The sequence below is a fragment of the Streptomyces sp. P9-2B-2 genome (assembly GCF_030406865.1).
Taxonomy (GTDB): Bacteria; Actinomycetota; Actinomycetes; order Streptomycetales; family Streptomycetaceae; genus Streptomyces; species Streptomyces platensis.
This window is the reverse complement of record NZ_CP129126.1, coordinates 342299-803671: the sequence shown is the minus strand read 5'-3', so window position 1 is coordinate 803671 and position 461373 is coordinate 342299. Positions and strand designations below refer to the sequence as shown.

381 protein-coding genes, 24 pseudogenes and 1 riboswitch (2 of these 406 only partly in view) are annotated in these 461373 nt (G+C 69.8%); of the genes and pseudogenes, 187 read left to right on the top strand and 218 right to left on the bottom strand.

What is annotated here, in order from left to right:
* The 16 genes from QT196_RS03645 to QT196_RS03570 all read right to left on the bottom strand — a co-directional run.
* On the bottom strand, nt 1-21 hold the start of the coding sequence (locus QT196_RS03645; RefSeq protein WP_168477486.1) for a response regulator transcription factor. It extends 567 nt beyond the left edge of the window; the window shows 21 of its 588 coding nt (coding positions 1-21); the start codon lies at nt 19-21; the stop codon falls past the left edge of the window.
* 545 nt (nt 22-566) lie between these two features.
* Nucleotides 567-2270, bottom strand: a complete 1704-nt coding sequence (locus QT196_RS03640) for a cholesterol oxidase substrate-binding domain-containing protein (RefSeq protein ID WP_168477485.1) — start codon at nt 2268-2270, stop codon at nt 567-569.
* A gap of 174 nt (nt 2271-2444) precedes the next feature.
* Nucleotides 2445-2852 (bottom strand): gas vesicle protein K, encoded by a 408-nt coding sequence (locus QT196_RS03635; RefSeq protein WP_266734988.1) that lies wholly within the window; start codon nt 2850-2852, stop codon nt 2445-2447.
* Between the two features lie 81 nt (nt 2853-2933).
* The gene (locus tag QT196_RS03630; protein ID WP_042153760.1) at nt 2934-3086 is read right to left on the bottom strand and encodes a gas vesicle protein; all 153 of its coding nucleotides are present in this window, start codon (nt 3084-3086) and stop codon (nt 2934-2936) included.
* Nucleotides 3087-3202: 116 nt separating this feature from the next.
* Nucleotides 3203-4138 (bottom strand): GvpL/GvpF family gas vesicle protein, encoded by a 936-nt coding sequence (locus QT196_RS03625; protein ID WP_290354320.1) that lies wholly within the window; start codon nt 4136-4138, stop codon nt 3203-3205.
* Nucleotides 4135-4560, bottom strand: coding sequence for a gas vesicle protein (locus QT196_RS03620; protein ID WP_168477482.1), 426 nt, complete (start codon nt 4558-4560; stop codon nt 4135-4137). The genes QT196_RS03625 and QT196_RS03620 overlap by 4 nt, the downstream gene beginning before the upstream one ends.
* 29 nt (nt 4561-4589) lie before the next feature.
* Nucleotides 4590-5831: an SRPBCC family protein gene (locus tag QT196_RS03615; RefSeq protein ID WP_290354319.1), complete on the bottom strand. Its 1242-nt coding sequence runs from the start codon at nt 5829-5831 to the stop codon at nt 4590-4592.
* Entirely contained in the window at nt 5824-6555 is a 732-nt protein-coding gene (locus tag QT196_RS03610; RefSeq protein WP_290354318.1) for a hypothetical protein, read from the bottom strand. The genes QT196_RS03615 and QT196_RS03610 overlap by 8 nt, the downstream gene beginning before the upstream one ends.
* A 29-nt stretch (nt 6556-6584) precedes the next feature.
* On the bottom strand, nt 6585-6842 hold the full coding sequence (locus QT196_RS03605) for a gas vesicle protein GvpG (protein ID WP_168477476.1): 258 nt from the start codon (nt 6840-6842) through the stop codon (nt 6585-6587).
* Between the two features lie 20 nt (nt 6843-6862).
* Nucleotides 6863-7576: a GvpL/GvpF family gas vesicle protein gene (locus QT196_RS03600; protein ID WP_168477474.1), complete on the bottom strand. Its 714-nt coding sequence runs from the start codon at nt 7574-7576 to the stop codon at nt 6863-6865.
* Nucleotides 7577-7579: 3 nt separating this feature from the next.
* Nucleotides 7580-8023, bottom strand: coding sequence for a gas vesicle structural protein GvpA (locus QT196_RS03595; protein WP_168477472.1), 444 nt, complete (start codon nt 8021-8023; stop codon nt 7580-7582).
* A gap of 79 nt (nt 8024-8102) precedes the next feature.
* On the bottom strand, nt 8103-8411 hold the full coding sequence (locus QT196_RS03590) for a gas vesicle protein (protein ID WP_085925889.1): 309 nt from the start codon (nt 8409-8411) through the stop codon (nt 8103-8105).
* A gap of 308 nt (nt 8412-8719) precedes the next feature.
* The gene (gene grpE, locus QT196_RS03585) at nt 8720-9340 is read right to left on the bottom strand and encodes a nucleotide exchange factor GrpE (protein ID WP_266734999.1); all 621 of its coding nucleotides are present in this window, start codon (nt 9338-9340) and stop codon (nt 8720-8722) included.
* Nucleotides 9337-11232 (bottom strand): molecular chaperone DnaK, encoded by a 1896-nt coding sequence (dnaK, locus tag QT196_RS03580; RefSeq protein ID WP_266735001.1) that lies wholly within the window; start codon nt 11230-11232, stop codon nt 9337-9339. The genes grpE and dnaK overlap by 4 nt, the downstream gene beginning before the upstream one ends.
* 383 nt (nt 11233-11615) lie before the next feature.
* Complete coding sequence (locus QT196_RS03575; protein WP_168477466.1) at nt 11616-12677, bottom strand: type III polyketide synthase; 1062 nt, start codon at nt 12675-12677, stop codon at nt 11616-11618.
* A 272-nt stretch (nt 12678-12949) separates the two neighbouring features.
* Nucleotides 12950-14158, bottom strand: a complete 1209-nt coding sequence (locus QT196_RS03570) for a cytochrome P450 (protein WP_168477464.1) — start codon at nt 14156-14158, stop codon at nt 12950-12952.
* Nucleotides 14159-14596: 438 nt separating this feature from the next.
* On the opposite strand from QT196_RS03570, the gene QT196_RS03565 reads away from it, so the two are divergent.
* Nucleotides 14597-15328: an SDR family oxidoreductase gene (locus QT196_RS03565; protein ID WP_266735009.1), complete on the top strand. Its 732-nt coding sequence runs from the start codon at nt 14597-14599 to the stop codon at nt 15326-15328.
* A gap of 80 nt (nt 15329-15408) precedes the next feature.
* Here the strand turns inward: QT196_RS03565 and QT196_RS03560 are convergent, their stop codons facing one another.
* Complete coding sequence (locus tag QT196_RS03560) at nt 15409-15813, bottom strand: VOC family protein (protein ID WP_085925884.1); 405 nt, start codon at nt 15811-15813, stop codon at nt 15409-15411.
* Between the two features lie 179 nt (nt 15814-15992).
* Between QT196_RS03560 and QT196_RS03555 the strand changes: the two genes are divergently transcribed.
* Nucleotides 15993-16370: a hypothetical protein gene (locus tag QT196_RS03555; protein ID WP_168477460.1), complete on the top strand. Its 378-nt coding sequence runs from the start codon at nt 15993-15995 to the stop codon at nt 16368-16370.
* A gap of 92 nt (nt 16371-16462) precedes the next feature.
* Here QT196_RS03555 and QT196_RS03550 read toward each other — a convergent pair whose 3' ends face one another.
* The 3 genes from QT196_RS03550 to QT196_RS03540 form a co-directional block, all read right to left on the bottom strand.
* Nucleotides 16463-16777, bottom strand: a complete 315-nt coding sequence (locus QT196_RS03550; RefSeq protein ID WP_168477459.1) for an SCO5918 family protein — start codon at nt 16775-16777, stop codon at nt 16463-16465.
* 86 nt (nt 16778-16863) lie between these two features.
* Nucleotides 16864-18372 carry a DEAD/DEAH box helicase gene (locus QT196_RS03545; protein ID WP_168477457.1) on the bottom strand — a complete coding sequence of 503 codons (1509 nt, stop codon included), beginning with the start codon at nt 18370-18372 and terminating at the stop codon, nt 16864-16866.
* Nucleotides 18373-18708: 336 nt separating this feature from the next.
* A complete protein-coding gene (locus tag QT196_RS03540; RefSeq protein ID WP_042152846.1) occupies nt 18709-18912 on the bottom strand; it encodes a cold-shock protein in 204 nt (67 codons plus the stop codon).
* Between the two features lie 427 nt (nt 18913-19339).
* Here QT196_RS03540 and QT196_RS03535 point away from each other — a divergent pair, with 427 nt between their 5' ends.
* The 5 genes from QT196_RS03535 (at nt 19340) to QT196_RS03515 (ending at nt 23296) form a co-directional block, all read left to right on the top strand.
* The gene (locus tag QT196_RS03535) at nt 19340-20023 is read left to right on the top strand and encodes a CBS domain-containing protein (protein ID WP_168477455.1); all 684 of its coding nucleotides are present in this window, start codon (nt 19340-19342) and stop codon (nt 20021-20023) included.
* Nucleotides 20024-20113: 90 nt separating this feature from the next.
* A complete protein-coding gene (locus QT196_RS03530; protein WP_290354316.1) occupies nt 20114-20794 on the top strand; it encodes a CBS domain-containing protein in 681 nt (226 codons plus the stop codon).
* Nucleotides 20795-20903: 109 nt separating this feature from the next.
* Nucleotides 20904-21611, top strand: coding sequence for a response regulator transcription factor (locus QT196_RS03525; RefSeq protein ID WP_168477451.1), 708 nt, complete (start codon nt 20904-20906; stop codon nt 21609-21611).
* A gap of 89 nt (nt 21612-21700) precedes the next feature.
* Nucleotides 21701-22597: a universal stress protein gene (locus tag QT196_RS03520; RefSeq protein WP_168477449.1), complete on the top strand. Its 897-nt coding sequence runs from the start codon at nt 21701-21703 to the stop codon at nt 22595-22597.
* 75 nt (nt 22598-22672) lie between these two features.
* Nucleotides 22673-23296: a CBS domain-containing protein gene (locus QT196_RS03515; RefSeq protein ID WP_168477447.1), complete on the top strand. Its 624-nt coding sequence runs from the start codon at nt 22673-22675 to the stop codon at nt 23294-23296.
* Nucleotides 23297-23346: 50 nt separating this feature from the next.
* Here QT196_RS03515 and QT196_RS03510 read toward each other — a convergent pair whose 3' ends face one another.
* Nucleotides 23347-24204: a universal stress protein gene (locus tag QT196_RS03510; RefSeq protein WP_290354315.1), complete on the bottom strand. Its 858-nt coding sequence runs from the start codon at nt 24202-24204 to the stop codon at nt 23347-23349.
* Nucleotides 24205-24409: 205 nt separating this feature from the next.
* Here QT196_RS03510 and QT196_RS03505 point away from each other — a divergent pair, with 205 nt between their 5' ends.
* A complete protein-coding gene (locus QT196_RS03505; RefSeq protein ID WP_168477436.1) occupies nt 24410-24841 on the top strand; it encodes an SRPBCC family protein in 432 nt (143 codons plus the stop codon).
* 116 nt (nt 24842-24957) lie between these two features.
* Here QT196_RS03505 and QT196_RS03500 read toward each other — a convergent pair whose 3' ends face one another.
* Entirely contained in the window at nt 24958-25473 is a 516-nt protein-coding gene (locus QT196_RS03500) for a hypothetical protein (RefSeq protein WP_168477434.1), read from the bottom strand.
* Between the two features lie 349 nt (nt 25474-25822).
* Here QT196_RS03500 and QT196_RS03495 point away from each other — a divergent pair, with 349 nt between their 5' ends.
* On the top strand, nt 25823-26578 hold the full coding sequence (locus QT196_RS03495; protein WP_168477433.1) for a hypothetical protein: 756 nt from the start codon (nt 25823-25825) through the stop codon (nt 26576-26578).
* A 27-nt stretch (nt 26579-26605) separates the two neighbouring features.
* Here QT196_RS03495 and QT196_RS03490 read toward each other — a convergent pair whose 3' ends face one another.
* On the bottom strand, nt 26606-27850 hold the full coding sequence (locus QT196_RS03490) for a SpoIIE family protein phosphatase (RefSeq protein ID WP_168477431.1): 1245 nt from the start codon (nt 27848-27850) through the stop codon (nt 26606-26608).
* A 27-nt stretch (nt 27851-27877) separates the two neighbouring features.
* Entirely contained in the window at nt 27878-28198 is a 321-nt protein-coding gene (locus QT196_RS03485) for a GYD domain-containing protein (RefSeq protein WP_168477429.1), read from the bottom strand.
* Nucleotides 28199-28512: 314 nt separating this feature from the next.
* Here QT196_RS03485 and QT196_RS03480 point away from each other — a divergent pair, with 314 nt between their 5' ends.
* The gene (locus tag QT196_RS03480) at nt 28513-29736 is read left to right on the top strand and encodes an MFS transporter (protein ID WP_323139163.1); all 1224 of its coding nucleotides are present in this window, start codon (nt 28513-28515) and stop codon (nt 29734-29736) included.
* Nucleotides 29729-31024, top strand: a complete 1296-nt coding sequence (locus QT196_RS03475; protein ID WP_290354313.1) for a sugar ABC transporter permease — start codon at nt 29729-29731, stop codon at nt 31022-31024. The genes QT196_RS03480 and QT196_RS03475 overlap by 8 nt, the downstream gene beginning before the upstream one ends.
* On the opposite strand, the gene QT196_RS03470 is transcribed toward QT196_RS03475, so the two are convergent.
* Nucleotides 30993-32240, bottom strand: a complete 1248-nt coding sequence (locus tag QT196_RS03470; protein ID WP_168477427.1) for an acyl-CoA dehydrogenase family protein — start codon at nt 32238-32240, stop codon at nt 30993-30995. The two genes, QT196_RS03475 and QT196_RS03470, sit on opposite strands and share 32 nt — an antisense overlap.
* Before the next feature lie 148 nt (nt 32241-32388).
* Here QT196_RS03470 and QT196_RS03465 point away from each other — a divergent pair, with 148 nt between their 5' ends.
* Nucleotides 32389-34185, top strand: a complete 1797-nt coding sequence (locus QT196_RS03465; RefSeq protein ID WP_290354312.1) for a CoA transferase — start codon at nt 32389-32391, stop codon at nt 34183-34185.
* On the top strand, nt 34182-35837 hold the full coding sequence (locus QT196_RS03460; protein WP_266735036.1) for a class I adenylate-forming enzyme family protein: 1656 nt from the start codon (nt 34182-34184) through the stop codon (nt 35835-35837). Before QT196_RS03465 ends, QT196_RS03460 begins: the two co-directional genes overlap by 4 nt.
* Before the next feature lie 63 nt (nt 35838-35900).
* Here QT196_RS03460 and QT196_RS03455 read toward each other — a convergent pair whose 3' ends face one another.
* The 5 genes from QT196_RS03455 to QT196_RS03435 form a co-directional block, all read right to left on the bottom strand.
* Nucleotides 35901-36707 (bottom strand): zinc ABC transporter substrate-binding protein, encoded by an 807-nt coding sequence (locus QT196_RS03455; protein WP_168477421.1) that lies wholly within the window; start codon nt 36705-36707, stop codon nt 35901-35903.
* On the bottom strand, nt 36665-37528 hold the full coding sequence (locus QT196_RS03450) for a metal ABC transporter permease (protein WP_168477419.1): 864 nt from the start codon (nt 37526-37528) through the stop codon (nt 36665-36667). The genes QT196_RS03455 and QT196_RS03450 overlap by 43 nt, the downstream gene beginning before the upstream one ends.
* Nucleotides 37525-38139, bottom strand: a complete 615-nt coding sequence (locus tag QT196_RS03445; RefSeq protein ID WP_168483536.1) for an ATP-binding cassette domain-containing protein — start codon at nt 38137-38139, stop codon at nt 37525-37527. The genes QT196_RS03450 and QT196_RS03445 overlap by 4 nt, the downstream gene beginning before the upstream one ends.
* Nucleotides 38140-38403: 264 nt before the next feature.
* Nucleotides 38404-39051: a sigma-70 family RNA polymerase sigma factor gene (locus QT196_RS03440; protein ID WP_290354311.1), complete on the bottom strand. Its 648-nt coding sequence runs from the start codon at nt 39049-39051 to the stop codon at nt 38404-38406.
* A 194-nt stretch (nt 39052-39245) separates the two neighbouring features.
* On the bottom strand, nt 39246-39998 hold the full coding sequence (locus QT196_RS03435; RefSeq protein WP_290354310.1) for a PE-PGRS family protein: 753 nt from the start codon (nt 39996-39998) through the stop codon (nt 39246-39248).
* Between the two features lie 309 nt (nt 39999-40307).
* Here QT196_RS03435 and QT196_RS03430 point away from each other — a divergent pair, with 309 nt between their 5' ends.
* The 5 genes from QT196_RS03430 (at nt 40308) to QT196_RS03410 (ending at nt 46205) form a co-directional block, all read left to right on the top strand.
* A complete protein-coding gene (locus QT196_RS03430; RefSeq protein WP_290354309.1) occupies nt 40308-41102 on the top strand; it encodes a PhzF family phenazine biosynthesis protein in 795 nt (264 codons plus the stop codon).
* A 177-nt stretch (nt 41103-41279) separates the two neighbouring features.
* Complete coding sequence (locus QT196_RS03425) at nt 41280-42377, top strand: hypothetical protein (protein WP_168477411.1); 1098 nt, start codon at nt 41280-41282, stop codon at nt 42375-42377.
* A gap of 78 nt (nt 42378-42455) precedes the next feature.
* Nucleotides 42456-42950 (top strand): hypothetical protein, encoded by a 495-nt coding sequence (locus QT196_RS03420; RefSeq protein ID WP_168477409.1) that lies wholly within the window; start codon nt 42456-42458, stop codon nt 42948-42950.
* Between the two features lie 4 nt (nt 42951-42954).
* Nucleotides 42955-43728: a class I SAM-dependent methyltransferase gene (locus QT196_RS03415; protein WP_290354308.1), complete on the top strand. Its 774-nt coding sequence runs from the start codon at nt 42955-42957 to the stop codon at nt 43726-43728.
* A gap of 536 nt (nt 43729-44264) precedes the next feature.
* Nucleotides 44265-46205, top strand: a complete 1941-nt coding sequence (locus tag QT196_RS03410; RefSeq protein WP_290354307.1) for a hypothetical protein — start codon at nt 44265-44267, stop codon at nt 46203-46205.
* Between the two features lie 102 nt (nt 46206-46307).
* On the opposite strand, the gene QT196_RS03405 is transcribed toward QT196_RS03410, so the two are convergent.
* Complete coding sequence (locus QT196_RS03405) at nt 46308-47864, bottom strand: GMC family oxidoreductase N-terminal domain-containing protein (protein WP_290354306.1); 1557 nt, start codon at nt 47862-47864, stop codon at nt 46308-46310.
* Between the two features lie 332 nt (nt 47865-48196).
* On the opposite strand from QT196_RS03405, the gene QT196_RS03400 reads away from it, so the two are divergent.
* On the top strand, nt 48197-50263 hold the full coding sequence (locus tag QT196_RS03400) for a SpoIIE family protein phosphatase (RefSeq protein ID WP_290354305.1): 2067 nt from the start codon (nt 48197-48199) through the stop codon (nt 50261-50263).
* Nucleotides 50264-50297: 34 nt separating this feature from the next.
* Here the strand turns inward: QT196_RS03400 and QT196_RS03395 are convergent, their stop codons facing one another.
* The gene (locus QT196_RS03395; protein WP_168477399.1) at nt 50298-51068 is read right to left on the bottom strand and encodes a GNAT family N-acetyltransferase; all 771 of its coding nucleotides are present in this window, start codon (nt 51066-51068) and stop codon (nt 50298-50300) included.
* A 554-nt stretch (nt 51069-51622) separates the two neighbouring features.
* Here QT196_RS03395 and QT196_RS03390 point away from each other — a divergent pair.
* Nucleotides 51623-53707 (top strand): SpoIIE family protein phosphatase, encoded by a 2085-nt coding sequence (locus QT196_RS03390; RefSeq protein ID WP_290354304.1) that lies wholly within the window; start codon nt 51623-51625, stop codon nt 53705-53707.
* Nucleotides 53708-53998: 291 nt separating this feature from the next.
* Here the strand turns inward: QT196_RS03390 and QT196_RS03385 are convergent, their stop codons facing one another.
* The gene (locus QT196_RS03385; RefSeq protein ID WP_168477395.1) at nt 53999-54283 is read right to left on the bottom strand and encodes a hypothetical protein; all 285 of its coding nucleotides are present in this window, start codon (nt 54281-54283) and stop codon (nt 53999-54001) included.
* Between the two features lie 132 nt (nt 54284-54415).
* Nucleotides 54416-54703: a hypothetical protein gene (locus QT196_RS03380; protein WP_168477393.1), complete on the bottom strand. Its 288-nt coding sequence runs from the start codon at nt 54701-54703 to the stop codon at nt 54416-54418.
* 450 nt (nt 54704-55153) lie between these two features.
* On the opposite strand from QT196_RS03380, the gene QT196_RS03375 reads away from it, so the two are divergent.
* The gene (locus QT196_RS03375) at nt 55154-55603 is read left to right on the top strand and encodes a DUF5946 family protein (protein ID WP_168477391.1); all 450 of its coding nucleotides are present in this window, start codon (nt 55154-55156) and stop codon (nt 55601-55603) included.
* 108 nt (nt 55604-55711) lie between these two features.
* Here the strand turns inward: QT196_RS03375 and QT196_RS03370 are convergent, their stop codons facing one another.
* Nucleotides 55712-57235: an FAD-dependent monooxygenase gene (locus QT196_RS03370; RefSeq protein ID WP_290354303.1), complete on the bottom strand. Its 1524-nt coding sequence runs from the start codon at nt 57233-57235 to the stop codon at nt 55712-55714.
* Nucleotides 57236-57290: 55 nt separating this feature from the next.
* A complete protein-coding gene (locus QT196_RS03365; RefSeq protein WP_168477387.1) occupies nt 57291-57989 on the bottom strand; it encodes a TetR/AcrR family transcriptional regulator in 699 nt (232 codons plus the stop codon).
* 226 nt (nt 57990-58215) lie between these two features.
* On the opposite strand from QT196_RS03365, the pseudogene QT196_RS03360 reads away from it, so the two are divergent.
* Nucleotides 58216-59045 (top strand): annotated as a pseudogene (locus QT196_RS03360) (IS5 family transposase).
* Between the two features lie 114 nt (nt 59046-59159).
* On the opposite strand, the pseudogene QT196_RS03355 reads toward QT196_RS03360, so the two are convergent.
* Nucleotides 59160-60403, bottom strand: a pseudogene (locus QT196_RS03355) (IS701 family transposase).
* A gap of 51 nt (nt 60404-60454) precedes the next feature.
* A complete protein-coding gene (locus tag QT196_RS03350) occupies nt 60455-62545 on the bottom strand; it encodes a SpoIIE family protein phosphatase (protein WP_266735061.1) in 2091 nt (696 codons plus the stop codon).
* A 223-nt stretch (nt 62546-62768) separates the two neighbouring features.
* Here QT196_RS03350 and QT196_RS03345 point away from each other — a divergent pair, with 223 nt between their 5' ends.
* The 11 genes from QT196_RS03345 to QT196_RS03295 all read left to right on the top strand — a co-directional run bounded on the left by QT196_RS03345 (nt 62769) and on the right by QT196_RS03295 (nt 69449).
* On the top strand, nt 62769-63269 hold the full coding sequence (locus tag QT196_RS03345; RefSeq protein ID WP_290354302.1) for a MarR family transcriptional regulator: 501 nt from the start codon (nt 62769-62771) through the stop codon (nt 63267-63269).
* A complete protein-coding gene (locus QT196_RS03340; RefSeq protein WP_290354301.1) occupies nt 63260-64510 on the top strand; it encodes an MFS transporter in 1251 nt (416 codons plus the stop codon). The genes QT196_RS03345 and QT196_RS03340 overlap by 10 nt, the downstream gene beginning before the upstream one ends.
* Before the next feature lie 178 nt (nt 64511-64688).
* Complete coding sequence (locus tag QT196_RS03335; protein ID WP_168483534.1) at nt 64689-65768, top strand: PP2C family protein-serine/threonine phosphatase; 1080 nt, start codon at nt 64689-64691, stop codon at nt 65766-65768.
* A 54-nt stretch (nt 65769-65822) separates the two neighbouring features.
* Nucleotides 65823-66143: a gas vesicle protein gene (locus tag QT196_RS03330; RefSeq protein WP_168477381.1), complete on the top strand. Its 321-nt coding sequence runs from the start codon at nt 65823-65825 to the stop codon at nt 66141-66143.
* 39 nt (nt 66144-66182) lie between these two features.
* Nucleotides 66183-66647: a gas vesicle protein GvpJ gene (gvpJ, locus tag QT196_RS03325; RefSeq protein WP_290356601.1), complete on the top strand. Its 465-nt coding sequence runs from the start codon at nt 66183-66185 to the stop codon at nt 66645-66647.
* A gap of 3 nt (nt 66648-66650) precedes the next feature.
* Nucleotides 66651-67397 carry a GvpL/GvpF family gas vesicle protein gene (locus tag QT196_RS03320; protein ID WP_168477377.1) on the top strand — a complete coding sequence of 249 codons (747 nt, stop codon included), beginning with the start codon at nt 66651-66653 and terminating at the stop codon, nt 67395-67397.
* A 1-nt stretch (nt 67398) separates the two neighbouring features.
* Entirely contained in the window at nt 67399-67623 is a 225-nt protein-coding gene (locus tag QT196_RS03315) for a gas vesicle protein GvpG (RefSeq protein ID WP_168477376.1), read from the top strand.
* 57 nt (nt 67624-67680) lie between these two features.
* Nucleotides 67681-68049, top strand: a complete 369-nt coding sequence (locus QT196_RS03310; protein WP_168477374.1) for a gas vesicle protein — start codon at nt 67681-67683, stop codon at nt 68047-68049.
* On the top strand, nt 68046-68885 hold the full coding sequence (locus QT196_RS03305; RefSeq protein ID WP_290354300.1) for a GvpL/GvpF family gas vesicle protein: 840 nt from the start codon (nt 68046-68048) through the stop codon (nt 68883-68885). The genes QT196_RS03310 and QT196_RS03305 overlap by 4 nt, the downstream gene beginning before the upstream one ends.
* A gap of 3 nt (nt 68886-68888) precedes the next feature.
* Nucleotides 68889-69119 carry a gas vesicle protein gene (locus QT196_RS03300; RefSeq protein ID WP_168477370.1) on the top strand — a complete coding sequence of 77 codons (231 nt, stop codon included), beginning with the start codon at nt 68889-68891 and terminating at the stop codon, nt 69117-69119.
* Nucleotides 69120-69149: 30 nt separating this feature from the next.
* On the top strand, nt 69150-69449 hold the full coding sequence (locus tag QT196_RS03295) for a gas vesicle protein K (protein WP_266735075.1): 300 nt from the start codon (nt 69150-69152) through the stop codon (nt 69447-69449).
* A 33-nt stretch (nt 69450-69482) separates the two neighbouring features.
* Here the strand turns inward: QT196_RS03295 and QT196_RS03290 are convergent, their stop codons facing one another.
* The gene (locus QT196_RS03290) at nt 69483-70805 is read right to left on the bottom strand and encodes a DUF1254 domain-containing protein (protein ID WP_290354299.1); all 1323 of its coding nucleotides are present in this window, start codon (nt 70803-70805) and stop codon (nt 69483-69485) included.
* Between the two features lie 194 nt (nt 70806-70999).
* Between QT196_RS03290 and QT196_RS03285 the strand changes: the two genes are divergently transcribed.
* Nucleotides 71000-72031 carry an AraC family transcriptional regulator gene (locus QT196_RS03285; protein WP_266735079.1) on the top strand — a complete coding sequence of 344 codons (1032 nt, stop codon included), beginning with the start codon at nt 71000-71002 and terminating at the stop codon, nt 72029-72031.
* Nucleotides 72032-72083: 52 nt separating this feature from the next.
* Here the strand turns inward: QT196_RS03285 and QT196_RS03280 are convergent, their stop codons facing one another.
* Nucleotides 72084-72629 carry a DUF4232 domain-containing protein gene (locus QT196_RS03280; RefSeq protein ID WP_266735081.1) on the bottom strand — a complete coding sequence of 182 codons (546 nt, stop codon included), beginning with the start codon at nt 72627-72629 and terminating at the stop codon, nt 72084-72086.
* 195 nt (nt 72630-72824) lie between these two features.
* Here QT196_RS03280 and QT196_RS03275 point away from each other — a divergent pair, with 195 nt between their 5' ends.
* Nucleotides 72825-74273: a transcriptional regulator gene (locus QT196_RS03275; protein WP_290354298.1), complete on the top strand. Its 1449-nt coding sequence runs from the start codon at nt 72825-72827 to the stop codon at nt 74271-74273.
* A gap of 151 nt (nt 74274-74424) precedes the next feature.
* Here QT196_RS03275 and QT196_RS03270 read toward each other — a convergent pair whose 3' ends face one another.
* Nucleotides 74425-74778 carry a beta/gamma crystallin domain-containing protein gene (locus QT196_RS03270; protein ID WP_168477362.1) on the bottom strand — a complete coding sequence of 118 codons (354 nt, stop codon included), beginning with the start codon at nt 74776-74778 and terminating at the stop codon, nt 74425-74427.
* Between the two features lie 393 nt (nt 74779-75171).
* Between QT196_RS03270 and QT196_RS03265 the strand changes: the two genes are divergently transcribed.
* Nucleotides 75172-75906 carry a trypsin-like serine protease gene (locus tag QT196_RS03265; RefSeq protein ID WP_168477360.1) on the top strand — a complete coding sequence of 245 codons (735 nt, stop codon included), beginning with the start codon at nt 75172-75174 and terminating at the stop codon, nt 75904-75906.
* 18 nt (nt 75907-75924) lie between these two features.
* Here QT196_RS03265 and QT196_RS03260 read toward each other — a convergent pair whose 3' ends face one another.
* The 7 genes from QT196_RS03260 to QT196_RS03230 all read right to left on the bottom strand — a co-directional run bounded on the left by QT196_RS03260 (nt 75925) and on the right by QT196_RS03230 (nt 86225).
* Nucleotides 75925-77067 carry a substrate-binding domain-containing protein gene (locus tag QT196_RS03260; protein ID WP_266735650.1) on the bottom strand — a complete coding sequence of 381 codons (1143 nt, stop codon included), beginning with the start codon at nt 77065-77067 and terminating at the stop codon, nt 75925-75927.
* A 47-nt stretch (nt 77068-77114) separates the two neighbouring features.
* Nucleotides 77115-78155, bottom strand: a complete 1041-nt coding sequence (locus tag QT196_RS03255; protein WP_168477356.1) for an ABC transporter permease — start codon at nt 78153-78155, stop codon at nt 77115-77117.
* 4 nt (nt 78156-78159) lie between these two features.
* Entirely contained in the window at nt 78160-79692 is a 1533-nt protein-coding gene (locus QT196_RS03250; RefSeq protein WP_290354297.1) for a sugar ABC transporter ATP-binding protein, read from the bottom strand.
* 172 nt (nt 79693-79864) lie between these two features.
* Nucleotides 79865-82744, bottom strand: a complete 2880-nt coding sequence (locus tag QT196_RS03245) for a SpoIIE family protein phosphatase (RefSeq protein WP_290354296.1) — start codon at nt 82742-82744, stop codon at nt 79865-79867.
* Nucleotides 82745-82910: 166 nt separating this feature from the next.
* Nucleotides 82911-83867 (bottom strand): cyclase family protein, encoded by a 957-nt coding sequence (locus tag QT196_RS03240; protein WP_290354295.1) that lies wholly within the window; start codon nt 83865-83867, stop codon nt 82911-82913.
* Entirely contained in the window at nt 83864-85294 is a 1431-nt protein-coding gene (locus tag QT196_RS03235; protein ID WP_248001003.1) for an FAD-dependent oxidoreductase, read from the bottom strand. The genes QT196_RS03240 and QT196_RS03235 overlap by 4 nt, the downstream gene beginning before the upstream one ends.
* A gap of 175 nt (nt 85295-85469) precedes the next feature.
* Nucleotides 85470-86225 carry a dienelactone hydrolase family protein gene (locus QT196_RS03230; RefSeq protein WP_168477348.1) on the bottom strand — a complete coding sequence of 252 codons (756 nt, stop codon included), beginning with the start codon at nt 86223-86225 and terminating at the stop codon, nt 85470-85472.
* 250 nt (nt 86226-86475) lie between these two features.
* Between QT196_RS03230 and QT196_RS03225 the strand changes: the two genes are divergently transcribed.
* A complete protein-coding gene (locus QT196_RS03225; protein ID WP_168477346.1) occupies nt 86476-86967 on the top strand; it encodes a hypothetical protein in 492 nt (163 codons plus the stop codon).
* Between the two features lie 21 nt (nt 86968-86988).
* On the opposite strand, the gene QT196_RS03220 is transcribed toward QT196_RS03225, so the two are convergent.
* Nucleotides 86989-87522: a hypothetical protein gene (locus tag QT196_RS03220; RefSeq protein ID WP_168477345.1), complete on the bottom strand. Its 534-nt coding sequence runs from the start codon at nt 87520-87522 to the stop codon at nt 86989-86991.
* Between the two features lie 52 nt (nt 87523-87574).
* Complete coding sequence (locus QT196_RS03215) at nt 87575-87745, bottom strand: hypothetical protein (RefSeq protein WP_168477343.1); 171 nt, start codon at nt 87743-87745, stop codon at nt 87575-87577.
* 362 nt (nt 87746-88107) lie between these two features.
* Between QT196_RS03215 and QT196_RS03210 the strand changes: the two genes are divergently transcribed.
* From QT196_RS03210 to QT196_RS03190, 5 genes and pseudogenes are all read left to right on the top strand, one after another.
* On the top strand, nt 88108-90033 hold the full coding sequence (locus tag QT196_RS03210; RefSeq protein ID WP_290354294.1) for a M20/M25/M40 family metallo-hydrolase: 1926 nt from the start codon (nt 88108-88110) through the stop codon (nt 90031-90033).
* Nucleotides 90034-90053: 20 nt separating this feature from the next.
* Nucleotides 90054-92093 carry a M36 family metallopeptidase gene (locus tag QT196_RS03205; RefSeq protein WP_290354293.1) on the top strand — a complete coding sequence of 680 codons (2040 nt, stop codon included), beginning with the start codon at nt 90054-90056 and terminating at the stop codon, nt 92091-92093.
* A gap of 213 nt (nt 92094-92306) precedes the next feature.
* Nucleotides 92307-92909 carry a calcium-binding protein gene (locus tag QT196_RS03200; protein ID WP_290354292.1) on the top strand — a complete coding sequence of 201 codons (603 nt, stop codon included), beginning with the start codon at nt 92307-92309 and terminating at the stop codon, nt 92907-92909.
* 242 nt (nt 92910-93151) lie between these two features.
* Nucleotides 93152-94282: an NAD(P)/FAD-dependent oxidoreductase gene (locus QT196_RS03195; protein ID WP_168477337.1), complete on the top strand. Its 1131-nt coding sequence runs from the start codon at nt 93152-93154 to the stop codon at nt 94280-94282.
* 103 nt (nt 94283-94385) lie between these two features.
* Nucleotides 94386-94508: pseudogene (locus tag QT196_RS03190) on the top strand (uracil-DNA glycosylase); the annotation flags it as partial.
* 1 nt (nt 94509) lies between these two features.
* Here QT196_RS03190 and QT196_RS03185 read toward each other — a convergent pair.
* Nucleotides 94510-95643, bottom strand: a complete 1134-nt coding sequence (locus QT196_RS03185; protein ID WP_266735105.1) for a glutathione-independent formaldehyde dehydrogenase — start codon at nt 95641-95643, stop codon at nt 94510-94512.
* A 173-nt stretch (nt 95644-95816) separates the two neighbouring features.
* On the opposite strand from QT196_RS03185, the gene QT196_RS03180 reads away from it, so the two are divergent.
* Nucleotides 95817-96008 carry a hypothetical protein gene (locus QT196_RS03180; protein ID WP_030931808.1) on the top strand — a complete coding sequence of 64 codons (192 nt, stop codon included), beginning with the start codon at nt 95817-95819 and terminating at the stop codon, nt 96006-96008.
* A 59-nt stretch (nt 96009-96067) separates the two neighbouring features.
* On the opposite strand, the gene QT196_RS03175 is transcribed toward QT196_RS03180, so the two are convergent.
* Complete coding sequence (locus QT196_RS03175; protein WP_266735107.1) at nt 96068-97306, bottom strand: SpoIIE family protein phosphatase; 1239 nt, start codon at nt 97304-97306, stop codon at nt 96068-96070.
* Between the two features lie 342 nt (nt 97307-97648).
* Between QT196_RS03175 and QT196_RS03170 the strand changes: the two genes are divergently transcribed.
* Both QT196_RS03170 and QT196_RS03165 read left to right on the top strand, forming a co-directional pair.
* Nucleotides 97649-97975, top strand: coding sequence for a plasmid stabilization protein (locus QT196_RS03170; protein WP_168477333.1), 327 nt, complete (start codon nt 97649-97651; stop codon nt 97973-97975).
* Between the two features lie 284 nt (nt 97976-98259).
* Nucleotides 98260-98565, top strand: a complete 306-nt coding sequence (locus QT196_RS03165) for a hypothetical protein (RefSeq protein WP_168477331.1) — start codon at nt 98260-98262, stop codon at nt 98563-98565.
* A gap of 30 nt (nt 98566-98595) precedes the next feature.
* Here the strand turns inward: QT196_RS03165 and QT196_RS03160 are convergent, their stop codons facing one another.
* Nucleotides 98596-100188 carry a hypothetical protein gene (locus QT196_RS03160; RefSeq protein WP_290354291.1) on the bottom strand — a complete coding sequence of 531 codons (1593 nt, stop codon included), beginning with the start codon at nt 100186-100188 and terminating at the stop codon, nt 98596-98598.
* Nucleotides 100189-100413: 225 nt separating this feature from the next.
* Here QT196_RS03160 and QT196_RS03155 point away from each other — a divergent pair, with 225 nt between their 5' ends.
* Nucleotides 100414-100866: a MarR family transcriptional regulator gene (locus QT196_RS03155; RefSeq protein WP_168477329.1), complete on the top strand. Its 453-nt coding sequence runs from the start codon at nt 100414-100416 to the stop codon at nt 100864-100866.
* A complete protein-coding gene (locus QT196_RS03150) occupies nt 100863-102266 on the top strand; it encodes an MFS transporter (protein ID WP_211117282.1) in 1404 nt (467 codons plus the stop codon). Before QT196_RS03155 ends, QT196_RS03150 begins: the two co-directional genes overlap by 4 nt.
* A gap of 110 nt (nt 102267-102376) precedes the next feature.
* Here the strand turns inward: QT196_RS03150 and QT196_RS03145 are convergent, their stop codons facing one another.
* Complete coding sequence (locus QT196_RS03145; protein WP_168477327.1) at nt 102377-103420, bottom strand: NUDIX domain-containing protein; 1044 nt, start codon at nt 103418-103420, stop codon at nt 102377-102379.
* 165 nt (nt 103421-103585) lie between these two features.
* Here QT196_RS03145 and QT196_RS03140 point away from each other — a divergent pair, with 165 nt between their 5' ends.
* From QT196_RS03140 to QT196_RS03115, 6 genes are all read left to right on the top strand, one after another.
* Nucleotides 103586-105106: a hypothetical protein gene (locus tag QT196_RS03140; protein ID WP_290354290.1), complete on the top strand. Its 1521-nt coding sequence runs from the start codon at nt 103586-103588 to the stop codon at nt 105104-105106.
* 52 nt (nt 105107-105158) lie between these two features.
* Nucleotides 105159-105884 carry a nucleotidyltransferase domain-containing protein gene (locus tag QT196_RS03135; RefSeq protein WP_290354289.1) on the top strand — a complete coding sequence of 242 codons (726 nt, stop codon included), beginning with the start codon at nt 105159-105161 and terminating at the stop codon, nt 105882-105884.
* A 319-nt stretch (nt 105885-106203) separates the two neighbouring features.
* Nucleotides 106204-106653: a hypothetical protein gene (locus QT196_RS03130; protein ID WP_290354288.1), complete on the top strand. Its 450-nt coding sequence runs from the start codon at nt 106204-106206 to the stop codon at nt 106651-106653.
* A 72-nt stretch (nt 106654-106725) separates the two neighbouring features.
* Complete coding sequence (locus QT196_RS03125; protein ID WP_290354287.1) at nt 106726-107604, top strand: hypothetical protein; 879 nt, start codon at nt 106726-106728, stop codon at nt 107602-107604.
* 138 nt (nt 107605-107742) lie between these two features.
* Nucleotides 107743-108129 (top strand): hypothetical protein, encoded by a 387-nt coding sequence (locus QT196_RS03120; RefSeq protein ID WP_168477320.1) that lies wholly within the window; start codon nt 107743-107745, stop codon nt 108127-108129.
* A 284-nt stretch (nt 108130-108413) separates the two neighbouring features.
* Nucleotides 108414-108650, top strand: a complete 237-nt coding sequence (locus tag QT196_RS03115) for a hypothetical protein (RefSeq protein WP_168477319.1) — start codon at nt 108414-108416, stop codon at nt 108648-108650.
* A 26-nt stretch (nt 108651-108676) separates the two neighbouring features.
* Here the strand turns inward: QT196_RS03115 and QT196_RS03110 are convergent, their stop codons facing one another.
* The 3 genes from QT196_RS03110 to QT196_RS03100 all read right to left on the bottom strand — a co-directional run bounded on the left by QT196_RS03110 (nt 108677) and on the right by QT196_RS03100 (nt 112715).
* Entirely contained in the window at nt 108677-109684 is a 1008-nt protein-coding gene (locus tag QT196_RS03110) for a serine hydrolase (RefSeq protein ID WP_248001001.1), read from the bottom strand.
* Nucleotides 109685-109828: 144 nt separating this feature from the next.
* Entirely contained in the window at nt 109829-111034 is a 1206-nt protein-coding gene (locus QT196_RS03105) for a hypothetical protein (RefSeq protein WP_266735123.1), read from the bottom strand.
* 334 nt (nt 111035-111368) lie between these two features.
* Complete coding sequence (locus QT196_RS03100; RefSeq protein ID WP_266735125.1) at nt 111369-112715, bottom strand: diacylglycerol kinase family protein; 1347 nt, start codon at nt 112713-112715, stop codon at nt 111369-111371.
* Nucleotides 112716-113139: 424 nt separating this feature from the next.
* Between QT196_RS03100 and QT196_RS03095 the strand changes: the two genes are divergently transcribed.
* Nucleotides 113140-113607, top strand: a complete 468-nt coding sequence (locus QT196_RS03095; RefSeq protein ID WP_248001000.1) for a hypothetical protein — start codon at nt 113140-113142, stop codon at nt 113605-113607.
* A 145-nt stretch (nt 113608-113752) separates the two neighbouring features.
* On the opposite strand, the gene QT196_RS03090 is transcribed toward QT196_RS03095, so the two are convergent.
* From QT196_RS03090 to QT196_RS03060, 7 genes are all read right to left on the bottom strand, one after another.
* Nucleotides 113753-115117, bottom strand: a complete 1365-nt coding sequence (locus tag QT196_RS03090) for an erythromycin esterase family protein (protein ID WP_168477316.1) — start codon at nt 115115-115117, stop codon at nt 113753-113755.
* A 239-nt stretch (nt 115118-115356) separates the two neighbouring features.
* Nucleotides 115357-116205, bottom strand: a complete 849-nt coding sequence (locus QT196_RS03085) for a YwqG family protein (RefSeq protein ID WP_168477315.1) — start codon at nt 116203-116205, stop codon at nt 115357-115359.
* A gap of 177 nt (nt 116206-116382) precedes the next feature.
* Nucleotides 116383-116607: a helix-turn-helix transcriptional regulator gene (locus QT196_RS03080; RefSeq protein WP_168477313.1), complete on the bottom strand. Its 225-nt coding sequence runs from the start codon at nt 116605-116607 to the stop codon at nt 116383-116385.
* The gene (locus tag QT196_RS03075) at nt 116607-117104 is read right to left on the bottom strand and encodes a DUF2975 domain-containing protein (protein WP_168477312.1); all 498 of its coding nucleotides are present in this window, start codon (nt 117102-117104) and stop codon (nt 116607-116609) included. Before QT196_RS03075 ends, QT196_RS03080 begins: the two co-directional genes overlap by 1 nt.
* A gap of 187 nt (nt 117105-117291) precedes the next feature.
* Nucleotides 117292-117651: a MazG-like family protein gene (locus QT196_RS03070; protein WP_290354285.1), complete on the bottom strand. Its 360-nt coding sequence runs from the start codon at nt 117649-117651 to the stop codon at nt 117292-117294.
* Between the two features lie 118 nt (nt 117652-117769).
* Entirely contained in the window at nt 117770-118267 is a 498-nt protein-coding gene (locus tag QT196_RS03065; RefSeq protein WP_168477310.1) for an NUDIX domain-containing protein, read from the bottom strand.
* Nucleotides 118264-120294 carry an ABC transporter ATP-binding protein gene (locus QT196_RS03060; RefSeq protein ID WP_266735135.1) on the bottom strand — a complete coding sequence of 677 codons (2031 nt, stop codon included), beginning with the start codon at nt 120292-120294 and terminating at the stop codon, nt 118264-118266. The genes QT196_RS03065 and QT196_RS03060 overlap by 4 nt, the downstream gene beginning before the upstream one ends.
* A 1001-nt stretch (nt 120295-121295) precedes the next feature.
* Between QT196_RS03060 and QT196_RS03055 the strand changes: the two genes are divergently transcribed.
* From QT196_RS03055 to QT196_RS03015, 9 genes are all read left to right on the top strand, one after another.
* Nucleotides 121296-122186 carry a LysR family transcriptional regulator gene (locus QT196_RS03055; protein WP_168477308.1) on the top strand — a complete coding sequence of 297 codons (891 nt, stop codon included), beginning with the start codon at nt 121296-121298 and terminating at the stop codon, nt 122184-122186.
* Nucleotides 122187-122449: 263 nt separating this feature from the next.
* Nucleotides 122450-122824: a hypothetical protein gene (locus QT196_RS03050; RefSeq protein WP_168477307.1), complete on the top strand. Its 375-nt coding sequence runs from the start codon at nt 122450-122452 to the stop codon at nt 122822-122824.
* Between the two features lie 73 nt (nt 122825-122897).
* Entirely contained in the window at nt 122898-123587 is a 690-nt protein-coding gene (locus QT196_RS03045) for a hypothetical protein (RefSeq protein WP_168477305.1), read from the top strand.
* A 49-nt stretch (nt 123588-123636) separates the two neighbouring features.
* Nucleotides 123637-123999: a hypothetical protein gene (locus tag QT196_RS03040; RefSeq protein WP_168477303.1), complete on the top strand. Its 363-nt coding sequence runs from the start codon at nt 123637-123639 to the stop codon at nt 123997-123999.
* A 43-nt stretch (nt 124000-124042) separates the two neighbouring features.
* On the top strand, nt 124043-124435 hold the full coding sequence (locus tag QT196_RS03035; protein ID WP_168477301.1) for a hypothetical protein: 393 nt from the start codon (nt 124043-124045) through the stop codon (nt 124433-124435).
* 98 nt (nt 124436-124533) lie between these two features.
* Entirely contained in the window at nt 124534-124953 is a 420-nt protein-coding gene (locus QT196_RS03030) for an ABC transporter permease (RefSeq protein ID WP_266735143.1), read from the top strand.
* A 217-nt stretch (nt 124954-125170) separates the two neighbouring features.
* Nucleotides 125171-125998 (top strand): serine/threonine protein kinase, encoded by an 828-nt coding sequence (locus QT196_RS03025; protein ID WP_248001563.1) that lies wholly within the window; start codon nt 125171-125173, stop codon nt 125996-125998.
* 4 nt (nt 125999-126002) lie between these two features.
* Complete coding sequence (locus QT196_RS03020) at nt 126003-128183, top strand: protein kinase (RefSeq protein WP_266735145.1); 2181 nt, start codon at nt 126003-126005, stop codon at nt 128181-128183.
* Between the two features lie 61 nt (nt 128184-128244).
* Nucleotides 128245-130335, top strand: a complete 2091-nt coding sequence (locus QT196_RS03015; protein ID WP_266735147.1) for a serine/threonine-protein kinase — start codon at nt 128245-128247, stop codon at nt 130333-130335.
* A gap of 93 nt (nt 130336-130428) precedes the next feature.
* Here the strand turns inward: QT196_RS03015 and QT196_RS03010 are convergent, their stop codons facing one another.
* A complete protein-coding gene (locus QT196_RS03010) occupies nt 130429-131853 on the bottom strand; it encodes a hypothetical protein (protein ID WP_168477295.1) in 1425 nt (474 codons plus the stop codon).
* A gap of 357 nt (nt 131854-132210) precedes the next feature.
* Between QT196_RS03010 and QT196_RS03005 the strand changes: the two genes are divergently transcribed.
* Nucleotides 132211-132510: a DUF6342 family protein gene (locus QT196_RS03005; protein ID WP_085923051.1), complete on the top strand. Its 300-nt coding sequence runs from the start codon at nt 132211-132213 to the stop codon at nt 132508-132510.
* Nucleotides 132511-132870: 360 nt separating this feature from the next.
* On the opposite strand, the gene QT196_RS03000 is transcribed toward QT196_RS03005, so the two are convergent.
* The gene (locus tag QT196_RS03000) at nt 132871-133701 is read right to left on the bottom strand and encodes an inositol polyphosphate kinase family protein (RefSeq protein ID WP_290354284.1); all 831 of its coding nucleotides are present in this window, start codon (nt 133699-133701) and stop codon (nt 132871-132873) included.
* A 562-nt stretch (nt 133702-134263) separates the two neighbouring features.
* On the opposite strand from QT196_RS03000, the gene QT196_RS02995 reads away from it, so the two are divergent.
* Nucleotides 134264-136114, top strand: a complete 1851-nt coding sequence (locus QT196_RS02995; RefSeq protein ID WP_290354283.1) for a beta-galactosidase family protein — start codon at nt 134264-134266, stop codon at nt 136112-136114.
* 54 nt (nt 136115-136168) lie between these two features.
* On the opposite strand, the gene QT196_RS02990 is transcribed toward QT196_RS02995, so the two are convergent.
* The 8 genes from QT196_RS02990 to QT196_RS02955 all read right to left on the bottom strand — a co-directional run bounded on the left by QT196_RS02990 (nt 136169) and on the right by QT196_RS02955 (nt 155245).
* On the bottom strand, nt 136169-137497 hold the full coding sequence (locus QT196_RS02990) for an MFS transporter (protein ID WP_168477290.1): 1329 nt from the start codon (nt 137495-137497) through the stop codon (nt 136169-136171).
* A 137-nt stretch (nt 137498-137634) separates the two neighbouring features.
* Entirely contained in the window at nt 137635-138765 is a 1131-nt protein-coding gene (locus QT196_RS02985; RefSeq protein WP_168477288.1) for a pyridoxal phosphate-dependent aminotransferase, read from the bottom strand.
* 175 nt (nt 138766-138940) lie between these two features.
* Nucleotides 138941-140719 carry an FAD-dependent monooxygenase gene (locus QT196_RS02980; protein WP_266735156.1) on the bottom strand — a complete coding sequence of 593 codons (1779 nt, stop codon included), beginning with the start codon at nt 140717-140719 and terminating at the stop codon, nt 138941-138943.
* Complete coding sequence (locus tag QT196_RS02975; RefSeq protein WP_290354282.1) at nt 140700-144638, bottom strand: non-ribosomal peptide synthetase; 3939 nt, start codon at nt 144636-144638, stop codon at nt 140700-140702. The genes QT196_RS02980 and QT196_RS02975 overlap by 20 nt, the downstream gene beginning before the upstream one ends.
* Entirely contained in the window at nt 144635-146290 is a 1656-nt protein-coding gene (locus QT196_RS02970; RefSeq protein ID WP_290354281.1) for an MBL fold metallo-hydrolase, read from the bottom strand. Before QT196_RS02970 ends, QT196_RS02975 begins: the two co-directional genes overlap by 4 nt.
* The gene (locus QT196_RS02965) at nt 146290-147021 is read right to left on the bottom strand and encodes a hypothetical protein (RefSeq protein WP_290354280.1); all 732 of its coding nucleotides are present in this window, start codon (nt 147019-147021) and stop codon (nt 146290-146292) included. Before QT196_RS02965 ends, QT196_RS02970 begins: the two co-directional genes overlap by 1 nt.
* A 50-nt stretch (nt 147022-147071) precedes the next feature.
* Complete coding sequence (locus QT196_RS02960) at nt 147072-154043, bottom strand: non-ribosomal peptide synthetase (protein ID WP_290354279.1); 6972 nt, start codon at nt 154041-154043, stop codon at nt 147072-147074.
* Entirely contained in the window at nt 154040-155245 is a 1206-nt protein-coding gene (locus QT196_RS02955) for a KamA family radical SAM protein (protein WP_168477277.1), read from the bottom strand. Before QT196_RS02955 ends, QT196_RS02960 begins: the two co-directional genes overlap by 4 nt.
* A 378-nt stretch (nt 155246-155623) precedes the next feature.
* On the opposite strand from QT196_RS02955, the gene QT196_RS02950 reads away from it, so the two are divergent.
* The 7 genes from QT196_RS02950 (at nt 155624) to QT196_RS02920 (ending at nt 163232) form a co-directional block, all read left to right on the top strand.
* On the top strand, nt 155624-156874 hold the full coding sequence (locus tag QT196_RS02950; protein ID WP_290354278.1) for a hypothetical protein: 1251 nt from the start codon (nt 155624-155626) through the stop codon (nt 156872-156874).
* Nucleotides 156871-158139 carry an aconitase/3-isopropylmalate dehydratase large subunit family protein gene (locus tag QT196_RS02945; protein WP_168477273.1) on the top strand — a complete coding sequence of 423 codons (1269 nt, stop codon included), beginning with the start codon at nt 156871-156873 and terminating at the stop codon, nt 158137-158139. The genes QT196_RS02950 and QT196_RS02945 overlap by 4 nt, the downstream gene beginning before the upstream one ends.
* A gap of 3 nt (nt 158140-158142) precedes the next feature.
* The gene (locus QT196_RS02940; protein WP_168477271.1) at nt 158143-159231 is read left to right on the top strand and encodes an isocitrate/isopropylmalate family dehydrogenase; all 1089 of its coding nucleotides are present in this window, start codon (nt 158143-158145) and stop codon (nt 159229-159231) included.
* The gene (gene speB / locus QT196_RS02935; RefSeq protein WP_168477270.1) at nt 159228-160292 is read left to right on the top strand and encodes an agmatinase; all 1065 of its coding nucleotides are present in this window, start codon (nt 159228-159230) and stop codon (nt 160290-160292) included. Before QT196_RS02940 ends, speB begins: the two co-directional genes overlap by 4 nt.
* On the top strand, nt 160289-160813 hold the full coding sequence (locus tag QT196_RS02930; protein ID WP_168477268.1) for a 3-isopropylmalate dehydratase: 525 nt from the start codon (nt 160289-160291) through the stop codon (nt 160811-160813). The genes speB and QT196_RS02930 overlap by 4 nt, the downstream gene beginning before the upstream one ends.
* Entirely contained in the window at nt 160810-162417 is a 1608-nt protein-coding gene (locus tag QT196_RS02925; RefSeq protein WP_168477266.1) for an MBL fold metallo-hydrolase, read from the top strand. Before QT196_RS02930 ends, QT196_RS02925 begins: the two co-directional genes overlap by 4 nt.
* 131 nt (nt 162418-162548) lie before the next feature.
* Nucleotides 162549-163232, top strand: coding sequence for a nitroreductase (locus tag QT196_RS02920; protein ID WP_290354277.1), 684 nt, complete (start codon nt 162549-162551; stop codon nt 163230-163232).
* Between the two features lie 243 nt (nt 163233-163475).
* On the opposite strand, the gene QT196_RS02915 is transcribed toward QT196_RS02920, so the two are convergent.
* From QT196_RS02915 to QT196_RS02905, 3 genes are all read right to left on the bottom strand, one after another.
* Nucleotides 163476-164180: a Clp protease N-terminal domain-containing protein gene (locus tag QT196_RS02915; RefSeq protein ID WP_168477264.1), complete on the bottom strand. Its 705-nt coding sequence runs from the start codon at nt 164178-164180 to the stop codon at nt 163476-163478.
* 77 nt (nt 164181-164257) lie between these two features.
* Nucleotides 164258-165535: a cation:proton antiporter gene (locus QT196_RS02910; protein ID WP_168477262.1), complete on the bottom strand. Its 1278-nt coding sequence runs from the start codon at nt 165533-165535 to the stop codon at nt 164258-164260.
* 142 nt (nt 165536-165677) lie between these two features.
* Nucleotides 165678-166508 (bottom strand): AfsR/SARP family transcriptional regulator, encoded by an 831-nt coding sequence (locus QT196_RS02905; RefSeq protein ID WP_266735175.1) that lies wholly within the window; start codon nt 166506-166508, stop codon nt 165678-165680.
* Nucleotides 166509-167424: 916 nt separating this feature from the next.
* Here QT196_RS02905 and QT196_RS02900 point away from each other — a divergent pair.
* Nucleotides 167425-171228 (top strand): BTAD domain-containing putative transcriptional regulator, encoded by a 3804-nt coding sequence (locus tag QT196_RS02900; protein ID WP_168477258.1) that lies wholly within the window; start codon nt 167425-167427, stop codon nt 171226-171228.
* Nucleotides 171229-171315: 87 nt separating this feature from the next.
* Here the strand turns inward: QT196_RS02900 and QT196_RS02895 are convergent, their stop codons facing one another.
* Entirely contained in the window at nt 171316-172065 is a 750-nt protein-coding gene (locus QT196_RS02895; RefSeq protein WP_168477257.1) for a DUF2071 domain-containing protein, read from the bottom strand.
* 227 nt (nt 172066-172292) lie between these two features.
* On the opposite strand from QT196_RS02895, the gene QT196_RS02890 reads away from it, so the two are divergent.
* Nucleotides 172293-173051 carry a PIG-L family deacetylase gene (locus QT196_RS02890; RefSeq protein ID WP_290354276.1) on the top strand — a complete coding sequence of 253 codons (759 nt, stop codon included), beginning with the start codon at nt 172293-172295 and terminating at the stop codon, nt 173049-173051.
* Between the two features lie 189 nt (nt 173052-173240).
* Here the strand turns inward: QT196_RS02890 and QT196_RS02885 are convergent, their stop codons facing one another.
* A complete protein-coding gene (locus QT196_RS02885; protein WP_168477253.1) occupies nt 173241-173750 on the bottom strand; it encodes a MarR family transcriptional regulator in 510 nt (169 codons plus the stop codon).
* Nucleotides 173751-173830: 80 nt separating this feature from the next.
* On the opposite strand from QT196_RS02885, the gene QT196_RS02880 reads away from it, so the two are divergent.
* The 7 genes from QT196_RS02880 to QT196_RS02850 all read left to right on the top strand — a co-directional run bounded on the left by QT196_RS02880 (nt 173831) and on the right by QT196_RS02850 (nt 180048).
* A complete protein-coding gene (locus QT196_RS02880; RefSeq protein WP_266735182.1) occupies nt 173831-175000 on the top strand; it encodes a GAF domain-containing SpoIIE family protein phosphatase in 1170 nt (389 codons plus the stop codon).
* A 451-nt stretch (nt 175001-175451) separates the two neighbouring features.
* The gene (locus tag QT196_RS02875) at nt 175452-176330 is read left to right on the top strand and encodes an STAS domain-containing protein (RefSeq protein WP_290354275.1); all 879 of its coding nucleotides are present in this window, start codon (nt 175452-175454) and stop codon (nt 176328-176330) included.
* Entirely contained in the window at nt 176327-176743 is a 417-nt protein-coding gene (locus QT196_RS02870) for an STAS domain-containing protein (protein WP_168477248.1), read from the top strand. Before QT196_RS02875 ends, QT196_RS02870 begins: the two co-directional genes overlap by 4 nt.
* Nucleotides 176744-176819: 76 nt before the next feature.
* The gene (locus tag QT196_RS02865; RefSeq protein WP_248000995.1) at nt 176820-177200 is read left to right on the top strand and encodes an anti-sigma regulatory factor; all 381 of its coding nucleotides are present in this window, start codon (nt 176820-176822) and stop codon (nt 177198-177200) included.
* Entirely contained in the window at nt 177197-178210 is a 1014-nt protein-coding gene (locus tag QT196_RS02860) for a SpoIIE family protein phosphatase (RefSeq protein WP_356948456.1), read from the top strand. Before QT196_RS02865 ends, QT196_RS02860 begins: the two co-directional genes overlap by 4 nt.
* Nucleotides 178207-179526, top strand: a complete 1320-nt coding sequence (locus tag QT196_RS02855; RefSeq protein WP_290354273.1) for a SpoIIE family protein phosphatase — start codon at nt 178207-178209, stop codon at nt 179524-179526. Before QT196_RS02860 ends, QT196_RS02855 begins: the two co-directional genes overlap by 4 nt.
* Nucleotides 179527-179637: 111 nt before the next feature.
* Nucleotides 179638-180048 carry an ATP-binding protein gene (locus QT196_RS02850; protein ID WP_168477243.1) on the top strand — a complete coding sequence of 137 codons (411 nt, stop codon included), beginning with the start codon at nt 179638-179640 and terminating at the stop codon, nt 180046-180048.
* A 16-nt stretch (nt 180049-180064) separates the two neighbouring features.
* Here QT196_RS02850 and QT196_RS02845 read toward each other — a convergent pair whose 3' ends face one another.
* On the bottom strand, nt 180065-180418 hold the full coding sequence (locus QT196_RS02845; protein ID WP_248000994.1) for an STAS domain-containing protein: 354 nt from the start codon (nt 180416-180418) through the stop codon (nt 180065-180067).
* A gap of 627 nt (nt 180419-181045) precedes the next feature.
* Between QT196_RS02845 and QT196_RS02840 the strand changes: the two genes are divergently transcribed.
* From QT196_RS02840 to QT196_RS02830, 3 genes are all read left to right on the top strand, one after another.
* Entirely contained in the window at nt 181046-182251 is a 1206-nt protein-coding gene (locus QT196_RS02840; RefSeq protein ID WP_168477241.1) for a PP2C family protein-serine/threonine phosphatase, read from the top strand.
* 131 nt (nt 182252-182382) lie between these two features.
* A complete protein-coding gene (locus tag QT196_RS02835) occupies nt 182383-182556 on the top strand; it encodes a hypothetical protein (RefSeq protein ID WP_085923081.1) in 174 nt (57 codons plus the stop codon).
* On the top strand, nt 182553-182819 hold the full coding sequence (locus QT196_RS02830) for a DUF4190 domain-containing protein (protein ID WP_168477240.1): 267 nt from the start codon (nt 182553-182555) through the stop codon (nt 182817-182819). The genes QT196_RS02835 and QT196_RS02830 overlap by 4 nt, the downstream gene beginning before the upstream one ends.
* A 42-nt stretch (nt 182820-182861) precedes the next feature.
* Here the strand turns inward: QT196_RS02830 and QT196_RS02825 are convergent, their stop codons facing one another.
* The 7 genes and pseudogenes from QT196_RS02825 to QT196_RS02795 all read right to left on the bottom strand — a co-directional run bounded on the left by QT196_RS02825 (nt 182862) and on the right by QT196_RS02795 (nt 193536).
* Nucleotides 182862-185513 (bottom strand): hypothetical protein, encoded by a 2652-nt coding sequence (locus tag QT196_RS02825; protein ID WP_290354272.1) that lies wholly within the window; start codon nt 185511-185513, stop codon nt 182862-182864.
* A 265-nt stretch (nt 185514-185778) separates the two neighbouring features.
* Complete coding sequence (locus tag QT196_RS02820; RefSeq protein ID WP_168477237.1) at nt 185779-186525, bottom strand: SOS response-associated peptidase; 747 nt, start codon at nt 186523-186525, stop codon at nt 185779-185781.
* A 29-nt stretch (nt 186526-186554) separates the two neighbouring features.
* Nucleotides 186555-186647: pseudogene (locus QT196_RS02815) on the bottom strand (transcriptional regulator); the annotation flags it as partial.
* Between the two features lie 83 nt (nt 186648-186730).
* Nucleotides 186731-187909: a macrolide family glycosyltransferase gene (locus QT196_RS02810; protein WP_266735198.1), complete on the bottom strand. Its 1179-nt coding sequence runs from the start codon at nt 187907-187909 to the stop codon at nt 186731-186733.
* 160 nt (nt 187910-188069) lie between these two features.
* Nucleotides 188070-189155, bottom strand: coding sequence for an extracellular solute-binding protein (locus QT196_RS02805; RefSeq protein WP_290356600.1), 1086 nt, complete (start codon nt 189153-189155; stop codon nt 188070-188072).
* 506 nt (nt 189156-189661) lie between these two features.
* Nucleotides 189662-192502, bottom strand: a complete 2841-nt coding sequence (locus QT196_RS02800) for a SpoIIE family protein phosphatase/ATP-binding protein (RefSeq protein ID WP_290354271.1) — start codon at nt 192500-192502, stop codon at nt 189662-189664.
* 347 nt (nt 192503-192849) lie between these two features.
* Nucleotides 192850-193536 (bottom strand): hypothetical protein, encoded by a 687-nt coding sequence (locus QT196_RS02795; protein ID WP_290354270.1) that lies wholly within the window; start codon nt 193534-193536, stop codon nt 192850-192852.
* A 164-nt stretch (nt 193537-193700) separates the two neighbouring features.
* On the opposite strand from QT196_RS02795, the gene QT196_RS02790 reads away from it, so the two are divergent.
* The gene (locus QT196_RS02790) at nt 193701-193931 is read left to right on the top strand and encodes an e9imm peptide (protein ID WP_290354269.1); all 231 of its coding nucleotides are present in this window, start codon (nt 193701-193703) and stop codon (nt 193929-193931) included.
* 107 nt (nt 193932-194038) lie between these two features.
* Here the strand turns inward: QT196_RS02790 and QT196_RS02785 are convergent, their stop codons facing one another.
* The 4 genes from QT196_RS02785 to QT196_RS02770 form a co-directional block, all read right to left on the bottom strand.
* The gene (locus QT196_RS02785; protein ID WP_168483522.1) at nt 194039-194410 is read right to left on the bottom strand and encodes a hypothetical protein; all 372 of its coding nucleotides are present in this window, start codon (nt 194408-194410) and stop codon (nt 194039-194041) included.
* Nucleotides 194411-194686: 276 nt separating this feature from the next.
* Nucleotides 194687-195442 carry a class I SAM-dependent methyltransferase gene (locus QT196_RS02780; protein ID WP_168477230.1) on the bottom strand — a complete coding sequence of 252 codons (756 nt, stop codon included), beginning with the start codon at nt 195440-195442 and terminating at the stop codon, nt 194687-194689.
* Nucleotides 195443-195672: 230 nt separating this feature from the next.
* Nucleotides 195673-196221, bottom strand: coding sequence for a hypothetical protein (locus QT196_RS02775; RefSeq protein WP_290354268.1), 549 nt, complete (start codon nt 196219-196221; stop codon nt 195673-195675).
* A 77-nt stretch (nt 196222-196298) separates the two neighbouring features.
* Entirely contained in the window at nt 196299-197723 is a 1425-nt protein-coding gene (locus QT196_RS02770; RefSeq protein WP_168477226.1) for a serine/threonine-protein kinase, read from the bottom strand.
* 382 nt (nt 197724-198105) lie between these two features.
* On the opposite strand from QT196_RS02770, the gene QT196_RS02765 reads away from it, so the two are divergent.
* From QT196_RS02765 to QT196_RS02725, 9 genes are all read left to right on the top strand, one after another.
* Complete coding sequence (locus QT196_RS02765; protein ID WP_266735209.1) at nt 198106-198711, top strand: pyridoxamine 5'-phosphate oxidase family protein; 606 nt, start codon at nt 198106-198108, stop codon at nt 198709-198711.
* Between the two features lie 618 nt (nt 198712-199329).
* Nucleotides 199330-199494 carry a thiomuracin/GE37468 family thiazolyl RiPP peptide gene (locus QT196_RS02760; protein WP_168477222.1) on the top strand — a complete coding sequence of 55 codons (165 nt, stop codon included), beginning with the start codon at nt 199330-199332 and terminating at the stop codon, nt 199492-199494.
* A gap of 129 nt (nt 199495-199623) precedes the next feature.
* Nucleotides 199624-202254 (top strand): lantibiotic dehydratase, encoded by a 2631-nt coding sequence (locus QT196_RS02755; protein ID WP_290354267.1) that lies wholly within the window; start codon nt 199624-199626, stop codon nt 202252-202254.
* A 38-nt stretch (nt 202255-202292) separates the two neighbouring features.
* Nucleotides 202293-203201 carry a thiopeptide-type bacteriocin biosynthesis protein gene (locus QT196_RS02750; RefSeq protein ID WP_168477218.1) on the top strand — a complete coding sequence of 303 codons (909 nt, stop codon included), beginning with the start codon at nt 202293-202295 and terminating at the stop codon, nt 203199-203201.
* On the top strand, nt 203198-204316 hold the full coding sequence (locus QT196_RS02745) for a thiopeptide maturation pyridine synthase (RefSeq protein WP_266735216.1): 1119 nt from the start codon (nt 203198-203200) through the stop codon (nt 204314-204316). Before QT196_RS02750 ends, QT196_RS02745 begins: the two co-directional genes overlap by 4 nt.
* A gap of 104 nt (nt 204317-204420) precedes the next feature.
* Nucleotides 204421-205698: a SagB family peptide dehydrogenase gene (locus tag QT196_RS02740; RefSeq protein WP_266735218.1), complete on the top strand. Its 1278-nt coding sequence runs from the start codon at nt 204421-204423 to the stop codon at nt 205696-205698.
* Complete coding sequence (locus tag QT196_RS02735) at nt 205695-207590, top strand: hypothetical protein (protein ID WP_290354266.1); 1896 nt, start codon at nt 205695-205697, stop codon at nt 207588-207590. The genes QT196_RS02740 and QT196_RS02735 overlap by 4 nt, the downstream gene beginning before the upstream one ends.
* Nucleotides 207583-209535, top strand: coding sequence for a TOMM precursor leader peptide-binding protein (locus QT196_RS02730; RefSeq protein ID WP_290354265.1), 1953 nt, complete (start codon nt 207583-207585; stop codon nt 209533-209535). The genes QT196_RS02735 and QT196_RS02730 overlap by 8 nt, the downstream gene beginning before the upstream one ends.
* Before the next feature lie 81 nt (nt 209536-209616).
* Complete coding sequence (locus QT196_RS02725) at nt 209617-210765, top strand: cytochrome P450 (RefSeq protein WP_248000992.1); 1149 nt, start codon at nt 209617-209619, stop codon at nt 210763-210765.
* Between the two features lie 26 nt (nt 210766-210791).
* Here the strand turns inward: QT196_RS02725 and QT196_RS02720 are convergent, their stop codons facing one another.
* The 3 genes from QT196_RS02720 to QT196_RS02710 form a co-directional block, all read right to left on the bottom strand.
* Nucleotides 210792-213872 (bottom strand): AMP-binding protein, encoded by a 3081-nt coding sequence (locus QT196_RS02720; RefSeq protein ID WP_168483521.1) that lies wholly within the window; start codon nt 213870-213872, stop codon nt 210792-210794.
* A 145-nt stretch (nt 213873-214017) separates the two neighbouring features.
* Complete coding sequence (locus QT196_RS02715; protein ID WP_290354263.1) at nt 214018-215673, bottom strand: DUF6297 family protein; 1656 nt, start codon at nt 215671-215673, stop codon at nt 214018-214020.
* Nucleotides 215670-216392 carry an ABC transporter ATP-binding protein gene (locus QT196_RS02710; protein WP_168477205.1) on the bottom strand — a complete coding sequence of 241 codons (723 nt, stop codon included), beginning with the start codon at nt 216390-216392 and terminating at the stop codon, nt 215670-215672. The genes QT196_RS02715 and QT196_RS02710 overlap by 4 nt, the downstream gene beginning before the upstream one ends.
* 91 nt (nt 216393-216483) lie before the next feature.
* Here QT196_RS02710 and QT196_RS02705 point away from each other — a divergent pair.
* From QT196_RS02705 to QT196_RS02695, 3 genes and pseudogenes are all read left to right on the top strand, one after another.
* Nucleotides 216484-216985, top strand: a pseudogene (locus QT196_RS02705) (serine hydrolase domain-containing protein); the annotation flags it as partial.
* Nucleotides 216986-217166: 181 nt separating this feature from the next.
* Nucleotides 217167-217904: a hypothetical protein gene (locus QT196_RS02700; protein ID WP_290354262.1), complete on the top strand. Its 738-nt coding sequence runs from the start codon at nt 217167-217169 to the stop codon at nt 217902-217904.
* Nucleotides 217905-218096: 192 nt separating this feature from the next.
* Nucleotides 218097-218354: a hypothetical protein gene (locus QT196_RS02695; protein ID WP_168477201.1), complete on the top strand. Its 258-nt coding sequence runs from the start codon at nt 218097-218099 to the stop codon at nt 218352-218354.
* A gap of 99 nt (nt 218355-218453) precedes the next feature.
* On the opposite strand, the gene QT196_RS02690 is transcribed toward QT196_RS02695, so the two are convergent.
* Together QT196_RS02690 and QT196_RS02685 are read right to left on the bottom strand one after the other, a co-directional pair.
* Nucleotides 218454-219860 carry a M1 family metallopeptidase gene (locus QT196_RS02690; protein WP_266735230.1) on the bottom strand — a complete coding sequence of 469 codons (1407 nt, stop codon included), beginning with the start codon at nt 219858-219860 and terminating at the stop codon, nt 218454-218456.
* Between the two features lie 52 nt (nt 219861-219912).
* Complete coding sequence (locus tag QT196_RS02685; protein WP_290354260.1) at nt 219913-223821, bottom strand: Pls/PosA family non-ribosomal peptide synthetase; 3909 nt, start codon at nt 223819-223821, stop codon at nt 219913-219915.
* Between the two features lie 304 nt (nt 223822-224125).
* Here QT196_RS02685 and QT196_RS02680 point away from each other — a divergent pair, with 304 nt between their 5' ends.
* On the top strand, nt 224126-224461 hold the full coding sequence (locus tag QT196_RS02680; RefSeq protein ID WP_168477195.1) for a helix-turn-helix domain-containing protein: 336 nt from the start codon (nt 224126-224128) through the stop codon (nt 224459-224461).
* A gap of 53 nt (nt 224462-224514) precedes the next feature.
* Here the strand turns inward: QT196_RS02680 and QT196_RS02675 are convergent, their stop codons facing one another.
* On the bottom strand, nt 224515-225609 hold the full coding sequence (locus QT196_RS02675; RefSeq protein WP_290354259.1) for a PP2C family protein-serine/threonine phosphatase: 1095 nt from the start codon (nt 225607-225609) through the stop codon (nt 224515-224517).
* Nucleotides 225610-226206: 597 nt separating this feature from the next.
* Here QT196_RS02675 and QT196_RS02670 point away from each other — a divergent pair.
* Entirely contained in the window at nt 226207-226911 is a 705-nt protein-coding gene (locus tag QT196_RS02670; RefSeq protein ID WP_290354258.1) for a hypothetical protein, read from the top strand.
* Nucleotides 226912-227056: 145 nt separating this feature from the next.
* Here QT196_RS02670 and QT196_RS02665 read toward each other — a convergent pair.
* A pseudogene (locus QT196_RS02665) lies at nt 227057-227182 on the bottom strand (restriction endonuclease); the annotation flags it as partial.
* Between the two features lie 1228 nt (nt 227183-228410).
* On the opposite strand from QT196_RS02665, the gene QT196_RS02660 reads away from it, so the two are divergent.
* Entirely contained in the window at nt 228411-229169 is a 759-nt protein-coding gene (locus QT196_RS02660; protein WP_290354257.1) for a helix-turn-helix domain-containing protein, read from the top strand.
* A gap of 11 nt (nt 229170-229180) precedes the next feature.
* Nucleotides 229181-229639 carry a nucleoside-diphosphate kinase gene (locus QT196_RS02655; protein WP_290354256.1) on the top strand — a complete coding sequence of 153 codons (459 nt, stop codon included), beginning with the start codon at nt 229181-229183 and terminating at the stop codon, nt 229637-229639.
* 127 nt (nt 229640-229766) lie between these two features.
* Here QT196_RS02655 and QT196_RS02650 read toward each other — a convergent pair whose 3' ends face one another.
* Genes QT196_RS02650 through QT196_RS02630 form a run of 5 tightly spaced genes read right to left on the bottom strand, consistent with a single transcriptional unit; the run spans nt 229767 to nt 233911 of the window.
* Entirely contained in the window at nt 229767-230393 is a 627-nt protein-coding gene (locus tag QT196_RS02650) for a 2OG-Fe(II) oxygenase (RefSeq protein ID WP_168477185.1), read from the bottom strand.
* The gene (locus QT196_RS02645; protein ID WP_290354255.1) at nt 230390-230881 is read right to left on the bottom strand and encodes a protein-tyrosine phosphatase family protein; all 492 of its coding nucleotides are present in this window, start codon (nt 230879-230881) and stop codon (nt 230390-230392) included. Before QT196_RS02645 ends, QT196_RS02650 begins: the two co-directional genes overlap by 4 nt.
* Nucleotides 230878-231930: a GNAT family N-acetyltransferase gene (locus QT196_RS02640; protein WP_290354254.1), complete on the bottom strand. Its 1053-nt coding sequence runs from the start codon at nt 231928-231930 to the stop codon at nt 230878-230880. Before QT196_RS02640 ends, QT196_RS02645 begins: the two co-directional genes overlap by 4 nt.
* On the bottom strand, nt 231927-232715 hold the full coding sequence (locus QT196_RS02635; protein ID WP_290354253.1) for a tyrosine-protein phosphatase: 789 nt from the start codon (nt 232713-232715) through the stop codon (nt 231927-231929). The genes QT196_RS02640 and QT196_RS02635 overlap by 4 nt, the downstream gene beginning before the upstream one ends.
* 5 nt (nt 232716-232720) lie before the next feature.
* On the bottom strand, nt 232721-233911 hold the full coding sequence (locus QT196_RS02630) for a hypothetical protein (protein WP_290354252.1): 1191 nt from the start codon (nt 233909-233911) through the stop codon (nt 232721-232723).
* 196 nt (nt 233912-234107) lie between these two features.
* Between QT196_RS02630 and QT196_RS02625 the strand changes: the two genes are divergently transcribed.
* The gene (locus QT196_RS02625) at nt 234108-234638 is read left to right on the top strand and encodes a GrpB family protein (RefSeq protein ID WP_211117279.1); all 531 of its coding nucleotides are present in this window, start codon (nt 234108-234110) and stop codon (nt 234636-234638) included.
* A gap of 33 nt (nt 234639-234671) precedes the next feature.
* Here QT196_RS02625 and QT196_RS02620 read toward each other — a convergent pair whose 3' ends face one another.
* Genes QT196_RS02620 through truD form a run of 9 tightly spaced genes read right to left on the bottom strand, consistent with a single transcriptional unit; the run spans nt 234672 to nt 244143 of the window.
* Nucleotides 234672-235436: a hypothetical protein gene (locus tag QT196_RS02620; protein ID WP_290354251.1), complete on the bottom strand. Its 765-nt coding sequence runs from the start codon at nt 235434-235436 to the stop codon at nt 234672-234674.
* Nucleotides 235430-236701: a hypothetical protein gene (locus QT196_RS02615; protein WP_290354250.1), complete on the bottom strand. Its 1272-nt coding sequence runs from the start codon at nt 236699-236701 to the stop codon at nt 235430-235432. Before QT196_RS02615 ends, QT196_RS02620 begins: the two co-directional genes overlap by 7 nt.
* The gene (locus tag QT196_RS02610) at nt 236698-237831 is read right to left on the bottom strand and encodes a hypothetical protein (protein ID WP_290354249.1); all 1134 of its coding nucleotides are present in this window, start codon (nt 237829-237831) and stop codon (nt 236698-236700) included. The genes QT196_RS02615 and QT196_RS02610 overlap by 4 nt, the downstream gene beginning before the upstream one ends.
* Before the next feature lies 1 nt (nt 237832).
* On the bottom strand, nt 237833-238738 hold the full coding sequence (locus tag QT196_RS02605) for a class I SAM-dependent methyltransferase (protein WP_168477177.1): 906 nt from the start codon (nt 238736-238738) through the stop codon (nt 237833-237835).
* Nucleotides 238732-239397, bottom strand: coding sequence for a 2OG-Fe(II) oxygenase (locus tag QT196_RS02600; protein ID WP_290354248.1), 666 nt, complete (start codon nt 239395-239397; stop codon nt 238732-238734). The genes QT196_RS02605 and QT196_RS02600 overlap by 7 nt, the downstream gene beginning before the upstream one ends.
* Nucleotides 239394-240815, bottom strand: a complete 1422-nt coding sequence (locus tag QT196_RS02595) for a hypothetical protein (protein WP_290354247.1) — start codon at nt 240813-240815, stop codon at nt 239394-239396. The genes QT196_RS02600 and QT196_RS02595 overlap by 4 nt, the downstream gene beginning before the upstream one ends.
* A gap of 36 nt (nt 240816-240851) precedes the next feature.
* The gene (locus QT196_RS02590; protein ID WP_290354246.1) at nt 240852-241598 is read right to left on the bottom strand and encodes a class I SAM-dependent methyltransferase; all 747 of its coding nucleotides are present in this window, start codon (nt 241596-241598) and stop codon (nt 240852-240854) included.
* Between the two features lie 14 nt (nt 241599-241612).
* Nucleotides 241613-243043: an aminotransferase class III-fold pyridoxal phosphate-dependent enzyme gene (locus tag QT196_RS02585; RefSeq protein WP_290354245.1), complete on the bottom strand. Its 1431-nt coding sequence runs from the start codon at nt 243041-243043 to the stop codon at nt 241613-241615.
* Nucleotides 243040-244143 (bottom strand): tRNA pseudouridine(13) synthase TruD, encoded by a 1104-nt coding sequence (truD, locus tag QT196_RS02580; RefSeq protein ID WP_290354244.1) that lies wholly within the window; start codon nt 244141-244143, stop codon nt 243040-243042. The genes QT196_RS02585 and truD overlap by 4 nt, the downstream gene beginning before the upstream one ends.
* 580 nt (nt 244144-244723) lie before the next feature.
* Between truD and QT196_RS02575 the strand changes: the two genes are divergently transcribed.
* From QT196_RS02575 to QT196_RS02525, 11 genes are all read left to right on the top strand, one after another.
* Nucleotides 244724-245767, top strand: coding sequence for a hypothetical protein (locus tag QT196_RS02575; protein WP_290354243.1), 1044 nt, complete (start codon nt 244724-244726; stop codon nt 245765-245767).
* Complete coding sequence (locus QT196_RS02570) at nt 245764-246303, top strand: hypothetical protein (protein WP_266735257.1); 540 nt, start codon at nt 245764-245766, stop codon at nt 246301-246303. The genes QT196_RS02575 and QT196_RS02570 overlap by 4 nt, the downstream gene beginning before the upstream one ends.
* The gene (locus QT196_RS02565; RefSeq protein ID WP_266735259.1) at nt 246293-247261 is read left to right on the top strand and encodes an ABC transporter ATP-binding protein; all 969 of its coding nucleotides are present in this window, start codon (nt 246293-246295) and stop codon (nt 247259-247261) included. The genes QT196_RS02570 and QT196_RS02565 overlap by 11 nt, the downstream gene beginning before the upstream one ends.
* Nucleotides 247258-248040, top strand: a complete 783-nt coding sequence (locus QT196_RS02560) for an ABC transporter permease (protein WP_266735261.1) — start codon at nt 247258-247260, stop codon at nt 248038-248040. The genes QT196_RS02565 and QT196_RS02560 overlap by 4 nt, the downstream gene beginning before the upstream one ends.
* The gene (locus QT196_RS02555) at nt 248037-248774 is read left to right on the top strand and encodes an HAD family hydrolase (RefSeq protein ID WP_290354242.1); all 738 of its coding nucleotides are present in this window, start codon (nt 248037-248039) and stop codon (nt 248772-248774) included. Before QT196_RS02560 ends, QT196_RS02555 begins: the two co-directional genes overlap by 4 nt.
* Nucleotides 248775-248874: 100 nt before the next feature.
* Entirely contained in the window at nt 248875-250200 is a 1326-nt protein-coding gene (locus QT196_RS02550) for a radical SAM protein (RefSeq protein WP_266735264.1), read from the top strand.
* A complete protein-coding gene (locus tag QT196_RS02545; RefSeq protein WP_290354240.1) occupies nt 250197-251315 on the top strand; it encodes an aminotransferase class I/II-fold pyridoxal phosphate-dependent enzyme in 1119 nt (372 codons plus the stop codon). The genes QT196_RS02550 and QT196_RS02545 overlap by 4 nt, the downstream gene beginning before the upstream one ends.
* Nucleotides 251312-252049, top strand: a complete 738-nt coding sequence (locus QT196_RS02540; protein ID WP_168477158.1) for a hypothetical protein — start codon at nt 251312-251314, stop codon at nt 252047-252049. The genes QT196_RS02545 and QT196_RS02540 overlap by 4 nt, the downstream gene beginning before the upstream one ends.
* Nucleotides 252042-253199: an acyl-CoA dehydrogenase family protein gene (locus tag QT196_RS02535; RefSeq protein WP_290354238.1), complete on the top strand. Its 1158-nt coding sequence runs from the start codon at nt 252042-252044 to the stop codon at nt 253197-253199. Before QT196_RS02540 ends, QT196_RS02535 begins: the two co-directional genes overlap by 8 nt.
* Nucleotides 253200-253248: 49 nt before the next feature.
* A complete protein-coding gene (locus QT196_RS02530; RefSeq protein ID WP_168477154.1) occupies nt 253249-253689 on the top strand; it encodes an SRPBCC family protein in 441 nt (146 codons plus the stop codon).
* On the top strand, nt 253686-254702 hold the full coding sequence (locus tag QT196_RS02525) for an SDR family oxidoreductase (RefSeq protein WP_266735272.1): 1017 nt from the start codon (nt 253686-253688) through the stop codon (nt 254700-254702). The genes QT196_RS02530 and QT196_RS02525 overlap by 4 nt, the downstream gene beginning before the upstream one ends.
* Before the next feature lie 153 nt (nt 254703-254855).
* On the opposite strand, the gene QT196_RS02520 is transcribed toward QT196_RS02525, so the two are convergent.
* The 6 genes from QT196_RS02520 to QT196_RS02495 all read right to left on the bottom strand — a co-directional run bounded on the left by QT196_RS02520 (nt 254856) and on the right by QT196_RS02495 (nt 261209).
* Entirely contained in the window at nt 254856-255425 is a 570-nt protein-coding gene (locus QT196_RS02520; RefSeq protein WP_290354234.1) for a YbaK/EbsC family protein, read from the bottom strand.
* Nucleotides 255422-256231 carry a hypothetical protein gene (locus tag QT196_RS02515; RefSeq protein WP_168477148.1) on the bottom strand — a complete coding sequence of 270 codons (810 nt, stop codon included), beginning with the start codon at nt 256229-256231 and terminating at the stop codon, nt 255422-255424. Before QT196_RS02515 ends, QT196_RS02520 begins: the two co-directional genes overlap by 4 nt.
* Nucleotides 256218-256988: a hypothetical protein gene (locus QT196_RS02510; protein WP_168477146.1), complete on the bottom strand. Its 771-nt coding sequence runs from the start codon at nt 256986-256988 to the stop codon at nt 256218-256220. Before QT196_RS02510 ends, QT196_RS02515 begins: the two co-directional genes overlap by 14 nt.
* A gap of 6 nt (nt 256989-256994) precedes the next feature.
* Nucleotides 256995-258305: an ATP-grasp domain-containing protein gene (locus QT196_RS02505; protein ID WP_290354233.1), complete on the bottom strand. Its 1311-nt coding sequence runs from the start codon at nt 258303-258305 to the stop codon at nt 256995-256997.
* Nucleotides 258302-259828 carry a PqqD family protein gene (locus tag QT196_RS02500; RefSeq protein WP_248000989.1) on the bottom strand — a complete coding sequence of 509 codons (1527 nt, stop codon included), beginning with the start codon at nt 259826-259828 and terminating at the stop codon, nt 258302-258304. Before QT196_RS02500 ends, QT196_RS02505 begins: the two co-directional genes overlap by 4 nt.
* Before the next feature lie 451 nt (nt 259829-260279).
* A complete protein-coding gene (locus QT196_RS02495; RefSeq protein WP_168477142.1) occupies nt 260280-261209 on the bottom strand; it encodes a LysR family transcriptional regulator in 930 nt (309 codons plus the stop codon).
* Between the two features lie 105 nt (nt 261210-261314).
* Here QT196_RS02495 and QT196_RS02490 point away from each other — a divergent pair, with 105 nt between their 5' ends.
* Nucleotides 261315-262220 (top strand): EamA family transporter, encoded by a 906-nt coding sequence (locus tag QT196_RS02490; protein WP_168477140.1) that lies wholly within the window; start codon nt 261315-261317, stop codon nt 262218-262220.
* A gap of 84 nt (nt 262221-262304) precedes the next feature.
* On the opposite strand, the gene QT196_RS02485 is transcribed toward QT196_RS02490, so the two are convergent.
* From QT196_RS02485 to QT196_RS02440, 10 genes are all read right to left on the bottom strand, one after another.
* Nucleotides 262305-263276: a substrate-binding domain-containing protein gene (locus tag QT196_RS02485; protein WP_290354232.1), complete on the bottom strand. Its 972-nt coding sequence runs from the start codon at nt 263274-263276 to the stop codon at nt 262305-262307.
* Nucleotides 263273-265741, bottom strand: coding sequence for a SpoIIE family protein phosphatase (locus QT196_RS02480; RefSeq protein ID WP_290354231.1), 2469 nt, complete (start codon nt 265739-265741; stop codon nt 263273-263275). Before QT196_RS02480 ends, QT196_RS02485 begins: the two co-directional genes overlap by 4 nt.
* A 164-nt stretch (nt 265742-265905) precedes the next feature.
* On the bottom strand, nt 265906-267972 hold the full coding sequence (locus QT196_RS02475; protein ID WP_290354230.1) for a TIM-barrel domain-containing protein: 2067 nt from the start codon (nt 267970-267972) through the stop codon (nt 265906-265908).
* Between the two features lie 73 nt (nt 267973-268045).
* The gene (locus tag QT196_RS02470) at nt 268046-268816 is read right to left on the bottom strand and encodes a carbohydrate ABC transporter permease (RefSeq protein WP_323139170.1); all 771 of its coding nucleotides are present in this window, start codon (nt 268814-268816) and stop codon (nt 268046-268048) included.
* Nucleotides 268817-268926: 110 nt separating this feature from the next.
* A complete protein-coding gene (locus tag QT196_RS02465) occupies nt 268927-269895 on the bottom strand; it encodes a sugar ABC transporter permease (protein WP_248000988.1) in 969 nt (322 codons plus the stop codon).
* 61 nt (nt 269896-269956) lie between these two features.
* Nucleotides 269957-271204, bottom strand: coding sequence for an extracellular solute-binding protein (locus QT196_RS02460; protein WP_290354229.1), 1248 nt, complete (start codon nt 271202-271204; stop codon nt 269957-269959).
* Between the two features lie 209 nt (nt 271205-271413).
* The gene (locus QT196_RS02455; RefSeq protein ID WP_168477129.1) at nt 271414-271797 is read right to left on the bottom strand and encodes a VOC family protein; all 384 of its coding nucleotides are present in this window, start codon (nt 271795-271797) and stop codon (nt 271414-271416) included.
* 281 nt (nt 271798-272078) lie between these two features.
* Nucleotides 272079-272846: an SDR family NAD(P)-dependent oxidoreductase gene (locus QT196_RS02450; RefSeq protein WP_168483516.1), complete on the bottom strand. Its 768-nt coding sequence runs from the start codon at nt 272844-272846 to the stop codon at nt 272079-272081.
* A gap of 70 nt (nt 272847-272916) precedes the next feature.
* Nucleotides 272917-274335: a cytochrome P450 gene (locus QT196_RS02445; RefSeq protein WP_290354228.1), complete on the bottom strand. Its 1419-nt coding sequence runs from the start codon at nt 274333-274335 to the stop codon at nt 272917-272919.
* A 1-nt stretch (nt 274336) separates the two neighbouring features.
* Nucleotides 274337-275869: a prenyltransferase/squalene oxidase repeat-containing protein gene (locus QT196_RS02440; RefSeq protein ID WP_290354227.1), complete on the bottom strand. Its 1533-nt coding sequence runs from the start codon at nt 275867-275869 to the stop codon at nt 274337-274339.
* A gap of 360 nt (nt 275870-276229) precedes the next feature.
* On the opposite strand from QT196_RS02440, the gene QT196_RS02435 reads away from it, so the two are divergent.
* Complete coding sequence (locus QT196_RS02435) at nt 276230-277759, top strand: DUF4334 domain-containing protein (protein WP_290354226.1); 1530 nt, start codon at nt 276230-276232, stop codon at nt 277757-277759.
* Between the two features lie 86 nt (nt 277760-277845).
* Here the strand turns inward: QT196_RS02435 and QT196_RS02430 are convergent, their stop codons facing one another.
* The gene (locus QT196_RS02430; RefSeq protein WP_168477123.1) at nt 277846-278493 is read right to left on the bottom strand and encodes a hypothetical protein; all 648 of its coding nucleotides are present in this window, start codon (nt 278491-278493) and stop codon (nt 277846-277848) included.
* 303 nt (nt 278494-278796) lie between these two features.
* Here QT196_RS02430 and QT196_RS02425 point away from each other — a divergent pair, with 303 nt between their 5' ends.
* Nucleotides 278797-279105 (top strand): hypothetical protein, encoded by a 309-nt coding sequence (locus QT196_RS02425; protein WP_168477121.1) that lies wholly within the window; start codon nt 278797-278799, stop codon nt 279103-279105.
* A 79-nt stretch (nt 279106-279184) separates the two neighbouring features.
* On the opposite strand, the gene QT196_RS02420 is transcribed toward QT196_RS02425, so the two are convergent.
* Nucleotides 279185-279781, bottom strand: coding sequence for an XRE family transcriptional regulator (locus QT196_RS02420; RefSeq protein WP_290354225.1), 597 nt, complete (start codon nt 279779-279781; stop codon nt 279185-279187).
* A gap of 87 nt (nt 279782-279868) precedes the next feature.
* Here QT196_RS02420 and QT196_RS02415 point away from each other — a divergent pair, with 87 nt between their 5' ends.
* From QT196_RS02415 to QT196_RS02405, 3 genes are all read left to right on the top strand, one after another.
* Nucleotides 279869-280495, top strand: coding sequence for a class I SAM-dependent methyltransferase (locus QT196_RS02415; protein ID WP_290354224.1), 627 nt, complete (start codon nt 279869-279871; stop codon nt 280493-280495).
* Nucleotides 280496-280538: 43 nt separating this feature from the next.
* On the top strand, nt 280539-281039 hold the full coding sequence (locus QT196_RS02410; protein ID WP_290354223.1) for a DinB family protein: 501 nt from the start codon (nt 280539-280541) through the stop codon (nt 281037-281039).
* A gap of 66 nt (nt 281040-281105) precedes the next feature.
* The gene (locus QT196_RS02405) at nt 281106-281555 is read left to right on the top strand and encodes an SRPBCC family protein (RefSeq protein ID WP_168477117.1); all 450 of its coding nucleotides are present in this window, start codon (nt 281106-281108) and stop codon (nt 281553-281555) included.
* Between the two features lie 21 nt (nt 281556-281576).
* Here the strand turns inward: QT196_RS02405 and QT196_RS02400 are convergent, their stop codons facing one another.
* The gene (locus QT196_RS02400; RefSeq protein ID WP_266735300.1) at nt 281577-282485 is read right to left on the bottom strand and encodes an aminoglycoside phosphotransferase family protein; all 909 of its coding nucleotides are present in this window, start codon (nt 282483-282485) and stop codon (nt 281577-281579) included.
* A 147-nt stretch (nt 282486-282632) separates the two neighbouring features.
* Between QT196_RS02400 and QT196_RS02395 the strand changes: the two are divergent.
* From QT196_RS02395 to QT196_RS02380, 4 genes and pseudogenes are all read left to right on the top strand, one after another.
* A pseudogene (locus tag QT196_RS02395) lies at nt 282633-283351 on the top strand (hypothetical protein).
* Between the two features lie 273 nt (nt 283352-283624).
* Nucleotides 283625-283966, top strand: a complete 342-nt coding sequence (locus QT196_RS02390; protein WP_211117276.1) for a helix-turn-helix transcriptional regulator — start codon at nt 283625-283627, stop codon at nt 283964-283966.
* Nucleotides 283963-284964 (top strand): hypothetical protein, encoded by a 1002-nt coding sequence (locus QT196_RS02385; protein ID WP_266735305.1) that lies wholly within the window; start codon nt 283963-283965, stop codon nt 284962-284964. The genes QT196_RS02390 and QT196_RS02385 overlap by 4 nt, the downstream gene beginning before the upstream one ends.
* An 18-nt stretch (nt 284965-284982) precedes the next feature.
* Nucleotides 284983-285132, top strand: coding sequence for a hypothetical protein (locus QT196_RS02380; protein WP_168477100.1), 150 nt, complete (start codon nt 284983-284985; stop codon nt 285130-285132).
* Nucleotides 285133-285404: 272 nt separating this feature from the next.
* On the opposite strand, the gene QT196_RS02375 is transcribed toward QT196_RS02380, so the two are convergent.
* Entirely contained in the window at nt 285405-285611 is a 207-nt protein-coding gene (locus tag QT196_RS02375) for a hypothetical protein (protein WP_168477098.1), read from the bottom strand.
* 164 nt (nt 285612-285775) lie between these two features.
* Between QT196_RS02375 and QT196_RS02370 the strand changes: the two genes are divergently transcribed.
* The 11 genes from QT196_RS02370 to QT196_RS02320 all read left to right on the top strand — a co-directional run bounded on the left by QT196_RS02370 (nt 285776) and on the right by QT196_RS02320 (nt 298097).
* Nucleotides 285776-286450 carry a response regulator transcription factor gene (locus tag QT196_RS02370; RefSeq protein WP_266735308.1) on the top strand — a complete coding sequence of 225 codons (675 nt, stop codon included), beginning with the start codon at nt 285776-285778 and terminating at the stop codon, nt 286448-286450.
* Between the two features lie 159 nt (nt 286451-286609).
* Nucleotides 286610-287869, top strand: a complete 1260-nt coding sequence (locus QT196_RS02365; protein ID WP_266735310.1) for a hydroxymethylcytosylglucuronate/cytosylglucuronate synthase — start codon at nt 286610-286612, stop codon at nt 287867-287869.
* 45 nt (nt 287870-287914) lie between these two features.
* Nucleotides 287915-288931: a cytosylglucuronate decarboxylase gene (blsE, locus tag QT196_RS02360; protein WP_266735312.1), complete on the top strand. Its 1017-nt coding sequence runs from the start codon at nt 287915-287917 to the stop codon at nt 288929-288931.
* On the top strand, nt 288919-289833 hold the full coding sequence (gene blsF, locus QT196_RS02355) for a CGA synthase-related protein (RefSeq protein WP_266735314.1): 915 nt from the start codon (nt 288919-288921) through the stop codon (nt 289831-289833). The genes blsE and blsF overlap by 13 nt, the downstream gene beginning before the upstream one ends.
* 61 nt (nt 289834-289894) lie before the next feature.
* Nucleotides 289895-291079 (top strand): arginine 2,3-aminomutase, encoded by a 1185-nt coding sequence (gene blsG / locus QT196_RS02350; protein ID WP_168477090.1) that lies wholly within the window; start codon nt 289895-289897, stop codon nt 291077-291079.
* A complete protein-coding gene (locus tag QT196_RS02345) occupies nt 291076-292254 on the top strand; it encodes a DegT/DnrJ/EryC1/StrS family aminotransferase (protein WP_266735317.1) in 1179 nt (392 codons plus the stop codon). The genes blsG and QT196_RS02345 overlap by 4 nt, the downstream gene beginning before the upstream one ends.
* Nucleotides 292251-293483: an ATP-dependent carboxylate-amine ligase gene (locus QT196_RS02340; protein ID WP_266735319.1), complete on the top strand. Its 1233-nt coding sequence runs from the start codon at nt 292251-292253 to the stop codon at nt 293481-293483. The genes QT196_RS02345 and QT196_RS02340 overlap by 4 nt, the downstream gene beginning before the upstream one ends.
* A gap of 144 nt (nt 293484-293627) precedes the next feature.
* Nucleotides 293628-294818 carry an MFS transporter gene (locus QT196_RS02335; protein WP_290354216.1) on the top strand — a complete coding sequence of 397 codons (1191 nt, stop codon included), beginning with the start codon at nt 293628-293630 and terminating at the stop codon, nt 294816-294818.
* A 180-nt stretch (nt 294819-294998) separates the two neighbouring features.
* The gene (locus QT196_RS02330; RefSeq protein ID WP_290354215.1) at nt 294999-296777 is read left to right on the top strand and encodes a hypothetical protein; all 1779 of its coding nucleotides are present in this window, start codon (nt 294999-295001) and stop codon (nt 296775-296777) included.
* 35 nt (nt 296778-296812) lie between these two features.
* Nucleotides 296813-297484 (top strand): class I SAM-dependent methyltransferase, encoded by a 672-nt coding sequence (locus QT196_RS02325; protein WP_168477080.1) that lies wholly within the window; start codon nt 296813-296815, stop codon nt 297482-297484.
* Nucleotides 297485-297572: 88 nt separating this feature from the next.
* Nucleotides 297573-298097 carry a nucleoside 2-deoxyribosyltransferase gene (locus QT196_RS02320; protein WP_290354213.1) on the top strand — a complete coding sequence of 175 codons (525 nt, stop codon included), beginning with the start codon at nt 297573-297575 and terminating at the stop codon, nt 298095-298097.
* A gap of 140 nt (nt 298098-298237) precedes the next feature.
* On the opposite strand, the gene QT196_RS02315 is transcribed toward QT196_RS02320, so the two are convergent.
* The 6 genes from QT196_RS02315 to aceA form a co-directional block, all read right to left on the bottom strand.
* On the bottom strand, nt 298238-299200 hold the full coding sequence (locus QT196_RS02315) for an alpha/beta hydrolase (protein ID WP_266735326.1): 963 nt from the start codon (nt 299198-299200) through the stop codon (nt 298238-298240).
* A 315-nt stretch (nt 299201-299515) separates the two neighbouring features.
* The gene (locus QT196_RS02310) at nt 299516-300580 is read right to left on the bottom strand and encodes an NAD(+)/NADH kinase (RefSeq protein ID WP_266735328.1); all 1065 of its coding nucleotides are present in this window, start codon (nt 300578-300580) and stop codon (nt 299516-299518) included.
* A gap of 219 nt (nt 300581-300799) precedes the next feature.
* The gene (gene metE / locus QT196_RS02305) at nt 300800-303118 is read right to left on the bottom strand and encodes a 5-methyltetrahydropteroyltriglutamate--homocysteine S-methyltransferase (protein WP_290354212.1); all 2319 of its coding nucleotides are present in this window, start codon (nt 303116-303118) and stop codon (nt 300800-300802) included.
* Between the two features lie 162 nt (nt 303119-303280).
* Nucleotides 303281-303509: riboswitch (cobalamin riboswitch) on the bottom strand.
* 170 nt (nt 303510-303679) lie between these two features.
* Nucleotides 303680-304561: a 3-hydroxybutyryl-CoA dehydrogenase gene (locus tag QT196_RS02300; protein ID WP_168477068.1), complete on the bottom strand. Its 882-nt coding sequence runs from the start codon at nt 304559-304561 to the stop codon at nt 303680-303682.
* A complete protein-coding gene (gene aceB / locus QT196_RS02295) occupies nt 304558-306150 on the bottom strand; it encodes a malate synthase A (protein WP_290354211.1) in 1593 nt (530 codons plus the stop codon). Before aceB ends, QT196_RS02300 begins: the two co-directional genes overlap by 4 nt.
* 177 nt (nt 306151-306327) lie before the next feature.
* Nucleotides 306328-307611, bottom strand: a complete 1284-nt coding sequence (gene aceA / locus QT196_RS02290) for an isocitrate lyase (RefSeq protein WP_168477064.1) — start codon at nt 307609-307611, stop codon at nt 306328-306330.
* Between the two features lie 365 nt (nt 307612-307976).
* Here aceA and QT196_RS02285 point away from each other — a divergent pair, with 365 nt between their 5' ends.
* The gene (locus QT196_RS02285) at nt 307977-309383 is read left to right on the top strand and encodes a short-chain fatty acyl-CoA regulator family protein (protein WP_290354207.1); all 1407 of its coding nucleotides are present in this window, start codon (nt 307977-307979) and stop codon (nt 309381-309383) included.
* A 71-nt stretch (nt 309384-309454) separates the two neighbouring features.
* Here the strand turns inward: QT196_RS02285 and QT196_RS02280 are convergent, their stop codons facing one another.
* Both QT196_RS02280 and QT196_RS02275 read right to left on the bottom strand, forming a co-directional pair.
* Nucleotides 309455-309991 carry a hypothetical protein gene (locus QT196_RS02280; protein WP_168477060.1) on the bottom strand — a complete coding sequence of 179 codons (537 nt, stop codon included), beginning with the start codon at nt 309989-309991 and terminating at the stop codon, nt 309455-309457.
* 169 nt (nt 309992-310160) lie between these two features.
* On the bottom strand, nt 310161-311315 hold the full coding sequence (locus QT196_RS02275; protein WP_290354204.1) for a Dyp-type peroxidase: 1155 nt from the start codon (nt 311313-311315) through the stop codon (nt 310161-310163).
* Nucleotides 311316-311567: 252 nt separating this feature from the next.
* Between QT196_RS02275 and QT196_RS02270 the strand changes: the two genes are divergently transcribed.
* Nucleotides 311568-312779, top strand: coding sequence for a right-handed parallel beta-helix repeat-containing protein (locus tag QT196_RS02270; RefSeq protein WP_168483512.1), 1212 nt, complete (start codon nt 311568-311570; stop codon nt 312777-312779).
* A gap of 7 nt (nt 312780-312786) precedes the next feature.
* On the opposite strand, the gene QT196_RS02265 is transcribed toward QT196_RS02270, so the two are convergent.
* From QT196_RS02265 to QT196_RS02220, 10 genes and pseudogenes are all read right to left on the bottom strand, one after another.
* A complete protein-coding gene (locus tag QT196_RS02265) occupies nt 312787-313467 on the bottom strand; it encodes a hypothetical protein (RefSeq protein WP_168483511.1) in 681 nt (226 codons plus the stop codon).
* Between the two features lie 302 nt (nt 313468-313769).
* Nucleotides 313770-316250: an SdrD B-like domain-containing protein gene (locus tag QT196_RS02260; protein WP_290354203.1), complete on the bottom strand. Its 2481-nt coding sequence runs from the start codon at nt 316248-316250 to the stop codon at nt 313770-313772.
* 592 nt (nt 316251-316842) lie between these two features.
* Nucleotides 316843-318033 carry a cystathionine beta-lyase gene (gene metC / locus QT196_RS02255; protein WP_168477054.1) on the bottom strand — a complete coding sequence of 397 codons (1191 nt, stop codon included), beginning with the start codon at nt 318031-318033 and terminating at the stop codon, nt 316843-316845.
* Nucleotides 318030-319283, bottom strand: coding sequence for an MFS transporter (locus tag QT196_RS02250; protein ID WP_266735343.1), 1254 nt, complete (start codon nt 319281-319283; stop codon nt 318030-318032). Before QT196_RS02250 ends, metC begins: the two co-directional genes overlap by 4 nt.
* Nucleotides 319283-319429, bottom strand: a pseudogene (locus tag QT196_RS02245) (sulfurtransferase); the annotation flags it as partial. The pseudogene QT196_RS02245 and the gene QT196_RS02250, both read right to left, overlap by 1 nt.
* An 89-nt stretch (nt 319430-319518) precedes the next feature.
* Nucleotides 319519-320730, bottom strand: coding sequence for an ATP-dependent carboxylate-amine ligase (locus tag QT196_RS02240; RefSeq protein ID WP_290354201.1), 1212 nt, complete (start codon nt 320728-320730; stop codon nt 319519-319521).
* 14 nt (nt 320731-320744) lie between these two features.
* A complete protein-coding gene (locus QT196_RS02235) occupies nt 320745-322013 on the bottom strand; it encodes a radical SAM protein (protein ID WP_168477048.1) in 1269 nt (422 codons plus the stop codon).
* A gap of 128 nt (nt 322014-322141) precedes the next feature.
* Entirely contained in the window at nt 322142-323419 is a 1278-nt protein-coding gene (locus QT196_RS02230; RefSeq protein ID WP_266735346.1) for an ATP-grasp domain-containing protein, read from the bottom strand.
* A 716-nt stretch (nt 323420-324135) separates the two neighbouring features.
* Nucleotides 324136-324915, bottom strand: a complete 780-nt coding sequence (locus QT196_RS02225; RefSeq protein ID WP_168477044.1) for an SDR family oxidoreductase — start codon at nt 324913-324915, stop codon at nt 324136-324138.
* A gap of 122 nt (nt 324916-325037) precedes the next feature.
* Entirely contained in the window at nt 325038-326456 is a 1419-nt protein-coding gene (locus QT196_RS02220) for a DEAD/DEAH box helicase (protein WP_290354200.1), read from the bottom strand.
* Nucleotides 326457-326837: 381 nt separating this feature from the next.
* On the opposite strand from QT196_RS02220, the gene QT196_RS02215 reads away from it, so the two are divergent.
* From QT196_RS02215 to QT196_RS02205, 3 genes are all read left to right on the top strand, one after another.
* Nucleotides 326838-329237, top strand: a complete 2400-nt coding sequence (locus QT196_RS02215; RefSeq protein ID WP_290354199.1) for an Orn/Lys/Arg decarboxylase N-terminal domain-containing protein — start codon at nt 326838-326840, stop codon at nt 329235-329237.
* Between the two features lie 331 nt (nt 329238-329568).
* A complete protein-coding gene (locus tag QT196_RS02210; RefSeq protein ID WP_211117274.1) occupies nt 329569-330726 on the top strand; it encodes an extracellular solute-binding protein in 1158 nt (385 codons plus the stop codon).
* A gap of 356 nt (nt 330727-331082) precedes the next feature.
* The gene (locus QT196_RS02205) at nt 331083-332555 is read left to right on the top strand and encodes an IPT/TIG domain-containing protein (RefSeq protein ID WP_248001558.1); all 1473 of its coding nucleotides are present in this window, start codon (nt 331083-331085) and stop codon (nt 332553-332555) included.
* Nucleotides 332556-332574: 19 nt separating this feature from the next.
* Here QT196_RS02205 and QT196_RS02200 read toward each other — a convergent pair whose 3' ends face one another.
* From QT196_RS02200 to QT196_RS02185, 4 genes are all read right to left on the bottom strand, one after another.
* On the bottom strand, nt 332575-333441 hold the full coding sequence (locus QT196_RS02200; protein WP_168477034.1) for a hypothetical protein: 867 nt from the start codon (nt 333439-333441) through the stop codon (nt 332575-332577).
* Nucleotides 333438-335270, bottom strand: a complete 1833-nt coding sequence (locus QT196_RS02195; protein WP_168477033.1) for a GMC family oxidoreductase — start codon at nt 335268-335270, stop codon at nt 333438-333440. The genes QT196_RS02200 and QT196_RS02195 overlap by 4 nt, the downstream gene beginning before the upstream one ends.
* A 543-nt stretch (nt 335271-335813) precedes the next feature.
* Entirely contained in the window at nt 335814-337538 is a 1725-nt protein-coding gene (locus QT196_RS02190; protein WP_290354198.1) for a styrene monooxygenase/indole monooxygenase family protein, read from the bottom strand.
* Nucleotides 337539-337615: 77 nt separating this feature from the next.
* Entirely contained in the window at nt 337616-338836 is a 1221-nt protein-coding gene (locus QT196_RS02185) for a styrene monooxygenase/indole monooxygenase family protein (RefSeq protein ID WP_290354197.1), read from the bottom strand.
* Between the two features lie 540 nt (nt 338837-339376).
* On the opposite strand from QT196_RS02185, the gene QT196_RS02180 reads away from it, so the two are divergent.
* The gene (locus QT196_RS02180; RefSeq protein ID WP_168477027.1) at nt 339377-340357 is read left to right on the top strand and encodes an AraC family transcriptional regulator; all 981 of its coding nucleotides are present in this window, start codon (nt 339377-339379) and stop codon (nt 340355-340357) included.
* A 41-nt stretch (nt 340358-340398) separates the two neighbouring features.
* Here QT196_RS02180 and QT196_RS02175 read toward each other — a convergent pair whose 3' ends face one another.
* A complete protein-coding gene (locus QT196_RS02175) occupies nt 340399-341580 on the bottom strand; it encodes an acyl-CoA dehydrogenase (protein ID WP_290354196.1) in 1182 nt (393 codons plus the stop codon).
* Nucleotides 341581-341655: 75 nt separating this feature from the next.
* On the bottom strand, nt 341656-342612 hold the full coding sequence (locus QT196_RS02170; protein ID WP_168477025.1) for a helix-turn-helix domain-containing protein: 957 nt from the start codon (nt 342610-342612) through the stop codon (nt 341656-341658).
* Between the two features lie 421 nt (nt 342613-343033).
* Here QT196_RS02170 and QT196_RS02165 point away from each other — a divergent pair, with 421 nt between their 5' ends.
* Together QT196_RS02165 and QT196_RS02160 are read left to right on the top strand one after the other, a co-directional pair.
* Entirely contained in the window at nt 343034-344302 is a 1269-nt protein-coding gene (locus tag QT196_RS02165; protein ID WP_266735365.1) for an MFS transporter, read from the top strand.
* 227 nt (nt 344303-344529) lie between these two features.
* Complete coding sequence (locus QT196_RS02160; RefSeq protein ID WP_290354195.1) at nt 344530-345843, top strand: cytochrome P450; 1314 nt, start codon at nt 344530-344532, stop codon at nt 345841-345843.
* Between the two features lie 46 nt (nt 345844-345889).
* Here QT196_RS02160 and QT196_RS02155 read toward each other — a convergent pair whose 3' ends face one another.
* The 3 genes from QT196_RS02155 to QT196_RS02145 all read right to left on the bottom strand — a co-directional run bounded on the left by QT196_RS02155 (nt 345890) and on the right by QT196_RS02145 (nt 349337).
* A complete protein-coding gene (locus QT196_RS02155) occupies nt 345890-346660 on the bottom strand; it encodes an alpha/beta fold hydrolase (RefSeq protein WP_168477021.1) in 771 nt (256 codons plus the stop codon).
* A gap of 122 nt (nt 346661-346782) precedes the next feature.
* Nucleotides 346783-348363 (bottom strand): FMN-binding glutamate synthase family protein, encoded by a 1581-nt coding sequence (locus QT196_RS02150; RefSeq protein ID WP_266735372.1) that lies wholly within the window; start codon nt 348361-348363, stop codon nt 346783-346785.
* Between the two features lie 647 nt (nt 348364-349010).
* Nucleotides 349011-349337 (bottom strand): hypothetical protein, encoded by a 327-nt coding sequence (locus QT196_RS02145; protein WP_248000978.1) that lies wholly within the window; start codon nt 349335-349337, stop codon nt 349011-349013.
* 468 nt (nt 349338-349805) lie between these two features.
* Between QT196_RS02145 and QT196_RS02140 the strand changes: the two genes are divergently transcribed.
* Nucleotides 349806-350060: a hypothetical protein gene (locus tag QT196_RS02140; RefSeq protein WP_168477019.1), complete on the top strand. Its 255-nt coding sequence runs from the start codon at nt 349806-349808 to the stop codon at nt 350058-350060.
* Between the two features lie 532 nt (nt 350061-350592).
* Nucleotides 350593-351018: a hypothetical protein gene (locus QT196_RS02135; RefSeq protein ID WP_168477017.1), complete on the top strand. Its 426-nt coding sequence runs from the start codon at nt 350593-350595 to the stop codon at nt 351016-351018.
* A 165-nt stretch (nt 351019-351183) separates the two neighbouring features.
* On the opposite strand, the pseudogene QT196_RS02130 reads toward QT196_RS02135, so the two are convergent.
* From QT196_RS02130 to QT196_RS02115, 4 genes and pseudogenes are all read right to left on the bottom strand, one after another.
* Nucleotides 351184-351651, bottom strand: a pseudogene (locus QT196_RS02130) (IS5 family transposase); the annotation flags it as partial.
* A gap of 487 nt (nt 351652-352138) precedes the next feature.
* Nucleotides 352139-352782 (bottom strand): annotated as a pseudogene (locus QT196_RS39330) (transposase family protein); the annotation flags it as partial.
* Nucleotides 352783-353024: 242 nt separating this feature from the next.
* Nucleotides 353025-354974, bottom strand: coding sequence for a 1-deoxy-D-xylulose-5-phosphate synthase (dxs, locus tag QT196_RS02120; protein WP_168477015.1), 1950 nt, complete (start codon nt 354972-354974; stop codon nt 353025-353027).
* Between the two features lie 32 nt (nt 354975-355006).
* Nucleotides 355007-355816 (bottom strand): inositol monophosphatase family protein, encoded by an 810-nt coding sequence (locus tag QT196_RS02115; protein ID WP_290354194.1) that lies wholly within the window; start codon nt 355814-355816, stop codon nt 355007-355009.
* A gap of 591 nt (nt 355817-356407) precedes the next feature.
* Here QT196_RS02115 and QT196_RS02110 point away from each other — a divergent pair.
* Nucleotides 356408-356581, top strand: a complete 174-nt coding sequence (locus QT196_RS02110) for a hypothetical protein (RefSeq protein ID WP_168477011.1) — start codon at nt 356408-356410, stop codon at nt 356579-356581.
* Between the two features lie 39 nt (nt 356582-356620).
* Here QT196_RS02110 and QT196_RS02105 read toward each other — a convergent pair whose 3' ends face one another.
* The 3 genes and pseudogenes from QT196_RS02105 to QT196_RS02095 all read right to left on the bottom strand — a co-directional run bounded on the left by QT196_RS02105 (nt 356621) and on the right by QT196_RS02095 (nt 360049).
* Nucleotides 356621-357610 carry an IS481 family transposase gene (locus QT196_RS02105; protein WP_266731907.1) on the bottom strand — a complete coding sequence of 330 codons (990 nt, stop codon included), beginning with the start codon at nt 357608-357610 and terminating at the stop codon, nt 356621-356623.
* A 220-nt stretch (nt 357611-357830) separates the two neighbouring features.
* A pseudogene (locus tag QT196_RS02100) lies at nt 357831-358375 on the bottom strand (transposase); the annotation flags it as partial.
* An 834-nt stretch (nt 358376-359209) separates the two neighbouring features.
* Entirely contained in the window at nt 359210-360049 is an 840-nt protein-coding gene (locus tag QT196_RS02095) for an NAD(P)H-binding protein (RefSeq protein ID WP_266735381.1), read from the bottom strand.
* A 94-nt stretch (nt 360050-360143) separates the two neighbouring features.
* Between QT196_RS02095 and QT196_RS02090 the strand changes: the two genes are divergently transcribed.
* The 3 genes from QT196_RS02090 (at nt 360144) to QT196_RS02080 (ending at nt 362806) form a co-directional block, all read left to right on the top strand.
* Complete coding sequence (locus tag QT196_RS02090) at nt 360144-360512, top strand: helix-turn-helix domain-containing protein (RefSeq protein WP_290356599.1); 369 nt, start codon at nt 360144-360146, stop codon at nt 360510-360512.
* A gap of 312 nt (nt 360513-360824) precedes the next feature.
* The gene (locus tag QT196_RS02085; RefSeq protein ID WP_290354192.1) at nt 360825-361667 is read left to right on the top strand and encodes a hypothetical protein; all 843 of its coding nucleotides are present in this window, start codon (nt 360825-360827) and stop codon (nt 361665-361667) included.
* A 260-nt stretch (nt 361668-361927) separates the two neighbouring features.
* Entirely contained in the window at nt 361928-362806 is an 879-nt protein-coding gene (locus QT196_RS02080; RefSeq protein WP_290354191.1) for a hypothetical protein, read from the top strand.
* A 73-nt stretch (nt 362807-362879) separates the two neighbouring features.
* Here QT196_RS02080 and QT196_RS02075 read toward each other — a convergent pair whose 3' ends face one another.
* A complete protein-coding gene (locus QT196_RS02075; protein ID WP_290354190.1) occupies nt 362880-364268 on the bottom strand; it encodes a HAMP domain-containing sensor histidine kinase in 1389 nt (462 codons plus the stop codon).
* A complete protein-coding gene (locus QT196_RS02070; RefSeq protein WP_168476997.1) occupies nt 364265-364927 on the bottom strand; it encodes a response regulator transcription factor in 663 nt (220 codons plus the stop codon). Before QT196_RS02070 ends, QT196_RS02075 begins: the two co-directional genes overlap by 4 nt.
* A gap of 475 nt (nt 364928-365402) precedes the next feature.
* Here QT196_RS02070 and QT196_RS02065 point away from each other — a divergent pair.
* The 3 genes and pseudogenes from QT196_RS02065 to QT196_RS02055 form a co-directional block, all read left to right on the top strand.
* Nucleotides 365403-365534, top strand: a pseudogene (locus QT196_RS02065) (flavin reductase family protein); the annotation flags it as partial.
* A gap of 207 nt (nt 365535-365741) precedes the next feature.
* Nucleotides 365742-366015: pseudogene (locus tag QT196_RS02060) on the top strand (NAD(P)-dependent oxidoreductase); the annotation flags it as partial.
* 698 nt (nt 366016-366713) lie between these two features.
* Nucleotides 366714-367529 (top strand): SDR family oxidoreductase, encoded by an 816-nt coding sequence (locus tag QT196_RS02055; protein WP_290354189.1) that lies wholly within the window; start codon nt 366714-366716, stop codon nt 367527-367529.
* A gap of 387 nt (nt 367530-367916) precedes the next feature.
* On the opposite strand, the gene QT196_RS02050 is transcribed toward QT196_RS02055, so the two are convergent.
* The gene (locus QT196_RS02050) at nt 367917-368636 is read right to left on the bottom strand and encodes an HAD family phosphatase (protein ID WP_290354188.1); all 720 of its coding nucleotides are present in this window, start codon (nt 368634-368636) and stop codon (nt 367917-367919) included.
* A 222-nt stretch (nt 368637-368858) separates the two neighbouring features.
* Entirely contained in the window at nt 368859-369779 is a 921-nt protein-coding gene (locus QT196_RS02045; protein ID WP_168476991.1) for a ScbA/BarX family gamma-butyrolactone biosynthesis protein, read from the bottom strand.
* Between the two features lie 86 nt (nt 369780-369865).
* Here QT196_RS02045 and QT196_RS02040 point away from each other — a divergent pair, with 86 nt between their 5' ends.
* The gene (locus QT196_RS02040; RefSeq protein WP_168476989.1) at nt 369866-370498 is read left to right on the top strand and encodes a ScbR family autoregulator-binding transcription factor; all 633 of its coding nucleotides are present in this window, start codon (nt 369866-369868) and stop codon (nt 370496-370498) included.
* Nucleotides 370499-370712: 214 nt separating this feature from the next.
* Here QT196_RS02040 and QT196_RS02035 read toward each other — a convergent pair whose 3' ends face one another.
* The gene (locus tag QT196_RS02035; protein ID WP_290354187.1) at nt 370713-371012 is read right to left on the bottom strand and encodes a hypothetical protein; all 300 of its coding nucleotides are present in this window, start codon (nt 371010-371012) and stop codon (nt 370713-370715) included.
* 374 nt (nt 371013-371386) lie between these two features.
* On the opposite strand from QT196_RS02035, the gene QT196_RS02030 reads away from it, so the two are divergent.
* Nucleotides 371387-371854 (top strand): transposase, encoded by a 468-nt coding sequence (locus QT196_RS02030; protein WP_290354186.1) that lies wholly within the window; start codon nt 371387-371389, stop codon nt 371852-371854.
* Nucleotides 371746-372186: a transposase gene (locus QT196_RS02025; protein WP_290354185.1), complete on the top strand. Its 441-nt coding sequence runs from the start codon at nt 371746-371748 to the stop codon at nt 372184-372186. The genes QT196_RS02030 and QT196_RS02025 overlap by 109 nt, the downstream gene beginning before the upstream one ends.
* Before the next feature lie 354 nt (nt 372187-372540).
* On the opposite strand, the pseudogene QT196_RS02020 reads toward QT196_RS02025, so the two are convergent.
* Both QT196_RS02020 and QT196_RS02015 read right to left on the bottom strand, forming a co-directional pair.
* Nucleotides 372541-372858: pseudogene (locus QT196_RS02020) on the bottom strand (Ku protein); the annotation flags it as partial.
* 196 nt (nt 372859-373054) lie between these two features.
* Complete coding sequence (locus QT196_RS02015; RefSeq protein ID WP_290354184.1) at nt 373055-374923, bottom strand: Ig-like domain repeat protein; 1869 nt, start codon at nt 374921-374923, stop codon at nt 373055-373057.
* A gap of 875 nt (nt 374924-375798) precedes the next feature.
* Here QT196_RS02015 and QT196_RS02010 point away from each other — a divergent pair.
* Nucleotides 375799-375930, top strand: a pseudogene (locus QT196_RS02010) (flavin reductase family protein); the annotation flags it as partial.
* Nucleotides 375931-376336: 406 nt separating this feature from the next.
* Here QT196_RS02010 and QT196_RS02005 read toward each other — a convergent pair.
* On the bottom strand, nt 376337-376555 hold the full coding sequence (locus QT196_RS02005; RefSeq protein ID WP_266735393.1) for a hypothetical protein: 219 nt from the start codon (nt 376553-376555) through the stop codon (nt 376337-376339).
* Between QT196_RS02005 and QT196_RS02000 the strand changes: the two are divergent.
* From QT196_RS02000 to QT196_RS01970, 7 genes and pseudogenes are all read left to right on the top strand, one after another.
* A pseudogene (locus QT196_RS02000) lies at nt 376539-376962 on the top strand (transposase family protein); the annotation flags it as partial. The gene QT196_RS02005 and the pseudogene QT196_RS02000 overlap by 17 nt on opposite strands.
* 192 nt (nt 376963-377154) lie before the next feature.
* On the top strand, nt 377155-378783 hold the full coding sequence (locus QT196_RS01995) for an ISAzo13 family transposase (protein WP_290354142.1): 1629 nt from the start codon (nt 377155-377157) through the stop codon (nt 378781-378783).
* Nucleotides 378784-378854: 71 nt separating this feature from the next.
* Entirely contained in the window at nt 378855-380483 is a 1629-nt protein-coding gene (locus QT196_RS01990; RefSeq protein WP_168476530.1) for an ISAzo13 family transposase, read from the top strand.
* Nucleotides 380484-380808: 325 nt separating this feature from the next.
* The gene (locus QT196_RS01985; protein WP_290354183.1) at nt 380809-382416 is read left to right on the top strand and encodes an IPT/TIG domain-containing protein; all 1608 of its coding nucleotides are present in this window, start codon (nt 380809-380811) and stop codon (nt 382414-382416) included.
* A gap of 732 nt (nt 382417-383148) precedes the next feature.
* Nucleotides 383149-383841 (top strand): hypothetical protein, encoded by a 693-nt coding sequence (locus QT196_RS01980; protein ID WP_290354182.1) that lies wholly within the window; start codon nt 383149-383151, stop codon nt 383839-383841.
* A 135-nt stretch (nt 383842-383976) separates the two neighbouring features.
* Nucleotides 383977-384717 (top strand): annotated as a pseudogene (locus tag QT196_RS01975) (IPT/TIG domain-containing protein); the annotation flags it as partial.
* A gap of 669 nt (nt 384718-385386) precedes the next feature.
* Nucleotides 385387-386625, top strand: coding sequence for an IPT/TIG domain-containing protein (locus QT196_RS01970; RefSeq protein ID WP_168476979.1), 1239 nt, complete (start codon nt 385387-385389; stop codon nt 386623-386625).
* A 476-nt stretch (nt 386626-387101) separates the two neighbouring features.
* Here the strand turns inward: QT196_RS01970 and QT196_RS01965 are convergent.
* A pseudogene (locus tag QT196_RS01965) lies at nt 387102-387286 on the bottom strand (IS5/IS1182 family transposase); the annotation flags it as partial.
* Nucleotides 387287-387579: 293 nt separating this feature from the next.
* On the opposite strand from QT196_RS01965, the pseudogene QT196_RS01960 reads away from it, so the two are divergent.
* Nucleotides 387580-387711, top strand: a pseudogene (locus QT196_RS01960) (flavin reductase family protein); the annotation flags it as partial.
* Between the two features lie 809 nt (nt 387712-388520).
* Here the strand turns inward: QT196_RS01960 and QT196_RS01955 are convergent.
* From QT196_RS01955 to QT196_RS01915, 9 genes and pseudogenes are all read right to left on the bottom strand, one after another.
* Nucleotides 388521-389210: a hypothetical protein gene (locus QT196_RS01955; protein WP_168476977.1), complete on the bottom strand. Its 690-nt coding sequence runs from the start codon at nt 389208-389210 to the stop codon at nt 388521-388523.
* Nucleotides 389210-390517 carry a putative T7SS-secreted protein gene (locus QT196_RS01950; RefSeq protein ID WP_290354181.1) on the bottom strand — a complete coding sequence of 436 codons (1308 nt, stop codon included), beginning with the start codon at nt 390515-390517 and terminating at the stop codon, nt 389210-389212. The genes QT196_RS01955 and QT196_RS01950 overlap by 1 nt, the downstream gene beginning before the upstream one ends.
* Nucleotides 390514-390816, bottom strand: coding sequence for a hypothetical protein (locus QT196_RS01945; protein WP_168476973.1), 303 nt, complete (start codon nt 390814-390816; stop codon nt 390514-390516). The genes QT196_RS01950 and QT196_RS01945 overlap by 4 nt, the downstream gene beginning before the upstream one ends.
* A gap of 44 nt (nt 390817-390860) precedes the next feature.
* Nucleotides 390861-391655, bottom strand: coding sequence for a hypothetical protein (locus tag QT196_RS01940; RefSeq protein WP_266735405.1), 795 nt, complete (start codon nt 391653-391655; stop codon nt 390861-390863).
* Between the two features lie 133 nt (nt 391656-391788).
* A complete protein-coding gene (locus QT196_RS01935) occupies nt 391789-392067 on the bottom strand; it encodes a hypothetical protein (protein WP_168476969.1) in 279 nt (92 codons plus the stop codon).
* Nucleotides 392068-392281: 214 nt separating this feature from the next.
* Nucleotides 392282-392716, bottom strand: a complete 435-nt coding sequence (locus tag QT196_RS01930) for a hypothetical protein (RefSeq protein WP_168476967.1) — start codon at nt 392714-392716, stop codon at nt 392282-392284.
* A 350-nt stretch (nt 392717-393066) separates the two neighbouring features.
* Nucleotides 393067-395247, bottom strand: coding sequence for a potassium-transporting ATPase subunit KdpB (gene kdpB, locus QT196_RS01925; protein ID WP_290354180.1), 2181 nt, complete (start codon nt 395245-395247; stop codon nt 393067-393069).
* Nucleotides 395248-395713: 466 nt separating this feature from the next.
* Nucleotides 395714-396255 (bottom strand): annotated as a pseudogene (locus QT196_RS01920) (DUF1707 domain-containing protein).
* Nucleotides 396256-396351: 96 nt separating this feature from the next.
* Nucleotides 396352-396546 carry a hypothetical protein gene (locus QT196_RS01915; RefSeq protein ID WP_168476963.1) on the bottom strand — a complete coding sequence of 65 codons (195 nt, stop codon included), beginning with the start codon at nt 396544-396546 and terminating at the stop codon, nt 396352-396354.
* A gap of 548 nt (nt 396547-397094) precedes the next feature.
* On the opposite strand from QT196_RS01915, the gene QT196_RS01910 reads away from it, so the two are divergent.
* A complete protein-coding gene (locus tag QT196_RS01910; RefSeq protein WP_290356598.1) occupies nt 397095-399008 on the top strand; it encodes an NAD(P)-binding protein in 1914 nt (637 codons plus the stop codon).
* A gap of 55 nt (nt 399009-399063) precedes the next feature.
* On the opposite strand, the gene QT196_RS01905 is transcribed toward QT196_RS01910, so the two are convergent.
* The 6 genes from QT196_RS01905 to kdpF all read right to left on the bottom strand — a co-directional run bounded on the left by QT196_RS01905 (nt 399064) and on the right by kdpF (nt 406930).
* Nucleotides 399064-401610: a sensor histidine kinase KdpD gene (locus QT196_RS01905; RefSeq protein WP_168476956.1), complete on the bottom strand. Its 2547-nt coding sequence runs from the start codon at nt 401608-401610 to the stop codon at nt 399064-399066.
* Nucleotides 401611-401659: 49 nt separating this feature from the next.
* Nucleotides 401660-402343 carry a response regulator gene (locus QT196_RS01900; RefSeq protein WP_168483504.1) on the bottom strand — a complete coding sequence of 228 codons (684 nt, stop codon included), beginning with the start codon at nt 402341-402343 and terminating at the stop codon, nt 401660-401662.
* A 74-nt stretch (nt 402344-402417) separates the two neighbouring features.
* Nucleotides 402418-403029, bottom strand: coding sequence for a potassium-transporting ATPase subunit KdpC (gene kdpC / locus QT196_RS01895; RefSeq protein ID WP_290354179.1), 612 nt, complete (start codon nt 403027-403029; stop codon nt 402418-402420).
* Between the two features lie 5 nt (nt 403030-403034).
* Nucleotides 403035-405170: a potassium-transporting ATPase subunit KdpB gene (kdpB, locus tag QT196_RS01890; protein ID WP_290354178.1), complete on the bottom strand. Its 2136-nt coding sequence runs from the start codon at nt 405168-405170 to the stop codon at nt 403035-403037.
* Nucleotides 405167-406831 carry a potassium-transporting ATPase subunit KdpA gene (gene kdpA / locus QT196_RS01885; protein WP_168476950.1) on the bottom strand — a complete coding sequence of 555 codons (1665 nt, stop codon included), beginning with the start codon at nt 406829-406831 and terminating at the stop codon, nt 405167-405169. The genes kdpB (QT196_RS01890) and kdpA overlap by 4 nt, the downstream gene beginning before the upstream one ends.
* A 9-nt stretch (nt 406832-406840) precedes the next feature.
* The gene (gene kdpF / locus QT196_RS01880) at nt 406841-406930 is read right to left on the bottom strand and encodes a K(+)-transporting ATPase subunit F (protein WP_073447570.1); all 90 of its coding nucleotides are present in this window, start codon (nt 406928-406930) and stop codon (nt 406841-406843) included.
* A gap of 254 nt (nt 406931-407184) precedes the next feature.
* Between kdpF and QT196_RS01875 the strand changes: the two genes are divergently transcribed.
* On the top strand, nt 407185-407445 hold the full coding sequence (locus QT196_RS01875) for a hypothetical protein (protein WP_168476948.1): 261 nt from the start codon (nt 407185-407187) through the stop codon (nt 407443-407445).
* 150 nt (nt 407446-407595) lie between these two features.
* Here QT196_RS01875 and QT196_RS01870 read toward each other — a convergent pair whose 3' ends face one another.
* Nucleotides 407596-408156 (bottom strand): universal stress protein, encoded by a 561-nt coding sequence (locus tag QT196_RS01870; protein WP_266735419.1) that lies wholly within the window; start codon nt 408154-408156, stop codon nt 407596-407598.
* A gap of 365 nt (nt 408157-408521) precedes the next feature.
* On the opposite strand from QT196_RS01870, the gene QT196_RS01865 reads away from it, so the two are divergent.
* Complete coding sequence (locus QT196_RS01865; protein WP_290354177.1) at nt 408522-411104, top strand: ATP-binding protein; 2583 nt, start codon at nt 408522-408524, stop codon at nt 411102-411104.
* Between the two features lie 159 nt (nt 411105-411263).
* On the opposite strand, the gene QT196_RS01860 is transcribed toward QT196_RS01865, so the two are convergent.
* Nucleotides 411264-413165 (bottom strand): APC family permease, encoded by a 1902-nt coding sequence (locus tag QT196_RS01860; protein ID WP_290354176.1) that lies wholly within the window; start codon nt 413163-413165, stop codon nt 411264-411266.
* A 306-nt stretch (nt 413166-413471) separates the two neighbouring features.
* Between QT196_RS01860 and QT196_RS01855 the strand changes: the two genes are divergently transcribed.
* Nucleotides 413472-413591, top strand: coding sequence for a K(+)-transporting ATPase subunit F (locus QT196_RS01855; protein ID WP_211117270.1), 120 nt, complete (start codon nt 413472-413474; stop codon nt 413589-413591).
* Nucleotides 413592-413628: 37 nt separating this feature from the next.
* Here QT196_RS01855 and QT196_RS01850 read toward each other — a convergent pair whose 3' ends face one another.
* From QT196_RS01850 to QT196_RS01795, 11 genes and pseudogenes are all read right to left on the bottom strand, one after another.
* Entirely contained in the window at nt 413629-415197 is a 1569-nt protein-coding gene (locus tag QT196_RS01850) for a Na+/H+ antiporter (RefSeq protein ID WP_290354175.1), read from the bottom strand.
* A 310-nt stretch (nt 415198-415507) separates the two neighbouring features.
* The gene (locus tag QT196_RS01845) at nt 415508-416053 is read right to left on the bottom strand and encodes a hypothetical protein (protein WP_168476941.1); all 546 of its coding nucleotides are present in this window, start codon (nt 416051-416053) and stop codon (nt 415508-415510) included.
* Between the two features lie 113 nt (nt 416054-416166).
* Nucleotides 416167-418137, bottom strand: coding sequence for an APC family permease (locus QT196_RS01840; protein WP_168476939.1), 1971 nt, complete (start codon nt 418135-418137; stop codon nt 416167-416169).
* A gap of 199 nt (nt 418138-418336) precedes the next feature.
* On the bottom strand, nt 418337-418711 hold the full coding sequence (locus QT196_RS01835; RefSeq protein ID WP_290354174.1) for a hypothetical protein: 375 nt from the start codon (nt 418709-418711) through the stop codon (nt 418337-418339).
* Nucleotides 418712-418736: 25 nt separating this feature from the next.
* Nucleotides 418737-419513, bottom strand: a complete 777-nt coding sequence (locus tag QT196_RS01830) for a GNAT family N-acetyltransferase (protein WP_168476935.1) — start codon at nt 419511-419513, stop codon at nt 418737-418739.
* Between the two features lie 207 nt (nt 419514-419720).
* Nucleotides 419721-420530: an SDR family NAD(P)-dependent oxidoreductase gene (locus QT196_RS01825; protein ID WP_168476933.1), complete on the bottom strand. Its 810-nt coding sequence runs from the start codon at nt 420528-420530 to the stop codon at nt 419721-419723.
* A gap of 389 nt (nt 420531-420919) precedes the next feature.
* Nucleotides 420920-421345, bottom strand: coding sequence for a DUF3592 domain-containing protein (locus QT196_RS01820; protein ID WP_211117269.1), 426 nt, complete (start codon nt 421343-421345; stop codon nt 420920-420922).
* A 22-nt stretch (nt 421346-421367) separates the two neighbouring features.
* Nucleotides 421368-423905 carry an ATP-binding protein gene (locus QT196_RS01815; protein WP_290354173.1) on the bottom strand — a complete coding sequence of 846 codons (2538 nt, stop codon included), beginning with the start codon at nt 423903-423905 and terminating at the stop codon, nt 421368-421370.
* A gap of 97 nt (nt 423906-424002) precedes the next feature.
* On the bottom strand, nt 424003-424470 hold the full coding sequence (locus QT196_RS01810) for a potassium-transporting ATPase subunit C (RefSeq protein ID WP_266735664.1): 468 nt from the start codon (nt 424468-424470) through the stop codon (nt 424003-424005).
* 10 nt (nt 424471-424480) lie between these two features.
* Nucleotides 424481-425902, bottom strand: a complete 1422-nt coding sequence (locus QT196_RS39325; protein WP_323139165.1) for a helix-turn-helix domain-containing protein — start codon at nt 425900-425902, stop codon at nt 424481-424483.
* Nucleotides 425899-426604, bottom strand: a pseudogene (locus tag QT196_RS01795) (response regulator transcription factor). The gene QT196_RS39325 and the pseudogene QT196_RS01795 overlap by 4 nt, the downstream one beginning before the upstream one ends.
* Nucleotides 426605-426911: 307 nt before the next feature.
* Between QT196_RS01795 and QT196_RS01790 the strand changes: the two are divergent.
* The 3 genes from QT196_RS01790 to QT196_RS01780 all read left to right on the top strand — a co-directional run bounded on the left by QT196_RS01790 (nt 426912) and on the right by QT196_RS01780 (nt 428294).
* Nucleotides 426912-427190, top strand: coding sequence for a hypothetical protein (locus QT196_RS01790; protein WP_290354172.1), 279 nt, complete (start codon nt 426912-426914; stop codon nt 427188-427190).
* A 149-nt stretch (nt 427191-427339) separates the two neighbouring features.
* Complete coding sequence (locus tag QT196_RS01785; RefSeq protein WP_290354171.1) at nt 427340-427795, top strand: sulfocyanin-like copper-binding protein; 456 nt, start codon at nt 427340-427342, stop codon at nt 427793-427795.
* Nucleotides 427796-427907: 112 nt separating this feature from the next.
* Nucleotides 427908-428294 (top strand): DUF302 domain-containing protein, encoded by a 387-nt coding sequence (locus QT196_RS01780; RefSeq protein ID WP_168476926.1) that lies wholly within the window; start codon nt 427908-427910, stop codon nt 428292-428294.
* A 27-nt stretch (nt 428295-428321) separates the two neighbouring features.
* On the opposite strand, the gene QT196_RS01775 is transcribed toward QT196_RS01780, so the two are convergent.
* Together QT196_RS01775 and QT196_RS01770 are read right to left on the bottom strand one after the other, a co-directional pair.
* Complete coding sequence (locus QT196_RS01775) at nt 428322-428600, bottom strand: hypothetical protein (protein WP_168476924.1); 279 nt, start codon at nt 428598-428600, stop codon at nt 428322-428324.
* A pseudogene (locus QT196_RS01770) lies at nt 428597-428928 on the bottom strand (PspA/IM30 family protein); the annotation flags it as partial. The gene QT196_RS01775 and the pseudogene QT196_RS01770, both read right to left, overlap by 4 nt.
* Nucleotides 428929-429022: 94 nt before the next feature.
* On the opposite strand from QT196_RS01770, the gene QT196_RS01765 reads away from it, so the two are divergent.
* A complete protein-coding gene (locus QT196_RS01765) occupies nt 429023-430225 on the top strand; it encodes an HAD-IC family P-type ATPase (RefSeq protein ID WP_290354170.1) in 1203 nt (400 codons plus the stop codon).
* Nucleotides 430226-430587: 362 nt separating this feature from the next.
* Here QT196_RS01765 and QT196_RS01760 read toward each other — a convergent pair whose 3' ends face one another.
* The 3 genes from QT196_RS01760 to QT196_RS01750 are packed head-to-tail and all read right to left on the bottom strand — an operon-like array spanning nt 430588 to nt 433188.
* Nucleotides 430588-431394: an FAD:protein FMN transferase gene (locus tag QT196_RS01760; protein ID WP_290354169.1), complete on the bottom strand. Its 807-nt coding sequence runs from the start codon at nt 431392-431394 to the stop codon at nt 430588-430590.
* Nucleotides 431387-431827 carry an FMN-binding protein gene (locus QT196_RS01755; protein ID WP_266735446.1) on the bottom strand — a complete coding sequence of 147 codons (441 nt, stop codon included), beginning with the start codon at nt 431825-431827 and terminating at the stop codon, nt 431387-431389. Before QT196_RS01755 ends, QT196_RS01760 begins: the two co-directional genes overlap by 8 nt.
* Before the next feature lie 11 nt (nt 431828-431838).
* Nucleotides 431839-433188, bottom strand: coding sequence for a ferric reductase-like transmembrane domain-containing protein (locus QT196_RS01750; protein WP_168476916.1), 1350 nt, complete (start codon nt 433186-433188; stop codon nt 431839-431841).
* A 169-nt stretch (nt 433189-433357) separates the two neighbouring features.
* Here QT196_RS01750 and QT196_RS01745 point away from each other — a divergent pair, with 169 nt between their 5' ends.
* The 4 genes and pseudogenes from QT196_RS01745 to QT196_RS01730 all read left to right on the top strand — a co-directional run.
* Nucleotides 433358-434092 carry a response regulator transcription factor gene (locus QT196_RS01745; protein WP_290354168.1) on the top strand — a complete coding sequence of 245 codons (735 nt, stop codon included), beginning with the start codon at nt 433358-433360 and terminating at the stop codon, nt 434090-434092.
* A 26-nt stretch (nt 434093-434118) separates the two neighbouring features.
* Complete coding sequence (locus QT196_RS01740) at nt 434119-435561, top strand: HAMP domain-containing sensor histidine kinase (protein WP_290356597.1); 1443 nt, start codon at nt 434119-434121, stop codon at nt 435559-435561.
* A 205-nt stretch (nt 435562-435766) separates the two neighbouring features.
* Entirely contained in the window at nt 435767-436453 is a 687-nt protein-coding gene (locus QT196_RS01735) for a CBS domain-containing protein (RefSeq protein WP_168476912.1), read from the top strand.
* 74 nt (nt 436454-436527) lie between these two features.
* Nucleotides 436528-436644 (top strand): annotated as a pseudogene (locus tag QT196_RS01730) (universal stress protein); the annotation flags it as partial.
* 16 nt (nt 436645-436660) lie between these two features.
* On the opposite strand, the gene ppdK reads toward QT196_RS01730, so the two are convergent.
* Nucleotides 436661-439294, bottom strand: coding sequence for a pyruvate, phosphate dikinase (ppdK, locus tag QT196_RS01725; protein WP_290354167.1), 2634 nt, complete (start codon nt 439292-439294; stop codon nt 436661-436663).
* A gap of 46 nt (nt 439295-439340) precedes the next feature.
* Nucleotides 439341-440234 (bottom strand): universal stress protein, encoded by an 894-nt coding sequence (locus QT196_RS01720; protein WP_211117266.1) that lies wholly within the window; start codon nt 440232-440234, stop codon nt 439341-439343.
* A 282-nt stretch (nt 440235-440516) separates the two neighbouring features.
* Between QT196_RS01720 and QT196_RS01715 the strand changes: the two genes are divergently transcribed.
* From QT196_RS01715 to QT196_RS01705, 3 genes are all read left to right on the top strand, one after another.
* Nucleotides 440517-441203 (top strand): CBS domain-containing protein, encoded by a 687-nt coding sequence (locus tag QT196_RS01715; protein ID WP_168476906.1) that lies wholly within the window; start codon nt 440517-440519, stop codon nt 441201-441203.
* 132 nt (nt 441204-441335) lie between these two features.
* Nucleotides 441336-444035, top strand: coding sequence for a bifunctional GNAT family N-acetyltransferase/acetate--CoA ligase family protein (locus QT196_RS01710; RefSeq protein WP_290354166.1), 2700 nt, complete (start codon nt 441336-441338; stop codon nt 444033-444035).
* A gap of 58 nt (nt 444036-444093) precedes the next feature.
* Nucleotides 444094-444684 (top strand): CBS domain-containing protein, encoded by a 591-nt coding sequence (locus tag QT196_RS01705; RefSeq protein WP_266735456.1) that lies wholly within the window; start codon nt 444094-444096, stop codon nt 444682-444684.
* Nucleotides 444685-444793: 109 nt separating this feature from the next.
* Here the strand turns inward: QT196_RS01705 and QT196_RS01700 are convergent, their stop codons facing one another.
* Complete coding sequence (locus QT196_RS01700) at nt 444794-445369, bottom strand: hypothetical protein (protein WP_290354165.1); 576 nt, start codon at nt 445367-445369, stop codon at nt 444794-444796.
* A 198-nt stretch (nt 445370-445567) separates the two neighbouring features.
* Here QT196_RS01700 and QT196_RS01695 point away from each other — a divergent pair, with 198 nt between their 5' ends.
* Nucleotides 445568-446269, top strand: a complete 702-nt coding sequence (locus QT196_RS01695; RefSeq protein WP_168476900.1) for a response regulator transcription factor — start codon at nt 445568-445570, stop codon at nt 446267-446269.
* A 21-nt stretch (nt 446270-446290) separates the two neighbouring features.
* Here the strand turns inward: QT196_RS01695 and QT196_RS01690 are convergent, their stop codons facing one another.
* On the bottom strand, nt 446291-447940 hold the full coding sequence (locus tag QT196_RS01690; protein WP_282189792.1) for a GAF domain-containing protein: 1650 nt from the start codon (nt 447938-447940) through the stop codon (nt 446291-446293).
* Between the two features lie 444 nt (nt 447941-448384).
* Between QT196_RS01690 and QT196_RS01685 the strand changes: the two genes are divergently transcribed.
* A complete protein-coding gene (locus QT196_RS01685; protein ID WP_168476896.1) occupies nt 448385-449281 on the top strand; it encodes a universal stress protein in 897 nt (298 codons plus the stop codon).
* 225 nt (nt 449282-449506) lie between these two features.
* On the opposite strand, the gene QT196_RS01680 is transcribed toward QT196_RS01685, so the two are convergent.
* Nucleotides 449507-450013, bottom strand: a complete 507-nt coding sequence (locus QT196_RS01680; RefSeq protein WP_290354164.1) for a hydrogenase maturation protease — start codon at nt 450011-450013, stop codon at nt 449507-449509.
* A gap of 180 nt (nt 450014-450193) precedes the next feature.
* Here QT196_RS01680 and QT196_RS01675 point away from each other — a divergent pair, with 180 nt between their 5' ends.
* The 7 genes and pseudogenes from QT196_RS01675 to QT196_RS01650 all read left to right on the top strand — a co-directional run bounded on the left by QT196_RS01675 (nt 450194) and on the right by QT196_RS01650 (nt 456015).
* Complete coding sequence (locus QT196_RS01675; protein ID WP_290354163.1) at nt 450194-451348, top strand: 4Fe-4S dicluster domain-containing protein; 1155 nt, start codon at nt 450194-450196, stop codon at nt 451346-451348.
* Nucleotides 451345-451827 (top strand): cyclic nucleotide-binding domain-containing protein, encoded by a 483-nt coding sequence (locus tag QT196_RS01670; RefSeq protein WP_168476890.1) that lies wholly within the window; start codon nt 451345-451347, stop codon nt 451825-451827. Before QT196_RS01675 ends, QT196_RS01670 begins: the two co-directional genes overlap by 4 nt.
* Nucleotides 451824-452648, top strand: coding sequence for an FAD/NAD(P)-binding protein (locus tag QT196_RS01665; RefSeq protein WP_290354162.1), 825 nt, complete (start codon nt 451824-451826; stop codon nt 452646-452648). Before QT196_RS01670 ends, QT196_RS01665 begins: the two co-directional genes overlap by 4 nt.
* A gap of 10 nt (nt 452649-452658) precedes the next feature.
* The gene (locus QT196_RS01660) at nt 452659-453438 is read left to right on the top strand and encodes an oxidoreductase (RefSeq protein WP_290356596.1); all 780 of its coding nucleotides are present in this window, start codon (nt 452659-452661) and stop codon (nt 453436-453438) included.
* Nucleotides 453435-454805, top strand: coding sequence for a nickel-dependent hydrogenase large subunit (locus tag QT196_RS01655; RefSeq protein WP_290354161.1), 1371 nt, complete (start codon nt 453435-453437; stop codon nt 454803-454805). The genes QT196_RS01660 and QT196_RS01655 overlap by 4 nt, the downstream gene beginning before the upstream one ends.
* Before the next feature lie 144 nt (nt 454806-454949).
* Nucleotides 454950-455066 (top strand): annotated as a pseudogene (locus QT196_RS39320) (CBS domain-containing protein); the annotation flags it as partial.
* A gap of 73 nt (nt 455067-455139) precedes the next feature.
* On the top strand, nt 455140-456015 hold the full coding sequence (locus tag QT196_RS01650) for a universal stress protein (RefSeq protein ID WP_266735468.1): 876 nt from the start codon (nt 455140-455142) through the stop codon (nt 456013-456015).
* A gap of 7 nt (nt 456016-456022) precedes the next feature.
* Here QT196_RS01650 and QT196_RS01645 read toward each other — a convergent pair whose 3' ends face one another.
* From QT196_RS01645 to acsA, 5 genes are all read right to left on the bottom strand, one after another.
* Entirely contained in the window at nt 456023-456280 is a 258-nt protein-coding gene (locus QT196_RS01645) for an acyl carrier protein (RefSeq protein WP_168476882.1), read from the bottom strand.
* On the bottom strand, nt 456277-457659 hold the full coding sequence (locus QT196_RS01640; protein ID WP_290354160.1) for a dihydrolipoamide acetyltransferase family protein: 1383 nt from the start codon (nt 457657-457659) through the stop codon (nt 456277-456279). Before QT196_RS01640 ends, QT196_RS01645 begins: the two co-directional genes overlap by 4 nt.
* A 1-nt stretch (nt 457660) precedes the next feature.
* Nucleotides 457661-458671 carry an alpha-ketoacid dehydrogenase subunit beta gene (locus QT196_RS01635; protein WP_168476878.1) on the bottom strand — a complete coding sequence of 337 codons (1011 nt, stop codon included), beginning with the start codon at nt 458669-458671 and terminating at the stop codon, nt 457661-457663.
* On the bottom strand, nt 458668-459603 hold the full coding sequence (gene pdhA, locus QT196_RS01630) for a pyruvate dehydrogenase (acetyl-transferring) E1 component subunit alpha (RefSeq protein WP_248000968.1): 936 nt from the start codon (nt 459601-459603) through the stop codon (nt 458668-458670). Before pdhA ends, QT196_RS01635 begins: the two co-directional genes overlap by 4 nt.
* 158 nt (nt 459604-459761) lie before the next feature.
* A protein-coding gene (gene acsA, locus QT196_RS01625; protein ID WP_266735476.1) for an acetate--CoA ligase crosses the window boundary here: on the bottom strand, nt 459762-461373 show its 3' portion. The gene runs 179 nt beyond the window's last position; the window shows 1612 of its 1791 coding nt (coding positions 180-1791); its start codon lies off the right edge, out of view; it ends in the stop codon at nt 459762-459764.

Below are 461373 nucleotides of genomic sequence, written 5' to 3'. Positions count from 1 at the left end.
CACCACCAAGACCCGGATCACGTTCGTCCCTTCGTTTCCGCTTCTGCGGTCTGCCCCCGTCGTCGGACAGCCGCCCGGGGAACAACCGGCGATGTGGCGACAGTTACCCGACGAGCCTCTGCCGCAGCACACACTTTCGGCCCCGAACGTTGCCTTGCAGAATTGTTACGGCTGTCATTCCCGCCAGATGCATTTTCGCGGGAGATGACTGGAAACCGCATCATCGGGCCCGGGTGCGGCCTCGTTCATTACCGCTCAGGATGGCAGGACTCCACAATGCGCGGGTCGGCCGGTGGGCGCCGCAGTACCCGCAGGCCGGTGTGTGGGGTGAGCTGCGGCGGGGGAGCGGCCGGCGTCCGGAGGCCGGCGGTGTTCGTAGGAACTTCACACATCTAGGGGGCGGATTCCGGAAAGCGTCCAGCGCGTCCGGCGCAGAATTCCCGCCAACCTCGCGATGACCGCTTAGCGGGTTGTTTCCTGCACTTGTTACGGGTGTGACGGACGTGCCGGGTGATTTCGGTAGGGGGGCGCGCGGAAATTCCGCGCGCCCCCCTGAGGGAGGTGACTCAGGGCAGCAGAGCGTCGAGGAACGTATTGGAGAACACCCTTGCCGGGTCATAGGAGTTGAGGATGTCGCGGGCGGTGCGCCACTCGTCGAAGGCGGCCGGCACGCTGCCGTCCAGCGTGGCGGGGTCCCGCCACGCCCCGCTGTCCGTATAGGCCCAGCCCTTGGACCACTCGGGACGCACGGTCGCATACGACCCGGTGTAGGTCTGCCAGATCCACTGCTCCAGCTCACGGAAGAAGGGGGCGGCGCCCGGCGTACCGGGATAGGTGGCGAAGTCGAGCCACACCACCGTGTCCCACTCGGGATGGTCCCGACGGGCCCGGGCCGGGGAGAGCAGGGGGCCGTCGAGCGGGTCCGTACCGGTGATGCGCAGCTCGATCGGGCCGTTGACGGGAAAGGAGCCGCGGGCCTGGTGAGCCGTGAGCACCTGCTGATAGCGGGAGTAGAAGTCATTCACCACCCGCTGCACATTCGCCCGGGAGGTCAGTACCGCCCACCCCGCCTCGACGATCCGCAGCGTGGTGGGTTCGACGTACAGCAGAGTGTTCTTCGACCAGCCCCAGACATCCCAGGTGCCGGTGACGATCAGCCCGGAGCCGACGATGGACATCGCCAGCTTGGTGAAGACGGGCGTCTTGTCGCCCCCGCCCGAGGCGATCTCCCCGAGCAGCCGCGACATCTCCTCGGTGACCCGGTTGGCGAAGGTGTAGGCGTACGGGGTGTCGATCTGCCGGGAGAGCACCGGCTTGCTGGGCGCCAGGCTCCACACCTTCAGCCACGGCACATCGGTGAACGGGAACCAGATCGCCTCGATGCGCCCGGTGCGGTCCAGGTAGGAGCCGATCGTGCGGCCGCCCGTACCGGGGGGACCGAAGACGGTCCCCACGTTCACGTCGTACCAATTCTGGCAGCGCAGCCGGGTGTTGGCCGCGGCCGTCAGCGTCACCTCGGTGACGAAGGCACGGCCCAGGTGGACGAGGAAGGCCCGGATGTCCGGGTCGGAGCGGGAGAACGTCTTGAGCACGTAACGCGCCTCCGCCGCGCTCCAGACCACGGCGGTGAGCGAGGTGACCAGCGAGCTCAGGGTGCCGAAGCCGGAGCCCGTGGGCGGGTTCTCGGTGGCGGTGGGCACCCCGGTGCCGTGGCCGCCGATGGCCAGCACCCCGCCGATGGTGAGGTCCCCGGGCGCTGTAGTGGTGGCGAGACCGAGTCCCGACTCCTCCAGGAGGGCGAGGATCCGGTCCAGGGTCGCCCCCGCCTGCGCGGTGACGCTCCCCGGATTGCCGCCCCGCACACTGACCGCGGTGAGATGGGACGTGGTGTCGACGATGACCGTCCGGTTGGTGTCGGCCCCGGCGGGTACCACCAGCGGCGACCAGGTGTGGCCCTTGCCCCGCGCCCGGAGCCGGTAGCCGTGCTGATGCGCCCAGTTGGCGAGGGTGACCACATCGTCGGGTGTACGGGCCGAAGCCGTCCAGACGCCCTCGACGACGATCTCCAGCGACCAGTTCCGGAAGGCCTGTTGGGAGAGGGGAATGCCCGCGGGAAAGTCGGGCGGAGGGGTGAGAGTGGCCGCGGCACTGCCCGCGGGGATGCGATGCGCGGGCTGTAGCCCGGCCGCCGCCGCAAGCCCCGCGGCGGCGGCCCCGGTCAGTAACGTACGGCGGGTGAGGGAGGTTCTGCGAGCGCTGTCGTCGGACATGGCTGTCCTTCCGGCACGCGGCGCGCCGCCCCGTTGCACCGCGCACGGATCGTAGGGGTGAGACCGTACGAGCGCCCCGGTGCGGTGGGGGTGTGCCGGAAGGGTAGGGTGACGGCCCGTCAGTTGCAATGCCCGTGCGACGGACGGCGGAAGCGGCCCGCCGGGGACCGCGGATCAGGCGGCGTCGTCACGGGGCAGCAGCGATCCCAGGGGGCCGAGATCGAGATTGAGGTCCCGCATCGTGAGGCCGTAACGCTCACAGAGTTCCGCCATCCGGTCCTGGAGAATCATCAGCGTCAGCCCAACCCGCTCCTCCTGGTCCTCGCTCAGGTCTCCCTGGTCGACGCGGTGCAGCGCGGTCCGCTCCATCAGCTGCCGCAAGAGCTCCACGATCGTCAGCACCAGTTTGATGAGATCGCGCTCCACCGTCTCCGGATCGGTCCGCAGCCGCTGGGCGAGAGCGCTGTCCCGCCCCTGCGGCGGCTCGTCGGACGGGGCCGGCACCAGGTCGAAGGCCCGGGCCGCGGCCTGCGCCACCTCCGCGAAGGCGGGCTCCACGGGTGCGGCCGGTTCATTCGTCATGGGTATCCCTCGTCTTGGGCGCTGCTCGTCGTGGACGTTGCTCGTCATGGGCGCTGCTCGTCGGAAAGGGGAGGGGGTGTCTCACCACGGCGCCGGACCGTCGGGTGTGATCGAGCGGATGACGGCCCGCAGATTGATGTGCACCAGGTCCACATCGGCGATCGACAGCACCACATCTCCGGTGAGCACCGCGCCCCCGTTCAGCAGACGGTCCAGGAGATCGATGAGCGCGATCTGCCGACCAGCGAGAGACTCTTCCGGGGTGAGGGGCGCCGGGGCCGGGACCTCGGCAGACGAGACCTCGGCGTACGGAACCTCGGCGTACGCGGTCTCGGGAGCGTCAGCCGCCATCACGCACTCCGCTCTTCGGCGGGCGGGGTCGCGGTCGCCGTCGCCGTCGCCGTCGCCGTCGCCGTCGCCGTCGCGAAGGAGTATGGCGCCCATGGCCCGGTGACCTCGATACGTACGCCGGGGACACCGTCGGCCAGACCTGTCAGCGCCCGGTGGAATTCCCGGAGCCGGTCCGTGGGCACCAGATAGGCCTCATTGGCGATGTTCTCCCCCGCGCCGGCGGCCAGTTCGCCCTGCTGGGGGCGGTGTGCGACCCGGTCCCGGGCCAGGGCGGCCGCCCGGTCCCGCACCTCGTCGGCGACGGCGCCCGCCGCGCGGTAGGCATCCCGCTGCGTCTGACGCCGAGCCTGGCGCTGTCGCAAGTAGGCCCGGCCGGGGCTGACCGGGGGAGCGGCGGGTTCCGGGCCGTCGGAGGCGGCGGGAGCCGGGTCGGCGGCCGCGGCGCGCGGGTCCGCGTACACCTTCACCCCCAGCTCGGCATGGCCTTCGAGCCGAGCGAGCAGCGCGTCGAACTCCGCGGCGCGCTCCCGCAGCATCGACCGCACCTGGGCGTCGTCCAGATACACGGTGGCCAGCCGCATGGGGAGCACCGTCGTCCCGGTGTGGGCGGACTCGACGACCGTGTGGTGGGTACGGGCGATTTCCTCCAGCTCCGTCAGGTTCTCCAACTGCGCCTTCATGCCCTCCTCGCTGAAGGTGTCGGCCGGGACGGACGAGACGAGCGCGGTGAGGCCGTCGGCGGACGCCGTCCGCACCCGCCCGTCCCGCAGCCCGGTGAGCCGGGGAGCCGCCGTGTCGAGACCGGCGCCCGCCCGGCCGATGGCGTAGACGTACGAGCTGGACGGGGGAGCGGACTCCCGCTGCTCGGTGGGACGGCCGAGCGGCTGCGGCAGTGATGGGGCAGCCGCGTCGTCTCCGTGCAGGTGGCTGGTCACTGCTCCTCCTCGTGGTGCGTCCGGTGCCCGTCGGAGCCCTGGGGCGAGCCGATGGCCGCCCGCAGCTCGGCGAGCTCCGCGCGCAGTTGCCGGTTCTCGTCGGCCAGCGGATCGCGGCCGGTCTCCGGCGGCTGCCCGGCGGGCACCTGCTGCGGTGGGCGGGCACGGGACGAGAGCGAGGGATCGTGCTCCCACCAGTCGATACCCATCTCCTTGGCCTTGTCGACGGAGGCGACGAGCAGCCGGAGCTTGATGGTCAGCAGCTCGATGTCGAGCAGATTGATCTGGATGTCGCCCGCGATCACGACGCCCTTGTCGAGGACGCGTTCCAGGATGTCGGCCAGGTTGGCGGAGGAGCCCTGCCCGCCGTACGGGGACGGACCGGAGGACGGCCCCATACGGCCGGCCAGTGAATCGGACATGATCAGCCTCGTCTGTGCGGTCGGGACGGTCAGCGGGCGGCGGCGGTACGGCGGCCCCGGGAGGGAGGCGCCGGCTCGTCCTCGTGCGCGTCCCGCCAGTCCTCGTACGCGTCCGGCTCGTCGTCGTCAGCGTCCGGCTCGTCCGGAGAGACGTCGTCCTCGTCGAGAGGTTCGTCCAGGTCGTCGTCCTCATCACGCGGCTCGTCGAGATCCTCGTCCTCGTCGACCGGCTCATCGAGGTCGTCGCCCTCCGCCGCGGTCCCGTCCTCGTCGGCCAGGTCCTCGTCCGTCTCGTCCTCGGGCCCGATGTCCGGGGCGTCGGCGTCCTCGGCTTCCTCGTCCTCTCCGGCCTCGTCGGGCGCCTCCGCATCGGGGCGTTCCTCGCCGTCGGACTCGGGCTCGGCGTTCTCCTCGTCCTGCTCCGCCTCGACGGCGTCGGCGTGCTCGACCACGACCTCGCCGTCCTGGATCTCGCCCCGCCAGCCGTCGGTGGCCTCGCCGCGCAGCATGATGAATTTGCGGTAGAGCTTGAGGTCCAGCCGGGCCCGGCGGCCCTGGGCGCGCCAGATATTGCCGGTCTTCTCGAACAGCCCCTTGGGGAAGTACTCCAGAACCAGCAGCACCCGCGTCAGGTTGTCGGTGAGGCGATGAAAGGTCACCACGCCCTTGACCGTGCCCTTCGCACCCTCGGTGGTCCAAGTGATGCGCTCGTCGGGGACCTGTTCGGTGACATTCGCCCGCCAACTACGCGTGGACTTGGCGACCTTCACCTTCCAGTTGCTGGTGGTGTCGTCGGACTTCTCGACACTGACCACCCCCTTGGCGAAGGTGCTGAACTCCTGGAACTGCGTCCACTGGTCGTATGCCTCGCGGACGGGCACGCCCACATCGATGTCCTCGACGATGGTCACGCTCTTGGACTTGCCGCCGCCGCCCTTGCGGCCCTTGCCGAACAGCCCCTTGACCTTGTCCTTGAGCTTGTCCTTGACGGTGTCCTTGAGGTGGGAGGCACCGGCGGTCAGCGCCGCCTGCTGCGGCGACTTGCCCTCGCCGAGCGCCGCACCGCCCTTCGTCAGGCTGTTCACCAGGCCCCCGGCGCCCCGGCCGGGTTCGGCGAGCTTGCCGACGCTCTCGCCCAGCTTGTGGCCGAGGCTGGTGACGGCGTGCTCTGCCCGTGCCTGGAGGTAGTGCTGCAACTCCTCCTTGAGCCGGCCGGCCGCCGGGCTCTTGGTCACCTCGTCCTTCACCTTGCCGAAAGTGGACTCAGCCATTGCGACCTCCCCGGTCGGCGGCCGTGCGGGCCGTACCGGACGCCTTCTTACGGGCCCCCGAGGCGGTCTTCCGCGCCGGGGAGGCGGCGGGACGTCCACGGGACGCACCACCGGCGTTCTTGCCCGATGACTTCGCGGTCCCCGAGGCGCTGGACGACGGGCGGCGCGCGGTGGACCGGGCGGGGCTGCCCGACTTCTTCGCCGATGCGGCGGACGACTTCGTGGCCGATTTCGTGGCCGTCTTCGTGGCCGTCTTGGCGGACGCGGCGGCAGGTGCCTTGCGGCGCGGCGCACGCTTCTCCTCGGCGTCCGCCGTGCCCTCGACATCCTCGGCGTTGCCCCGTGCGTCGTCCGCGGGCGCCTGCTCCTCGTCGTCCGCCGTGGAACGGTCGTCGTCCGTGGTCCGCTCGATCTCGCCGCTCACGTCCCGGCCCTCGTTGAGGGCCACGGTCCGCTCGTGCAGGGAGTCGGCGAGGCCGGACATCCGCTGGGTGAGCGCGGTGCCGGCCGCCGCCTTCGTGGCGTCCACCAGTTCCTTGCGCACCTGGTCGTTGAGGGGGCCCAGCACCGGCGAGTTGGCGACCAGCGTGCCCAGCTGCTTCGGATCCAGATTCAGCTTCTTGCCGGCCAGGAACAGGCCCAGGCCGAGGGCCATCTTGGCTTTCTTCGTGCGCCCCAGGAAGTAGCCCCCGACGAGGGCCACCCCTATCTTGGCGTTCGTCATCATCTGTCGTACACCTCAATCTCCCCTGATCAGGAGTCGGTACGGAGTCGTTGTCGGTGGGCCTCCAGCCACTCCAGCCGGTCCAGAAGCTCGTCCTCGCGGGAGTCGAACTCCTCGGGCCCGATGCTGCCGTCCAGCAACTGCTGTTCCAGCGCGGCCAGTTCCTCACGGACCGGCGCCGGGTCGTAGTACTCGCGCTCGGCGGTGACCAGCACCTGATCCAGGACCCAGACCGTGCCCCGCACCGGGGCCAGCGGCAGGGTCAGAAGCTGTGTGAGCAGGCCCATGGCCGATCTCCTCTCGGAGGTCAGACGAAGCTGTACGGCGGCAGCGGGCCGTGCAGGCTGAAGGTGTAGGTGTCACCGCGCTGCCCGGCCTCCTCGTGGACCGCCTCCGAGAAGGCCGCGGCCTTCTCCCGCTCCACGAGGAAGGACACATTGAGGAAGTGCCGCTTGGTCGGTTCGACGTCCGCGGTGCATACGGCGGCCGGAGCAAGCCGGGCCACGATGTCCGCACGGGCCCGCTCCTGACGGGCCTGCACCTCCTGCGAGATCAGCTCACCGAGCGCCACCTTGTCGTCGTACGCGCCGGGGTTCTGCCGGGTACGGTCGTTGAGCTGCCGCACCTCGGCGGACTCCCGCATGATCTCCCGCAGCAGGTCGTCCTCGTCGCGCTCCACCTTCAGGTGGTACTCACGGCAGCCGTCGACCTCCGAGAGCCGCTGGAGGTAGCTGTCGCGATCCTGCTCCAGGACGGCGGCCACTTGGGCGTCGTCGGTGCCGACCAGCCCGAAGCGCATCGGCAGGGCGGCGCCGTCGGCCAGCAGCCGTTCCTGAACTCCCTGGTGGGCCGCCACATCGCGGCGCTTGGCCCGGAGCTCCGGCGGTGCGTCGCTGACCACCGCGCACAGATCCTTCGTGGTGACGGTACGCAGCTCGGCCGCGGGGTCACCGACCCCGTTGAGGCCCGTCAGCCGCAAGGGGTGGCCGGCCGCGGTGATGGCGTAGAGGTACGTTCCCATGGCTCAGTCCTCCCGGCGGCGTGCGGTGCGACGGTTGCTCGCCGCGGAAGACTTGCGGGCCGGGCGCTCTTCCTCTTCCGCGGAGTCCTCCTGGCCGCCCTTCTGAAGGGATTCGCTGAAGGCCTCGACGGCACCGGTCAGCGCGCCTTTCGACTTTCCTTTGGCGCCGCTCTCGGTCGCCTCACCGACCAGATCGGTGAGCTGGCTCGGCGCCTTGCGACCGGATTCCAGATCGAGCCGGTTGCATGCCTCGGCGAAGCGCAGATAGGTGTCCACGCTCGCGACGACGACGCGCACATCAATCTTGAGGATTTCGATGCCGACGAGGGAGACGCGCACAAAGGCGTCGATTACCAGCCCGCGGTCGAGGATCAGCTCAAGAACATCGTAGAGATTTCCCGAACCGCTGCCGCTGGTGGGCGCGTTGGATTGCTGAATGGCAGTCATGATGGATCGTCCCTTCCAGTTGACTGGAGCGGGTCATGCGGCCGTGAGAGGTCGTGGTGTGTGCCGGGCGAGGGCCGATCTACCTGTCGATCTGGCCCCGCCCGTAGCGGCGGGTCCGCTCATATCCCACGAGTTGGCCCTGTTCATCGAGGTGGACGCGGTAGGAAGCCATCACACTCGCGGTGTCCGGCACCCTTTCGATCTCCACCACTTCCACGTTCGCCAGCCAACCGTCATCGGTGGGCTTGAGCGCCGACACCGAAGCGGGCTCGCATTGCAGCATTTGGGCAAGTTGCCCGGTGGCGTGGCGCATTGCCGTGGGGGCCGAGATCCGCTCCGGTCGCTCGTCGTGTGCCTTTTCGCGTTCCGTGTTTTCCTCGGTTGCCATGATCCCGCCCGTCGCGCGTCGTAGGGCTTTCTGTCGAAGTACGGAGGCCGTTGCTGGCGGTAGTGGATCGGGTGCCCCTGGGACTCGAACATATGCGTAGTCGCACACAGGGGGCGGCAATTCCTTTACGCCGAAGACCGCCGTTGCCCGGCAGCGCAGGAGAGAACGCACAGGTGCCCGCGCAGGTCCACGCGCAGGTCACCGTACGAAGCGGAAGGCGGTCACCGGCCCGACGGGCGGATCAACGGCCGGACCGACGCATGCAGCACCAACTCCGCGCCACAAAAGGGTAGTTCAGCGGTCAGTCGTCACGCGCCGGCCGGCGGTTCCCCCGCGACAGCCACCTGGGCGGGGCGCAGCAGCCGGTCGCCGACGCGGTAGCCCAGGCGGAGCACCTCGGTGCAGGTGGCCTGTTCCAGCCGGTCGGTGGGGGTGTAGGTGATGGCCTCATGGATCAGCGGGTCGAACGGGTCACCCACCGCGCCGATGGCCTGGAGGCCCAGCGTCCCGAGCTCGGTGCGCAGTTCCTCGGCGATGCGCGCGAAACCGCCGGTCACCTCGCCCCGTGCGGTGGCCTCGGCGAGCGAGTCGAGTACGGGCAGCAGCCGGCTCAGCACATTGGCCACCGCGATCTCGCCGACCGCCAGCCGGTCGCGGTGCACCCGCTTCCGGTAGTTGTCGTACTCGGCCTTCAGCCGCTGGAGATCGGCCGTCCGCTCCCGGAGTTCGGCGTGCAGCACCGCCTCCGGGGGCGCCGGCCGCCCGGCCGACTCGTCCTGGCCGGCCGGCCTGCCGGGGCCCTGCTCGGTCCGGTCCTCCGGGGGGTCGGTGGCGTCGGGCGGGCCCGGTTCGGGGTGCTTCGCCGTCCCGTGTCCCACGAGGGCCAGCGGCGGGTGGGGCAGGCCGTGGACATTGGTCGGGCGGTTCATCGTCCGCTGCCCTCCTGCTTGTCGTCGTCGACGATCTCCGCGTCGACGACATCGTCCTGCTCGCCGGCGGCATCCGCCCCGCCCTCACCGGCAGCCGCGTCCTGGCCTCCCGGGGTGGCCTGCGCGCCCTGGGTGTCGGCGTACATGGCCTGACCCATCTTCTGGGAGACGGCCGCGAGCTTCTCGGAAGCGGTGCGGATCTCGGCTGTGTTGTCGCCCTCGGCGGACTCGCCCTTGAGCTTTTCCTTCAGCTCGGTGACGGCTTCCTGGACCTCGGTCCGGACCTCGCCGGGGACCTTGTCCTCGTTGTCCTTGAGGAACTTCTCGGTCTGGTAGACGAGTTGCTCGGCCTGGTTACGGGTCTCCGCGGTCTCCCGCTTGCGGCGGTCCTCCTCGGCGTGGTGCTCGGCGTCACGGACCATCCGGTCGATGTCGTCCTTCGGCAGCGAGGAGCCGCCGGTGACGGTCATCTTCTGCTCCTTGCCGGTACCCAGGTCCTTGGCTGTGACGTGCATGATGCCGTTGGCGTCGATGTCGAAGGACACCTCGATCTGCGGGACCCCGCGGGGAGCGGGCGGCAGACCGGTCAGCTGGAACATCCCGAGCTTCTTGTTGTACGCCGCGATCTCGCGTTCGCCCTGGTAGACCTGGATCTGCACGGACGGCTGGTTGTCCTCGGCCGTCGTGAAGATCTCGGAGCGCTTGGTCGGGATCGTGGTGTTGCGTTCCAGGAGCTTGGTCATGATGCCGCCCTTGGTCTCGATACCGAGAGACAGCGGGGTGACGTCCAGCAGGAGGACGTCCTTGACCTCACCCTTGAGCACACCGGCCTGGAGCGCGGCACCGACGGCGACGACCTCGTCCGGGTTGACGCCCTTGTGCGGGTCCTTGCCGGTCAGCTCCTTGACCAGCTCGGTCACCGCGGGCATCCGGGTCGAGCCGCCGACCATGATCACATGGTTGATGTCGGCGACCTTGATCCCGGCGTCGTCCACCGCGTTGTGGAACGGGGTCTTGCAGCGCTCCAGCAGGTCGGCGGTCAGCTGCTCGAACTGGGAGCGGGTGAGCTTCTCGTCCATGTGCAGCGGCCCGTCGGCCGAGGCGCTCAGATACGGCAGATTGATCGTGGTCTCGGTCGCCGCGGACAGTTCGATCTTGGCCTTCTCGGCGGCCTCCCGCAGCCGCTGGGTGGCCATCTTGTCCTGCGACAGATCGATGCCGTACCCGTTCTTGAACTGCTTGGTCAGGTAATCGACGATCCGCTGGTCCCAGTCGTCGCCGCCCAGGTGGGTGTCGCCGTTGGTGGCCTTCACCTCGACGACGCCGTCACCGATCTCCAGCAGCGAGACATCGAAGGTGCCGCCGCCGAGGTCGAAGACCAGGATGGTCTGGTCGTTCTCCTTGTCGAGGCCGTAGGCCAGCGCGGCCGCGGTCGGCTCATTGACGATCCGCAGCACCTTCAGGCCCGCGATCTCGCCGGCTTCCTTGGTCGCGGTGCGCTGGGAGTCATTGAAGTACGCCGGAACGGTGACCACGGCGTCCGTGACGTCCTCGCCCAGGTACTCCTCGGCGTCGCGCTTGAGCTTCTGGAGCACCCGCGCGGAGATCTCCTGAGCGGTGTACTGCTTCCCGTCGATGTCGCCGCTGTCCGGGAAGCGCCACTGCGCCTCGCCCATGTGGCGCTTGACCGACCGCGCGGTGCGGTCGACGTTGGTCACGGCCTGCCGCTTGGCGACCTCGCCCACCAGCACATCTCCGCCCTTGGCGAAGCCGACCACCGACGGGGTGGTCCGGGCGCCCTCGGCATTGGTGATCACCGTGGGCTCGCCGCCCTCCAGCACACTGACCACCGAGTTCGTCGTACCAAGGTCAATACCCACTGCACGCGCCATGGTCTTCTCCTCACCTTGCGGCCCGCCCGTGGAACGGCCCGCGGGGCCTCCTCACCTGCCGATACGGGGAGCAAGCCGCCTACTCATCTGCATAAAACGCACTGACCCACATGTCAAGATATTCCTATTCAAGGCAAAAGGCCGGTATGTGCCAACCGCTGCCCGGCGCCTCACGGCGGTCGCTCCCGGGTGATCCTCCTCCCGGCATCCGGCCGCACCGCGGAACTCCCCGGGGCGCCACGGTCCCGGCGCCTCCCGCGCGGCCGCGCCGACGCGGGCCTGATCACTACCCCAGGGGAGTGAGGCGTCGCGGCAGCCCGCCGCACGGGCACATGCGCGGTGCGCCCGGCGGATCTCCGTCCGGGCGCACCGCGCGGGCGCGCTCACGTCGCGACAGGGGTCGAGGTCCAGGTGCCGAGGGCCATCTCGGCGGTGATGCCGGGACCGAATCCCGCCAGCAGACCGCGCTGGCCGTCGACGGCCGACGCCTCGTCGAACATCCTCGCCAGGGCGTCGAGCACCACACCGCTGGCGATATTGCCGTACTCGGTCAGCGTCGCCCGGCTGAAGCGGAATGCCTCGGGCGGCACCTCGAGGAAGTGGCACAGGTCGTCCAGAATGCGCGGACCGCCCGCGTGGACGATGTAGAAGTCCAGCTCACCCGCGTCCCATTGGTGCTCCTGCGCGATGGCGCGCAAGGCGGGGGCGAGCGGCTCCATGGTGCCGGGCACGCGCTTGTCCAACTGGAAGTGGAATCCGGTGGAGCGCACCGCGTAGGAGATCCAGTCCTCGGTGTGCGGGATCAGATATGAGCTGTTGCGCTCCAGCCGGACGCCGGTGCCGCCCGTCCCGCGGACCACCGCCGCGGCGACCGCGTCGCCGAACAGGCCGTTCGACAGCAGCGATCCCACGCCCAGATCGGTGGGCTGGTAGCACAGCGAGCAGAACTCACACGCCACGATGAGCACATTGGAGTCGGGGTACGCCCTGCAGAAGTCATGCGCCCGGTTGATCGCGGCGCCTCCCGCGGCACAGCCGAGTTGCGCTATCGGCATCTGCCGGGTGTCCGAGCGGAAGCCCAGGGTGTTGATGAGCCATGCCGTCAGGGACGGCATCATGAAGCCGGTACAGGAGACGTAGACGATCAAGTCGATCTGCGTCGGCTCCAGTTCGGCCCGGTCGAGTGCCTCGCGCACCACGGCGGGGACCCGGGCCTTGGACTCCGCCTCGTACACCGCGCTGCGGGCGTCGAGCCCGGGATGCTTGAGCACCTTGTCGATCGGCTGGATCAAATGCCGTTTGCGTACGCCGGTGTGCTCGATCAGGCGGAGCACCAGCCGCAGCTGCGAATGATCCTTGTGCATTCGTCGCGCGAGTTCGAGGGTGTCTTCTTGGGTGAGGATGTATTCAGGGACCGCGATTGCAGGTTTGCACAGAACCGCCATGGGATGGGCTCCTTGCAGACTTGTGGGCCGCTCAGGGAATTCCCGGTTTCCATTTCGGTCGGTGTCGGCCGGTGGGCCCGCCACGGCAACCTGCCCGAAGAACGGGCAAGTTGGCATGGGCGGAATCGGCCGACTGAAGGGGCACGACCTGGAGAGAACTATGGGCGGACCATCCGTCGAAGAACGAACTCTCCCCGTGCTGGTGGATCTTCTTTCCGACTAGTAACCGTACGCCAGAGCGGTGAGTTCTGCATGCGCGGCACCGGGCCCCCTTACCAGGCGACCGGCAGCTCCAGCGGATAGCGCCAGATCGAGTTCGTGTTCCAGCGCACGTCCTCGGCCGGCTGGGCCAGCCTGAGCTCGGGGAAGCGCTCCAGAAGGGCGCCGAGGGCCACTTCCAGCTCCGTGAAGGCGAGCGGGGCACCCAGGCAGTGGTGGCCGCCCCAGCCGAAGGTCATGTGGGACGGCCGGTCCTCGCGCTCCAGGTCCAGCTCGTCGGGCCGGTCGAACTTGCGGCCGTCCCGGTTTGCCGTCAGGTAGGAGACGTGCACGATGTCGCCGGCCCGGATCATCACCCCGCTCAGCTCCACGTCCTCGGTGGCGACCCGGGGAATGCCGACGCCCTTACGGAAGGGGATGAACCGCAGCAGTTCCTCCATCGCCTGCGGGAGCATCTCGGGGCGGGCCCGCACCATGGCGAGTTCCCTGGGCCGGGTGAGCAGGGTGTAGGCGAGGTTGCCGATCTCGTAGGTGGTGGTGTCCTGGCCGGTGATGAGCAGCACCATGGCCAGCACCGTGAGTTCCTGGTCGTTGAGGAGCTCATCGCCGTCACGGGCCGTCGCCAGCGCGCTGATCAGGTCGTCTCCCGGGTGCTGGCGCCGCTTCGCGGTGAGCGTCTTGAAGTACGCCCGCATATCGGCCTTGGCGCGGACGGCGCGGTCCCGGTTCTCGACGGTGACGTTCATCATCGTCCGTGCGTGCCCGCGCAGTTGGGCGCGGTCGGCCTCGGGGATGTCGAGGACCTCACAGATCGTCGTCAGCGGCAGCGGGGACGCCAGGCTCTCCATCAGGTCGGCGGGCGAGCCCTGCGCGGTCATCCGGTCCAGCAGGTCGTCCACGACGCGCTGGGTACGGGTCCGCATGCGTTCCACTTGACGCGGGGCGAACGCCTTGGAGACCAGGCTCCGCAGCCGGCTGCTGGCGGGCGGGTCCATCACGTTGATCGCCTCGTCCTGCACGATCGGCTCAGGAGTCATCCGCGGGAAGTCCCGGCCGATGATGGCACTGCGGCTGAAGCGCCGGTCGGTCGTCACCGTGCGCACATCCTCGTACCGGGTCACCAGCCAGGCTTCGCCCTCCCCGTAGGGCAGCTTGATGCGGGCGACCGGTTCCTCGGTCAGCAGACGCTTGAGCGTCGGATCGAATTCCAGTGCCTCGGCATAGTCGAACGGGCAGTTCCACACGGTAGCGCCGGATTCCATCATGAGCTCCCGGAGTCGGAGGTGACGAGCGGATTCACCGCCTGTGCAGGCAGGAAAGAAGGCGCATGTACGCGTACGTACCAGGCCACCGGCCAGAAACGCGCCAATTCATCCCGGATATCGTAAACACCGGGCTGCGGGAACGGCTCTACCATCCGATCACCCTGCGGAATGACGGATGCCGTGGTCCGCCATTCCCCGGTGAATTACGCCGGAGGGCAGGCGGCCGGGGCATTGCGCCATAAGGGTGATGCTCCCGGAATGTGGTACCCGGGCGCGCCGAATTCACAAACATGCTTGCCGATACGGCAAAGGGGAGAGGCTCGCCGGCCTTCGCGTGGTGCGTGGGTGTGCGGCACCCAGGCACCAGCCGTCCTGGTCGCGCTGCGCTCCGCCGTGGAGGCTCACCGGTGAAACAACTGGCAAAAGGAGCAGCCCATGACGGAGCACGAGAAGGTCGTCCTGATCACCGGAGCGAGCAGCGGCATCGGCGAGGCGACCGCCCGCCGCCTGGCCGCCGACGGGCACCGCGTCTTCCTCGGTGCCCGCCGCACCGAACGACTGGAAACGCTGTGCCACGACATCAACGGCGCCGGCGGCACCGCGGCCTTCCGGAGGCTGGACGTCACCTCCGCCTACGACCTGCGGTCCTTCGTCACGGCCGCGCACGAGGAATACGGCCGGGTCGACGTCCTGGTCAACAACGCGGGGGTGATGCCGCTGTCGCCACTGGAGGCGCTGCGGGTGGACGAATGGGACCGGATGCTCGACGTGAATGTGCGCGGCGTCCTCTACGGGATCGCCGCCGCGCTGCCCGTGATGCGGGCCCAGGGCGCCGGCCACGTCATCAATATCGCGTCGGTCGGGGCGTATGAGGTGGTGCCCACCGCCGCGGTCTACTGCGCCACCAAATTCGCCGTACGCGCCATCTCCGAGGGACTGCGCCAGGAGGCCGCCGCCGGTATCCGGGTCACCCTGGTCTCGCCGGGCGTCACGGAATCCGAACTCCCGGACAGCATCACCGATCCGGCGGCCCGGGAGGCCATGGCGTCCTACCGCGCGGTGGCCCTGCCGGCCGCCGCGGTCGCGGACACCATCGCCTTCGCCGTCAGCCGGCCACCGGAGGTCGATGTGAACGAACTGGTCGTACGCCCGGCGGCCCGTACCTGACAGCAGGACGCTCCTCGCAGTACCGGGGGCGGCCACCGAGCCCGGTGGCGCCCCCGGCCCCTCCACCCGCCGGGCACGGCTCAGTTGGCCTGTCCCAGGGCGTGGCCCTCGCTCGCGGCGAGTACGAAGGGGTGGCCCGCGGGATCCGAATAGCGGCGGGCATCATATGGCCCGCGGTTCTCCCGGGTCTGCAACGGCCGCGCTCCCAGGCTGACCGCCTCGCGCTCCGCCTCGTCCATGTTGTCCTGCGGGACGAGGAAGTGCAGATGTGCCTGTTGTGAGTCGTCCGGGCGGGGCCAACTGGGCGGCGCCGCGCCCCGGTCCCGTCGTATCGCGAGGTGCACCTTGTCGCTCTCGACGACCTCGATGTAGTCCGGGCTGGACCCGATCCGCACTTCTCCGCCCAGGAATTGTGCGTAGAAGTCCGCCAGTGCCGCGGGCTCCGCGCAATCCAGTACCAGGACGCTGGTCTTGGCGATGGCCATCCCGCCCCCTTCCTGTCGACGGGCCCCCGCCCGCCTCTTCCGACCGCTACCCCGAGACGGCCCCGGCACTCCGCGGACCGGGAAAGCCGCACCGGGCGCGGCGGACCGGGCCTTGGTTCGCGGGGCGCGTGCTACGGGTGTGGTGCCGACGGCCGGTCGCGGCAGTAGAGTCTGCTCCCATGTCGAAGCCCGACGAGCTGCTTGTCGACATCGCCGCCATGGTGGAGTCGGAGCAGAGCAATCAGATGTCTCTCACAGTGGTTGTCCAGGGCGCTGTGATCACCGGACGGCTGGCGCCCGAGAGCGTGTGGCGGCAGCGGGTGGCCGAGGTCCTGGAGCAGTCGCAGCGGCTGGGACCGTTCTCCGCCCTCTTCTCCTCAGCCGGCCCGGACACCCGCCCGCCGCGACGGAAAGAGCCGCCCACCCACCTGCATTTCCATGTGGCGAGGATTCTCCAGGGCAGCATCGGCCTGCCCGAGACCGGCGGCATGTACCGGGTCGAGATCAAGGACGTAGGAGCCTGGACGCTGGGCGACTTCCGCTACTCCGACCGCTGAGACCGTCCTGAGCCCGGAGCACTGAGCCCGTACAAAGCTGGGCTCCGACCGGTGCGGTCGGAGCCCACTTCGTTGTCCTGCGGTGTCCGGCTTCAGCTCGCCGGGTCAGCGTCAGGCGACGACGGAGCCTGGAGCAGCGCCGACGCCTCCTCGAGAGGGGTGCGGACGGCGGGGGTCGAGGAGCTACAGGTGAAGCCGAGGCGGGTCAGCGCCCGGGTCACCTCGCCGGCGGTGAAGTCGCGGCGGTCCTGTCGGGTGATGACCTCGCCGACCTGCTTGACGGGGTAGTTGCGGCCACCGATGAGTACCGAGTCACCCGTGATGGGTTCGGGCTCGACATCCTTCATCGAGTCCTCTACCTCGGTCTTGATCAGGTCGAAGGGGAAGCGGGCGATGACGCAGCGCATAGTGCCTCTACAGGGTCGAAGCGAACCGGAATCGGACTGGCGGCGGAACGGGAAAAGCGCGGTGTACGAACCGTACGGCTTCCGGGTTACGAGGTCGTGCCGGCCGAGCGCCGACGCTGCGGCGTCCCGGACGTGGTCCGGGGCGTTCCCGTACCGGAGGACCGACGGGCCTGGGCGGAGCGGCTGCGCCGGCCGCGGGTCGAGGACCCGCTGCGCTTCGGACGTTCGACGACCGGCGCGGCGATGGTGACGGGAACACCGGAGGGAGCCTGGGCACCGGTGATACGGGTCAGCTCGGCCTCGCCGGAGCGCACCTGGGTGGACTGCGGCGTGATCCCCGCGTCCACCATCAGCCGGTCCATCTCGCGGCGCTGGTTGGGCAGGACGAGGGTGACCACGCTGCCGGACTCCCCGGCGCGGGCGGTGCGACCGCCGCGGTGCAGGTAGTCCTTGTGGTCGGTGGGCGGGTCGACATTGACGACGAGGTCGAGATTGTCGACGTGGATGCCACGGGCCGCGACGTTGGTGGCCACCAGCACGGTGACCTGGCCGTCCTTGAACTGGGCCAGGGTCCGGGTCCGCTGGGGCTGGGACTTGCCGCCGTGCAGGGCCGCGGCCCGCACCCCGCTGTTCAGCAGGTGCTTGGTGAGCTTGTCCACCGCGCGCTTGGTGTCCAGGAACATGATCGACCGGCCTTCGCGGGCGGCGATCTCGGTCGTGGTGGCGTGCTTGTCGGTGTCGCGGACGTGCAGCAGGTGGTGTTCCATCGTGGTGACGGCGCCCGCCGACGGGTCGACGGAGTGCACCACCGGGTCCGTCAGATAGCGCCGGACCAGCAGGTCGACGTTACGGTCCAGGGTGGCCGAGAAGAGCATCCGCTGCCCCTCGGGGCGCACCTGGTCGAGCAGCGCGGTCACCTGCGGCATGAACCCCATGTCGGCCATCTGGTCGGCCTCGTCCAGCACCGTGATGCCGACCTGGTTCAGACGGCAGTCACCGCGGCCGATGAGGTCCTTGAGCCGTCCGGGAGTCGCGACGACGACCTCGGCGCCACCGCGGAGCGCGCTCGCCTGGCGGCCGATCGACATTCCGCCGACGACGGTGGCCAGCCGCAGCGACAGCGCCTTGGCGTAGGGGGTGAGTGCGTCGGTGACCTGCTGTGCCAGCTCCCGGGTGGGGACCAGGACCAGTGCCAGCGGCTGGCGGGGCTCGGCGCGCTGCCCGGCGGTACGGGCCAGCAGGGCCAGACCGAAGGCGAGCGTCTTGCCCGATCCCGTGCGGCCACGGCCCAGTACGTCCCGCCCGGCCAGCGAATTCGGCAGCGTGGCGGCCTGGATCGGGAACGGGGCCGTCACCCCTTCCGCGGTCAGCGACGTCAACATGGCGGCCGGCATGTCGAGTTCGGCGAACGACTCGGCCGGCGGCAGCGCGGGGGTGTGCGTGACGGGCAGGGCGAACTCCCCCTGCGGCGCGGGCCGGCGCCGCTTGCCACCGCCACCGGAGCGGTTGGCGGCCTGCGAGCGGTAGCCGCCACGGCCGGAACCGGCGGAGCGGGTACGGGAGGAACGGTCGTTCGGGCGAGATGCGCGGTTCATGGAGAACCTTCCTCGATGCGGTACGTCGAGGAATTCCCGGCAGCTGTCAGCCGCACACAGGAGAATCGCAAAACGGACCGGAGAAAACAGATGGAACGCGGTGGGGCGGAATCGACCGCCGGCGCGAGAGAAGAGTTCGCCGAAGAGCGGCGAAGGTGTTGCCGGATCGGGAAGCCGGGCGGGGCGGCGTGCTGGCGCAGCGGGCCGCGTGGTCCGGTACCGGGCGGGTTGCTCCGTGTCGCCGGCGCGGCCGTGACGGCACCCGCGGCGTATTCCGGGCAACGAGCTGGGGCCCGCACCCAAGGTGCGGGCCCCAGCTGCGATGATGCGTCGGCGTCAGGCAGGGAGAATGTTCTCGGCCTGCGGGCCCTTCTGGCCCTGGGTGACGTCGAAGGTGACCTTCTGGCCTTCCTGGAGCTCACGGAAGCCCTGGGTGGCGATGTTCGAGTAGTGGGCGAAGACGTCAGCGCCGCCGCCGTCCTGCTCGATGAAGCCGAAACCCTTTTCCGAGTTGAACCACTTCACGGTACCGGTAGCCATGTTTATCTCCTTCGGGGGCAGTGCCGGGGCCGCACTGTGCGGACCCCGCGTCGCCGCGATGATTGCCCCGTCCGGAAAAACCGGAAATACAAAAACGCTCCCGCCGACCTGAGATGGCGGCGGGGGTGCGAGAAGTCTTTGGGAACCACAACCACAACTGCAACTGAGATCGACAGTAGCACGGCACGAGCGGCCGTGCGCAGCTGTTGCCCCGCCATTTCCGGGCCCGGAAACCTTGCTGACCTGCCGAGTTCTCCGGCGGTTCGGCAAGTCCGAGCCGTGGGACGGCACCGTGGGGAGGGGCCGGGGCCCGGTGGCCGTCCGGCGTGGACAGGGACCGTACGGCCCCTGTCCTGCGCGCCCGGCGCATTCCAGGCTGGAGGTGTCACGGGCCGGGTGACGTCGGTCCGGGTACCGAGGAGGCATCATGCAGAACACTCCGCACCTCGTCAGCGATGTGATGACAGGCACCGTGGCCGCGGTCGACCGGGAGGCGCGGTTCAAGGAGATCGTCGAGACCATGGAGCGGTGGCAGGTCAGTGCGCTGCCGGTGCTGGCGGGGGAGGGCCGGGTGGTCGGGGTGGTCTCGGAGGCCGATCTGCTGCCCAAGGAGGAGTTCCGGGAGTCGGACCCCGACCGCCTGGAGCAGCTGCGGCGGCTCGACGATGTGCGCCGGGCGGGCGCGCTGACCGCGGGGGAGCTGATGACCGCTCCCGCGCTCACCGTGCGGGCCAATGCCACGCTGTCCCAGGCGGCCCGGACCATGGCGCGCGGCCCGGTCAAGCGGCTGCCGGTGGTGGACGGACACGGGGTGCTTCAGGGCATCGTCAGCCGCGCCGACCTGCTGAAGGTCTTCCTGCGCTCGGACGACGACCTCGCGGAGGAGGTCCGCTACGTCGTGGGGGAGCTGTTCACGGCGCCCGTGAAGGATCTGCGGGTCACGGTCGTCGACGGGGTGGTCACGCTCAGCGGCCGGGTCCGGGACACCTCGCTCATCCCGGTGGCCGCACGCCTGGTGCGCGCGGTGGAGGGGGTCGTGGACGTGGAATTCGATGTCACCGCTCCGGCTGCCGCCCGCAATCGGACGCCGATGGCGGGCCCGCAGCGCTGACGGGACCGTTCGCCGGCTCTCGTGGGCGGGCGCCACAAGCACCGGACGGCCGGTAACGGGCGCGGCAGCGGGCCCTACCGAGGAGGTGTCATGGCGCACAGCCCGTACACCGTCGGTGACGTGATGACCCGGGCCGTGGTCGCGATCGGCCAGGAGGCGCGGTTCAAGGAGATCGTCGAGGTCATGGAGCGGTGGCAGGTCAGTGCGCTGCCGGTGCTGGCGGGGGAGGGGCGGGTGGTCGGGGTGGTCTCCGAGGCGGATCTGCTGCCCAAGGAAGAGTTCCGGGCGGCGCAACCGAGTCGGCTGGAGCAGGTGCGGCGGCTGGACGACGTACGCAAGGCCGGCGGGCTGACGGCGGGGGATCTGATGAGCGCGCCCGCGCTGACCGTGCACGCCGGGGACACCCTGGCTCAGGCGGCGCGGACGATGGCGTTCAAGTCGGTGAAGCGGCTGCCGGTGGTCGACGGTCAGGGGCTGCTCCAGGGCATCGTCAGCCGGGCCGACCTGCTGAAGGTCTTCCTGCGCCCGGACGAGGACCTGGCGGCGGAGATACGTACGGAGATCATCGGCCGGCTGTGCCCCGTGGTCCCCGACCAGCTGGCGGTCAGCGTCACCGACGGGGTGGTCACCCTCAGCGGCACGCTCCGCGACCCGTCGCTGCTGCCCGTCACCGCCCGTCTGGTGCAGGCGGTCGAGGGCGTCGTGGACGTGCGGTTCGACGTCACGGGACCGGCGCCCGCCGGGCCGGAGCGCCGGGTGGGCCACGGCTGACGCCTGCTTCCGGCCACAGCCGCCGCGGGACCGTTCGGCCTGGCAGGCCCCTGCGAGAGGGGTCAGGATGGGGACAGGAGACGGACGTCTTGGCAGCCGGAGGGGCGTCATGAGCGACGCGGAGGCATGCTCACCGCACCGGCCGATCCGGGTGTTCCTGCTCGACGACCACGAGGTCGTCCGGCGCGGGGTGGCGGATCTGCTCGATGCCGAGCCCGATATCGAGGTGGTCGGCGACGCCGGCACGGCCGCCCATGCGCTCGCGCGCGGACCGGCGCTCCGGCCGGATGTCGCGGTGCTGGATGTGCGGCTGCCGGACGGCGACGGGGTCTCCGTGTGCCGGGAGCTGCGCTCGCGGATGCCGGGGCTGGCCTGTCTGATGCTCACCTCGTTCGACGATGACGAGGCGCTGCTCGACGCGATCATGGCCGGCGCGGCCGGATATGTGCTCAAGGAGATCAGGGGGGCGGATCTCGTCGCCGCGGTGCGCACGGTCGCCTCCGGCAGCTCGATGCTCGATCCCGCGACGACGGCACGGCTGATGAGCAGTCTGCGCGGCGGCGACTCCGAAGCGCCGCCCGAGGAAGCGGCGCTCTCCGGTCTGTCCCCGCGGGAGCGGGAGATTCTCGGTCTGATCGGTGCAGGGCTGACGAACCGTCAGATAGGTAAGCGGCTCTACCTCTCCGAGAAGACCATCAAGAACCACATCTCCCGCCTGCTGGCCAAACTCGGTGTGGAGCGGCGCATCCAGGCCGCCGTCCTCGCCACCCAGGCCGCCGCGGCCTCCGGCGCGGGACCGGGCCCGCACGGGACCTGAAGCGGGAGCAGCGGTGCTTCCCCCCTCGTACGGCCCCGGAGCCCAGGGCCCCTCCGGCCCGTTTCTCCGACCCCGAAAGGAGCACCGTCATGGAGCCGGACATCATCACCGTGGGGCTCGACGGTTCGCCGGAGAGCCTGGCCGCCGCGCAGTGGGCCGCTGACGAGGCGGACCGGCGCCAGGCGGTGCTGCGGCTGCTCCATGCGTGGATACTGCTGGCCGCCGAGGCGGCGGACACGCCCCCCCAACGTGACGAGAACGCCGCCGCCCGGCAGATCGTGCGCCAGGCCGTGGACGAGGTCCGGGAACGCCGCCCGCATCTCCAGATCATCGAGGACCTGGTGGGGTCGGAGGCGGAACCGGCACTGGTGCGCGCGGCCGGGGAGTCGCTGATGGTCGTGCTCGGGTCGCGGGCTCTGGGGACCTGGGAGAGCTATGTGCTCGGCGATGTGAGCCTGAACGTCGTGGGCGGGGCCAAGGGGCCGGTCGTCCTGGTCCGGGCGCCCGGACGGGCGAAGACACCGCGCCATCCCTCTGGGCACGACACGCCACCGGCTCCCCAGCCCCGGGTCGTCGTCGGCGTCAGCCTCAACGGCCCCAGCGACCGGATGCTGACGTTCGCCTTCGACGCCGCGGCGAGCCGTGGCCTGCCGCTCCAGGCCGTCCACGGGCGCCCGCTGCCCGTGCAGGCGTACACCCCGTGGGGCATCGACCCCGATGCCGCGAAGGAGCTCACCAAAGAGGCGGACATCGAGCTGCGGGACGCCCTGCGCCCCTGGTGCGAGCGGTTCCCCGGTGTGCTGGTGCAGGAGACCGTGCTGCCGGAGAGCCCGACCCGGGCCCTGGTACAGACGGTCTTCGGGGCCGAACTCCTGGTGGTCGGCCGCCGGCTGCACCGCCCGCTGCTCGCGCCCCGTGTCGGCCCGGTCGCCCACGCCGCCATCCACCACGTGACCTGCCCGGTCGCCGTGATCCCGCACGACTGAGCACATGCAGAGCGCACTCCCCGCCCATGGGGCCGACGAGATCCGGCCCGGCACACCCGGAGGGACTGGCCAGAGATGAGGCACCGCACCGTGGCAGACCTGATGACGCCCGAGGCCGTTGTCGTCCAACGGGGCACCCCGTTCAAGGAGATCGCGCGGCTGCTCGACGAGTACGACATCACCGCCGTGCCCGTGCTCGACGAGAACGACCAGCCGGTGGGGGTGGTGTCGGAGGCCGATCTGCTGCGCCGGCAGATCGCGAAGCTCGGGGCGACCACCGCCGAGGCGATCATGACCAGCCCCGCCGTGGTGGCACGCCCCGGGTGGAGCGTCGTCGAAGCGGCCAAGACGATGGAGAGGAAGAGGGTCAAGCGGCTGCCCGTGGTCGACGACTCCGGACGGCTCATCGGGGTGATCAGCCGCAGTGACCTCGTGCAGCTGTTCCTGCGCCGGGACCGGGCCATTCAGGAGGAGGTGCTGGAGGAGGTACTGACCCGCACGCTCGGGGTGGCACCGTCCGCGGTCACGGTCCAGGTCTCCGACGGCCATGTGACCCTCACCGGCTCCCTGGAGCGCAAAAGCCTGGTCCCCATCGCCGTGCGGCTGTGTGAAAGCGTCGACGGGGTGGTCGAGGTCGTCGACCGGCTCAGCTATCTGCGGGACGACACCGCCGCGCACGGGCCGGCCGCGCCCGAGTAGCACGAACGGGCCGTCGCACGGCCTCCAGGAGGCGGCCGCGGCCCTGGAACTCACCCCTGCGGCACGACCGAGACGGGACAGTTGGCATGGTGCAGGGCCGCATGAACGACGGGCCCGAGCAGCATCGGTGACCGCCGGCTGCGGCGCCCGACGACCAGCAGGCCCGCATCGCAGCAGGCCGCCAGCAGCACGGGGGCGGCCCGGCCGCTCGCCACGTGCGGGACCACCTCGACGGCGGGGAACTTCGCCCGCCAGGGCCGCAACGCCTCGGCGAATGTCTCCTGCTCCGCGATGTCGGCCGCCGTCCCGTCCGGCGAGCGGCCCGGCACGGCGCCCACCGGGCCCGCGGGCGCCGCCGGGCCCCACGCCCGTACGGCGCGCACCCGCGTGTGATGGGCGTCGGCGGCCGTGAAGGCGAACTCCAGCACGGCCTCGTCCTCCGGCCCCGCATGCCGCACGCCCACCACGATCTCCCGCTGCGGAAACGCCGCGTCCTCGCGCACCGTCACGACCGGACACACCGCCTGGCCCAGCACCTGGAGACTGCCCGAGCCGAGCAGGAAACCGGCGATCGCACCGTGCCCGCGCGACCCCAGAATCAGCATCGTGGCCTCGGCGCTCCGCTCCAGCAAGGCATCCGCGGGCCGCTCCGCTACCTGCTCGGTGGTCACCGGAATCCCCGGGTGCCCGGTGTACGCCAGGTCCACGGCGCCACGGAGCAGCTCGGCCCCACGGCTCTCCCGGCCGGCCGCCTCCGGATCAGTCGGCTGGGCGTGCGCCGACGGGGAGCCCCAGGAATGCAGCAGATGCAGCGCGAGGCCCCGGGCCGCGGCCTCCTCGGCGCCCCAGAGCACGGCCGGCACGCTGTTCCCCGTGCCGTCCAGTCCTACGACCACCGGGCCGGCCATGACGCACCTCCGCGCACTCCGGGCCTGCACGGGCGCGGCGCCTCGCCCCTGCCTCTCCAGCGTGGCCGCAGCGGCACCGCCCCCGGCATGAGCCACTCGGCCCCATCGGCCGGCCGGCAGGCCCGGAGGGGCTCGCTTCCGGTCCCCGGCCGGAGCACCCTGGAAACAAGACCGTGAAGCCGTGAAACAAGCTGTGAGGTGCCTGATGAGCACTCTCGAAGAACATATTGACGTGAGCGTCCCCCTCGATACCGCGTGGGACTGCCTGCACCGGTCGGAGGCCTATCCGCGATTCCTGAACGGGGTACGCGAGGCCCGGCAGGAGGGCGAACACCGCACGCGTCTGGACATCGACGCGGGCGGCCGGCCACAGGAGTGCGTCGTGGAGATCACCGACCGCACCCCGGAAAACGTCATGAGCTGGCAGACCACCAGCGGCCCCGACCTGGCGGGCACCTTCTCACTGCTGCCCCTCGACGAGCAGCACACCAGGGTCCAGGCCCGGTTCGAGTACGACCCGGGCACCATCAAGGAGACGTTCGGCGGACCCCAGGGCTTCGCCCAGGCCTCCGCGATCGAACGCGGCCTCCGCAGTGACCTGGAGCAACTGAAGCAATGGGTGGAAGGGGAGATTTGAGCCACGCTGTCGCGCCCGACCCTATGGCCCGCCCTGGCGATTGTTCCGCCGCACTGGTGCGGGCCATGGGTGGCTCGGTCGGTGTCCACGAGCCTTGGTGATCATTCGCGCTGTAATCATTCACGGTGAATGCGTGCGGCAACTATCTCTCCGTCCCGAACGGTGTAGGTTCCGGCGAAGAAGCGATGAGTGCCATCGGTCTGTGTGGCGTCCAGTTCCACCTCGACGGTGTTGCCGACCACGGAGCGCACCGTGACGTCATCCCTGGTCGTGTCGCTGAAAGTTCGCACGAAGTAGTCGTACGGCCGCCCCGTGATGTTCTTCCCACCGAGCGCCCAAGCGGCCACGTATTCACCGTTGTTGATGGCCCGGAAATACGCTTCGACCACCTCGGTGGGGTCCGGCGAGGGCTGGTTCGGCGCGACCGGACGGTGGCCGGCTGCGTCGGGTGTCCATGCCAGGCCCGAGGGCTGAGCGACCGCTGCTACACGGGTCTGGGCCGGGGCCGCTGCGGCTTCGGTGGCCACTGTCGTGGGCGCCTGGGAACCGCTCCCGGCCGACGGGGCAACGCCCAGAATCGCGCCGCCACCTATGAGGATCGCGGCCATCGCCACACTGAAGCTCTGCGTCACGCGGCCGATGACTCCTGGTCGAGCGCCGCAACGGGTGTCGTGCCCGAAGCCCCTCCGCTGTGCGGAACGGCCCGTTGTGCAGTGAAGTCCTGGATGCTCCATCATCGGAAATCCCGAGCAATACGAGGATCTGGATCTTCCTCTTCCATCGTGCGCTCCATGTCTGCCGGATGCACCTGCAAGGGCGAGACCGTGGAAGGGCGCAGTGCTCCATTGCGGCGGCGCGCCTCAACTGGGCATCTGCCCTGCCCTGTTCTGCGGGCGGCGCGCCGTTCGGGGAGCGGCACGAAATGCGAGCCTCTGGGAGCTGTGATGTGCTGAGAGCACTCAAGTGCCGACGCCTGTACGCATGGAGCCACTGACCATGACGCGGAGTGCACGTCGAAAATTCATGACGCTTACCTGCGCGCCCATGCTCGCCGTGGGGCTCGCGGTGGGCGTGTCCCCTACCGCCGCCGCAGCTTCCGCCGACACCTGTTCCCCGCGCACGGTTGACGGCCCGGAGATCGGCCGCATTGTGGTGGCCCCTGCCTCAGGTGCTGACGCAAGCTCATCTCCAGTTCGGCGCACATTGGTTGGGGATGCATGCCGGGTCACGGCGCGAAACCGTGCCGAGGCCGCCAAGCGCGACCCCGTCGATCTGAGCGCCCAGCCCATCACGGTCAACGGTATGGGCCCGCTGCGCATAGGCATGAGCCGTCAAGCGGCCGAGCGTGCGATCGGGGCCCGGATTCCCGACGGGCCGGGCGGGCCGGAGTGCCGTGACCTCGCCGTCGAGGGAGGGCCGCAGAACCTCTCGCTACGCTTCTCCAACGACGACGACCGGCTCGTGGCGATCTCCGTCCTGTCGTCGACGCCGGCATCCCTCGCCACTGCTTCCGGAGTTCATGTAGGGAGCACGAGGGAAGACGTGCTGGATACGTACGACAGTGAGGTGACGTCGCGTCAAGACGAGGGGGCATCCGAGGAGCTCGTGTTTGCTCCCAGGCTGGCGAAGTTCCACGGGAGGATCATCAGCTTCCTCATGAACGACGATGGTACGGTCGCGTCCTTCATCGCCGGGGAGCGCTATTTCGCCGACCCGCTGCCCTGCGGCAACGACTGACGGCTCCTCATCGGGCACCTGCCGGAATTACAGCCGGACGACGACGAGGGCGATGTCGTCGCGGGCGCCGGCGCTGACGCCGAGGCGGGTGAGCAGGGCGTCGGCGAGGCGTTCGGGGCTGAATGTGCTGTAGCGGGCGAGGGCGTCGGTGAGGCGGGTGAGGCCGGTGTCGATGTCCTCGTCGCGGCGTTCGATGAGTCCGTCGGTGTAGAGGACGAGGGTGTCGCCCGGCACGTACGGCAGGTGGGCCTGGGGGCGCGGCACCTGTTCGGGGTGGGCGCCCAGGGGCGGGTCGGTGGCGCGGTCCAGGAGTTCGTGGGTGCCGTCGGCGTGCAGCAGGACGGGCGGGGGGTGGCCGGCGCTGCTGTAGGTGACCTGGCGGCCGGCGGTGTCGATCAGTGCCTGGACGGCGGTGGTGGCCAGCGCCTTGTCGACGGAGCGGGCGTACAGGCCGAGCACTTTCAGTGCCTGGGCGGGACCTTCGACGGAGCGGGCGGCGGCGCTGAGGGCGCTGCGGAGCATGCCCATGACGGCGGCGGCGTCCAGCCCGTGGCCGACGACATCGCCGACCGCGACGGCGAAACCGTCCCCGGGGAGGTCGACGATGTCGTACCAGTCGCCGCAGACGTTCAAGGAGCCGATGGCGGGCAGGTAGCGCACCGCGATGTCACGGTGCCCGGCGAGGTCGGGGGAGTGGAGCATGGCCTCCTGGAGGGTGAGGGCGACCTGGCGTTCGCGGGCGTGGGCGCGGCGCAGTTCCTCGTTGAGGTGCTGGAGCGCGCGGGCCCGGACGTACAGCTCGGCCTCCATCGCCTCCTCGCGTTCGCTCAGCCGCCCGCCGGGCACCGGACGCGACCGGCGGGAGTGGACGAAGGCCGTCACGTCCTCGACCCGGTGGATGATCCACGCCACCCTGCCGTCCGGCCCGGGAACCGGGGTGTTGATCGTGGACCACCAGCGCTCCTCGAACTCCCCCGGCCGCTCCGGCACGGCGATGTCGTACCTCTGCACCGCCATCGTGTCCGGCTCCCCGGTGGACAGCACGCGGCGCAGTGAGGGGTGCAGGTTCTGCACCCCTTCGGCGTCGGGGTCATCGGGGTTGTCGGGGAAGGCGTCGAAGACGTACTGCCCGAGCAGATCGTCGCGAGTACGCGCGGTCGCCTGGAGATACGCCTGATTGACGTCCACGATGACCAGCTCGGGATCGAGGACCAGGCATGCGCTCGGGGTCGCGGCGAACAGCGCCGCATGATCGAGCTCCGGTCTCCTCACGCTCCCTGCCCATCCTCCCGCGGCCGGTTACGCCCCCGGCGGGCGGAAGCTGACCGACTTCCTGGCGGCCTCGTCGATCTCCTCGACGGTCAGCAGCGGAATCGTCTTGGAGTGCAGGGCCCCGCTGGCGCGGACGGTCATGGCGATGGCAGCCATCGACACATGGTCGGGGAAGTCGAGGACGCAGTAGAAGTCGTCGTCCCCGTACGCGAAGTAGAGCGTCTCCAGCGTGCCGCCGCACGAGCTGACCACCTGCTCGACGGCCGCCTTGCGTCCGGTGCCGCCCTCGGCGAGCAGGCCCTTCATGCCCTCGGCGGTATAGCTGGCCTGCACCAGGTACTTCGGCATCCGGTTCTCCCATGCTTCAGCCCATGCGACAGCGGACCGCGGTAGGCGGTCACACGGCCACCCTCGCCCGCAGGCTGCGGACCGGCCAGCGGGCGGCCGCCGGACGGGTGAGTTGGTGGAGGGGTGAGCTGGCGGGCGCGGTGGGACCCGGGTGGCGGGCCGCCGGGACCCGGAGCCCCGGTGAAGTCCGCACGCGTCACCGCACGGCGCGGCGAGTTCTCTCCCCCCGGCAGGGCTGCCGGGAACCAGGCGCCGGGACCGTACGACTGACTGGACCGGGGCCCGACGAGGGCCGGAGCTGTCGGGAGGGGCGCGTGCTGGTGAAACGTGGCAAGGAACCGGAGGCCACCGGGCCGGACGGGGGCACCGCACGGGCGCCGGGCGGCCGGTCGCTGACCGTGCTGCTCACGACGGCGATGGCGTTCTCCATGCTCCAGCTGTTCGTGATCGGGGCGCTCGGGCCGCGGCTGGTCGGGGAGTTGGGGATCTCGCGCACGGTGCTGGGCCTGACCACCACGGCGGGCTTCGGGGCGGCGGCCGTGCTGTCGCCGATGGCGGGCCGGCTGGTGGACCGGGTGGGGCCCCGGCGCTGTCTGATCGCGCTGCTGCTGCTCACCGCCGCCTCGCTGGCGCTCATCGGCGCTGTGCCGGGGGCGAGCGTGCTGCTGCTGGCCGTCGCACTCGGCGGCGTACCGCAGGCGCTGGCCAACCCCGCCACCAACAAGGTGATTCTCGCCGCCGTTCCGGCCGAGCGCCGGGCCGCCGTCACCGGCTGGAAGCAGTCGGGGGTGCAGTGCGGGGCGTTCGTGGCGGGGCTGCCGCTGTCGCTGCTGGCGGCGGGGGTGGGCTGGCGCGGTGCGGTCTGGTCGGCGGCCGCCGCGGCGGCGGTGGCCGCGCTCTGGGCGGCCCGGGCCCTGCCGGCCGACCGGCCGCCGGCCGCCACGGGCCCGTCGGCCGCGGCCTCGTCACCCCGCGACACCCGGCGGCTGGCCGCCTTCTCCCTGCTGCTCGGCAGTGGCATCGCCTCGGTCAACACCTACCTGGCGCTGTTCGGTTCACAACGCCTCGGGTTGACACCGACCACGGCGGCGGCACTGGTGGCCGTCCTGGGCGTGGCCGGTATCGGGGGACGGGTCGGCTGGGCGCGGGCGGCGGGGCGGCCGGGCTGGGCCGAGGCGCTGCCGGCGCTGCTGGCGGCCGGTGCGGTGGGCGCCGCACTGCTGCTCGCCGCCGCGCTCCGGGCGCATCCGCTGGTGTGGCCGGCCGCCGTCGCGGTCGGCTCGTTCGCGGTGTCGGCCAATGCCGTCTCCATGGTGCTGGTGCTGCGGAACGCGGCGCCCGGCCGGGCCGGGAAGGACTCCGCCCTGGTGTCGGCGGGGTTCTTCGCGGGGTTCGCGGTGGGACCGCCGCTGTTCGGCGCGCTGGTCTCCGCGACCGGATACGGGCCGGGCTGGCTCCTGGTGGCGGCCGAGTTCGCGACGGCGTCGGCGATCGCCGTTCCCCTGATGCTGCGTCGTACCGGAGGACCCGATGCATGAGCCCACCTATGGGGCGGCCCATGAGACCGCCGATGGGAACGCCCATGAGCCCGCCCGTGAGAAGAGCCGTGAGCAGAGCCATCGGCAGAGCCGTGCGGTGACCGGCCACGTGCCATGGGCCGACCGTGCCTGGGCGGCGGTGCTGGAGCGGACCGGGGAGACCGCGGCCGAAGTGGGGCCGCGCTTCCCGCTGTACGCCGACCCGGAGACCGGCAGCTGGAAGACCACCTCCCGGGGGTCCTGGACGGGTGGCTTCTGGGCCGGACTGCTCTGGCTGCGCGCCCTCGCGTCCGGCGCTCCTCAGGACCGGTCGGCCGCGGCCGCCTGCACCCGGAGACTGGCCCACTGGATCGACCAGGACACCGCCACCCGCGGGCTGATCTTCTGGTACGGCACCGGGCTCGCCGCGGGGCCCGGGGGCGACGGCCTGGCGGCCGGGCTGCGGGAGAGAGCGGCCCGGTCCTGTCTGGCGGCGTACGACCCGGAGCGACAACTGGTGCCGTGGGGTGAGGCGTTCGGCGGTCCCAGGATGCTGGCACGGGTGGACGCGGTGCCGGGGCTGGTGCCGCTGCTGGCGGGTCTGGGCACGGCGGGAGCGCGCGCGGCGTACGGCCATCTGACCCGGCATCTGACGCTGAGTCGCAGCGAGAACCCACCGCGCCCGGCATGGCAGGCCGGGCCCGATGACGGCTGGACGCCCTGCGCCGAACCCGCGCCGGGATGGAGCCGCACCGCGCCCTGGCTGCTGCTCGGCCTCGCGGACGGGCTCCACGGCCTCGCCGACGGTCTCAACTCCCGTGCGGCCGGGGCGCTTTGGGAGGCGGCGGACCGGATCACGGCACCGCGGCTCGCCCCGGCGGACCGGATCACCGCACCGCTGCTCGCCCCGGCCGCCCCGCTCATCGCACCGACCCTCACCCCGGCCGCCCGGTTCACCGTGTTGCCGCCCTCCCCGGCCGCCCCGCTCGTCCCGTCGGCACAGGAGGACCAACCGTCCGGCCCGCTCGACACCTCCGCGGCCGCCATCGAGTCGGTGGCCCTGCTGAAGCTGGCCGCCCTGGCGCGGGCGAGGGGCCGCGGGAGCGAAGCCGACCGGCTGACCGCGCGGGCCCGGCAGATCCTGCACCGCCTGTGCACCGGCCATCTCTCGGCCCGTGGGGCGCTGACGGACGGGTGCTACGACGCCGCCCGCGCCCTCGCCCCGCGCCATGAGCTGATCTGGGGCGACTTCTTCCTGGCGGTGGGACTGGCGCTGCTCACCGGCCGGATGGCTCCGTTCGCGACGTGACGGGGTAACCGCGCAGCACCCGGCGGGCCACGGCCGTGATGTGCAGCTCGTCGGGACCGTCCAGCAGCCTGGCCGTGCGGCCGGTGCGGAACAGTCCCGGCAGCGCGGTGTCCGGACCGAGCCCGGCCGCGCCGTGCACCTGGATCGCGGCGTCGGCCACCTGCTGAAGCATGCGGGCCGCCGCCACCTTGGCCAGACCGGTCTCCAGCCGGGCGTCGCCGCCCGCGGCCAGCCGGGCCGCCGCCTCATGGACCAGCGGCCGGGTGGAACGAATCGCCAGCAGCGAGTCGAAGACCATCTGCTGGACGAGCTGACGGTCCGCCAGCGGTCCGGCCGACTGGCTCCGTGACCGGGCCCGCAGACACATCAGGTCGAAGGCCCGCTCGGCCTGTCCCAGCCAGCGCAGACACCGCAGCACCCGGCCGAGCACCAGCCGCTCCCCGGCGATCCGCAGCGCCTGGCCGGGGGCGCCCACCACCTGCTCGGGCGGTACGGCGACCCCGTCGAGCTCGATCTCCCACTGGCCGCCGGCGCCCAGGACCGGCAGCTCCCGCACCACCGTGAACCCCGCGGCCGACGCGGGCACCAGAAACAGCGACAGGCTGTCCGTTCCGGGCCCTTCGTCATCCACCCGCGCCAGCACGGTGACCAGATCGGCGTCGCCCGCGCCCGAGGTGAACCACTTGCGGCCGTGCAGCACCCATCCGCCCGCGGCATCCGAGACGGCCCGGGTCGCGGTCAATCCCGGGTCGGTACCGGGGGTTTCGGGCTCGGTCATCGCATAACAGGTCCGCACCTCGCCGTCGGCGATGCGCCGCAGAAACCGGTCCCGCACGGTGCCGTCGGCGTGCCGGGCGAGCATCAGCACATCGAGGAGGGGCGCCGAACCGAGTGCGGCGGGCCCGTGGTCGCTGGCGCCCTCGGCCTCCGCGACATGGAAGTAGAGCGGCAGGCCGAGCCCCTGGCCGCCGTACTCCTCCGGCAGCGGCAGGGCCCACAGCCCCGCCCGCTTCGCCTCGGCCTGGAGTCCGCGCAGCGTGCTGCGCGCCGCGTCGCCGCCCGCGTCCAGCACCGGCTCGCACGGCATCACCCGCTCCCGTACGAACGCCCTGACCCGCTCGCGCAGGTCCGCGGCCTCCGGCGGGCAGCCGGGCTGCCCGAGTCCGGCGGCCCCGAGGGGCGGGTCCGTCGCCGACAGGTGCTGCTCAGGGTTCATGGCGTGCACGGCCTCCTCCACATTCACCGGGAACTCGGTGAACCGACAGTCCGACTTACTGGCCGTGGAGTTGGTCGGCGCGGGACGCCGTCCGGTTCCCGTGTCTGTGTGTGAACCAGGCGGCGGTCCGCCGCCGGAGAGGAGTGCCGTGGGACACCCTGCCGTCATCCGCGCGTCCCGACCGTTGGAAGAGGTGACCGTCCGGGTCGCGGGCCCGTCGGCGCTCACCGCGCCGGCGGCCGGCCATCTGCGGGCGCTCGGCGCGACCCTGACACCGCAGACGCCCGGAACGCACACCGGGCCCGCGACCTTCGAGGCCACGGGGGCGCCGGGCACGGCCACCGCGTACACCGCCTGGGCCGATGTCCTGCCGGACGCGGACGCCGTCGACGAGCCCACCGTCCAGGCGGCCACCGGCATGATGCAGGTGCACGGCAGACGCGACGGCCGGCCGCATGGTCTCGCCGTCGACTACGCCGCCACCTGCGCCTCCGTGCTCACCGTGCAGGGCCTGCTGGCCGCCCTGCTCGGCCAGGCGCGCGGCGGCGCGCACCCCGCGCAGGTCACCACCGGCGCCGACCGGGCCGCGCTGCTCACCCTCGGCCAGTACCTCGCGGCGGCGAACGCCCCGGAGACCGAGGCCGTACCGCTGGCGCCGGGAGGGCCGCCGTTCACCGCCCAATGCGGCACCCGCTTCGAACTGGAGGCGCTGGACCCCGCCCCCTGGGCCCGGTTCTGGCGGAAACTCGGCGCACCCGAGGAGGCGATCCGCACCGGCTGGCAGCCCTTCCAGTTCCGCTACGCCACCGCCTGCGCCCCGATACCCGAGGAACTGCACCGGGCGGCCCGTGCCGTGCCCTGGGCGTGGGTGCAACAGGCCGCCGCGACCTCGGGAGCAGAGGTGTGCCCCCTGCACGCCCCGGCCGCCCTGCCCGGAACGACGGCCGGCACGGCGCCCTGGAGCCTGACTCCCCGGACCGCCGACCAACCCCGGCCGGCCACCGGACCCGCGGCCCACGCCGCTCTTCCCCTCTCCGGTCTGACGGTCCTCGAAGCGGGGCGCCGCATCCAGGCCCCGCTCGCCGCCCATCTGCTCCGTCAGCTCGGCGCGGAGGTCCTGCGGATCGAACCCCCCGGCGGTGACCCGCTGCGCGGTATGCCGCCCTGCTGCGAGGACGTCTCCGCCCGGTGGCTCGCGCTCAACCGGGGCAAGAACGCCGTACAGATCGACATCAAGTCCCCGGTCGGGCAAGCCGAGTTGCGGGAGCTGGCGTCCGGCGCCGATGTCTTCCTGCACAACTGGGCGCCGGGCAAGGCCGAACAGCTCGGCCTGGACGCCGACCGGCTGGCGGCCGTCAACCCGGGGCTGGTGTACGCCTACACCAGCGGCTGGGCCGGGCGGCTGCCCGGGGCCCCGATGGGCACCGACTTCATGGTCCAGGCCCGGATGGGCATCGGAGCGCTGGCCCGCCCCGCCGACGAACCGCCCGCGCCGTCCCTGATGACCCTCATCGACGTCCTCGGCGGACTGCTCGGTGCGGAAGCCGTGGTCGCCGGGCTGCTGCTGCGCGAACGCAGCGGCAGCGGCGTACGGGTGGAGTCCTCGCTGCTGGGCGCCGCGGAAGCGCTCACCGCACCGGCGCTGCACCGGGCGGCGGCCGGCGGGCGGCTCCGCCGTCCCGCGGGCTTCCGCCGTCCGCTGCCGACCGCCGACGGCTGGATCGCCCCCGCCGACGACTCCGCTCCCGCCGCCGCAGCCCGCGCGGCCCGGTGGACGGAGCTGACCTCCGAGCAGGCGCTCGCCGCGCTGCGGGCCGACGGGCTGGCCGCGACCGCCGTCACCACCGACCTCGGTGCGCTCCCGCAGGACCGGCGCCTCAGCGGTGCCCTCACCCGTGACCCGCACGGCTCCCTCGTCGTCCCCACGCCCTGGAGATTCGTATGACCCCGCGGATACCCGACCTGGTCCCCGGCCCGCTCCGCCGCGCCTGGGCGGCGGAGGGCCACTGCCCCGATCTCGACCTGTACGCGTTGTTCCGTGCGCACCGGATGCGTCACCCGCTGCGGACCGCCGTGATCGACGCAGCGGGCGCGACCACCTATGCCGAGCTGGACACCGAAGCGCGATGTCTGGCCGCCGGCCTCGCCGAGGCCGGTATCCGTCCGGGCGATGTGGTGGGCGTCCAACTGCCCAACAGCAGAGCGGCGGTGGCCGCCGATCTGGCGCTGGCCGCCCTGGGCGCGATAGCCCTGCCCTTCCCCGTCGGGCGCGGCGGCCGGGAAGCCGTGTCGCTGCTCGCCCGTTCCGGGGCGCGCGCGGTGATCGCGGCCACCACCTACCGGGGGAGCGAGCACGCCAGGGAACTGGCGGAACGGGCCGACGCCCTGCCCGCCCTGCACACCGTGATCGCCGCCGGTCCGGGCCAGGCCCCCGCCGGCTGCCGGTCGCTGGCCGAACTGACCGGCGACGAGCGGGACTTCACCCCCGTACGGCCCGATCCGGACACCGCGGCCCGCCTCCTGGTCTCCTCCGGCTCCGAGGCGGAGCCGAAGATGGTGGCCTATTCGCACAATGCGCTCGCCGGCGGCCGGGGCAATTTCCTCGCCGCCCTGCTGACGGACGGCACCCCGCCGCGCTGTCTCTTCCTCGTCCCGCTGGCCTCGGCGTTCGGCAGCAGCGGGACCGCGGTGACCCTCGCCCGGCACGGTGGCACCCTGGTGCTGCTCGACCGTTTCACGCCCGAGGCGGCGCTGGCGGCCGTGCGCGCCCATCGGCCCACGCATGTGCTGGGCGTGCCCACGATGGTGCGCATGATGGTGGAACGCTGCGTCACGGAAGGCCGTACGGCGGACGGGCCGACGGCGCTGGTCCTGGGCGGCTCCGCGCTCGACGCGGCCACCCACGACGAGGCGGCCAGGGTCTTCGGCTGCCCGGTGGTCAACCTCTATGGATCGGCCGACGGCGTCAACTGCCATACCGGCCTGGCGCAGCGGCCCCCGCTCCCGGACGACGGCCCGGGGATCGTGGTGGGCCGCCCCGACCCCGCGGTCTGCGAGATCCGGATCACGCCGCCGCCCGGTGCGGCCGCGGACGGGACCGGAGAGATCCTCGCGCGCGGCCCGATGACACCCCTCTGCTACGTCGGCGCGCCCGAGCTGAACATGCGCTACCGCACCGCGGACGGCTGGGTACGCACCGGTGACCTGGGGACGCTCGCCGCCGACGGCACCCTGCGGGTCGTCGGCCGCCTCAAGGACATCGTGATCCGCGGCGGCGCGAACATCAGCCCCGCGGAGGTCGAGGGCGAACTCTCCTCCCACCCGGACGTACGGGACGTGATCTGTGTGGGCGTGCCCGACCCGCTGATGGGGGAGCGGCTCGCGGCCTGCGTGGTGCCGAGGGCCGGCCGGGAGATCACCCTCCAGAGCCTCTGCGCCCACCTCGATAGGCGAGGCGTGGAGCGCCGCAAACACCCCGAGCATCTGCTGCCGGTGACCGGAGCGCTGCCGCTCACCCCCGCGGGCAAACCCGACCGTACCGCCCTGCGGAACCGGATCGCCGACGGGCTCCCGGCCGAGCCCGCACGGACGGGGTGACCGGCCGGCGGTGGTGGGCCTGCGCGCCAACGGCCCACCACCGCCCGGTGATTCACCGACTGATCAGGACGCCGTGAACGCCTTCTCCATCTGCTGCGCGGCCTTGCGGTACACCGCCAGCAGATCGAGGTCCTGCCCCGGGTAGTTGGCGATGTCCAGCTGCTTGGCGCCCGAGCCGGGCAGCACCGTCCCGGTCGACATGTTCTCGTTGTCGAGCACGAACTTCGGCTTCTTCGCGGACAGTTCGGACAGCTGCGCCGGCGTCACCGCCTCCGGCCCGTAGGTGCCCACCAGCCGCGCCCCGGCCAGCTTGGCCGCCCAGCTGGTGAACATCTGCGCCGTCACCGCCGGGGCCTTGCCGCCGGGCCAGGCGGCCCGCACCTTCTTGTTCAGCGACTCCCACTCCGTGCCGAACGTGGTGTTCCAGCGCGCGGCCTCCTGCTGCGTACCGAACGCCTTGCCCAGCCGCGTCACATTCGCCGTCGTCTTCGACGGGGTGTTGTCCAGGTTCAGCTCGATCATCTTGGCCTTCGAGCCCGCCGCCTCCTTGATCCGGCCGGCGAACGGCTCGAACGAGGAGTAGAGGACGTAGTCGGCCTGCGCCACCTTGGCCAGATCGGACGGCTTGACGTCGTAATCGGGTGCGTGCCGGATCGAGGCGGGGACGATGGAGGTCACCTGCTTCGCCCCGGCGGCCTTCGCCAGCGCCGCCTCCCAGACCGTGGTGGCGACCACCACGGGTCCGGAGGAGGCCTTGTCCGACGTGGCCGCGGTCTTCTCCGAGCTTGCGCCGGAGCCGCAGCCGGAGATCAGCAGCAGGCCCGCGCTCAGTGCGATGAGGGGACGGACGAGGCCGCGGGTTCGCGCCATGAGGGAGTTCTCCGTTCAGGGATGAGATGAGCTGCGAGGGCGACCGCACCCGCAGCGAGGACGAGGACCGGCCCGGGCGGCAGGTCCCAGGCCAGCGAGACAAGAAAGCCGACGACGTTCACGACCAGCCCGATGCCGATCGCCCAGAGCGTGATCGAGACCAGCGAGCGGCCGAGCCGGCGGGCGGCGAGCGCGGGCAGCAGGGTGAGCGCGTCCACCAGCAGCGCCCCGGTCAGCCGGATGGCACCGGCCACCGCGACCGCCACCAGGACCAGGAGCAGCACGGTCAGCCGCTGCACCGCCACCCCGGAACACAGCGCCAGCTCCCGGTCGTGCAGCAGCAGCGACAGCTCCCGCCGCCGCCAGACGAACAGCGCGGGAAGGGCCACCGCCAGTGCGCCCAGCACCGCGAGATCGGCGGGGCGCACCGCCAGGATCGACCCCCACAGCAGCGCGAAGGCCCCGTTCGCGTTCACCCCGGACAGAGCCAGCATCAGCAGCGCGGCGGCGATGGCCAGGCTCATCAGCAACCCCATCGCCCCCGACAGACCGTCCGCCGTACGCGCCAGCGGCGCCACCCCGGCACCGGCCAGCGCACACGCGACCAGCGCGCACAACACCGGGTCCAGGCCCAGCAGTTGCCCCACCGCGATGCCCAGCAGCGCCACATGCATCATCGCGAAGCGCACCGGCATGATGTCCAGCCCGACGATCACCACGCCTACTATCGGCAGCCCCAGAGCGGACAGCAGCAGACCGGCCCCGGCACGCTGTACCGGAACGAGCTGGAGCAGGTCACCGACCTGTCCGAGCGCACTCACCGGACCTCCCGCAGACGTCCGGCGGCCATCTCCAGCGTCCGGTCGCAGCGCGCGGCCATCGCCCGGTCATGGGTGACCACGAGCACCGTCACCGGCAGCGTGGTGAGCACCTCGGCGGCCTCCTCCTGTCCGGCGAAGTCCAGTGCCGCCGTCGGCTCGTCGGCGAGCAAGACGCCCGCCCCCGCGGCCACACAGCCCACCGCCCGCGCCAGATGCATCCGCTGCAACTGCCCACCGGACAGACTGCTCAGCGGACGGTCCCCGAGCGCACCCACCCCGAGGCGCACGGCGGCGCTCGCCGCCTCGGCCGGGGCGCCGCTGCTCGCCAGCAACTCCCTTGCCAGCAGCGGGAAGCGCCCGGCCGCCGGGCGCTGCGGAATCCAGGCGCAGGCCCGTCTGCGCCAGGCCCACTCCGCCGCGCTGCGAGCGCCCCGCCGCCCGACGAGGATCTCGCCGTCGACCTGCCGGTGCAGCCCCAGCACCGCCCGCAGCAGTGTGGTCTTGCCCGAACCGTTCGTACCGGTCAGCGCGATCCGTTCACCGGCGGCCACGTCCAGATCGACGCCGCTCACGGCCTCCAGGCGACCGTGCCGGCACACCACGCCGTGCATCCGTACGCCGAGACCGGACGCCCTGCTCTCCTGCCGTGCCGCTGGGGGCTCCGGCTGCTCATTGCTGCGCTCCACAGCCCACTAGTCGGCCCGGCCGGGCGTCGAGTTCCCGGCCGGGCGGGATTCTCTGCGGGTGGGGCGTGGGGGCCGTAGGACGCGGCCGGGGCGCGGGACCGCTGCTCCAAGCGTCCCCGCGTCCCGCCCTTTCCCCTCAGCCTCCGCATCCGGCCGTCGCTCCCGGACCCGGCCGCCGCGGCTACCGCATCACGCCGAGGCCGTCGAAGCGGACACCCGCCATGTCGCGCCGAAGCCGGCCGGCGCCGCCTCCCGCTCCGCGCCGTCCGGCCGCCGCGCGGTGCCGCCCTCCGCCGAGTTCACCAGCGCGATCAGCGTCTCCCGGGCCCGTGCCACCCGCGACCGGACGGTTCCGACCGGACACCTCGCCACCGAGGCGGCCTGCGCATACGGCATCCCGAGCAGTTGGGTGAGCACAAACGCCTCCCGCCGCGCGGGCGCGAGTGCGCCGAGCAGATCGGCCAGCACGACGCCCTCGTCGAACCCCGGCAGGATTTCCGGCTGCGCCTGTTCGGCCATGGTCTGCCAGTCGTCGAGCGCGGCGATACGGGGCCTGGCCCGGTTGGCGCGGATCCGGTCGGCGACCGTGCGCCGGGCGATCGTCAGCAGCCAGGTTCGGGCCGAGGACCGGCCCTCGAACGAGGGGAGGCCCCGGAGGGCCCGCAGATAGGTGTCCTGCACCAAGTCGTCCGCCGCCTGGAAGTCACCGCTCAAATGCGTGACATAGCGCAGCACATCGCGCCGGGTGGCCCGTACGAACCGCTCGACGGCGGCCTCGTCACCGCTGCGGCCCTCCAGCGCCCACTGGGTCACCTGGGCATCCTCAGGCGCACGCATGCGATGCCTCCTCTCCCTTACGCAGTTCCATGGGCACGGGTATCCGCGATACCGGAATCCGGGCAGGCGTCATCGTCAGAAGTCCTTCGCTGGATCCGGTCCGGCGAACGGCGCGCGGACCGGAGAGGTCGGGGCGGGCGCGGCGGCGCGGCATCCGCGCGCTGTCCGTCCGCTGCCCGCAGGGCGCTCCGCTGTCAGTGGACAGCCGGCGCCGGCGGTGGGCCCCGACGTGAGACGACATGGACCAGCAGCCGGCCCCGCAAGGCGCGATGGGGTGTCCGCTCCGGTTCCCGGGGCTCCGGAGGGAGGGTCGGCAGCACGGTGTGCCGTACGAGGCGGAGACGCGGCACGAGGGCGAGCGACACCGCCCGTACCAGCCGGAAGACCGCGCGCTCGCCGCCGCACATCCACCACACGCTCAGCGTCGCGATCAGCAGATGCGCCGCGAGCATCACACCGGCGCCACCCGGCGCCCCGGGATGCGGGGTGTGCCCCATGACGGCCATCTGGCCGGACACCGACAGACCGCCGAAGTGCCCGCCGTGTGCCATCTCCTGCACCGGAGAACCGTCAACCAGGGCTGCACGCAAACCACTTGACACCCGCAGCGGATGAAACGGCACCCCGCCACCACACCGCAGCGATTCCCACCACAGCCTGGCCCAGGACAGTTTGCTGTGCCCGGCGTGGTCCAGCGCCTGCCCGAGGGCGAAGGCGGAGTGCAGCGTCGCCTGGGTGCCCACCGTCAGGGCCGCCACCGTCAACGGACCGCGTTCCCGGCCGGCGAAGCACCACGCGCCTCCCGCGGCCCCCACCGCGGCCGTGAGCAGCACCCGCCACGGCAGCACCGCCCCGGAGGTCAGCACATGCCCGACAGCCGTGAGCAGCACGCAGACCACCGCGAACGCGATGGCCCGCAATCCCCTGAGTACGTATCCGGCTTCCATGGCGAGAACAGCTTGCCCCTCCCGTGCTCCGTCAGACAGAAGAGGCCCAAAAGATGCTCACTTCCGGAGCGAAAATGACTGCCGGAACGGATGGCGGACTACGGCACACAAAGGGCCCGACGAGCCGCCCAAAGACGTACGGGACACCCCCCACCGGCCAAGAACCGAATCCGGTGGCACATCAGGCGGTACGGCGATATCCGTCCCGATCACGCCCCCTTTCCGGCCCTTCGGCGCCACCCCTCAGGTGACCGGTGCCTCCCGGACTCGCCTGGGGCGGCCCCCGCCACAACCGGTAGCGTCAGGCGCATGCGTGCCTTCATCGTCGATGCGTTCACCGACCGGCCCTTCGCCGGGAATCCCGCCGGGGTGTGTCTGCTGGACAGGCCGGCCGACGCCGCCTGGATGCAGCGGGTGGCCGCCGAATTCAACCTCTCCGAAACCGCTTTCGTGCACCGAACCGCGGAAAACACCTACGGACTGCGGTGGTTCACGCCGACGGTGGAGGTCGATCTGTGCGGCCACGCCACGCTGGCCACCGCCCACGTGCTCCACACGACCCGCTCCGCCACTCCCGAGGCCCCGCTGCGCTTCACCACCCTCAGCGGCGAACTGATCGCCCGTCAGCACGAGCAGGGCGCGATATCCCTGGACTTCCCCACGGATGTGCCGACCGCAATCCCCGTACCGCCGCTCCTCGCCAAGGCTCTCGGAGCCGAGCCGCGGTGGACCGGCCGGGCCAGGCACGATCTGCTCGTGGAACTGCCGGATGCGGCAACGGTACGTGACCTCACCCCGGACATCGCCGCCCTCGCCGGCTTCAGCGGCCGCGCCGTCATCGTGACCGCGAGCGCCCCGAACGGCGCCGACCACGACTTCGTCTCCCGCGTCTTCGCCCCCGCCGCCGGTATCCCCGAGGACCCCGTCACCGGCGCCGCCCACTGCGTTCTCGCACCCCACTGGGCCGAACGCCTCGGCCGCAGCGCACTGAACGGGGTGCAACTCTCCCCACGCGGCGGCCGGGTGGGCGTAGAACTACGCGACGACCGGGTCACCCTGCTCGGCCACGCGGTAACCGTCTTCACCGGCGAACTGACTCCTTGAAGCAGACGCAGCGGCGTGCGCGGCACCCGCCGGGCCCCCACCCTGTACTTCGTCGCACTTCGCCCGCTCGACATGACCGGAAAGCGCCCGTGGCCTGAAATGCGCACTTTCGGCACCGGGCATTCCCCTTCACCCTTCGGCCAAGGGCATGACCGCGGGAGCAATGGGGGAGCCGCGATGGTCGAACCGAGCTATGTACCGGTGCTGCCGACAACACGGGCCGCCCAGGCCGCCTTTCGTCACCTGGACGTGCGTGCCCGACGACGGATCGCACCCTTGTGGACGGTGATTCCGCGCATCGGCCCGGAACGCGTCCGGGGCACCCGCCCGGCACCCGATCCGGACACCGACCCGGCAGAACTCCGCCGCTGGCTCGTGCCACGGATGAACTCCCTGACCGAGGTGATGGCGGACGCCGCGGGCTGGATCGATGCCGCCCATGTCGAAGCCCTGCTGGAAGGTTCGGCCACCGCTCTGTGGCACCTGGCCACCAAGAGCAGGCTGCGGCTGGTCACCGGACCGGAACGGGACCCGCAACAGCAGCGCTATATCGCGGACCTCGCCTTCCTCAGCGGCCGTGGCCTCGGCATTCGTGTCCTGCTCGACGGCCCGCCGGACGAGGCCGAGGCGACGGAGCTGCGGAGCCTGGTCGAGCGGCTCGGCCAGCCCCCCGACCAACTCGACCTCATCCTGGACGTCGGCCTGGTCGTGGACCCGCTCGCATCCGGCGAGACGGCGCTCATCGCCCTGGACCTGCTCGCCCCGCTCATCCCCTGGCGCACCGTCGTCCTTGCCGCGGGCGCCTTCCCCCGCACCTTCGAGGACCACCACACCCAGCCCTTCCGGGTCCTGGCACGCCATGACTGGCAGCTCTACCGATCGGTCTGTGCCGCCCGCCCCGGCCTCCCCCGCAGAGTGACCTACGGCGACTACTCCGTCGAGCACGCGAGCAGCGCCAACATCGCTCCCGCCCAGCACCGGGGCCCGGGCTGGGGATTGCTGCGCTACACCACGCCGGAGAGCTTCCTCCTCGCACGAGCACCCACCCGAGGCCGCGATCACGTCGTCCGGGCCCGCGCCACGGCCCGCCGGATCGTGGAGGGCGGCGCCTTCCGAGGTGACGGCGGTACCGGGCCCAGCGCCGGTGAACGGTGGCTGCACTCCTGCGCGTACGGCGACGGTCCGCGCGGCTCCGGAAACGCCGAGACGTGGATCCAGGCCGGGCACAACCAGCACATGCACTTCGCCATGAGCCAGTTGGGCGCGACCGGCTGAGAAGCTCGCGTCCGCCGACAGAGACGCGCAGCCGCTCACCAGTTGTGACTGGCCCACCCGATGACGATGATCGACCCCATGACCGCACCGCAGCACGGGCCGCTGGCCGACGCCCCGCTTGAGCAGCTCTTTCCCGAGGCCGGGGAGGGAGACCTGAAGCTCATACGGCTTGAAGGCGCACGGATGGATGAGGCGCTCGGCCCGAAGGGGCCGGTGCGGTGGGAATGGGAGCCCGGGGCGCTGTACACGGACATCACGGTGTGCGACGCGACCGGCGACCGGGTCGAGTACGCGCTACAGGTGGACTGTTCGGAGGGCACCAGTGCCTCGGTCTTCGCGGGCGTGTCGGTGGCGTGCGGGTGCGAGGAGAACCATGAGACGCACCTCGTCCACGCGGAACCCGTATACCTCACGGAACTGACCTCCCTCTACGAAGGAACGGAGCTGGGAATGGCGTTCACCTTCTTGGCGTGGGAGCTGGTCGGCTGGATCAAGAACCCCACGGAACCGGCGGCCTGGCGGTCACGGAAGGGCCTGCCGGCACCCCGAGCAACCGCCGTACCGGGGCACTGAATCGATGGACCGGGTAGAGGAGTCAAGTGAGGGGGACGCCGCCGTGGTGTTCACGGACGCTGACGCTGCCGCGCTGTACGACCTGGTGAATCCCTGGGACCCCCAACAGTGGCCCGGTGACGGTTTCTATGACGAGCTGGTGAGGGCCGCGAGCTCGGTCCTGGACGTCGGTTGTGGCACCGGCGCCATGCTGCGCCTCGCTCGTGAACACGGCCACCGGGGTCGGCTCGTCGGTCTCGATCCGGACCCTGCCGCACTTGCCCGCGCCCGGCGGCGCGTCGATGTCGAGTGGGTTGAGGGCACCGCGGCGTCCGCGCGATGGGACGCCGCATTCGACCTCGCGACCATGACCGGCCATGCGTTCCAGTACCTGGTCACCGACGCGGAGTTGGGTGCCTCGCTTGCGGCCGTCCACAGGGCGCTGCGCAGTGGCGGCCGCTTCGCGTTCGAGACGCGGCATCCGCAGGCGCGTGCCTGGGAGGGCTGGAATCCGTCGGGGGCGTCCGATGTCGTCGACACGGCCGGGCGGGCCCTGCGCCTGTGGCACGAGACCGAGTCCGTCGTCGGTGAGGTGGTCACCTTCACCGGGACGACGGCCGCGGCCGACGGCACCGTGCTCCGCGTCGACCGGACGCGGCTGCGCTTTCCTGTCGAGGCGGTGCTGGACGCGTTCCTCGTCGACGCGGGCTTCGTTATCGAGGCCCGGTACGGGGACTGGGGCGGCGGGCCCGTCACCGGTACGAGCCGGGAGATCGTCACGATCGCCCGCCGCCGATAGGCGGCCTGGCGGGCCCCCGCAGAGACACTTGATGAAGCGTCAGGTGATCGACGTCACAAGGCTCCGATATTCGGTAAAGCGCCAACTGTCCAATTTTGACCGATGGTTTCGTGATACCTTCCTCCAGCTTCTTATTCCGTCATTACATCCATGGGGGGCCGCGGATGTGTTGTCGCTCATCCCGGAAGGATCACCGGTCGACGTCTGACCGACCCTCCTCGTCGCGAGGTTCCTCGGGCTCCTGAGGTCTCGCCGAGGAGCGGGGCATTATCGATGTGGACGGGGAATACGCCGAAAGGCGACTCGTCGCAGGCCGAAAAGCGCCCGCGAAAGTATGGCGATCCGGCCATTTCTTCAGGACAGCGCAGCTGGTGAATTGGGCGCCGTGAGTGGCGCACAGGAATCGCCCCGCTGATCCGGAGGAGATCCGCCGGATATCGCGCAAGAACCAATGAATTCCCGGGCCGGGAACGCGCCTTCGCGCCCGGCTCCCTCAGCTGAACCCGGTCGTTTTCGACCCTTCAACGGACAGGCTCATGAATCGAATACCTTGGGTGCGCGCCGCTGCCGTCGGCGTCTGCGCCTCGATCGCGCTCGCCGTACCGGCCGTTGCCGCGCACCAGACGCCGCCGGACGCCCCGGACGTCCCCGCCGCCATGACGACTCCGGCGACGGCCGACCCGGCGACGCCCTCCCACGGCCCGGCGACGCCGTCCTCCGGCCCGGTGAAGCCTTCCCCCGGCCCGGTGAAGCGTTCGCAGGGCGTGACGCAGGAAGACATCCGCAAGGCACAGGAGCTGGAGCGTTACTGGACGCCGGAGCGCATCCGGAGCGCCGTCCCCGTGGACGCGGTGCGGGCCGGGGAGACGGCGCAGGCCCCGCTGCGTGCTCCCCACGCGGCGGGCCGGAGTGCGCTGTTCGCGCCGAGTCATCAAGTCGCCTCGGGGGTCCCCACGGTCGGTGTGTTCCTGATCCGCAGTGATGACGGCTCGGCGACGCCCAACCAGTTCTGTAGCGCCGGCGCCGTCACCTCGCCGACCAAGAGTCTGGTGCTCACCGCGGCCCACTGCCTGAGGGGCGGCAAGCCGTACCGCAACGTCGCCTTCGTGCCCGGCTACCGCGGCGGGGCCTCGCAGGCCGGCGAGCCCGGGGAGCGGCCGTACGGCCTCTTCCCGATGGAGCTGGGCAAGGTGTGGATCGACGAGCGGTATCTGTCCGCGTCACCCAGCGACGATGTGGACTTCGCCGTCCTGCGTGTCGGACCGAACTCCCAGGGGCAGCTCCTGGAAGACGCCATCGGCCGTGGCAACACCCTCACCACGGTCCCTGCCGCCGGTCTGGCCCGCCGTGAGGTGACGCTCACCGGCTACCCCGGCGGCCAGAAGACCCCGCTCCAGTGCACCAACGCGACCCGGGCCTTCCAGGGCCGGTTCATGGAGATCGCCTGCGACGGCTTCCGTACGGGGGTCAGCGGTGGTCCGTTCCTGGAAGGCTTCGACGGCAGCCGCGGCAACCTCGTCGGTGCCATCGGCGGCTACAAGACCGGCGGCCTCCAGGAAAACATCTCCTACAGCGCGCAGTTCGACAACGACGTGCTCCGGCTGTACAACCAGGCGGTCGCGGACGCGGCACCGGACACCGTCAACCCCCTCGGTAACGGCGGTACGTGGCAGCACGCCACCACCTTCCTCACCGGCCGCTTCCACTCCGACTCGGTCCGCAACAGCACCAGCGACCTGATCGTGCGCTGGTCCGACGGGGAAGTCTCGCTCCACCCCGGCAATCGCGCCTACGGCCTGGGCAAGGACATCCGGCTCGTCAAGGACAAGGCCTGGAAGCAGGCGAAGGCCCTCACCGTGGGCGAATTCACCGGCAACAGCACCGACGACCTCCTCGTCAGCTGGGCCGACGGCAAACTGACCCTCTACAAGGACGTCAACGAGACCAACAAGCTGAACAACCGGATCCAGCTCAAGGGCCCCAACGGCACCTGGTCGCATGCCGTGGGCCTCACCGCCGGCCGGTTCGGCGGCGGCAACGCGCGCCGCGACGACCTCGTGGTGCGCTGGTCCGACGCCGAGGTGACCCTCTACACCAATGTGGACGGCCGGGGTCTGCACGCCGAGAAGCAGCTCGCCAAACGGAAGAACACGACCTGGTCACACGCCCGCGACACCGTCGCCGGGAACTTCGCGGCGGCCGCCGGGGACCAGGATCTGTTCGTCCGCTGGTCCGACGGTGAAGTGACGGTGTACGAGAACCTCGGCGCCAAGGGCTTCAAGGGCGAACACCGGCTCCGCCCCCGGAAGTCGGCATGGCAGTACAGCACTCTGGTCACGGCCGGTGCCTTCGGCGGCGGTACCCGCAAGGACGACCTCGTCGCGCTCTGGCCCGGCGGCAAGCTCGTCATGTACGACGACACCACGGCCAAGGCCCTGGGCCGCGAACGCCTGCTCGTTCCCGCCCGGATCAGCTGAACCCGTACGTAAACGCCACAGGAATGCCGTCCGGTCCCGCCATGGAACCGGACGGCATTGCGTGTCGTTGACGCCCCGTGGCGGTGGTGCGCCGCCCGCAGGTCAGGCCGGTGCCGGAAGGCCGCGGATCAGGTCCGCCGCCTTCTCCGCGATCATGATGGTCGGGGCGTTGGTGTTGCCCCGCACCACCGTCGGCATCACCGACGCGTCCACCACCCGCAGGCCACTGACACCATGCACCTGGAGCCGGGAGTCCACCACGGGGCCGATCGCGCAGGTGCTCGCGGGGTGGTAGAGGGTGTGCAGCTCGCGGCGGGCGAACTCCAGCAGTCCGGCGTCGTCCGTGGAGCGGGGGACGCGGAAGTCGGCGCGCCGGTGCTTGCGCAGGCTGGGCTGATCGGCGATGTCCAGCAGCAGTCGCAGTGCCCGTACCGCCGTGACGCGATCCTCCTCCGTGGCCAGGTAGTTGTGCAGGATGTGCGGTTTGGCGCTGGGAATCGCCGACCGCAGCGAGACCTTGCCCCGGCTGGTGGGGGTGAGCAGGGCCGCGCCGAACATGAAGGCATGGTCGGTGACCGGGCTGATGCCCTCCTCGTGGAACATCACCGGAGTGGCGTGTACCTGGACATCGGGCGCGTCCAGGCCCGCCCGCGTCCGGTGGAACCCTCCGACCTCACCGACGTTGGAACTCAGCGGGCCCCGGCCCTCGGTCTCCAGCAAGCGCACATTGTCCGGCGTCTGCGCGGTCAGCAGGGATTCGGTGTCGGTCAGGTACAAGAGGCCGATGTGCGCGTGGTCCTGAAGGTTTTCCCCCACCGGGAGCTCCACCCGGGGCGTGATGCCGTGCGCCGTCAGCTCATCGGCCATACCGATCCCCGACAGCATGAGCAGCTGCGGGGAGTTGTACGCCCCGGCCGCCAGCACCACCTCCCGCTCGGCGTGCCGCTGGAGCAGTTCACCGCCGCGTTCCAGCTCGACCCCGGTCGCGCGGTCTCCGTCGAACAGCACCCGGGTGCACTGGGCGCCGGTGAGCACGTCGAGATTCGGCCGGTCCAGGGCCGGCCGCAGATAGGCGACGGCCGTGCTGCACCGCATCCCGTCGCGCTGCGTCAGGTGGTAGTGGCCGACGCCGTCCTGCTCCGGACCGTTGAAATCCGCGGTGTACGGATGGCCGGCCTCCTGGGCGGCCGCCACATAGGCCGTCATCAGCGGATGCCGCGAGCGGCCTTCGCTGACGGTCAGCGGCCCGCCGGTGCCGTGCCACGGCGAGGTCTCCCCGCGGAAGTCCTCGGCGCGCAGGAAGTAGGGGAGGACGTCGTCCCAGCCCCACCGCTCCGCGTCGGCGGCGGCCCAGGCGTCGTAGTCCCGGCGGTTGCCCCGGATGTAGATCATCGCGTTCATCGACGAGGACCCACCGAGCATCCGGCCGCGGGGCAGGAACCGGCGCCGGCCGTCCAGGCCCGGTTCGCAGTCGCTGAGGTAGCTCCAGTCGTACTTCGTCTGGAACAGCTTGCTGAAGGCGGCCGGCACATGGATTTCCTGCGCATCATCCGCCGGTCCGGCCTCGACGAGGAGCACACGGGTGTGCTCGTCCTCGGTGAGCCGGGCCGCCAGCACACATCCGGCCGATCCGGCTCCCACGATGATGTAGTCGTACACCCGTACCCCTCACGCAGCGCTCTTGCGGACCCCACCAGCCAAGCCGCACCGGCAGGTCCGCTCACACCGGGAAACCAGCCAATGTGTGCGGTCGGCGGGCGGGCCGCCGCGCTCCCGGGCGGCGCGCTCACCGCCGGAACCGCGGCGGCACGGAGGGGCGTGAGCACAGCGGCGGAGACATCCACCGGCACGGCGGCCACGGGGCCGCTCACCCCGGACCCGGCGCCACGCCGAGTGTCCGCACCCGAGGGACGGGCGCAGAATGAAGAGAGCCGCTCCGGTGCCCGGACGGCGGACGGGCCACCGCGCGCGGCGGGTGGAAGGACAAGCCGGTGCCATCAGATCGGCCGAGCGAGCAGCAGGCTCGCGGACCACTCTGGTCCGAGCCCGGGTCGCTGCTGGAACATGTCGCCGTCGCCGTGTTCGGCATCGATGACGCCAACCGCATCTGCTACTGGGGCCCCGGCGCCGAGCAGCTCTTCGGCTACCGGGCCGCGGAGGCGCTGGCGAAGCCCGGCGCCCTTCTCTTCCCCGCCGCGCCCGACGAGGGCCCCGACGCCTGCGCCCGCCTGGCCGAGCGCGGCCGGACCGACGGCTACTGGCGTGGGCGGCTGCTCGCCGCGCATCCGGACGGTCCGGACTTCGACTGCGGCTTCCGGGTCTTCCCGGTGGCCGGGGAGGCGGGGAGTTCGGTGGTCATGGCCCTGGCGAGCCGCGGCGACGAACTGGACCGGGTGAAGACCAATCTCGCTTTCCTCGACGCGCTCTTCGAGACTTGCCCCATCGGCCTGGTCATGCTCGACGAGGAACTGCGCTACGCCCACCTCAACCAGGGCCTGGCCGACATCAACGGGCTGCCCATCGAGGACCACCTGGGACGGCACCTCACCGACATCATGATCACCGCGGACGGCGGCGAGTACGAGCGGATGCTGCGCGGCGTCGCCCAGGACGGCAAGCCGATCGCGGGCGTGCGGGTCGGCATGCGCACCCGGGGCCACCCGGACCGGGACAAGGTCCTGTCGGTGAGCTTCTTCCCGCTCTCCCGGGCCGGGGGCACCCGTGCGGGAGTGGGCGGTCTGCTGGTGGATGTGACCGACCGGGAGCAGGCCATCGTGGAGGCGACCGCCACCCGTCAGCGGCTGGCGCTGCTGGACCAGGCGTCCACCCGGATCGGCACCACCCTGGACGTGAAGGTCACCGCCCAGGAGCTGGTCGACGCCGTGGTGCCGGTCTTCGCCGACGCGGCCGTCGTGGAGCTGGTGGAAGGGCTGGACGAGCGGCAGTCGTTCGACCCGGCGCAGCCGGTGCTCACCCGCCGTCTCGCACACGGCACCGTGCTGCCCCCTCCCGCGACCGAACTCGTCAGCGGGGTGGCCGGAGTGCACTACCCGCCGGGCTCCGCCATCCACCGGATGCTGCGCACCGGCCGTCCGATCGCGGTGCCGGTGAACGAGGAGTTCATGCTGCGGACCATGCTCGACGAGGCGCGCGCCCGGTTGCTGGCCGACAGCGGTCTGACCTGTCTCCTCCTCGCCCCGCTCATCGCCCGGGGCACGGTGCAGGGCATCGCCGTCCTCGGCCGGTCAGCGGCCCGCGCGACCTTCACCGAACAGGACCTCAGCCTGGCCGCGGAACTCGCCTCCCGGGCCGCGCTCTGCCTGGACAACGCCCGTCTCTACAGCCGCGAGCGGAACATCGCGCTCACCTTCCAGCGCGCACTGCTGCCCAGCTCCCTGGGGTCCTTCCCCTCCCTGCACCTCGCCCACCGCTATCTGCCCGGCAGCCACGTCACGGAGGTCGGCGGCGACTGGTACGACGTGATCGACCTGCCCGACCAGCGCGTCGCCCTGGTCGTCGGCGATGTCATGGGACACGGCGTCTCGGCCGCCGCGGCGATGGGCAGGCTGCGCATCACCGCCAAGGCCCTGGCCCGCCACGACCAGGAACCGGAAGAGCTGCTCACCGAACTCGACCACTGCGCCCAGGAGGCGGGCATCGAACTCGCCACCTGCCTCTACATCCGCTACGACCCCGTCACCGGAGGCACCCGGATCGCCAGCGCCGGCCACCCCCCGCCGCTCCTCCGCTATCCCGACGGCCGGACCGAACTCATCGACGAGGTGCTGGGGGTACCCCTCGGCGTCGGCGGCTGTCCCTTCCGCTCGACGGAGTTCGACCTGCCCGACGACACCACCCTCGTCCTCTACACCGACGGTCTCATCGAGGCCCGGGACCACGACATCGACGAGGGGCTGACGGCGCTGCGCAGCGAACTGCACCGGCTCCCCGACTCCTTGGAAGCCGCCGCGGACCACATCCTCGCCCGCCTCGTACCGAGCTCCCCGGCCGATGACACGGTGCTGCTGCTCGCCCGGGTCCACCGCGTACGGCCGTGAGGACCTGGCCCCGGCACCGACGGGCCGGCGTCCCTCAAGCGCGGCCCGGCGCGGCCATCCGCGCGGAGACGCACGGGTCCTCGTTGCGGTACCCGAGGCGGGTGTAGAGCCGTTCGGCGGGGGTGTTGTCGGCGAGCTGCCACAGCGTGCAGTACCCGTACCGGCGTACGGCGTACCGGGTCAGCCATGAGGTCAGCGCCGCGCCGAGACCCTGACCGCGCAGCCGCGCGTCCGTCGCGACCGACGCCATCAGCGGCGCCCCGCTGTCCCGCAGGCTGCTCAGGGCGCCGCAGGCCACCAGCCGTCCGTCGGGGTCGCGGATGCCGGTCCACAGGCTGACGCCGGCGGAGCCGGGGCCGGTCGAATGGGCGGGGCTGTGCTCGTTGAGGAAGGCGAGCAACTCCTCGTGGTGCGACTCGTCCAGCTCGATCACCCGCTCCTCGGCCCGTTGGAGGGGCGGTTCCTCCAGCGTCCACCGGAAGACCCACTCGACGACATCGGACACCGCCAGGTGGCGGCCGACCAGGGCATCGGTGCCCCGGGGGCCGGTGAACTCCCTTATGTCGTCGGAGAGTTCATGCGCGGCACGGAGCACGAGCCCGGCAGCGGGAACCGCTTCGCCGACGCTCCACAGATGCCCGCGGGCGTCGTCGAGCCAGGCGGCGGCACCGTTGCCGGACCAGCTGATCCGGTCGGACGGGCGTCGTCGGGCAGCGCCGAAACGCAGCAGGGCTGCGCCGGCCTGCTGCTCCAGACCCTGCTGGAACAGGTCTGCGGTCCGGGGAGGAAGAGTCGTTGCCTGCATCGCTCTCTCGGGAAGGACGTAACGGGAGGGCGACGGCCCGGACACGCACAGGGCGCAGCCGGAACCGACCGTCTGGGGGTGTGGGGGAGTCCCGGCAGGGGCTGCGCAGGCGGCGCGCCCGGCTGACCGGGAGGCCCACTGTTGCACACCGCCCCTGGCCCGAGGCAAATCCGGGGACCGGGCGGCGAATGCGTTCCGGAAATTGCGGCGGCGGACACCGCGGACTGGCCCCGCCGACCGGCCCCGTTCACTCAGGGACCGGGCCCGAGATTTCCTGCTCTACCGGGCGCGACCAGCGCGGATAGCGTCTGCCCGGCGTACGCAGTCGACCCACCCGGACGCCGCCGCAGGGGTGGTGTTGATCACGCTGCGGGCCGGTGCGCTCCCCGCCCGCGGCATCGGCGGCCCGTGGCGCCGCGGGCCCGGCCCGGCGCGACTGCGCGGCCTCCCCGATCCGGGGAACATGGAAGCACTGCGAGGTGCAGCGGCTCCGGGCCGCAGCCCGGAGCCGGCGGGGCCGCATGCCGCGCGCACAGGCGGAGGAGGTGCCTGGGATGGGTACAGCAGGCCCCTTCGGCCCGGCGGGCGGCCGGCCGCCTCCCGGGGAGCCGCAGCGGAGCGGGCTGCTGGATCTGCTCAGCGTCGCGGCGGTGCTGCTCGACGGCGAGGGCCGGATCGTGCTGTGGAGCCCGCAGGCCGAGAAGCTGTTCGGCTACACCGCGCAGGAGGCGCTGGGCCGGTTCGCGGGGCGGCTGCTGGTCCACGAGCGGGACCTGGACCTGGTGATCAGCCTGTTCGCCGAGGTGATGGCGACGGGCGAGAGCTGGGCCGGCGCCTTCCCCGTCCGCCACAAGGACGGCAGCTCCCGGCTCGTCGAGTTCCGCAATATGCGGCTGCTGGACGACCGCGGTGACTTCTACGCCCTGGGCATCGCCACGGACGAGGAGATCCTGCGCCAGGTGGAACGCGATGTGGCGCTCTCCACGCGACTGGTCTCGCAGTCCCCGATCGGCCTGGCCGTCCTGGACACCGAGCTGCGCTATCTGGCCGTGAACCCGGCGCTGGCGCGGATGAACGGGGTGCCCGCCGCGGAGCACCTCGGCCGGTCGGTACCGGAGGTGCTGCCGTTCCTGGACACCGACGCCATCGAAGCCGCCTTGCGGCAGGTCCTGGCGTCCGGCACGCCCCTGATCGACGAGTACACCGTGGGCCGCACCCCCGCCGACCCCGACAACGAGCACGCCTGGTCGGTCTCCTACTACCGGCTGGAGGACCCGGGCGGGCGGGTGCTCGGGGTGGCCGGCCTCTCGGTGGACGTCACCGACCGGCACCGTGCGGCCACCGAGGCGGCCCGCGCCCGCCGCCGCCTGGCCATGATCGCTGACGGCACCGCCCGGATCGGCACCACTCTGGAGGTGGAGCAGACCGCCCGCGAGCTGGCCGAGGTCGCCGTGCCCGAGCTCGCCGACGTGGCGGCGGTGGACATCCTGGATTCCGTCCTGGAAGGCCGCCCGCCCCAGGCATCCGGCGCCCACCCTGCTCTCTTCCGGGCCCTCGCCGTCAAGGCCGCCTACCCCACGGAGGCGGTCCGCGCCGCCGACCCGCCCGGCCACCTCGCCAGTTACGGAGCCGACCGACTGGCCACCCGGTGTGTACGCACCGGTCAGCCCATACTGATAGCGCACGTCCAGGAGCGGGACCTGGCCCGTATCGCCCGCGACCCCGAGGCCGCCGCCCTGCTGGCCAGGGCCGGTATCCACACGTACCTCACGATGCCGCTGATCTCCCGCGGTGAGGTACTCGGCGCCCTGGGCCTCACCCGCGCCCGCAACCCGCTGCCGTTCGACGAGGACGACCTCGCACTGGCCGCCGAACTGGCCGAGCGCGCCGCGGTGTGCATCGACAACGCCCGCCTCTACCAGGGCCAGCGCAACGCCGCCATCACCCTCCAGCGGAGCCTGCTCCCCGACCGGCCGCCGCACCGGAAGGGCCTGGAGATCGCCACCCGCTACCAGCCCGCCGGCACGACCAGCGAAGTCGGCGGCGACTGGTTCGACGTGGTCCCCCTCGGGGCGGACAAGACCGCGCTCGTCGTGGGCGATGTGATGGGCAGCGGTATCGACGCCGCCACCACCATGGGACGCCTGCGCACCGCCACCTCCACCCTGGCCGACCTCGACATCCCGCCCACCGAGGTGCTGCGGCACATCGACAAGATCACCGCGGATCTGGACCAGTACGCCACCTGCGCCTACGCCGTCTACGACCCGCACCACGCGGTCTGCCACATCGCCGTCGCCGGACATCTGCCACCGGTACTGATGCCCACGGGCCGGTCGCCGGAGCTGCTCGACCTGCCCATCGGCGTCCCCCTAGGGGTCGGCGGGGTGCCCTTCGAGGAGGCCACCTTCCGTCTGCGCCCCGGCGACCAGCTGGTCCTCTACACCGACGGTCTGGTCGAGACCCGCCACGACCCCATCGACGAGCGCCTGGCGCTCCTGGTAGACCTTCTCGCCCACCCGGACCGCACGCTGGAGGACACCTGCGACCGCCTTCTTGACGCCCTGCGCGACCCCGACGACCCGGACGACGTCGCCCTCCTCATCGCGCGGGCCGGGGGTCGCGGGCGGGGCACCTAGGGGTCGGCCGCGCGCGGCTCAGGAAGGGCTACCCGGGGCCGGTCGCTCGCCACAGCGCGGAACGGGCTCCATCGGGATCCACAGACCGAGGACCAACGCCGTCAGATCCGCGAGGACGGCGACGACCTTCGCTGCTTCGTTGTTGCGGTAACGAGCGCGTGCGGACATGCACAACGCGTTGCCGCATTCGGCCGCTTGAAACGCGGCCGTGAGACGTCCGCCGCAAGCTCCACTGCGGGAGCAAGCCGGCGGCACCCGCGAGGCCGGTGACCGGTCCGGCCGATCACCGAGTCACTCGGACGGCTCCTGGCCGGTGCGCGTCAGGCTCGCGATATGGGCGCGGTAGGCGGTGACTTCAGCCTCGGTGAGGGCCAGGCGGCCGGGGCCGGGCTGGTCGGCCGGGAGTTCGGTCGACTGGACCGCGGCCCGGTACATGGGGCCGGGCAGGTTCAGCAACAGCTGGCCCTGTTCGGCGGTTTCGATCACCAGCCAGGAGTCGGCGTTGTCGTCGTGGACATCGGTGACTCCGATGGTGCTGATGGCGGTCACGGTCAGAACCGGTGGGATTTCGCTCATGTCACCTCCCTATCAGCCGTCGCCGGACACGGCGAATCGCCACGGGGGCGGGCTCCCCACCAGGAGAGTCCGCCCCCACAGCACAAGGGAGCCGGCCGACACCCGGTCTCCGACCGTCGTGCCCGGCCCGTCCTAGCGCAGGAGGTCGGCCAGGGCCCCGCCGCCGGTGTGCACACCGCCGGACGGCCGGTGGTGGTCCCGCCTGTGGTGATCGCGGTTGTGGTGATCGCGCCGGTGGTGGTTCATCCGGTGATGGTCGCGCCTGTGGTGTCCGTGCCCGCACCGGTCGTGGTCGTGGCGGGAGCTGCTCGACGCGACATGGTCCGTCGTGTGGCCCTCGGCCGCGGTCGCGGCGGGAGCGGTGACCGCGAACATCGCGGTGATCACGGCTGAGGCGAACAGAGTGCGGGCAGTGCGCATGGACATGTTCCTTTCGGCCTGCAGCGAAGGGCGACACCCTGTCGGCCTTCTGCGGCGCAGTAGTGATATGACACACAGCCAGTTGCATTGTCACGGCGCACCACTTGAGAGCCCCGAAACTGGGCGAATAATTGAGCCTCCCGGGTGGTCTGAGCGCGCCGCTGTTGCCGGCGACCTGGGCAGGAAGGGCATGAGCATGACCTCCGCGCCCCCGGGGCTTCCCCTTGGCCGATCGCCGGCGGATTCGTCACCGCATCAATCCACATCGAAATTCGCCTGCGCAATGAATCCGGCGACGCCTAAGAATTCGCCCAATAAATACGCGCATTCAGTCAACGGAGGCTTGCAGAGGCGTAAACGCTCCACGCCGCGCTCTGAGAAAAACCACATGCGCGGCAACGCGAACCCGGAGAGGCTAGTACGCCGTACTCCGAGGACCAAGGAGAAGGCATGGAACCCTGCGCAGAGTGCGGTGCGCCGATGGACCCGCGATCCTGTGACGAGCTGTTCCAGACACTGCTCGCGCTGGACCACGCCCGGCAGGCACCGTGGGGACCGCTGCACGGCGTCTCCGTCGCTTGCTTCCTGCTCCAACACCCCAGCCGGCTCCCCGCCGACGACGGCGCGAGGGCCTGGGCGCTCCTGCACGCCTACCTCGCCGGCGGCCTGGACGAAGTGAACCAGCTCGTCGGCCGGGCCCGTCGCGGCAACTCCCATCGCATGAAAGGCAGGCCCGCACCAGCCGTCGCCCAGGACACGCCCCTGCCGCACCGGGACGCGCCGCCCTCCCGATTCTCCGTCACCATCCATGACGTCGCCGTCGACGGGTCGTTCCCCTCAGCGGAGTTCACGGCACGGGTGAGGGCCTGGGCCGCCGCGACGGTCGACGCGTGGAGCTAGGGGGTGCCCGCCCTAGGCTCCGTCGTCACATGTCACGCCCACATCAGCAGAACTGCGAGGGTGATGGCTGCACCGCGTCTGGACCGGGCCGGGTAACAGCCGTTCGTTCTAGTTCTGCGGAGCGCCGAACCACTGGGCGGCCGCCTGCTCGAACGCATCGCGATCCGGGGCGGGCTCGCTCGTCCAGGCAACGACGCCGTCGGGCCGAATCAGCGCGGCGCCCAGCCCGAGGTCGTTGCGTGCCGGGCCGGCCGCGTAGTGGATCCGGCTTTCCCACCCCTTGGCCGCGACCTGCAGCGCACGGTCGGTACTGAAGTCGAGCACAACTCCCCGCCCATGGCGCAGCAGCTCGCCGAGGCGGGTCCCGTCCTCGAAGCGGAAGTCCGGGGCGCTGCAGCCGATGAAGGGTTTTTCGCTGCCCAGGTCGTAGCGGTTGAACAGGCCCGACGTCTGCCGGTACACGTGCGTTGATCCGTCGGGGGTGCGCATCAGGTCGTGGACGAGTTGACGCAGCGCGGGGGTGTTGGGGCCCGGCTTCATGGTCGCGACCTGGGCGCGGGACCAGTCGAGCACGGCGGCGCCGACGGGGTGCCGCTCGGTGGTGTAGGTGTCGAGCAGGCCCTCGGATGCCCAGCCACGCACAGTGGCGGCGAGCTTCCAGCCGAGGTTGACGGCGTCACCGATGCCGAGGTTGAGGCCCTGCCCGCCCAGGGGCGAGTGAATGTGTGCTGCGTCGCCGGCGAGCAGCACCCTGCCCTCGCGATACGTCGTCGTCTGCATCGCGCGGTCGGTGAAGCTGGAGGCGAGATGGACCTCGCTCAGCGTCACGTCGGTGCCGGTGATGCGGCGCAGGACCGTCTGGAGGTGTTCGCGGGTCAGCGGCTGGGAGCGGTCGAAGGTGGCGCCGTCGAAGTCCATCATGCCCAGGTGCCCTTCGAGGGGCGTACGCAGATACATGCCGTTCGGCGTCTGGTTGAACCCGAGCGGCAGCTGCTCGGGGTCGGCGAAGGTGACCTTCGCGAGGTAGCCGGTGAACAGCGGCTCGGTGCCTACGAATTCGAAGCCGGCGAGCTGACGTACGGCGCTGCGCCCGCCGTCGCAGCCCACCAGCCAGCGCCCCTGGTACTCCTGGCCGCCTGCCGTGACCAGGACGGATTCGGTGTCCTGTGCCACGGCCGTGACGAGCGCATTCCGGATGATCTCGACTCCGAGCGCGGTGGCCCGCTCGCACAGTACCGATTCGGCCCCTTCCAGGTTCGTCAGGAACCCCTCCATCGCCGGGCTGGGCAGCCGGGGCGGGAGGGCGGTGGTGTCGATGCCGACCGCGGCGAGCATCATGCCCGCGAAATGGCTCAGCCCACGAGGGGCGGGCGCCACGACCGCTTCCGGATCCGCGCCCACCTCCTGCGGGTTGATTCCCGAAGCCTGCGCTATCGCTTCCAGGAGGCCGCGCCGGTAGAACGTCTCGGCCGACCCGGCGTTCAGACCCCGCATCCCGAGCGGTAACGCCTTCATGGGCGAGGTGAGTTCCGGGTCCCGTTCAAGGACCAGAACCGAGCAGCCGGACAGGGCCAGCTCGCCGGCCAGGAACAGACCGACCGGGCCACTGCCCGCGATCACGACGTCATGCATGAGAGGTGTCCTTTCGAGAAACGAACGAGGGGGCCACCCGGCCGGATCGGCCGGGTCAGTGCAGATGGGTGAGGCCGTCGAGGATGACGGCGATGCCGGTGAGGAACTGTTCGCGGTCGTCGTGCTCTCTCAACTGGCTGACAACGGCGTGCATGAACGGGTAAGCCTCCGGGTCGAGCCCCTGCCATGCCGTCGACGCCGCCTCAAGGAACTCGTCGCGATCCCCGCCGGGGTCGATCCCTGAGGTATCCCCGTCAATGCGGACGCTCTGGCTGGCGGCGCCAAGGATGTAGTGCACGAGCGTCGAGGCCGCGTCGAACCAGGAGACTCGCGGCACACCCAGGGCGCTCATCTGCCCGCCGATCCGCTCGAAGATGCCCACCGTCACCGAGCCGACCGGATTCCGGATGATCTGGAGGGTCAGCCGCGTGGCGAGCCACTGGTGTGCGGCAATCGCGTCGAACAGCGCCAGCGCGACGACACGGATCTCATCCCCGGGCGTGGCCGCGGCCCCGGCGGGCCGGGTCGCCAGCGCCGCGCCGATCACGGTTTCCGTCGCCGTGTCGAGCAGGTCGTCACGCGTGCCCACGTGGTAATAGATCGCCCCGGAACCGGTGGAGAGCCGTTCGGTCAGCGCCCGGATGGTCAGCGCGCTCTCGCCGCCCGCATCGAGCATCGCGACCGCGGTGTCGATGATCTGCTCCCGGGAGAGCACCTGGTTGCGCCGCTGTGGTCGGCGTGCTCGCGTCGTCATGCCTCGATGGTGGCACATTTGGTACGGCGATCCAAAGTGGTGCGCTGTACCAAATTGGCGGGTTACGGCTCCAGGGCGATCCGTAATTGGCTGCGGCGGCGCGGTATCAGCCACACCATTCCCGAGCGAACCGATCAGGTCCGCAACCGGCTGTGGGCGTGACATGTGACGACAGACCCTAGGCGGTGTCTTCAAATGATCTTGAGTGATGGATCATGGGCGGGTGATACGTCGCCATGAACTGTCGGATGCGGAGTGGGAGTTCGTCCGGCCGCTGCTGCCCGAGTCGTTGCGTGGCAGGAAGCGGTTGGACGACCGCACGGTGCTCAACGGGATCGTGTGGAAGTTTCGCACCGGGGTGGCCTGGCGGGATGTGCCCGAGCGGTACGGCCCGTGGGCCACGCTCCACACCCGCTTCCGCCGGTGGGCTCTGGACGGCACGTTCGAGCGGATGCTCCAGGCCGCGCAGGCGAGAGCGGATGCGGCGGGGGACATCGACTGGCTCGTGTCGGTCGACTCCACCGTCGTCCGCGCCCACCAGCACGCCGCCGGGGCCCGAAAAGGGGGCTCCGCAGTCCGGCACTCGGACGCTCCCGAGGTGGCCTGACCAGCAAGATTCACCTGGCCTGCGACGCCGTCGGCCGGCCGCTCGCCTTCACCGTCACCAGCGGGAACACCAACGACTGCACCCAGTTCACGGCCGTGATGGAGGCGATTCGGGTGCCCCGGCTCGGTCCGGGACGGCCACGGGTCCGGCCCGCCCACGTGTTGGGCGACAAGGGCTACAGCTCCCGGGCCATCCGGACCTGGCTCAGGCGGCGGGGCATCGGCCACACCATTCCCGAACGGGCCGACCAGATCCGTAACCGGCTCCGGCGCGGCAGCCGTGGCGGGCGCCCGCCGGCCTTCGACAAACAGTTCTACAAGCGGCGCAACGTGGTCGAACGCTGCTTCAACCGCTTGAAGCAATGGCGCGGCATCGCCACTCGTTACGACAAGACCACCGAGTCCTACCAGGCAGCCGTCACCCTCGCATCGCTCCTGATGTGGGCGTGACATTTGAAGACAACTCCTAGTACTCCAGTCAGAAATCGTTGCCTGAGCTGGTTCTTCTTCGGTAGTGACAGTGGCGGGCGACGGCTTGGTGCCGTCTGCGCCAGAGGGACCAGTTCAGGGCATGGACGACTGGTCCGTGGCGGGGTATGGGTCGGGGCAGCAGAGCGTCCAGGAGTCTGCGGACTTCTGCCACGGTGAAGCGGATGGTGCTGGTGGGGTCGTTTCTGCGGCCCCCCTTTCGGTGGTCTGGGCTGCGACGGCGGCCAGGAATGCGTGGGCGAGCATGGCCAGGGTGATGTGCCGGTACCAGCCCGGATAGCGGCGGACCTCGTACTGGTCGAGGCCGCATTCGTTCTTCGCGGCCTGGAATGCTTCCTCGATCGCCCAGCGCGATCCGGCGACCCGGACCAGGTCGGCGACACTGGTGCCGTTGGGCGCGTAGGCAAGGTAGTAGGCGATCTCGTCCGGTCGGCCCAGGCTGCGGCGGGCCAGCACCCACCGCTGATGGGTGGGCCGGTCGCCATCGAAGACATCGATCACCGGCAGGCGGTCGGCTGCCCAGTCGTAAAGGCGCGGGCCTTTGGCGCCGTCTCCGCAGGAACGTCGTTCCCATGCCTGGTCGGGGGCATCGGCGATGGCCTGGTCGATCCGTCCGAAGGGAGCATGCAGCTGCTGGGACTTCGGCACCGCCAGGACGTAGCCGACGCCGGCCTCTTCCAGGGTGCGGCGCATGCGCCATTCCTGTCCGTAGGCGCAGTCGCCCGTCACCCAGGCGATCGGGAGAGGTGAAGCAAGAGCCCGCAGGATCATCGCGCGGGCCAATTCCCCTTGGTCGCAAACCCACGGCTGTCAGGAATTTTGGCCGCCCGGCAGCGGTCCGCGTCCGCGGTCCAGGACTTGGGCAGATACAGCTCCCGGTCCACCAGCGCCCTGCCTTTGGGCGAGGCGTAGGCGGCGAAGACTCCGATCTGGCAGTTCTCGGTGCGGCCGGCCGTGCCCGAGTACTGCCGCTGCACGCCGGCAGAGACGGTGCCCTTCTTCAGGAAACCGGTGTCGTCCACGATCAGCACCCCATCCGGGGTGCCGAGCCGCTCGGCCACGTACTGGCTGAGGTCGTCGCGGACTGCGTCAGCGTCCCAGGACGCACCGTTCAACAGATGCTGGAAGCCGGCCGGTCCGCGGTGACCTGCATACTCGGCGAGCTGCCAGCCGTTCTTCCGCTCCACCGCAGCCAGCAGACCGCGCACGTAGTCCCGCATCCGCCACCGCAGATCCACCCGAGAGAATCGGCCTGCCACACGGGCGAGCACCGACTCCAACTCCCCAGCCCACAAGTCAACTTCGTCCAACCCCACCATGCCCGGAACAACGAAACCGACCAGCTCAGGCAACGATTTCTGACTGGAGTACTAGGGCGGTTCCGGGAAGAACCGCTCGGTTCCCGCGATCAGCAGGGCGACATCGTCCGGGTCGTCGGGGCGCCGTAGTTCGCGGAGGAGGCGGTCGCAGGTTTCTTCCAGGGAGCGGTCGGGGGCGTCCAGCAGGTGGAGCAGGGTGTCGAGGCGTTCGTCGATGGAGTGGTGGCGGGTTTCCACCAAGCCGTCGGTGTAGAGGACCAGTTGGTCGCCGGGGTCGAGGGCGAAGGTGATGGTCTCGAAGGGCACACCGCCGACCCCTAGGGGTACGCCGATGGGCAGGTCGAGGAGCTCGGGGTGCTGGCCGCGGCGTACGAGGGCGGGCGGCAGATGGCCGGCGGTGGCGATATGGAACACCGAGCGGTGGGGGTCGTAAGTGGCGTAGACGCAGGTGGCGATGTAGTGCTCCAGCCCCGAGGTGATCTTGTCGAGGTGCTGGAGGACCTGGGCGGGGTCGAGGTCGAGGTCGGCGAACGCGCAGGTCGCGGTGCGCAGACGGCCCATGGTGGCGGCGGCGTCGATGCCGCTGCCCATGACGTCGCCCACGACGAGGCCGGTCTTGTCGCCGTCGAGTGGGAGGACGTCGTACCAGTCGCCGCCGATCTCGTAGGTGGCCTGCGCGGGGCGGTAGCGGGAGGCGAGCTGTAGACCGGGACGGTGCGGCGGGTGGTCGGGGAGCAGACTGCGCTGAAGGGTCTCCGCGGCGTTGCGCACGCTCTGGTGCGAGCGGGCGTTGTCGATGCATACGGCGGCACGGGAGGCCAGTTCGGAGGCGAGGGCGAGGTCGTCCTCGTCGAAGGGGGGCGAGTTGCGTGCGCGGATGAGGCCCAGGACGCCGAGGATCTGACCGCGGGCGGTGAGCGGGGCCAGCAGGTAGGAGTGCACCCCGGCGCGGGCCAGCAAGGTGGCGGCGTGGTCGTCGCGGGCGATACGCGCCAGGTCGTCGGCATCGGCGTGCGATACGAGGATCGGGCGGCCGGTGCGCACGCACTGGGTGGCCAGGCGGTCGGTGTCGTACGCGGCGATATGGCCGGGCGGATCGGCGGCCTGGACGGCCTCGGTGGGGTAGGCGGCCTTCACCGCGAGGGCGCGGAAGAGCGCCGTGCCGTCGTCGGGGGTGGGGCGGTGCTCGTCGAGGACGGAGTCGAGGACATCGACCGTCACCACGTCGGCGAGTTCGGGCACGGTGACCTCGGCCAGTTCCCGGGCGGTCTGGCCCACCTCCAGCGTGGTGCCGATCCGGGCGGTGCCGTCGGCGATCAGGGCCAGCCGCCGCCGGGTCTCGGCGGCCTCCCTGGCCGCCTGATGCCGGTCGGTGACATCCACGACCAGGTCGGCCACCCCCAGTATCCGGCCGTGCGGGTCCTCCAGCCGGTACAGCGAGATCGACCAGGCGTGCTCGTGGCCCGGGTCGGAGGGGGTACGGCCGACGACCGTGGTCTGGTCGACCATGGGCGTCCCGGTCTTGAGGACCTGCCGCATCGCGGCCTCGGGCACCTCGAACTTCGTGGCGGTCATGATCTCGCGGTAGTGCCGCCCGAGGTGATCTTTCGCGGGTATGCCGTGCATCCGCTCCAGGGCGGGGTTGACGGCCACATACCGCAGTTCGGTGTCGAGCATCGCCAGCCCGATGGGGGACTGGGAGATCAGCCGGGTGGACAGGGCGACATCCCGCTCCACCTCGCGGAGCGTCGAGGAGTCGGTGGCCAGCCCGAGGGCGTAGAAATCGCCGTGGTCGTCCGTCAGCCGCATATTGCGCAGCTCCACCAGCCGTACGGTGCCGTCCTTGTGCCGGACGGGGAACGTGCCGCTCCAGCTGTGGCCGGTCTCCATGACCCCGGTGAACCTGCCGATCACCAGGTCCCAGTGCTCCTGGTGGATGAGCAGGGGCGCCGCGTACCGCCCGAGCGCCTCCTCGGCGGTGTAGCCGTACAGGTCCTCGGCCTGCGGGCTCCACAGGACGATCCGCCCATCGGCGTCCAGCAGGACCGCGGCCACGCCGAGGAGGTCCATCAGCCCGCTGGGCTGTGGCGGTACTCCCTGCGGCTGCCCGGCCTCGGCCGGACGCCCGTCGGCTGCGCTCACCCGGGCACTCCTTCCACCCGACGGACCGCGTGGCCGGCCCCTCGCTCCGGTCCGTGGCCTGTTCACCTCGCTGGTTGTGGGCCCTCCCCTTCGCTGGTGAGTGCTGTGGCTTCCATGGTCCACCAGGACCGGCCGCCCGCACACTCCGTCCCGCAGGGGCCCCGGCGCCACTTGGCCAAAAGCAATCTGACAGCACTTACATAAGCACTGTTACGGTCGCCTGATGACCGAGGACCCCACCTTCGATCCCACCGAGCAGACCCTGTGGCAGCCGCTGCGACTGCTCCAGGCAGCGATGGACGCGGACATCGCCCGGCTTTACACCGAGGAACGGATCACCGGGCTCAAACCGAGCTTCGTCCTGGAGCTGCTCCGGCTCCACGCCCGCGGGCCGATGACCATCACCGCACTGGCCGAGTCGGTCGGCCGGACACACTCCGCACTCAGCCAGAAGGTGGCCGCGATGCGCGCGGCCGGCTGGGTGGAGACCGTGACGGGGGACGATGCGCGCAGCAAGAAGGTGGCGCTCACGGACCGGGCCCGCGGCATCGTCGGACGGCTGGCCGCGGAGTGGCGCGCCACCGAGGCGGCCGTCGCCGAGATCGAGGCCGAACTTCCCTATCCGCTGACCCGGGTCGTCGCCGACATCGAGCAGCTGCTCGCGCACAAGAGCTTCCACGACCGGATCGCCGAGAAGCTGGCCGCGGACCCCGCATGGGAGTGAAGCGCGCGCTGCTCGATGTGACTCCGCTGCGGCGGTCGGCACCGTTCCGGCGGCTGTGGCTCGGCCAGGCGCTCTCCCGGCTCGGCGGGCAGATGACTCTCGTCACCGTGATGTACCAGGTCTGGCAGACGACCCACAGCACCGTCTGGACCGGGGCCGTCGGCCTGGCCCAGGCCGTCCCCCTCATCGCGCTCGGCCTCTTCATCGGGTCGCTCGTCGACCGCGTGGACCGGCGGAAGTTCTACCTGATCATGACCGCCGGCCAGGCCGGGTGTGTGCTCCTGCTCGCCCTGCAAGGGCTCGTCGGGCAGTTCCCGACCGCGGCGGTGCTGTTACTGGTCGCGGTGGAGTCCTGCTTCACGGCCGGCAGCGCTCCGGCTTCCCGCACCTTCATTCCGCGTCTGCTGCCGGAGGAACAGCGCGCGGCCGGGGTGGCGTTGAACCGGATCTCCTTCCAGGGCGCCATGCTGGCGGGCCCGGCACTGGGCGGGCTGATCCTGGGCCGGCTGGGTGTCGGCGGCTGCTATCTGATCGACGCCCTCACCTTCGCCGCCGCGTTCTATGGGGCGTTCGGCCTGCCCCGGATGAGCCCCGGCGACGAGCCCGCCCGGCCCGGTCTGCGCGGCGTGGCCGACGGCCTGGCCTTCCTGGTCCGTACGCCCGTCATCCGCGGCGCGCTCCTCACGGACCTGGCCACCACCGTGCTGTCGATGCCGATCAGCCTGTTCCCCCAGATCAACGCGGAACGCTTCGGCGACAACCCCCGCACCCTCGGACTCTTCCTGACCGCCGTGGCCGTCGGCGGGGTCGCCGCATCCCTCTTCGCCGGAAGCTTCACCCGCCTCTCCCGCCCCGGCCTCGTCATGCTCGCCGGCTCGGCCACCTGGGGCGCGGCCCTCGCCCTGTTCGGCCTGTCGGCCGACCCCTGGGCCGGCTTCGCCTTCCTGGCCCTGGCAGGTGCCGCCGACACCGTTTCCGTCGTCTCCCGCAGCGCCCTCGTGCAACTGCACACCCCCGACGAACTGCTCGGCCGGGTCAGCGCCGCAGAACAGATCGTCGGGCAGGCCGGCCCGGACCTCGGCAACCTGCGCGGCGGCCTCGTCGCGGACGCCACGTCAGGCACGACGGCCCTGGTCAGCGGCGGTCTGCTGTGCATCGGCGCGGTGGCCCTGGTCGGTACGACCACACCGGGCCTGCGCTGGTTCTCCGCACCGTCCCCGCGCGGGGCGGCGGCCGGTTAGGAGGGGCCGGGCGCCGCGAGCCGGCCCCCGGCCGCAACGAGCACATCCGGCTCACAAGGCGTATATGTGAAGCCATCGGAATGACTCACCTGGCGGTGCGGCACACCGTCCGCCGGTCGCCGCGTCGCGGGCGCGGTCCGGCAGCAGGAGATGCGCTGTGAATGGCCTGCAACCCACGCTGGCGAAGGTGCCCTGGATACTCGCGGCGCTGGCCCTCCTGGCCGGCGTTCTGCTGAACCTTTTCGCGCCCGAGCCGTATATGGGGCTCCCGCTGCTGGCCGCGGCACCGCTTGTCGCCGGGGCCACGCTCACCTTCCGTTCCGCGCTCGCCGTCGTGTGTGTCACCTGTGTGGTCTCGGTGGCTCTGGACATCGAGCGGGGGCGTCCGGCGACGCCGCTGCTGGTCGATCTGGCGGTGGTCGGCCTGATCGGGGTGCTGGCGCTCGGGGTGAACCGGCTCATTGTGCGGCAGGGCCGCGATCTGGCGCTGGCCAGGGATGTCGCGGAGGCGGTCCAGCGGGCGGTGCTTCCGGACCCGCCGAAGGAGGCCGGGCCGCTGGCCGTGGCTGCCGGGTACACCGCGGCGCAGGCCGAGGCGCGGATCGGCGGTGATTTCTACGCGGTGCAGGAGACGCCGTTCGGGGTACGGATGATCATCGGCGATGTGCGGGGCAAGGGCATCAAGGCCGTGGCCGCGGTGTCGGTGGCGCTCGGTGCGTTCCGTCAGGAGGCCCAATACGCTTCCACCCTGAACTCGCTGGGGCAGCGGTTGGACGAGGCGCTGGCCAGGTCGGCGGCCTGTAGCGGTCCGGTGATCTCCAGTGAGGGCTTCACCACCGCCGTGCTGGCCGAGGTCTCCGCCGACGGCGAGATGCTGAGCCTGGTGAACCGCGGGCATCCGCCCCCGTATCTGGTGCACGGCGGGCAGCTCGTACGGCTCGACCCGACCATCCCTCAGCTGCCCCTCGGGGTGGGGCTGGGCGACCTCGCACCGGCGGCCTCCGTACCGGTCGACGGGGTGCGACTGCCCCCGGGAGCCTCGCTGCTGCTGATCACGGACGGGGTCACCGAGGCGCGGGACAGGCGGGGCACCTTCTACGACCCGGTGTGCTCGGGGCGCCTGGGCCGGCGGTTCACGGACCCCGAGGCGCTGGTGGAGGCCGTGACCAAGGATGTCGGCCGCTGGACCGAGGGCGACCACGAGGACGACATGGCCATCCTGGCCGTCACCCGGCGCCCCCCTCACCACGGCGCTTGATCAGATTGGACCCGCTCGGGATGCGCGGGGCAGGCAGACGATGAGACTTGGGGTATGGCAGAGCAATCCCGCACGCGGGTGCAGTCGTCCACGGCTGCCCGTAAACGGAAAACACCGCCGGAGAACACTCCGGCGGAGGTGGCGCAGCGCGCCGCCGAATTGCTGCAGAGCGTGATCAGCCACCGGACCGAAGGGGTTTCGGCGGTCCGGCGGACCGACGACGGCTGGTGTGTCGTGGTGGATGTGCTGGAGCTGGCGCGGATCCCGGACACCACGAGCCTTCTCGCGACGTACGAGGTACGGCTCGACAACGAGGGCGAACTGCGCGAGTACTACCGGACCCACCGCTATCGACGAGGTGCGGCCGATCAGTGAGCGCCGCCCCGACCAGCTGAAAGGGCACCCCAGATGAGCATGACGACCTATACCGGCCTGTCCGGAGAGGTAATTCCCTGCCCGCCCAGGGCCGGCACGTTGTACGACGTGATGGAGCTCATCCTGGACCGCGGGATGGTCATCGATGTGTTCATACGGGTGTCCCTGGTCGGGATCGAGATTCTGAAGATTGATGCCCGCATCGTGGTCGCCAGCGTGGATACCTACCTGCGTTTCGCGGAGGCGTGCAATCGGCTGGATCTGGAGCGGGATTCGGGAAGCGTCACCGTTCCTGAACTCTTCAGCGGCCAGGCCGCCAAAGGCATCGGAAAGCGCAAGGCGAAAGACGCCGCCAAATCCGTGGGCGAAACCGTCCGTTCGGCGGTGGGCAAGGGCGATGACGGGGATGACGATGCGGACGAGGAAGCGCAGCCGCAGCGGCGGCGGCGCAGTTCCGCCCGGTCCGGAGCCGCTTCCCGGCGGCGGCGCGCAGAGGAGGAATGACCCGTGACGGACGACGGTATCTACGTTTACGGCATCATCCGGACCGATCGCCCGCTGCCCTCGCATGTGGGCGGTGTCGGGGATCCCCCCGGTGTCGTGGAGAAGATCGAGGAGGGGCGGGTCGCCGCGGTCGTGAGCCAGGCGCCGCCGAAGCTACGGGCCCGCCGTCGCGACCTGCTGGCGCATCAGGAACTGCTGCTGGCCCTGTCCGAACGCGGGCCCGTCCTGCCCATGCGGTTCGGCACGGTGGCGCCGGACGAGACGGTGATCCGCCGTCAGCTGGCCGACGACGAGGAACGCCATCTGGCGGCGCTGGAGAGCCTCGCGGGCCGGGTCGAGATCAACGTCAAGGCGATGCCGGCCGACGACTCGCTCGCCGCGCTCGTCAAAGGCGACGCCACCATCCGCGGGCTGCGCGAAGAGGTGCACCGGCGGCCGAGCTACGAGGCCAATATGCGGCTGGGTGAAGCGGTGGCGGCCGCGCTGTCCCGCCGGGCCGCCGAAGCGGGCCAGGAGATCGTGCGCGAGCTGAAGCCCTGGGCCCATGCGGTCCGCCCCGGGCCGGAGGTGTCCGGGTGCCAGCTCAATATGTCGTTCCTGGTGGACCGGACTGACAGTGCCGAATTCGCCGCGGAGGCGGAGCGGCTCGCCGAGGACCGGCGCGAGCGCGTCGCCCTGCGGGTGGCGGGACCGCTGCCCTGCTACAGCTTCCTGGAGCCGCAGGTGCTCGCGGGAAGGGCGGGCGGCTGACATGGGGCTGATCAGCGGAGTGCTCACCCTGCCGCTCGCCCCGGTGCGGGGAGTGGTCTGGGTGGCCGACCAACTCGCCCAGGCGGCCGACCGCGAGCTGCACGACCCGGCCGTCGTCCGCGCCCGGCTCGCCGCGCTGAACCAGGAGTACGAAGCCGGGCACCTCAGCAAAGCGGCGTTCGAGCGGGAAGAGGACCAGCTGCTCGACCTGCTGTACGAGAGCTGACCGGCGCTCCGGAGCCACCGCCCGCCCGGTACGCGACGAAGAGGAAGGAGTGCCCACGTGACCGAGGTCGACTACCGGCAGGCCGCTCCTCCTGCCAACGGTCCCAGCACCGCGAACCTCGCCGACATCCTTGAACGCGTCCTCGACAAGGGCATCGTCATCGCCGGGGACATCAAAATCGATCTGCTGGACATCGAGCTGCTCACCATCAGACTGCGGCTGTTCGTCGCCTCGGTGGACACGGCCAGAAAAGCCGGGATCGACTGGTGGGAGACCGACCCCGCGCTCAGCTCCAAGGCGGCGCGGAGTGAACTGCGCGAGGAGAACGACCGGTTGCGTGAGCGGCTGGAAGCGCTGGAGTCGGCCGACGACGGTGACGCGTCGTCGTCCTCCTCCTCCCGGACGAAGGGCGAGGCGGGGTCATGACGAGGGAGCAGCCCGGCGCCCGGGAGAGCGCGACCGCGACCGAGACGGCGACCGAGACCGCGACGTATGTCTATGCGGTGTGCCGCCTGCTGGACCCGGCCGCCCTCAGCGGACTCGCGGGACTCGCCGCCGACTTCCCCGTACGTACGCTGCCGGTCGGCCCCCTCACCGCGGTCGTCCAGCACGTACCGGCCGCCGGGTTCACCGAGGACGCCTGGCAGCAGCGGTTGTCGGACCGTGCGGAACTGGAACGCTGCGCCCGTGCGCACCACGAGGTGGTGACCGCGGCCGCCGCCTGCGGGCCGACGGTGCCGCTGGCGCTCGCCACCCTCTACCGCGGGGACGAGCGGGCCCAACAGGCACTCGGCGCGGACCGGGACCGCTTCGCCGCGGCGCTGGCCCGTATCGAAGGGCACGCCGAATGGGGAGTGAAGGTCAGTCTCCCGGCGACCGTGTCCGAGGCTCCGCGTAGCGCGCCACCCGCGCCTCCCCGGAGCGGTGGCAGGCCGTCCGGCGGGGCGGGCCGGGCCTACCTGGAACGGAAACGCGGGTTGCACCAGGCACGCGAGCAGCACCACGACCGGGCGCTGCGGGCCGCCGAAGACATCGATGCCGCGCTGAGCCGCCTGGCCACCGCCACCCGCCGACTCCGCCCGCACAGCCCGGAGATGACGGGGGAGCGGCACCGGCTGCAAGTGCTGAACGCCGCCTACCTGGTGCGGACCGTACGCGAGAAGGAACTGCTCGACGCGGTGCAGCTCTTGCGGCGCCGTACCGGTGCGGAGGTCGAGGTCTCCGGCCCCTGGGTGCCGTACTCCTTCGCCGGGGAGGTGTGAGGGGTGTCCGCTCATGAGCCCGTCCCCTGGGACACCCCGGGCCCGCTCACCGGGCCCATCGGGGTGCCGCTGGTCGACCTCCTGGACCGGGTCCTGTCCACCGGGGTCGTGGTCAGCGGCGACCTGGTCATCGCCATCGCCGATGTGCCGCTGGTCCGGCTCTCCCTGCACGCACTGCTGTCCTCGGTCAACGAACGCGTCCCCGCGCCGTGGTCGGACGGCGGCCCGCTGTGACCGGAGGCCCGTTGTGACCGGAGGCCCGTTGTGACCGGAGAAGGGCCGGGTACGCCCGAGAGCAGAGTCGACCTCGACCGTGAGCAGATGGGCCGCGATCTGGTCTCCCTGGTGCTCACCGTGGTGGAGCTGCTCCGGCAGTTGATGGAGCGTCAGGCCATCCGTCGCGTGGAACAGGGCGATCTGAGCGACGAGCAGGTGGAACACATCGGGGAGACCCTGATGCATCTCGAAGCACGGATGACCGAACTGTGCGAGCAGCACGACCTGCGCCTCGCGGACCTCAACCTGGATCTGGGACCGCTGGGATCCCTCCTGCCGCGCGACTGAGGACGCCGGCCGTCTTCGTCAACTCCCGCCTGGTCAGCCGATGCGGCGGAGGGCCGGCGTGTGCCAGGTGCGCTCCAGGACTTCGGGCCGGGGCCAGAACATGCGCAGCATGACGTTGAACGAGCCCTCCGGTGCCGGAAGCCAGTTGGACTCCAGGTGCGCGCCCGGCGAGGCATGCTGGATCAGCAGCGTCAGTGACCCGTCGGAGTGGAACTCCAGCGCGTCACGGTCGCCGATGGCGTAGCGGTTGATCGCGTTGTCGACGAAGAACTGCCGGTCGTTGTACATGGTCAGCGACCAGAAGGCGTTCACCGGCGGCAGGTTGTCGGCCTCGAAACGCAGCTGGTAGCGGTTGCTGCCGTGCAGGGTCTGGTGGTCGGCGTCGGCCCGGCACAGTGAATAGAGGGCGTCCTGCGGGAGGTTCGCGCCCAGACCCACCGCGGTGATCGCGGCCCGCTGGAGGTAGTCCGTGCCATAGCTGCCGAGGTCGTACGGGGTCATCCAGCCGTCATGCACCTCGGCAAGCGGTGTGCGGCCCGCGGACCGCACCCGGGCCAGGCCCTCGGCGGCGCCTTCGGCGATGGCCCGCTGCGCCTCGGGGCTCAGTGCGTCCCAGTCGTACGGCCGACCACGGGCAACGCCGAGCAGCACCATCCGCTCGACGACCGGGGCGTCCTCCGGCTTGGCGGGGTTGTCCGCCATGAGGTGGGCGGTCATGGTGAAGAATGTGGCGGCATCGAGTGCGGCGGCCTGGTCGACCGGAGCGGTCACCAGATCCACCGGGCCGGGGCCTGCGGCCGTGGAGGCGGGGGCATCGGTCAGGGGCGTCAGCCGGTAACCGGCTTGGACGGCGTGCACGGCAGGATAGTCCCGCTCACCGTTGACCTGGGTGCGGCCGACGATCGCCGTCAGGGAGGTCGGGGCGTCGATCCGCTCCACCCCCTCGGGCAGTTCGCCCTGCCAGCCGGGGCCGACCAGCGCGAACTCGCGGGCGCCGCTGCCCGTGGTCCGGGTGCCCGGGCAGGCGAAGACGTTGGTCCAGGCGTCGTAGAGCGGCAGCAGGAAGTACCGCCCGGGCGTCGCGGCCACGGACAGCCGCACCGGCCCGGCCGAGAGATCCAGCCAGGCCATCGAGTACAGGGTGTCCGCGTTCGGGCTGACCACACCCTCGAACGAGGCGTCCGGGGTGAACGGCAGGTGCGCGAAGCTGTTCAGCGGTGCGCTGCCGAGAGCGGACGAGCCCGGAGTGGTCATCTGACGCCTGGTCAGCTCCATGGTGACCAGAGGGTAGGCGAAGACGTACGCCTCGGCGGCCAGTGCGGTCAACTCGGTGGCCTGGGCCTCGGTCGTGGTCACGCGATGCCTCCTCGATGCGCGGATGCGGAACCCCCCGGTCGCGCCACCCAGGAACGAGAAGAGGCTTCTGCCCCGGCGGGCACGGACGCTCGGACGAGGACGCTATCTCCCTGCCGGGGAACGCGCTTTTCGGATCACGACAGCTGGCTTAGCCTTTGACGACAATCCGGCCGGCGCTCGGGAGGTCGCTTGCTGTGCACCCGCTCGCCCGCACCACGGTTCTGGCCAACTACCCCGACCTGGTGCGCTCCTTGGGAGGGGATCCGCCGGCCCTGATGCGAGCTGTCGGGCTCGACCCGGCCGCGGTGGCGGACCCTGACCAGTGGCTCCCGGTGGCCGCGGGCATCGAGCTTCTGGAACACACCGCTGCCGCCACCGGCTGCCCCGACCTCGGCCTCCGGCTCGCGGAGCTCAGCCGGTTCTCCAACCTCGGCCCGATCGGCCTCGTCGCCCGCGAGGAACTGACCGTACGGAGCGTCCTCGACCTGCTGATTCAACAGGTCCGCCGCTACAACGAGGCGCTTCGGGCACAGATCGTCGTCAGCGACGGGCCGGCCGCCCTCTGGGTGGACCTGGCGCTGGACGCGCCGGCCGACCGTCGCCGCCAGGGAACGGACATGCTGGTGGGTGTCTGCCACCGACTCGTCGGCCGACTCCTCGGGCCCGGCCGGCAGCCGGTCGGGGTCACCCTCACCCGGGCCGCCCCGGACGATCCCGCTCCCTACCACCGCGTGCTGGGCCCCGCTGTCACCTTCCGTCAGCCGCGTTCCGGTGTGCTCCTCCACGACACGGACCTCGCGGCGCCCAACACCCTCGCCGACCCGAGACTGCGGCCCTATACCCGGCAGTTCCTCAAGAACATCGACGCGGCGCCCGGTGGCGTCCTCATCGACCGCGCACGCCGGCTCGTCGAGGAGCTGCTGCCCACCGGGCGCTGCTCACTCGAACGACTGGCACGCGCCGTCGACCTCGATGCCAGGACCCTCCAACGTCGCCTCGCCGAACGCGGGGAGGGCTACTCCTCGCTGCTCGACTCGGTCCGTACCCGTCTGGCGCGCCGGTACGTCGCGGACTCCGAGCGCCGGCTCACGGAGATCGCCGGTCTGCTCGGATTCTCCTGCCCGGGAACCTTCTCGCGCTGGTTCCGCGACCACTTCGGCACCAGCCCGAGCGCCTGGCGCACCCAGCATGCGCAGCCCGGGTCCGGTGCCCGGTCAGGGCACTGACAGCCGCCTTTTGAGAAGGAGCGGGCAGGAGAACGCCGTAGCGGCGGAGGTGTCACCACTGGATGGCGTCGTCCAGCGACTGCTGCCAGTACGTGACCTTGAGGGAGTCGTCGATGTACACGCCCTTGGCGGGCAGTGCGGGGTGGGCGGCCGTGCCGACGCTCTCGTTGCCGGAGGGGCCGTGGAAGTAGACGGCCAGGGACTTCTCCGTGCGGCCGTGGGAGCCGCTGCCGTCGGTCGCGGACAGATTCACCGAGGCGTAGCCGGACTCGCCCGGCTTGAGGGTGACGACGGCCTGCGGGCGGGACTCCTCGATGGCCGGCGGCACCGACTGGGCCTCACCGAAGCGGACGGCCGGGTAGGTGTAGAGGTAGCAGGTGCGGCTGCCGGTGTTGGTGACCGTGAGCAGCATGTGGTTCACGGGGCGGTTCAGGGGGGCCGCGACCGTCTTGGTGTTGGAGCCCTGGCAGGTGACGGCCTTGCTGCCCTCGCTGCGGGCGTCCGGGGCGTTGGTGAACGCCGTCAGTGACAGGACGGCGAGTGCGCCGGTCGCGGTGGCGGTCAGCAGGCGGGTGCGGGATTTCCGGGCGGTGGACATCGGGTGAGCCCCTTCGGTGCTGCGGTGGGTGTGGTGCTTGGATGAAAGGAGATTGCGGGGTGATTCGTCCCAGCCGCCACGAATATTGGGCAGTTGGGGATGCCGGAACACAGAACGGACTTCGACCGGGGGACATCTAAGGGCCTGGAACGCGGGAATGGGACGCGCCGGGTCAGGCGGGGAAGGGGAACAACGATGTCTGGGGCGATGGGGGATGCCGGGGACGCGGATGCGTTCGCGGAGCTGTTACGCGGGCTGAAGGAACGCTCGGGGCTGAGCTACGGAACGCTCGCCAAGCGGCTGCACATGAGCACCTCGACGCTGCACCGCTACTGCCGCGGCAGCGCCGTGCCGACCGAATACGCGCCGGCCGAGCGGCTCGCGCGGGTGTGCCGGGCAACCCCCGAGGAACTGATCGAGCTGCACCGGCGGTGGATTCTGGCCGATGCGGCACGGGGGCGTAAGCGGCCGGGGCCGGGTGGGGCGATGGTGCGCGGTGCCGGGGCCGACGAGCCCGAGGGGGCACCGAAGCCGGATGCGTCGGCGCCCGCCGACGCGAACCGCCTTCGAGATGTGGCCGGTTCGGGTGGCGGACTGCCGGAGGTGGGGGTGGGGCCGGAGCCGGTGTCCCTGAGCCTGGAACGCAGCGAGGCGGGCGAGGCCCGCCCTTCCGGTGAGACCGGCGATCCCGGTGAGTCCGACGGAAGCGATGAACCGGCTGTCGGCGGCCCCGTCCGGTGCGATCCCGTGCGGCCCCATCGGCGCCGCTTCACCCTCATCGCCTCCGCCGCCGCGGCGGCCGCGTTGGGTGCAGTCGTGCTGGCCGTGAATCTGCCGCCCTCCGGAGGCGACGGCAGCGGGCGGAAGTCCGCCGAATCCGTCAGAACCGGTACCGGCACTCCCAGCAGCACCGGTACCGCCCGTGCACCCGACAAGGGGCGGTCCCCGTCGGCCACTCCCTCTCCGTCTCGGAGCGCGAAGACCGGCAGACCCTCCGCCTCGTCGTCAGAGTCCGCCGCCCGTAACGGCGGGGACGACGGCGAGCACCCCGACGACGTACGGGTCAACGTCGCCACCCGCCCGTTCGTCTACTACAGCCCGTGCAGTCAGCACTTCCTGGTCGACAGGGAGCCCGAACGGGTCGGCCCGCCCGCTTCCGAGCGGGACGCGCCCCGCTGGGCCGCCGCGTACGGAGCGGCCTCCTCGGGGGAGCAGTGGGTCGCGCTCACCGTGCAGGGCACCGGAAAGGAGACCGTCGTCCTGGAAGCCCTGCACGTCCGCGTCGTCGCGAAGGAGGCCCCGCTCGCCTGGAACGACTACTCGATGGGTGTCGGCTGCGGCGGCAGCGTCGAGACCAAGTCCTTCGACATCGACCTCGACAACGGCAGCCCCACCGTCACCACCAAGAACGGCCAGCGCGACTTCCCGTACAAGATCAGCGAGTCCGACCCGGAGGTCTTCTACGTCACCGCCCACACCAAGGCGCACGACGTCCGCTGGGACCTCGCCCTGGAGTGGTCCAGCGGGAACCGCCACGGCACCGTGCACATCGACAACCGCGGCACCCCGTTCCGTACGAGTGCTGACACCGGCCGCCCCGGCTACGACTATCCGTTGGGCGGCAGCGAGTGGGTCGAGCGGTAGGTGTAGTCGGCCGGCCACGGGCCGCCGCTGCGGAGCCGCCGCTCATGCCGATGCCGGCCACGCCCTGAAGGACGTGGCCGGCATCAGTGAGCATCAGTGAGCCGGGTGCGGGCAGATTCACGCTGCACCGCGTTGACTCATCGTCAACTCGTCACAGGATTTCGATGTCGTTGACCTTCGGCGGGCGGTTCGGGAAGGTGATCTCGTGCCACCGCTCGATCTTCACCGAGTCGCCGTTGGCGTCGTAATAGATTAAGTCGTTGTTTCCGGTGGAGATCTTGTCGACCCACCACCCGCCGAAGGACATCTTCCCCGCGTTCGCGTAGCAGTCCACGCTCTGCTGCCCGCCGCTGTGCGACCAGATCTTCAGGAAGTTCTCCCCGCCGCGGCAGGGGACCTTGTCCATGGCGAAAGCGTTGCCGGTCGGGACGGTCACGGTGAACGCGGCGGCTGCGGCGAAGGCCACGGCCGCGGACCGCACTACCTTCTTCGTTCTTGACATCACAATTTCTCCTTGCTTCGGATGCGGAACCGGGAGCGCAATTCGCACCATCGGGGCGGTGTCGAAGTGGCGCTCCGGTGATCCGAGCATGTGGGGTGATCCGTCCCAGCGGCAACGAAAGCCGGGCAGTTCGGGACAGTCGAACGCAAAAGTGGGCCCCGACCAGGGGATACGCGAGCCGCCTGGGACACGGGAACGGGACGCACCAGGCCACGGGGGAGAGGGCGGCAGGGGGCCGGCGGTGAGGGAGGCCGGCGCGGACGCGGGGCCGGTGGTGCGTTGCTGGAAAAGGGAACAACCGGGCCGATTTAGTTCAGATCATTCGGAACCTTCTGGCGCGGTGGGGTGTCTCACCAGGTGGTACGGCCCCTGCCCCAAGGAGAGGAACTGGTCCGGATGTTGCATCGAGTTCGTGTGTTGCTGCTGACCGTCTTACTGCTGGTGACGGGCTCGGTGATGTCGTCCGCGCCGGCCTCCGCCGTCATTGGCGGGTCGAAGAGCACCTATGGCCCGTGGGCGGTGCGCATGCTCATCGACGGTGAACCGGTGTGCACCGGGACGGCGGTGACGCAGCAGTGGATCATCAGCGCCTCGCACTGTTTCTACGAGCAGGCGCAGCCGGTCGCCGACAAGCGGATATCGTTCCGGGTCGGCAACCTCGACATGCGGAAGGGCACCACGGTCCACCCGCTCCCCGGCAAGCGCGTGGGAAGCGCGCACGCCGACATGATGCTCATCAAGGTCGCGCCGATGAAGATCCGCACGGCGCCGTTGGCCACGGCCGGAGTCCACCCCGGCCAGGTCGTACGGCAGTACGGGTGGGGCGCCACCTGCACCGACGACGAAAATGCCTGCCAGTCTCCCGTGCTCAAGCAGTCGGACCTGCGGGTCGTACGGCCGGACGACCCCCGTTGCAAGGGCTACACCGCCCCGGGCGGCCCGGACTTCTGTATGGAAAAGGTGTCCGGGATTCCCGCCGGTGGCGACTCCGGAGGCCCGGTGATGAGCATCGCCCCACAGGGCACCGAAACCCTTCTCGGTGTCTTCAACGGCTCTGACCGGGAGACGGTCGCCCAGGCCGGGGAGATCTCCCAGCAACTCGCCTGGATCCGCTCGGTCACCCGGAAATAAAGGCAGACCGCGCCGGGCTTACTTGCCCCAGATACTCAGGTACGCCGCACGGTAGCCGGGCGGGTCCCAGGTCGTGGCCCCGCCGCTATTGGCGGCCGTGGAGATATGGACCGGGGCGACATATCCACTGGGGGGCTCGCCCGAGAAAGCGCGGTTGAATTCATCGAGGATCTGCCAGCCCTGCTGGGAGAGCGGTTCGGGAACGGTGGCTGCCTGGAATTCCCGGCTGTTGATGCGCTGGAAGGCGGAGGGATCGCCGTCGCCCGCGCCGATATTGAAAGGGGCACCGGCGCCCTTCTTACCCGCTGCCCGCAGAGCCGGTGCGGCGTCGGCGAAGTAGACATCGTTGATGGCGACGGAGTACGTCCACCGGTCCCGGAAGCGGGAGAGCAGCGAGGAGACCTGCTGGGGAGTCCGGCTGCTGGTGTCCGGGATCGGGATGTTCTCCTCCGCCAGCAGCCGCACACCGTCGCAGGTGGCCAGCCCCTTCTTGATCAGCTCGGATTTGTTTCTGGCGAACGGGATCGAGGCGTCCGTGAACACGACGACTCCGGCGTGCCCGTGGGAGTGCGCGATGACCCAGTCCGCGCTGATCTTCGCCACGTCCCGGACCCGGGTGGTGATGTTGCTGAACAGCTCGGGGTCCTTGCTCGGGCCGGGGGAGTCGACCGCATGCCAGCCGATGAGCGGAATGCGCCGGGCGTTGGCCTTGGCGACCTGCTGCGAGGTCAGCTTGGGGTCGAAGCCGCCGATCACGATGCCGGAGGGCCGCAGGGCGAGGGCCTGGCTGAAGGCCGCCTGGATCCCGGCGGGGGTGCCCTGACCATCGATCACCCGGACGTTCCAGCCGAGGGCCTTCGCCGCCTCCCGCACCCCGTTGGCGGCACCGGCGACACCGGGGTTGGTCATGGTCTGGGCGACATAGACGACGCTTTTGCCGGGCACCCCTCGGGGGCCACGGGTGGGGCCGTGCCATGCCGGGTTGGTCTTCATGGCCCGTTGCACAGCCGCCTGGGCACTGGCCAGTACGGCGGGGCAGCCGGGCGTCGTCGGACCTGGCGTGGCGGGCCCGCCACCGGTCGAGGTGCCGCGTTCACAGCCGGCGAGGGCGGCGGCCACCACCGCCACGGCGGCGGTGATGCCCAGGGCGGTCCGGCGGATCGGGTGCACGGGCGCTCCTCGCGGAGGGACGACACGGTGATGACCTGTCACGAGGTGACTTCGCGCAGGTCCTTGTGGGCTTGTGGCGGCTCCGCCCGCCGGTGGCGCAGCTGTCGGCGCGCGGCGTAGCCGGCCATGCCGACGGCGAGGAGCAGGGTGGCGCCGTTGAACAGCGGGGTGACCCAGAACTGGGCGCCGAACTGGCCGATGCCGGCCAGGCCGATGGCGAGGATGACCACCGCGACCAGCGTGCCCAGAGCGTTCGGGCGGCCGGGTTTGATCGCGGTGGAGCCGAGCAGCGCACCGACGAACGCGGGCAGCAGATAGTCCAGGCCGACACTGGGATTGCCGATGCGCTGCTGCGCGGCGAGCAGGACCCCGGCGATACCGACGACCAGGCCCGATCCGGCGAACGCGTAGACGACGTAGCGCCGGGAGGGGATGCCCAGCAGCTCGGCGGCGCGGGGGTTGGAGCCGATGACGTACAGATACCGGCCGAGGGGCAGGCGTTCCAGGAGCAGCCACAGCACGGCGGTGAGGGCGAGGACGTAGAAGGCGGAGACCGGCAGGCCGAGGAACCGGGAGTCGTAGAGGTCGGTGAAGGCGGCCGGCAGTCCTTGCGGGCCGGGGATGATGCGGGCCCCGTTGGTGATCCAGCCGGTGAGGGCGTACAGGATGCTGCCGGTGCCGAGGGTGGCGATAAAGGAGTTGATCTTCGCGAATTCGACCACGATGCCGTTGAAGGTGCCGACGACCGCCCCGCCCGCCACCACCACGAGACAGACGAGCGGCCAGGGCCACGCCGCCTGCGCGAGGAGCTGCATCGTCATCACATGCGCGAGGCCGAGGCCGTAGCCGATGGACAGGTCGAAATTGCCGGTGACGATGGGGATCATCGCGCCGAGCGCGAGGAGTGCGGGGATCGACTGGTTGGACAGGATCTCGGAGATGTTGTCGAGGGTGGGGAAGGTGTCCGGCAGGGCGAGGGAGAAGGCCAGGAACAGCAGGGCGGTGAGGGCCAGGAGGCCGTAGGCGCCGACGAGGTGCCCCAGGCGGCGGCCCAGCGGGGAGTGCGCGGAGGGCGTCATGGCGTCACCTCGTTTCCCCGGTGAGCGCGGACATGGCCGACGAGGCGCGGGCGAGTTCGGCCACGGTGAGGGCCGTGCCGCTCAGTTCCTCCGTCACCGTCCCGCGGACGAAGACCAGGGCGCGATGGCACACGTCGGCGACCTCCTCGAAGTCGGTGGACAGGAGCAGCACGGCGAGCCCGTCGGCCAGCGCCTCCTGGAGCAGCCGGTAGACCGCCGTTTTGGCGCCGACGTCCACCCCGGCGGTCGGCTCTTCCAGGATCAGCAGACTGCGCGGCGTCCGGAGCCACCGTCCGACCATGACCTTCTGCTGGTTGCCCCCGGACAGGGTGGCGATCGGCACCTCGCTGTCCCGGGGATACACCGAGAAGCGCTCGGCCAGCGCGGTGGCCTCGGCCCGCTCGCGCCGGGGGCTGATCCAGTGCCGGGCCGTCAGCCCGCCGGCCCGCGGGTTGGCCAGGAAGTTCTCCCGTACGGTCAGTTCCGCGGCACAGCCCTCCTCCTGACGGTTGCTGGTCACCAAGCCGACTCCGGCGGCGACGGCGTCGGTGACCGAGCCCGGCGCGTACGGCCGGCCGTTGAGCCGGGCCCGTCCGCCGATGACCGGCCGGGCGCCGGCCAGGGCGCGGCCCAGTTCCATGTGGCCGGCGCCGGTGAGGCCCACCATGCCGAGGATCTCCCCGCCGCGCAGATCCAGGCTGACCGGTGCGGTGTTCTCGGTCCGTACGCCGTCGAGGCTCAGGACGGCCGGACCCGCGGCGGGGGCGAAGTCGTAGCCGACCGGTTCCTCACCCACGATGTCGTGCACCAGCCGGGCGGGGCTGTGGCCGGCGAGCGGGCCCTGGCTGATGAGGCGGCCGTCGCGGAGGACGGCGAACACATCGGCCACTTTGTACACCTCGTCCAGCCGGTGGGTGACGAAGACGAGGGCGCGGCCCTGGTCGCGCAGGGCGTGCAGCACCTCGAAGAGCCGGGCGCAGTCCGCTGCCGGGAGGCTGGCGGTCGGCTCGTCGAGGACGATCAGCTCGGCCCGGGTGGCCAGTGCGCGGGCGATGGACACCAAGGAGCGTTCGGCGCGCGGGAGGTCGGCGAGGACGGTGCCGGGGTCGAGGTGCGCGGCGACGATGTTCAGGGCCTCGGCGCACCGTGCGCGGGTCTGCCGCCAGGACAGCAGCCCGGCGCGGCGTGGGTAGCCGGTGCCCAGGGCGATGTTCTCGGCGACCGTCATCCACTCGACCAGCCCCAGGTCCTGGTGGATGAAGGACATGGTGCGGGTGGCGGCTTCGGTGCCGAGCGGGTGCCCGGCCACGGTCACCTCGCCCTCGTCCGCGTGGTGGACGCCCGCGAGCACCTTGATGAGGGTGGACTTCCCGGCGCCGTTGGGGCCGAGCAGGGCGAGGATGCTGCCGGAACGGATGTCGAGGTCGACCGCGTCCAGCGCGAGGGTGCCGCCGAACCGCTTGCACAGGCCGCGTATGCGGACGAGGGGCTCCGGGGCGTGGCGCGGGGGCGGGGTGCGGTCAGGAGCGTCGTGCACGGACTTCTCCGGGGTCGGCCTCGTGGTTCTTCCCGACGGGAAGGGCACTGCTGCGGGGCGCTTCGCGGTGGTGCGGGCGCCGGGGCGTCAGGTCCTGACGGTGCATTACCGGCCCGGTCACCACATTTCCGTCATGCTACGGCGCGCTTCGGCCCCGATGCCGGATGGGCCGTCAGATGGCGGGAATGTCGTCGAAGTACGCCTCGACGGTGCCGGCCTTTCCGCCGGGAGTCTCCAGTGCGCACTCGGCCCAGATGATTTTGCCGTCGGCCGTGTAGCGGGTGCCCCAGGCCTGGGTGAGCTGCGCGACGAGGAACAGACCGCGGCCGCCCTCGTCGGTGGTGGCCGCCCGGCGCAGATGCGGGGCGGTGCTGCTGGCGTCGGAGACCTCGCAGATCAGCGTGCGGTCGTGGATCAGCCGCACCTGGATGGGCTCGGTGCCGTACCGGATGGCGTTGGTGACCAGCTCGCTGAGCAGGAGTTCGGTGGCGAAGACGACCTCGTCCAGTCCCCATTCGGCCAGCCGGCGGGTCACGGCCGTGCGGATGCCGGAGACGCGCGCGGGGTCGGCGGGCACGTCCCAGGTGGCGATCCGCCGCGGGTCCAGGGCGTGGGTGCGGGCGACGAGCAGGGCGATGTCGTCGGTGGGGCGCGGGGGCACCACGGTCCGGAGTACGGCCTCGCAGGTGTCCTCGGGCGAGCGGTCCGGGTGCGCCACGGCTTGGCGCAGCCGGTCGAGCGCCGCGTCGAAGTCACGGTGGCGGTCCTGGAGGAGCCCGTCGGTGTAGAGGACGAGCTGACTGCCCTCGGGGAGGTGGAAGGTGGCGGTCTCGAACGGGAGTCCGCCCAGGCCCAGCGGCGGGCCCGCGGGGAGATCGGGGAACGTCACCGTGCCGTCGGGGTGGACGATCGCGGGCGGGGGATGGCCGGACCGGGCCATCACACACTGCTGGGAGGTGGGGTCGTAGATGGCGTACAGGCAGGTGGCGCCGATGATGCCGGGGCCGGCGGCGGCCTCCGCGGTGTCCTCGTCCCGGTCGAGGCGGCCCACGAGGTTGTCGAGGTGGGTGAGGACGTCGTCCGGGCCCAGGTCCAGTTCGGCGAAGTTGCGCGCGGCGATCCGCAGCCGGCCCATGGTGGCGGCGGCATGCATCCCATGACCGACGACATCCCCGACGATCAGGGCGATACGGGTGCCGGAGAGCGGAATGACATCGAACCAGTCGCCGCCGACCCCGGATGCGGCAGGCAGGTAGCGGTGGGCGACCTCGGCGGCGTTCTGCTCGGGGAAGCTGTGCGGCAGCAGGCTGCGCTGCAACGCCAGGACCATGGTGTGTTCGCGGGTGTAACGGCGGGCGTTGTCAATGCAGATGGCCGCGCGCGTGGCCAGCTCCTGGGCCAGCGAACGGTCGTCGTCGCCGAACGGGGCCGGATCGGTCGAACGGTAGAAGCTCGCCACGCCCAGGGCGATGCCACGGGCGAGGAGGGGGACGGCGATGAGCGAGTGGACATGGTGGTCCAGGAGCCGCTGGGCGTGCCCGGGATCCTGCCCGATCCACCCCGTGGCGGCCCGCAGATCGGGCTCCAGGACCGGCTCCCCGGCGGCCAGACAGCGGAGCTGGGGCGTGGTCGGGCGCAGCGCGACCGGCTCGCCGGCGGGGTAGAAGGGGCAGTCGTCGCGGATGCCGTGGACGACCGTGCGGTGGAGGCCGGAGCGCGGGTCGGTCGGTTCCTCGCCGCGCAGCACCGCCTCGGGCAGGTCGATGGTGACGAAGTCGGCCAGCCGCGGTACGGCCATCTCGGCGAGTTCCCGGGCGGTCCGGCTCACGTCCAGGGTGGTGCCGATGCGGGTACTGGCCTCCGACAGCAGCTCCAGCCGGCGCCGGGCCGCCACGGCGTACTTCCCCACCTCCGGCTCACCCAGCAGCACCAGCCCACTGGCCGCGGTGTCGGACGCGGGGTGACCGGCGGCCTCGGGGGCGTGGTGCGTGCCGGGCTTACGAGAGGTCGCCACCGCCGGGCCGGATCCGACGTCGGGCAGCTGCTCGGGATGCGGGGTGGCGGGTGGGAGGATCTGCTCCTCCGGGGTGGCGGGGGGTGTGCCGGCGTCGGCGGGTACGGCGAGGCGCTGGTGGGTCGAGGGGAGGACCGCTTCGATGGCGATCCCCTCCACTCCGGACGCGCTCGTCACGGGGCGGCTCAGCAAGGTGACGCGCCGGCCGCCGGGCAGCGATACCTCGACGGCGGCCCGCTGGGCCGAGGTGATCAGTTCGGTGGCCTTCTCCTTCAGGATCATCTGGTCCCGCCAGTCCAGACCGCTCTCGGCGAGTTCGCCCAGCTGCCCGTTGCCGCTCGTATCGCCGCTCGGCGCACGGCGCCTGGCTTCGAGGTACGCCTCCAGCAGATCCCGCTCCCGCGTCGAACTCTGCTCCAGCAGCCGCCGTTCGATGGCGCCGGCGGCCTTGCGGATCACGGTGTTCAGCGTGGCGTCCGCGTCGGTGAGCGGATAGCCGAGGCAGAGCACGCCTTCAATACGCCCACTGAGCAGGTCCCGTACGGGAATTGCCGCGCAGGCGTTGGACTGGGAGCGTTCGGCGAAGTGCTCGGCCCCGTAGACATTGATCAGCTGCCGTTCCGCGAGCGCCAGCCCGATCCCGTTCGTCCCGCCGAACCGCTCGGCGAACACGAAGCCCGGGACGCTCTGGATCGCGGCCAGGTGCCGCACCAGGGACGGTTCGCCGAACCGGCGTTGCAGCACCGCGCCGCGCCCGTCGGCGAGTGACACATTCATGTTGCGGCCCGCGAACCGATTCTCCAGCCGGTCCAGTACGGGCACCGCGGCGCGGATGAGCCGGCCGTCCAGATCGAGATCCTGGCTGAAGGGAAGTTCGCAGCCGTCCGGGGTGAGCCCCAGCGACCGGGAGCGCTGCCACGAATCCAGGATCGGACTCCGGACCGCTCCCTCGACCGACCCACCCCGGAGGAACTGCTCACGGGCGCGTGCGGGACCGTGGTCCTCTCCCGCCAGCCCCATCCCAATCACTTCCCACATGGGTGCATGCCACGATGGCCACCCGTACGTCGGAGCAGCTGTCCCATTTGACCTCATTGTAGGTCTTTGTGTATCTGGCGGTACTGATCCGGGGCAGCGCGGTGATCATGGCCGTGACCTGCACTCCAGCCGGTCGCCCGGGACGCCGCCCGGCACCCGCCGGTCGTCACAGGACCGCGACCGGGCTGACCGGCGAGCCGGTGCCGCCGGGGATGTTCAGGGGAGCTACCAGGAGTAGGAACTCGTAACGGCCCGTCTCGGCGCACACGGCGGAGAGCACCTCCAGGTCGAGGTTGTCCAGAAGCGGCACCCCCATCGCGGCGACCGCGAGGGCGTGCACCGGGGAATGCAGACCGTCGACGGGCGACGGCCGTACGTCACTGTCGCCGTCCCCGCCGAGCAGCGCGATGCCGCGCTCGGCCAGCAGGGGCATCGCGTCCACATGCAGGCCCGCGCTCGCCGCGCCGGTGTTCCAGGCGCCCCGTTCCTGACGGCGGCGGAGAGCGCCGGACCGGAGCAGTACCGCGTCGCCCTCGCTGATCGTCACCTCCAGGGCCTGCTCCGCGGCGACGAGGTCCGCCGCGTGCACCGCCCGTCCGGGCTCCAGCCAGGAGACCCCGAGCACGGTGGGCAGATCGAGGAGCACACCCCTGGTCACCAGCGGCCCCAGCGCCGACACAGCACCGAACCGCGCCCCTCCGGCGTCGATGCACTCCTGCGCCGCGCGGCCCTCGTAGAGCTGCCCGCGATAGGCGACATGGGACAGCGCGTCCAGATGACTGACGGCCTTGCCGTGGTAGTCGACGGCGATGAAGTCCTTGTGTGTGGCGGGTTCGGGAGGCTCGACGTCACCGAGGTCGGACATGAAGTGCAGGGCGGGCTTGCTGTTGTCGGGGCCGGGTGCCGTGTCCCAGGGGCGCGCCATCGGGACGAGCGTGCCGGACCGGACCAGCGCGGCGGCCCGCCGTACATGCTCCGGCGTCACCCGGTTCCAGGCCCCGCGGTCGGCGGCGGCCCAGCGGCCCCACGTACGGACCGCCGCGAACAGCGCGTCGAACTCCTGGCGGGACACGGCGCCCTCGCCGGCGGTGGCCGGCGGGGGAGTGGGGGCATCGCTGCTCACGCCCGGGTGACCGCTTGCGGGAAGTCGAAGACCTTGTCCGGGTCGTAGTCGTACGCGACCGAGCGCAGCCGGGCCAGGTTCGGGCCGTAGTAGGCCGTGCCCCAGTCGGGGAGGGCCGGGTCGATGTAGTTCACGTAACCGTCCTTGATGCCCAGGTCCGCGAGACCCGCCACGACCTGGCCGACGCTGTGCGTCACCGCGGCTTCGGACGCCGCCGTCGCGTTCGCATAGATCTGCGCGGTGGCGAAGGCCTTGCGATGCGGGAAGGCGGTCTCCTGGACGCCGACATCGGCCACCGCGCCACCGAGTGCGTCGAGGATCAGTGCCATCCCCGGGCGGTTCTTGAGCAGGGCGGCGACACCGCCCGGGTTGGCGGTGCGGGTGGCGAGGATCCGCGACGAGGCGACGAACGACTGCCGGTCGGGACTGCCGGAGAAGAAGCGCATGGCCTTGAAGTAGTCGCGGTCCTCGACCCTTCGCTGGGTGGGCCGCACGGCGGCGCGCGCGACCAGGTCGTTCAGCAGCGGATCGCAGGCGCTGCTGGGCCCGACGAAGCAGCCGGCCACCTTGCAGCCCGGGTTGGCCCCGCCCGACACATTGAGGTTGGCCCACATCGCGCGCGGCGCGGCCGTGATCCACGGCTGCCATCCGGCCAGCACCTTCTCCGCTTTCCCCGCCCCGAAGTCCAGCACGAACACCGTCAGCGCCGGAGCCGGGTCGGTCGCGAAGGTGAACTGCGTGACGACCCCGAAGTTGCCTCCGCCGCCCCCGCGCAGGGCCCAGAACAGATTCGGCTCCTGGGTGGCCGAGGCGGTCAGCGTCCTGCCGTCCGCGGTGACGACCTCGGCGGACACCAGATGGTCACAGGTGAGCCCGAACTTCCGTTGCAGCACACCGATTCCGCCACCCAGAGCCACCCCGGCGATGCCGACGGTGAAACAGGAGCCGCCGGGCATACAGCGGTTGGCCTGTCCGAGTGTGGTGTAAATGTCCCCCAGGGTGGCCCCGGCGCCGATGGTGGCGGTGCCGTCCGGCCTGACCTGTATGGTCGACAGACGCCGGAGGTCAAGAGTGAGACCGCCGGGCGGCGCCGAGTAGCCGACGTACGAATGGCCCCCGCTGCGGGCCGCCAGTGGCACCCGGTGCGCGGCCGCCAGCACCCCCTCGCGGACATCGGCCACCGACGCGCACTGCGCCACCGCCGCGGGCACCCGGTCGTCATTGAGCGGGTTGAAAAGCTTCCTGGCGTTCTCGAACCCGGCATCGCCCGGCCGCAGCAGCGCTCCCTCCATCCGTCGGCGAAGGCCGTCCCAGTCCACGTTGTTGCTGACGGTGGCCGTCCGTCCACCGGCCCGTGGGGAACTCCCCGCGCCTCCACGGGCGCCGGTACCGGTCCCGGATGCGGGGAACAGAGGATCCCGCGCCATGGTCACCATCTCCCTCTGGAGAGGCCAGGAAAGCGGGCAAGTGTCCGTTTGGTACGGATACCTTCACGCTAACACGGGGTAACAGCCCCCTCCAGTTGGCGGCCGGACGCCTCGGAGGGGCTGTCGGCCAGGGCCGGTTGAAGCGTTGACCATCTCGACGCACGGGAGGATCGCGTCAGAGACGGCGGCCGAAGAGCTCCAGCAGATTGCGCCAATGGCGCTGATCCGCCTCGGAGTTGTACGCGGCGGTGTCGGTCTGGGTGTAGCCGTGGCGGGCGCCCTCGTACAGCTCGCTGCGGTAGGTCACGCCGTCGGCGTCCAGAGTCTGCTCCAGGCGTGCGATCTGGTCGGCCGGCATCGAGTGATCGTGGTCGGCGTGGCCGAAGTACAGCTCCGCCGTGCTGCGGCCGACGAGCCGGTGCGGGCTGTCCTCGGCATCGGTGACCAGGCGGCCGGCATGGAACGAGGCCGCGGCGCCGATGCGGTCGGGGTAGGCCGCGGCGGTGCGGATCCCGAGCACACCGCCCATGCAGTAGCCGGTGGTGCCCACCGGGCCGTCGGTGACCAGGGGCGAGGCGGCCAGCCAGTCGAGATAGGCCCCGGCGTCCCGCATCGCCCGGTCGGGGGTGAGCGCCCGCATGATCGGGGAGAGCCGTTCGAAGATTTCCGACCGCTCCGCGGGGCCGATGAAGTCCGGCAGGTCGACCACGGGCGCCCGCCCGGCGCGGTACATGACGTTGGGCACCAGCACCGTGTAGCCGTGCCCGGCCAGCCGCCTGGCCATTGTTTTCAGCGCGGGACGCAGTCCGTACGCGTCCATGTACAGCAGCACGCCGGGGTGTGGTGTGCCGTCGTCGGGGTGAGCGAGACAGGCGTCGGCGACGCCGTCCGGGGTGGTGATGTCCAGCAGGGCATCGTGCACGCTCGTCATGTCCGAACCTTTCCTCGGGCTCCGGGCGGCGGCGAAGCGCCAGGGCGGCCACCCGTCCGCCGGTGGCACCTCGGCGGATTCCCCACCGTAGTCACACGGGGCCCGGTCGCACGGGAACCCCGGGGCATCGGTCAGGGAGGCGGCCCCGCCCCCGTCCCGGCCGATCTGTCGAGACCCCACCACGGACGCCCCGCAAGACTGTGCATGCTCGCTCAAGTCCCTTGTGTTTCCCCTGTGTTGGAATCCAGATATGGCCACTCCCGCTGCCGGACCACCCGTGTCACCCTCCTGGAACGAGCCCTCCGGTCGGCTGCGCGCCGAGGTGGAGCGGTTATGTGACGAAGCGCTGCGACAGAAGGACCTCGCGCACCGCAGAGCCGACTTCTGGACCAAGGTCGATATCGCGCTGGGGTTCCCGGCGGCGCTCCTCGCCGGCGTATCCGGAGCGGCGGGTCTGGCCTCGGCGGACGCCCGCATTCCCGCGGCGTTGGTGGCGCTGACGGCCGCGGGGTGTGCGGCGGGGGCCGGCTTCCTCCGGGGTGACAACCGGCGGGTGGCCAACAAACGCGCCCGGCAGGCATGGGCCTCCGTCGAGGCCAAGGCCCGGATGAAGCTGGCGAAGGAACAGCTGGACCCCGAGGACCTGGGCGAGGTGCTGGAGCGGCGCCAGATCGCGCTGGCGGCGTACGAAGGGGACGATTTCCCGCCCGATGCACCACCACCGGCGGTGTCGGGCCGATAGCCGCACGCGGACAACGGGGTCCTACGCGATGCCACCCTGTTCGGCCAGCTTCTTGAAGGTCAGCAGCTGCTTGCGCATCATGACGAGATCACCCCAGGCGAGCAGCCTGCGGCGGATTCTCTGGGCGAGTGCCCCCTTGGCCTCCGCGACGACCTTCACCACCAGACGGCAGCCACCGCCCTCCAGCGGGCGCACGGTGTAGCTCACCGCCATTTGCCCATGCCGTGCGGCGCGCTGCGCCGGGAGCACCCCGGTGAGGTGGCTGCCGGTCTCGAAGCCCGCGATCTCGAAGACGAGGAGCGGCTGTCCCACGGCGAGCTCCGGCAGTCCCTCGACCAGGGTGTGCGGGCTCTTCTGTCCGCGGAAATCGATCCAGTCATAGCTGTACGGCGCGATGGTCAACTGCCGTAGCCAGCGGAAGACATGGTCGGCCGGCGCCGCTACCTCCACGGCGCGGGTCCACCCCTCGGCAGGGGCCGCCACAAGGCGGTCGCAGGGATAGGACGCCTCCTGCTCGGGACCGGTGGCGCCCCAGACTCTCCCGGACAGGTTCATACCGCGATCCTATGGGACCGCTCGTTCCTCGGCCGCGGCCGGTCGCCGAACGTCAGTTGTGGCCGAACTTCCGCTGCGCCTTATGGGCCACATGCTTCGTCATCGACTGCTCCGGCTCCTGCGGGGCCGTTGACTTCGTCTTGTCCTTCGCCTCGGCGACGGTGCTGCGTTCATGGCCGCCGGTGCGGGCACCGCGATTTTGCCGGCTCTGTTTCTTGCCCACGATCGTGCCTCCTGGCGGATCTCGAACGATGAGCCGGTACCAGACTTGCATGCGGGCACGGGGAGTGCATTTCGGCAGATCGTGAAGGTCAGCCCGGTCGTCGCGAGGGCTCCGGGAGCTGCGTCTGACCAGGTGTCAGGGGGCAGGCGGGATCGCCGTCATGGACGCCGGGGCCGCCGACGTCCCGCTCGGGATGCGCGGCGGCAGCACCCCGCCGACAATGGAAGAGGCGGGGATTTCGTAGCGGCGCGCACGCAGCCGCGGCCGCCACCCGCCTTGCACGCCCCAACGCATACGGGGCCTTGCTTCGGGGCACCGCGGAGCCCCGTTACGGGGGCGCGCTCTCTTCCGGAGGCGCCCAGATGCCCGTGCTGTTCTTCGATATCGGTGAAACGCTCGCGGATGCGAGCATCGGAGCCGACGGCTCCCTGACTCTCCACCCGAGGCCCCGCGTTTTCGAAGTCCTCGATGCCGTGGCCGGCCTCCGCAAAGGCATTATTTCGAACCCGGGCCCCGGGGAGGCCGCACGCGCCCGCGCGGCAGCGGCCTTGCAGGCCGCCTTCGCGGGCCGCTTCACGGACGAGAGTCTGCTGCACTGGGGCGCGAAGACCGCTCGCGGGATCTTCGACGACGCGGTGGCGAGCGCGGGCGTCCCGGCCGATGACTGCGTCTTCGTGGGCGAGGCCCCCGAGGAGCGCGCAGTCGCCCGCGAAGCCGGGATGCGGGCCGCCGCCCACCCGGTCTTCGCACTCGCCGCCGTCGAGGGCCGCCCGGTGTTCTGGGCGCGAATCGAGGTACCGGCCGACCGGAGTCTGGCCGACCTGGAGGCGATCGCGAACTCCGCCGAAGTCGTGCCGGTCCATGTGGCGTCACCCCACCTCGTCCTCGTCATGGCGAGCGCACGCGGCGTGCACGCGCTGGAGCAGGGCGGTTTCCCGGCCGACCTCCGGGGACAGGTGGCGGAGACCACGGCCTTTCTGATGCGCGACGACCGCCCGGTTTCCCTCCCGGAGGCGTTCACGGACGTCTCGTCGACCGCCAAGGCCACGGCGGAAGCCACCCTGCGCGCCGCTGCGGCGTTCGGCTTCCTCGCAAGCGCCCTCGACGAGCCGGAACCGTCCATCGTCCCGCTCGGCCCCGCCCCGGGCGGCGTCTATATCGCCGCTGCGGCCGGCACCCCTGTCGAGGACCTGCACCCCGCGGAGGCGAAACCCGGCCACACCGAGCGGCTGCTTCCCGACCCGGCCCTGCTCTCCCGGCCGGGCGAAGCCCAAGTCCGGGGATTCGCCGATGAGTTCGCGAACGGGGTGCCCTCTGCGGAGACCGTTGCCGCGGTCCGCGCGGCCGTCACCCCCGCGGCCCTGCGCGGCCACGTCGCCCGTATCTCCGGTGCCGACCCGCTCGTCGAGGGCGAACCGCTGACGGTACGCAGCCGCGACGCGTCGAGTCCGGACAACCCCCGCGTCGTCAGCGCACTCGCCCGCCGGCTCCACGAGCTCGGCCTCACGGTCCGACGGCAGGAGTTCTCGTGGCACGGGCGCCGGCTCTCCAACGTCGAGGCGGAGTTCCCCGTCGCGGGAGCGGACTCCGCCGTACTCGTCACCGCACATCTCGATTCGACCGCGTCCAGGGGCGAGTTCTTCGACAGCAGCGGCCGGCCGCGGCCCTACGACCCCGCCCATGACCCGGCGCCCGGCGCCGACGACGACGGGAGCGGTACGGCGGCGGTGCTGGCCGCGGCCGAGTGCCTGAGCACGATGATCGCCGACGGCAGGGCCCCGGCCCGGACGCTGCGCTTCGTCCTCTTCAACGCCGAGGAGCAGGGCATGGTCGGCAGCAAGGCCTATGCGCGCGCGGCGGCCGCGGCCGGGGACCGGATCGTCGGCGTGTTCCAGATGGACATGATCGCGGGCTTCCGGGGCGGTACCCGCACGATGGAAATCCACACCGGCTCGTCGGTCCCCGGCCCGGTCGTCGGCGCCTCCGACGCGCTCGGCGGACTCGTCGCCCAGGCCGCCCCGGCGCTCGCAGCCGACTTCTCGCTCCAGTCCCTCGCGGGCGCGAGCGACCCGGCCGCCGGACGGAGCGATCACGCGAGCTTCCATGAACGCGGTTGGGCAGCCGCCGCCGTCTGCGAGAACTTCTTCGACGACACGGCGCCCGCGACCGGCACCCGGCAGTACCACCTGCCGGGCGACACCCTCCTCGACGAGGACCACGACACGGACTACGCCGCCGGGATCGCCCGCACGGTCGCGGCGGCGGCACTCACGCTCGCGGGCCTCTGAACCCGCACAAGGAGCACGCCATGAGCGTAATGATCGACAAGCGGAACAAGAACTACGACCGCTTGGCCAGTGTCGCCGAAGCCGATGCCTTCCTCGACCACACCGAACGTGTGGCGGCAGCGGTCGATCACACCCTCGTGGCGGACCGCAGCAAGGTGAACCGCTTCACGGGCCATCTGACGGAGCTACGGGTGGCCGGCGCTCCCGCAGTCACCGGCCTGGACGAGTCGGTGCCGATACCCGACACCGGCTATATCGCCCAGGCCAAGCGGTACGTCACCTCGGTCGCCGAGGCGATCGGCTTCGCGGCCGGTGAGCCGGCGGAGTTCGAGGCCGATCCGAATGTGATGACGACGAGCGAGGGCCTGCGCGTCGTGAGCCTCCAGCAGGTGCTCAACGGCATCGAGGTATGGGCCATGGCGCCGAAGGTGTGGCTGTACGAGGACGGCACGGTCGACCGGGTCATCGGCGACACGGTGAGCGCACCGGCGAACCTGCCGTCCAGGCCGACCGTCCCGGCCGAGGTGGCGCTGCGGGTGTCGGCCGCGAAGGCCGCCGAGCCGACCACGCTCCGCGGAGTCTTCGGCGACGACGAACTCCCGCGGCTCGACATATCGGCCGGCTTCGAGCGGCTGTCGCACCAGGCGCGGAACGACCAGCCGATGACGTTCGGCAAGGGACCGTTCGAGGAAGCCATCCCGGCCCGGCTCGTCTACCTGTACATGGGCGACGATGCCCGCCTCACCTGGATGTTCACCTTCTCCCGGGAGAAACTGGCCGCTCAGTACCACGCCTTCGTCGAGGCCGACGACCGGACGCAGAACCCGGACGAGCCCGAGATCCTCTACTTCTACGACACGGTCCGGCACGCGGTCGCCGGACGGGTCTTCCAGCGCAACCCGGCCGAAAGCACCTTTGACACCGTCCCGTTCCCGCTCCCCACGGACGGCTATCCGACCGCGGTCCCCAGCGGACTGCCCGCCGGTTTCCCGTTGCCCTGGGCGGAGACGCACCACGGGAAGGTGTCGACCGAGGGCAACAACGTCCGCGCGCTCAACGGGACGACCCGCCGCCCCGTCGAGGTCATCGTCGATGACGCGGGCAACAGCCTCTTCGACCCCGCGGAGGACAGTCCCGAGCAGTTCGTCACCAACATCTTCTACTTCTGCAATTTCGCCCACGACCTCTTCATGATGCTCGGCTTCACGGAGGACCAGGGCAACTTCCAGACCACCAACATCACGGGCCTGGGCCAGGGGGCGGACCCGGTCCGGGCCCTCGCGCACCCGGGAGCGGTGTTCGGGACGGCCAACATGGCCACCCGCGCCGACGGCCTGGAAGCCGTGATGAACATGGGCCTGGTCACCGGCACCGGCCGCCACACGGCCGACGACTTCGATGTCGTTCTCCACGAGTTCTGCCACGGGGTGTCGAACCGTCTCGTCGGGGGTCTGTTCGACGCGAACGGACTGGAGGAGGACCAGTCGGTCGCGATGGGCGAGGGCTGGGGCGACTACTTCGCCCTCACCACCAGGAACTTCTCGAACACCCAAGAGCGCGCCGTAGTCGGCAACTGGGTCGTCAACCAGCCGGAGGGCATCCGGCAGCGGCCCTACGACTCGGACTACCCCGGCGCCTTCGGAGACATCGGCAAGGGGCCGGGAGAAGTCGCGGGCGCCGGCAACAGCGATCTGACCTACCAGGAGGTCCACGACGTCGGTGAGATCTGGTGCGCGGCCCTCATGGAACTGACCCGCAAGGTCACCACCGCGCTCCACAACAAGGAACGGGGCTACCAGGTGACATGGCAGGCCGTCGTCGACGGTCTGAAGCTCACACCGAAGAACCCCTCCTTCCTCGTCGCACGGGACGCCATCCTGCGCGCCTTCAAGGCAATGAAGGGCGGCCTGCTGACCAGCGCCGAATACACCGTGGTCCGGAAGGCCGCCTGGCAAGCCTTCGCCCGATTCGAAATGGGCTTCGACGCCTTCTGCCCGAACGCCACCTTCACCGGCTGCCGGGGCGGCACGGCGATGCCGCCTGCGGGGCATGAGGACTAGGACGAGGCGCGGTTAATCGCCCTCAGGGGAGGCGCGGGCCGGGGAAGGGCGCTGTCGCCCGCCCTTCCCCCTCCCGAGAGGTGTTCACGGAAACTCCACCCAGATGTACAACCATTCACATCTCTCCCGGGTCTGGTCTGCGGAAACGTCACCGTCAACGGCGGCAAGGACATCGTCGTCGGCACCAGCCTGAAGAAGACGTACACCGTCTCGGTGACCGCCACCGACCCGGCCGGCATCTACGACGGCTACGCGTTCCTGTGGCACGGCACCGACCTGAAGGACGGTGTCGACGGCGCCATGACCCCGGCCGTCGACCACGGCACCTGCAAGACGGTCAACGCCACGACCGCCACCTGCTCGGTCACTCTCGTCGCCGACCCGGAGTCCACCGTCTACGGCAACATACTCGCCGGCCGGTGGCATGTGTTCGCCTCCGCGGTGGGCAAGGACGGCGACTACGTCACCAAGGACACCTACAAGTCCTCCTGGGTCAAGCGTGCCTCCCGGCTGACCACCAACGCCTCGCCCGAGCCGGTGGCAAAGGGCAAGACCGTCACGGTCACCGGCGCCCTGACCCGCGCCAACTGGGACACCGACACCTACGCGGGCTACACCCAGCAGCCCGTACAGCTCCAGTTCCGCAAGACGGGCGCCAGCAGCTACAGCACGGTCAAGACCGTCACGTCGGACAGCCGCGGCAACCTGAAGACCACCGTCAAGGCGTCCGCCGACGGCACCTGGCGCTACACCTTCGCCGGTACCTCGACGACCCCGTCGGTGACCTCCACGGGTGACTTCCTCGACGTGAAGTAAGGCGCGCGAGGGGGGAGTTACGCCCTCGACGCGGCATGTACCGACCGCCCGGAACGGATGAGCAAACGGTCCGTTCCGGGCGGTGATCCATCCGGACGCCGGGCTGAACGCCCTTCCGGGTGGGCGTCGGTCATCTATCGGGGCCTGTCGGACCGCTGTCGACGGCATGTCGGCGGGGCCTGACACCTTCCCGGTATCGGCCGCCGGAGATCACTGGGCGGCCCCGACCCCGAGGAGCCACCATGCACACTCCTGTCACGGTCATCGGCGCCGGACTCGGCGGGCTCACACTGGCCCGTGTCCTGCACGTCCACGGAATCCCGGTCACGGTCTACGAAGCCGAGTCCTCTCCGGCAGCACGTACGCAGGGCGGGATGCTCGACATCCATGACTACAACGGGCAGCTCGCCCTCAACGCGGCAGGTCTGATGGACGCGTTCCACGCCATCGTCATCGAGGGCCGTCAGGCGATGCGGCTCGTCGAGTCGGACGGGACCGTCCTGCACGAGATGGCCGACGACGGCACGGGCGGCCGCCCCGAGGTGCAGCGCGGAGAGCTGCGGCGGATCCTGCTCGACTCGCTCCCGGCCGACACCGTTCGGTGGGGGTGCAAGGTCAGCGGCACCCGTGTCCTCGGCGAGGGCCGCCATGAGGTGACGTTCGCCGAGGGCAGCACCGTCGTCACGAACCTGCTGGTCGGCGCGGACGGCGCGTGGTCGCGCGTCCGGCCGCTGCTCTCTGATGCCACACCTGAGTACGTCGGCACGTCGTTCGTCGAGACCTATCTGTTCGACGCCGACACCCGGCACCCGGCCGCCGCGAAAGCGGTTGGCGGCGGGTCGATGATCGCGCCCGCACCGGGCAAGGAGATCTTCGCCCACCGGGAAAGCGGCGACACCCTGCACGCCTACGTGGCGCTGTCCAAGCCGCAGGACTGGTTCGCCGCCATCGATTTCACCGATGCCGCCGCGGCGACCGCACGGATCGCGGCAGAGTTCGACGGCTGGGCACCGGAACTCACCGCCCTGATCACCGACGGCGACATCGCGCCGGTCCTGCGCCCCCACTACGCTCTGCCGACCGAACACCGGTGGGTCCGGGTACCGGGGGTGACCCTGCTCGGCGACGCCGCCCACCTCGCGGCCCCGAACGGCGAAGGCGCCAACCTGGCCATGCTCGACGGCTCCGAACTCGGCAAGGCCCTCGCCGCGCACCCCGACGACATCGAGGCCGCGCTCACCGAGTACGAGCGGGCCATGTTCGCCCGCAGCGCCGAGCCCGCCGCTTTTGAAGGTGCCGAGGTCCACGGCATCGACTCCGAAAACAACACAGCCCAGGCCATGCTCAAGATGATTACCGAGCAGGGCCAGTAGGCGACTTACGCCTCAACCGGCGGACAGCTGCTCGGACGATGGCTCGACGCCGCACCGCGTGGCGGGACCCGTCGCTGTTCCCGTGGAAAGTCGCTGTTCAAGGCTGACCGCCGAACTGCACCTCGTCGACCCCGATGTCGTGGTCGCGCTCGGGGCGACGGCGGGCAACGCGCTGCTCGGGCGGTCGTTCCGGGTGACGAAGGACCGCGGCACCCTCATCCCGCTGTCTATGGATGCAGGACGACCTTGGTGTACCCCTCGATGCGCTTGTCGAACTTGTCGTACGCCGAGGGGGCCTGGTCCAGGGGCAGGTCATGCGAGACCACGAAGCTCGGCTTCGCCCGGCCCTCGATGATCATGTCGCGCAGGAACCGGTTGTAGCGCTTCACGTTGCACTGCCCCGTACCCATCCGCAGGCCCTTCTCGAAGAGCTTGCCGATCGACACCAGCAGCATGCCCCGCTTCGCCTGCTCGTCCGGGCCGCCCGGGTCCGCCGGGACGTACAGGCCGGGTACGCCGAGGGCACCGGTGGCGCGGACCGTGTCGACGAGCGAGTTCAGTACGGTCGCCGGCTCCTCGCGTGCCGCGCCGTGTGCCATCGCCTGGTAGCCGACGGCGTCCACGCCCTTGTCCGTGCCGACGCCCTCGGTCTGGTCCTTGATCTGCTGCACCGGGTCGCCCTCGGCGAAGTTGATGGGCACCGCGCCGATCTCCTCGGCCTTTGCCAGCCGCTCGGGTACCCGGTCCACGACGAAGACCTTGCTCGCGCCGCGCAGCAGTGCCGAGTAGGCGGCCATCAGCCCGACCGGTCCGCCGCCGTACACCGCGACCTTCTCCCCGGGGCGTACCTGGGCGAGTTCACAGCCGTGGTAGCCGGTGGGGAAGATGTCGGCGAGCAGGATGAAATCGCTCTCGTGCTCGTTTCCCGGTGGCAGCTTCAGGCAGTTGAAGTCGGCGTAGGGCACCCGCAGATATTCGGCCTGGCCGCCCGACCAGGGGCCCATGGCGACATAGCCGTAAGCGCCGCCCGCAAATCCGGGATTGACGGTCTGGCAGAATCCGGTGAATCCCTCGACGCAATTGTCGCAGAATCCGCAGGCGACATTGAAGGGCATGACCACCCGGTCGCCCTCCTTGAGGGAGGTGACGCCCTGGCCGAGTTCCTCGATGATTCCCATGTTCTCGTGCCCGAAGACGATGCCGGGCTCGGCTGCCGTACGCCCCTCGTACATATGCAGGTCCGAGCCGCAGATCGCGGTGGAGGTGACCCGTATGATCGCCTCGTTGGGATGCTGGATGCCGGGCTTGTCGACAGTCTCGACCGCTACTGAGAACGGTCCTTTGTAGACGACGGCTTTCATTGCTGCCACCTCCCGCTCAGCGAAGAGTGCGCATGGATTTCCCACCCCTTTGACGTGAGCTATCAGTCATGATTCTCCGGTCTGCTGGGCGGGGCAAGCCGCTAATGTGAAGGGGAATATCCACTTTCTGGTATCGCAATGTCGCACCGAGCAGCGAATGAGGAGGGCGACACGTGGCAGCGCAGCGACTCGGGACCTTGCTCGTCCCGGTGCCCGGACTGTCCGGCACCACCTATCCGCCCGGTACCACGGTTACGGTCCGTGGTCGTGGTGCGACTGTCGATGCCTTTGTGAACGGCGACTGGCTCCCCCTGTCGTGGTGGGAGTTCTCCGACGGCCTCCGTGAGGACATCGCCGACCGCTGACCCGCCTCACCTGCGACGTCGCCGTGCGCCGCGGCCGTGCCGCCCGCGGCGGGGGGCCGTCACAACCGGGTGATGATCAAGGCGATGTCGTCGCGGGCGCCACCGGTGAGACCGAGGTGGGCGAGCAGCGCGTCGGCCAGCCGTTCCGGGCTCAGGGCCCGGAAGCTGCTGAGGGCCTCGGCCAGCCGGGAGAGACCGGCGTCGATGTCCTCATCACGGCGTTCGATCAGCCCATCGGTGTACAGCACGAGGGTGTCCCCGGGGTAATAGGCCAGACCGGCCTGGGGGCGGGGGACGTGCTGCGGCCGGGCGCCCAAGGGCGGGTCGGTGGCCTGGTCCAGCAGGTCATAGCTGCCGTCCGCGTGGACCAGCACCGGGGGCGGATGCCCCGCGTTGCTGTAGATGATCAGGCGGCTGCGGGGATCCACCAGCGCTTTGACGGCGGTGGTGTTCAGCGCCCCCTCGACCGACCGGGCGTACAGCCCCAGCACCTCCAGCGCCTGCGCGGGCCGCTCCAGGGCGCGGATCGCGGCGCTCAGGGCGCTGCGCAGCATGCCCATCGCCGCGGCGGCCTCCAGACCGTGCCCGACGACATCGCCGACGGCCACCGCGAAGCGACCGTCGGGCAGGTCGACCATGTCGTACCAGTCGCCGCACACATTCAGCGATCCGGCGGCGGGCAGATAGCGCACCGCGACTTCCCGGTGCCGGGCCAGATCCGGTGACTGGAGCATGGCCTCCTGGAGGGTGACGGCCACCTGGCGCTCACGGGTGTGGGCCTGGCGCAGCTCCTCGTTCAGCCGCTGGAGCTCGCGCGCCCTGGCGTACAGCTCGGCCTCCAGAGCCTCACGCTCGGTGAGCTGCCCGGTCGCCGGCCGGTCGCCACCGGCCCGGGCCTGGACGAACGCGGTCACATCCTCGACCCGGTGAATGACCCACGCCACCGACCCGTCCGGCCCCGGGATGGGCGTATTCACCGGCGACCACCAGCGCTCTTCGAACACCCCGGGCCGGCCCATGAGCGGGATGTCGTACTTCTGGAGGGCCATCGTGTCGGGCTCACGCGAGGTCAGGACCCGGTGCAGCGAGGCGTTCAGGTTCCGTACGCCGTCGGCCTCGGGATCGGCGGGGTTGTCCGGGAAGGCGTCGAAGATATGCCGCCCGATCAGGTCGTCCCTGGTGCGCCGGGTCGCGTCCAGGTAGGCCTGGTTGACTTCCACGATCACCAGGTCCGGCCCCAGTACCAGGTAGGGGCTCGGCGTGGCGGCGAACAGCGCCGCGTAATTGATCCCGGCCATCGCCGCCGTCTCCCTGCCCTTCTCCGCGCCGCCGGCTCCGCCCCTTCACGCTACGGTCCGACCGCCTCCCCCGCCCGCCCAGCGGCCGCCGGCGCCCCGCGACCGCTCGGGCAAAGCTCGCTGGTGGCGCCGCCGGAGCCTGTCCAGCACATGAGCGCTCCCTGCCGCCCCGCCTCCACCATCTGGCTGCGCGGACGCTGCCTGGTCGGCTCTCCCGTGTCGCGCACCGCGCCCGTTGGCAGTGGAGTGGGAGATGCACGGCCACTGCCGGTGGACGCGCCCGGCTGTGGGTAGGCGGCCTTCGGCACAGGCAAGACGCCCCATTCGACAAGGAGCGGCATCATGCCGGCAGGTTCGGACAAAAAGCGAGAGCGGCAGTACGAGCACATCAAGGCGAACGCGCTGGAGCACGGGGTCTCGGAAAGGCGCGCCAAGGAGATCGCGGCACGCACCGTGAACAAGGAACGCGCCCGCTCCGGTGAGGCGCAGTCCGCCGGAAAGGTCTCCACCCGCGACCCCAAATCCGCCTCCCAGCGCGGCGGCGAACGCTCCCGCAGCGGGCCGCAGGGCCCGACGAAGGACCAGCTGTACGAGGAGGCCAAGAAGAAGCACATCGACGGCCGCTCCCACATGAACAAGGAAGAGTTGCGCAAGGCGCTCGGCCGCTAGAGCCGGTAGCTCGCCTACGCTGACGCCCGCGCTGACGCCCGCGTCGAAGCCCGAAAAAGAGATGTCGTTCCCGCGGATCGTGCCCTAAAGTGCCGTCCGCACCGAACCCTTGAAAGCGTGGTGGCTCCGGATGCATTCAGCGGGACATCACCACCAGATGGGGCGCCGGATTCCGCCCGGCAGGTGCTGTGGACAAAGGAAGGAGGGGGTCGCCGTGACATTCCGAACCCAGCCGCCCGCCCGGAAAGTCCGGGAGCACGGGCGGCGGTTCCGGAAGGAACGAGATGTCCCGTACGGACAAGACGAAGCCGCTGTGGGTGCGCCACGGGGAACACCGCCCCCGGCCGGTCCACGACCACCGCTACGGTGCCTGTGACCTGCCGCCGCACCCGACGCAGGAGGACCCCGACACCCGCTGCCGGTGGGAACACCCCGGCGTGCTGCTGTTCGGCCACACCTGCTGTGCGGGGTGCAATGTCCGCGCCTGCATCAAGGAGCGGCAGCAGATGGTGAAGGCCGACAACCGCAAGGAGCGCTATGCGGGCCGGCGTACGGCACGCCGTTTCGCTGCCGGAGTGGACCGCGACTGACCCGGCTCCGGCCGGCAGGCCAAGAACAAATCAGGACCCCAGGAGCGGCAGGATTCTGCTGATGATGTCCAAGGCGGGCTGGGCGATTCCGGCCGCTCCGGTGAGGGCGGTGCGGAGCGTCGTGAGCCGGTTCCTCGCGGCGTCGGGGTCGGGGACGGCGAGGTCGTCGGCCACCTGAACGACGGTGTGTGCCGCCTGTTCCCGGTCCGCCTCGTTCAGTGGGGCGGCAAGCACCGCACGCAGGAGGGCGGCGAGGTCCTCCTCGTGCGGGACGCTTGCATGGGTGTTCTGGAAGTCGCGGATGACCGTGTCGACCGGACGGTTGATGAAGGTGGTCTGCCCGTGGAAGGTGAAGTTCTCGGTCATGGAGCCTCCTGAGTGAGAGATGAGCACGACGTTGTGCCCGCGCAGCTCGTACTGCCCGGCGTCGTCGCCTCCGGTCCGTAAGGCGGCGAGGATGCGCTGCTCGGCTGCGCGGGCCTTCTCGAACGCTGCTTGATCGTGGGGTGGTGGCCCCTTGTTCAGGGCGTGCAGCGTTGCGACGGCCTCTCGGGCGGCCGCGTCCGGGTCGGCGGTGTGCTGTGGCCGGTACCGGGGGCGCGTACCGGAAACGCTCGGCTCCTGGTGGGGCCACCAAGACGCCGCCGGGGCTTCGTTGGGCTCGGTGGTGCCGATGACCTCCGTGATCGCCCCGAAGAGGCGGCGGAAGGCGGCCGGTGACGTGTCCTGAATGGGGAAGACCAGCCGCTGGGTGGTGTCGGCGCCGCGGAACAACGCCAGGCACGGCAGCTGGGAGGGCGGGATGTGCAACGCGCGGGCGATGTCGTGACAGCGATGCTTGTCGTAGGGCTGCCAGGCCAGCCAGCGCAGTGCGGAGAAGGCCCGGAACAGCGGCGGTTCCAGGGTCTGCCGCCAGTAACGACGGGCGCTGGACCAACTGGTGGGGCGCTCCAGCACCAGGATGCCCAACTGCGGCCCGGTCAGGCCGTTGAGCTCATCGAAGTGGGTGCGCACATACGTGGCGATCTCGGTGTCGGCCTCGGTGTAGAGCAGCACACCCCACAACCGCGCGGACGCGGTGACGCGCTCCGTGGTGGCCGCGACCTGTAGCAGCGAGAACATCTTCTCGGGGTCCGGGACGCCCATCATGAGGGCGTCCCGGAAGGTCTCCCGCACGACGTCCAGCAGCACCGCGTCGCCGTCGACGAGACCTGTCTGTGCCACCGTCTCCGCGCCCAGCAGATGCTCGCCCGCCATATCCGTCAACCGGAGGGTACGCAGCGTGCCGTGGTCTCCCGGCAGCGTGTAGGGGCCTCCCCGATACGCACAGAGCTGTGCCAACAACTCGGCCCGATCCGGGGGCATTTCAGCCCGCCATTCCTCAAGTTGCCGCTGTGCATCGGCCTGCATCCTTTCGCGTACCTGCCGGCCCACCGCCGGCGGGAGCCAGGACCGGCCGGCCGCGTAGGTGGCCCGCAACACCTCATCGAAGAACTCCCCGGTGGGGGTGCCGGGTTCGGTACGGACCTCCACCAGGCGGCCGAACACCTGGTCGTCCGCCTGAAACCAGCGCCGGACACGGTCGACCGGTTCCCCGGGCGCCCCGAACAGGTGCGGCTTCAAGGCTTGGTGAACGTAATGACGTTCGGAATAGCGTGAGTTGGTTTCGTCGAACACCATGACGCGCAGTCGCATAGAGTCCCCCGTTCGGCGCGGCAGTCCCCTTCATATCGGCTGAGGCGCGGGCACGGCTACTGCTCGTCCGGCGAGCCCCCGGACGACCGGCGCGCGGACGGCTGAGCCCGTTCGTCGGCCCGTCCGGGACCGTCAAGCAGTAGGGTCTCAACTATGAAAGCTAGCTTTCCTATCAGCAATCCCGATGTGAGCGCGGTGAGTTCGGCGCTCCAGGCGAGCCTGGGGCTGCTCGTTCGGCGGCTTCGCCAACCCGTCGAGGGCGAACTCACCTTGCCCGAGGTATCGGTCCTGTCGCGCCTGGAACGGGCCGAGTCGGCCACGACGAGCGAGCTGGCCAGGGCCGAGCAGATCACCCCGCAGGCGATGGGGATGACGCTCGCCGGGCTCGGGCAGCGCGGGTTGGTGGAGCGCCGCCCCGATCCCGCTGACCGCCGGCGGGTGGTCATATCGGTGACCGAGGCCGGGCAGCGGGCGCTGCGGGAGCGGCGCGGCGTCCGGGCCGAGCAGCTGGCGGAGGCACTGGCCACCGGCGGGTTCACCCGTGCCGAGCTGGAGACCCTGCGGGCGGCGGCGCCGCTGATCGAGCGGCTGGGCGAGCACCTGTGACGGCGGCGCCGGTGCCGCCCGCCACCTCCCACACCGCGCCCGCGTTCTCGTGGCGGTTCGTGACGCCGCTGTTCACGGGATCGGCGATCAACGCGATCAATACCTCGCTCATCGCGACCGCGCTGCTGCCGATCGCGGCTGCCGTCCATGTCCCGGTGGGGCGGACCGCGGTGCTGGTGTCGGCGCTCTACCTGGCCTGCGCGATCGCCCAGCCGGTGGGCGGAAAACTGGCGGAGGAGTTCGGGCCGCGCCGGGTGTTCCTGACCGGCGTCCTGATCGTGCTGGCGGGCGGGGTCGTGGGCGGACTGGGGGAGGACCTGACCGCCTTGATCGTGGCCCGGGTGCTCATCGGGGTGGGCAGCTCCGCCGTCTATCCCTCCGCGATGCTGCTCATCCGCCGCCGGGCGGAGGCGGCCGGGCTGGGCGCACCGCCCGGCGGCGTCCTCGGCGGCCTGATGATCGCCGGTGCGGCCACCTCCGCCCTCGGCCTCCCGATCGGCGGTGTGCTGGTCGACGCCTGGGGGTGGCGGACCACATTCCTCATCAACCTCCCCTTCGCCCTCCTGACCCTTGCCATGGCCGCCTGCTGGATTCCCGCGGACCCGCCGGTCGCGGGGCCGAGCACACTTCGGCAGCTCGCCGCACGCCTCGACGTGGTGGGCATCATCGGCTTCGGCGGGGCCATCGCAGCACTACTGGTGTTCTTGACGGGACTCCCGCAGACCGACTGGTCCGTTCTCGGCCTGGCCGTCGTCATCGGCGCGGGGCTCGTGTGGTGGGAACTACGGGCGCGCCGGCCGTTCTTCGATGTGCGCCTGCTGGCCAGGAATCCGGCGCTCACCCGCACCTACCTGCGCTTCGCGTTGGCGGGGCTGTGCGTCTACACCGTCCTCTACGGCCTCACCCAGTGGCTCCAGGCCGGCCGGAGCATGTCCTCCGAGGAGGCCGGACTGCTCCTGCTGCCCATGAGTGCGCTCTCCGCCCTGATCGCCCGGCCGATCTCGCAACGGAACCTGGTCCGTATGCCGCTGATCCTCGCGGCGGTGTCCTGTCTGGCCGCCTCGGCCGGGGTGCTCGCGCTCACGGCGAGCACCCCGACCGTCTGGATCGTGGCCATCACCCTGGTCTTCGGGATCACTCTGGGCACCACCATCAGCGCCAACCAGACCACCCTGTACACCCAGGTCGGAGCCGGTGAGATCGGTACCGCCGCGGGGCTGTTCCGGACGTTCGGCTTCCTCGGCTCGATCGCCTCGTCCGCGCTGATCTCCGTCGTGTTCCACAGTGAGGTCAACGACCACCGTCTGCACCTGATCGCCCTGGCCATGGTCGCGGTCAGCGTCCTGGGACTGCTCGTCGTGGTCACCGATCGTACGGTCATGGCACGCGCCCGGGTGTGACGTATCGCCCGCGATCCATCGACCCGCATCGAGCCGTCGGCCGGGGCAGTTGCAGGGCTGCCCTGCCGGGACTCGGGTTTCGCGGGCCCCGGCCTCCACCCGCGTGCACGCTATGCCAGGGGGTACCGGTGGACGGGCGGCAGGTCGGGCAGGAGTCCGGGCCAGACGACATTCAGGACATGGGCGCTGGGCGTGAACAGGTCGGCGGCAAGAGTGGGGAGATCGGCGGTGTCGTGCCACTCCCAGCGGTGGATGAGATCCGGCTCCCGCACGGCCGGTTCGCCGCGGAAGTCGACGACGCGCACCGCGGCGGTCACCCGCGGCATACCGTCCACGGCGTCCATCAGGATCGCCAACACCCGCGCATCGGCTGCCCTCGCCGTCAGCCCGGTCTCCTCTTCCAGCTCCCGCACGGCGGCCTCCGCGAACGATTCGCCGGCGTCGTTCTTGCCGCCGGGCAGCTCCCATGTCCCCTTCCGGGACCTGCCCAGCAGCACATGACCCGCTGCATCGGTCACCACGACGCCCGCACCGGTCAACGCGTGCGGTGACGGCCGCCCCTTGCCCCGATAGGTCACCGGGCCCGCGACGGGGTCACGCAGTACGAGGAACGCCAGCCCTGCGGCGTCATGCCGTTCGGCCGTGTGCCATCCGGCGGACAGCAGGGCGATCTCCTCCTCGTCGAGCGCGATGCCGCGGCGGTCGGCAGGCACCTCTGCAGCGACCGGGGTGATGACCACGACCGCGCCGCCGGGGCTCAGCCGTTCGCCCAGCCGGCGCAGGACGCGGGTGCGGTCGCCGATGAAGGCGTAGCTCAGCCGGAAGGCGATCAGGTCGTACGAGGAGTGCAGTGCGTCGAGGGAGTCCCGCTCGATGTCGCACCGTACGAAGCGCACCGTGCCGGATGCCGGTGGCGTCTGTTCGGCGATGGTGAGGGCGGCGGAGGCGTGGTCGAGGGCATCGACGGTGTAGCCGGCGGTCGCGAGGTGCCGGGCGAGTTCGCCCAGGCCACAGCCCACGTCCAGGGCATGGCCGCCGTCTGGCGGGGCGGGGACCAGTGCACGGAGCAGGGTGACTTCGGCGTCGTCGAGCGGCCGGAAGGAACGCCCTTCTCCGTAATGGGCGTCCCAAGAGTCCTGCGTGACGTGTCCCATCGCGCAACTGCCTTTCAGCGGATTGGTGGAGCCGGACATGCGGCCGGTGCAGCGGATGCTCCCACCTCACACCTTGGACCACCGCCGGACCCCGGACCCCGGACCTTCAGCCGGTCCGATGTCTCAGCCGGTCCGATGTCAGTGCGCGCCCCTACAGTGTTTTGCATGACCGCTGAGACACAGCCGGAGAACTCCCCGCCACATCTCCTCCAGAAGTGGTCCGACGAACTGCCGTATCAGATACTGCTTTTGGAGCGACTGCTCCTGCCCGAGGACTTCCCCTTCGACTACGGCCCACTGTCGCTGGACGCGCTGGAGGCCCACCTGCTGGAGCAGGACAACTCCGGCCAGGAGAACGCGAAGTGGGCCGAGCTCGTGGAGAGTGCGACGGCCTACCTCGGTGAAGTCCTGCTCGGCGTCGCCGGCGGCGCGTGGGGCTGGAACACCCGGCCGGTCGACGGTCGCCCCGGGCAGCCGGTCATCTGCCCGGACCCGGAACTGGAACTCTCGCCCGTCGCCCCGATGTTGCTGATCTCGTACGCCCTCCGCGTCCGTACGGGGACCGCCTTCGCCGAGGAGAGGGCGCGGCTGCGGCAGGCCGTGACGGCGCGGCAGCAGGCGATACCGGGCTGGCAGCCGGTCAAGGAGCACACTCCGCTGGTGGACCCCAGGGTGGCGCGCCCGGAGGACCCGGTGCTGTCGGCGTGGCTGGCCGAGCGGAGTGCAGGGCTCTCGGCCTGGGGCAAGGACGCCTTCGACGGGACGTGGCGGCGGAATTATCACCCCGACACCCTGGACTGGCTGGAAGCGCTCGTGAAGCAGCGGTTCGCCACGGTGGCGGAGTTCGACGCGGCGCGGGACGAGCCGTTCGTGCAGGGCGCCTGCTGGTATCTGGGCGAGGTGATCCGGCGTAACAAGGGGGCGGTGTGGCAGTACATACCCTTCGATCCTGGCGCCGAGCCCGGGGCCTCCGGCTCGCGGGAGAACGTCTGGACGGAGGTGCCGTTCGTGGACCAGCCGGACAAGCGGATCGGGGGCGCGGCGATTCCGCTGGAGTGTCTGCGTGAGCTGCTCCCCGAGGAGGACGGGGACGGGGAGCCGAACGAGCGGCGGCGCGGGCTGAAGGGCGAGCTGTTCTGGTTCAGGGCGTCGTCGTACGCACACGTGGGGGCGCTCCTGACGCGGCTGGGCATGGTGTCCCGGGAGAAGGCCGACAGCGTGCTCACGGAGTACGCCCGCTTCGCCCACCACGAGCTGCCACCCCACGAAGTGCCCGATGCGCTCGAAGCGTTCGGTGTGGCGATCTCGGCGCACGCGGACGATGTCGACGACCTGGAGGAGAGCTATACGAGCCTGCTGATGGAGGCCGCAGCACTCACCGACGGCGCGGTCACCATCACCGACGTCAGGCTGCACGGCGGCGAGTACGGCGAAATCCTGGAGTTCACCCGCAACGGAGTCCGGATGACCCAGGACACCGAGCACCAATCGTTCGACTACCTCGACCATCTGGCGATCTCCGAGTTCATCGGCCATGTCGATCCCGACCCCGGTGATGACACCCGCCGGTTCTACCTGGCCGACTTCGTGCACCTCAGGAACGCCCCATACGAGAGCTACTACGTCTTCGCCACACCGGAACAGGCCACCGTGCTGGAGAAGGAACTCGGCCTGGATCTGCGCTGAGCGATCCGAGTGGACGGAGCGACGGCCTCCCGGGCTGGCACCATGAACGCCCATGGATGATCAAGCAGCCCCGATGGCCCAAGCTCTTCGTCTGATCGCGAGCCGTTACCCGCAGGCCCTGGGCGCCATACTCGGCGGCTCAGCCGCACAAGGCCGCGCCACTCCGACCGGCGACCTGGACGTGGCGATCCTGCTTCCGGACTCGGACACCGGCCGCCGCGAAGTGATCCGCCACGACGGCCGCCTGGCCGAACTGTTCTTACACACCGTTGCGGAGCTTCCCGGATTCTTCGAGTGGGACAGAGCGCGCCGCCGGGGCACCGTCCTCTTCATCTATGACCAGGGACTGCCGTTGCTGGACCCGCACGGCCATGTGGCCCGTGCCCGCGCCCAGGCCCGCGCGGTTCTCGCGTCCGGCCCTCCGCCCCTCACCCCCGCCGAATGGGAACGAGGCCGTTACGTCCTCACCTGCTTCATGGACGACCTGAGCGACACTCCACCGTCCGACCGGTACGAACAGCTCTCCCTCGCCGACTTCACCCTGCGCGAGGCCGCACACCTGCTCACCGCCCACCACCGAGCCTGGACAGGCATCGGCAAATGGCTGCCCCGAAGGCTCCTCGGCGCCGACCCGGTACGAGGCAGAGCCCTGCTGGACGCCCATAAAGCAGTGGCCGAACACGGCGACCCCGCCCCCTTGGCAGCCGCGGCCGAGGAGCTGCTCCACCTGCTCGGCGGCCCGCTGCGCGAGGGGTACACCCAACGCTGGGGTGAATGACGCGCGGCGACGTCTTCCAGGAGTCCAACTCGACCACGAACCCACCGTGTTCCGTCGAGTCTGCATATGGCTCGTAACCGCCCTCCGCGCCGATAGGAGTACAGATCCGCAGGCCCAGGGCATCCACCTATCCGCCGCCCGCACGCGCCCCCCTCCCTGCGCTTTCGAATCTGATCGAATCCGGTGTACCTGCTGTGCGACAAGTGCTTGAATCGATCCGGCTCCGACACCGGGCAGCGCCCGGGGGAGGGGGCGTTCCATGACCGGGAAGGCCCCACCCACGTCGGTAACACCGTTGATTCAAGGGGGAAAAGAGCACATGAAGCGCAACATGATGCGGACGGTGGGCGCGGCGGCGCTGAGCACGGTGGGACTGATCGGGATCGGCGCGGCCACCGCGGACGCCACCACCGCCACTCCGGCCGCGCCGCACACAGCGGCAGGTGACTCCGCGGCCCCGGCCAAGGTGGGCATCGCTGCCGCCAAGTTCTATTTCTTCAAGGACGACGACCGGCACGGCGGCTACGCCTATGTCACGGGTTCCGACCGCGACCTGCGGAACAACCGCTGGCTGAGCGGACCGCACAAGGGCCGCACGATCGACAACGGCACCAGCTCCGTCAACAACACCACATCCCACTTCGTGGTACTGAGTGACCACCCCGGCAACTGCGTCGGGCCGCACTACTACTCCAACGCACACAGCTCCGACAACGACCTGTCCAACAACGGGTTCGACAACAAGGCCAGCTGCGTGACGTTCCGGTAGGACAGCAGAGCAGTGCGGTGGGGCGTCCGGCAGCGGCCGTCCCACTGCGCCGCAGTGCGTAGTGAGGCCACCATGCAATTCCGTCATACCGCCGCCGTTCTGGCCCTGTTGGCGCTGGTCACCGGGTGTTCTTCCGGGGTAGTGCCCTCCCCGCCGCGCCACAGCGCGCCGCCCCCGGCCGTGCCGCCCGCTTCGAAGGAAGTACGCCGCCTGGTCCTGCCGTTCGACGCCTACGCGCTCTCCGGCCCCGATGTCCACACCATCGAATCGGCCGAAGACGTGCTGATCCGCGGCTGCATGCGCGCCAGGGGGAAGGGCTGGACCGCGCTACCCCGACCGAGCGCCGTCGACCCGGACCCGCCGCAACGACGCCGTTACGGGGTCATCGAGCCGGATGTCGCCCTCCGGTTCGGCTACCACCAGCCGCCGGCCCCGCCCGAAACCGCGCGACGGGACGAGATCTGGCGCGCCCGGGAGAAAATGCCACGCGCTACGCAGCTCGCCGCGTACGGAACGGACGGCGTCAGCGGCTGCTGGAAGAAGGCCCACGTCCGCCTGCTCCGCGACGTCCCGAAGAGCAGCACGGCGCTGTTCAACCGCAGGATCCGTGAGGAGTTCACCGCCTCGCAAAGGGATCACGCGGTGAGATCCGTCGTCCGCTCCTGGAGCGCTTGCATGAAGCGGGACGGATATCGTTATCCGGATCCGCTCGCCGCCGCCGGCGACGACCGTTGGGCGAAAACGCCCCGGCCTACCCGGCACGAGATCGCGGTGGCACAGACGGATGTGCGGTGCAAACGAGAGACCCGTCTCGTGTCGGTCTGGAGCAAGGCGGAAACCCGGTTGCAGCACGATGCGGTGCGCAGCCACACCACGGAATTCGAGAAGCTCGCCGCCCAGAAGGCCGGCTGGCTCAACGCCGCCCGCAAGGTCATCCACAGTGGCGCCTGAAATGCGCCGCAGCGGGACGGCTGCCGTCACCCGACTGCCGGACTGTGCGGTAGCCGATTTCCGAGAGCGGGCAGAGGTCAGTCCCAGGACAGAGCTGATCTGACAGAGCTGACCAGCGACCCGAGCAGGAGTGTGGCCGTGGCACGGCTGACGGTGGACGGCGACGAGCTGGTGATGGGGCTCGCGTGGTGGGAGAAGCTCATCGTCAGGCACGGAGACGTACGGGTGCCGCTGGCCGCCGTGGAGCGGGCGAGCGTCCAGCCGGACTGGTGGCGAGCGCTGCGGGGCATTCACGTCCGCACCCGTGCACTGGCGGTTCCGGGCGCCCTGTGCCTCGGAGTGTGGCGGCACGGTGCGGGCCAGGACTTCCTCGCCTTGCGCCGCCCACGCCGGTCGCCCACGGTCGTGGTGGACCTCCGTCCCGCGGCCCCGTACGCGCGGGTCGCGGTGTCCTGCCCACCGGGGTCACAGACGGTGTCCGCCATCACCGCAGCCCTGCACCGTCAGCGACGTGGAAACCGCTGAGGAAGTCTGAGCAGAGGCCGGTGAGGATGCCTGAGGGGATTCCGATGGCCCCTCGGCCCTCGGACCTCTCGGTCCGTGGCGGCCCGCTTGCGCGGCGGGCATCCTTTCCCCCGGTCGTCGGCAGTCGAACTCGGCGCGATGCCGGTTCACCCGACCAGCCCTCCCGCGATGGCCCAGGCGGGTGCCCTCGTGTTCCATGAGCAACGGATGGAACCGGACCCACGGCACTGGCGGCGGCTAGTTCCCTGCCGTCCAGTCCCCCCACCAGAACCAGGGAGAGGCCCATGTACGAGATGCGCGCCGGCCCCTCGACGACCGGCAGCTCAGGACAGGAGTGGCACGTCATGGCCAAGCACGACGCCCGTGCCACCTTGTGCGGTCGCAAGCTGGCTTCCCATGGCCCCGGGCCATCGGAGCAGGAAGACGACCCCACCGCACGCTATTGCTCGCCGTGCATGACCGCTTTCCGCGAGATTCTGGACATCAATTCCGCCCCGGCGCCCGAACACCGGCCGGCCTGATCGTCCTGACCGAGCCCGGGGAGTGCTCAGCGAGCCACCCCGGGCTCGGCTGCGGACGGCTTGGCCGGAGAAGTCGGCCTGCTCGGGTGGTAGCCCTCAGCGTCCGGATAAACGTCCCGGTATATGGCACGGGAGACGGTCTCTATCGTTTCGATCCCGTAGTCCCACCCTTCGTTTGCGGGGTGCCCTTCGGGGACTCTGTTGTTCTCGGTGAGGACGACCAGCCCGGAGCCGTACCCGTTCTCCGTGAGGGCCGCCATGCTGTTCACCTTCCAGTCACCCCGGTCGAAAGAATCGACGTCAGGGTTCTGGCTGCGCTGTAGCCAGCCGTTCTTCACATGGACGACGGAGTCGAGCGGAGCGCCGGCGGTGGCACCCCAGCGCTGGATGCTCTGCACCTGTTTCATCAGCTCAAGTGCGTAAGAGCGGCTCTTGCTCCCGAGGACCGAGTCGTCGGTACCAGTGAAGAGGCGCAGTAGCTTGGCCTGGTCGTCCGCGGTGACCTGGGTGAGGCCCCAGGAACCTTCCTTGTCGAGGACGGTGCTGCCCATCCCGGCCGTGTCGAGGAATTCCTGAATCTTGACAGGGTCCGGCTTCTTGGGATCCTTCAGATCGGACAGTTGCTTCCACAGCGTGGTCGCGGCGGCGTTGTCCGAATCAATGATCATCTTGCGTGCGAGAGCGTCTTCCGCCTCGGTGAGGGTGCCGCCCTTCTGGTACAGCAAGGCCCCGAGAATGACCGTCTTCGTCACGCTGGCCCCGTCGTACTTCTTGGCAGTGCCGGAGGTGCAACTGGTCCCGGTGGGCCGGTCGAAGAAGGACAGCGACGCCATGCTCTCCCGGCTCGCCAGCGCCTCGGTTATATCCGCCGCCAGCTTCTTGGCCAGCTTGTGATTGCTGGACGTGCATTCCACCGTCGAGGTAACTGCCTTGGCCTGCTGGGGTGCTGCGACGGAGGGCGTAGCCGCGAGGACGGGCCCGGCGACCGCACCGGTTCCGATAGCGGCCGCGGTGAGGGCGGAAGCCCACCTCATATCTGCTCACTGTCCAATCTGGGAAAAAGCGTGAACCATCGGTTGGTGAAGTACGGGAATTGCCGCTGCTCCGGCTCGGGGGAGAGAGCCGGGGGCAGAACAGGGGCGGGGCGCAGTGGGGATCCGCACCCCCACCGGCATTCGTCAGCCGCGCGTGGCGAACTTCTGTCCCACGCCGAGTTGGCGTAGGTCGGTGAGGACCTTGGGGTCCTGGGCGTCGAGCCAGTCGCACAGTTGGCGGAAGGAGACGAGTCGGACGTCCTGGTGCTTCTCGTCGGTGATGTGCTTGATGGCTTCCTCGACGGCGTCCATGTAGATGCCGCCGTTCCACTGTTCGAAGTGGTTGCCGACGAAGAAGGGGGCGCGGTTGGTCTCATAGGCGCGCTGGAAGCCGGCTATGTAGGCGTCGGCGGCCTGCTTGCGCCAGCGGGGGTAGTTGGCCGGGGGGCCCTTGGTGGAGTTCTGGGACTGGTTGTAGAGCATGTTGTAGTCCATGGAGAGGACTCCGGCGGGGAGGTTGCCGAAGGGTATGGACTGGAGGGGGAAGTCCCAGATGCCCTGCTTCTTGGTGGGCCAGATCTGGAGGCCGCCGGGCGAGCTGGCGTCGTAGCGCCAGCCGCGCTTTTTCGCTGTCGGCAGCAGGTTCTCCTGGCCGAGCAGGCAGGGGGTGCGGGCGCCGACGAGTTCCTTGCTGTAGTCGAAGGGCAGCGGGTCGAGGTCGGTGAAGCCGGTGTTCGTGCGCCACTTGGTGACGAAGTCCATGGCCTGCTGTATTTCGGAGTCCCACTGGGTGGGGGTCCAGTGGGCGACCGAACCGCTGCCGGTGCCGCAGAAGTGCCCGTTGAAGTGCGTGCCTATCTCGTGGCCCTCCAGCCAGGCCGCGCGCACGTTCTTCAGCGTCAACTTGATGTGGTCATCGGTGAGGTAGGGGATGTCGGAGGCGCCGACGGGGTTGTTCGGCGGGCGGTACAGGCGCTTCTTCGATTCGGGCAGCAGGTACAGCCCCGAGAGGAAGAAAGTCATGGAGGCATTGTGGTCGCGGGCGAGCTTGCGGAATCGGGGGAAGAGGCCGTTGCCGACCTCGCCCGCCCCGTCCCAGGAGAAGACCACGAACTGGGGCGGCTTCTGGCCGGGCTTCAACCGCTCCGGCTGGGGCGGCTGGTGGGGCTGCTTGCCGGTGTGCGCGGTTGAGCCGTCGCCGATCGGCTTCGACCTGGGCTTCTGCTGCCCGGGCTTGGCCGACACCTTCCCGGATTCCGACGAACCGGAGGGGGAACAGCCCGCTACGGACAGAGCCGCTGCCGCTCCCACCCCGAGTCCGAGCATTCCTCGCCGACTGTAATCACGCATAACGGTCCTCATCGCATTTATTCGCCCTGAAGTGCCCCAGTGGACGCCCAGAGAGAGGGGCTGGTGGATGCCGGGGTTCCGTTACGGCGGCGAAACTCAAAAAGTGGACCAAGATGCCACGGAGGGTTGTTATCCGGTCACCGATGGGCGAGATCCGGCACGATGTCGCGCCTCCGCTGAGCTGCGGAAAGGCCGGCGCCGATGAGCCGGATTCCCGTGCTGAGCTGCGGAGCGGCCGGCGCCGATCGGTCGGATTCCCGTGCCGGGTTGCGAAGTGGCCGGTGCTGATCGGTCGGATTCCCGTGCCGGGCTACGGCTGACAGGCCGGTGCTGATCAGTCGGTGTCCCGCCCCGCCGCGGTCCGTCCCACCGTCAGGGCCAGCCGGCGCACCCGGCGCCAATCCATCGGCGGCTTGCCACGCGGCGTGCCGGGGCGGTGGCGGGGCAGCCGTACGCGCAGAGCGCCGGGTTCGAGCCAGCAGCGTACGGGGGTGGGCACGGTGAGGGCCTCGCCGTCGACACCGGCCGGGACGGCGGGTGCGTCGGCCTCGATGACCACCTCAGGGACGGCGATCGAGGTCAGACCGGGCCCACGTCGGCCGCGCAGCATCGCGGCCGCCTGCACCGCGTTGTCGACCGTGACACCGAGCACCCCGAGGACGCCGGAGTCCAGCCGATCCCGCCGCCCCAGCCCCGCGGGATCGCCCATCCGGTAGGGGTTGTTGCTCACCAGAACGGCTTGCGGCCCGTCGATGGACACGGCGTCCGTACGCACCTTCAGGCCCGGGCCGCTGTGGTGGGTCAGCAGGTCCGGCAGCATCTGGAGGATGGTCAGGGCCTTGTCGTCGCGATAAGCCGGGCTCTGCACCACGCTCGCGTACGCGCCGAAGGAGGCGTTGTTGACGAAGACGCGCCCCTGGCCCTCCGCCGTGGGCTGCCCGACATCGATGAAGCCCAGATCGATGCGCAGCTCGACACCATCGGTGAGCGCCTGAAGGCAGGCCGAGGGATCCTCCCGGTCGAGACCGAGGTCCATGGCGAAGTGATTGCGGGTCCCGGCGCAGATGACGACGAACGGCACATCGCGTGCCGCCGCCACACCCGCGACCAGCGCCTGCGTCCCGTCGCCGCCCGCGACCCCGAGCAGATCGGCGCCCTCGTCGACGGCCCGCCTCGCCAGCTCGGCGACATCCTGCGGCTGCGCGGGGTCCAGCTCGACGACCTCGGCGCCGAGCGCCCTGGCCTGCTCCGCCAGGTGAAATCTGCCGACCTTACCGCCGCCCGAGCGCGGATTCATGATGAGGAACGGGCGTCTCGGCGGGGCGACCGGGCGTTCCGGTGCGCGGGCCGGCTCGGTGTGCGGTGCCAGTGCTGATCTGCCCGTGAAGACGGCGAGCGTCCACAAGGCGAGCGAGACCAGCACCACCCACAGCAGCCCGGCGATCGCGTAGAGCACCAGGACGACGACCGGTGTGGCGGTCGCCAGCATCAGGGCGAGCACCCTGAGCACCCCGGTGTGCGCGAGCACCCACCACAACCCGGCCGCCGTGGCAGCCAGCCCGGCCACTCCCACGCCCACCAGCGCGAAGCTCCGAATCCCGGCAAACACCAGCAGCACCAGCAGCGCCGCCGTCCCCGCCACCAGTGCCAGACGTGCGGCCCAACGCCTGTCCACCCGCATACGCCTCCCGCCGACTCCGCAGCCTTCCCCCTCTCCATTGCACGGTCGCAGGCGGCGAAGCGCATCATCTGGGGCGGGCGGTCGCTGGGCGGGTGTCGCGGCACCGTCGAGTCCCGTGGCCGTCGCGGGCTGCCGCAGGGCCACGGCTCGGCGCCCCTCCCCGGACGTGCGTGGCACTCAACGGGCCGGGCGTGCGGGGTGCGACTGCTCATGGACGCAGGATGGGGAGAAGGTCTTCACCATGGCGACGAAAGGATGTGTGGCGCGGATGCGGCAGATACGGCAGGTGCGGTGGCGGCGAACGAACGGTAGGGGCGCGGCAGGGTTACCCGTCACCGCACTGTTGGCGCTTTCCCTGGGTGCCGGCGGCGTGGCCGTGGCCCAGGCTCAGCCCGCGGTCGCAAGCGAGGTTCACCTGGGGCCAGTGGCGCCTCCGGCCCGTGCGACGGAGCCCGTCACCCCCGCGACCGCGCACCTCACCATCACCGAGGGCCAGGTCGGCGAGGTCGGGCCGGGCGGGACGATCCTCTACCCGAGCGTGACCAGTTGTCTGACGGTGACCGTCCGCCTCCAGGACGGTGGAAAACTCGGCGCGCACGCCAGCCTGTTTCAGGTGCCGGGGGAGTACCGGTCGGATCGGATCCTCGCCGCCGTCAAACAGCGCATCGGGACGCGGGGAGTACGCGCGGTGGAGGTCAGGGGCGCCGTCGGTGCCTGGGTTCCGAGCTACTTCACCAGGGCGATCGAGAGTTACGAAGAGGGCGAGCAGGTACCCGTCCCCACCGGGCCCGACCCGAAGGGCCTGGCCAGGGCGGTGGCGGACGGGCTCGGGGAGCCGCGGGGCAAGGTGACGGTCGTGGATCTGCCCGACGGCGACCAAACGGTGGACTGAGCCGGGCCGGCCGTCGTGGGCGGACACGGCCGGACGCGGGGGGTGACCCGGTCACCACCCGACACCTGCCTGGCCCGCCCTGGTCACCGGCCCGGTGACCAGGGCGACGGGCCCGCCGCGGAGGACGCCGACAGCTCCCTTCAGCTCACTTCGCGGCGGGCGCCGGGGCAGCCAGCAGCCGGGCCGCCCGGACGCGGTGCAGATGGACGACGATGTCGTGCGACCGCGCGAGCGCGATCCGGTACTCCGTCCCGGGCCCGGGATATTCCGTGCCGATGGTCTTGGTCATACGGGCCGTGGACAGCCAGGTGCGCGCCGCGGGCGGGGCGGTGCGCAGGTCCAGGACGTAGTCGCGGTGGCGCACCTGGTCCAGGGTGTACTCATTGGTGCCCGGTTTCGCGGGACCCACTGTGAAGGCCCGGACCTGCCCATCGGCTCCGGTGGCGTTGAACGAACCCCGGTCGAAGGTCATGCCGATGCTCACATAGCGGGAGCCCAACCTGTCGCGCAGAAAGCTCCCTTGCACCTTCGGGTAGTTCTTCGGATCGTGGGTCCGCAGGGCGACATGCCCATCATGAGCTGACAGCAATGTCTTGTCCCCGGTGTGCTTCTGCCACCAGGCCACGTTGTCCGCCATGACCGCGTCGCGGTAGCGCATGGCCGCCGCTACCTGCCGCGGATCGTCGAGGTCGAAGGCGTAGCCCCGGGCCGTCTGATCGATGGCGGTGGCGTGCTGTACGGCCCAGGCGTGCGCCTCCCCACCGCCGGAACCCGCGCCGGGTTGCTGCCGTTTGAGCAGACTCAGCGCGCGCCCGGTCCGGTCTGCTATCGCCTTCCGTTCGGCCAGCGGCTGTTTCAGATACCTGTTGATATGGGCGTCGACGGTGGTCGTCGGCCGCAGACCGCGGTAGAGCTCGGCGAAGCGCGGCAGCAGCGCCGGGTGGGTCTTGGCCACATAGCCGGTCACCTGGTCATAGAGTCCCGGCCCGGCGTACCCGAAGTCATCGCCCATGAACTGCACCGGATCGTGCGGATGCCGGGTGTTGTAACTGCGCATCCATGTCAGCAAGTTCAGGTAGTCGGCGTTGTTCCACCAGGAGTAGTTGCTCTGGAACTCCTCGCGCATGATCTGCCGTGGATCGCCCTTGCCGTGCAGCACATAGTCATTGAGCCGTAGCCCGGTGCTCCAGCTCCCCTCCAGGGCGAAGCTGCGAAACCCCTTTTCCTCGACGAGGTAGCGGAAGACCCGGTGCTTCATGGCGAAGAATTCATGCGAACTGTGGGTTGCCTCGCCCAGACCCACCACCCGCGCGTCCTTCACCATCCGGCCGACCGGGCGCAGATCGTCCAGGCTCCTATGGGGCTCGGTGGTGCGCAGCGCGTGCGCGTTCCGTTCCAGGGCGGGTACCGGCGACTGTCCCGGCGTCTGCGCCGAGCACGGAGCCGCGGCGGCGGCCACCGCACCGAGCGAAAGGAGCAATGCGAGGAAAGCGGACCTGTGTTGTCTCATCCCCTAAGACTTGCGGCCGGCCGCGACGGCGACCATGCACCCCACCCCCCAATCACGGGTGGGGCTGTCCCCACCGACCAGGCATGCAGGGCAGGGCGGCTGTGGCTGCGGATGGGTCGGCTGGACCGGCTGGGCCGGTGGCCCCGGTGGCTGGCCCACCCGCCACGACGGGCAACTCCATCACTGGGCCCTCGCCTGACAGGGGTATGGGTGGGTGGCGGAAACGTGAGGGGGTCTCCTCAGCAGCACTGCCAGGTGAACATGGCGCGGTCGAAGCGGCCTTTGGCCAGGTCTTCGGGACGTATGAGCCAGTAGAGCGCACCGCAGTCGCCCCACATCATGTCCGCGTCGTTATCCGAGTCGAACTGCGCCAGCAGCACCCACCGGAGGGCCTCCTCCTTGATACGGGGGTCATTCCACGGCGGGTTCCCCAGCGCGCCGTGGGCGACCTCGGTCTCCACCTCGCCCTGCACCGGGTGCGCATGGCCACCGATGCGGTGCTCCGTGCCCTCGAAGTGATCCCCCAGGGCCTCCTGGAAGTCCTCGCCCCACACCGGATGGTCATCGGGCATCGGCGCGAACTCCCGGTAGACCACCGGGTGCCAGAGGTGCGGTGCCGTCGTCTCCACACGTGCCGTCAGCGGAACCACGGGGTACGGCTGAATGTCTTCCGGCGCCATCCGCTCGGCAACGGGAACGCCCGCAGGTATGTACAGGACGCGCGCTCCCGCCCAACTGTCGGGCTCACCGGGATCGACCACCGCAGAGCCGTCGTCCAACTGCCCGTCAAAGTAGAAGAAGGCCAGGGTGCCGTCCGTCGGCATGGCGATATCGAGGGCGCCCGAGGGGAGCGCGGCACAGTCGAGCGAAGCAACAAAGGCCAGCGGCCCATGCCCCTCCCATACGGGCCACTCCTCACCCTCCGGCAGCCCCGGCACCCCACCGAGCCGACCGACAACCGAGCCCGCCCCCTCAGCCTTCTCCAGTCGCAGCCCGGGCCGCAGCAGCCCGATCCACCGCTCGGCGATCTCCTGAGGCAAGTACTCGCGCGCGAGTGTGTGCAGTGCATCGACAGCGCTCTGTGTCATGCAAACCATGATGCCGGGGACCACTGACAACGGGCTGTCCTGCTCCTGCCCAGCGGCGCTTGGAGGCACGGTCATCGTTGTTAGTCCCGCTACCGGGGTCCTCTGCGGCGCCTTTCGGCAAACGGCGCTGGTCACAGTCCACAGCGAGTGGCTGTGACCAGCCGTTCCCGACAGACGCTAGGCGTCATCCACCCCCTCGTCAGGCACCCAGCGCAGTACGTCGCCGGGCTGGCAGTCGAGTGTGCGGCAGATCGCGTCGAGTGTCGTGAAGCGCACAGCCTTCGCGCGGCCGTTCTTCAGTACGGCGATGTTGGCGGGGGTGATGCCGACGGCATCGGCGAACTCGCCCACCGACAGGCCGCGTTTGGCGAGCTGGAGGTCGAGATCGACGATGATCGCCATCAGACCACCTCGGCGATCTCGGTCTGTAGCTCCGTCGCCTTGTGCAAGAGGCTGCGCATGATGACGATGAGCATCGCGAACGCTGCCCCCACGCCCACGCTCGCGATCGCTGCGGCCAGTGCGCCGATAACCTCCATGCCGTCACTGGGCGAAGGGATGTCGGTGACGGCCAGATGTCCGGTGACGCCGATCGCCAGCAGCGTGGCCACGAGGGAGCACCCGATGATGGTGTCGACCCATCGGAACGCCCGCGGAGTGAAGATCGCGTCGCGTTGGACCATGGTGAGCAGCATCCACACGGCGGCGAGCGCAACTTGGACGCAGGCGATACCGACGATCGCCACTGTCACATAAGGCGTGGCGAAGGGGGCGTAGGGAGGGAAGCGGTCGACCTCATCGGCTGCCGTGGTCGGGATGACCACGATCTGGCCGAAGAGTCCGAACAAGATCACTGCGGCGATGCCGACCCGGAGCGCGGCGATGTAGAAACGATGCATGTATCGATTATCGATTGGTTTCGATCGAAAATCAATCGATGGTGTTTCCGGGCGTGTGCGCGTTGCGTCCCGCCCGCGCCGCCGCCCCGCCCCTGCTCCCCGTCGGATGCGCGACGCTTGGTGCGTTCCGGGGAGCGAGGGCGGGCACCCGAGTCCTGGCGGCAGTCAGATGCCGCTCACTGCGCCGTCACGCAAGGGGTGACACCTGCGCCGGGCTCGGAGGAAGGAGGAACTTGGCTGCTTTGGCGGCGAGTTGCTGGCGGAGGTAGGGCGCGGCGTCGTCGGGGCGCATGCGGGCGAGAGCGACCAGGCCGGTGATGATGACGTCGGCGACCTCGGCGTGCACGTCCTGCCAGGTGTGACTGTCGCCCTTGCGGGGGTTGGTGCCGCGGACACCGATGACGGCTTGGGAGGCTTCGCCGGTCTCCTCGGCGATTTTCAGCACCTGGAGGGTCCACTGCTGGGCGGCGTCCAGACCGCGTTCGTCGTCATGGGTGTTGAAGCGTCGGGCCAGGCGGGCGACGGTGTCCCAGGTGTCGCTGTGCACGGTGGTGTCTCCTTTGGTGGTGGGGGGCAGCGGGAGGGCGTCGAAAGCGCGAGCTGCGGTGGGGAGCGTCGACAGGGGTGGGCGGGGCTCCGGACGCGGCCGCCTGCCCTGGCGTCGGTTACGTCCAGCCGTACTCGGTGTAGAGGCGTCCCGCCTGGATGCCGTCGATGGCGGCGCGGGCGTATGGGACGAGTGGCTCGGGGAGTGCCTCCGGGGGCCACCAGTTCCAGCTGACGCACCTGTCGGGTTCGAGGGTTTCCGGTGTGCCTGTCCAGTGGCGGGCGCGGAAGACCAGTTGCAAGCGGGGCGGTGTGCCGGGCGTATCGACGAGGTGGACGGCGTGCGCGTACTCGACGTCGGCGGGGTCGATGAGCAGGCCGGCTTCCTCGTGGGCTTCTCGGACGAGGCAGGTGACGGCGGATTCCTGTTCGCAGTGGCCGGCCAGGAAGTGCCAGGTCCTCGCTGCGTAGGCGGAGTCGGGGTGGCGCAGGCCGAGCAGGATTTCGCCGTGGGCGTTCTCCAGGTAGAGATGGACGCCGATGATGTGGGGGACGCCTCGTTCGCTGGTGGCTGGTGCCGACGGGGTCGAGTCGGTCGGTGAAGTCTGGTCGTTCATGGGTGTGCTGTCCTTGTGTCGGGGTCGGAGGGCGCGGACGCGGCCTGGTAGCCGGCTGCCTGGAGGGTGAACATCTGGGCGTAGTCGCCGCCGAGAGACATGAGCTGCTGGTGCGAACCGGCTTCGGTGATCCGGCCCCCGTCGAAGACGAAGATCCGGTCGCACTCCACGACGCTCGCCAGCCGGTGCGAGATCAGCACGGTGATCTGATCCGCCCGGTTCTTGTTCCGCAACACCGCCTGATACACCGCGTGTTCGGCCTTGGGGTCCATGCTCGCCGTCGGTTCGTCGAGCAGCAGCACGGGAGCGTTCTTGTACAGCCCCCGCGCGACGGCGATTTTGGCCCACTGGCCGGCCGACAGCTCCTGGCCGCCCCGGAACCGTTTGGACAGCACCGCCTGCCAGGTCCCCGGCAGACCGGCGATGACCTGCTCGGCACCGGAGGCCCGTGCGGCGTCCCACGCCCGTTGAGGATCGGCCTCCGTGAGCGTGCCGCGCGAGACCGTGAGGTTCGCCAGCGCGCTGAAGGGAAAGTGCACCGGGTCCTGCAACACGGTGGCGACGCGTGCCTGTAGCGACTCGGCGTCCATGTCCCGCACGTCCACCCCGTCCCAGCGCACCGCACCTTCATCCGCCTCGTACAGCCCGGCGATCAACCGTGAACAGGTGCTCTTGCCCGAGCCGTTGACGCCCACGAAGGCGACGGTCTCCCCGGCGCGCAGCGTCATCGAGATGCCGCTCAGCGCGGGGGCCTCCTTGCCGGGGTAGGTGAAGCTGACGTCGTCGAGCGTGAGGGTGGCGACGGTGGCGGGCGCGGTCACCGTACGCCGACGGGGCTGTAGCCCACGGCAGCGTTCCTGGAACGCCAGGAGGTCATCGACCCACATGGCGTGCTCATAGACCAGATGCGCCACATCCACGAAACGCGTCAGCGCGGTCTGTCCGGTCTGGATCGCCAGCACCGCGCCGGCGCCGGCCGCCAGGGGAAGCCACCCGGCGATCAGCATGGCCCCCAGCGCGACGTAGGTGACGCCGGTCCCGACGCCTCCCACGGCCCGGCCGGCCAGCGTCAGCAGCGCGGAACTCACCCCGAGGTGGGTGTCCTCCTCGGCGATCCGGGCGGTCAGCCGGCGGTGCTCGTCCAGGATGGCGTTCTGGGCGGTGTCGGAGCGCAGTTCGGCGGCGGCGTCCCGCTCCAGCAGCAGCCAGGAGAAGACCCGCACCCGGCGCTGGAGCGCGTTCCACCGCTTGAAGCTGTGGAACCGGGCCCGTGCCGTGCGTACGGCCGCGGCGCCCACGGGCAGGACGGACAGCAGGAGCAGCGGGAGGAGAGCGGGGTGCAGGGAGGTGAGGACGCCGGCCGTCCCGATGAGCCCGAGGAGTGTGGAGGCCAGCGAGACGACCTGGCCGACGATCTGCCGGGCGTAGAACAGGCCGCGGTCGGAAGCGCGGTAGGCGTCGTCGTGCCAGTCGGCGTCATCGACGACCTCCAGCCGGACGTGCGCGGTCAGCCGTAGGAAGTCACATTCCAGCGCGGTACGGATCTTCGGTGTCACCCGCGCCTGCGCGACGGCGACCCCGGCCTCAAGGAGTGCCCGTGCGGACAGGAAGCCCACGACGAGCAGGATCTGCGGCACCGCGTTGCGGACCTTGTCGGGTGTCGGCCCGTGGCCGAACAGCTCACGCAGCACGGCGACCGAGGCCACCAGCCCGAAGGCCGACATGGCTGCGGAGACCAGTTGCAGCACCACGACGGCCAGCGTGGCCGAGCGGTCGGCCTGCCATGCCAGCCGGCCGATCTGCCGGACGATGCGCGGCAGCCGCACCAGGACTTCGCGGACCGTCGACTTGGCCGCGGCGCCGTCGTAGACCGACCAGTACGCCTCTTCCAACTCATCGGCCAGATCGCCGTCCCCCGGCCCCGTGGGCGCAGCCGTCGGTGGCAGTCCCAATGGTTCACGGCGGGGGCCCGGCACGCCGGCTCGCTCATCCGGTGACGGGGACGCGGCCCCTTGCGCCGTACTCATGCCCACCACCTCGTGGCCATACGGGACGAGCGGTCAACGGGCCATGCGGAAGCGTCAAGCACGCGCCCGGGGCGGACAGTGGGTAAGAGCCCAGGCTGCCGCCGTTCGAACCCGGCGGGGCCATGCACGAGGACGGGCACAGGATCCATGACTTCTCCAGGAAGGTGAGTCGTGGGCACAGGTGCTCTAAAGAACGGTCGGTTTGGCTCCCCGTAACGGGTGACGAGGGGGCAGATTGTGGATGCATGTTCTATTGGGTGGCGGAGGCCGGGGGCGGCCTTGATGGCGGGGTGGTGGGGCGGCTCGAACGGTGGTTGTCACCCGTTCGTGGGATTGCGTGGGTCTGGTAGCCGGTCGGCCCGGGTGGGTTGCGGCATGGGTGGGGTTCGGGTGCGGTTGCGGCGCGGGGTGAAGGGCCGGTGGCGCCGGCGTGCTCCGCTGAGCTGACGGGCGGGGTATCGGGAGGCGGCGGGGCCGTCGGGTGCCCCGCGACAATCCTCAGCTGGCGCGGCGTCAACTACGAAGCGCTCGTTCGGAATTCAACTGCACCAGGTGGAGTTGATGGCGCCGACGCCGTCGCCGCCATCTCCCGCCACCACGTCGCGCTTTTTCGAAGCATTGTTACGTTCTCATCATCTAGCGACAGAAAAACCGTTACATGCGGTTCCAAGCATGGACCTCATGACCACGCAAACCCCCCTCCGTGGCCCATATCCCCGCACCTCTGCGCTCCGCGTTCCCCTTGCGTCGTTAACCGACGTCCGCGTGCTGGTGCCTATCTCTCTGTGCGGCGGCGGCAATGACGGCGTGAGGGGCACGAGCTCCGTCTTCATTTCCCACGCTCCGCGCTCCGGCCGGTCCAAGGATCACCTGGCCCTGAACGAGGGCGACTTGGACGCAATGCTCGATGAACTCCACCGCAAGCGCCGGTTAACAGAGACAGACGAACGACGGACCAGCTGCATACCCATGGTGAACAAGGGCCGACGAAAGGCCGATACGTGAACACACTGTGCCTACGTCGTCTACAGATCTTCGTCGCCGTGGTGGAGTGCGGGGGATTTTCCGCTGCCGCACGGAAGTTGTATATGAGTCAGCCGTCGGTCTCCAACCAGGTGCGGCGCTTGGAAGCCTCTCTTCAAGCCACCCTCATCGACCGGTCGGGGGCGCGTATCCGGCTGACCGCCAAGGGCGAGACCTTCCTGTCGTATGCCCAACGCCTCATGCCCCTCGTCGAAGAAGCGCTGATCGCCGTACAACTGACGGTGTCTTCCTCCGAGCCCCGTCTGCGGGTGGCCACCACCAACGACGCGGCCGCCATTCTGGTTCCGTCCGTACTCGCCCGTCTCACCGCCCGGATTCCCGGACTGCGATGGGACATCCACACGGGTGGAATGGAGCAGGTGACGCAGCAGCTTATCGACGGGGTGGTCGGTATGGCGCTGCTCGATGGCGAGCCGACTGCGCCGGGACTTGTCATCGAGCCCATTCTGTCCGAACGGCTCGTCCTCGTTGTGGGCGGCGAACATCCGCTGGCCGGCCGTCAGGTCACGGCGGAGGACGTGGCAACGAAGCGGTTGCTGCTGCGGGAAAGCGGTTCGGCAACCCGCGACCTACAGAACACCGCCCTGCGGCGCTGGAACATTCAGCCCGTCGACAAGGGAGAGGTGTGGGGGAACGAAGCACTCAAGCTCGCGGTGTCCGCAGGGCTGGGAGCGAGTCTCATGTCCTGGCACTGTGTGGCGCAAGAAGTGCGGGATGGACGACTGGCGTTGGTCGACCTGGTCCCCGCGCTGCCGAGCCACCCCATCGTGATGGCGCACCTCCTCGGCCGGAAATTCTCCTGTGTGGAAGAGGCTTTCGCGCAGCTTCTCTTCGATCTCAAGGAATAGCTGACTCTCCATCCCGGCAAGGGGCTTGATGCGGAAGGGCATTGCCCACCACATGGCGAGAGGGGCAGGCGAACGCCGCCCGATGTCTCATGGCTTTGGCTATGGGGCCATAGCCAAAACAGGGGTTCTCGGCCAGGGATTGGCTGCCAACAATGGGAACTGTCACACCATCACTGATGACGCGAACACGAGGGGCGTCCCGGAAACGGGTTGTGCGGCGGACGGTGTCGCCTTCGTGAATTTTCGAGAAAGGATCGAGTCACATGAAGAGGCGTAGCAAGGTTCTGTTCGGCCTGGCCACCGTAGCCGGCGCCTGCCTGCCGCTGGGGGCATTCGCCACCACTGCGTCCGCGGCGGAGGGCACTCACATCCAGATCAAGCAGAACGCCGCGATAGCCGCCACCACCTGCTACACGTTCGTGGGCGCGGAGGACAAGAACTACTGCAACATCTCCCGCCCGATGGGCGATTCGCTCTCGGTGGGGGTTCCGGCGAACACCACCCAAGTGGTGATCGACCTCAAGAACTTCCCCTGGGAATCCCCCTCGGACAGCATCGCCGTGACCCCCGACAAGAACCGCTGCGTCGAGGTGAGCGGGACCGCCTTCAACTCGAAGCTCCTGGAAGTCGGTTGCTGAAACCGGCACGTGCCGGCACCTCACACAACCCTTGAGCCCTAAGGCTCCCGTTGCCAGAGAAAGCGAAAGTCTCATGACCTTCCGTTACCGGGCAGGAATCGCCGCGGCCGCGTCCGCGATGGCGCTTGCCGTGGCTGTGCCGACGGCATCCGCGGCGTCCCCGCAAGAGATCAACGGCCACACCGACAACTGGCTGAACGAGGGAAGCGCGACCGTCAAGTACGACAACGGCACCACGCTGACCCGACAGGCCGATGTTCTGGAAGCACTCCAGCAGTGCGGCAACCTCTCCGTTTCGTGTGCCTCCACGACGACTCAGGACGCCGGCCAGGTCACCAAATGGTATGACGCCGAGAACCAGGACCTGGGTACCGGGCCGATCGACAACTGTGCTCCGAACGGTAATGACATTACCCAGACGATCACGGCACTCCACACCTTCTCCTGGGGGTGGAACATCGGCGCCAGTGTCGACGTCACCCTGGTCAAGGACCGACTGGGCATTGGTGCCAGTGCGGGATTCACCCAGTCCCACACCGAAACCAGCTCCGGTGCTGTGGGCATCACTGTGAAGCCCGGCCAAAAGGGAATGCTCAAGATGGGTTACGACATGGACCGCAAGGTCACCGACGTGTCGATCCAGGGCGGAAAGTTTGGCGGCGCAAAGATCACCGGACTCCGTACCGAGACTCCCGGCCAAGGCGGGAAGCGGGTAGGCCAGGACATTGTCACGTGCGACCAGAAGCTGTTGAACGGTCGCTGAGTTTTCTCCCTCTCAGAAAGGTACTCCCGTGCAAAAGACAAAGCGATCCATGGCCTACGGTGTCGCCACGCTGCTGCTCGCCCTCGGTGGCACGGCCGTAACGGCGTCGCCTGCCGCTGCCCAGGACTCGGGTCACATCGGGTTCTCCAACAAGGGCTGGTTCCTCGCCAAGACCTGTTACAAGTGGCAGGGTTCGGCGACTCCGGACAGCTGCGACGACAACAAGGCCATCGGCCAGGACTGGGGCGTGGACATTCCCGCCGATGCCACCGGCGTCGAGGTCACGGTGCTTGTCCACGGTCAGCAGATCGGCGATCTCGAAGCACCGCAGATCACCGACTTGAAGAGTAACCACTGCTACGAGCTGAGCGGTTACACGTGGGGCCCGTCCATCAACGAGAAGAGCTGCTGACCCTTCTCGGAGACGAGTAAGGGACAAGGAAAGGAATTCCAGCGTGCGCGCTGTCAAGAAGTCGATGACGATTGCTGCCATGGCCTGCCTGACCCTCATGGGTACGGTCGCCGCGGCACCCACCGCCTCCGCCAGCTCCGGCAACTACATTCAGTTCTCGAACAATTCGGGCTTCCTGGTCGACACCTGCTACCAGTGGAAGGGCCCGGACGGCATCGAGAGCAAGAACTACTGCCACACGTCCAAGCCGGTCGGACAGACGTGGAAGGCGTACTTCCCCGAAGAGGCAACGGGTGCCACGGCGACCGTGACCTTCGCCATGGGCAACGGTGGCGCCAAGGAGTACCTGTACGACCTCAGCGCCGACAAGAACCACTGCTACCAGACCACCGGCCTCTGGCCGAACGGCGGTGAGGTCCTCGGCACCAACTGCTGAGCACCGAGCCCGGGGCCTGCCGAAACCCTGTCGGCAGGCCCCATTTGGCACGCCCGGACCGCAGGACAACCTCTTGTCTGCTGCGGACGCTGCGGCGGATGCCCACCTTCCTGGTCATCGCGCTGATCGCCGGCGCCCGCTTCCCGGGTGGCGTCGTCGGGATCGGTGTCACGGTCCTGGCAGCGGTGCTGCCGGCGCTGATCTTTTCGGCGCTGTCCAATGCCGTCGCGCTGCTGACCCGCCAGCAGGCCACGCTGATCGCGATCTCCCAGTTCACCACGCTGCCGCTGATGTTCCTGAGCTCTGCCGTGATGGACCTGCACCTGGCTCCGAGCTGGGTGGGGCGGGTCGCCGCGTGCAACCCCGTGGAATGGGCGGTCGCGGCGGCGCGGCAGGCGATGCTCGTACACGCCGACTGGAGCATGGTCTGGGCGCGACTGGGGCTGCTCGCGGCGGCGGTCCTTGTCATGGGCTTCCTTGCCACCCGGGCGTTCCGGGCCTATCGGAAGTCGACGTAGGAGACGCAGGAGAGGTAGGAGTGGCGGGCCGGTCCCACCACACGGGGCCGGACTCCCGACCCCGGTGCCCCCTCCACGGCACCCGGCGTCCCGCACGCCGCCCCCCTGCCGACCCGCCTCCCCGCCGTATATAGGCTCACGTCCCTAACGAGCCTGACGGGGGAGAAGCCGAGTGGAGAGGCTGCGGCAGGACGATCCTGCGCGGATCGGGGATTTTGTGGCGTTGGCGCGTCTTGACGCCGAGGGGAGTCGGGGCGTTCCCGAGCGTCGATATCTGGCCCGCAGCGTCGACGGCGGGCACACCGTCCTGGTGTGCCTGCCGCCGGCCGGCGGTGACCCGGCGCGGTGGGCGGATGAGATGCAGCAGGCGGCCCGGCTGACCCAGCCGGGGTTCTGGCCGGTGACGCAGCTCGGGGGGACGCCGGCCTTCCCCTGGTACGCCTCGCCCTACCGGCCTGTGCTGCCGCTGCCCGCCGCCCTGGCCGCGTACGGCGGACCGCTGCCCGAACCGCTGGTCCGTATGCTCGGCGGCACGCTCGCCGAAGCTCTGGCCTCGGCCCACGTCCTGGGCCTCGTGCACGGCGGTATCTGCCCGGCGGGCGTGCTGCTGACCGCCTGCGGGCCGCTGCTGGGCTGCTTCGGGGCGACCCGTGCGCATCCGGTGGCAGTGGCTTCCCCCGCGCAGGCGACCGGGCTGGAGACCGGCTGCCTCGCTCCCGAACTCGCGGCGGGTGGCGCGGCGGACCGGGCCGCGGACATCTACGCCCTCGGTGCCGTACTGGCCTACGCGGCGACCGGGCACACCGTGCCCGAGCGGCAGGAGATCCCGGCCGGGCTGCGGGACATCGTCACGGCGTGCCGCTCGCGCGCCCCGGAGGACCGGCCCGAACCGGCGAGAGTATTGGCGGAGTTGCTGCCGGGCGCGGCGTACGGCGCGCTGGCCGGTGCCACGGAGCCGGTGTCGCTGCCCGGCCGGATCGTCGAGGCGTTGTCCCGTCAGTCGGCGGAGGTCCTGGCCACCGCACTCCCCACCCAAGAGCGCTGAGGCCATGATCTCCCCACTTCTGCACGACGACCCGCACGCCGTCGGGCCGTTCCGGATCCTCGCCCGCCTCGGCGGCGGCGGTATGGGCACCGTCTACCTGGCCCGTTCGGCGGGCGGCCGCACGGTCGCGGTGAAGACGCTGCACACCCGTCTCGCCGCGGACACCACCCTGCGGACCCGCTTCCGGCTGGAGGCGGACGCGGCACGCGTCATCGGCTCCGCGCACGGGGCGGTGGTCGTCGACGCCGATCCGCAGGCACCGACCCCGTGGCTGGCGACGGAGTACGTCCTCGGCCCGCCGCTGGACACGGCCGTCGAAGCGGGCGGGCCGCTGCCGGAGGCGGCCGTGCGTGCCCTCGGCGCGGCACTCGCCGCCGGGCTGGAGCAGCTGCACCGGTCGGAGGTGGTCCACCGCGACCTGAAACCGTCCAACGTCCTGGTGACCGCGCAAGGCCCGCGGATCATCGACTTCGGTATCGCCCGGGCCTTCGGCGACGAGCATCTGACGAGCGTGGGCGGTGCCGTGGGAACACCGGCGTTCATGTCGCCCGAGCAGGCGGGGGGCCAGGAACACGCGGTGGCGGGCGATGTGTTCGCGCTGGCCGGGGTGCTGGTCTTCGCCGCCACCGGTCGCGGTCCGTTCGGCGGCGGGGCGCCCACCGACCTGCTGTACCGCGTCCGGTTCGGCGAGCCGGACCTGGGCGGGGTGCCCGAGACGCTGCGCCCCCTGCTCGTCCGCTGCCTGGCCAAGGACCCCGCGCACCGGCCGTCCACCACTGAGCTGCGTACCGCGCTGGGCTCCAACGGGCTCGCCCCGGCCGACCGCGGCGGCTTCGCGGAGCTGCTGCCCGACGCGGTGCTGCGGGAGATCTCCCGGCGCAGCGACGAGGTGTGGCGCGAGCCACCGCACCGCTTGCCGCCGCCGGCGCCCGCCGAGGTGCCGCCGGCCGGGGCCGCCCCCGCGCCGGGCCTCTCGCGGCGGCGGCTGCTGTCCGTGGCCGGGGGCGCCCTCCTGGGCGGCGGGCTCCTCGGCGGCGGGGGCTGGGCCCTGCTCGCGGGCTCCGGCGAAGGTGGCGGCGCCACGAAGAAGGACGCCGTCGACCGGCCGAAGCCGCCGACACCGCTGTGGAGCGCCGGTCTGCGCTGCCCCGACTCCGGGGGCGAGGTGATGCGGGTGGGCCGCAACCTGGCCATGCGCGCGGGGATCGTGCTGTGCGGCATCAACGCCGAATCGGGCGAGTCGACCTGGCAGGCGAACGTCTCCGACCCCTGGCGCTCGGTCACCGAAGGCAGCCGTATCTACGCCCTGCGGGGGTACAAGGAGGCGGGCGCGGCCCTGGCGGTGTGCGAGGTCTCGCAGAGCAACGGCGAACTGGGCAAACCCCTGGTGGAACTCTCCGCGTTCACCGGCAAGGAGCAGTACAACCAGCTGCTGTGTGTGGCCGACGGAACCGCCTACCTGGTGGCCCGGGCTGCCTCCGGCAGACGCTGGTACCTGGTCGCGGCCGACCTGGACTCGGGCAAGGAGCGCTGGCGCAGCCCGGTGGAAGGCCCACAGACCGTGGGCACTCCGCCCGCGCTGGGCGGCGCCGTGGTGGGCTCCCGGGTGGTGCTGTGCGGGAGCCCGGGGTTCGGCTCGAAGTTCATCCGCCTCTCCGTGCACGACACGCGGCACGGCCGCGAACTGTGGAGGCTCTCCGAGACGTTCGCGGGCACCGTGCCGCCCCAGTTGGTCCTCGACGACCGGAACCTCTACATAGGCGCCGAGCACCTCACCGCCCGCCGGCTGTCCGACGGCGAGCTGGCGTGGCTCTTCGGGACCGGCCGCGACGTCGGTGACAGCGCGGGCGAGGAACGGCGCTACGGCGCGCCCACCGTCCACGACGGCGTCGTCTACTGCACCGAGGCGGATCGCGGACTGATCGCCGTCGACGCCGCCTCCGGCACGCTGAACTGGCAGGAGAAGGGGCTGTCCGGAAGGAAGAACAAGCGGGACGTGGCCCCGGCGGTCGGCAAGCGGTATGCCTACTGCGCCGATGACAAGGGCCTGCGCGCCATCGACCTGCGCACCCATCAAGCCGTCTGGACGTACGAGACCAACCCGATGGTCCTGACCGCCGACCCCAAGGGCGGCCGGCTGTACGTCCGCCAGGAACAGCGGACCATCGCCCTCCCGCTCGCCTGACGGCCGGCCCGGCCCAGAACCGACCCGCCCTTCCACTCCACGATCCAGGAGACGACCGACTGTGAAACCCCTCGGCCAGGGAGATCCGCTGCGCCTGGGCCCCTACCGCCTGCACGGCGTCCTCGGAGAGGGCGGCATGGGCAAGGTCTACTTCGGAGCGGACGCCACCGGAAGCCCCGCCGCCGTGAAGGTCCTGCTGCCGGAACTCGCCCATGACGGGCACCTGGCCGAGCGCTTCCTCCGGGAGGCGCGGACCGCGCAGGCGGTGACCAGTGAGGGCGTGGCGCGCGTCCTGGCCGCCGAACTGGAGAGCGGCAGGCCGTGGATCGCCACGGAGTTCCTGGCCGGCCCGACGCTGGACGACGCCGTCGCGCGCTTCGGGCCGCTCGACGACGCCGCCGTACGGGAGCTGGCGCGGTCCCTGGCCCGTACGCTCCAGGATGTGCACGCCACGGGGCTCGTCCACCGGGACGTGAAGCCGCCCAACGTCGTCCTCACCTCGCGCGGCCCCCGACTCATCGACTTCGGCATCGCCCGCCCCGAGCACGGCCTGACCCTCACCCGTACGGGACAGATCCCGGTCACACCGGGCTACGGCGCACCGGAACAGGTCCTCGGGCAGCGCGTCGGACCGGCGGCCGACGTCTTCTCCCTCGGCGCGGTCCTCGCCTACGCCGCGAGCGGCCGTCCGCCGTACACCGGCGCCGAGGTCACCGCCGTCCTGTACGAGGTCGTACACGGCAGCCCCGACCTCTCCGCCGTTCCGGAGGCCTTGCGCTACCTCATCACGCCCTGCTTCGCCAAGGACCCGAAGGCCCGCCCGCAGCCCACCCAGGTCGCCGACGCCGCGGCGGCCCCGCGGCAGCCCGAACGGCTATGGAAATCCGGCCCGTTGGGGCAGGAGATCCGGCAACGGGAAGCGACCGCCCGCCGTCTGACAGCCCGTCCGCCCGGCCCCTCGGCCGCCCCCGACGGCGGCGCGGTGGGCGGGGCACCCCGCCTCACCCGGCGGCGGCTGCTGGTCGCGGCCGCCGGCGGTGGAGCGCTCCTGGCCGCGGCGGGCGGCGGCACCGCCTGGTGGCTCACCCCTGCTGACGCCCCGTCCGACCCCTTCGACATCCCCCCGGCCGCAAAGGTGCGGGCCGCACCGCTCGGCTCCGCCGAAGGCTCCCCGGAACCGCTGTGGAGCCCCATCCAGGACGTCGCCGACGCCGCGTCACCGGCCCCGCTGCCGGTGCGCGACGTGGTGGTGTACGCGGCCTCCGGCGGCGGCATTGCGGCCCGCCGGGTCACCGACGGCCGGGAGCGGTGGCGGGCCGACGAGGCGAAAGCGGAGGCCGGATACCTGTCGATCGGCGACCGGCTGGTGGCCGCCGCCGACGCCGAGGGGACCCTGCGCACCTGGGTGGCCGCCACCGGCTCCCCCCGCTGGACGGTGGACGCGGAGGTCGGCGCCTTGCTGGCCGCCGACGCGCACGCCGTCTACCTGCTGACCTCCGACGGCCGCCTGCGCTGCGTGGGGACGGACGGCAAGGTGCGCTGGACCCGGCGGCCACCGCTGACGCTGTCGGGCGGCCACCCCGCCGCGGCCCTCGGCGCAGGCCACCTGGTGCTCTGCACGGAGACGGGGGACGTGGCCGCGGTCCGTGCCGACGACGGCTCCCGCGCATGGATCCGCAAGGGGCAGGCCGCGGGACCACTACGGCCCGCCATCGACGGCGGAACCGTCTACCTCGGCGGCAACAGCCTGGCGGCGGTGAAGGCCACCGACGGCCACGAACTATGGGCCCAGAACCCGTTGCGACCGCCCACACGGGGCACCGGCGGGTGGGGCCCGCCCACCGTGGCCGGCGGAGTGATCCACGCGCTGGACTGCGACGCACTGCATTCCCTGCACGCCAACGGCAGCCAGGCCGCCGACCCGATGATGGTCGCCGGCGTCGTCCCGCCCTGGCAGCCACCGGTCGTCCAGGGAAACAGCGTCTGGATAGTGGAGAGCGGTGACACCGGCGTGAGCGGCCTCCCGCGTGGCGGAGAGGGCCGCCCCCAGACCTACGCCCTCACCGGCGGCCAGTCCCGCTCCCTCGCCGCGGCCGCCAACCGTCTGTTCGTCCTCAACCGGTCGACACTGCTGGCGCTGCCGGTTTATTAGGGGGGCGCGGAGTCTGTTCGTCCGCCCGCGGACGGGACAAAGCTTCCCACCGGCCTGACCCGCCCCCCCCCGGCCCGTAGCCCGACCTCCCGCTTACTTACGGCTCTGCCCACGGACCACGTCGAGGAGGTCGGTGGGCGTGAGCCGGGACCCGTACAGCAGACCGACCATGATGAGGCTGACGATGCCGACGACCTGGGCGAGCGCGGCATCCGATACGCCAAGTGCGGAGGCTCCGACTGCCGACCCGATGACGGCGACGCCGAGGATGACCATGCGTATCCACTCGCGATTGACCGCCCGGGAGGCGCCGGTGAGGTCTTCGGGGTCCAACAGCGCAAGGGTGCGGCCCTGCGCGTATCGCTCGGCGATCTTCGCCAGCATCCGCGCCATGTCCTCGAATGCCTGCCCTCGGTCGGCGTCTGTGTCCTGCCGGGTCTCCATCATGCGCAACGCCCCCACCACCTCTGCCGCGTGCTCTTTGTGCTGGGCGCGCAGCACACCGCGGATCGCCGTGTGCCGGGTCCGCCACGCCGACCACACCACCCGTTCCGCGTCCGCCAGTTGTACCCGCGGCGCCGTCAGCGGACTACGGATGCGGAGTGACCAGCGGTGATACGACTGGGCGGCCCCCACCCTGGCCAGACAGTTCACCAACACCACTACCGGCCGGTTCTCCCGGTTCGTCCCCACCCGCAGACTCAGCAGCCTCCGGGCCCATGTGAAGCGGGTGCGGGGCTCGGCGTAATGCGGACCGTGATCCTGGTAGGAAGGTCTCGCTATCTGCCGGAGCGCGAGCCAGGCGACGCGCGACGCCAACAGCATCATCGCGAGCAGAACGAGGGCGGCGGCCGCAATGATCGCCTCCATGGGCCTGCCCAAGGGGTCGGTGAGCGCCGACAGATGGTGACCCACCTTGTCCGCGATCGCCGCGCCCACCCTGCGCAGCGCCGCCATCAGCGCGAGAAGCGGGTCCGACCGCTCGCTCCCACCGCCTTCGACGACAGGGTTCGCGGCTGAGCCTCCGGGGGCCCGCTTGCTCTTCTCCCACAGGTGCGTCACGCCGGTCACCAGCTTGGTCACGATGGCACCGATGTTGACCGTGACCAGGAGAAGTACGCATGCCTTGATGACGTACGCGATGCCCGCCAGCGGCATGGTGCAGTACCAGTCCCACACCGCGGTCCGTACCGCGTGGGAACGAGGAAACAGCCGCTCCGCGTCCTGACCGAACCCGCGCCGGGCCCAGCGCAGATGACGCGTCGTCCCACGGGCACCCCACCGCACATACCGGCGCACCGCCGGGCCGACGGTGTGGGCATGCACCCACAACACCAAGTGGAACGTCCGCTCCGCGAGGACGCGTACCCGGGACCGCCCGGCGACTCGGTCCAGCCATCGGTCCTCGGGATCCACCCTCCGCAAAGTGACGAGCACCCAGACGAGTTCCGTCAGCACCAAGGTGCATCCCATCAGCACCAACGCGGGCACGATGACGGTCCACAACGTTTCGAGCATTCAGGAAGTCTCCTCGAACTGTCCGTGGCCGATGGACCGTTGCCCTGTGATGCTCCTCTCAGCCGGTGATCTTCAGGAAGCGTGCCGCCGGTCCCACCTCTGATCCGACGGACGCCCGATGGGCCAGATGGGGACTATCGCGCCAACTTCGTAGAAATCAGTCATATTTACGGAGTTCGGTGCCGTCGGATGCCCGAGTTATATAGGTTCTGGATCGGCTCAGGTGACGCAGGTCACCCGACCCACGTGGTTCTTTCACTGGCGAGCGGGCACGTCCTGTCGGGCTTCACTCAGGGAACGACGCGGCTGAAGCGCGGCAGGAAGGGGACGGCCCGCCGGAACTGGAGAGGAAGCCTCATGGCGGACATCGACCTCGGACTGGCGACGGACTGGACTGAGGGTGACACCCACGGCCGTATCAAGCTGCGGCAGAACCAGGTCTATCCCACCTCGCCCAAAAAGGACGTCCTGATCAGCTCACCGGTGAGCATCGAACTGTCGGTGAACACGAACTGCTCCACCTCCCAGGAGGCGGACAAGATCTACTTCACGACCCACCACGGCTCCACGAAGAAGATCATCGCGGTGCTCGACTCCGACGGCAACCTGCACATCGCCGGTCGCCTGATCACGGACCAGAAGGACCTGTCGTACTAGAAGCGAGTGCCTTCAGGGCTTGCTGTGAAAGTGCTGGTCGCAGCCGTTCGTTGAGGGCTGCGACCAGCACGGTCGCTGCGAAGCGGGCGGCGAGCTTGTCGTAAGGGGTGGCGCGATGGCGCGGTGGTCAGAGGGGAGGGGGTTGGTGCGCCCAGTGCTGTTGGTGGATGTGGATGGACCGCTGCATCACGAGGGTCCCGCATTGCTTCATCGGGTCGATCCCCGATGCGGCCTTACGGGCGACGACTTCGCGGCCCTCATGGCATGGGCGGCGACCGGCCTGCGCTGACCCAGGGTCAGTCGACGTTCCGGCTGAATGGCCTTCCTGCCGTGCGGCGTCCGGGCGTTGGCCTTGGCCCACTACGCGTCGGCCTCCTCCCCAGCCTCCTTCTTGGCCGCGCCGGCCGCCTTTACGTCCGCGATCAGCCTCGCCATTCCCTTGTCGAAACGGGTGCGGTACTTCTTCACCTGCTCCTCGCTCAGCTGCTCCGGGCCGAAGGTGTGCGCGAAGTCGATGAGGTTGAGTTTCGCCGTGGCCGCCGGGCTCTCCGTCGCCGGCTGCTCGTCCACCGCGATGAGTACGCTCGCCGCGATGAAGGCGAGGCCGGAGTTCTCGGCGGCCGTCCTGACCTGGGTCAACTGCTCCACCAGCAGGTCGTAGACGCTGGGATCCGCGGAAATGCCCTGCACAATCTGCTCGGACTCGCGGCCGATGGCGCGTCGGCTCTTTCCTTTGAGGCCGGTGCCGCCGACCGCTCGATAGCCGCGGTCCGCGGAGCCGGTCACCTTGTCGGCGACCTTCAGTTTCATCTTCTTCTTCCAGGCGTCGGCCTTCGACATCGACGTGAGCAACTCCTGTTTGCTCGCGGTGCTTTCCCCCACCTTGATGTCGAGGACCTTCGGCATCTTCATGTCGTGCGTCAGATTGTCGATGTAGATGTGGGTCGAGTCGTCGCCCTTCCCCTTTTCACCGTCCATCGTCTGCACCTGCTCGGCGCTGTAGGAATCCGGGACCACCCCCTCCAGGGCGGGGTGCTTGCCCGCGCGCATATCGGCGTAGAAACCCCGTTCCACGTCGTTCGTGGGCTTCTCCTTGATTTTCCCGCCGACCCGGTCCTTGATCCCGCCGTGTCCTCCGGTCGCCTCCTCTTCCGCATGCTGGACGACCTCGCCGGGGGTGCCTCCGTGCACGGCGCGCTGGACGGTTTCCTGGCCCGTGGCTCCGTCCCGAGGTCGCCCGTCTTCCAACAGCCGCGTAACGGCGGCATTCCCGGCGGTGCGTTGCAGCGCCAGCACCGTTGCCGGGTCGGCACCGGCACCGGCGTCGGTCGTCGGGCGTGCCTTCTTGGTGGTCGGGCGGGCTGTGGCTTGTCGTCTACGACTGTCGTCTGCGATCGCGCGACGATCTCCGTGCGAGTGCAACGGTGCCCCCTCCTGCGGGCCTCGCCGGGCGCGCATCCAGTCGATGGGTGATGTCGTACCAGCAAACCCAGGCGAGGGCCGGATGGTGAAGGTACGAGGGGGCATGGTTGCGGGCACCTTTGTCGGCCCGCCGTGCCATGGCGGAGCGCTTCCCTGGGGGCCCAGGAAGGCTACGGAGCGAACGTCAGCGCCCGCTCCTGGCTGAACTGTGTTCAGTCACGAACCCTTGTGCTCGTTTCTGTTCTACATGACACTCTCAAGGCACAGAACCGCGCACCACTGAACATGTTCGAACCTTGCGTGACGGTCGGTCGAGTCGAGGAGAGCAGAGATGACGCAGTTCAGCCGGCGGAGATTTGTGAGTGCGGCCGTGGTGGGGGCCGCGTCCGTGGGTGTCGCCCTGGGCGGTGGCCGTACGACCTTGGCGCAGGCCGACAGTCCGCGGGGGCTGACCGTGCGCGGGAGCGAATTCCTGCTGGACGGTGAGCCGTTCCGGATCCTCTCGGGGGCCTTTCACTACTTCCGGACGCATCCCAAGGACTGGCGCGACCGGCTGCTGCGGATGCGGGCCATGGGGCTCAACACGGTGGAGACCTATGTGGCCTGGAACTTCCACCAACCGCACGAGGGGAAGGCCGACTTCACCGGATGGCGCGATGTCGTGTCCTTCGTACGGATCGCGGACGAAGTCGGGCTCAAGGTGATCGTGCGACCGGGACCGTATATCTGCGCGGAATGGGACTTCGGCGGTCTGCCGGCCTGGCTCCTCAAGGACAAGGACGCGCCGCTGCGCCGCTCCGACCCCGCCTACGAGCGGGCGGTGGACGCCTGGTTCGCGGAACTGCTGCCCCGGTTCGTCGATCTGCAGGCCACACGTGGCGGGCCCATCATCGCCATGCAGGTCGAGAACGAGTACGGCAGCTATGGCGACGACCATGCGCACCTGGAACATCTGCGGGACACCATGCGGGCGCAGGGCGTGGACAGCCTGCTGTTCTGCTCCAACGGGGCCAGCCAGGAAATGCTCAGGAACGGCAGCCTCCCCGACCTCCTCTCCACCGTCAACTTCGCCGGGGATCCGGCCGGGCCCTTTGCCGAGCTGCGTAAATTCCAGCCGGACAAGCCGCTGTTCTGCACCGAGTTCTGGGATGGCTGGTTCGACCACTGGGGAGAGCCGCACCACACCACGGATCCAGCGCAGACCGCTGCCGACGTGCAGAAGCTCCTTGAGTCCGGAGCGTCGATCAACTTCTATATGGCGGTGGGCGGATCGAACTTCGGCTGGTACGCGGGTGCCAACCTGACCGGCAGCCACTACCAGCCCACCGTCACCAGCTACGACTACGACTCCCCGATCAGCGAATCGGGCGAACTCACCGAGAAATTCCATCAGGTGCGTGACGTGCTGGCCAAGTACAGCACTTTGCCGAGCACGCCCCTGCCGGCCACGCCGCGCCGTATGCCGGCCCAGCGGGTCGCCGTCCGCGAGTCGGTGCCGCTGATGGACGCCCTCGACGCGCTGAGCACTCCGATCCGGCGTACCGCTCCCGCTCATATGGAGGCGGTCGGGCAGTCCTACGGGCTGATCCACTACCGCACCCGGGTGCGGGGGCCGCAGGGGACCAAGAGTCTGCGGCTCACGGGCCTGGGCGACCGTGCGCTGGTGTTCGGCGACGGCAAGCGGATCGGCACCTTTGACCGTAACCAGCCGGACCACACCGTCGACTTCACCGTGGCCGGTGCGTCCGGCACTCTCGACCTCCTGGTCGATCCCACCGGGCGGATCAACTTCGGGGAGGGACTGAATGACCCCAAGGGCCTCAGCGGCAAGGTGCTCCTTGGTGAGGACGAACTGAGCGACTGGGAGATCCGCCGGTTGCCTCTCGACGACCTCTCGGCTGTGAAGTTCGGCCGCGGAGACGTGCCGACCGGCCCCGCGTTCCATCGGGCCCGGGTCCATGTCGACACCCCCGCGGACGGCTTCCTCGCCTTTCCGGGCTGGGACAAGGGCATGGTGTGGCTCAACGGGTTCGCGCTCGGCCGGTACTGGTCCCTCGGGGCGCAGGTCACCCTTTACGCCCCGAGCCATCTGTGGCGGCGGGGCCGGAACGAGCTCGTCGTGCTGGAGATGGAGCGGACGGGGGACCGGATCGAGGTGCGGTCCGAGCCCGACATCGGTTAGGTGCCGGCTCGTTGGCCGGTCGGCCGCGGCGAGCGCCTCCTTGGGGCAGATGCGTCAACTACCTGCTTCTGTGTGGTCCGACGAAGCCTCTGCCCGCTCTCCTGCAGCGGATTCGGTGCCGCTCAGGGGGCTGTCCGCCGTGCCGAAACCCCGTAGGCGGGGGACCGGGGAGAGCAGGACCGGTGCCAGGGCGGAGAGGAAGAACACGCCGGCCACCCAGAGGATGGCGCGTGGGCCGGCCAGGTTGCCGAGCCAGGCGGTGATCAGGCCGCCGAGGGAGATGCCGCCGAAGACCAGGGCCCGGTAGCCGGCCACGACGCGGCCCATGAGGCCGTCGGGAGTGACGCTCTGCCGCAGGGTCGCGGTGAGGACGCTGAAGACCGCGAGACCGCCGTTCATGAGGACCAGAAGGGCGGTATCGACGAGAGCGAGGGTGGTGCGCTGCCCCGTGACGGCGGGGATGAGCAGGGCGGGGACGGCGATGGCGGCGGCGGCCGCGAGGTAGGTGACGCCGACGGGGAGGCGCCGGGAGAGCCAGGGGGCGCAGGCGGCTCCGGCCAGGCCGCCGGCCGCTCCCACCGCGAGGACGATGCCGACGTTGAACCCGAGAATTTTGTTCATGTAGACGAGGAACGCGGTCTGGAAGATGGCCCACGCCAGGTTGTAGAGGCTCCCGGCCAGGGTCACCGCCCGCATCAAGCGTGAACGTACGAGGAAGCGCAGCCCGTCGTAGAGGTCCTGCCAGGGGGTGCCGACCACGCGGGTGGGGGCGGGCTCCGGCCGCTTGATGAGCAGCAGCGAAAGGACTGACACGAGGTAGGAACCGGCGTTGAGTGCCAGGCAGAGGGGCGCGGTGAGCCACTGGACGAGCAAGCCGAACAGGCCCGGCCCCGCGACCTCCGCCGCAGCCTGGCTCATGGACACCCGACCGTTGGCCGACAGCAGGTCCTCCGAGGCCACGAACTTCGGGAGGTAGGCCGGAAGACACAGGTCGAACAGCACGGTGAACGTCCCGATGCCCAGGGCGAGGATCACCAGCCAGGACATGGACAGCCACCCGAGTGCCGCGAGCACCGGGATGATCCCGACGAGCACGGCACGGGCGCTGTTGGCGATCACCAGCAGCGGGTGACGCCTGCTCCGGTCGACGAGCACTCCCAAGGGCAGCGCCAGGGCGAGGAACGGGAGGTACTCGACGAAGCGCAGCAGGCCCAGGTCGGCGGCGTCGGCGCCGAGCACGACGAGGGCGGTGAGCGGCAGAGCGAGGAGACTGACCTCGGCGCCGAAGAGCGAGATCGTCTCGCCGATCCAGAAGATGTGGAAGTCACGGTTGCGGCGCAGCCCTTCCCGGGGCGGGGACTGCGTCGCCGACGGCATCGTCATGTCATTACCCATCAGTGAGACGTCCGGCTCCAGGTGATTTCGGATCTTGGTGGGTATCGTGACGGCCCGCCGGCCGTCGGCGATCGATATCGGTCATGGTGCGGCGCGCTCGAAAGCCTCTGGCGGGAACGGAGAACTCACCTGATTCCATGGGCTGTGGTGAGACCGGCTGCGGACCGTCGTGAGGGGACCGTCAGTTGACGGAGGCGGTCGAATGCCGCGTCAAGGTAGTCCGGAACCGCGCCGAACGAGAGACGTACCCGGTCGTCCGTTCCCTGCCAGAATCCGAGGCCGGGCATCAGCCGTACGCCCACCTCGGCCAGTGCCCGGTCGCAGAACTGCTGGGCGCTCGCGTTCGGGTCGGCCAGCTTCAGCCAGAGGAACAGGCCGCCCGGTGGAGGTGCCGCCTCCTCGAAGAGGTCGAGTGTGGAGAGCGCGTCGAGGGCGATGGCGCGGCGTTCGGCCAGCAGCTCGAGGTTTCCGTCCACCGGCCGGACCAGCAGAGCCGTCGCTGCTTGTTGAGCCACCAGCGACGGGCCCATGCGCAGGCGCTCGGCCACACCGGTGAGTACTTCGGCGACCGCCGGTGCCGTGGTGATCCAGCCGATGCGGACTCCGGGGCAACCGAACGCCTTCGACACGGAGTTCACCTTCACCACATGGCCGCTGTCGAGCACGGCCTGGTCCTCACGGGGACGCGTACCGCTGACGATCAGCTCGTCGTAGACCTGGTCCAGGACGAGCAGCGAGCCATCGGCGCGCGCCGCCTCGGCGTGCAGGGACAGGGTGCCCTCGGCGAGCACGCGGCCATCGGGGTTCGACGGGCTGTGCAGTAACCGCATCCGTGCCGGACGGGCGCTGTCGGGCTCCGCGTTGAGGGGGACGACCGTGGCGCCGAGGTTTTCGAGGATTTCCCGGTAGAAGAGGAAGCTGGGGGCCTGTACGGCGACCCGGTCACCGGGGTTCAAGAAGGTGTGCGCGAGGAGGAACAGGGCCTCGGTCGCACCGTGCGTCACCACGATGTGGTCCTCGGTCAGCGACAGGCCGTATTTCGCGTTCTCCCGGGCCGCGATGCGGCGCCGGAGTTCCCGTTCCCCTTGTGGATCGGGATAGGTCTCGGCGCGGAAATCGACGCGGCCCGCCGACGCCGGGAGACCGCGCAACAGGGCCTCTGAGAGATCCCATGTGGGCTGTCCGTCGTGCCGTGCGGCACGTGCCTGACGCTCGATCAAGGACAGCTCGTGCCACTGACGACACGTCGAAATCATGGGCACTCCTCGGGTAGCTGATCTGCGGCGGCTCGTGTGGGAGCCGGCTGGGGTCCGCGCCGATGCCCGCGGCGACGACGGCCGCGGGCATCGGCGGTCTTTCAGGTCATGACTGGGTCGGGTACGGGGAGGCTGTGCAAGAGCCGGTCCGGCTGTCGGAAGTGGGCTGTCAGCCCTACAGCCGCAGTTCGATCGGCAGCGCGGCCGGTGTCGTGTCGGGCTCGGGTGACGGGGCGTCGAAGAGTGCCGTCAGGGTCGCGTACGTCTCGTCGAGGGAGCGAGGTGGCGTCGTGGGCTGGAACAGTCCGGCGGACCGCCAGTGCTCGGGGTCCAGGCCGATCGCCCAGGCGTTGAGCCAGGGGTGCTCGCCGAACTGCGCCCGCCGCTCGGGCATGGTGTCCTCCACGGCGATGAGGAAGATGGCCTGGGCCACCTCTTCGAGCACGGCCATGCTGTGGCGGTGGTCCGCCACGAGGTCGGCCACCGACTTGCCCTCCACGAGGTTGCGTTCGTACGCCTCGTGCAGGAACGGGATCTTGTCGTAGTCGATGAAGCGGAAGTCCCGGCCCCGCCCCGCCTTCTGTTCCCACTGCTTGAACAGGCGCTTGACCTGCACGGTCAGGGCGTAGAGGCCCGGGGTCGCGGTGCGGACCGCGGCGGCCTTCTCCTCGTCGAGGAAGATGCCGTTGTAGATCTGCGGGGTCGCCGTGGTCCAGGAGAGCAGGGTGTCCCAGATGAACGACAGCGCCATGATGAGGGGCTCGCCGAAGTACGAGTACGAGCTGTGGATGTTGTACGCGAGCCAGTCGTTCTGACTGAGCATGAAACGGCTCAGCTCATCGACCCGCTCCGGACGCAGCGCGCCCCGGGCGTCCTCGCCGATCAGCCCGATCAGCCCCGAGTTCTCGAAGGCGATCATGTTGGAGCCGGGGGAGTAGAACGGGTCGGCGAAGGCCGCGGCCTCGCCCAGGCAGCCCCAGCGGTCAGCGGAGAAGACCTGGGAGGAGGTGTAGCTGTAGTCGCGGACGGCGAGGAAGTCGAGAACCTCGTGGTGGGGCAGCGCGGACGCCACCGCCGGCTCGTTCTTCTCCAGCCACTCGACGGCCGTGGGGAGGGTGCTCATACCGTCGATGTCATGGATCTCGCCGGAGGTCACGATGCCGACGCTGGTGTTGCCGGAACCGAGCGGGATCAGCCAGACCCAGTAGCCGGGGCCCATCAGATGGACCGTGGAGAGCCGGCGGTTGCGGCCCGGCACCCGCTCGTGCCAGTCGGTGTTGTCGTCGGAGACGAAGTCCTCGACATCGAGCCGGCCCGCGACGCGGAACCACACGGCGTTGAACTGGCCCTCGGTGGGGCGCTGAAGCCCGAGCTTGCGCTGGATGTACCGGGCGCGTCCCATGGCGTCGACCACCCACCGGCAGCGCGCGCTCCGGGGCACCCCCTCCCCGTCGACGTACTGCACCAGATGTGAGTCCTCACCGGGGCCCAGGTCGACCTCGCGGACCATACTGCCGGTGGCGATCTCGACACCGGCCTCGCAGTTCATCTCGTACAGGTCGTTTTCGAGGACACCGCGGTCGATCTGGTAGGTGCTCCGCCCGGGGAAGCCCGACAGCCCGATTTCCGGGGCCTCCGCGAACGGCCGGCCCGCCTGGCCGAAGAAGTAGCGCAGGCCCAGCTTGGGGAGGTGCTTGTCGGCCATGTACTCGGCGAGTCCGAGGACGGAGGAGAAGTAGAACCCCGCGATGTCCACCGTCGACTCGCCGACTTTGTGGGCGGCCAGTGGCACCGGGTAGGTCTGCCCGTCGATCACCAGGACCGAGGCATCGGGCTGTTCACGGCGCAGCTGGCGGGCGAAGGTGGCGCCCGCGAGTCCGCCGCCGCAGACCACGACGTCGTACCAGGGGGTCTCGTCGGGGGTCGCGGAGTGCTCAGGACTGAACAGTGTCACGGGATTCCTCCGGTATGCCGGGTACGGCGTCGTAGCCCGGGGTGTCGGTGGCCGGCGAGGACAGTGCCTCGGACCAGAGGGCCATCAGCCGTTCGGCGGAGGCCTCGTCGAGCCGGTCGAGGTCGTGCTCAAGGGTGGCGACGAGCTGGGGGGCGCCGCCGGGAGTCGCCGGTTCCAGCGACACCGCGAGCACCACCGGATGGTGCAGCTGGCCGAGGGCGATGCACTCCTCGACCAGGGTCAGCCGGTCGACGGCCTGGCGGGCGTGATGGAAGTGCACGAAGTTGAACCACCCCGCGATGGCCTCGTCGTCCGCGACATGACCGGCCAGCGGGTAGCCCGCGTAGGGTTCCAGAGCTTCGAGCCGGGCTTGGACCGCCGTTGCCGAAGGGGGTTGCGTATCGGCGTCCCAGCGGGAGTTGACCGGCAGGATGTTCCAGAACAGGCCCGTGGTGCCGAGCGGGTCGGTGAGCCGCTCCGACCGGCCGTTGGCGACGATGCCGACCGTCAGCTCCGGAGCGCCGCCATGACGGTGGAGCGCGGCGAGGAAGGCGGAGAGACAGCGGGCTTTGGGGGAGAGGCCCTTGTTCCGGGTGCCGGCGAGGAGCGCCTCGACCCGCTCCGGGGGCACGACGACCTCGGTGTAGCCCACCCGCCGGAACTCCCGGCGGCGCGGGGTGGTCAGACCGTCCGGGAGCGTGGCCAGGGCGTCCGCCCAGAAGCCTTGTGCCTGCGGGTCGTCGGCGAGTGTCCGCTCCAGCGCGACGAACTCCCGGTAGGAGTCCACCGTGGGCGCCGCGGTGTCGGGGCGGCCGCCGGCACGGAGGGTTCCGTAGTCGTCGAGCAGTTCGTTGCGCAGCTGGACGCCGCTCCATCCGTCCGTCAGCGCGTGGTGCGCGGACATGACGACATCGACTTCGGTCGCGGAGCGTACGACGAGGTGGAAGCGGGTCCACGGCGCGGCGCCGTCGGTGTCGAAGGCCTCGGCGAGATCGGCCTCGACGACGGCGTTCAGCACCGTGTCGGCCGTGTCCTCCGGGTGGGCTTCGACGGTGTCGACGAGGGTGGCGTCCGGCGGCAGCACGCACTGGAGCAGCCGTCCCGAGCCGGCCGCGCGGACGATGGCGGTGCGCAGCGACCGGTGCCGTTCGACCAGGCCGCGCAGGGCCTGCCGCAGCACATCGAGGTCCAGCTCGCCGTCGCGCAGCCGCCATCCCGCGACGCAGTGGTAGGCGTGCAGCGCCCGCAGGTCCGGTTCGGCGGACCACTCGACCATGCGTTCCTGGAGGTGCGTCAGCGGGTAGGCGTCCTCGCACCGCGCCGGAAGCTGCCGCGTTTCGTCGTCGGTGAGGCTCACGGACGCGCTCACGGCCGGTGTCACGGACTCGGTGGCATCGCCGCGTTCGGCCACCATCCCCGCGAGCGCGCGAACCGTCCGCTGCTCGATGATGTCGCTGGTGCGCAGCGTGATGCCCACCTGCTCCGCGGCCTGTACGGCCTGGATCAGCCGGATGGAGTCGCCGCCGAGCTGGAAGAAGTCGTCCTCGGCGTCGATCGCGGGCAGGCCGAGGACTTTCGCCCACCCCTCCAGCAGGCGCGTTTCGAGCGGGTTCGCCGGTGTGCTGACCGGGCGCTCGGCCAGCCGCCGCTCGTGCAGGTCCAGGAGGGCGCGACGGTCCACCTTGCCGTGTTCGGTGGTGGGGAAGTTGTCGACGAGGTGCACGGCGCTCGGGACCATGTAGGCGGGGAGCGTCCGGGCGAGGTGGTCGGAGAGCGCGTCGACCGGTACTGCGCCGTGCTCGGGGCCGTGGCCGCCCGGCTCGCGGACGAAGGCGACGAGCACCCCGCGGTCGGTATCCGCGGCGACCACGGCATCCTCCACGCGGTCGTGCGTGCGCAGCGCGTTCTCGATCTCGGTGGGTTCGACCCGGAAGCCACGGATCTTCACCTGCTGGTCCCGGCGGCCGGCGAAGACCAACTCCCCGTTCTCGTCCCAGCCGCCGAGGTCGCCGGACAGGTGCAACACACCGCCGTCCGGGCGGAACGGGTGCGGGACGAACCGGCGGGCGCTCTGCTCGGGGTCCCCGATGTACCCGGACGCCACACCGCGCCCGGAGATCGCGATCTCGCCGATGACATGTCGGGGGAGCAGATTCCGGTCCTGGTCCAGGATGTAGACCTGCATGTTCGCGCGCGGCCGGCCGAGCGGTACACCGTGGTAGTCGCGCTGCGGATCCACCTGGTGCAGCGTCGTGTTCACACATGCCTCGGTCGGGCCGTAGCCGTTGTAGACCGAGACGCCGCGGGCCGCGTACGCCAGCAGATCCGCCGTATTGGCCGGCTCCGCCGCCGAGATGAGCACCCGGAGGTCCGTCAGCCGCAGCGGATCGAGCGCACTCAGATAGGAGGGCGTCATGGTGGTCGCCGTGACGGCGTGCCCGGCCATCAGGTCTTCCAGACGGCGCGGATCGGCGAGCTCCTGCTCGTCCGGGAGGACCAGCGCCGCACCGGCGAGATGGGTCATCACGATGTCGAGCAGCGCGCCGTCGAACGAGAGCGCCATGAACGCGAGGTAGCGGTCGCTCGGGCCGAGACCGAGCTCGGTGACGTGGTCGAGCGCGACGTTCACCACGCCGGCGTGGTCGAGGACGATCGTGCGCGGGGTCCCGCCCGAGCCGGAGGTCGTGATGACCGCGGCGGCGTCGCCACCCCGCGGGGCCGGCCAGGTCGGCTCGGCCGGTGACACCGCCGCCGTGCCCGCGGGGAACTGGAGGTCCAGACCGCACACGGTGAGCGTGGGCAGGTCCGTGAGGCGGTGCAGCAGACTGGAGTGCAGCGCCAGGACCTTGGCCTTCGCGGCGTCGGCGATCTGCGCGATGCGGTCGGTCGGGGCGTGCGGGTCGATCGGGACATACGCGGTCCCGGCGAGCATGCAGCCCCACAGCGCCACGAGGGTGTCCTCGGCGCGCGAGACCAGGACGGCGACCGCTTCCCCTTCGGCCAGGCTCAGATCGTCGCGGAGGTGATGGGCGAACTGCGCGGCGCGGGAGTGCAGTTCGCCGTAGCTCACCGCCCGGCCGCCCGTGAGGAGGGCGGTCGCGTCCGGATCGGCGGCGGCCACCGCGCGGAACCGGGTCGCCAGCGAGTCGTCCGGCGTGTGGGCGGGCACGCCGGTGGCGGTGAGCGTGTCGAGTTGGTGGAGGATCTCGTCGTCGTCGAGCAGGTCCAGGTCGGCCACCGCGACACCGGTGTCGTCGAGATACTCCAGCACCTTTTCGACCAGCCCGACGACATGGTCGGCGAACCACTCCGGGAACCGGCCGTGCCGGTCCTCGACGTCGAAACTGCCCTCCGCCGTATTGATCCTGATGACCAGTTCGGTGCTGTCGTCGACCGCCACATCCTCGTGCAGAGAGGTCTCGGCGACCACCACACCGGTGTCCGTCGGTCCGTCCGCCTGCGCCCACAGGTCGCGGACCGGAAAGCCCTGGACCGCGTACGAGGTGGCGACCTGGTGGCGCACATGCTCCAGCAGCGACTTGAAGCTGCCCCGCCGCTCCGGGCGGAAGACCAGCGGCACCCGGTCGTCGTACCCGTAGGGGCTGTCGACGCCGTGGAGCAGGGGAGTGGACAGCCAGACCACGTCGTGTGCCGAGGTGCGCTGCACGACGGCCACGAGGGCGGACAGCAGGACGACGAAATCGCCCAGCGTCTGACCACCGCTCACCGCGGTGACCCGGCGACGGCTCTCCGGCCCGAGAGTGACACGGTGTCGCGTCCCCGGGGCGGCCGTATTTGCGGTGACGACGGAGTCGGCCCAGTGCAAGGCGTCCTCGGGGGACGGCATGGCCGTCAGCCAGGCGGCGCGCTGCTGCTGGTGGGCCGGGCCCTGAAGGGCCTCGATTCGGGAGATGCTCACGACACGCTCCAACGCTTCGCACCGTAGAGCCGCTCGGAGTGGCGGCCCTGCTCATGGCAGGTCTCGACCAGCCGCTTGGCCTCCCGGATCGCGAGGGACTCATCGGTGTACGGGATGCCCAGTAGGGGGTAGAGCCAGGGCTCCTCGCCCATCGCGTACACATAGACCGCCGAGCTGCGGAAGCGCTCGACGACATCGAGGGCCTCGTCGCACGTGGACGCGCGCCCCCGCCGGCTCTGGTCGTGGTCCCGGTCGAGCGGATGGGCGAAGTACGGGGCATAGACCCAGCTCGCCGGCGCGCCCTCGCACTCCATGCCCAGGAACATCAGGTCGACGTCGCCGACCAGGTCGTGCACGCGGTCGTAGAGCGCCGGGTTGACGTTGGCGGTGTCGGCCCCGAACAGCGCGGTCAGGCCGCCGAGGCGGACGTGGTAGGTGGACTTCGACCGGATCGCCAGGTCGTGGTGCTCGCCGACGAACGGGATGGCGGTGATCGCCCCGTTGGGGAGGTGGGTGACGTCGAGCTCCCGCACCTCACGGACATCGGGGAAGCCCAGGTGCTCGACGACGAGGCGCAGCGAGGGGTCCATCAGCCCGCCGCCGTCGTTGCCGGGCACGATGACCGTGCCCACCTTGTGCCGGATCTGAAGCAGTGTCTCGGGCAGCACATGGTCGTGGTGGGCGTGGGTGATCAGTACGTAGTCGATCCGGTCGGGCAGATCCGCGAAGGAGCGGCGCGGCACGTCGGATTCGTGGTCGTAGGGGAGCACGGGGTCGACGAGGATGCTGACCTCGTCGTCCTCCACCAGCACACAGGCATGCCCGAAGTAGGTCACCCGGACCCGGCCCGGCCCGGGCCGCGAGTCCGCGCGCTCGTCCGGCGTCCGCGGGGGAGTGGTGGTGAACAGCTCGCGGAAGCGCGCACGGGCACCGGCGTCCAGGCCCAGCTCGTCGGCGAGCTCGTCCGGATCGACGGGTTCGGTGCGGGCGCGGAACAGGGTGTCCAGCGCCGGGGTGGCGAAGGGCAGGTCGAGTTCCACGGCGCCCTCCCAGGCCGCGCCGTCGGTGTCGTCCGGGTCCTCCACCACGGGCAGGCGGGGCGTGGAGAAGGCGAAGGGGCGGTCGCCGTCGCGGTCCGTGCGCACCAGGCGCAGACACTGCCCCGACGGGTCGGCCAGCGCATCGGCGTAGAGCAGTCGTTCGTAGAGCCGGCACCGGGCCCGGTTGTGGCGGTCGTACTCCAGCTCCACCAGGCCCTGGAGCGCGGCCGGGACGGAGGGGTACAGCGGTTCCAGCGCGCCACCGGTCATGCTCTCCAGGAGCGTGTCCAGCTCGCCGAACGCCGCCACGAAGTCCTGCTGGCGCTTCGCCTTGGTACGGGTCGCGTCCAGCAGCGCCTGGACCTCGGCGACCTTGGCACCGCCGAGGTCGAGGAACGGGCCGCTGCGGGTCGCCGGGTTCGCCGCCGCGGCAGCGTGCATCGCGGGGGAGCGGACGTAGGACTCCATCATCCGCAGATGACGCTCCATGGTGACGAACGCGGCCGTCGCCGGGGAGACCAGGTGCACCCACGCATACCAGCGGTCGACCAGCGGCTCGACCTCGACATCCCCGCGGAGGAAGTACCCCGTAGTGGTCTGCGGCTTCGTCATCAGCGGTCTCCCTCGTCGACCCGGGCGTCCAGGTCGGCCAGCGCCGACTCGATCTCCGCGAGGTCCTCGATGACGAAGTAGCGGTTCTGGAGCTGGAGGATGTCGAACGTCGCGCGCCGCACCACCTCCGGGTCGAAGGTCTCGGTCGCGGCGTCCGGGTCGAGGCACTGCTGGATCTCGTCGGCCGAGGACAGGATGGCGCCGCCCAGCGCCCGGAGCCCGTCGGGTGTCCGTATCAGACCGGCCTCCAGAGTGGTCCACATGATGCTCTGGAGCAGCGCGAGTTCATCGGGGCGCTCCGCACAGCGGACCCCGATACGGCCGAACTCCTGGTACAGATCCGCCGTGCGCGAGTGGGCCAGGAAGGGGCCGTGGCCGAACAAGTCGTGGAACAGGTCGGGCAGTTCGGCGAAGCGGATCTCCTCCGGCTTGCGCATCTGGTTGGTGACGGGGAATCGCCGGTTCAAGAGCATGGTGAAGAAGTCGGCCCCCTTCACCAGGCCGTCCACCGCGACGAACGTCCAGCCGGTGATCGCGCGGGAGCGCTCGTTCACCCGGTCGAGATCGGGCACATGATCGGCGGGCAGGCCGAGCAGGTCGAGCCCCTCCAGGTAGATGGCCGGCGCGGCCAGTGGCACGAGATCCAACTGCTGGCGGTAGAGGTGCCGCCAGACCTCATGGTCGGCCGGCTCATGGTGGTGCTGGACCGACAGTATTTCCTGAGTGTCCACCTCTGCTCCTTTCAGCGGGGACCGCTTCGCACCGGTCCCGGAATCAGCGCTCAGTAGCGCAGCTCGATGGTCAGGGGGGCCGGGGACTCCGCCGGCCGGGCATCCACGGCCTGGTCCAGCGGGGCATCGGGGTGATCGAGGAGCAGCCCCACGATCCGGAGGAAGGCCCGCCCGAGTTCGGCGAGGGTGTCGTCGTCGATACGGGCACGTGGCGCCACGATCTCGACGTGCAGGGTGTCCGCCTGCTCGGTGATGTCGAACCACAGCGGGGTGTGCGCGCCGAAGACCTCTTCCGTCCAGGCGGCCTCGGTGGTCCCCGTCCGGGGCTGGAGTGTCAGACCGATGTCGGCCAGCGGCGCGTCGGCGTCCAGCCCCAGCGCCCGGCCGATGTCTCCCGGCGGGATCCGCCGGTGGGCCAGCGCGTCGACAACCGAGTGGCGTACGGAGTCCAGCAGGGCGCGGAACGGCTCGCGGGGCTCGACATGGTCGCGGAGGGCGACCGTATTGATCAGCGGGCCGAGCTGCTCCTCCAGGACCCGCCCGTCCCGCAGTGACACCGGTGACATCACCACGAGGTCGGTCTGCCGGGTCAGGGCGAACAGAAACGCCTTGACGACGGCGTGCAGCCCCGCGAACAGCGTGGTCCGCGCGTCGGAGCAGAGCGCCTGGAGGGCGTGAGTGCGTCCGGCGTCCACCGTCACCCGGTGGCGACACCCGAGGAAGTCCCGGGGCCCGGACGGGTGTCCGATGCCCAGTGGTGTGAGATCGGGGCGGGTGCGGTGGGCTCCGGTCAACCGCCCGGTCCACCACGCGAGTTCCGCGCGCCCCTCCGGGCTCCGGAGGTAGTCGAGTTGCTGGGCGGCGATATCGCGGAACTGACGTGCCGGACGCCGGGGGGTGACGTCGCCCGCCCGCTGCGCCTGCCGGTCCTGCTGCCACCACCGGGTGAGCACGTCGCAGGACATGCCGTCCCACACGATGTGATGGGCGGTGACGACGGCGAGCGTCGACGCGTCCGGGCGCCGGACCAGATGGAGCCGGAACAGCGGGCCCTCGGTGAGGTCCAGCGGCCGGGCCGCCTCCTCGTCGAGGAGATTCCGCAGGTCCTCGGCCGTGGGCGAGCGGGACAGGTCGGTCAGCCGGAGCGCGTCCTCATGGCCGTGCGGACGGATCCGCTGCCGGGGGTGTGTGTCCGCCAGGGGGAAATCGGTGCGCAGGATCTCGAAGGACTCGACGAGCCGGGCGAACGCCGCCCGGTCGGCCGCGGGGTCCCACGGGGTGCCCAGGTCCAGGATCTCGGGTGTCGCCGCCGGTGTCCCCGGGGCCCGGAACTGGTCGAGCAGCCAGAACTCCGACTGCGCGGGCGACAACGGGTGGTCGCCGGAGACCGGGGCCGCGGGGAGCGGGTCCGGTCCGGTGGCGGGCTGCTCCTCCGCCGGGGTGCGGCGGGCGTCGATCAGCTCCGCCTGGCCCGCGAGCGTGGCATGCGTCAGCACGTCCTCCAGGCCGAGGACGACGCCCAGGTTCTCCTCCACCCTGGTCACCAGCGCCACGGCCAGCAGGGAATGGCCCCCGACGGTGAAGAAGTTGTCGTCGGGACCGAGGTCGCAGTGGCCGAGCAGCTCGCCCCACAGCTCCCCCAGCGAGGCCAGTGTGTCGGGCGCGCCGCCCGTGGCACCCTGGTCCGTCGTCGCCTCCGATTCGTCCTCGGCAGGGGACTGCCGGTCGCCGGAGTACCGGGCACGGAGCGCGTCCAGGTCCGCCTTCCCGTTGGCCGTGGTCGGCCAGTCGTCAACGGTGACGAAGGACGCGGGGATCATGGGCGCGGGCAGCAGCTCCTGGAGCCGTTGGCGCAGGGCGGGGATCCGCTCCCGGTCGCGGTCGTCCAGGTAGGCCACCATCGTCGGGGTGTCGTGGGGGCCGGTCCGGACGTCGGTCACGGCGTCGCCGGCCAGCAGCCCCGTGCTCAGGATCGCGGAGCGGACCTCTTCGAGTTCCACCCGATAGCCGCGGATCTTGACCTGGCGGTCCCGCCGTCCGACGAACACCAGGTCACCGGAGGGGAGGCGGCGGGCGAGGTCTCCGGAGCGGTACCACCTCCGGGAGGGGCGGCCGTCGTGGCCCCCGGCCCCGGGGTCGTCCGCGTGCACCCCGAAGACCCGGGCGGTCTCCTCTGGCCGGCCGAGGTAGCCACGGGCCACCGCGGGCCCGCTGATGACGATCTCCCCGACGCTGCCCTCGGGCACCAACTGCCCGTCCGTGTCCCGCAGTTCCACACTCATCGTGCCGATCGGACGGCCGATGTTCTGCATGTCGGACGGCGGCGCATCGGCCGCTTCGGGCGCCTCGGAGAGGTCGAGTCGTTTGAAGGTCGTGAAGACGGTGGTCTCGGTGATGCCGTAACCGTTGACCAGGTCCACCCCGGGCAGGTGTCCCGCGAAGCGCCGGACGGCCCCGGGATTGATGGGCTCGCCGCCGAATATCACGTAGCGCAGGGAGGTCGGCGCCAGTTCCGGGCGGCGGTCGAGTGCGTCCACCGCGCGCTCGAAGGTGCTGGGGACCTGGGACAGCACGGTCACCCGCTCCCGTACGAGGACCGGGAGCAGCTTGCGCGGGTCCCGGCGCGTCGCCTCGGGAATGATCACGACCCGGGCGCCGCGGGAGAGCGGCAGATGGAGTTCCCAGACGGAGAAGTCGAAGGCGAACGAGTGCGTCGACGTCCAGACGTCGTCGTCCCGGAAGTCGAACGGCCAGCCGCCGGCCCACAGCAGCGCGAGGGCGTTCCGGTGCTCCACCATGACACCCTTGGGCGTGCCGGTGCTGCCGGAGGTGTAGATGACGTACGCGGGGTCGTCCGGGCCGGCGGCCGGGGTGAGATCGGCCGCCCCCTCACCGTCGTCGGACAGCTCGGGTGCGTCATCGAGGGCGAGCACGGGGAGCCACTCCACGCCCTCCGGACGGCAGCCCTGCTCGTGACCGTCGACGACCAGCAGGACCGGCCGGGCGTCTTCTAGTACGGCGCGGCTGCGTGCCTCGGGGTGGGCCGGATCGATCCCGAGGAAGGCGCCGCCCGCCTTGAGGACCGCGAGCTGGATGACCGGCACCCGCTCGGAGCGCTCGACCGCGTAGCCGACCATCTTCCCAGGGGTCACGCCGAATTCGTCGCGAAGCCGGCGGGCGAGCCGGTTCGCCCGGCTGTTGAGTTCCCCGTAGGTGAGGACCCGGTCCTCGCACACCACCGCGGTCCGCTCGGGAGTGAGCCGGGCACGGCGCTCCACCGCCGTGTGGAGCAGAACCGGCTCCGCCGGGGCGTCAAGTGCCGAGCGGGCCACGGCGGCCGCGGTCGCGCCGCCGGAGTGCGGAAGCGCCGCGATCGTGCGCGACAGCCCGGCGAGCCAGCGCTCGATCGTCGTGCTCGTGAAGAGGTGGGAGTCGTACTCGATCTCGCCGCGCAGCCCGTCCTCGTCCTCGACAAAGGTGACGATCATGTCGAGCTTGCCGACGCCGCGGTCGACATCGACCCGGCGGGCGCTGGGCTCCCCCCAGACGGACTCCGTCCGGGCCCCGGGCGCGTTCTGGAGGACCAGCATCACGTCGAACAGGGCCGAGCGTTCGGGGTCGCGCACCAGGCCGAGGTCCCGTACGAGGAGGTCGAGAGGGTATTCCTCGTGGGCGAACGCCTCCAGGGCGGTCGACCGGACCTGGGCGAGCAGCTCCTCGGGCGATGCCTCCGGGTCCACGGCGACCCGTAGGGCCACGCTGTTGACGAAGGAGCCGAGGACGTCTTCGAGGTCGAGGTGCGGGCGCCCGGCCACCGGGGTACCGACCACCAGATCGCGCTGGCCGGTGAGCCGGTGCAGCCATGCGGAAGTGGCGGTGAGCAGCGCCATGAACATGGTGGCCCGGTTGCCCCCGGCCCACGACCGCAGGGCGTCGGTGACCTCGGGATCGAGCGCGAAGCGCTGCACGTCGGCGCCGGGGACCTTCGCGGAGCCGCGCGGGGCGTCCAGCGGGAGGCCGAGGGCCGGCAGCGGTCCGGCCAGCCGGTCGGTCCAGAAGCCGCGCATCCGCTGCCCCGCCGGACCGGCCAGCCGCGCCTGTTCCCAGGCGGCGTAGTCGCGGTACTGGAGGCGGGCGGGCGGCAGTTCGGCCGGGCCGTCCCCGGTGGCGAGGGCCCGGCACCGGGCCGCCAGCTCGGTGAGCAGCAGCGTCAACGACCAGGTGTCGCTGATCAGATGGTGGATCACCAGGTACAGCACGGTGCCCCGGTCGGGTGTCCGCTCCGTATCGGCCGGGGTGATCAGGCCGAGCCGCAGCAGGGGCCCGGCCTCGGTGTCGAACGGCCGCTCGCTCACCGCCCGCAGATGGCGCGACGGGTCGGCCGCCGCACCGACCTCCACGGGCACCCAGCCGGGTTGCGGGGGCCGGATGCGCTGGAGGAGTTCGCCGTCCTCCAGCGCGAACGTGGTGCGGAGAATCTCGTGACGCACGGTCAGTTCGTCCAGCGCCGTGCGCAGGACGGCGGGGTCGGGGACCTCGGCCAGCTCGATGCCGACCGCGATGTTGTACGCCGAGGACGTGGCGTCGAAGCGGCTCGTGATCCAGTGGCGGAGCTGGCTGTGGGAGGCCGGGGCCGTCTCGGCCGGAGGCGTGGGCGCGAGGCGGGCGACCCGGCACGAGGCGTGGTCGCAGTCCCGGATCACCGCTGCCTGGGCGCGGATCGTGGGGTGCGCGAAGATGGTGATCACGTCCAGGCGCCCGCACAGGCTCGCTGCCGCGCGCGTTGCCACCCGAGCGGCGTCCAGCGAGGTGGCACCCCGGGCGATCAGATCGTCGTCCGGGCCGCTCGCCGCACCGTTCAGGACCTCCCGCCACAGGGCGGCGAGGGTGTCCTCGACCGACGCGGACGGGGAGGGGAGCGGGCCCGTCGCCGAGTCGTCCGCACGCGCCGGGGAGGTGGTCGGGAGGGCCTTGACGTCGACCTTGTCGTGCACGGTCCGCGGGAAGGCGTCCAGCACGTGGACGGCCTCGGGGACCATGGTGGACGGCAGGAACTCGGCCAGGTGGGTGCGGAGTTCGCCCGGATCGGGCGGAGCCGATGACGCGTCGTGCGTCACCCAGGCGATCAGCCGCTCGCTGCCCGCCTCCGACGCGCCCTCGCCCACGGTGCGGACGAGGGCGTCGTCCACGGCGGGGTGGCGGCGCAGCACGGCCTCGATCTCGGCGGGCGCGATCCGCTGCCCGCGGACCGACAGTTCGTCGTCGAGCCGCCCCAGGAACTCCAGATTCCCATCGGCGCGCCACCGGACCCGGTCGCCACTGCGGTAGAGCAACTCCGGCCCCGCGACCGGACGTTGCACAAAGCGCTCGTCGGTCAGCTCGGTGTCGTTGAGGTAGCCCGCGGCGAGACAGCGGCCGCGGACGAAGAGTTCACCCGGCACCCCGAGCGGCGTGAACCGTCCGTGACGGTCGAGCACGGCGACCCCGGTCCCCGGGATCGGACGGCCGACGGGCACCGGCTCGCGGACCGGTCCGACCGAGCAGTCGAACGAGGTGACATCGACACAGACCTCGGTCGCTCCCCAGCCGTTGAGCAGATGAGCACCGCCGCGGCGGCCGGCGACCTCCTCGAACAGCTCGACCAGCCAGGGGTGCAGGGTCTCGGCACCGGCCAGCACCCACCGCAGCGACGAGACCGCGGAGAAGAGGCCGAGCGTGGAGACGTGTTCCAGCAGGCTGCGCAGGGGAGAGGGCACCAGGTCGACGACGGTGACGCGCCGGCGCTCGATGGCGTCGAGCACCCGGGCCGGGTCGCGCTCGTGGCCGGTGGGCAGGAACCAGACCCGCCCTCCGACCGGCAGCAGACGGAACATCTCGCAGACGGCGGGGTCGAACGACAGCGCCGTCCGCCCGAGCGACACATCCTCCGGGCCGAGGCCGAGGCGGTCGATGAGCCACCGCTGACGGTTGACGAACGACCGGTGGCGGACCAGGACACCCTTCGGCTTGCCCCGGGAGCCGGAGGTGAACATGAGGTACGCGAGATCGTCACCGTGCAGCTTCGGGCGGTCCCCGACGGCGTCGGCCGATCCGAGGTCTTCGAGGACCAGGGCGGGGCGGTCCGCCGTGAGCGCGGCACGCCCGGCCCGGGTGGTGACGACCAGCCGCACCCCGGCGGCCGCCAGGAGTTGTTCCCGGCGGGCCGCCGGCAGTGTGGGGTCGAGCAGGAAGAATGCGCCGCCCGCGGTGAGCACGCCGAGGGCCGCGGTGAGCACCGCGCACGACCGCTCGGCGACGACGGCCACGACCTCACCCCGCGCGATCCCGTGGGCCAGCACGGCCCCGGCCACCCGATCGGAGCGCTCCACGAGTTCCTCGTACGTGAGGCTCTCCGCGTCGCAGGCCGCCGCGACCCGCTCGGGGTGCCGACCGGCCGCGTCCCGGATGAGCTCATGGATCGTGGTCTCCGCCGGTACCGGGGACGGTTCGCCCGTGAGCCGCTGCCGCTGGATATCGGTCTCGCCCGGGGAGAGCACGGGGAGTTCGGCCAGCTCCTGTCCGGGGTGGGCGGTGCCGGCGGCGAGCACGCGGGTGACCGCCTCGTGGAGACCGCGACCGGACGCGTGCGGGTGGTCGAGGACGAGCGTGGGATCGGCGCCCTGCCGCACGGTGAGTTCGCCCCGCCCCGCGGGCCGGGCACCGGCGTCCGGGCCGAGGTCATCGGGGTCGGCGACCTGGACGGTCCAGCGCCCCGCGGGCCGTGGGGCCGGGAGTTGGCCGGCGAGCCCGGTGCGCACCTGCGCGAAGGTGGCCGAGGGGGCACAGTCCACGACGACCCGGTGCACCGCGGCGGTCCCGGGTGCCGCGTCCGCGGGGGCGGCCGTGATGTCCAGGGCGAGTTGATCCCGGTCCTCGTACCGCCCGAGCACGACCACGGCGGCCGCGAGCACCTCGTCGACGGAGTGCCGGACACCGTCACTTTCTGGGGCCTGGACGGCGGGCCCGGAGTGCACCGAGCTCATACCTCGAAGCCCTCCGCGTCTTCGGCCGGCGTCTGCGGGGCGGACAGCCGGTCGGACACCGTGGGCACCTCGGTGGGCGCACGGTGCGATTTCGGCCCCCGCAGCGGCGGAGTCGTCCCCGACCGGTACCCCGACGGGCCGTGGTACTCGGAGACCTCGCCCGCCCAGTTGCGCAGGACCGCCCGCTCCGGCGACAGGCTGAGCAGGTAGTTGGGACCGACCGGGATCTTCCCGCCGCCACCGGGGCTGTCGACCACGTAGGTCGGGACCGCGAAGCCGCTGATGTGTCCGCGCAGCCCTTCGATGATCTCGATGCCCTTGGTGACGCTGGTCCGGAAGTGGCCCGCGCCCCGCACCGAGTCACATTGGTACAGGTAGTAGGGACGCACCCGCATACGGACGAGCTCGGTGCACAGCCGGCGCTGGACCTCGACGCTGTCGTTGATCCCCGCGAGCAGGACCGTCTGCGCGCCGAGGGGGACACCGGCGCTGGAGAGACGGGAGCAGGCCTGGGCGAGTTCCGGGGTGAGTTCGTAGGGGTGGTTGACGTGGATGTTCAGCCAGATCGGGTGATTGTCCGCGAGCAACTTACAGAGGTCGTCGTCGACGACGAACGGGTTGAAGACCGGGGCCCGGGTGCCGATGCGTATGATCTCGACATGCGGAATCGCCCGGAGTTCGGTGATGATTTCGGCCAGCCGGTTGCGTGCCATTGACAGCGGGTCGCCGCCGGTGATCAGAACATCGCGTACCTGTGGCGAATCCCGGATATACCGGAGTTGCTCCGCCCAGTCCGAGTGGCTGTAGTTCTGCTTTCCGTCGCCGACGAACCGGCTGCGGGTGCAGTAACGGCAGTAGGACGTGCAGGAACTCGTAACGAGCATCACCAGCCGGTCGGGATATTTATGAATGATCCCGCGCACCGGCTCGTGCTCGATCTCCGAGTTGGCATCGGGAAGCCTTCCGTCGAAGGCCTCCATTTCCCGTGAGCTGGGGATGACCTGGAGACGCAGCGGGCAGTGCGGGTCGTCCCCGTCGATCAGGCTGAGGAAGTACGGGGTGATGTCCACCCGGAACAGGTCGTCCCCGCCGAGTGCCGCCTCCTCGTCCTCGGTGAGCTTGATGACGTCGCGCAGCTGCGAAGGGCGCCGCAGCCGGTGGGTCATCTGCCATCGCGGATCACTCCACTCGGCCTGGGGCACGTCCTCCCAACGCGGGTGACGAGCGCTCGTTCCGTTTTCTATGCCGATTGACACCTGAAACCTCCGGCCGCATCCGGACGAGATTGCCGGCAAGGGGAATTTGCCGGGCAATGGGACTGACGATGACCGTTGCTGTCCCGAGCTCCACCAGAACACAGTCCTGACGGCTGTTCAAGAGCATCCGAATTATCCTTCAGGCGGTCCGTCAGCTGCCTTTCAGGCATCGTTTAGGTCCCGTTTAGGGTGGGCTTTAGATTCCCCTCGGAACACTGGTGCACCGGTGATCCGATCTGTTACACCAGCACTGCACGTTGCTTTTCTTTTCGGTCGGCGGACCGATGTCAGGCTGTCTGGCCGGTCTCGATTAGAGGTGGAGTGATGTCTGGGAGCGTCGAGGAATTGTTCACCTGGAATCCGCGATCACGCGGAATTACACACGTCGGGATCGAGGACGACAGTCTGCGGGACGGTTTGCAGGGTGCTTTTGTGCACCATCCCTCCGTCGAAGTGAAGAAAACGCTGGTCGAGTCCGCCGCGGCGATCGGGGTCGAGGCGGCCATGCTCGGCTTTCCGTCGAGCTCAGCGGGCGCCCTCGCGGAGGCCGCCGAACTCGTCGAACACCTCGACCGCCGCGGTCTCCCGATGGTGCCGCGCTTTCTGGCGCTGGCCGACCCGGCGAGCATCGCCCCGATCAGCCGGCTCAACCGGGGCACCGACCGCGATGTGTGGGCCGACTTCTTCGTCGGATGCAGCCCGCTGCGGCGGCGGGTCGAGGGCTGGACCCTCGACAGCGTTCTGGAGCGCATCACGGCCGCGGGATCGGCGGCCCGGGACGACGGCACGAGGTTCGGCGTCAGCCTGGAGGACGCCACACGTACGCCGCCCGAGGAACTTGAACAGCTGGTCCATGTGGCGGTCGGTGCGGGCGCGGAGGTGCTCACCGTCTGCGACACGGTCGGGGAGTCGACCCCCGAGGGCGCCGCGCAGATCGTGCGGGCGGTGCGGGCGGCCGTACAGCGCGCGCTGGCCGGCCTGCCGTCCGGCAACCACGGCGCGGCGGTGAAGATCTGGTGGCACGGCCACGACGATCGCGGGCTCGCGGTGGCGAACGCCATCGCCGCCGCCGAGGCCGGGGCCGACACCATCAGCGGCGCCTTCCTCGGCCTGGGGGAGCGAGCGGGGAACACCGCGCTCGAATCGGTGCTGATGTACCTCTACCAGGCCGGACACCAGGGTTACCGGATGGACCGGGTGGTCGAGCACTGCCGCCGCCTCGCCGAGGCGACGGGCTCCCCGGTGCGGCGCAATGCGCCCCTGATTGGTGATCAGGCCTTCGCCACGTGCACGGGGACCCATGTCGCGGCCCTGGTGAAGGCCCGGCGCTGGGGGCGGGAGGCGGAGGACCTGGTGTTCTCCAGTGTGCCCGCCGCCGTGCTCGGACGCACCCAGTCGATCATGGTCGGGCCGACGAGCGGGCGGGCCGCCGCCCGTGAGGCGCTCGCCTCGGTCGGGGCCCCGGTCGATGACGTCAACGTCGACGCGGTGCTGGCACGGGCGCACGCGCACGACCGCTGGCTCGAACCGTCGGAGATCCGTGAGCTGCTCGAAGTGAGGGGAGTCTCCGCATGATTCCGCAGACCATGACCCACAAGATCCTCGCCCGGGCCGCGGGCCGGGACCATGTCGTCGCCGGGGAGATCGTCGAGGTCGGCATCGACATGGCGTTCACCCACGACCCGGTGTGCGAGGGTCTCCGCCGCGAGTTCCGCGACGCGTTCGGCCCGGACGCGACCGTGTGGGACCCCGAGCGGATCGCCCTCTTCGAGGACCATCTCGTACCCGCCAAGGACGCCGAATCGCGCCGACTCGCCGCCGGCATGACCCAGTTCGCCACCGAGCAGGGCATCACACACCACTACCCGTACGGCGAGAACTACGGCATCTGCCACGTGATGATGTGCGACGAGGGACTCGTCCAGCCCGGGACCGTGGTGCTCGGCACGGACTCGCACTCGGTGACCTATGGGGCGTTCAACGCCTTCGGCTCCGGCGTCGGCATGATCGACATGGTCAACGCCTTCTACACCGGCGATCTGTGGTTCCGGGTCCCGGAGAGCATCGAGGTCCGGATCGAGGGCGAACTCCCGCCGGGCGTCCTGGCCAAGGACGTGATCCTGACCCTGATCGGCGACCTCGGCATGGGCGGCGCCTCGGGCCGGTCGATCGAGTTCACCGGCTCCACCATCGACACGATGTCGGTCGAGGAGCGGATGACGCTGTGCAACATGGTCGTGGAGGCCGGCGCGGTCAACGGCATCATGGCCCTGTCGCCCGCCGCCGCGGAGTATCTGGCCGCACGGCCGCGGACCGTCCCGTACGAGCCGGTGACCAGCGACCCCGGTGCCCCGTTCGCGCGCCGCCTGGAATACAGCGCCGAGAAACTGCGCCCCGCCGTCGCCTATCCGCACCGGCCGGACAATGTGCACTCGATCGACGAGGCGATGGCCGACCACATCCGGGTGGACCAGGTCTACATCGGGTCCTGCACCGGAGCGAAGTACGACGACATCGAGGTGGCCGCCGCCGAGCTGGCCGGGAAGCGGGTGGCGCCCGGAGTACGGCTCATGATCGTGCCGGCCACCATGGGGATCTACCGCCGGCTGGCCCTGTCCGGCACGATGTCGACGCTTCTCGCCGCCGGGGCGGTCGTCGAGTCGCCCGGCTGCAAGGCGTGTTACGGCGCGCACGGCGGGGTCGTCGGCGACGGTGAGGTCTGCCTGTCCACGACCAACCGCAACTTCCGGGGGCGGATGGGCAATCCCAAGTCGTCCGTCTACCTGGCATCGCCGATCGTGGCCGCACGCAGTGCGCTCGCCGGCCGGATCACGGAGTAGCCGATGACGCCGACAACGAAACCGACGGTGCTCGTCCTTCCCGGTGAAGGGATCGGGCCGGAGGTCGTGGGCGCCGCGCGCCACGTCCTGGAACACGTCCTCGACCGCGCCGGACTGGACGCCACGATCCGCGAACACGCGGTGGGGCTCCCGGCGTACGAGCGCACCGGACAGTGGCTGCCCGACGCGGTGCGCGACGAAATCGACCAGGTCGCGGCGACACCGCACGGCGCGGTCCTGTTCGGCGCGACGGCCGACGAACCGATCGGCGAACTGCGCAGCCGCTACGACCTGTTCGCCAACCTCCGCCCGGCCCGCCCGCTGCGCGCGCTGCGCGATGTCTCGCCCCTCCGGCCGGAACGTCTCGACGGTGTCGACCTGCTGCTCGTGCGCGAACTCGTGTCGGGCGTCTACTACGGGCGACGCCGGACGGGGGTCGACGCGGGCCAACGGTGGGCCGGGCAGGAGATGTACTACCGCGAGGACGAGATCCGCCGCATCGTGCGCTGCGCCCTGGAGCACGCCGAGGCCCGGCGCCGCCGCCTCACCCTGGTGCACAAGGCGAACGCCATCCCCGACGTCTTCGGACTGTGGCTGGAGGTCCTCGCCGAGGAGGCACCGGCCTTCCCGGACGTCGAGGTCCGGGACATGTACGCCGACACGATGGCGATGCAGATGGTCCTGCGCCCGGCCGACTTCGACGTCATCGTCACCAGCAACCTGCTCGGCGACGTGCTCTCCGAGATCACCGGTGCGGTGTGCGGCTCGCTGGGGCTGCTCCCCTCGGCCACCCTGAGCCCCACCGGGTTCGCGCTGTACGAGCCGGTCGGCGGCACGGCCCCCGACCTCGCCGGCACCGGACACGCCAACCCGCTCGGCACGATCGCTTCCGTAGAGCTGATGCTGCGTCACACCTTCGGCGCCCCCCGATGGGCGGACCACCTGGCCGACGGCGTCGAGCGGGCGGTCGAGTCGTGCCGCACCCCCGACATCGCCGGACCGGGCAGCGCGCCCTGCACCACCAAAGAGATGGCCGCCGCGGTCTGCGACGCGTTCGACGCCGTGGTGGCGGAGGAGGAAACCCAGCGATGACCCCATCCACGCCAGGCGGGCCGGGCGGACCCGCCGCCGACGCACCACAGGACTACGACGACGCGGTGCGCCGGGCCGACTACCGCGGGGTGTTCGGCCCGGAGACCTCGTTCCTCGGGCTGCCACGGTGCGAACAGAGCCCCGCCGGGTACGCGGGCGCCGACGTGGTGATCCTCGGAGCGCCCTTCGACGGCACCACGTCCCACCGGCCGGGCACACGGTTCGGCCCGCAGGCCATCCGCCGGACCGACTACCTGCCGCACGTCCCCTACCGGCCCCATCTCGGCCTCGGGGTCGACCCGTTCACCGAACTCAAGATCGTGGACGCCGGGGACGTGCCCACCCCTCCGGGAGAGACCGAGCGGGCCCACCAGCTCCTTGAGCGCACGGTGAGCGAGGTCGTGGCCGCGGGAGCGATCCCCTTCACACTCGGCGGCGACCACAGCATCGCCTGGCCGACGATGCGCGGGATCGCCTCCCGGCGCGGCCCCGGGACCTTCTCGGTGGTCCACTTCGATGCCCACGCGGACATCGGGGACACCAGCGACTTCGGAGCGGAGTACGGCCACGGCACCGTCATGCGCCGGCTCCTGGAGTCCGGCACCGTGCCGGGTGACCGGTTCACCCAGATCGGGCTGCGCGGGTACTGGCCCGGGCCGCGCACGCTCCAATGGGCGGCCGGGCTCGGGGTGCGCTCGCTCACGATGTCGGAGCTGCGCTCCCGCGGCCTCGACACCTGCCTGGACGACGTCCTCGACCAGATCGGGCCCGGCCCGCTGTATCTGACGATCGATATCGATGTCGTCGACCCGGGCATGGCCCCGGCGACGGGGACGCCCGAACCGGGCGGACTGACCAGCCGCGAGCTGCTTGACGCCGTCCGGACCTGCGCCCAGCGCGTGGACCTCGTCGGCGCGGAGATCGTCGAGCTCTCGCCGCCCTACGACGGGCCGGGGGAGATCACGGCCTATCTCGCGAACCGGATTGTGCTGGAGGTGCTGTCGGGGATGGCGTGGAAACGCCGCGCCGCGTCGGCCGGGAACGAAGGGTTGCCGTCATGATCATCAGTGGCCTCGCCTACGGAGTGGGGGACTTCGTGGACACCGACGTGATGAGCCCGGGACGTTACGAGCCCTACGAGGGGCCGGATCAGCTCGCCCGGATCGCACTCGTCGACTACCCGGCAAAGACGCCGTTCGTCGACCCGGACACCGGCACCTCCCCCTTCAAAGTGATCTTCGCCGGGACGGAGTTCGGCTGCGGTTCCAGCCGGGAGACCGCCCCGCAGGCGCTGCACTACGCCGGCGCCCGCATCGTGATCGCCAAATCCTTCGGCAACATCTTCTTCCGCAACTGCGTCAACATGGGCCTGCTGCTTCCCGTCGTCATCGACCACGGCTTCGACGAGTCGATCACCGGTGCACCGGTCAGTGTGGACGTCTCCCGCCGGGTCGTGACCTGCGCGGACCGACAGATGGAGTTCGCCGACCTCGGAGCCCTTCAGGGCATCGTCGACGGCGGCGGCCTCACCCCCTACACCCTCGACCGAGTCCGGGCCGGACAGGGAAGGCGCGTCCGATGAATACGATCCCGAACACCCGGCAGCCCGTCTCGCTGCGCTCCGACGTCGTCGTCGAGCCCCTGATCGACCACTGGTACGCCTGGTCGCACCTGCTCTCGCCGGGCACCGCGGCCCGCAATATCGCCCGCCGCCAGCTGCCCATCATGACCTCGTACCTGGAAGCACCGGCGGTGCACCAGCGGTCCTCCCGGACACCGGCGCTGGCCGGCGGCCCGTTCATGGACCTCGGCGGCGACCGCTCGGCGGATGTCGAAGCCCTGATCGCGGACACCCGGCGGCGGGCCGCCCGGCTGCTCGAATTCGACACCGCGGTGGACACACTTCAGGACCTGCTCGCGAAGGCCGCCCCGGGCGCGCCACTCGAAGAGCTCTACCCCCTGGTGCCGGAGCCGCTCCAGGGCTATGTGGAGCTGGTCTACGACCTCCAGGACAACGCCTCGTTCCGGCTGATCGAGGCCCTGCTCTACCGCAGCGACTACGCCTCTACGGACGGTCAGTCCCTCGCGCTGGAACCCCTCCGGGCCGACCGCCGCCCCTTCGCCCTCTCCACCCCCCGTCTCGCCACCGACGAGCGGACCGTGCTGCCGGTGCCCTTCCACCACCCCGGCGTCGACGTCATGTTCTCGACGCTGCGCACCCCACGGCCGCTCGGCGAGGTCGCGGACGCCCTGGAGCTCACCTCCGACACGGCCCGCAAGCTGGCGCCCTACTTCACCGCGGCCGACGCCCCGGCGAAGGCCACCCGCAGGGAGCCGGTCACGGAGCCGCGCATCCGCTACCTCGGACACGCCTGCGTCCTGGCCGAGAACGACCAGGGCGCGATCCTGGTGGACCCCCTGCTGCCGCCCGCGTTCCCGGGCGCCGGGCCCCGCCTGGTCGACAGCGATCTGCCCGATTACATCGACCACGTCCTGATCACCCACGGGCACCAGGACCACTTGGTACTGGAATCGCTCCTCCGCCTGCGCACCCGGATCGGCACGATCGTCGTGCCCCGGTCGGACGCGGGATCGCTTCAGGACCCGTCGCTGCGGCTGGCGTTGGAGGCCGCGGGCTTCCCCCGGGTGATCGAACTCGGCGAGCTTCAGCAGATCGAGACGGCGATGGGCCGGCTCACCGCCGTCCCCTTCTTCGGTGAGCACGGCGACCTCGCCATCTCCAAGTCCGCATGGCTGCTGGAGTCCGACGGCCGGTCCGTCCTCTTCGCCGCCGACACCTCCACGATCGACCCCGCGGCGTACGCGCATGTGCGGCGGGCCATCGGCAAGGTCGATGTGCTCTTCCTGGGCATGGAGTGCGAGGGCGCCCCGCTGACCTGGCTCTACGGGCCCCTGTTCACCCACGAGCCCGCACGTGAGATGGCCGTGCGCCGGCGCCTGAACGGCAATGACGACATCGGCGCCATGGCACTCGCCGAGGCCCTCGGGTGCGACCGGGCCTACGTCTACGCCATGGGCCACGAACCCTGGGTGTGGTACCTGACGACCACGACCTTCGACGAGAACGCGGCGCCGGTGCAGGCTGCCGAACGGTTCGTGGCGGCCTGTCGCGGCCGCGGAATCGAGGCACAGCGCCTGCACGGTTCCTGCGACCTGCCGTGGTGAGGGGCGCTCCTTCTCCCGCCTCGTCCTGCCCCGCCCCGCGGGCCTGACCCGTCGGTGAACGGACCGTCCGTGCCCGGCCCGGATCGTCGTGGAGACCGATCCGTGGCACGCACCCACAGAAAGGAGTGCTCGTGACTTCTCTCGAAACCTCTCTGGAGCCACTTGTGGCCGAGCGGCTCATCCGTGGCCGGCGCGCGGTCCGTGCCTACCGGCCCGATCCGGTACCCGACACCGTCATCACCTCGGTCTTCGACCTCGCGGCCGCGGCCCCCTCACACTCGAACACCCAGCCCTGGTCGGTCGACGTCGTCAGCGCCGGGGCCCGCCAACGGCTCGGCGAAGCACTGGTCCAAGCCGCCGAATCGGGCAAGCCGAGCCCCGATTTCCCGCTGCACCCCTACACCGGGGCCGCCGCGGAACGCAGTTATGCGGCCGGCGCGATCATGCACGAAGCACGGGGCATCGCCCGGAGCGACCGCGCCGGGCGGCGGCGGGCGTTCCTGGAGGGGCTGCGCTTCTACGGCGCGCCCCACGTGGCCCTGCTCTCGGTCCCCGCCGACGCGGACGAGCGCATGACCGCCGACCTCGGCATCTACGCCCAGACCCTGATGCTCGCCATGACAGCCCACGGCGTCGCCAGCTGCCCGCAAGGCGTCCTCGGCTTCTACGCCGACGCCGTACGCTCCGTCCTCGGCCCCTCCACGGACAAGCTGCTCTTCGGCATCTCCTTCGGCTACCCCGAGCCGGGGGCGGCGGCCACCATGCCGGTCATCCCCCGCGCACCGCTGGCCGAGACGACGCGCTTCCACGAGTGAGGGGCCGGCCCCTGCTCACCTCTGCGAAGCCGGGGAGGTAACTGCGGCTTGCGATCGCATGTGTCTCGCCTTGGATCTGGCCCTTTACTGACGGCTTCGACATGAGTCGTAGTGCACGGCTGCGGCTCACCCACACAAGGCTTTTGGCGCCGACGGGCGGAAGGTTGCCGGCACGAGCCCACCATCCCGTGTCAGGGAGGAAGGCTGTGCCGGCCCGGTTCTCCGCGGTGACTGCCCCTTTCGCTACCGCTCGTCGCGCGTGGCGGACCGTTGGGCGACCTCGGTCTTGACCGTCTCGCGCAGCTCATCTGACGTGAAGCCGAGGGTGCGCAGGATCTGCGCGGCGGGGCTCTCCTCGGCGCGGATCAGGCCCAGCAGGGTGTGTTCCGTGCCGACCCAGTCGTGGCCGAGGTCGGCCGACGCGCGGCCTGCCTGCTCGATGGCCTCCTTGCTCTCCGGCCGGAACGCGATGTGCCCCCGCAGCGCCTTCTCGCCGGCCGGCGGCAGCGCTTCCTCGATCGCGTCGCGGATGCGCTGCTCCGACCCGGTCTTCGCGAGCAGCACCTCATATGCCAGGCCGCGCGGTTCGCCGAGCAGGCCGAGCAGCATGTGTTCGGTGCCGATGAAGTCGTGCTTATGCGTTCGGGCGGCCTCCTGCGCCAGCACGATGCTGTGCCGGTTGAGCTCGGTGTACCGCTCGAAGGGGCCGGGCGCGTGACGTTGCTGGGCGGCCTGCTTGGACACCCCGATCGCGTCGCCGATCTCGGTCCATGACGCGCCGGTCTGCTTGGCCTTGCTGACGTAGTGGTCGATGAGCTGGTCACCGAGGTCGGACAGGGTCTGGGCGCGCAGTCGCGCCTCGCTGATACGGGCCAGTTCGTTGGCTTCGGGGAGCTCCTCGTCGAGACGGGCGATCAGGTCGGCGAGGCTGATGTCGAGTGGGCTCATGCGTCAACTTTAAGTTGACGCATGAGGGTCGTCAAGTAGTAGTTGACGCTCGATGTGTCCCCCCTGGAGGTGGCGAACTACGGTCGCCCCGCCTGAGGTTGCTCCCGCTCCTCGACCGGCGCACTGGGCACCGGCACCCGCGCTCCGAGTGCTTCCTCGTCCTTCATCGACGAGCCGATGCTGGAGCGCAACAGCGGCCCCGAGGCGACCGTGGTCACGACGGCCATCACGACCATCAGTGAGTAGAGGTCGGGATCCAGGAGCCCCATGGAGAGGCCAACCATCAGCAGCACCAGTTCGGTCAGGCCACGCACGTTCATCAGCGTGGCGAGCCCCAGGGCCGACCGGTGGTCGAGGCGGGCGGCCCGGGCACCGCTGTAGACGCCGAGGAGCTTTCCGCCGCACGCGACGAGCAGGATCAGCAACAGCTCGCCGATCGCGTCGGCGTCGAGGTGCGAGAGGTCCACCCGGAACCCGGCGACCACGAAGTAGATCGGCATGAGGAAGGACGCCAGCGGCTCGACCGAGGTGCCCAGCCCCTCCCGGAAGCCACCGCGCAGCCCGGTGCGGGGGACGACGAGGCCGAACAGGAAGGCCCCGAAGATCAGGTGCAGCCCCATCCACTCGGTCGCGGCGCCGGAGGCGAGCACACCGGCCATCACGAGCAGCACGGTCGCGCGCTGCGGGAGCCGGTTCACGAGACGGCTGCTCAGCAGCCGCGGGACCACGAACACCATGATCGCGGCGTAGGGGAGGAGCAGGAGCAGCCGCCAGGAATGCCCGTCCGCTCCGACGGTGGCCACGACGACGGCGAGCACCGTCCAGGCGATCACGTCGCCCACCGCCGCCAGCGCCAGCGCGAGTCCGCCGACCCGGCTGTTGAGCAGGCCGTGGTCGACGATGATCCGTGCGAGGACGGGGAAGGCGGTGACGGCCATGGCCGTACCGAGGAATACGACGAACGCCGTGGGCTGGCTGCTCGGGTGTGCGTCGAGCAGCCAGAGCGCGAACAGCGACCCGAGCCCGAACGGCACCACGAGCGCCCCGACGCCGAGCCAGCCCATCGTGCCCGCCTGCTGACGTATGACGCGCCGGTCGAACTCCAGCCCCACCAGGAACATGAACAACGCCACGCCGACATTCGCGAACGCGCCGAGCAGTGGACGGATGTCGGTTGGGAAGAGCGTGTCGGTGAGCCGGCCTCCGAAGAGGGTGGGGCCGAGGAGCACACCGCCGACGATCTCCCCGACCACCGAGGGCTGGCCCAGGCGGCGTGCGAGGGCTGCCATCCCCTGGCAGACGAGGACGAGTACGGCGAGGGCGAGCAGCATCGAGCTGGCGTCCGGGGCGTTCATGGTGCCGCCGGAATGGTGCGGAGGGGAAAGGTGACCACGGTTTCTCTTTCCTGTGGCGCGAGGCCGGCGCAGCGGAAAGGCTGAGCGGCGCTCTCAACTGAGGGCCGGTGGCCCCGGAAAAATATTGCCGGTGTCGAACTCATCAACAGAAGGAGGGGGTCGTCGGAGTTCCCGAAGGCCGTAGGTCGCTGACGCGTGACGCCACGGCGGACGCAATGACCCGCTTGGCCCGGCTGACGTCGTCGGACAGGACGATGTCCTGCATCATCCGGAGATCCCCGCCAGGATTGATACCGAGTTCGCCGGCGAGTGTCTGGCGGGCCCGATGGAAAATCCGGAGGGATTGCGCACGGTGGCGCGACAAGAAGAACGCCAGCATCAACTGCTGGTACAGGATCTCGTTCAGCGGATACCGCGTCAGATGCAGGGAGAGGAAGTCGATCACCTCGTGACACAGGCCCGCGCTGAGCTGTGACCATGCGGTCAGCTCGATGCAGTCCGTGCGTGACTGCTCCAGCCACGAGTCGAAGCTGCCGAGGATGGGCCCGGCGTAGGCCCCGCCCAGCAGTGTGCCTCGGCAGAGGGAGAGCCCGGATTTCCAGTCGCGGGCCGCGGCCTTGTAGTCACCATTCACCATGTTGCGGTGGCCGTCGATCCGGTGGCGATGAAACAACTGGAGGTCCAGCTGCTCACCATGGAGACGCATCAGATAGCCCGGGAATTGACTCCATATCACGTCGTCCTGGGACTTGTTGCCGAGTTGCTGGCGCAGTTTGGAGATGTGTACGTAGATCGCGTCGCGCGCCCGTTGGGGCGGCTGAGCCCATACCTCGCCGATGAGGTCGTCGACGGTGACAATGCTTCCCGCCTTCACGAGAAGAGTGGCGAGGATAATTGATAAGTTCCGGGATCGAATGGGTCGAGGTTCACCATTAATGACCAGGCGGAGCGGCCCGAGAATTGCATAGTGCACGGAACTGGACCCTTCACATCACATGCCCGACGATCATGGGGAATCGGCACTGAAGAGGCGCTTGTTGACATCGCGTCAGCGTCGGAGGGCCGATCTGCTTGCTCCAAGGGGGACGCCGGAGGGCGGCCGTGGACTTCCTGCGGGTGCGCCTCCTGAGAGACGCGCTACCTTGACCGGCCGGGTCGCCGTCGCGACCGGCGCCGCCGGCGGGACCCACGGCCAAAGGGGCCACCGGGGTCCACGCGGCCCGCCTGCCCCAGGTCGTCGACCTCGCCCGTCCATGACCGCAACCCTAGGCAGGCCACAGCCGCTTGCGGGACTCCGGAGGGTGGCCGTGCGACACCTAGGGTGTGTCTTTCGGATCACCCCGGGGCCGCGACGTCTGGCACGGCACCTCGCGGCGTTGTCGCCTCACCCGAGTACGCCCAGTACGCGGCAGAGGCTCCGCCTTGCGATGCACCGCACCAGGCGCCGCGGCCTGATCCGGGCTGATCCAAAAGACACGCCCTAGGTTCGTGGGATTCACAAGCAATCCGTTACGCATCCGACCGATACTCCTTCTCCGTTGCGAGGCGGCCTTGGCGAAGGTCTGTCCAGCGGGTGACCGCGAAGGCGCCGGCACCGCGGGCTCCGACCACGGCCTCCCGTTCGGGGTGGTTTCCGATCACTGGCATCCTGCGGCATCCCCCTTGCCGCGCCCTGGTCGGGACGCTGCCGGATTCCTGCCACTTCCTGAGAGGAATTTGGCCATCCTGGCCGAAATTCCTGCGGGTACCTTGCCGTTCGCTCCTTGGCGGCGACGAAGATCTTGGAACGCCTCATCCTCTGTGTAAGGCTCCGGTTCGGACGGGCACCGGCCGCACTGCGCCACTAGCCCGTCGGCACGATCGCGCGTGCGAGAACGATTGGGACCGATATGCCTTCATCCCTGACGCCGAAGCACCCCACCTCGGCCCCCGAGGCCGAGCCGCACGAAACCCCCCTCCTACTGAGCGTTCTGGGCCCCATGTCGGCGCGCCACGACGGCCATGACCTCCCTCTCGGTCCGCCACGCCGCAGGGCCCTGCTCGCCCTGCTCCTCATACGCCTGGGGCGGGTGGTGCCTACGGAACTGCTCATCGAGGAGCTGTGGGGCGAGGAACCCCCGCGTCAGTCCGTCGCCACGCTCCAGAGCCATATCTCCCACCTGCGCCGCGTACTCCAGCCGGCGTCCGGGCCGGACCGCCCCACCGTGCTGCGCCACCGCGCGCACGGCTACGTCCTGGAACTCGCCCCCGAACAGATCGACGCCTGCCGCTTCGAGCGCCTGGTCGCCGAAGGGCGGCTGCTGCTGGAACGACGCGACCCACGCGCCGCACGCGACCGGTTCACGGCCGCCCTGTCACTGTGGCGGGGCTCGCCCTATGCGGAGTTCGACGGCCACCCTCCGCTCAGCGACGAGAGTTCGCGTCTCGAAGACGTCCGGCTCACCGCCGTGGAGTCCTGCGCGGAGGCCCAACTCGCCCTCGGAGAAGCCCAGGAAGTGGCCGCGGACCTCGACCGCGAGGCACGCCTCCACCCGGCGCGCGAACGCCTGGTCGGCCACTTGATGACGGCCCTGTCCCGGCTCGGTCGGCAAGCCGAGGCGCTCGAAGCGTACGAACGGACCCGCGTCCACCTGGAGGAGGAGTTCGGCGTGGGCACCGCCGCCGAACTCCGCCGGGTCCGGACCGCGATCCTGCGCCAGGAGCCGGGGGCGGGCGGGCCCACGGCGGGGCTCATGACCGGATCCGTGACCGGGTCCCTGACCGGACCCCTCACCCGGCCCGCCGCCGGGCCGCGCCCCGGTAGCCCCGGACCGGCCGGGCCCGCACTGCCGGCCACGGCGCTCGGGGGTGCCACAGAGAACGACGGCGAAGGCACACAGGGGGCGGAGGAGCGCCCACCGTGTGCGGCACAGGAGCCCGAGCGGCCGACGGCGGCCGAGGCATTCGGTGGGATCGGCGGCGGAACAGCCGCTCCGGACGAGCGCTCCGCAGCCGAGGAGGCCGGGACGACCGGGACGCAGGCGGACGGGCCTGCCAGGGGCCCGGGACACGCACACCGGCCGACGACAATCACCGCGTACTCACAGCCGACCACCACGCCGCCGACCACCACGCCTACGCGGCCAGCCACCGAAAACTCGCGCTCGACCCACAACAACTCGCGCTCGACCACCGAGAGCTGGCAGTCAACCACCGAAAACTGGCCTTCACCCACCGAGAATTGGCAGCCGCCCTCCAAGAACTGGCAATCACCCACCGCCAATGCGGACGAGCACCCACGTCCCACGCCACCGGATGCCAAGACCCCCGAGTACGACCCCAACACCGAGTCCTCCCGCCCCGTGTGCGGCAGTCCGGGCGCCCAGTCGCCGTTCACCGGCCGCAGCGAGGAGTTACAGCGGCTGACCGCCGCGGCGGCGAGCGCGCTCGCCGGGCACGGTCACGTCGCGGGCGTCCTCGGCCCCGCCGGCGTCGGCAAAACCCGGCTGCTCCTTGAATTCGCACTCCGGCTGGGAACCCCCCAAGCAGGCCGGAAGGGTGCCGACGAGGACGCCTCCGGCCTGGAGGTGATCTGGAGCCACTGCTTCCTGGGCGAGGGCGTGCCACCGTACTGGGTCTGGACCCAGATCCTCAGACGACTGTCCACGACCCGCCCGGACGCCTTCCGCGCGGCGGCGGAACCGTTCGGCACCCTGCTCGCCCCGCTGCTGCCCGAGCGCGCCGACCGGCCCGGTGGCCCGGCCCCGGAATCCGACTGGGGCCGGGCCCGGTTCCTCACCCACGACGCGGTCTGCGAAGTTCTGCTCGCCCTCGCCGCCCAGCGCCCGCTCGTCCTGCTCATGGAGGACCTGCACTGGGCCGACACCGCCTCCCTCGACCTCCTGAGACTGCTGAGTACCCGCAGCCAGGGCCATCCGCTCGGCATCGTCCTGACCGCCCGTGAGTACGAGATCGAGTCCGACGCCACGCTGCGCCGCATGCTCTCCGAGGTCCTGCGCGGCCCCCGGACCGAGACCCTGCGGCTCGGCGGCCTGTCCCGCCACGCCGTCGCCGCCCTCGTCGGGCCCGGTGTCGACGCGAGGGTCGTCGAGGTGCTGCACCGGCGCAGCGAGGGCAACCCGTACTTCGTCATGCAGCTCCTCTCCCTCCTGGGCGACGCGCGGAGCCTGCGGCGGCCCGACGCGGTGGATGTGCTCCTGACCCGTGTCCCGACGGGCGTCCGCGAGGCCCTGCACCAGCGCTTCGCCACCCTCCCCGATACGGTGCTGCGCGTGCTGCGGCTGTGCGCCGTCATCGGCACCGAGATCGACACCGACCTGCTGGAACGCACCGCCACCGAGGACGAACCGGTCACCAAGGCACTGGAGTTGGCGATCCGGGCCGGGCTGCTCGGCGAAGACCGCCACCACCCGGAACGGCTCCACTTCACCCACGCCCTGGTCCAGGAGACGCTCATCGACGAGCTCGCCCGCGAGGACCGGCAGCGGCTGCACGCGAGAGTCGTCGAGGGGATATCGACCCGCAGACTCGGGCAGCTGGCGGACGAGGAGATCGAGCGGATCGCCCATCACGCCTGGCATGCCAAGAGCGCACTGCCGGCGGCCGACACGCTTCCCCTGCTGCTGCGCGCCGCCGAGCAGGCCGAACAGCAACTCGCCTACGAACAGGTGGAGACCTGGCTGCGCCGCGCGGTCCACCTGGTCGGCCTGCTGCCGCCCGGCGACCCCTCGGCCGCGTCCCTGAACCAGCGGCTGCACATACAACTCGGCCAGGTGCTCGCCACCACCCGGGGCTACGGCCACGCCGAGGCCGAGACCGCCCTCGCCCGCGGCTGGGCCCTCAGCGCGGCCGCCCGCTCTCCCGAAGACCCGTCGGTGCTCTGGGCCCTGTGCGCGGCGTATATCGTCACCGGCCGCTACGACGCCTCACGCCAGTTCTCGCATCTGCTCCGGGACCTCGCCGACGGGACCGGCCAGCCCGTCGCGGTGCTCGGCGCGGCCTACGGCGAGGGCATCGTCCTCCACGTCCGCGGCCAGTTGCGGCAGGCGCTCGCCGAACTGGAGCACGGCGTCGCCATGGCGGACGGGTACGCCAACGAGGGCCACTCCCTGGCCCGTACCTTCCAGCACGACCCCCGTGTCTCCTGCCGCTCCTACGACACCTTCACCCGCTGGCTCCTGGGCGACCGCACGACCGCCACGGCACGCCGCCGCGAATTGCTGCGCCTCACCGAGTACGACAGCAGGCCCTCCGACCGCTGCTTCGCCCTCTACGTGGACGCGGTCGTGGCGGCCTGGGAAGACGATGCCCGTACGGCCCGCTCCTCCGGCGCCGAAGGAGTCCGCCTGGCGGATGAACACGGACTGCTCTACTGGAAGGGCATGCTGGGCGTGCTGGAAGGCTGGGGCCGGACCCACTGCGGACAGGAGGACGGCCTCACCCTCATGCACTCTTCCCTGGCCGAACTCCGCAACTCCAGAACCTACTTGCGCCGCCCCCTCCACCTGGGCCTCCTCGCCCAGGCCCAGCATCACGCCGGACGGACCGAGGACGCGAAGACGACCTTCCGCGCTCTCCTCGCAGCCGTCGGCCAGAGCAACGAACACGTCTACCTCCACCCCGATCTCCCCGCCACCCGTCTCCTCCACGACCTCCTGGGCCGTGGCGCCGCGGAGTCGGTGGCGACCGGGTGAGCAGGGGACGCCGGCCCGACCCGGGCCGGCGTCCGCACGCCGCCGTCGTCGGCGTAGCGGCACGTGCCTTCAGCCAGGGAAACGGGCTCAGGCGCCCGGGGTGGGGCGGCCGAACGTCACCGGGACACCGGGGGAGTACAGCACACTGAGCGGCTGCCCCAGCGGCGTGGACAGGCCCGCCGCCGCGATCAGGTTCTCGTCGAGGTGCAGCAGCTCCGCCCGGTGCAGCGGCCAGCGCGGATGGGCGTTGTGCAGATACGACGGCTGCCCGTGAAACGTGTGGTGCAGGCCCCAGCGCGCGGTCAGAAAGTGTTCGAGTGCGGTGGGCGCTGTCACGGGAGCGCCCTTCCGCACGGTGATCCGGCAGTGCGCCCCGCGCGGACCGGGCCAGCGCCGGGTGCTGGCGTAGCTGACGGTGTCGCCGTCGTGCCGGACCGACATCCGGGACCACAGATACGGCAGCCGGACCACGGATCGCGCGAAGGCCACGGGTATCAGCCGGGAGGCGTCCAGGGACCGGAAGACCACCCCGCGCCGTCCGCTGCCGTCCACCGAGTAGAGACGGACATTCGTCTCCGGGAAGGTGCCGAGGTAGGGGATGCCCGGAAGCTTGAACCATCCGACCCGATGCATCCGGAACGCCACCAGCCCGACGTAGGTGGCCCCGTCGAAGGTGTCCGGAACCGTCCCGGCCGGCAGCAGCGGAGCCACCTCCGCCGGATCAACGGCCCAGTGCAGGAACGCCAGATCGAGCCAGCTCTGGGTGAGCAGGACCGGCGCGAGGGAGTGCGGCGGCTCCGCGGTGACGGGCTCCGGCGCAGCGAGTTCGGACAGCACGGCGCCATCGTGGCAGACCGTCCGGCGCGGACCGCCCCCGGGCTACGCACCAAGGTCCGACCGGCGGCCGTACGTCGGGTGACACAGCGCCGCAGCCACCCGCGGTCTCGTCGCGCCTCGGACTCCACCTCAACACGACCATCGCGACGACGACGGCTGTACGCTCGATGCCCGGCCGATGAGGTCAGCCGGTATCCGTCGTGGCCGTCACGGAAGGTGGTCTTCCCATGCCCGCGCCGAGCTTGCTCGCGGTCTTCGCGCACCCGGACGACGAGTCGTTGTCGGCGGGCGGAGCGCTCGCCCGTCACGCGGCTGACGGCGCGCGTACCGCGGTCGTCACGGCGACCTGGGCCAACGGCACGCATCGCGCTGAGGAGTTGGCCGAGGCGCTGCGGATCCTCGGCGCGGGCAAGCCGCGGATGCTCGGCTACGCCGACGCGCGGGTGCCGCAATCGGCCCCGGGCTGCGTACGGTTCTGCGAGGCACCGCTCGACGAGGCGGTGGGGCGGCTGGTCACGCACATCCGGGAATTCCGCCCGGACATCATGGTCACCCACGACGCCTATGGCGGGCTGCCGGGCCATCCGGACCACGTACACACCCACCGGGTGACCATGCTGGCTGCCCAGGCGGCCGGACTCGCTCAGCTCTATCCGGACGCCGGTGCCCCCTGGCAGCCCCGTGTCCTCTACTTGGCCACGCACCCGCACTCGGCCGTGCCGGCGCTGAGAAAAGTGACAGGCGCGCGCAAGGCGGTGTACAGCGTTCCGGACGAACAGGTCACCGCAACCGTCGACGTCGGCCCCTGGATCGAGCAGAAGATCGCCGCCGTACTGGCCCATCGCTCCGAGGTGGAGCGGGGCGCCCTGCCGGGTCTGATCGCCGCCCTGCCGCCGGACGCACGGAAGCGGCTCTTCGCCACCGAGTGGTACATCCGCCACACCCCCATCACTGCGGCGGCACCCCAAACGGAGCTGACCGTCTGACGCGCGGGCGGGAGCCCCTGGGCGAGGCCCACCACACCGCGCCCCGTTCGACCGAACGGCCAGTGGCGAACGGCCGGTGGTGAAGGGCCGGTTTGATAGCGTCCCCGTGCGGCGAAGATCCGTTTGTTCCGTCCGCGCAGAGCGTTTCCGGCGGGGGATGTCGGCTCGAGAGGCGGAGTTCAGGTGAGGTCAGGCACTGTCCGCGACGCTGTCGTCCCGGACGGAAGGGCCGCCCTCGTCGGCCGCGCGCCGGGCGAACGCCGCGTGGAAGGCCTCCAGGCCGGCCGCGAGCTTGGCGACATCGGCGGGTTCCATCTGCTCCAGGGTGGCCGTGACGTCTCGGCTCCGTGCCGCGCGGTACTCCTCCAGCAGCACTCTGCCGCGCAAGCTCAGCCTCAGCTCGACCTCGCGCCGGCTCGTCGCGCTGGGGCTCCGTTCGGCGAGGCCCATCGCCTCCAGGCGGTCGCAGAGCCGGCTGACCGCCGGCGGCCGCGAGGCGAGCGCTTCGGCCAGGGTGCGCAGGTTCGTGCCTTCCCGCTTTTCGAGCACGAGGAGTGCGCGGAGCTGGGACGGGGAGACCTCCGCCGAGCGCGCCGCTTCCTGTCCGCGTCCCCACAGAACCTCGAGCAGCTCGGAGGCGGCAAGGGCCGCCGCGCTCGCTTGCTCGCGGGAAGGGGACCGACTGGTGAAACGGGACACACGAACACTCTGTCACCCTGTGCGTCCTGTTGTCAGACCGACCCTGCCCTTGGCGCCGCACGAAGGGGGTCCGCGCAAGCATGACGGATGGCATTGATGTGGGCCGGGCGCTGCGCGCGTCGGCACCACACGCCCTGCTCGACACCGTGCGTGATCACCTCGCCACCGCCTACGGGGCCACTTCGGTGCGCCTGTATCTGACGGACTACGGCGGCACGGTCCTCAGCCCGTGCGACTCCTCCGAGGAAGAGGCCGGACCGCTGCGCATCTCCAGCAGTCCGGAAGGGCGTGCGCTGGGGAGCCAGGAGCGCCGCGCGCAGCAGGTGCCGCACGGTGACGCCATCGACCACCATCTCCCGGTGACGGTGCGGGGCGACCGGATCGGCATTCTGACGGTCCGGCTTCCCGGTGACCGTTCCACCCCCGCGGTCCTGGATGAGCTGAGGCACGTCGTCGACCAGCTGGGGCACGAGATCCTTGTCGCCGAGCGGGACACCGACGTCTATCAGCGGGTACGCCGGATCAGTCGTCTCACCCTGGCGGCCGAGATGCAGTGGCAGTTGCTGCCTGCCCGAGCGTGCACCGCCGCGCGGTACGCCCTCGGTGCCCAGCTGGAGCCCGCCTATGCGGTGCACGGCGACAATTTCGACTGGGCCTCGGACGGCGACGAACTGACCCTCGCCGTCACCAACGGCATGGGGCAGGGCATCGACGCCTCGCTCCTGACCCACCTCGCCGTCAGCGCGCTGCGCAACGCCCGGCGGGCCGGCCTCGGCCTCGCCGATCAGGCGGCGCTGGCCGACCAGGCGGTGTACGACCACTATCGGGGCGCGTCCCACGTTTCGACGCTGCTCGTGCGGGTCGAACTCGCGACGGGGCGGATGGAGGTCATCGACGCGGGGTCGCCGCAGATGTGGCGGCTGCGGGGCAGGACCGTCGAGCGCATCGAGCTGGACAGGCAACTGCCCCTGGGCATGTTCGAGGAGTCGCACTACGCGGCCGAGAGCCTCACGGTCGAGCCGGGGGACCGTCTGGTGTTCGTGAGCGACGGGGTGTACGAGGCGCCTGCGCCGCGCGGCGGAGCGTATGTCGAGGCGGCGCTCGCGCGCGGCCTGCTCGCCACGCGGCTGCTGCCGGCCGCGCTGGTGCCGGGTGCGCTGCTGCGCGATGTGGCCGAATACCGTGCGGCGGAGACGCTGGATGATGCCTTGGTGCTGTGTTTTGACTGGTTCGGCGACAGGCTCGACTGAGCACGGATCGTTGTGCGGCGCTGGGCGGCGTCCTTGAGTTCGCCGCCTTTGTGAGGTCCGCCGCCGGGGCACTCCGTGGGCGGCGCCCTCCGACCCGTAGCCCGGGTCCGTAGCCGCCGACCTGCGGCGGCTCTTCTCGCCGGTCGCCGCTGTGAGATCATCCAGGAGGTGCGGCCCGCGGCCCGCCCACCGGGTCGCCGTACCGCCGGATCCCGGAAAGAGCACGGGTCTCATATCCGGTCTCCGGCCGCAAAACCACCGCACCAATTCGGCCGTCCGGCCATTCCCCGCCTCGGCGGGTGAAGAGGGGGCCCGCGGGTTACCGGGCTTGATCGCGCTCGATAACATTTGCCGGGAGGCAACTATCGACGAGCGCGGCTCGGCCCGGCCGCACCATCGGGCGAGCAGTCCGACGGTCACCACGGGTCGGCCGGACCGAAAGGACAAGCAGTTGGGTTCCGCTGAAGCTGCCGCACGCGAGCGTGTCACGAGCGTGCTGCGCGAAGAGGCCGATGAGATCTCGGACCGTTGGGTGCAGTTGCAGCTGGCGCAGCCGTCGCTGGACGGGGAAGTGAGCGAGGCCGAGCTGGGGGAGGAGGCCGACGCACTCGTCAGCGCCCTGCTGTCCGGTCTGGATCTCGGGCTTCCGGTCGAGCGCGTGGTCACCTCGCACGAGGAGATGCACCGGACGGTGTCCGAGATCTCCATGCGCCGTGCCCGCCGGGGCGTCTCGCCCACCGCGACCTCCCTGGCGGTGCTGTCCCTCAAGGAAGCTCTGCTGGAGGCCGTCCAGCGGCGGACCCGCGAGGGGGACGACCTCTTCCCCAGCGCGGTGCTGATCAACCGCCTGCTGGACAGCGCCGGTGCGCTCTCGTTCGAGACCTTCGTCGAGGGCCGCGAGGAGATCATCCGCCGGCAGAGCCAGCAGCTGCTGGAGGTCTCCACGCCGGTCGTCAGGCTGTGGCGCCAGGTCCTGGCCGTCCCGCTGATCGGCACACTCGACACCGCACGTACTCAGGTGGTGATGGAGAACCTCCTCCAGGCCATCCAGGAGCACGAGGCGCTGGTCGCCATCATCGACATCACCGGCGTGCCCACCGTCGACACCGCTGTCGCCCAGCATCTGATGCACACCGTCAACGCGGTGCGGCTGATGGGCGCGGACTGCGTCATCAGCGGCATCCGGCCGCCCATCGCCCAGACCATCGCGCAGCTCGGCATCGACTTGTCGACGATTCTGACCCGCGCCACCCTCGCCGACGCCCTTGGAGAGGCCGTCAAGCTCACCGAGGCCGCCGCATCGGACCACGCGCCGCTGGAGAAGCGATGAGCGCGCCGGCCTCGGGTGGAGTCCCGATCCTGCGTCTGGGGGACGTGCTGGTCACGGGCCTCCTCAACGAACTCGACGACACGACCGCCGTGGCGTTCACCGAGGAGCTCACCAACCGGATCAGCAGCGACGGAGCCCGTGGTGTGCTCATCGACATCTCCCGCCTGGAGATCGTCGATTCCTTCGTGGCCCGCACGTTGATGGAGCTGACCACCATGGCGCGGCTGCTGGGCGCCCGGGTGATCGTCGCCGGTATGCGGCCGCCGGTCGCCATCACCCTCGTCGAGCTGGGCATCCAGCTCACCGGGGTGGAGACGGCTCTCAACGCCGAGCAAGCGATGGCTGCGATGGGCTGGCATCAGAGCCTGCAACCGTCCGGAGGGGGCCTGGGTGAGTTCCGCCCGGAACACTGACCGCACGGCGGCTCTCGCCCCTACGGCGTCCGACGCCGCCGACCCTGCCGCGCACACGGAGCGGACGGTTCACCACGTGCGCATCGAAGAAGACCTGCTGACCGTCCGCCATGCCGTGCGGGCGGCCACCCTGCGTGCCGGATTCAGCATCGTGGACCAGACCCGGGTGGTCACCGCGGCCAGCGAGCTGGCCCGCAACGCCTACATCCACGGCGGAGGGGGCACCGTCACCATCGACCAGCTGACGCTGCGGGGAAACGCCGGGCTGCGTCTGACGGTCAAGGACGACGGCCCCGGCATCGTGGACACCGACGCGGCGCTGGCCGACGGCTTCACCACCGGCGCGGGACTCGGTCACGGACTGGGGGGCGCCCGGCGCCTGATGAACGACTTCGAACTGCACACCGTGCCCGGACAGGGCACGACCGTGATCGCCACGCGATGGGCGGGGCGGTGACTACCCCCGAGACCCTGCCGACGGCACATGTCGCCGTGGACCACTACAGCGCCGTCCATCTCGCCGCCGAGACCGCCCGTACGGTGGCCGGGCGCTGCCGCCTGCCGGGTGCCCTGCCCGACCAGGCCGCCGTCATCGCCTCGGAACTGGCCAGCAACCTCGCCAAACACGCCAGCAGCGGCTCGCTGTTCATCCAGCCGCTGCCGCTGGGCGGCGGGATGGAGATCGTCGCCGCGGACCGCGGTCCCGGCATCGACGCGCTCCAGCAGTGCCTCGCCGACGGCTTCACCACCAGCAACACCCTCGGGGCCGGGCTGGGCGCCGTGAAGCGGATAGCGACCGCGCTCACCATCCGTACGCAGCCCGGGGCGGGCACCCTCGTCTGCGCCCGCCTCACCGAGCCCGACGCCGCCCACCCGGCCGACCAGGAGGTGGGCGCCATCTGCCTGCCGGCGGACCGCGAGGAGCTCAGCGGCGACGCCTGCGCCGTCGTCGACCAGGGCACCACCCGCACCGCGATCGTGGTCGACGGCCTCGGGCACGGCCCGCAAGCGGCCGAGGCCGCGCAGGCGGCCATACGGTCCTTCCACCGGGCACCGGACCTTCCCCTGCCCGCACTCCTCACCGCCCTCCACCGAGCGCTGCGCCGCACCCGGGGCGCGGCGGTGGGCGTGCTGCGCCTGCACCCCGGCCAAGCGGAGTACAGCGGCATCGGCAACGTACGGGTCCTGACGCTGACTCCGCTCGACGTGGGCCACCGCCTGACCGGCCAGCCCGGTATAGCCGGCCTGAACATGGCGACGCCGCAGGTGCGGTCCTTCCCCGTACCGCCCGGCACCACCGCGGTGCTCCACTCCGACGGCATCGACCAGCGATGGGCCCGGTCACCCTCGGCCTTCGTACACCGGCTGCCGCCGCACCTCCTCGCCGCGTCCCTCGCCCACAGCCACCGCCTCAGCCGCGACGATGCGACCGTGATCGCCGCCCGGCCCAGCCAGAGACTTCCGTGAGCCCCCACACCTTCCACACCCTGCCGAGCCTGCGCCGCGCCGTCCGGGGAATCTGCGAGGCGCACCGGCTTCCGTCCCACAACAGAGCGCGGCTGCTGCTCTCCGTGGCCCGGATGGCCACGGCCGCCCTCGACGCCGGCGGCCAGGTCCGCCTGGAGGCCGTTGAGCGCACCGCGCCCGGGGGAATGACGCTGCTGGCCGTGACGCTGCACGCCGGACCGGCAGCGGCGGCACCGTGCCCCGCCGACTTGCCGCTGCCCGGGCAGGCCACGCCCGAGGGCACCGTGGCCTGGCACCTCCCGCTCAGCCAAGGGGAGGGCCGGCCGCTCTCCGCCGTGCTGCCCGCGCCCCAGGGAGCCGCAACAGCCCTGGCCCGTACCCGCGAGGGCGCGGCCACCGAGGCGTACGAGGCGGAGATCGCGGCGCTCGAAAGCGATCTCGCGGCCGCGCTCGCCCGCGTCGACACCCTCAGCACCGAACTGCACCGGCTCAAGGACGAACTCGCCGAGACCAACAGTGGCGTGCTCGCCCTCTACGTCCAACTGGAGGAACGGGACGAGCAGTTGCGCCGGGCGCACGGCCAGACCCTGCGCGAGCTGGAGGACGCGCTACGGCCCCCGCCGATCACTGTCAGCGGGATGGAACTCGCCGTTCACTACGCGCCGGCCGATACGGACGCACCCACGGGAGGCGACTTCTACGACTGGCTCCTGCTGCCCGACGGCACGGTGCACATCACGGTCGTGGACGCGCTGGGACACGGCGTGCGCAGTACCCGCAGCGCCCTCAACGTCACACACGCCGTGCGCACCCTGGCCCTCGAAGGCCATCCGCTGGAATCCATCGTGGCCCGTACCCACGACATCCTCGTGCCGTTCGACCCCGAAATCATGGCCACCGTCCTGCTTGCCCGGATTCGCCCCGAGACCGGCGCACTGCGTCTGGCCAACGGCAGCCACCCGCCGGCCCTGGTCGTCCGCGCCGACGGGAGCGCCGACTACCTGGAGGTCCGCGGCCGCGGCATCGGATTCCCGCTTCCCGGGAGCGAGTCCGTGCTGGAGGACACCCTGCACGAGGGCGACGTCCTCATGCTCTACACCGACGGCCTGACCGAGAGCCGGCGGGACCCCATCGAGGGCGAGGCGCGCCTGGTCAAGACCGCCCAGGCCCATGTCCGGCGCCCGGTGCGGGAGATCCCCGGCGCCGTCGCGGAGGACATGCACACCGTCATCCTGCACGCGGACGACACGCTCGCCCTGGCCGTCCGCCGGACGCAGAACCCGCAGGTCAAAAGCCCCCTGGCAGGGCAGTCGTGAGCACCGCACCCCGCAGCGGGCCGAAGACACCCTTTTCCGGATCGGCTGTCTGGGTAGACGCGTCTCGGACAGCCGCCGCGAACGGGACCCTACGAGCGGGGGGAGAACGCCATGCAACGCAGGCTAGTGATTGAGGACCATCCGATACAGCTGACGCAGCGGGTCTGCCGTCCAGGCTCCGCGGCCGACGCCCGCGACTTCGCCCGGAGCTTCGCTGCCCTGCTTTACCCCGAGCCACCCGCACTGACCACCGAGAACCTGCTGCTCCTGGTGTCCGAGCTGGTCGCCAACGCGCTGCGGCACGCCGGTGCCGTCACGGCCCTGCGCCTTCGCGCGGACCGCGAGCGGATCGAGGTGTGCGTCGAGGACCCCAGCCCCACGCATCCACAGAAGCGCGATCCCGACCTCACCGGCAGCCAGGGCGGCTTCGGATGGCCCATGGTGCACGCGCTGGCTCTCGACGTCGCGATCCTGCCGGGCTCCGGCGGCGGCAAGACGGTACAGGCGGCCCTGGCGCGCTGAACGCAGCGCTGAAGAGCTAGCCTTCGCGGTCGCCGTCGTGGGCCCCGAGGGGAGCTGCCGGCTCGGCGTCGAGGGCCTTCGCCACGGAGTCGTACAGCGGCAGCACGGTGTCGAGCCCGGTGAGGGTGAAGAGCCGCATCAGGGCGGCGGAGGGGGCCGCGAGGCGCAGGGCCGGGCCCAGTGCGTCGTGCGCCTGGAGCAGGACATTGACCGTGGTGGAGTCGGCGAAGGTGGCCGCTGACAGGTCGACGACGACCAGGGCCGCGCCGTCCTCGGCCGCCTTCCGCAGGACCTCTTCCAGCGGCGCGACGCTGTCGAGATCGAGGGGTCCGGTGACGGCGACGACACGAGCGTCACGCCCCTGCCGCACGGCCACCTCTCCCTCTATCGGTCGGCCTCCACTGGGCTGGGGCACGGTGAACCTCGCTGTAGGGGCTGACGGTTGGAGCAATGCGGTGGCCCGGGCGTTCACACGACCAGGCAACCGGCTCGGACCAGGATAGAAGCGATAGTTGCCGTTTGACAACATTCGCCATAAGGCAACAATCTGTTCTCGTCACAGAACAAGGCGGCTGCGCCTGGCGTGGCTTGGGACGAAAGAGCGGCCTGAGATCCGCTGCACGCTGTCAGAACATGAGCGTGGCCGCCGACGACGCGTGGGCGGTCACCCTCATATGTGAGGGGGAGGAGGCCGCCGCGTGAAACGCATCGAGCCCCGCCTCCACGCCGCGAAACCGTCCGCCGCCGGGCCCGCTGCGCACCGGAAGGGAACGCGGCTGTGACCACAAGGCCCCCTCCTGGCGGGACGACTCCTTACGCACCCCTACGCGCCGCCACCGGTTCAACGGCGCACGGGACTCCCACCCTTCCGCGCTCGCGGCGGTCCGGCCGGCCACGGTAACGGGACACCCCCGACCACCCTGTTCCGTCCTGCGGCGCGGTCCCCGTCAGCCCCCGCCTTTGCCCTCGTCCACGGACGAAGAATGTTTGAGAGACCGTGACTCAGCGTCGTGAGGTAGAACGAGCGCTGCGGGCGTCGGCCCCGCACGCTCTGGTGGACACGCTTCGTGACGTGCTCGCCGAACGCTACGGAGCGCTCTCCGTGGAGTTGCTGCTCGCGGACCACGGGGCCACGGTGCTCACGCCCTTCGGCGCGGCGGGGGCGGCTGCCGCGCCGGTCCCGGTCGCCAACAGCGCCGAGGGCAGAGCGTTCGACGGCCGGCAGCCCCATCAGCAGACCCGGCACGCAGACATCGTCGAGCACCATCTCCCGGTGACCGTCCGCGGGGAGCGCACCGGCCTGCTCACGGTACGGCTGCCCGCCGAGCGGTCCGTTCCGGACGCCGTCCACGACCTGGTCCACGCGGCCGCTCTGCTCGGCCACGAACTCCTGGTGGCCGAGCGCGACACCGACGTCTACCAGCGGGCGCGGCGCATCGGCCGGTTCACCCTGGCCGCCGAGATGCAGTGGCACCTCCTCCCGGGCCGGGCCTGCGCCGCCGACGAGTACGCCATCGGCGCCCAGCTCGAACCCGCCCACGACACCCACGGCGACAACTACGACTGGGCCTCGGACGCCGACGAGCTGACCCTCGCCGTCACCGACGGCATGGGCACCGGCGTCCATGCCTCGCTGCTCACCCACCTCGCCGTCAACGCGCTGCGCAACGCCCGCCGGGCCGGTATCCGCATCGAGGACCAGGCGGCCCTGGCCGACCAGGCCCTCTACGCCCAACACCGGGGAGCCGCCCACGTCTCCACCCTGCTGCTGCGCTTCGACATCGCGACGGGCCGGGTCCAGGCCGTGGACGCCGGGTCGCCCCAGCTGTGGCGGATGCGGGGCAGAGCGATCGAGCGGATAGAACTCGATCCCCAGATGCCGCTCGGCATGTTCGAGGAGACCCACTACAAGGCGCAGGAATTCGAGGTGCTGTCCGGGGACCGGCTGGTCGTCGTCAGCGACGGTGTGTACGCGGCGCGGTCGCCGCAGGGGGAGACGTACGCCGAGCGTGCCCTGGCCCGGGCCATCCACGCGGGCGGACTGCTCCCGGCCGCCGCCGTACCCCGCGCCGTACTGCGTGACCTGGCCGACTTCCGTGCCGCGGAACCGCTGGACGACTTGCTGGTGCTCTGCGTCGACTGGTTCGGGAAACCCGGAGACCGGCGGTCCAGGCCGACGAGCGCCGGGGACGGCCCCCGTTAGAAGCCGGGGATCCGGGTACGAGGGCCAAGGCACCGCTTCAAGGGCGCAGTTGGTGCCGCCACCGGAGCCCGGAACGCGTCGGCAGCCCGACGCTTCGGCTCCCTGCCGTCCCCGATACGGAAAGGCAGAGCATGCTTTTCTTGGTCGTAGCCCTGTTCCTGTTCGGCGCACTGCTGGGCACCGCGGCGCATGTCCCGGTGCCCGTCACGGTCGCCGCCGGAGTCGCCATCGCGGCCTGGCTGGTGTTCTTCTTCACCAAGGAGCGCCGTAAGGCCGGCCGCACGACGAAGGGAGCCGGCCGATGACCTCCGCCCGGATCCCCCTGAAGACCGGCCCGCATCCGCAGGCCGACCGCATGGCTGTCGCCGCGTTCGTCTGCGGCCTGCTGGGCATCCTGGTGTTCAACATCTTCTTCGGCCCGTGCGCCCTTTTCTTCGGCGCCGCGGCTCTCCACCGCGGCACCATCCGGCGCCTGCGCGCCTACCTGGGCCTGCTGTTCGGCACCGTGGACCTCGTGCTGCTGGCGGTGCTCTCCGCCCACAACGGGACCCTCAGCTGGCACCTCTGAGAGCCGGGCGGCACCGCGCCGCCTCCCGGCCCCGACAGCCCGTCACGTCATGCTGCGCACCGTGTCACGCAGCCGCCGGGCCTCGTCGATCCGCTTCTCGTAGGTGGCCCCGAGCAGCAGCAGGAGCAGACCGGCCGCGGCCACCGGCACCCAGCGGGGCAGGAGACCGAAGACCTGGACCACGGTCGGCGCGAGTTCGTGCAGCCCCACCAGCACGAGCACGCCGCCGCCGACGACCAGCGGTGCCTGGAGCCGCGTGCGGACCCCGACAACGGTGGCGAGCAGTGCCGCCACACCCAGCAGCAGCGGACGCACCCAGTTCTCATCACTCCACATGGCCGCGAGGCTGGGAAGCATGGTCGCGCCCATCCCCGCCCCGTACGCGGCCCAGGAGCCCGTCCCCGGCGTGCTCGTACGGCGGCGGTGGCCGATGAGCAGCGCGGCTGCCGTGATCGGGAGCGTGTACGCCTCGGGGTCGGAGACGCCCGCCAGGGCCAGGCGTACCCAGGAGGAGGCGATCAGCAGACCGGTCCCGACGAGTGCGGCGCGGCGGCGGTCCGGCCGCAGCGCGACGGCCAGGCCCGCGACCCCGGTCACGGCGAGGGCGAGGCTCAGCGCATCGGGGTGAAGTGCCGTCAGGGCGAGGGCGATTGCCGCCAGGGCATACCCGGCGCCTTCCACGGCCGTGGAGACCTGACCACGCCCCGGGATCCGGTGCCAGACCGCCGCGGCACCGGCGGCGGCGACAGCGACCGCGAGTACCGCGAACGCGGTGACATGCCGGGGCAGGCCCGCGGTGGCCCCGGACGCGACCGCCTCGACCCCCAGGGCGAGGACGGCGAAGACACCCGCGACCCGCGCCGTCGCGCGCACAGCGGGCGGGGCGGCCGTGGCCGAAAGGACGTGGGCGAGTACGGCGGCCGACACGACGAAGGTCCCCCACACCACGAGCACGGCGGCCCGGTCGGCCGACGACCACAGCAGGGCGAGCGCGCCGGTGGCGACCAGCACCAGCAGCCGCGGCAGGAGTGCGGCCTCCGGCCTGCGCACGACGTCCACGGCGACGGCGATGGCCGCCACAACGGCGGCCGCCAGCACCCACCCGTACGGCAGCCCCAGCGCCACCGGCAGCAGGAGCACCGCGGGAACGGCGGCCAGCGCCCGGGCGTTGCGCAGCGCGTGCGCCAGCCGGTCCGTGTGCCGGTCAGCGTCATTGACGGCCCGGGCCCGCAGCCCGGCCATGACAGCCAGGACGGCGGCGGACAACCAGAGCACGACCAGCGGCGCGGTCGCGAGCTGCCAGCTCCACTGCGGCGGGTGGCCGCCGCCCCAGAGCACGACGCCGTGGACGACGGGCCGGAGGAGGGCGTGCGCGAGTTCGGGCAGCACCACAACACCGGTCAGCAACAGGGAAGTTGAGGCTGCGGCCAGCTCGCCCAGCGCGGCCGCAGCTCGGGACGGCGGTGTGAAGGGCCCGTCTGCCGCCTCGGCCGTCGGCCCGCCCGTCGCCTCGCCTGTCAGCCCACCAGTCGGCCTGTCCGTCGCCGCGCCCGCAGGCCCGCCTGCAGGCCCGCCCGCCGGGCCGCCTGTCGCCGCCTTCGCCCACCGTCCGCTCCGCGTGCAGGACACCGCCGCCCACGCCGCGAGGAGCGCCGCCGGTGCCGCGTATCCGACCACGGCCCACCCCGCGGGCAGGACATACCGCAAGCCCGCGCCGACGCCCACGATCAAGGCCACGACGGCCACGCCCTCGCTGCCCGCGCGCAGTGCGAACGGCAGAGTGCGGAAGCCGCGGCACAGCGCCGTACCCAGCAGCATCAGCAGCCCCAGCGGCACCCAGGCCCGCAGCACCTCGCCCGACGACGGAGCGACCACCGCGTATCCCACCGCGAGCACCCCGCCCAGCAGCGCCCATCCGCCGCCGACCGCCCTGGCCACTGTGACCAGGGCAATGGCAGCCCGCTCGCCGCCCACCCGCTCGCGGAACCCGGCCTGCCCGGTGGCGTCGCGTGCCGTGAGCGCGTACAGGACCGCGAAGTCCACCGCGGCCGTGACGATCACCGCGGTCGCGTAGTCCGCGGTCGTTCCGCCCAAGGCGGCGGTGCCCAGGAGGCCGGGCAGCCGAGCCATCAGGAATCCCACGGGCAGCGGGAGCCGGAGCCGCTGCCACCAGCCGTAGGCCGCCGCACCCACCGCCGTCAGCGCGGTGAGCACCGCCCAGTAGCCCGCCGTCCCGACGCGGTCCAGGCCGCCGAGTCCGGCCTGCCGGGCGGCATAGCCGTCCAGGAGCACCAGGGCGAGTCCCACCGCGGCCGACGCCTCGGCGGTGGCCGTGAGCTGCCGCCGCCGCAGCGGACGGGGCAGCGCGAGCGCGCACGCCGTCACCGCGAGCAGTACGGCGGCCCGCCCGCCGATCCCCAGCCGGCCCCAGCTCACCACGGTGAACACCAGCGCGGCCACCACCACCAGCACTCCGCCGACGATCAGCAGCGCGGTCCGGGCGGACGGCGCGGAGAACTCCCGCCCCGAGCCGCCCGCCGCCGCGCCGCTCCCGCCCATGGGCGCGATCCCCGGCGCTCCCACAGAGGCGGCCACCGGTATCTCCGTGGGTGCGTCCCGGCGTACCCGCAGCGCGGCGAGCAGCTCGGCGTGCCGCTGCACCAGCCACTGCCTGCGGGTGTCCAGCGCGCTCAACTCTCCCGTGACCTGCCACAACGCGAAGGCATCCGGCCCGGTCAGGGGCAGTCGGCAACGGGTGCACCGAGCGGGCGGAGGCGATCCCAGCGGTATTCCGCAGTCCGGGCACCCCGGCGATTGCATGTGCATGGCGCGAGTATGCGCAGCCCTGTCGGCCACCGGCTTGAGTACGCGTACTCAGTGTCGCTCTGGTGCCCGAGGCTCACTGCTCGCCCTGCCGGCCCGGACACTGCCCTCGTGTTCGGGGCTGAAATGGTGCGCCTCAGGCGTTGCCGGGGTCGTCGGCCGGCTCGGCCAGGAGTTGCGGGCCGTTGTTGCGCACATCGTTGACCGCCGTCGATACCGCGCGGGCGTCGAGATGTCCGGCGGCGGGGGCGGTCAGCAGGGCGCGTAGCTCACCGGCGTCGTCGTGGGCGGGGTCGAGCCAGGCGCTCCAGTCGGCGGGGGCGATGGCGAGCGGCATACGGGGATGGACGCGACCGGCGGCGTCGGTGGCTTCGGTGGTGATGATCGTGCAGGTGGTCCACCACGCCCCCGGAGCGTCGTCCTCGACGGCCGGGTCGCGCCAGAACTCGTACAGCCCGGCCAGCGCCATGACCTGGCTGTCCTCGGGGCTGATGAAGTACGGCTGCTTGTGGGCCTTGGCGGTCTCGGTGGCGGCGACGGTCTGCCACTCGTAGAAGCCGTCCGCGGGCAGCAGACAGCGCCGCTTGGCGAACGCCCGGCGGTAGGCCGGCTTCTCCGCGACGGTCTCCACCCTGGCATTGATCATCTTCGCCCCCGTCTTCAGGCTCTTCGCCCACGACGGCACCAGACCCCAGCGCAACGGCCGCAACTGCCGCGTGATCTCCCCGGTCTCCCGCTCGACCCGCTCCAGCACCGACCACACATCGTCCGTCGGCGCCACATTCCAGCTCGGCTCCAAGGCCCGGTCAGGATCCCAGCGGGGGACATCGAAGACGCTCGCCAGGTCCTGCGGGCTACGGGTGGAGACGAATCGGCCGCACATACCTCTACCTTGCCAGGCGCTCCGCCGGAATCGCCCTCATTCACGGCTTCGATGATCAGGAGCGCCCACTTGTTCGCGACCTCGGAAAAGATCTCCCGCGCCAGCGAGTCCGCGCGGGTCAGATCGGCCTACAAGGCCGCCGGAGCCCCGGACGCCGGGGTGCGGAGCGCGGCTCCCACACCCCGGCGCCACCATACGGCGGACCTCAGCGCAGATATTCCTCGATCACATCCGCGCCGCGAACGGCTCCGCCGCTGTCCTTGACCACCGTGCGCATCCGGTCGAGATTGCTGCGCACGACGGGGTCGGAGGCAATGCGGGTGACGGCAGCACGCAACGACTCGGCGGTGACCGTCGCGGGGTCCAGCTGTATTCCGAGCCCCAGTTCCTGCGCGCGCCCGGCATTGGCGGCCTGTTCGGGCATCTGCGGAATGGTGACCAGGCCCACCCCGTAATACAGGGCCTCCATGGTGGAGTTCATCCCGGCGTGCGAGACGAAAACGTCGGCGTGCCGCAGCACCGCAGGCTGTGGGAAGTACGGCCGGACATCGAAGCTGGGCGGAATTTCACCCAGCGCGGCCCGGTCCAGATCGCCGATGCCCATGGCCACTTGGTAGGGCCCGTCGCGGAAGGCTTCGATGCAGGTGCGGTAGAACTCGGGTCGGTCGTTGAAGACCGTGCCCAGCGAAATGAACAGCACCGGAGCCTCGGAATCGGCCGGCGACCAGGGCTCGGCGTGCTCCCGGCTGCCCAAGGAGGGGCCGACGAAGTGGAAACGTTCGTCGAAGGTGTCACCGGCGGGCTGGAATTCCCGCGGTATGAACACAAGGTTGCGTTCTTCGGTGCCGTCCAGGACGCTCTCCGGGGCGAGCGTGACACCGTGTTCGGCGGAGAACTCCGCACAGTCGGCGGTGAGCAGAGACAGCACGGGATTTTCGCCGCCGTTGTCGTTCATGACATCGTCGAACAGCGAGAACGCCTCGTTCGAGGCGAAGTTGGGAATGAGCCGCACGGCGGGCAGGCCCAGATTTTCCGCGATGACCCGGGCGGGCCAGTTCATGCCGTCATAACAGATCGCGTCCGGTGACTCCGCGGCGCAGTAGTCGCGCAGCACGGGGTACTGCGCACACATCTCCGCGAACATGCCGCGCAGGAAGACGCGGATCTCTTCGAAGCCGAACTGGCGGGGCGGAGTAAGGATTTCAGGCGACTGGAGCTTGAGCTCCACCCAGCGTGCGCCGGCTTTGGTGACCGCCTCGGAGTGCTCCGCACTTGTCGCATAGTCCACTCGGTGCCCCCGGCGCACGAGCTCCTCGACCAGCGGCAGCGTGGGGTTGACATGCCCGTGTCCGAAAAGGGCCACGAATAACAGGTGTTTTGCCATACCACCAATCGTACCGAGCCAGAATTTCGACTCCCCGGTTTACCGTGCTCTTTCGGTCACCGGAGGGGCTGAGGGCCCGCCTCCCCGGTGGGCATCCCGAGCCCTCCAGCACGTACCTGGAGGCACCCGGCTCCCTCCTCACCACCGCCGACGAGACGGATCAGCCACCGACCGCCTTGGCCCAGTTCTTGCGGACGGTGCGGAGAGCCTTGGTCAGCTGGGCCTCGTTCGGGAATTGCGGTGTGCCCTCGACGGTCGGCAGCCGGGCGGCCAGGGCCTTGTTGAGGGTGCCGTTCTTCGCCATGGCGGCCAGCAGGACCGGGCGGGCGTAGTCGACGAGGCGGAGGTTCTGGCCTTCCGGGCTGAAGAGGTACTCCTCCCAGAGTCGCGCCGCGGCCGGGTGCGGGGCGTCCTTGTTGATCGCCTGCGCGTAGTACTGCGAGAAGCTGCCGTCGAAGGGAATGGAGACCCGCCATTTCACGCCCGTCCCGCGGAGCTGGTCGAGGTGCGCCAGGTTGAGGTAATCCCATTCGATGCTGATCGGTGTCTTGCCCTTGGCGATCGAGGCCGGGTCGGGGTCGGCTCGGTTGTAGTTGCCGACCTTGTCGAGCCGGGCGAAGAAGTCGATACCCGGCTGGATGTTGTCGAATGACCCTCCGTTGGCGAGCGCCGCCGCGTACACCGCGGCGAAGGCCGAGCCCGCGTCCGTGGGTTGGCCGTACATCGAGACCAGGCCCTTGTACTCCGGCCGCAGCAGATTCGCGAAGGAGTCGGGGCAGGTCTTGACGCGGGCGGCGTCGCAGCCGATCGAGACGTAGCCGCCGTAGTTGTTGTACCAGCGGGCCTCGGCGTCCTTCTGTTCCGGTGGGATCTGGTCGAACTGGGCGACCCGGTAGGGGGCCAGCAGATTCTGCCGCGCTGCCGACTGGGCGAAGGAATCCCCGACGTCGAGCACGTCGGGGGCGCGCTTCTGGCCCCGGTAGCGCCGGACCGCCTCGATCTCCTGCTGGCTGTGGCCGGACGGGTTGTCGACGACGACCTTGATGCCGTACTTCTTCTCGAAGCCGTCGATCAGCCTGTCGTAGCCGGCCCACTGGCGCGGCAGCGCGATCGCGTTGAGCCTGCCCTCCCGCTTCGCCGCCTTGACCAGCGCCGCCGACCCGCCCACGTCCGCAGCGGACTCGGCCCGGGACGGCGCGACCGGCCGGGACGTTCCCTCTTCCTGGCAGGCGCCGAGACCGAGCACCGCAAGACCGAGACAGCGCAGGAGGGCGCCTGTGCGGACCCGATGATGTGTAGCCACTACGCCTCCAGCAGGGCCAGGTGGGGGAGCGGTCCGCCGGGCGAGTGGCGAACGCGGCTCGGGGCGAGCCAGGACACGGTGCGGTGGCATGCCCCGTACAGCGGTCCACCGCCAAGGACGGAACATGCCCGGAGGTGGTGCGGAATGCCGACGGGGCCTCGCAGGTCGGCCGAACGGACGTCCTCGACATGCCCGCACGCCCGCACGGCCGCCGACGCCTTGGTGCGCGGGCGGTCCTGACGCAACCCCGCCGCGCCGCTCCACCACCCGGAGTTCCCTCTACAGCAATGGTCCGGACCAGCGTACTCCGCGCCCTCGCTGGCCTCCGCCAGGACGGCTACCCGGCCAGGTCATGGCGGCCGGCGGGCGCCACGCCCGTACGGAGGGAGCCCTGCTCGTCCCCGTACGGAGCCCACGCTCGTCCCCGGAGGGGCGCCGCAGCCACGGCCTTACCACTGCCCGCGCTGCTCCCACTGGTTGAGGAGGTCCTCCGAAGGCTCCTCTTCCGACGGCAGGGCCTCGGGGCCGATCACCTGAGCGGCCCAGATCGTCTTGCCCCTGGGGGAGTAGCGGGTGCCCCAGTGCTCGGCGAACTGCGCCACCAGGAAGAGGCCGCGGCCGTCTTCGTCGGTGTCCTTCGCCTGGCGGATGTGCGGGCTGGTGCTGCTGCCGTCGGAGACCTCGCAGATCAGGGTGCGGGTGTGCAGGAGCCGCACGTGGATGGGCTCGGCGCCGTGCCGGACCGCGTTGGTGATCAGTTCGCTGAGGATGAGCTCGGTACCGAAGGAGATGGCCTCGAGGCCCCAGTCCGCCAACTGGCGGACACACGCGTTGCGGACCGGGCCCACCGCCGCCGGGTCGCGGGGCACGTCCCACTCGGCGACGTGTGCCGGGTCCAGCCGCCGGGTCCGGGCCACCAGCAGCGCGACGTCGTCGGTGGATCTGGCGGGCAGCAGGGACTGCATGACGGTGGCGCAGGTGTCCTCCGGCGTACGGTCCGGCCCGGCGAGGGCCGCCCGCAGTGTCTCCATCCCCGCGTCCAGGTCGCGGCTGCGGTTCTCGACCAGCCCGTCCGTGTAGAGCACCAGCCGGGAGCCCTCCGGCAGCGACAGTTCAGTCGTCTGGAAGGGCAGAGCGGTGCCCAGCCCCAGCGGCGGGGAGACCGGCGAGTGCAGGAACTCCACCCGCCCGTCGGGGTAGGCCACGGCCGGCGGCAGATGGCCGGCCGTGGCCACGCTGACCCGCCCGGAGACGGAGTCATAGATGACGTAGAGACAGGTGGCGCCGGTGATCGCCGGCACCTCCTCGCCGTTCTCGTCCTGGACGTCGATATGGGTCACCAGCTCGTCCACATGGCCCAGCAGTTCGTCGGGGGAGAGGTCCAGGGCCGAGAAGTTGTGCACGGCGATCCGCAGCCGGCCCATGGTGGCTGCCGCATGCAGACCGTGTCCGACCACGTCGCCGACGACCAGCGCCACCCGGGCGCCGGGCAGCGGGATGACGTCGAACCAGTCGCCGCCCACTCCCGCCTGCGCCGGAAGATAGCGGTGCGCCACCTCCAGGGCGTCCTGGTCCGGCAGGCCGCGGGGCATCAGGCTGCGCTGGAGCGTCATCGCCATCGTGCGCTCGCGGGTGAAGCGCCGGGCGTTGTCGATCCCCACCGTGGCCCGCCCCGCCAGCTCCTCGGCGAAGGACAGATCCTCGTCGTCGAACGGAGGGGAACTCCCCGACCGCCAGAAGTACACCATTCCCAGCACCACCCCCCGCGCGCGCAGCGGTACGACCGCCCGGGAGTGCACCCCGTGGTCCAGGATGCGCCGGGCGCGTTCCGGGTCCTGGGACCGCCAGGCGGTGGAGCCGGCCAGATCCGGCTCCACGGTGGAGCCGACCTGGTCCGTACTCGCCGCCGCCGGGGTGCCCGGGACTGCCGTGATCAGCTCGCCGACGGGGTGGAGCGGATGGTCCGGCGCCAGACCGGCGAGCGCCGCCCGGCGCAGCGCGTTACCCGCCACGCTCGGCTCCTCGCCCTTCAGCACCGGTTCCTGAAGCTCGACGGTGACGATGTCGGCGAACCGGGGGACCGCCACCTGCGCCAGCTCCTCCGCCGTGCGCACCACATTCAGCGTGGAACCGATCCGCAGTCCGGCGTCGTAGAGGAGCCTCAACCGCTCCCGCGCCACCTCGGCGCGCCCGGACAGCCACCTCAGCTCGGTGGTGTCGCGCAGGGTGACCACGCTCGCCTGGTGGGCCCCGTAGGGGGTGGTGGACCGCTTGTTGACGGCCAGCAGTCTGTCCTGGGCCAGGTGCACCTCGTCGGTGGCGATCCGGTCGGACGCCAGGAGTTCGGCGGTGCGGTGGTCCAGCCCCAGATCGTCGACCTGTCGTCCTTCCGCGTCCGCCGGCAGGTCCAGCAGCCGCCGCGCCTCGTCATTGGCCAGCAACAGCCGCCCGCCGCGGCCGACGATGAGGACACCCTCCCGCACCGCGTGCAGCACCGCATCGTGATGCTCGTACATCCGGGTCATCTCGGCCGGGCCCAGACCGTGGGTCTGCCGGCGCAGCCGACGGCTCACCAGCCCCGCGCCTCCCCCGGCGAGCGCCAGCGCCGCGACTGCGGTACCGATGAAGAGGGGCAGCTGCTGGTTGACCGACTTCTGCACCTTTTCCACCGTCACCGGGGCGGCGACAATGGCGATGACCCGGCCCGAGGAGTCCTTGACGGGCGCCGCGGAAACTACGGAGAGCCCCAGGGCACCCTCGAAGGTCCTGGTGAAGGGCTTGCCCCGGGCGGCCTCCGCATACGGCCCGATGACGTGCTTGCCGATCTGCCGCGGGTCACTGTGGGTGAGGGTGATCCCGTCGAGCTTGTACACGATGAGGGCGTCGACACCGGAATCCTTCCGGGCCGCCTCCGCCAGCGGCTGGAGCTTCGCCGACGGATCGGCGCTGTTCAGCGCCTCCTGGAGCCCCGGGGAGTGCGCGAAGGACTCAGCGGCGGCGAGCGTCCGGTGCCGGGCATCGGTCATGGTGTCCCGCCGGGTCTGCACGACGAAAGCCACCACTGCCGCCGCGACGAGCAGCACCACAAGCACCAGCTGAAGAAGAAAAACCTCCCGGGCAACGCTGCGAGTCGGCCAGGACGGCCCTACGCGCTGCTGCTCTCCCCCCTCCGCAGGACGCTCGCCCTGACGGTCGCCACCACCACTCCCGGCAGGCTCCCCACCCGAAAAAGCGGAATGCCCGGGCACACGGCGCAGCCAACGCCGGAAACGACCCGAAAATCCGCTCATGATTCACATTTATCCTGCTTCGCCTGGGCGGCGGCAAGGCGTGGTACGGCAGGTGCCCGACGGCGCGGCGGGGCTGAGCCGGGCCGGGGCTGAGGTGGCACGGGGCGCCCGATGGCGTGGTGGCCGGGCGAGACGATGTGGGGGCCGGCCAGGCGGTGCCGCTCCAGGGGTGCCGTAGGGCGGCGGCGCGAGAGCCGCTGCGGGCGATTCCGCGGCCGCCCTCTTGGACGCTGATCGCCATCCACAGTGAGGTCGCGGGAGCCCTCCTGCAAACTGATCGGCCCTGCCCTGCCCTGCCCCGCCCACGCCTCCAGCCCGCCGGCGCGGAGCCTCGCGCGGAATCCCCGTTACGTCCCGCTGCGCGGTCCAAGGGCCGGCGGCGTCTGGTGATCTCCGGACGGGCCGACATCGCCCTCCTGCCACGCGGGGTCGTAGGCACAGGGCACGCTGGCACCGCCGGTGAAGTACTCCCGGTCCGGGTACCAGCTGAAGGACATCCGCTCGGCACCGTCGTCCCGCTTGGCGAACAGGTCCCAGTTGCCCTGCTCGCCCTCAGAGTAGGACGTGATCTCCCAGCCCTTGTCCTTCAGATACCGGTGGAGCCGGTGCAGACCGGACATGGCCTGGCGCGCGGGGACGTGGTCCAGCGCCCAGCTGTGGCTCATCTGGTAGGCGCCGTCGACGGTCTTGTCCTCCAGCCCCGTGAGACCCCCGTGACAGAAGGAAGTGCTGAGCGTGTTCTCCGTACTGACGCCGACGTCCTCGACACCTGGTTTCACGGTGCGCTTGAACCCCACAACGTCATACGCCCCCTGAGAACGCTGAAAGGCACGGCTCGCCATCTCCTCGGGCGCGACGCGGGGAAAATCCGACGACCCCCATGAGCCCGAGGCGATCAACACGACCAGAACGAGCACGACGACCGGGGCACAGCCGCATCCGAGGGCCTTGAAGGCGAATGAGGAGACCCCGGATTCGGCCGGGGCGGTGGTGCTGGGTGTGGTGGTGTTGGTGGGTGCGGCTTCCGGGGGCATATGGGGACGCTATGTCAGAGGGGGAGCGGGGTGGATGGGCGCGGCTACGGGCAGGGAGTAGGTACGCGTACTCACTTGATCAGCGCGGCTCCCACCTACGCTGATCCGTCTATGAGGCTGGGCAATCATGTGTCCCATCGGGGTGGCTAGGACGGAGGGGCATGATGAGTGCAGTGGAGATGAGTCGTGCGGAGGCGGTGGCACTCGTGCAGCGCATCATGGAAGCGGACTACGTCTCCGACGATGAGGTGGCCGGCTGGCTGGACAGGCTCGGCACAGTCTTGGCATGCCCGTCTGGTCACGTCAGCGAATTGATCTTCTGGCCTCCGGTGCGGGAGCTTTCGGCTGATGAGGTAGTCGATCAGGCCTTGGGGTATCGGCCGATCGCTTTGTGAGGTCGGAGGACGCGGCTCCGCAGCCAGATGAGTAACGCGGGGGTGGTAGCGGCGCCGAGGAAGGGCTTTGCCCGCACCGTCTGGAACTGGGTTGGCAGGTGAGGGCCTCAACTGGCGTGCCGGTGCCTGGAGATCAGCCAGTGCCAGCGGCGGCGCTCCGTGACGAGGGCCACGGCGGCCAGCACTGTCACGGGGACTGCCGCCCAAGCGGGCCAGGCGAGCCACGAGGAGGTCACGGCCGCAGCAAGCTGGAGCAGTACCAGCAGAATCGTGGCCCAGCCCGGCACCGCGATGATCACGTTGGCCTTGTCGCCCGGGGTGGACAAGAGGGTCGGAAGACCGATCAGGATCACCACGGACAGGACGGCGAGCAGCCATGCGTGGGCGGCCAGGGCCCAGGGGGTGGCTACCCACGCGAGGAGCTCCGTCGCGAAGCGCACGGCGGACGCTGCGCGGTCGTCGGGGCGTCCCGGGGGCATCTCTCCACCAGCAGCGTCGTTCACCCGCGGACGATTTCACAGCGTGCGCCCAGCTGCCAGGGGTTTCCCGGACGTCGCCATCGCCGTCGCGCCCACCCGCGCGGTCGCCGGTGATGCGCGCCGCTCACCCACCTGCTTCACGTGCAGGCGCCGGCACGGATGCTCGCGGGGGAGTGCGTTCTCGCCGAGACGGTTCGGCGGCTGTACGTGCGGCTGAGGGCCAGGGCGGTCGGCCTCCGGATCAGAAGGCGCGGGCCGCCCTGCCGCCGTGTTGGTTCATTCCGCGGGACGACGACCCCATGCGGAAATGGTGATCTGGGGGATGTCGATGAAAGCGGGGTCCTTGAGAAGGGTGGCGAACTCTGCCAGGTCGGCTTCCGTGATCAGACCGTCGGCGAGGAGACCGGGGGCGGCTTGGGTGATGAGGGGGAGCCAGCGGTCCTTGCCAAGTCCGCCCATGCAGCCGGGGTTTCCGGCGAAGTCCACTTCGGTCAATGAATTGCGAGCCAGGAGGGCTGGCAGGCCGCGGACCCAGGTCAAGGCGGCGCCGTGAGCGTGGTACATGCGCTGGTAGGCGTCCAGAATGCGCTGGATCACGGGGAAGGGGGAAGAGCTGGCCGGCAGGTGAAAGGGCTCTTCGATGATGAGCCAGCCGCTGGGGGAGAGCCAGCGGGTGACTCGCGCGACCATCTCGTCGCGTTCCGGGAGGTGGCAGAACAAGTAGCGGGCGTGGATGAGGTCGAAGCTGCCGGGTGTGTAATCCGCGCGTGTGATGTCAGCTTCCTCGATCTCCAGATTCGCGGCCCGGCCCGCTTCGAGGTGGCGGGTATCGAGATCAACTGCGACGACGCGTCCGTCCGGGCAGCGTTCGGCGAGCCAATAGGCGATGGAGCCGGCGCCCGCACCCAGTTCCAGACAATTCCAGGAGGTTTTGACGGGAAGGCCGTCGAGGATCCCGGTGGTGAATGCGTCGACGTTGCGTTGGATGGACTTTAAGCGGTCACTTTCACGATGGGAGTCGTTGCTCAACATGCCGCTGTTGTAGGGGGTGGTGGCAGGTTGCTGTGTCACGGGTGCGCCTAACTGGAGTGAGTACTAGGGGCGTGCTGATCGCGTGGGTTCAGCCTGGTGGGCCGGGTGTTTGGGCAGGGGGAGGCGAATGAGTGCACGGCAGGCAGGCAGGCAGGCAGGCAGGCGGGCGGCGTGGGGGGCTGGAGTATGGCGCGCTCTGTGCGCTGCCTCCCCTCTTGCGTCAGCGCGCGTCAGCTGGAAGACCCGCGCTTCGCCAGATCCGCCACGAAGTCGATGCAGGCCATGTTCGGGCTGTGCTTCAGACCGCGCTGAAGGTCCACTTTCGACCAGTCACCATCCGTCTTATAGAGATCGGTTTCCTTCTTGAGGTCCTCGGCCTGCTTCTGGAGAGCGGTCTTGATCGGCGTGGGGACGTGCGGCTGGTTCAGCGCCCTTTCGGTCAGTGTCGTCAGCTGTTGGAGCAGCGGAATCACCGGAGTATCGCTGTGGTACCCGGAGGACCCGATGGGGTTCTCCTTGGCCAGCTTGTTGTTGATATCCATCATTTGTTTCTGGTTCTGGCATCCGGCCACGTGGGCGATATTGCACATACCCACGCGCGCATCCCAATTCTTTGCGCCGCCCGTACAGAAGCCTGGTACGTGTTCCCCTTGCTTCGCCGCCGGCTTTGCCTCCGGCTCCCCGCTGTCGCCACTGAGCCCCACGGCAGCCCCCACGCCGATCGCCGCCACGACGGCCACACCGGTGACGATCAGGCCGAGCTTCTTCCCCTGCATCATCTCTACCCCTACCTGTTGCCTGTCTGCGAGATCGAAGATTCGACAATGGGTGACAGTTCTCCCCGGACCGGCGGGCCTCACTTCCAGCAGAGGAACTTCAAATCGCCTACGTCCTCTTTCAAGTGCTTCATGGCGAGGTCGGTGGCCTTGGTGCTCACGAGGCGACCATCCACCACTTTGGGGAGCTGGGCATCGAGCGCGTCAGCTTGGGTATTCAGGTCCCCCGCAATTGCGTGGAGCTTTGCCTTGACTGGCGACTCGGTGGCGTGATTGGCCAGGTCCGAGACCTGTTTGGCGCCGTCGCGCAGTGCCGCACTGCCGTCATGCGCCTTGTCGGCCGAACTGCGGTTGGGATCGCCCAGCGCGATGCCGGAGAGCTGAAGGGCGTTTCCGGCTGTCTGCACCGCCGCATTGCATGCCCCCGCATCCGGCCCCGGACTGCGCCCTTCGGTGGGCGTAGGCGTAGGCGTAGGCGTGGGCTTTGCCGTGGGAGTGGACGTAGGCGACGGGCTGTCGCCGCGCGTCGCACTCACCGCCGAGTTCGACGACTTGCCGGAAGGGTGGCCCTGCTCGCGGAATTGGGAGGCCACCGCGAAGGCCAGCAGCCCAGCCGCGCCAACACTCAGCACGGACAGTGCAGGCCGTAACCAGATACGTCTCCGGCCGGCCTCCGGCCTCGGCAACACTTTCGTCCTGCTGGGCGGCTGCGTCCCGTTCAGCATGTGCAGCACGGCGTCGATGCCGGGCCGGGTCTTGGGGTCCTTGTCCAGCAGCGCCGTGATGACCGCTGTCAGATGACCGGCACCGACCGGCTCATCGGGCTGGTCGTGGCTGATGGCATGGATCGTGGACAGCACCGAGCCCCGGTCGAACGGCGAGACACCAGTGACCATTTGATGGAGCGTCACGCCCAGTGACCAGAGGTCCCCGGCCGGACTCTCCACGCCCTTCAAACGCTCGGGGGCGACGTACGCGGCCGTACCGACAACTGCCCCGGTCATGGTGATCTTGGTGTCGGCGTGGTGCCTGGCGATCCCGAAATCGGTGACGAGAACGTCGCCGCCGTCCGTGATCATGACGTTCGGCGGCTTGATGTCCCGGTGAGTGATCCCGACTCCGTGCGCCGCGGCGAGCGCCGCGAGGACACCCCGGGCGATGCGGTCGATCAGCTCAACGGAAAGCCCATCGGGTTCGTCCTCCAGCAGCTCCGCGACCGACTGCCCACGCACGAGGCGCATCACCGTCCACGGCAGTCCCTCATGCTCGACGACGTCGTGGACGGCCACGATGTTCGGATGGTCGCGCAGGGCGGCGGCGTGCTGCGCCTCCTTGCGTGCGTACACGAGGGCGGACCGGTGCGGCTCGGTGGTGTCCTGGGGGTGCATCCGGATGGACTTGACGGCCACATCGACGTTCAGGCTCAGGTCCCGGGCCTGCCACACCTCGCCCATGCCCCCGCGGCCCAAACGCTCGACCAGCTCGTACCGGTCGGCGATGACCATGCCAGGTGCAACCTGCGTCGCCAAATCTTCAGCCCCGCCCCCGAGATCCGACCTTGCGCCCTATCGACGGCACATTGTAGGGGCGCTGTTACCTGCCCGGAAGCCGAAATGGCCTGACCGGCGAATCCACCGGACCGATGCCGCCCGGCAAGCACCCGCTTCCGGAGAACTGTTGGCCTGCGCACCTCACTTGCCGCCCATCCCGGGCCGCGTCCTGGTGGCGTGCCGCCGCGCCGGGGGAGCCGCCGCGGAGGCTGGGGATGACGAACTCGATGGGTGACGTGGTGACGTGGTGATGACCTGCGCTGGTGGTGGTTGATTCCCCTGCCGCCTGATCCCCACCCCCTCCCGCAGGGGAGGGGGTCACCGTCATAATCGAGCAATGGGGAAGAGCTACGAGCGAATAGACGGCAGGCTACGGGCCTTCATCGAGGCACAGCACATCTTTTTCACCGCGACGGCGCCGCTGGACGGCGACGGCACCATCAACCTTTCGCCCAAGGGTCTGAACGGCTCCTTCGCCGTGATCGACGAACTCACCGTGGCCTACCTCGATTTCGCCGGCAGCAACGCCGAGACGATCGCGCATCTGCGCGAGAACGGCCGCATCACCCTGATGTGGTGTGCCTTCGACGGTCCCCCCAACATCGTGCGCGTACACGGTCGCGGAGAGCCGGTCTTCCGCGACGATGCCCGTTGGAACGAGCTGATGCAGCACTTCCCGGACATCGACCCGACCGCGCACGGCCTGCGAGCGATCATCGTCGTGGCGGCCGAGAGTATCCGCGACACCTGCGGGTACGCCGTCCCGTTCATGGCCTACGACGAAGACCGCCCGCTGCACGCGTCGCGCTTCGCGCGCGAGACCGATGAGTCACTCGACGCGTACTTCCAGAAGAAGGACCACATCGCAACCAGCATCGACGGCCTGCCGGGTCTTCCCCTGCCGCTGCCACCGCTTCCGAGGACCACAACCCACGGCGGTTAGGGGACGCCACGGCGGGATATCCGCCAGGAGACGGTCACGCCACCCGCGCCTCCGCGCCTCCGCGCCTCCGCGCCTCCGCGCGTTCGACCACGTGACCGCAGGCGCGCCTGGGTGTCTTTGGCGTCCTTGGCGTCTTCGAGCTGACGGTAGACGCCGGCCTGGAGGGCAAACGGTCAGAGGAGACGCGCAGGTACGCTCCCATGCCTAAGGGCTGTCCCGTAACCCTGGCGGGCGCACGACGACAGCTACGGCATTCCCCCAGCTAACGCTGGGAGGTGCCCCCACGCCGCGTTGTCGGAACATCCGGATACGCCCAGTATCCGGACGTCCCTCCGCCTTGCGATGCAGCTCGGCATCCAAGGAACGAATGAAGAGCCGCGGCTGCTCAATGCCCGTCTGCCGGGTGATATCGGAATCAATTGTTCCGCAAATGACCAGTCCCTCTCGCCTTGGCCGGAACTTGTCCCATCACATTCTTGGGACGGTGGCACTTGTCAACGGCTGCTGTTAGCGTCATCGACTGTGACACATGGGGGCGGCATAACCTGACGACGCTCCTTGCCAGTTTCTCCGTCATTACCTGACAGAGAACTAATCCTGTTGCGGAAGGAGTCATAGATGGAAGACACCGAGTTCGATTTCGACCTTGCGGACATCCCCTCGGATGTATTCGAGCTGGCTGACCGTGGGCTCACGGTGGAGTCGTTGACCAGCGGCCACGGGCTGGTGGAGAACGGTACTTCGTCGCCGAGCTGCGGAAGCTCCTGTTCGTCGCTGCCGTAACCAAGGGGTGGGCGTCAGGAGCATCGCTGCCCTGGCGCCCGCTGGCGGCATTGCGTGGTAAGTCAGCGGAGTAGGACGTTCCCGGTATGAAGATTCTGGGCATGAGTGGGCTTCAGGCAAGGATGATGCGTGACTTCGTACTCCGTCAGGGAATCCTTTTTCGTGCGCTTCTGCGGACTCCCAGCCTCGGTGTTGAATGAATTGACGCCGTGTCGTTCCTGGGGATTGGTCGAAGAGATTCAGGCACTGGACGATGCACTGAATATCGACGCCGAAAGCCTGAAGGGCGCACTGTATTCAGTGATCGGCGGGCTCGTCGACTCTGCATTCAAACCCCGCCTGGTGGCATTGCGACGTTGTGTCCATCGGCGAAGATTTCCGGCCAAAGGTGAATGGGGTCCGAGCGTCGCGAGGACCCTCCCGGGGGAAGTGGCGGCACAAGTCGAACAATGGCTGATTCGCATGCGGAGACGCGAATCGGCCCTGGCTGAACTCTTTGTGACCGCGGAGCAGGAAACGCACGAGGAAACGAGAAGCCTCCTCAAAGCAGCTACTGACCCGGTGTTCCGGCATGCCCTGTCTCAGGCCAGCCCCGCCCTGCTGGACGAGCTGCTGCGCCTTGAAAATGCCGGCCAATCGAAGCTGCGGCGGCGCACGGCCATCGGGTTGACGAAGTTCGTTTCCCGAGCGGCCACCAAGACCAGCCCGTACAGCACCTTCACCGCAACGGCCGCCGGGGCCTGGGCCGGCACAGGGCCGCTCTTCTCCTCATCGGGCAGGGACGAGCTGCGCTGCGTGCTCGAACTGGACCGTATGGTCCTGGAGCAGACCGTCAATTCTCTACTCGCTGAGGGCATGCCGAGCGGCGCCTTGCGGATCCGGCCGAACCCCAGCCTGAACGAGCTCGACGGCCGGTACACCTTCCTCGGGCGAAGGCCGGCAGAGCCGTTGGTGGCCATTCGTGCCTCCCGGGAAGTCAGGGAGTGTCTGAGAATCGTCGGTGACGGATGCACGGTGGAGCACCTACACAGCACACTGGCTGCGCGTACCCCGCAGCGGTCGGCGGCGGTCCGCTTTTGCGAGCAACTCGTCCGGTTGGGTGTGCTGGAGTACGAATCGCCGGTGCCGGACCAGTCGGAGAGGCCACTGGACGACCTCATCAGGTTCCTCGATACCACGGATTCGGACCGGCGTCGGAAAGTCATCCCTTCACTGGAGTCCCTGCGCGCGACACTTCGGCAGGATCCATCGCCGACAGCCGTGGCACCGTATCGGGAGCAACAGCGTGCGATCTCCTCGCTGGTCGCCGACATCGGGCAGGAACTGGGGCTCGACTGGCCGAAGGCCGACGTTCTGCGCAAGGTCGCCTTTCACGAGAGTGCCGTCCGCGTCGGGGGTGACATCAGCTGCTCGGCTTATCACTGGCGGCCGGTGCTCGACGACTTGGACGTGTTGCGGCGCTGGCTTGCCCTGCACGATCGCATGCTGCCGGTCCGCGTTGCCTTCACCGCGTATGTAGGACACCGCTTCGGTGCCGGAGCGAGCGTTCCGTTTCTCGCGTTGCATGAGGCGGTGCAGGCCGACCACGCTCGCGACGATGCGAACTGCCCCAGCTGGCTGGGCCCATTGCGCCCCTTCCTCCAGCTCAGCAATCCGGTCCCGGCTGACGAGCTGGAGCGGAGCCCCGTGCCCTCGTTGAGTCGGCTGCACCGACTGCGCCGCGAATCCCTGGAAACCGTGCTGTCGGCCGATCGCCGGGAAGACGGCGTCCTACACGCTGATCCCGCGGTCTTGACGGAGTTGTCATCACAGTGGCCTGACTGGGTCCGTACCCCGGGATCGATCGCCTGCTACCTCCAGCCGTACACCGTGAACGGCGAACTGAAGGCAGTGGTGAACACGATCAGCGGCGGATGGGGAAAGGGGCGTGCTCGATGGTCGCGTTTGCTCGACCAGGCCGGCGGGCGCATCCACGACGTGCCACGTACCGATGACGACGCGCACGCTCCGCTCCTTGCCGAGATGTCCGGCACCTTCGGGGTTTCGGTGAACCTGCGGAGGGCCGTCGCCCCGTATGAACTCGACTACCCGTACACCACCAGTACGCGCCTGGACGACGAGCGGATCCCACTCAACGACCTCCTCGTGCGGCACATGCCGTCGGGCGCGACGATCGAACTGTGGTCGCGGTCCAAGGGCCGGCGCGTGCAACCCGCGCATCTGGGGATGATGGCTGATCCGTTGCTGCCGCCTGCGGCCCGCTTGCTGTTCGCGGCGTTCGGGCAGTCCTATCTGCTGCACCCGAGCCTTTCGCTGCTCAAGCCCCGAGAGGTCGTTGAGTCCTCGGACGTCGCCTTCCAACCCCGCATCGAGGTGGGTAGGGCCGTCGTACAGCGGGCCGAATGGTCGGCTCCGATCGCGTGCGTACCGCAGGAACGCGCCGGCGAACCGGACGGTGCGTATCTGCTGCGCTTGGCGGAATGGCTCCGTGCTCATGAGATACCCCGGCGCTGCTTCGTCCGCTTGTATGCGACAGATGGTGACTGGGTGAGCCGAGTGTTCGTGAAGTCCAGAAAGCCGATGTTCCTCGACTTCGCCAGCCTGTCGATGGTGGCCGTCTTCAGGAACATGACCAAGGAGTTCAGCGGCAGAGTCGGCTTCGAGGAGGCCCTGCCCGACCCTTCCGATCCGTCCCCGTTCGAGTGTGACGGGCCCAGAGTCGCCGAGTTCGTCGTCGAACTGACCGCGGACGGATCCTGATGCGCCACGAACGCCGCGTGGGGGGCGACCGTTTCTGGGTGAGCGCGCATCTCTTCTCTCAGGGCAACCTTGATCGCTTGTTGACCGACCTGGTGGACCCCTTGCTCGACGAACTGCGTGAGCGGCGATTGGCGGATCGCGGGTTCTTCCTCCGGTACTGGGACGGCGGTCCACATATCCGATTCCGTGTGCTGCCTTCCTGCCTGGAGGCTGTCGCCGCAGTGCGCGGCCTCATCGAGCAGCGGGCCTTCGCGTACTTCGCGCACAGCCCGGCCCCGGAGGTGCTCAGTCAGGAGGAGTACCTGCACTCCGCCCGCGAGATCGGGGCGTGGGAAGGCGTGCGGCCCACGGAGCGCATGTACGCCAACAATTCCGTGCACTTCCTGCCCTATGTTCCCGAGCATCACCGTTACGGTCAGGGCGCGACGCTGGAAGTCGTGGAGGAGCACTTCAGCACCTCGAGTGAGCTCACATTGGAGCTGCTGCGTGGCACAACCGGCCCCGAACAGCGTGAACTGGCCGCTCTGTGCCATCTGTTGCTGGCTTGGTTCCTCAGTGCTCAGGACGTGCATGAGCTCGCCGGACGGCAGCTCGCCAAAGTGTCCGCACGGCGCGTGCCAGGAGCAGTGGATGCGGTGGCGGCGTCGGACGCCCGGTTTCTGCGCCGGCGCGAGCGCTTGCTGACGCTCACCGCCACCATGCGCAAGGTCGGGCGCGCATGGCCGCACATGCCGGACGACAGCAGCCTGAAGCGGTGGGCGTCTTCTGTCTCGGGTGTGGTGGACGCGCTGGGTGCCGACGCGTGCGCGCCGTCAGCGGAGTCAGCGGCGGACCTGTGTGCGCACCTCTTCGCCAATCGCGTGGGGGTACGCATCGACGCCGAGGGCTCGCTGCGTTACCTGGCGGCCCGTGCGATCACCGATCCTGCCGTATTGGAGGGCGCATGATGTGGCGGAGCTTCCACGTCTACTACTACGACCACGACAAGAGCGGCCTACTGCTGGATGCTGTCCGCCCTTTCTTGCAGCGGATAGCGCCGCAGGTGTCCGGGGCGCACTACCTCTTGCACTGGTTGCGCGGCCCGCACGTTCGTATCAATGTGAACGCTGAGCCCGAAGCCTTCGCGGCGACGGTGGTGCCTGCACTGGCCGAGGTGATCACGCCATATTTGGCCGAGCATCCGTCAACCGCAGTGATCGACGCGGCCACGCTGGAGACCCAGCACACACGTCTTGCGCAGCTCGAACATGAACCGGGCCCGGTCACTCCGTTGTACGCGGACAACTCCGTCCATGAGGCCGGCCATGACCAGCGGCTGCACGTTCTCGGCAGTGTGCAGGCCGCCGAGCTGCTCGCGGATTTCTATGACTCCACCACGCCGCTCGCCTTCGAGATGCTTGACCACACGCACCGTCGTGGCAGCCCGTTGGCCGGGCTGTGCTTCGACACCATGATCGCCACGGCACATGCGTTGTCCGGCGTCGGGCTGCAACGCGGTTTTGTGTCCTTCCGGTCGCATGCCGAAGCCTTTCTGTCTTGGTGGCCGGAGGCCGAGGGGTTACGGCAGGCATGGGACCAGCACTACACCGCGCATGCTGGGAAGCTCGCCGAACGTGTACGTCACGTCATGCGGGCAGTTGAGTCACCGACGGAGTCGAAAGGCCTGGTGTGCCGCTGGGTGCAGCAGGCAGCTCCCTTTTTGCCGCGCGGGGCCGAGCTGATGACCGCCGGTGAGCTGTCCATGGATCCGCCCTGGGCAGGCCGGTTCTCCGAGGACGACGAGCTGATCGCCGAGATGGCACGCAAGAGCGCGTTCCACAGCCACCGCCGGCCGGCAGGCGAAGTGGTTGACCAGCTCTGGTTCGACCAGTACCGACTGATCCTGAATTACACATATCTACAGTTGACCCGCTTGGGGCTGTCACCGGTGGAGCGGTTCCTGCTGTGCCACCTTGCGGCGAACACTGTTGAGGACCTGTTCGGTGTCGCGGCCACCGAGGTGCGGCTGCCCGCACCCGGCGAGTTGCAGCGCAGGGCCACGATCCTGCGGGAGCCGTCGTGAGCCATGGGAACGTGCGTCGCCTGTACCGGCTCAAAGATGGCGTGCACAGCGTGCGGACCGCTTCTGGCGAGGTGGCTTTGGCCGCCTGGCCGCACCTTCAGGAGATGGGGCGACTGACCGCCGAGCAGCGGTCGTTGTTGCAGGTCCTGTCCACTGACCGGTCGGCGGAGGAGCTCACCGAACGCTGTCCCCGCGATCAGGCCGAGAGGCTGCTCGCCATGCTGTCCTCGGGCGGCTGGCTGATCACCACCGTCGTCTGCGGAGACCGTCCGCTGTTCAGTAGCCGGCCGCTGGTACCGCACCGAAAGCCGTTGCCTCCCGCGGAGCCGCGCCGGCTGTCCCGGTTCGTCTCGGTCCGCCGGGACGGTGACGAGTTCGTGGTGGAGTCTCCGGCTGCCTGGGCGGAAGTGCGCCTGTACGACAGCCGTCTCGCAGAGCCGGTCCTGACTGCGTGTGCGGCACACCGGGAACTACCTGACGTGCCCCTTGAGGCGGTACGTCTGCTCGCCGGTGAGTTGGCCGACGCCGGCCTCCTCGCGACCGCGGCCGAGACCCAATCCCTCAGCAGGGTCCAGTGGAGCCCCCATGAACTGGCCTTTCATCACGGCAGCAGGCTGCGTGGCGACCACCGGATGGGCCAGGACTTCGGCGGATCGTACTGGGCGAAGGGGAGGTTCGACGCGCCAACGGGCAAGCACCCGCGGTGGCTGGCGGCGGCCATCGAGCTGCCGCGGCCCGACCTGGACAGACTCCGTGTACAGGATCCCGCGCTGGCCGAGGTCATGGAAGCGCGGCAGTCCCTCCGTTCCTACGACGAGGACAACCCGCTGACCGTTGAGGAGTTGGGCGAGTTCCTCTTCCGCACCGCTCGGGTACGGGCAACGGGCAGCGACACCGAGGGACTCGACGTCTCCAGTCGGCCGTACCCCGCGGGCGGTGCTGCCTATGAGCTGGAGGTGTACCCGCTGGTCCGCAACGTGCGTGGGCTGGACGCCGGCCTTTACCACTACGCCCCGCACGGCCACCGGCTGCACCCGGTCCCGGCGTCGGCGACAGCGCTGCGCTGGCTGATGAAGGCGTCAGCAACGGGTATGACCGGGGAAGCCACACCGCAGGTGCTGCTGGTCATCGCCACCAGGTTCGGCCGCCTGGCGTGGAAGTACCAGGCGATGGGCTACGCGTTGACGCTCAAGCACGTCGGGGTGCTGTACCAGAGCATGTACCTCGCGGCGACAGCCATGCGGCTGGCGCCCTGTGCGCTGGGGGTGGGCGATTCGGATGCTTTCGCCGAGGCAACCGGACTGGACTATTTCGAAGAGACCAGTGTCGGCGAATTCGCACTGGGAAGTCTGCCCGCGGCGCGGAGAGAGAGCACCGGATGAGGCCTCGGCTCAAGGACGACACCTATTTCACGTGGGTGAACGAGGGCTTGGTTTGGCTGACTCCCGCCGGTTTGCTGACCGTGAAGGAACCGTCCGTCGCCGCCATGGTGGAGAGACTTGCGCCACGGCTCAACGGATGCCACACGGTGGACGAGCTCACGGCGCGCCTACCGGAGCGGGGCCGCCGCCTGGTCGTCGAGCTGCTGGACGCGCTCGTCCGTCAGGGGCTGGTGGAGGATGTCCGGCCGGGCCGGACGCCCACCACGAGTGCGGACCCGGACGCAGGCTTCGTACAGCAGGTCATGGGTGACCCCGACCCTGCCGTCCAGCGCTACCGCAACGGCAGGGCGCTGGTGATCGGGCCCGATCGGCTCCTCGCTCATTGTCTCGGGGCTCTGTCCGCAAGTGGTGTGACGAGGGTGGAGACGGTCCTCGACGAGGGCGGTGCGGTGCCCGACGGTGCCCTGCACACGATTGTTCACGAGGGCATCGACTTCGCGCTGCACCTCTTCAACTCAACGGGCCTGTCGCACGCTTCCGCTCTCGCCGGTGTCTGCGCCGACCGTGACGTACCGCTGGTTCAAGCGCTGATCTCGGAGTCGGAGGTGCTGGTCGGGCCTTGTACGACGGTCGACTGGACGTCTGTGTGGCTGCGGCTGCGTCCCGAGGACAGGAAGCCGTTCAAGACGGAACCGGAACCACCATCGGGTGCTGCCGGGCGCGTCCTGGCGAACCACATGGTGTTCCAGCTGTTCCGGTGTGTCACGGGTGCTGCCGGATCCGGCGATCAGAGGCTCTGTTCCTTCGCCACGCGGACGCTGGAAACACGTCGCCATGATGTGCTGCCGCACTTGTCCGTCAGAAAGGCGCGGCCTCAGTCCCGGGCGGATTTCGACCGCACAGTCCGCGAGCTGCGGCGGGGGCAGGGATGCTCCGAGGCCGAGTTCTCCGCACGAGCAGTGCAGGCGATCGATGCGCGTTTCGGGCCCATCCGAGACCTGGCGGAGGACGAACTGCCACAGCTGCCGCTCCGCCAGGCGCGCGCGCTCATTGCTATGCCTCCTTGGGCCGATGGCCCGTTGGTGGTGACCGCTTCTGGGCCGGACTTCGCCACCGCGCGGCACCGCACGGCGCTGAAGGCCATCGGAACGTACGGTGCCGTGACCGTCGATCCTCGGCGCTTGCATGTGCACAGCCAGGGTGGTGTTCGCCTTCCTGATGACCCCGATGACATGATCCGTCTGATCCGGGCGGGGGAGGCCGATGCCCGATTGTGGGGAATCCGTCTCGAAGACGCACAACCTTGCCTGGTCGATGCGCGCGAGGCGTTCCCCGTTCTGTCCGAGGGCAGCATGCTGCCGGCGGGACTCGGCTACGGCCTCGACTGGACGACCATGACGAGCGTCGCCGTCCTTGCGCAATGTCGCGCCGCCGTGCTCGCGGGCCCAAGGGAGTTGAGTGGGCCGCGGGTCGGGCAAGAGGTGATCGACGCGGACCCGGTGAGCAAGCGCTACCGCCGGCTGCTCACCGCACTCGGCCACGACCTCCGGCTCATCGACCTCAGCGGGCGGGCAGGCGTGCCGACGGTGGCTGTCATGGTGAACGACGCTGCCGTCCAGGTGAAGTGCAGACTCCGTCTGGTCGAGGCCGTCCGGGCTTCCCTGGAGGCCGTGCTCGTGGCAGCGCAGTCGGGCCGACCGCTTTCGTGCCTCGGCCGCAAGGTGCGGGAAAGCACTGCTCAGTGGTCGCCGCCGCAGGACGCGTCCTTGGACGATGCCGTCAGCGCACTGCGGCAGACCGGGCAGACGCCCGTGCTGGTTCCGTTGAACCATGATCCGGCGATGAACCGGATCACGCCCTATGCCGGGAACGTGGTGCTGATCAATGAGTAATGCGCGTCCGCTCGTCAGCGTCCTGGGTGAAGGTCGGCTACACGATGCCGTCGCGATGCAACTGGCCGCTGATCCCCGGATCAGCTGCGCGTCGCCTGATGCTTCGACGGAGGACTCGGCTGCCGTGGTCGTCGTCGCGGACGCATGGCTGGAGGATGCTGTGGCGCTGGGCCCGAAAGGCGCGGCAGCAGTCCTGCCGGTGTCGACGGAGCTGGGGCACGTGGTCATCGGCCCGCTGACCAGGCTGGGAAGGGCGGGCTGCTGGATGTGCGCCCGGCTGCGCCGCAGCCGTAACCATCCAGAACGCGAACTGGCGATCAGGCGGAACCAGCAGGTCCTGGCGAGCCGGCCCTCGTCCTGGCTGACCAGCTTCGCCGTCGATGCAGTGGCCGCGCTGGTGCATGACGAGATCACAGCCCTCGTGGAAGGGGGCGGACCACGTACGGCATCGTCTTTCCTCCGGGTGTCGTTGGCGGATCTCACCGTCCGGACACACCATGTGCTGCCCGATCCGCTGTGCCAGGTGTGTGGGGAACTGCCGGAGGACACAGCGGAGGATGCTGTGCTGTCGCTGACGCGGAGGCTCAAACTTGCGCCCGGCGCCTACCGCACGCGGGCCGTCGTCGACGCCCGGGAGAGCCTTCTGAGCACCTACGTGGACCCCGAGGCGGGGCTGGTCAGCGAGGTGCAGACGGGCGACGAGGGGGGGCTGCCGGTCGCCAAGGCTCCGCTGGCGATGCGTGGCGCATCGGGTACCGAGGCGGGTTGGGGACGGAGTGACAGTTACCGCGTGAGCACGGTGACCGCCGTGCTGGAGGCGGTCGAACGATGGGGCGGCTTGCAGGCGGGCGGCAAACGCACGGCAGTGCGCGCTGCCTATCGAGAGGTTCGCGAACTGGCCGTCGACCCGGTCTCGCTGGGTCTGTACGACGACGAGCGTTACTCCGGTCCGGACTTCCCGTTCTCACCGTTCCATGACGCCCTCCAGCTGCGTTGGGTATGGGCATACTCCTTTCGTCGTCGGCGTTCGGTGCTGGTGCCTGAGAGCTACGCGTATTACGGTGCGCACGTCCTGGAGCCGGATGAGCCGCGACTCGCGTACGAGATATCGAATGGCTGCGCGCTGGGGAGCTGCATCGAGGAGGCGATTCTCTACGGTCTCCTTGAGGTCGCCGAACGGGATGCCTTCCTCATGGCGTGGTACGGGCAGCGGCCGCTGCCCGTGATCGATCTGGCCTCCGCCCGCGATCCTCGGCTGCGGTTGCTCGCGGCGCACCTTGAGGAGGAGAACGACCGGACGATCACGGTCCTGGACACCACGGTTGAGCAGAACATCCCGTGCGTGTGGGCCATCGCCGTCGGCCGGCCCGATGACACGGTGCGGGCGAGGGCGGTGTGTGCAGGGGGCTCGCACATCGACCCGGAGCGGGCGGTGCTGAACGCGCTGTGCGAACTCGGTCCGATCCTCGCGAGCGTGGACCGCTCCTATGAACAGCGACGGGAGCACGTCTCTGCGATGACCAAGGACTCGCACCTGGTCCGGACGATGGGCGACCACTCCCTGCTGTACGCCGATCCGGAGGTCTTTCCTCGGTTGGCGTTCCTGTTCGCCTCGCAGGAGGTTCGCTCCTTGCGGGAGATGGCGGCGAACAGCATCCCTGTCTCTCCCGACGATCTCACCCAGGACGTCAATCAGGTCATCGGGCGCTATCTGGAGACCGGCTTGGATGTGCTGGTCGTTGACCAGACGACGCCGGAGCACCGTCGCGCAGCTCTTGCCTGCGTCAAGGTGATCGTGCCGGGCACGATACCCATGACGTTCGGCCACGGAATGCGCAGAGTGCACGGCCTGCCGCGGCTCTTCGACATACCGCGTCTGCTCGGCGACCGGAACCCGCCCGTGACAAACGAGGATCTCAACCCCCACCCGCACCCGTTTCCCTGAGGACCGACGACGCCGATGGCCAGCACTGAAGGACAAGCAACCCCGACCCCGCCTTCGTACCCTTTCCGCCAGGCCAGGGGAGTGGGCATCGACCCCGAGTTCGCGCGCTTGCGGCACGATGCGCCGCTCGCCCGTGTCACCATGCCTTATGGCGGCCAGGCGTGGCTGGTGACGCGGTACGAGGACGTGCGTACAGTCCTCGGCGACCGCAGATTCAGTCGGGCGGCCACGCTCGGGCGGGACGTACCGCGGCTGGTCCCGCTCGTCCAGCGGGTGTCGAGCATTCTGACGCTTGACCCACCGGACCACACCCGTCACCGCAGGCTGGTTTCGCGTGCATTCACCCCTCGCCGTATGGAGGAGCTACGTCCAAAGGTGGAGCAGTTCGTCGATGAGCTCATCGACGAACTGGTCGGGCACGGGAAGCCCGCTGACATGGTGGCTCACGTCACCCGACCGCTTCCTGTCATGGTGATCTGCGAGTTGCTGGGCGTTCCCTTTGGCGAGCGGCACCTCTTTTACACATGGTCAGAAGCGATGCGGTCCACCGGCGCCGATGCGGTCGCCAAGATGAAGCAGGCAGGACAGCTCCCCTGGGACTACCTGGCCGACAGGATCTCCGTCGAACGAGAGAATCCGTCCGACAATTTGCTCGGAACGCTGGTGCGAGCGCGTGATGAAGAGGAGCGGCTCAGCGAACAGGAACTGGTGAGCTTCGCGGTAACTCTCCTGTTGGCCGGCCACGAGACGACCACCGACGAGCTCGGCAATTTCCTTTATACGCTCCTCGTGAACCCTGCACACCTTGAGCAACTGCGCGCCCACCCCGACATGTTGGAGCCGGCCATCGAAGAGTTGCTGCGCTTCGTGCCGATCGGAACCCTCTCCGGCTTCACCCGGATCGCCACGGAGGACGTCCGTCTGAGCGGTGGACTGGTACGAGCCGGCGACTCGGTCGTGGTGCAGGCGGATTCGGCCAACCGCGACGAATCAGTCTTCACGGACCCTGACGAGCTGGACTTCCAGCGGGAGCCCAATCGGCACCTGGCCTTCGGCCACGGGCCGCATCACTGCCTGGGAGCGCAGCTCGCCAGGATCGAACTACGGGCCGCGATAGGCGCATTGCTGGCCCGCCTGCCCGCCCTTGCGCTGGCGGTCTCGGCGCACGAAGTGTCGTGGAAGCTCGGGCGATCGGCGCTCGGGCCGCAGGCACTGCCCGTCAGGTGGTAGAGCGAGGGCCGCCGGCGGAAGGCTGGTCAGGCCAAGGCCTGCACGACCTGCCGGACGTTGTCCACGAACTGACGGGCCAGCATTCGGGCATCGTCGTCCGGTATGGCGTCGCGCCGGTAACGCAACACACCGCCGACGGCAGGGTGCGGCCACAACTCCACGGTCAACTCCGGCACGGCATTGGCGGCCGGGCTACGAATGAGCTCGGCCTCAGCGTCACCCCACCGCATGGAGGCCGGGGGGATCTCCTCCTGAAGCAGATATGCCTGCAATAGCGGGTGCCTTCGGTGGCCGTCAGGAAGCTTGGGCATGATCGCATTCATCGGTACCAGCGGCGGCTTCATCGCGGCACGCAGTTCCTCAGCGGCGGTAAGCGCCAGCATCTGCGGTGTGTCAGCTTCGGCCGGCAGCCGCAGCGGCAACAGGCCGGCCATGCAGCCGACCAGAGTGGCCTCCTGCTCCGTGTACCGGCCACTCACGGGAATGGCGACAGCCGGGTCGGGCGCTCCCGTGTACGCGCGCAGGAGCATCACGTAGGCGGCATAGAACACCGACATGGCAGTCCCCTGCACAGCGGCAGCTGCGGCACCCACCTCGGCGATCAGCTCTGGGTCGATGGCCAGCGGCAACTCGTCTGCCGGACCGCTCCAAGGCCTTCGGTCGTTCAGCGGAAAGGTCAGCTCGGGGGCGTCAGCCATGCGCTTGCGCCGGGACCAGACAGCGAACGGGAACCGCTTCCGGTACTGCTCACGCTGGGCAGCGATGACACGGAAGTACGACGGTGGTTGATCGGCCTGCGGGATGATGCCGCGGAGCAGCGCCTTGTAGGCATCGGCGAGTTCCTCGCTGAACAGACGGGCGGACCAACCGTCGAAGAAGATGTGGTGGACGCTGATGGCGAGCACCGCCTCGTGCGGACCGGCCGGGAAGAGCGCGGCCCTGATCGGACTGCCGGCCACCAGATCGAAGGGGCGCATCGCCCACGCGGTTGCCGCCCGCTCCGCCTCTGCCAGGGTCGACACCGCCGGCTGAAGCTTCAACACCCCTGTGGTCTCACCGGCAGGCAGGACACGGACCTGTGGATGTTCCCGGTCAGAGCTGAAACGTACCCGTAGCACCTCATGGCGGGCCACCAGGTGGTCCAGGGCTTCTGAGAGTACTGCCGCATCGAGAGTGCCTCGCAGCCGGTAGATCACCGGAACCACGGCCTCGTCGAGACGGGTGCCGTTGCGCAGTGCCGTCCAGAAGCTGCCGAAGACGAAAGGGAGTTCATGCGGCGTGTATTCCGTCTCGGGACCGGGATCCGCGCGCCCCGTGTCAGTGCCGCTCGGAGAGGCGGGTGCCCGGCCGAGCAGCTCCGCGATCCGTTGCGGCGAGCGCGTGCGGAAGATATCGGAAACCTTGATGGTGCGTGAGAATCTGCTGCTCAACCGCGTGGCCAGGCGCATGGCCGTCAGGGAGGTGGCGCCGCGGTCGAACAGGTCGTCCCCGGGGGCGACCGGGTACCCCAGCAGCTCTGAAGCGACCGAACGGATGGCTTCGATGTCGTGGTCTTCGTTCGCCACACTGTCGCCGGCAGCCGGTGCCGGCAGGAGCGCGGCAAGGGCCCGCTCGTCGGCCTTGCCGTTCGCGGTGAGAGGAAGTTCGTCGATGGCGCGCAGGACGTCGGGCACGAAGCCGGCCGGCAATGTCCTGGTGACCGCGGCCCGCACCTGCTGGGGGTCCACGCCCCCGTGCGGGGTGACGTAGAACGCCGCCAGACGGGTCTTGTTCAGTGCATCGAGCGGCAGCGCCATCGCGACGGCTCGGGTGATGCCGGGCACGGACTCGACGAGGCGTTCGATCTCCTCCGGCTCGATACGCAACCCCCGTACCTTGAGCTGACGGTCCTTGCGACCGGCAAACACCAATTGCCCCCGGTCGTTGATCCGTGCCAGGTCACCGGTCAGATAGGCCCGGACCGCACCGTCAGCCTGGAGCTCGATGAACCGCTGATTCGCCTCGGCGCCGGTTCCGAGATACCCCAGCGATACGCCGTCCCCGCTGAGCGCGATCTCGCCCACGTGCCCCGTGGGCACGACAGTGTGCTGCTCGTCGAGGAGGTGCACGGATGTATTGGTCACCGGCGTGCCGATGGGCACGTCATCGGCCAACTCATCAGTCCGGGCGACCCACAGAGTACTGTTGATGGTGTTCTCCACCGGACCGTAGGCATTCACCAGCTGAAGCCCTGGATGCTGTCGCAGACATCGGGCGACGTGGCCGCCCGGCAGCCGTTCGCCGCCGACGAAGACGAGGCGCAGTCCGGCGAGTGAACCCGGGTCGTCATCGACGAGCATGCCGAACAGGGGAGTGGCGATCGCCAGCATGGTGAGTCCGTCTCGGACCAGTTCGCGTAACCGCTGCCCCGTCAGGTATCGATCATCGAAGAGCACACAGGTGCCGCCGTTGATCAGAGTCACCCATAGTTCGAGGGCGAAGATGTCCCAGGCCATCGAGGAGACTTGCAGAGTGGTCAGTGGGGCGTCGTGCAGGCGTCTGATGTCGATTGCTGTGCGTGCGACGCCCCGGTGCGGCGCAAGCACAGCTTTGGGCATGCCGGTGCTGCCGGACGTGAGGAAAACACAGAAGGGATCTGTGCCGCTCGTGGGCGGCGCGGGCCTGGCCGCTGAGACAGGGCGATCGGGGCGGATCGCGAGCACCTCCTCAACGGTCAGAGTGGTGGCGGTGCCGACCGGCTCTCCGGGCACCGACGCCACACACACCGTGGCGCCGGTTTGCTCGACGAGTTGTCGGCAGCGGCCAACCGGCCAGTCAACAGGCGCGCACGCATAGACCGCGCCCACCTTCAGTAGCCCCAGCAAGACGGTCATCGTCTCGGGAGTGCGCTCAGCCCGGACCACCACCACGTCACCGGCGACCACTCCCTGCCCAGTCAGGACCGCAGCCGCCCGGTCCGCCGCCGCTACCAGTGCGCGGTAGGACACTGAGGTGTCTCGCCACCGAAGTGCGACGGCTGCCGGATTGGCAGTGGCTGCACGGTCCACAAGGGCATCGATGCGGTCTCCCTCGGAGTAGGGAGTGCGTGGGCCGTGCAATACCGACATCGGCAGTTTGGCTATTGCCACCTGGCGCCTCCGATTGTGTCCAGGGCACGGGCGCAGGTGCTGCGCAGCCGCCACAGCTTGCACACTATCTCTGCGTCGGCGACCACTTGTGCGATTTCGGAGTTTCCACCTCCCCCTGCCTCGATCAATGCCTGCGCAATTTCCTGGCCAGGTGGGAGGCGCCGAGGAGCAGCACGGCCGTCAACGCCAAGGAGGCCAGCACCATGCACGCAAGGGCCTCGACGCCGGCTCCATGGGCAAGGACGGCTTCCAGCGCGAAACTCAGGGTGGTCACCGAGATCAGCAGCGGTGCTGCGTACCAGAACAGGAAGACGAAGAAGCTGAGGTCCCCGAAGGGAGTAGGGATGCCGATGAACAGCAGCTCGGACCGGACCGGTCCGCGGACCGCCGCCACGATCGAGGCCGCGGCGAACGGCAGCGCGCACACCGGCATCATCAGGAGCGCCCAGGCAGCTCCGTTCAGGGCGAAGGGTACGGCCGCCAGGAAAGCCAATGCCGCGCCGAGCCCTGCCGGGACGATCGCGTGATGGAGCATCAAGGTCGCGAAGCGGAAGGGAGACCATGATGAGCGCCGGAGATCGTCCGCCTCCCATCGCGCCGACTCGGCCAGCTGACCAACCGCCAGATACCCGAAAAACAAGGCCGTGACCACAGCGGCGACCCTGCTTCGGCCGTCGAGCGATGCGGCCATCCCCGACGTCGCTGCGCCGGCCGCGGTCCAGAGGGCCGCGCTGCCGACACGGCCCGGTGCGCGCAACAACGCCACGGCGTCGCGCCACATCACCACAAGGTACTTGCTGCGCGGCATGGGCAGCCGACGCCGTGACTCATGCCCGTCACGTCCGAGCGCCTCGCTCACTGCCAGCTTCGCGGCGCGCAGTTCCACCGACCACATCACCGATGCGACCGTGGTGGCCGTCGCCGCGCGAGCACGCAACTGCGTTGTGGGGACGGTCGCGGAAACCGTATGCGCGTACCGCGTCGCCGCGGCGGTGAGGACCACGAGCAGCGCAACAGCGGCGGGCCATGTGTGCGCCGAGCCACCCGCCGCATGGACGACCGGTTGCGCGGCCCAGCCCCAGGGCCCGGACCACAGCTCGACCTGCTCCAGCACGGGAAGCCGGTGCCCAGCAGCCGCCCACCCCGCCTGCGCGACGAGCATCACCAACAGCAGCACGGCGTACGGCGTCCATGCCCTGACCCGGGTTCCCAGGCTGGTCCGTCGTTCGACCTGGAGGGCGAGCACGACCGCCAGGAGCGGGAGACACAGCCCGGCGGGCAGACAGCTGGCAAACCCGGTACCCAGCGACGAGAGTCCGGTCAGGTGCAGCAGAATCCCCCCGGCGACCGCGCACAGCACCCCGGCGACGACAGCGAGTCCAGCAGTGAGGCGGAAGTAGGGGCGTAGCACCCGTGCCCGGTCGACCGGCTGGCTGAGAAGCCACGCGGCGTCCGGTCCCGGCACGATCACCGGCCCGCGCCACAGCGCGTCGCGCGCGGCGAGCACCACCAAACTGAGAGCCAGCAGCACCAGACCGGCGGGAAGCGTACGGCGGATCGCCTCCAAGGCGTCCCCATGGGCGGCCGCGTGCTCCAGGCGCTTGGCGAAGCGGTAGACGAAGGTCGTGCCGTAGCCGCCGGCGAGCAGGACGAGTGAGTAACCGATGACTCCGAGATCACGATTCCGTCTGCTGCGGTGGCTGCGGCGTTTGTCGCGCAGCCAGCGCAACGTCTCGGAAGTGCGGTCGTACTCCGGCGTCCAGGCTGTCTCGTCGCTCACTGGTGGCCACCTAACTGCTGGAGAACACTGGCCGGGGAGCCGGAGGCCACGACTTTGCCGTCCTCCAGAGCGACCACCCGGTCGGCCACCGCTCGAACGAGATCTGCCTGATGGGTGGCGAGCAGAACCGCTACGCCGTCCTCTTTCTCTCCGATGAGCAGTTCGCTCAGGCGCCTCCGGGAGTCCGGGTCCAGGCGCTGCTCCGGCTCATCGAGTACGAGAAGATCGCGGGGGCGGACCAGGGCAGCAGCAAGCAGGAATGCCTGCATCTGTCCCGATGACAGGGCGGCGGGGAGATGGTGGGCGTGGCCCTCAAGACGGCGGTCGGTCAGGACTTGATCGATCCACTCGTCCGCGTCGGCCACGTCGTGGGCCACGGTGATGAGCTTGAGATGGTCGTGCACACTCAGATCGGGATAGAAGGCGACGCTGTCGCCGGCTACGGCGACCCTGGCGCGTACCCCGGGGTCGTCCTCGTCGATGACCCTGCCGTCGAACAGTGCTGTGCCGGTGGTCGGTTTGTCCCGGCCGCTGGCGATGCGCAGCAACGTGGATTTTCCCGAGCCGTTGTGTCCGAAGAGGGCGGTGCAGGTACCGGCCGGCACCTTCAGGTCCAGGGGGTGCAGGGCCTGGCGATCACCGTAGGTGCGGCTGATCCCGCGAAGCTGCAATAAGGCGGGGACGGCATCTCCGCCGGCTTTGCTTGTCTTGCTGGGCATCGTGCCTCCGATATGAGGAAAGATCCGATATCGCGAGCCTAGCGGCCAGGCCGATGACCACAGTTGCCGCGCCGACGGTCCGGCGGCAAGGTTGACCGATGTTCGCTGCCGCCCACCGTCGGGCGGGCGTTCAGGGGCAGAGCTGGCAACCGGCTCGAAGGTTCCCAGGGACGGTCAGTTGCGGATCGGCAGCAACACCAAGATGTTCACCGCGGTGATCGTGCTGCAACTGGTCAGTGAGGGGAAGATCGGCCTCGACGCCCCGGTCGAAACCTATCTGCCGGGCCTGGCACGCGGGGAGGGGATCGACGGACGCCACATCACCGTCCGTCAGCTCTTGCAGCACATTAGCGGACTTCCCAACTACGTCCCGTACCTCGGCGACGACGTCCGCTACTACAAGCCCCTCGACCTTCTCGATATTGCGCTCCAGCACAAAGCCGACTTCGTCCCCGGGACGAAATGGAAGTGCAGCAACACGAATTACGTGCTGGCCGGCCTGATCACCCAAGGGCTACTACGAGGATTCCGCAGGAGCTCCGCCGCGCGACGTCACGGAATGGGACCCTTCCTGGGGCTGGGCGGCGGGGGAAGCGGGGGATCCCGCGCGGTGGTGGCGGCGTCAGGAGAGCTCTCTCCGGCTCCGGCGTCTTTCCCCTGCTCACGCCCGTGTTAGCCGGACGTTAGCGGAGCGGCAGTCTCGCGCTATTGGTCGCGATCAGAGTGGTGACGTACCGAAGAGAGAACGACACCGACCGTCCGGGGGGACCTGAAATGAGCTCCAGCAACACCGTCCGCACCGCACGTCGCCGTACCCTGCGTGTTGCCGCCGCGGCTCTGACCGCGGCCGCCGCCCTTACCCTGACCGCCTGCTCCGACTCGGACGCCGCCGGTACCAAGCCCCCGGGCCAGTCGGACACGGGCATGGCCGCCGACTCCGGCGGCACGGGCTCCTCCCCCAAGGCGCAGGGCTCCGACGCCCCGCCGAGCGCCCCTGCCAAGCCCGACACCGAGGCGGGCGCCGCGGGAAAGCAGTCGGGCAAGCAGTCGGGCAAGCGGTCCGGTGGCGGGCAGACCGCCGAGGGGGGCAAGGCGGGGTCCGCGGGCCGCACCCAGCGTCTGGCGGACGGCATCAGCACGGCCGAGGTCACCAAGCTCGGTGACCAGCACTACCGCGCCAAGATCGTCGCCCACGGTTCGGTCCTGGCCACGCTGGAGACGAAGGGGCATGACGACGGTCTCGACGCCAACGACATGTTCGTCACCCTCACGCTGGACGGCCAGGTCCATTCCTGGATGGGCGGCGGACAGCAGGGACCGGGCACCTTCAAGCTCGCGGGCGGCTGGACGGCCAAGGTCACGAAGGTCGGCGAGCTGAAGTACCGCGCGCAGATCATCGGCCATGACGGCGTGGCTGCCACGCTGGAGACGAAGGGGCATGACGTCGGTCTCGACGCGAACGGCGTCTACATCGTGCTCAGCAGCGGCGGCGTGATCAGCGCCCACGCGTAAACGCCCACCCGGCTACGGCGGTGGAGTTGCCTCCGGCGGCTCCACCGCTGACCGACACACGAGGGCGGCTGCCCGTGGGCCGGCCGCCGCGCCCGGTTCCCCGATGGCGGACCGTCGGCGAGCCCACATGTGCACATCCGATGCCGCGCGCCTGCCCCACGGCTGGTGGCGCAGACACTTAAATATCGGAGCGTGACTACAAAGCCGCAGCGCTTCACGATCTTGTTGGTCCCCGAACATGTTGAGGACAGGGGCGGTGCCTCCGAGGAGGACTCAGCCGTCCGATCGGCGGTCGTCGAGGCCACCGGCGAGACGGGCGCCTCTGGCTACCCCCGCTACGCCGGACACGGGATCGTGGCCGACATCGACCCCAGCACGCGTACGGTCGAGGCGCTCCTCGTCGATGGCACCGAGCTGGACTATGGGCTGACCGCCAAGGTCACTTCCTGAGGGCGTACGACAGGTTGTGGTCGCGCCGGGTCTTGCTACCCCCGTGGGGACCGCCTTGCCAAGCTCGGTGTCGGGCACCGCGCGGTCATGTTCTCTTCCTCATGGGGAGTCGCCCTTGCGAGAGCGGCTTGCCCGGCCGGGGCGAGCGGTGGTGCGGTCCGTGGGGTCCGGTAGCGGGGGCAGGGAAGGCTCGTGCAGCCAGGCATCGAAGAGTTCGTCGAGGGGTGAGGCGGCGTACCGCTGGGCGTGTGCGGTGAAGTCGGCGGTGCTCACGGTGCCGTGGCGATACTTCGTGGCCCAGTCCCTGAGCATGCGGAAGAAGGCGTCTTCGCCCAGGGCACAGCGCAGGGCATGGACCGTCAGCCCCCCTCGTTCGTAGAGCCGGTCGTCGAACATTCGCTGTTTGCCCGGGTCGGCCAGCCGCAGGTCCAGCGGAAGCAAGGCCAGCGTTCGGTGTGCCTCAGCGGCGTGCGCGGCCGCCGTGGTGCCTCCGCTCTGCTCCGACCACAGCCACTCCGCGTATTTGGCGAAGCCCTCGTTGAGCCAGATGTGCTGCCAGTCGGCGACGGAGACGCTGTTGCCGAACCACTGATGGGCCAGTTCGTGGGCGATCAGGCGCTCCGAGGTGCGGGCGCCGTCGACGTGGTTGGTGCCGAAGGTGGCCACTCCCTGGGCCTCCACCGGGACGGTCAGTTCCTCGTCGGTGATCACGACCGCGTACTCCCCGAAGGGGAATGCCCCGAATACCGCCTCGAAGAACCGCATCATCCGGTCCTGCCGAGCGAAGTCCACGGTGAATGGGGGCAGCAGCCGTGCGGGCAGGTAGGCGGTCTGCGGCACCGGCGGGTGCGGTCCGTCCGCCGGCGCCGGCGAGGTGAGGGGCACGGCCGTGTACCTGCCGAGAGAGACGGTGACCAGGTAGGTGGAGGTGGGGGCCGGCTGCTCGTAGACCCAGGTGGTGCTGCTCGCCCGGGTGGTACGGGAGAGCAGTCGGCCGCCGGCCACCACGGTGTAGGGGGACGGTGTGGTGATCGAGATCCGGTAGGACGCCTTGTCGGCCGGACGGTCGTTGCAGGGGTACCAGGACGGTGCGCCGACCGGCTGGCTGGCCACCAGCGCACCTTCGGTCAGTTCCTCCCAGCCCAGGCCGCCCCAGGGGCTGTTCACCGGCTGGGGATTGCCGGTGTAGCGCACTTCGACGGTGAAGGAGGTGCCCGGGGCGAGTGCTCGGGCCGGTCGGATGCGCAGCTTGCCCGCCCGGTGGGTGTAGCGCGCGGTACGGCCGTCGACGAGCACCCGGTGAATTCTGAAGGGGGCCAGGTCGAGTGCGATCTCGCCCAGTGCGGCGGGGCCGGTCAGTGCGCTGAGCCGGGCCGAGCCGCTGAGCCGGTTGGGCAGCGGGCGGTAGTCCAGGTCGAGCTCGTAGTGTTGCACCTGGTAGCGGGGGTCGCCATGGTCCGGGAAGTACGGGTCGGCGCCGGGACCGGAAACCTGTTGGGGGTTCAACGGTCTCCCTCCTCCCGGGCGGCGGGCTGACGGTTCATGGTCGCGCGGTGCCTCACTCTCGCCAGGCCCCGATCGGGTTGCCCAGCCAACGGGTGCTGTCCGGTACGGTTTCCGCGCCCATCGCCAACGAACCCGGCCCGAGGGTGCTGCGCGCGCCGAGGGTGCTGCCGGGCAGCACGATGCCGTTGGGGCCGAGTGTGGCACCTTCACGGAGAGTCACGCGGTTCATCCGGATGATGCGATCGTGAAAGAGGTGGGTCTGGAGTACGCATCCCCGGTTGACGCTCACTCCGTCCTCCAGCGTGACCAGGTCGGGTTCCGGCAGCCAGTAGGTTTCACACCACACCCCCCGGCCGACGGTGGCCCCCAGGGCCCGCAGCCAGAGGTTCGTCAGCGGTGTGCCCGGCACCGCACCGACCAGCCACGGCACGGCCAGCACCTCGACGAAGGTGTCGGCGAGTTCCGCACGCCATACGAACCCGCTCCAGAGCGGACGTTCCGCCGACCGGAAGCGGCCCACCAGCAGCCATTTGGCAGCGATGGACACCGCACAGGCGGCGCCTCCCGCGGCCAACAGCACCAGGCCGGACAGCAGCGCCGCCACCGCCGGAGAGCCGCGTCCGGCCAGCTGGGCCAGCGCGGCCAGCACCAGCAGGCCGAGCGCGGCGGAGACCAGCACCGGCAGCAGACGGCACCCTTCGACCAGCCCTCGGCCCCAGAGCAACCGGGACGGCGGATCATAGGTCCGGCGATCGTCCGCGGCGTCGGCCGAGCGCGGCAGCCGCATGGGCGGCATCCCCAGATATGAGCCGCCCTTCTTCGCCTTCTTCGGAGCGGCGGACAGCACGCCCACCAGCGACCGTGCAGGGACGGCGCGCCCCTGCGCGGTCATGCCCGAGTTGCCGAGGAAGCCTCGCTCACCGATCTCGGCCGCACCGATCCGGAGCCATCCGCCGCCCAGCTGATACGGGGCGAGCAGGGTGTCGTCGGCGACGAAGGCCCCGTCGTGCACCGTGGTGAAGGTGGGCAGCGCCAGTACCGTGGAGACCTCGACGCGTCTGCCGACCGTCATGCCCAGCGTGCGCAGCCAGACCGGAGTGATGAGGCCGGCGTAGAGCGGGAAGAGCGTGCCCCGGGCCAGGTCCATCAGTTGGCTCACGGTCCAGGCCCGCCACGCGACTCCACCGTGCACCGGGTGCCAGCCGGGTTGCAGACCACGGCTCAGCAGCCGGACGGCGACGATCAGCAGGGCGGCGTACGTCAGCCCGAAGGTCAGAGTGGCGGGCACCAGCGCGATGAGGGCTCCGCGTACGGCTTCCGTGAGACCTGCCCCGGTGTGGACGAAACAGCCCGCCACCGCCAGTGCCGGGATCCCCGCCAGCAGCTGTAGCAGGCCCAGCCCCGGGCCGCTCACTCCGTAGAGGGCTGTCCACCGGGCCCGGTGTGGGGGACGCCGCTTGGGCCACCGCCGTTCGGCCTTGCCCCGTTTGATGGCGGGCGCACCGCCCCAGCTCTGGCCGGTCGGCACCCGGCCGTCGACGACGGAACCGGGGGTGACCTGGGCGCGCTTGCCCACCCGGGCGCCGGGAAGCAGGGTGCTGCGGGTACCGACCACCGCGCCCGAACCGACCTTCACCGGACCGATCTCCAGCCGGTCCCCGTCCAGCCAGTAGCCGGACAGGTCCACCTCCGGCTCGATGGCACACCCGCGGCCCAGCTTGAGCATGCCGGTGACCGGCGGCAGCGAGTGCAGATCCACATCGGGTCCGATGCGCGCGCCCACCGCCCGGCCGTACCGGATCAGCCATGTCCCGGACAGGCCGGCGGCTCCACTGACTTCCGCGAGCCGCTCCGCCGTCCACAGTCGCAGATGTATGTGTCCGCCGCGGGGGTAGCTGCCCGGCCGCAGTCCCCGCAGCAGAAGCCGTGCCCCGCCGGCCGCTATCGCCAGCCTGCCCGGCGGGCTGAAGAACAGCAGGCCGCCGGCCGCCACCCACCACCACGACGCCGTTGGCGCCCACGGATAGCTGCCGCACCACGCCAGCACATTGCCCAGGGCCAGCAGCGCGAGCGTCCAGCGCAGCCCGACCAGGGTGAAGAGCGGGAGCAGCAGGAGCAGTTGGCCGATCTTGGCCCGGGCCGGGACGGGCAGCACACAGCGAGTGCCGCTCCCGCCCTGCACGGAGCGCTCCAGCAGCCGGGCCATCTTGCGCAGAGTGGCCTGCTGGTAGACATCGCGGACGGCGGTGGCCGGGTAGCGGGTGCGGAGCAGGGTGGTGAGCTGGGCGGCGGCCAGGCTGCCGCCACCGATCGCGAAGAAGTCGTCCCGGACGTCGGTGACCGGCACACCGAGGATCTCGCGCCACTGCTCGGCGAGCCACGCCTCGGTGCCGCTGAACAGCCCGGCCGAACCCGCCGCACCGGGCTCCGGCCCGGCCGTCCACGGCAGCGGCCAGGGCAGCGCGGCCCGGTCCACCTTGCCGGAGGTGCGGGTGGGCAGGGTGTCGACGGGGGCGAGCAACGGCACCAGAGCGGCGGGCAATTGGGCACGCAGTCGTTCGACGGCTTGAGTGCGGTCCCAGCCGTCCCGGGTCACCACATACCCGACCAGCAGGGAATTGCCGCCGCGCGCCGTCCGGACGGCGGCAGCGGCACCGCTCACGCCGGGGAGCGCGCACAGGGCCGCGTCCACCTCGCCCAGCTCGATCCGCCGGCCACCGATTTTGACCTGCTCGTCGTTCCGGCCCAGGAAGACCAGGCCGTCGGGCTCGGCCCGTACGAGATCACCGGTGCGGTAGGCCCGCTGCCAGCCGAGCGACTCCAGCGGACCGTACTTCTCGGCGTCCTTGTCGCGGTCCAGATAGCGCGCCAGTCCCACCCCGCCGATGACCAGTTGCCCACTCCCGCCCATGGCGACGGGCGCCCCGGCCCCGTCCACCACGGCCAGATCCCAGCCGTCCAACGGCAGCCCGATCATGACCGGCCCGTCACGGGTCAGCAGGGCGGCGCAGGCGACCACGGTGGCCTCCGTCGGACCGTAGGTGTTCCAGACCTCCCGCCCCTCGGTGACCAGCCGCTCCACCAGTTCGGGTGGACACGGCTCGCCGCCGAAGACCAGCAGCCGTACGTCGTTGAGTGCCTCTGCCGGCCACAGGGCGGCGAGGGTGGGGACCGTGGACACGACGGTGATGTCCTGTTCGGCGAGCCATGGCCCGAGACCGGCTCCGTCCCGTACCCGGGAACGTGTCACGGGTACCAGGCAGGCGCCGTGCCGCCAGGCGAGCCACATTTCCTCGCACGAGGCGTCGAAGGCGACCGAGAGACCGGCCATCACCCGGTCACCCGGTCCGATCGGCTCGTCCTGGAGGAAGAGCGCGGCCTCGGCGTCGACGAAGGCCGCCGCGCTGCGGTGGGTGACGGCCACGCCCTTGGGCTTCCCGGTGGAACCGGAGGTGAAGATGATCCAGGCGTCATCCACGGGACTGGGGCGGCGCTTACGGCCGGTGGCTCGCGGACCCGTCATCGTGAGCCGCCGCCCGGCCTCCAGGACGGCGCTCACCGCCGCTTCCTCAAACACCAGGTTCGCCCGCTCGTCCGGATCCTCGGCGTCCACGGGTACGTACGCCGCCCCCGCGGCGAGCACCGCCAGAATGCAGACGTAGAGGTCATGGGTGCCGGAGGGCAGCCGCACCCCGACGCGATCGCCTACGCCGATCCCGGCCGACGCCAGCCGTCGCCGCAGCCCGTCGACCTCAGCGGCGAGTTCCCGGTAGCTCAGTGCGGTCCGTCCGTCGTCCAGGGCCGACTCGTGCGGATGGATCAGGACGGTGGCGTCCAGCACATCGAGGAGGGTCCGCGCGGCGGGAGCCGTACGTCCGCCGAACACCGCGGGCAGGAAGCCGGCGCTCTCGTCGACGGCATCCAGCTCCCGCACCATGCGCCCCGACGTCAGTTCAGCCATGTGTTCCTCGTCCCTGTTCCCCCTTCCACCGCTGAGTGGGACGAGTGGCTGGGGGCGTGGCACCACGCCGCGCGACGCCGTCCCCCTGGGCGCGAACCGCAGGCATCGCCCGCAGGATCCACCCGTCCATCCATGCGAATATGCGGCATCCGGCGAGGGGCGGCGAGCGTTAGCGGCAATAGGGTTGCGCGCCACCGCGGCCTGCCCCTTTGCCGCTTTCAGGTGCGGGCGGCGGGTCACCCGTTCGGCGCCGTGTGCGGTGCATCGCGTCGGTCACCGGCTGATGCTGCTCTAAAACCCAACCGTGGTGGAAGGAGTGGTCCTGGTGACGCTGTTGGCCGACGACTGGCTGGTTCCGTGGGTGGCGAGGGCGCACTCGGCCCTTGAGGGGGGATCGCTGGCAGGGTTTCTCGCGGATCTTGCCACCACCGCCCCCGCACTGGGACGGGCCACGGCGCACGTCATCAGCCTTCCCGTGCACCCCGCCGCGCGCGCTCTGGGTACCTCCCCGGAGGTCCTCACCACGGCCTTGGCCCAGCTCAGCGAGGCCGGCTTGCTCACGTACTCCTGCGAAGGCGACCCCGACGCGGCACACGCCACGATCACCCTGCTGCCCGCCGGCCCCTCCTCATGGTCCTGAGGCAATAAGGCCGAACGCATTCGTCATTCGACACGTCGCCCCGCCCCGCCCGGCTACTCCGGGGGTTCACACAGCCGCACCGCGAGGGCGGCGATGTCGTCCTCCAGGCGTCCTCTGCTGTAGCGGAGGAGGTCGCGGTGAAGAGCCGTGAGCAGCTCGTGGGGCGGCTTCGGGGGCTGTTGGCCCATCCAGGCCGCCAGGGGGAAGAACCTGCCGTCACGTGCGCGGGCCTCGGCGATCCCGTCGGTATAGAGCAGCAGCAGGTCGCCGGGGGCGAAGTCGAAGGTGTCGATGGTGTAGTGATCGCCGATCAGCTCCGCGAGGTTGAGCAGCGGCGACGGGGTGGTGGGTTCGAGGGCACGGAGTTCCCCGCGGTTCAGGAGCAGCGGTGGCGGGTGTCCGCAGTTGAGGATCTCGATACGGCTGTCCCCGTGCGGGATCTCGACGAGAAGGGCGGTGGCGAACCGCTCCATCGGCCCCTCGGGGGGAAAGGCTGCGTTGTAACGGGTGCTGCTGGCGTCCAGCCGGCGCGCGACGCTGACCATGTCGGCCTCGTCGTAGGCCGCCTCCCGGAAGGAGTTGACGATCGCCGCGGCCGCCCCCACCGCCGGCAGACCCTTGCCCCGCACATCACCGATGAGCAGCCTGACCCCGTAGCGCGTGTCGACCACCTCGTAGAAGTCCCCGCCGATACGGGCCTCCGCCGCGGCCGCGAGATACAGCGACTCGATCTCGACGCGCCCGAAGCGGCGCGGCATCGGACTCAGCACCACCTGCTGCGCCGCGTCGGCGACGAGCCGCACCTGAAAGAGGGTCCGCTCCCGCTGGAGCCGGACATGACTTCCGTACGCGGCCGCCACGGTGACCGCGATGATCCCCGCAGCCGTCCACCACGTCCCCAGCCCCGGGAACACCAGGCTGAGCCCGATCATCAGAATGAGGCAGACCGTCCCCAGCAGGACGGTCGGGAGCACCGGCCACATCGCGGCCGCGAGGGCCGGCGCCGCAGGCAGGAGGCGACTGAAGGCCACTTCCGGGGGAGTGGCGTAGGCCAGACTGGCGATGACGACGGTCAGGATCACCGGCGACAGCCGCACAAGCCATCGGCCGTGGCGCCGACGGAGCCGCGGCCGTCCAGACTCGATCACACTTCACAGGGTATCTATGCAAAGGGGACATAGCGCTCTGGCGGGGGTGGGTCGGGTGGCTGTGGGGTGGTGCGGCCCAGTTGTTTGATGGCTGGTGGTGGGAGCTTGCGCCGCCGCTCTCACGCCTTCCGCCGCATTCGTGACCGGTGTCGTCGGGAAGTGATGACGGAAAGCCGTAATCGAATGTGTGAGCGAATTTATGCTCGCCCCCGGCCGGGCCGGAGCCCGCTCCCGGGGCCGCCGCACCGCCCGGCGGGACCTCCGGCACCGGGCTGAGTGCGGCCAGGCTCCTGTCCAGCCAGGCCGCCACCAGCTCCACCCGCGAGCAGGCCGCCGCCGCGCGCCCGCAGCGGTGGCATCGCCTCCGGCTGCCCGCCGTGCCGCTGGGCGAACTCCTCCCACCGCTGGGCATAGCCCTCTCGTGGGCTCGCGCCTCTCCCGCCCTGTTGAGGCCAACATCTCTGTCTGACCAGCCCGTTCGGGCGTTACCCGCGCGCAGGGTCGGCAACTGCGTGCGTAAGAATGGGGACATCCGATGAGGGACCAGCAAGCTTTCCGTCTGGTCCCTCTGCCTTTGCACGCAACGAGGAGTATCTGTTGAACCGCACCTACGCCGCCCGCATTCGACGTGTCGCGCTCACCGCGGCTGCCGGCGCAGTGCTCGCGGCGACTGTCACTGCATGCGGTCCGGCCGACGGTGGCGGGTCGGCCTCGGGCGGCGACTCCGCGGCCTCCGCCAAGGCCACCGCGGAGTCGTCGAGCGGTGCGTCCCAGGAGAGTTCTGACAGCGGCAAGGCGGCCGGTTCGTCGTCGGAGGGGGGCACGTCGGGGAAGGACGGTGCGTCCTCGTCGGGTGCCGAGTCGGCCCCGGGCGGCGGCAGGAAGGGGTACGGGCAGGCCTGTGGGGCCAACGATCTGAAGTTCTCGGCGCGTTCCGAGACTCAGGCCGGCGGCTACATCCTGCTGTCCGCCCGTGCCAAGCCCGGCGTCACCTGCACGATTCCCAGCGGGCTGCCCTCGGTCTCCTTCGGCTCGAAGGGCATCGAGGCGAGCAGCGCCGAGCAGTCGGTCGGCCCGGCGATCAAGCTCAGCGGCTCCACGACCGCCTACGCCGGGATCAACCCCAAGACCACCAATGACAACAACGGCGTTGAGTTCACGTTCCTCATCGCGGCCATCGGCACGTCCGACTCCGACCCTGCGAGCGTCTCCACCGGCGCCGTCACCGTCGACAAGCCCATCGTCACCAACTGGCACACCGACCCCGCCGACGCCGTCCCCGGTGACGGCACGGACAACTGAGGTCCGCTTCGACGCTTGACGGACGCCAGCGGCGTGCAGAAGCACACCCACACCGTGCGGCCCCGACCCGGTCCTCCGGGTCGGGGCCGCACTGGGTGGGGCGCGCTGCCATACGCCTTGATCAGCTGCCGGCCTGCCACGGGGCGTCGGGCGTCACAGCGAGAACATCGGCACCCAGATCATTGGCGCCACCGACGACACGGACCTCCAGGCAGCCATCACGTTCAGCCAGGAGCGCCACCAGTTGCTCGAATTCCTCCGGGCCCACGTCGGCATCATCGGCCAGATAGACATCTTCTGCTGCTGGCTCTTCGCTCTGGACGCTGAGTTCGGGGGCGGCCGGAGACGTTTGGGCGTCGGTGGTCTCGGCCCCTCGCCGTACGGGTCGGCTGCGATGTCGGTGCCGGATGATGCGGCAGCGTCGCGTGCGCCACCCGCGCCGCGTTCTCCGGTGCCTATGCCCCGTCTCGTACGGACCGACGAGACCGGCCCGGGCGGGGCAGGCAATGAACCGAAAGCCGTGGGGCAGGAGATTCAAACGATCTTCGACTCAAGGCTGGGAGACCTCGTTCATGATGCCACCGATACCCCGGGAGCAGCGCGGGGGCGGGGGCTGGGCGGTGATGGCGCGTCGTGGCTTCGTGAACGCGCGCAGAATCCTGGGGTCGGATATCCAGCGGCTTTTTCCTCGCCGGAGATCGGAGACGACCTTTGTGCCGCTGCAGTGAAACTGGAAGGGCGGAATCGTGAGGTGGTGCGTGCCCAGGTGTTGCGGCCCGTCGCTGAATGCTGAGGGGATTTCCGGCTGGGGGTCTTTCAGCGACATCGGTATCTGACCTGTGGTTTACGGCCAAAAGTACGGATTGCGACGTGCATGTTACGTGCTGATGTGGCGTCAGGTGTCCGCTCTGAGGTGATTGAGAGGTTGGCGAAGGTGGGCGAATCGGACATGTGGTTTGGAGGGGAGTGACGGGAGGTGGCGGCGGTGCGAAGCGGGCTGATGGCCGGAAGGTTCGACCGTGGATACAGGGGGTTGCGGCGACCTGATAGAAAACGAGCGCGGCACGACGGCTCCGCTTTTCTCGCGCCGTGGCCGGTTCCAGGCTTGTTGGTCTGTGTGTGGCGAAGGCCCGGTTGGCCAGGGTCGCGGGTGTGACGGGGGATGAGAAATGAGCAATCTCACCGAGTTCGAGAACGCCTCATATTCGGTCATGGTCAATAAGGAGAGGCAGTGCTCTCCGCGGCGCGAATTCGCAGAAGTACGGGTGGGTGTCGCCTTCTGTTCTTCCGGCGGCAGGGCTGTTCTGGCCACGGAACAGTCGCCCGGCTGATGTGAGACCGGCGAGTCCCGGTGTCGGCCAACGACCGGGATCCGCGCCTGATAGCGGCTGACGTTCAACGGCCATAACGGGGGATTCAGTTGAGTCAGCGTCCGAAGCCCCCTGGCCGAGGACCGAACCTCCCGCTACCGCCCGCTCAGCGACCAGGAGGACACTTACGTGACCGGCCCGACGCGCACCACACGCTCCATGCTCTCCCGGGGGCTCTCGATCCTGAACTGTTTCCGTCCGGGGGACTATGAGCTGGCCCTGTCCGAACTCGCCCGCCGTGCCGACATGCCCAAGCCGACCGCCCACCGTTTGATAGCCGAACTCGTCGACGCGGGCATGTTGGAGCGCGGGGACCGGGGGCTGCGCCTCGGGCTCAGCCTGTTCACTCTGGGCACGCGTGTGCCCCGCCAACGCATGTTGAGTCAACTGGCTCATCCGCATCTGAAACGGATACATGACCTCACCCGGCAGAGTGCGTTCCTGTTCCTCCCGAACGGTCTCGAACCGGTCATGGCGGGAGGGGTGTTAGGAGGCCGGGGGGCCGAGCCCGGCGCCTGCTCACCGGCGGAGAGCGAGGCGGCGGCCTGCGCGGTGACCAAGCTCCTGCGGGCCCACCGCGCCCGGCTCGCCCCCGTCGGCACCGGTCGCGTCGAGTGGCACGGACCTCGTCGGGCTGTTCGCGAGCCGTCGGCAGAAGAATTGACGCGCGTCGCGGATCAGGGCTTCGCGATCGCGGGCTGCGGGCCGGAGACGGTGGCGATCGCCGCGCCCGTGGTGGACGCTTTCGACGCCCTGATCGCCGCGCTGGCCGTCGCGGGCGCAGCCGAGCTGACGCACCCGGTCCGGACGGCCACGCACCTCCGGGCCGCCGGAGTGATGCTCGCGCGCGCCCTGCGGAGCGCCTCCGGCCCGCTTCCCGCGCGGTGAACCGCCGCCCCGTGCGTCGCCGCCGTCTCCTGTCCGTCATCCGGCAACGGTCCGGCCGCGGGGAGCCGGCGCCCTGCGACGCCACCCGGGACACCCATGTGCTGGTCAAGCCGGACGGCGTCAGCCGGGGGCTGGCCCCGGAGGTGGTACGGGCCTTGCGGCAGGCCGGACTGGCCGTCGAACCCGTGGGACATCTCCGGCTGACCAGGTCCCAGGCCGAGCGCTGGTACCCGGAGAAGCTGAACGAGCCGGACGGCCCGCTCACACTCGCCTACCTCTGTGAGGGGCCCATGCTGCTGCTGGCCGTCGTCGGCGACGACGCGCTGCGCCGTGCCCGCCGCGTCAAGAAGGACATCCGCCGTCGGTTCGGCACGGACGAGCGGCGCAATGTCGCCCACTGCCCGGAAACGCGCGGCGAACGGGACCATGAGCGGGGCGTGTTCGGTCCCCTTGTACGGCCGTGCCGGTAGGGGAGTGGAGTGGCGGCACGGGCCACCCGCTCCGTCCGCCCCATCCCTGCCGTCTGTGCCACCCGCTTAGTCCGTGCCGCACACTCCGCATGTGCCGCCCGTCCGTCCATGCCGCCCCTCCGGCAGTTCACCCACGGTGGAAGACCACCTGGGCCGAAAGCCGCTCCAGCCCACCCGCCCCGTCGCGCACCCGCTCCACGGCGTGCCAGCTGTTCTCGCCCCGTGCGAGCAGGACTCCGGTGTTGGCGAGGGGGGCGATCCGCCGCACCACGTCGTCACCGGATGAGGAACCCAGCAGCAACAGATCACCGCCGTGCCCCTCCGGCCACGCTTCGTTGAAGTAGAGGACGTGGGTGACCAGTTTCTCCGGCTTGTCGACATGCGGGGCCAGCCAGCAACTCCCGCCGTATCGCCAGGCGTTGACCTCGACGGTCGCGTCGCCGACCGGCAGTCCCGTCAGGTCGGCGACGGCCGCACGGTAGGCCGGCCCCGTGACCTCGGCGACCAGGCGGCGCCAGGGTCCCGCGAGCCCGGCGGTGTCGCTCTCGCCGCCCTCCACGGGATGCAGTTGGCGGTGGTACATCGTGTACGACTTGTTGCTGCCCGTGCGCGTGACCATCTGGAACCCGTCCCGGGGGAACGTCTCGCAGAGCGCTTTCGCGTCGCCGGGGGCGAAGGTGTCCCGGACGTGGTACCAGGGGAACGGTTCGTCCTCGGCCGTCGTGCGGTCGAAGGAGACCATCGGTGTGCTCAACGGGTCTCCCCGGCAGGCAACGGCTCGGGGGCCCGGGGCGTCAGTTCCTTCTCCACATCGAAGAGGAAGTGCTGAAGCTCGGCCGCCCCCACCGCGTAGTGGCAGTACTCCCGCCGGATCCGCTCCAGCGCCGCCTGCGCCGTCGTCTCTCCCAGGATCACGTCCAGGCAGCACAGCACGGTCCCCGTGCGGCCGTGTCCGCCGAAACAGGCCACCTCCACCGTGGTGCCGTTCGCCAGCGCGGTGGCGGCCTCCTTGATCCGCCGCACCAGCAGCGACCTCTCCACCGGGGCCTCCAGCGTGGGCCAGTACACGAAGTACGGGGTACGGGCGTCCGTCTCGCCGCGCCAGCGCTCGTCGAGATAGAGGCCGATATCGGCAGGCTCAGCGTACGGTGCCCGCCGTCGGCGCTCCTCACTGTCCAGGGAGGTCCCCCACACCTCGTAGGCGCCGACACGGTAACGGGTCCTCCAGTGACGGTCCTTCATGGCGTCCTCATGTCTTCCTTCTCGTCTTGTACCGGCACCCGCCTGCCGGAGTCCGCCCCCGGGATCCAGTAACCGGCCGTGTGGTACTCGTCCGGGCCGAAGGCGGTCTTGAAGCGGGTCACCGAGGTGCCGGGGTAGGTGTCCCCCATGTGGAGCGCCCGCGCGCCGCGTGCGCAGGCGTCCTTGATGACCAGGTGCAGCAGGTAGGGCGCGGCGTACGTGGGCGCGGACCGGACCTTGTCCATGGCGCCCTGCCAGTAGACGACGTACGGCCCCTGGTGGAGTGCCACCACCGCCGCGGCCGGCTGACCGTCGTGGCGCGCCAGCCAGATACGGCAGTGCGCGCCCAAGTGGTCGGCGACGGCGGTGAACTTCGTGAGCGGATACTTCGCCCGCACCCGTCGGCGCACGTCCCCCGCCGGCTCGTCCGACTGGCGGTCCCAGCGGTCGAGCGACAGCTCGAAGAGCCGGTCGAACTCCGGGAGGAGGCGGCCGGAGCCGTCCTGTTCGACGGTGAGTCCGGCCCGTTCGGCCCGCCGGACGGCGGAGCGCAGCTTGCCGCGGAAGCGCTGGTGCCACACGTGGTCGAAGCCGCCGTCGAGGTCGAGGATCTGGGTCAGCCGCGAATTGCGCCGGGTGCCCGGTGGAACCAGCGCGTCCCACATCGCGGTCGACGAGGGAGGCGGACGCAGGTACACCCGGTCCGTGGGCAGCGACGCGAGGTCACGCAGCACGGCCCTCGCACGGTCGGGAGTGAGGGCGGCGGGAGCCCCGAGCACACCGCCCACGCCCCACCCCACCGGCCACGACGCGTACTCCGCAGACGTCCGGTCCGCGGACCGCACCAGGGGCACCAGCAGTCGGGTGCCGTCGGGCCAGGTGTACAGGCGCGACGCGTCCCGCCAGCCGTGCGCGCACACGGCCGACCGCCAGGCCGGCGTCTGGCTCGGCAACGCGTCCTGGCCGGCCTCGGCGAGGATGTCGTGCCACGTGTGGTCCGGCACCGGCGTCCGCACCCGGATGCCGTCCCCGGGTGCGCGGCCGCTCATCGACGGCCGTCCAGCGCGTCGCCGGCGTCGGCCGGGTGCCCGGGGCGCACGGCATGCCCGGGGCGCAAGGGTGCGGACGCGGCCAGTTCTCCGCGCACCCGCGCGAGGTCGCCCGCCGCCACGCCAAGCCCCAACAGTGCTTGCTCGAACCCGCGATGGCGATCCGTCACCTCGGCCAGCCAGCGGTCCATCGTCGCCGGGGAGGTGTGTAACCGGGAGAGGTACTCCTCACGCGTGTGGCCGCGGCGCAGCCACTTGTCCCTGAAGCGGTCGGCCTTGGCGAGCAGGTCGGGCATACCGGCGGCGTAGTCGGCGGCGATCTCGTGCCGTGGGGCGCCGACCAGCGTCAGCACGGTGGCCACGACCACGCCGGTGCGGTCCTTGCCGAAGTGGCAGCTCAACAGGAACGGACGGTCCGCCGCCCTGGCGAGCGTCCGGAACAGGAACGGCCAGCTCCCGGGGGCCGCGTCGGTCAGGATGCCGTGCAGGTAACGCGTGCGGTCGCCGACGCCGGGGCGCCGCGCGGCGATGGTGTCCCGTGGATACCCGGTGAGCGGCACGCGCAGCCAGCGCACGCCGTGGGCGAGCAGTCCGCTCGGCGGCCCGTAGCGTGCCACCTCGGGATCCGAGCGGAGGTCCAGTACGGAGGCCAGGCCGTGCTGTGCCACGAGCAGTCCGGCCTCGTCCGCGGTGAAGGCGGTGAGGTCACCGGACCGGTGCAGCATGCCGGGCCGCAGACCGGATGCCAGCGGTATGCGGTAGTTGATTCCGGGTGCGGCGGACACGGCGCTCACCGCGTCCGGTCCGGCAGGGCGAGCGCCGCGGTGACCTCGCCCCAGAAGCGCGGGAAGTCGGCGTTGGCGTCCGGGCCGTAGCGGACCCGGACGCACGGCAGGGCATCGAGCGTGGCGAGGACGTCCGCGCGGACCGCGGGCTCGGGACGCGGGCGGGGCAGCAGGCCGAGGTAGTCGGTGTAGTGCCGCAGGTCCGGCCCGGACAGCAGGGCGTCGTCGAGCGCCTCGGCCCGGTCGGAGACGGGGACGATCTTCCAGCCCCGGACCTTTTGGTCTGCCTGCGGCAACACGATGCCCGCCGGGCGCGTATCCGTGGCCACGGCGGCTCCGGTCAGTGCGGTGAACTCGTCCAGATCCGCGAAGAGTCGTCTCCGGCCGTCGGGCGTGGTGCTCCAGGCGGTGTCGGCGCACACCTGCTGAGTGCCGGAACGGTGGCGCCGGAGCGACGCGCGCGCGAAGGCCTCGCGGGCGGGGTGACCGGCGAGCAGGGCCGTGGCGATGCCGATGCGCTTCGGCCAGCCCCGCAGGGTCGGCGGGTCGCCGGGCTGTCGAGCCCAGGCGACGAGGATGTCGTCGGACACGAAGTCCGCGCCGCACAGCGTGACGGCGAGGAAGGCCAGCGACGACTTGCCCCGGTGCTTGGGCCCCAGCATCAGCACCGAAGAGTCTTTTACGGACACGGCCGAGCCGTGCAGGAACACCGCACCCCGACCGGTGAGTTGTGCGCCGAGGAGGGTGCCCAGCAACCGGACGACGGCCCGCACGGAGGCCGGTCCCGCGTCCGGTGCCTCGGCGGACACCGATCCCGTGCCGGGCGTGGCGGTGATCACGAGGGGCGCACTGTCGGCCTCGCCGTCGCGCAGGAGCACGGTGCGGTCGGCGGAGCGCTCCAGGACGACGAAGCGCGGTCCGGCCGGGTGCACCAGCAGCTGTGGCGCGCTGTCCAGTTCCTGCGGGCCGGGCAGGTCGGGCCGCAGCGCCACGGTCAGGCGCGGAGCCGTCGGGGACAGGGTGTCGCCCACCTCGAAGAGGGGGTGCACCAGGCCGCTGATGGCCGCTCGGAGACCGGGCAGCGCACTGTGCACGGTCAGTTCCGCCGGTGGCAGGGCGAGCCGGAACGTCTCGTCGGCCGGAAGCGGGCCCGCCGGACGGGAGCCGGTCTGCGGGGATGCGGCGGTGACGGCCATGGGCCTCCTTCGTCGGGGGAGTGGAGGCGCGAAGGCTCCGGGCAGGTCCTGACGGTGTGATGGTGGCCGAACCGACGGGGCGGGAGAAGGCGGTGTTCCCCCACGTGGAACGGCGATCTGCCCGGTTCTCGTTTCGTTCCGCTCGGCGGAACGCCGGGGCCGACTGAGGGCCGGTGGCACGGATAAGGTGCGAGGCGTGATCGAGGTCGTGGAGTACCGCGATGCCTGGCCGGCTCTCTTCGCGGAGCGGGGCTTCCGTCTGCGTGCCGGGCTCGGGGACATCGCGCTGCGTATTGACCACGTGGGCTCGACCGCGGTGCCGGGGCTGCGGGCGAAGCCCGTGATCGACATCCAGGTGTCCGTCCGCGCCTTCGAACCCAACGCCTACCGCGCGCCGTTGGAGGCGGCGGGATTCGAGTTCCGTGCGGGCAACCCGGATCTCACCAAGCGGTATTTCCGCGAGGCGTCCGGCCCCCGTACCCATGTGCACGTCCGGCGGGCGGGCAGCTTCGAGGAGCAGTTCTGCCTGCTGCTGCGCGACTATCTCCGGGAGAGCCCTGCGGACGCGGAGTTCTACGGGTCGCGGAAGGCCCTGCTGGCCGAGCGGTACGGCACGGACCGGCGTGCCTACACCGCGGAGAAGTCCTCGGTGGTGTGGGAGCTGATGCGCCGGGCCGACGCGTGGGCGCAGGGACGCGGGTGGGAGCCCGGTCCGAGCGATGTCTGACCCGTGCCGTATCAGGCCCCCGGACCGTCCCGATCAAGCCCCAGGCCGTCCCGTCGGCTCTCGCACCTGAGTGGTGTCGTGCCTGAGCGGTGTCGTGACCACCGTGAGGAACACGACGGCGGCCGTCGCGGTCGCAGCGGGGCCCGCGGGCATCGGGTCGGCCAGGGTGAGCACCGTGGCCGAGAGCACCAGGGCGTACAGCACGGGCAGTTGGGCGCGCACCCCGTCGGCTGCGGCCCGGCGCGCGGACCGGGCCGTGGCCCGTGCCACGCGCGCCGAGAACTCCGTGTGGCGCCGCAGGAGCAGCGGGACGAGCGCCGCCCCGGACGGGCCGGTCCAGGCGTCCTCCGTGGCGGTACGCACGATGCGGCGCACCGCGCGGGCCGCGTCGGCGTCCGCGCCGCTCAGGGCAGGCGCGGCGGGGGCCGGCACGGTCCGGCACAGCGGCAGGAAGGCCAGCGGCAGCACCGGGTGCACGGCGAAGGCCACCCCCAGCCGTACGGCTCGGTCCACGGTATGACGGACCGTTGACGACCGGATCTCGGCGGGCGGCTGCCAGGGCGTGCGGACAGTGGCTGTGCGGACGGCATCCGTGCGGACGGCAGCCGTGCGAGCGCCGGTCCAGCGGCCCAGGAAGCCCGCGCAGCAGCACGCGACCGCCGCACCGTACAACGGCGGCACCAGAGGCCCGCCGGTCCGCGCCGCGTGCACCCCCAGGCCCACGGCAGCCACCAGCAGGGCGGCCGCCGCGCCCAGCAGCCCCGCGACGAGCGGCAGGGGACATGAGCGCTTCACCACGCGGCCTCCTCGGGTTCGGCCCCTCCGGGCGCGGCCTCCTCGGGTTCGGCCCCTCCGGGCGCGGCCCCCTCGGGCCCGGCGCACACCCGCACCCGGACACCGGCGCGGGAACTCCAGTCGGCCAGCACCGCAGCCAGGCAGGGATCGGGCTCCCCGGGCAGCAGCACCTCTGTCGCACCCCGTTCGAGGAGGGCACTGACCCGGGCGGCGGCGATCCTCCGCCATGTCTCCTCGTCCAGGTCGACCCCGCCGGAGAACTCGGCGGACGGTACGGTGCGCCAGCCGCGCGGCAGGGACCGCGCGAGCGCGTCCAGGCGGCACAGCCGTACGGTGCGGGGGAGCCGTTCCGGTACGGAGTCGTCCGGGCCGAGTGCGCCCAGATGCACGTTCTCGGCGAGGTCGGCGAAGCCCAGGCGGCCGGGCCGCGCCGGGACGACGACGATCCCGGCGGGCGCGGCCCCCGGCTCCCCGCCGCCCGGCGCCGCCGCCCGCTCGACCTCCCGCAGATGACGCCGCGTCACCCGCCGGTGCCGTAGGGCCGTCAGGTCCACGGCCGTCAGGCCGTACACCAAGCGGGCGAGCAGGACCGCGGCCGAACACAGGCCCACGGCGGCGTCGGGACGGCGCGCCGCGGCGAGCAGCGGGACCAGCGCGGCACCGGCAGCGAGCACACCGACGAGCACGGCGACGGTCCGCGACGCACGACGGCGGGCGTCCCAGCCGGCTCGTCCGGTGGCCCCCGCGCGCCGCCCGCGAGGCCGCATCACCAGACCGAGCGCGAGCGCGACACACAGACCGACGCCCACCGCCAGGGCGGGATCGACGACCGCGAGCGCCGCGGCCAGACCGGCGAGCGTCAGCAGGGAGCCGGTGAGGTGCGCGAGCACGGCGACGGCCGCACCCGGTTTCGGCTCCCAGCGGATCGCGACGCCCGCCGCGGCGTACAAGTGGTCCCGCAGCGACCCCGGTTCCCAGTGGCCGGGGGCCGCGCCCAGCCGCTGCGCCATGTCCATCCGCTGCACCGCGCCCAGCCGCTCCACCGCGCGCAGCAGCCTGACGCGGGCGGCCCGGTCGCGGGCGCGGGCGGCCGGAGCCAGGCCGGCGGTGCCCAGGGCGGCCCCGGCCTGGTACAGCAGCCAGCATCCGATGAGCCACCAGAGCACGGCGGCCGGTGGGCGGACGAGCAGCAGGACACCCGTCCCGCACCCGGCGCCGCGCAGGACGGCGCCACCGATGATGCCCAGCGGCCCCCACATGCCGGTCACGGCCCCGCGGCACGGCGGCCGGGCGGCGGGGCACCGGGCGGGTCCGCCAGGGCACGGTCCAGCGCCTCCTCAACCCGGTGATCGACGGGATCCCAGGCAAGGGAAGACCGGGCCACCTCTTCGACGAGGTCGGCGACGCCCCCCACATCGGCGGGACAGCCGGTGGCCGGCCACCTCAGAAAGCCGGCGTCGGAGGGGAGCGCCTGCGCCCGGACGGCAGCGGCCATCGCCCCGGGGGCGACCGCACGCGCCTCGGGCGTGCCACCCGCCGTCGGGGACAGGACCACCAGCCTGCCCAGCGGGGCGCAGTCGGCCGTGCGGAAGTCCAGTACGCGCTCCGACTCCGCGGGGGTGAAGACCACTTTGGCCGGTGCGAGCGGCAGGTCGGCCACCCGGCAGCGGCCGTCACCGTGGCGCAGCAGGGCGGCATCACGCACCCGCGTCGCCAGGCCCAGCCCTTCGAGCGTGCCCCAGCGGAAACGGGGCAACAGCCCGGCCCCCACGGCCCACCAGCCACCAGGGCCCGGTACCAGCAGGGTTCGGTCGCCGCTCACGAAGCGCCCACCCGCCCGGGCGAGACCCAGGGCGAGTGTGCTCTTGCCCGTACCGGAGTCGCCGAGGAACACAACGGCCCGCCCGTCCGGGCCAGTTGCCGCGGATGCGTGCACCGTCAGGGCCCCGAGGGTCCCGAGCGCGGCGGCCACCAGGGCCCGCAGCACGATGTCGCCGGTCCGCGCGCGCTCACCGGTACCGCTGCCGTCATCGTGCAGGATCGTCCACCGCCCGTCGCGGAAGCCGACGGCGTGCCGGGGGAGCGCCGGCCCCGTCGTGTCCGCGGGGCGGTCGCCGCAGCAGAGCCACGTCCCGTCCGGGGCACGCCGGTAATGCTCCTCGCGCAGTCGCCGGACGGGCCCTGATGCCGCCTGCTCCAGCCGGTCCAGCGCAGCCGGGTCCCGCGTGGCACGCACACTGAGGCGGATGAGGTCGTACGAGGGCCAGACCGAGGGCGCGGTCGTCACGAGCTGTGCCGCGACCCGTGCGGTCTCGGCGTCGTCCCCGGCCGCGTACGACCAGGCCACCGGCCCCCATTGGCCGGACACCGTCCGGAGGTTGGGCGATTCTGACGTCATGTCAGGCAGCCTCCGCCCGGCGTGCGGTAATCAGCGAGGGCAGCAGCCGACCCGCCAGGTACTCGTCCCGGGCGGTGGTGAGCGTGCGGCGGATGAGGTCCACCGGCTCCGCGCCGTAGATGCCGACCACGCTTCCGTGGAACAGTCGCACCACCTTCAGGCGGTCCGTGAGCAACGCGACGGCCCACTCCCGTAGATCCCTGCGCAGCACCCCGGTGAACCCCGCCTCGCGCAGCTGCCGCAGCCGGTCCGGCAGGGGCGTGACGAAGAAGACGTCCGGTGGGTGCACCTCGTGGAAGGCGGCCGACGGTCCGCGGTCCGGCGGCGCCAGGCTGACCTCCTCGGTGACCACGAGCAGGCCGCCGGGGCGCAGCAGGCGGGCCGCCTCCCGCAGTACCGCGCCGGGCCGCGGGAAGTGCGGCATCGAACCGGTCACGACGATGACGTCGAGTGCGCCGTCGGGCAGGGGCACGTCGGACGCGTCGGCGCAGATCTCGGTCACGTCGGAGCGTCCCTGCGCGGCCGTGATGCGCCGGCTGACGGCACAGTGCTCGGGGACCAGATCGATGCCGTACATCCGCGCCACACCACCGCCGCCCGTGGTGAGCGCGTCCGCCAGGTACCGCAGCGCGCCGCCGAAGCCGCTGCCCAGTTCGCCCACGGTCAGCGAGCCGTGGGGGAAGGTGTCGCGGACGAGGCCGGTGACGAGATCGCAGCCCTGCGGGCCGAAGTGGCCCATCTGGTCCAGGCCCAGCAGTCCCTTGGGGCCGCTCTCCCCGGTGAACTCGACGATGGAGGCTTCCGTGCGCTCCCAGTCGTGCAGGGCGGGGAAGAGCTCCCGGTGATAGCGGTGCTGCACCCGGGTCTGCTCGGGGTCGCCGTGGCGGCCGGGCGCCGGGGTCACCATGTCGTGCGCTCCTGGGACACGAAGTGCACGAGCAGGACGCGCCGGTCCTGCTCCGCCCCGTCGGCGACCGGCATCACGGTGTGCCACGAGTCGGGCGAGGGGACCAGCAGTACCGAGTCGGTCAGTCCCGGCAGGACCTCGGCGGCGACGTCGTCCACGGCGGGGGAGCGCAGGATGCGCAGCGCTCCGCTCCATTCCGGGCGCCAGCCCTCGTTGAAGTACCAGGTCTGGGTGACGATTTTGTCCGCGCGGTCGGTGTGCGGGTCGATCCACGAGCCGGAGCCGTACCGTACGGCGCGGATCTCCTGGGCACAGCCGTCGAGGCTGCGGCCGGTGGCTTCGGCGACCGCCGTGCGGTAGCCGTCGTCCAGGAGTGACGTGACCAGGCCCTGCCAGAGCGGGGTCAGCCGGCGCATGCCCTCGGGGAGGGGGACGCCGCCTTGAACCAGTGTCAGGTTCCAGGTGCGGTACCCCTTGCCGGCGCTGGTGCCGCCCGCTCGCTCGGTGAGGACGAATCCCTCGGAGGGGAACTCCGCAGCGAGACGGCGGCGGGCCGACGTCCCGGGCAGGGAGTCCGCCACCAGCCCCCAGACGAAGGGCTCGTGCGCCATGGTCGTGCGGGCGATGGCGTCCCGGTCGAGCACCGCGGCGGCCGTCATGCGGTTTCTCCCGTCTCTTCCGGTACCTCGATACGTGCTCCCAGTGCGGCGAGCTTCGCGGGCAGGTTCTCGTAGCCGCGGGCCAGGTGGTCGACGCCGTGCAGCCGGTGCGGCACGCCGGTCCCCAGCGCGGCGAGCAGCAGGGTGGCGGCGGCCCGCAGGTCACCGGCCACCAGGGGCCGGGGGGACGGCTGTAGTGGACCGGGGGAGATGCGCAGTTCGTTTCCGGCCCGGTCGAGTACGGCGCCCATGCCGCGCAGACCTTCCGCGTAGCCGAAGCGGTTCTCCCATACCCCGTCCGTCAGCCGTGACGGTGCGTCCGCCCCCAGCAGCATCAGCGCGAACAACGGACCGGCGTCGCTGTACACATGGTGCGAGGCGGCCAGGACGTCGGTGCCCCGCAGGTGCTCCGGCGGCGTGATCCGCAGTACGGACCCCTCCCAGCTCAGTGGCACGCCCATCGCGGCGAGGCACGCCAGCTCCGGGGCGAGACCCGAGCGGACCACGTCGGGCCGCTGGAGCACCAGGTCCAGCTCGCGACGCAGATGGACCGCCCACGCGATGAACGTGACGATCTCCATCAGATCCGAGGGCAGGGTGATGTCCGCACCGCCCAGGGGACCGCCCAGACCCTCCACCGTGATCCGTTCCCGGGACACCTCGACCCGCGCTCCGGCCCCGCCCAGGATCCGCGCCAGCTCCAGCGCGTCGGGCTTGGGGTAGGGGTTGTCCAGCACCGTCGTTCCCCGCGCGGTGACCGCGGCGAGCAGCGCCGTCTTGGTCGCACCCGAGTAGTACGGACCGGTGGGAGTCTTGGTGCGGGGCTCCGGCTCCGCGAAGTCCGCGAGGTCGATCCGGGCGCCCCGCAGCCCGTCCCGCGGTGCCGTGGCACGGAACCCTTCGGCGCTCACCTCGCACACGGCACCGAACCGCTCCAATACCGCGGCGATGTGGGACAGCGGACGGGAGCCCTGCGTCCCGCCCCCGATCGCACAGCCGCCGTGCCGGCCGGAGGTCACCTCGCCCCGGGTCGCGAGCACCGTGGGCAGCAGATACACGCCACCGTGGATGCCGGCACTCCAATGCGTGGGAAGAGCGTTGCCGTTGAGACCGGACGCGTCGACCGTGACGCGGGGCCCGTCCTCGTCCACCCTGGCCCCGAGATGCCGCAGCATCGCGGAGAGCAGCCTGCGGTCCTCGATCCGGGGGGCGTTGGCGAGGCGCCACGGCTGGTCGGACAGGCAGCCGGCGGCCAGGCTCGGTACGAGCAGGTGCTTGAAACCGCCCGGGGTGAGTGTGGGGCGCGGGACGGCCGGTCCTCCACGGACGGTCCAGTACGCCGCCGGTGCGGTGGGCGTGCGGTGGTCGTCGGACCGGTCGCCGTCCACGACGGCCACGGCAGATGGGGTGTTCGGCACGCGGCTGCTCCTTGGGATGTGGTCAGCCGGGCGGCGTCACCCGGCGGTGTGTGCCGTCCCGCCCCTGGCGAGGTCGCCCGGGTGACCGAGGACCAGCACGAGGAACCACGGCTTGCGTGACAACTTGTCGAACCGCTTCCCGAACTCCTCCCGCCGGGCCGGGTCGGCACGTGGTTCGTACAGTTCCCGCAGGACGAGCCCGGCGCGGTGCACATCGGCGACCATGCTGCCGAGCGGGCGGCGGAAGAACCGGACGACCGGGGTGGGCGGTCCGAAGCTGGGCCACTCGTCGTGCAGTTCCTCGACGCGGAAGTAGTCGCCGCTGGGCGACATCTCGAAGTCGTTCAGCGGATGGTGGGTGGAGAGGACCACGGTGCCCCCGGGCGCGAGGACCCGGCGGAACTCGGACAGCGCCGGGACCCAGTCCTCCAGGTAGTGCAGGGTGAGCGAGGACACCACCACGTCGACGGAGGCGTCGGGGAGGAAGTCCAGCGGCTCGCGCAGATCGTGTACCCGCACCTCGGCCCGGTCGCCCAGCCGTTCGCCGGCCAGCTTCACCAGCGTCGGGCTGGCGTCCAGCGCGATGACCCGCGCCGGCTCCTGGCCGACCAGCCAGCGCGTGAGCTGTCCGCCCGCGCATCCCGCCTCCAGGACCCGCCGCCCCGCGAGCGGAGGGCACTTGCTCTGCACCGCGGGGCGGTCCAGCAGGGTGTTGTAGATGTTGTCCGCGCTGCCCTGGTCGTACTGGACGGCGAATTCCTCGTAGCTCCTGTCGCGAGCCATGGTTGCTCCACTCCTCATCGCACCGGGCCACGGCCGGGCACCGGTGCCCGGCCCTCCGTGTGCCGTGCGGCTGCGGCTCCCTCCGCGCCGGGCCCCGGGCCGTCGGCCGGGTCGGCGCAGGCGCCGTTCTCCGGCAACCTATCGCGGGGTGCGAGGCCGTCGTCGGAGGCGTTTCGTGCGGCGGAACGGAATTCGTCGGGGACCGCCGCACAGGTCGCGTCCAGGAGGGCCAGCGCTTCCTCGGCCTCCTCGTCGGTGGCCACCATCGGTGGGAGCAGGCGGATCACCTCCGGCTGTCCCAGGCACGGGGACACCATGAGCCCGCACCGGCTCAGTTCGAGCAGCACGTCACCGGCCGCACCACCCGGGCCGAACTCGACGCCCCACAGCAGCCCTTGGCCGCGGACCTCGGTGATCAGCCCGGTATGACGCCGCGCGATCCGGCGGAGCCCTGCTGCCATCAGGCCCGCCAGCCGCTCGCCCCGGGGTGCGAGGTCCTCCACCGCACGCAGCGCGGCGCTCCCCGCGGCGGCCGCGAGGGGGTGGCCCGAGAACGTCGTGGTGTGCACGAACGGGTCGGTGGCCAGCGGCCCGTACAGCTCCTCGGTCGCCACCAGCGCGGACAGCGGCTGGATGCCGCCGCCCAGCGCCTTGCCGAACAGCACCGCGTCGGGCCGCAGCCCGGCGGCGACACTCAGCGCCCGCTCCCCGCACCGCCGCAGGCCCGTCTGCACCTCGTCGGCGATCACGAACGCCCCGTGCGCACGGGCGGCAGCGGTCAGCGCGGTCAGGAACGCCGGCGGCAGGGCCCGGACGCCGCCCTCGCCCTGGACCGGTTCCACGAGCACCGCGGCGACGTCCCCTTCCGCGAAGGCCCCGGGTATCGCTTCAGGGTCGGCGGGGACGTGCGTCACCCCGCCGAGCAGTGGCTCCAGGGACTGGCGATAGCGCCGGTTCCAGGTGGCGGCGAGCGCCCCCAGCGACTTGCCGTGGTACGCGCCCTCGACGGCGATGACCCGGGTCCGGCCGGTGGCCAGCCGGGCCAGCTTGAGCGCGGCCTCCACGGCGTCGGAACCGTTGAGACCCAGCCACACCCGGGTCAGACGACCGGGATCGGTGTACTCGACCAGCTCGGCGGCGAACCCGGCAGTCGTGCCGTTCGCCAGGACGCGGGTGGAGACCGGCATCGCCTCCAGTTCCCCGCGGACCGCGCGCAGGACGTCCGGATGACGGCGGCCGAGCAGAGTGACCGCGTAACTGCCGAAGTCCAGTGCGGACCGCCCGTCGGAGAGGACGATCCTGGCCCCGTCCCCATGGGACTCGACCGCCCCCGCGCCGTTCATGCCGTACACGAGGGCCAACCCCGGGGAAAGGTGCGCCCGCACCCGGCCCAGCACGGTGCGCGCGTCCGGTCCCGCCACCGTCCGCTCCGGAACCGCACTCACCCGCGCCCGCCTCCCGCCGGCACGGCCGCGGCCACCTCGGGGCCCGGTGCCCCGTCACCGAGTGCGCCGAGGAGCTGCACGAACCACTGGTGCACCGCCGCCGTCGCATAGCCACCGGACGGCAGGAAGAACGAGAGGGTGCAGGCGAAGCCGCCCGGGTGCAGCGGATCGGGCTCGACGCGGTGTACCGAGAGGTGCGTCTGCAGCACGGTCGGGCGGGCGGCGGTGCTGCGCACGCACGCCCCGTCCGTCCAGCGGTAGCGGACGTAGTCCAGCTCCGGGCAGCGCGCCGCGAGGCCGAGCGCGGCGCCGCGCGTGGTCGCGAAGGCGTAGGGCAGCCCCTCCCGCTCGACCTGGGCCACCTCCGCTCCCGCCGACTCCCGGAGCAGGGCCCGCACCCGGGCATTCCACTCGTAGGAGGCGTGCGCGCAGCGGTAGAAGACGGGGATGCGGGGGTCCAGACGCTTCCAGAACTCATCGGCGGGGCCTTCGTGTTCCAGCGCCTGCGCGCCCTCGGCGGACCCGGAACGGCGCAGTAGATCCAACGCCGTGTCCTCGTCGCCGGCGAGCAGCGCCCCGCCGATCAGATGGGTCTCCTTGGGCCCGCCCGGCACACCGAAGCGCTGGGTGTCGTAGTAGTTGACGAAGAAGTGCGTGTGCCGCCGCGGGCCCTCGGCCAGGGCCGTGGCCGAGGTCTCGTCCAGCCCCCTGACGACCAGCCGGAAGCAGTTGCCGTCCAGCTCTCCGGTCCGCAGCGCCGTGGTGCCGGACCCGTGCGGCGTGACGTGCCATTGGTGGTCCCTGCCCCCGGCACGACCGCGCGCGTTGGCGCGTTCGATGTCCTGGGGCGACAGCATGGCGCCCACCGAGACGAACTGCTCCGTGATGCCGTCCTCGTCCTTGAGTCCGGCCGCCGCCACGTCCTGCGCGTCCACACCGAACGCCTCGGAGAGCGCGCCGAGCGCCTCATGCGTGGTCAGGCCGCGCTTCCACAGCAAGAGGTAGGTGTGCGTGGACGCGTCGGGCGGCGCCGTCTCCAGGCCGAGTGTCTCCGTGACGCGGAAGTCCTCCGGCCGGACTTTGAGCAGGGGCAGGCGCATCGGGTCTCTCCGGACTCGGGACGGCTGACGGACAGCCGGCCGGACGGACAGGGCGGGGGTGCCACCGGGAGAAGCGCCGGAGAGCGGGCGCCGGGGCAGGGGAGCCCTGGTACGACCCGCTGGACGGCCTCCCGGGTGAGCCGCTCCCCGCGCGCCAGCCGCCGTGGTGGTCGGTGGTTGCGCCCTGCTCGCACGGAGGAGCGTCTACAGGTGACTGCTGCCCGCTGCCTTTGGCGTTCCCGTACCCGAACGGGGAGCCCGACCGTCCGGCGCACGGGCCGGAAGGGCGCCTCGCCGCGTACGACCGGCACGACGACCACTGAAGTGCATCACATGGGATTCATGAGGTGACAGGTGATGACTCAATGGCGTCGAGCCGTGGCGGCAGTTCTGCCTCGGCAAGTTGTACCGGTCGTCCGCTTGCCGGATAAGGGCTGTTCCGCGCACCGGAACACTTCCCGGTCCGCCTTGCCGCGCCCTCTGCCGCCTGCCTACGGTGACCGGGCTGTCGGGCCCGAGGAAGTCCGCTCCCCAGCTCTCTTGCTCCTCGTCAAGCCGCCGCCGGGAGGCCCCAGACCTCATGGAACACACCTGTGCACCGGCCGCCTTTCCGGAGCGGCACGTTCTCGAAGGGCGCCTGAAGAAGTTCCTGGAGGAACGCGGCCTCGACATCGGCGCGGTGATCGGTGAGACCGATCAGGGCCTCGGCCGGCCGGCCCTCGCGGTGGCCGCCGGGTCCGTCCTGGCCGGGTTCGGCAACCACCGCAGCGACCTCGATCTGCTGGTCCTCGTCGAGAACGATCACCTCACCAGGTTCCCCATCCAGTCGCACCAGCACGGCACCCTGATCGACGTCAACATCCGTCAGGCGAGCGCGGTCCGGGACCGCACCGCGCACCTCCGCGACAGCACCTGGCCCCGCTTCGCCACGGTCACCCAGGAGGCGTGGAACCACCGGCGCCGCACCATCAAGACCGCGAGCAGACTGGCCCTCGGACTGGAACTGCTCGCCACGGGGCCGTGGCAGAGCTGGCACACCGGCCTGCGGGCGCCCTGGCTCGCGCGGGTGGTCGAGCAGTGGTGGACGGTCGAGGCACACCGGCTGGCCCGCGCCGCCCAACTGCTCGCCGACGAGCGGCCGATGGTGGCCGCGGTACGGGGCAGGGAGGCCGTCGTGGCCGCCCTGAACGCCCGCGCCGCTGCCGCCGGACAGATCTACTTCACCGAGAAGTGGATCGGTGAGAAGCTCAGGGCCGCCGGGGACCATGCCTCCCTCGCTCTCCTGCGCGAGGTCCTCACACCCCCGCTCGCCCCCCTCGACCGGGTGGCGCGCTGCGTGGGCCTCGTCCATGAACTGGCCACGCCCGAGGCGCCGTTGCATACCGTGCTGCGCTGGGCGACCGGTATCGGTACGGCACGGCTGGACGACCGTACGGTGGTCGACCGCTGGCAGTTGCGCGCGCTGGAGGTCTCGCGCACCGACCTGCCGCCCGCCGGAACCGACGACATCCTCTGGTCGGGGCCGCCCGGTGCCGACCCGCCCGCGGACCTCAAGCGGCTGTTCGTGCACGACATGCTGTGGCTCGGCGTGGCGGTGTCGCAGGAGGGGGTGGCGGGACGATGACGGCATCGGAGACCACGGCCCATGAGCCGCTGCCGGATGTGCGCCGGCTCATGGCGTTCCGTGCCCATGGAGCGGTGCGCCTGCTGCTGAAGTGCCGTGCCGCCCAGGAGGATGTCGAGGGCGCGGTAGCGGCGGGACAGCCCGAGGTCGCGGTCCTCATGGCCTACGACCTGGTGCAGCTCTCCCTCTCCGTACGGGGGCTGCGCACCCATGGCGAACTGGTCTACACCGGCGAGCAGGCGAGCTTCGACCCGTTCGCCGGAGTGCCGGCCGAGGACGTCGAGGACGGTCTGCGGCTGGCCGCTGCCGGGCTGGAGGACATCCCCGAGGGTCGGGGCCGGGAGTGGCTGGACCGGTTACAAGACCATCTGGACGTCACCGAAGGGAAGTTGGGCTATCCGCAGAAGCTGCCCGACGTCCGGGCCGGCAGCGGTCTGATGAAGGGCTTCAAACTGGCCCGCACCTGGTCGCCCCATCTGGAGCGGCTCGGCCTGCCGGACGTCATGCCGAGCAACTGGACCCGGCGTGCCGACTGAACCCCGTACCGCCGCTCGCCCCGACGGCCCGGCCCTGGTGTTGCACGACATCACCAAGAGATACGGGCAGTTGACGGCGCTCAGCGAGGTGGATCTGGACATCGCGCCGGGGGAGATCGTGGGCCTGCTCGGGCACAACGGCGCCGGAAAGACGACTCTGATGTCCCTCGTGGCGGGGCTGCTGCGGCCGGACACCGGGTACATCCGGGTGCTCGGCAGGGACCCGGTGCGCGCACCGCACGAGGCCCGGCGCCGCATCGGGCTGGCGCCCCAGGAGCTGGGCCTCTACCCGCCGTTGACGGTGCGGCAGAACCTCCTGTTCTTCGCGGAGCTGGCCGGACTGCGCGGCCGCGCCGCCGACCGCCGCATCGAGGAGGTCGCCGAGCCCCTGGGCCTGACCGAACTGCTCGGTCGACGGGCGTCCGTGCTGTCCGGCGGGCAACAGCGACGCGTGCACACCGCGATGGCGTTGGTGCACCGGCCGCCCCTGCTGCTGCTGGACGAGCCGACGGCCGGGGTGGACGTCCAGACCCGTGAACAGCTCCTGGCCATGGTCCGCACCATGGCGGCCGAGGGCACGGCCATCTGCTACTCCACGCACTACCTGCCCGAGGTGGAGACGCTCGACGGCTCCGTCGCCGTGCTGAACGGCGGCCGCATGGTGGCCCGCGGCACGCTGAAGGAACTGGTGCGGCAGTACGGCGACAGCGGCGTGGAGCTTTCGTTCTCCGGCGGTCCGCCCGATCTGTCCCTGCCGTGGCCCGCGGTGCGCGACGGCCGGGTCCTGCGGGTGACGGTGGAGCAGCCGCATCTGGCCGTGCCGCAGGTGATGGCGGCCCTCGGTGATGCGGCCGGCGAACTGGTCAACCTCCGGCTCGTCCAGCCCAGTCTGGACAGTGTGTTTCTGCGGGTCACAGGACGCCGGTACGACGCGGCCGCCGAGGAGGACACCCCATGAACGAGGGATCGCCGGGACGGATCGCCGCTCTGGTCCGGCACGACATCCGGCTCCAACTCCGCGACCCGGCACCCCTGCTCGTCCGTACCGTGATGCCCCTGCTCCTCATGGGGTTCATGCAGCCCCTCTTCCGCACGGCGCTGCGGGCCGACCGGGTCGCGGGCGCCACGGGCGCGGAGCAGGCGGTGCCCGGCATGGCGGTCATGTTCACCTTCTTCCTGGTGAACCTGGTGGGCTTCGGGGTCTTCCGGGAGCACGGGTGGAAGACCTGGGACCGGCTCCGGGCGGGACTGGCCCGGCCCGGCGAGGTCGTGGCCGGCCGGGTCGTCGTCCCGCTGGGCATGGCCATGCTGCAACTATCCGTGGTGTTCCTGACCGGCGGGCTCGTCTACCACCTGCGGATCAATGGGTCGTGGCCGGCGCTCGTGGCGGTCGGCGCCGCACTGGCGCTCTGTGTGGTCATGTTCGGCATGGCGCTGGTGTCGCTGTGCCGGACGGTGTCCCAGCTGGCCGTGTTCGCGAACCTCGCGGCACTGCTGTTCGCCGGCCTCGGCGGCGCGCTGACACCGCTGTCCGCCCTGCCGGACTGGGCGCGGCCGCTCGCACCGGGAGTGCCCAGCTACTGGGCGATGCGCGGCTTCACGGCCGTCGTCATCGACGGCGGCGGCGCCGGTGCGGTGCTGCTGCCCGTGGTGGTGCTGCTCGGCTTCTCCGCCGTCTTCGCCGCGGTGACGCTGACCTTCTTCCGCTTCGAGCACCGGAAGGTCTCGTGGTCATGACGGATGGCATCACGGATGCGGGGGACGACATGGCACCCGGCGCGACAGTGGTGGTCTTCGACTGCTTCGGCACGATCGTCACCGAGCGGCGCCCCATGCCGGGCCCCGACGACTTCACCCTGGCGGTCGCCGACGCGCTCGTCCTGGACCGGAGGCTGGCCGACGAGATCGTGCAGGAGGTGTTCGGCACGCTGTACACCGCCCTCGTCGACAAGTCGGCCCTCCAGCCGCCCACCCGCGGCCTGCTCGACTCCGCCCTGCGGGCCCGGGGCGTGATCCGCCCGGCACCAGACCTCGACCGGGCGCTGTGGCGGGCCCTCGGCTGCGAGGACGACGACCGGTACGCGCTGTGCGAGCCGGCCGCCGAGGCCATGCGCCGCACTGCCGCGGCCGGGCACACGGTCCGGCTGTTGTCGAACTGCTATCTCCCCGGCGAGCTGATGCGCCGCCTGCTGACCGGCCTCAAGGTCCCCCAGGTGTACGACCGGGCCCTGTTCACCGCCGACGGCGGACCGAAGAAGCCCGACGCCCGGGCCTTCGAGCTGATCACGGCCGGCCCGTTCGGGCGCCGGATCATGGTCGGCGACTCCGACGACAACGACCTCACCCCGGCCCGCCGGCTCGGCTGGGAGGTGGTGCCGGTGGATCCCGGCCGCCCGGACTTCGACGGTCTCTACACGCTGCTGTCCCGTGATGCGCCGGAAATCCGTTCCGTACAGAGAAACACCCGCTGATCGACCGGTCGTCCACGGCTACTTTTGACGACACATCGGCACCTCGCACCGCATGGCCCGTCCCGCGCTGCCACCCCGCGCCATGCCGAAGGAGTTCTCTGTGAGAGTCCTGGTCATCTGGCCTCCCCATGTACCGAGTTACTTCAACGCAGGCCACCACACCCCGCTGTACATGACGGCCGGGCACCTGCGCCGACTGCCGTCGGTGGAGCGGGTCGACGTGCGGGACGCCGGGGTGCTCAACACGCACTGGAAGGCGATCGGCGATCTCCTCTACCAGGGCCGCTACGACGTCATCGCGATGATGAACGACTTCGACGCCGTCGACGGCTTCGAACGGTTCACCGCCTACGCCCGCGAACTGTCCCCGGACAGCCGTCTGCTCACCTTCGGCCGCCTGAGCAGCATGAACCCCGGCTTCTTCCAGCGGTACGGGCTGGACGCCATCGTCTGCTCCGGTGACTACGAACCGGGGGTCGCGCACTACATCGAGTCCCTCGCCGCCGGTACCCCGCACGCGGCCCTGCCCGGCGTGGCCGTACGCGACGGGGAACGCTGGGAACCGCCCTCGCGCGATGGCGACAGCCTGGCCCCCGAGGCGTGGACGCTGCCCGAGGTGCGGGAGATCCCGTACGAGCACTACGACCGGCTCTACGCGCGCGACGAGGACAAGTTCTGCGGCATCCCGTTCCGCCGTGAACTGGTGGTCCCGGTGGCCCGCGGCTGCCCCATCGGCTGCGAGTTCTGTGAGGTGCACGAGATCTTCGGGCTCCGCGAGCGGCGGCTGTCCGTGGACGCGACCGTCGCGTACATCGAGGAGAGCCTGCGCGCCCTGCCCTTCGAGTACGTCTCCTTCTACGCGCCGACGTTCACGCTCGACAAGCGGTGGGTGCGCGAGCTGTGCGCACGGTTCCTGGCGGGCCCCGTGTCGCCCCGCTGGAAATGCGCCACGACGGTCCACCATCTCGACGCCGACCTGGTGGCGACGATGGGCGGAGCGGGCTGCGTACGCATCTCGGTGGGCCTGGAGACCCTCGAACCGGACGGCCACGGCTCCCTGCCCCGGGCCAAGCGGATCGAGGAGGAGAGATTCCGGGAACTCGCGGAGCAGTGCACCCGGGCGGGCATCGAGCTCAACGCCTTCGTGATCATCGGTCTGCCCGGCACCGGACCGGAGGGCGCCCTGCGCACCCGGAAACTGGTGGAGCAGGTGGGCGCGCGCTTCCGCCCCACGATGTACACGCGTCTGCACGACATGACGCCGTCCATGACACCGCTGCAGATCAGCAGGTACAACCGTCACTTGATCGCGGACTCGTCCCAGGCACCGGACGACGGCCTCTACGACTTCCTGTTCGGCCGGGAGAGCCGGGTGACGTCCGTGCACGAGCGGATACCCACGGCCGCCGCCCGGAGCGGAGCATGAGCCCGCGATCGGCCGCACCGCACGCGGACGCCGTGCCGTTCCCCACCCGGCCGGCGGTGTGGGGGCTGCCCTGGGAGCCCCGCCGACAGCGGGCCGGTGTGCTGAACCTGAAGAGCTGCGAACTGCGCCACCCCGCGGCGGCCGAGCTCGTGTCCGCGGCGGCGCACCGGCTCGGCACCGCGGACCTGATGTACTACCCGTACCAGCAGAAGCTGGTGACCGCGCTCGCCGACCTCCACGGTCACGACCCGTCCGGCATTCTGCTCACCGCCGGCTCCGACTCCGCCGTCGGCCTCGTGGTGGACGCCCTGGCGACGGGCGGCGGGAGCCTGGTCCTGCACGAGCCGGCCTTCGAGAGCTGGCGCTACTACGCAGCCCTGCGCGCCGTGCCCGTCGTGGGCTGTGCCGCACTGGAGACCGGCGCCTCCCGCCTCGACCTGGCCGCACTGCACCGCACGATGGCGGACCACCCCCCGGCGGTGGTGGTGGTCACCAATCCGGCGAGCCCGTCCGGCCTCGCCCTGTCCCCGGCGGAGATGGCGGAAACCGCCGAACGTGCACGGCGCGCGGGCCATCTGCTCGTCGTCGACGAGTGCTACGGCGCCTTCTGCGGCATCACACACGTCCCGCTGGTCGCCTCGTCGCCACACCTGCTGGTCCTCCACTCGTACTCCAAGACCTTCGGACTCGCCGGGGCGCGGATCGCGTCGGTCTTCGGGTCGCCCGCGCTGGTGTCCTACCTCTCCCGGTTCCGGCCGGACAGCACGGTCTCGTCCACGGCCTTGGCGCTGCTGCACACCCTCATCGGCAACGTGGACGGGTTCACCGACGTGTGGCGCGACGTACGGGCCATCCGCGCCGACTTCGCCCGGGAGGTCCTCGCCGCACACCCGGAGTGGACCGCACTCGACCCGGGTGGCAACTTCGTGACGTTCCGCACCGGCGATCGCGCCCTGCCCCTGCGGATGGCACGCCACCTCGACAGCCACGGGGTGCGCATCCGCCCGCTCGACGACGTGCCCGGACTGGAGGGGTGCCTGCGCGTCTCCCTTGCCGACGCGCCCACGATGCGGAAGGTGGCCGCGCTGATGAACGACCCGGTGGCCCTGCGATGACCCGCACGGTGGCGCGCAGGATCGTGGTGCTGGGCAGCCCCGGCAGCGGCAAGTCGACCTTCAGCCACGCCCTGGCGGACGGCACCGGTCTGCCGCTGATCCACCTTGACGACGCGTACTGGCGACCGGGCTGGCGCAGACCCTCGACGCCGGAGTGGGAGCGGACGGTGGAGCGGCTCACCGCAGGGCCGTACTGGATCATCGACGGCAACTTCGCCGGCACCGTCCGGCAGCGCGTCGAGCGGGCCGACGCCGTGGTCCTCCTCGACCGGCACCCGTGGCTGTGCGCGGTGGCTCTGGTGCGCCGCTCCCTGCGGCTGCGCCGCGACACGCTGCGGGGGCGGCAGCCCGGGGACTACCTGCCCGCCGGACTGGCGGCGGACGACCCACCGGTGCGCAGCCTCACCGCCCTCGTACGCAAGGCCGCCGGATTCCGCGGCCGCGAACTGCGCGCGATGCACCCCGCGCTGGCGGCCTGCGCCGCACCCGTCCTGCGCTGCCGCAGCCGGCGCTCGGCGGAGCGGCTGCTGCGGCATCTCTCGGCGCGAGCCCGCCCGCTGCCCGCTGCTGCTCCGGCCGGGAGCCGACCGCCGTTCGTGTGCACCTGCGCACAGCGCCGCCACCACGGCCATCCGGTCCCGACCGTCCCGTCAGCCGCCCCGTCAGCCGTCCCGCGAGCCAGCCGTCCCGCGAGACCCGACCGGACCAGGAGAGGAGCACCTGAGCATGGGTAACCGCGCAGAGGAGCCGCCACCCCACAGGGCGCTGCTCGACTCCGGCTGGCACACCGACTGGCACACCGATGGGGCGCCGGGCGGTGGGCCGGACGGCGCCTCGGGCCCGGACCGGATCCGGCAGGTGGCCGCGAGCGGCTTCGCCGCACTCGCGATCCCCCGGGAGTTCGGCGGTGCCGGTGCCGGACTGGTCGAAGTGGCCGCCGCACAGCGCACCTTGGGCGCCGTCGACCCGTCCGCCGCCATCGCCCTGAACATGCACTCGTTCACCGTGGGGCTGATGGCCGACTACTGGCAGCGCCACCGCGACACCAGCTGGATGCTGCTGGAGGGCATCGCCGGGTCGCACGCTCTCGTCGCGTCCGCCTTCGCGGAGCCGGGCGGCAGCCCCAATTTCATGAGCAGCCGCTCGTCGGCGGTGGAGACCGGAAAGGGCTACCGGGTCTCCGGGGTGAAGTACCCCTGCTCACTGGCGTCCACCGCCACACTGGTGTGCCTGACCGCCCGCGTCGAGGCAACGGACGAGACCATCCTCGCCCTGTGCCCCGCGGCCTCCCCGGGCGTCACGGTGGAAGGCGACTGGCCGTCCATGGGCATGACCGCATCGGACACGGCCAAACTGGTGCTCCGGGACGTCGACATCGACGACCGCCTGGTCTTCCACCGGGGCCCGGCCGATGTCATCGACGACACGGTGATCTCCGGAATGGTCTGGTTCTCGGTGCTGCTCAGCGCCACCTATCACGGAGTCCTCAGCGCCCTGCTCGACCTGGCCTACCGGCAGGTGACCGGCTCCGGCCGGTACGGTGCGCGGGTTTCCCTGCTGGGCCGCGCCACCAGGGAACTGCTGACACTCGGCGGTGCCTGCCGTCAGCTCGGCCGCGATTTCGAGGACGGCGGACTCTCCGGCCGCGCGGCCCTCGCAGCGGCCATCGCGCTGCGCGCCACGCTCAGCGACGTACGGGACCGCGTCGTGTCCGCCGTCACCCCCGTGGTCGGAAGCCGCCTGTACACCCGCGACCAGCCCGCCGCGAAGCTCCTGGTCGACTCCCTGGCCGCGCACCACCATCCGCCGAGTCTGCTCGTCTGCGACCAAGTCGTCGGAGACCACTGCACGGGCCGTGAGATCAGCTTCGATCCGGCCGGTTGAGCCGGTCTTCACCCCCGGAGAACCGTCCGCGAGGAAGAGAGAGCCAGCAATGCCCCATGTCGAAGTGAATCTGCGCATCCAGGCACCGGCCGAGGAGACGTGGCGAGCCGTCACCCGGCTGGAGGACTACGCCGCGTACATGGAGAACGTCGAGTCGGTGACGGTACGTGGCGCCTCGCACGGCAAGCGTGTGAGCGAATGGTCGGTGCTCCTCAAAGGGTCGGTCCTTGAGTGGGTCGAGGAGGATCAACTCGACGAGACGACACGCACCATGACATTCAATCAGATATCCGGGGACCTGGACCGGTTCACCGGTTACTGGCGGGTGGATCCGCAGGACGCCGACGCGTCGCTCGTGACGTTCTCCGTGGACTTCGAGATCGGCATCCCGCTGCTGGCCGACATGCTGAACCCGGTCGCCACCAAGGCACTGCGGGAGAACTCCGAGCAGATGCTCCGGGCGATCGAGAGGCGGCTCGTCGTCTCGTGACTTCCCCCGCGCGCATTCTCGTCACGGGTGCCACCGGAGCGGTCGGCGGCGCCGTACTGCGCCGGCTGACCTCGGCGGGCCACGACGCGTACGGGGTCAGCAGCCGCGGCGGCCGCTCCCCGCGCCAACTCGCCTGGCGCATCGGCACCGAGGAGCCCCCCGACGCGCTGCGTGGCCCTTGGCACGCGGTGGTCCACTGCGCCGCCGACACCCGCTGGAACCTCTCGGCCGAGGCGTCGGAGCAGGCGAATGTGGCGCCGCTGCGCGCCTTGCTGAAGTGGATGGACGAGCACACCCACCTCATTCATCTGTCGTCCTCCTACGCGACCGGCCTGACCGGCAGCGTGGCGGCCACCGCGTCCGACGCGTACCGGAACACCTACGAATGGTCCAAAGCCGCCGCCGAGCGGTTGATCGCCGACGAGTGCGTGACGGCCGACATCGTGCGCTTCCCCATCGTGATGGGGGCGCGCGCGGACGGCTACCTGGACCGGTACAGCGGCTTTTTCTGGCTGCCGTCATCGCTGTGCACCGGGGCCGTCCCCGCGCTGGTCGGCGACCCGGACGCGTACCTCGACATCGTCAGCACCGACGACATCGCCGAGCACATCCGACAACTGGTCGGAGCAGACCGGCCGGCCGGAGTCAGGCTCTCGGTACTGGGCCGCGGCGCCGGCGCACCGCGCGTGGCGAAGGCGTTCCACACCCTCCTGGCCGCGCTCAACAGCTGGCGCGCGGAGAACGGTGTGCCCGAGCTGGAGCAGTTGCGCTATGTCTCGGCGGACCAGTGGAACCGTTTCTACCTACCGTTCGCACGGGCCTACTTGGACCGGGCGCAGCTCCTGCGCGTCACGGCCTTCCAGGCGTACCAGAGCTACCTGTCGATCACCGACCCCTTCGAGGTGACACACCAGACGGAGCCCATCACCTCCACGCTGTACCGCTCCATCCGCCGCTGGGCGGAAACCCACGCGGCGACCGCTCGCCGGGTACCGAGGCCCTGGTGTCCTTGAGCCGGTCTGCCGCCTCGCGCGTGAACCCCGTCGGCGGCTGGGGCATTCCCACCCCCGACGGGGTCCACATTGCGCGTCGTCGCTAGGTGCGGTGCACCTTGGACTGGGCCGGCCGCCGTTCCGAAGCCGCCACTGCTGCCGTCGGCATCGCCGTCATGTTGCGGCCCCTGCCAGGGGCTCCGCGATGGGCGTTACCCGCGGGGTGGCCAGCCGCTGGTAGTCCTCCGTGTGCAGGGCGAGGGACAGGTCCAGCTCGGCCGCGTTGAAGAAGATCTCCTGGTGTTCCAGCAGGCCGGGGTCGACGATCAGCTCCAGCTCGGGGTCGAAGGAGAACGGGACGATGGAGCCGCTGACACAGCTGGACAGGCGTTCCGCGGTGGCCTGGTCGGCGAAGGAGACATGGCGTGCGTCGTACAGTTCCTTGAGCCGGGCCAGGTCCACGCGCCGGTCGCCGGGGACGACGGCGAGGGCGTAACGCGAGGACTTCTTGGTGACCTTGACGCGCACCACGATGCACTTGGCCGCCTGGTCCAGGGCGTTCCCGCGGAGTGCGCTGACCACGTCCGTCCGGCCCTCCGGGGCATGTTCGATGAGGCGGTGACGAGCCTGGCCGTCCTGGAGGAGGGCCAGCAGCCGGGCGGAGGTCGTGCCGGGTGTGCTGTCCGCGGGCTCCGTCGGGACCGGCTGTGCGGGGGCGTCGGGCGAGACCGTGTGTGCCGTCATCCCCACACCACCGCGGAATGGAGCGCGTCGTCGGCGAAACCCATGAAGAAGCCCATGGTGAGGCGGTCGGCGCCGGTGACCCGCTCGATGGAGTGGTATCGGGTGGGGTTGATCAGGTAGACGTCTCCGGCCTGCGGCTTGAACTCGCAGCAGGGGTAGCCGTCGACCACGGCCTCGTCATAGCCGAGACCGTCCTGGATCTTGTACTGCTCGTCCACGGGCTCCCAGGGCTTGCGGTACATGCGCAGCTCGCCGCCCTCGTCGCACTCTTGCAGGCAGACCACGCAGCTCAGCTGGTACGCGAGGTCGGTGAGGGCGATGCCGGTGCCCTGGGCGTCCCGCATGATGTTGTCGTTGTGCAGGGGGTTGCGGACGCCGTCGGCGTGGATGCGGACGACGGAAGCCGCGTAGTCGCGGCCGTCCGGCTCCTGCGCGACCGAGACCGCGTCGAGGCCGAAGGCGTCCCTGAGCCCGGCGCGGACCTGGTCGGCGAGGTCAAACCCGGCCGTGTCCAGCATGTCCTTGGCCTCGTCGGCGGCCTGGAAGTAGCCGTCCAGGTCCTGGAGGTACTTGGCCAGGTACGGGCCGATGGTGGTGAGGGCGCCGTTGGCGTAGCTCGTCGTGGAGGCGTTGGCGAAGAGCTTGCCGATGCGGGTGCGGTTGTCGGCGAACACCTCGGCGGGCAGCAGGTTGCGCAGTACGACTACGGCGGTCTCACCGTGGGCGAGCCGGCGGAGCAGATCGGCGTCGGGGCGCTCCGCGGCGCCGTCGATGACGATGTGGGTCCAGTTGTCAGTCGTGGGCATGGGTCGGTGCTCCTTCGAGGTCGTAGCGGTTGCGGGGAGGCAGCCCCGTCGTCCAGGGGATCTCCGTGACGCTGTCCGGCTTGAGCGGTTCCCAGTGGTCCGCGGGGGCGAGGTCCGGGATCACTTCCGAGGCGATCACCAGGCAGCGGTCGGTCTGGAGCCGGTACATGCCGAAGTAACGCGGCGCGAGGGTGTCCGGGGAGGTCCAGTGGATGACGTAGGCGGAGTAGGGGTTCACCGCGATGGCGTTACCCGAACTGCCGCCTCTGGGAATGGAGGTGAGCCGTTCGAGGGTTTTCGCCTCGTCCAGCCGGCGGGTGCCGGCGGGGACGATGTAGTCGAAGTATTCGCGGGAGTCGAACTCCGATTCCGCCATGCCGAGCAGCTGGTGGACGGTCGGCTGGAAGCCGTTGTGCATGAACAGCCAGGGGACGGAGCCGCCGGAGCGTTCCAGGGGGTGGGTGAAGCGCGGGCCGTGATTCTTGGCCAGGGTGGCGTGGCGGGCGTGCACCGCCAGGAAATCGGTGGAGAGGTCCGGTACGGGCGACTCGCGGAAGCTCTCGGTGAGCGGGCGTACGTCCCGATGGAGCCCCAGACCGAACGGCGCGTCCGACTGGCGCCATACCGCGCCCCAGCCGTTGGGGTGCACATCGGTGGGGCCGTCGTGGTCGGCGGTACGGCCACAGCTCATCGCTTCGGCGGCGGCCAGGATGTCCGTGGCCCGGAAGTCCCCTGCGGCCACGATGAGTCGGCACATGGCAGGTCAGCCTCGCAATCGGTCGGCAACGAGTGAATGCAGCAGGGCGGGGATCCGGTCGCCGGGGCCACCGCTGAGGACGACCCGGCCGGCCGCGCCGGTGTGCCGGGCGAGGTCGGAGGCGAGCACCGGCAGGTCGTCCGCGGGAAGCGCGGCGGGGTCCGGTGGGGGAGCGGCGAGCTGGATCTCGACGGTCAGGCCCGGCTCCTGGAGGGCCTCGGCGGCCGCCAGCTCCTGTTCCGACACGGCCGAGATCTGGCCGGCGATGCCGGTGCCGCCCGCGCCGTCCGGTCGTACCGGAGCGTCGCCGAGGTGGGTGTGGAAGGCCAGTTCCGCCCAGTCGGCACCGGTCGCCTTCTCGACGAGCGCCACCAGTCCGCCCCCGGAGAGCCGGAATCCCATCTCGACGAAGACCGGACCGTCGGGGCCCTGGATGACGTCGACGTGGAAGGGGCCCGCGCGGTAGCCGGTGGCGTCCAGGCAAGCCTGCGCCAGTTCTTGCAGTGCGGGCGGGGCGCCGTCGCCGGGCCGGGCCACATGGCCCACCTCGCGGAAGCCCGACAGGCCGGGCTCGTCGGGTACCTCTTCGAGACAGGTGAGCTTCTCGCATACGCTCAGGAGCACGGCGCTGCCCTCGTGGGCGACGCCCTGGAGCGAGAACTCGGGACCCTTGACGAACTCCTCCGCCACGATGCCGGAGAACGCGCCGCCGCCGTAGTTGACCAGGGCGCCGACGCGGTCCAGGGCGCGGTGGCGCTGTGCGGCGCCGTCCACCAGCAGTACGCCGAGCCCACCACCGCCGTCCGCCGGCTTGATGACCTGCGGGAAGCCGAGCTGGTCCGCGGCGTCCCCGCCGCCGAGCCGGTCCGCGGCGTCCCCGACGTCGGGGCCCAGCGGGACGAAGCCGGGCTGGGCCACCTGCGGAGCGCCGGCCAGCAGGGCCTCGCGCTGTTCGCGCTTGTCCAGCGGCCGGAAGGTGTCGCCCACGTCCGGCCACGGTGCCACGCGCAACGCACGGGCCAGGGCGAATCCGGCGTACACATAGCGCTCGAACCCGGTCAGGACGAGGGCGGGTGCGACGCCGGCGGCGCCGAGTGCCGCACGGACGGCGTCCGGGTCCTGCGGCCGCTCAACGGCCACCTCGACCTCGAACTCCCGCCGTCCGAGCAGCTTGCGCCAGCGCAGATAGGCGGGCGTCTCCACCAGCACCGTCCGCATGCCGCGGCGGTGGGCGGCATCCAGATACGGTTCCAGACCGTCGCGGGTGGCGCCTACTTGTACGAAGTCCCCCGGGGGGTTTCCCGCGGTCACGGTCACCGGCCGGAGAGCAGCTCGGGCACGACGGGGCCCTCGGCGCTGTGCCGGGTGTGGACGACCTGCTTGTGCGGGTCACCTTCGAGGATGGCGTCGATCAGCTCGCCGCCGGCGGGGGTCAGGCTCGGCAGGCGGAGGGAGCTGCCGTAGAGCACCATTAACTGATCCAGCGTCAGGCCGGTGAGCCCTTCCAGGCGTTCGGTGATGCGGACGGTCTCCTCGTCCGCCGTCGGGGCCGAACCGCCCAGGAGCTGGTGGATGAGCGGGGCGTGGGGGAGGAGGTCCTGCTGCTCGGCGGCCAGGTACGTCTCCAGGTTCGTGCCCTTCTCCGTGAACGGCGCGTGGACCATGGCGACGAGCTGCTCCTCGGTGAAGCCGTACGCCTGGGCGGCGTAGGCGTCCATGGCCGCCCGCATCTGGTCGGCCCGGCCCTCGTAGCGCTCCCGCATGATCTCCATGAGCTGCGGCGGGAACTCCTTCTTCTGCATGAGGGAGAGGGCGAACTCGACGTATCCGGCGAGACCTTCGGCGTACGACTGGCCGTAGCGGTGTTCAACCTTGAGGGCGCGCAGATGCGCCATCAGCGCGGGGTTGCCGCAGTCGGACTCGGTGAAGCTGAAGGCGATGTCGTCGAAGCGGAAGCCCAGGAATTCGGTGAGCAGCTCCCAGTGGTCGCCGGAGGCGTACGCCGTGTCGTCGTAGATCGAGAAGAACTCCAGACCGGTGCGGACGTCGGTGGTGATCGCGTGCTCGGCGATGATGTCCGGTGCGTCGGCGCCGTGGATGTCGGCGAAGTACGCCTGCGAGATGTTGTTGAGCGAGGCGAGGAAGCCCTGGAAGCCGGCGCGCATGTCGCGCGGGGGCTGGAGCCCGAACTTCCGGGCGAGCCGGGTGACCCACAGGTAGTAGTCCCGCTGCTCCTGCTGGGAGTCGCCGGTGATGATCAGGTCGACGCCGCCGTTGTGCCCCGCGGCCAGGCCGAAGGAGTTGACCATGCTCAGGTTGCAGGCGTTGCAGAACGTGGGGCGGGCGTCGGCGGCCGTGCGGTGGCCGGTCATCAGAATGTCGAGCCGGTTGCGTCCCACGACGTCGTCGGTCTGCGGCAGCGCGGCGTCGAAGGTCCGCACCTGCTGCCCGTCGATCAGCAGCAGTTCGCAGTCGGGGTCGTTCAGCAGGTGCAGGGAGCGGTAGGCGCGGTCGATGTTGTCCATCACGGCCTGCGGCATGCCCGCGTGCCGGTTGGTGGCCACCCGCATCCGGAACGTCGCGCCGTGCTCCTGGGAGAGGATGAGCTGCATCGTCCGGACGAAGGCGAGGGTGTACGAGCTGTCCTTGCCGCCGCCGTAGGCCACCAGGACGACGTTGCGGGCGAGTTGGTCCTTGTCGGGGAGGGCGTCGTAGAGACGGCCCGCGCAGCGGACGGCGCCTTCGTAATTTTCCGCGGACAGGACGGTGCGCAGCTCCCGGAGGGCCGAGGCATGGTCGGGCGCCGCTGAGGACGTGGGCGTGGACGCGTCAATTGTCATGAGGGACAAGAACCTCTTTCAACCGAACGAGGGGGGTGAGCCCGCACCGATGGCAGGCGCGTGGCATGAAGAAACTGGTCTGGTGGGCCGGCGATATGCCAAAGGAAAGGAAAGGAAAGGTAAAGGACCCGGACGGACGGGATCTCCGGCTGTCTGAGCGCTAAAAGAAGGGAGTTCAGCTCAGCGTGCCGGATGTCTATACATGGAATACCCGTTGGTGAGCCAGCCGCTTTAGTGGTGTCCTTTGGCGATATCTCCATCAGCTGGGCGGGAGAAATAAGAAGCCATCCGGAACTGCTCCGGTCCGGAATCGACAGCGCTTACTTACTTCGCCGTCCGGGCCTACTCTTGATCATCATTCCCGGACTTGTCAATGACCCCGCCGCAGGACGATGTGGCCGTCCCGCTATTCGTTAAGACCCGCACATGCAGCGCGGAACTTACCTTGTGTTCACGCGCCTTCTCGGTTCAGCTGGCCGGAATTCGCGCCCGCCCAGTGCCGGCGCAGTGCCGTCAATGCGACGTGAATAGCCGGTCGACGGTCGGCCTGCGAGCGCCAGATGGCCGAAATTCGACGGGAGGGCGGGGGCTGCATCGGGACGACACGGACGGTGGGCGGCAGGGTGCCGCGACCGAGCCGGGGCAGCATCGCGACGCCCAGACCCGCCGCCAGTAAGGCCACTTGGGACTCGTATTCCTCGATCTGGTAGGCAATGTCCGGTTCGACGCCGAGGCTGGAGAAGGAACGCACCAGCCACTCATGGCACATGGCCCCGGAGCCCTGCCCGATCCACCGCTCTGCCTGCAGGTCGTGCGGGTTCACCACGTCCCGGTCGGCGAGTGGGTGCCCGGCCGGCAGGGCGACATCGGCGATGTCCTCGCCCAGCGCGGCGACCGACAGCGAAGTGGGCAGCGTCAGCGGGGTGTTGTGCCAGTCGTGCACGACCGCGAGATCCGCCTCCCCCCGTACGACCAGGCTGATGGCGCGGTTGGGGTCGGATTCCAGCAGCCTGCAATCCAGGGCGTGGTGGCGGGTGGCGACGCCGGCGAGGGCGGCTGCGGCGAAACCGCGGCAGGCCGTGGGGAACGCGGCGAGCATCAGCCGTCCGGTGGGCTGGTCGCGCTGTTCCTCCAGGCGTGAGCGAGTCCGCTCCAGCACCGCCACGACCTCGTCCGTCGCCTCCGCGAGCAGCCAGGCCGCGGGCGTGAGCGCCACCTTGCCGCCCTGTCGGTCGAGCAGTTGGGAGCCGGTCTCGCGCTCCAGCTTGGCGATCTGCTGAGAGACGGCGGACGGCGTATAGCCCAGTGCGGCGGCCGCACCCGTCACCGAGCCGTGGGTGGCCACGGCACGCAGGGCGCGCAGGCGGTTGAGGTCGAACATGAAGCGATGCTAATACCCCACCTTCAGAAACATTCGCTGGCCCTTACAGGCAACGACTGTTGTGATGGAGCATCCCGAAGTAGTGCGTTCCCAGGAGTCATTGGCATGAAGCCCGTACACGTTGCCTTGGCGGTGGTCGTCGCCGCCGTATGGGGCGTGAACTTCGTTGTGATCGATGTCGGGCTGCGCGACTTTCCACCGCTTCTCTTCTCCGCGGTGCGCTTTCTCCTGGCGGCGCTCCCCGCGGTCTTCTTCGTCGGGCGGCCAAGGGTCGCCTGGCGCTGGGTGATTGCGGTCGGCGTCACGCTCGGCATCATGAAATTCGGGATGCTGTTCATCGGTATGCACGCGGGGCTCCCCCCGGGACTGGCCTCCCTGGTGCTCCAGGGCCAGGCGGTGTTCACCGTGCTTTTCGCCGCGGTACTGCTGAAGGAACGCGCCCGGCGGGCGCAGATCGTCGGCATGGTCATCGCCTCGGTGGGTATCGTGCTGGCCGGGCTGGATTCGACGGCCGGCACACTGGCCGGATTCCTGCTGGTCGTGGGCGCGGCGGCGTGCTGGGGCCTGTCCAACATCGCGATGCGGAAGGCCAGTCCGCCGGATACCTTCCGCTTCATGGTCTGGGTGAGCGTCGTACCCCCGATCCCACTCGCACTCCTCTCCGTGCCCTTCGAAGGCTGGGACGCGGACCTGCGAGCACTGCAACATCTGAACCTCAGCGGAGTGGGCGCCGCACTCTATGTGGCATGGGGCGCGACACTGTTCGGATTCGCCGCCTGGGGATATCTCCTGCGGACGTACAACGCACCGACCGTTGCCCCGTTCTCGCTCCTCGTCCCCGTATTCGGCCTGGCCGCCGCCTGGATTTTCCAGGGCGAGCGCATGACCGTACTGACCTTCTGCGCCACGGCACTTGTCATCACCGGTATCGCGGTGGGGATGGTGCGCCGCTCGAAGAAGCCGATGGCACCTGAACCCGAGCCGACGGCCGTAACGGCTGCCGCACCCTGAATCTGTGAACCGACGGAACGTCAATAGCCCAGAAGGGCCGCCCTTTTGCAGGTCATCTGGTCACAGCCGAGGGCGGCGAGTGGGTCAGAAGTCCAGGTCAGGGAATTCGTCCTCCAGGTCAGGCTCCGAATCGAGGACCGGCCGGCAGGGGCCGGTGCTGGCGCGCAGTGTGATCAGCGGTTTCAGCAGGATGTGCCGGGGTGACGAGGCCGGCGAGGTGAGCCGCTCCACCATCAGGTCGACGCCGATCCGGCTCATCTCCTTGGCCGGTATCTCGGCCGCGGTCAGCGGCGGGCTCACCTCTTCCGCCCAGCGGCTGGCTGCCACGCCGACGACCGAGAAGTCGCGCGGTACGCTGCGGCCGTGCCGGGTCAGCCCGCGGTAAATGCCTTCCAGGGCGGCTTCGTTCATGACGACCAGGGACGTGGTGGCCGGATCGTCCTGCAGGATCCGTTCCACGACGTCCTCCCCGGCGCCGACATCGTCGCCGCTGGGGTACGCACGCGCGGTCAGGTCCATCTCCGTCATCGCCTCGGTGTAGCCCTCGTTCCCGAGCAGCGCGTATCCGTACCCGCTGCTGACGATCTGCTCCGACTTGTTGACGAAGGCGATGCTGCGGTGGCCCAGTTCGGTCAGGTGCCGCACGCATCCGCTTGCCAGGCCGGCGAAGTCGAGATCGACCCAGCCGACCCGGTCGGTTCCGCTGTTCCGGCCGATGGTGACGAAGGGGAAGGCCGCTTCCGTCAGATGCTGGATGCGGTCGTCCTCCCGGCGGACCTCCATCACGATGACGCCGTCCACCCGCCGTTCGCTGACCATCCGCCGGAACGCGGGGTCCTTGCCCGACTTACAGGGCGTGAGCAGCAGGTCATAGCCGTATGTGGTGGCGGTTTCCGCCACCCCGCCGACGAAGGCGAGCTGCACCGGCGGGTAGTCCCGGTTGGCGCCGGACGGCGGGTAGAGCAGGGCGAGCGTATGTGTCAGGTCGCGGGCCGCGGTACCACTATGGGCCTGGGCGCCGTGTCCTGTTGACAGGTTGACTGTGCGCTCCGTCATGGTCCGTTGGCCGGTAGACGTTGTTCGGCCCAGATGGTCTTGCCGGTGGGGGTGTGGCGGGTGCCCCAGCCTTGGGTCAGCTGGGTCACCATATGCAGTCCTCGTCCCCCTTCGTCGTAGGTGCGGGCCCGGCGCAGATGGGGGGAGGTGCTGCTGGCGTCGGAGACCTCGCAGATCAGGGTCCGGTCACGGATCAGCCGTAGCCCGATGGGGGCGTCCCCGTAGCGGATGGCGTTGGTGACCAGCTCGCTCACCACCAGCTCGGTGATGGACGCTGCGTCGGTGAGCCCCCAGGTCGCCAGCTGACGCGAGGCCTGTGCCCGGGCATCGGCCACGATGGCGGGATCCGACGGCAGCGACCAGGCGGCGACCTGATCGGTGTGCAGGGCACGGGTGCGCGCCAGGAGCAGCGCCACGTCGTCGGCGGGGCTCTCGGGCAGCAGGGCTTTGAGGATGATGTCGCAGGTGACGTCCAGCGAGGGCTCGGCGGAAGCCAGGGCTGCGCAGAGTCGTTCAAGGCCGACACCGAGATCTTGGCCGCGGGCTTCGATCAGGCCGTCGGTGTAGAGGGAGAGCAGGCTTCCCTCGGGGAGTTCCAGCTCGGTGGGCTCGAAAGGCAGGCCGCCGACGCCCAGAATCGGCCCCGGGGTGAGCTGGACGACGCTGGCCGTGCCGTCGGGGAACAGCACGACGGGTGGGACATGTCCGGCGCTGGCCATGGTGCAGAGGCGGGAGACCGGGTCGTAGACCGCGTACAGGCAGGTCGCGCCGATCTGACCGGGGTCGGGCGCGTTCCGGACGTCGTTGTCCGAGGTCAGGTGGCTGACCAGTTCGTCGAGGTGGGTGAGCAGTTCGTCCGGAGGCAGGTCGACTCCGGCGAGCGTGCGCACCGCTGTACGCAGTCGGCCCATGGCGGCCGAGGCATGGATGCCATGGCCGACCACGTCGCCGACGACCAGCGCGACGCGCGTGCCCGACAGGGGGACCACATCAAACCAGTCGCCGCCCACTTCGGCCCCCCTGCCGATCGGCAGATAGCGGTGCGCCACCTCGACGGCAGCCTGCTTGGGGAAGTGACGGGGCAGCAGACTGCGCTGGAGGGTCAGGGCGTTGGCGCGTTCCCGGGCGAAACGGCCCGCGTTGTCCACACTGCCGGCCGCCCGGCTGGCGAGCTCCTCGGCGACGAGCAGATCATCCTGCTCGTAGGGTTGCGAGCCTTCCGCGCGGGCGAAGACCACGACTCCGAGGGTCAGGTCCCGCGCTCGCAGCGGGGTAGCCATGATCGAGTGGAATCCGTGCTCCGCCGCGGGAGCGGATCCCCCCACGCCGGCGGCGACCCATTGGGCGAAGTCGGGGTCGTCTGCTCCGCACACCACCGTTCGACCGCTTGTCAGGGCACGTGCGGGGGGTGAGCGCGGAGGACAGGTGTCGGCCTCGCCGATCTCGGTGTCGGCTTCGGGCACCCCGTCGGCGGTCTGGTGCGCGACCCGGCGCAACACCACGGCGGCGTCGGCCGGACCGGGCGGCGGTTCCTTCCCGCGGGTCACGGAGTCGAGCAGGTCCACAGTGACGGAGTCGGCGAACCGCGGGACGGCCAGGTGGGCGAGTTCCTGAACCGTGCGCCGCACATTCAGGGTGGTTCCGATACGGCTGCCCGCTTCGTTGAGCAGGGCCAGGCGCTGCCGTGCGGCAACCTGCTCGGTGCTGTCGAACGCCGCGGCGCCGACACCGGCCACCTGACCGGTGTCGGGGCTGCGGACGGGCCACATCTCGATGGTCCAGGCACGCCGGTGAGCGGTCGGCGTAGCCGGTGCAACGTGCTCGTAGCGGCTGGGCCTGGCCTCCTCGGCGACCCGGCGGACGCAGCGCAAAAATCCCTCGTCGGCGCGGCCTGCGCCCAGCAGGTCCGAGTAGGGCCAGCTGCCCGCGTCAGCCGCCTGCCCCTGCCCCTGTCCCTGCCTGGATTCGACAGCTGCGGCGTGCCCTGCGGCTGTCTGCGCCCCGTCGCCGTCAGTGGGGCTGCCCGTCATACGCCCGGTCGGCGAGGGCTGCTCACTCCCGTGCGCGATCGCGTTCCACTGCCATGAGCGTGACGTGGTGCTGTAGGTGGAGAGCGCGACGGAGGACTGGGTGAACGCCCACTCCACCATCAGTCGGTCGGGCTCCGCCTCGCCCGCATCCGCGGTGGCGGTCACGACGAACGCCTGGGGTGTTTCGTCGTCACTGAATGTCGGATGAAGGTGCAGGGGCAGATCGACACGGTGGCCATCCCGGTGGCGGACGGCCGCTGTGCCGCTCCACTCCCGGGCTTCGCTCAGGCAGGGCCCGAGCACCGCGGGGTACTCCCCGTTGATCAGGAGATCCGCGACGGGGTGCCCGACAACCTCCGGGGGGCGATAGCCCAGCAGTTTCCGAGCCCCTTCACTCCACCCTGTGACCGTGCCCCCCACGCTGATGATGGCCATGGGGACATGGTTCAACCACCCAGAGTGACCATTTTCCCCCACGGAAGTGGCCATTCTTGCTCATTTCACCCGAGCGCCATTACTCACAGTCCCATAGTGCCTGCGCGATAAGAATCGAACAAGCTGCGCTGAAACTCAGGGACCGCGGCGGATCCGGTCGGAGATCAGCCCGGAAACCTCACCTCCAGCGTGGAGCCGCGACGTACGAAGACGGGGATGGATTCCAGGGGAGCGTCAGCTGTGATGGTCTGGCCGCCGTCATGATCAGTTCCTGTGGTGGCGGCCCGCCAGTCGGCACCGGCCGGCAGGTAGACCCGGCGGCGGCGTTCACCGAGTCGGGTCACCGGGGCGATCAGCAGGTCCGGGCCGCACAGGAACTGGTCCTCGACCGTCCACGCGGCCGGATCGCCGGGAAAGTCGAAGAACAGCGGCCGGATGACCGGTGCACCGGAGTCGGCTGCGGAGACCATCTGACGGTGAAGGTACGCACGAAGGTCCTGGCGTAGCCGCAGCTGCCGGGTCAGGATCCGGTAGGCATCCTGCCCGTAGGACCACAGTTCGTTGGGGCCCCCGCTGTGGCCGGCAGGGATGGCGTCCCGCGGTTCGCGGTGGCCGTGCATCCGCAGCAGCGGGCAGAAGACGGCGAACTGGAACCAGCGGATGAGCAACTCCCGGAAATCAGGGTCGTCCGGGTCGCCACCGTGGAAACCGCCGATATCGGTGGTCCACCACGGAATGCCGCTCAGGCCCGCGCTCAGCCCGGCGCACACCTGCGCCGCGAGTGCCTCGAAGGTGGCCGGGATGTCACCCGACCACAGAGCCGCCCCGTAGGCCTGACTGCCGGACCAGGCGGAACGCACCAGACTGACGGGAACGTCTTCGCCCTCGGCCCGCATATGCTCGAAAAACCCGCGCACATGTTCGCGCGGATACAAGTTGGCCACCGCCCGGCCCGGCCCCGCCGCGTAACGCAGGTTGCCGAATTGTTCGGGGTACATCTCTGGTTCGCAGGCGTCCAGCCACCACAGCCGGAAGCCGAGATCGTAGTAATTGCGCTTGATACGGCTCCAGATGTAGTCACGAGCCCGCTCGTCGGTGGGGTCGTAGAACACCACGGGCAGCGGCTTGTCGCCGACCTGAGTGTCGGGGAAGACATGCTGGAAGGGCTGGCCGTGCTCCGTTCCCAGCAGCAGCTGCTCATCCCGCATGTGGCGGTAGTTCTCGCTCACGAAGCTGACGGACGGCCACACGGACACCAGCGGCCGTACGCCCATGCTCGCCAATTCCGCCACCATCCCGGCCGGGTCGGGCCAGTCGGTTGCATCGAAGCGCCAGTCGCCCAGATGCGGCCAGTGGAAGAAGTCCACGGCGATGACCGACAGCGGAAGTTCCCGGCGCCGGTATTCGCGAGCGACGTCCAGCAGTTCCTCCTGTGTCCGGTAACGCAGGCGGGACTGCCACAAGCCCAGGGCCCATTCCGGCAGCACGGGAGCGTGTCCGGTGGCATCGGCATAGTTGGCCATGATTGCGGCGGGAGCCGGACCGGTGGTGACCCAGTAGTCGATCTGATCGGCGGCGTCGGCGACCCACCGGGTTTGATTGGCGGCCAGCTCCACACGTCCGACGGCGGGCAGGTTCCACAGCAGCCCGTAGCCGCGGGAGGAGAGGGTGAACGGGATGGTGACCTCCCCATTGCGCTGCACCAGGTCGATCACCAGGTGCTTGTGGTCGAGGCGCCCGTGGGAGTGCTGGCCCAGCCCGAAGAACTGTTCACCGTCATAGGCGGCGAAGCGCTGGGCCAGCTGATAGCGGCCCTCGCCGACCGGTGTGAACGTGCGGGGACCCGGCCAGGCGAAGTGGCCTACGGACTCCCGCAGCAGCTCAGTTCCGTCCTGCGTACGCGCGAAACGCAGATGGCCCTGGGGAGACAGCTCCACGCGCAGCCGCCCGACGGTGAGGATCCGGCTGCCGTCAGGTCCCACGCCCAACTCCGCGGCCACGGCCGCAGGGGGCGCACTCAAGGCTCCCGGCAGGCCGTCGCGCACCCGATGCCGGGCCGAGCGCACCCGGACACTGTCGGCTCCCCAGGGCTCCACCCGCAGTACGTGCTCGGCGTCACCGAACTCAAGGCAGACGGCCGGAGGGGAGAAGGCGGGAGTCCGGGAGCTGGTCCCGGCTGCGTCGGACGTGGCGGCGGAGGGTGCGGGCCTTGTGCCGTCGGGCGGAGACATGCTGCTCCTTTCTACAGGGCTGTTGTACGGGTCAGGGGCGGTGCAGGGGTGCGGGTAGCGGTTTACGGCGCGGTCAGTCCCTGACCGCTTCATTGGTGACTCCGGCAGCGATATGCCGCTGGGCAATGGTCAGCAGCAGCGCGGCCGGTAGGGCGGAGATGACGGCGGTGGCCATCACCGAGTTCCAGATGGTGATATTGGTGCCGCCACCGATGTAGTCGTACAGACCCAGCGTGATCGGCTTCCACGTGGTGGTGTTGAGATTGAGCGTGGTGGCGAACAGGAAGTCGCCCCATGCGAAGAGGAACGCGAAAAGGCCGGAGGTGATCAGCGCGTTGCGGGATATGGGAAGCACGATCCGCCAAAAGGTGCGTACCACGCCCGCACCGTCCAACGCCGCCGCCTCCAGCAGGGACCGGGGGATGGCGGTCATAAAGGCCCGCAGGATGAGCACGGCGAAGGGGACGGCAAGGGTGGCGTCGGCCAGGATCAACGCCAGGGCCGAGTTGAGGATCTGGACCGAGGCGAAGATCCGGTACAACGCGTTGGCCATGACGATGCCGGGCACGAGTTGGACGACCAGCAGAACGCTCAGAAGCGTCCTGCCGCCCGGGGAGCGCAGCTGCGCCAGCGCGTAGGCCGCCGGTGCGGCCAGGGTCAGCGTCAAGGCCGTGGCGCCCGCGGCGATGATCAGGGACGCCAGCAGATGGCCCCCTTGCTGGGAGAGCGCGTCCCGGTAGCCGTTGAGCGTGCCGCCGAGGGGCAGCCAGTGCGGTGACGGCCGGGCCAACTGCTGATTGGTCTGGAAGGACGCGTTCACCATCCAGTACAGCGGGAACAGCATGACGGCGACGACGGCGACACCGAACGCGGATTTCGCCCAGGTGACCACGGCCGTCCGGCTCCGCCCGCCACGGACCGAGGCGGGCCGGGTCCGGGCAGCGCGGGCGGCGGTCATGCGCGGGCTCCAGGATCAGCGCGCAGCGCGCGCAGGTACAGCAGGGCGAAGACGGCGGCCACGACGATGAGCAGATCACCCGCGGCGGCCCCGAGCCCGAACTCCGACAGCCCGCCGAAGGACAGCTGGTAGGCATAGGTGGTGATGGTGTGGGTGGCGTTTGCCGGGCCGCCCTTGGTCATCACCCAGATCACGTCGAAGACCTTGAGCGTGTAGATCAGGCCGAGCGTCACGACGATGCCGATCACGGGGCCGATCTGCGGCAGGGTGACATAGCGGAACTGCTGCCGGCGGCCGGCGCCGTCCAGGGAAGCCGCTTCATACAGCTCCGCCGGGATGGCCTGCATCCCGCTGTGGAGGATCACCATGTTGAACGGCACACCGATCCAGATGTTGCAGATCAGCACCGCCGCCATCGCGGTGTGGGGGGTGTTGAGCCACGGCACCGGGGCCTGGATCAGATGGAGGGTGAGCAGGATCTGATTGACGACGCCGTTGCTGGTGTCGAGCAGCCACCGGAACAGCGTGCCGGAGACGACCAGGGGCAAGAGCCAGGGGATCAGCATGAGCGACCGCAACAGCGGGCTGAGCGGGAACGAGTGGCGAAAGAACTCGGCAAGTCCCAGGCCGATCGTGAACTGGAAGAAGAGTGAGCCCGCAACAAAGACCACGGTGTTCACGACGGCAGTGGCAAAGGCGGGGGTGCTCAGCAGGCGGCGGTAGTTGCCGAGGCCGATGAACGGGGCGTTGCCGCTGTAGAGGGAATTGATGTCGTAGTCCTGGAAGGACAGCACCACATTGCGGGCCAGCGGATAGAGATAGAACACCGCGACGAAGACGACGACCGGCACGATGAATCCGATCCCGAGCCGTCGGTTGCGAGCCGCCGGAGCCACGGAGCGGTCCGGCGGCGGTCTTTTGCCGCCGACGACCGCCGCCGAGTTCTTGGGCGCTGCCGGAACCACGGCTATCTTTCCGGGAGGGTGGCCGTCGGCGTGTACCACCCACGGGTCGGCGGCTCGGCACTCATTGCGTCGCCTGCTTCTGTGCGTCAGTCAGCGCCACGCCGGGCGACTTGCTCCCTGACAATGCTGCCTGCACGGCGGTCCACAGCGCCTGCGAGTACTTCGGATAGTCCGGCCCGACTTCCGCCGTGCGGCTCTTGGCGCTTCCGATGGTCTCCACGAAGGTCTTCATCGTGGGCACAGCGGCACTGAATTCCGCGGCCACTTTCGGGTCGGACGGCACGTAATTGGTGAGCTTGGCCCACTCCAGACTGTTTCCCTTCGACACCAGGCACTTGATGACCTCGGCTGCCTTGCGAGACTTGGCACCACTGCTGCCGGCCGCCCACACCTCACCGCCGAGCGCACCGGAGGAGGTTCTCCCGGCCGGTGCGGGCACCGGCACGATGCCGAAATCCTTCATGCCTGCCTTTCGTAGCAGGGGAATCTCCCAGGGACCATTGATCATCATAGCCAGCGAACCGTTGGTGAATTGCTCCCCGACATTCATCTGATTCCAGCTGAGCACGTCCTTGGGCGCCGAACCGGAGGAGACCAGGTCCTTCAGGAGGGTCAGCGCCGACACGGCCTCCGGTGAATCGAGCTTCTTCAGGGAAGCGCCGGCGCTGAAGAAGAAGGACTCGAACTGGAAACTGCCTTCTTCGGTGGCCGGTACGGCAAAGCCGATTCCGTGCACCTTGTCGTCCTGAGTCAGCTTCCTGGCCGCGATGCGCAACTCATCCCACGTGGCAGGCGGCTTGACGCCCGCCTTCGCCAGCATCGACGTGTTGTAGTAGAGCGCCAACTGGTTCACACCGGGCGCCACACCGTACGTCTTACCCCGGTATTTACCCGCGGCGACGATGTTCGGATACAGTCCGTCGGTTTTCACACCGGCCGCACCGAGGTCGACGAGCGCTCCCGTGGCGGCGAGCTGCTGGAGGTCAGGATTGTCCAGGAGAATCAGGTCCGGCAGCGCCCGACTGTTCGCCAACTGGAGCACTTTTGTACGCAGGTCCGGCACAATCTGCCGCTTGATGGAAACCCCCGCCAGTGCCCCGCACCGAGTGAGCTGCTTGGCCAGCGCACTCCGCCCGGGTTCCGAAATATAATAATCCATTTCAGTCAGAGTGGTCTTGCCGCTGCCTTTTGTGGGCCTGGGTGGCGAGCCATCGCCGCCGCAGGAAGTCAGCAGCAGGCCGGCTGCGGTGACCGTCGCCGTCAAAGCCCCGACTGACCGGGTGCGACGGCATTTAACGGTGGTGCGCATGGCGGCTCCAACGAGAAATCGGTGCGCAGACACTGCTCCTGGGTATGCCGGGATTGTGGCGCAGAGCTCGTCGAGTCATGAGGCAGCGCGCGGGGTGACACCCGTACGGCATCCCGACTGGGCACCGTGCTGTGAGAACACCATCATCGCGAAGGTGACAGTGCTTCCGTTGATCTTGATGTGAGCGGCTGGCGGTTCTCGCAAACAGCTCAGCGCGGGGCAGGTTCGAATAGTTCGATGAGGTTGCCGGCCGGGTCGGCGAGCAGGATCTGGCGTCCACCAGGGCCCGCGATGACGTCGCTGCGGAAGGACAGCCCGGCGGCGCGCAGTTGGTCGATCTCGGTGTCGAGGTCGTCGACAAGGAGATGGATGCGGTTGCGGCCCGGCGCGCCGGCGTCATCGGGCGTGGCCCTGGCGCCGGAGCTTTCCGGCCCGGACAGCAGCAGCCGCAACGGGCCGCGGACCACGTCGGCGAAAGCGGGCGCGGGGTGGGTGTGCAGAGTGAAGCCGAGGTGGGTGGTGTAGAAGTGGACCGCGGCGGCCACGTCGTCGACGATGTAGCGGACGCCGGCGAGCTCGTCGGGTGTGCTCACGGTTGGATCTCCCGGTTCGTGGCGCGGGCGAGGGCGGGCGGCAGGTGATGGACGCGGGTGCCGGTCTCCGCCGTCAGGTCCCTGAAGGCGGGTGGCTTGCCTGGTCGTGGTCGCCGGCAGCAGCCGGGCCGCGGATGCTCCAGTGGATCAGTCGCCGCTTGTTCACGTCGAACACCTTGACATGCTGGGCCAGCGGATAGCGGGACAGCCGCACCGTAACCGATGAGCCCTTCGACCGAATCCGCTCCGAGAGTGCTCTTCCCGCCCCGTGTTTCCGTCGGCTACTTGGCCAGGTAGCCACCGTCGACCACATGGTCGCTGCCCGTCACGTACGAGGCGTCGTCGGACACCAGGAACGCGATGAGTGCGGCGACTTCGGCCGGCTGCGCGGTGCGCCGCAGGGGGACGGTGGTGAGGAGACGGTCGGTGGCTCCGGGCGGCAGCGAGGTGACCATCGGGGTGTCGACGACGCCTGGCGACACGGACACGACCCGGATGCCCTGGTCGGCGTATTCGCGCGCCGCGGTCCGGGTCAGGGCGAGGACACCCTGCTTGGCGGCGGCGTAGGCGGCGTGCCCTCGGAAGGCCGCATGTGCGGCGATGGAGGCGAGGTTGACGATGACGCCGCCCGTGGTGGCCATCGCGGGAAGCTGGCAGCGCATCGCGTGGAAGACGCCGTACAGGTTCACCCTCATGACGGTGTCGAAGTCGGCGGGCGGGAGTTCGGCCAGGGGGCTCAGGGGCCCGTTGATTCCGGCGCTGTTGACCGCGATCCGCAGGCCGTCGCGCAAGGTGGCGGCTTCCGTGACGACGCGGGTGACGCTGTCCGGGTCGGTGACGTCGATGCGGCGGGCCAGGGCGGTGCCACCGGCCGCGGTGATCTGCCGGGCCACACGGGCCGCCCCGTCCTCGTCGAGGTCCGCGACCACCACCACAGCACCTTCCGCGGCCAGCCGCCGGGCACACGCGTCGCCGATCCCGGAGGCGCCACCGGTCACCAGGGCGACCCGGTCCCGCAACCGGCCGGGCTGCGGTCCGCCGTCTGACATCTGTGCGGGCACCGGCATGTGTGACTCCTGGCAAGGGGAGGGGCAGGCGGAAGAGGCCGTGCCGTGCGGATCAGGACGGGCGGGCATGCGCCGTGAGCGGCAGCCGGTCCGGGCGCAGAACGGTGCCGACCAGGGCCCGCACGGGGGTGGAGTCGGCAGGTGTCAGGCGCCGGTGAGCGGTGAACGCGACCAGCGCCAGCATCAGTTCGGTCCAGGCGAAGTCTTCCCCGATGCACAGTCGGCTGCCTGCTCCGAAGGGCAGATAGGTGTGACGCGACGTCTTCGCGGCGTCGGCGTGCGACCAGCGCTCAGGCTCGAAGTCGTCCGGGTTCTCGTACAGCTGCGGATCGTGGTGCAGGGCGTACGGGCTGAAGAACACCTCGGCGCCAGGGGAGAGCGATACCCCGCCGAGGGTGACGGGCCGCACCGCACGGCGCATCAGCAGCCACGACGGTGGATGCAGCCGCAGCACTTCGGTCAGCACCCTTCGTGTGTGGACCAGGGCGGGAAGATCCTCGATGCCGGGAGGCCGTCCGGCGAGAACGGTGTCGAGTTCGTCGTGGATCCGCCGCTGGACGTCGGGGCGGCGGGAGATCTCGTACAGCGCCCAGGCCAGGGACGCACTGACGGTGCCGGTACCGGCCAGGAACAGGGTGATGAGTTCGTCGGTCACTTCGGCGTCGGTCAGGGAACCGTCCGGGCCACCGGTGGCCAGGAGCATCGAGAGCAGATCGCCGCGGTCCCGGCCGTCGGCGCGGTAGGTCTCGATGATGCGGTGCTGGACGGCCACCAGCCGGCGCAGCGGCCCGGCCTGCGGCGGCCGCCAGCCGACCGGCAGCGGGAGGCACTCCGCCCAGGCCTGCAGCGGGGAGAGCGCAAGGCGCATCGCGTGGTACTTGACGGACAGCCAGTCCCGGACAGCGGTGCGCAGTTCCGGGTCCTGAGGATCCGCGAAGAGGGTGCGCAGCAGGATGTCGAGCGTCAGGTGGTGGATCTCCGGCACCAGGTCGAGCGTGGTGCCGGGCTCCCAGGCGGCGGCCCGTGCCAGCGACCTTTCGGACATGATGCGGGCGTAGCCGGCGATCCGTTCGTGGTGGAAGGCCGGTTGCATCAGCCGGCGGTGGCGGAGGTGGCGGTCGCCGGCGGCGGTGATCAGCCCGTCGCCGAGCGGCTCACGCAGGGCGTCGAACATCGCGCCCTTGTCGAAGGCGCGCGCCTGCACGGTCAGCAACTCCCGGACGATTTCGGGAGAGTTGACGGTGTGTACCTGCCGTGGGCCGATGTAGATCCTCGTCACCGGGCCGTGGTGCCGCAGCCCCCGGACGAAGCGCAGCGCGTCACGGTGGAACCACGGGGCATGCCCGGCCAGCGGCACGCGGCCGGGCGCGACGGGGGCTCCGGTGGGGGCATCGGCGTCGGTGTGTCCCGGTCCGCCGGTGAGCCGTGCGCCGCTTCTGCCCCTGCCGGACCGTGTCGTTCCCGGCCACATGTCAGTCCTCCTTGTGAGCGGAGGCGGTGGGCCCCACCGCCTGGTGGAGGCGGCGCTGCCCGGCAAGGAGGCCGCCGACGGCAAACGCCTGGGTGTGGGTGGGGTAGTGCGTCAGGAGCGGTCGCGGGCCGTACATGAGCGGTACGCCCGGCCAGGTGCCGTCGTCGCGCTGGTTCTCCACGAGGTAGTCGAGCCCCGGCGCCCAGTGTTCCTCGTGGAGCAGACCGCCGTGTTCCAGGGCCGTGAGCGCCAGCCCCGTCGCGGCAGGAGTGCTCGGGCCGGTCACTTCGACGGGCCAGCCACCATCGGGATTACGGCATGTGGCCAGAGTGCGGGCGGCGGGATGGCCGCCCTCGGGTACGGCCGCAGCGAAGGCGGGAAGGACCTCGGCGGTGGCGTACGGCAGTCCCCGGTACCACCCGGGGTGCCAGCATCCCTGCTCGCGGAGGCGTTCGGCGAGCCAGTCACGCGCTGCGGCCAGTTGCACGCGATGGCGGTCGGAGTGGCGGTCCAGTGCGGTGACGACATGGGCCACCACGTCGTCCACCGGCGGGTCCCCGGCGGACTGCCAGGTCCGCCAGAGACCGTCCGCCGTCTGCTGCCGGGCCAGGTGATGCAGCCCGGCCCGGAGCGTCGTACCGGGCGCGCCGCTTGCGCCGCCCAGAGCGATCAGGACGGCCGCGGTGGTGTCGTTGTCGGACTCGACGCCCAGGCGGTACGGCCAGCCGCCGTCCCGGTTCTGTGCCGCGACCAGGAACGCGACGGCGGACGGCAGCCCGTGGCGTTCGAAGGCCGTCGCGCCGTGAAAGGCACGTATGGTCAGCGCGGTGTCCCAGACGTCGCTGGTGGAAAAGCGCCAGGTTCCGTCCGGGAGTTGACTGGTGAGAAGGTACTCCGCACAGCGGCGGGCGGCAGCCGTACCGGGGTCGGCGGCCTGGAGCGCGAGTGCCGCGAGAGCGGTGGTGACCGGATTACCGAAGAAGTCGCCCGACGGGGATTGCTGGTCGGCGACCATACGGGCGGCGTGCCGGGCGGCTATCCGGTCGCCGAAGTGGGTCTCCACCAGTGCGTGCGCGGACCAGAGTTCCACCCGGGTCCAGCGTTTGAGCTGCCCCTGGGCCGCGACAGCGGTGGCCAGTTGGGTGCGCAGCGCGGCGGGACCGGTACCGCCGCTGGTTGCTCGGCCCGTGTAAAGGGCGAGGGCCTGGAGGAGCCGGGCGCGGGCCGACAGCGCCCGGTCCGCGAAGAAGGGATGGCTCACGTCGATGGGGCCGCCGGTGTCCAGAGCCAGCGACAGCAGTGCGGTCTCCACGGCATGGGCCACCGGATGGTGGTTCTGCGGGGCGGCGCCGTGGGCGAGCCACGCCCGGCCCCGTTCGGCGGCTCGGACGGCGCCGAGGTGCGGAGAGCGTGCCAGGGCCAGCGTGCACAGTGCGGTCTCCGTGATGCGAGGGGCGGGGGTGGCCAGCCATGAGCCGTTGTCCCGCTGGGTGGAGAGCGTATGCCGGGTGGCAAGGGCAAGCGCACGGCTCACACGTGTGGCGAGGGTGGGCGAGAGCTGCGCGTCCGGAACGGACGGTAACGCAGGTCCTGTTGACATCTGACCCCTGTCTTCCCTGGTTCCGCTGACGCTTTGTGATCGTGACTCATGTGTGGGTGTGACTAATGCGTGGACGTGACTCACGCGTGGCCGTGACTCATGGGTGACTCATGGGTGGGTGTGATGCATGCGGCGGTGTGAGGCACCGTGTGGAGGACGGTCCGAGGTGTGGCCGGGCCGCCGGCCCGGCGAGGCGACGCGGCTGCGGGCAGGCGCACCGGCCCGGGCCCGGGTGCGGGCCGAAAAGGCTCGGACCGCCGGAACACGCACGAGCGCGGGACGTAGCCTGACGCCGTGGACACTTCGCGGCCGCTCGGCCACCCTCCCCGGGAGATCGTCTCCATAGCGGACACATGCTCCACCGCATTGCAGAGCATGCCGCGATTGGAGATCTGGCTCAAAGAGCTCGGGCTGCCCGTGGACCCCGCGCTGGTTCCCCTCATGTGCCTTCAGACGGCGTTCTTCACCCCTTGGCTGCCTCCGGAGACCTGCTATCAGCTGGCCCGGCTCACGGTCTGGCTGATGGCGATCGACAACGTCCTGGACGCGCCGGATGCAGCGGACGCGGCGACTCGCACGGGCCCGGACGGGGCCCCGACCCGCGTCCGGGCCTGGCGCCGGGTCCTCGCGGGGCACGACAACGACGGCGTCAGCGAGGGCGTCAGCGACCGCGACAGCGATGGCGTCAGTGACGGCGTCAGCGACGACCCCATCGCGCGCGCTCTGGCGGAGATCGCCCGGGATCTGGACCGCGAGGGCCGACCCGAACTCACCGCCGTCTGGCGGAAAAGCATGCATCAGACGCTCATCGGCATGCAGTGGGAACGGGAGGCGGCCCGGACAGCGGCCGCCGGTCGCGGCGTCACCGGGCTGACGGACTACCTACAGCACGGCGCCTGGACCATCGGCGTCGAACAGCAGGTCACCGCCCTGTGGGCCCTCATGGACGAGCCGGGGTTGTCCCGGCGTCTTCCCCTGCTGCTCGGCGCGCTGCGCGAGGCCGCGACCGCCATCCGTCTGCTCAACGATCTGCGCGGCCACCAACGGGAACAGTCCGAGGGGAAGACCGACGCGCTCGCGCTCGGCCTGACCGAACAGGAGGTGTCCCGGCGCGCCGAGGCAGGGCTCGAAAACTGCCGGCGGGCTCTGGCTCCGCTCACCGCGGCCGGGTACGGTTCCGCGGTGGCACTGGAGCGGGTGGCGCTCTGGCATGCGCGGATGTACCACCACTTCGATCCCGTACGGCCCGGCCAGGCGGCCACCGCACCCCTTCCGGGCGGATCGGGCAGCGCCGCCCCCGCCCGGCACTCACCGTTCGTCCCCCAACCGAGGGAGGCCCCGGCCATGAGCATCGAGCAGGAGGTTCTGGACGTCATCGCGTCCGGAGGACAGTGCGACAACACGAAGCTGACGGAGCTTTTCGACCGGCTCGAACCGGTCGACACCGATCTCCTCATCGGCACCTGGCAGGGCGGTGGCTTCGAGCACACCAGCGAGAACGCCGCGCTGCTGGCGAAGATGCGGTGGTACGGGAAGCGGTTCGTCGACGCCGATCACGTGGAGCCGCTGCTGTGCCGCGACGAGGACGGGACGGTCTTCTCGTACGAGGAGATGGGCCTCGCCACGTTGCGTGAGGTCGTCCACCGCGGCAAGCAGTCCACGGCGATGGTCTATGACCAGCTGCCCATCATCGACCATTTCCGCCGGCTGACCGACAACGTCCTGCTGTGCGTGATGGACAAGAAGGAATCTCCCACCGACTTCTTCTTCCACCTCACCCGGGCACCCGCATCGCTGCCCGGGTCAGCCATCGATGGCAGCTAGTGGCCGAGGAGCGGGGGAGCGCCAGTACTCGACGCGTGACGGAGAGTCCTTTGCCCTGCACCAAGGCGAAGCCGCCCCACGGCGGTTCAGGCGACCGGCTTCGTACGAATGACCGTCACGTCCAGGTGCAGTTCATCACCGGGCACCGGCATTCCGGCCCAAGAGGCAAGCAGGGCAAGGAGGTTAAGGGTCCGCTGCGGTGCGCACGTGATGTACGGAAAGCCGTCCGGGCCGTCGGTCAGGTAGGTCAGCGTCGCGCGGGCGGCGGCTTCGGCGTCGGCGGCATGCTGACCGGCCGCCACCGGGACAGGTTTGCCGGTGCCGGAGACGAAGGCCTCGGCGAGCAGGAGGCGGGCCTGCCCGGCGGCGAACCGCTCAGGCCGGGTGGTCGCGCTCGATTCCGGCGCGAGGGCATGCAGACGGGAGAGCATCCATGCGGTCTGGGCGACCCCGGTGGCCAGCGCTCCGGCGCCCGCAGCGGCCGACCACGGCCGGTTGCCCTCCCCGCTGCGCGCACGGCCCAGCACGCGCCACGCGTCGCTGTCCGGAGCGGGGACAGGAATGGCCATGGGCGCTTCCACGGCCAGGACCGCGCGTCCCTCGTGGGCCAGAGACTGCGACAGTGCCTGCACGGCGCCTTCCGGGTCGTCGCCACAGGCGACCGCGGCAGGCTCCAAGGAATCGACGGCAACCCAGGCGAACTTGGACGGCGCTTTCACCGAGCCGATGTCCACACCTACGACACGCATGAGATCTGCCCCCTTTGCCGGCTGACCCGCAGGCCGGGGTCGTGAGGCACTTTGCGGGTCCAGAGCTGCCCAGCAAACCCGGCCCCGCAGGGCGATGTTCCAGCACAGTCTGCCGCACGGCCTGCTCCACTCAAGCCGGTTGGGGCAAGCGACCACGGCTCACCGGACGGCCGGGCGACAGCCAGTGGCCGGGGTGCCGCAATTTTTACCGTGCCCAACGTTTAGTGATCGTTTATTGCGGCTCGGCAGGATGTGAAGTGTCGAGAAGGATCCTTCACAGGGGACGGTATGGCCAAGCTTTATCTGGAGAAGCTCAAGTGCGTCACGACTGAGGGCTGGAGCGGCTCCGACGAGCCGAGGCTTGTGGTCCAGAACCGTGGCACCGTGTGGAACGGGACGGTGCTGGGAGACCGGATGTACACCGTCAAGTACGACTGCGACTTCACGGGAACGATCGCCGTCTCTCTCGGGGAGGCCGGCGGCACAGCCGGGGACGGCAGGCCCGGGGAGCAGTGGATCACGGATACGCCTGGTGAGCGCAGTCTGCGCTTCAGGGCGGATGGTGCTGAGTACAACCTGCTGTATGCGGTGGAGTAAGGGTTGTCCCGTAGCTGCTGGCCACCGATGAGACGATCTTGTGGCCGATGGCCGGTGGCTGGTGTGATCGCGGCGCCGCCTACAGCGACCGATGAGGGGCGCTGTCGGTACGTACGTGCGCACGCACCCCTTGCAGGCCGAACAGGATGAGAAGCTCGACCACGCCGCCTTCGGCGCTGCCCAGCCAGTGGGGCAAGGATGTGTCGAACTCGGCTGCCTCACCCGGCGGTAGCGTCAGGTCGCGCTCGCCGATCACAAGCCGCAGGCGTCCGTTGAGGACGTAGAGCCATTCGAAGCCTTCGTGTGTCTGCGGGGTCGGTTCGAGTGGTTCGGGCCGGGCGGGGATGATCATCTTGAACGCGTGTACCCCGCCCGGCTGCCGGGACAGGGGCACGAACGTCATCCCGAACCGCGCGATCGGCTTGAGGTGTATCCGGGGGTCGCCGGTGCGCGGGGCGCCGACGAGGTCGTCCAACGGAACGTCATAGGTCCGGGCCAGCGGCAGCAGCAACTCCAGGCTCGGCCGACGCTGCCCGCTCTCCAGCCGGGACAGCGTGCTCTCCGATACGCCGGTCGTCGCCGCGAGGGCGGCCAGGGTGATGCCCCGGTCACGACGCAGCGTACGAAGCCGCGGCCCCACCGCGTCGAGCACTTCGTCGTCCGTACTGCGATCCATCAGACCATCTTGCCGTAACCGCAAGATTCCGTGCCAGATCGTGCGGTGCCTGGCAAGACTGAGCGCATACCGACACGAGGAGCCTTGATGAGCACCAATAATGCGGTCGCGTTCTGGGACGGCGTCTACGCGGCCCGACCGGCAGCCGATGGCCCGCAGCCGAATGTCCGCCTTGCCGAGATGGTGACGGACCTGCCGCCCGGCGACGCGTTGGACCTCGGATGCGGCGACGGCGGCGACGCGCTGTGGCTCGCCCGCCTGGGGTGGCACGTCACCGCCGTCGACATCTCGGCCGTGGCGGTCGAGCGGCTCGCCGCCCTCGCGCGCTCACACGGCCTGGACGACCGCGTCACGCCCGTGCGGCACGACTTGCACCAGTCCTTCCCACCCGGCGGATTCGACCTGGTCTGCGCCCACTACCTGCACACCCCCTTTGACCTGGACCGGGCAACCGTCCTGCGCTCGGCCGCGCACGCACTGCGCCCGGGCGGGCGGCTGCTGGTCGTCGACCACGGCTCGGCCGCGCCGTGGTCGTGGAACCAGGATCCCGACATCCGCTACCCGAGCCCGCAGGAAGTCGCCGCGGGTATCGACCTCGCCCCGCAGACATGGACGGTCGAGCGGGCCGACACACCCCGCCGGACCGCGACCGGACCGGACGGGCGCACCGCCGAGGTCACCGACCACGTCCTTCTCATCCGCCGCACCCCCTGACACGGCGGCGACGCCCGCCCCGGACAACGGAAGGGAGACCACGATGCCCAGCACCACGCCCCGCAATCGCCGCCGCGACACCCCGCCGCCCCGGACCGGAAGCAACGAGACCGAGGTCCTGCGCGGATTCCTCAACTACCTCCGGACCTCGATCGCCGCGAAGGTCGACGGCGCCCCCGAACCGCAGGTGCGCACAGCCGCGGTGCCGTCGGGCACGAACCTGCTCGGCCTGCTCAACCACCTGACTTGTGTCGAGCGCTCGATGTTCCTCGGGGACGAAGTCACCGACTGGCAGGCGACGTTCCACGCCGCACCGGCGGACAGCGTGGCCGATGTCGTCGCCCGCTACCGAGACGCGGTCAAACGCGCGAACGACGTTCTCGACGGGTGCACCGATCTGGGCGCACCGGTTCCCCGACCGCGGTCGGACCGCCCCGCTCCCAGCATCCGCTGGGCACTCACCCACATGATCGAGGAGACCGGCCGACATGCGGGCCACGCGGACATCCTCCGCGAACTCATCGACGGCACTGCCGGCCGCTGATCCCGCGTCGACCGCGTCCTCTTGGCCGGGGACGCCGCCCGCATCCACTCACAGGAGCCCTCTCCCATGCACACATACGACGTCACGGTGACTACCAGCGCCTCGCCGGAAACCGTCTGGAAGCTGCTGGTCGACGCCGCAAGCTGGCCGCGGTGGTCCAAGGTGGACAGTCTGGACACAACTCGGTCGGTCGACCTCGACCCCGGTGGCGACGATGGGGTGGGTGCCGTCCGGGCCTTCCGGACGGGGCGCGTCGTGACGGGGGAGCGGCTGACCGAGAAGGTCGAGCGACGCCTCCTGGCCTATGAAGACGCGTTCAACTCGTCGATGCACCACTATCACGCGCGCATCGAGCTGAAGCCGACAGCGAGTTCAGGCACGGTCATCCACTGGTACGGCGAGTACGAGACGAGCTGGTTGATGGGCTGGGTCATGCCGCGCTACCTCCAGAAGTTCATGCAGGGCATGGCGGACGGGCTGGCCCGTTACGCCGAGGAGCGCAAGCCGGATCAGTGATGACGGCGCCGCAGCGTGCGTTCAGCTTCGCTCTCTCCCCATGTGCAGAACACGATCGAGCGCTGCCCGGCCGGCGGGTCCCCATGTCGGCTTGCCGCCAGGAAGGCCCCGGTCTCCGTTCTGGCCCATCAGCATGAGGAACAGGCTTTTCAGCGCAGCCAGCCCGCGGGCGCGCCGGACCGTCGCCTCGTCCGCATGCGCGTACACGTCAAAGAACCGTGCGGCGCCACCGGCGGGAAGGACCACCCATGCGGCCGCGAGGTCCCACGCGGGATCGCCGGCGCACATGTCACCGAAGTCGACCACTCCCGAGAGCGTCCCGTCCGAGACGACGACGTTGGCGGGATGAAGGTCACCGTGCACCCACACCGGCGGGCCTTCCCACTCGGGGGCCGCGACGGCGTCATCCCAGACGGCCCGGACCTCGTCGGCGACGCCGTCGAGGGCAACGGCTTGCAAGAAGTAGTCGAAGCCCTCCGTGTACTTTTTGGGGTGGGCGCCGCGGTCCGCACTGATCGGCGCGTCAGCGGGCGCCTGCACGTGGAGCGCTGTGAGGAAGTCCGCCAGAGTGTCGGCCGCGTGGTCAGTGCGGCTGATCGAGGTGACGTCCAGTGGTTCGCCGGGAACCCACGTCATGATGGTCCAGGGCTTCGGGAAGCGCGCGGACGGTGCACCGATCCGTACAGGGTTCGGGACCGGGAGCGGCAGGCGCGGGGCCAGGACGGGCAGCCACCGGCACTCCTTGCGCTGGAGGTCCGGGGCACGGTCTGAACGCGGCATGCGCACAGCCAACTCGTTCCCAAGGCGCCACTGCTGGTTGTCCCAGCCGCCCGCTACTTCGCGGATGGCCAGTCCTGCCAGGTCCGGATGCTGCTCCCGCAACAGGTCATGGACCAGGTCTGCGGTGATCTCGCTCTCGGAGTCGGTCATACGAAGCCACAGTACTGGGGCAGGCGGCAACTCTGGCTCCGCTCGTGAGCCGCGGCTGGACGATCCTGCTGTGCGGCGACTGACTGCCGGCGCCCTCTCGCATGAAACCCTCGCGCGTGCCGCCGTCCGGGGTGATGAAGTAGCCCGGTGACCAACCACGATGAGGCGGCGGCTGTCCGACCGTTGACCCTGGCTTGGGTGAGCCGGCACCTGGAGGCCGGCGAACGGATCGTCAGGACCGAGGCACTGCACGGCGGCATCACTGCCGAAATGCGGAGGCTGACCATCGGCACGCGGGACGGAGGCACCCGTGACCTGGTGCTGCGGAGCTTCGTCGACCCGTTCTCCGTGGGGCACGCCGAGGACTGGCTGAACAGGGAGGCCGGCGCCCTGGCCCTGCTCACGGGGACCGGCGTGCCCGCTCCTGGACTGGTCGCGGTTGATCCGACCGCCGCGCATGGCGAGTATCCGTCGCTCCTGATGACCCATCTGGCGGGCCGGGCGGTTCTCGACGATGAGGGGTTGGAGACGCGCGTTCCTCTGCTGGCCCGTCAACTCGTCGCGATCCAACATCCTGGGGCCCGGCGGATCTCGATGTGGCGCACTGCTCCACCAACCTCGCGCTGCTGCACGGCCCGGCGTGGGGTCTGCGGTTCGCTGCGGCGTATGAGGAGGCCGGCGGGGTGCTGGCCGAGGCCGCGAGCGAGCGGCTGTACTGGCAGGTGCGGGACGGGCTGGCGTGCTCAGAAGAAGTGCAGCAGGTGGCGCGGCCATGGCGTGAGGCTGGGAGGACTGAGCTGACGACGCGAGCCGTGGGGGAGCGGCTGGATGCCTACGTCACCGCCCTGATGGACGCGCTGGGCTGAGCCAAGGCGGTCCGGGGTGCGGTCCCGGCGGACGGTGTCAGGAGCGACCACCCATGAAGCGGCCGACCGCAGTCCTGCCCGCAGTCGACCTCGCAGTCCAACACCCAGAGCGTCATGCTCAGCTACCTGCCGGTTGGACCGCCGTGCGTCAACTGCGCTCCCACCTGCGCCGGTTGAGGTGCCCGCTACTGGACGCGGCGCCGGAAGGTCACTACTCTGAAATCGAACTAGTCGAGATTTGGAGTAGAGGGTTGGCGTGACTACGGGATGCCTGTGAAGGAACCCTCATCGGGCTGGCTGCGGGGTGTGCTGCCGCTGGCGCTCGCCGCTGTGCTGGCGCAGGGCGATCAGCACGGCTATGCGCTGGTGCAGCAGTTGGCCGCCCACGGATTCGGCACCATCCGCGGGGGAGCGTTGTATCCGGTGCTCGGCCGGATGGAGACCGAAGGGCTGGTGGAAGCTCGTTGGGAGCCCGGGGAAGGCGGGCCGGGCCGCAAGGTGTACCGGCTCAGCGACGCCGGACGGGCTCGACTGCTCGAGGAGACCGCGACGTGGCAGCGGTTCTCCGACTCGATGGACCGGCTGCTGGAGCAGGTAACGAAGGAGGAGTGGTGACGGACTTGACTTCCCGGTGGAAAGCTCGGGCGAGGCTGGCGCTGGCGGGGCAGTCGGTGGACTCGGCCACCGCCGACATGGTGCTCGATGAGGTGGACCTGCACTGCGCGCAGTCCGGTGAGACGCCCGAGGACGCCTTCGGTGCACCGGAGAAGTACGCGGCCGCCGTGGCTCGCGACCGCATACCGCCCGAGGAGCGCACCGGCCGGAACTGGGACGGCCTGACCCGCGCGGACCAGGTCTCCGCCGCTCTCGCTCAGACGGGGGTGGCCGTCCTTGCGGCCGGCGTTTGTATGTGGGTCGGGGACGGAACGATGCTGACCGTGACCCCTGCCGGGGTGGCCGGCAGCGCGCTCCTTGGCGTGGCGATACCGAGCGCCTGCCTGACGGCGACCCTTGCGAGTTCCAGGGCCCGGGGTGCCGTCCGCTGGGGAGTCGGCGCCGTTGCCGCGTTGCTGCTGTCGGCGGGGGCCTTCACCTACCTGCCGACGGCCTCCTACGGTCGGCTTCCCGTCCCGGCTCTGTGTGCGCTGGGTGTCCTGCTGCTCTGGTCGGCCGCACGCTACAAGCCGGGCCCTGACCACAAGGAACTCACCTCGGAGTCTCAACTACTGCCCGAGAACTGGCTGGTTGAGCTGCCCCGGCTGCTTGAGGAACGGCACGGACTGTCCCGCGCCCGGGCCGCCGAACTCACCAGGGAGGCCGCCCATCACCTCACCGCCACAGGGTGTTCTCCCCAGGAGGAGTTCGGTCCCGTCGAGCTGTACGCGCTCCAAGTTGCCGAGGGGCAGAGCGTCCCCCGCACGCGGTGGTGGATGCGTCCTGACGCTCAGGCGGCGGCACTCGCTGTCCTCCTCGTGGGCTACCTGGTGACCAACCTCGCCTCAGCCGGTCCGGCCTGGCAGACCGTGCTGGCCGCGGTCGCCCTGGCAACGGAGCTGGCGCTTCTCACCGTCAGCCTGCTGCGCAAGCGGCCCGCCGTGTCCACTGCACGGTAGCCACAACAAGCCGGTGCGTTGACCCTCCGAGCCGTCGCCGACTGCCTGACCGTCCAGCACAACTCCATGCGGTGGCACCTCGGCAACAAGCAGGGACTTCTCGCGCGGCTCGCCGAGCCCATCAACGGCTCCGGTGCTGGACACGCACCTGCCGACCGAGCCCTATGAACGGCTGACCGTGCTCTGAGGGCGCCTGCGCCAGGCCCCCTGCCCAGCGCATCGCGAGGGCCCGCCTCGGCCTCGTCGACGGTCTCATTGGCACGGAGCCCCATACATCGGCCTTCGCCGACGCCTCCATCAGCGCCCTGAAGGAACCCGGCAGGGACGCGAAGAAGGCCGTCTGGCTGCACCGCTGGTCCGACTTTTCTTCCGTTCTCGGCCTGACCACTGAGCAGCAGGATCACCCGAGCCCGTCCGGGCCGACTCCTTTCGGGCTGCCGTCATCTCAGGACACCGACCAGCTCACGACGGCCCTGACCGCACTCGGAGTCGACCACACCCACCCCGTCATCGCGGACCGGCACCACATCACCGTGGTGGGCACCGCCTGCACACGGCACCCAGTGATCGCCATGGAATTCACCGAAGCTGTCGCCCAGTTCAGCGATGCACTCACCCTGCGACGCCACCGGCGCGTCAAGGAACACAGCATCACCTCATGGAGCGAAACAGGCCGATGAGCCACCCGGCTCCCGGACCCCCAATGACGAACCCACGCAGAAGGAAGCAGAACTCCATGCACCTGACTTCCCGTGAGAAGTTCCCTCCGGCCAGCGGCGATCGGCAGGCGTCCTTAATCGTCCTCGGCCCGGTGGCAACATCCGAAAAGGTCTTGGAGAGTCTGGAGCTGGCGGGGTATCAGGTCGCCGGGGCCAGCACCAGGGCCGCGGCGCTGGTGCTGCTGGCCGCCCAGCGGTTCGACCTGCTGATCATCGACACCCTGATGCCCGACGCGCACGACCTGGCGGGGTATCAGCGCCTGGCTGACGGCAGCGCCCCGGTGCTGTTCCTGACGGATCCCACGTCACTGGATGGCCTGTGCCCATGGCTCAGTCTCGGCGTCGCCGACTATGTCCTCAAACCGCTGCGCGTGCCGGAAATTCTGGCCAGAGTGCAGGTGCTGCTGCACGACCGGGGGGCCGCACGGCCGGAGCGCACGCCGCGCCAAGCCGCCGACCTCACCCTGGGCGACCTCATCCTGAACGACGCCACCTGTCAGGTGTGGCGCGGACGGCGAGAGCTCAGTCTGTCTCCCACGGAGTACCGGCTGCTGCGCTGCCTCTTGCTCCACCCGGGGCAGGTCCTGTCCAAGGAGCAGATCAGCCGGAATGTGTGGGGTGAGGACCGGGCCCGCACCGAGAACACCATCGAGTCGCTCATCTCCCGCCTCCGGCGCAAGGTCGACCGGGAGGCTCCCCCCTTGATCCACACCCGTAAGGGCTTCGGCTACTGGCTCGGCGCGGGGGAGGGGGTCGGGGGCCCGTAGGGCGCAGGAGCCGCCTCATCCTGTGACCTGCGCCACATCAGGTCGTTGGCAGGTGCCTGCCAGGGAGATGTCAGGTTCGCGTGATGAGTTGTGCTCGTCGAGATCTTCAGCCCCGTCCCGGATCTGCGGCGTGACGGACCCCCACACCTGAGGAGCCCCATGGCCGATGTACTCGCAGCGGTGAACTCTTCCATCGGCCTACGGAATTCAGGACTGACGATCGCCGTCGCCGGGGCCGAATTCGGGTGGGGAAGCACCGGAAAACTGTGCGCGGTGATAGCCGAGCTCCGTCGATCCGCGCCCGTGCCGCTGCGGTTCGTCGGGCTCGCTTCCCGGCTCAGCCGTACCCTGCTCGCCGCACACGGGGTCGACCAGTGGTACGACGTGGCAACCGACGACCGCGAGGCCGTCGCGGAGGTCGCACGCCGCGAGAATGTCTCCGCCGGGCTCGTGGTCCTGGAGGGGCCCGCGGCCTCGTCGCTGGAGGCGGCCGGCGTCCCGACGGTGTTCGTGGACAGCCTGCCGTTCCTGTGGACTCGAAGCGATCTCCCCTCGCTTCCGCTCGAAGTCTCCGTCTACTGCGCTCAGCGCTGCATCGAACTGGAGCCGCACAGCCGGGACCTCCTCGCCGCCGTACGCAATCTGCAATGGGTGGAAGCCGTCGTCCTGGAGAACTCCGGAACGCAGGGCGCGCACACCGGCAATGCGTCGCCCACCGCAGCTCCTTTCCAGCGGGCACTGGTCAGCTTCGGCGGACTGCGGTCTCCGACGCTCACGGACTGGACCAGCTATCCACGCGTCGTCCTTCCCGCGGCGCTGAACGCTCTGGAAAGGGCAGGATTCAGCGAGGTCCATGTGGCCGGCAATCTTCCGCCGGAATTCCCCCGGGAGCCGGTGCGCGCCTCGCATCCGGTGGACGGGGCGTCGATGAAAGTCACCTACGGGGCACTGCCCCACGCGGAATTCCTCCGCCATGTGTCGGACGCGGATGTGCTGCTCACCTCGCCCGGTCTCACCACACTCCTGGAGGCGGGCGCACGGTCCACACCGGTGGTGTGTCTGCCGCCCCAGAACCTGAGCCAGATCTTCAACGGCCGCTTCCACAGCAGAGCCGTCGCGGCCGACACCAGGGTCCGCTGGCCGGACGACGTCTTCTGCGAGGAGGCGGTGCTGCGGGACCGCACCTCCTCCGAGGAGGCGGTGCTGCGCCAGATCTACGGCGGTATCTCCGCCGCGGCCAAGAGCCCGGACCGCGCGGAGACCGCGGTGGGGGCCGGTGTGCTGGCGGCCCTGGAGCGGGCACGGGCCGGCGCCGACTGGTCGGGCCTGGCCCGCGGCGTCGGCAGCGGCGGCGCCCGCCAGGTCGCCGGCCATGTGCTGGCGCTCGCGCGGCCTACATCTGGTGCGGTCTCCGGCTGATCACGCTCCGCACTGCCCAACTACTCGTCACAGGAAGGCTTGCGCATGGCTGGACCGACAGGTGCGGGGCACCGCACGCGCGCACGTCAGAGGTATCTGTTCGTCCGCATTCTCGAAGCCTGCAACGCCGACTGCTTCATGTGTGAGTTCGCGCTGTCCCGCGACACTTACCGGTTCTCGCTGGACGACTTCGATGAGCTGCTGCCGCGGGCCGCCGAGGCAGGAGTGGGCTACGTCCGCTTCACCGGCGGCGAACCGCTGATGCACCCGGACGTCGCCGAGTTGGTGCGCCGGGGCACCGCCGCCGGGATGCGGATGTCGATCATCACCAACGGGATGATGCTGCCCCGGCGCATCGAGGAGCTCGCCGAAGCGGGGCTCGCCCAGGTCATCGTGAGTCTCGACGGCGGTTCGGCGACGACACACGATGTCTACCGCCGCTCGCCCGGCATGTTCGACAACGGGCTGACCGGCCTGCGCAGAGCTGCCGAACTCGGTGTGCTCCCGCGAGTGAACAGCGTGGTGGGACCGCACAATTACACCGAGATGCCGCAGCTCCAGAAGACCCTCACGGAAGCCGGCGTGCGCCAGTGGGAGCTGTCCGCCATCAAGCTGGACCGCAGCATCCGCTACCCGGACCCGGAGCATGTACGGTCCGTCTGCGATCCGGTCTACGAGGCCGACCCGCAGACCCACCTGGTCCCGCTCGGCAAGCGCTTCTACGGCGACACACCCGAGGAGCGGGACCGCTACTTCGCCGACTCGACCACACCGCGGGCGAGCGAGCCGCTGTGCCATGTCGTGGACGACGTGATCTACCTGGACGGCAAGTACGAGCGGGCCTATGCGTGCAGTTGCCTGCCGCACCGCGAAGGCTCGGACCCCCACGGCGCGTCCTGGCGCCAGGACGGGGTGATCCAGCTCGACACACCGGCCTTCCGGTCCCAGGCGGACTTCTTCCGTGAGCAGGGACCACAGATCTGCAACGGCTGTTCCACCACAGCTGCCGGGTACAGCGACGATGTGGCCCGACTGGGGAGCGTACCGCCGTGGCAGTACTGAGCCCGCGTACCGAGGACCCGGCCGCCCCGGCCCGGGGGCACGCCCTGCTGGTCGATGAGCCGCGACTGCTCGACGCGTCGACCGCACGGCGCCGCATCGCCGCCCATCTGACGGAACTGGACGTGTCGTACCCGACGGCCCCGTCCACTCCTGACGTGGCGGTCGTCTGTGACGCGCCCGAGGCCGCGGCGCGGCTCTCCGGACAAGGTGTACCGGTGGTGTATCTGCACTGCCGCCACCGGGCGACGGAGCTTCCGGACGTACCCGCCGTCACCCGCCTCGTGCAACGGCCCGACTGGCTCTCCGAAATGCCGACGGTCAGTCAGGAGCAGCTGAATTGCGTGCAGTTGCTCGCGCCTCGTCGGTTGACGCGTAACCGGTCGCGGGCCGGGTGTCTGGTGCTCGTCTCGGTGTATGAGGCCGACGACGCGGAACGTGCCGATTTCACCGACACCTTCCTGCGGCCGGCCGCAGCGGAGGCGGTGCGCCGCACCGGCCATTGCGACGTGGTGTGCGACACCGGTTTCACGGCCGTACGGAAGGCACTCGGCCCGGTCGCCGGTGTCCGCGTGCACCGGGCCGCGGACGTGGATTTCGACGCACTGCACGCCGCCGCGGAGACGTTCCTCGCCTCCCCGACACTGACCGCCGTATCGCTGGCCTGGGCACGCAACGCCCCCTTGACCCTGTTGCCCCCGCTCGGCCCGGACCAGCGCGATCTGGCCGACCGGCTGCGACGGCTGGTGCCGATCGAGGTGGCGGAGGACGCCCGGCGACCCGCCGTGTGGACTCCGCACCCAGGCCCCTGGGCGGCCCTGGGATCCGATGACGACGCCCGGCGCGAAGCACAGCGCATCGCTCGTCGCGTCCGCCAACTCGCGCTCATACCCACCGTGTTCTGACGTAGCAAGGCCCCTTTCCTTGTCGGCACGACCCGGCTTTCCGCCGGATGGGAGATTTCTGATGCCCCCCATACCCTCAGAGACCCACCCCGCCACCCTTCCCCTCACCACTGCCGCCGACGTCCCCGAGGAGCAGTGGAACGACTGGCGGTGGCACATGCGCAAGCGCATCAACACCGTCGAGAAGGCCCAGCAGTGGATTCGCACGACTCCCGCCGAGGAGAAAGCGATCGCCGAATCGGCCGGCAAGTACCGCTGGTCACTGACGCCTTACTACGCCTCGCTGATGGATCCCGACGATCCGCTGTGCCCGGTACGGCAGCAGGCCGTGCCGTCGCTCGGTGAGCTGATGGAGTACCACGGTACGGACGTCGATCCGGTGGGCGACATGTTCTACCGGAAGACCAACCGCGTGGTGCACAAGTACCCGGACCGGGTGATCATGCTCATCACCGAGGCGTGCCCGGTCTACTGCCGGCACTGCACCCGCAAGTTCCATACCACCGACGTGGACGGCACGTACTTCGAGAAGAACGAGGGCGAGGACTTCACCGCAGACCTCCAGTACATCGCCGACCACCCCGAGATCCGCGATGTGCTGCTGACCGGCGGCGACCCGCTCTCCTACATGGACGGCAAACTGGAAGAGATCATCTCCGGTCTGCGCGCCATCCCGAGCGTGGAGATCATCCGTATCGGCAGCCGGTTCCCGGTGCTGCTGCCGCAGCGCATCACCACGGAGCTGTGCGAGATGCTCGCCCGCTACCACCCGGTGTGGCTGAACACCCACTTCAACCACCCCAAGGAAATCACCCCGGAGGCCGAGCAGGCCATCGACCGGCTGCTGCGTCACGGGATCCCGGTGGGCAACCAGACGGTGCTGCTGCGCGGTGTCAACGACGAGGTGGACACCATGCGCAAGCTCATGACGGAGCTGCTGCGCATTCGCGTACGCCCGTACTACCTCTACCACTGCGACAACGTGACCGGCGTCGCGCACTTCATGACCTCCGTCGAAAAGGGCTGGGAGATCATGGAGGGCCTCCAGGGACACATCACCGGCTTCGGCGTACCGCAGTACGTGCTCACCACCCGGCTCGGCAAGATCCCCATGTCCCAGCCCTCCTACAAGCAGGTCCCCGAAGGGCTGCTGCTGCGTAACTACAAGGGCCAGGAAATGGTCGTGAGCCAGGACGTATATCCCGTCACGGAGCCGTCGGCCGACAACGGGGACGGCGACCGATGACCCTCCAGAAACGACAGGGCCAGCGCTTTCTGCCTTACGGCGCGAACTACCTCAACTGGTCCGACATGCACGAGTTGCAGCAGGTCATCGAGCAGAGCGTGCTGTTCCGCTATCAGACCGAGTCGGAGAGCATGGCGAGCCGGCTGGAGCGCACGGTGGGTGAGCGACTGGGCGCCGAGCATGTGCTCGCGGTCCACAACTGCACCGAGGCGCTGCGGCTCGCCCTGGTCTCCACCCGGCCGGCAGTGGGGGACGTCGTCTACATTCCCGCGGTCACCTTCGTCGCGGTGGCCGGGGCCGTGCTGTCCACGGGACTGATCCCGGTGCCGGTCGACGTCGACGAGACGCTGGCCCTGGACACCTCGCTGCTGCCCGCCGATGCGCGCCGGGTGATCGTCGCCCACATGGAGGGCGCCGTCGCACCTCTGCCGACCCACGTGCCCTTCGTCATCGAGGACGCCGCCCAGGCGCTGGGAGCGTGCTTCCCGGACGGTGGCCGCGTCGGCACCCGTGGCTACGCGGGCGCCTTCAGCTTCCACCACAACAAGGTCCTCACCTCCGGCGAGGGCGGGCTGCTGGTCACCAACGACCGGGCGGCGTGGCAGGAGATGCGCTGCTACCACGATCACGGCTCGGCCCGTAAGCCCGGCCGCTACCCCACCTGGAACGAGGACGCCTACTACGGCGAGAACCTGGTCACCAGTGAAGAGGTCGCCGCCATCCAGCTCCAGCAGTTCCGCCACCTCGACGAGGTCCTCGGCGGGCTGGAGCGGCACTACCGGATCGCGACGCAGGAGCTGCCCGACCGGCCCGACATCGCGCTGGTTCCGCGGTCGCCCGGCGATGTCAAGATCAGCCTGCGGCTGCGCCTCGACAACCGGGAACTGCGCGACACCGCGGTCGAGCGGCTCACCGAGCAGGGCATCGCCAACTGGACGCTCGGCAAGTACTTCCTGCCCGAGCACCCGGTCCTCGCGGGGCGGCGTTCGCTGTACGCCGACGGCTTCCCCTGGAACCTCGCCGACGCCGTGCCCCGCGCCCTCACCCGCGACGGCTTCGCCCGCACCCGCTCCCTCCTGGACCGCACCCTCTGCGTTCCGCTGTCTCCGGAGCTGAGCGAGCAGCAGCAGGCTACGGCGGCCAAGCTGCTGCGCCGGACGCTGGAGACCATGTGAGCGGCTTGCTGCTGGTGGACGACAGGCCCAACTCGTTCACCCGGTACGCGCTGCGGCACCGGCCCGAGGAGCTGGTCCTGCTGCGCTTCGAGGAGGCGCGCGACGACCTGCCGGCCGGGTATCTGCGCGACACGGCGCAGCTGCCCGCATTCTGGGTCCGCAGCGATGTGCCGCTCACCGAGGAGGCACGCCGCTACCGCGACTGGATCGCACGGCAGCCGGTGCGCCCGGTGCACTTCTGCAACCCTTCCGAGCCCCGTCAGCACATCGCCCAGCGCTTCGCCGGCCTGGTGGGACTGCCGCATCTGACGAGCGAGCAGGTGCAGTGGGTGCGGGACAAGGCCGCGATGAAGGACAAGTTCCGCGCACTGGGCCTGCGTACGGCCGCCTACCAGCGGGTCTCCGCCGCCGAGGAGGTCATGTGCTTCGCCGCGGAACACGGCTGGCCGGTCGTCCTCAAACCGGTCGACTCCTTCGCCTGCCTCGACACCTATCTGCTGCGCGGACCCGCGGATCTGCGGCAAGTCGACCTCGCCGCACGCCACTTCATGGTGGAGGAGCATCTGGGCGGCACGGAGTGGGAGGCCTGCGCACTGATCCACCGGGGCGAGGTGCTGGACGTCTGGCCGAGCGCCATGCCCTGCCGCCCGCTGGACATCGTCGAGGGCGCGATGAACGCCAACATCAGCGTCGGCTCGGGGCCGGGACCGCGCTGTGATGTGGCCGGCCTGGTGCGGCGGGTGGTGACCGGGATGGACATCGACCACGGCTATCTGCACATGGAGTTCTTCGAGACCGACGACGCCGTCTATATGGGGGAGGCCGGTGTCCGGCTGGCGGGCTGCGAGATCACCGCGAACCACGGGCACGCCTACGGCTTCGACGTCTTCGGCGCCACCCTCGATGTCTACACCGGCCGCCGGCCCCGGCTGGACTACGGCGTCCGGCGGTGCGTGGGCGATCTGCTGCTGCCGCTGCCGGACTCCGGCCGGGTGCTCGCCGTCACCTCGCCCGAGGAACTGCTGCGCCTGCCCGGCGTCATCGAAGCCGTCGTACGGATGGCGCCCGGCGACCTGGTCACCGCCCGGCGCGCCTCGCACAACGCGTCCGGATTCGTACACGTCGAAGGCGCCACGTCGGCCGAGGTCGAGAAACGTATGGCGAACGTACTGGAGCACTTCCGCATCGACATCGCGGCGGCGCCCGTGCCCTCGACGGCGTCCCCGTGACCGTGCCGATCGTGCGGTATGACAGACGAGTTGCAGAGCAAGCGTGGGACGAACGGAGAGCCGGGTTCGATGGTCGCTACGGTCAGGAAGTTCCTCCGTCTTCTCCAACGGCCTTACGTGGCCGGGGCCGCCGGATGGAGCGTGGTGTGCCGGCTACCCGTCTACCTCATGTCGCTGGCCCTGGTGCTGGTGGTGCGGGAACAGGGCGGCAGCTACGCCCAGGCGGGGCTGGTCTCGGCGCTCTACGCCGTGGGTATGGCGGTGGGCGGTCCGTTCGTCGCCCGCCGGATGGACCGCACCAACCCCCGCAACGCACTGCTGCTCACGGGTCTGCTGTATCCGTCGGCGCTCACCGCGCTGGTGTGGTGGACGGATCCGGCCACACCCGGGCAGCTCGCTCTGGCACTGACGGCGGGAATCGCCCTGCCCCCGGGCAATGCGTGCATGCGCTCCCTGTGGGCCCGGATCCCGCTGGCGGAGGAGGAGCGGGAGACGGCCTACCTGTGGGAGGCCCTGCTCGCTGAACTGCTCATCACCAGCGCGCCGTTGATCTTCGCCGTGCTGATGGTCACCGGTTCGGCGCGTACGGCGCTCACCACGGTGGCGGTCGTGGGCGGCGTCGGAGCCATGGGCCTGGGGACGACGCGGCTGCTGCGGACCCGGACAGCCGGGGACGGCGCAACGCCGCCGGGCACGGCGGAGGACGGTACCCCGGAGAGCACCGGGAACCAGCCCGCACGCGGCATCCTGGGGCCGATCAGCAACACCGGCATGCCGGCCCTCCTCCTGGTGATGGCCGCCGCTTCGGTACCGATCGGGCTGATGACGCTGGCCATTCCGGCCTTCGTCGACGAGCAGGGCTCTCCCGGACACACCGGAGTGGTGTACGCCTGCTGGGGCATCGGCAGCGCCATAGGCGCCCTCCTGCTGGGACGATCCCAGTCGGAGCGGCCGGTGCACCGTCGCTTCCCCTGGCTTCTGCTCGCCTACGCGGGCGGGACCGCGCTGCCGCTGCTGGCCACCTCCGAGGTCGCCCTCGCTCTGACGCTGGCGGTGGGGAGCGCCCCCATCGCACTCGTGTCGGCCAGTGAGATGTCCTTGGTGAGCAGACTGGCCGACAGCGACAAGGCGGCGGAGGCGTTCACCTGGGCGTCCCTGGCCACGGTCATCGGCGATGCCCTGGGCCAGCAGATCGGCGGCCTGCTGGTCGAACCGCTGGCGGCGCGCGGGGTGTTCGCGGTCGCGGCGATCGTGTCGCTGGCCGCCTCGGCCGGGGCGTTCGCCTTCCGCGGACTCTTCGCCGGTGACCCCAGGCCGGCACCTGCTCCCGCCTGACCCGCTCTCCGCGCATCCCACGGTTCGCGCAACAACTGCTCCAGGCACAGCATTGAAGAAGGAACACGAGGTCATTTCATGCAGTCCACTCCATCCACCGCTACGCAAGGGCGCGTCGGGTCCCCTCCACGGCCCACGCCACCCTTCCACCCGGTCGCAGAAGAGGAACTCCCCGCGGCCGTGGCGGACTTCCTGGGCAGCCCCGGGGCAGGCGGGATTCCCGTGGTCGTGGAGGGCCGCCCCGACCTGGCCGACAGCGTCGAACTGGCCTCCACGCTGTATTCCGGCACGGCACCGCCCACACCGCTGGATCACGGCGTACTGCTCGACGATATCGGCGAACTCCCCGCAGGACTCGTGGAGTTGGCCCAGCCCCTGGCCCGGACCTGGCTGACCGCGGACTCCCTCGACCGGCTGCGCCAAGAGGCAGACGGCACCCTGCTCGTCCTGGGCACCTACGACCGCCTCCGCCTCGATCCGGTCAGAGAGCTGCTGAACAGCACCTACCGGGCCCAGGGATTCCGTGTGACGTTCCTCAGCGGCCGCGACTCCCGGTCACTGCTGTGGAACGTGGCCAAGCAGTACGCCCGGCCGGACGACTCCCTGACCGAACTCGGACTGTTCACCGACACCGACCGGCCGACGCCCCTCGACACCGTCCGGGTCTATGACGACCGTGACTTCGAACGCGTCGACATCCAGGCCGAGATCCTCGGCGAACGCTGGCGGAAGGTCGTCTTCCAGGGGCACGGCAAGGACGACAGCATCAACCTGGGCGAGTTCACCATCTGCGGACTCAACCCGGTGGTCCCGCGCAGCGAGGAACTCCTCGGCCCGCGCTGCGCCTACGGCTTTGCCTGCTACAAGCCCGAGGACAAACTCGTCCCGCTGAACCGGGTCGCGGCAGCCGAAGTGGTCCTCAGCGCCTGCAACAGCGGACCGCTCGCCGACCTCGTCCTCTACGACCCCCGCTACCAGATCCTGCTCAACGCGCTCGACGGACCGGCCCGTACCGTCGTATCGGCGGTCTCCGTGCACGACTCGGACCGGCCGGAGAACGCCGCCTGGATGCGCGCGGCGACCGACGGCGCGGATTCGGTGGACGTGCTCAACGCGAGCCTGGCGGGGTCACACCCCTACCCCGCCTTCATGCGGTTCGGTCTGCCCGCCGGCCCCGCCGACGCGGTTCCCGAACCGTCCGACCACTGCCCCGACGACCTCCTCCTGACGGTCGGCACCCGTCTCACCGCGCTCCTCACCGGTGAGCTGCTGCCCCACAACCATTCCTTGCGGCCCCGGCTGACCAAACTCGCCCGCAAGGTGGACCAGTGGGTGGCACGGCCCACGCACCTGGCCGAGCAGTCCCCTGACGAACTCCGCACCTCGCTCATGGCGGACCTTCAGTCACTCGACCACGTGCTGGCCCAGGACATCGGCAAGAACCCCGAAACCGAGGTGATGAACTACCCCGCCCACTTCGGCGACCGCAGCCGGCTGGACCCGCAGGTCAAGGAAGTGATCTGCCACTGCGGCCGCCCGGCCCAGCGATTCGTCCGCCGAGGGCTGCTGCCCCATGTCCTGGACACCGTCTGCGTGGTGTGTCTGCGCTGCGGTGACGTCACCTTCCAGGTGCCGGACGCGCCGGAGCTGCTGGCGTTCGCACCGGACGAGGTGCCGGTGGGCGGGGTCCTGGAGATCCGGGCCCGCCTGAACGCCGCCCGGCCGGGACCGGTACGTCTGGGGCTGTTCGTGCCCGCGTATATGCGCGAGGACACCGTCGTGGAGCCCGCCACCACCAAGGTCAGGGGTTCCGGCACACACGCTCAGGACGTGTCCTTCCGCGTGCGCGTCGCCGACAACACCCCTCCGCAGGCTTACTACTTCACCGTCTTCGCGGTCCAGGACCTCGCGGTGTCGACCGCCCGACGGCACTTCGGAGTAGTACCCCGTCGGGGCTGACCCACGTCGGCCCCATCCCCCCGAAAGGAATGACCATGACCGGTTCCCTGCACCCCGGCAAGGACAGCGCCGGCGGCGAGCGCACGGCCGAAGAACGAGCGAAGACCCCCGAGATCGAGCTGATCGAGACCAACGGCGAGGTCACACTGAGCATCGGCGGCGAACAGGCCATGCAGGCCTGGGAGCGCGACCTGATGTGGGCCAGCGCCGATCTGCTGTGTAAACACGGCAAGGACTTCTACGAGGTCGGCCTGGGGCTCGGCCTCTCCGCACTGCGGATCGCCACCAACCCGGCGACCCGCAGCCACACCGTCCTCGAAGTCTTCGACGAGGTCGAGGAGTTGTTCCGGGACCGGCACCCCGAACTGCCGCCCACGCTCTCCATCGAGCGAGGCGACTTCTTCCAGCGGATCCGCGAACTCCCCTCCGAGAGCATCGATGGCATGTTCTTCGACCCGGCCCTGGACATGGAGGTCTGGAAGGACGCCGATCTGTGGTCCGCGTCCATGACCGAGGTGGTACGGGTACTCCGGCCCGGGGGCGTGTTCATCCCCTTCTTCAGCACCAGGCCGGAGTTGCGCTGGCAGTACGTCGACCACTTCCGCAGGATCCATGTCGAGCGGCACACCTACCAGGCGTACGACACCACCGAGTACGCGTACGGCACCACCGGCAACGCCTACATCCAGTGCTTCTACAAGGACTGAGGGCCCGGCGCCGGAACGCCGCACCCTTCCCCGACCGCAGTTCACCGCTCCTGTCCCGCTCGTCCCGTTCCCTCCAGGAGGTCATGCCATGACAACAACTGCTCCTCGCGGCGGTACCCCCGACTCCGCCTTCCAGGGCGTGTCGAGTGTGTTCCTCGGCGGGCCCTTCATGGGCCTCGTCGACTCCAAGTCCGGCCGGATGTCGGACCGCGACTGTCAGCCGTTCACGGTGCTGATCGAGCACTTCGAGCGACAGGGCCTGCACGTCTACAACGCCCACCGCCGGGAGGCCTGGGGCGCGGAGGTCATGCCGCCGGACGAGTGCACGGCGCTCGACCAGGAGGAGATCGAGAAAGCGGATGTGTTCGTCGCGATCCCCGGTATCCCACCGTCACCCGGGACCCACATCGAAATGGGCTGGGCCAGCGCGTTCGGCAAACCGATAGTCCTGCTGCTGGAAGAGGGCAGGGACGAGGACTACGGCTTCCTCGTACGGGGCCTGCGCGCGGTCGCCACCGTCGAATACGTCCGCTGCACGGACATCGCCACCGCACTGCCGGAGGTCGACGCCGCCATCCGCCGAGCGCTGGAGCGACTGCGCACGGCCGGCTGACGGCCAGGGCCGGCTGAGGGGCACGGCCGGTTGCGGGACCATCCGCAGCCGGCCGTCCTCGACCGGCGTGATCAGGCCGAGTTCGTCAGATTGCCGACGCAGTCGGCAGTGCGCCGCGACAGGTCGGTGACCCGCAACAGCTAAGCAGTTCCGAGGGCGTCGCGCAGGAACGAGATGGCCTGATCGACGGCTGCTCGGGTGGCCTTGGACTGACTGAGCGAGTTGAGCATCATGAAGTCGTGCACCGTGCCGTCGTAGCGCACCGTGGTGACCGGAACGCCGGCGCCCCGCAGCTTCGCGGCGTACGCCTCGCCCTCGTCGCGCAGCACGTCGGCCTCGTCCACGATCAGCAGGGCGGGCGGCAGGCCGCTGAGCTGCTCGGCCGTGGCCTGATTGGGCGAGGCGGTGATCTCCGCGCGCTGCTTCGAGTCCGTGGTGTAGGCGTCCCAGAACCACTCCATCAGCTTGCGGCTGAGGTAGTAGCCATCGGCGAACTCGTCGTAGGAGCCGGTGTCCATGGCCGCGTCCGTGACCGGGTAGTACATCGACTGCTGCACGAAGGTGACGTCACCGCGCGCCTTGGCCATGAGGGCCAGCGCAGCGGTCATGTTGCCGCCGACCGACTCGCCGGCCACCACCATGCGTCGCGCGTCCAGACCCTTCGACGCCCCCTCGCGCGTGATCCACTGCGCGGTGGCGTAGCCCTGCTCAATGGCCACGGGGTAGTGGGCCTCCGGCGACGGGGTGTACTCCACGAAGGCGACCGCCGTGCGGGCCCCGACCGACAGCTCCCGTACCAGACGGTCGTGGGTGTCGGCGTTGCCCAGCACCCAGCCGCCGCCGTGCATGTACAGCACGACGGGCAGCGTTCCGGTCACGCCCTCCGGCTTGACGATGCGCACCCGCACGTCGCCCACGCGGGCCGGTACGGTGATCCACTCCTCGTCGACCGGCAGCTTGTCGATCGGCGCAGCCTGTAGATCGTCCAGGACCTTGCGCGCTTCGATGGGCTTCAGCTCGTACAGGAACGGGTGGTGCGAAGTCGCGTCGGCAAGCTCCTGCGCCGGCGGCTCCAGGACGATCGAGGCGGATCGAGCAGTCATGACAATGCTCCCTGTCACTACCGAGAAGCCCATGGTGAAGAGGGTCAGGCGCGTGACGCCCGCCCGGGGCCTCGGCGTCACCGCACGTCCGGCTTTCGGCCGAGCCCCTGGTCAAGCCCTCAATAGGGCGATACGCCCATCGTAGTGGCGGCCCTTGCGATCCTCGACTGCGGACTGATCGACCCGACCACCGGCGCCCAGCCGGCACTGGCGACCACCGGATCCGGATTCGGGCGGCAGATCAGGATGGCCAGCAGTCTCGCGGCGGTGTCTTCGCCGGGAGCGGGGGAGTGCCCGTCCAAGCGGGGGTTCGGTTCAGCCGGTGTCTGATGGTGCGGGTGGCAGGCGCAGATGTGCGAGGTCGTCGGGGACCGGGCTGGTGTGGGGCCACATGGGGGCGATGCCGGCGTCGGCTGTCGCGGGGGCGTCGGTCAGGCGCATGCGCTCACGCAGCCGGCCGTAGAAGTCGGTCGGTCCCAGCCGCGCGACGCGCAGGCGCTGCGGAGCCGCGTAGACACCGATCCAGTCTCCCGGGTCCAGCACACCACGCAACTGGCCGTCGACGCTCACCGCGGCCCGGCCGGAGTGGCCCAGGACGCGCAGGGCGACGGGTTCGTGGGGCGCGGCGACCACCGAGCGGTTGAAGGTCATGTGCGGAGCCACCGGGGTGAAGACGATGGCGTCAGCTCCGGGGGAGATGACGGGTCCGCCGGCGGCGAAGCTGTAGGCGGTGGACCCCGTGGGGGTGGCGACCAGGACGGCGTCGGCGGAGTAGGAGGCGAGCAGTCGGCCCGCGAGGTACACGCCGAGGGAGACCTGCCGGTCGCGTGCCAGTTTCTCCAGGACGATGTCATTGAGGGCGGTCACGTTCAGAGCCACCCCCCAGTCCAGGGCGGCAGCGCACTCGGGGCGCACCGGCGGAGGCGGCAGCGCGGGACCGCGGCCGTAGCGCAGCAGGGTCTCCAGCCCTTCGGGGATTTTCAGCGGACAGGACGCCCGCATCGTCAGCATCAGACGGGTCTCGATATCCACCTGGCTGCGATGGATGGTGTCCAGCGCGTACTCGACGTGGTCGGCCGGGACCTCGGTCAGGAAGCCGAGGGTGCCCAGGTCAACTCCCAGGACAAGGGCGTTGTTCTGTGCGGCCAGACGTGCTCCGCGGAGGAAGGTGCCGTCTCCTCCGAGCGTGACGATCAGGTCGGGGCTGCCGGCCGCGTCGACCTCCTCCCGCGCGTCCTGTCGTTCTCCGTCCTGACTCCACACATCGATGGCGACGCAACCGACATCCCGGCGTTCGCACCATCGCCGGACGACGTCGGCAGCCTCCAGGGCACGGGGACGTCCTCCGTGGACGACGATGCCCACCCGTTGCACGCTCACGTCACGTCCTCTCCGTCCGGGTGGATGGTCCCCGCCACTGGTGGCAACAGAAGGCCCGCCGACCAGGTTGTCTCGCGTTGCTCGCCTGAGTATCGGCCCTCGGTTGGAAGCAGCACTGTCGCCACGCGGCCTGCGCCGGGGTTCTCGGGCACCATCCCTCGGTGGACATGTCCCGACGGCCGGGAGGGCGCGGCTGCGTCCTCCCGGCCGTCGACGGAATCAGGAGCCGGAGAGCTCCGTTCGCACGGTACGGGCGGCGGTGACCAGGTTCTCCAGTGAGGCGCGGGTCTCCGGCCAGCCGCGGGTCTTCAGGCCGCAGTCCGGGTTGACCCAGAGACGCTCGGCGGGGATGGCCTCAAGTCCCTTGCGCAGCAGGGCCGCTGCCTCGTCGGCGCTCGGGACGCGCGGGGAGTGGATGTCGTAGACACCGGGGCCGGCCTCGCGCGGGTAGCCGTGGGCGGCGAGCTCGCGGGCTACCTGCATATGGGAGCGGGCGGCCTCCAGGCTGATGACGTCCGCGTCGAGGTCGTCGATGGCCTGCACGATGTCGCCGAACTCGGCGTAGCACATGTGGGTGTGGATCTGGGTGCGGTCCTGAACCCCGCTGGTGGAGAGGCGGAACGCCTCGGTGGCCCAGGCCAGGTACGCGGTGTGGTCGGCCGCGCGCAGCGGCAGCGTCTCGCGCAGGGCGGGCTCGTCGACCTGGATGACCGAGGTGCCGGCTGCCTCCAGGTCATTGACCTCGTCGCGCAGGGCGAGTGCCACCTGGCGGGCGGTGTCCCCGAGCGGCTGGTCGTCGCGGACGAAGGACCAGGCGAGCATGGTGACCGGGCCGGTGAGCATGCCCTTGACCGGGCGGTCGGTGTGCGACTGGGCGTACCGGGTCCAGCGGACCGTCATCGGTTCGGGGCGGGAGATGTCCCCGGCCAGGACCGGCGGGCGGACATAGCGGGTGCCGTAGGACTGCACCCAGCCGTGCTGGGTGGCGAGGTAGCCGGTGAGCTGCTCGGCGAAGTACTGCACCATGTCGTTGCGCTCGGGCTCGCCGTGCACGAGGACATCGATTCCGGCCTTCTCCTGGAAGGCGAGGACGTCGCGGATCTCCGTCCTGATGCGCTCCTCGTAGCCGGCGGTGTCGATCCGTCCGGTCCGCAGATCGGCGCGGGCCGTGCGCAGCTCGGCGGTCTGCGGGAACGAGCCGATGGTCGTGGTCGGCAGCAGCGGCAGCCCGAGGTGGGCGCGCTGGGCGGCGGCGCGCTCGGCGTACGGCTGTGAGCGGCGGCCGTCGGCGTCGGTGACGGCCGCCGCCCGGGCGCGTACGGCCGGGGCGTGGGTGAGGGCGGACGTGGCCCGGGAGGCCAGATCGGCGCGGTTCGCGGCGAGTTCGGCGGCGACGGTGTCGGTGCCCTGCGCCAGTCCCCGTGCCAGGGTCACCAGCTCCGCGGTCTTCTGCTTGGCGAAGGCCAGCCAGCGGGCGATCTGCGGGTCGATCTCGCGCTCGACCGCGGCGTCCAGCGGCACATGCAGCAGCGAGCAGGACGCGGCCACATCGACCCGGTCGGCGAGGCCGAGCAGGGTGCCGAGGGTGGCCAGCGAGTTCTCCAGATCGTTGATCCAGATGTTGCGGCCGTTGACCACGCCCGCCACCAGGCGCTTACCCGGGAGTCCGCCGACGGCCGCCAGCGCGTCGAGGTTGGCCGCGGCCGCGTCGGTGAAGTCGAGCGCCAGACCGTCCACCGGAGCCTTGGCCAGGACGGGCAGGGCGTCGCCGAGCCGGTCGAAGTACGAGGCGACCAGGAGCTTCGGGCGGTCGGTGAGGGTGCCCAGATCGCGGTAGGCGCGCGCGGCGGCGTTCAGCTCGGCCGGCGTGCGGTCCTGGACGAGGGCGGGCTCGTCGAGCTGCACCCACTCGGCACCGGCGGCCCGCAGATCGGCCAGGACCTTGGCGTAGACCGGCAGCAGCCGGTCGAGCAGGGTCAGCGGCTCGAAGTCCGCGGCGACACCGGGAGCGGGCTTCGACAGCAGCAGATAGGTGACCGGCCCGACGAGCACCGGCCGGGCAGCGAGGCCGAGTGCGAGGGCCTCCTTCAGCTCGGCCACCTGCTTGCCGGAGTCGGCGCTGAAGACGGTGTCCGGGCCCAACTCGGGCACCAGGTAGTGGTAGTTGGTGTCAAACCACTTGGTCATTTCCAGCGGCGCCACGTCCTGGGTGCCGCGCGCCATCGCGAAGTAGCCGTCGAGGGCGTCGGCCGCGACGGCGTCCCGGTGACGGTCCGGGACGGCACCGACCATGACGCTGGTGTCCAGCACATGGTCGTAGTACGAGAAGTCACCGGTGGGCACCTCATGGATGCCGGCGTCGGCCAGTTGCTGCCAGTTCGAACGGCGCAGGTCCTTCGCGGTCTCCAGCAAGGTGTCCGCGGCGACGCGGCCCTTCCAGTACCCCTCGATGGCCTTCTTCAGTTCCCGGTGCTGTCCCTGGCGGGGGTAGCCGTACACGGTGGCCCGTGCTGCCGCGGCTGCGGGCTTAGCTGTCACGGAACTCTCCTTCGCGGATATGTCTCTTGAAGTCCCGGGACGGAACGAGAAGCGCGAAGGGATGACGAACCCGACGGAACCACGGTGCGTTCGCGACGCACGTGTCCGCCTGGTATGTACGCCGACCCGCCCTCGAGGTCACCGGGATATCCGTCCACGCATGGGCGTGCACGGGCAACGGGCAGGTCTTCGGACTCGCGGGCACGCCTGCCGGAATCCTCCGGCGGGCATCTACTGGCCGTCGCTTCCCGAATCCGCGGCCCGGATTCAGTGCGTATGACGGCGGTCGTTCCCACTTACCGCTGCGGGGCAGTCCCGGATTCTCACCGGGTTCCCTCTTACGACGCGGCCCGTCTGGCGGACGGGGCGAACCTGTTGCCCGGCCAGCGTAGGACGCGGGCCCCCTATCGCACACCTCTGCTCACATGCCGGACTGTGAGATGAGACACCGGCGGGGCGCGGTTTGGGACGCGGCAGGGCGCGGAACGGCCTCAGTCATCCGTTCCGCGCTCCGCTCCGCACACCGCCCGGGTCCCTCAACCCGGCGGCGACCCAGGACCCTCAGCCCTGGTCGTAGGTGTGGAACCCGCGCCCCGTCTTACGGCCCAGCAGCCCGGCCTCCACCATGCGTTGCAGCAGCGGCGGCGGTGCGTAGAGGGGTTCCTTGAACTCGTCGTAGAGGGACTGCGCGATGGAGGCCACGGTGTCCAGCCCGATCAGATCGGCGAGCTTGAGCGGGCCCATCGGGTGGGCGCAGCCCAGCTCCATGCCCGCGTCCACATCGGCGGCGGTGGCGAAGCCGGACTCGGCCATTCGGATGGCGGCGAGGAGGTACGGCACGAGCAGGGCGTTGACGACGAACCCGGCCCGGTCCTGGGACCGGACGACCGTCTTGGCCAGAGTGCCGGTGACGAACTCCTCGGCGGCGGCGACCGTCGCCGGTGCGGTGTGCAGGGAGGTGACGACCTCGACCAGCGGCAGCACCGGGACCGGGTTGAAGAAGTGCAGCCCCAGGACGCGGTCCGCGCGGCGGGTGGCCATGCCCAGCCGCATGACGGGGATGGCCGAGGTGTTCGTCGCCAGGATCGCCTCCTCATCCTCGACGATCTTGTCGAGTGCGGTGAAGACGTCGGTCTTGGCCTCGGTGTTCTCGACGATGGCCTCGATGACGAGCTGCCGGTCGGCGAGGTCGTCAAGGCTGCCGGTGAAGACCGTCCGGGTGAGGGTGTCCTCGGCCGAGATGCGGTCCAGCTTGCCGCGCTGGACGGCGCGTTCGAGCGAAATGGCCAGCCGCTCGCGGGCGGCGCGGGCCGCGGTCGCATCCGCCTCACAGAGCACGGTGTCGAGGCCGGCGCGGGCACACACCTCGGCGATCCCCGCCCCCATCTGGCCGCCGCCGACGACTCCGACCCGCCGGATCGCGGGGTTCGGTGCGGCGCTCATGCCGTGACCTCGGCCCGCTGCACGAGGTGACGGGCGTAGGCGTCCGGGGTGAAGAAAGCGGGCAACTCCCTTGCCAGCCCGTTCCGTTCGAAGATTTCCCGCACCTCTTCGGTCCGTGCCCAGGGGTACTCGGCTCCCAGGCGGGCGATCTCCTCGTCAAGGAGGCCGAGCACGGTGTCCCGGTCGACGACGCCGTGGCGCAGCCACTGCCAGATCTGCGCCCGGGCGATCTCGGCGGCCGCCGCGTCCTCCATGAGCCCGTCGAGCGCCACGGCGCCGGTGCCGCGCAGCCAGGCGTCGAAGTAGCGCAGGGCGACCGCGATGTTGGCGCGCACCCCGTCCGCGGTGGGCGGTCCCGCGGTGCGCCGCACGGCGAGGAGCACGTCGGCCGAAACCTCGACGTCCTCCCGGGTGCGGTCGATCTGATGCGGCCGCTCGCCCAGCACACTGTCGAAGATCTCGCGGCAGAAGGGGACGAGCGCGGGGTGGGCGACCCACGTCCCGTCGAAGCCGTCCTCGGCTTCGCGCTCCTTGTCGAGCCGCACCGTGGCGAGCGCGGCCCCGTCGGCCTGCGCGTCGTGGCCGGGCACATGCGCGGTCATGCCGCCGATGGCGTGCGCGCCGCGCTGGTGGCAGGTGCGCACGAGCAGCTCCGTGTAGGCGCGCAGGAAGGGCGCCGTCATGGTGACCCGCTTCCGGTCGGGGAGCGAGAAGTCGGGGCGGTGCGCGAAGATCTTGATCAGGCTGAAGAGGTAGTCCCAGCGGCCCGCGTTGAGGCCCGCGCTGTGTTCGCGCAGCTCGTAGAGGATCTCCTCCATCTCGAAGGCCGCGGTGACCGTCTCGATCAGGACGGTGGCACGGATGGTGCCCCGCGGAATGCCGAGCAGCTCCTGGGCGAGGACGAACACGTCGTTCCACAGCCGGGCGTCGAAGGCGTTCTCCAGCTTGGGCAAGTAGAAGTACGGGCCGGAGCCGGCGTCGATCTGGCGCTGTGCGCAGTGGAAGAAGTACAGGCCGAAGTCGACGAGCGAGGCGGGGACGGGGCGGCCGTCGACGAGGAGATGGTCCTCGGTGAGGTGCCAGCCGCGGGGACGGACGACGATGGTCGCCAGCCGTTCGCCGAGGCGGTACTCCGTGCCGTCGGGTGCGGTGAAGTCGATGCGCCGCTCGATGGCGTCCAGCAGGTTCAGCTGACCGCCGATGATGTTCTCCCAGGTGGGGGAGGTGGCGTCCTCGAAGTCGGCCAGCCAGACCTGCGCTCCGGAGTTGAGTGCGTCGACCGTCGTCCGGCGCTCCGGCGGCCCGGTGATCTCCACCCGCCGGTCGGTGAGACCCGGTGCGGGCGGGGCGACCCGCCAGTGCGGATCGGCGCGGACGGCGGTGGTGGCCAGCGAGAAGTCGAGCGGGGCACCGGACGAGAGGCGAAGGGCGCGGCGGCGGCGCTCGGTGAGGACATCGCGGTACCGGCCGGAGAACGTCCGGGTGAGGCGCCCGATGAAGTCGAGGGCGTCGGGCGTGAGGATCTCGTCGGAGCGGTCGCCCGGTGCGCCGAGCACCTGGACACGGCTGGTCAGTTCGGTGGTGGTCATGCGCATCTCCTCAACGGGCGGAGCGGAGCGGGGTGGTGAGGGGCGGTGAGGGCCGGACGGAGACGGTCGTCCGGCCCTCACCTGGATACGGGGCGGCCGAACGCGTACGCGCCGAGCCATGGGGGGCTGACAGCCGGGCCAACGGTGCCCGGCGGGCCCGGAGAAGCCGGGCAGTTCCTAGTGGAACTGCTCCTCCTCCGTGGAGCCGCTGAGCGCGGTGGTCGAAGAGGCCGGGTTGAGGGCGGTGGAGACCTGGTCGAAGTAGCCGGTGCCGACCTCGCGCTGGTGCTTGACGGCAGTGAAGCCCTGGGCCTGGGCGGCGAACTCCTTCTCCTGGAGGTCGACATAGGCCGTCATGCCGGACTCGGCGTAGCCGCGGGCCAGGTCGAACATGCCGTGGTTGAGGGAGTGGAACCCGGCCAGGGTGATGAACTGGAACCGGTAGCCCATCGCGCCCAGTTCGCGCTGGAACTTGGCGATCTGGTCGTCGTCGAGGGCGGCCTTCCAGTTGAAGGACGGCGAGCAGTTGTAGGCCAGCATCTGGTCGGGGTGCTCGGCGTGGATCGCCTCGGCGAACTCGCGGGCCTGGGCCAGGTCCGGGGTGCCGGTCTCGACCCAGATCAGGTCGGCGTACGGGGCGTAGGCCAGACCGCGGGCGATGACCGGCGCCATGCCGTTGCGGACCCGGTAGAAGCCCTCGGCGGTGCGCTCGCCCGTGACGAACTCGGCGTCCCGCTCGTCGATGTCGCTGGTCAGCAGGTTCGCCGCGAGGGCATCCGTACGGGCGACGATCAGGGTCGGCACGTCGGCGATATCGGCGGCGAGACGCGCGGCGTTCAGGGTGCGGATGTGCTGGCCGGTGGGGACGAGGACCTTGCCGCCGAGGTGGCCGCACTTCTTCTCGGAGGCGAGCTGGTCCTCGTAGTGGATACCGGCCGCACCCGCCGCGATCATCGCCTTGGTCAGCTCGAAGGCGTTGAGCGGCCCGCCGAAGCCGGCCTCGGCATCGGCCACGATCGGCGCGAGCCAGTCCGTGGTGTCGCTGCCGCCCTCCGCGGTGGCGATCTGGTCGGCCCGCAGCAGCGCGTTATTGATCCGACGGACCACCTGCGGCACGGAGTTGGCGGGGTAGAGGCTCTGGTCGGGGTAGGTGTGACCGGCCTGGTTGGCGTCGGCCGCGACCTGCCACCCCGACAGGTAGATGGCCTGGAGACCGGCCTTGACCTGCTGGACCGCCTGACCGCCGGTCAGCGCACCCAGCGCGTGGACGTAGTCCTGCTCATGCAGCTGCCGCCACAGCCGCTCGGCGCCGCGCCGGGCCAGCGTGTGCTCCTCACGGACACTGCCTGACAGCCGCACCACCTCCTCCGCGCCATAGGTGCGCTCGATCCCCTTCCAGCGCGGGTCGGCCGCCCACCGCTGCGCCAGCTCTGCGGCCGTTGTCGTGCTTGTCTGTGCCATGACCGTCTCCCGGGTCTGCCTGTATCTCGTGAAAAGTGCGAAGGTGGCACTGGGTGCCTATTTCTGATGCGGCCCGCCGGAGGTCCCTGCGCGTTCAATGGTGAGCAATGTTGCGCGAACTTCCGTCCGGAACGGCCGGGATCTCCGACGTCAGGGCCTGGATCGTGCCCGGTGTTCCGCTTCGGTCGCCGGTTCCGGCGGGCCGTACTCAGACTCTGGCACCGGCACTGAGTGCCATCAACCATGGACGCATGCCAAGTTCCGCGAATCTTCTTGGCCCTCTTTGCCAACCTTGCGAAGGTTCGGTTCGGCGAGGTTGTGCTTAGGATCGGGCGGGAAATCCTGCGGAGAGGGACGACATCATCGTGAGCAAGACCTATGCGGGAGCGCGTCTGCGACGGCTTCGCGAGGAGCGGCGCCTGAGCCAGGCGGCCCTGGCGCGGATGCTGGAGATCTCGCCCAGCTACCTCAACCAGATGGAGCACGACTCAAGGCCGCTGACCGTCCCCGTCCTGCTTCGCCTCACCGAGGCCTTCGGCGTCGACGCGGGGTTCTTCTCGGAACGTGACACCGGCCGGCTCGTCGCCGATCTGCGCGATGCCCTCGCCAACGAGATTGCCACGAGCCAGGTGTCCCCCTCGGACCTCGCGGAACTCGCCTCCCGTATGCCCGCGGTCGCCGGAGTGCTCGTCGACCTGGGCCGGCGCAACCACCAGCTCGCCGAGCGGCTGGCCGAAGCCGCGGAGGGCAGGGGACAGGCCGTGGGCACACTGCCGCGTTCCCCGCACGAGGAGATCCGCGAGTTCTTCTACCGCCGCCGCAACTACCTCCACGACGCCGACCTCGCCGCTGAGGACCTCGCCACCGAACTCGGCATTCGCCCCGGCGAGGTCCTGCGCATCCTGACCGCCCGTCTGGCGGACCGCCACGGCGTACGGGTATCGGGGGACTCACGAGCCCTGCACCACTACGACGCCGCCGACCGGGTCCTGCACCTGTCGAGCCGACTGCGCCCCGGCCAGCAGGCGTTCCGCATGGCCACCCAGCTGGCGTTCCTCGAATACGACGACGAACTCTCCCGCCTCGCCTCGGAGGACTTCACCCCGGACTCCGCCGCCTGGTCACTGGCCCGCATCGGCATCGCCAACTACTTCGCCGCCGCGATGATCCTTCCGTACCGCCGCTTCCACGCGGCGGCCGAAGAGGCCCGCTACGACATCGAGCGGCTCACCGACCAGTTCGGCCTCGGCTACGAGACGGTCTGCCACCGCCTGAGCACCCTCCAGCGCCCGCGGCTGCGCGGCGTCCCGTTCTCCTTCGTACGGGTGGACCGCGCCGGCAACATGTCCAAACGGCAGTCGGCGACCGGCTTCCACTTCTCCCGGGCGGGTGGCACCTGCCCGCTGTGGAACGTCTACGAGGCGTTCGCCGCACCCGGCCGCATCCACGTCCAGATCGCCGCCATGCCGGACGGGCAGCGCTACCTGTGGACCGCCCGGGCGATCACCCGGCACCGCGGCGGCTGGGGCGAGTCCGGCAAAACCTTCGCCATCGGCCTCGGCTGCGAGGTCCGTCACGCCTCCCAACTCGTCTACTCCGACGGCCTGGACCTCGACAACGCCGCGGCGGCCACCCCGATCGGCATGGGCTGCCGCATCTGCGAACGCACCGACTGCCCCCAGCGAGCGGTCCCGCCGCTGGACCGCCGCCTGGCGGTGGACGAGAACAGCAGCACGTTCGTGCCGTACCCCGTCGCCGAACCGGGCGTCTGACCGCGCTTCAGTGGCCGGGAGCCCGGGGCTTTGGCAGCCGCCGACCCGCGCTTCAGCGAAGCTGCTGCACCTCAGCCTTGGTCCGCGCTGGACAGGGCCTCGGTGATCAAGCGGGTGGCGAAGTCGTGGTCGTCGGCGATGCGGTTGACGTGCTCCGCGAGCAGGACGGCCGTGGCTTCCAGGGGGTTCATCTCTGCCTCGGTCCAGCTTCCGTACTGCGCGCGCCACAAGTTGGGGCTCAGGCCGGTGCCTGCGGCGACGAGCAGGCCGGCCATGGTGGGGATGACCTCGGGACGGAAGGTCTTGGGCATCATGCGCATCGTGGCCACAAGGGCGGGCACCGAGTACTCGATGACGTCCTTGTCGTGATCCTCGCAGGCCGTCCGCAGCCACTTCATAAGCATGTAGATGAGGGTGCACGTGCCGTCCAGCAGCGCATCGACTCCCGCAGGCCCCAGGGACGCGGCGAACTGGTCGATCATTTGCTGCTGTTCGGGGTCGGTATCGGTCTTGTGGTCGTAGACGGCTTTGAGCCGCGAGTCGATGATCATGAGCGCTGTGCCCACATCGCCGGCGGCAGCGTACTTGGGGTCACAGGGCGATGACACAGGACTCCTCCTCAGGTGCGCGCAGCAAATAGCGCAGTATGTCCGTACGGTAGACCTCCGAGCGGCCCGGAGCTGGCGAATCCCGATAAAGGGCTTTGGCGGCTGCACCACTCATGGTGGGTCGGCAGCTGGCACCGCTCGTGAGGTCGGGCATCCGGCTTCGGCCTGCTCAGTGGAACATCTTGGAGCCGAGCGGGCGCTGCTGGTTGAAGCCGGGGAGGATGAGGAAGGTTGCGCCGGCGGTGGTGGTCGTGAAGCGCAGCAGTGCGTCGGAATCATCCATACGGGCAAGCGTGTGGGTGAAGGTGCGTAGGTCGTTCTGGAAGCTGATGAAGAGCAGGCCGGGCGTGGGCTCGTCGGTGCTGTAGGAGCGGCGGAGCATGAGGCCGACGCCGACCACGTTGGGGTTGGCTCGGCGGACGTGGGCGTCGGCCGGGACTAGGTAGCGCCCGTCCGGTGTTTTGGCGCCGAGGTTCGGGTCCCCGGCTGCGGTCCCGCCGGAGAGGGGCACGCCGGTGGCTCTGCGCCGGCCGAAGACCGCTTCCTGGTCGGCGACGGAGAGCGCGGTGAACCGCGGCAGGTCGAGTTCCATGCGCCGTACCACGGCGATCGTGCCGCCGACGACGGGAGCCGGCCCGGCCAGCCACAGATGGCGTCGGTGCTCGGCCGCCGTGTGCGGGCCCATGATGCCGTCGACGAAGCCGAGCAGGTTGCGTGGCGCGGAGATGTCCTTGGCCACGGGGATGTTCGGACCGCGGCGTCCGGACTGCCGCCAGCGTTCACGTAGCCGGTGGCCGCCCTGCTCCAGAAGCGCGGTGGCGACGACCGATAACAGCAAGGGGTCGCTGGCGCAGATCTGCATCAACAGGTCCCCGCCGCGTGCCTGCGGGGCGATCCGCTCGCGGGAGAACCGGGGGAGGTCTGCCGCGCCGGGCAGGGAGGGATCGGCCCTACGCACCAGCCGGGGGCCCACCCCGATCGTCACGGTGAGATCGCCCGGCGGCAGGCCCAGCAGTCGTGGATCGGTCCCGGCGGTGAGCGTGTGAACGGCCTGGCCGAGTTCGGCCAGCAGCGGGCCGACGGCCACGGCGTCGCCGACGTCGGCCACCACCGCCAGGAGGTTCGGCTGGGCCGGTTGCGGGAGCGTGATGCCTGCCTGATGGCGGCCGGTTGGCGACACCTGCTGGGGAGTTGATGCGGGGGAAGGGGGCCGGTTCGGCTTCGGCGCCGGCGATTCGCATCCGGCGGTGAGCCCGGTGGCCGCCACGGCCCCGGTGGCACCGAGGAAGGCGCGGCGTGATGGAGGGGAGTCAGCTCGGCTCACGGTGTGGAGAATGCCATATCCCCTCTGACGGAGGGCGAGTTCGCCGAATGCCATATCCGTTCTGGCGAAGGCGAGTTGATTGGCCTCCGGGCAGGGATGACTTCATGCCAGGATGCGGCCATGCCTCGTCTCCGTCTTCGCGTGATGGCCGCGTTACTGAGCACATTGACCTGCGTACTGGCGGGCTGCGGGCCCGGCGATGACGGGGCGAACCACGGCCGGCGACCACCCGGCGCGCATGTGACGATCAGAGTGCCGGCTGATGCCCCGACGATCTCGGCTGCGGTGTCTCTCGCACACGCCGGTGACCTGGTGTTGGTCGCGTCGGGCGTGTACCACGAGTCGGTGAAGGTCTCCACGCCTCGGGTCACGCTTCGTGGTGCGTCCCGGGACAAGGTCGTCATCGACGGGCGGTTGCAGCAGCCGAACGGCATCGTCGTCACCGCGCCCGGGGTGGCCGTGGAGAACCTGACGGTGAAGAACAACACGCAGAACGGGGTCCTGGTCACCGGATCGGCGAAAGCGGCCGCCGGGCTACCGGGGCAAGCCGGGGGCTACGACACCGGCGATGAGCCGGTCACCTTCCTGAAGTCGTTCCTGGTCTCCTACGTGACCGCGACCCGCAACGGTCTGTACGGCATCTACGCGTTCTCCGCGCAGAACGGTGTCATTGAGCATTCGTATGCCTCGGGCGGGGCCGACTCGGGGATCTACGTCGGACAGTGCAAGCCCTGTCACATCGTGGTGCGGGACAACATCGCCGAACTCAACGCGATCGGTTACGAAGGCACCAACGCCAGTGGCGCCATGTACGTGGTCGGCAACCGCCTGGTCGGCAACCGGGTCGGCCTGACCACCAACTCCGACCACCAGGAGAAGCTGCTCCCGCAGCAGGGCGCCACCATCGCGGGCAATCTGGTCGCGGCCAACCAACAGCCGGCCACCCCGGAGCAGGCCGACGGCGGGTGGGGCACCGGCATCGGCATCGACGGCGGCAGCGACAACCAGTTCCTTCGCAACCGCATCGCGGACAACCGCAACGCCGGGCTGGTGATCAGCGCAACCGCCGACGTACCGCCGGTCGGCAACCAGGTCGTGGACAACACGTTCAACGGCAACGGCATCGACGTCGGCTGGACGTTCCCCACCGCCACACGGGGACGGGGCAACTGCCTGCGGGGCAACGCTCTACGAACCACCGTGCCCGCCCGGCTCGCGACAACAGCGTCCTGCCCGCTTCCGGACCGGTCGCCCTCACCGGCCGGCCGGTGGGCGACGCCGACGGCGCCCGGTGGCATCCCGTTCACCGAGGTCGCGGCGCCGCGTCCACAGCCGCAGTTCCCCCACGCCACCACTACGGGCGCCACCGCCGTCCCGGCCGTTCCGGCCATGCCGAAGACGGCAGACGTACCGCTGCCGTCCACGTCCCTGCTCGCCGCGAAGGCGCGGGTGCAGACGTCTTGAACAGCGCCTACCGGGCCGGGGTGACTCCGGGGACCGGCTTGACCGGAACGTACTTCCGGGTGTCGAAATCGACGACCACCGGCTGCGACTCGGAACCCACGCTGACGCGGACCCGGTACATGGTGCCGTCCGAGCCGACCCAGTAGCGGACGTTGCCCGCCGTACCGGAGCGGCCGGGGGAGGACGGCCCGGTCATGACGTCCACCTGATGCCCGTCCAGCTCGTCTCGTCCCCACCAGGCGGCGCCGTTCTGCGGCAGCAGTTCGGCGTTGTCCGGCCGGTCGCTGCCGAGCTTGAGCGCGATGGCCAGCGAAGTGTCCAGCGCACTGCCGGACGACAGCAGCGGACGGCTGTGCCAGGCCGAGCGCGGCGGCGACGCGGGTGCGTGCGCCGGGGCGTTCGCCATCGGGCGGACGAACACCGAGGTGGGCGTCCACTCGATCAGCCCGTCGCTGGATGTGTCGCGCCCGGTGCCGTGCACCACGCCGTAACCGAGCTTCCCGTGGTAGTCGACGGACCCGGTGACAACCAGCCCACCGGCGGTGCCCGGCACAGTGATCGTCACGGCGCGGCCGTGCGCCTCGTAGTTGCGGAACCGTGTGATCGCCAGCCGGTTCGCCTCATCCGAAGTCAGTGCGCGCGGACCGCTGGAGCCAGAACCGCCGCCGACGACCAGGAACGCGGCCATCGCGACGGCCGCCAGGCCGATGACGGCTGCCGCCCGGCGTGGCCGCAGCCATCGGCGCCGGTCGGCCACACGGCCCGGTAGAGCTTGCTGGATTCTCACGGTCCGCACGCGGCTCGACGCTGACACTCTGCTGATTCACCCTCTCAACCACCACACTGCTCGGCCGCCATACGGTCACGGCGACGCTCGGCAGTCCAGTGACAGACGACGCCAAGGCCGGCCCTCGTGGACCGGCCGAGACGTGATCTGCCCGACCGCGCCATCCGGGCCGCGGGCAGGCAGATCACTGTTGTTCGGTTCGTTCAGTGTTTCCGGGCGCGGAGCTTCCGGCCCATGAACGTGATGACCAGGCCCGCACCCACCAGCAGGCCGACCAGGGCGATCCTCCCTTGCATGCCGGACATACCGGTGTGTGCCAGCGAGTCCGTGCCCCCACTGGCCGGGCCCCGGCCGGTGCCCCCACCGCCCGGGGCCGGGTTGGCAGGCGGCGCGGGTGACGTCGGCGGAGAGGCCGGCGGCGAGTCCGGGCTCGACGGCGAGGTCGGACTCGGCGTCGGACTCGGCGTCGTGCTCGGCGTCGTGCTCGGGGTCGTGCTCGGTGTTGGGGTCGGCGTCGGGGTCGGGGTTGCCTTGGGGATGTACACCCCGGCGTCGATCGTGTGATTGACCCCGCCCGGCTTGTCCGGGGCCGTGACAGGCGCGTAGCCGTTGCACAACCGCCCGGTGGCCGGCGGCGTCACATTGGAGTCGTGCGCACGGTTGGCACCGGCCCGCGGGAGCGTGAACCTCAGTGCGCTCGCCGGTGGTTGCTCGGGCACCTTGCCGGTGTCCGCGGTACACACGTCGAACTGCACCGTGTACTTCGCACCAGGCGTGAGCTCGTACGCGGCGCCGACACCACCGAAGTAGTATTCGCCGGCGGCATTGGTCCTGGTCGTGGCGACCTGTTTGTCGTCCGCGTCCAGCAGGCGGATCGTCGCCCCCGGCAGCAGCACGTGCCCCGGGTCCTGGATCCCGTTGTGGTCGCCGTCGAACCACACGACGTTGCCGATCTGGATCGGCGCGTTCGCCGCCGCATACGCGATGTCACCGAGCCCGCCGGCCTTGCCGAACCCGCCTTGTTCCCGGCTGACGAACTGGAACCCGTTGGCGGTCGGGTTGTTGCCCGGTCCCTGACCGGTCGTGATGTCGTGGTACCCGGTCCCTGAGGTCGCGACGTTGACGACCGGGTCGAACTCCGTGCTGACGACCCACTGCTGCTGCGGGATATAGGCCACCGCCCCCAGCGCGGTCTCCTGGTGCGCGTTGGCGTAAGAGTCGCCCGGGAAGTATTCGACGACATCGGCGGCCTGGCCGCCACTGTTGGCGGGGGTGGCATGGTTGGGGCAGCTCCCGGTGCCTTCCCACTGGTATTCACCGGTGGGAGTGGCGCACACCATGGTGATGTCACCACCGGACATGCCGTTTTCCGCGGTGTCGTTCCCCGGGCGGGGGTCCAGCCCTCCCCAACTGAGCACGTCCATGAACCGGTCGCGGAAGCCCAGGATCATCGAGCCGTCGCGGGCGAAGGCAAGGGAGGACAGCTCCGGCTGCGGATCGATGAAGACGCCGCCCGCCTTTCGGTCGTCCCATGTGCCCAGGCTGGTGTTCCACGGGTTCCAGTGGGTGGCCTTGTCGCCGGAACCGAAGACGCTGCCGCGTTTGTCCGTCAGCGGGTGACTCAGCACCGTGCTGAACCGCTTGCCGTCGTAGGCGTAGACGACGGCTTTCAGGTCCGCGCGCTGCTGTGTGCTCTCCGCGCTGCACACGCCGCCGACGTACAGCGTGTTGTTGTGGGTCTGGAGACCGAACGGCCGCCAGTCGTCGGTGCTCGCGCACCCCGGGTCCGGGATGGGGACCGTCGGCTTGGGCGCCGCTGCGGTGGCTCCTCTCGCGTCGAAGCTCACCAGGCTGCGGGTCCGCAGGTTCACCGCGTACAGCGTGGCGCCGTCCTCCGACAGGGCCAGGCCACCGATGCTCTCCTTGCCCGGCGCGTCGGTGAACCCGGGATCCTTGATCACGTTGGCGGTGTCGTGCGGCGTCACCGCGGCGTCCGGCACCTGCGCGAACAGCTCCGGCGCACCCGAGCCGTTGACCGGCACTGTGTAGATCGCGCCCCCGCCCTGCGGCCCGTACGGGGCGTACCGGCGGGCGAACGCGCTCTGGAACAGCCGGCTGCGGTTCTTGTCGTACGCCAACCCGAACGTCGTGCCCACCTGAGCCTGTGTGGCCAGCGTGTCCGGGCACGACACATCGGCAGGACACGTGCCTCGGGCCTTCGTTCCGAACGCCACCAAGGCCCGGGTGTCGGTTCCGTTGGCGCCATTGTGGACCGGCACGAAATACCGCGAGTCCGGGAGCGTGTAGTCGGCCGGATCCCACACCCCCGTCACCACCGAGGCGTTCTTTCCGTCCGACACATCGACGAACGACGTGAAGCTGTCGAAGTGGTTCTCCGCCGTCGACGCAGGCGCCGCCCGCAGATAGTCGCTGTACGGTGCCGGGACGCTGACGTCGACGCGGTATTGGCCGCCGCTCAGCACGGTCGATGCCGACACCACGACCTTTCCGGTGGCATCCGTGACGCCGGTGACATCGTGCCCGGCGGGGTCGGAGATTTTCACCTTCATGCCCCGCTGTGGGACGTCCATCGCCGCGTTGATCACGCCGGTGCCGAAGAAGTCACGCAGCACCTCGACCGTCAGCGTGCCGTCGGCGGTCGAAGCGGCGGCCGGTCCAGCCATCGCTCCCACGGCACCGCCTGCCAGCAAAAGAACGGATAACCCCACGCGCGCCAGCGGCCCCACGAGCCTCCGGGCCGACCGGCGAGAGTCTCTGCCGACTCGGTTCATGGCATCACACTCCACACTTCTCTTGTCAGGAAAACGACGCACCCGCTTCTCGCTGCACGTCAACTTCGCGGCCCCGGACGCGGACGCCAGTGCGAACGCCACGAAATGGAAAAGCGGCCCACGCTGTTGCGTGGACCGCTTTGCGGTGATCGCTGGAGGATATTCCGGGCGAGGGGTAAGCGTCGCAGGCCAGAAAAAACGAACGCACGTTCAGGGCCTGGGGTAAGTCGACCGTCGGTGGTGTGTTCTCGTAACTCCAGCACGGTGCCCTCGCCCCCCATCGCCGACCGCCATCGCGAGCAGCGCGCGATATTCTATCCGCTGAATTCCCGCCGTCACCAGCAGAACCCTGGAATCCATCGATATCCGCGATATTCCCAAGTATCCAGAGAATGGTGACCGGAAGAATGTGCGACAGCGGCGTGATATCCGGATCCGAGGCCGGCGATGGTGCCCGAAGGAGCGTCAGGACCGGGAAGGAGCATCAGGCCCTGGTGTGGGCGGACAGGGTGGCCAGGCCGCGGGCCAGATCCTCCTTGAGATCGTTGAGGGCTTCGAAGCCGGTGTGCACGCGCAGCAGGGGGCCGCGGCCTGTCCACGTGCCCGGGAGCCGGTGGGTGACCGGATCGGCCGGCACGATCAGGCTCTCGTAGCCGCCGTAGCTGTGGCCGAGGCCGAACAGCCGCAGCTCTCCGAGCAGCGCGTCCACGGCGGGTTTGCCGGGTCCGGGTTCGAGTTCGAGACCGAACAGGCCCGCGGCGCCGGTGAAGTCGCGGCACCACAGTTCGTGGCCCGGGTCGCCCGGCAGCGCCGGGTGGAGCACGGTGCGCACGCCCTCCTGTTCGCGCAACCAGGAGGCGAGGCCCACGGCTTGGTGATGGTGCTCGCGCATCCGGACGCCCAGCGTGCGGAGCCCGCGCAGGCCCAGATAGACATCGTCCGCGCCGGCGCACTGCCCGAGCCGGATCGCCGTGGCGCGCACCGCCGGGTAGGTGTCCTCGGAGCACACGATGGCCCCGAGGATGCTGTCGGCGTGACCGGTGAGGTACTTCGTCGCCGAGTGCACGACGACATCGGCGCCCAGCTCCAGGGGGCGGTGAAAGGCGGGGGTGGCCCAGGTGTTGTCGATGAGGGTGACCACGTCGTGGGTACGGCACACGCTCGTGACGGCAGGGACGTCCTGCACCTCGAAGGTCGTGGAGCCGGGTGACTCCAGGCAGACGAGGCGTGTGGTGGGGCGGATCAGTTCCTCGATGGACTTGTCCGCACGGGGATCGTAGTACTCCGTCTCCACGCCCAGATCGGCCAGCGAGTTGCAGAACTTGCGGGTGGGCAGATAGACGGAGTCGCTCACGAGGATGTGGTCGCCGGCCCGGACGAACGACAGGATCGCCGTGGTGATCGCCGCGAGACCCGAGCAGGTGGCGATGGCGGCGTGCCCGCCTTCCAGTTCGGTCAGTGCCGTTTCGAAGGCGCGGCCGGTGGGTGTGCCGAAGCGGCCGTAGACCGGCATCCGGCGTTTGAGCGGGTCGGCCTGCGAGGCGTCCATCGCGGCCACGTTCTCGTAGAGCACTGTCGAGGCGCGGTGGATGGGCGGGTTGACGTAGCCGTGCTGTTGCCGCGGGTCGGAGCCGGCGTGCACGAACCGGGTGTCCATCGAAGGTTCGCCGGTCATGACACCACTTCCAGATCCGCCCGCTCGTCGTGTGGTGCGGCCGCCGCGGTCCGGCGGCCGCCGAGTACCAGGGCGATGGCCGCCGCGACGGCGCACTGCACGGCGACGGCGGTCCAGAACATGCCCAGGTCGTGTGCGCTTTCGTAGTGGGCGAAGAGAAAGCCGCCCACGACGCCGGCGAGGAGGCCGCCGACCCCTGCCGTCAGCCGCTGGACGCCGAAGGCGAAGGTCGGATTGCTCGGTATGCGGTCGACCATTTCCAGGTCACAGCGCAGGAAGAGGAAGACCTCGCCGAGGCTGAAGAGCACGGTGCCGCCCAGCAGGGCAGCGGTGTGCCCCAGGGACATCACGGCCGTTCCGGCAGCCATCAAGGCGAATGATCCGGCCACCAGGCGGCGGTAGTCGGCCCGCGCGATCCAGCCCGCCAGCGGCGGCTGGAGCGCCACCATCATGGCGCAGTTGACCAGCATGGCCCAGCCGAGCACCTGGATGTTGTGCACGCCCGCGGCATACAGACCGAGGAAGCTCTGGAAGAAGAAATAGAGGTAGAAGGCGAGGGCCGTGAAGACCACCGGCCGCAGGGCGCCGCGCAGTGTCCGGAGCTTCCCGGCGGGGGCGGGCCCGTCGACGGTGACGCCGCCCCGCGCGGCGTCCTGGCGGCGGGCGAGGGGCTGCATGGTGAGCTGGTGGGCCAGGGTGATCAGGCCGAACAGCGCCGCGGCGCCGAGCAGCAGCACCACCGGATCGGCGTCGATCAGGACGGCGGCCAGCAGCGGCCCGAGCCCCATCCCGGCGTTGAGGGCCGCGCTGCTGACCCCGAGGAACAGCGGCCGCAGCTCGTCGGAGACGCAGGTGACGATGTACGCCTTGTTCGCCGGGAGGTAGAGCGCCGGCCCGGCGGCGACGAGAACCACCGCCGGGTAGGCGACCCAGGGGACCTTCACGGCCAGCCCCAGCAGGAGCAGACCCATGGTCCGTACGGCGAGGGAGCCGACCATCGTCCGCTTGAGGCCGAGCCGGTCCACGACCAGGCCCCCGAGGATGCTGCCGCCGAACTGGATGAACGTGGCCACGGCCACCAGTACACCGGCCAGGCGGACGTCCAGGCCCACCGCCTGGACCATCAGGACGCCGATGAACGGGGTGACCATGTAGCTGCCGAGGGCGACCACGAAGGACAGCACGATCAGTGACTTGAGGCTCGACGAAAGCCCCCTGAACGTACGCCACTTGGCCGAGAGTGCGGGCATCACGCCGACGGCCCTCCGCTCTGCGGACCGGTGACGACCGGCCGGTCCGCGCGCGGCAGACCCCATTCGCTCCAGGACCCGTCGTACACGGCCAGGTCGTCGTATCCGGCCAGCTCGGCCCCCAGCGCCAGGATGCAGGCGGTGACGCGCACCACCAGCCCGGGGGCGCCCAGCCGAGGCGCCAGCCAGTCCGTACCGACCAGCGGGCCCGGCAGGGCGCCGGGCGCCCGCCCGCTCATCGGGTGCCTGCCGTGGGAGCGGGGGACCACTGGGCGTGGTCGGCGAACCAGTTCGCCACGTTCTCCAGGTTGGCCGCCACAGCCTCCTCGGTGTCGCCGCCGACGACGTAACCGGCCAGGAAGAGACCGGACTTGACCCCGCCGTGGAACTCCTGACCGACCGTGCCGGTGAGCGCCACCTCCTTGACGCCCTCCGGCTCGTCACCGGAGGGCAGATGGGTCAGCACGCCGTCCGACGGTGGGATGCACAGGGCGCCGGTCGGCCGGTAGACGGGAGTGGCCAGGGTGCTGGGGAGGCCGCATTCGGCGTACAGCCACTCCTTGTCGAGATCGATGCCGAAGGCGTGCCGGACCATGGCGCTGATCATCCCGCCGCCGGTCCGGCTGGCGATCTCGCAGAACACCGTCCGGTCGTCGGGGGTGATCCACAGCTCCGCGTGGAAGGCGGTGTGCGGTGGTGTGGGCAGCTCCGCCAGCACCGCCCTGGCGGCCTCGAGCAGCCGGTCGTGGACGGGGTCCTGGGGTGTCAGCGGGAGGTTGGCCACCCAGTCGTTCGCCCGGAAGGACAGGCAGTCGTTGAGGTAGCGGAAAGGGTGTGCGAACACCACCTCGCCGTTCACGACCAGCCCGTCCACGTGGTACATCTGCCCGGGGACGAACACCTCGATCTCGCTCGCGCCGCGCCACGGGCGGGCGAGGTAGGCGTCCAGCTCCGCCTCGTCACGGATGATGGCCGCGCCCAGAGAGCCGGACTCCGAGAGCGGTTTGATGACCACGGGATAGCCGTGCTCGGCAACGAACTCCAGGGCGGTGTAGGCCGAATCCAGGGGCCGGTAGGCGGGAATCTCCACCGGGCCGCCGACGAGGTGGTCCTTCATGACCACCTTGTCGCGGAAGGCCAGGGCGCTCGCGGTCCGCTGTCCCGGCAGGTCCAGCAGGTCGCGCAGCTGGGCGGCGCGCACCACGTCCGCCTCGGCGCGGGCGAAGACGGCCGTGACGGCGTGCGCGCGGGCCAGGCGCAGTGCCGTCTTCTCGACGAGCTGATTGGTGTCGTAGTCGTCGAAGGCGTGTACATGAGGCAAGTGGCCGTATCCGGCGGCGAACTCGGTGGTGGTGAGGATGACCGGCACGATGCCGGTGTCGGCCAGCCAGCGGTCGTAAGGGGTCTTGGCGTAGGGCGTCTTGGCGAAGACGAGGACGTGCGGCATGTGCGTGTTCTCCTTCAGCCCGTCGTCTCGACGAGAGGAAGCCGGCGGCGTGCGGGGACCCGGGAGACCAGCTGCTGCTCCTGGGCGAGTTCGCGGGCGAAGCAGCCGTCCTTGTAGACGCCGGAGAGGCGCTTGTCGGTGAACGCCTGGATGGCCGCGTGGTCGAACTCCAGGTCGTAGCGGACGTCTTCGCCCCCCTCGGCGACCGTGCGGACGAGGATGCCCAGGTGCGGCTCGAAGGTGTTGACGCAGCCGACGATGTCACCGATCTTCTCGCGGCGCCCGTCAGCGGACTCCGACAGCACGCTCTCCTGAGTGGGGATGGCGGCGAACAGCTGGCGGCCGGCCCGGCACCAGCCGACATGCCCGGGGAACCCCATCGCCTTGATCCCGAAGGTCCCGAAGTCCTCACTCACGCCGAGCTGGAAGCCCAGCTCGACGTTCTCGTGCAGCCACTTGAAGTCGCGGTAGGCCTGCTCGATCTCCTCGTAGCTGAGCTGGAGTTCGGGGTGCCGGCCGCCATGGTCGGAGAAGTTGTTGAAGCGGACCGTGTCGACGCCCAGCTCGTTGAAGTAGTGGGCGTAGCGCTCCAGGGACCGGCGGCCGTGGTTGTGCCGGCCGATGGTGACACCGATGTTGACCCGGAAGGCATCCGACCGGTCGGCGTCCTCGGGCAGCGTGCTGCGGTAGTGGTCGTTGTAGTGGCCGATCCGGCGCAGCACCTCCTCGGTGTTCGCCCCGCTGAAGACGCCCTTGATCGGGTAGCTGCCGTCGTCGATGACGGCCAGGTTCTCGTCGATGACGCCGTGGTAGGTGATGGAGATGGTGCCGTAGCCGTTGACCCGGGCGAGGTCGAGCAGCTCCAGGTAGTTGTCGGCGAGCAGCGGGCGGCCGCTGGTCCAGGCGTCGCCCTTCTCCATGGTCTCGGTGGGCTTGTGGTCGGATTCCTGTCTGAACTCACGGTTGTTGGCGGGGCCGTAGATGCGCATGAACTCACCGTCGTACGCGAAGCTGTCCACGTACCGCGGGTAGACGTGGTAGCCGTGCGACTGGAGGCCGGAGAGGATCCGCGGGCCTTCCTCCATGGCGAACGACTTGTCGTAGACCTTCTCGTAGTTGACGAACCAACAGTGCGTACATTTCTGTCCGCAGGTGTTCTTTCCCACCTTGGTGTCCAGGTCGAGGTAGATGTGGATCTCCTCGGGCTTGATCTCCTGGAACGGTGTGGTGAACGGCGCGTCTCCGTGGAAATCGTAGGAAATTGGCGCGTTGTCGACAGGCATGGTCCCCCCAGGGCGTGGTCGAGTCGTATGACGAGTGATGAGAGAGGTACGGCTGTGATCGGCCCGGGGGTGGGGGGTGCCCTGTGGCAGGGCGGCCCAGGGCCGAAGTGCGTGCGTGGTGGTGCGTGTTACGCGACGGGCGCGGGCTGTGTGACGGTGTGCGGCGGGGCCGTGGTGTCCGGCGGAGCGGCGTCGGGCTGTGCGGTGGAGCGGGCGTCCGTGCGGGTGCGCACGGGGACGTCGGGTCGCGTGGTGACGATGGGCAACGCCGTCAGCTCGGCCACCGCCGCCACGCACGCCGCCGCGTCCGCGGCGGTGACGACGGCCGTGCCCAGGCGGTCGGTGGAGGACCTGAGCGGGCGGACCGGGTCGCCGGGCTCCACGGTGACCTCCCACTCCACAATCGTGCCGTGGGCCAGTGACGGTGGTGGGGCGACGGCGGTGACGGTGCCGGGCGGTGCGGTGAAGAAGACGGTCGCGGCCGTGGCGGCCGTGGCCTGCCCGCGCGGCACTCCCGCGCCGACCGCCCATCCGAGGGCGGCGACCCGCCAGTCGATGCCCGTGGTGAGCCGGACCAGGTCGGCGATGCCGTCGCCACCGAGGCGGTTGTGCGTCTCGATCACGATGACGCGGTCGCCGTCCACCTTGACCTCGGTGTGGCTCGGCCCGTCCGTCAGCCCGAGGGCGTCGAGCAGCCGGCCGACCGCCTCCTCGACCCGAGCCCGCCCGCGGGCGTCCAGGGCCGGCGGCGGCATCATATGGCTGACCTCGACGAAGCTCCCCGTCGTCCCCTTCTGGGCGATGCCGACGACGGTGTGCCGGCCGCCGGCGGACAGCGTCTCCACGCTGAACTCCAGTCCGCCGACGAAGGCTTCCAGCAGGGTTCCGGCGGTCCGGCGGTCCGCCGGCAGGTCCGCCGCACGCTCCAGCAGGGCCACGGCATTGCTGCCGACGCCGTTGACGGGCTTGGCCACCACGGGGGTGTGCCCGGCGAACAGCCGGGCCACCGCGTCCGGGTCGCCGCCGGAGGCGAAGGCCGGGTTCAGGTGCGGCGCCTTCCGTTCGAGGACCCGCCGCATCTCCAGTTTGTCGCGGGTGTGCCGGACGACCGCGGGGGTGACCCCCCGTACGCCGAGCCGCTCCGCCGCCGCGGCCGCCGGCTCCAGACCGAGCTCGGTGAGCGAGACAACGGCGGTGGGCGACAACGGCTTGAGCACCTCGTCGACGAACGCCAGGAAGGCCGGGCCGTCCTGGAAGTCGACGGTGTGCACCTGCTGGGTGCCCGGCGTCTTGTTGCTCCGGTCCAGGGCCGGGGCCCCGGGCAGCTGTACATGAAGGAGATCACCGGGGAGAGCCTCGGCCGCTCGCGCGACCGTCGGATTGGCACCGATGACCACCAGGGTCACGACAAGGTCTTTCTGGTTTGCATGCTGCGATACACGTCTTGCCCCCCGTTTTCTTCAGGTCCGGGAACACGTCCGCCGACGGCACCGGGACCACATGAACCGAGCCAACGCCAAACGGGGGCCGCAGCGCGACGACCGGCCGTTCGAGTGGCGAGGCGATGACAAGGTCGCAGCGGTACTCCGCCTCTGTCAACAGACTTGCGCAAAGCTTGACTTGCCGGGAATTCCGCTCTGACCTGCATCAAGGCCCAGGGGTCACAGAATTGAAGGAAACTATGCGATGCCCGTCCTATATCCGCCCCTGACGTCTTTCAGTCGATTCCACCCCCACTCCGAACCGCCCGGAATCGAACGGCAGCACCTGGCGCAAGGCCCGCTGCACCAGGTCAGCGCGCTGGGCGTAAGGGGTACCCGGTGCCCCTTCCCGGGGGCTGCTTTCAGACAGGGCGCTACCGTCATCCTTGACGGTAGCCATCCGTCTCTCCCTTGTAGGGGCACGGCCCCAGGAACCGGAGAAGCTACGCACAAGTACAGGCCTCCGGTTCGCGAGGAGGCGCAGTTTCCGTACGGCGAACGAGCGGCGGCGCCCGCGTTGTGGACGGCGGGTGCGGGGAACTGCGCGAGCCCGGGACGGAGTTCCTGTGTGACAGGCCGGGCCCCGCATCCCCGCCTCTGCTCGTGACCCCTGTGGTTTGGGATTTCCTGCGGTGCCGGGCTCAGTGAACGGAGAGCCCACCGTCGACGAAGATCGCTTGCCCGGTGACGTAGCCGGAGCCGCGCCCGGCCAGGAACACCGCGGCTCCGGCGAAGTCCTCGGCCAGGCCGTTGCGGCCGACCATCGTGCGCGCGGCCAGCGCCGCCACCTTCTCCGGATCGGAGGAGAACCGCGCATTGAGCGGGGTCATGACGAAGCCGGGCACCAGCGTGTTGCAGGTGACGCCGTGTGGCGACCACGCCTCGGCCTGAGAGCGGGCCAGCGACTCCAGCGCCCCTTTGGAGACCCCGTAGGCGCCGCTCTGGACGAACGCCCGGTGCGCCTGCTGGGAGGTGACGTGGATGATCCGCCCGAAGCCCCGCTCGGCCATGCCCGGCCCGAACCGCTGGCCGAGCAAGTAGGGCGCCTCCAGGTTCACCGCCATGGTGGCGTCCCACACCTCCTCGCCCAGCTCGCCCATCGGCGGTCGCAGGTTGATTCCGGCGCTGTTGACGAGAATGTCGGGCTCGCCGAACACCTCGGCCGCCTGCTCCGCCGCCGCGCGCACTCCGTCGCGACTGCTCAGGTCAGCGCTCACCCAGGCCGCCCGACAGCCGTCCGTCGCCAACTCGTCGACCGTGGCGGCCAGTTCCGGCTCCTTGCGCGCCACGATCACCACACGTGCCCCCGCTCGCGCGAGAGCCCCGGCGATGGCCCGGCCGATGCCGGAACTGCCGCCCGTCACCACAGCGACCCGGTCGTCCAGCGAGAACAGTTCGGAGAGGTAGCTATGAGGGCTCATGCCCGCACCCTAGACGGCGCTTCCACGGGGCTTCCACGGGGCTTCCACGGCGCTTCCAGGGCGACAGCGGCTGCGGCGGCATGGAGTCACCTGGTGGTGTGGGCGAGGCGCGGGTCCGAGCCTCAGTTGCCGCGGCGCACCCGGGCCGCCTTGCGGGCCTCGGCGAGCTTACGGGCCTCGGTGGCCTTGCGGGACTTGCCGCCGGCGCCACGGGAGGCGTCCTTGTTGGTGCCCAGGCCGCGGAAGGGGGTGTTGGTGTTCTTGGCCCGGGGCGCGGCGGGCCCGCCATCGAGCGGGGTGCCGGAGGGGGCCTTGGCCCCGGTGATCCGGCTGAGCTCCGCCTCACCCGAGCGCACCTTGGTGATCGTCGGCTCGATCCCGGCCGCGGCTACCAGCCGGGTCATCTCGCGGCGCTGGGCCGACAGCACCAGCGTGACGACGCTGCCGGACTCACCGGCCCGGGCAGTGCGGCCCGCGCGGTGCAAATAGTCCTTGGGGTCGGTGGGCGGGTCGACATTGACCACGAGATCGAGGTCGTCGATGTGCAGACCACGGGCTGCGACATTGGTCGCCACCAGGACGGTGAGCTGGCCGGTCTTGAACTGTGCGAGGGTCCGTGTGCGCTGCGGCTGGGATTTGCCGCTGTGCAGGGCCGCGGCGTGCACCCCGCTGGCCCGCAGATGCCGGGTGAGCTGGTCGACCGCGTGCTTGGTGTCCAGGAACAGCAGTACGCGGCCGTCGCGGGCGGCGATCTCCGTCGTGACGGCGTACCGGTCGGGGCCGTGGACGACCAGCACATGGTGATCCATCGTCGTGACCGCACCCGCGGACGGGTCGACCGAGTGGACGACGGGGTCATGGAGATAACTGCGGACCAGGTGATCCACGTCGTCGTCCAGGGTGGCCGAGAACAGCATCCGCTGGCCGTCGCGGTGCACCTGGTCGAGCACCGCCGTGACCTGCGGCAGGAAGCCCATGTCACACATCTGATCGGCCTCGTCGAGGACGGTGATCCGCACCCTTCCCAGGCGGCAGGCCCTGCGCTCGATGAGGTCGTGCAGGCGGCCAGGGGTGGCGACGACGACCTCGGCTCCGTCGCGCAGCGTAGCGGCCTGCCGCCCGAGCGATACGCCGCCGACGACCGTGGCCATCCGCAGCCGGAGCGCGTCGGCGTACGGCGCGAGCGCCTCCGTCACCTGTTGGGCCAGCTCCCGGGTAGGCACCAGGATCAGGGCGAGGGGCTCCTTCGGCTGCGCGCGCCGCCCGGCCGTCCGTACGAGCAGCGGCAGGCCGAAGGCGAGCGTCTTGCCCGATCCCGTGCGCCCGCGCCCCAGGACGTCACGCCCCGCGAGAGCGTGGGGCAGCGTGGCCGCCTGGATCGGGAAGGGCTCGCGCACCCCGCGCTCGCTGAGCGTTCGCAGCACCTCGGCCGGCAGTTCCAGGTCGGCGAAGGAGTCGACCGGGGAGACCGCCGGGGTGAGGGGAGCCTCCGGCCGGGCGAGGCTGCCGTGCGCGGTGTCGAGGCGGTCCGGGTGGTTCATGAAGAGCCTTCCGCATGGGGAACGTACCGAGGAAGGCCCGGCAGGAATGAGCAGCCGACGAAACAGGGGAACCACACGGACGGAAGCGCCGACCGTCACGGCCGCCCGAACATTTGAGGCTACACGAGGCGACTGCTCGGCCCGGCGCTGCGGTGCTGATCTCGGCGAGGAGCAGGTTGGTACGGGGGCGGGGGAGTGCAGCCGTGCCCGTACCGAAGCCAGGAGCGTGCACACAGCACGGTCGGATGGGGCGGTTCCCTCATCGGAGTGGTTTCGCCCCGTCGCCGGACCGATGCCGGTGATCTTCCGGTTGCCTCTCGGACAGCACGCATGGCCCGCACAGCAGACCATGCACCGACCGCGCAGAGCAGAGGGGCCACTATGACCGATGGGACGACGGTTCTGTTCGCGGTACGCGAGTCCTCACAGAGCGGAGGCATCGCTGCCGAGCAACTACGCAGAATCCGCAACGAGTTGGAGACCCGAGGTCTCGACGTGCGCTGGGCCACCACGGCGGACGACGCCCAAGCGGTGTTGCGCACCGAGGCAGGCCTGGCCGCCGCCGTGGTCGACTGGGACCTTTCCCAGGCCGCTGGAGACGACGGCGAAACAGGCGGCGCCGCGGTACTGCGCCACGCCGGTCGGCGCTTCCAGAACCTCCCCGTCTTCCTGGTCACGGCCGGTGAAGACCTGGAACACCTGCCCCTGTGGGTGGCCGAAACCGTGATCGGCTACATCTGGCCGCTGGAGGACACCGCACCGTTCATCGCCGGACGCATCGCCGGCGCCGCCCGCGGCTACCAGGGCGATCTGCTGCCACCCTTCTTCAAGGCACTGCGCCGCTTCGACCACGCGCACGAGTACTCCTGGCACACCCCTGCGCACTCCGGCGGTGTCGCCTTCCTCAAGTCCCCCGTTGGCCGGGCCTTCCACGACTACTTCGGAGAACGGCTGCTGCGCAGCGACTTGTCGATCTCCGTCGAGGAACTCGGTTCCCTCTTCGAACACACCGGCCCGGTCGGAGCGGCGGAACGCAACGCCGCCCGCGTCTTCGGCGCCGACCGCACCTACTTCGTGCTCCACGGCGACTCCACCTGCGACCGGATGGTCGGTCACTACAGCGTCACCCAGGACGAGATCGCACTGGTGGACCGCAACTGCCACAAGTCGGTGCTGCATGGCCTGGTCCTCTCCGGAGCCCGGCCGGTCTACCTGGTCCCCACCCGCAACGGCTACGGACTGGCAGGACCCCTGGCGCCTGCCGAGATCCAGGCACAGTCGGTCGCCTCCAGGACCAGCCGCAACCCACTGACCCAGGGCGCTATCTCACCCAAGGCCCAGTACGCGGTGCTGACCAACTCCACCTATGACGGCCTGTGTTACGACACACTCCAGGTCGCCCAGGCACTCGCACCCAGCACTCCCCGGCTCCACTTCGACGAAGCCTGGTTCGCCTACGCCCGCTTCCACCCCCTCTACGCCGGCCGCTACGGCATGGCGGTGGGCCCCGACACCTTCCCCGGCCCCGAACGCCCCACCGTCTTCTCCACCCAATCCACCCACAAGATGCTGGCCGCCCTGTCACAGAGCGCCATGGTGCACATCAAACCCGCACCCCGGGCGCCGGTGGAGCACGAACGGTTCAACGAGGCGTTCATGATGCACGGCACCACCTCACCGCTGTACCCGATGATCGCCTCCCTCGACGTGGCCACCGCGATGATGGACGGCCCCCAGGGCCGCTGCCTGATCGACGAAGCGGTGACCGAAGCCATCCGCTTTCGCCAGACCGTCGTACGCGTCGGCCGGCGCATCGCAGCCGCCGACGACCGGCCCGACTGGTTCTTCGGCATCTGGCAACCCGAGACCGTGACCGACCCCGCCACCGGTGAACGTCTGCCCTTCGCCGACGCACCGGCCGAACTGCTGCGCAACGAACCGTCCTGCTGGCAGCTGGAGCCCGACGCGAGCTGGCACGGCTTCACCGGCCTGACCGAGGGCTACTGCCTGCTCGACCCCATCAAGGTCACCCTCACCTGCCCCGGCATCGACGCCACCGGGCAGATGACCGACTGGGGCATCCCCGCCCGCGTCCTCACCGCCTACCTGGCCACCAGGAACATCGTGGTGGAGAAGACCGACAGCTACACCACACTGCTCCTCTTCTCCATGGGGATCACCAAGGGCAAGTGGGGAACCCTGATGGACGCCCTGATGGACTTCAAATCGCTCTATGACAGCAACGCACCCCTGGAGCGCCTGCTGCCCGAGCTGGTCGCCGCGCACCCCCACCGCTACACCGGCCAGACCCTGCGCGAACTGTGCCAGGAGATGCACCACCACCTGCGCGACGCCCGCCTGGTCGAGCTGCTCGACACCGCCTTCCAAGACCTGCCGGAGCCCGTCACCCCGCCCCAGCACTGCTACCAGCGCCTCATCCGCGGCGGCACCGAGCGGGTAAGACTGACCGACGCGGCCGACCGGGTGGCCGCCGCCATGGTCACCGTCACCCCGCCGGGCATCCCCGTCCTGATGCCCGGCGAAAACACCGGCGCCCTCGACGGCCCGCTGCTGCGCTACCTGACCGCCCTGGAATCCTTCGACCGGCGCTTCCCCGGCTTCCGCAGCGAGACCCACGGCGTCACCCTCGCCCCGGACACCGGCGACTACCTCATCGAGTGCGTACGCCAGATCCCCGCCCAGCAAACCGGCCGCACAGCCGGAGAACATCACCAGACACCGAACCCGAACCCGCTCGTCCCTCAACTGCCCCCGGGCTGACCCCAAGGCACCAGTGCCGGGGATCGATCGCCCGCCGCAGCTCCCCGGCAATCTTCCCGTGCCGTGCCGACATGCCCCTTCTCTCGCGCAGAGTGGTGCGCTGTGTACGCAGCGCGACCAGCGGGGATGCGGTGCCGTGGTGCATCCATCCTTGCGTGTCAGAGATGTGCAGGAATGGTAGCTAAGAGTTTCGAAGATGTTACGGAACAGGCATCGGCAGCGTGCCTACTATGGCCAACTTGTTCAGACAGGCTATTCGCGCAAGTTGTCACCCCCCAGGCGAATGCCCGTCTGTTCCCTGTGCCCCCTTGTGTACCCCTCTGGAGAGACCGTGCCCGAGTTCCTGCCGAGATCCGCCGTCATCGCCGGCGGCCTCGTCGCCACCACACTCGTCCTCAGCGCCTGTGGCGCGGGCCCCGACGCGTCGACCAACGCCGACGGAGAGAGCGCGGCCACCGCGATCACGGCCGAGGACTTCGGGGGCATGGACGCGCTCATCAAGGCAGCCAAAGCGGAAGGCACCCTGAACGCCATCGCGCTTCCCCGCGACTGGGCCAATTACGGCGCGCTGATCGACGGCTTCGAGAAGAAGTACGGCATCAAGGTCAAGGTGGAGAACCCGGACGGCGCCAGCCAGGACGAGATCAACGCCGTCACCTCCCGCAAGAGCAAGGACAAGGACCGGGCACCCGACGTCCTCGACCTCGGCAGCTCCTTCGCGTACAGCGCCGCCCAGCAGAATCTGCTCGCGCAGTACATGGTCACCGATTTCATCGACATCCCCGATGGCCAGAAGGACACGATGAGCCGCTGGTACCACGGCTACGGCGGCTACATCTCCATCGGCTGCGATGCCCGTCGCGTGAAGACCTGCCCGACCACCTTCAAGGATCTGCTCAAGCCGGAGTACAAGGGGAAGGTCGCGCTCAACGGCGACCCCAACAAGTCCGGTTCGGCCTTCGGCAGTGTGTACGCGGCCGCCCTCGCCAACGGTGGCTCCTTCGACTACATCCAGCCCGGCATCGACTTCTTCACCAAGCTCAGAAAGAACGGCAACTACACGCCCGTCCAGTCCACCGGGGCCACCATCGTGAAGGGCCGGACGCCGATCGTCCTCGACTGGGACTACCTCAACGCCAGGTACACCGACAAGCTCAAGAGCAGGGGAGTCGACTGGCAGGTCGCGGTCCCGGAGGACGGCAAGTTCTCGGAGTTCTACTCGCAGGCCATCAACGAGAACGCCCCGCACCCGGCGGCCGCCCGACTGTGGCAGGAGTACCTCTACAGTGCCGAGGGCCAGAACCTCTGGCTCAAGGGCTACGCCCGCCCGGCTCTGATGGCCGCCATGGAGAAGAACGGCACGCTCGACAAGACGGCGGCCGCCAAGCTGCCGAAGGTCTCCGGCACGCCGAGCTTCCCGAGCGAGGCGCAGCTGGGCCATGCCAAGGACGACATCGCCGAGGGCTGGGGCAAGCCCGCCCCCCGATAGCCGCGACTCTCACCAGGGCCGACGTGGTGCCCGCCGTTTCTTCGGAACGGCGGGCACCACGCGTTCGGCTGGTGCTTGCGCATCTCGGCGGCGCGGAAAGCCTCAGCATCACGTGGCTCGGCGAACCGGACACAGGGATGGCGAAGGGCCAACAAGGTGAATCTGGTCCACCTGACGGCAGGAAAGACACCGGACACCGCAGAGGGGAGGTCTGATGGTGCGCGACCCCATCAGACGGTCGGCCCGGCACGGATCTGCCCTGATGCTGCCGAAAGGCCGTCCCGTCTCCGCACCGGCACAACATCCGAGGAGCAGGAACGACGATGGCACCCGATCCGACAATTGCCCAGGTGACCATGACCCTGGCTGCCTTTGCAGCCACCGGGGCCACCCCGCGTCCGTCCGGGGAAACCCTGGAGCAGCAGACCAAACGCATCATCACCGGCGTCAACGCGCAGCTGAGCGATAGCAGCCTTGCGACGGAGGGCGAGTGGGAGCTGGTGTGGCTCGCCCTGAGCGCGGCCAACGCCAATATGGCCTACATCGCACGGAGCACCAACGGCTCGAACGAGTTCGCCGTGGTCGCGCGCGGAACGGACGCCGATCTGACCGACATCCTCGAGGACCTCGACGTCGGCACCGTCGTCCCGTTCCCCGAAAGCGGATCGCCGAAGCCCATCACCGTTTCCAAGGGGGCGATGGACGCATTCCAACGGGTTGTCAAAGCCCGCTCGATCGTCGCCCCCTCCCCGAACACCACGCTCGCTCAGGCGCTCTCCGCCGCGCTCGGGGCGGCGCCGGCCTCGCCGCAGCCGACCGTCTATCTGACCGGTCACAGCCTGGGCGGTTGCATCGCCACCATGCTCGCGCCGTACCTACAGGCACGGACCTGGCCGAAGCAGCCGAAGTTCGCGGTGATGACCTATGCCGCCCCCACCGCCGGCGGACAGAGCTTCGTCGACTACTTCAACTCCGTGCCGTGGGTCATCGACGAGCGCCAGAACAACGCCTACGACCTGGTACCGCACGCGTGGGCCGATCTCGACACCACCACCGGCTGGTACCCGAACCCGGGACCGCAGGCGACCGAAGAAGTGAAGCTGCTCATCGGGGCGATCTCCCAGCGCACCAAGGGCAACGTCTACGTCCAGCCCGGCACGCTCTGCCTGATGAACACCGGATACACGAGCCTGGCCAAGAACCTGGTCAACAAGACCACCCAGGACTTCCTCGGCCAGGTCGCCTTCCAGCACGCCAACTCCACCTACCTGGACCTGGTGGAGGCGCCTCCCGTCCCTTCGCCGCCGGTGGTGACCACCCTGAGCCCCACCTTCGGCGCCGCAGGCGACACGGTGGCCATCTATGGCAAGGATTTCAGTCAGGACAGCAAGGTCGACTTCGGCCACTTCGCCTGCGCCGACCGCGACACCGTCATCGACCCCTCCGGCCTCAAGATCACCACCAAGGTCCCCACCGGAACGGGTGTCGTCCACGTCCGCGTCACCAACACCCTCGGCACCTCCCCGGCCATCGCGATGTCGCAGTTCGCCTATGGCGGACCCGCACCTGTGGTGGTCAATGCGGTCAGCCCGACCAGCGGAAAGGTCGGCACCCTGGTCACCATCGGCGGCTCGGGCTTCGCGAATGGCGCCACCGTGCACTTCAAGGACAAGGCATCCGACTCGGTCAAGTTCATCTCCACCGGCCAGCTCACCGCAACAGCGCCCGGCCAGCTCGACGACCACCAGACGGTGAACATCACCGTGACGGTCGGCAAGGCCACCTCTCCCACCAGCCCCGCCGACGAGTTCACCTACACCGGACGGTAGCGTCCACACGCCCCGTTCATCAGCGGTCGGCGGGACGCCGGGTGGGCAGGTAGTAGGGGCGGTTGTGAGCGGCCACCGGGGGTGACTGGTAGGTCCAGGCGCCGGCGGCCGGGGTGTCGCTGACGAGTGAGCGGATGCCCCGGCCGAGGTCGTGGTCCGGAGCGTGGACGGTCAGGTGCACGCGGTCGGCGTGCTCCGGGGCGCTGAGGTCGTACCAGCGGTAGGGCTGGTAGACGTTCATGGGGCCGGCGAGTACCCGACCGTCCGGGCAGGTGCCGTAGCCCGTGATGGGGGTGTTGTTGGCGGGGGAGGCGGCGATGTCGTCCAGTGCGGCCGTGAGGGAGAACAGCAAAGTTTCCCTCTTCTCCAGGATTCCGTCCGGGCCGGCGTCGGCCGCCTTGCCGTGCACCGTCCACGTCTCGCCCGTGGGCCCGTTCAGAGAGGGCAAGTCGACCTCGAACCAACCGGGGTACTTCGGTTCCGCGTACAGGGCGCGCCCGGCGCCGATGGCGAACGGGTTGTCGCACAGGACGTGGATGCGGGCGATGCCGAGCAGTTTCGTCTGGTCCCACCCCTGCGCGTACTGCGCGTAGGTCAGCTGCGGGATCCGGTCGCTCTCGGCGGTCGGGAAGGCGATGACGTTGTACTCGATCTCCTGGGTGACGCCACCGCCGAACGCGTACTGGGCGAAGTACAGCTGGTAGTTGAACGACACCAGCGCCCGCCCGTCGAACTCGGCCGCGGACAGGTCGGGGTGCTGCTTGGCGAGCAGCTCACGGACCGGCTCCGGAGCGACCAGCCAGTCGATGCCCAGGTGATGCAAGGCCCCGTAGTGGAACGGCAGTTGGAAGGGCTCGGGGACCGGCGGCAAGGACAGCGGGCTCATGCGGGCGCTCCTGGGGTTCTCGGGGTGAGCGGGGTGGGGCGGTCGCGTGCGACGAGGTCCGCCTCGATGCGTTCGGCACTGCGCAGAGCGAGGGCGGCCATGGTCAGGGTCGGGTTGGAGGTGGCGATCGACGGCATGCTGCCGCAGCCGACGGCGTACAGCCCGGGGTGGTCCCAGCAGCGCTGCCAGGAGTCGACCACCGAGGTGGTGGGGGAGTCGCCCATGATGTGGGTGCCGGCGGCGTGCCCCGCGCCGCGGTATCCGTAGGTACGGCCGCCGTGGGAGAAGCGGCCGGGCCAGGCCGCTGCGGGTGCGTAGTCGGTGTGGTCCTCGGCGCCGAGCAGCGCGAAGATCTGGTCGGAGACCGCCCGTGCGGCGGCCATGCCGTCCTTGACGTGGCCTGCGAGGTCGTACGTGACCAGAGGCCGGGGCAGCCCGAGCGCGTCGCGCTCGTGCGGGTGGAGGGTGACACGGTTGGCGGGGTCGGCGCTCTGCTCCATCTCGAACTGCAGGGCGAACTGGCGGCTGATCCCGTCGCCCACGGCGCTCCGCAGCTCCGCACCGAACAGCCCCTGCTCGGTGAGGAGCCGGGCCACCTCGCCGTCGACGGGGCCCTTGGCCCAGACCCATCCCCAGTTGCCGATCTCGATTCGGAACGGCGCCCGCAGCCGGCGCCCGGGCCCGGTGCGGAAGCCCTCGAAGCCCGAGGTGGAGCCGGGCCCGCGGTAGGGGCCAACGGCGTGCGGCATCAGGCCCCAGGTCAGCAGGACGGGGTGGTCCATCAGGTTGCGGCCGACCTGGCCGCTGCGGTCGGCGAGCCGGGACAGCAGGAGCAGCCGGGCGTTCTCGACGGTGTGTGCGGCGAGCACCACGACATCGGCCCGCGCAACCGCCGCCGTGCCGTCGTAAGCCCGGTACTCGACGCCCGTGGTCCGGCCGCTCCCGTCGACGAGGACGCGGCTGACGACGGCCCGGTCCCGGAGGGAGACCGAGGCGCTCCAGCGCCCCTGCGTCTTGAGCGGGGTGTACTTCGCATAGGCGGGGCAATGCGGGATGCACGAAGCGTTGCCCACGCACCGGTTGGCCGGATCCGGCCTCCCGTGCGCTCCGCGTGGAACGTAGCCCCGTCCGTGGTCGTACGCGGGATCGGGGGTGCTGTTGCGGGCGTGCGGGGTGCCGACCACCCGCAGTGCCGTCTCGCTCAGGGCGACCGGGTCCTTGACGCGTCGCCCGTCGAGGCGTGCTGCCAGGACCCGGTCCAGGTAGCTGGCGGGGAGGGGGCGCATGGGGAAGACGTAGCCGTCGGGGAGCGGCAGCCCCGCGTGTGCGCGTAGCTCGGCGGCGTCGGCCGCCACGCCCAGCTCCTCTTCGGCCGCACGGTAGTAGGGCTCCAGGTCGTCGTACGTGAGCGGCCAGCGCCGGCCGTATCCGAAGGCTTCGGTGTCGAAGTCCTCCGGCAGCATGCGCGGCGCCAGACCGGTCCATACGTTGCCGGTGCCGCCGTTGACACGGACATAGCTGCTGGCGTACGGCAGCGGGCCGTTCTGGAGCAGGTGTCCGCCCGCTTGGAAGCCAGGGGCCTCATCCGTGCCCACGAGGTCGGTCACCTCGGGCCAGGCTGCGGCGGGCTCGGGCCGGTAAGCGGAGCCGGGGACCTTCGCGGACGCCGTCAGGTATGTGGTGAGAGGGTCCGGTTCGCCCGTACCGGCCTCGGCGGCGTTCGGGCCGGCTTCCAGGACCAGGACACGGCGACCGTGCCGACCGAGTCGCTGCGCGACGAGCGAGCCCGCGACGCCCGCCCCCACGACGATCACGTCGTACCGGCTCACCGGACCTCCGACTCAGTTGGCCGCTCGGCCCAACTCCCGTACCCAGCAGGTGCAGTAGCAGGGGCCGCGAGCCCGGCCGCCCTCCAGGCGAGTCCATGGGCGTAGGAGGCCGGTGACACCACGAACGGCGGTGGACCCTGCCAACTGCCCGTGTACCACAGGAAAGTTACCGCACGGGCGGCATCTAACAGGTCATCGTTCAGCTCCCCCGTCGGCCGACCCTGCGCGCCCAGAAGCCGCTCGAAGAGGTCCGTCCCGAGCTGCTCCACCGCCACGGCCCTGTACACCTCGACGAGCCCCGTCGCGCGAATGCAGTCGTCGTCGAACCCGGTCAGCTGCGCCGACAGCTCAGTGAAGTCGTCCGTTTCGTCAGTTGAAGTCCGCACAAGGCGAACCGTGCCCCGAAGGCCCGGCGATCATGTTGCGTCGCTGCGCGATTGGCTTGTTCCACACACGGAGGCTGAGTACGGCTACCGCGGGCTTCGTCGCCCGCGCAAGCCACCACCGGTGGGAAGGAAAGCGGTATCGGCCCGGAGGACGTTTTCACATATCCGGATGCTTCGTCGCCACCTGGTAGTACCCCGAGTGGAACACCAGAGGGGTGCCGCCGTCGGCCTCGTACTGTTCGACTTCGCCGAGGAAGATGATGTGGTCGCCGGCGTCGAGGCGTTGGACGGTGCGGCACTGGAAGCGGGCGACCGCGCCGTCCAGGAGGGGAGTGCCGGCGATGCCGGGGGTGGTGGGGGTACCGCGGAATTTGTCGTCGGCCGGGGTGGCGAACTGGCGGGAGAGGTGGTGCTGGTCGGCGGCCAGTATGTGGACGGCGAAGTGCGAGGCGTCGGTGAAGTCCGGGAGGCTCGGGCTGTTTTTGCCGGGGCACCACAGGACGAGGGGCGGGTTCAACGAGACGGAGGTGAAGGAGTTCGCGGTCATGCCGACGTTGCGGCCGTCGGGGGCGCGGGCCGTCACCACGGTCACGCCGGTGGCGTACTGACCCAACGCGCGGCGAAGCTCGCGGCCGTCGAAGCGGGCGGCGTGCTGGGCGCGCTTCTCGGCGAGGAAGCGGTGTGCCTCGGCCTCCTCGAACCACCAGCGGTAGAGGGTGCGCGGGTCGTCGAATCCGGCGGCGAGGGCGCCGGCGACGGAGGGGACTTCGGCCGCCGCTGTCAGAAGGTCACGGTGATGGGGGTTCAGGTCGGTCAGGAGAGAGTTGGTCCAGCCGACGGCCCATTGAGCCCAGCCGCGCCAGAAGTTGTCGAAGGTGCGCTGCATCCACTGCGGGGTGAATTCGGCGGTGCCGTGGCGGAGGATGCTGTCGAGGTAGTGGGCCGCGGCCTGGGCCGCGTTGTTCGAACCCTGACCGGTGATCGGATCGTTGAGGACGACGGCGTCGGCCATACCGAGGACGTGCCGGCCGGAGGCCAGGCGGGCGACGGGGTGCCGGACGGTGGGAGTGAGTCTCCCGCGCAATACGCCGCCGCTGTCGGTGAGCCGGGCGTGCCGGCAGCGCTCGTATTCGTCGGGGAAGAACCGGCGGAGGATTTCCAGTGAGCGGGCGAGGTGGCCCTCAGGCGTGCGGATGTCGTCCCAGCAGTCCATCGGGCCGCCGGGGACACCCTCGAAGACCATGATGTCGCAGGGTCCGGTGGTGGTGAGGGCCGGGAAGGAGATGTATTCGCCGACGCCGGGGACCATGCGGTAGTGGACGGCGTCCTCCCCCTCCCGCGGTGCCGTTCCCGTGACATACGTCAGAGCCAGCGCACGGCGCGGCCGGTCGTACGGGGAGAGTTCGGAGTTGCGCGGGAAGAGTTGGCTCAGCTCGCCCTTGCCCGTGGAGACCACGACGAGATCGTGCGTACGGGCGTACCACTCGAGGTCGTTGACACCCGCCTCGTGCAGTACGATCTCGCCGCGGTCGCCGTCCGCGAACTGCTCGACCCAGGCGGCACACTTCACCCGCTGGTCGACGGAGTGGGCAGGACCCTCCAGTGGAGCGCGCCAGGAGACGTCCGGAGCACCGTGCGGACCGATGAGAGAGAACGCGATGCCGGAGATGTCCGGAGCCTGGTCCTCCCAGTGGTGCAGGCCGAGTTCGCGCTCGCTCTGGAGCGCGGTGTCGAACATGCACTGGCTGGACATGACCGGGCCGCGACGTATCTCGTCGGGGTCACGGTCGGTGACCAAGGTGACGTCATAGCCGTGCGCCTGGAGTCCCAGAGCGAGTTGGGCACCCGCCTGCCCGGCTCCGACCACCGCGATCCTTCTCATGTCCTGCTGTCCTGCTCTCGTTACGTATCCATCACTGACGTCACGTCAGTAGCTGTGGGCCCGCTCTTGACGGCTGATCAGGCGCCGACCTCGGTCAGGTAGTTCTTCGCGGCCACCGGGTCCATGAACCAGCGGAACAAGTCGCGCGGGTCGTCGAAGCCGTTGACGAAGCGGGCGGCGATACGGGAGTTGGCGCTCGCCGCGCCGAAGAGCTCCAGGACGTGCTGTGGCGGGGCGCCGAGCATCGCGTTGGTCCAGGTCGTGGCGGCCTCCGAGTTGTCCCAGAAGCGGCCGAAGGCCAGCTCCAGGAACGCGGCGTCGTACGGGCGTTCGCCGTGGTCCAGGATGCTGGCGAGGTAGGAGGCCGCGCACTTCGAGGCGTTGTTGGACCCCTGGCCGGTGATCGGGTCGTTGAGGACGACGACGTCGGCGAGGCCGAGCACCTGCGCGCCGGAGGGCAGCGTGGCGACGGGCTTGCGGACGGTCGGCGCGAAGCGTCCCGCGAGGGTGCCGTTCAAGTCGGTGAGCGTGACATCGGTACAGCGCTCGGCCTCCCACGGAACGTACGTCCGCAGCAGCTCCTGGAACTTCGCCAGCTGCTGGTGGGGGGTGAGCCCGTCGAAGCAGTCGAGCGGGCCACCCGGGACACCCTCGAAGAACATGATGTCGCAGGGGCCGCTGGTGGTGAGGCTGGGCATGGTGAAGTACTCACCCACACCGGGGATGACATTGAAGCTGACGCCGGGGCGGTCGGGCAGCGGTGCCATGCCGGTGACGTACGCCAGGGCCAGCGCGCGCTGCGGAGCGTCGTACGGGGAACGCATGGCGTCCCGCTCGAACAGCCCCGCGATCTCGCCCTTGCCGGCCGCGACGATCACCAGGTCGGACTCGGCGGCGTAGCGCTCCAGGTCCTCGATGCCGGCCTCACAGAGTTCCAGACGGCCGCCGCGGCGCGCGAACTCGCCCATCCAGAGTGGCATCTTGACGCGCTGGTCGATGGAGCGTGCGGTGGCGTCGAGGCGGGCGTCGAAGGAGAGCGCCCGGCCGCCCTGGCCGTCGGCGATGCTCACGCCGAGACCGTCGATCGACGGGCAGGCGTCGCCCCAGAAGTCGAGGCCGAGGTTGCGCTCGTGGGCCAGCGCGGTGCCGAACATGGCCTGGCTGGACATGACCCGGCCCTCGCGGATCTGGTCTCCGGTGCGGTTGGACACGACGGTGACGTCAAAACCGTGGTCGACCAGGCCGATGCCGAGCTGGAGACCGGCCTGGCCGGCTCCGACGATGGTGATCTTGCGCATGAGGGGGTACTCCGGGGGTTCGGGGCGTGCGGTTTTTGAGCGGTGCCGTGTGGCGCCGTGCGGTGTCGTGCTCTGTGCGAGCGTTTCGGCACGTGGCGGCGTCAACGGGTGGGTGTGGCGGTTGTGTGGAATGCGGCTGCCCGCCAGAGGGGGGTCTGGCGGGCAGCCGCGGGAGGCCGGGTCACCCGTAGGGCCGGGGGATGGGCCCCGGGTGACCCTGCCGGCGAGAGGAGCCCCGCCGAATCGGTGGGCCGGGGCAGCAGCGGCAAGGGTGCCGCGACGTGCGGGGGTACGGCCTTTGCGGCCCTCGTCGCGTCGGTCGCGCGTAATACGCGCAGCGCGCATGCGACGGGCTGTCCGCTGGGCGTGACTCCGCCTCTGACGAGCGCAGTCCGGCCCGGCACTCCCTGCATTGTTGATTCCCAGGATCTCTCGGGTCCGCGGCGGTCAGGGGTCAATCTTGGTATGGCAAGATCACCTTCGCTATCCGGATCACGCGGGTTGCTGTCCCGATCGCGCATCTCGGCGGTGGAGGTTTACATGCCCGCTGAAAATTCCCCTCTCGCAAATCACCAGCTGTTCCATACAGCGGACATTTGGGAGGCGCGGGCCGAGGTCGGCCGCGCCTTCTGTCCCCATGACCTGCGCATCACGCGGCGCTCGGCGACGCTCGACGCCCGGCTGCACGGCGCACCCTTCGATCGGACAGGTCTCTATTACCTCGATTACGGAACGGAAGTCCGGATTACACCGGGCGATCTGGAGAGCTTTTTCCTCGTCCAGATACCGCTCGCCGGTTACGCCGAAATCACCTGCGGCCGCGAGGAGATCATTTCCTCCCCGGAACTCGCTTCTGTCCCCTCTCCGACCGGAAAGTTGGACATGCGCTGGGGTGACGGCAATCCGCAGCTGATCGTGTGGTTCGACCGATCGTCGCTGGAATCGCACCTGGGCAGTTTGCTCGGCCGCACCGTGCGCCGCCCGATCTTCTTCTCACTCGGCATGAACCTCACGACACCGGGCTCCCGCTCCTGGCTCAACATCGTCGATCTCATGCGCCGGGAGGCGGAGGGGCCTGGTGGGATGAGGAGCCAGCCCCTCGTGACAAAACAGCTTGAATCACTCCTCATGACCCAGCTGTTGATGGCCCAGCCCCACAACTACACGTCGGCGCTCCTCGGCGAACAGCCGCGCGTCGCACCGCCCGCGGTCCGCCGCGCCATGGAGGTCATCGAAGGCCACGCCGCCGAGCCGCTCACGGTCGCGGAGATCGCGGAATGCGTGGGCGTCGGCGTACGGGCCCTTCAGGAGGGCTTCCGCCGGCACCTCGACACCACACCGCTCGCGTACCTGCGCGAGGTCCGCCTGGACCGAGTACGCAAGGAACTCCTGGCCTCCGACCCGGGTGCCGTGACCGTGACCGCCGTCGCCTCCCGCTGGGGCTTCCTGCACCCGGGCCGTTTCTCCCTCGCGTACCGCCAACAGTTCGGGGAGTCGCCTTCGGAGACGTTGCGGTCATAGGGGAAGTTCGGCGTGGATCCGCCGTACGCCGACCTGATCGGTCACGGCGTCAAGTCGAGGAATTCCCAGTGCGCTTGGGGTTGCGCGCCGCTGAGCCATTTCCCGCAGTTCTGCAGGACCGTGGGGCTTGAGGTGATGTGCTGGGTACCTGTGCCGAGATCACGCAGAAACCGGTCGATCGGCCCGCGCCGGATCGCCGCCGTCCCCGCCCATCGGTGCACCGTCTGACCTACCTCTTGCACGGTCCATGTCGCGTGGTTGAGCGCCAGCCTGAGCAGAGTGTCCTGCTCGGTGCTCGTCAACTCGCCTGCATCCAGGCTTTCTTCGATCCCTCGCCATACCTCCATCGCCCACGCCCGCGCCGAACGAAGCTTGGCTTCGGCGGCCGCGTACTCCGCGTGGAACTGCGTGGTGTCGACGGCGGCGTTACGCGTGCCGGATTTCGCCGCGGCGACCAACTTCAGTTCATCGAGCAGGCGCCGCCCGACACCGAGCGCCCAACCGGTGTGTCCGATTGCGGACATGTTGACCAATCCGAGGCGGTAGATCGCGCCGCCGTTGGCGGGGTTCGTCGTCGTGGCGACATACGTGTGCGTCGCGGGGACAAACTCACCGGCGCAGTGGTAATCAATACTGTGCGTCGCACGCAGCCCCAGCACATCCCAGTTGTCGACGAGTTCCACCTGCGACTTCGGCATCGCCAGCACCCTCAGCTCCCCGGTGCCCTCGACCTGGATCGCACTGTGGATATGGGTGGCGTGCGCCATGCCGGAGGCGAACTGCCAACTGCCGCTCACCAGATAGCCACCCTCCACCGGGACGGCCCGGCCGGGCCGGGTGCCGTGCCCAGCCAACAACGCGTGGTCCCCACCCGCGACATCCGGGAACAAGTCGGCCGCCGCAACGCCATCGAGATAGGCCGCAGTGGTGCCGGTCATCAACTGCAGCGCCATCATCGTCCAACCGGCCGCGGAATCGTGGTAGCTGACCCGCTCGACCGTCTCTATCAATTGGCGTGGGGAGAATTCGTAGCCGCCGAGGCTCTGCGGCAGTGCGGCCCGCACGACACCAGCACCCAGCAACGCCCGCGCGACGTCCTCGGTGAGTCGGCCGAGTTCCTCGGCGGCGTCCGCGTCCGCCTCAAGCACCCCGCCAAGTGCGTCGATCCGCTCGAGCATCGCGGGAAAGTCCGGGCTGACATGCAATCCGATCGAGACCGCCATGGATGATAGCTCCTCGCCATCAGTATTGAGTCAGCGTCACCATAAGGGCAGAACCGGGCCGTTCCTCGACCTGCCCTAGGGACTGGAGCTGAACGACCTGCGGTAGTCAGCGGGCGTCACGCCCACCACGCGGCGGAAGTGGTGCCGCATCAGCGCGGCCGAGCCCAGTCCGCAGGTGTGGGCGATCTCCTCCATGCCCGAGGACGTCTCCTCCAGCAGGCGACGTGCGTGCAGTACGCGCTGTAGCGTCAGCCAGCGCAGCGGGGTGGTGCCGGTCTCGGCCACGAAGCGGCGGGCGAAGGTGCGTTCCGACATCCGCGCCCGGCGCGCGAGTTCTGCGGCGCTGAACTCCTCGGTGAGGTGGTCCAGCATCCAGTCGAGGACCGGCTGCAGGCTGTCGCCCTGTGCCTGCGGCAGCGGCAGGTCGATGAACTGCCGCTGCCCGCCGTCCCGTTGGGGAGGCACGACCATGCGGCGGGCAATCACGTTGGCCACTGCCGAGCCCAGCTCGCGGCGCACCAGGTGCAGGCAGGCATCCATCCCGGCGGCGGTGCCCGCGCTGGTGATGACGCGGCCCTCGTCCACGAAGAGCACGTCCGGGTCGGTCTTGGCGGCTGGGTAGCGGGAACGGAAGTCGTCCACGTGCTTCCAGTGCGTGGTGCAACGCCGGCCGTCCAGCAGCCCTGCCTCGGCCAGCAGGTAGGCGCCGCAGCAGACGGAGAGCAGGGTGGCGCCTCGGGCCGCTGCCGCGCGCAGCGCGTCCAGCACCGCGGGCGGGACGGCGTCCGGCGGCCCCCCGGATACGCCGGGTACGGCCACCAGGTCGGCCTCGGCCGCCGCGTCGAGCCCGTACCCGGCCACGATGCCGAAGCCGGTGGAGCGCAGCGGCCGGCCGGGGTGCTCGCCGCAGACCCGGAAGTCGAAGCGGGGCACACCCTCGTCGGTCCGGTCGATGCCGAACACCTCGCAGATGAGGCCGAGTTCGAAGGCGGAGGAGCCGTCCATCACCACCACGGCGACCGTTCTGAGCATGCGGCCACCGTACCTGGCAGGATTTTGCGGTACAAGGGCACTGGTGCCACTGTCTGAGGAGAAGCCCAGGTCAAATACTCGATGCCATGAACGACACGGAGCATTCCCCCCTCGTCAGGCCCGCCCGGTCGGTTGTGGGCGTGACTGGTTCGGCGGGCAGCGGCGCCGCAGCGCGCCGGTCTGTGCAGGAGGCGCGGCTCAGTGGGCGGGGGCCGGCCCCGGTGCCGGCCTGGGAGTCGCCCGGCGACGAGGCGGCCCGGGCCGGTCCCCGGTGTTGCCGGTGGCACCGCCCGCGCTGCCGCCGCCCGGAACGAGCACCGACCCCGGTCGCACGGACCCGCGGGCCGGTGTGCACCCTGCACCACCGGTACTCCACCGACACCCTTGGCCCTTCGGCCTGCCCCGATTGCCCTGGAGAGAGATGACCAGCCTTGAAGCCACCGGCACGATAGCCGCCGGGCCCGACACCGTCGGGGCACAGCGCCGCATCCTGACCGTCCTGGTCATCTCCCAGATCTTCAGCGGCGCGGGCCTGGCCGCCGGGGTCACCGTCGGCGCCCTCCTCGCCCAGGACATGCTCGGCACCACCGGTCTGGCCGGACTGCCCAGCGCCCTGTTCGCCGCCGGGAGCGCCCTGGCCGCCATCTCCGTCGGCCGGATATCCCAAGCCAAGGGACGACGCCCCGGACTCGCCGCCGGATACCTCGCCGGCGCGATCGGCTCCGCCGGTGTCATCGCCGCCGCCGTCCTCGACCAGCCCGTCCTGCTTTTCCTCGCGCTGTTCGTCTACGGCGCGGGAACCGCCACCAACCTCCAGGCCCGCTACGCCGGAGCCGACCTCGCCGCCCCCGCCCACCGCGCCCGCGCCGTCTCCACCGTCCTGGTCGCCACCACGCTCGGCGGCGTCGTCGGCCCCAACCTCGCCGCCCCCACCGGCGCCCTCGGCGAAACCCTCGGCATCCCGTACCTGGCCGGGCCCTTCCTCCTGGCCGGCGCCGCCTACGCGCTGGCTGCCCTGGTCCTAGCCGTCTGGCTGCGCCCCGACCCCCTCCTCCTCGCCCGCACCACGGCCGACACCCACCCCGACGGTCCGCAGGCCCAGACCGGCAAGGAGACCGACCCGTCTGCGCCGGGGGCCACGAGCGGCGGGGTGGTCCTGGGCGCCCTGGTCATGATCCTCTCCCAGCTCGTCATGGTCGCGATCATGACGATGACGCCGGTCCACATGCACGACCACGGTCACGGCACCGCCGCCTCCGGCCTCGTCATCGCCCTCCACGTCGGCTCGATGTACCTGCCCTCCCCGCTGACCGGCCGCCTCGTCGACACCCTCGGCCGCCGCACCATCGCCGCCGCCTCCGGCCTCGTCCTGCTGGCCGCCGGACTCCTCGCCGCCCTCGCCCCCGCCGACTCCGTCGCCCTGCTCGCCCTCGCCCTGGCCCTGCTCGGCCTCGGCTGGAACCTCGGCCTCGTCTCCGGCACCGCGATCATCACCGATGCCGTACCCCTCGCGACCCGCGCCAAGACCCAGGGCACCGTCGACGTCGCCATCGCCCTCGCCGGCACCACCGGCGGCCTGGCCTCCGGCCTCGTCGTCTCCGCCGCCGGCTACCCCATCCTCGCCCTCACCGGCGGCGTCCTCTCCCTGGCCATCCTCCCCGCCATCGCCGCCACCGCGAGGAGCCGCTGAGCCAGTCCCCACGTCAGCCGAGGCCGATCACACCGTCGACGGCACCGGACAGGGCGGGGTCTCGCTCTACGAGGTCCAGCACCTCCCGGCCACGAGAGCTTCCGGACGACCCGGACCCGCCGTGAGGTAGGGAAGCAGGAACGGGGGGAAACTGGCTGAGGCAAGGGCGAGTTGACGGGTCCCTCGGCACCGACCCGAGGGCAGGACGTGGGACAGGAGGCACCGTCATGCGCATCCCCGGACCCGAGCACCAGGAGGACGGCGGGCTGAGCGCCGTTGCGGCTGCGGGCGGGCTGCACCGGTACCAGTTACGCCTGCACGAGGCGTACGGACCCGTAGTGCGCTTCCAACTGCCGGGCGCGGACACGGCAGTGTCAGTCGCCGATCCCGTGCTTCTGGAGGCCACGGCGCACCTCGACACGCGGCCCGAGGCGCTGTTCGCGTTCCTGGGCCCGCTGTGCGAGGCCGGCAACCTGCAAGTGCTACCCGCCGACGAGCACACCCCCTGGCGCCGACTACTGCTCTCGGTGCTCGCCGGACGGCCGGCTCACGAGCGGCACTTCGCGCGCTTCGCCGAGCTGGCGCGGGAACTCGCGGACCGCTGGGCAGGGCAGGACGACGGCGAACCCGTCGAGTTGCAGAAGGAGTTGACCGCACTATCGCTCCGTATGATCTGCGGGTTCGCGCTCGGCGGCGCGGAAACCGACACGGACCGCGTCGTCGCCGCGTTCGAGGAGGTGCTCACCGAGCACCTAGGGCGGCTCTACCAAGTGCCGCGGGCCGACCCGCGCTCGGCGGAGCGGGCCGAGGTGGCCCTTGCCTATCTGCGCGCGACGGTCGATCGCGTGGTGGCGGCGCACCGCTCGGGCGGCCGCACCGACCGCAGCGACCTGATCGGGGCGCTCGTCGAGGCCGGTCAGAGCCCTGCGCGGATCCGGGACACCGTGATGGTGACGCTGCTCGCCGCCCACCACACCACCGGCGTCGCCGTCTCGTGGACGCTGCACCTGCTGGGCCGGCATCCCGACGTGGCCGATCGCGTCGCCGCCGAACTGGACCAGGTGTTGGGCGAGCGCGCCACGCCCGATTACGGTGATCTGCGGCGGCTCAGGTATCTGGACATGGTGCTCAAGGAGTCGATGCGCCTGTTCCCGCCAGGCCCGTACGGCGCACGCGAGACGACCGAGGACCTGGTTCTGGGCCCGTACGAGATTGCGGCCGGGACGACGGTGTTCTATCCGTTCTGGGCGGTGCACCTGAACCCTGAGCACTGGCCCGAGCCGGAGCGGTTCGACCCCGAAAGGTTCACGCCGCAGGAGGTGGCCAAGCGGCCGAGGCTCGCGTACGTCCCCTTCGGGATCGGGCCACGCAGCTGCGAGGGCGCCGCTCTGGCCACGCTCGAGGCCCAGCTCGTCCTGGCCGTCCTCCTCAAGCACCTGCGCTTTCGGCCCGCGCCGGGCCACGAAGTGACGCCGGTGGAACGGTTCGTGCTCTGGGCACGGGACGGGATCCGGATGATGGTGCGGCCACGGGACCTTTAGGGCGTGTTCGGTGGGTCCGGGTCGGACGCGCTGCTCAGCGACGAGGTCACCGAGCCCGTGACCCGTGGATGTACTGGTCTGCCCAGGCGCTGATGATGCGGGCGGCTCGCTGTGCTTGTCCTCGGGCGGTCAGGAAGTGGTCCGCTCCTTCGAGTGAGACGAAGCTTCGCGGGTGTCGTGCCTCGCGGAAGATCTCTCCGGCGTTGTCGATGTCGACGGTGTTGTCGGTCGGCGAATGCAGGACGAGCAGCGGCAGGTCCAACTCGCCGATCCGGTCCCGCAGATGAGCACGGCGGACGTCTTCGACGAAGGCACGCTTGAGGACCAGGGTCCTCCCGCCGACGAACCACTCGTGCGACCCGTCACTGAGCACGCGGTCCACGACCGCGTCGTACTGTCGCTCGACGTGGCTGGGATCGACCGGCGCCCCGATCGTGGCGACCGCGCGGACGCCGGTGGCCTCGGCCGCCGCGGCGAGGACGGCCGCGCCTCCCCATGAGTGCCCCACCAGCAGGTCTGCCGGAGTACCTCGCTCCGCCATCATGGCTGCGGCACGGATCGTGTCCTGCACCTTGACGGTGAAGGAACCGTCCCCCCAGTCGCCGTCGGAGTCCCCGATCCCGAGGTTGTCGAACCGCAGCATGCCGATCCCCTCGCGTGCCAGCTGCTTGCTGACGCGCGACGCGGCCGGCGAGCCCTTGCCGAGGGTGAATCCGTGCACGAAGATCCCCCAGCCGCGGATCTCGCCCTCCGGCAGGTCGATCGCTCCGGCCAGTTCGGGGCCGACGACGCTCGGGAATCGCACTTTTTCGCTCATGTTGTGATCACCTAGGCAGGGGCTGTTCGTGGAGCAGGGAAGACAAGAGTGCCACCGGCCGGCACCACGCGCGCGCACCGGGCAGGGGAGAGGCGAGCGTGGTGCCTGCCGTGATCGGCACGTCAGTCGGTCGGCTTCTGATCGGAGGACTGCTCAGCGGACTGATCGGAGGACTGGTCAGAGGGCTGCTCGGTGGTGAGCAGCGCGGTGATCTCCTTGGCGAGCTGCGGGCCCAGCTCGCCCCAGCCGTCCTTGTAGCCGTAGACGCCGGCCAGGGTGCGGGCCTCGTAGTCGCCGTTCATGATCTCGATGTCCGTGGCCGTGATGAGCGCCGGGTGGGCGACGCCGACGGCCGACGAGACCTTCAGCAGCTCCTTGCGGAGGGTGCGCAGGTAGACGGCGGCCCGGGTGGCCTTCGAGGCCGGGTCGAGGCCGCGGGCCAGCCACGGGCTCTGGGTGGCGATGCCGGTGGGGCACTTGTCGGTGTGGCACTTCTGCGCCTGGATGCAGCCGATCGACAGCATCGCCTCACGGGCCACGTTGATCATGTCGGCACCCAGAGCGAAGGCGACCGCGGCGTTCTCGGGCAGGCCGAGCTTGCCGGAGGCGATGAAGGTCAGGTCGTCGGTCAGCTCCCGCTCGGCGAAGGCGCCGTAGACCCGGGAGAAGCCCATCCGGAAGGGCAGTGACACCGAGTCGGAGAAGGTGAGCGGTGCCGCCCCGGTGCCGCCCTCGCCACCGTCGATGGTCACGAAGTCGACACCACGGTCACCACGCGCCATCAGCGTGGCCAGCTCCTGCCAGAACTCCATCTCGCCCACCGCGCTCTTGATCCCGACCGGCAGTCCGGTCTCGGCGGCGAGCAGTTCGACGAAGTCGAGCATCGAGTCGACGTCGCCGAACGCGGTGTGTCGCGACGGGGAGGCGCAGTCCTCGCCGCGCGGGATGCCGCGGATCTCGGCGATTTCCGGGGTCACCTTCGCGCCCGGCAGCATTCCGCCCAGCCCGGGCTTGGCACCCTGGGAGAGCTTGATCTCGATCGCCTTGACCGGGGCGCCGGCGACCACGTCCTTGAGCTTGTCGATGTTGAAGCTGCCGTCCTCGTTGCGGCAGCCGAAGTAGGACGTACCGATTTGAAGGACGAGATCGCCGCCGTTGCGGTGGTACGGCGAGAGACCGCCCTCACCCGTGTTGTGCAGGGTGCCCGCCAGCGCCGCGCCCTTGTTGAGCGCGGTGATCGCCGCGCCGGAGAGCGACCCGAAACTCATCGCCGAGATGTTCACCACGCTCGCCGGCCGGAACGCCTTGGCGCGCCCGCGCGGCCCGCCCAGGACCTTGGCTGACGGCAGTGGGGCCTGCGGGTCGTGCACGTCGGGCAGCGCGCCGGCGAACGTGCGCTGCTTCAGGTAGGCGTGCCCCTGCGTGTGCTCGACGTCGTTGTCGGTTCCGAACCCGAAGTAGTTGTTCTCCCCCTTCGCCGACGCGTAGATCCAGGTGCGCTGGTCGCGGCTGAACGGGCGCTCCTCGTCGTTGGAGGTCACTATGTACTGCCGCAGCTCCGGCCCGATCGTCTCCAACAGGTACCGGGCGTGCCCGAGCACGGGGAAGTTCCGGAGCAGTGCGTGCTTCTTCTGGACAAGGTCACGAGCGGCCACCAGCGCCAATGCTGTTGCGGTGGCCGTAGCGATGCTCCGGGCGCGCATGAACGTTCCTCTCCTCGATGCTCGACTCCATTGCCAAGCGGTGGAGCCGTCGTGTTGGGCGTTGGGCACAGGCACGACCCAGCGGGCGTCAGCGTCCGTCGGAGGACGCCAGACGATATTAGGGGCTCGCCAGGATGGCGGGTCGCGGGTGGGGTGGTCTTCCCGGTGGTGGGTGGTCCAGGCGCGTCGGAACGGGCTATGCGCGGTGATGCTCGTCTAACGCGACGTAACGGACGTAACGTCTGAGCGCCGACCGGGCCGGGGGAGGCAAGGGCTGCCGGACGGTCTCGTCGCAGAGACCGCGGCCCAAGGAGCAGCGACTGCGACCCGGCCCATCGCCCACATCGTTGCTGCTTCCGGACGTGCCGCTGCCGGCAACCTCGACCGACTCATGGACGACGAGCTCCTGGTGCTCGTCGCTGACAGCGTTACTCCCGCTCTCCGGCCGTACCGGCCGGCTTCCTGACCGAAACCGAAACCGAGCCCGAAACCAAAAAATGCAGTGGCTGCGTGCGAATCCCGTGGCTCGACGCGATACGTAGTAGACGGTCCCCGGTTGGCGAAACCGGGACTGTGCAGAGCACATGCGAGGAAGTCAGAGGTGCAAGCCGCCCACCAACGGCACATATGTAGGACACCGTGGCCCGTCACCGCTGTAGTGACCACTCCAGCCATACCACCACGATGACGGGGATCGCGAGGGCTACCGTGCCCAGTGCCACTCCAGCCCGTGCCCGACGACGGTTGGCTCCCTGATCGCCCCGCATTCGGTGCAGAACAGTGAATCCGAAAACCATCGCGCAGATCCCGAGGGGCACGGTGAGGTACACGGGGAGGTAGCGGACCCACGGCGGCAGGAAGTGGAGTAGCGGACTCCCGTACAGCGCAAGAGCGGCCGAGCCCAGTACCAGCGAGACCATGCCCGAATCCCCATGCCCGACCTGGGCTTCCTCGGGTCGCTCATCGGAGTTCATGCCCTGAAACTAAGTGGCCCGCGACCGATGCCGCATGGGCGTGATGACTCATATCGGCGTAAGTACCGCGTGCGTGCAACCTCTCAGTTCGACGCCACTACGGCTGCTCATCAGCTGTCTTCGAGCTGTCTGATCGGCCGCCGGGTCCGAAGCAGCGGGCCTGCACCGTCGGCGGCGCTGAGTTCGGTGCGGCGCAGGGTTTAGAAGAAGGCGGGCGTGGCCACGGCGAAGGGCCCGGTACCGGCGGTGATGCTGGTCAGGGCAGTGGGCCCCGCCGCCTGCTGAGCTGGACGCGCCGGTCTCGTCCACCCGCTCCAGCGCGCGGGCGAACGCCGTGCCCGTCGTCCGTCGCAGTCGGACCATCGCGGCCAACTGACCCAGGCCCCGCGTGGACGGCGGCGCCCAGACGAACTCGTCTGCGCCAGCATTTGGGCGGTACCCCGCTCCATGCGTCATAGGCTCTTCGCCATGGGCATGGGGATTGCGATGGTGCACATAGCGGTGGGGGCCACCGTGCTGTTCGACGTCGGCGGCCTGATTCGCCGCAGGTGCGAGCGAGCGCAAAAGAAGGCAGCTGACCGGCACCGCGAAATGCTCTGGGCAAACGGGCGCCTTGAGACGCCGTACGTACCAGTGCCTTTCGTCCGGGCGGGGTTTCTCCGTGCTCTGGGGCTTCCCATTGCCCTCGTGGGTGGCCTGCTCCTCCTGCTGCATCTCGACTGACCATCCGGGCAACTGTTGCGCGATCTTGGCGGCGCGTCTCCGCGGTAGAGCTGGGCATTCAGGACGACGACGAACTCAAGGTCTCGGGCGGTCTGGCGAAGCTGCTGCAGTGCCTGACGGGTCTGTTCGTGTTCGCCCATCGGCAGCTGGTGGACGCCGTCGTCATCCGGAGTGAAACCCGCGCGTTCCAGGCGGTCGTGGCCCACTGAGGCTCTCCCCGGAAGACCGCTCAGCGGGAGTCGACCGACCAGGACATGCATCAAAGTCGGCGACGGTCGTACAGCCGCAAGAGCGGCCTGCCGGTCAGGGGTGGCACATCGGCCGGATTCAGGATCCGAGCGCTGCGATCTCCTCGGCCTTTCCGGGTCCCGACGCCACCGTTTCCGGCTTCACGGCCATGTCAGGGGATGCGCGGACCAATGCGACATCCTCCTGCCTTCGGCTCGAACAAGGCTGAAACTAGTCCGAAAATAGATCGTGCCAGTGATTGATCCTTTGTACCGTCAGAAAACCACTGAACGGGGGGATTTCCATGATTCGTCGTGCCTCAATGGCAGCCGCCGCGTGTGCGGCCGTCGGCTTCTCGCTTCTCACTGTTCCGGCTCATGCGGCTGGAGCGGAGGCGTCGCCCACCCACGCGTCGCAGAAAGTGATGTCAGGGTCGGACCATGTCAAGTGCACCACCTTGAGCAAGGGACAACTCTGCATCGCCATGAACAGCCGGCCCCAGTCCATCGATGTCTTCTACACCAAAAGGGGCGGCTCGAACATCAAGGCGCAACTCGGGTATCGCATGGGCGGTGCATCGTCGTACGACAGGCTGGAGACCATCAGTGACGGCGACCGGGCCACCAGCACCTGGAAGATGAGCTGGCCCTGCAAAAAGGCCGTTGGCCTGATCAAGGTCAAGGGGCAAGGGACCTTCGAAACCCCGGCGGCGACGTTCCCGGGCTGCTGATGAGGTAGTGCAGGACAACAAGGGGGAGGCGAGCTGCGGAGCAAGGCGGAGGATCGTCCTCGTACTGGGCGTACTCGGGCGGCTCCGACAACGGAGCGAGGCGCCGTAACTGTCGTCGCGGCCCCGGGAAGATCGGCCGGACAGGGCTAGGGCGTGTCCGCAAAGTCAGGGCAGCCATAGTCCCAGGCAGGCGATGGCGACCATGAAATTGTAGCGGAGGGCGTGTTTGTCGTAGCGGGTGGCGAGGGCCTTGCTCTGCTGGAGTCGGTTGAAGCATCGTTCAACCACGTTGTGGCGGCGGTAGACGGTGCGGTCGAGCCGGCACAGTGGTTCGCCGCGTCGTCGACGTCCGGCGATCTGGTCGGTGCGCTCAGGAATCGTGCAGGAAATGCCCCGACGCCTCAGGTAGGCCCGGATTCCGCGGGCGGAATACCCCTTGTCCGCCACCACCCGAACCGGCCGCTTCCGCGGACGGCCCCGGCCCGGCCGGGCCACCCGAATTCGCTCCAGGACGGCCTCGAACTGCGTGCAGTCGTTGACGTTCCCGCCCGTCAGGGTGAAGGCCAGGGGCTGCCGCCATCCGTCGCAGGCCAGATGGATCTTGCTGCTCAGTCCGCCATTTGTCCGTTCGTGATTCCCAAGCTCAGCGCGGGATCGATTCCCGTCACCCGCTCCAACGCAAACCCAAGTTCCTGGAGAGCATGATGCTGGGGCTGGACATGCTGCCGGTCATAGCCATCTGGAGGAAGGCAAGCTAGACGACTGAGCTCGAGAGCGGTCCGAGCTCCTCGAATGAGGCTCTGCGCCGTGGGCCGTCTCAGCTTCCGTCTCGTTCGGCGCCGTCCACGGCCATTCAGGCGGGACCCGGAGCCGCCCGAAGCAGTGGCCGACGGCCTCCCATGAACCCTGTAACGGGAAGCTCTTATGGAGCTTGAGAAGTATCCGGGGCTCCCAAATGCCTCTCCACAGTCGACGGAGTGCCGAGCTGTTCGTCCTGGCGGAGGAACGAGCCGCGAGGAGCGCCATCACATCAACGGTGAGGATGGCCCGAGGCAGGCTGATCACGAGAGCCCACGGTGAAGCACCACCGAGTAGTCCAGCGGAACGTGCTTCGAACGGACAACGCGTGCTCCACGCGGGCTCTCACGCGCCGGTGCTCAGCATTGTTGGCTTCCTCGCCGGGCAGCAGTGGCCGGCCAGGGCGTTTGCGGTGCGGGACGACGAGGTCTGTATTGATGTACGCTCAGTCACCGAGCACGGTCACGCCCGCACAGGTGCTGGGCCAGGCCGGACTCCCGCCACGCACGGGCGTCGGCCCTGTTGCCCGGAACGGGCCGAGCGGTGGCAATCACCAGACTTGTATGCGCGTCGATGATGACCTGTACATTCGCCGAGAACCAGTAGTTGCGGGAGGAAGCACCGACGCTCCGGTCCCGGACCGGGATCAACGTGCCGTCCACGATCCATAACCGTTCCGCCGCGTCGGCGGGACGCGTTGCCGGCTCAAGGGCGAGGAGTGGACTCAGCCGCTGTATGACTCGACACACGGTTGCCGGTGAACAGCCGAACAGTGGCGCGAGCTGCCGCATCGTGAGATTCGTGCGGTAGTACACAGCCACCAACAGCACTCGATCCGTGGGCGGCGGACACCCGGGCCGTTGCCACCCCGCTCCCGCACCACCTTTAACAACCGCTCGAACTGCCGCATCCGCAGACCGTGAACGTCTCCACCCACAGCGGCTCAGCCCTCAACTCCCCGCACATACAGGGAAATGCCCGTTGCGCAGCCTTCTGCAACACGCTTTACGCAGCACTACATGGCCACGAAACACGATGGCAGCAGCACTTTCCGGTCACCGTACCGGCGGCGCGCCAGCCGCCCCCATTTCGGGTGGTCGGCGCCTCCGGAGCTACCCGCAGAAACAACTCCCACAGTTCATCCGGCACCAGCCGCTCAACGATCCCTACACCAGCAGGCTATCGAAGGCGCCGAATGGCATAGTTTGTTAGGCATTGTCAGTAATTGGCACTGCGGTGCTCGGAGTTCCCACCCCTTGGTGAAAGGGTCCGTTTTCGCCCAGGGCGAAGTCGACGCGTTCATGGATCGCTTTGTGCAGGGCATCCTCGGTGAGTTGCAGTTCCGCGAGGAGCTCACTGCGTGAGCCGTGGTCGAGGAACTGTTGAGGAATGCCGATCACTTGGACCGGAGCAGTGAATCCGGCATCACGCAGTGCCTGCGTTACGGCTGCGCCCACGCCTCCCATGCGTCCGCTGTCCTCCACGGTGACGACGTGACGGAATCCGCGGGCCAGGCGAATGAGCCCCTCTGGAACCGGCTTGACCCACCTGGGGTCGATCACCGTGGCGTTGACTCCGTCGTCGGAGAGCTGGCGCGCCACCCGCGCGCAGGGGCCTGCCATAGCGCCCACGCCGACGATTAGTACGTCCTGCTGTCGAGATTCGTACAGCACGTCGACGCCGTGCCTGCGTTCGAGCGCGGGTACGGCGGGCTCGACGGCTCCCTTGGGGAAGCGTAGGGCTGTCGGCGCGTCGGTGACGTCGACAGCCTCGCGGAGTTCCTGGCGGAGCGTGTCGGCGTCCCGGGGAACGGCCACGCGCAGGCCGGGAACCATGTTGAGCAGGGACAGGTCCCACATGCCGTTGTGGCTCGCACCGTCACTGCCTGTGATTCCAGCCCGGTCCAGTACGAACGTCACACCGCACTGGTGCAGGGCGACGTCCATGAGGAGTTGGTCGAAGGCCCGGTTCAGGAAGGTCGAGTAGAGGGCGACGACGGGATGCAGGCCGGCCATCGCCATGCCGGCCGCCGAGGTGACTGCGTGCTGTTCTGCGATGCCGACGTCGAAGAACCGGTCAGGGTGGCGATTGCCGAACTCACTCAGTCCGACCGGCCCTTGCATGGCCGCCGTGATGGCGGTGACGTTGGGGTTCTCCGCGCCGATATCGGCGATTTCCGCAGAGAATACGGAGGTCCAGGACTGGGAACCGTCCGAGGACGCTTCGCCTGTGCGGGAGTCGATCTTTCCCACTGCGTGGAACCGTTCGGCTTCGTCTCGTTCGGCGGGGCTGAACCCGCGCCCCTTCTCCGTGATGCAGTGGACGATGACGGGACTTCCGAATCCCTTGGCAAGACGCAGGGAGTTCTCCAGCTCGGCGACGTTGTGCCCGTCTATCGGCCCGACGTACTTGATGCCGAGGTCCTCAAAGAGCGCCTGCGGTGCCACGATGCCCTTGAGCCCCTGCTTGACGCCGTGCAGGGTCTCGTAGACCGGGGAGCCGACGACGGGCGTATTTTCGAGAATCTCCTTACCGGCCGCCAGGAAGCGTTCGTACGCCGGCAGGGTCCGCAGCGCCGAGAGGTGCCGGGCCAGCCCTCCGACCGTGGGTGAGTAGGAGCGGCCGTTGTCGTTGACGACGATCACCAGAGGCCTGGAGTTGCCTGCCGCTGCGATGTTGTTGAGAGCCTCCCACGCCATTCCACCCGTCAATGCACCGTCTCCGATGACTGCCACCGTGCACCGGTCGACCTCGCCGCGCAGCGCGTACGCCTTGGACAACCCGTCGGCGTAGGAAAGGGCCGTGGAGGCGTGGGAGTTCTCGACCAGGTCGTGTGCGGACTCAGCCTGCGACGGGTAACCCGACAAGCCGCCCTTCTTACGGAGGGTGGAAAACCTGTCCCGGCGGCCTGTGACAATTTTGTGGACGTAGGACTGGTGTCCCGTGTCCCAGACGATGGAGTCCTTGGGGGATTCGAAAACCCGGTGCAGCGCCAGGGTGAGTTCCACCACGCCGAGGTTGGGGCCGAGGTGACCACCAGTCTGTGAGACGTGCTCGATGAGGAAGGTGCGTACCTCTGAGGCGAGGCGTTCTAACTCCCCTTCGGACAGATTGTGTAGGTCTTTCGGGGAGCTGATCTCATTGAGCAGCTGAGTCATGGGATTTCCTTTCTGAATCGTTTTTCTGGAATTCACAGAGTGGCGAGGGCGTGCTTCAGCCCGGTGACGACTTCGGGAGAACCCGCGAGAAAGGCGTCGATCTGCCCGGCCCGAATGGTTTCGCAATGGCCTCCCGCGGCCTTCACGAGAGCGATACCGGCCGCGATATCCCAGATACTGAGATTGATTCCGACATAGCCGTCGAGCGAGCCGTCGGCTATTGAGAAGAGGTCGCAGGCGGCGGATCCCACCCAGCGCCAGTCCTGGACGTGGGAGACCAGGGTCGGCACGATCTGCTGCAAGGTGAATGCCCGTGTGGTGGCGTCGTGGCACAGGCCGACTGCGACCAGGGCTTCGTTCACCTTGACCGAGGAGACCGTCATCGGGCGTTCGAGGCTGGAGTAGATCAGGTCTCCTTCGGCGGCTGCCCAGTCTCCGTGAGCAGGCCGAACCACGGCACCCGCAAATATCCCGTCGCGTGACTCAAGGCCGACCGAGACGGCGAAGTCGCGTCGCCCGTGCACGAAGTTCGTGGTCCCGTCGATGGGGTCGATCACCCAACGCAGCCCAGAGGTCCCCTCCCGCGTACCGGTCTCTTCGGCGAGGATTCCGTCGCTCGGGCTTCGGTCCGAGAGGTGGCTGATGATCGCGTGCTCTGCTTCTCTGTCAGCGCGAGTCACGAGGTCGTAGCGGGCTCCCTTGCTGGCGACCGAATGGAGAACTTCCGCCGCGTGCTCATCAATGGCCCTGGCGCCCTCCTTCGCCGCCTCTAATGCCAGGGCTGCGTACGGTAAGTCCACGCCTGCCTTCATCGAAGTGACCAGCATTTCGTCTTCTCGCATCAAGACCCCTTAAATCGGCGCGTCACTGAATGAATCCTTTCAGTGGCCATTCTTGCTTACGGAATGATCTCGCGCCAGCCACTTCCAGTGAGGTCGGTGCACATGACACCGATTGTCTTGATCTGATTTATTGGGTTGCAAGCACCCTCTGTCGGCGACCGAGCTTGCGATCTGGTGGCGGTGGGGGTTACTTCGAGTTACGCGCCGGATGGGATGGCGTCCGAATTGTGACATTTGCAGCAATGTTTCTTGTGTCGCTGCCGCGATTTCAAGCCTTGAAGATGGAATCAATCAAATCTACTTCCCCTTCATGGGGACTTAAGGTGCTGCTGTTTGACTTGACAGTCTCAAGGCCGGACGTGAGCAAGACGTCGTTTCATTTGGGTGAGTTGGTGGTAGTCGATGGGCTGTGGCTATGCCCATCTCGCGCATGGCGTCGGACGCGGGCCACCTTCGGAGCTTTCGGTTTCGTCGCGAGGGACTCGGCCACCTTGCTCGCGGCACCCACGCCTCCCTCGACGGGCTCTCCGCAGGGGCAGGTGGCTGTCGTATTCCGTCGGAGTGAACATCGCCGACGCTATCCACCACACCGTGCTGCAGGTCCCGAAGCGGGTATGGACACTGGCCTACGACGCCGACGGCGCCGAGCGGTCCGGCGCCTGCTCTGCCGGTCACACCGCACTGCTCGTCGTCCAGCAGACCTACTCCAGTCCGCCTCCCGCAGCGACCACCTCGAACTCACCCAACCGCTGCGCGCCCTCGTAGCGCCCGTGACGCCCTAGGTGTGCATCTGCCAGAGCTTGGTTACATCTGGGTCTGAGTCTTCTGCTTCAGGCGTTCGTAGGGGGTCAGGCCGTCGAGAGCGCCGTGCGGGCGGTGGTAGTTGTAGTAGTCCTCCCATTCTCGGAGTTTTTCGTTCAGCTTGCCGGTGTCGTCGATGACGACACCGGCGAGCATGCGGTAGAACTCCTCGGCATCGATGCGATGTGAGCGTTCCACCTTCCCGTTGAGGTGCGGGGATGCCGGTTTGATGTAGGTGTGGGCGATGCCCTTGTCGAGCGCGTGCCAGTGGAAGGCGGACTGGAACTCCGCGCCATTGTCGGTCTGGATGACCTCGACGCGGAAAGGCAGCCGTTCAAGGACGTAGTCCAGGAACTGGATGGCTGTCTTCTGGTCGCACCGAGGGTAGATCCGCAGCACGCGCAGCCGGGTGCAGTCGTCGATCGCGGTGAACTGGTAGTACTTGGCCCGACGGCGGGCCTTGGGCATCGTGCCGACGACGGGGGCCGGCTGCTGGGCCGTCGGGGCAGGCGCGCCGATCGGCTCGATGAACTTGACATCAATCTGGACCCGGTTGCCAGGCAGCTGCTTCTCGTAGCGGGTATAGCGCCTGTCGTGGCGCTTGTAGCGTTGCGATGCGGGCAGCCGGTTGAGACCCAGCCGCTTGAGGATGCGATAGACGGCGGAGCAGGTGATCTCGATGTCGTGGTACCGCTGGAGGTACATCCGGATCTTCATCGGGCCGAAATGGTAGTTCTGCCGCAGGTAGACGATCTTGTTCACGATGTCGGCGTCGGTGGCATTGGGACTGTGATGCGGTGCGCTGGAACGGTCGCGCAGGCCCTCGATACCCTCGTCCTGGTAGCGCCGCTGCCACTTGTAGAAGCAGTTGCGGCTGATCCCGTAGTACCGGCAGGTCAGCGAGACATTCCCAGTGACTTCCTCGGCGTGGCGCAGGACCGCCAGACGTCGCTGGGCCTGGCGATCCTGCTGCTGTTGCGGTGAAGGGGGCATGGCTAGCTCCGTCATAGTCGGAGATCCATGTGTCACCAATGTCCGGCAGTTTTATACCTAGTGGCTGCGGCCCCCTGAGCCGCGCACTCGACCGGGCCCTGGGCCTGCCGTCGGCGGGGGGCGAACGCCTTCGGCATGGATGTCACGGTGGCCATCCGATCCTATCTGTAGACCGGTTCGGTTGAGTAATTGTCAATACCTGTGAGCCAGTTGAGGTGGTTCAGGCCGTGTGAACCTCGGAGCGTTCTACGAGGTGGCCGCGCTTGAAGCGGGCTCCGGCCCGGACGAGGGCGACGAGGGGAGGTGCGTTCACAGCCCGCCAGCGGACTTGGGCGGACTCGACGAGCTTGAAGACCATCGCGAGGGCCGCGTGCTCGCGGTCCTCGGCGTTGTAGATGTCCTGGATCGCCTTCTTCGCCGCGGGCTGGGCTGACTTCGGAAGGCTGTCGAGGGCATTGGCCGTTTTATGAACCCAGCACCTTTGATGGCGGGTTTCGGGGAAGACTTCGTTGATCGCGTTCCAGAAACTGAGAGCGCCGTCGCCGACGGCGAGGACGGGAGCGCGCATGCCGCGTCGCTGGCAGTCCGCAGCAGGCTCGCCCAGGACTGTGACGATTCACGGTAGCCGGCCGCCATCGCGATCAATTCATTGGTGCCATCCGCGCGCACGCCCATCACCACGAGCACGGCGGCCTTCGCTTCTTCCAGGCGTATGCGCAGGTGGATGCCGTCGGCCCTGACGTAGACGTAGCCCGAGGTCGACATTGTGTTCTTGCTGAACATGGATGAGGAATCCGACATGATCCCTGTCCCGGGAGAGCCGGCGGAGCTCGTGTGGTGGCGGATGCGGCTGCATGTCCGGCTGGAGAGGGATGCTGCGGGTGTTCACCCGGTGGGACAAGACGAGGTTCGTGAGACGCAGGTGGTCCAGTTGTGGCCCGCCGCGAAGAGCGAGCCGGCGATCCTGGTCCAGGCGACGGAAAAGGTGGGGGATGTCTGGGAGGAGCTGGGGATCGTCGCCTTGGAGTCGATCGGGTTCGATGAGCCGTCGGAGAGCCTCGTGCTTCACCTGGGCGATTCGGTCACCCGGAACCGACCACGGCCGCGCCGCTCCCCGAGCCCGCCGCAGGCTTCGAAGTTCGCTTCGCACAAGCCAGGCCCACGCCACCGCGTATGCCCGGCCCGGCCGCCACCCGGTACGCCGGGCTGCCCGGAATCTGATCGTCAGGTCCGGGGCAGCCTTTGTGGTGGCGTCGTCAGGGTGGCGGCTGCGGCCGCGGAACCGGCGCAGAGGCGGATCCAGTACCACGGCGACTCGACGTCGCGGCCTGCGCCGGCGGGGGAGTGGCGCAGAGTCGCGGTCAAGCCGGTGACCGTGGCCGCGGAGGCCGCGGGCGATCGGCGGTTGGATGAGCGCGACGGCCTGGCGACGGCCGGGCCCGCCCCTGTTCTCGATGGCTACGGCCAGGTGGCGAGTAGCGCTGAGCACATGCACGGGGCGACCGGAGGCATGTCAGCCTCAACTCCGGGGCCAGGTTCCTCGATCATCAGCACTGGATCGCGGAGCACGAGGAGCAGTTCCGGCGGCGCTGAGCAGTCTCAGCGGAACGCGGCGACATTGCGGGCGGCCCATTCGGCGAAGGGGCGCGGGGCGCGGCCGAGGACCCGCTGGACGTCCGGGCTGACGCGCAGCTCGGCCGGGCTCGGGGAACCGAGGATGTCCAGAGTGTCGTCGGCGAGTTCCGCCGGCATGCTCTGGGTCATGGCGGCCTTGGCCTCGTCGCGGGTGAGCTCGTGAAACCTCACCGGCGAGCCCAGCGCGCCCGCGAGGGCCTCCGCCTGCTGGCGCGGCGTGATCACCTCAGGGCCGGTCAGCTCGTACGCGCCGCCGGAGTGCCGGTCCTCCAGCAGGCAGGCCGCCGCGACCTCGGCGATGTCCGCCGGGTCGATGATCGGCACCCCGACGTCGCCGAAAGGTGCGGCGACGACCTGTTGCGCGCGGACGGACTCGGCCCACCACAGGGCGTTGGAGGCGAAGCCACCCGGCCGCAGGATGGCCCACTCCAGGCCGGACTCCCGCAGCATGTCCTCCAGCGCGCGCATCGCGATCCGCGTGGGGCCGAAGGGTCTGGTCACCACACCCAGCGTGGAGAGCAGGACGACTCGGCGGACCCCGCTGGCCGCGGCTTGGCTGATGATCTCCGCCGGGCGGGCCCCGGCGGCGTGCAGGTCGCCGGACAGCAGCAGGAACAACGCCTTCGCTCCGGCCAGCGCGGGCTTGAGGCCGGCCGGCTCGGCCAGGTCGGCCGCCACATGGCGGACGCCGTTCGGCACCGCCGCCGTGTGCCGTGACACGGCCGTCACCTGCTGGCCCGCCGCGGCCAGTGCCTGCGTCAACGGCCGGCCGATATTCCCGGTAGCCCCGGTCACCACGATCATGATCACTCCTCGTCAGATGTCCTCTGTTGCCTGCACGTTAGGAGTGCTAGCTAACATTTCGTAAGGACGTACCTTGAAGTAAGCTCATGACGTGATGGAAGGCGCGCAGCACAGACAGGCCGAGGCGGAGAAGCGGTATGACGTGTTTCACACCGACTGCCCCGCGCGAAATGTGGTCGACCATGTGACCAGCAGGTGGGGCATCTGGGTGCTGATCTCCTTGCGGAGCAACGACCTCCGGTTCTACGAGCTGCGCGAGAGCATCCACGGCATCAGCGAGAAGATGCTCTCCCAGACCCTGCGCGCGCTGGTCCAGGACGGCTTGGTCTGGCGGGAGGTCGAGCAGACGATGCCGCCCCAGGTCACCTACGGGCTGACCGAGTTCGGCCGGGACATCGGCGAGCCGCTGACGGAGCTGTTCGACCGCATCACCCGGCGGCTGCCGCCGTACAGCGCGGGATAGCGTGGCAGCGGCCTGCCTTCGGTGCACCCGTCGCCCCCCGACCGGCACGGGCCAGCGCCGAAACTCCGTCGGAGCACCACTCGCACTCGTGGCCCTGGGAGCGCAGCGTTGCCGCGAGCTGGCCTCCGATGGCGTCGCCGTCTTCGATGATCACAATCCGCGCCACGTCATCACGCCAACCGGGGGCGGGGCCGCGGACGCCCCGATGTGGGACACGCATGGCCACCATGCGTGCCCGTCGGCGCCACGGTGCGGGGAAGCGCGCGGCGTGCTCAGGATGCGTTCAGGTTGCGGATGACACGGTCGGGCACCATGACAGCTGATATCCCCGGGGCCGTTGAGGCGCACGACGAGTCCCGCCCCGCTTCCGCCCCCACCAGCCGGCGCCTCCGGTGGAACAAGGTCCCCGAAGTCACGGCGTACTTCTGGGTCATCAAAATCCTGTGCACCACGGTCGGCGAGACCGCGGCCGACCTGCTGAACGAGAAGCTCGGCATGGGCCTGACCGGTGTGTCACTCCTGATGAGTGCGCTGCTGGGCGCAGTTCTGGTGGCGCAGTTCCGCACCCGCGCCTACCGCCCCGGTGTCTACTGGCTCGCCGTGGCGCTGATCAGCGTCGTGGGTACGCTGATCAGCGACAACCTCACGGACAATCTCGGCGTACCGCTGGAGACCAGCACCATCGCGTTCGCGGTGGCCCTCGTCGTGGTGTTCGTGGCCTGGTACCGCAGCGAGCGGACGCTGTCCATCCATCACGTCGACACCACCCGCCGCGAGTCGTTCTACTGGCTCGCGGTGCTGTTCACCTTTGCCCTGGGCACTGCTGCCGGCGACCTGGTCGCCGAACGCATGGACCTCGGGTACTGGGTCTCCGCCGGCCTGTTCGCCCTGGCGATCGCCGCGGTCGCCGTGGCGCACTTCGCCCTGGGGCTGGACGCGGTGTGGAGCTTCTGGATCGCCTACATCCTGACCAGGCCGCTGGGTGCCTCGGTCGGCGACTACCTGTCCCAGCCCACCTCGGGCGGTGGGCTCGGCCTCGGCACCGTGATCACCAGCGTGCTGTTTCTGACGGTCATTCTCGGCCTGGTGGTGTTCTTGACAGTCACCCGGCGGGACGTTTCCGACCCGGAACGCGTCACCTCCCGCGCGAGCTGATCTCGGGCTCGCCCCGGACGGGCGCAGTCGGCCCCCGAAGCTCGGGAGAGGGCCGGCTGCACCCGTCCGGGGCTGCCTCGCAGGTGCGGTCGGTGACGTTCAGGATGCGTTCATGTTGCGGCTGGGAGCGTTGGGCGGCGTGCGAAGTCATCGCTGCCAGCGGTGCGCCTCGTACCCGTCCATTGCCGCCACTGTGCGCACTCCCTATGGCCCCACGACACGACGTGCGGGGCGGAGGCGCCACCCAGGAGGGATCAACTTTGCCTGAGCCCGAAGTCCTTACCGGCATCGACGTCGCCGGCACCGACAGGTACGTGCTGCGGAAGCTGCCGGAGGTCACGCTGGCCTTCTGGGTCATGAAGACCGCCGCGACAACCCTCGGTGAGACGGCCGGCGACCTCTTCGCCCAGACCCTCAAGCTCGGCTACTTCCTGACCACCATCGCGCTGTTCCTGATCTTCGTCGTCACCCTGGTCGTCCAGCTCCGGTCCCGGCGCTACAACCCCTTCTTCTACTGGACCGTCATCCTGTCCACGAGCATGGCGGGCACCACGATGTCCGACTTCATGAACCGGGACGCCAGCGCCAAGTTCCTCACCGACGGCGCGAAGTCGCTCGGCTGGGGCCCGCAGGGCCTGGGACTGGGCTACCCCACCGGGGCCGCCATCCTGATCTCGCTGCTGCTCGTCATCTTCGCCATCTGGAAGGCCACCGGGCTGACGTTCGCCATCCGCGACATCGTCACCTTCCGCGCGGAAGCCCTCTTCTGGGCGGCGATCCTCGTATCGAACACGCTCGGCACCTCGATGGGCGACTTCCTCTCCGACAGCTCCGGACTCGGTTACGCGGGCGGCGCCCTGCTCGTCACCGGTGTGCTCGCCGTACTCGTCGGCCTGATGCGGGTGCCCGCCGTGCCGAACGTGGTGCTGTTCTGGATCGCCTTCGTGCTCACCCGCCCCCTCGGGGCCACCGCCGGCGACTTCCTCACCAAGCCGCTCGCCAAGGGCGGCCTCGACCTCGGCACGGCGGGCTCGTCGGCCGTACTCCTCGCGGTCCTCATCGGCCTCATGGGCTACGCCCACGTACAGGAACGAGGCACCGCCGCCCCGAAGGACAAGACCCTGACAGGCGTCTCCTGAGCGGCGTCACGAGGGCCCGGCGGCGCCCCCCCCGCCAGCCAGCGGGCGGGGGCATGACCCGGGCGCGGCCGGGTCATCCGGCGGGCAGATTGACCACGAAGCATGCCCCTGGGGCGTGCCCGGCGTCATAGGTCACCTCACCACCGGCGGAGCGGGCCAGGCGCCGCGAGAGCGGCAGCCCCAGGCCTGCTCCGCCGTGTCCGTCCGCGGGGTCGGCGCGCCGGCCCGGCTGAAAGAGGTGATCGGTGAAGGCGGCCGGGACCCCGGGACCGTCGTCGACGACCGCTACGCGCATGCCGTCGGGCTCCGGCGAGACCCGGATGGCGACCCGGGTGCGGGCGTAACGCAGGGCATTGTCGAGGAGCGGGGCGACGATGCGTTCCAGCAGTACGGCGGGCACACCGGCCACCACGGTGTCCGGACCGGCAACCGTGAGCATGATCTTCCCCGGGGCTTCGAGCCGGGCGGCGAGCCGGCGCAGCACGGCGATGACATCCGCCGTGCCGGGAACGGTGTGCGCGTCGGCCCGGGCGTCGTCGAGGACGGTCTCGCAGATGGTGCGCATCGAGTCGGCGGCATCGGCGATGGACACATGCGTGGCGCGTGTTTCGACGGTGGAACGGGGCCGAGCCTGCCACCAGTCGAGTTCGGCAGTGATCCGAGCCAGGGGGTTGCGCAGCTCGTGGGAGAGCTCCCGGGTGAGCTGCTGTTCGTGGCGCAGCACGGCACGGATACGGTCCAGCAGCTCGTCCAGTGAGGCCCCGAGCCGCGTTAGCTCGACGGGGCGGTCCCCGGCGCCGAACCGCTGCTCGGAGGCGACCACGCTCCACCGGGTGGCCTGCTCGGTCATCGCCCGCACGGGTCGCAGAGCCCGCCCCACCGCCAGCCGGGTCAGGACGTAGGTACAGGCCAGGACGGTGCCGTCCAGGATGAGGGAGGCAATGAGCAGGGTGTCGGCGGAGGAGCGGTAGGGCGCGAGATCCATGGCGGTGACGACAACGGCGGCGGGCCCGGCACCCGACCGGACGGCGCCCACGGGCTCGGCACACAGTCGTATCGGGTCGCCGGCCGTCACCTCGGCACAGTGTCTGCCGCCGCGCGCGGCGAGCTCCGCCGCGGTGCGGCTGATGGGGTCGCCGGGCGGCGTGGAGGCGGGGTGCTCCAGCAGCCGGCTGCCCGCGTAGATCCATACGTTGGTGTCGAGGACGGCGTCGTCCGGGGTCTCCAGGACACGTACCGGGTGGTGGCGCGTGTCGACGGTCGCGGCCACGGCGGAGGCCCGGGTGCGCAGCTCGTCGTCCGCCTGCTGCTGCAGGCGCTGGCGGACGATCGTGTTGAACACGACGGTGAGGATCACCATCACCAGCGCGGCGGTGGTGAGCGCCACCAGGGACAACCGGCCCCGCAAAGTGCGTGGGCGGCAGCGGGCGGCCAACGTGACAAAGCGGTTTCGGGCGGTCATGACAGCCGGTGCCCGACGCCGCGGACGGTGCTGATCGTCAGGTCGCTGCCCGCCTCCCGGATCTTGCGCCGCAGACGGCTCAGATACTGATCGAGCGTGTTGTCGCTGACGTGTGCGCCCTCGGGCCAGCCGGCCCTTACCAGCCCCTTTCTGGGCACCACCGCCCCGAGGCCGGCCATCAGCGCGGCCAGCAGCCGGAACTCGGTGGGGGTCAGCGCCACGTCGACGCCCCGCACGCCCAGGCTGTGGTGCACCGGATCGAGGACCAGGTCCCCGGTAGCCGTGGGCGCGGGGGGTCCGCAACGTTTGAGGGCGGCGCGCAATCTGGCGGCGAGCTCGGTGAGGTGGAATGGCTTGGGGAGATAGTCGTCGCCCCCCGCGGAGAACCCGCTGAGGCGGTCGTGGAGTTGGTGGTGCGCGGTCAGGAAGATGACCGGGCTGACGACTCCCCGGGCCCGCATCGCTTGGCACACGTCCCGTCCGTCCGCGTCGGGCAGTCCGACGTCCAGCACCACCGCGTCCATGCCGTCGTCAGCCAGCCGCAGGGCGGTGGCACCGTCCTGGGCGGCCAGCGTTGCGAAGCCTTCGTCGCGCAGCCCGCGCACCAGCACGTCCCGCAGGGCGTGGTCGTCCTCGACGACCAGGATGGTGGGACGCAACAAAATCACCTCACTGGCTCGGGCGCTCGCCCCGGGGTACAGAGGGCCAGACGCAGCCCCCGGCGCAGGCGGACAGGCGGCGGCAGCGGTCCACAGAGCCGATGTCGGGCACGGAGTGGACATCCGCTCTCGTGCCGCTGCACTGTCCGTCTCTGGACGGTTGTCCTTGCGCGGGGGCGCTGGGGGACGGCCGGGTGGCCACGCCACATGCGACTACAAGCGGGTCGGCGGTCCACTGCACTGTAGACGATGGGAGCGGGAGCGGGGGCGGTGCGTGATCGAGGGCGCAGGCTGCGGGGGAGAAGGGCGTCGCCCGCCCGGCAGTGTCCCAGCTCGACGGTCGCCCCCGCCGGCCTCAAGGGCGGAGCTATTCAGCGATATGCGTGGGTGTGGAGCGTCTATCGGATGGCGAGAGGTTTGGTGGCGCCGTGGATCCCTGTACGGTCCGCGGCCACACACCTGGATACTGATCACCATGCGCACTGAGTTCGACCCCGCTGCCATGTCCCGCAACGAGTTCTACCGGCTGCTGACCGCCACCGTGGTGCCGAGGCCCATCGCCTGGGTGTCCACTACATCGGCGGATGGAACGCACAACCTGGCCCCTGCGAAGTTCTGAAGACAGTGGTATCGGGAGTCGCGACGTTAGCCCAGGTCAGCGCCTCACGGCAATGAGTACGCCCAATGGCTGGGCGCGGACAAGCAGTCGGCAGAGGCGGAGGGGGGAGCTACCTGACGTCGCGTGCTGAAGTGATCGTGCTTGCCGGCCTTACGCCCCGGCGGAGACTGTCGAAGGTAGGCAGAGCTCCCGCGCCCCACGTCGCTCGCCCCGCTGCTCGCCGACTGGCTCGTCGCGATGGCCCGTCGGTTCATCAGACCGCCGACCAGCTGCAGAGTGACGACTTCACCAAGGGTGTCGTCTCCAGTCTCGCCATGCCGGTGGCCGGCACGCCAACCTTTCTGAGCACCAACAGCAGGGTGTCAGTCCGGAAGTGCTCAGCCTCTACTTCGAGCTAATGCGCCGTCGCCTGGCCGAAGGCAATGGCGAGGAGGGCCTGACGGGCGTGATCGACCTGCTGGTGCACTGACCGGCCGCTTGGCCCTCGGAGGTGACCGTGCTACCACAGCCCTCCGCCACAGGCTGTGACGCATTTTCACCACACGCCCTAGCCGAACAGGTGGCTGATGCCGCCTCGGCCATCTGCTCCGTTCCACATCATGGCCCCCAGCCAAAAGGGGAGCCAACGCACCTGCTCCGGCAGCAGCGGAGCGGCGAATAACCAGACGAGCGGCAGGGCCGCGACCATCAGGCAGCAACACAAGCCACCTCTGCCGGAAGCGGGCGTGTCTCGCGAATCCGTAGTCATCTCGCGAAAGTAAGCGGTGCCTACGACGTGAGCAAGAGCACCCGTACTTACCGCATCACTTGCGGTAGCTCTGGGAGATCCTCCGTGGTTGGCTCTGCGGCCGTGGCCAGCTGGCGACCTGAGCGGGGCCGACGCCGCGGAGGAGGGCGTCAGGGCACGGCCTGGCCGACGGCCACCACCCCCTATCGGGTGTCGGTCAGGGGCGTTCAGGTCAGTACCAAGCGTCTCCGCCGTCTGCGAGCGTCCGGCCGAGGTAGTCGTGCAGATCATGGGCGACCCACGTCGGCTGTCGTCCTCGTGCTCCCACACGAAGATGTCGGCACGGCGAGGTGTCCTCACGAACGCGAACTGGCCACCACCGGCGCTGTCGCCGAAGAAGAACAGCGCATCGATGGGCATGTACAGGTTGGCGAACGAGCGTGTCGGAGCAGGGTGTTGTCCTGGTGACGGGCGGGGGAACGGGGATCGGGGCCGCCACCGCCCGGCTGCTGCGCACCGCCGGGCACCAGGTCGTGATCTCCGGGCGGCGGCCCGAGCCACTGCGCCGGGTGGCCGAGGAGACCGGAGCGCTGGCCCACCCTTCCGACGCCGCCGACCCCGAGGCCGTGCGCGAGCTCGTCGAGGCGACGGTGACGGCCTACGGGAGACTCGACGGTGTGGTGCTCAACGCCGGAATCGGGCGGGGCGGCGCAGTTGGCGACACCGCGGTCGAGGACTGGGAAGAGCTGATACGGACCAACCTCACCGGCCCGTTCCTGCTGCTGCGTGCCGCGCTGCCGCATCTGCTGGCGGCCCGCGGCACGGTGGTCGCTGTCGCCTCGGTCGGCGCGCTCCGCAACAGCGTCGGCAACGCCGCCTATGCGACGTCCAAGGCGGGGCTGCTCCACCTCTGCCGCTCCCTCGCCGTCGACTACGGGCCGCAGGGGCTGCGGGCCAACACGGTGTGCCCGGGCTGGGTGCGTACGGAGATGGCCGACCAGCGGATGGCGCGGTTCGCGGCGGAGGCGGGGCTGGCGGGCGGTGCCGAGGAGGCATACGAGGAGGCGAACCGGCTGAATCCCGCCCGGCGGCCAGGCGATCCGGAGGAGGTCGCCGAGGCGATCGACTGGCTGCTGTCGCCCGCCTCCTCCTACGTCAACGGGGCCGTCCTCACCGTCGACGGCGGAGTGACCCAGGTCGGCGTCGGCGGCGCCGCCTTCGACTACCGGATCGAGGCGCGCACCCCGCGCCCGTAGCGGACTCCCGGACAGGCCCTGGTGACCTGACTCAGAGGTTCGGTGACAGTAGGCGGCGACTTGTCGAGGATTTCGTCGGCGGTCTTGTTCCAGGTGAAGGGGCTGGGGTGCGCGTTCCGGTCGGCGAGCCGGCACCGGTTGTCGCGTTCGCCTCCGCCTGCGAGGAGAGCGCCGGGTGGTGTTCGTCAACTCCATGTCAGGCCTCTGCCCACCTCCTTCTGCGGGGAGAGCCGCGTCGGTGTGGGGCACCTTGCGGGTGCGCGCCGTTGGATGCCGGGTACCTCATGGCCTGACGAGGTGGTGGCGCCCGCATCGCAGGTCACCCTGGATGCCACCCGGCCCGCGGACCCGCGGCCGTCATGGAGTCTGCCGCGGGCCGGGTCGCCGTCATGCCGTCGTGATCCCGGGCCCAGTGGGACGAGTGCCCTGGGCAGGGATGCGGGCGTCGGCCCATCCCTGCACCGCCGGCTCCGCCAGCGAGTGGACCCACCAGTCGGCCAACGCTGTCTCCCTGTCGCTGGGACGGGGACCGACTCCGAGTACCCGCATGCCCGCGCCTGCGGCAGCTTGGATGCCGCAGTGGGAGTCCTCGACGGCCAGCGTGTCAGCGGGCTCCACCCCACAGAGTTGGGCGGCGGTGAGGTAGACGTCCGGATGAGGTTTGGGTCTCGTGGTGTCGTTGGGTACCACAATGTGGCTGAAGCAATCCCGGAGTCCAGCCATTCCGAGACAGGACTCGACGACTTCAAGCGGGCAGTTACTGGCCACGGCCAGCGGGGCGAACTGCACGGCCGAATGCACCAATTCCGGCGCCCCGGGCATGGTTGTGGGGTCTGCGGCGACGAGTTCACGGAAGTGCTTGAGCAACGATTCCGTCATGTCACCGGTCAGTTCCGGTCGCCCGGCCACATCGGCCATTAAACGGCCGCATTCGGTGTAGTGCAGCCCTCGCGCCTTTTCCGCGAAACCCTCCGAGGGTGCGCAGCCGTAGCTGTGCAGCACCATGTCACGGGCGTCCTCCCAGTGGCGTTCGGTGTCCATCAGCGTGCCGTCACAGTCGAAAACGACGGCCGCGGGGGTCCAGGAAAGGATGCTGTCTGCGGTCATTCGGGATTCCGTTCTGATGGGCCCGAAGGCGCCGATACGACCGGTCGCGAGAGAGCAGGGCAGCGTCGGTTTCACGGACGCCCGGAGCCGGGCTGAGGGGTTCCGGCAGGGCAGCTCCCAGGGAGAGGAGTTCTTCCGCTCCAGCCGGAAAATAACGATCGTTACGTTACGGATGGCGACGCAGAAAGGTCAACCAATTCGCAAATCTCAATATTGTGTGCTCTACGTATAACTGAAGGTGCCGCAGGCTGTTTCTGTGCCGTCCTGGAGAATGCGGAATGAACACATTGAGCCGTGCCGGGTGCACAGCACACGTGCGAATGGGGTCAGTTCGGTGAACCAGGAGGCCTTCAGCCGGCCGAAAAGGGGTCGGCTCAGTCTGCCCCGACTGCGGTATGAGGCGGCCTGGCGGGCGGCTTCCAACAGCACCATGCCAGGCACGTGATCGGTGGGGTGGTCGAAGAAGAACGGGTGCAACGGGTCGGCCGGCGAGACCAACAGCTCCCCCTGGTCGAGAGTGAGGACCGCATCATGCGGGTGATTCACGGTCAGCTGTGCGGTCGGCGGGCGGTACCCGCCCTCCGGACGGCGAGCCGGGACGGCGTCGACCGCGCTCCTGGCGCGCAACGCGGTGTAGCGCGCGCCCTCCAGGAATCGCACACCTCCGCCGCCTTGGCCAAAAGTCACCCCACACGCGGCGAAGGTGACGTTCAGCCGCAGTCCGACGGCGGACGCGTCCGGCAGCCGCCGTACAGCGCTGACCCGGGCCGAGCAGGTGATTTCGGTCGCTCCGGCGCGGGCCGGCAACTCGTCGGCGGGGCTGAGGTGGAAGTACAGGTCGGTGATGACCGCACGGAAGGCCTCCGGAACCGCGTAGAACCGCAGGGGAATGTAGAGACCGAGCTGACGCAGTGTTTCCACCAGAATCAGCGGGCTGTGCCGCTGCGACCCGTCGCGGGGGAACGTCGCATGCGCGCGTGGCCATGACGCCGCCGCCAGGAAGATGTGCGGGGTGTCGGTCGGCCGTACCTCCGTAAGGAGGACCTCTGCCACCGAGTTCCGGTGCACCAGCTCCCGCTCGACGGTACGGGACCAGCTGAGCGGCTCACTCTTTTCGACGGACCTGACCGTTGACGTGCTCATACGACCAGGGAATACCGAAATTCGAACATGCGCACCCTTGAATTCCGGGGCGCGGGGAGCGGTAGGTTGCCTTCCGGCGGAACGAGATGACGTTTGAGGTGTACGTGCAGATCCGGGCGGAAACGACGCGTAGGTTCCTTCTTGAGGCGGCGGCAACCTTGTTCGACGAGAAAGGGTACGCCGGTACCAGCATCAGCGACATCAGTGCGCATTCCGGTCGCACCAGTGGGGCCATCTACTTCCACTACGCCAGCAAGGAGAAGCTCGCCCTCGCCATCGTCGAGGAGCATTTCGCCACGTGGCCGCATTTGATCAGCCGCTACCGGCAGCCCGGCCGGCCGGCCTTGGAGAAACTCGTCGGGCTGAGCTTCGAGGTGGCACGCGCCTTTCGAGACGACATCGTCGTCCGGGCCGGAGCCCGCCTTTGGGCCGAACGCAAAGCCATCGACGCCCAGCTCCCCGCACCGTTCCTCGGCTGGATCGAAGCCGTTACACAGCTACTTGAAGAAGCCGCCCGTAACGGTGAAGTCGCTGCCGATGTGCCACCTGCCGCCACCGCCCACGGGATCGTCTGCTCCTTCTTCGGTCTGCACACCGTCTCCGATGCCCTGGAGGGACGCCGGCACATCGAGGAGCGCCTGCATGACCTGTGGACTCTGCTGCTCCGCGGCCTCCAGGCCGAGCCTGATCCTGCCGGTCTGCTCGATCGCGTGCGCTGAGCGGCGCGCGACGCCCACCGATCTCGCAGACGCTGAGGAAGGCCGCAGTCTGCAGCTGCGCCTGGTCCGGCGGGCACGCCGCCCCATCAACGGTCTGGCCTCCCGGCCGACCAGCAGGGGCACGGTCTGACCTCAGAAGCCACGTGCTTCAGGCGATGAAGTGCTCACCTGCTGGCGGCTACGGCACCGAGTCTCTACGACCCGGCAGCTCCCATTAGGCGAAGACGTCCTGCTGGTAGCGCCCGTCCGCCTCGAGTTGGGCGAGCCACTGCTGGGAGGCGTCGTCGTCGCTTCCGGTACGGGCGCGGTGGAGGGCGGCGAGTGCCTCACGCACGGCCGGTGCCATGAAGCGGCCGTCTCCGCAGACGTAGAGGTACGCGCCGTCTTCGAGAGCGTTCCACACCGAATCGGAGGCGGCGGCGATCGCGTGCTGGACGAACCGGGCAGGGTGGTCGGGGACTGCGGAGAAGGCAGTGTGCACCTCGGCGATCCCGGACTTCTCCCAGGCCTGCATCTCCTCCAGGTAGAACCAGTCGTGCTCCGGGTTGCCGACAGCCGACGAAGACCTGGGACGTGCCGACCTGCGTCCCGTTCGCGTGCTGCCAGGCGCGTTCCTCCAGGAAGCCGCGCAGCGGCGCGATGCCGGTACCGGGGCCGATGAGGAGGAGAGGCGTCGCGGGATCTGCCGGCGGCGCGAACGTCGGTGACGGCACGCGCACATAGCCGTAGAAGACATCTCCGGGCTCCAGCCGGCCCAAGTACTGCGGGCACAGGCCCCGGTACTCGCCCCCACCCGACAGCGTGGGACCTTCGACGAGTCCAACGGTCAGTCGGACATGCCGCGGGTCGGCCAGGGACGAGGACGAGATGGAGTAGAAGCGGGGGCGGATGGGCCCCATTGTTCCGGACGGCCTGTGGGAGATAGCGAGGCCGTTGCTGCCGCCGGCGCGGGTGCGCCCGCAGGGCGGTGGGGTCGCGAACATCGATGATGAGGCAGTCTTCGCCGCGATCATCTACGTCTTGGTCAGCGGCTGCGCATGGCGAGCGTTGCCGCCCTGCTTTGGAGCATCGAAATCCACGGTGCACCGCCGGTTCGTCATCTGGTCTCGCGCCGGAGTCTCGGGACGGCTGCATCAGGAAGTCCCCCAGATCCTGGACGAACAGGGGCTGGTGGATCTGTCCCGAGCAGTCCTCGATTCCGCCCACCTACGCGCTAAAAAGGGGGCGAACTCACAGGTCCGAGCCCCGTGGACCGGGGCAAGCCGGGTTCCAAGATGCACGTCCTGTCCGATGCGGACGGACTGCCCCTTCGCGTCGGCGTCTCCGCGGCCAATACCCACGACAGCCTCGCGCTGAAGCCGATGCTGTCCCATTTCCACATGGGACACGAATTGCACGCGGCCGACTCCAAGCCCGGGCGCCTTCACGCCGACAAGGCCTACGACGTCCCCCACCTGCGGCGATGGCTCTGGGGCAAACACATGGGCGCCCGCATCGCCCGCAAGGGCATCGAGTCCAGCGAACGCCTCGGCCGCCGCCGCTGGGTCATCGAACGCACCCATGTCCTGGCTGACCGGCTACCGCCGCCTCAACACCGCTACGAGCGAAAACCGGGCAACTACCTGGCCTTTCTCGGACTGGCAGCCGCCCTCTGCTGCTACAGACGACTCCTCAAACTGACCATGTAGGACACGGTCTTAGGCCGCCTTGGAAAGGCGCAGTTCCTGCCGGTCTTCGCGATGCCATCGAGCAGTACACGGGGGTCCGGTTCCCAGACGCCTGGAAGACTCCCACACCGTTTCGAGTCTCTGGTCGAACCGCCCAGAAGGCCCCGGCACCACCAGCACCCCACACTGCGAGTCGCACACGCTGAACCTCCCCCGAACCATCGTCCTGAGCAGCAGGCCCCCGGAACTCAGTTCCGGGGCCTGCTGCGTACGGTCGGACCGGCGCAACACGACGGGTGCATGCGGTGGCTCCTGCCCGGCGAGCTTCGCCGTCACCACGCGCGGCTCCGGGGCAGAGGCCACCAAGGAGTCAGCGGAGCGAACCTCGTCTGGCCACAACAGCTTCTGCGCGACAATCACCTCCTCGCGGACCCGGAGGACCACGAGACGCTCCGGACCGCGCAGCGCCATGCGGGCAACTCCGACCTGGCCGCTCTGCTTCATCGCGTCCCGCAGCAACCGGTACGGGCGGGCACCGGCTCCCTCGACGCCCAGGAAGTACGACCTGTCCAATGCGTTGGGGGCGATCTGGTCTGACGGCAGGAAGCCGAGCACCTCGATCGCTTTCACGCCGGGAAGGGGCAGATCTGCGAGATCGCTGTCGTCCAGCACGACGGTGCGGCCATTCGGAGCCTCGTAGCCGCGACCCCCTGGTACGGCACCTCGACGCCTTCAGCCTCGCAGATGCGCCGTTGCCGGATTCTGGCCCCCTCGACGGCATGCACGGGAGGAAGGCCGGGTCTGGGCGGCCAACTCGTGCAGCTGGGTCACGAAGTGTTCCTCCCGTCGCAGCAGACAAGGTGACCTGGGGTTTTCGGAGCCGACGAGGTCAGCTGGGGAGGGGGATGAACAGCAGGATGCCGTGGTCGGTTGCGGCGGTGTAGCAGGAAGTGCCGGGGAAGGTGGCGGTGTAGAAGGGGGTGGCGATGGCGAAGACGGGGACGACGGCGTTGTGGATGGTGGCGGTGCCGTTGGCGTCGGTGACGGCGGTGCCGAGGTTGACCGGGCCGAAGAGCGTGGTGGCGGTGAAGGTCACCGGCTGACCGGCCACCGGCATCCCCGAGGTGGTCGTCAGGGTGGCGCTGAGGGTGGGGATGTAGAACTCGGGCAGCGGGGTCAGACGGAGCCGGATCGTGCCTGGCTGCGCGGTCAGCTTTGTGGGGGTGCGGTTCACGGTGACGGGGGTGCTGGCGTTGGAGCCGGTGAAGCAGCTGTCACCGCCGTAGGCGGCGGTGAGGGTGCCGGTGGTCAGGGCGGTGGTGGTGAAGCAGGCCTGCCCCGATGCGTTGACGGGGACCACCTGGGTTTGGCCGTTGGGGAGGGTGAAGGTGACCGTGCCGGTCGGCACCGTGGTGGTGGCCGGTGCCGGGGTGATGGTGGCGCATACCGTCACGTTCTGACCGCAGGTGGAGGGGTTCGGCGTCACCGACAGCGTCGTCGTTGTGGGGTTGGAGTTCACGGTGACGGGGGTGGGGTTGCCGTTCACGGTCGCTGTGAACGTACCGGCGGTGTAGGTGTGGGTGGTCTGCCCGCTCCCGGTGGCGTCCAGGGGGACGGTGACCGTGGGGCTGCTGTCCCCGAAGTTCACCACCGCTGTGCCGTTCGGAGTCCCCCCGGAAATGCTGAACGTCACCGGTTGCCCGCACACCGGCGCCGCAGGCGAGGTCGTCACCGTCAACGGCGAGATCTCCGTCACGTTGGCCGAATTGGCGTTGGTGACGTAGACGTTGCTGTTCGGCGCCGCCGCCACCGAGAAGGGGAACGCGCCGACGGGGACGGTGGCCAGGACCGTGTTCGTGGCGCTGCTGATCACCGTCACATTGTTGGAACTGCTGTTGCCGACGTAGACGTTGCCGGTCGGCGCCACCGCCACCCCGAACGGGCCCCCGCCGGTGGGGACGGTGGCCAGGACCGTGTTCGTGGCGCTGTCGATCACCGTCACGTTGTTCGAAACGGTGTTGGTGACGTAGACGTTGCCGTTCGGCGCCACCGCAATCACTCCCGGGACCGTGCCGGCGGGGACGGTGGCCAGGACGGTGTTCGTGGCGCTGTCGATCACCGTCACGTTGTTCGAGGTCTGGTTGGCGATGTAGACGTTGCCGTTCTGCGCCACCGCCGCCGCGCCTGGGAAACCACCGGTGGGGAGGGTGGTCAGGACGGTGTTCGTGGCGCTGCTGATCACCGTCACGGTGTTCGCGTTCCGGTTGGCGACGTAGACGTTGCCGTTCGCCGCCACCGCCACCGCGTCCGGGACCGCGCCGACAGGGACGGTGGCCAGGACCGTGTTCGTGGCGCTGCTGATCACCGTCACGTTGTTCGAAGTGCTGTTGGCGACGTAGACGTTGCCGTTCGGCGCCACCGCCAGTGCGAACGGGCCCCCGCCGACGGGGACGGTGGCCAGGACCGTGTTCGTGGCGCTGCTGATCACCGTCACGTTGCTCGAGCTCTGGTTGGTGACGTAGACGTTGCCGTTCGGCGCCACCGCAATCATGGCCGGGCCTGAGCCCGCGGGGACCGTGGCCAGGACGGTGTTCGTGGTGCTGCTGATCACCGTCACGTTGTTCGAATTGGCGTTGCCGACGTAGACGTTGCCGTTCGGGGCCACCGCCACCGCCAGCGGGCTCGTGCCCGCCGGGATCGTCACCGTGGAGAACGCCGCACTGAACGGCGCGACCGCAAGCCCCCGTGCAGCGGCCACCTCGGATCCACCGGCCGGTACGACCGGCCGAACCCCGCCGGCTACCGCCGGAGCTCCCCACCAACCCGTAATCGGTTCCATGACAAACCTCTCTCAGCTGAGAGGGCCGCCCAAGAACTCCCACCGGGGCCCGCGTCGTACAGCGCCGGAATAGGCGAACCGGATCACCGCTTGCACACCGGGACAGAGAGAGGACACACCGACAAGTACCACGCACCGGCGCACCGCAGGGGTTGCCCATCTCTCCCCGGAGAGATGGGCAACCCACCGGAAAACGGTCCCCACCATTAACCCGAAATGGCCAATAAAACACCACCCTATTGACCCGACTATCACCCGGACAGACCAACACACAGCCCCACCCGGGCACGTCGTTGGAGAGGACGAACTGGCGCGCAATGTGGCCCGGAACGTGGAGCTGAGCAGAGGGACGAGGCGAAAAGGACCTGCGGATGGGTACGGGGCAGTGCAATGTGAAGCGCTACAACCGCTTCCCGCGTGACGTGATCACCGAGGGCCGGGCCAAACCGAGGTGCCCGCTGACGCTGGGATTTCGTCGGGGCATCTCCGCGGACGCGGAGCTGCCCCGAGGCCAAGAGCCCCGCAGCGCTCCCTGCGTTCGTCCGCTTGGCGCTCCGACCAAGGCGCGCACCGGGGTCATCGCGGAGTCGTCTGCTCCGCGTCCGCGGAGATGCACCGATGTTCGCCGCTGCCACGATCAAGGTGATCGGGCCTGATCCGCGTTTCGCGGAGATGCGCCGCCGTATCAGATCAACACACTTTGAAACAGCACTGCGCTCCGAACGATCGCAAGCTGTGGTGGTGCCGTGGATCCCCTGTACGGTCCGCGGCCACGCACCTGGATACTGAGCATCATGCGCATTGACTTCGACCCCGCTGCCATGTCCCGCAACGAGTTCTACCGGCTGCTGACCGCCACGGTGGTGCCGAGGCCCATCGCCTGGGTTTCCACCACATCGGCGGACGGAACGCACAACCTGGCCCCTGCGAAGTTCCGAGGAAAGTGGTATCGGCCGGGCTGACGTTAGCCCAGGGGAGAGGCCCAGCAATCGGGAACATCTCTTCGCACCCCAGCGGAGCGGACACCCTCACGGGGGACTGAATGAGAGGCGGCACTGTGAGCCGCGGACTGCTCCGGCAGGTCGACGGCGCCTACAACGTCTTAGGGGAGATCACCCGGTCGTACCGCACCGACCAGATCGCCTCCTCTCGCTGAGCGGCCTGGAGACCGACAGCCTGCACCGGCGCGATGCCGACCACGCGCTCCGCGGGGTGCGGCCAACTCTGTCGACCAGGCCCCGCGTTGCCGAGTTGAGTCTGGGAATGACCGGGGTGCCCCTTGGGCATCGGGACGGCTGTCCCGTAACTGCCATTGGCAGTCCGCGCGACGGTCTACGGCCGGAAGCACCGCGCCAGCTCGCCGTACTTCATGCCGCTGGAGTAGAGGGCCTCCTGGTGATTGCGCCCCATGAACTTGATGCCTTGGGTACGCCGCTCCACATGAGTCAACCGGAGGATCTGGGTGCCCAACTCGGTCGAGAGCTCCAGGAGGTCGCCGGGCTGAGCAAACCGGTCACAGTGGGATGATCTTGTTGTGGCTGGTGTGATCACGGCTTCGGAGCTGTCCCGGATAGCCCGTTCACCGGGCTGGGCCCGCGGCAGTTCGGCAAGCTGGTGACGGTGCTGCGGTGACAGGGTGCGGACGCGGTCCGCGAGGGCCGACCGTGGAGCCTGCCGCTGGAGGACCGGACACTGCTGGTCGCGGCCTACTGGCGCACGAACCTGACCATGCGCCAATTGGCCCCACTGTTCGGGTTTCCAAGCCGGCGGCGGACCGGATCATCGATCACCTCGGGCCGATGCTCGCCCTCCAGCCCCGCAAGCGGTATGCCAAGGACACCGTGTTGATCGTGGACGGCACCCTGGTGCCCACCCGCGATCACGCTGTCGCCGAGCAGTCGAAAAACTACCGGTACTTCACCAATCAGCAGGTCGTCATAGACGCTGACACCCGCCTCAAAGGCGACGGCGTCCACCACGCCATGCTCTTGGTATTGCACGGATGCACAACCTCGCCCTCGCCGGATAGACCACCTGGCTATACAGCAGCCGACATACACAAGGCCACTCAGAGATCTTTTACGGGACAGCCCTTAGGGCCTGCCGGTCATCAAGGTGTTGCTTTCGAGGTTGGTGCTCGTTGATGGCGTATGCGCATCCCGGACGAGACTCGTGATCAACTTGCCGTGAAGTTCGCGGTGTTGTTCCCGCATCTGGACGAGCGACAGCGGCGGTTGCTGGTGGCCGCAGAGGCCCGAAGCCTGGGCCATGGCGGCATCCGGGCCGTGGGCCGGGCGGCTGGAGTGAGCGAGACAACGATCCGCAGGGGTATGTCCGACCTGGAGGCGGGCGAATCCCTGGTGGGGCGGGTGCGGCGGCCGGGCGGCGGGCGCAAACGCGTCGCGGACCTCGATCCTGGACTGCGGATTGCTCTGTTGAGTCTGGTCGAGCCGGACGAGCGCGGGGATCCGATGTCGCCGTTGCGGTGGACAACCAAGTCGACCCGCATGCTGGCGGCCGAGCTGACCCGCCAGGGGCACCGGGTCGGCGCCGACACCGTCGCCGGCCTGCTACGGCAGGAGGGCTTCCGGCTGCAGGCCAATGCCAAGACGCTCGAGGGCAGTCAGCATGCCGACCGGGATGCCCAGTTCCGGTATCTCAACGAGCAGGCACGCGGTCACCGGGATGCCGGCCAGCCGGTGATCAGCGTGGACACGAAGAAGAAGGAGCTGGTCGGTGACTTCCGCAATCCGGGCCGTTCGTGGCGGCCGACGGGCGATCCGGTGCTGGTGCGAGTGCATGACTTCGCCGATCCGCAGCTGGGCAAGGCCATCCCCTATGGCATCTACGACCTGGCGGCCGACACCGGCTGGGTGAACGTCGGCACTGACCATGACACCGCCGCGTTCGCGGTGGAGTCGATCCGCCGCTGGTGGCATGACCAGGGTCGGGCCGCTTATCCGCAGGCTTCCCGGTTGCTGATCACCGCCGATGCGGGCGGCTCCAACGGCTATCGCACCCGGGCCTGGAAACTGCACCTCGCCCGCCTGGCCGCTGAGACCGGCCTGGCCATCACGGTCTGTCACCTGCCGCCGGGCACATCGAAGTGGAACAAGATCGAGCACCGGCTCTTCTCGCACATCACCATGAACTGGCGCGGCCGCCCGCTGACCAGCCACGAAGTCATCCTCGAATCAATCGCCGCGACCACCACCCGCGCCGGACTACGCGTGAAGGCCCAGCTGGACACCAATACCTATCCCACCGGTATTGGGGTCGGCGACGCGGAGATGGCGGCCTTGCCGCTGACCCGGCACAACTTCCACGGCGACTGGAACTATGCCGTGCATCCCCGGCCGACCCCGGCTATCCCAGCAGCGCGGAACGGTCAGCCACCGACGCCTCAGTGGAAGCCGGCACTGCTGTCCGATCCCGCGCTAACCGGCCTGGCCCCACACCAGCTCCAGCACCTCATCGAAACCCTGGCTGCGGAAGGAGACACCCACCGCGGACGCCCACCCCGCCTCACCTTCGCCGACCAGGTCGTGGCCACCGTGCTCCATCTACGCGTCAACCTGGCCGCGGAACCCCTCGCCGTGCTCTTCAACAGCAGCCGGACTGCCATGCACCGCACCCTGCTGAAGATCAAGAAGTTACTCGAAGCACACGGCATCAACGTCCCGCCGGCCACCACCCCACCCGCCGCACTCGCAACCCTCCAAGCCCAGGTCATCGCCCTCGACAGCGCCCCCAACAGCAAGATCAAGACGACGTGTTAATGATCGGCAGGCCCTTAGGGCCTGCCGGTCATCAAGGTGTTGCTTTCGAGGTTGGTGCTCGTTGATGGCGTATGCGCATCCCGGACGAGACTCGTGATCAACTTGCCGTGAAGTTCGCGGTGTTGTTCCCGCATCTGGACGAGCGACAGCGACGGTTGCTGGTGGCCGCAGAGGCCCGAAGCCTGGGCCATGGCGGCATCCGGGCCGTGGGCCGGGCGGCTGGAGTGAGCGAGACAACGATCCGCAGGGGTATGTCCGACCTGGAGGCGGGCGAATCCCTGGTGGGGCGGGTGCGGCGGCCGGGCGGCGGGCGCAAACGCGTCGCGGACCTCGATCCTGGACTGCGGATTGCTCTGTTGAGTCTGGTCGAGCCGGACGAGCGCGGGGATCCGATGTCGCCGTTGCGGTGGACAACCAAGTCGACCCGCATGCTGGCGGCCGAGCTGACCCGCCAGGGGCACCGGGTCGGCGCCGACACCGTCGCCGGCCTGCTACGGCAGGAGGGCTTCCGGCTGCAGGCCAATGCCAAGACGCTCGAGGGCAGTCAGCATGCCGACCGGGATACCCAGTTCCGGTATCTCAACGAGCAGGCACGCGGTCACCGGGATGCCGGCCAGCCGGTGATCAGCGTGGACACGAAGAAGAAGGAGCTGGTCGGTGACTTCCGCAATCCGGGCCGTTCGTGGCGGCCGACGGGCGATCCGGTGCTGGTGCGAGTGCATGACTTCGCCGATCCGCAGCTGGGCAAGGCCATCCCCTATGGCATCTACGACCTGGCGGCCGACACCGGCTGGGTGAACGTCGGCACTGACCATGACACCGCCGCGTTCGCGGTGGAGTCGATCCGCCGCTGGTGGCATGACCAGGGTCGGGCCGCTTATCCGCAGGCTTCCCGGTTGCTGATCACCGCCGATGCGGGCGGCTCCAACGGCTATCGCACCCGGGCCTGGAAACTGCACCTCGCCCGCCTGGCCGCTGAGACCGGCCTGGCCATCACGGTCTGTCACCTGCCGCCGGGCACATCGAAGTGGAACAAGATCGAGCACCGGCTCTTCTCGCACATCACCATGAACTGGCGCGGCCGCCCGCTGACCAGCCACGAAGTCATCCTCGAATCAATCGCCGCGACCACCACCCGCGCCGGACTACGCGTGAAGGCCCAGCTGGACACCAATACCTATCCCACCGGTATTGGGGTCGGCGACGCGGAGATGGCGGCCTTGCCGCTGACCCGGCACAACTTCCACGGCGACTGGAACTATGCCGTGCATCCCCGGCCGACCCCGGCTATCCCAGCAGCGCGGAACGGTCAGCCACCGACGCCTCAGTGGAAGCCGGCACTGCTGTCCGATCCCGCGCTAACCGGCCTGGCCCCACACCAGCTCCAGCACCTCATCGAAACCCTGGCTGCGGAAGGAGACACCCACCGCGGACGCCCACCCCGCCTCACCTTCGCCGACCAGGTCGTGGCCACCGTGCTCCATCTACGCGTCAACCTGGCCGCGGAACCCCTCGCCGTGCTCTTCAACAGCAGCCGGACTGCCATGCACCGCACCCTGCTGAAGATCAAGAAGTTACTCGAAGCACACGGCATCAACGTCCCGCCGGCCACCACCCCACCCGCCGCACTCGCAACCCTCCAAGCCCAGGTCATCGCCCTCGACAGCGCCCCCAACAGCAAGATCAAGACGACGTGTTAATGATCGGCAGGCCCTTAGGCGTGCGGGAGTGAGTTCGCGGGCAGCGGCTCCGGCGCGTTCTCAACGCTGCAGGGAGACGGGCGTATGGGCACAGCGCAGTCATTCACCTCTATGCCACCTGTTGGTGAATTGTTCCTAATGGTGGAATTAAGTCGATAGGGGTAGCGCAGATTCTACTGATTCCTATTGTGCTTTCCCGCACTGGTGGCTTCCTCTTGACCACCTCGGACCAACGCATGGCAGGTGCATGATGAGTACACCGAAAGCCTTACCCCTCCAACGGCCGAGCCTGGGCGAAGCTTCGCTGGACTTGGCCACTCCCAGGGTGGTGCTGACTCTCCCGGTGGGCGCCAGCCCGCTCGGCCTGGCGGTGAGTCCTGTCGGACTGAACGCCTATGTCGCCAACAACGGTTCGGGATCGGTCAGTGTCGTGGACGGCGGAACGCTCACGGTCGCCACCGCCCTGGCACCGCTGCCCGGCCCTGCCGAGGTGGCAGTCGCCCCGGACAACGCCCACCTCTATGTGGCCGACATCGCCACCAACGCCGTCACCGTCGTGCAGCGGGACCTCTACACGGTCGTCGGCACGGTCCCCGTGGGAAACACCCCCGCCGGGATCAAAGTCGACCCCAGCGGGCTGCGCCTCTACGTCGCCAACCAGGGCTCGGACACCCTCAGCGTGATCAACACGCTCAGCGACAGCGTCATGGCGACCATCCCCGTCGGGGACCAGCCCATGGGTGTCGCGGTGGCACCCACCGGGCTGGAGGTATATGTGGCCAACAAGGGGGACAACACCCTCAGCGTGATCAACCCGGTCGCCCAGTCGGTGGTGGCCACCGTCACCGGCCTGTCCGCTCCGCTCGGGGTGGCTGCCTCCCCGAACAACGCCCGCCTCTACGTCGCCAACAGTGCCGCGAACACCGTCAGCATCATCGACACCGCCACCCGCAGCCCCATCGCCTCCGTGCCGGTCGGCAGCACTCCATGGGGCCTGGCGGCCTCCCCCGACGGCCAGCAGGTCTATGTGGCCAACAACGGGTCCGACAACGTCAGTGTCATCGACACCAGCACCAATGCCGTCACGGACACCATCGCCGTCGGCCACCAGCCCACCGGAGTTGCCATCACCCCCAACGGCCTGTCCGTCTACGTGGCCAACAAGGGCTCCAACACCGTCAGCGTCATCCAGACCCTCAACGCCATGTCACCCACCCTCGGCCCCCAGGCCGGCGGCACCATCGTGACACTCACCGGCACCAGTCTGTCAGGAGCCAGCGCGGTCAGGTTCGGCACCACCCCCGCCGTCACCGTGGCCAACACAGCCAACCAGATCGTCGTGGTCACCCCACCCGGAGTCGGTGTCGCCCAGGTCACCGTCACCACTCCGGGCGGCACCAGCAACCCCAAACCATTCGTCTACTACCCCCGTGGCGATGCCCAATCCCTGGCCCCCAGCGCCGGCCCGACAGCCGGCAGGAACGTGATCACCCTCAGGGGCGACCAACTCGCCACGGCCTCCCAGGTGCTGTTCGGCTCTGTGCCGGCCCTGCCCGTCGTCGTCTCCGACAGCCGGCTCGATGTGCCCGTCCCACCGGGCGTGTCCGCCGGCTGCGTCCCCCTGACCGTCACCACCGCCGGCGGCCTCACCACCGGAACGCTCTCCTACAGGTACGTCGAGCCACCCACGGCCGGTGTCCTCAAGCCCACCACCGGCTCCATCCTCGGCGGGAACGTCATCACCATCACCGGCCAGAACCTCGCGACCACGGCCATGGTCACCATCAGGGGCACCGTTGCCCAGTTCAGCATCGGATCCAACATCCTCCTGTCCGTCGTCGTGCCCCCTGCCTCCGCGCCCGGGCCCGCCGACGTCATCGTCACCACCGCCGCCGGCACCCTCACCCTCACCGGCGCATACCTCTACACATGAATCACCCCGAGGGCACCACTCATCGCGTGTTCCTGCCCCAGGTGTGCTGTCAGCGGACTGTGGGGTCCAGATGACGGGATGGTGCCGCCGAGGATCCCTGCCTGGCCGCGCTCTTCTCGTGGCACGTGTCGTGGCAGCCAATGCGGTGTCGGCGCAACCTGCTGGCGCCCTTCGGGCGCACCTCTGCGACCGCCGAAGGACCGGCAGTCGGACAACCCTTGTGGGATGACGTCCCTGCGTGCCCGGCGAGCCAACCTCCCGCACCGTGGAGGGGCCGGTCGGAGGCTGACAGTCCCGATGGCCCACAACTGGTTCGCGTCCACACGCTGTCTGTAGGCGATCGGCGGTGGCGGCCACTGGCCGACGCGGACAGGCGTCCTGGCCAGCCTACAGACGGGGCAATCGAGGGGCGGTGGGCGGGGCCCGGGTCACCTTCGGCGTTGAGTCTCCCGGCTGATGCGCGCTCTGCCATCCGGGTGATGAAACGTCAAGGGCATTGCAGGCCCGCTCACTCCGATGGGTTACTGATGCCATCCAATCCAGGTGGGCAGCCCATCCTCTCGGGGGAGGGCAGCTGGCCTACCTTGGCTGACCCCAGTTGAGAGTCGGGCGGTGGCGCAGCTCTGGCGCCGCGGTGGAGCCTTTCCGCTCGGAGGAGTGAAGGCATCGTCCTGTGCCGCTTGCCGGCAACGGGTGGTGCGGCGGCTCACGTCACCTCTTTTTGGGGACGTCATGCGAGCTGTCCGTACTTTACGCTCCATCCTCGGTGGCTGCGCCCTGATTGTGGCGCTGACCGCGGGGCTGGGCGCAGTCCCGAACACGGCGCACGCTCAGACGCCGGTGCTGTGCAGCGAAACCTCGCTGGTGAACGCGATCAACGCGGCCAACGCGGCCGGCGGCGACACCTTGGCACTCGTTCCGTCCTGCACCTACCAACTCACCAGCGCGCACGGCAGCGGGCCCACCGGCCCAGTGGGACTACCGCCCATCACGGCTCCCATCACCCTGCTAGGGGGAGGGGGCACCATCACCCGTGACCCGAGCGCGCCGGCCTTCCGGGTTCTGCAGGTCCAGGGGTCGGCGAACGTACCAGGAACCAACGGCCAGTTGAGCCTGGTCGGGGTCACCGTTCGCGGCGGTAGTGCCGTGCCTCCTTTCCCGGGAGGCGGCATCTCGAACCTGGGCGGCAGCGTCTCTCTGCTCACCAGTTCCGTCACCGGCAACACCGCCGTCGCCGGGGGCGGTATCTACAACGACAACGGCGTCGTCTCGCTGACCGCCAGTTCGGTCACAGGTAACTCCGCCACAGCCAGCGGCGGCGGCATCTACGTCAACTCCGGAGGAGTGACCCTGTTCACCACCACGGTGAGCGGCAACACCCCGGACAACTGTGCTCCGTCAGGCAGCACCATCGGCTGCACCTGACGGCTCGGTCGACATATCGACCGAATGCTCCACCGGACAACCTGCATCACCGCCGACGGCGAAAGCAGCCGTCCGGCTCGGTTCGTCTCTCCCACTCACACACCGCAATGAAGGAGGCAACACCATGCCTATCTCCCCAACCAGGGATCGGCCGGAGGCGGGACCACCGTCACCATCACCGGTACCGGCCTCAGCGGCGCCACCGCCGTGCACTCCGGCACCAAGACAGCCACCATCACGGCCAACACCCCCACATCGGTGACCGTCACCAGCCCGTCCGGCACCGGCACGGTTCCGGTGACCGTGACCACCCCCGGCGGTACCAGCAACCCGCTGTCGTTCTTCTACGTCGGCGCGCCCTTCAAGTCCGGCATCTCCCCCGTGTCCGGAGTCACCGCGGGCGGTAACACCGTCACCATCAACGGCACCGGCCTGAGCACCGCCACCGCGGTGCACTTCGGCGCCGCCACCGCGACCCCGACCGTGATCAACGACGGCCAGCTGACCGTCACCGTACCGGCGGGCGCGGCGGCCGGACCGGTGGGCGTCAGCGTCACCACCGCCGGAGGCACCAACAACGGTCTGACCTACACCTACGTCGACGCACCCACCGTCGGCACGATCAACCCCAACTCCGGTCCGGCGTCCGGCGGAACCGCGGTCACCATCACCGGCACCAACTTCACCACCACCCAGTCGGTCACCTTCGGAGCCACGCCCGCACCGTTCTCCGTCATCAACGACACCACGCTGTCCGTCGTCACCCCGCCCACGCCGGACGGCGCTCCCGGTCCCGCCAACGTCACCGTGACCACCACCGGGGGCAGCGCCACCGTCACCGGTGGCTTCACCTACGTGGCTGGACCTGGCATCTGACCCCTCACCTGAGCCGCTCACGGCCTGACCTGTGCCACCAGGCGAGCGGACAACCCCGCCCGGGCAGGGGGTGCCCCCTCACCCTGCCCGGGCCCACTTCACTTCTCCTGACGAGCCTTGCCCCGGGGCATCTCCTCTGCGGCCGGCCGGGCCCTGGCTCGTAGGACCGTGGCCGTGAAGATCCCAACTCGCCTACCCAGTCTTTCTAATTCGACGTGCAGGTGGCCTGTGCCGAATACCAGCTCCAGTCCACGGTGCGGGAATCCACAGGGAGACCGATGCTCCTCTGATTCTCACCGATGGCTTCTCCTGCCGTATCAGCAACTGGGGATCGGCCGGTGTTGCATCTGGCGGAGGCAAGAGCCAGGCGCGGAGGGCGCGAGACGAACCGGGTGGTCAAAATGCCGGAAGAGCTGGGAGGAGCGGCGAGCGCCCCGTCTCGTCATAAGATAAAAATACTCACCACGTATGCTTCATGACGTGTGAACTCACTCCTTCCCTTCGCATGGACAGGTTCAGTTCAATTGATTGAGGCCGCTTCGCAATCGCTTGCGTTCCGCCTTCATCTGACGACCTGTTGCCTCGCGATGTCGACCCGGCCGGCTTCTTGGCGCAGGCCGGCTGACCTGCGCGCGAACTGATCGCCCACGAAGGAAAGAAGGCTGTGGCATGTCTGCCCTCATCAACGCTCTCCACCCGAGCACAGGACCAGCCGCCGGCGGCAATACCGTCGCCATCAGCGGCTGTGGGCTCGCCGCTACCAGCGATGTCACCTTCGGCGCTGTCTCGGCCGCTGGCTTCACCGTCACCTCCGACACCACGATCACGGCTGTCGCGCCGCCCGGAAGCGGAAGCGTTCCGGTGGCCGTTGTCACCGCCGACGGCGCCAGCAACAGTCTCACGTACTCCTACGGATCAGCGGGATTACCGGTCATCGAGGCGATTGCCCCCCAGGCGGGCGATCCGGCCGGTGGCAGCGACATCATCGCCATGGGCTCCGGATTCACCGGTGCCACGACGGTCGACTTCGGTGGTATCGCAGCGGCCGGCTTCACGGTCGCCTCCGACACCATCATCGGGATCACCACTCCGCCCGGGACCGGGACGGTGCCAGTGACGGTCACCACTCCCGGCGGTACCAGCAACGGGGTGTCGTTCACCTACAGCGCCTCGCTGCCGCCCAGGCTCGTGGCCGTGACACCGAGGAGCGCCCGCCCTGGCCGCACCGTCGTCATCTTCGGCTGCAAGGTCAACCGCGCGATGAGGGTCGCTTTCGGCGGCCACCCGGCGGAAAGCTTCACCGTTCTGTCCGACAACGTCGTTCTCGCCGTCGTCCCGCCCGGAGACGGAACGGTGCCCGTGACCGTCACCACCCCCGCCGGCACCAGCAACCCCGTGCGCTTCACCTACGTCTCGGCCCCGGTCATCAAGGCGATTGCCCCGCAGGCGGGGGATCCGGCCGGTGGCAGCGACATCATCGCCGTGGGCTCCGGGTTCACCGGTGCCACGACGGTCGACTTCGGTGGTATCGCAGCGGCCGGCTTCACGGTCGCCTCCGACACCATCATCGGGATCACCACTCCGCCCGGGACCGGGACGGTGCCGGTGACGGTCACCACTCCCGGCGGTACCAGCAACGGGGTGTCGTTCACCTACAGCGCCTCGCTGCCGCCCAGGCTCGTGGCCGTGACACCGCAGAGTGCCCGTCCCGGCGACACCGTCGTCATCTTCGGCTGCAAGGTCAACCGCGCGAGGACCGTCGCTTTCGGCAGCCACCCGGCGGACGACTTCACCGTTCTGTCCGACAACGTCCTCCTCGCTGTCGTTCCGCCCGGGAACGGAACCGTGCGCGTCACCGTTACCACCCCCACCGGCACCAGCAACCCTGTGCGCTTCACCTACGCCTGACGGTGGAGTCCAAGGAGCCGTGTCCACGCCGGAGTTGGTGGTCACGTGGTGGGCATGGGCTTGAACGGGGCGCTGGGGCCAGTCGGGGCGTGACCCTTGGCAGGTGATCGTCTGCCACGTGACCGATTCCGGGTGCCGCGCAGCGGTGGCCTCCTCGTCTCCGGAGGATGGGGCAGTCGCAGGAGGGAGCTACCCGCGGCGGATGTACTGGTGTGGGTGACGCAGCGGCGGGTGGCGCTGGCCGACTGCACGGGGGCAGCTGCGAATGCACTCATGTCAGCCCTCGGAGGGGAACTGCGGAGTCCGTTCGGGAGCCAGGAGGTAAGGAGTCCTTCAGGAAGCCGGGTGACTGCGGGCGGAGCGTGCAGGGGGCGAGCTGGGGGAGGACGTCGTGGATGTCGTCGCGTGCTTTCCACGGACTTGCAAGCGGTGTGGCCCGTGGAAGTGACACCCCCGGCGGGATGCCGCCGCCGTCGGTGCTTGGAGCCCGGACCTCCCCGGTCACCCGGGCTGACCCTTGGGTGCCTTCGCCCTCGCTTGGCATGCACGGGCGAGGCATCGATCGTGGCGCGGCAGAAGTCCAGCCGGTTCGCCGCCCGCAACCGGCCCACAGGACCTGCTGGGGTTCGGTCCACACGCCGGCTTCCTCTTCGAGCTGGCGGTCCACGCCGGCTTCGAACCGAAGCGGTCGGAGGAGATGCGCAAGTAAGCACCCGGGCGCTTGGGGGCGTAGGCCGCATGGTGGTCGTGGAGGTAGAGGGTGACCTGGCCGCCGCGGGCATGAGCGGGGACCTCGAAGTCCTCCCAGACGGTGGTGGGAGCTGCTGTGGGCACGGTGTCGGTTCCTGGTGCTCGGTGGCTCCGATACCGGGCACTTTCCGCCGGGCTCAAGGGTTTGGTGATGCCGTGGATCCGCTGTACGGTCCGCGGCCACACACCTGGATACTGATCACCATGCGCATTGACTTCGATCCCGCTGCCATGTCCCGCAACGAGTTCTACAAGCTGCTGACCGCCACTGTGGTGCCGCGGCCCATCGCCTGGGTATCCACCACATCGGCGGACGGAACGCACAATCTCGCGCCTGCGAAGTTCCGAGGAAAGTGGTATCGGTCCGGGGGACGTTAGCGCAGGTCAGAGCGCTCCGGCAAGGAACTGGCAGGGAGCCGCGCGCCTCGGCGAGCCACTCACAGGAGGTTCTTCGTCTGCTGGTGGTACAGCGCAAGCGGCTCGCTGACCTGCGAATATGGCAGCCGTGGGGATCTTGCCTGGCCTGCGGCCCGGGAAATGGTCCGGATCTTGACTGATGCAGACCTTGGGGGTGCGGCTCTGTTGGATTGGCCGTAGCCCGCCCGCTCCGAGCTGACGGTCCCACCTGGCACAGGTCGTAACGATCGTCCAGGGGCGTCCAGCAGGCCCATGGCAGGCGCTTAACTCCAGGTCAGAGCCTTGTGTCTGGGGGAGTCCGCCCAGTCGGTGATATCTGTGTGAGAGCGCGGCCAGGCGTCCGCGCATGTGGACCGACCACGCCGAGCTCAGCGAGCTCGGTGTGGCCCGGTTCGCGCTCTGCCTGATGCACGGCCGGAGTCCAACCTTCAAGGCGTACGGGTCCGAGGTGCTCAGCACGTCGGCTGCGTCGGATCAGCCGTCTCGTCAGCCGATTTGGCCCGACCGGCGCAGAACACCTCGTACACGAGCCTCTGCTGCGCCCTCTGGAACGCCTCGGCCGTGGCGGCGAAGTCGAGCTCGGCGTCCCCGGGGGGCAGGGAGGCGCTCACGGTCTGAGACGTCGAGTGGGCACAATCGCGAGCCTAGAGGCGGACCGCCGGGTGACGGCGGACCGCCTCTAGACTCGACTTTCGTCGGTTCCAGGCGTCGCCTTCCGGTACTGCTGCTCATCCGAAAGGCGACGCTGCGGCTGCGGTGTTCTCCTCGGCCAGAGTGCTCGGGTGCTGTGGGGCACTGAAGGAGATACCGCCGGCCACCACAGTCGCCAGCTCCAGGAATTCTTCCTGAGCCCCGAGTTCCTCCGTGGACAATGTGACCGCTACTGCTTGGGGCGTGCGGGGGAATGCCATCTGGAAACTGACGGAGAGCACTTCGGCGGCTCCGTCTGTCGGGACTCCGAAGAATGCTCCTGGCACCGGTACCACGGCGTCTGACACCACGACCGCAGCGATTCCTGCGGGAAGCTCGATGACGCCTTTTTGCAGACTGGTGCCGCCATCTGGATGGGCGTCAAGCACGCTGCGGGCAAAGAGGTTGGGGTCTCCCGGCGGTCGGTCGGCCACGGAGATCTGGCAGGTTCCGGTAAGGAGCAGATCGTCGTCCGTGCAGAGAGTGAAGGAGCTTAAGTGGACCAGCCCGTCCTCGGCCAGCTTGCTCAGTGCGGCTTCGAAGCTGAAGACGCTGGTGATGAGCTGTCTTTGGGTTGCCGAGGGACAGATCTGGGCGAGCGCGTCGTAGTTGCCATCCATACGCGCCGCGGCATCTCCCGAGACATCGATGGGGTGGAAGCCTTCGGGGAGCGTGTACCACATCGGCAGGAGGCCGGCGGATCCTGGAGTCACGGCTTCTTGCATCATCACAGGCCCTTAGCGACGGAAAAAATCTTTTTCAGTGGATCAACTGCCATACCGGCACCGACGATGCCATCGTTCATTTCCGTGCCCTGCGTTGCTCTGTCGGTAGTGCTGTCGCTGTGAGTCCAACCCATATCCAGGGTCTGGGCGGTGGGGACTGCGAGACCCCCGGTCACGACTGCCTGTGTCACGTCAGCGGCCATCTCAGCAGCCCCTTGTGACGAACCGAGTTTCTTGGCTGCCCATTCAACCGGTGTCCCTATGACGCGATTCGAGGGGCTTGCTGCTTTGGCGAAATCCTTGAAGTGCACGGCGCCGGATTTCGCTGCCTGCGAGACGGTTGTAGCAGTCTTCGCCACCGCGCCGGCGCCACGTGCCGCGCCGAAACCTGCGCGCCCCGCACCGATGGCCGCCTTGGCCCCCCTTACGGCCGGGCCGACGCCGGGGACCGCGCCGAGCACGTCTCCGCCGAGGGTTGCCCATTCACTGATGTTCTTCGACGTCGGCGGGAACATGTCCTTGCCGCTCTTAACGTACTGGTTGGCGTGTTGGGCTGCCGCAGCCAGGCTGAGACCGATGGCGAGCGGTGCGAGCACCGGGACGAAGATGGCGGCGATGCCGGCAACCGTGGCCGCGATGGTCAGCAGGTCGCCCCCGTGCTCGTCCCACCAGTCCCCAACTGTGTCCCAGAATCCGCCCCCTGGCGCGTGGTCGCTGGAGTGCTTGCGTATCTGGTCGGCGAAGTCCTGCGCGGTATCACCGTGGTGACTTTCCAGCTTCTTCGCGTCGTCGATGAGATCCTGCAGCTTGGTGCTCGCGTGGTCCAATGCCTTTGATGCACTGTCCACGCGGCCCTGGGCGATATCAAGGCGGCGTTGGGCACCGTCGAGTTCGGTCTTGGTCTCGAAAATCTGCCCCGCCAGCCTCAGATCGGGGTGGGTTCGGGCCGTCTCGTACTGTTGCTCAGCGTTTTCAGAATTTTTCCTCGCGTCCTTGGCGTCTTCTTCGAAGTTGTTAGCTTTCACCTTCATGTCGTGCAGCGCGTCGCTCCACTTTCCCAGTTCACCACCCGCGGCTTTGAGCGAGTCATAGGCACGCTTAAGGTAATCGGGAAGATCCGTCACTTTCTCGGCAAATGCCTTGGCCGCTTCTCCGGTCCAGTAGGAGCTTTCCTTGTCCAAGGAGTCCAGAAGGTTATAGGTACTCTGGAGGGTTTCTGCGGTCGCCTTGAGGCTGTCGGCAAGGTTGGTCGCCAAATGGGGGTGGCCCGGAGTCGGGTTCCATCCCAGTCCGCTCCAGTCGTCGCTCACTTCGCTCCCCCTCCGGCCTTCGCGAACCCGCTCTTGATCTCCTCTTCGGTCTTCTCATACGCCTTGAGGATGGCCGGCAATGCCTCGTTGAGCGTCTTCAGTCGCTTCTTCGTTTCCTTCAGTCCGTGCTCCCAGTCGCCCTCGAAGTCTTCGCATGCCTTGTCGAGCGACCGCTTCCCGAGATTCTTCGGGCCCGTGTCCTTCATCCTGCGCAGAGCCTCTTCCAGCTGACTTTCACTGTCTTCCAGCTTCTTCTTCAGATTTCGCAGCTGAGCCAGGTCGGTCGTGAAATCCGCCATGCCTCCCCCTACTGTTCGATTGACGCGCTTCTTCTCGTACGGTTCTACTGGCCTGGTTTCTTCTGCTGGTTCTCACGTGCGGCGACGGCCTCCCAGTAGGCAGCGACAGCCTTACCGTGCAACCGGTTTCCTTCCTTGCGCAGCCGCCGGGACCGCGTGATCAACCGGATACTCAGAATCATTAGCGCCACGGCGCACACCTGGAGAACGGCATAAGGAAGCCAGAAGCCCCAGGCGATCCCTGCGATTCCTTCTGCCGACAGGCCGGCCAGCATGGCCAGGGCCGCGCCCACGATGGCCCGTTCGCTCTTGGCGCGGGATCGCAGCAATCCCCTTTCCGCCGCTTCCAGGGTGGCTTCGTCCAGAGGGTCAATTCCTTCGCGTTCACGGATCCAACGGGCCGTGCGCTGAGCCGCCGCATTCTCTCGTACGACCTCAAGAGCGGGGCCACCCCGCACATCCGAATCCGTCGATGAACCTGGCTGCGTGCCCAAACGATAGAAGAGCCACTGCCCCCTTGCTCCATGAGACTGCCGCAGGAACCCCTCTTCACGTGCGATGTCCTCAGCCTGCCCGACGGACGTACCCGGATAGCTGGACGGATCGATTCGAATATGCCCCCGGATATTTGGGGTCCCTGAACGCAAATCATGCCGCAATTCTTCGACACGCCGCTCCGGCGGAACGTTCCGGCGCTGCCTGCGCGTGTCCCAGGAAGCGAAGGCACCCAACAGCAACAACACTCCGAGGCCGACTGTCACCCATTTCAGAAAGCTGGGATCGGTGTGTCCGCCTGGTGGGGCCGCCCACTGGTCGACAGCAAGGAATATCTGACTCACTCCCACCCCTTTAGCCGCGCCGGCAACGCCCGGCTTTCGCTACAGAACTGCACCAGGATCGCCCTGGCGGAAACATCTCGAGAACAAGTTGCTGCGGCAAAGAACGGCTGACACCTTGCGCCCTGCCCGGCGCTCACGGGCAGCGCTGCTCTTCAGGCTGCCGGGTGCACTTCACTGCCTCTCCGGACTGCTGGTCCCGCAGCTCCATCATGTTGGTCATCTCCGAGCCCAGCCGGCCCGACCAGAACTCACCGCCAAGGGAGACCGATGCCCCGATCATGGCGTCATCGTCGGAGATCCGGAATTTGGAGTGCAGATCCCCACCCAGCGCCAGCGCGCCATTGCCTGCCGTCCGCAACTCGGCCGGGTTCTCCACCTGAGTGGTGCCGAAGAGCCCGGAGCCGGTGCTCACACCATGCACTCCCTGACGGTGTGCTGCAGCCGTCGTGACGAATGCAGCAGAACTCATCACACATGCCCCCCGAAGTGCCCCGCACGTTCGACGACCGGCCGCCTGAAGCACGAAGATCTTTTCCCGAAACGTATCCGTGCCGAGGTATCCCCGTAGCAATGGCCTGTGTTTCTTGATGCGCCACATACGCGGCTGCTGCGGTTGTGCTCATCCTTTACCGCACCCAAGCGTCACGCCAGCCAGCGTTTCCCGGATGATCGCCGACATTCCAGCGGTAGGACCGGTCCTTGGGGCAGTGCCAGTACGGCCACTGGCCTTCGCCGTCGGAGGCCAGTGACATGGGGTGCGGGTGTCCGGCGCGGCAGTGCGGCCAGGCGCGGCTGTCCTCGATGGCCTGGAGATTTTCGAGGACGGCCGCCTGGGTGTGAAATGCGAGGTCTTTTGCTAGCGTGGCAGGGTCGGTATCCGGTTCGCACTCCAGGAAGCCGACCGGCACGCCCGAGACGATCAGCTGCCGCCACCACCGTGGGTCTTCGTCCAGCGGTGCGGAGAAGACGAGCCGGCACCGTAGCCCACAGGAATTGAGGTCTTGGGCGATGGGTACGAATGCGTCCTCGGGTTCCGTCGCCGGTGGTGTTTCCTCACTCATGGGGATTGCTCCGCTTCCTACGGATCGTCGGTTCGCGTGTCACACGGCATGTGAGGGTCGAGCGCCCAGTGGCACACCTACGGTTTGAATGTGCAGTTGTCGCGCGGCATTGAGCCAGCAGGGCCGTCAAGTCGGCCCCTCGGTGAGGCCCGGACGGTCGGTTCGGGTGGGGCTGTCGGCCTGCCCGCTATTCGCTGTGGTCAGCGGGGGCGCCATGCCGCATGCCACGGCCGTGCGGATCCGGTGACTGGCCAATACGGTGTTCCCAGGCGCCCTGCGCGGCAAGGGAGATGTGCGCACTTGTCAAAGGTAGGCCGGGCGGCGGGATCTAATTCCGCAGCGATCGTCGTTCAACCCAGCCCGGGAATCCCGGAGATCAGCAGATCGATGAGTTTGATACCGAGGAACGGGGCGATCAGACCGCCGAGGCCGTACCGGGTGAGGTTGCGGCGCAGGAGGTCGTGCGCCGACGACGGCGTGTAGCGGACACCGCGCAGGGCGAGCGGAATCAGCGCCACGATGATCAGCGCGTTGAAGATGATGGCCGAGGTGATCGCCGAGGTCGGGCTGTGCAGGCCCATGATGTTGAGGTCGGCCAGGCCCGGGTAGGCGCCGGTGAACATGGCGGGGATGATCGCGAAGTATTTGGCGACGTCATTGGTGATGGAGAAGGTGGTCAACGCGCCGCGGGTGATGAGGAGTTGCTTGCCGATCTCGACGATCTCGATGAGCTTGGTCGGGTTGGAGTCGAGGTCGACCATGTTCCCGGCCTCCTTGGCGGCCGAGGTGCCGGTGTTCATGGCGACGCCGACGTCCGCCTGCGCCAAGGCCGGGGCGTCGTTGGTGCCGTCGCCGGTCATCGCGACGAGCTTGCCGTCTTCCTGTTCCTGAATGATCAGGGCGAGTTTGTCCTCAGGGGTGGCCTCGGCGAGGTAGTCGTCCAGGCCGGCTTCCTGGGCGATGGCCTTGGCCGTGAGGGGGTTGTCGCCGGTGATCATCACCGTGCGGATGCCCATGCGGCGCAGTTCGGCGAAGCGTTCGCGGATGCCGTCCTTGACGATGTCCTTGAGGTGGATGATGCCGAGGACCCGTGCCGTGTGCCTGTCGTGCATCGCCACCAGGAGCGGCGTGCCGCCGGACGCGGCGATGGCGTCGGTGAACCACCTTGCCTCGGAGGGCACTTCGACGCCGCGCCGTGCCACCCATTCGATGATCTCGGCGGCCGCGCCCTTCCGGATGGCGCACCCCGAACCGTCCGCCCAATGCAGATTGACGCCGCTCATCCGGGTCTGGGCGCTGAAGTCCACGTATTCGGCGTGTTGCAGTTCTCCCTCGGCCGGCTCGCTCAGCCCGTACTTGCCCTTGGCGAGGCCGATGATGGAGCGCCCCTCCGGTGTTTCGTCGGCCAGGGAGGACAGCTGGGCGGCGTCGGCGAGCTGGAGTTCGTCGACGCCGGGCAGGGGTACGAAGGCGACTGCCTCGCGGTTGCCGAAGGTGATGGTGCCGGTCTTGTCGAGCAGCAGGGTGTTGATGTCGCCGGCCGCCTCGACCGCGCGGCCGGACATGGCAAGAACGTTGCGCTGGACGAGGCGGTCCATGCCGGCGATGCCGATCGCGGAGAGCAGAGCGCCGATCGTGGTCGGGATGAGGGTGACGAGGAGGGCGACGAGCACCGTCGTTGTCTGGGCCGCGCCGGCGTAGGAGGCCATCGGCTGCAGGGTGACCACGACGAGGATGAAGATGATGGTGAGCGCGGCGAGCAGGATGTGCAGGGCGATCTCGTTCGGGGTCCGCTGGCGGCTCGCCCCCTCGACCAGGGTGATCATCCGGTCCAGGAAGGACTGCCCGGGGCGGGAAGTGACCCGTACGACGAGGCGGTCCGACAGCACCGTCGTGCCGCCGGTGACACCGGAGCGGTCGCCGCCCGACTCGCGGATGACCGGCGCCGATTCACCGGTCACCGCTGACTCGTCGACTGCGGCGACCCCCTCGACCACTTCACCGTCGGCCGGGATCGCCTCTCCCGCTTGGACGAGTACGAAGTCGAAGGGCTGGAGGTCGCGCGCGCGGACGGTCTCGGTCTCGGCGCCGCGAAGGTCGATGCCGACCCGCCAGTTGTCGCGTAACCGCCGGGCGACGATGTCCGTGCGTGCCTTGCGCAGGGAATCGGCCTGAGCCTTGCCCCGGCCCTCGGCGACTGCCTCCGCAAGGTTGGCGAAGACCACTGTCAGCCACAGCCAGCCGCTGATCACCCATGCGAAGACGGACGGGCGCAGGAGCGCGGAGAGTGTGGTGAGGACGGAGCCGCAGGCCACCACGAACAGCACGGGGTTGGTGGCCAGCGCCCGCGGATGGAGCTTGCGCAGCGCCTCGGGGAAGGAGACCAGCAGAGCCCTCGGGTCGAAGAGCCCAGCTGTCCCACGACGTCGCCGCCGGGCTCTGGCTCTCGCTCCGCCCCGGACAGGTGTGGGGACGGTCGGGCACGTCGAGGTCGTTGGCGCGGTCGGGATGTGGGGCGGGGCGGGTGGCATGCGGAGACTTTCCGGGAGACCGGCCACCTGGCTGGGTGGCTGAGCGACTGATGGGCCGGCGGATTGACCGGGCATGGGCAGGCGAGGGGGTGCCTGCAATCGGTGGCAGGGGTCGAATCTATGGCTCAGCCGAAAGGCGCACGTCTTGTTGAGGGGCGGATTTGCGGGTCTCTTACGCGAGGTCAACGCGCCGCGTCATGAGGGCATCAACAGCGCTACTACAGTAGGAACGTCAACAGCACATCAACGTGGGCGCAGGGAGTACCCCTGAAACCGGCAGGGAGAAATCGGGTGGGGGAGGGCCTGTGCCGCGCCCAGGGACGTGGGGAGAGCCAGTGGTCACCCTCGTCGGAGTACCCGAGTCGCCGACCGCCCGGGTGGTACGCGCGACTGTGCGTTCCCCTCACCTGTCGCGACAGCCAGTTCAACATGGCAGAACAAGGTGTTCCTGGTGGGGGATAAGGCCTCAACGCCGCGCGTGGCGGATCGTCAGTCGTCCGTATCCCATGCCCCCGGAGATGCGGATCCTCGGCCCGCTCGGGCGGGAGCGCCGCCGGGGCTTGTGGCGCGGGTCCTTCCACGTGGTGCACAGATCCTCGATGTCGACGATCGCGTCGCGGGGCACCGTGATCCTGGCCCTGCCGGTACCGAGGTGCAACTCGATGTCGACCTCCGGATGCTCGATGACGGCCCGAGACAGGTCCAGGTGCACCGTTCCGTATGCGGACGTGACCTTGAGTTTCGAGGTATCCGCCATGCGCCGCGCCGCCGGATCCGTCCGCCGGCGGCGGCCTTCGTGGATGTGGTGTCCGGCTTCTCCGCCGGGAGGGAGGCTAGGGCCGCCGCGAGCTCGCCGTGCGTCTCGACGGTGAGCACCTGATGGAGGCGTTCGTCCATCTCCCCGTGCGAGATGTGACCTTCGGTGTACGCCTCCTGCAGGCGCTGCACGGCTCTGTCGCGGTCGTCTTCGCTGATCAGTGACGGCGGGTCTTCCGGTAGGGAGGCCACCTCTAATGCTGTCTCGGCGATGCGAACGTGCCGAGGTCCGTAGATGAGTCCCTGGTGGCAGGAGTGGCCGGTCAGAGAACGGGCCAGGATTGCAGTTCAGCTGCGCGGCCTGGCGGCGGATCCGGCCCGTGCAGCAGCGACTGCAAGAACGACTGAGGCAATGATGAGTACGGCCCTTGCCGCAGTCTGCTGGTAGAAGACCACACTGCCTACGGTTGCTGTCACAGCAGCCAGCGTCAAGAGCCAAACGAGCACCTTGGATCGATCGTGGCGCATCATCTGCTGGTTCACGTAAATCCCCCTTACCGCACCGGCATTGACTATCTGTCACATCAGCGTATCCCGGAGATATGACCCACGGCGACCCGCAATTGATCACCCGGGAGCGGATCCTCTTCCCGCTCTCCTTCCTGCGCGCCCAGTTTGTCACTGACCGAGGCCGGCGCCTCACAGTGTTCAACACCGCGCTCCAGGGGCCCTCAAGGCGTGGTGCGCGTTTCTGGACAGCTCGCAAGGCCGGTACGTGCAGATCGTCCAGAGGCGAGGGCGGGGCTCTCGCCGTCGTTCCCGGAGCCACCGTGGTCAGCGCCGGTATCCCCTCTCGCGCCGTGCTCGGCGGTGGGCGGTGGCGGTGTACGGTCTCGATCGCATGCCACTGGCTGCTGTAGCGGTCTCGGTCACGGAGCTGCGCAGCGGTCGCCTCGCGCCGAGTTCTGTTCCGTAGCAAGCCGGGCGTTGCCCCTGAGAGGTTGCGCGAACTCCCTCCATACGGAACTTTGACGACGAACTCATGTGCGCATCGGAACCACGTGCCAGGTCCCGGCAATCTTGACGATGTGATGTCAACTCTCCATCTGCGTATCCCCGTTGGGCAGCGCTCCCAGCACATGGTGATCTGTGGCGACGACGGGCTCGCACGTCGCCTGGCGGTCACGCTGGACGCGGTGTGCGGTGAGGCGGTCACCGTTGTGCTGCCTTCGCGGCGCGAGGGCCATGCGCCGGAGATCGCCGCGTTGCACCGTGATCCGCTGTCGCCGGTCGAGCTGTTGGTGGCCGCCCGTCCGGACGAGCAGACGCTGCGCGCGGCGGGGGTGGAGCGGGCCGCCGCGCTCGCTCTCACCTACCGTGACGACCAGGTCAATGTCACGGCGGCCCTGCTGGCCCGCACTCTCAACCCGACCATCCGCCTGGTCGTCCGGATGTACAACCGAGAGCGCGGTCAGCATCTTGAACGGCTGCTGGACAGGGCCGTATTGGCGCTCGGCCGGACCGGCGGCACATCGCTGGACATGTCCACCACCGTGCTCTCCGACACCGACACCGCAGTCCCTGAGCTGGTGGCCGCCGCCGCGGTCGGCCAGGGAGACACCCTGCAGATCGAGGGGCAGGTCTTCCGCGGGGTCGTACGCCCCGCCCGGACCCCGCCGCAGTCCGCCGACTTGGCCACACTGGCGGTACTGTCCGGCGCTCACCAGGACGACCCGGCGAGCGAGGACAGTCCGGAGACGCCGGGGGAGGAGGGCACCCAACTGCTGCCCGACACGGTCACCTCCTACCACCGGCAGTTCACCCACGGCCGGCTGATGCTGGAGGAGGTCACCCACCACCATCGGCCCGAGCCACCGCCGCGTGACCGGTGCGGCTACGGGGCCTGGTTGCGCGACCGGCTGGCGCACCTGCCGTGGAAGGTGTTCCTCGCCCGCGAGGTCCTCGCGGTCTTCGGCGCGCTGGCCACGATCGTGCTGGTACTGGCCGTGGCCACCGCGCTGGCCGAGCCCGGCCCGCTGTGGAAGTCGGTGTACCTGCCGCTGCTGGACATCTTCACCATGGGTGACCCGGCGACCGACGAGTCCCCGGCCCGCCGGGTGCTCCAACTCCTCGCTGGTTTCGTAGGGTTGGCCGTGCTGCCGCTCGTGGTGGCCGCGACCATGAACGCCACCGAGGCATTTCGCAAGGCGTCCGTCGGGCACCCGCCGGCCGAGGATCTGAGCGATCACATCGTGCTCGTCGGTCTCGGCAAGATCGGTACCCGGGTGCTGGCGCAGCTCCGCACCACCGCGCACCAGGTGGTGGTCATAGAACGCGATCCGCACGCGCGCGGGGTTTCCCTCGCCCGCGAACTGGGCGTACCGCTGCTGCTGGAGGATGCCGGGGTCCCTGGCGTGCTGGACCGCGCCCGGATCCGGCAGAGCAGGTCGCTGCTGGTGCTCACCCGTGACGACGGCGAGAACCTCGACATCGTGATGGCCGCGCGCGAGATCAACCCCCGGGTACGGGTGGTGATGCGGCTCTACGACGACGACTTCGCCGCCACGGTCTCCCGCACGATGCGCGCCTCCTACCCCGACGCCACCACCCGCAGCCGCAGCGTCTCCGCCCTCGCCGCACTGCCCTTCTCGGCCGCCATGATGGGCCGTCATGTCCTGGGCATCATGCCGGTCGAGCGCGGCGCCCTCCTGTTCACCACCGTCGATGTCGCCGGCCACCCGGAGCTGGAGGGCCGCTCCATCCACCAGGCCTTCCGGCAGCACGAGTGGCGTGTCCTGGCCGTCGGCTCCGCCGTTGAGCCCGGCTCTCCCGGCTCGACGGATACGCTCGGCGGCCTTCGCCTCGACCGCCCGGGCTTCGACTGGCGCCCCGCGCACGGCCTGATCCTGCACGCCGGCGACCGGGTCGTGGTGGCATCGACCCGGCGCGGCCTTGACTTCCTGATGACGGGAGTGCAGCCACACCCGACCGACCCGCGTAGGTGAGCCGCGCCTGCTTCCCGGCCGACCGGTCACGCGTTCTGCCGGGCGCCCGATGCGGCTACGACGTGACCGCGGCCGGCAGGTCGGGCGGGGCCGGCAAGTGACCGGCGGCGGTGGGGACGGTGAGGACCATGGTCATGCCGCCGCCGGGGGTGTCCTCGGCGTCGAGGGTGCCGCCGTTCTCCTCGGCGAAGCCGCGGGCGACGGCCAGGCCGAGGCCGACGCCGGTGCCGCGCGGCGCGTCACCGTAGCGTTGGAAGGGTTCGAAGATGCGGTCCTTGGCCTCGTCGGGGACGCCGGGGCCTCGGTCGGCGACCCGTATCTCGACGCGGTCACCGAGTGCGCTGGCGGACACCAGCACGGGTTCGCCGTCGGGGTTGTACTTCACCGCGTTCTCGACGATGTTGGCCACCGATCGTTCCAGCAGCCCCGGGTCGACCGCGACCATCGGCAGGTCTTCGGGAATGTCGAGGACGACGCTGTCCTCGGCTACGCCGACGAGCGCCATCGGCACCACCTCGTCGAGGTCGATCTCGCGGATCAGGGGCCGGACGGTGCCGGTCTGGACGCGGGACATGTCCAGGAGGTTGCCGATGAGGTGGTCGAGGCGGTCGGCGCCTTCCTCGATACCCGCGAGGAGTTCGGCCTGGTCCTCGTCGGACCACTCGACGTCGTCCGAGCGCAGGGAGGTGACGGAGGCCTTGATGCCGGCCAGGGGGGTGCGCAGGTCGTGGCTGACGGCTGCGAGCAGGGCGGTGCGGATGCGGTTGCCCTCGGCCAGCTTGCGGGCGTGTTCGGCCTGGGACTGGAGGCGCTGGCGGTCAAGGACAACGGCGGCCTGGGCCGCGAAGGCCGCCAGCACGCGGCGGTCCTCAGCGGGCAGCACGCGGCCCGACAGCGCGAGCGCCATGTGATCGCCGACGGGCATGTCGACGTCCGCGTCCTCGGGGCGGGCCGGCGGACTGACGTCGCCCACGCTGCCCGTGCAGGTCCAGGGATCCGTCTCGCTCTCCCGCTCCAGAAGCGCCACGCCATCCATCGCGAAGGTCTCGCGCACCCGCTCCAGGAGGGCGTCCAGGGTGGTCTCACCGCGTAGCACACTGCCCGCCAGGAACGACAGGATCTCCGACTCGGCGCGCAGCCGGGCCGCTTGATGGGTGCGTCGGGCAGCGAGGTCGACGACGGAGGCGACCGAGACCGCCACCAGCAGGAAGACGACGAGAGCGACGATGTTCTTGGGGTCAGCGATGGTGAGGCGGTCCACTGGTGGGGTGAAGAACCAGTTCAGCAGCACGGACCCGAACGCGGCCGACGCCAGCGACGGAAGGAGCCCGCCCAGCAGGGCCGCCGCCACCGTCAGGGTCAGGAACAGCAGCACGTCGTTGGCGAGACCGAGGTGCACGTCGACATGAGTCAGCAGCAGTGTCAGCAGTGCCGGCCCCACTACGCCGGCCAGCCAGCCCCAGATGACCCGGGAACGTTCCAGCCGTGCACCGCGGGCGACGGGCAGGCCGCGGCCCTTGGCGGCCTCTTCGTGCGTGACGATGTGGACGTCGAGGTCGGGTCCCGAGTCAACGGCGACGGTCGCGCCGACGCCGGGGCCGAAGATGTACTGCCATGCCTTGCGCCGGGAGGTGCCCACCACGATCTGGGTGGCGTTCACCCCACGGGCGAATTCGAGCAGGGCGGAGGGGATGTCCTCGCCCAGGACGTGGTGGAAGGTGCCGCCCAGTTCCTCGACGAGGGTGCGCTGGACGGCGAGCTCCTTGGGTGAGCCGGAAGTCAGTCCGTCGCTGCGGGCGATGTAGACGGCCAGCACTTCGCCGCCGGCGCCCTTCTCGGCGAGACGGGCGGCGCGGCGGATGAGGGTACGGCCCTCGGGGCCGCCCGTCAGGCCGACGACGATGCGCTCGCGGGAGCCCCAGATCTTCGAAACCCGGTGCTCGCTGCGGTACTCCTGGAGGTACTCGTCGACGCGGTCGGCCACCCACAGCAGCGCCAGCTCGCGCAGCGCGGTGAGGTTGCCGAGCCGGAAGTAGTTCGACAGCGACGCGTCGACCTTGTCGGGCTTGTAGATGTTGCCGTGCGCCATCCGGCGGCGCAGCGCATGCGGCGACATGTCGACCAGCTCGATCTGGTCAGCGCGGCGCACCACCTCGTCGGGAACGGTCTCCTTCTGCCGGACCCCGGTGATCGACTCGACGACGTCGCCGAGGGACTCCAGATGCTGGATGTTCACCGTCGAGATCACCGTGATCCCGGCTTCCAGCAGCTCCTCGACGTCCTGCCAGCGCTTGGTGTTGCGCGAGCCGGGCACATTGGTGTGCGCCAACTCGTCGACCAGCACCACGGCCGGCTTGCGTTCGAGGACCGCGTCCACGTCCATCTCGGTGAAGACCGTGTCGCGGTACTCCAGCTCCCGGCGCTGGATCTGCTCCAGGCCGTGCAGCATCACCTCGGTCCGGGGCCTGCCGTGGTGCTCGACGAAAGCGACCACACAATCCGTTCCGCGCTCTACGCGTCGATGGGCCTCGGACAGCATCGCGTACGTCTTGCCGACGCCCGGTGCCGCACCGAGGTATATCCGAAGCTTGCCGCGTGCCACGTGGCCCCGCTCTCCGTGTCGTCGTGCTCAGGGACTGCCGCCCCGGTGGTCAGGGGTCGAAGCGATAGCCCATGCCGGGCGCGGTGAAGAAGTGCCGGGGATGGGCCGGATCCGCTTCGAGTTTGCGCCTCAGCTGCGCCATGTAGACCCGAAGATAATTGGTCTGCGTGCGGTGGGAGGGACCCCATACCTCCTGGAGCAGCTGCTGCTGGCTGACGAGCCGCCCGCTGTTGCGCACGAGCACCTCCACCAGATGCCACTCGGTCGGGGTGAGCCGGACGTCGCGCCCGTCACGCCGGGCCTTCTTGGCGGGAAGGTCGAGTGTGAAGGTCTCCGTCACCACCACCGCGGACTCACCGGACGGCCTCGCTGAATCGATTCTGCGGGCCGCGGCACGCAGCCGGGCCAGCAGTTCGTCCATGCTGAACGGCTTGGTGATGTAGTCGTCGGCTCCCGCGTCGAGTGCGGAGATCTTCTCGTCGGAGGTCCGGCGGGCGGAGACCACCAGGATCGATGCCCGGCTCCACCCCCGCAGCTCCTTGATCACGTCGATGCCGTCCATGTCCGGCAGCCCGAGGTCGAGCAGGACCACATCGGGTGGGCAGTCCGCCGCAAGCCGCAGTGCGTGAGCTCCGTCAGACGCGGTGTCCACGTCGTAGCCACGCACCTTCAGATTGATCTCCAGAGCCCGTACGAGCGGTGGCTCATCCTCGACCACCAGCACCCGGGTCATCGGTGTCACCTTTCTGTTGTACGCCGGTGCCGTGGGTGGCCGGCCCCCTTGCCGGCCACCCACGACACGATCACTCACTTCTGGGCGAGTTCCTTGACGGCGATATTGAGCTTGAGGACGTTCACTGACGGTTCGCCGAGGAATCCGGCGGTACGGCCGTCAGTGTTGGCCTTCACCAGCTTCTCGACCTGGGCGACACTCAGCCTGTTGTGCTCGGCCACCCGCTTGACCTGGATCTCGGCGTAGTCGGGGGAGATCCCGGGGTCGATGGCGGAGGCCGACCCGGTGACCGCGTCCTTGGGGACGTCGGTCTGCGGCACACCGTTGAACTCGGCGACCTGCTCCTTCGCCGCCTTCACATTCTTGACCAGCGTGGGGTCGCTGGCACCGAGCTGGCTGGAGCCGGTGGCCAGCGGGTCGTAGCCACTGTTGGACGGACGGCCCTGGAACCACTTCGGATCGGGCTTGTCCGTTCCCTTGATGTTCCAGCTCTGGCCGACGAGTTCGGAGCCGACGACCTTGCCGTCGACCGTCACCTCGGATCCGTTGGCCTTGTCGTGGAAGAAACCCTGCGCGATGCCGGTGACGGCCAGCGGGTAGAGGACGCCGCACACGACCGTGAGGACCAGCAGGATGCGCAGTGAGGCCCACGCCAGCCGGAGGGTGCTTGCTACGGAGTTGTTCACGGCGGTCACCCGGTTCCGGGGATGAGAGAGATGAGCAGGTCGATGATCTTGATGCCGATGAACGGGGCGATCAGTCCGCCCAGGCCGTAGATGCCGAGGTTGCGCCGCAGCATCCGGTCGGCGCTCATCGGCCGGTACTGCACGCCCTTCAGGGCGAGCGGCACCAGCGCGATGATGATCAGCGCATTGAAGATGACCGCCGAGAGGATGGCGGACTCGGGCGAGGACAGGCCCATGATGTTGAGCTTGTCGAGGCCGGGATAAGCGATCGAGAACATCGCCGGGATGATCGCGAAGTACTTGGCGACGTCGTTGGCGATGGAGAAGGTGGTCAGCGCTCCGCGGGTGATCAGGAGTTGCTTGCCGATCTCGACGATCTCGATGAGCTTGGTCGGGTTGGAGTCGAGGTCGACCATGTTGCCGGCCTCCTTGGCGGCCGACGTACCCGTGTTCATGGCCACGCCGACATCCGCCTGGGCGAGCGCCGGGGCGTCGTTCGTCCCGTCGCCGGTCATCGCGACGAGCTTGCCGCCGGCCTGTTCGCGCTTGATGAGCGCCATCTTGTCCTCGGGCGTGGCCTCCGCGAGGAAGTCGTCCACGCCCGCCTCGTCGGCGATGGCCTTGGCCGTCAGCGGGTTGTCACCCGTGATCATGACGGTCTTGATGCCCATGCGGCGCAGCTCGTCGAACCGCTCCCGCATGCCATCCTTGACGACGTCCTTGAGGTGGATCACGCCCAGGAGACGGGCGCCCTTGTCGTCCTCGACGGCCACCAGCAGGGGGGTGCCGCCGGCCTGAGAGATGGCGTTGCTGAGCGTGTCGGCGTCGTCGGCGACGGTGCCGCCGCGCTCCTGGACCCAGGCTATGACCGAACCCGAGGCGCCCTTACGGACCTTGCGCCCGTCAACGTCCACACCCGACATCCGGGTCTGGGCGGTGAAGGCGATCCACTCGGCGTGTTCCAGCTCGCCCTGGTGGCGCTCGCGCAGGCCGTACTTCTCCTTGGCGAGCACGACGATGGAGCGGCCCTCGGGAGTCTCGTCGGCCAGTGAGGACAGCTGGGCGGCGTCCGCGACCTCGGCCTCGGTGGTGCCGCGTACGGGGACGAATTCGGCGGCCTGGCGGTTGCCGAGGGTGATGGTGCCGGTCTTGTCGAGCAGCAATGTCGATACATCGCCTGCGGCTTCGACGGCGCGGCCGGACATGGCCAGGACGTTGCGCTGCACCAGCCGGTCCATGCCTGCGATGCCGATGGCGGACAGCAGTGCGCCGATCGTCGTCGGGATCAGACAGACCAGCAGCGCGGTCAGCACGACCATCGACGTCTGCTTGTCGGCGCCCGCATAGATCGCGAACGGCTTCAGCGTGACGACCGCCAGCAGGAAGACGATGGTGAGCGAGGCGAGCAGGATGTTCAGCGCGATCTCGTTGGGGGTCTTCTGCCGTGCGGCGCCCTCGACGAGGTTGATCATCCGGTCGATGAAGGTCTCGCCGGGCTTCGTCGTGATCTTGATGACGATGCGGTCGGAGAGCACCTTCGTGCCGCCGGTCACCGCGGAGCGGTCACCGCCCGACTCCCGGATGACCGGGGCCGATTCACCCGTGATGGCCGACTCGTCGACGGACGCGACACCGTCGACGACATCGCCGTCACCGGGGATGATGTCACCGGCCTCGCACACGACCAGATCGCCGATGCGCAGCTCGGTGCCGGGGACCTGCTCCTCGGCGTCGCCATTGAGCCGGCGCGCCACGGTGTCGGTCTTGGCCTTGCGCAGCGTGTCGGCCTGCGCCTTGCCGCGGCCCTCGGCGACCGCCTCCGCCAGGTTGGCGAAGATGACGGTCAGCCATAGCCAGACCGCGATGACCCAGCCGAACCAGCTGCCCGGGTCCTTGATCGCCAGGACGGTGGTGACCACCGAGCCGACCAGGACCACGAACATGACCGGCGACTTGACCATCACCCGGGGGGCGAGCTTGCGGAAGGCGTCGGGCAGCGACTTCAGCAGCTGCTTCGGGTCGAACAGGCCGGCGCCCACGCGCCCGTCGTCCTTGTGCCCGGTGGGCACATCGCTGTGCGGCGCCCGGGTCGGGGTGACCGTGGACATCTCGTCCTCGTGCTTCTTTGAATCGGTGGTCATGACGACAGCCCTTCAGCGAGCGGGCCAAGGGCGAGCGCCGGGAAGAAGGTCAGTCCGGTGACGATGAGGAGAGTGCCGACCAGCAGACCGGTGAAGAGCGGCTTTTCGGTACGCAGGGTGCCCGCGGTCTCCGGGACCGGCTTCTGCTCGGCGAGCGAGCCGGCCAGCGCGAGCACGAACACCATCGGCAGGAACCGGCCGAGCAGCATGCACAGGCCGAGGGCGGTGTTGAAGAACGGCGTGTTGGCACCGAAGCCGGCGAAGGCGGAGCCGTTGTTGTTCGAGGCCGACGTGTAGGCGTACAGCACCTCGGAGAACCCGTGGGCGCCGATGTTGGTCATGGCTTCCTTGCCGTCCGGCAGGGCGATGGCCACGGCCGTGCCGATCAGCACGAGCGCCGGGGTGATCAGGATGTAGCAGGCCGCGAGCTTGATCTCGCGGGTGCCGATCTTCTTGCCCAGGTACTCCGGCGTACGGCCGACCATCAGGCCGGCGAGGAACACCGCGATGATCGCCATGATCAGCATGCCGTAGAGGCCCGAGCCCACACCGCCGGGCGTGATCTCGCCGAGCATCATGCCCAGCAGCAGTACGCCGCCGGACAGGCCGCCGAACGAGTCGTGGAAGGAGTTGACCGCTCCGGTGGAGGTCATGGTCGTGGAGACGGAGAAGAGCGAGGAGGCGCCCTCACCGAGCCGCTGCTCCTTGCCCTCCATCGCGCCGCCCGCGAGCTGCGAGGCGGTGCCCGGGTGGGCGTACTCGAGCCACGTCACGGCGATGACGGCGCCGAACCAGACGATGCCCATGGCCGCGACGATCGCGTAGCCCTGCTTGAGCGAGCCCACCATCTTGCCGAAGGTCCGCGGCATCGAGAACGGGATCACCAGCAGCAGGAAGATCTCCAGCAGGTTCGAGAGGCCGTTGGGGTTCTCGAAGGGGTGCGCCGAGTTGGCGTTGAAGAAGCCGCCGCCGTTGGTGCCCAGGTCCTTGATGGCTTCCTGGGAGGCCACCGCACCGGGGCTGAGCGCCTGCTTGTCGCCGGTGAGGGTGGTGATGTGGTGGATGTCGCCGAAGTTCTGGATCGCACCGCACGCCACCAGGATGATCGCGGCGATCACCGAAAGCGGAATCAGGATGCGGACGGTGCCGCGCACCAGGTCGGACCAGAAATTGCCCAGGTCACCGGTGCGGGAGCGGGCGAAGCCGCGCACGAGCGCCACGGCGACGGCCATACCGACGGCGGCCGAGACGAAGTTCTGCACAGCCAGACCGGCGGTCTGAGTGACATGGCTCATGGCCACCTCACCCGAGTACGACTGCCAGTTGGTGTTGGAGATGAAGGACGCGGCCGTGTTGAAGGCCTGGTCCGGGCTGATCGGCTTGAAGCCGAGTGACAGCGGCAGCTTGTCCTGCACGCGTTGCAGCACGTACAGGAAGAGCACGCCGACTGCCGAGAATATGAGAACGCCGCGCAGGTACGCGGGCCAGCGCATCTCGGCGTCGGGGTTGGCGCCGACGCTGCGGTAGATCCACTTCTCTACCCGCAGATGCTTCTGCGAGGAGTAGACGGCGGCCATGAAGTCGCCGAGCGGGCGGTGCACCAGGGCGAGCGCGCCGATGAGCGCGGTGACCTGGAGCACATCAGCAAGAACGGGGCTCATATCTGCGGCTCAGAACCTCTCCGGGAACACAAGGGCGAGGACGAGATAGCCCAGCAGGGCAACGGCCACGATCAGGCCGACGAGGTTTTCGGCGGTCACAGCTTTGCCACCCCCTTGGCGACAAGGGCCACCAGCGCGAATACCGCGATCGTGGTGACCACGAAGGCCACATCGGCCATCGTGAACTCCTGGGAAGAGGTTCGGTTGAACGGACAAGGAGAGGGAATCGCGTCGGTGGCTCGTTTCCGCTCCCCGTTGACGGGGTCCTTACGGCCGTTAGCGCGACCTTGATGAATCTCTAACGCCTGCCGAAGGGCCTACGGAGATGTGGCAGGTGGGATCAAGGAGGCGAGATGTGGTCAGGCAGGCGCGACGATTACTTTGAACAAACCGGCCGGATGATTGCCGAGCAGTTGCAACGAAGCCGCTCCAGGCAGCGGGCAAAGGCCGTCGAGTACAGCAGAGAGCAAGCAGAAAAGAGCCGCAAGATCGTCCATGAAACCGAGGCCGCCGAACTGGAACGCCTCGCGGTTCTCGGTCAGATCCCGCAGGCCGAATACAAGGCCCGCATGGCCGCCCTGGAAGAAGACACCGACGAAGGAACCAGGCAATAGATCCCGGACGCCACGTGACCCCCTCGCACCCGAAGGCGTGGGGGGCACGCTCCTCTTCTGTTGGCGGCAGGCAGTACATCTGAGCTGCTCCAGGCCATCTGGTGCCGGGCAAGGTACTGAATCATCGTGGCTGGCCGCAGGCGGGCGGATTCAGTCCGCCAACTCCCGTGCATCGAGCGGTAGTTTCCATGCGTTGCGGCGGTGTACTGCATCGAGTGCGTGCTGCAAAGGAGAAGGGGGCACGGCCAGCACCGGGCAGCAGGCGCGTGCGACGCAGTACCGGGCGACGGAGGGCCACATCGCCCGGCGCAGCCTGCCGCGGGCTCCGGCCCCCACCACCAGGAGATCATCGGCATGGTCGGCGGCCGCCAGCAGGGCATCCCCCGGTTTGCCGCGTATGACCAGGCCCTTCAGTGGCACCCTGGGCCCGGCGCTGCCGAAGGCTTCGTCGAGAGCGCTCAGCAGTCGCTCATCCGCCATCCGGCGCCAGGCGGTCATCGCCGCCGGGCACGGCCCGCCGCGGTGGACGCTCTCTCCACCGGGAGCCTCCCAAGCCAGTACGGCCCACAAATTGGCTCCGGTGACGCGGGCCTCGGCGGCGGCCCGGTGCAGCGCCGCCAAGCTCCCCAGCGAGCCGCTCACGCCGACCACGATGCGCCGGCCACCGGGTCCGCCCATGGGGCCACGCTCCTCGTCCTGTATCACGTTCATGTCGTGTTTCATCGAAATCCCACCGACAGGGCGACGGTGACGTGTTGGCGCTTCCCTGACGAGAAGACGAGAGTCCCTGACGGCTCCATGACGACAACACGCGGGCCGGACGAAACGAGCAGCAGGGGGCGGTCTCCAGACCCGTAATGGGCGGGCACTGCACAGCAACTGTGGGAGCAGCCCCCTGACGCCGGCGGCGGATCAGAGTTGCGTCAACGTCTTCGCACTCCCTCGCGGCATTTGCCGACGCGAAGTGACGATGCTCCTAAGAACCCGCACGCCGTCCGGTGCCATGCCGTAAGACACCTTCACGGTGCCGCCCGGCGTGCCGCATTCCCGAAGACGGGTACGTGGAGGAGTACGTGATGGCGCCGGGCAGCGATGTGACCGACGGGCCGGGGGCGCGTCCCGGCAGGCTCAAGGTCTTTCTCGGGGCTGCTCCCGGGGTGGGCAAGACCTACCGGATGCTGGACGAGGGCCGGCGCCGGGCCGCGCGCGGCAAGGAGGTGAGGGTGGGCTTTGCGGAGTGTCACGGCCGCCCGTCCACCGCGGCGATGCTCGAAGGGCTCGACGTACTGCCGCGGGTGACGCGCAGACACCGCGGCACGGACTTCACCGAGCTCGATCTCGACCTGGTCCTGGAACTGCGTCCGCAGGTGGTGCTCATCGACGAACTCGCACACACCAACGCGCCGGGCAGCCGGAACACCAAGCGGTGGCAGGACATCGAGGAGCTGCTCGGCGCCGGGATCGATGTCGTGGCGACGCTCAACATCCAGCACCTGGAGTCCCTGAGCGATGTGGTCGAGAAGATCACTGGTGTGCCGCAGTACGAGACCGTGCCCGACAAGGTTGTCCGCCGAGCCGACCAGATCGAACTGGTCGACCTGCCGGCCGAGGGGCTGCGCCGCCGCATGGCGCACGGCAACATCTACCCGCCGGAGAAGGTCGACGCGGCACTGTCGCACTACTTCCGGCTCGGGAACCTCACCGCACTGCGGGAGCTTGCGCTGCTGTGGGTGGCGGGCCGGGTGGACGAGGCGTTGCGCAAGTACCGGGACGAGCACCACATCGGCCGGGTGTGGGAGACCCGCGAACGGGTGGTGGTGGCCCTCACCGGTGGGGCGGAGGGCGCGACCCTGGTCCGTCGGGCCGCCCGGATCGTGGCTCGTTCCTCCGGGGATCTGCTGGCCGTCCACATCACCCGCAGTGACGGCCTGGCCGGCTCCTCGCCCGCCGCGCTGGCTGGGCAGCGGCAGCTCTTGGAGAGTCTCGGTGGCAGCTATCACTCGGTGGTCGGTGAGGATGTGCCCGCCGCCCTGCTGGACTTCGCCCGGTCCCAGAACGCCACCCAACTGGTCATCGGCGCCAGTCGCAGGGGCAGACTGCGGCGCGTGCTGATGTCCCGCGGTGTGGGGGACACCGTGGTCGAGTTGTCCGGCGATATCGATGTGCACATGGTGACGCACGAACATGCCGGCCAGGGAAGAAGATGGCCCGCGCCGGGCAGCGGTCTGCCGCGCTCGCGCCGCGTGGCGGGCCCGATGGCCGGCCTCGTACTGCCCGTGCTGCTGACCCTGCTGCTGCGTGCGGTCTCCGGCCCCCTGGCTCTCAACCTCACCAGCGAGGCGCTGCTCTTCCTGCTCACGGTGCTGGGGGTGGCCTGCATCGGCGGCGTGGCCTCCGCGCTGCTGGCCTCCGTGACGACATCGCTGCTGCTCAACTACTACTTCATCCCGCCCGTCGGCCACTTCACCTTCGCCGAAGCCAATATCGTCGTCACCCAGGCCGCCTTGACGATTGTCGCCGTCACCGTCGCTGCCATCGTGGACCGTTCGCTGCGGCTGAGCCGGCGGGCCGCCCGGGCGACTGCGGAAGCGGAGACACTGACCTCGTTGGCGGGCGGGATCCTGCGGGGGGACCGGGCCGTCACCGCCCTCCTGGAACGCACCCGCGAGACCTTCGGCATGGACAGCATCGAGCTGCGGCCCCGAGGCGGAGAGGTGGAGCCCGGTGTCGTGGGCGGGCCGGTGTCCGACTACGAGACCAAGGTCGCCATAGGGGACGACAGTGTGCTGGTGCTGAGCGGACGCCGGCTACCCGCCGCTGAGCACCGCGTGCTCACCGCCTTCGCCGCGCATCTGACCGCGGCCGTCGAACGCGCCCGGCTCGCCGAGGCCGCGGCCGAGGTCGAGCCGGTCAAGGCGGCCAACCGCATGCGCACCGCACTGCTCGCCGCGGTGGGACACGACCTGCGCACGCCGCTGGCAGGCTGCTGGGCCGCGGTCAGCTCACTGCGCAGCCAGGACGTCGACTTCTCGCCCGAGGACCGCGAGGAACTCCTCGCCACCGCCGAGGAATCGCTGGCCAAGCTCAGCCGCCTGGTCGACAACCTCCTTGATATGAGCCGGCTGCAGGCAGGTGCGCTGACCCTGCACCCGGAGCCCGTCGCCCTCACCGAGGTGCTCCCCAGCGCGCTGGACACCCTGCCCGGCGCATCCCCGCAGGTGCTGGTACACGTGGTGACCCAGGGGCTGGACGCTGCCCCCGATGTGCTGGCGGACCCGCCGCTGCTGGAGCGCGTCCTCGCCAATCTGGTGTCCAACGCGGTACGTCATTCGCCCGCCGGGCACCCGGTCACGATCGGTGCCAGCGCGCTGGCCGGGCGGGTGGAGCTGCGGGTCATCGATCGGGGGCCAGGCATCCAACTCGCCGACCAAAGGCGGGCGTTCGAGCCCTTCCAGCGACTCGGCGACACCGACAACACCACCGGGCTCGGGCTCGGCCTCGCCCTCTCCCGTGGCCTCACGGAGGCGATGGGCGGCACCCTCTCCCCCGAGGAAACCCCCGGTGGCGGCCTGACGATGGTCGTCTCCCTGCCGGCCGCACCGGTTCCGCTCGCGGTCTCTCTGGGCAGCAGGTCGGTCGTACATGAGGCAGGAAGCTGATCACGAGGCGTGGATGTCGACCATGCCCGCAGCAGGGCTTCCTCCTTTGTCCCCTGTCCACCGGGGTCCGGCGAACGCTGGGACCCGGGTGGACAGGGGTCCCAGCATTCACCGGAGCGTCGGGCGGCGGTGGCCGGGAATGGGCCCTTCAGCGGAGCGTCAGCTGGGCGCGAGGCGGAAGCGCAGCCGACAGATGACCGCATCGGTGTCACGGCGTACGGCATGGGCGACCACGGCGCCGCGCTGGTTTTGCAGGAGGCGCTGCCACAGGTGGGCGGGCTCGACTTCCGGGATGAGGACGGTGACCTGGGCGTCGTGGTGGTGCGGCAGGTTCCGTATGTAGGCGGCCAGTGGGCGGCCGAGGGAGCGGGTGGTGGAGGGCACCTCGATCAGGTCCACGCCGGGGTCCCACAACTCCCAGTCGCGGCGCAAGGTTTCGGCGGCCTGCCGGTCCTCCGGGTCGTTGTGGGTGACGGTCACCGCGAGTACTTCGTCGCCGAGCGACCGGGCGGCAGTCAGGGCCTGGCTGGTGAGCCGGGACAGGCCGGAAACGGGGACGATGACCAGCGAGCGTGCCCGGTGTGGGGGCTGCGGGATGCGGCCCAGTTCCAGGCGTTCGCCGATCTGCCCGTACGTGCGGTGGACGCCCTCGAATGCGAGGACGAGCAGTGGCAGGGCGACGACCACCAGCCAGGCGCCGCCGGTGAGTTTGGTGCCGGTCACCACGATGGCGGCGATGCCGGTGAGGAGGGCGCCGAGGCCGTTGAGGGCGGCCTTGGCCTGCCAGTGGGCAGGCCGCTGCCGGTACCAGTGTCGGACCATACCGGTCTGGCAGATGGTGAAGCCGACGAAGACACCGATCGCGAAAAGCGGCACCAGGGCGTTGGTGTTGCCGCCGGAGAAGACGAGCAGGGCGGCGGAGGCAGCGGCGAGTGCCAGCACACCGTGGCGGTGGACTTGCCGGTCTGCCTTCAGCGCGAAGAGGTGGGGAAGGTAGTTGTCGCGGGCCAGCAGGCTCATCAGCACCGGCAGGCCGCCGAAGGAGGTGTTCGCCGCCAGCGCCAGCAGGACCATGGTCGCGAACTGCAGCAGGTAGAAGGCGGCATTGTGGCCGAAGGAGGCGTCCGCCAGCTGGGCCAGGACGGTCACGCCGTGGACCGGCTGGAGGTGGAAGCGTCCGATGAGGACGGACAGCCCGATCAGCATGACGCCCAGCAGGGCGCCGAGGGCGACCTCGGTGTGCTGGGCCCGCCGCACGGCAGGGGTGCGGAACGACGGCACCGCGTTGGCGACCGCCTCGACTCCGGTCAGCGCGGAGCAGCCGGAGGCGAAGGCCTTCAACAGCAGGAGCGCGCCAACGGTGGTGGCGTTGTCGCTGAGTGCGGAGGCGTGCCCGGCGGCCGACGCGGTGCTGACGGGGGCGTCGCGGAACAGGCCGACGATGATCAGTGCCAGGATCGCGCCCACGAACAGCATGGTGGGTACGAGGAACGCCTTCGCCGAGTCGACGACCCCGCGCAGATTGATGGCGGTCACCAGGATCAGCACGGCCAGGCACAGCCACACCCGCTCGCCGTAGAGCGCGGGGAAGGCGGAGGTGAGGGCGGCGACGCCGGCGGTGATGGAGACGGCCACGTTCAAGACGTAGTCGAGGACCAGCGAGGCCGCGGCTACCAGGCTGGTACGCCGGCCCAGATGAGATTTGGCAACCGCGTACGAGCCGCCCCCATTGGGAAAGGCCGCGATCACCTGCCGGTACGAGGCGACCAGGACCGCCAGCAGACCGGCGATGGCCAGAGTGACCGGCAGCGTGAAGCCCAGGCCGCGGGCCCCGGCGGCGGCCAGCACGAGGACGATCGCCTCGGGGCCATAGGCAATGGACGCCATCGCGTCCAGGGAAAGCGCGGCCAGGCCCTGCAGCGCGGTCAGCCGGTGCCGGTCGGCCGGCTCGGCACCGGCGGCGGTCCGGCCGGATGCGGCCTGCGTGCCGGTATCCGGCGGCTCCTCGACCGCCGCACTCCCGGCAGCGGACACCGCCTGCTCTCCTTGGGCCATGGACATCGTGGCTCACACCTCCGTACGTGGGGTTCCCAGGGTCGGAACACCTCCTCCGCAGTTCGGGCGGCATTACCGCAACTCATACGTGTGCTGCCCGGATGTTGGCGCGACCTTGACGCCCATGGCCCCCAGGCCGTTCACCTCGCTCTCGGTGGGCCTTCTCGGCACCGATTTCACCGAGTCTTCGTCCAGCCGGGTGACGCGGCGTTCGGATCCCGTTAGGGACTGGCCGCGGCATTCGTCCGTCACCACGGCAACCGACACGGTGGAGCAGGCCGGGGTTGGGCAGACATCGAGGAGGTCCCTGATGTGTCGAGACTTGAGAGCGGTGGTGGTGTCGTGACCGTGGAGCGCGTTGTGGGCCTGCTGGTGGCGGCCTCGGTGGTCGGGCTTCTTGTGCTCGTCGTCAAGTTCCCGGACCGATTCTGAGGCTTCCGGGCCCCAGATATCCGGGATGGGTTACGGGTCATTCCTCGCCGAGTCCGGCCTCTTCGAGGTCCAGTCCGCGTTGCAGCCTGCGTCGGGTGAGGTCGCTGATGTGGTTGTCCACGTACAGGCGCTGGAGCTTTGCGGTTTCGGCGGCTATGACAGTGCGGCGTAGTTCGCGGTAGTCGGTGGCGGAGACCGAGGAGGCCGGGGCGGTGTCGTCGTCCTGGTCGGCGTCGGCCTGGTCGAGCCGGGCCAGCAGGCCGCGGCGCAGCTGGCTGATGACGGTGGCGGGTGCGGCCTCGACGGCTTCGAGTTCGTCCAGGCAGTCCAGTCCGGCCCTGGCAAGACCCGCGCGGGCGCGGGCCTCTTCGCGGGCGGTGTGCTCCGGTTCCAATGCGATCTTGGACCAGCGGACGACCGGAGCCAGCGTGAAGCCCTGCAGGACGAGGGTGAAGACGACGACACCGGTGGTGAGGACCAGGATCAGCGGGCGGTGCGGCAGCGGACTGCCGTCGTCGGCAGCCAAAGGGATGGACAGGGCGGCCGCCAGCGGCATCACGCCACGGGTGCCGGCCCAGGAGACCACCGCGGGGACCCGCCAGGTCACCGCGCCGTTGCCGCGGCGGCGCTGCATGATGGCGGAGAGCGGGAGGACCCCGAGGAGCCGTACGGTGATCACGGTGGCGGCCACCGCGAGGACACCGAGCGGCCAGCCCTGCTCGTCCGCAGTCAACTGACGTACGAGAGAGGGCAGTTCCAAGCCGATGAGGGCGAAGATGACGCTCTCCAGAAGGAAGACGACCGTGCCGTAGACGGCGTGCACCTGGAGCCGGATGGTGGCGTTGGTGAGCTTGTGGCCGGTGCTGCCGAGCACGACCCCCGCGACCACGACCGCGGTGACGCCGGAGGTGTGCAGGTCCTCGGCGAGGATGTAAGCGGCGTACGGCGTGACCAGGGCGATCACCGTCTCCAGGATCGGGTCCTCGGTCCGCCGTCGGATCAGCGCCACGACCCCCGCGACGCCGCCACCGACCAGCGCCCCGCCCCCGCCCAGCACCAGGAACTGACCGCCGGCCGCCGGCAGGGAGGCCGCATGAGCAGCTATGGCGGTGCCCACCGCGACCTTGAAGAGGACCAGGCTGGTGGCGTCGTTGAAGAGGCTCTCGGACTGGACGAGCACCTGGATGCGTGGCGGCAGCGCGATCTTGCGTCCGAGGGCGGTCACTGCTACCGGGTCGGTGCTGGCCAGCACCGCGCCCAGGACGAACGCCATCGTGGTGCTGAGCGGGGTGACCGCGGACGCCACCGCGCCCACGGCTGCCGCGGTGGCCAGCACCAGGCCGAAGGCGAGGACGGTCACCGGCCGCCACACGACGCGCAGTTCGCGCCAGGGGATCTCCTCGGCCGACGCGTAGAGCAGCGGCGGCAGCACGACGACGCTGATCACCTCGGGAGTCACCTGGACGTCCGGAATCCAGGGCAGTAACCCGATGAGTACGCCCCCGACGACGAGCAACGAGGGAGCGGGAATGCGCCAGTGGCGGGCGCCCGTGGCCACCAAGGTGGCGAACACGACAAGAAGGAGGAGGGCAGTAAGGTCGGTCACAGGCTCTCTCTCGATGGCTTCGGCAATAGCTGAACCGCCGCCGACCAGACTTCCCGGCACTCCGCAAGGAAACCTACCGGGTGTTGTCGGGTTACTGCCATAGCTCTAACGCCTTGAGACCGACGCCGACTCGGGATTTCGGTCCGCGGTCTCGGGCCCTGCTACGGCTCATACGGCCAGCCGCCCTCGCCGTCCGACGCGGGACTCATCGGATGCTGGTGCCTGGCTCGGCTCGGCACAGGCGGTGCGGGCCGTGACTGCCGCGCCCCGCTCCGGGGCCGCCCCGATCAGCCCTACGGCAGCGCGGTGCTTACAGCAGCCCGGAAGCCTTGAGGACCGCGCGCGCTTCCTGCCCGTCGATCCGGTCCGCCAACTCCGCCAGGACTTGCGTCCCGTGGCGCAGCGCGCCGCGCTCCAGCGAGCGCCGGGCGCCGGCGTCGAGCAGGTGCCAGATGAGCGGATTGGCTTCCAGGACGTGCAGGTCCAGTTCCAGCCACCGGCCGTGTGCATCTCGCAGGACGAGGTGCGCGGCGATGCCCCCGTACCGCCGCACCGAGACCAGCGCGTCGGTACGCACCCGGCGCACACCCATGAGGCCCTGCACTGCCAGCCACCCGTCGCCTGCGGTCACCCGCGACGGCAGGAGGACCGCGAGGACCAGGATCCCGAGCAGGAACCAGAGCCCCGCGCGGGGCAGCGTGAGCCCGCCAGCGCCCCAGTCGAGCAGCACGAGCAGTCCGGCGAACGCCAGGGAGCAATGCAGGGCGCGCCGCGCATCCGCATGCCAGTGGCGGTCGACGGCTGTGTCCGGCCGCGCGGCGTGTACCACTGCGGCGGGAGCGGTTCGCCGTCCCATAGCGCCGACACTAGGCAGGAAGTGCGGGGGCGCCTGCTCTTCTGACGTCCCCCTGATGTCGTGTCGCTCATCTTTAGCGTGCTCGTAACACGGGAGCCGCCACGGCAGTCCGTTCAGCCGACGTGGACGCGGGGGCGGCGGGTGCGGTCGGGTTCGGCCTCGCGGAGGACTTCGCGGGTGACGGGGGCGACTTCGCCCTGGCCGAAGAGGAAGAAGCGGAGGAACTGGGCGAAGGGGCTGCCTTCGGTCCACTCGAAGTAGATGTGCGGCAGGGCTCCGGTGGTGTCGCGTACGTGCAGCAGTAGGGCGGCGAGCGCGTTGGAGACGGTGGAGCTCTCCAGGCAGAGCACGCGGTAGCGGCCGTGCAGGACCTCGCCTCGTACCCGCAGCTCGCTCTCGAATTCGGAGGGGTCGCCGACGGTGACCTCGACGAAGATGAGGTCGTCCTCGGCCGGAATGTCGTTGTCGGTGCGGATCTGCTGGACCTTGTCGCGGTACTCGGCCAGATCGCGCTGGTCGGGCTCGTTCGCGATGAACCGGATCTTGCGATGGGCGATGTCGCGCACGAACCGCTCGGCCATCCCGTCGAGCACGACGCTGGTGACGCGCAGTTCGAAGGCGCGGGCGAGGCGGGAGAGGAATGAGACCAGGATGATGCCGGCGATGAAGCAGGCACCGATCTTGACGCCGTCGGGGCGCTCGATGACGTTCGCCACGGTGGTGTAGAGGAACACCACGGAGATCGCGGCGAAGCCGATCGTCCAGCCGCGCTCCCGGGCCCGCCGGGCGGCGATGGTCACGGCGATCGCGGCGGAGCTGATCAGGACCAGGACGCCGGTGGCGTAGGCACCGCCCTGCGCGTCCACGTCGGCGTTGAAGATCCAGGTGACCAGGAACGCGACGAGGGTGAAGACCAGCACCATGGGGCGCACCGCGCGGGCCCAGTGGGGCGCCATGCCGTAGCGCGGCAGGTACTGCGGCATCAGGTTCAGCAGGCCGGCCATGGCCGAGGCGCCGGCGAACCAGAGGATGGCGATGGTGGAGATGTCGTAGACCGTGCCGAAGGCGGAGCCGAGATACTCATGCGCGAGATAGGCCAGCGCGCGCCCATTGGCCTCGCCGCCCGGCTTGAACGCGTCCTCCGGGATGAGCAGGGTCGTCACGAAACTGGTGACGATCAGGAAGACACTCATGATCACGGCAGCAGTGGTCAGCAATTTCTTCGCGCCGCGGATCCGTCCCACCGGGCGCTCCTCGGTATCCCCAGGGTCGCCCTCGATGTGGGGCATGACCGCCACGCCCGTCTCGAACCCGGACAGGCCCAACGCCAGCTTCGGGAAGACCAGCAGAGCCACGCCGACCATCGCCAGCGCGTTGCCGTGTTCGGCGGTCAGTGCCTGGGACCAGTCGGTGACGACATGCGGCGCGGTGGCCACATGCCACAGTCCGACGACGACCACGGCCACATTGAGCACGAGATAGAGGCCAACGAGGACGACCGCTACGCCGACCGCTTCCAGGAAGCCCTTGAGGAACACCGCACCGAGCAGCGCGACCAGGATCAGGGTGATGAGCATCTGCTGGTCGTGCAGAACGCTGCTGACGTGTGGGTTCTCCACGAGGTGGGTGGAAGCGTCGGCTGCCGACAGGGTGATGGTGATGAGGAAGTCGGTGGCGGCGAAGCCCAGCAGGGTCAGCACGAACAGCTTGCCCTTCCAGAAGGACAGCAGCCGCTCCAGCATGGCGATCGAGCCCTGGCCGTGCGGGCTTTCCTTGGCCACTCGCCGGTAGACGGGCAGCGCGCCGGCGAGCGTGACGATGACCAGGACGATGGTGGCGATCGGGGACAGCAGCCCCGCGGCGAGGGCGGCGATGCCCGGCTGATAGCCGAGGGTGGAGAAGTAGTCCACACCGGTCAGGCACATCACCCGCCACCACCGCTGCCCCTGATGGGCGCTCTGCGGCCCGGCGTGCGGCCCGGGATGGCGCTTGGCCATATCGGTCAGGCCCTCCAGCATCCACGCCCGCAAGCGATGCCGTGCGGCGGCCCCGGACGAGGAACCGGCAGGGGCGGAGGCAGCCATCGTGTGCTCCTGTCGTACCGCGAAAAGATCCAGCCATCGGCGTGATGGCCACGTCAGGGTACGCAGGCACGGCGTTTTCGACATAGTGTTCGTCGACGTGGCGGGCCTCGTATCCCCGGAGCGTCGGCCGGTGCGCCACTGGCACGGCGGAGCGACGAAGCACCCAACGGCATGAACCCCTCCGGGGGAGGTCTTGGCCTCAGGACTTGGTCGCCGAGGTACGCAGCATGAGATGACACGGGTGCTCCTCGCCGTTGCGGAGGAAGGAGAGCCGTACCCGGATCTCACATGCCTTCGCCGCCAGGGCGGGCTGTGCGGAGATGCTGCCGTTGGTGTGCGTGCCGTCGCCGGCGGCTCCATAGGCGCCGCCCCAGTCGAAGTACTCGTTGCCGACGTCGTCCATGGCCTCAAGGGCCAAAAGTACGGGGGCGTCGTCGCCCGCGTCCGGCAGGCGTGGCGCGATCGTGTAGTGGAGGGTGAACGAGTCGTCCCGCCGTTTCAGGCCGTGGACGGACAGTTCGTGGGCGCCGTTGAGAATCCTCACCGAGGCGAGGGGGGTACGGTGCGGCTTCATGGCCATTCCTCGTTGTCAGGGGCGTTCAGGCGGTGATCCCGGCGACGCTGCGCGCGGGCTGTCCGGTGAAGTAGTGCACGTACTCGTGCGCCAGGCGGAAACCGGCGGTCCAGGCGACGAGCCGGCTGGGGCGGTTGTCGCGGGAGCACGTCCAGCTCGGGGTGTGGCCGCGGGCGGCGATGTCCTGGCACAGGGCGGTCACGCAGGCCAGGGCGAGGCGCTGGCGGCGGTGCTCGGGGACGGTCACGCAGGCGACGTCCTCGTAGGTGCTGCCTCGGAAGTACGTACAGGCCACGGCGAGGACGCGATCCTTCTGGAAGGCCGCCCAGCCGTGCCCGGAAGCGGCGAGACCTGCCGGACCGCCCCAACTAGCGTGGATCCACGCCGTGTCAGGGCCCATGGCGGCCAGTGCCGGAGCATCTGCGGATGTCAGCCGACGCACCGTCACGCCATGCGGCGGGCGTGGCGGGGACACGGGGACGCGGTACACGTACGCCATGCGTTCCCAGGGCACGAGCAGGTCGAAGGCGCTGCTCAGCAGGGGCAGGAAGCGGGCGGGGGCCTGGACGTAGTGGGCAGCGAAGGGGGTGAGCGCGATCGGTGCCAGGGCGGTGGGTTCGCCGCGGAGGAGCAGGTGATCGGCGCAGGACACGGCGATGGCGCGGGGATCGACGGGGCGGTCGGCCCACCAGTGACCAGCGCCCGGGACCTGCGCATGTTCGGCCAGCGCTGTCGCAACGGAGGGCCCGGCGGTGAACCAGGTGGAGAGCGCGGGGGCTTGGTCGAGGGAGAGTTCGATCACGGAGGCTCCTTGTGACGGTCACGGGGCGGGGCCGGGAGGGGCGGTCCGGGGGCACCCCTCCCGGCGGTTCAGCGCTGTCCGGCCTTGCCGCCGTGGTTGGCCTTCTTCTTGCGGCGGGCACTCTTCTTCCGGGAGCGCTTGGACATCGGCGTACGGGCCTTTCGTTGCCGGGAGGTCGCCTTGTCCGTCTTCCGGCGGCTGGGTTCTTCAGACGTTGTGGCCGACGAGCTGGTCGGCGAGTTTGGTGAGGCGCTTGACGGTGCGGTCCTCGGTGGCGGCGGGCGCGGGGTCGACCCGCTGGTCGCGGTCGTAGTAGGCGCCGTTGACGATCTCGACTGCCGGGTCACAGAGGCGTACGACATGGCCGGCGCCCTCTGCCGCGGACGCGCCGCTGATCGCGTAGAGGGAGAGCAGGTCCGTCTCGCAGACGCCCGGGTGGACGGAGACGGCCGTCACCCGGGGGTCGGCGGCGAAGACGGTGAGCGCGAGCTGCGACTGGGCGTAGGCGGCGAGGCGGGAGTAGCGGCGGGCGCGGTGCGGGTCGCTCCACTGGATGGAGGCGGTGCGGTGCAGCGACGAGGACACATTGACGACGCGGCCGCCCGGCTCGCTGGTAAGAGCCGGTTCCAGGAGGCAGGTCAGCAGGTAGTGGGCGAGGAAGTTGACCTGGAAGGCGATCTCGTTGCCGTCGGCGGTGAGGGTGTGCCGCTCGGGGGCGGCCATGCCGGCGTTGTTGACCAGGACGTCCAGTTGGGGGTGCTCGGCGACGACGCGCCGGGCCATCGCCTCGACCTCCTCCAGGTGTGTGAAGTCCGCGGCGAACCCGCACAGTTGGGCGGCGTTGATGCCCGCGGTGGCGATGAGCTTGTCGATGGCGGCCTGGGCGTTCTCGGCGGTGCGGCCGTGCAGGAGGACGGTGGCGCCGCGTTCGGCGAGCTGCCGGGCGGTCTCGTAGCCGATGCCGGAGGTGGCGCCGGTGACCAGGACGGTACGGGAGGAAAGGTTGAAGACGGACATGATCCAATCCGGGTAGGTAGGGGGAACGGGCATACCGAGCGGGCTCGTCCGGGCCTGCGGGGTATGCCGAGGTACACAAAGGGGGCGCCGGGTCAGGCCACGGCGTCCCGTAGGGATGCGGGAGTTGTCTCAGCGGGAGGCGGAGGTCTCCGGGCAGCGCGGCGCACGACACGGAGCCACCGGATGAGGTGGGCGGTCGAGCAGAAGCCAGGCGCTGTTCACATCACCCATCAAATGCCCCGCCGCACCCGGCTTCAAGGGTTCCTCGCGCCTTTTGACGGACCTCTGATAGCTGCGTCGTCGACCCATTACGAGTGCAGATCGCATGGCACGACGACCCGATGGCAAGGATCTGGAGCCAGGGCCTGGCAAAGGAGCGATGCCCCTGGTCACCGGATCGCCACCGCGAACGCGACCAGGGCCAGCGCGAGCAGCATGACGAGTGCTTCGGCGATGATGAACGCGCGCTCCAGTCCGCGGCGTTCCAGGCCGTGGACGACGACGGTGCGTGGATCGGCGGGGTCGTAGCGGACGAGGACGTGATCGCCGTGGTTGAGCGGGCGTTGGCGGGAGGGAGCCACGGGACAGGCGACTTCCAGAACCCGGTTGTCTTCCGTTGCGAACTGGAGCAGCGGGCGCGGCTGAACCGGCTCGTCGGAAGCGCTTCCCGGCGGCCGCTTGACCAGGGCCTCGACCCGTACGCCGGTCCGCCGCACTCGCCGGGCCTGCCGCAGACCATAGGCACCCGCAAGCACGGCGAGCAGGCCGCCGAATGCCGCAAACCCCGCCAGCACGGCAACGGCGCCTGAGTCCACGTCTCTCCGATCTCCGGTAGGCCTACGGATGCCCTGCCGGCTCCTGCGCGGCAGCGGCTCGCAGGGCGAGGACCATGGTCAGCCCGCCTCCGGGCGTGTCCTCGGGGGTGAGGGTGCCGCCCATCGCCTCGGCCAGGCCCCGCGAGAGGGCGAGCCCCAGTCCCAGGCCGGCGGTGTTGTTGTTGTCGCCCAGACGTTGGAAGGGCACGAAGATCCGGTCCCGGTCTTCCGGACGCAGTCCCGGACCCCGGTCGATGACCCGCAGTTCGACGCGCGAGCCGAGGGAGCTGGCACTGAGCAGCACCCGCTGGTCGTCGGGGGAGTGCCGTACGGCGTTGATCACCAGGTTGGCGAGGACGCGTTCCAGCAGCGGCGGGTCCGCGAGTACATCGCAGGTCTCCGCCAGCCCCTGGGACTCGATGGGCACCGAGGCCGTGGAGAGGGTGTCGAGTGCCAGGGGAAGGACGTCCGCGAACGCCGTGGGCTGGAGGTGCAACGTCAGGGCGCCGGCCCGGAGCCGGCTCATGTCGAGCAGGTTGTCCACCAGGCGGTTGAGCTTGGCGAGCGACTCGTCGGCCGTCGTCAGCAGCTCCTCCCGTTCATCCGCGGAGAAGTCCACATCCGTGCTGCGCAGTGAACTGACGGCGGCCCGTCCGGCGGCCAGTGGGGTACGCAGGTCGTGGCTGACCGCGGCGAGCAGCGCGGTACGCATCCGGTCCGCCGCCTTGACCGGTTCGACCTCGGCGGCGGCCTCCGTGAGGCGGGCGTGATCGAGGGCGGCGGCGAGGTGTGCCGCGAAGGCGGTCAATACCCGGTGCTCGGAGGCGGGCAGGGTGCGCCCACGGAGGACGAGCACGCGATCCGGTCCGGCCGGCACCTTGACCACTCCGTCAGCGTCGCCATCAGCCTCGGCCTCGGTCTCCGGGTCCGAACGCGGGACGAGGTCGGCCGACTCCATGCCGAAGGTCTCACGGGTGCGTTCCAGGAGGATCGGTACCGCTTGGTCACCGCGGAGGATATTCCCGGCCATGGAGGAGAGGGTCTCCGCCTCCGCGGTGGCGCTGGCAGCACGCCGCGCCAGCCGTAGCGAGCGGTCGACGAGCGCGGCGACCGTGACGGCGACCACCACGAAGACCGCGAGGGCTAGCGCGTTGTTGGGCTCGGTGACGGTGAACTGCCCGCTCGGCGGGATGAAGTAGTAGTTCACCAGCAGCGAGGCGGTGAGGGAGGCGAGCAGCGCGGAGACCACACCGCCGAGGCAGGCCACGCCGATGACGGTGACGAGGAAGAGCAGGGCCTCGCTGGTCAGGTTGAGTGTGCCGCGGGTGTTGGCGAGGACGGCGGTCAGCAGCAGGGGGAGGACGAGACCGGCGAGCGGTCCCGCGACGCGGCGCGCGTGCGGCAGCCGCCGGCCGCCGGGTATGGGCAGCCGACGTCCACGGCCGGCGCGTTCGTGGGTGACCATGTGGACGTCAATATCGCCGGAGAGCTCGACGGTGTCCTCGCCGATCCCGCGCGGCGCCACCAGACGGGACAGCCAGCTGCGGCGGCTCGTACCCAGCACGAGCTGGGTGGCGTTCTCGGCACGTGCGAACTCCAGCAGCGCGGTGGGGACATGGTCGCCGACGACGGAGTGGTAGCTGCCGCCCAGGCTCTCGACCAGTTCGCGTTGTTTCGCCAGCGCGGCGGGGGAGGCGTCGGCGAGGCCGTCGCTGCGGGCGACATGTACGGCCAGCAGGTCACCGCCCGAGGAGCGGTCCGCGATCCGTTCGGCCCGGCGGATCAGCGTCTCGCCTTCCGGGCCACCGGTGAGCGCCACCACGACCCGCTCGCGGGTCTCCCACACCGTGCCGATGCCGTGTTCGGAACGGTACTTCTGCAGGGTCTCGTCCACCCGCCCGGCGACCCACAGGAGCGCCAGCTCTCGCAGGGCAGTCAGGTTGCCGACGCGGAAGTAGTGCGCCAGCGCAGCGTCGACTTTCTCCGGCTGGTAGATGTTGCCGTGTGCCATGCGCCGGCGCAGCGCCTCGGCGGGCATGTCGACCAGCTCGATCTGGTCGGCGCGGCGAACGACCTCGTCGGGCACGGTTTCCCGCTGCGGGACGCCGGTGATCTTCTCCACTACGTCGTTCAGCGACTCCAGATGCTGGACGTTGACGGTGGTGACGACATCGATCCCGGCGGCGAGCAGCCCTTCGATGTCCTGCCACCGCTTGGCGTTGCGGCCGCCGGGAATGTTGGTGTGGGCCAGCTCGTCGACGAGTGCGACCTCGGGGCAGCGGGCGAGGACCCGGTCGAGATCCAGCTCGGTGAAGGTGCTTCCCCGGTATGCGCGGTGCGTCCTGGGAAGTATTTCCAGACCGTCGAGCTTTTCCTCGGTGAGCGGTCGGCTGTGGCACTCCGCGTACGCCACCACCACATCGGTGCCGCGGCGAGCGCGGCGACGCCCCTCGTCCAGCATCCGGTAGGTCTTGCCGACCCCCGGAGCCGCCCCGAGGAACACCTTCAGTTTTCCTGGCCGTACGCCTGGCGTATCGGCTGCGACAACCCTCGGCGCCACCGAAAGCCCCTCCCTCACCGGTCTTGCACAGTCCCACGTCGCCTGGTGCGGCGAGGGAGACCTCGGGCGGCCGGGCGGCACAGATGGTGATCCATGGTCACATCAGCTCGGCGAGCGCGTGGTTGAGCGCGACGACGTTGACGTTTTCCTGACCCAGGAATCCCAGGACGCAGGCTTGGAGGTGGTCGGTGACCACCCTCTCGACCCTGCCGGGTGTGAGGTGCCGGGCCCGGGCCACCCGGTTGACCTGTTCGTAGGCGTACGCCGGAGAGATCGTTGGGTCGAGTCCGGAGCCGCTGGCGGTGACGGCGTCCACCGGGACGGACGAGGGGCGGACCCCATCGAACGCCGCCACGGTGGCACGGGGTTCCCGCACGGTCCTGATCAGCTCGGGGCTGTTCGGCCCGAGGGCGGAGGCTCCGGAGGCCAGGGGATCGTAGCCGCCTGCGGACGAACGGGACTGGCACCACTTGGGGTTGGGCCGCAACTCCTCGTTCCGATTCTCGGGGTTCCTCTTCGGCAGGGTGAATTTCTGGCCGAGCAGGCGGGAAGAGACCGGCCGCAGGCCCGAACGGCTACGGCAAGCTGCGCTGGCCCTCGGTCGGGAAGAAGATAGCGCTCACCAGGTGGGGGTTGCGGCCGGCCGCAGGCTTGTTGCCCGCGCATGCCGCGAAGACGTTGCGCAGTCCGTCGATCATCTCGGCGAGCTCGTCGGGACTGAGCCAGAGGGTGCCCTGCCGGTAGCCCACCGAGTCGGCGGTCGGGTCGGCTCCCTCCCGGTCGAGATAGGCATTGAACTCGGCGAGCAGAGCGGCCATGGCCGCGGCGAATCCGCGGCGGTGGTCGTCCGGCGACATCGACGCAGCCGCGGCCGAATCGATTGCCGCCCGATCCCGGTGCAGTTGGTAGTGGCGCTCGACAGCCCCCTGGACGCGCTGTTCATCGGCGACTTCCAGCACTCCCCCTTCGACCAGCAGGCCGACATGCCGATACAGGGTCGTCTTGGGGATGTCAGGCAGGCGAGCGCACAAGTCGGATGTGGTGCGCGTTTGGCCGCCGGACATGAAGTGCACGATGCGCAACCGGACCGGGTGCAGGAGCAGGTCAAGAGTGTCCACCTCTCGACGATCCCACATCTGGTACTGCTCCCAAAGTTGGGAATAGCAAGGGGGGCTTGTAGTGACCACGAACACGTCGGTGTCGCCCTCGGCCCCGGTGGCCAGGAGGTCGAGCCGCAGCCGCAGCGCGGCCAGCGGGGTGCGGAGCTGATGGGACACGTCGGCGATCACGGCCCGATGGCCGTGCACCAGAGCCTCCGTGCGGGCCGCCATGGTGTTGAACGTGGCGGCCAGACTGCGTACTTCCGGCGGTCCGCCGTCGACGTTGGCCCGCTCGTCCAGGGCACCTTCGCCCAGTTTCCGGGCGCTGGCATCCAACGCCGACAGCGGGCCGCTCACCCAGCGGGCCAGGCGCACGGACAGCACCACGGACGCGGCGAGCCCCGCGGCGCCGATCGCCGCGGACCAGCCCCAGATCGTGGCGATACGAGCATCCAGCGGGGCTGCGGATCGAGCCAGGACGACGGCACCGGCGGGCTGCCGGACCTCACCGGCAGGTTCCGCGGCGAGCAGCCGGCCCTCGTCCTCCGGCGGTTCCGGCTCGTGCCCGGCCAGCACGTCCTCCACCAGCTCCTCCGCCTCCCTACCCTGGGCCGCGGTGCAGGGCGTGCTCGCCAGCAGGCGTGCGGAGGCGTCGTACACGGCGGCGCAGTCCCCAGCCCGCGCCGCGGCATCCAGCTCCCGGCGCATGCCGGTCGCCGGTTTACGGTCGGAGAGGTGCTCCTCGGCCGCCGCGGCGATCACACGGGTGGCCGCCCGCTGATCGTCGCGGAAGGTGATGCGCTCGCGCGCCGTCGTCGACACGGCCAGCGGCACGACCGCCAGCACCAGCAGCACGGAGGTCAGGGCGAGCAGCGTCCAGGTGATCCGGCGGGTCACGGCTGTTCCCGTGACCGTTCGGCCGCCCCGAGCCGGAAACCGTGCCCGTAGACCGTCTCGATCAGCCCCGGCACGCCGAGCTTGCGGCGCAGCGCCGCGATGTGCACGTCCAGCACCTTGGTGGGGCCGTACCAATGGGCGTCCCAGGCCCGGTCCAGGATCTGCTGCCGGCTCACCACCCTGCCCGGGTCGGCAGCCAGGCACTCCAGGATGCCGAACTCCTTCGGTGTCAGCGCGATCGGCCGGCCGTCCACCGAGACCTGCCGGGTGCGCAGGTCGAGCGCCAGCGGCCCGTGCCGCAGGATCTCCGGTTCGACGGGGCGTCTGCGGCGTAGTACGGCCCGGATCCGCGCCAACAACTCGGCCAGCCCGAACGGTTTGACCAGGTAGTCGTCAGCGCCCTCGTCCAGGGCGACCACGGTCTGCCTCTTCACCGCGCGCAGTCACGGCGATGATCGCGGCATCCGACCGAGCGCGAAGCCTCCGGCACACCTCGACCCCGTCGATGTCGGGCAGACCCAGATCGAGCAGCACCACATCGGGGGACGCGGCGGCCAGGGCGGCCCGGCCGCTACGGACGCCCTCGACCGCGTACCCGGCCTGCCGCAGACCACGAACCAAGGATTCCGCGATACTGCGATCGTCCTCCACGACCAGCACCCGTCGCGTTTCCTCGGTCGAGCCCGTGACCTGCCCGTTCATGTGCCTGACCCGCTTTCGGACCGTGAGATCGACTGCGCCCGCCCCTCATCCAGTCTGCGTCGTCGGCCGGCCTCGCGGTGGATTCCGGCTGCCTTGACAGATCCGCCCGCGGCTCGTTCAGGAACTCCAGCGCGACGGGCAGGCGCCGTTCAGCAGCATCGCCGACGGTTCCAGGCCGCGGTCATCCGGACTCCGGGGACCTTCGGTCCCTCAGAGGGGCCAAGGTTCCCCTTCCCCACGTTTGCCGCACCTGACGCATCCTGGAGGTAGCACATGCCTGCCCACCGGCTGAGGGAAGGCGATCGACATGATGTGGTACGACGGCGGCTGGGGCTGGGGCGGCTGGTTCATCATGGCCATAGTCATGGTGCTGTTCTGGGCGTTGGTCATTGCCGGTGTCGTGGCGCTGGTCCGCTACCTCACAAGCGGCCATCACGGCCACCCGGGCGGCCCGCCTACCCCCTCCAATGAGGCCGGGGGCGTAAGCAGGCGGGCCGAGGATCTGCTCGCTGAGCGGTTCGCCCGTGGGGAGATCGACGAGGACGAGTACAAACGCCGGATCACGCTGCTGCGGGAGCACCGGTGAGGACGAACCGGCCGCGTGGGTTGTGGCTGGCCGTGGGGGCGGTTGCCGTGTTGGTGCTGGGTATCGCGACCACCTTGCTGCTCGCTGCCGGCGGCGGCTTCCGCGGCGGTGGGCCGGCAACCTGGCGAGGGGCGGGAGTGCAGTGCAGTGTGCCTGCGCTGAAGGGCCATGCGGTGGAGGTGACCGTGGGGGACATGGGGCCGGGCATGGTGAGCCGCCCCAACGGACGCGTCCCGAACGGCGGTCCTGGTGGACACGGCATGGGCATGATGTCGCTGCGCGCCACTCCGAGCAGTGTTCCGGCGGGCGTGGTGTCGCTGCAAGTGGCCAATGCGGGCACCCTCCCCCATGAGGTGGTCGTACTGCCTCTGCCGACGGGGCAAGCGGCGGGGGAACGCCCCACTGATGGTGATGGGCGTGTGGAGGAGGGGGGCACCCTGGGGGAGGCTTCGCGCAGCTGCGGTGAGGGTGCGGGGGAGGGCATCGCCCCCGGTGCGATGGCCTGGACGACGGTGACGTTGCCGCCCGGACGCTACGAGCTGGTGTGTAACTTCCCCGGTCACTACCTGGCGGGTATGTACGCCGAGTTGGACGTCACACGGTGAGTGCGACACGAGACCTGGCCACAAGCTGAAGGCATGCGTCCAGCACATGTGTTGCCGCCACCTGCTGCGAGTTGGCGGGCCGAGCGGCCGTAGAAAAGGCAGGAGCGCTTCCATGAGCTACGGCCGGACCGTTCGCCTCAACCGGGATTTCGCCGGCACCGTGACCGCTGTCCGCGGTGCCCTCGCCGAGCAGGGCTTCGGTGTGCTCACCGAGATCGACGTTACGGCCACCCTCAAGGCCAAGCTCGGCCATGAGATGGAGGATTACGTGATCCTCGGAGCCTGCAACCCGTCGTTGGCCCACCAAGCCCTGGAAGTCGACCGTACTGTCGGCCTGCTGCTGCCCTGCAACGTCGTGATTCGCGCGGACGGCGCTGCCACCGTGGTCCAGGCCCTCGATCCGGCCGCTATGGTCACCCTCACTGGTCTTCCCGCGCTCGAACCCGTCGCGGACGAAGCCACTCGTCGCCTCGACGCCGCCCTGGCCGTCCTCACCTGACGGATCACCGATGGTTGCGCATGGCCGTCACCCCGGGATGAGGCCCTCGTCGGAGAGCAGTTCGCGCACCTGCCGCAGACTGGTGTCCAGGCCGGGCAACACCAGGTTGGAGGGCTTGATCACCTCGTCGGGCAGTGGGGTACCGAGGCTGCGTACGGCGTTGAGCAGGGCCGACAGGGCGGTGGTGAAGGCCGCTTGGTCGCCTGCGTCGGCGGCCGACCGCAAAGGGGAGTCCAGCTCGTTGCGTCGGCAGAGGTGCTCGTCGGCGACCTCGTACTGGCCGTCGCCGAGGATCCACATGATCATGATGTGGCCTCCTGGCCCGGCGGTTTCTGCGCTACGTCGGCGCCCTCCACGGCGGGCGGGGTGGCGGACGCCGGGAGTTGTGCCTTCATCCTGGCAAGCTCGGCCTCGACGTCCTGGCCCGTTGTGGCGGCTTCGAGTTCGGCCTGGATGTCGTCGCGGCTGGCCGGGAGGGTGGCGTCCTCTCCAGCGCGCCGGAGGCGATCAGCTCGTCCAGCGCACCGGCGCGGGCCTGCATCTGCTCGGTCTTGTCCTCGGCACGCTGTATGGCAAGGCCGACATCGCCCATCTCCTCGGTGACAGTGACGGCCTCGGTGATGTGGGTCTGTGCAGACCATGCCATCCGAGCCGAGCAGCCCCTACCTGGCAGGGGCTGCTCGGAGAGAGGCTGGAAGGGAGCCGATGCACTGGGAGGACGGTCTGCCATGGGTATCGCCGGTATCAGCGTGGTGATCGCCGCCGCTGTGGTGATCACTGGGCTGGGATGGTTCTTCTTCGGTCCGCGCCGGGCTCGAACCGCGCGGATGGAGGGCGGGGTACAGCGGATCGAGGTGACGGTGCGGGGCGGTTACAGCCCCGACGTCATCCGGGTCCGCCAGGGGGTGCCCGTGGAGCTGGTCTTCGACCGGCAGGAGAGCGGGGAGTGCACCTCCCGGGTGGTCTTCCCGGACCTGCGGGTCAGCGCGGGGCTGCCCGCATACGCGCGTACGACCGTACGCGTCAGCCCTGATCGCGCCGGGTCCTTCGGCTTCGCCTGCGGGATGAACATGATCCACGGCACGCTGCTCGTCGAACGGGCCGGCGCCCCGGAGGCCCCGGATATCGCTGTCGCCGTCGGGCCGGCCGCCGTCACCACGGGTGGGTCGCCGGGAGGTGAGGGCGGGGCCGCCGAGGCGGAGGCGGCCGAGGCCGCCGAGCGGCGCGCGGAGATCACGGACCTGACCCGCAGGGTGGTGGTCGGTAAGGACGACTCCGTCGCCGCCATCGTCGCCCTCCAGCGCCTCGGGCTGGAGGTGGTCATCATCACCGGCGACAACGCCCGCACCGCCGACGCCATCGCCGCCCAGGTCGGCGTGGACCGCGTACTGGCGGAGGTGCTGCCCGAGCACAAGGCGGATGAGATCCGCCGCCTGCAGCGTGAGGGCCGCACCGTGGGCATGGTCGGCGACGGCATCAACGACGCGCCCGCCCTGGCCGCCGCCGACGTCGGCCTGGCCATCGGTACCGGAACCGACGTGGCCATCGAGGCCGCCGACATCACGCTCATCTCCGGCTCCCTCACCGGCGTCGTCACCGCAATCCGACTGTCCCGCGCCACCATGCGCAACATCCGCCAGAACCTGTTCTTCGCCCTGGTCTACAACGCCGTCGGCGTCCCGCTCGCTGCCGGGGCCCTCTACCCGCTGTGGGGCATCCGCCTCAGCCCGATGATCGCCGCCGTGGCCATGGCGGCGAGTTCCCTGTCGGTGGTCACCAACGCCTCCCGCCTGCGCCGTTGGCGCATCACGGGTTCGGCGGCGCGGTCTGGTCGCCCCAGACCGTATCCGCGGAGTCCTCACCGCGGCCGGATCCGCTGGCACCACCGTCAACCAGGAGCACACGTACGGGGCTGGGGGACGCGGAACTGAGGACGCGACGGAGTTCCTGCTGGGTACCGGCCCCGGCCGCCACCTGATGGAGCAGGTCGACGCAGCGACGCGGAACCGCGCCCGCCTGACTTGCTGACGTCGTCAGGGAGAGGCAGGCCCCCGGAGTCATGCTGGGTGCACGGGGATGTGCCGTGGCGCGTGCCCGCGGATCCTGTCCGCGATCGTTTGCTTGACTATGACCTGCATGCATGTCCGTGGCCCGTCGGGCGTTTGGACAGTCGCCCTATGCTGGCGCGCCATCCGAGTGATACTTCCTGGCCGGCGAGGGCAGGCAGTTGAAGCGGCCTTCGGCGGTTCCCGGGCCGCGCCGGGACGTGGACGCTGAGTTCCGCGGAATCCGCTCACCGTCGGCCGAGCGGGTCATCAACCGGGATGATACGACAGAGGTTGACTGTTGCGGTGGCGCCCTGTGTCTGCCAGGTCCGGCCGTCCGGCTGCACGGCGAAGCCTTCGTAGTCGCCGAGCGACTCGAGCCAGGTGCGTGCGGCCGGGCCCATGGCGAAGGCGGCGGTGGCATAGGCATCGGTGAGTGTCAGGCTGCGGCCGACCACGGTGACGGAGGCAGGGCCGTCGGCGGGGGCGCCGGTGTGCGGGTCGAGGATGTGGGGACCGCGTTCTGCGGTTCCGGATGTGGCGATGGCGAGGTCGCGGCCGGTGACCACTGCGCACAGTTCACCGGGGTGTGAGGGGTGGGCGATGCCGATGCGCCAAGGGGATCCGGGTGCCGCTTCGCCGTTCAGCTGGAGGTCGCCGCCGCCGTTCACGCAGGTGTTGCGTGCCCCCGCAGCGTGGAGAATCCGAGCCGCGCGCTCGATGGCCCAGCCTTTGACCAGCCCTGACGGGTCGAGGGTGCCGTCCGGTGTGTGACTGAACCAGCCGTCGGTGGCGCGTCCGACGCGCTCGCAGAGGTCAAGGACCTCGCTTACCTCCGACGAGCAGTCGTCGCGTCCGATCTCGCCTCGTGAGAGTCGGCTGATGATGCTGTCGTGGCGGTAGGTGGAGAACACCTCGTCGACGTGGTGCAGCCAGCCCACGGCCTGACCGAGGGCATCGGCGATGGCGGTTGTCGGTGTGTCCCGGATGTCGAAGGAGAACACGGTGCCCATCGCATGCTCGACGTGCCGCAGTCCTCGTTCGATGTCAGACACCGGCCTGGTCCAGTGCGCTCTGGAGGGACCGGATGTAGCCCGCGCTGGTGTAGCTGGCGCCGGATACTGCGTCGATGCGGGCGCTGTGGACGCTCAGTGCCTCGTGCGTCAGACGTGGCAGGGCGTAGGCGGCGATTTCCCGGTCGCGGCCGTTCTCGGACGGTGCGCGCAGCACCTTTACGGCAGTCAGCTTGCCTGCCTTGAGGGTGGCCGCGACCTGCACGGTGCCGTAGCGGGTGCTGATAGGTGCGCCGGTGTACGTGCCGTTGGCGGGGTGATTGCCCCGGTGCGGGGTGCCGGTCGGTGCCGGAGCCGATGTGGTGTCCGGTGGCGCGGCTTCGCCGGTCAGGCCGGCACTGTGGTGCGGCTTGAGGGTGAGCAGCAGGATGACCAGGGCACTGGTGGACGCGGCGGTGAGGACGGCTCGGCGCACAGGGTGACTCCTCAGAACTCGAATGACTCGTGGTGGATGTGACGGCGCGGCACGCCCGCTCCTCGTAGGGCACGCATGGCGGCTTCGGTCATGCCGGGCGGGCCGCAGAGATAGACCTCGTAGGCGGCCAGGCCCGGTATGAGGCGATTCAGCGCGCGGGCCGTGAAGGGCATGGAGTACGCGGCCGGTTCGCTGACGACGTAGTGCACGACCGCGCCGCGGGCGGCGGCGATGGCGTCGAGCTCGGCGCGCAGCGCGAGATTCTCGGGCCGCCGTGCCCGGTAGAGCAGTGTGACCTCGCCGGGGAGGGTTTCGAAGAGGGCACGCAGTGGTGTGATGCCGACGCCGCCTGCGATGAGAAGCACCTTGGGGGCTCTGAGGCGGGCCGCGGTGAGCGCACCGTACGGGCCTTCGGCCCACACCCGCGTTCCCGGCCGCAGTCGCGCGAGTGCCGCACTGTGCCCGCCGGCCGCCTTCACCGTGATGCGCAGGCGGTGGGGGAGCGGCGGCGCAGAGAGGGAGTAGGGGCTGGCGGTCCACCACAGTCCTGGTGCCAGAAAGCGCCAGCGGAAGAACTGGCCTGGCTGCGCGCCCAGTTCGGCCAGGTGGTGACCGGTGAGATGGACCGAGACCACGCCTGGTGCCTCCTGGCGGACGTCGGCGACGCGGAGCCGGTGGCGCAGCGCCCGCCGCACGGGAAGCAGGAAGCGGTACCAGGCGATGAGCGCCGCCACGGCGCAGTAGAGGGTGTACCAGGCCAGTTGGGCAGGACGGTGGCCAACGAAGTCGGCACCGTTGGAAAGCTGGTGGCCGAAGGCGAGGAAGACGGCCAGATAGGTGGCGAAGTGGAGGTAGTGCCACGTTTCGTAGCTCATTCTGCGGCGCGCCGCCCGCGCCGAGACGATCCCGGTGGCGATCAGAAGCAGAAAGGCCGCCGTCGCTTTGAGCATGTCGGGATAGTTGAGGACGAGATCGCTCGTCTCGCTCACCACGTTGTGGTGTGAGGCCAGCGAGTACCCCCAGATGATCAGCAGGGTGTGGGCGAGGACAAGGGAAATGGTGTACCGGCCGCCCATCGCGTGCCAGCGAGCCAGGCAGTCCGTTCCCAGGCGGTGATCCAGCAGGGGAACCCGGGCCATCAGCGCGACCAGCACCGCGCAGGCATATCCGGCGAGCAGGCCGGTGATCCGGCCGGCACCGGTCAGCCAGTCCGCGGGGCCCACCACCGATGTGGTGCCGGTCCACCACAGGCCGAGGACGCCGGCGGCGCCCGCCCAGATGACTCCCTGGGCCAGCAGCGGTGTGAGGGACGGTGGCAGGCTGCAGGATGCACCGCGGCGGATGTGCGAGATGGTGCTCATGTGGCTCCCTTTCCGAGGTGGGCGCCAGCGTCGCAATGCAACCTCTGAAGAACCTCTGAGCATCGCGACGACTCCGCACCGCGCGGGGAGCCCAGAGCAGGGTTCATAGGAAACTCAGAGCAAGCTCTTAACCTTCGCGCCCCGGAGGACGGGGGATGCTGGACAGACCATGAACACTCACCGCCCCACTGCCCATCTGCGAAGCGACGACGGCTCGCCGATGCGTGTCCTCGTGATCGACGACGAGGCGGACCTCACCGAGGTGCTGTCCGGCGTTCTGTCCGGCGAGGGGTGGCAAGTCCGCACCGCGGCCGACGGAGGCACGGCGCTCGCCGTGGCGCGGACCTTCCGCCCCCACGCCGTCGTCCTGGACTGGATGCTGCCCGACATGGACGGCCTGCGAGTGCTGCACCTCCTGCGCCAGGAGCTGGAAACGGTCCCTGTCCTCTTCCTGACCGCCCGAGACGCCGTCGAGGACCGTATCGCCGGGATCACTGCGGGCGGCGACGACTACGTGACCAAACCGTTCAGTTTGGAAGAGGTGCTCGCCCGACTGCGTGGCCTGCTGCGCCGGGCCGGCATGACACGGGAGACGGACGGTGATCGCCTGGTCGTCGGGGATCTGGTGATGGACGAGGAGGCCAGGGAGGTTATCCGCGCGGGCGAACTGATCGACTTGTCTCGTACGGAGTTCGAACTGCTGAGATTTCTGATGCGCAATCCGCGGCGGGTGCTGTCCAAGGCACAGATCCTCGACCGCGTCTGGTCCTATGACTTCGGCGGCCGGTCACATGTGGTCGAGCTCTACATCAGCTATCTGCGCAAGAAGATCGACGCAGGCCGAGCCCCGATGATCCATACGGTCCGCGGCGTCGGATACGTCCTCAAGCCGGAGTTGTCATGACCTGCGCCCCCAATGCCCGGGCCTTTGTGAAACGGCTGCTCCCGCGCACGCTGCGCAGCCAGCTCACCGCGGGGCTCGTCGCGCTCCTGGCGCTCGCGTGCGTGGCCGTGGGGGTGACCACGGTCGTCGCGCTCGACGGCTTTCTGGTGCGCCGCCTGGACCAGCAGCTCGCCGCGTCCGCCGGCCGGTTCGCGGTGAGTCTGGAACACGAGGCGCGGCCGGACGCCGACAACCGGCCCGATACCCGCGGCCAGTCGGAGGGCACCTTCGGCGCACGGCTGCTGCGCGGCACACCGACGCAGGCAGCCGTCGTCCGGCGGCAGACGGATGCCACGGTGCCGCTCACCGTCACCGACCGCCGGGCTCTGGCGGGCCTGCCCACCGACGGCACCGGGCACGGCATCCGCCTGTCCGCGCTGGGCCGGTACCGCGTCAACGCCGTAGTGGGGGACGACGGCGATGTGCTGATCACCGGCCTGCCGCTGCACCCCGTCGAGGAAACCGTGCACCGGCTGGAAGCGGTGGAGACGGCGGTCTTCGGCGGGGCACTCGTGGTCACCGGCGTGCTGGGGGCGCTCTGGGTGCGGCTGTCGCTGCGACCGCTGCGGCGCGTGACCGCCACGGCCGCGAGCGTGGCGGAGCTGCCGCTGGCCAGTGGTGAGGTGGCCATGCCGGCGCCCGTGCCGGTGGCCGACCCTCGCACCGAGGTCGGCCAGGTGGGCACCGCCCTCAACCGCTTGCTCGGCCATGTCGGAAACGCCCTGGAACGCCGTCAGGCGAGCGAGGAGCGACTGCGCCACTTCGCCGCCGACGCCAGCCACGAGCTGCGGACCCCGGTGGCCAATGTCCGCGGTCACGCAGAACTCGCCCTACGCCACAAGGGGCCCGTGCCCGGCGAGGTACGGCGTGCCCTGGACCGTATCCAGTCCGAGTCGGAGCGGATGAGCCGTCTGGTGGACGACCTGCTGCTGCTCGCCCGCATCGACGCGGGCCGTGCTCTGGAGCGGAAGCCGGTGGATCTGACCCGACTCGTACTCGATGCCACCGATGACGCACGGGCGGCCGGGCCCGACCACCGGTGGTTGCTCGACCTTCCTCAGACGGCGGTGACCGTGGCCGGGGACGAACACCGGCTCCACCAGGTCATCGGCAACCTTCTCGCCAACGCCCGTACCCACACCCCGGCCGGCACCGAGGTGACGGTACAGCTGGTGAGTGGCGAACAGGGCACTCGGCTGACGGTTTCGGACGACGGCCCCGGTATCCCCGAAGAACTCCGGCCCGAGGTTTTCGGCCGCTTCGTGCGGGCCGATCACAGCCGTTCGCGTACCGCTGGCAGCACCGGCTTGGGTCTTGCGATCGTCCAGGCGGTGGTCATCGCGCACGGTGGCACGGTCACCGTGACGAGCCGTCCCGGGGGCACGACGTTCGAGGTGACATTCCCCCCGGACCCGAGCGACGCCGGCTGACCACGGGTGAGCAGCAGGACTGTCGGCCGAGCGGCCTCGAAGCGGGTGGTCATCCCTTGAGCACTCCCATGGGGACGCGCCGGACTCCTCGGCCGACCGGCTGCGGAAGGGACCGGCTGGCCCCTGTCCGGCGGGGCCCGGGGCATTCCAGGCTGAAGGTGTCACAACGGCCGTGTGGCGCCGGTCCGGGTATCCAGGAGGCATCATGCTGAACACCCCGCACATCGTCCGTGACGTGATGACCAAGACGGTAGCTGCGGTCGACCGGGAGGAGCGGTTCAAGGAGATCGTCGAGACCATGGAGCGGTGGAAGGTCAGCGCGCTGCCGGTGCTGGCGGGGGAGGGCCGTGTGGTCGGAGTGGTGTCCGAGGCGGATCTGCTGCCGAAGGAAGGGTTCAGGGAGGCGGATCCCGGTCGTCTGGAGCAGCTGCGGCGGGTCGACGACGTGCGCAGAGCGGAAGCGGTGACGGCGGGAGAGCTGATGACCAGCCCTGCTTTGACCGTGCGAGCCGAGGCCACGCTCTCCCAGGCCGCGCGGACCATGGCACGCGAGTCCGTCAAACGGCTGCCGGTGGTGGACGGGCACGGTCTACTCCAGGGGATCGTCAGCCGTGCCGATCTGCTGAAGGTGTTCCTGCGCTCGGATGAGGACCTCGCGGAGGATGTCCGCCGGAACATTCTGGGTGAATTGTTTGCGGCGCCTGCCAAGGATCTGCAGGTCACGGTCGTGGACGGGGTGGTCACGCTCAGCGGGCGAGTCCGGGACACCTCCCTCATGCCGGTGGCGGCACGGCTGGTGCGGGCGGTCGAGGGGGTGGTTGATGTGGAGTTCGACGTGACCGGCCCGGATCCCGCACGGACGGCGCCGCCGAGTGTGGACCGGCGTATCTGACCGCGTGGCCCGGATCCAATGGAGCGGCCTCCACCATGAAGCCGATGCCGACGAGTACGAGGCGGGTGGCGGCGATGGAGCATCCCTTGGTCGTGGGGACCGACGGATCGGATTCTGCTTTTCGGGCGCTGGAGTGGGCGGCGGACGAAGCAGCGCTTCACGGCCTCCCCCTGCGGGTCGTCTACGCCTCCCGGTGAGCCTGGCGCCTCAGCGTTGCAGGTAGCGGGCTCGTCCCGCCTCCAATCGGGCGATGGGCACGCGGTAGGGCGAGCAGGAGACGTAGTCCACCCCAGCCGAGTCGAAGAAGCGGATGGAATCTGGGTCGCCGCCGTGTTCGCCGCATACGCCGACGGGCAGGCCGGGGCGGGCGGCGCGGCCCTCTTCGAGTGCGAGGGTGACCAGGCGGCCGACTCCGTCGAGGTCGAGGGTTTCGAAGGGGGAGGTGTCGCAGATTCCCTCCGCGAGGTAGGCGGGGAGGAAGGACGCCTCGGCGTCGTCCCGGGAGAGGCCCCAGGTGGTCTGGGTGAGGTCGTTGGTGCCGAGGGAGAAGAAGTCGGCGTGCCGGGCGAGGGCGCCGGCGGTCAGGGCGGCCCGGGGAAGCTCGATCATCGTGCCGATCGGGCAGTGCACGTCGATGCCGGTGGCTGTGGAGACTTCGGTGAGTGCTGCGGTGACGTCGTCGCGTGCGCGGGAGAGTTCCCTCGCGGTGGCGACCAGCGGGATCATGATCTCGGCGCGTGGCTCGCCGCCGTCGCGCCGGCGTCGGGCCACGGCCTCGCCGATGGCCCGCGCCTGCATGGAGTACAGACCGGGTGTCACCAGCCCGAGCCGGACGCCGCGCAGCCCCAGCATGGGGTTGTGTTCGTCGAGGCGGGTGACGGCGTCGAGCAGGCGTACGTCGTGCGGGTCGGGTGTCTTCCCGGTCGCTCGCCGCGTTGTGATGCGTTCAGTCAACTCGGTGCGGTCCGGGAGGAATTCGTGCAGTGGTGGGTCGAGCAGGCGGATGGTCACCGGCAGTCCGTCCATGGCGGCGAGGATGCCGGTGAAGTCTTCGCGTTGCAGGGGGAGCAGGTCGTCCAGGGCCTGTTGGCGGTCTGCTTCGGTTGACGCCAGGATCATTTCCTCGATGAGGTGTCGGCGCTCGCCGAGGAACATGTGCTCGGTGCGGCACAGGCCGATGCCGCTCGCCCCGAAGCGCCGGGCGCGGGCCGCGTCTTCTGGTGTATCGGCGTTCGCGCGGACGTCCATGCGACGCCTGTGGTCGGCACGCTCCAGTGCATGCGCGACCGCGGCGCTGAGAGCGGCGGTCTCCTCGCCGTACTCGAAGTAGCGCATCACGTCGGACTCCACCAGCGGCAGCGCCCCCAGGTGTACGGCGCCTGTGGTGCCGTCGACGGAGATCACCGTGCCTTCGCTCACCCGGGTGCCGTCGGCGCTGGTGAAGGCGCGGTCCGGCACATCGATGGTCAGCGTCTCGGTGCCGCAGACGCAGACCCGCCCCATGCCGCGTGCCACCACGGCCGCGTGGCTCGTTTTGCCGCCGCGGCCGGTGAGCACCGCGCGTGCCGCGATCATGCCGGGCAGGTCGTCCGGGCTGGTCTCCCGCCGGACGAGGACGACGTTCTCTCCGAGGCCTGCCCGGCGTACTGCCTCGGCCGAGTCGAAGACCGCGGCACCGACCGCTGCGCCGGGCGAGGCGGGGATGCCGACCGCGAGCGGCGGTTCGGCCTCGGTGACGTCGAACCGGGGGAACATCAGCTGCCCCAGCTGCTCGCCGGTCACCCTGCCCAGCACCTCGTCCGGCGTGATCACGTCCTCGTCGATGAAGTGGGCGGCGATGCGGAAGGCAGCCTCCGCGGTGCGTTTGCCGATCCGGGTCTGGAGCATCCACAGCTTTCCGCGTTCGATGGTGAATTCGGTGTCGCACAGGTCCCGGTAGTGCTTCGTGAGGGTCAGCAGACAGCCCTGCAGCTGATGGAACGACGCCGGGTCGATGCGCTCCAACTCCTGGAGCGGTATGGCGTTGCGGACACCTGAGACGACATCCTCACCCTGGGCTTTGGGCAGGTAGTCGCCGTAGACGCCCTCGTGGCCGGTCGCGGGATCGTGGGTGAAGGCGACACCGGTTCCGGAGTCCGGGCCGAGGTTGCCGTACACCATGGCCTGGACGGTCACTGCGGTGCCCAGGTCCTCGGCGATGTGCTCGCGGCGCCGGTAGACCTTGGCGCGTTCGCCGTTCCAGGACCGGAAGACGGCACGCACGGCACGGCGCAACTGCGTCGCCGGGTCCTGTGGGAACTCCTCGTCCGCCGCCCGGATGATCTCCTTGAACTTCTCGACGACGAGAGGAAGTTCGCTCGCCTCCGGGTGGCGGGCCAGTTCCGAGGTGAAGAGGCGAGGGGCCACTCCCAGCACGGTGGCGCCGTACATCTGAAGCAGCCGACGGTAGGAGTCCCAGGCGAAGTCGGCGTTGCCCGATACTTCGGCCAGGCCGCGCACGGTCGTGTCGTTGAGCCCGACATCGAGGATCGTCTCCATCATGCCCGGCATGGAGTGCTGGGCTCCGGACCGGACGGAGAGCAGCAGCGGGTCGTTCGGGTCTCCGAGACGGCGGCCCATGGCCTCTTCCAGGGCAGCGAGGTGCTCACACAGCTCGGTGGTGAGCTGTTCCGGTTCGCTGCCGGTGGTGAGGAAGGAGCGGCACGCCTGGGTGGTGATGGTGAACCCGGGGGGAACAGGCAGGCCCATCCGGGTCATCTCCGCGAGGTGAGCGCCCTTGCCGCCCAGCAGATTGGCCATGGCCTGTCCACCGTCGGTGAAGTCGTACACATAGCGGATCATGAGCGTGAACCTTCTTCGGGCGGTCGGTGGTGGAATGCGGGTGCGATCAGTCGTGGGGGACGACGGCGACCGGGGCCGGGCAGTGGTGCAGGACGGCGTGGGCGATGTGTCCGATGCGGAACGGTGCCGCCTTCGAATAGGGGGTGCGACGGCCGATGACGACGAGGCCGGCGTCGGCAGCGGCGTCCAGCAGGTGGTGTGCGGGCTGCCCGATCACGGCTTGCTCCACCACATCCACCGCCGGATACCTCTCGCGCCACGGCAGGAGCGCCTCGTAAAGGGCTTTCGCCTCCTCGGCCTCGATATCGGCTGCCCAGCTCGTATACGGGCTGATGCTCTGTACGCCGTAGTAACCCGGGGGGTTCCAGCCGTGCACCACCAACAAGGGGGAGGCTCGCAGCACCGCTGCGTCGAAGGAGAAGCGGATCACTTCGTCGCAGGGGCGGCCGAGGTCCAGGCCGACGACAACCCGTCGGCCAGACATGACTGCCGGCCTCTGTCCGGGATGCTCGCCCTCGTCCGGCCGCGGGCCACGGACCAGTACGACGGGATGCTCGACGTGCGCGACCGTGGCCAGCGCGACGGAGCCGAGCAGGAATCCGGCGAGCCCGCCGACGCCGACGGTGCCGATCACCAGGAGCTCGGCTTCTCGGGCCGCCGCGCACAGCATTTCCGGAGGCGGGCCGGTGAGGAGGTCTGCCGTGATGTCGAGGTCCGGGTAGCGGTGGTGCAGCTGGGTGGTGACCTCACGCGGTACCCCCTCGGACCAGCGGCGGGCGGCCTCCGGCCCGGCAGGCGGTGCATGTGCAAAGGGCTGCCACTCCCAGGCATGAACGAGCCGTAGCGGCACGCCCCTCAGCTGTGCTTCCCGGGCACCCCAGTCCGCGGCGGCGAGGCCCGCAGGCGATCCGTCCACACCGACAGTCACAGGGCGCGTCATGGCGTACCTCCAGTGAGAGCGAAGGCGTCGTTCGTTTCACACGCTGCTCGGCGTGGACAGTTCAGGGGAGGGGCCGCAGGGCCTCTTCACGGGCCGACCGGCCCAACAGAGCGCCATGTGCAACGGCGCGCGGACGCGAAGGGACGAGTACGTGGCATGTCCTGGCCCGGCCGAACGGCGCTGGTTGGGGCCGTACGGCCCCTGCCCGGCGCGGACGGGCGACAGCAGGCTGGAAGTGTCGCATCGGCCGTGCGACGGCCCGTCCCGTCCCGAGGAGGCGTCATGGAGCACACTCCGCACACCGTCAGCGATGTGATGACCCAGACCGTGGTCGCGGTCGGACAGGAAGCGCCGTTCAAAGAGATCATCGAGACCATGGAGCAGTGGAAGGTCAGCGCTCTGCCCGTGCTTGTGGGGGAGGGGCGGGTGATCGGCGTCGTCTCCGAAGCCGATCTGCTGCCGAAGGAAGAATTCCGGGAGTCGGAGCCGGACCATATGCAGCAGCTGCGACGGCTGGACGATGTGCGCAAGGCCGGTGCACTGACGGCGGGAGAGCTGATGAGCTCGCCAGCCCTGACGGTGCACGCCGGTGACACCATTGCCCAGGCGGCGCGGACGATGGCCTTCAAGTCTGTGAAACGGCTTCCCGTGGTCGACAACGCAGGACTGCTGCAGGGCATCGTCAGCCGCTCCGACCTGCTGAAGGTCTTTCTGCGCTCCGACGAGGACCTGGCAGAGGAAGTACGTACGGAGATCGTCGGCCGGCTGTTCGGCGACTCCTCGGAGGACCTGGAGGTCACCGTCACCGACGGGGTGGTCACCTTCCATGGCACCGTCCGCGACACCTCGCTCCTCCCCGTTGCGGCCCGCCTGGTGCGGGCGGTCGAGGGCGTCGTGGACGTGGCGTTCGATGTCACGAGTGCCACTCCTGCCCGGACGGGGCCGCCGGTGGTGGGGCCGCAACTCTGAGCGGCCCTGGGGGCGACGGGCAGGCACGGGGCAGGGCCTGTCGGTCGCTTCGGAAGCTCCGGACGGCCCTCGTGCGCCAGGGGCACCACAGCCCCATCGTGAGAAGTCAGGGCCCGGCAGGAGGGCATCCCGATGACACGCACTGCATCTCGTAGGCAAGAGGTATGCGCACTGTTGGCCGACGGAAGCACGGTCCGGTTGCGCCCGGCGTGCCCGCAGGACCGCGGACAGGTGCTCCGGCTCTACGAGGAGATGTCGGCCGACAATCTGCGCAGCAGGTTCTTCGCGGTGAGCCGCCGCTCCGGCGAGCAGGCCGCGGACAGGCTCTGCGCGCCATCCGATCCCGGACACCGCACACTGGTCGCGGTGCACGGTGACCGGCTGGTCGGCGTCGCCGAGTACGAGACGGTCGACGATCCCACCTCCGCCGAGATCGCCCTGGCGGTCGCCGATGACTTCCACCACCGAGGCGTCGGCACCCTGTTGCTGGAACACCTCGTCCACACCGCCCGCGAGAACGGGATCGCGGCCTTCACCGCCGATGTGCTCGCCGACAACCACCTCATTCACAAGGTCTTCGCAGACCTCGGCCTTCGGGTCACCCGGCAGTTCGACGGCTCCACGGTGCGCGGCATCATCCGGCTCGCACCGGATGAGCGTTACCTCTCGGCACTGGACATCCGGGGCCGTACCGCCGACACCGCGAGTCTGCGGCCGCTGCTGCGCCCCGGCTCCATCGCGGTGATCGGAGCGGGCACCCGGCCCGGTTCGGTCGGGCGGGCCATCCTCCACCACCTGCGCGAGGCACACTTCGCCGGGTTGCTCTACGCCGTCAACCCGCATGCGCACGCCGTGTTGCGCGTCCCGGCGTACCCGTCCATTGCCGATCTTCCCCACCTGCCGGACCTCGCCGTCGTCGCCATACCGGCCTCCGGTGTACCCGAGGCCGCGGTCCAGTGCGGCAGGGCCGGTGTCAGAGCGCTGGTGGTCGTGACGTCCGGTCTCGACGAGCGGCAGAGTGCGGAGCTGACCGCGGCCTGCCGCCGCTGGGACATGCGGATGGTCGGCCCCAACTGCCTGGGCATCGTCAATACCGAAGAGCCGGTCCGCATGGACGCGACCTTCGCCGTCACCAAGCCCCTGCCGGGCACCGCCGGGGTCGCCGTGCAGTCCGGAGGTGTCGGCATCGCGCTCCTCGACGGACTCTTCCGCCTGGGCATCGGCATTTCCAGCTTCGTCTCGCTCGGCGACAAACGCGATGTCAGCAGCAACGACCTCCTGCAGTGGTGGGAGTGTGACGGCCGAACCGATCTGGCGCTGCTGCACCTGGAATCGTTCGGCAATCCCCGTGCCTTCTCCCGCACGGCCCGGCGCGTCGCGCGCGGTATGCCGCTGCTGACGGTCGACGCCGGGCGCTCCGCAGCGGGCCGCCGCGCGGCCGCCTCCCACACCGCGGCCGCGGCGACCCCGACGATGACCCGTGGGGCTCTGTTCTCCCAGGCCGGCATCATCGCCACCCGCACCCTCGGCGAGCTGCTGGACACCGCGGCCCTGCTGCACTCCCAGCCGTTGCCCGCAGGAACACGGGTAGCCGTGGTCTCCAACGCCGGCGGGGCCGGAGTGCTCGCCGCGGACGCGTGCGTGGACGCGGGACTGACCGTCCCCGAGCTGCCGGCGGATCTCGTGGGAGAGCTGCTCGCCATGCTTCCGGGAGGCGCCGGCGCCGGAAACCCCGTCGACACCACGCCGGCGGTGAGCGTGGAGACATTGAGCGGCTGCGTCGATCGGCTGGCGCAATCCGGAGCGGTCGACGGCGTCCTGGTCGCCCTGGTGCCGACCGCACCGGCCACGGCGGTGGGCACCGATCTGGTCACCGCGCTGACGACCCGGCCGCCGGATGCCCGCACGGGGGCGCCTGTCGTCGCCGTGGTGCTCGATCAGGCGGAACATGTCCGGCTGCTCCCGACCGAAGACGGACGGACTGTGCCTTCCTACGGCGAACCGCAATCGGCGGCGCGAGCCCTTCACCATGCCGCCGAACGCGCACGCTGGCTGGCCAGGCCGCAGGGCAGTGTGGTGGAGTCGGCGGGCATCGACTCTTCGGGGGCACGCGCTCTGGTGGAAGCATTTCTCGCAAGGGAGCCGACGGGCGGCTGGCTGGATGCGCGAGCGACCGACCAACTCTTCGCCCGCTACGGTATTACCCGGCTGCGCCAGGCATGCGCCGCCACTGAGCAGGAAGCCGTCGATGCCGCCGTACGGCTTGCGGGTCCCAGCGGCGGTGTGGTGCTCAAGGCCCAGGGGCCCGAGCTCGTCCACAAGAGCGAGCGGGGTGCCGTTCTCCTCGACCTGCACGGCGAGCAGCAGGTACGGGCCGCCTACCGTGACCTGACGGCCCGTCTCGGGGTGGCCATGTCCGAAGTCCTCGTCCAGCCGATGGCTGCCCCTGGCACGGAACTGCTGGCGGGCGTCGTCCAGGACGAAGTCTTCGGCGCCCTGGTCCTCTTCGGCCTCGGCGGCACCACCAGCGAGCTGCTCGCCGACCACGCGGCGCGCCTCGCCCCGCTCACCGACACCGACTTCCACGAACTCCTCATCGCCCCGCGCTGTGCACCGCTGCTGTTCGGCTACCGGGGCAGCAGCCCGGTCGATGTCGACGGTCTGGAGGCCCTGCTGGCACGCCTTTCCCGGATGGCCGACGACCTTCCCGAGGTTGCCGAGGCCGAATGCAACCCGATCATCGCCAGGCCCGACGGCATCACCGTCGTTGACGCCCGGGTCCGCCTGCTGCCACGCCGCGCCCCTGATCCCTATCTGCGCAGGCTTCCCTGAGGCACGGACACGAGCTGAGAGCGAGGCCGAGATGAAGCGTCGACGGGTCGGGAGCGTGATGACCGACGATGTCATCAGTGCGCTCAGCGGGACGCCGGTTGCTGACATAGCGCGGTGGCTGGCGGAGTACGACATCAACGGTCTGCCCGTGGTGGATGCCGAGGACAGAGTGCTGGGAGTCGTCTCTGCGACGGACCTGAAGCGCACTCAGCGAGCGGCATCCGTAGGCGACGTGCTCACCGCCGGCGCTGTGATGTCCACGCCGGCTCGTACGGTCCGTGCCGACGACTCCGTGGTCCGTGTGGCCCGCCTCATGAGTACAAGCGGCATGGAGCGGCTGCCTGTGGTGGATGAGGAGGCCCGGCTCGTCGGCATGGTCACCCGGCGCGATGTGCTGCAGATCTTCGCCCGTCCGGACGCGGACATCGGCGACGAGGTGACCGACGACATCGTGGTGCGGGCGCTGTGGCTGGGCCCGGAGAGCGTGGACGTCTCCGTGACCGACGGTGTGGTGACCCTCAGCGGATGCCTGGAGACCAGTGGCGCGGTAGCCATCGCGGTATGGATGACGCAGCAGGTCGACGGCGTCACAGGAGTGGTCAATCGACTCACCTCTCAGCATGAGGCCCCGTACCGACAGCCTGCGTAACCGCGGCCATGCCGTTCTGATCCGGACGGCCTCCGTGCCTTCGCCGTGGCGGTGCTCGGTGCGGAAGAGGCGGCCCAGCCCTCCGGCGACGATGCGCATGCGCCGCGATTCAGGGCTGCTGGTGCCGCCACTGGGCGTCCGTGTCTTCCCACTCCTTCTCCCACTGGGCATAACGTCGGCGGTTCAGCAGGACGACCCCGACCTTGTCCGCACCGAGGAGCAGCAGACCGGTGGTGGACGCGGCAACCGCGCCGACCGCGACGCTCTGGGCGAGGGAGTCCACAGGGGTGGTGGGATCCCGCAGCAGAGATCCGCTTCGGTCGAGCCAGGCAGTGGTGTGATCGCCGGCCCGCCGACCCGGCGCGACAGCCGTTTCTCCGGTGCGGACCGTGCCGTCCGTGGCCTTCCATCGCACCGTCGCGTGGACCCGGCCACTGCCGCCGCCCGTGGAATCAATACCGATGCGAGCGGGGGAATCTTCTGTGAGCACGGCGGACACGCGCGTCCACGCGCGGCTCTGCCGCTGGGACGCGGCGTCCACCGCGCTCGCGGCCGCTACACCGGCGGCAGGGGCCATCCCTGCGATCAGGACCACAGTGGCCAGGAGCATCCAGGATTCCGCCACGTCCGTGCCGCGCTTCAGCGGGTTCCGCAGCCATCGCCAGCGGATCTTCGTCAGAGGCATGACGCACCCCTTTCGCCGGTCCTTCGACCTTGGCACGCCTGACGGGTGGGGGTGAGGGGCCGAATGGCCCCACCAGGAGGCGGCTGGGGGCCGCCGACGCGGCGGGCGCGGGACCGTTCGGCTCTGGCGAGCACATCAGGGACGGCTCACGATGGGGGGAGGCGGGGGCCGACGTCGTACCCCGGGCCGGAGGGCACCATGACCGACGCAGAGGCATTCTCACCGCAGCGCCCGATCCGCGTGTTCCTGCTCGACGATCACGAGGTCGTCCGTCGCGGTGTGCAGGATCTGCTCGATGCGGAGCCGGACATCGAGGTGGTGGGCGACGCCGGTACGGCGAGCCATGCGCTCGCCCGCGGACCGGCGCTCCGGCCGGACGTGGCGGTGCTCGACGTACGGCTGCCGGACGGCGACGGGGTCTCCGTCTGCCGGGAGCTGCGCTCGCGCATGCCAGGTCTGGGCTGTCTGATGCTCACCTCGTTCGACGACGACGATGCGCTGCTCGACGCCATCATGGCCGGTGCGGCGGGCTACGCGCTGAAGGAGATCAAGGGGGCAGATCTTGTCGCGGCGGTGCGCACGATTGCCTCCGGTCGTTCGATGCTCGACCCGGCGACGACGTCGCGGCTGATGAGTACGCTGCGCGGCGACGACTCCGACGAGGAGCCCCAGGCCGATGCGCTGTCGAGCCTCTCGCCACGGGAGAGGGAGATCCTCGGCTTGATCGGCGAAGGGCTGACGAACCGGCAGATCGGCAAGCGGCTCTATCTTTCCGAGAAGACCGTCAAGAACCACATCTCCCGCCTACTGGCCAAACTTGGTGTGGAGCGGCGCATCCAGGCCGCCGTCCTCGCCAGCCAGGCAGCCCCGGGTGCGGCAGCCGGCAGGTACCACGACTGAGGCGTGGGGCCCGGATGCGCGTTATGTCAGGGGCAGCGGTACGCGCCACACCACGCGCGCCCCGCCTGCCATCGGCGCCTCGATCGCCAACTCGCCGCCCAGACTTTCCGCCCGCTTGGCGAGGTTGTTCAGGCCGCTGCGTCGACCGCCCTCCGGGATGCCGACGCCGTTGTCCCCGACCGTGAGCGTCAGCCGCTGGTCGCGGACGACCAGGGACACGTCCGCGGAACTGGCGTGAGCATGCCGCGCGGTATTGCACAGCGCTTCGTCGAGCGCGGCCAGCACGTGCTCGGCGATCTCCCGCGGCACGTCCGTGTCGATGAGTCCCTCCATGAGGAGTGACGGCGTGAAGCCCAGAGCGCGGGCCGCCCGTTCCACCGCCGTGACCGTGCGGACCCGCAGGCCGTGCGAGGCCCGGACGGAGTCGGGGGCTCGGAGCCCGAAGATGGCGGACCTGATGATCTTGATGGTCTCGTCCAGATCGTCCACCGCCCGCAACAGCCGCTGGCTTGCCTCCGGGTGATCGACGAAACGCAGCGCGCTTTGCAGAGTCATGCCGGTGGCGAAGAGCCGTTGGATGGCCAGATCATGCAGGTCACGCGCGATTCGCTCATGGTCCTTGAGCAGAGCCAACTGCTCGGCGTCCTGGCGCCGGTCGGCCATCTCCATAGCGAGCGCTCCCTGACCTGCGAACGTCAACAGCGGCGCGGTCTGCGGCTCGGTGAACGGGTCGCGGCCGCGGAGCCGGGCCAGCAACAGGACACCGCGCACTCGATCGTCGGTCATCATCGGAACGGCCACCGCGGGACCCAGCCCCATCCACCGGGGCGGACCGGTGGTGATCCTGGGATCGTGCTCGACGTCGAGACTGATCAGGGGGCTTCGGGCGACGAGGGCTGCGCCGACGAAGGATCCGTGGTGGGGAAGGACCAGGCCGCGGTGGGAATCGGCATCCACACCGACAGCGAACGCGACACTCACGTTGTCGCCGTCGATGGGCAACGCCAGCACACCGAGATCGGCGGAGAGAATGCGCACAGCGTGGTCGACGATCATTTCCAGGACGTCGGTCTCGCCCGCCCCGGGCAGCAGCCCGGCGACGATCTCGCCGGAGGCCTCCAGCCACCTCTGCCGGTAGCGGGCTTCCTCGTACAGACGGGCGTTCTCGATGGCGACACCGGCCGCCACTGCCAGTGTCGACAGCACGGTCTCGTCCTCCGTGTCGAATTCCCTGCCGCCGCGCTTCTCGGTGAGATAGAGATTGCCGAAGACCTCGTCGCCGACCCGGATCGGCACCCCGAGAAACGAGTGCATCGGCGGATGGTGCGGCGGCAGCCCGTACGACGAAGGGTGCGCGCTCAGTTCGGTCAGACGCAGAGGCGCCAGGTGGCGGATCAGTTCACCCAGAATTCCGTGGCCGGCCGGAAGCGGACCGATGGCCTTGGCCTCCTCCTCGGAGATCCCGGCAGTCAGGAACTGGGAGAGCCGGGTGTCATCCCCGATCACGCCGAGCGCCCCGTATTCGGCGTCCACGAGCACGACCGCAGCTTCGACGATGCGACGCAGTACCTGCGGCAGCTCCAGCCCCCTGCCCACGGACATCACCGCTTCGAGCAGCAGATGGGGCGACCCGCCGGGGCTCCGTTTCACCGTCTGGAGGTGCTCTTGCAGCTCGTCAGGCAGGGCGCTCAGGGGCAGGCGCGCTGCTCCGGTTCCGCCAGGTCTCTCGTCAGCCACGACACTTCCTCCGCGAGGACTGCCCGGGGCGCGGTCACACTTCCACGGTAGTGACCGCGGACGGACGAGCACGTCGAAGAGAGGTGAGCCTCGCCGACCGAAGCCGGTGCGGGCGGAGAAGAGAACGAAGAGCAGGGGTTGCGGAGACAGAAAAGATCAACGAACTCGTGGCGCTGGCCGAGGAGGTGGAAACGGGCCCCGATCGTGCGTGCGGCGAGAGCGGCGAGAGCTTCGAGGGGCAGGCGAACAGTGGGCCATTCGGCCCTCTGACAGCGCCCATCGGCTCATTGAACGAAGGAGGGGCGTCCAGCAGGCTCGACGCGTGGGACGGGTGACTGAGACCTGTTTCCCGCTCTCCACTCCGGAAGAAGGACAGCCATGGAGCCGGAATTGATCACTGTCGGGCTCGACGGCTCACTGGAGAGCCTGGCGGCCGCACAGTGGGCAGCTGACGAGGCGGACCGAGGGAACGCAGTGCTGCGACTCCTCCATGCCTGGATCCTGCTGGCTGCCGAGGCGCCGGACACACCCCCCGACCGCGACCAGAACGCCGGTGCGCGGAAGATCGTGCGTCAGGCCGTGGAAGAGGTCCGTGCACGCCATCCCCACCTGCAGATCATCGAGGACCTGGTGGGATCCGAGGCCTTGCCGGCGCTGCTGCGCGCGGCGGACGAGTCGCGGATGGTCGTGCTCGGGTCACGGGCTCTCACGGCGTGGGAGAGCTATGCACTCGGTGATGTCAGCGTGGACGTCGTCGGCCAGGCGGAGCGGCCGGTCGTTCTGGTCCGTGGGGGCTGGTCGATGAAGTCACCATGGCCTGAATCCGCGGACAACGCCTCACAGGCTCCCGAGCCGCGGATCGTCGTCGGTGTGAGCCTCAACGGCCCCTGCGATCCCCTGCTCGCCTTCGCCTTCGAGGCCGCGGCGAGCCGCGGGCTTCCGTTGCAGGCCGTGCATGGACGCTCGCTCCCCGTGCAGGCGTATGCGCCCTGGGGGATCGATCCCGAAGCCGCCGAGGAAATCACCAAGGAGGCGGAGGATGAGCTGCGGGAAGTCGTACATCCTTGGCGGGACCGCTTCCCTGGCGTGCCGCTACAGCTGACCGTGCTGCCGGAGAGCCCGACCCGGGCCATGGTGCAGACAGTCCCCGGGGCGGAGCTTCTGGCAGTCGGCCGGAGGCGGCATCACCCGTTCCTCGCACCCCGCGTCGGTCCCGTCGCGCACGCCGCGATCCACCACGTGACGTGCCCTGTGGCCGTGGTCCCGCACGACTGAGAGCATGCCTGAGGCAGCGAGCAGACCTGTGCGCGCGGCCGGCCTCATCAGTCGCCCGTCGTCCGCTCAGCCGGTCTGAGCGCTGGGCTGTTTCCCGGTTGCTGCTTCCGAGTGACGAGGCCCGTACGCCCTCCAAGTCCTCGAAGCTGTCTTCATCAACGGCGTGGCCGGTGGTGCGCCCATGGGTCGGGTATGCCGAGGTGCCCAATGCCTGAAAATCCGGCGTCACCGATCAGCGGGTACACGGCGCACGATGTCCTGCTCGATCCGCTGGATGAGCGGTCCGACCGCAGCTGCGACCTGCGGCGACAGCCCGGTGCCGAGGCTGGTGTCGGCCACTTCGACGGCGTAGAGCAGCAACTCTCCCGGCAGTCGGTCCAGCGTGCGGGCGAGGCAGACGGTGTCGCTCAGCGCGAAGCCGTGTGAGCTGGTCTCACCGCGGGACATATCCGGAAGACCGCCATCGGGCCGGAGGCGATGCACGCGTCCGGGCCGCCGGTCCTGGTGGGCGTATGCGGCGTCTACGACGACGGCCAGGTGGACGTCCTCCCACGCGCTGATCAGGCGCGCCGGATCGCCATCGGTACAGAAGAGCCTGACCCCGCGGGGGAGTGGACGATGCTTCCCCCGTTGCGTCAGGCCGGCCACGACCGCCCAGCCCACGCCATCGTCGTGCCGGTAGTCGTTGCCGACACCGATGACGGCGATCCGCATGGCGGCGGGGGTGTCCATGACCGATGCCTTCCCCGCACCCCGGCGAGCGGCTCCTCCTGCGGCCGTGTGTCGCCCGGGCAGACCCATCCGGGGCACGGGCAGAGCCGTCTGGGCCACATCAAGGTCCGGCAGTCACACCTGGGGGATATGTCAGCAGATACTGGCCGCGTCGGCATGATCCGCGACGGAAGGTGAGCGATGCCAGGGGACCGCAGCACCGCGGTGATCGGCACTGACGGGCTGGACGCGCTGATCCGCGTGCTTGCCGCGGGGGGCCGTACGGTCATCGGCCCCACCGTGCGCGACGGTGCGATCGTGCTGGCCGAGATCGCCGGCGGCGACGAACTGCCCTACGGCTGGGGCGTCGAGCTGGAGGCCGGACACTACCGGTTGCGCCCGCGCGACGACGGCGCAGCATTCGCGCACAGCGCGGGCCCGCAGTCCTGGAAGACGTACCTGCACCCGCAGCGGGAGCGGCAGTGGACCGCCGACCGTGGGGCCGACGGCGCGATGACGGTGACCGAGGACGACACCCCGCCGTCGTCGTACGCGTTCCTCGGGGTGCGCCCGTGCGATCTGCGGGCCATCGCGGTACAGGACCGGGTGCTGTCCGGCGGGCCACACACGGACAGCCGGTACCGGGCCCGTCGCGAACGGGCCTTCCTGGTTGCGGTGGAGTGCACGGAGCCGGGAGCGACCTGCTTCTGCACGTCCATGGGCGCCGGACCCGCCGCGGAACCCGGCTACGACCTGGCGCTCACCGAGGTTGTCGACGCCGGTGGCCACCGCTTCTGGGCACGGGCCGGCAGCGAGGAGGGCGCGTCCGTACTGGCCGAGCTCCCACGCACGCCCCCCGACGGGGCGACCGAGACCGCTGCCCGGGAACGGGTCGCCGAGGCGGCCGACCGGATGGGCCGCAGCATGCCGCCCGTGGACCTGCAGATTCTGATGCGCGACACCCTGCACGCCGAGCGCTGGAACGATGTCGCCTCGCGCTGCCTGACCTGCGGCAACTGCACCATGGCGTGCCCTACCTGCTTCTGCACCACCGCCGAGGACGTCACCGACCTGACCGGGGACCACACCGAGCGGTGGCGGCGCTGGGAGTCCTGCTTCGACCTGGAGTTCTCCCATCTGCCCGGTGGCCCGGTCCGTGCCTCCGGCCACAGCCGTTACCGGCAGTGGGCCACCCACAAACTCGGTACCTGGTACGACCAGTTCGGCAGCTCGGGCTGTGTCGGCTGCGGACGGTGCATCGTATGGTGCCCGGTCGGCATCGACATCACCGAGGAGGCCCACGCCCTGAACGATGAGCGCGCGGCAGGAGCGGTGCAGGACGAGGCGCCCTCATGACGGCGGAGGGCCACGGATTTCTCAGCGCTCTGTCGTCCGAACACCGGGACCGGCTGCTCGGTTTCGCCAGTGAAGTCTCCCTCCTCGCCGGCGTCCGCATCTTCGAGGAGGGCGGTGCGGCCGACCGCTTCTGGATCATCCGCTCCGGGCTGGTCGCCCTCGACGTGCACGAGCCGGGCCGAGGCACCACAGTTGTCGAGACCCTGGGTGAGGGGGAACTGCTGGGCTGGTCCTGGCTGTTCGAGCCCTACCGATGGCACCTGGGAGCACAGACCAGGCGCGACGCGGAGGCGTACGAGTTCGACGCGCCCCGGGTCCGCGCCGCGATCGACGAGGACCCCGCCTTCGGTCTGGCAGTGACCCGGTGCGTGGCTGCTGTGGCGATCGGGCGGCGGCTGCGGGCTGCCCGGACCCGCTTGCTGGATCTGTATGGCCCACCTGGTCGCACGGCTGCCGCGGCCGGTGGTGAAGCGCCATGACGGCCGCCCGCCCTGCCCTGGCCCCGTTCCTCTACCGAGTGAGGGGATGCACGGACGAGACCTCCGACACCGCCGAGATCGTCCTCGAACCCATGGCATCGGCACTGCCGCCTTTCGTCCCTGGGCAGTTCGCGATGGTGTACGCCTTCGGCGTGGGCGACATCCCGCTGTCGCTGAGCCGCATCGAAGGGAGCCGGCTGACACACACCGTCCGCGCGGTCGGGGCGGTCTCCGGCGCTTTGCACGGCCTGCGGCCCGGCGCGACGGTTGGCGTACGCGGCCCGTTCGGCACCGGCTGGGATCTGTCCGCGGCTGCCGGGCGGGACCTGCTGGTCGTGGCCGGCGGCCTCGGCCTGGCGCCCCTGCGGCCGCTGGTCGACGATGTGCTTGCCGTGCCCCGGCGCTATGGGCGGCTGAACGTTCTTATCGGCGCCCGCACCCCCGGCGACCTGCTCTGCGCCCAGGACATCGACGGCTGGCGGGCGGCCGGTGCCCGCGTCCAGATCGCCGTCGACCGCCCCGACGACAGATGGCACGGGGACGTGGGAGTGGTGACCGCCCTCCTCGACCGGGCCGCATTCGACCCGGATAATGCGGCGGCGTTCCTCTGCGGCCCCGAGGTGATGATCCGGGCCACCGCCCGCGACCTCACCCATCGCCGGCTCGCCCCGGAACGGATCAGGGTCTCCCTGGAGCGCACCATGCACTGCGGCACCGGACACTGCGGCCACTGCCAGCTCGGCCCGCTGCTGCTGTGTCGCGACGGCCCGGTCGTTCCCTGGACCCAAGCCGAACCACTGCTTTCCGTAAGGGAGTTGTGACGTGTCAGCCATGTCAGGGCGGCGCCCGCAGCTGGCCGTGTGGAAGTTCGCCTCCTGCGACGGCTGCCAGCTCACCCTGCTCGACTGCGAGGACGAACTCCTGGGGATCGCTGAGCGGGTGGAGATCACCCACTTCCTGGAGGCGTCCAGCACGCCCGGCCCGGGGCCGTTCGACCTGTCGCTGGTCGAAGGATCGGTCACGACCGCACAGGACGCCGAGCGGATCCAGCAGATCCGCGCTGCCTCACGCCGCCTGGTCACCATCGGAGCCTGTGCCACCGCGGGCGGCGTCCAGGCGCTGCGCAATTACGCAGACGTGGCGGAGTTCCTGGCCGCGGTCTACGCCCGGCCGGACTTCATCGACACCCTCGCCACCTCCACTCCCATCAGCGCCCATGTTCCCGTCGACTTCGAACTACGCGGCTGCCCCATCGACCGCGGTCAGCTCATCGAGGTCATCACCGCCTACCTGGCCGGCCGTACGCCCGATGTTCCCGCGCACAGCGTGTGCTTCGAGTGCAAGAGGCGTGGCACCGTCTGTGTGACCGTCGCGCACGGTACCCCCTGCCTGGGCCCGGTCACGCACGCCGGGTGCGGCGCGCTGTGCCCCGCGTACGGGCGGGGCTGCTACGGCTGCTTCGGCCCGTCGAACTCGACCAACTTCCCCTCCTTCATCCCGCTGCTGCGCCGCGACGGCATGGACACCCTGGACGTGGTGCGGGTGCTGCGCACGTTCAACACCGCCGCCCCGGAATTCGAGGCGGCCGTGCGGAAGGAACTGCCCGGGTGACCGACCGTGAAGAGAAGGTGCTGCGGGTGGCATCCCTTGCCCGGGTCGAGGGTGAGGGAGCGTTGCATCTGCGTCTCCAGGACGGCGAGGTGGCCGAGGCGCGGCTGAAGATCTATGAACCCCCGCGATTCTTCGAGGCGTTCCTGCGCGGACGCTCCTACACCGAACCGCCCGACATCACCTCCCGGGTGTGCGGCATCTGCCCGGTCGCCTACCAGATGAGCGCCTGCCGCGCGATCGAGGACGCCTGCGGAATCGTCGTGGACGGGCAACTGGCCGCGCTGCGCCGGCTGCTCTACTGCGGCGAATGGATCGAGAGCCAGACCCTGCACATCTACATGCTGCATGCCCCGGACTTCCTCGGAGCCGACAGCGTCATCGGCCTCGCTCGTACCCACCGCACGCATGTCGAGCAAGGCCTCCGGCTCAAGCAGACCGGCAACACCATCATGGAACTGCTCGGCGGCCGCGCCATCCACCCCATCAACGTCCGCATCGGCGGCTTCCACCGCGCACCGACCAGATCGGAACTGCGACCCCTGGGGGAACGGCTCAAGCGTGCCCGGGACGACGCCGAGGCGACCGTACGCTGGGTCGCCGGCTTCGACTTCCCCGATGCCGGGATCGACACCGAACTGCTCGCGCTCGCCGAACCGGGCGTCTACGCCATCGCCTCCGGGACCCCCACCGCGATGGCCGCTCCGGGCGCCGCAGGACTGCCCGCGGGCAGCGACCGTGCGCTCCCGACCCGTACCTTCCCGCTGCATACCTTCCCCGACCACGTCATCGAGACCCAGGTGCCGCACTCCACCGCCCTGCACTCCACGCTCGACGGGCACCGTCATCTCACCGGCACACTCGCCCGGTATGCCATCAGCGGCCGCTGGCTGCCACCTGACGTGCTCCGGACCGCACGGGAGGCCGGACTCGGAGACCCGCGCGAGGGAATGGTGTGCCGCAACCCTTTCCGCAGCATCATCGTCCGCGCCATCGAGGTGCTGTACGCGGTCGGCGAGGCACTGCGCCTGATCGATGACTACGACCCCCCAGCGCGCCCGTACGTCGACGTACCCGCACGGGCGGGCACCGGCCACGGCGCGACAGAGGCACCCCGCGGCCTCCTCTACCACCGCTACACCCTCGACCCCGACGGCACCGTCACCGAGGCCTCCCTGGTCCCGCCCACCGCCCAGAACCAGGCCGCGATCGAGCAGGACCTGCACCGCTCGGTGCAACAACGTCTCGGCGCCGGCGCCCACCCCACCGACACCGAGCTGACCGCCCTGTGCGAACGGGTGATCCGCAACCACGATCCGTGCATCTCCTGCTCCGCACACTTCCTCGATCTCACCGTCGCGCGCACCTGAGGGCGTTGGGGCCCACCAGGCCCGGTGGGGCCCCACCCGGCCCTACCCAGGAGCTTCGGTGACCGGCAGGCTCGGCAGCACAGGGCTCCCTGCCCGGGAGCCCATGAACCTCAGACAGACGTGTCCCGGAAGGACCGGCCCGAGATGAGGCGTCGCAGCGTTGCCGATCTGATGACACCCAACGCCGTCGTGGTCCAGCCGGGCACCCCGTTCAGGGAGATTGCGCACCTCCTCGAGGAGTACGAGATCACCGCCGTGCCACCGCCACCCAGGGACGGAAGACAGCGGAGCCGGATCGACCTGTCCAGGGCCTGCCTTCGGAAGGAGAGGGAGCATGACCAGCTACGACGTACACAAACCGGTGGTGGTGGGGGTCTCCCGTGCGACGACGGCCCGAAGTGCGGTGGAGTGGGCGGCGGATGCCGCGGCCAGGCGGGGGGCCCCGCTGTGCTTGGTACATGCTCAGGAGTGGCCCGCCGGGGCCGCCCCGAAGGACCGGCACGATGCGCCGGAGCAGGTCTGGGCCTCGCATTTCCGCGCCGCCGGGCAGACACTCCTCAACGACCACGGGCAGTCGGCAGCGGAGCGTGTACCCGGTCTGGAGATCACCACGAAACTGCTCGACGGCCGCCCGGCGTCCGTTCTGCGCGAGGTGGCCGAGGAAGCTTCCCTGCTGGTGGTAGGCGTTCATCGGGTGTCGGGGCCGGGTGAGATCATCACATTCGGCGGTGCCGGGCCGGCCCTCGTCGGGCACCCTCTGTGTCCGGTCGTGCTCGTCATGGAGCCGGCACACGGCGACCCGCTCGGCCCTGTCATGGTGGGGGTGGACGGTTCCGCGGCCTCGGCGCCTGCGGTGGCGTTCGCCTTCGCGGAGGCCGCCGCGTGGGGCGCGGACCTATTGGCGGTGCAGGTACGCCGCCCACGCCACGGCGATTGGCCCGAAGACCTGGAAGAGTCTGCCATCGACGTCTCCGAGGCGCTCGCCGGTTGGCGGGAGAAGTACCCGCAGGTCATGGTGCGAGAGCAGGTGATGGTCGGAAACCCGGCGGCGAAGTTGGCCGAGGCGGCCGTGGACGCACGCTGCCTGGTGGTGGGGACACGCGGGGTGGGCGGGTTCCGCGGCATGGTGCTCGGTTCGACCAGCCGCACCCTCTCGCACATGGCGCCCGGGTCCCTTGTCGTTGTCCCGGGGGAGTCCGCATCGGGGTGATTGCCGTTCAGAGGGGCACGCCCTGGGTGCGTTCGACCAGAAACCGCGTACAGCCGTCCAGAGTGGTCAGGCGGGGCGTGTCCTCGTCGTCGATACGGATTCCCGTGCGCCCGCTGAGGATCTCGACAAAGCTGAGAAAGTCCAGTGAGTCCATTTCGACAGTGTCCCGGAACGTGCTGTCGGGCCGCAGTGTGCTGAGGTCGGCTCCCGGGATGACCTCCTCGATGGCATCTCGCACCACATTCAGTGCCTCATCGCGATTCATAGTTCCTCCGGATGCTGCAAGAGGCGGTCGACGGCCGTCAGATAGCGGGCGCCGGTGATGCCGTCGGTCGCCCGGTGGTCAGCCGACAGGGTGGCGGTGACCTGGGGGCGTACTCCGATCATTCCTCCTACGGCACACGGCCGCTCGACGACGCGACCGAAGCCGACGAGCGCCACCTGAGGCGGGTGGATGACACCGAATACGGTCTCCACCCCCTGGTCGCCGAGACTGGTGACGGTGAGGGTTGCCGTGGAGACTTCGGCGCCGCGCAGCCTGCCTCCACGGGCGCGGCTCACCAGATCTCTCAGCTTGGCCATCAGCTGTCCGAGCTCAAGGGCGTCGGCGGCGTGGAGCGCGGGCGCGATGAGCCCACCACCGCGCAAAGACACGGCGACTCCGAGGTGCACGCCGTCGCCCGGGGTGAAATGGTCCTCGGACCAGAAGCCGTTGAGGTCCGGAACTTCCCGAGCCGCGAGGGCTGCCGCCTTCAGCAACAAGGCTGCGGGCAAAAGCCGTTCGGCGAGGGGGCGGCGCCGGTTGTGTTCGTGCAGCCAGTCCATCGCCGCCGCCATATCGACCGTGGTGGCCAGGTAGTAGTGCGGTACCTCGCGGTTCGCCCGTGTCATGAGGTCGGCGATCGCCTGGCGAGCGCCGGCCGTGCTGATCGCGGTGCGTGAGGTTGCCGGTGCTGCGCCGGGGGCGGGTGAGGGCGGGGGCGCGTGGTCCTTGGCGGCCTTGCGCACGTCCGCGGCGCGGACGGCACCACGCTGCCCGGTTCCGGTCACCGTACCCAGGTCCACGGTGAGTTCGTCGGCGAGCCGCCGGGCGAGCGGAGTCGCCCGGACCCGCGGCGGCCGGGCGGCGGAGCCGACGGCCCGGTCGAGGTCTGTCCGCGTGATACGGCCGCCGGGGCCTGAGCCTTCAAGGGTCTGCCAGTTGATGCCTCGCTGCTCGGCGAGGTGACGGATCAGTGGGCCCGCTTCGGCGTGTCGGCCGTCGGCGGAGGCGGGGGCAACCACAGGTTCACTCTTCGGCTTTCGCTCGGTAGCGGCCGGTCGGGATGCGGCGCGGGCGCGTGTACGAGCCCTCGTGCGCTCCGCGGCCGCGTCCGCGTCCGCGCGCATCGTGGGCCGGGACGTGGCGGCCGTCGGTTCGATGAGGGCGAGAGGCGCGCCCACGGGCACCGTCGTACCGGGCTCCACGAGCAACCGGCCCACCGTGCCGGTCTCGAAGCACTCCACCTCGATCGCGGACTTCGCCGTCTCGACGACCGCGATCGGGTCCCCTTTGGAGACCTGGTCACCGGGCGTCACCAGCCACTCCTGGAGTATTCCCTCGTCCATGTCGGCGCCGAGTGAGGGCATCACGAATTCGGCCATGTCAGTCCACCGCCCGGTGTGCCGCCGCGACGATGTCGGCGGTCTGCGGGAGCGCGGCTTCTTCGAGCTGGCGGGCGTACGGAATCGGCACTTCCGCACTGCATACGCGCTCTACCGGAGCGTCCAGCTCGTAGAAGGAGTGCTCGGTGAGCCGAGCGGAAACCTCGGCCGCCAGACTGCCGGTGCGCCATGCCTCGTCCACGATCACCGCCCGGTGGGTTCGGGCCACGGAGGCGGCGAGGGTCGCATCGTCGAGCGGTCGCAGGGTTCGCAGATCGATCACCTCGACGCTGAGGCCGTCGGCGGCCAACTGATCGGCCGCGGCAAGGGCTTTGGGGAGCGATCCCCCGTACGTGATGAGCGAGAGGTCGGTGCCGGGCCTGCGGATCGCGGCGTGATCGAGGTCCGCGGCGCCGTCGGGAGCCGGTCCGATGGAGCCGGCGACGTTGTACAGGCTGCCGTGCTCGAAGAGCAGCACCGGGTCGGGGTCTGCAAGTGCGGGGGCGAGCATGTACCGGGCGTCATCGAGGGTGGCCGGCGCCAGGACGCGGATTCCGGGAATGTGGGCGTACCAGCCCTCAAGGCTGTGCGAGTGCTGTGCGGCCAGCTGCCGTCCGGCGCCGGTGGTCATCCGGATCACCAGAGGGACCGCAAGCTGACCGCCGGACATGTGCAGCAAAGTGGCGGCGTTGTTGAGGATCTGGTCGAGGGCGAGCAGGCTGAAGTTCACCGTCATGATCTCGACGATGGGGCGCATACCGTTGAGGGCTGCGCCGATGCCCGCCCCTACGAAGGCCGACTCCGACAGTGGAGTGTCGCGGATACGTTCCGGGCCGAACTCCTCCAACAGGCCGAGACTGACGCCGAAGCAGCCGCCGTACCGCCCGATGTCCTCACCCATGAGAAAGACCCGGTCATCGCCGCGCAAGGCATCTCGCAGCGCCTCGCGCAGGGCTTCCCGGTACGTCGTCTCCGACTCTTTCGAGCCTTTGCGGGTGACCACCATCGTCATCCCACCTCCGGGGCGCCGCCGGTCACATGGCGCGTCAGGTCTTCGACCGGCTCCCGCGGGGCACGTTCCGCCGCCTCGACCGCACGGTCGATCTCGTCGCTCACCCGGCTCTCCATGGTTGCGAGCCCCGCATCGTCCAACTCTCCTTCCTCCCGCATCCGTTCCGTGAGCTTGTCGAGCGGGTCCTGCTGTTTCCACCTCTCGATCTCCGCTTTGTCGCGATAGCGGTCGGGGTCGTACATGGAATGGGCGCGGAAGCGGTACGTGCGCATTTCGAGGAAGTGCGGCCCGGAACCACCCCTGATGGCGGCGGTGGCCCGGCGCGCGGTGCGCTCGACGGCCTCGACGTCCATCCCGTCCACGGCCCACGCCACCATGCCGTACGACGCCGCCCGCATGGCCAGGTCGGTCTGCGCCTCGTGCCGTTCCACGGCAGTACCCATGGCGTACAGGTTGTTCTCACAGACGAGCAGCAGGGGCAGGTCCCAGAGTGCGGCGAGGTTCGCCGTCTCGTGGAACTCGCCTTCGGCAAAGGCCCCGTCGCCGAAGAAGCAGCAGGTGACTCGCGGCATCCCACGCAGATGATCGGCGAGGGCCAGCCCCGCGGCCAGCGGGATACCGCCGGCGACGATGGCGTTGCCACCGTAGAACCGCCGGGCCGTGTCGAAGAGGTGCATGGACCCGCCGCGTCCTCCGCTGCAACCGGTTGTCTTCCCGTACATCTCTGCCATCACGGCCTCGGCGGGAACGCCCCGGGCGAGGGCATGGCCGTGTTCCCGGTACGTGGAGACGACGGCGTCGTCCGCAGTGAGTGTCTCGTTGACGCCGCACGCGACGGCTTCCTCCCCGATGTAGAGGTGGACGAAGCCGCGGATTTTCGTGGCGCTGTACAGCTCGACACAGCGCTCCTCGAACCGGCGGATGCGCAGCATGCCCGTCAGCAAGTCAGCGCGATGCTCAGCCCGGCCGGAGTGGGCCGCTGCTGTGCCGGGCCGAGCCGCCCCCGTGGTCGTCCGGGCCACGTTGGCTGTGGCACGCGAGTCGCCGGTGCTGGTTGCCGTGCGGTGTTTACGAGTTGCGCGGGCAGTGCTCATGCCGATTCCTCCAGGGTGGAGATGTCGCCGGCAGGCAGGCCGAGTTCGCGGGAACGCAGCAGACGTCGCATGACTTTGCCGCTGCGGGTCTTGGGCAGGTTCGGTTCGAAGGCGATCTCTTTGGGGGCCACGGCGGGGCCGAGCCGCTGACGGGCGAAACCCAGCAGTTCGCGCTTCAGGCCCGGCGTCGGCGAATTACCCGGACGCAGCGACACAAACGCCTTGACCACGTTCCCTACGACGGGATCGGGCCGGCCGATCACTCCCGCCTCGGCCACGGCCGGATGCTCCATCAGCGCGCTCTCCACCTCGAACGGCCCGATCAGGTGGCCCGCCGACTTGATGACGTCGTCGGCCCGGCCGACGAACCAGTACCAGCCGTCGCTGTCCCGTCTGACCAGATCACCTGTCAGATACCAGCCATCGGCGAAAGCAGCCGCGTAGCGCTTCTCGTCGTCCAGGTAAGCGCGGAACATCGACGGCCATCCTGGACGCAGGGCCAGCTCGCCCTCCCTGCCCGGCTCTTCCAGAACGGTGACCCGGCCGTCGGTGACCCGAGCGCGACCGTCATCGCCGCGCTCCAGAACTGCCGCTTCAACGCCGGGCAGTGGGCGGCCCATCGAGCCCGGCCGGATCTCGCACGACACATAGTTGGCGATCATGATGCAGCCGGTCTCCGTCTGCCACCAGTTGTCGTGAATGGGCAGGCCGAGTACCTCCTGGCCCCACACGACGGCCTCGGGGTTGAGGGGCTCACCGACCGAAGCGACGAAGCGCAGCGCCGACAGGTCGTAGGAAGCGGGCAGTGTGTGCGATCCCTGCCGTGGGGTGGCCCGCATCAGCATGCGCAGGGCGGTGGGCGCTGTGTACCAGACGGTCACCTGTTGCTCGGCGAGGATCCGGTACCAGCGCCGGGTGTCAAAGTCGCCTTCGTCGACGACGAGCGTTACGCCGTGCGCGAGCGGGGCCATGATGCCGTACGACATTCCGGTGACCCAGCCGGGATCGGCGGTGCACCAGTAGACGTCGTCGGGGTGCAGGTCGAGTGCGGCGGCAGCGGTGGCGTGGTGGGCGACGACCGCTTCGTGGACGTGGACTGCGCCTTTGGGGGCTCCGGTGGTCCCACTGGTGAAATGCAGCAGGGCGGGAGTCTCCGGCGGCGTGGGAGGAATGCTGAAGGTGTCCGGGGCGTTGGCCATCAGGGCATCGAACGAGTGCACCTCGGGGAGGTCGTCGGCGCCCGGTCCCACGATCAGGACGTGTTCCAGGCCGGGCAGTGCAGCCCGGCGGTCGGCGATCTTGCGCCGGTACAGGTCCGCCGTGGTCACCAGAACGCGGCCGTCACCGAGCTGGAGACGCTGCGCGGCCGGGTCCGGGCCGAACGCGGAGAAGAGCGGGCACAGCACGCTGGTGTTCTTGAGGGCGCCCAGCACGGTGGTGTACAGCTCAGGACAGCGGCCCAGCAGGGTGAACACCCGATCACCGCGGCCCACACCGAGTGACCGCAGCACCTGCGCAAAGCGCGCGGTACGGCGCTTCAGGTCGGAGTAGGTGACGGAGGAGACCGAGTCATCACGTGCGATACACCGGAGGGCCACTTTCTCGCCC

Coding starts and splice junctions, on each gene's coding strand:
- QT196_RS02735 (WP_290354266.1), top strand. CDS start 205,695: ATGAGGCCTCGGCTCAAGGACGACACCTATTTCACGTGGGTGAACGAG.
- QT196_RS01710 (WP_290354166.1), top strand. CDS start 441,336: ATGACACGCACTGCATCTCGTAGGCAAGAGGTATGCGCACTGTTGGCC.
- QT196_RS03330 (WP_168477381.1), top strand. CDS start 65,823: ATGGCAGAGCAATCCCGCACGCGGGTGCAGTCGTCCACGGCTGCCCGT.
- gvpJ (WP_290356601.1), top strand. CDS start 66,183: ATGACGACCTATACCGGCCTGTCCGGAGAGGTAATTCCCTGCCCGCCC.
- QT196_RS03525 (WP_168477451.1), top strand. CDS start 20,904: ATGAGCGACGCGGAGGCATGCTCACCGCACCGGCCGATCCGGGTGTTC.
- QT196_RS03435 (WP_290354310.1), bottom strand. CDS start 39,998: ATGGAAGCCGGATACGTACTCAGGGGATTGCGGGCCATCGCGTTCGCG.
- QT196_RS02820 (WP_168477237.1), bottom strand. CDS start 186,525: ATGTGCGGCCGATTCGTCTCCACCCGTAGCCCGCAGGACCTGGCGAGC.
- QT196_RS01675 (WP_290354163.1), top strand. CDS start 450,194: ATGCCAGGGGACCGCAGCACCGCGGTGATCGGCACTGACGGGCTGGAC.
- QT196_RS01945 (WP_168476973.1), bottom strand. CDS start 390,816: ATGGCGGATTTCACGACCGACCTGGCTCAGCTGCGAAATCTGAAGAAG.
- QT196_RS01865 (WP_290354177.1), top strand. CDS start 408,522: ATGGCGCCGGGCAGCGATGTGACCGACGGGCCGGGGGCGCGTCCCGGC.
- QT196_RS03045 (WP_168477305.1), top strand. CDS start 122,898: ATGACCTTCCGTTACCGGGCAGGAATCGCCGCGGCCGCGTCCGCGATG.
- QT196_RS02510 (WP_168477146.1), bottom strand. CDS start 256,988: ATGTGCCGACTCATCGTGGCCGCAGGGGACTTCCGGGCCACGGACATC.
- QT196_RS02185 (WP_290354197.1), bottom strand. CDS start 338,836: ATGCGCAAGATCACCATCGTCGGAGCCGGCCAGGCCGGTCTCCAGCTC.
- aceA (WP_168477064.1), bottom strand. CDS start 307,611: ATGGCACAGACAAGCACGACAACGGCCGCAGAGCTGGCGCAGCGGTGG.
- QT196_RS03595 (WP_168477472.1), bottom strand. CDS start 8,023: ATGACTGCCATTCAGCAATCCAACGCGCCCACCAGCGGCAGCGGTTCG.
- QT196_RS02145 (WP_248000978.1), bottom strand. CDS start 349,337: ATGAACTCCGATGAGCGACCCGAGGAAGCCCAGGTCGGGCATGGGGAT.
- QT196_RS02030 (WP_290354186.1), top strand. CDS start 371,387: ATGGGCCCCATTGTTCCGGACGGCCTGTGGGAGATAGCGAGGCCGTTG.
- QT196_RS02250 (WP_266735343.1), bottom strand. CDS start 319,283: ATGCCCGCACTCTCGGCCAAGTGGCGTACGTTCAGGGGGCTTTCGTCG.
- QT196_RS01765 (WP_290354170.1), top strand. CDS start 429,023: ATGGGTATCGCCGGTATCAGCGTGGTGATCGCCGCCGCTGTGGTGATC.
- QT196_RS02590 (WP_290354246.1), bottom strand. CDS start 241,598: ATGGCTCGCGACAGGAGCTACGAGGAATTCGCCGTCCAGTACGACCAG.
- QT196_RS03555 (WP_168477460.1), top strand. CDS start 15,993: ATGTCGAAGCCCGACGAGCTGCTTGTCGACATCGCCGCCATGGTGGAG.
- QT196_RS02420 (WP_290354225.1), bottom strand. CDS start 279,781: ATGGATCGCAGTACGGACGACGAAGTGCTCGACGCGGTGGGGCCGCGG.
- QT196_RS02800 (WP_290354271.1), bottom strand. CDS start 192,502: ATGAGCGGATTTTCGGGTCGTTTCCGGCGTTGGCTGCGCCGTGTGCCC.
- QT196_RS01650 (WP_266735468.1), top strand. CDS start 455,140: ATGACCAGCTACGACGTACACAAACCGGTGGTGGTGGGGGTCTCCCGT.
- QT196_RS03315 (WP_168477376.1), top strand. CDS start 67,399: ATGGGGCTGATCAGCGGAGTGCTCACCCTGCCGCTCGCCCCGGTGCGG.
- QT196_RS02090 (WP_290356599.1), top strand. CDS start 360,144: ATGGAAGGCGCGCAGCACAGACAGGCCGAGGCGGAGAAGCGGTATGAC.
- QT196_RS03390 (WP_290354304.1), top strand. CDS start 51,623: ATGGGTACAGCAGGCCCCTTCGGCCCGGCGGGCGGCCGGCCGCCTCCC.
- QT196_RS03510 (WP_290354315.1), bottom strand. CDS start 24,204: ATGGCCGGCCCGGTGGTCGTAGGACTGGACGGCACGGGGAACAGCGTG.
- QT196_RS02985 (WP_168477288.1), bottom strand. CDS start 138,765: ATGATTTCGACGTGTCGTCAGTGGCACGAGCTGTCCTTGATCGAGCGT.
- QT196_RS03170 (WP_168477333.1), top strand. CDS start 97,649: ATGCCGGCAGGTTCGGACAAAAAGCGAGAGCGGCAGTACGAGCACATC.
- QT196_RS01635 (WP_168476878.1), bottom strand. CDS start 458,671: ATGACGATGGTGGTCACCCGCAAAGGCTCGAAAGAGTCGGAGACGACG.
- QT196_RS02460 (WP_290354229.1), bottom strand. CDS start 271,204: ATGCGCACCACCGTTAAATGCCGTCGCACCCGGTCAGTCGGGGCTTTG.
- QT196_RS02795 (WP_290354270.1), bottom strand. CDS start 193,536: ATGCCCCCGGAAGCCGCACCCACCAACACCACCACACCCAGCACCACC.
- QT196_RS03140 (WP_290354290.1), top strand. CDS start 103,586: ATGACCGCTGAGACACAGCCGGAGAACTCCCCGCCACATCTCCTCCAG.
- grpE (WP_266734999.1), bottom strand. CDS start 9,340: ATGAACCGCCCGACCAATGTCCACGGCCTGCCCCACCCGCCGCTGGCC.
- QT196_RS01875 (WP_168476948.1), top strand. CDS start 407,185: ATGTGGTCAGGCAGGCGCGACGATTACTTTGAACAAACCGGCCGGATG.
- QT196_RS02700 (WP_290354262.1), top strand. CDS start 217,167: ATGAGCTCCAGCAACACCGTCCGCACCGCACGTCGCCGTACCCTGCGT.
- QT196_RS02960 (WP_290354279.1), bottom strand. CDS start 154,043: ATGAGCTCGGTGCACTCCGGGCCCGCCGTCCAGGCCCCAGAAAGTGAC.
- QT196_RS03615 (WP_290354319.1), bottom strand. CDS start 5,831: ATGGCTGAGTCCACTTTCGGCAAGGTGAAGGACGAGGTGACCAAGAGC.
- QT196_RS02400 (WP_266735300.1), bottom strand. CDS start 282,485: ATGACCGACTCCGAGAGCGAGATCACCGCAGACCTGGTCCATGACCTG.
- QT196_RS03520 (WP_168477449.1), top strand. CDS start 21,701: ATGGAGCCGGACATCATCACCGTGGGGCTCGACGGTTCGCCGGAGAGC.
- QT196_RS03440 (WP_290354311.1), bottom strand. CDS start 39,051: ATGCGTGCGCCTGAGGATGCCCAGGTGACCCAGTGGGCGCTGGAGGGC.
- QT196_RS01980 (WP_290354182.1), top strand. CDS start 383,149: ATGCGAGCTGTCCGTACTTTACGCTCCATCCTCGGTGGCTGCGCCCTG.
- QT196_RS01955 (WP_168476977.1), bottom strand. CDS start 389,210: ATGATGCAAGAAGCCGTGACTCCAGGATCCGCCGGCCTCCTGCCGATG.
- QT196_RS03185 (WP_266735105.1), bottom strand. CDS start 95,643: ATGAAAGCCGTCGTCTACAAAGGACCGTTCTCAGTAGCGGTCGAGACT.
- QT196_RS03505 (WP_168477436.1), top strand. CDS start 24,410: ATGAGCACTCTCGAAGAACATATTGACGTGAGCGTCCCCCTCGATACC.
- QT196_RS02175 (WP_290354196.1), bottom strand. CDS start 341,580: ATGGCGGTCTCGATCGGATTGCATGTCAGCCCGGACTTTCCCGCGATG.
- QT196_RS02475 (WP_290354230.1), bottom strand. CDS start 267,972: ATGTCTCCGCCCGACGGCACAAGGCCCGCACCCTCCGCCGCCACGTCC.
- QT196_RS03235 (WP_248001003.1), bottom strand. CDS start 85,294: ATGGCGCGGGATCCTCTGTTCCCCGCATCCGGGACCGGTACCGGCGCC.
- QT196_RS03115 (WP_168477319.1), top strand. CDS start 108,414: ATGTACGAGATGCGCGCCGGCCCCTCGACGACCGGCAGCTCAGGACAG.
- QT196_RS02765 (WP_266735209.1), top strand. CDS start 198,106: ATGGGGAAGAGCTACGAGCGAATAGACGGCAGGCTACGGGCCTTCATC.
- QT196_RS02260 (WP_290354203.1), bottom strand. CDS start 316,250: ATGGCTGGACCGGCCGCCGCTTCGACCGCCGACGGCACGCTGACGGTC.
- QT196_RS03565 (WP_266735009.1), top strand. CDS start 14,597: ATGACGGAGCACGAGAAGGTCGTCCTGATCACCGGAGCGAGCAGCGGC.
- QT196_RS03445 (WP_168483536.1), bottom strand. CDS start 38,139: ATGCACGGCGTGGTGTGCCGGCACGGTCGCCTGGAGGCCGTGAGCGGC.
- QT196_RS02630 (WP_290354252.1), bottom strand. CDS start 233,911: ATGGCCGTCACCGCCGCATCCCCGCAGACCGGCTCCCGTCCGGCGGGC.
- QT196_RS02915 (WP_168477264.1), bottom strand. CDS start 164,180: ATGAGCCCACTCGACATCAGCCTCGCCGACCTGATCGCCCGTCTCGAC.
- QT196_RS03635 (WP_266734988.1), bottom strand. CDS start 2,852: ATGACGAATGAACCGGCCGCACCCGTGGAGCCCGCCTTCGCGGAGGTG.
- QT196_RS01720 (WP_211117266.1), bottom strand. CDS start 440,234: ATGACGCGCCCTGTGACTGTCGGTGTGGACGGATCGCCTGCGGGCCTC.
- QT196_RS03130 (WP_290354288.1), top strand. CDS start 106,204: ATGAAGCGCAACATGATGCGGACGGTGGGCGCGGCGGCGCTGAGCACG.
- QT196_RS02910 (WP_168477262.1), bottom strand. CDS start 165,535: ATGAACGCCCCGGACGCCAGCTCGATGCTGCTCGCCCTCGCCGTACTC.
- QT196_RS01835 (WP_290354174.1), bottom strand. CDS start 418,711: ATGAAGCCGCACCGTACCCCCCTCGCCTCGGTGAGGATTCTCAACGGC.
- QT196_RS01860 (WP_290354176.1), bottom strand. CDS start 413,165: ATGTCCATGGCCCAAGGAGAGCAGGCGGTGTCCGCTGCCGGGAGTGCG.
- QT196_RS03460 (WP_266735036.1), top strand. CDS start 34,182: ATGACCCCGCGGATACCCGACCTGGTCCCCGGCCCGCTCCGCCGCGCC.
- QT196_RS02835 (WP_085923081.1), top strand. CDS start 182,383: ATGCTTTTCTTGGTCGTAGCCCTGTTCCTGTTCGGCGCACTGCTGGGC.
- QT196_RS02410 (WP_290354223.1), top strand. CDS start 280,539: ATGCCCAGCACCACGCCCCGCAATCGCCGCCGCGACACCCCGCCGCCC.
- QT196_RS02760 (WP_168477222.1), top strand. CDS start 199,330: ATGGAAGACACCGAGTTCGATTTCGACCTTGCGGACATCCCCTCGGAT.
- QT196_RS02365 (WP_266735310.1), top strand. CDS start 286,610: ATGGCCGATGTACTCGCAGCGGTGAACTCTTCCATCGGCCTACGGAAT.
- QT196_RS02890 (WP_290354276.1), top strand. CDS start 172,293: ATGCCCGCGCCGAGCTTGCTCGCGGTCTTCGCGCACCCGGACGACGAG.
- QT196_RS02425 (WP_168477121.1), top strand. CDS start 278,797: ATGGCCAAGCTTTATCTGGAGAAGCTCAAGTGCGTCACGACTGAGGGC.
- QT196_RS02320 (WP_290354213.1), top strand. CDS start 297,573: ATGACAACAACTGCTCCTCGCGGCGGTACCCCCGACTCCGCCTTCCAG.
- QT196_RS02970 (WP_290354281.1), bottom strand. CDS start 146,290: ATGACGAAGCCGCAGACCACTACGGGGTACTTCCTCCGCGGGGATGTC.
- QT196_RS02470 (WP_323139170.1), bottom strand. CDS start 268,816: ATGCTGTTCCCGCTGTACTGGATGGTGAACGCGTCCTTCCAGACCAAT.
- QT196_RS02115 (WP_290354194.1), bottom strand. CDS start 355,816: ATGCGAGAAGACGAAATGCTGGTCACTTCGATGAAGGCAGGCGTGGAC.
- ppdK (WP_290354167.1), bottom strand. CDS start 439,294: ATGATCCGCTATGTGTACGACTTCACCGACGGTGGACAGGCCATGGCC.
- QT196_RS02345 (WP_266735317.1), top strand. CDS start 291,076: ATGACCCTCCAGAAACGACAGGGCCAGCGCTTTCTGCCTTACGGCGCG.
- QT196_RS02215 (WP_290354199.1), top strand. CDS start 326,838: ATGACCGATGGGACGACGGTTCTGTTCGCGGTACGCGAGTCCTCACAG.
- QT196_RS02930 (WP_168477268.1), top strand. CDS start 160,289: ATGATCATCAGTGGCCTCGCCTACGGAGTGGGGGACTTCGTGGACACC.
- QT196_RS02720 (WP_168483521.1), bottom strand. CDS start 213,872: ATGTCGGTATTGCACGGCCCACGCACTCCCTACTCCGAGGGAGACCGC.
- QT196_RS03090 (WP_168477316.1), bottom strand. CDS start 115,117: ATGAGACAACACAGGTCCGCTTTCCTCGCATTGCTCCTTTCGCTCGGT.
- QT196_RS02775 (WP_290354268.1), bottom strand. CDS start 196,221: ATGATGCAGGGGAAGAAGCTCGGCCTGATCGTCACCGGTGTGGCCGTC.
- QT196_RS03455 (WP_168477421.1), bottom strand. CDS start 36,707: ATGGCGCGAACCCGCGGCCTCGTCCGTCCCCTCATCGCACTGAGCGCG.
- pdhA (WP_248000968.1), bottom strand. CDS start 459,603: ATGCTGCGCATCCGCCGGTTCGAGGAGCGCTGTGTCGAGCTGTACAGC.
- QT196_RS03005 (WP_085923051.1), top strand. CDS start 132,211: ATGGCGGACATCGACCTCGGACTGGCGACGGACTGGACTGAGGGTGAC.
- QT196_RS03145 (WP_168477327.1), bottom strand. CDS start 103,420: ATGGGACACGTCACGCAGGACTCTTGGGACGCCCATTACGGAGAAGGG.
- QT196_RS02445 (WP_290354228.1), bottom strand. CDS start 274,335: ATGTGGCCGGGAACGACACGGTCCGGCAGGGGCAGAAGCGGCGCACGG.
- QT196_RS02045 (WP_168476991.1), bottom strand. CDS start 369,779: ATGAGCACGTCAACGGTCAGGTCCGTCGAAAAGAGTGAGCCGCTCAGC.
- QT196_RS03280 (WP_266735081.1), bottom strand. CDS start 72,629: ATGTCCACCGCCCGGAAATCCCGCACCCGCCTGCTGACCGCCACCGCG.
- QT196_RS02035 (WP_290354187.1), bottom strand. CDS start 371,012: ATGCAGGCCTGGGAGAAGTCCGGGATCGCCGAGGTGCACACTGCCTTC.
- QT196_RS03610 (WP_290354318.1), bottom strand. CDS start 6,555: ATGACGAACGCCAAGATAGGGGTGGCCCTCGTCGGGGGCTACTTCCTG.
- QT196_RS02265 (WP_168483511.1), bottom strand. CDS start 313,467: ATGGCCGCGTTCCTGGTCGTCGGCGGCGGTTCTGGCTCCAGCGGTCCG.
- QT196_RS02300 (WP_168477068.1), bottom strand. CDS start 304,561: ATGAGCGCCGCACCGAACCCCGCGATCCGGCGGGTCGGAGTCGTCGGC.
- QT196_RS02160 (WP_290354195.1), top strand. CDS start 344,530: ATGCGCATCCCCGGACCCGAGCACCAGGAGGACGGCGGGCTGAGCGCC.
- QT196_RS01910 (WP_290356598.1), top strand. CDS start 397,095: ATGTCAACTCTCCATCTGCGTATCCCCGTTGGGCAGCGCTCCCAGCAC.
- QT196_RS03410 (WP_290354307.1), top strand. CDS start 44,265: ATGAATCGAATACCTTGGGTGCGCGCCGCTGCCGTCGGCGTCTGCGCC.
- QT196_RS03135 (WP_290354289.1), top strand. CDS start 105,159: ATGGATGATCAAGCAGCCCCGATGGCCCAAGCTCTTCGTCTGATCGCG.
- QT196_RS02545 (WP_290354240.1), top strand. CDS start 250,197: ATGAGCCCGCGATCGGCCGCACCGCACGCGGACGCCGTGCCGTTCCCC.
- QT196_RS02810 (WP_266735198.1), bottom strand. CDS start 187,909: ATGGCAAAACACCTGTTATTCGTGGCCCTTTTCGGACACGGGCATGTC.
- QT196_RS02770 (WP_168477226.1), bottom strand. CDS start 197,723: ATGGTCATCGCCGACCGGTACGAGCTGGTCGAGCGTTTGGGCCGCGGG.
- QT196_RS03415 (WP_290354308.1), top strand. CDS start 42,955: ATGGACCGGGTAGAGGAGTCAAGTGAGGGGGACGCCGCCGTGGTGTTC.
- QT196_RS03570 (WP_168477464.1), bottom strand. CDS start 14,158: ATGGAATCCGGCGCTACCGTGTGGAACTGCCCGTTCGACTATGCCGAG.
- QT196_RS03245 (WP_290354296.1), bottom strand. CDS start 82,744: ATGTGGGAAGTGATTGGGATGGGGCTGGCGGGAGAGGACCACGGTCCC.
- kdpB (WP_290354180.1), bottom strand. CDS start 395,247: ATGCCACCCGCCCCGCCCCACATCCCGACCGCGCCAACGACCTCGACG.
- QT196_RS01670 (WP_168476890.1), top strand. CDS start 451,345: ATGACGGCGGAGGGCCACGGATTTCTCAGCGCTCTGTCGTCCGAACAC.
- QT196_RS02560 (WP_266735261.1), top strand. CDS start 247,258: ATGAACGAGGGATCGCCGGGACGGATCGCCGCTCTGGTCCGGCACGAC.
- QT196_RS02140 (WP_168477019.1), top strand. CDS start 349,806: ATGGGCATGGGGATTGCGATGGTGCACATAGCGGTGGGGGCCACCGTG.
- QT196_RS01660 (WP_290356596.1), top strand. CDS start 452,659: ATGTCAGGGCGGCGCCCGCAGCTGGCCGTGTGGAAGTTCGCCTCCTGC.
- speB (WP_168477270.1), top strand. CDS start 159,228: ATGACCCCATCCACGCCAGGCGGGCCGGGCGGACCCGCCGCCGACGCA.
- QT196_RS03125 (WP_290354287.1), top strand. CDS start 106,726: ATGCAATTCCGTCATACCGCCGCCGTTCTGGCCCTGTTGGCGCTGGTC.
- QT196_RS03085 (WP_168477315.1), bottom strand. CDS start 116,205: ATGACACAGAGCGCTGTCGATGCACTGCACACACTCGCGCGCGAGTAC.
- QT196_RS01705 (WP_266735456.1), top strand. CDS start 444,094: ATGACCGACGATGTCATCAGTGCGCTCAGCGGGACGCCGGTTGCTGAC.
- QT196_RS02785 (WP_168483522.1), bottom strand. CDS start 194,410: ATGCCCCCGGGACGCCCCGACGACCGCGCAGCGTCCGCCGTGCGCTTC.
- QT196_RS03275 (WP_290354298.1), top strand. CDS start 72,825: ATGTCTGGGGCGATGGGGGATGCCGGGGACGCGGATGCGTTCGCGGAG.
- QT196_RS02530 (WP_168477154.1), top strand. CDS start 253,249: ATGCCCCATGTCGAAGTGAATCTGCGCATCCAGGCACCGGCCGAGGAG.
- metC (WP_168477054.1), bottom strand. CDS start 318,033: ATGACCGGCGAACCTTCGATGGACACCCGGTTCGTGCACGCCGGCTCC.
- QT196_RS02500 (WP_248000989.1), bottom strand. CDS start 259,828: ATGACAATTGACGCGTCCACGCCCACGTCCTCAGCGGCGCCCGACCAT.
- QT196_RS03040 (WP_168477303.1), top strand. CDS start 123,637: ATGGCCTACGGTGTCGCCACGCTGCTGCTCGCCCTCGGTGGCACGGCC.
- QT196_RS02155 (WP_168477021.1), bottom strand. CDS start 346,660: ATGAGCGAAAAAGTGCGATTCCCGAGCGTCGTCGGCCCCGAACTGGCC.
- QT196_RS02495 (WP_168477142.1), bottom strand. CDS start 261,209: ATGTTCGACCTCAACCGCCTGCGCGCCCTGCGTGCCGTGGCCACCCAC.
- blsG (WP_168477090.1), top strand. CDS start 289,895: ATGCCCCCCATACCCTCAGAGACCCACCCCGCCACCCTTCCCCTCACC.
- QT196_RS03475 (WP_290354313.1), top strand. CDS start 29,729: ATGCATGAGCCCACCTATGGGGCGGCCCATGAGACCGCCGATGGGAAC.
- QT196_RS03535 (WP_168477455.1), top strand. CDS start 19,340: ATGCAGAACACTCCGCACCTCGTCAGCGATGTGATGACAGGCACCGTG.
- QT196_RS03205 (WP_290354293.1), top strand. CDS start 90,054: ATGAGCGTAATGATCGACAAGCGGAACAAGAACTACGACCGCTTGGCC.
- QT196_RS03560 (WP_085925884.1), bottom strand. CDS start 15,813: ATGGCCATCGCCAAGACCAGCGTCCTGGTACTGGATTGCGCGGAGCCC.
- QT196_RS01680 (WP_290354164.1), bottom strand. CDS start 450,013: ATGGACACCCCCGCCGCCATGCGGATCGCCGTCATCGGTGTCGGCAAC.
- QT196_RS02315 (WP_266735326.1), bottom strand. CDS start 299,200: ATGACTGCTCGATCCGCCTCGATCGTCCTGGAGCCGCCGGCGCAGGAG.
- QT196_RS03255 (WP_168477356.1), bottom strand. CDS start 78,155: ATGACGCCCTCCGCGCACTCCCCGCTGGGCCGCCGCCTGGGGCACCTC.
- QT196_RS03305 (WP_290354300.1), top strand. CDS start 68,046: ATGACGAGGGAGCAGCCCGGCGCCCGGGAGAGCGCGACCGCGACCGAG.
- QT196_RS03430 (WP_290354309.1), top strand. CDS start 40,308: ATGCGTGCCTTCATCGTCGATGCGTTCACCGACCGGCCCTTCGCCGGG.
- QT196_RS02730 (WP_290354265.1), top strand. CDS start 207,583: ATGAGTAATGCGCGTCCGCTCGTCAGCGTCCTGGGTGAAGGTCGGCTA.
- QT196_RS02880 (WP_266735182.1), top strand. CDS start 173,831: ATGACGGATGGCATTGATGTGGGCCGGGCGCTGCGCGCGTCGGCACCA.
- QT196_RS02515 (WP_168477148.1), bottom strand. CDS start 256,231: ATGCCCACGACTGACAACTGGACCCACATCGTCATCGACGGCGCCGCG.
- kdpA (WP_168476950.1), bottom strand. CDS start 406,831: ATGAGCCCCGTTCTTGCTGATGTGCTCCAGGTCACCGCGCTCATCGGC.
- QT196_RS03100 (WP_266735125.1), bottom strand. CDS start 112,715: ATGCGGGTGGACAGGCGTTGGGCCGCACGTCTGGCACTGGTGGCGGGG.
- QT196_RS02950 (WP_290354278.1), top strand. CDS start 155,624: ATGTCTGGGAGCGTCGAGGAATTGTTCACCTGGAATCCGCGATCACGC.
- QT196_RS01685 (WP_168476896.1), top strand. CDS start 448,385: ATGGAGCCGGAATTGATCACTGTCGGGCTCGACGGCTCACTGGAGAGC.
- QT196_RS01995 (WP_290354142.1), top strand. CDS start 377,155: ATGCGCATCCCGGACGAGACTCGTGATCAACTTGCCGTGAAGTTCGCG.
- QT196_RS03165 (WP_168477331.1), top strand. CDS start 98,260: ATGTCCCGTACGGACAAGACGAAGCCGCTGTGGGTGCGCCACGGGGAA.
- QT196_RS03485 (WP_168477429.1), bottom strand. CDS start 28,198: ATGCCGAAGTACCTGGTGCAGGCCAGCTATACCGCCGAGGGCATGAAG.
- QT196_RS02535 (WP_290354238.1), top strand. CDS start 252,042: ATGGGTAACCGCGCAGAGGAGCCGCCACCCCACAGGGCGCTGCTCGAC.
- QT196_RS03195 (WP_168477337.1), top strand. CDS start 93,152: ATGCACACTCCTGTCACGGTCATCGGCGCCGGACTCGGCGGGCTCACA.
- QT196_RS02405 (WP_168477117.1), top strand. CDS start 281,106: ATGCACACATACGACGTCACGGTGACTACCAGCGCCTCGCCGGAAACC.
- QT196_RS02780 (WP_168477230.1), bottom strand. CDS start 195,442: ATGTTGAGCAACGACTCCCATCGTGAAAGTGACCGCTTAAAGTCCATC.
- QT196_RS03225 (WP_168477346.1), top strand. CDS start 86,476: ATGGCCACTCCCGCTGCCGGACCACCCGTGTCACCCTCCTGGAACGAG.
- QT196_RS03075 (WP_168477312.1), bottom strand. CDS start 117,104: ATGCATCGTTTCTACATCGCCGCGCTCCGGGTCGGCATCGCCGCAGTG.
- QT196_RS02850 (WP_168477243.1), top strand. CDS start 179,638: ATGCAACGCAGGCTAGTGATTGAGGACCATCCGATACAGCTGACGCAG.
- QT196_RS02150 (WP_266735372.1), bottom strand. CDS start 348,363: ATGCGCGCCCGGAGCATCGCTACGGCCACCGCAACAGCATTGGCGCTG.
- QT196_RS02490 (WP_168477140.1), top strand. CDS start 261,315: ATGAAGCCCGTACACGTTGCCTTGGCGGTGGTCGTCGCCGCCGTATGG.
- QT196_RS02485 (WP_290354232.1), bottom strand. CDS start 263,276: ATGACGGAGCGCACAGTCAACCTGTCAACAGGACACGGCGCCCAGGCC.
- QT196_RS01840 (WP_168476939.1), bottom strand. CDS start 418,137: ATGGCTGCCTCCGCCCCTGCCGGTTCCTCGTCCGGGGCCGCCGCACGG.
- QT196_RS02170 (WP_168477025.1), bottom strand. CDS start 342,612: ATGCTCAGAACGGTCGCCGTGGTGGTGATGGACGGCTCCTCCGCCTTC.
- blsE (WP_266735312.1), top strand. CDS start 287,915: ATGGCTGGACCGACAGGTGCGGGGCACCGCACGCGCGCACGTCAGAGG.
- QT196_RS03600 (WP_168477474.1), bottom strand. CDS start 7,576: ATGGGAACGTACCTCTACGCCATCACCGCGGCCGGCCACCCCTTGCGG.
- QT196_RS03495 (WP_168477433.1), top strand. CDS start 25,823: ATGGAGCCACTGACCATGACGCGGAGTGCACGTCGAAAATTCATGACG.
- QT196_RS02555 (WP_290354242.1), top strand. CDS start 248,037: ATGACGGATGGCATCACGGATGCGGGGGACGACATGGCACCCGGCGCG.
- QT196_RS02710 (WP_168477205.1), bottom strand. CDS start 216,392: ATGCCCAGCAAGACAAGCAAAGCCGGCGGAGATGCCGTCCCCGCCTTA.
- QT196_RS02900 (WP_168477258.1), top strand. CDS start 167,425: ATGCCTTCATCCCTGACGCCGAAGCACCCCACCTCGGCCCCCGAGGCC.
- QT196_RS02685 (WP_290354260.1), bottom strand. CDS start 223,821: ATGGCTGAACTGACGTCGGGGCGCATGGTGCGGGAGCTGGATGCCGTC.
- QT196_RS02190 (WP_290354198.1), bottom strand. CDS start 337,538: ATGAGAAGGATCGCGGTGGTCGGAGCCGGGCAGGCGGGTGCCCAACTC.
- QT196_RS03540 (WP_042152846.1), bottom strand. CDS start 18,912: ATGGCTACCGGTACCGTGAAGTGGTTCAACTCGGAAAAGGGTTTCGGC.
- QT196_RS01700 (WP_290354165.1), bottom strand. CDS start 445,369: ATGCCTCTGACGAAGATCCGCTGGCGATGGCTGCGGAACCCGCTGAAG.
- QT196_RS03220 (WP_168477345.1), bottom strand. CDS start 87,522: ATGAACCTGTCCGGGAGAGTCTGGGGCGCCACCGGTCCCGAGCAGGAG.
- QT196_RS03105 (WP_266735123.1), bottom strand. CDS start 111,034: ATGCGTGATTACAGTCGGCGAGGAATGCTCGGACTCGGGGTGGGAGCG.
- QT196_RS02085 (WP_290354192.1), top strand. CDS start 360,825: ATGACAGCTGATATCCCCGGGGCCGTTGAGGCGCACGACGAGTCCCGC.
- QT196_RS03265 (WP_168477360.1), top strand. CDS start 75,172: ATGTTGCATCGAGTTCGTGTGTTGCTGCTGACCGTCTTACTGCTGGTG.
- QT196_RS01780 (WP_168476926.1), top strand. CDS start 427,908: ATGAGCTACGGCCGGACCGTTCGCCTCAACCGGGATTTCGCCGGCACC.
- QT196_RS03370 (WP_290354303.1), bottom strand. CDS start 57,235: ATGCATGACGTCGTGATCGCGGGCAGTGGCCCGGTCGGTCTGTTCCTG.
- QT196_RS02225 (WP_168477044.1), bottom strand. CDS start 324,915: ATGAGCCCTCATAGCTACCTCTCCGAACTGTTCTCGCTGGACGACCGG.
- QT196_RS02095 (WP_266735381.1), bottom strand. CDS start 360,049: ATGATCGTGGTGACCGGGGCTACCGGGAATATCGGCCGGCCGTTGACG.
- QT196_RS01745 (WP_290354168.1), top strand. CDS start 433,358: ATGAACACTCACCGCCCCACTGCCCATCTGCGAAGCGACGACGGCTCG.
- QT196_RS01825 (WP_168476933.1), bottom strand. CDS start 420,530: ATGTCCGTCTTCAACCTTTCCTCCCGTACCGTCCTGGTCACCGGCGCC.
- QT196_RS02925 (WP_168477266.1), top strand. CDS start 160,810: ATGAATACGATCCCGAACACCCGGCAGCCCGTCTCGCTGCGCTCCGAC.
- QT196_RS03210 (WP_290354294.1), top strand. CDS start 88,108: ATGCCCGTGCTGTTCTTCGATATCGGTGAAACGCTCGCGGATGCGAGC.
- QT196_RS01665 (WP_290354162.1), top strand. CDS start 451,824: ATGACGGCCGCCCGCCCTGCCCTGGCCCCGTTCCTCTACCGAGTGAGG.
- QT196_RS03550 (WP_168477459.1), bottom strand. CDS start 16,777: ATGCGCTGCGTCATCGCCCGCTTCCCCTTCGACCTGATCAAGACCGAG.
- QT196_RS02165 (WP_266735365.1), top strand. CDS start 343,034: ATGACCAGCCTTGAAGCCACCGGCACGATAGCCGCCGGGCCCGACACC.
- QT196_RS02745 (WP_266735216.1), top strand. CDS start 203,198: ATGATGTGGCGGAGCTTCCACGTCTACTACTACGACCACGACAAGAGC.
- QT196_RS02040 (WP_168476989.1), top strand. CDS start 369,866: ATGACGTTTGAGGTGTACGTGCAGATCCGGGCGGAAACGACGCGTAGG.
- QT196_RS02105 (WP_266731907.1), bottom strand. CDS start 357,610: ATGCCCCCTTCACCGCAACAGCAGCAGGATCGCCAGGCCCAGCGACGT.
- QT196_RS02450 (WP_168483516.1), bottom strand. CDS start 272,846: ATGTCAGACGGCGGACCGCAGCCCGGCCGGTTGCGGGACCGGGTCGCC.
- QT196_RS03420 (WP_168477409.1), top strand. CDS start 42,456: ATGACCGCACCGCAGCACGGGCCGCTGGCCGACGCCCCGCTTGAGCAG.
- QT196_RS01645 (WP_168476882.1), bottom strand. CDS start 456,280: ATGAATCGCGATGAGGCACTGAATGTGGTGCGAGATGCCATCGAGGAG.
- QT196_RS03605 (WP_168477476.1), bottom strand. CDS start 6,842: ATGGGCCTGCTCACACAGCTTCTGACCCTGCCGCTGGCCCCGGTGCGG.
- QT196_RS03345 (WP_290354302.1), top strand. CDS start 62,769: ATGACCGAGGACCCCACCTTCGATCCCACCGAGCAGACCCTGTGGCAG.
- QT196_RS03590 (WP_085925889.1), bottom strand. CDS start 8,411: ATGGCAACCGAGGAAAACACGGAACGCGAAAAGGCACACGACGAGCGA.
- QT196_RS03340 (WP_290354301.1), top strand. CDS start 63,260: ATGGGAGTGAAGCGCGCGCTGCTCGATGTGACTCCGCTGCGGCGGTCG.
- kdpB (WP_290354178.1), bottom strand. CDS start 405,170: ATGACCACCGATTCAAAGAAGCACGAGGACGAGATGTCCACGGTCACC.
- QT196_RS03530 (WP_290354316.1), top strand. CDS start 20,114: ATGGCGCACAGCCCGTACACCGTCGGTGACGTGATGACCCGGGCCGTG.
- QT196_RS03020 (WP_266735145.1), top strand. CDS start 126,003: ATGATCTCCCCACTTCTGCACGACGACCCGCACGCCGTCGGGCCGTTC.
- QT196_RS02240 (WP_290354201.1), bottom strand. CDS start 320,730: ATGCCGCACGTCCTCGTCTTCGCCAAGACGCCCTACGCCAAGACCCCT.
- QT196_RS01930 (WP_168476967.1), bottom strand. CDS start 392,716: ATGAGTGAGGAAACACCACCGGCGACGGAACCCGAGGACGCATTCGTA.
- QT196_RS02945 (WP_168477273.1), top strand. CDS start 156,871: ATGATTCCGCAGACCATGACCCACAAGATCCTCGCCCGGGCCGCGGGC.
- QT196_RS03515 (WP_168477447.1), top strand. CDS start 22,673: ATGAGGCACCGCACCGTGGCAGACCTGATGACGCCCGAGGCCGTTGTC.
- QT196_RS01750 (WP_168476916.1), bottom strand. CDS start 433,188: ATGAGCACCATCTCGCACATCCGCCGCGGTGCATCCTGCAGCCTGCCA.
- QT196_RS02135 (WP_168477017.1), top strand. CDS start 350,593: ATGATTCGTCGTGCCTCAATGGCAGCCGCCGCGTGTGCGGCCGTCGGC.
- QT196_RS02205 (WP_248001558.1), top strand. CDS start 331,083: ATGACCCTGGCTGCCTTTGCAGCCACCGGGGCCACCCCGCGTCCGTCC.
- QT196_RS02640 (WP_290354254.1), bottom strand. CDS start 231,930: ATGAGCGGCCGCGCACCCGGGGACGGCATCCGGGTGCGGACGCCGGTG.
- QT196_RS03395 (WP_168477399.1), bottom strand. CDS start 51,068: ATGCAGGCAACGACTCTTCCTCCCCGGACCGCAGACCTGTTCCAGCAG.
- QT196_RS03080 (WP_168477313.1), bottom strand. CDS start 116,607: ATGGCGATCATCGTCGATCTCGACCTCCAGCTCGCCAAACGCGGCCTG.
- QT196_RS02740 (WP_266735218.1), top strand. CDS start 204,421: ATGGGGCGACTGACCGCCGAGCAGCGGTCGTTGTTGCAGGTCCTGTCC.
- QT196_RS03385 (WP_168477395.1), bottom strand. CDS start 54,283: ATGAGCGAAATCCCACCGGTTCTGACCGTGACCGCCATCAGCACCATC.
- QT196_RS03425 (WP_168477411.1), top strand. CDS start 41,280: ATGGTCGAACCGAGCTATGTACCGGTGCTGCCGACAACACGGGCCGCC.
- QT196_RS03620 (WP_168477482.1), bottom strand. CDS start 4,560: ATGTCCGATTCACTGGCCGGCCGTATGGGGCCGTCCTCCGGTCCGTCC.
- QT196_RS01900 (WP_168483504.1), bottom strand. CDS start 402,343: ATGACCCGGGTGCTGGTGGTCGAGGATGAGCCACCGCTCGTACGGGCT.
- QT196_RS02325 (WP_168477080.1), top strand. CDS start 296,813: ATGACCGGTTCCCTGCACCCCGGCAAGGACAGCGCCGGCGGCGAGCGC.
- QT196_RS03050 (WP_168477307.1), top strand. CDS start 122,450: ATGAAGAGGCGTAGCAAGGTTCTGTTCGGCCTGGCCACCGTAGCCGGC.
- QT196_RS02610 (WP_290354249.1), bottom strand. CDS start 237,831: ATGACGTCAGAATCGCCCAACCTCCGGACGGTGTCCGGCCAATGGGGG.
- dxs (WP_168477015.1), bottom strand. CDS start 354,974: ATGACTCAGCTGCTCAATGAGATCAGCTCCCCGAAAGACCTACACAAT.
- QT196_RS01715 (WP_168476906.1), top strand. CDS start 440,517: ATGGAGCACACTCCGCACACCGTCAGCGATGTGATGACCCAGACCGTG.
- QT196_RS03110 (WP_248001001.1), bottom strand. CDS start 109,684: ATGAGGTGGGCTTCCGCCCTCACCGCGGCCGCTATCGGAACCGGTGCG.
- QT196_RS02790 (WP_290354269.1), top strand. CDS start 193,701: ATGAGTGCAGTGGAGATGAGTCGTGCGGAGGCGGTGGCACTCGTGCAG.
- QT196_RS02540 (WP_168477158.1), top strand. CDS start 251,312: ATGACCCGCACGGTGGCGCGCAGGATCGTGGTGCTGGGCAGCCCCGGC.
- QT196_RS03175 (WP_266735107.1), bottom strand. CDS start 97,306: ATGGCCGGGATCAATTACGCGGCGCTGTTCGCCGCCACGCCGAGCCCC.
- QT196_RS03575 (WP_168477466.1), bottom strand. CDS start 12,677: ATGGCGGTTCTGTGCAAACCTGCAATCGCGGTCCCTGAATACATCCTC.
- truD (WP_290354244.1), bottom strand. CDS start 244,143: ATGCGCCTGCCCCTGCTCAAAGTCCGGCCGGAGGACTTCCGCGTCACG.
- QT196_RS02990 (WP_168477290.1), bottom strand. CDS start 137,497: ATGACGATGCCGTCGGCGACGCAGTCCCCGCCCCGGGAAGGGCTGCGC.
- QT196_RS03155 (WP_168477329.1), top strand. CDS start 100,414: ATGAAAGCTAGCTTTCCTATCAGCAATCCCGATGTGAGCGCGGTGAGT.
- QT196_RS02520 (WP_290354234.1), bottom strand. CDS start 255,425: ATGACGGCACACACGGTCTCGCCCGACGCCCCCGCACAGCCGGTCCCG.
- QT196_RS01775 (WP_168476924.1), bottom strand. CDS start 428,600: ATGATCATGTGGATCCTCGGCGACGGCCAGTACGAGGTCGCCGACGAG.
- QT196_RS02220 (WP_290354200.1), bottom strand. CDS start 326,456: ATGAACCACCCGGACCGCCTCGACACCGCGCACGGCAGCCTCGCCCGG.
- QT196_RS03060 (WP_266735135.1), bottom strand. CDS start 120,294: ATGAGTACGGCGCAAGGGGCCGCGTCCCCGTCACCGGATGAGCGAGCC.
- QT196_RS02075 (WP_290354190.1), bottom strand. CDS start 364,268: ATGACCGCCCGAAACCGCTTTGTCACGTTGGCCGCCCGCTGCCGCCCA.
- QT196_RS01990 (WP_168476530.1), top strand. CDS start 378,855: ATGCGCATCCCGGACGAGACTCGTGATCAACTTGCCGTGAAGTTCGCG.
- QT196_RS03065 (WP_168477310.1), bottom strand. CDS start 118,267: ATGAACGACCAGACTTCACCGACCGACTCGACCCCGTCGGCACCAGCC.
- QT196_RS02570 (WP_266735257.1), top strand. CDS start 245,764: ATGACGGCATCGGAGACCACGGCCCATGAGCCGCTGCCGGATGTGCGC.
- QT196_RS01640 (WP_290354160.1), bottom strand. CDS start 457,659: ATGGCCGAATTCGTGATGCCCTCACTCGGCGCCGACATGGACGAGGGA.
- QT196_RS03010 (WP_168477295.1), bottom strand. CDS start 131,853: ATGCTCGAAACGTTGTGGACCGTCATCGTGCCCGCGTTGGTGCTGATG.
- QT196_RS03640 (WP_168477485.1), bottom strand. CDS start 2,270: ATGTCCGACGACAGCGCTCGCAGAACCTCCCTCACCCGCCGTACGTTA.
- QT196_RS02600 (WP_290354248.1), bottom strand. CDS start 239,397: ATGACGGCCGCCGCGGTGCTCGACCGGGACGCCATCGCCCGCACGACC.
- QT196_RS02940 (WP_168477271.1), top strand. CDS start 158,143: ATGACGCCGACAACGAAACCGACGGTGCTCGTCCTTCCCGGTGAAGGG.
- QT196_RS01845 (WP_168476941.1), bottom strand. CDS start 416,053: ATGGGACGGCGAACCGCTCCCGCCGCAGTGGTACACGCCGCGCGGCCG.
- aceB (WP_290354211.1), bottom strand. CDS start 306,150: ATGACCACCACCGAACTGACCAGCCGTGTCCAGGTGCTCGGCGCACCG.
- QT196_RS02995 (WP_290354283.1), top strand. CDS start 134,264: ATGACGCAGTTCAGCCGGCGGAGATTTGTGAGTGCGGCCGTGGTGGGG.
- QT196_RS01735 (WP_168476912.1), top strand. CDS start 435,767: ATGCTGAACACCCCGCACATCGTCCGTGACGTGATGACCAAGACGGTA.
- QT196_RS02645 (WP_290354255.1), bottom strand. CDS start 230,881: ATGAAGGACCGTCACTGGAGGACCCGTTACCGTGTCGGCGCCTACGAG.
- QT196_RS03545 (WP_168477457.1), bottom strand. CDS start 18,372: ATGAACCGCGCATCTCGCCCGAACGACCGTTCCTCCCGTACCCGCTCC.
- QT196_RS02480 (WP_290354231.1), bottom strand. CDS start 265,741: ATGGCCATCATCAGCGTGGGGGGCACGGTCACAGGGTGGAGTGAAGGG.
- dnaK (WP_266735001.1), bottom strand. CDS start 11,232: ATGGCGCGTGCAGTGGGTATTGACCTTGGTACGACGAACTCGGTGGTC.
- QT196_RS01695 (WP_168476900.1), top strand. CDS start 445,568: ATGACCGACGCAGAGGCATTCTCACCGCAGCGCCCGATCCGCGTGTTC.
- QT196_RS03380 (WP_168477393.1), bottom strand. CDS start 54,703: ATGCGCACTGCCCGCACTCTGTTCGCCTCAGCCGTGATCACCGCGATG.
- QT196_RS02200 (WP_168477034.1), bottom strand. CDS start 333,441: ATGAGCCCGCTGTCCTTGCCGCCGGTCCCCGAGCCCTTCCAACTGCCG.
- QT196_RS03230 (WP_168477348.1), bottom strand. CDS start 86,225: ATGACGAGCGTGCACGATGCCCTGCTGGACATCACCACCCCGGACGGC.
- QT196_RS03375 (WP_168477391.1), top strand. CDS start 55,154: ATGGAACCCTGCGCAGAGTGCGGTGCGCCGATGGACCCGCGATCCTGT.
- QT196_RS02235 (WP_168477048.1), bottom strand. CDS start 322,013: ATGCCTGTCGACAACGCGCCAATTTCCTACGATTTCCACGGAGACGCG.
- QT196_RS02870 (WP_168477248.1), top strand. CDS start 176,327: ATGAGCGCGCCGGCCTCGGGTGGAGTCCCGATCCTGCGTCTGGGGGAC.
- QT196_RS02050 (WP_290354188.1), bottom strand. CDS start 368,636: ATGACCGCAGACAGCATCCTTTCCTGGACCCCCGCGGCCGTCGTTTTC.
- QT196_RS03030 (WP_266735143.1), top strand. CDS start 124,534: ATGCCCACCTTCCTGGTCATCGCGCTGATCGCCGGCGCCCGCTTCCCG.
- QT196_RS02830 (WP_168477240.1), top strand. CDS start 182,553: ATGACCTCCGCCCGGATCCCCCTGAAGACCGGCCCGCATCCGCAGGCC.
- QT196_RS02575 (WP_290354243.1), top strand. CDS start 244,724: ATGGAACACACCTGTGCACCGGCCGCCTTTCCGGAGCGGCACGTTCTC.
- QT196_RS01870 (WP_266735419.1), bottom strand. CDS start 408,156: ATGAACGTGATACAGGACGAGGAGCGTGGCCCCATGGGCGGACCCGGT.
- QT196_RS03470 (WP_168477427.1), bottom strand. CDS start 32,240: ATGAACCCTGAGCAGCACCTGTCGGCGACGGACCCGCCCCTCGGGGCC.
- QT196_RS02415 (WP_290354224.1), top strand. CDS start 279,869: ATGAGCACCAATAATGCGGTCGCGTTCTGGGACGGCGTCTACGCGGCC.
- QT196_RS02605 (WP_168477177.1), bottom strand. CDS start 238,738: ATGGTGACCCCGGCGCCCGGCCGCCACGGCGACCCCGAGCAGACCCGG.
- QT196_RS02180 (WP_168477027.1), top strand. CDS start 339,377: ATGCCCGCTGAAAATTCCCCTCTCGCAAATCACCAGCTGTTCCATACA.
- QT196_RS03365 (WP_168477387.1), bottom strand. CDS start 57,989: ATGACGACGCGAGCACGCCGACCACAGCGGCGCAACCAGGTGCTCTCC.
- QT196_RS01970 (WP_168476979.1), top strand. CDS start 385,387: ATGTCTGCCCTCATCAACGCTCTCCACCCGAGCACAGGACCAGCCGCC.
- QT196_RS01790 (WP_290354172.1), top strand. CDS start 426,912: ATGATGTGGTACGACGGCGGCTGGGGCTGGGGCGGCTGGTTCATCATG.